At 69.5% G+C, this 338,490-nt stretch carries 313 protein-coding genes, 1 rRNA gene, 5 pseudogenes and 1 riboswitch (1 of these 320 only partly in view); of the genes and pseudogenes, 115 read left to right on the forward strand and 204 right to left on the reverse strand.

What is annotated here, in order from left to right; all coding sequences use genetic code 11:
* From EGT67_RS09180 to EGT67_RS09210, 7 genes are all read right to left on the reverse strand, one after another.
* Positions 1 to 159, reverse strand: partial view of a hypothetical protein gene (locus EGT67_RS09180; protein ID WP_127915767.1) — the 5' portion only. 168 nt of this gene lie to the left of the window's left edge; only the first 159 of its 327 coding nucleotides appear in the window; its start codon is at positions 157 to 159; its stop codon lies beyond the left edge, outside the window.
* 45 nt (positions 160 to 204) lie between these two features.
* Complete coding sequence (locus tag EGT67_RS09185) at positions 205 to 561, reverse strand: hypothetical protein (protein ID WP_127915768.1); 357 nt, start codon at positions 559 to 561, stop codon at positions 205 to 207.
* Complete coding sequence (locus tag EGT67_RS09190) at positions 558 to 974, reverse strand: Imm50 family immunity protein (RefSeq protein ID WP_127915769.1); 417 nt, start codon at positions 972 to 974, stop codon at positions 558 to 560. The genes EGT67_RS09185 and EGT67_RS09190 overlap by 4 nt, the downstream gene beginning before the upstream one ends.
* Positions 975 to 1,137: 163 nt before the next feature.
* Positions 1,138 to 1,581, reverse strand: a complete 444-nt coding sequence (locus EGT67_RS09195) for a hypothetical protein (protein ID WP_127915770.1) — start codon at positions 1,579 to 1,581, stop codon at positions 1,138 to 1,140.
* Complete coding sequence (locus tag EGT67_RS09200; protein WP_127915771.1) at positions 1,578 to 6,584, reverse strand: putative T7SS-secreted protein; 5,007 nt, start codon at positions 6,582 to 6,584, stop codon at positions 1,578 to 1,580. Before EGT67_RS09200 ends, EGT67_RS09195 begins: the two co-directional genes overlap by 4 nt.
* Before the next feature lie 38 nt (positions 6,585 to 6,622).
* Positions 6,623 to 7,240, reverse strand: a complete 618-nt coding sequence (locus EGT67_RS09205; protein ID WP_127915772.1) for a hypothetical protein — start codon at positions 7,238 to 7,240, stop codon at positions 6,623 to 6,625.
* Complete coding sequence (locus EGT67_RS09210; RefSeq protein ID WP_241565955.1) at positions 7,237 to 7,605, reverse strand: SseB family protein; 369 nt, start codon at positions 7,603 to 7,605, stop codon at positions 7,237 to 7,239. The genes EGT67_RS09205 and EGT67_RS09210 overlap by 4 nt, the downstream gene beginning before the upstream one ends.
* 125 nt (positions 7,606 to 7,730) lie before the next feature.
* Here EGT67_RS09210 and EGT67_RS09215 point away from each other — a divergent pair, with 125 nt between their 5' ends.
* On the forward strand, positions 7,731 to 9,167 hold the full coding sequence (locus EGT67_RS09215) for a sugar porter family MFS transporter (RefSeq protein ID WP_127915774.1): 1,437 nt from the start codon (positions 7,731 to 7,733) through the stop codon (positions 9,165 to 9,167).
* Position 9,168: 1 nt separating this feature from the next.
* On the opposite strand, the gene EGT67_RS09220 is transcribed toward EGT67_RS09215, so the two are convergent.
* Positions 9,169 to 9,990 carry a pentapeptide repeat-containing protein gene (locus EGT67_RS09220; protein WP_241565956.1) on the reverse strand — a complete coding sequence of 274 codons (822 nt, stop codon included), beginning with the start codon at positions 9,988 to 9,990 and terminating at the stop codon, positions 9,169 to 9,171.
* A 196-nt stretch (positions 9,991 to 10,186) separates the two neighbouring features.
* On the opposite strand from EGT67_RS09220, the gene EGT67_RS09225 reads away from it, so the two are divergent.
* Positions 10,187 to 11,782 carry an oleate hydratase gene (locus EGT67_RS09225; protein ID WP_127915776.1) on the forward strand — a complete coding sequence of 532 codons (1,596 nt, stop codon included), beginning with the start codon at positions 10,187 to 10,189 and terminating at the stop codon, positions 11,780 to 11,782.
* A 7-nt stretch (positions 11,783 to 11,789) separates the two neighbouring features.
* Here EGT67_RS09225 and dxs read toward each other — a convergent pair whose 3' ends face one another.
* Entirely contained in the window at positions 11,790 to 13,733 is a 1,944-nt protein-coding gene (gene dxs, locus EGT67_RS09230) for a 1-deoxy-D-xylulose-5-phosphate synthase (protein WP_127916055.1), read from the reverse strand.
* 157 nt (positions 13,734 to 13,890) lie between these two features.
* Here dxs and glsA point away from each other — a divergent pair, with 157 nt between their 5' ends.
* The 3 genes from glsA to EGT67_RS09245 all read left to right on the forward strand — a co-directional run bounded on the left by glsA (position 13,891) and on the right by EGT67_RS09245 (position 17,669).
* Positions 13,891 to 15,714 (forward strand): glutaminase A, encoded by a 1,824-nt coding sequence (gene glsA / locus EGT67_RS09235; RefSeq protein ID WP_127915777.1) that lies wholly within the window; start codon positions 13,891 to 13,893, stop codon positions 15,712 to 15,714.
* A gap of 138 nt (positions 15,715 to 15,852) precedes the next feature.
* Positions 15,853 to 16,842 carry an ATP-binding cassette domain-containing protein gene (locus tag EGT67_RS09240; protein WP_127915778.1) on the forward strand — a complete coding sequence of 330 codons (990 nt, stop codon included), beginning with the start codon at positions 15,853 to 15,855 and terminating at the stop codon, positions 16,840 to 16,842.
* Positions 16,839 to 17,669, forward strand: a complete 831-nt coding sequence (locus EGT67_RS09245; protein ID WP_127915779.1) for an ABC transporter permease — start codon at positions 16,839 to 16,841, stop codon at positions 17,667 to 17,669. Before EGT67_RS09240 ends, EGT67_RS09245 begins: the two co-directional genes overlap by 4 nt.
* 80 nt (positions 17,670 to 17,749) lie before the next feature.
* Here EGT67_RS09245 and EGT67_RS09250 read toward each other — a convergent pair whose 3' ends face one another.
* The 4 genes from EGT67_RS09250 to EGT67_RS09265 form a co-directional block, all read right to left on the reverse strand.
* A complete protein-coding gene (locus EGT67_RS09250; RefSeq protein ID WP_127916056.1) occupies positions 17,750 to 19,306 on the reverse strand; it encodes an MDR family MFS transporter in 1,557 nt (518 codons plus the stop codon).
* Between the two features lie 44 nt (positions 19,307 to 19,350).
* Entirely contained in the window at positions 19,351 to 19,833 is a 483-nt protein-coding gene (locus EGT67_RS09255; RefSeq protein ID WP_127915780.1) for a MarR family winged helix-turn-helix transcriptional regulator, read from the reverse strand.
* A gap of 178 nt (positions 19,834 to 20,011) precedes the next feature.
* Positions 20,012 to 21,280 (reverse strand): class I SAM-dependent RNA methyltransferase, encoded by a 1,269-nt coding sequence (locus EGT67_RS09260; RefSeq protein WP_127915781.1) that lies wholly within the window; start codon positions 21,278 to 21,280, stop codon positions 20,012 to 20,014.
* A gap of 7 nt (positions 21,281 to 21,287) precedes the next feature.
* Entirely contained in the window at positions 21,288 to 23,282 is a 1,995-nt protein-coding gene (locus tag EGT67_RS09265; protein WP_127915782.1) for an APC family permease, read from the reverse strand.
* A 189-nt stretch (positions 23,283 to 23,471) separates the two neighbouring features.
* On the opposite strand from EGT67_RS09265, the gene EGT67_RS09270 reads away from it, so the two are divergent.
* Both EGT67_RS09270 and EGT67_RS09275 read left to right on the forward strand, forming a co-directional pair.
* On the forward strand, positions 23,472 to 24,137 hold the full coding sequence (locus tag EGT67_RS09270) for a potassium channel family protein (protein WP_127915783.1): 666 nt from the start codon (positions 23,472 to 23,474) through the stop codon (positions 24,135 to 24,137).
* A 54-nt stretch (positions 24,138 to 24,191) separates the two neighbouring features.
* A complete protein-coding gene (locus EGT67_RS09275; RefSeq protein ID WP_127915784.1) occupies positions 24,192 to 24,848 on the forward strand; it encodes a potassium channel family protein in 657 nt (218 codons plus the stop codon).
* Here the strand turns inward: EGT67_RS09275 and EGT67_RS09280 are convergent.
* Positions 24,825 to 25,517: a DUF3159 domain-containing protein gene (locus EGT67_RS09280; RefSeq protein WP_127915785.1), complete on the reverse strand. Its 693-nt coding sequence runs from the start codon at positions 25,515 to 25,517 to the stop codon at positions 24,825 to 24,827. The two genes, EGT67_RS09275 and EGT67_RS09280, sit on opposite strands and share 24 nt — an antisense overlap.
* Before the next feature lie 103 nt (positions 25,518 to 25,620).
* Positions 25,621 to 25,998 (reverse strand): OB-fold nucleic acid binding domain-containing protein, encoded by a 378-nt coding sequence (locus EGT67_RS09285; RefSeq protein ID WP_127916057.1) that lies wholly within the window; start codon positions 25,996 to 25,998, stop codon positions 25,621 to 25,623.
* Positions 25,999 to 26,157: 159 nt separating this feature from the next.
* Here EGT67_RS09285 and EGT67_RS09290 point away from each other — a divergent pair, with 159 nt between their 5' ends.
* Complete coding sequence (locus EGT67_RS09290; protein WP_127915786.1) at positions 26,158 to 26,862, forward strand: alpha/beta fold hydrolase; 705 nt, start codon at positions 26,158 to 26,160, stop codon at positions 26,860 to 26,862.
* 9 nt (positions 26,863 to 26,871) lie between these two features.
* On the opposite strand, the gene EGT67_RS09295 is transcribed toward EGT67_RS09290, so the two are convergent.
* Both EGT67_RS09295 and dut read right to left on the reverse strand, forming a co-directional pair.
* Positions 26,872 to 27,795, reverse strand: a complete 924-nt coding sequence (locus EGT67_RS09295) for a DUF3710 domain-containing protein (RefSeq protein ID WP_127915787.1) — start codon at positions 27,793 to 27,795, stop codon at positions 26,872 to 26,874.
* Between the two features lie 4 nt (positions 27,796 to 27,799).
* On the reverse strand, positions 27,800 to 28,342 hold the full coding sequence (gene dut / locus EGT67_RS09300; protein ID WP_127915788.1) for a dUTP diphosphatase: 543 nt from the start codon (positions 28,340 to 28,342) through the stop codon (positions 27,800 to 27,802).
* Between the two features lie 19 nt (positions 28,343 to 28,361).
* On the opposite strand from dut, the gene EGT67_RS09305 reads away from it, so the two are divergent.
* Complete coding sequence (locus EGT67_RS09305) at positions 28,362 to 28,874, forward strand: DUF3093 domain-containing protein (RefSeq protein ID WP_127915789.1); 513 nt, start codon at positions 28,362 to 28,364, stop codon at positions 28,872 to 28,874.
* A 20-nt stretch (positions 28,875 to 28,894) separates the two neighbouring features.
* On the opposite strand, the gene EGT67_RS09310 is transcribed toward EGT67_RS09305, so the two are convergent.
* Positions 28,895 to 29,197, reverse strand: coding sequence for a DUF4193 domain-containing protein (locus EGT67_RS09310; RefSeq protein WP_031939713.1), 303 nt, complete (start codon positions 29,195 to 29,197; stop codon positions 28,895 to 28,897).
* 482 nt (positions 29,198 to 29,679) lie between these two features.
* Here EGT67_RS09310 and cei point away from each other — a divergent pair, with 482 nt between their 5' ends.
* Complete coding sequence (cei, locus tag EGT67_RS09315; RefSeq protein WP_127915790.1) at positions 29,680 to 30,363, forward strand: envelope integrity protein Cei; 684 nt, start codon at positions 29,680 to 29,682, stop codon at positions 30,361 to 30,363.
* A 12-nt stretch (positions 30,364 to 30,375) separates the two neighbouring features.
* On the opposite strand, the gene EGT67_RS09320 is transcribed toward cei, so the two are convergent.
* On the reverse strand, positions 30,376 to 31,272 hold the full coding sequence (locus EGT67_RS09320; protein ID WP_127915791.1) for an inositol monophosphatase family protein: 897 nt from the start codon (positions 31,270 to 31,272) through the stop codon (positions 30,376 to 30,378).
* Between the two features lie 113 nt (positions 31,273 to 31,385).
* On the opposite strand from EGT67_RS09320, the gene ppgK reads away from it, so the two are divergent.
* Together ppgK and EGT67_RS09330 are read left to right on the forward strand one after the other, a co-directional pair.
* Positions 31,386 to 32,150 carry a polyphosphate--glucose phosphotransferase gene (gene ppgK / locus EGT67_RS09325; RefSeq protein WP_164877514.1) on the forward strand — a complete coding sequence of 255 codons (765 nt, stop codon included), beginning with the start codon at positions 31,386 to 31,388 and terminating at the stop codon, positions 32,148 to 32,150.
* A 26-nt stretch (positions 32,151 to 32,176) separates the two neighbouring features.
* Positions 32,177 to 33,658, forward strand: coding sequence for an RNA polymerase sigma factor (locus EGT67_RS09330; RefSeq protein ID WP_206612330.1), 1,482 nt, complete (start codon positions 32,177 to 32,179; stop codon positions 33,656 to 33,658).
* A gap of 112 nt (positions 33,659 to 33,770) precedes the next feature.
* Here EGT67_RS09330 and EGT67_RS09335 read toward each other — a convergent pair whose 3' ends face one another.
* The 3 genes from EGT67_RS09335 to EGT67_RS09345 form a co-directional block, all read right to left on the reverse strand.
* Complete coding sequence (locus tag EGT67_RS09335) at positions 33,771 to 34,976, reverse strand: cation:proton antiporter (protein ID WP_127915793.1); 1,206 nt, start codon at positions 34,974 to 34,976, stop codon at positions 33,771 to 33,773.
* A gap of 19 nt (positions 34,977 to 34,995) precedes the next feature.
* Positions 34,996 to 35,478 carry a cation:proton antiporter regulatory subunit gene (locus EGT67_RS09340; RefSeq protein ID WP_127915794.1) on the reverse strand — a complete coding sequence of 161 codons (483 nt, stop codon included), beginning with the start codon at positions 35,476 to 35,478 and terminating at the stop codon, positions 34,996 to 34,998.
* Positions 35,479 to 35,541: 63 nt separating this feature from the next.
* A complete protein-coding gene (locus tag EGT67_RS09345) occupies positions 35,542 to 35,898 on the reverse strand; it encodes a DUF952 domain-containing protein (protein ID WP_127915795.1) in 357 nt (118 codons plus the stop codon).
* A 250-nt stretch (positions 35,899 to 36,148) separates the two neighbouring features.
* Here EGT67_RS09345 and EGT67_RS09350 point away from each other — a divergent pair, with 250 nt between their 5' ends.
* Entirely contained in the window at positions 36,149 to 36,352 is a 204-nt protein-coding gene (locus EGT67_RS09350; protein ID WP_127915796.1) for a DUF7455 domain-containing protein, read from the forward strand.
* Between the two features lie 122 nt (positions 36,353 to 36,474).
* Here EGT67_RS09350 and EGT67_RS09355 read toward each other — a convergent pair whose 3' ends face one another.
* Complete coding sequence (locus EGT67_RS09355; protein ID WP_127915797.1) at positions 36,475 to 38,211, reverse strand: DEAD/DEAH box helicase; 1,737 nt, start codon at positions 38,209 to 38,211, stop codon at positions 36,475 to 36,477.
* Between the two features lie 272 nt (positions 38,212 to 38,483).
* On the opposite strand from EGT67_RS09355, the gene EGT67_RS09360 reads away from it, so the two are divergent.
* Positions 38,484 to 39,611 (forward strand): YihY/virulence factor BrkB family protein, encoded by a 1,128-nt coding sequence (locus tag EGT67_RS09360; protein WP_127915798.1) that lies wholly within the window; start codon positions 38,484 to 38,486, stop codon positions 39,609 to 39,611.
* Here the strand turns inward: EGT67_RS09360 and EGT67_RS09365 are convergent.
* A complete protein-coding gene (locus EGT67_RS09365) occupies positions 39,584 to 39,820 on the reverse strand; it encodes a DUF3039 domain-containing protein (RefSeq protein WP_031939724.1) in 237 nt (78 codons plus the stop codon). The genes EGT67_RS09360 and EGT67_RS09365 overlap by 28 nt on opposite strands.
* 59 nt (positions 39,821 to 39,879) lie before the next feature.
* On the opposite strand from EGT67_RS09365, the gene EGT67_RS09370 reads away from it, so the two are divergent.
* The 3 genes from EGT67_RS09370 to EGT67_RS09380 all read left to right on the forward strand — a co-directional run bounded on the left by EGT67_RS09370 (position 39,880) and on the right by EGT67_RS09380 (position 42,883).
* On the forward strand, positions 39,880 to 40,236 hold the full coding sequence (locus EGT67_RS09370) for a DUF3099 domain-containing protein (RefSeq protein ID WP_127915799.1): 357 nt from the start codon (positions 39,880 to 39,882) through the stop codon (positions 40,234 to 40,236).
* A 47-nt stretch (positions 40,237 to 40,283) separates the two neighbouring features.
* Positions 40,284 to 41,762 (forward strand): DUF7782 domain-containing protein, encoded by a 1,479-nt coding sequence (locus tag EGT67_RS09375; RefSeq protein ID WP_127915800.1) that lies wholly within the window; start codon positions 40,284 to 40,286, stop codon positions 41,760 to 41,762.
* Between the two features lie 152 nt (positions 41,763 to 41,914).
* Positions 41,915 to 42,883, forward strand: coding sequence for a sigma-70 family RNA polymerase sigma factor (locus tag EGT67_RS09380; RefSeq protein ID WP_127915801.1), 969 nt, complete (start codon positions 41,915 to 41,917; stop codon positions 42,881 to 42,883).
* Positions 42,884 to 42,996: 113 nt separating this feature from the next.
* On the opposite strand, the gene EGT67_RS09385 is transcribed toward EGT67_RS09380, so the two are convergent.
* Both EGT67_RS09385 and EGT67_RS09390 read right to left on the reverse strand, forming a co-directional pair.
* Entirely contained in the window at positions 42,997 to 45,684 is a 2,688-nt protein-coding gene (locus EGT67_RS09385; protein WP_127915802.1) for a bifunctional acetate--CoA ligase family protein/GNAT family N-acetyltransferase, read from the reverse strand.
* Positions 45,677 to 46,951: an acetoin utilization protein AcuC gene (locus tag EGT67_RS09390; protein ID WP_127915803.1), complete on the reverse strand. Its 1,275-nt coding sequence runs from the start codon at positions 46,949 to 46,951 to the stop codon at positions 45,677 to 45,679. Before EGT67_RS09390 ends, EGT67_RS09385 begins: the two co-directional genes overlap by 8 nt.
* Positions 46,952 to 47,102: 151 nt before the next feature.
* On the opposite strand from EGT67_RS09390, the gene EGT67_RS09395 reads away from it, so the two are divergent.
* Complete coding sequence (locus EGT67_RS09395) at positions 47,103 to 47,789, forward strand: iron-dependent transcriptional repressor DtxR (protein WP_127916058.1); 687 nt, start codon at positions 47,103 to 47,105, stop codon at positions 47,787 to 47,789.
* Positions 47,790 to 47,829: 40 nt separating this feature from the next.
* Positions 47,830 to 48,825: a UDP-glucose 4-epimerase GalE gene (galE, locus tag EGT67_RS09400; protein ID WP_127915804.1), complete on the forward strand. Its 996-nt coding sequence runs from the start codon at positions 47,830 to 47,832 to the stop codon at positions 48,823 to 48,825.
* Here the strand turns inward: galE and EGT67_RS09405 are convergent.
* From EGT67_RS09405 to EGT67_RS09415, 3 genes are all read right to left on the reverse strand, one after another.
* Complete coding sequence (locus EGT67_RS09405) at positions 48,805 to 49,968, reverse strand: DUF4192 domain-containing protein (RefSeq protein ID WP_127915805.1); 1,164 nt, start codon at positions 49,966 to 49,968, stop codon at positions 48,805 to 48,807. The genes galE and EGT67_RS09405 overlap by 21 nt on opposite strands.
* Before the next feature lie 152 nt (positions 49,969 to 50,120).
* Positions 50,121 to 50,816 carry a sensor domain-containing protein gene (locus EGT67_RS09410; protein ID WP_127915806.1) on the reverse strand — a complete coding sequence of 232 codons (696 nt, stop codon included), beginning with the start codon at positions 50,814 to 50,816 and terminating at the stop codon, positions 50,121 to 50,123.
* 175 nt (positions 50,817 to 50,991) lie between these two features.
* Positions 50,992 to 51,810: a CPBP family intramembrane glutamic endopeptidase gene (locus tag EGT67_RS09415; RefSeq protein ID WP_127915807.1), complete on the reverse strand. Its 819-nt coding sequence runs from the start codon at positions 51,808 to 51,810 to the stop codon at positions 50,992 to 50,994.
* A gap of 212 nt (positions 51,811 to 52,022) precedes the next feature.
* On the opposite strand from EGT67_RS09415, the gene EGT67_RS09420 reads away from it, so the two are divergent.
* Together EGT67_RS09420 and EGT67_RS09425 are read left to right on the forward strand one after the other, a co-directional pair.
* The gene (locus EGT67_RS09420; protein WP_127915808.1) at positions 52,023 to 52,970 is read left to right on the forward strand and encodes a proteasome assembly chaperone family protein; all 948 of its coding nucleotides are present in this window, start codon (positions 52,023 to 52,025) and stop codon (positions 52,968 to 52,970) included.
* Between the two features lie 179 nt (positions 52,971 to 53,149).
* Positions 53,150 to 54,187, forward strand: coding sequence for an alpha/beta fold hydrolase (locus tag EGT67_RS09425; RefSeq protein ID WP_127915809.1), 1,038 nt, complete (start codon positions 53,150 to 53,152; stop codon positions 54,185 to 54,187).
* Between the two features lie 2 nt (positions 54,188 to 54,189).
* On the opposite strand, the gene EGT67_RS09430 is transcribed toward EGT67_RS09425, so the two are convergent.
* Entirely contained in the window at positions 54,190 to 54,423 is a 234-nt protein-coding gene (locus EGT67_RS09430; protein WP_206612331.1) for a hypothetical protein, read from the reverse strand.
* Here EGT67_RS09430 and EGT67_RS09435 point away from each other — a divergent pair, their 5' ends adjacent.
* The 3 genes from EGT67_RS09435 (at position 54,424) to EGT67_RS09445 (ending at position 58,142) form a co-directional block, all read left to right on the forward strand.
* On the forward strand, positions 54,424 to 54,792 hold the full coding sequence (locus EGT67_RS09435) for a DUF4267 domain-containing protein (RefSeq protein ID WP_127915810.1): 369 nt from the start codon (positions 54,424 to 54,426) through the stop codon (positions 54,790 to 54,792).
* 141 nt (positions 54,793 to 54,933) lie between these two features.
* Entirely contained in the window at positions 54,934 to 57,438 is a 2,505-nt protein-coding gene (locus EGT67_RS09440; RefSeq protein ID WP_127915811.1) for a DEAD/DEAH box helicase, read from the forward strand.
* A 47-nt stretch (positions 57,439 to 57,485) separates the two neighbouring features.
* A complete protein-coding gene (locus tag EGT67_RS09445) occupies positions 57,486 to 58,142 on the forward strand; it encodes a DUF4203 domain-containing protein (protein WP_127915812.1) in 657 nt (218 codons plus the stop codon).
* 84 nt (positions 58,143 to 58,226) lie between these two features.
* Here the strand turns inward: EGT67_RS09445 and EGT67_RS09450 are convergent, their stop codons facing one another.
* Positions 58,227 to 58,658, reverse strand: coding sequence for a DUF5997 family protein (locus tag EGT67_RS09450; RefSeq protein WP_127915813.1), 432 nt, complete (start codon positions 58,656 to 58,658; stop codon positions 58,227 to 58,229).
* Positions 58,659 to 58,731: 73 nt separating this feature from the next.
* On the opposite strand from EGT67_RS09450, the gene EGT67_RS09455 reads away from it, so the two are divergent.
* Complete coding sequence (locus EGT67_RS09455) at positions 58,732 to 59,469, forward strand: LysR substrate-binding domain-containing protein (protein WP_127915814.1); 738 nt, start codon at positions 58,732 to 58,734, stop codon at positions 59,467 to 59,469.
* A gap of 64 nt (positions 59,470 to 59,533) precedes the next feature.
* On the opposite strand, the gene EGT67_RS09460 is transcribed toward EGT67_RS09455, so the two are convergent.
* The 3 genes from EGT67_RS09460 to EGT67_RS09470 all read right to left on the reverse strand — a co-directional run bounded on the left by EGT67_RS09460 (position 59,534) and on the right by EGT67_RS09470 (position 62,644).
* Positions 59,534 to 60,730: an acetyl-CoA C-acyltransferase gene (locus tag EGT67_RS09460; protein WP_127915815.1), complete on the reverse strand. Its 1,197-nt coding sequence runs from the start codon at positions 60,728 to 60,730 to the stop codon at positions 59,534 to 59,536.
* Positions 60,731 to 60,865: 135 nt separating this feature from the next.
* Positions 60,866 to 61,645, reverse strand: coding sequence for a lipase family protein (locus EGT67_RS09465; RefSeq protein ID WP_164877515.1), 780 nt, complete (start codon positions 61,643 to 61,645; stop codon positions 60,866 to 60,868).
* Positions 61,646 to 61,711: 66 nt separating this feature from the next.
* On the reverse strand, positions 61,712 to 62,644 hold the full coding sequence (locus tag EGT67_RS09470; RefSeq protein ID WP_127915817.1) for a LysR substrate-binding domain-containing protein: 933 nt from the start codon (positions 62,642 to 62,644) through the stop codon (positions 61,712 to 61,714).
* Between the two features lie 81 nt (positions 62,645 to 62,725).
* On the opposite strand from EGT67_RS09470, the pseudogene EGT67_RS09475 reads away from it, so the two are divergent.
* Positions 62,726 to 63,265, forward strand: a pseudogene (locus EGT67_RS09475) (redoxin domain-containing protein); the annotation flags it as partial.
* A 79-nt stretch (positions 63,266 to 63,344) separates the two neighbouring features.
* A complete protein-coding gene (locus tag EGT67_RS09480) occupies positions 63,345 to 64,028 on the forward strand; it encodes a PhzF family phenazine biosynthesis protein (RefSeq protein WP_127915819.1) in 684 nt (227 codons plus the stop codon).
* Positions 64,029 to 64,038: 10 nt separating this feature from the next.
* Here the strand turns inward: EGT67_RS09480 and EGT67_RS09485 are convergent, their stop codons facing one another.
* Positions 64,039 to 64,611 carry a TetR/AcrR family transcriptional regulator gene (locus EGT67_RS09485; protein ID WP_127915820.1) on the reverse strand — a complete coding sequence of 191 codons (573 nt, stop codon included), beginning with the start codon at positions 64,609 to 64,611 and terminating at the stop codon, positions 64,039 to 64,041.
* A gap of 71 nt (positions 64,612 to 64,682) precedes the next feature.
* On the opposite strand from EGT67_RS09485, the gene EGT67_RS09490 reads away from it, so the two are divergent.
* Entirely contained in the window at positions 64,683 to 65,264 is a 582-nt protein-coding gene (locus EGT67_RS09490) for a dihydrofolate reductase family protein (protein ID WP_127915821.1), read from the forward strand.
* Positions 65,265 to 65,344: 80 nt separating this feature from the next.
* On the opposite strand, the gene EGT67_RS09495 is transcribed toward EGT67_RS09490, so the two are convergent.
* A complete protein-coding gene (locus tag EGT67_RS09495; RefSeq protein ID WP_127915822.1) occupies positions 65,345 to 65,944 on the reverse strand; it encodes a transglycosylase family protein in 600 nt (199 codons plus the stop codon).
* 355 nt (positions 65,945 to 66,299) lie between these two features.
* Positions 66,300 to 66,998, reverse strand: coding sequence for a hypothetical protein (locus EGT67_RS09500; RefSeq protein WP_127915823.1), 699 nt, complete (start codon positions 66,996 to 66,998; stop codon positions 66,300 to 66,302).
* Positions 66,999 to 67,015: 17 nt separating this feature from the next.
* On the opposite strand from EGT67_RS09500, the gene EGT67_RS09505 reads away from it, so the two are divergent.
* Complete coding sequence (locus EGT67_RS09505; RefSeq protein WP_127915824.1) at positions 67,016 to 67,267, forward strand: hypothetical protein; 252 nt, start codon at positions 67,016 to 67,018, stop codon at positions 67,265 to 67,267.
* Between the two features lie 19 nt (positions 67,268 to 67,286).
* Here EGT67_RS09505 and EGT67_RS09510 read toward each other — a convergent pair whose 3' ends face one another.
* Positions 67,287 to 68,513 (reverse strand): aminotransferase family protein, encoded by a 1,227-nt coding sequence (locus tag EGT67_RS09510; protein WP_127915825.1) that lies wholly within the window; start codon positions 68,511 to 68,513, stop codon positions 67,287 to 67,289.
* A 41-nt stretch (positions 68,514 to 68,554) separates the two neighbouring features.
* Entirely contained in the window at positions 68,555 to 69,229 is a 675-nt protein-coding gene (locus tag EGT67_RS09515; protein ID WP_127915826.1) for a Pr6Pr family membrane protein, read from the reverse strand.
* A gap of 73 nt (positions 69,230 to 69,302) precedes the next feature.
* Between EGT67_RS09515 and hrpA the strand changes: the two genes are divergently transcribed.
* Complete coding sequence (hrpA, locus tag EGT67_RS09520) at positions 69,303 to 73,244, forward strand: ATP-dependent RNA helicase HrpA (RefSeq protein ID WP_127915827.1); 3,942 nt, start codon at positions 69,303 to 69,305, stop codon at positions 73,242 to 73,244.
* A 29-nt stretch (positions 73,245 to 73,273) separates the two neighbouring features.
* On the opposite strand, the gene nrdR is transcribed toward hrpA, so the two are convergent.
* Positions 73,274 to 73,765 carry a transcriptional regulator NrdR gene (gene nrdR, locus EGT67_RS09525; RefSeq protein WP_127915828.1) on the reverse strand — a complete coding sequence of 164 codons (492 nt, stop codon included), beginning with the start codon at positions 73,763 to 73,765 and terminating at the stop codon, positions 73,274 to 73,276.
* A gap of 254 nt (positions 73,766 to 74,019) precedes the next feature.
* Complete coding sequence (locus EGT67_RS09530) at positions 74,020 to 74,523, reverse strand: LysM peptidoglycan-binding domain-containing protein (protein ID WP_127915829.1); 504 nt, start codon at positions 74,521 to 74,523, stop codon at positions 74,020 to 74,022.
* 269 nt (positions 74,524 to 74,792) lie between these two features.
* Between EGT67_RS09530 and lexA the strand changes: the two genes are divergently transcribed.
* Positions 74,793 to 75,512, forward strand: a complete 720-nt coding sequence (lexA, locus tag EGT67_RS09535; protein ID WP_127915830.1) for a transcriptional repressor LexA — start codon at positions 74,793 to 74,795, stop codon at positions 75,510 to 75,512.
* Positions 75,513 to 75,575: 63 nt separating this feature from the next.
* Here the strand turns inward: lexA and EGT67_RS09540 are convergent, their stop codons facing one another.
* The 7 genes from EGT67_RS09540 to EGT67_RS09570 all read right to left on the reverse strand — a co-directional run bounded on the left by EGT67_RS09540 (position 75,576) and on the right by EGT67_RS09570 (position 83,460).
* On the reverse strand, positions 75,576 to 76,721 hold the full coding sequence (locus tag EGT67_RS09540; protein ID WP_127915831.1) for an acyl-CoA dehydrogenase family protein: 1,146 nt from the start codon (positions 76,719 to 76,721) through the stop codon (positions 75,576 to 75,578).
* Between the two features lie 167 nt (positions 76,722 to 76,888).
* The gene (locus EGT67_RS09545; RefSeq protein ID WP_206612332.1) at positions 76,889 to 78,181 is read right to left on the reverse strand and encodes a uracil-xanthine permease family protein; all 1,293 of its coding nucleotides are present in this window, start codon (positions 78,179 to 78,181) and stop codon (positions 76,889 to 76,891) included.
* 51 nt (positions 78,182 to 78,232) lie between these two features.
* Entirely contained in the window at positions 78,233 to 79,348 is a 1,116-nt protein-coding gene (locus EGT67_RS09550) for a hypothetical protein (protein ID WP_241565958.1), read from the reverse strand.
* Complete coding sequence (gene hflX, locus EGT67_RS09555; RefSeq protein WP_127915832.1) at positions 79,341 to 80,822, reverse strand: GTPase HflX; 1,482 nt, start codon at positions 80,820 to 80,822, stop codon at positions 79,341 to 79,343. Before hflX ends, EGT67_RS09550 begins: the two co-directional genes overlap by 8 nt.
* Positions 80,823 to 80,899: 77 nt before the next feature.
* Entirely contained in the window at positions 80,900 to 81,769 is an 870-nt protein-coding gene (gene dapF / locus EGT67_RS09560) for a diaminopimelate epimerase (protein WP_127915833.1), read from the reverse strand.
* Positions 81,770 to 81,808: 39 nt separating this feature from the next.
* A complete protein-coding gene (miaA, locus tag EGT67_RS09565; RefSeq protein ID WP_206612333.1) occupies positions 81,809 to 82,720 on the reverse strand; it encodes a tRNA (adenosine(37)-N6)-dimethylallyltransferase MiaA in 912 nt (303 codons plus the stop codon).
* Positions 82,717 to 83,460 carry a class III extradiol ring-cleavage dioxygenase family protein gene (locus EGT67_RS09570; RefSeq protein WP_127915835.1) on the reverse strand — a complete coding sequence of 248 codons (744 nt, stop codon included), beginning with the start codon at positions 83,458 to 83,460 and terminating at the stop codon, positions 82,717 to 82,719. The genes miaA and EGT67_RS09570 overlap by 4 nt, the downstream gene beginning before the upstream one ends.
* 167 nt (positions 83,461 to 83,627) lie before the next feature.
* On the opposite strand from EGT67_RS09570, the gene EGT67_RS09575 reads away from it, so the two are divergent.
* A complete protein-coding gene (locus EGT67_RS09575) occupies positions 83,628 to 84,980 on the forward strand; it encodes a DUF349 domain-containing protein (RefSeq protein WP_127915836.1) in 1,353 nt (450 codons plus the stop codon).
* A 67-nt stretch (positions 84,981 to 85,047) separates the two neighbouring features.
* Here the strand turns inward: EGT67_RS09575 and EGT67_RS09580 are convergent, their stop codons facing one another.
* Positions 85,048 to 85,653 (reverse strand): Rv2732c family membrane protein, encoded by a 606-nt coding sequence (locus EGT67_RS09580; protein WP_206612334.1) that lies wholly within the window; start codon positions 85,651 to 85,653, stop codon positions 85,048 to 85,050.
* Entirely contained in the window at positions 85,650 to 87,167 is a 1,518-nt protein-coding gene (gene miaB, locus EGT67_RS09585; protein WP_127915838.1) for a tRNA (N6-isopentenyl adenosine(37)-C2)-methylthiotransferase MiaB, read from the reverse strand. The genes EGT67_RS09580 and miaB overlap by 4 nt, the downstream gene beginning before the upstream one ends.
* A 188-nt stretch (positions 87,168 to 87,355) precedes the next feature.
* Between miaB and EGT67_RS09590 the strand changes: the two genes are divergently transcribed.
* From EGT67_RS09590 to EGT67_RS09605, 4 genes are read left to right on the forward strand one after another with little or no spacing between them, the layout of a single operon-like run.
* Complete coding sequence (locus tag EGT67_RS09590) at positions 87,356 to 88,084, forward strand: amino acid ABC transporter ATP-binding protein (protein WP_164877528.1); 729 nt, start codon at positions 87,356 to 87,358, stop codon at positions 88,082 to 88,084.
* A gap of 20 nt (positions 88,085 to 88,104) precedes the next feature.
* On the forward strand, positions 88,105 to 88,950 hold the full coding sequence (locus tag EGT67_RS09595) for a glutamate ABC transporter substrate-binding protein (RefSeq protein WP_127915840.1): 846 nt from the start codon (positions 88,105 to 88,107) through the stop codon (positions 88,948 to 88,950).
* A gap of 15 nt (positions 88,951 to 88,965) precedes the next feature.
* On the forward strand, positions 88,966 to 89,649 hold the full coding sequence (locus EGT67_RS09600) for an amino acid ABC transporter permease (protein ID WP_127915841.1): 684 nt from the start codon (positions 88,966 to 88,968) through the stop codon (positions 89,647 to 89,649).
* Complete coding sequence (locus EGT67_RS09605) at positions 89,646 to 90,569, forward strand: amino acid ABC transporter permease (RefSeq protein WP_127915842.1); 924 nt, start codon at positions 89,646 to 89,648, stop codon at positions 90,567 to 90,569. The genes EGT67_RS09600 and EGT67_RS09605 overlap by 4 nt, the downstream gene beginning before the upstream one ends.
* A 34-nt stretch (positions 90,570 to 90,603) precedes the next feature.
* Here EGT67_RS09605 and recX read toward each other — a convergent pair whose 3' ends face one another.
* From recX to EGT67_RS25515, 4 genes and pseudogenes are all read right to left on the reverse strand, one after another.
* A complete protein-coding gene (gene recX / locus EGT67_RS09610; protein WP_127915843.1) occupies positions 90,604 to 91,266 on the reverse strand; it encodes a recombination regulator RecX in 663 nt (220 codons plus the stop codon).
* A gap of 62 nt (positions 91,267 to 91,328) precedes the next feature.
* Positions 91,329 to 92,366, reverse strand: a complete 1,038-nt coding sequence (gene recA, locus EGT67_RS09615) for a recombinase RecA (protein ID WP_127915844.1) — start codon at positions 92,364 to 92,366, stop codon at positions 91,329 to 91,331.
* Between the two features lie 1,272 nt (positions 92,367 to 93,638).
* A pseudogene (locus EGT67_RS09620) lies at positions 93,639 to 93,809 on the reverse strand (hypothetical protein); the annotation flags it as partial.
* Positions 93,810 to 94,024: 215 nt separating this feature from the next.
* Positions 94,025 to 94,180 (reverse strand): annotated as a pseudogene (locus EGT67_RS25515) (hypothetical protein); the annotation flags it as partial.
* Positions 94,181 to 94,270: 90 nt separating this feature from the next.
* Here EGT67_RS25515 and EGT67_RS09630 point away from each other — a divergent pair.
* Both EGT67_RS09630 and EGT67_RS09635 read left to right on the forward strand, forming a co-directional pair.
* A complete protein-coding gene (locus EGT67_RS09630) occupies positions 94,271 to 95,161 on the forward strand; it encodes a crotonase/enoyl-CoA hydratase family protein (protein WP_127915845.1) in 891 nt (296 codons plus the stop codon).
* Positions 95,145 to 95,774, forward strand: coding sequence for a TetR/AcrR family transcriptional regulator (locus tag EGT67_RS09635; protein WP_277750147.1), 630 nt, complete (start codon positions 95,145 to 95,147; stop codon positions 95,772 to 95,774). The genes EGT67_RS09630 and EGT67_RS09635 overlap by 17 nt, the downstream gene beginning before the upstream one ends.
* Positions 95,775 to 97,444: 1,670 nt before the next feature.
* Here EGT67_RS09635 and EGT67_RS09640 read toward each other — a convergent pair.
* The 4 genes from EGT67_RS09640 to EGT67_RS09655 form a co-directional block, all read right to left on the reverse strand.
* Complete coding sequence (locus EGT67_RS09640; RefSeq protein WP_127915847.1) at positions 97,445 to 99,076, reverse strand: AMP-dependent synthetase/ligase; 1,632 nt, start codon at positions 99,074 to 99,076, stop codon at positions 97,445 to 97,447.
* Between the two features lie 99 nt (positions 99,077 to 99,175).
* Positions 99,176 to 100,294 (reverse strand): serine hydrolase domain-containing protein, encoded by a 1,119-nt coding sequence (locus EGT67_RS09645; protein WP_127915848.1) that lies wholly within the window; start codon positions 100,292 to 100,294, stop codon positions 99,176 to 99,178.
* Positions 100,291 to 101,847 (reverse strand): acyl--CoA ligase family protein, encoded by a 1,557-nt coding sequence (locus EGT67_RS09650; RefSeq protein ID WP_127915849.1) that lies wholly within the window; start codon positions 101,845 to 101,847, stop codon positions 100,291 to 100,293. The genes EGT67_RS09645 and EGT67_RS09650 overlap by 4 nt, the downstream gene beginning before the upstream one ends.
* 522 nt (positions 101,848 to 102,369) lie before the next feature.
* Positions 102,370 to 103,140, reverse strand: coding sequence for an SDR family NAD(P)-dependent oxidoreductase (locus tag EGT67_RS09655; protein ID WP_127915850.1), 771 nt, complete (start codon positions 103,138 to 103,140; stop codon positions 102,370 to 102,372).
* Between the two features lie 975 nt (positions 103,141 to 104,115).
* Between EGT67_RS09655 and EGT67_RS09660 the strand changes: the two genes are divergently transcribed.
* Positions 104,116 to 104,718: a TetR/AcrR family transcriptional regulator gene (locus EGT67_RS09660; RefSeq protein WP_127915851.1), complete on the forward strand. Its 603-nt coding sequence runs from the start codon at positions 104,116 to 104,118 to the stop codon at positions 104,716 to 104,718.
* On the opposite strand, the gene EGT67_RS25600 is transcribed toward EGT67_RS09660, so the two are convergent.
* Positions 104,633 to 105,133, reverse strand: a complete 501-nt coding sequence (locus EGT67_RS25600; protein WP_164877517.1) for an AMP-binding enzyme — start codon at positions 105,131 to 105,133, stop codon at positions 104,633 to 104,635. The genes EGT67_RS09660 and EGT67_RS25600 overlap by 86 nt on opposite strands.
* 101 nt (positions 105,134 to 105,234) lie before the next feature.
* Here EGT67_RS25600 and EGT67_RS25275 point away from each other — a divergent pair.
* The 4 genes and pseudogenes from EGT67_RS25275 to EGT67_RS09680 all read left to right on the forward strand — a co-directional run.
* Positions 105,235 to 105,499 (forward strand): annotated as a pseudogene (locus EGT67_RS25275) (transposase); the annotation flags it as partial.
* Positions 105,500 to 105,934: 435 nt separating this feature from the next.
* A complete protein-coding gene (locus tag EGT67_RS09675; protein WP_127915852.1) occupies positions 105,935 to 107,455 on the forward strand; it encodes a flavin-containing monooxygenase in 1,521 nt (506 codons plus the stop codon).
* Between the two features lie 1,203 nt (positions 107,456 to 108,658).
* Positions 108,659 to 108,829, forward strand: a complete 171-nt coding sequence (locus tag EGT67_RS25045) for a hypothetical protein (RefSeq protein ID WP_164877518.1) — start codon at positions 108,659 to 108,661, stop codon at positions 108,827 to 108,829.
* A 236-nt stretch (positions 108,830 to 109,065) separates the two neighbouring features.
* Positions 109,066 to 109,404 (forward strand): hypothetical protein, encoded by a 339-nt coding sequence (locus EGT67_RS09680; RefSeq protein ID WP_127915853.1) that lies wholly within the window; start codon positions 109,066 to 109,068, stop codon positions 109,402 to 109,404.
* 91 nt (positions 109,405 to 109,495) lie between these two features.
* Here EGT67_RS09680 and EGT67_RS09685 read toward each other — a convergent pair whose 3' ends face one another.
* From EGT67_RS09685 to EGT67_RS09700, 4 genes are all read right to left on the reverse strand, one after another.
* Positions 109,496 to 109,681, reverse strand: a complete 186-nt coding sequence (locus tag EGT67_RS09685; protein WP_127915854.1) for a hypothetical protein — start codon at positions 109,679 to 109,681, stop codon at positions 109,496 to 109,498.
* A 79-nt stretch (positions 109,682 to 109,760) separates the two neighbouring features.
* Positions 109,761 to 109,955 carry a DUF3046 domain-containing protein gene (locus EGT67_RS09690; protein WP_127915855.1) on the reverse strand — a complete coding sequence of 65 codons (195 nt, stop codon included), beginning with the start codon at positions 109,953 to 109,955 and terminating at the stop codon, positions 109,761 to 109,763.
* Positions 109,956 to 109,995: 40 nt separating this feature from the next.
* Positions 109,996 to 111,144 carry a glycosyltransferase gene (locus tag EGT67_RS09695; protein WP_127915856.1) on the reverse strand — a complete coding sequence of 383 codons (1,149 nt, stop codon included), beginning with the start codon at positions 111,142 to 111,144 and terminating at the stop codon, positions 109,996 to 109,998.
* A 58-nt stretch (positions 111,145 to 111,202) separates the two neighbouring features.
* Positions 111,203 to 112,186, reverse strand: coding sequence for an LLM class F420-dependent oxidoreductase (locus EGT67_RS09700; RefSeq protein WP_127915857.1), 984 nt, complete (start codon positions 112,184 to 112,186; stop codon positions 111,203 to 111,205).
* A gap of 163 nt (positions 112,187 to 112,349) precedes the next feature.
* Here EGT67_RS09700 and EGT67_RS09705 point away from each other — a divergent pair, with 163 nt between their 5' ends.
* Positions 112,350 to 112,817 (forward strand): SRPBCC family protein, encoded by a 468-nt coding sequence (locus tag EGT67_RS09705; RefSeq protein ID WP_164877519.1) that lies wholly within the window; start codon positions 112,350 to 112,352, stop codon positions 112,815 to 112,817.
* A gap of 26 nt (positions 112,818 to 112,843) precedes the next feature.
* Here the strand turns inward: EGT67_RS09705 and EGT67_RS09710 are convergent, their stop codons facing one another.
* Both EGT67_RS09710 and EGT67_RS09715 read right to left on the reverse strand, forming a co-directional pair.
* Positions 112,844 to 114,352, reverse strand: a complete 1,509-nt coding sequence (locus tag EGT67_RS09710) for a glycerol-3-phosphate dehydrogenase/oxidase (RefSeq protein ID WP_127915859.1) — start codon at positions 114,350 to 114,352, stop codon at positions 112,844 to 112,846.
* A 25-nt stretch (positions 114,353 to 114,377) separates the two neighbouring features.
* The gene (locus EGT67_RS09715) at positions 114,378 to 114,965 is read right to left on the reverse strand and encodes a TetR/AcrR family transcriptional regulator (protein ID WP_127915860.1); all 588 of its coding nucleotides are present in this window, start codon (positions 114,963 to 114,965) and stop codon (positions 114,378 to 114,380) included.
* Between the two features lie 68 nt (positions 114,966 to 115,033).
* Here EGT67_RS09715 and EGT67_RS09720 point away from each other — a divergent pair, with 68 nt between their 5' ends.
* Together EGT67_RS09720 and EGT67_RS09725 are read left to right on the forward strand one after the other, a co-directional pair.
* Positions 115,034 to 116,614 (forward strand): FAD-binding oxidoreductase, encoded by a 1,581-nt coding sequence (locus EGT67_RS09720; protein ID WP_421958114.1) that lies wholly within the window; start codon positions 115,034 to 115,036, stop codon positions 116,612 to 116,614.
* Positions 116,611 to 117,501 (forward strand): diacylglycerol kinase, encoded by an 891-nt coding sequence (locus EGT67_RS09725; protein WP_127915862.1) that lies wholly within the window; start codon positions 116,611 to 116,613, stop codon positions 117,499 to 117,501. The genes EGT67_RS09720 and EGT67_RS09725 overlap by 4 nt, the downstream gene beginning before the upstream one ends.
* A gap of 14 nt (positions 117,502 to 117,515) precedes the next feature.
* On the opposite strand, the gene EGT67_RS09730 is transcribed toward EGT67_RS09725, so the two are convergent.
* Positions 117,516 to 118,229 (reverse strand): PIG-L deacetylase family protein, encoded by a 714-nt coding sequence (locus EGT67_RS09730; protein WP_127915863.1) that lies wholly within the window; start codon positions 118,227 to 118,229, stop codon positions 117,516 to 117,518.
* 4 nt (positions 118,230 to 118,233) lie between these two features.
* Positions 118,234 to 119,454, reverse strand: a complete 1,221-nt coding sequence (locus EGT67_RS09735) for an MFS transporter (protein ID WP_127915864.1) — start codon at positions 119,452 to 119,454, stop codon at positions 118,234 to 118,236.
* Positions 119,455 to 119,541: 87 nt separating this feature from the next.
* Here EGT67_RS09735 and EGT67_RS09740 point away from each other — a divergent pair, with 87 nt between their 5' ends.
* The gene (locus EGT67_RS09740; RefSeq protein WP_127915865.1) at positions 119,542 to 120,423 is read left to right on the forward strand and encodes a LysR family transcriptional regulator; all 882 of its coding nucleotides are present in this window, start codon (positions 119,542 to 119,544) and stop codon (positions 120,421 to 120,423) included.
* 6 nt (positions 120,424 to 120,429) lie between these two features.
* Here EGT67_RS09740 and EGT67_RS25050 read toward each other — a convergent pair whose 3' ends face one another.
* On the reverse strand, positions 120,430 to 120,606 hold the full coding sequence (locus tag EGT67_RS25050) for a hypothetical protein (protein WP_164877520.1): 177 nt from the start codon (positions 120,604 to 120,606) through the stop codon (positions 120,430 to 120,432).
* Between the two features lie 231 nt (positions 120,607 to 120,837).
* Between EGT67_RS25050 and EGT67_RS09745 the strand changes: the two genes are divergently transcribed.
* From EGT67_RS09745 to EGT67_RS09755, 3 genes are read left to right on the forward strand one after another with little or no spacing between them, the layout of a single operon-like run.
* The gene (locus tag EGT67_RS09745; protein WP_127915866.1) at positions 120,838 to 121,449 is read left to right on the forward strand and encodes a biotin transporter BioY; all 612 of its coding nucleotides are present in this window, start codon (positions 120,838 to 120,840) and stop codon (positions 121,447 to 121,449) included.
* A 15-nt stretch (positions 121,450 to 121,464) separates the two neighbouring features.
* A complete protein-coding gene (locus EGT67_RS09750) occupies positions 121,465 to 122,145 on the forward strand; it encodes an energy-coupling factor ABC transporter ATP-binding protein (protein WP_127915867.1) in 681 nt (226 codons plus the stop codon).
* Positions 122,142 to 122,747 carry an energy-coupling factor transporter transmembrane component T family protein gene (locus tag EGT67_RS09755; RefSeq protein WP_127915868.1) on the forward strand — a complete coding sequence of 202 codons (606 nt, stop codon included), beginning with the start codon at positions 122,142 to 122,144 and terminating at the stop codon, positions 122,745 to 122,747. The genes EGT67_RS09750 and EGT67_RS09755 overlap by 4 nt, the downstream gene beginning before the upstream one ends.
* Positions 122,748 to 122,750: 3 nt before the next feature.
* On the opposite strand, the gene pspM is transcribed toward EGT67_RS09755, so the two are convergent.
* The 5 genes from pspM to pgsA all read right to left on the reverse strand — a co-directional run bounded on the left by pspM (position 122,751) and on the right by pgsA (position 126,225).
* Positions 122,751 to 123,521, reverse strand: coding sequence for a phage shock envelope stress response protein PspM (gene pspM, locus EGT67_RS09760; protein WP_127916062.1), 771 nt, complete (start codon positions 123,519 to 123,521; stop codon positions 122,751 to 122,753).
* A 126-nt stretch (positions 123,522 to 123,647) separates the two neighbouring features.
* Positions 123,648 to 124,472, reverse strand: a complete 825-nt coding sequence (locus tag EGT67_RS09765) for a PspA/IM30 family protein (protein WP_127915869.1) — start codon at positions 124,470 to 124,472, stop codon at positions 123,648 to 123,650.
* 184 nt (positions 124,473 to 124,656) lie between these two features.
* Positions 124,657 to 125,031 (reverse strand): helix-turn-helix domain-containing protein, encoded by a 375-nt coding sequence (locus tag EGT67_RS09770; RefSeq protein ID WP_127915870.1) that lies wholly within the window; start codon positions 125,029 to 125,031, stop codon positions 124,657 to 124,659.
* Between the two features lie 73 nt (positions 125,032 to 125,104).
* Complete coding sequence (locus EGT67_RS09775; RefSeq protein ID WP_127915871.1) at positions 125,105 to 125,593, reverse strand: CinA family protein; 489 nt, start codon at positions 125,591 to 125,593, stop codon at positions 125,105 to 125,107.
* Positions 125,590 to 126,225 (reverse strand): CDP-diacylglycerol--glycerol-3-phosphate 3-phosphatidyltransferase, encoded by a 636-nt coding sequence (pgsA, locus tag EGT67_RS09780; RefSeq protein WP_127915872.1) that lies wholly within the window; start codon positions 126,223 to 126,225, stop codon positions 125,590 to 125,592. Before pgsA ends, EGT67_RS09775 begins: the two co-directional genes overlap by 4 nt.
* A 168-nt stretch (positions 126,226 to 126,393) precedes the next feature.
* Here pgsA and EGT67_RS09785 point away from each other — a divergent pair, with 168 nt between their 5' ends.
* On the forward strand, positions 126,394 to 126,882 hold the full coding sequence (locus EGT67_RS09785) for an amino-acid N-acetyltransferase (protein WP_127916063.1): 489 nt from the start codon (positions 126,394 to 126,396) through the stop codon (positions 126,880 to 126,882).
* A gap of 29 nt (positions 126,883 to 126,911) precedes the next feature.
* Entirely contained in the window at positions 126,912 to 127,196 is a 285-nt protein-coding gene (locus EGT67_RS09790) for a YciI family protein (protein ID WP_127915873.1), read from the forward strand.
* A gap of 63 nt (positions 127,197 to 127,259) precedes the next feature.
* On the opposite strand, the gene EGT67_RS09795 is transcribed toward EGT67_RS09790, so the two are convergent.
* The 3 genes from EGT67_RS09795 to EGT67_RS09810 form a co-directional block, all read right to left on the reverse strand.
* Positions 127,260 to 128,288: a TerC family protein gene (locus EGT67_RS09795; protein ID WP_127915874.1), complete on the reverse strand. Its 1,029-nt coding sequence runs from the start codon at positions 128,286 to 128,288 to the stop codon at positions 127,260 to 127,262.
* A 216-nt stretch (positions 128,289 to 128,504) separates the two neighbouring features.
* On the reverse strand, positions 128,505 to 131,261 hold the full coding sequence (locus tag EGT67_RS09800) for an FtsK/SpoIIIE family DNA translocase (RefSeq protein ID WP_206612335.1): 2,757 nt from the start codon (positions 131,259 to 131,261) through the stop codon (positions 128,505 to 128,507).
* Between the two features lie 96 nt (positions 131,262 to 131,357).
* Positions 131,358 to 131,981 carry a TIGR03085 family metal-binding protein gene (locus EGT67_RS09810; protein WP_127915876.1) on the reverse strand — a complete coding sequence of 208 codons (624 nt, stop codon included), beginning with the start codon at positions 131,979 to 131,981 and terminating at the stop codon, positions 131,358 to 131,360.
* Between the two features lie 97 nt (positions 131,982 to 132,078).
* On the opposite strand from EGT67_RS09810, the gene EGT67_RS09815 reads away from it, so the two are divergent.
* Positions 132,079 to 132,510, forward strand: a complete 432-nt coding sequence (locus EGT67_RS09815) for a pyridoxamine 5'-phosphate oxidase family protein (RefSeq protein ID WP_127915877.1) — start codon at positions 132,079 to 132,081, stop codon at positions 132,508 to 132,510.
* 3 nt (positions 132,511 to 132,513) lie between these two features.
* Here the strand turns inward: EGT67_RS09815 and EGT67_RS09820 are convergent, their stop codons facing one another.
* The 5 genes from EGT67_RS09820 to EGT67_RS09840 all read right to left on the reverse strand — a co-directional run bounded on the left by EGT67_RS09820 (position 132,514) and on the right by EGT67_RS09840 (position 137,341).
* The gene (locus tag EGT67_RS09820) at positions 132,514 to 133,083 is read right to left on the reverse strand and encodes a DnaJ family domain-containing protein (RefSeq protein ID WP_127915878.1); all 570 of its coding nucleotides are present in this window, start codon (positions 133,081 to 133,083) and stop codon (positions 132,514 to 132,516) included.
* A 47-nt stretch (positions 133,084 to 133,130) separates the two neighbouring features.
* Positions 133,131 to 135,041, reverse strand: coding sequence for a ribonuclease J (locus EGT67_RS09825; protein WP_127915879.1), 1,911 nt, complete (start codon positions 135,039 to 135,041; stop codon positions 133,131 to 133,133).
* Positions 135,038 to 135,946 (reverse strand): 4-hydroxy-tetrahydrodipicolinate synthase, encoded by a 909-nt coding sequence (gene dapA, locus EGT67_RS09830; RefSeq protein WP_127915880.1) that lies wholly within the window; start codon positions 135,944 to 135,946, stop codon positions 135,038 to 135,040. Before dapA ends, EGT67_RS09825 begins: the two co-directional genes overlap by 4 nt.
* Before the next feature lie 89 nt (positions 135,947 to 136,035).
* Positions 136,036 to 136,788 (reverse strand): FAD-dependent thymidylate synthase, encoded by a 753-nt coding sequence (gene thyX / locus EGT67_RS09835; RefSeq protein ID WP_127915881.1) that lies wholly within the window; start codon positions 136,786 to 136,788, stop codon positions 136,036 to 136,038.
* A gap of 85 nt (positions 136,789 to 136,873) precedes the next feature.
* Complete coding sequence (locus tag EGT67_RS09840) at positions 136,874 to 137,341, reverse strand: MarR family winged helix-turn-helix transcriptional regulator (RefSeq protein WP_127915882.1); 468 nt, start codon at positions 137,339 to 137,341, stop codon at positions 136,874 to 136,876.
* Between the two features lie 165 nt (positions 137,342 to 137,506).
* On the opposite strand from EGT67_RS09840, the gene EGT67_RS09845 reads away from it, so the two are divergent.
* The 5 genes from EGT67_RS09845 to EGT67_RS09865 all read left to right on the forward strand — a co-directional run bounded on the left by EGT67_RS09845 (position 137,507) and on the right by EGT67_RS09865 (position 141,355).
* A complete protein-coding gene (locus EGT67_RS09845; protein WP_127915883.1) occupies positions 137,507 to 138,715 on the forward strand; it encodes an MFS transporter in 1,209 nt (402 codons plus the stop codon).
* Positions 138,716 to 138,797: 82 nt separating this feature from the next.
* The gene (locus EGT67_RS09850) at positions 138,798 to 139,622 is read left to right on the forward strand and encodes an aldo/keto reductase (protein WP_127915884.1); all 825 of its coding nucleotides are present in this window, start codon (positions 138,798 to 138,800) and stop codon (positions 139,620 to 139,622) included.
* 48 nt (positions 139,623 to 139,670) lie between these two features.
* Positions 139,671 to 140,147 (forward strand): hypothetical protein, encoded by a 477-nt coding sequence (locus EGT67_RS09855; protein WP_127915885.1) that lies wholly within the window; start codon positions 139,671 to 139,673, stop codon positions 140,145 to 140,147.
* A gap of 106 nt (positions 140,148 to 140,253) precedes the next feature.
* Positions 140,254 to 140,688, forward strand: coding sequence for an SRPBCC family protein (locus EGT67_RS09860; protein WP_127915886.1), 435 nt, complete (start codon positions 140,254 to 140,256; stop codon positions 140,686 to 140,688).
* 7 nt (positions 140,689 to 140,695) lie between these two features.
* Positions 140,696 to 141,355: a DUF3105 domain-containing protein gene (locus EGT67_RS09865; RefSeq protein WP_127915887.1), complete on the forward strand. Its 660-nt coding sequence runs from the start codon at positions 140,696 to 140,698 to the stop codon at positions 141,353 to 141,355.
* On the opposite strand, the gene EGT67_RS09870 is transcribed toward EGT67_RS09865, so the two are convergent.
* The 4 genes from EGT67_RS09870 to EGT67_RS09885 form a co-directional block, all read right to left on the reverse strand.
* Positions 141,356 to 141,841, reverse strand: coding sequence for a flavodoxin family protein (locus tag EGT67_RS09870; RefSeq protein ID WP_127915888.1), 486 nt, complete (start codon positions 141,839 to 141,841; stop codon positions 141,356 to 141,358).
* Between the two features lie 3 nt (positions 141,842 to 141,844).
* Positions 141,845 to 142,312 carry a hypothetical protein gene (locus tag EGT67_RS09875; protein ID WP_127915889.1) on the reverse strand — a complete coding sequence of 156 codons (468 nt, stop codon included), beginning with the start codon at positions 142,310 to 142,312 and terminating at the stop codon, positions 141,845 to 141,847.
* The gene (gene dapB / locus EGT67_RS09880; protein WP_127915890.1) at positions 142,309 to 143,067 is read right to left on the reverse strand and encodes a 4-hydroxy-tetrahydrodipicolinate reductase; all 759 of its coding nucleotides are present in this window, start codon (positions 143,065 to 143,067) and stop codon (positions 142,309 to 142,311) included. Before dapB ends, EGT67_RS09875 begins: the two co-directional genes overlap by 4 nt.
* Positions 143,068 to 143,151: 84 nt before the next feature.
* Positions 143,152 to 144,024: a class I SAM-dependent methyltransferase gene (locus tag EGT67_RS09885; RefSeq protein ID WP_127915891.1), complete on the reverse strand. Its 873-nt coding sequence runs from the start codon at positions 144,022 to 144,024 to the stop codon at positions 143,152 to 143,154.
* A 264-nt stretch (positions 144,025 to 144,288) separates the two neighbouring features.
* On the opposite strand from EGT67_RS09885, the gene EGT67_RS09890 reads away from it, so the two are divergent.
* Entirely contained in the window at positions 144,289 to 146,676 is a 2,388-nt protein-coding gene (locus EGT67_RS09890; RefSeq protein ID WP_127916064.1) for an arylsulfatase, read from the forward strand.
* Positions 146,677 to 146,685: 9 nt separating this feature from the next.
* Here the strand turns inward: EGT67_RS09890 and EGT67_RS09895 are convergent, their stop codons facing one another.
* The 4 genes from EGT67_RS09895 to EGT67_RS09910 all read right to left on the reverse strand — a co-directional run bounded on the left by EGT67_RS09895 (position 146,686) and on the right by EGT67_RS09910 (position 152,093).
* Positions 146,686 to 148,026, reverse strand: a complete 1,341-nt coding sequence (locus tag EGT67_RS09895; RefSeq protein ID WP_127915892.1) for a M16 family metallopeptidase — start codon at positions 148,024 to 148,026, stop codon at positions 146,686 to 146,688.
* A 117-nt stretch (positions 148,027 to 148,143) separates the two neighbouring features.
* Positions 148,144 to 150,411 (reverse strand): polyribonucleotide nucleotidyltransferase, encoded by a 2,268-nt coding sequence (locus EGT67_RS09900; protein WP_127915893.1) that lies wholly within the window; start codon positions 150,409 to 150,411, stop codon positions 148,144 to 148,146.
* A 283-nt stretch (positions 150,412 to 150,694) separates the two neighbouring features.
* Complete coding sequence (gene rpsO / locus EGT67_RS09905; protein ID WP_127915894.1) at positions 150,695 to 150,964, reverse strand: 30S ribosomal protein S15; 270 nt, start codon at positions 150,962 to 150,964, stop codon at positions 150,695 to 150,697.
* Between the two features lie 148 nt (positions 150,965 to 151,112).
* Positions 151,113 to 152,093, reverse strand: coding sequence for a bifunctional riboflavin kinase/FAD synthetase (locus tag EGT67_RS09910; protein ID WP_127915895.1), 981 nt, complete (start codon positions 152,091 to 152,093; stop codon positions 151,113 to 151,115).
* Between the two features lie 133 nt (positions 152,094 to 152,226).
* Between EGT67_RS09910 and EGT67_RS09915 the strand changes: the two genes are divergently transcribed.
* Positions 152,227 to 152,904, forward strand: a complete 678-nt coding sequence (locus EGT67_RS09915) for a metal-dependent transcriptional regulator (protein WP_127916065.1) — start codon at positions 152,227 to 152,229, stop codon at positions 152,902 to 152,904.
* A gap of 56 nt (positions 152,905 to 152,960) precedes the next feature.
* Positions 152,961 to 153,371 (forward strand): hypothetical protein, encoded by a 411-nt coding sequence (locus EGT67_RS09920; RefSeq protein WP_127915896.1) that lies wholly within the window; start codon positions 152,961 to 152,963, stop codon positions 153,369 to 153,371.
* Positions 153,372 to 153,378: 7 nt separating this feature from the next.
* Here the strand turns inward: EGT67_RS09920 and truB are convergent, their stop codons facing one another.
* The 11 genes from truB to rimP form a co-directional block, all read right to left on the reverse strand.
* Positions 153,379 to 154,305, reverse strand: coding sequence for a tRNA pseudouridine(55) synthase TruB (gene truB / locus EGT67_RS09925; RefSeq protein ID WP_127915897.1), 927 nt, complete (start codon positions 154,303 to 154,305; stop codon positions 153,379 to 153,381).
* 25 nt (positions 154,306 to 154,330) lie between these two features.
* Positions 154,331 to 155,002, reverse strand: coding sequence for a 4'-phosphopantetheinyl transferase Npt (npt, locus tag EGT67_RS09930; RefSeq protein WP_127915898.1), 672 nt, complete (start codon positions 155,000 to 155,002; stop codon positions 154,331 to 154,333).
* A 13-nt stretch (positions 155,003 to 155,015) separates the two neighbouring features.
* The gene (locus EGT67_RS09935; RefSeq protein ID WP_127915899.1) at positions 155,016 to 155,939 is read right to left on the reverse strand and encodes a metallophosphoesterase family protein; all 924 of its coding nucleotides are present in this window, start codon (positions 155,937 to 155,939) and stop codon (positions 155,016 to 155,018) included.
* A 4-nt stretch (positions 155,940 to 155,943) separates the two neighbouring features.
* Positions 155,944 to 157,251 (reverse strand): MATE family efflux transporter, encoded by a 1,308-nt coding sequence (locus tag EGT67_RS09940; protein WP_277750148.1) that lies wholly within the window; start codon positions 157,249 to 157,251, stop codon positions 155,944 to 155,946.
* A gap of 64 nt (positions 157,252 to 157,315) precedes the next feature.
* On the reverse strand, positions 157,316 to 158,317 hold the full coding sequence (locus EGT67_RS09945; RefSeq protein WP_127915901.1) for a DHH family phosphoesterase: 1,002 nt from the start codon (positions 158,315 to 158,317) through the stop codon (positions 157,316 to 157,318).
* Between the two features lie 13 nt (positions 158,318 to 158,330).
* A complete protein-coding gene (gene rbfA, locus EGT67_RS09950; RefSeq protein WP_127915902.1) occupies positions 158,331 to 158,792 on the reverse strand; it encodes a 30S ribosome-binding factor RbfA in 462 nt (153 codons plus the stop codon).
* Between the two features lie 63 nt (positions 158,793 to 158,855).
* Positions 158,856 to 159,146 carry a DUF503 domain-containing protein gene (locus EGT67_RS09955; protein ID WP_127915903.1) on the reverse strand — a complete coding sequence of 97 codons (291 nt, stop codon included), beginning with the start codon at positions 159,144 to 159,146 and terminating at the stop codon, positions 158,856 to 158,858.
* Between the two features lie 94 nt (positions 159,147 to 159,240).
* Complete coding sequence (gene infB / locus EGT67_RS09960) at positions 159,241 to 162,132, reverse strand: translation initiation factor IF-2 (protein ID WP_127915904.1); 2,892 nt, start codon at positions 162,130 to 162,132, stop codon at positions 159,241 to 159,243.
* Positions 162,133 to 162,313: 181 nt separating this feature from the next.
* A complete protein-coding gene (locus EGT67_RS09965; RefSeq protein ID WP_127915905.1) occupies positions 162,314 to 162,682 on the reverse strand; it encodes a YlxR family protein in 369 nt (122 codons plus the stop codon).
* A gap of 44 nt (positions 162,683 to 162,726) precedes the next feature.
* Positions 162,727 to 163,758 carry a transcription termination factor NusA gene (gene nusA / locus EGT67_RS09970; protein ID WP_127915906.1) on the reverse strand — a complete coding sequence of 344 codons (1,032 nt, stop codon included), beginning with the start codon at positions 163,756 to 163,758 and terminating at the stop codon, positions 162,727 to 162,729.
* Positions 163,755 to 164,324, reverse strand: a complete 570-nt coding sequence (gene rimP / locus EGT67_RS09975) for a ribosome maturation factor RimP (protein WP_127915907.1) — start codon at positions 164,322 to 164,324, stop codon at positions 163,755 to 163,757. Before rimP ends, nusA begins: the two co-directional genes overlap by 4 nt.
* A gap of 233 nt (positions 164,325 to 164,557) precedes the next feature.
* Here rimP and EGT67_RS09980 point away from each other — a divergent pair, with 233 nt between their 5' ends.
* From EGT67_RS09980 to EGT67_RS09990, 3 genes are all read left to right on the forward strand, one after another.
* Positions 164,558 to 165,055, forward strand: a complete 498-nt coding sequence (locus tag EGT67_RS09980; RefSeq protein WP_127915908.1) for a hypothetical protein — start codon at positions 164,558 to 164,560, stop codon at positions 165,053 to 165,055.
* Complete coding sequence (locus tag EGT67_RS09985; protein ID WP_127915909.1) at positions 165,052 to 165,498, forward strand: ferritin-like domain-containing protein; 447 nt, start codon at positions 165,052 to 165,054, stop codon at positions 165,496 to 165,498. Before EGT67_RS09980 ends, EGT67_RS09985 begins: the two co-directional genes overlap by 4 nt.
* 113 nt (positions 165,499 to 165,611) lie before the next feature.
* Entirely contained in the window at positions 165,612 to 166,100 is a 489-nt protein-coding gene (locus tag EGT67_RS09990; RefSeq protein ID WP_127915910.1) for a nuclear transport factor 2 family protein, read from the forward strand.
* Between the two features lie 83 nt (positions 166,101 to 166,183).
* Here the strand turns inward: EGT67_RS09990 and EGT67_RS09995 are convergent, their stop codons facing one another.
* From EGT67_RS09995 to EGT67_RS10025, 7 genes are all read right to left on the reverse strand, one after another.
* Entirely contained in the window at positions 166,184 to 167,668 is a 1,485-nt protein-coding gene (locus EGT67_RS09995) for a carotenoid oxygenase family protein (protein ID WP_127915911.1), read from the reverse strand.
* Between the two features lie 48 nt (positions 167,669 to 167,716).
* The gene (locus EGT67_RS10000; protein ID WP_127915912.1) at positions 167,717 to 168,178 is read right to left on the reverse strand and encodes a PaaI family thioesterase; all 462 of its coding nucleotides are present in this window, start codon (positions 168,176 to 168,178) and stop codon (positions 167,717 to 167,719) included.
* A gap of 3 nt (positions 168,179 to 168,181) precedes the next feature.
* Complete coding sequence (locus EGT67_RS10005) at positions 168,182 to 169,921, reverse strand: class I adenylate-forming enzyme family protein (RefSeq protein WP_127915913.1); 1,740 nt, start codon at positions 169,919 to 169,921, stop codon at positions 168,182 to 168,184.
* Between the two features lie 37 nt (positions 169,922 to 169,958).
* On the reverse strand, positions 169,959 to 171,164 hold the full coding sequence (locus tag EGT67_RS10010) for a thiolase family protein (RefSeq protein WP_127915914.1): 1,206 nt from the start codon (positions 171,162 to 171,164) through the stop codon (positions 169,959 to 169,961).
* The gene (locus tag EGT67_RS10015) at positions 171,161 to 172,819 is read right to left on the reverse strand and encodes an aldehyde dehydrogenase family protein (protein WP_164877522.1); all 1,659 of its coding nucleotides are present in this window, start codon (positions 172,817 to 172,819) and stop codon (positions 171,161 to 171,163) included. The genes EGT67_RS10010 and EGT67_RS10015 overlap by 4 nt, the downstream gene beginning before the upstream one ends.
* 216 nt (positions 172,820 to 173,035) lie before the next feature.
* Complete coding sequence (locus EGT67_RS10020) at positions 173,036 to 173,953, reverse strand: winged helix-turn-helix transcriptional regulator (RefSeq protein ID WP_127915916.1); 918 nt, start codon at positions 173,951 to 173,953, stop codon at positions 173,036 to 173,038.
* 43 nt (positions 173,954 to 173,996) lie between these two features.
* The gene (locus tag EGT67_RS10025) at positions 173,997 to 175,193 is read right to left on the reverse strand and encodes a thiolase family protein (RefSeq protein WP_127915917.1); all 1,197 of its coding nucleotides are present in this window, start codon (positions 175,191 to 175,193) and stop codon (positions 173,997 to 173,999) included.
* 97 nt (positions 175,194 to 175,290) lie between these two features.
* Here EGT67_RS10025 and EGT67_RS10030 point away from each other — a divergent pair, with 97 nt between their 5' ends.
* Positions 175,291 to 176,865, forward strand: a complete 1,575-nt coding sequence (locus EGT67_RS10030; RefSeq protein ID WP_127915918.1) for a class I adenylate-forming enzyme family protein — start codon at positions 175,291 to 175,293, stop codon at positions 176,863 to 176,865.
* Positions 176,866 to 176,900: 35 nt separating this feature from the next.
* Positions 176,901 to 177,860 (forward strand): NAD(P)H-dependent flavin oxidoreductase, encoded by a 960-nt coding sequence (locus EGT67_RS10035; RefSeq protein WP_127915919.1) that lies wholly within the window; start codon positions 176,901 to 176,903, stop codon positions 177,858 to 177,860.
* A gap of 48 nt (positions 177,861 to 177,908) precedes the next feature.
* Here the strand turns inward: EGT67_RS10035 and EGT67_RS10040 are convergent, their stop codons facing one another.
* On the reverse strand, positions 177,909 to 179,384 hold the full coding sequence (locus tag EGT67_RS10040; RefSeq protein WP_127915920.1) for an MFS transporter: 1,476 nt from the start codon (positions 179,382 to 179,384) through the stop codon (positions 177,909 to 177,911).
* Positions 179,385 to 179,492: 108 nt separating this feature from the next.
* Here EGT67_RS10040 and EGT67_RS10045 point away from each other — a divergent pair, with 108 nt between their 5' ends.
* Positions 179,493 to 180,104 carry a TetR/AcrR family transcriptional regulator gene (locus EGT67_RS10045; RefSeq protein ID WP_127915921.1) on the forward strand — a complete coding sequence of 204 codons (612 nt, stop codon included), beginning with the start codon at positions 179,493 to 179,495 and terminating at the stop codon, positions 180,102 to 180,104.
* Between the two features lie 22 nt (positions 180,105 to 180,126).
* Here EGT67_RS10045 and EGT67_RS10050 read toward each other — a convergent pair whose 3' ends face one another.
* On the reverse strand, positions 180,127 to 180,453 hold the full coding sequence (locus EGT67_RS10050; protein WP_127915922.1) for a UBP-type zinc finger domain-containing protein: 327 nt from the start codon (positions 180,451 to 180,453) through the stop codon (positions 180,127 to 180,129).
* Positions 180,454 to 180,519: 66 nt separating this feature from the next.
* On the opposite strand from EGT67_RS10050, the gene EGT67_RS10055 reads away from it, so the two are divergent.
* Positions 180,520 to 182,118 carry a Na+/H+ antiporter gene (locus EGT67_RS10055; protein ID WP_127915923.1) on the forward strand — a complete coding sequence of 533 codons (1,599 nt, stop codon included), beginning with the start codon at positions 180,520 to 180,522 and terminating at the stop codon, positions 182,116 to 182,118.
* 45 nt (positions 182,119 to 182,163) lie between these two features.
* On the opposite strand, the gene nuoN is transcribed toward EGT67_RS10055, so the two are convergent.
* The 18 genes from nuoN to EGT67_RS10145 all read right to left on the reverse strand — a co-directional run bounded on the left by nuoN (position 182,164) and on the right by EGT67_RS10145 (position 203,587).
* Positions 182,164 to 183,762 carry an NADH-quinone oxidoreductase subunit NuoN gene (nuoN, locus tag EGT67_RS10060; RefSeq protein ID WP_127915924.1) on the reverse strand — a complete coding sequence of 533 codons (1,599 nt, stop codon included), beginning with the start codon at positions 183,760 to 183,762 and terminating at the stop codon, positions 182,164 to 182,166.
* The gene (locus tag EGT67_RS10065; protein WP_127915925.1) at positions 183,759 to 185,336 is read right to left on the reverse strand and encodes an NADH-quinone oxidoreductase subunit M; all 1,578 of its coding nucleotides are present in this window, start codon (positions 185,334 to 185,336) and stop codon (positions 183,759 to 183,761) included. The genes nuoN and EGT67_RS10065 overlap by 4 nt, the downstream gene beginning before the upstream one ends.
* Positions 185,336 to 187,249, reverse strand: coding sequence for an NADH-quinone oxidoreductase subunit L (gene nuoL, locus EGT67_RS10070; RefSeq protein ID WP_127915926.1), 1,914 nt, complete (start codon positions 187,247 to 187,249; stop codon positions 185,336 to 185,338). Before nuoL ends, EGT67_RS10065 begins: the two co-directional genes overlap by 1 nt.
* 1 nt (position 187,250) lies before the next feature.
* Positions 187,251 to 187,550 carry an NADH-quinone oxidoreductase subunit NuoK gene (gene nuoK, locus EGT67_RS10075; protein ID WP_127915927.1) on the reverse strand — a complete coding sequence of 100 codons (300 nt, stop codon included), beginning with the start codon at positions 187,548 to 187,550 and terminating at the stop codon, positions 187,251 to 187,253.
* Positions 187,547 to 188,380, reverse strand: a complete 834-nt coding sequence (locus EGT67_RS10080; protein ID WP_127915928.1) for an NADH-quinone oxidoreductase subunit J — start codon at positions 188,378 to 188,380, stop codon at positions 187,547 to 187,549. The genes nuoK and EGT67_RS10080 overlap by 4 nt, the downstream gene beginning before the upstream one ends.
* Positions 188,381 to 188,393: 13 nt before the next feature.
* Positions 188,394 to 188,942: an NADH-quinone oxidoreductase subunit NuoI gene (gene nuoI / locus EGT67_RS10085; protein ID WP_127915929.1), complete on the reverse strand. Its 549-nt coding sequence runs from the start codon at positions 188,940 to 188,942 to the stop codon at positions 188,394 to 188,396.
* Complete coding sequence (gene nuoH / locus EGT67_RS10090) at positions 188,935 to 190,227, reverse strand: NADH-quinone oxidoreductase subunit NuoH (protein ID WP_127915930.1); 1,293 nt, start codon at positions 190,225 to 190,227, stop codon at positions 188,935 to 188,937. The genes nuoI and nuoH overlap by 8 nt, the downstream gene beginning before the upstream one ends.
* On the reverse strand, positions 190,224 to 192,686 hold the full coding sequence (locus tag EGT67_RS10095; RefSeq protein WP_127915931.1) for an NADH-quinone oxidoreductase subunit G: 2,463 nt from the start codon (positions 192,684 to 192,686) through the stop codon (positions 190,224 to 190,226). Before EGT67_RS10095 ends, nuoH begins: the two co-directional genes overlap by 4 nt.
* A complete protein-coding gene (gene nuoF / locus EGT67_RS10100; RefSeq protein WP_127915932.1) occupies positions 192,683 to 194,770 on the reverse strand; it encodes an NADH-quinone oxidoreductase subunit NuoF in 2,088 nt (695 codons plus the stop codon). The genes EGT67_RS10095 and nuoF overlap by 4 nt, the downstream gene beginning before the upstream one ends.
* On the reverse strand, positions 194,767 to 196,101 hold the full coding sequence (gene nuoD, locus EGT67_RS10105) for an NADH dehydrogenase (quinone) subunit D (RefSeq protein ID WP_127915933.1): 1,335 nt from the start codon (positions 196,099 to 196,101) through the stop codon (positions 194,767 to 194,769). The genes nuoF and nuoD overlap by 4 nt, the downstream gene beginning before the upstream one ends.
* Complete coding sequence (locus EGT67_RS10110; RefSeq protein ID WP_127915934.1) at positions 196,098 to 196,859, reverse strand: NADH-quinone oxidoreductase subunit C; 762 nt, start codon at positions 196,857 to 196,859, stop codon at positions 196,098 to 196,100. Before EGT67_RS10110 ends, nuoD begins: the two co-directional genes overlap by 4 nt.
* Positions 196,856 to 197,431 carry a NuoB/complex I 20 kDa subunit family protein gene (locus EGT67_RS10115; RefSeq protein WP_127915935.1) on the reverse strand — a complete coding sequence of 192 codons (576 nt, stop codon included), beginning with the start codon at positions 197,429 to 197,431 and terminating at the stop codon, positions 196,856 to 196,858. The genes EGT67_RS10110 and EGT67_RS10115 overlap by 4 nt, the downstream gene beginning before the upstream one ends.
* A 31-nt stretch (positions 197,432 to 197,462) precedes the next feature.
* The gene (locus EGT67_RS10120) at positions 197,463 to 197,834 is read right to left on the reverse strand and encodes an NADH-quinone oxidoreductase subunit A (RefSeq protein ID WP_127915936.1); all 372 of its coding nucleotides are present in this window, start codon (positions 197,832 to 197,834) and stop codon (positions 197,463 to 197,465) included.
* A 206-nt stretch (positions 197,835 to 198,040) separates the two neighbouring features.
* Positions 198,041 to 198,454 (reverse strand): Rv3143 family two-component system response regulator, encoded by a 414-nt coding sequence (locus EGT67_RS10125; RefSeq protein WP_127915937.1) that lies wholly within the window; start codon positions 198,452 to 198,454, stop codon positions 198,041 to 198,043.
* A gap of 59 nt (positions 198,455 to 198,513) precedes the next feature.
* A complete protein-coding gene (locus EGT67_RS10130; RefSeq protein ID WP_127915938.1) occupies positions 198,514 to 199,131 on the reverse strand; it encodes a YdcF family protein in 618 nt (205 codons plus the stop codon).
* 107 nt (positions 199,132 to 199,238) lie between these two features.
* The gene (locus EGT67_RS10135) at positions 199,239 to 199,931 is read right to left on the reverse strand and encodes an O-methyltransferase (RefSeq protein ID WP_127915939.1); all 693 of its coding nucleotides are present in this window, start codon (positions 199,929 to 199,931) and stop codon (positions 199,239 to 199,241) included.
* 9 nt (positions 199,932 to 199,940) lie between these two features.
* Positions 199,941 to 201,680 carry an acyl-CoA dehydrogenase family protein gene (locus EGT67_RS10140; protein ID WP_127916066.1) on the reverse strand — a complete coding sequence of 580 codons (1,740 nt, stop codon included), beginning with the start codon at positions 201,678 to 201,680 and terminating at the stop codon, positions 199,941 to 199,943.
* A 161-nt stretch (positions 201,681 to 201,841) separates the two neighbouring features.
* A complete protein-coding gene (locus EGT67_RS10145) occupies positions 201,842 to 203,587 on the reverse strand; it encodes a proline--tRNA ligase (protein ID WP_127915940.1) in 1,746 nt (581 codons plus the stop codon).
* 69 nt (positions 203,588 to 203,656) lie between these two features.
* On the opposite strand from EGT67_RS10145, the gene EGT67_RS10150 reads away from it, so the two are divergent.
* From EGT67_RS10150 to EGT67_RS10175, 6 genes are all read left to right on the forward strand, one after another.
* Positions 203,657 to 204,922, forward strand: coding sequence for an alpha/beta hydrolase (locus tag EGT67_RS10150; RefSeq protein WP_241565960.1), 1,266 nt, complete (start codon positions 203,657 to 203,659; stop codon positions 204,920 to 204,922).
* A gap of 138 nt (positions 204,923 to 205,060) precedes the next feature.
* Positions 205,061 to 207,178, forward strand: coding sequence for a hypothetical protein (locus EGT67_RS10155; protein WP_127915942.1), 2,118 nt, complete (start codon positions 205,061 to 205,063; stop codon positions 207,176 to 207,178).
* A gap of 193 nt (positions 207,179 to 207,371) precedes the next feature.
* Positions 207,372 to 208,724 carry a hypothetical protein gene (locus EGT67_RS10160; protein ID WP_127915943.1) on the forward strand — a complete coding sequence of 451 codons (1,353 nt, stop codon included), beginning with the start codon at positions 207,372 to 207,374 and terminating at the stop codon, positions 208,722 to 208,724.
* Positions 208,725 to 208,812: 88 nt separating this feature from the next.
* Entirely contained in the window at positions 208,813 to 209,556 is a 744-nt protein-coding gene (yaaA, locus tag EGT67_RS10165; protein WP_127915944.1) for a peroxide stress protein YaaA, read from the forward strand.
* Between the two features lie 45 nt (positions 209,557 to 209,601).
* On the forward strand, positions 209,602 to 210,270 hold the full coding sequence (locus EGT67_RS10170; protein WP_127915945.1) for a DUF6199 family natural product biosynthesis protein: 669 nt from the start codon (positions 209,602 to 209,604) through the stop codon (positions 210,268 to 210,270).
* Between the two features lie 77 nt (positions 210,271 to 210,347).
* Positions 210,348 to 211,568 carry an FAD-dependent oxidoreductase gene (locus EGT67_RS10175; protein WP_127915946.1) on the forward strand — a complete coding sequence of 407 codons (1,221 nt, stop codon included), beginning with the start codon at positions 210,348 to 210,350 and terminating at the stop codon, positions 211,566 to 211,568.
* Between the two features lie 6 nt (positions 211,569 to 211,574).
* Here EGT67_RS10175 and EGT67_RS10180 read toward each other — a convergent pair whose 3' ends face one another.
* The 16 genes from EGT67_RS10180 to mqo all read right to left on the reverse strand — a co-directional run bounded on the left by EGT67_RS10180 (position 211,575) and on the right by mqo (position 234,099).
* A complete protein-coding gene (locus EGT67_RS10180; RefSeq protein WP_241565961.1) occupies positions 211,575 to 212,348 on the reverse strand; it encodes a thioesterase II family protein in 774 nt (257 codons plus the stop codon).
* Positions 212,345 to 216,706, reverse strand: a complete 4,362-nt coding sequence (locus EGT67_RS10185; RefSeq protein ID WP_127915947.1) for a type I polyketide synthase — start codon at positions 216,704 to 216,706, stop codon at positions 212,345 to 212,347. The genes EGT67_RS10180 and EGT67_RS10185 overlap by 4 nt, the downstream gene beginning before the upstream one ends.
* Positions 216,703 to 216,975, reverse strand: coding sequence for an acyl carrier protein (locus EGT67_RS10190; RefSeq protein ID WP_127915948.1), 273 nt, complete (start codon positions 216,973 to 216,975; stop codon positions 216,703 to 216,705). Before EGT67_RS10190 ends, EGT67_RS10185 begins: the two co-directional genes overlap by 4 nt.
* A 30-nt stretch (positions 216,976 to 217,005) precedes the next feature.
* A complete protein-coding gene (locus EGT67_RS10195; RefSeq protein WP_127915949.1) occupies positions 217,006 to 218,733 on the reverse strand; it encodes a fatty acyl-AMP ligase in 1,728 nt (575 codons plus the stop codon).
* 124 nt (positions 218,734 to 218,857) lie between these two features.
* Positions 218,858 to 221,401: a polynucleotide kinase-phosphatase gene (locus EGT67_RS10200; protein WP_127915950.1), complete on the reverse strand. Its 2,544-nt coding sequence runs from the start codon at positions 221,399 to 221,401 to the stop codon at positions 218,858 to 218,860.
* Positions 221,398 to 222,798, reverse strand: coding sequence for a 3' terminal RNA ribose 2'-O-methyltransferase Hen1 (locus EGT67_RS10205; RefSeq protein ID WP_127915951.1), 1,401 nt, complete (start codon positions 222,796 to 222,798; stop codon positions 221,398 to 221,400). The genes EGT67_RS10200 and EGT67_RS10205 overlap by 4 nt, the downstream gene beginning before the upstream one ends.
* A 54-nt stretch (positions 222,799 to 222,852) precedes the next feature.
* Positions 222,853 to 223,521 (reverse strand): TetR/AcrR family transcriptional regulator, encoded by a 669-nt coding sequence (locus EGT67_RS10210; RefSeq protein WP_127915952.1) that lies wholly within the window; start codon positions 223,519 to 223,521, stop codon positions 222,853 to 222,855.
* A 19-nt stretch (positions 223,522 to 223,540) separates the two neighbouring features.
* Positions 223,541 to 224,008 carry a hypothetical protein gene (locus tag EGT67_RS10215; RefSeq protein WP_241565962.1) on the reverse strand — a complete coding sequence of 156 codons (468 nt, stop codon included), beginning with the start codon at positions 224,006 to 224,008 and terminating at the stop codon, positions 223,541 to 223,543.
* Positions 224,005 to 224,961, reverse strand: coding sequence for a carbon-nitrogen hydrolase family protein (locus EGT67_RS10220; RefSeq protein WP_127915953.1), 957 nt, complete (start codon positions 224,959 to 224,961; stop codon positions 224,005 to 224,007). Before EGT67_RS10220 ends, EGT67_RS10215 begins: the two co-directional genes overlap by 4 nt.
* 178 nt (positions 224,962 to 225,139) lie before the next feature.
* Complete coding sequence (locus tag EGT67_RS10225; protein WP_127916069.1) at positions 225,140 to 226,543, reverse strand: MFS transporter; 1,404 nt, start codon at positions 226,541 to 226,543, stop codon at positions 225,140 to 225,142.
* 86 nt (positions 226,544 to 226,629) lie between these two features.
* Positions 226,630 to 227,856 (reverse strand): uroporphyrinogen-III C-methyltransferase, encoded by a 1,227-nt coding sequence (cobA, locus tag EGT67_RS10230; protein ID WP_127915954.1) that lies wholly within the window; start codon positions 227,854 to 227,856, stop codon positions 226,630 to 226,632.
* Between the two features lie 33 nt (positions 227,857 to 227,889).
* Positions 227,890 to 228,336, reverse strand: a complete 447-nt coding sequence (locus tag EGT67_RS10235; protein ID WP_127915955.1) for a cobalamin biosynthesis protein — start codon at positions 228,334 to 228,336, stop codon at positions 227,890 to 227,892.
* On the reverse strand, positions 228,329 to 229,717 hold the full coding sequence (locus tag EGT67_RS10240) for a cobyrinic acid a,c-diamide synthase CobB (protein ID WP_421958112.1): 1,389 nt from the start codon (positions 229,715 to 229,717) through the stop codon (positions 228,329 to 228,331). The genes EGT67_RS10235 and EGT67_RS10240 overlap by 8 nt, the downstream gene beginning before the upstream one ends.
* A gap of 5 nt (positions 229,718 to 229,722) precedes the next feature.
* A complete protein-coding gene (cobO, locus tag EGT67_RS10245) occupies positions 229,723 to 230,337 on the reverse strand; it encodes a cob(I)yrinic acid a,c-diamide adenosyltransferase (protein WP_127915957.1) in 615 nt (204 codons plus the stop codon).
* Positions 230,338 to 230,377: 40 nt separating this feature from the next.
* Positions 230,378 to 232,309: a VWA domain-containing protein gene (locus EGT67_RS10250; protein ID WP_127915958.1), complete on the reverse strand. Its 1,932-nt coding sequence runs from the start codon at positions 232,307 to 232,309 to the stop codon at positions 230,378 to 230,380.
* 51 nt (positions 232,310 to 232,360) lie between these two features.
* Positions 232,361 to 232,454: riboswitch (adenosylcobalamin-variant (AdoCbl-variant) riboswitch) on the reverse strand.
* A 109-nt stretch (positions 232,455 to 232,563) separates the two neighbouring features.
* Positions 232,564 to 234,099: a malate dehydrogenase (quinone) gene (mqo, locus tag EGT67_RS10255; protein WP_206612337.1), complete on the reverse strand. Its 1,536-nt coding sequence runs from the start codon at positions 234,097 to 234,099 to the stop codon at positions 232,564 to 232,566.
* A 221-nt stretch (positions 234,100 to 234,320) separates the two neighbouring features.
* On the opposite strand from mqo, the gene EGT67_RS10260 reads away from it, so the two are divergent.
* The 3 genes from EGT67_RS10260 (at position 234,321) to EGT67_RS10270 (ending at position 238,120) form a co-directional block, all read left to right on the forward strand.
* Positions 234,321 to 235,370, forward strand: a complete 1,050-nt coding sequence (locus EGT67_RS10260; protein WP_164877523.1) for an alpha/beta hydrolase — start codon at positions 234,321 to 234,323, stop codon at positions 235,368 to 235,370.
* A complete protein-coding gene (gene mtr, locus EGT67_RS10265; RefSeq protein ID WP_127915960.1) occupies positions 235,367 to 236,758 on the forward strand; it encodes a mycothione reductase in 1,392 nt (463 codons plus the stop codon). Before EGT67_RS10260 ends, mtr begins: the two co-directional genes overlap by 4 nt.
* Positions 236,759 to 236,842: 84 nt before the next feature.
* Positions 236,843 to 238,120 (forward strand): alpha/beta hydrolase, encoded by a 1,278-nt coding sequence (locus tag EGT67_RS10270; protein ID WP_127915961.1) that lies wholly within the window; start codon positions 236,843 to 236,845, stop codon positions 238,118 to 238,120.
* Here the strand turns inward: EGT67_RS10270 and EGT67_RS10275 are convergent.
* From EGT67_RS10275 to EGT67_RS10315, 9 genes are all read right to left on the reverse strand, one after another.
* On the reverse strand, positions 238,089 to 238,523 hold the full coding sequence (locus tag EGT67_RS10275; RefSeq protein WP_127915962.1) for a hypothetical protein: 435 nt from the start codon (positions 238,521 to 238,523) through the stop codon (positions 238,089 to 238,091). The genes EGT67_RS10270 and EGT67_RS10275 overlap by 32 nt on opposite strands.
* Positions 238,524 to 238,680: 157 nt before the next feature.
* Positions 238,681 to 239,349, reverse strand: a complete 669-nt coding sequence (locus EGT67_RS10280) for a methionine ABC transporter permease (protein WP_127915963.1) — start codon at positions 239,347 to 239,349, stop codon at positions 238,681 to 238,683.
* A complete protein-coding gene (locus EGT67_RS10285; RefSeq protein WP_127915964.1) occupies positions 239,346 to 240,365 on the reverse strand; it encodes a methionine ABC transporter ATP-binding protein in 1,020 nt (339 codons plus the stop codon). Before EGT67_RS10285 ends, EGT67_RS10280 begins: the two co-directional genes overlap by 4 nt.
* Positions 240,365 to 241,198 (reverse strand): MetQ/NlpA family ABC transporter substrate-binding protein, encoded by an 834-nt coding sequence (locus EGT67_RS10290; protein WP_127915965.1) that lies wholly within the window; start codon positions 241,196 to 241,198, stop codon positions 240,365 to 240,367. The genes EGT67_RS10285 and EGT67_RS10290 overlap by 1 nt, the downstream gene beginning before the upstream one ends.
* A gap of 31 nt (positions 241,199 to 241,229) precedes the next feature.
* Positions 241,230 to 242,228 carry an isopenicillin N synthase family dioxygenase gene (locus EGT67_RS10295; RefSeq protein WP_127915966.1) on the reverse strand — a complete coding sequence of 333 codons (999 nt, stop codon included), beginning with the start codon at positions 242,226 to 242,228 and terminating at the stop codon, positions 241,230 to 241,232.
* Positions 242,229 to 242,629: 401 nt separating this feature from the next.
* Entirely contained in the window at positions 242,630 to 245,368 is a 2,739-nt protein-coding gene (locus tag EGT67_RS10300; RefSeq protein ID WP_127915967.1) for an aminotransferase class I/II-fold pyridoxal phosphate-dependent enzyme, read from the reverse strand.
* Positions 245,369 to 245,488: 120 nt separating this feature from the next.
* Positions 245,489 to 246,985: a SulP family inorganic anion transporter gene (locus tag EGT67_RS10305; RefSeq protein ID WP_127915968.1), complete on the reverse strand. Its 1,497-nt coding sequence runs from the start codon at positions 246,983 to 246,985 to the stop codon at positions 245,489 to 245,491.
* Between the two features lie 55 nt (positions 246,986 to 247,040).
* Positions 247,041 to 247,607, reverse strand: coding sequence for an alpha/beta fold hydrolase (locus EGT67_RS10310; protein ID WP_127915969.1), 567 nt, complete (start codon positions 247,605 to 247,607; stop codon positions 247,041 to 247,043).
* A 41-nt stretch (positions 247,608 to 247,648) separates the two neighbouring features.
* Complete coding sequence (locus EGT67_RS10315) at positions 247,649 to 248,911, reverse strand: serine hydrolase domain-containing protein (protein ID WP_241565963.1); 1,263 nt, start codon at positions 248,909 to 248,911, stop codon at positions 247,649 to 247,651.
* Positions 248,912 to 249,107: 196 nt separating this feature from the next.
* Between EGT67_RS10315 and EGT67_RS10320 the strand changes: the two genes are divergently transcribed.
* The 4 genes and pseudogenes from EGT67_RS10320 (at position 249,108) to EGT67_RS10330 (ending at position 251,127) form a co-directional block, all read left to right on the forward strand.
* Positions 249,108 to 249,470: a GntR family transcriptional regulator gene (locus EGT67_RS10320; protein WP_127916072.1), complete on the forward strand. Its 363-nt coding sequence runs from the start codon at positions 249,108 to 249,110 to the stop codon at positions 249,468 to 249,470.
* A gap of 116 nt (positions 249,471 to 249,586) precedes the next feature.
* A pseudogene (locus EGT67_RS25645) lies at positions 249,587 to 249,895 on the forward strand (ATP-binding cassette domain-containing protein); the annotation flags it as partial.
* Positions 249,887 to 250,387, forward strand: a complete 501-nt coding sequence (locus EGT67_RS25650; protein WP_476742039.1) for an ATP-binding cassette domain-containing protein — start codon at positions 249,887 to 249,889, stop codon at positions 250,385 to 250,387. The pseudogene EGT67_RS25645 and the gene EGT67_RS25650, both read left to right, overlap by 9 nt.
* Positions 250,384 to 251,127, forward strand: a complete 744-nt coding sequence (locus EGT67_RS10330) for an ABC transporter permease (protein WP_127915971.1) — start codon at positions 250,384 to 250,386, stop codon at positions 251,125 to 251,127. The genes EGT67_RS25650 and EGT67_RS10330 overlap by 4 nt, the downstream gene beginning before the upstream one ends.
* Here EGT67_RS10330 and EGT67_RS10335 read toward each other — a convergent pair.
* On the reverse strand, positions 251,108 to 252,616 hold the full coding sequence (locus tag EGT67_RS10335) for a cobyric acid synthase (protein WP_127916073.1): 1,509 nt from the start codon (positions 252,614 to 252,616) through the stop codon (positions 251,108 to 251,110). The genes EGT67_RS10330 and EGT67_RS10335 overlap by 20 nt on opposite strands.
* A gap of 20 nt (positions 252,617 to 252,636) precedes the next feature.
* Positions 252,637 to 253,494, reverse strand: coding sequence for a type I methionyl aminopeptidase (map, locus tag EGT67_RS10340; protein ID WP_127915972.1), 858 nt, complete (start codon positions 253,492 to 253,494; stop codon positions 252,637 to 252,639).
* Between the two features lie 115 nt (positions 253,495 to 253,609).
* Between map and EGT67_RS10345 the strand changes: the two genes are divergently transcribed.
* The 3 genes from EGT67_RS10345 (at position 253,610) to EGT67_RS10355 (ending at position 256,662) form a co-directional block, all read left to right on the forward strand.
* The gene (locus EGT67_RS10345; RefSeq protein WP_127915973.1) at positions 253,610 to 254,626 is read left to right on the forward strand and encodes a zinc-dependent alcohol dehydrogenase family protein; all 1,017 of its coding nucleotides are present in this window, start codon (positions 253,610 to 253,612) and stop codon (positions 254,624 to 254,626) included.
* Between the two features lie 559 nt (positions 254,627 to 255,185).
* The gene (locus tag EGT67_RS10350) at positions 255,186 to 256,250 is read left to right on the forward strand and encodes a patatin-like phospholipase family protein (protein WP_127915974.1); all 1,065 of its coding nucleotides are present in this window, start codon (positions 255,186 to 255,188) and stop codon (positions 256,248 to 256,250) included.
* Between the two features lie 82 nt (positions 256,251 to 256,332).
* A complete protein-coding gene (locus EGT67_RS10355) occupies positions 256,333 to 256,662 on the forward strand; it encodes a hypothetical protein (RefSeq protein ID WP_241565964.1) in 330 nt (109 codons plus the stop codon).
* Between the two features lie 9 nt (positions 256,663 to 256,671).
* On the opposite strand, the gene EGT67_RS10360 is transcribed toward EGT67_RS10355, so the two are convergent.
* Both EGT67_RS10360 and EGT67_RS10365 read right to left on the reverse strand, forming a co-directional pair.
* Positions 256,672 to 257,373, reverse strand: coding sequence for a GntR family transcriptional regulator (locus tag EGT67_RS10360; RefSeq protein ID WP_127915975.1), 702 nt, complete (start codon positions 257,371 to 257,373; stop codon positions 256,672 to 256,674).
* On the reverse strand, positions 257,370 to 257,909 hold the full coding sequence (locus EGT67_RS10365; protein WP_127915976.1) for an HD domain-containing protein: 540 nt from the start codon (positions 257,907 to 257,909) through the stop codon (positions 257,370 to 257,372). The genes EGT67_RS10360 and EGT67_RS10365 overlap by 4 nt, the downstream gene beginning before the upstream one ends.
* Positions 257,910 to 258,008: 99 nt before the next feature.
* Between EGT67_RS10365 and EGT67_RS10370 the strand changes: the two genes are divergently transcribed.
* From EGT67_RS10370 to EGT67_RS10395, 6 genes are read left to right on the forward strand one after another with little or no spacing between them, the layout of a single operon-like run.
* Positions 258,009 to 259,136 carry a TIGR03364 family FAD-dependent oxidoreductase gene (locus EGT67_RS10370; RefSeq protein ID WP_164877524.1) on the forward strand — a complete coding sequence of 376 codons (1,128 nt, stop codon included), beginning with the start codon at positions 258,009 to 258,011 and terminating at the stop codon, positions 259,134 to 259,136.
* 22 nt (positions 259,137 to 259,158) lie between these two features.
* Complete coding sequence (locus EGT67_RS10375; protein WP_127915978.1) at positions 259,159 to 259,836, forward strand: phosphonatase-like hydrolase; 678 nt, start codon at positions 259,159 to 259,161, stop codon at positions 259,834 to 259,836.
* Between the two features lie 58 nt (positions 259,837 to 259,894).
* Positions 259,895 to 260,956: a 2-aminoethylphosphonate ABC transporter substrate-binding protein gene (locus EGT67_RS10380; RefSeq protein WP_127915979.1), complete on the forward strand. Its 1,062-nt coding sequence runs from the start codon at positions 259,895 to 259,897 to the stop codon at positions 260,954 to 260,956.
* 1 nt (position 260,957) lies between these two features.
* Entirely contained in the window at positions 260,958 to 262,151 is a 1,194-nt protein-coding gene (locus EGT67_RS10385) for an ABC transporter ATP-binding protein (RefSeq protein ID WP_127915980.1), read from the forward strand.
* Positions 262,148 to 263,053 carry a 2-aminoethylphosphonate ABC transporter permease subunit gene (locus tag EGT67_RS10390; protein ID WP_127915981.1) on the forward strand — a complete coding sequence of 302 codons (906 nt, stop codon included), beginning with the start codon at positions 262,148 to 262,150 and terminating at the stop codon, positions 263,051 to 263,053. Before EGT67_RS10385 ends, EGT67_RS10390 begins: the two co-directional genes overlap by 4 nt.
* Positions 263,028 to 263,825, forward strand: coding sequence for an ABC transporter permease (locus EGT67_RS10395; RefSeq protein WP_127915982.1), 798 nt, complete (start codon positions 263,028 to 263,030; stop codon positions 263,823 to 263,825). Before EGT67_RS10390 ends, EGT67_RS10395 begins: the two co-directional genes overlap by 26 nt.
* Before the next feature lie 73 nt (positions 263,826 to 263,898).
* On the opposite strand, the gene EGT67_RS10400 is transcribed toward EGT67_RS10395, so the two are convergent.
* On the reverse strand, positions 263,899 to 264,690 hold the full coding sequence (locus EGT67_RS10400; RefSeq protein WP_127915983.1) for an SGNH/GDSL hydrolase family protein: 792 nt from the start codon (positions 264,688 to 264,690) through the stop codon (positions 263,899 to 263,901).
* Between the two features lie 120 nt (positions 264,691 to 264,810).
* Between EGT67_RS10400 and EGT67_RS10405 the strand changes: the two genes are divergently transcribed.
* Complete coding sequence (locus EGT67_RS10405; RefSeq protein ID WP_127915984.1) at positions 264,811 to 266,982, forward strand: hypothetical protein; 2,172 nt, start codon at positions 264,811 to 264,813, stop codon at positions 266,980 to 266,982.
* 85 nt (positions 266,983 to 267,067) lie between these two features.
* Here EGT67_RS10405 and EGT67_RS10410 read toward each other — a convergent pair whose 3' ends face one another.
* A complete protein-coding gene (locus EGT67_RS10410; protein WP_127915985.1) occupies positions 267,068 to 268,693 on the reverse strand; it encodes an AMP-binding protein in 1,626 nt (541 codons plus the stop codon).
* A 103-nt stretch (positions 268,694 to 268,796) separates the two neighbouring features.
* On the opposite strand from EGT67_RS10410, the gene EGT67_RS10415 reads away from it, so the two are divergent.
* Together EGT67_RS10415 and EGT67_RS10420 are read left to right on the forward strand one after the other, a co-directional pair.
* Positions 268,797 to 269,663, forward strand: a complete 867-nt coding sequence (locus EGT67_RS10415; protein WP_164877525.1) for a LuxR C-terminal-related transcriptional regulator — start codon at positions 268,797 to 268,799, stop codon at positions 269,661 to 269,663.
* A gap of 49 nt (positions 269,664 to 269,712) precedes the next feature.
* Complete coding sequence (locus EGT67_RS10420) at positions 269,713 to 270,513, forward strand: nuclear transport factor 2-like protein (protein WP_127915987.1); 801 nt, start codon at positions 269,713 to 269,715, stop codon at positions 270,511 to 270,513.
* 37 nt (positions 270,514 to 270,550) lie between these two features.
* Here EGT67_RS10420 and EGT67_RS10425 read toward each other — a convergent pair whose 3' ends face one another.
* From EGT67_RS10425 to dxr, 4 genes are all read right to left on the reverse strand, one after another.
* On the reverse strand, positions 270,551 to 271,387 hold the full coding sequence (locus EGT67_RS10425; RefSeq protein WP_127915988.1) for a GNAT family N-acetyltransferase: 837 nt from the start codon (positions 271,385 to 271,387) through the stop codon (positions 270,551 to 270,553).
* A 126-nt stretch (positions 271,388 to 271,513) separates the two neighbouring features.
* Complete coding sequence (ispG, locus tag EGT67_RS10430; protein ID WP_127915989.1) at positions 271,514 to 272,668, reverse strand: flavodoxin-dependent (E)-4-hydroxy-3-methylbut-2-enyl-diphosphate synthase; 1,155 nt, start codon at positions 272,666 to 272,668, stop codon at positions 271,514 to 271,516.
* A 61-nt stretch (positions 272,669 to 272,729) separates the two neighbouring features.
* Positions 272,730 to 273,962, reverse strand: coding sequence for a M50 family metallopeptidase (locus EGT67_RS10435; RefSeq protein WP_127915990.1), 1,233 nt, complete (start codon positions 273,960 to 273,962; stop codon positions 272,730 to 272,732).
* Between the two features lie 6 nt (positions 273,963 to 273,968).
* A complete protein-coding gene (gene dxr / locus EGT67_RS10440; RefSeq protein ID WP_127915991.1) occupies positions 273,969 to 275,126 on the reverse strand; it encodes a 1-deoxy-D-xylulose-5-phosphate reductoisomerase in 1,158 nt (385 codons plus the stop codon).
* Between the two features lie 148 nt (positions 275,127 to 275,274).
* Here dxr and EGT67_RS10445 point away from each other — a divergent pair, with 148 nt between their 5' ends.
* Positions 275,275 to 275,544 carry a DUF2631 domain-containing protein gene (locus EGT67_RS10445; RefSeq protein WP_127915992.1) on the forward strand — a complete coding sequence of 90 codons (270 nt, stop codon included), beginning with the start codon at positions 275,275 to 275,277 and terminating at the stop codon, positions 275,542 to 275,544.
* A gap of 74 nt (positions 275,545 to 275,618) precedes the next feature.
* On the opposite strand, the gene EGT67_RS10450 is transcribed toward EGT67_RS10445, so the two are convergent.
* Together EGT67_RS10450 and rlmN are read right to left on the reverse strand one after the other, a co-directional pair.
* Positions 275,619 to 277,286 carry an alkaline phosphatase D family protein gene (locus EGT67_RS10450; protein ID WP_127915993.1) on the reverse strand — a complete coding sequence of 556 codons (1,668 nt, stop codon included), beginning with the start codon at positions 277,284 to 277,286 and terminating at the stop codon, positions 275,619 to 275,621.
* Between the two features lie 140 nt (positions 277,287 to 277,426).
* Positions 277,427 to 278,548 carry a dual-specificity RNA methyltransferase RlmN gene (gene rlmN, locus EGT67_RS10455; RefSeq protein ID WP_127915994.1) on the reverse strand — a complete coding sequence of 374 codons (1,122 nt, stop codon included), beginning with the start codon at positions 278,546 to 278,548 and terminating at the stop codon, positions 277,427 to 277,429.
* A 79-nt stretch (positions 278,549 to 278,627) separates the two neighbouring features.
* On the opposite strand from rlmN, the gene EGT67_RS10460 reads away from it, so the two are divergent.
* Both EGT67_RS10460 and EGT67_RS10465 read left to right on the forward strand, forming a co-directional pair.
* Positions 278,628 to 279,008, forward strand: coding sequence for a LapA family protein (locus EGT67_RS10460; protein WP_127915995.1), 381 nt, complete (start codon positions 278,628 to 278,630; stop codon positions 279,006 to 279,008).
* A gap of 70 nt (positions 279,009 to 279,078) precedes the next feature.
* Positions 279,079 to 279,912, forward strand: coding sequence for an HpcH/HpaI aldolase/citrate lyase family protein (locus tag EGT67_RS10465; protein ID WP_127915996.1), 834 nt, complete (start codon positions 279,079 to 279,081; stop codon positions 279,910 to 279,912).
* A 2-nt stretch (positions 279,913 to 279,914) separates the two neighbouring features.
* Here EGT67_RS10465 and EGT67_RS10470 read toward each other — a convergent pair whose 3' ends face one another.
* The 7 genes from EGT67_RS10470 to rpsB all read right to left on the reverse strand — a co-directional run bounded on the left by EGT67_RS10470 (position 279,915) and on the right by rpsB (position 286,256).
* Positions 279,915 to 281,201: a lipase family protein gene (locus EGT67_RS10470; protein ID WP_127915997.1), complete on the reverse strand. Its 1,287-nt coding sequence runs from the start codon at positions 281,199 to 281,201 to the stop codon at positions 279,915 to 279,917.
* Positions 281,202 to 281,260: 59 nt separating this feature from the next.
* The gene (locus EGT67_RS10475; protein WP_127915998.1) at positions 281,261 to 281,995 is read right to left on the reverse strand and encodes a class I SAM-dependent methyltransferase; all 735 of its coding nucleotides are present in this window, start codon (positions 281,993 to 281,995) and stop codon (positions 281,261 to 281,263) included.
* Positions 281,992 to 282,852: a phosphatidate cytidylyltransferase gene (locus EGT67_RS10480; RefSeq protein ID WP_127915999.1), complete on the reverse strand. Its 861-nt coding sequence runs from the start codon at positions 282,850 to 282,852 to the stop codon at positions 281,992 to 281,994. Before EGT67_RS10480 ends, EGT67_RS10475 begins: the two co-directional genes overlap by 4 nt.
* A 2-nt stretch (positions 282,853 to 282,854) precedes the next feature.
* Complete coding sequence (gene frr / locus EGT67_RS10485; protein ID WP_127916000.1) at positions 282,855 to 283,412, reverse strand: ribosome recycling factor; 558 nt, start codon at positions 283,410 to 283,412, stop codon at positions 282,855 to 282,857.
* Between the two features lie 79 nt (positions 283,413 to 283,491).
* Positions 283,492 to 284,220, reverse strand: coding sequence for a UMP kinase (gene pyrH / locus EGT67_RS10490; protein WP_127916001.1), 729 nt, complete (start codon positions 284,218 to 284,220; stop codon positions 283,492 to 283,494).
* A gap of 276 nt (positions 284,221 to 284,496) precedes the next feature.
* Positions 284,497 to 285,321: a translation elongation factor Ts gene (tsf, locus tag EGT67_RS10495; protein ID WP_127916002.1), complete on the reverse strand. Its 825-nt coding sequence runs from the start codon at positions 285,319 to 285,321 to the stop codon at positions 284,497 to 284,499.
* Positions 285,322 to 285,434: 113 nt separating this feature from the next.
* Positions 285,435 to 286,256: a 30S ribosomal protein S2 gene (gene rpsB / locus EGT67_RS10500; protein ID WP_127916003.1), complete on the reverse strand. Its 822-nt coding sequence runs from the start codon at positions 286,254 to 286,256 to the stop codon at positions 285,435 to 285,437.
* A gap of 330 nt (positions 286,257 to 286,586) precedes the next feature.
* Here rpsB and EGT67_RS10505 point away from each other — a divergent pair, with 330 nt between their 5' ends.
* Complete coding sequence (locus EGT67_RS10505) at positions 286,587 to 287,159, forward strand: M23 family metallopeptidase (protein ID WP_127916004.1); 573 nt, start codon at positions 286,587 to 286,589, stop codon at positions 287,157 to 287,159.
* Here EGT67_RS10505 and EGT67_RS10510 read toward each other — a convergent pair.
* A complete protein-coding gene (locus tag EGT67_RS10510) occupies positions 287,144 to 288,091 on the reverse strand; it encodes a tyrosine recombinase XerC (RefSeq protein WP_127916075.1) in 948 nt (315 codons plus the stop codon). The two genes, EGT67_RS10505 and EGT67_RS10510, sit on opposite strands and share 16 nt — an antisense overlap.
* An 85-nt stretch (positions 288,092 to 288,176) precedes the next feature.
* On the opposite strand from EGT67_RS10510, the gene EGT67_RS10515 reads away from it, so the two are divergent.
* On the forward strand, positions 288,177 to 289,334 hold the full coding sequence (locus tag EGT67_RS10515) for a multidrug effflux MFS transporter (RefSeq protein WP_127916076.1): 1,158 nt from the start codon (positions 288,177 to 288,179) through the stop codon (positions 289,332 to 289,334).
* A gap of 18 nt (positions 289,335 to 289,352) precedes the next feature.
* Here EGT67_RS10515 and EGT67_RS10520 read toward each other — a convergent pair whose 3' ends face one another.
* Together EGT67_RS10520 and EGT67_RS10525 are read right to left on the reverse strand one after the other, a co-directional pair.
* Positions 289,353 to 290,132: a siderophore-interacting protein gene (locus EGT67_RS10520; protein WP_127916005.1), complete on the reverse strand. Its 780-nt coding sequence runs from the start codon at positions 290,130 to 290,132 to the stop codon at positions 289,353 to 289,355.
* A gap of 68 nt (positions 290,133 to 290,200) precedes the next feature.
* On the reverse strand, positions 290,201 to 291,334 hold the full coding sequence (locus EGT67_RS10525; RefSeq protein ID WP_127916006.1) for a GIY-YIG nuclease family protein: 1,134 nt from the start codon (positions 291,332 to 291,334) through the stop codon (positions 290,201 to 290,203).
* Positions 291,335 to 291,486: 152 nt separating this feature from the next.
* Between EGT67_RS10525 and hadA the strand changes: the two genes are divergently transcribed.
* On the forward strand, positions 291,487 to 292,020 hold the full coding sequence (gene hadA / locus EGT67_RS10530; RefSeq protein WP_127916007.1) for a (3R)-hydroxyacyl-ACP dehydratase subunit HadA: 534 nt from the start codon (positions 291,487 to 291,489) through the stop codon (positions 292,018 to 292,020).
* Between the two features lies 1 nt (position 292,021).
* On the opposite strand, the gene dprA is transcribed toward hadA, so the two are convergent.
* From dprA to EGT67_RS10575, 9 genes are all read right to left on the reverse strand, one after another.
* On the reverse strand, positions 292,022 to 293,143 hold the full coding sequence (gene dprA / locus EGT67_RS10535; protein WP_127916008.1) for a DNA-processing protein DprA: 1,122 nt from the start codon (positions 293,141 to 293,143) through the stop codon (positions 292,022 to 292,024).
* Positions 293,140 to 294,648, reverse strand: coding sequence for a YifB family Mg chelatase-like AAA ATPase (locus tag EGT67_RS10540; RefSeq protein ID WP_127916009.1), 1,509 nt, complete (start codon positions 294,646 to 294,648; stop codon positions 293,140 to 293,142). The genes dprA and EGT67_RS10540 overlap by 4 nt, the downstream gene beginning before the upstream one ends.
* On the reverse strand, positions 294,648 to 295,004 hold the full coding sequence (locus tag EGT67_RS10545; RefSeq protein ID WP_127916010.1) for a YraN family protein: 357 nt from the start codon (positions 295,002 to 295,004) through the stop codon (positions 294,648 to 294,650). The genes EGT67_RS10540 and EGT67_RS10545 overlap by 1 nt, the downstream gene beginning before the upstream one ends.
* Positions 295,005 to 295,209: 205 nt before the next feature.
* Positions 295,210 to 295,527: a DUF2469 domain-containing protein gene (locus EGT67_RS10550; RefSeq protein WP_127916011.1), complete on the reverse strand. Its 318-nt coding sequence runs from the start codon at positions 295,525 to 295,527 to the stop codon at positions 295,210 to 295,212.
* Between the two features lie 37 nt (positions 295,528 to 295,564).
* The gene (locus EGT67_RS10555) at positions 295,565 to 296,269 is read right to left on the reverse strand and encodes a ribonuclease HII (RefSeq protein WP_127916012.1); all 705 of its coding nucleotides are present in this window, start codon (positions 296,267 to 296,269) and stop codon (positions 295,565 to 295,567) included.
* Positions 296,266 to 297,084, reverse strand: coding sequence for a signal peptidase I (gene lepB, locus EGT67_RS10560; protein ID WP_127916013.1), 819 nt, complete (start codon positions 297,082 to 297,084; stop codon positions 296,266 to 296,268). Before lepB ends, EGT67_RS10555 begins: the two co-directional genes overlap by 4 nt.
* A gap of 70 nt (positions 297,085 to 297,154) precedes the next feature.
* A complete protein-coding gene (gene rplS, locus EGT67_RS10565) occupies positions 297,155 to 297,496 on the reverse strand; it encodes a 50S ribosomal protein L19 (protein ID WP_127916014.1) in 342 nt (113 codons plus the stop codon).
* 73 nt (positions 297,497 to 297,569) lie between these two features.
* Entirely contained in the window at positions 297,570 to 298,454 is an 885-nt protein-coding gene (locus tag EGT67_RS10570) for a hypothetical protein (RefSeq protein ID WP_127916015.1), read from the reverse strand.
* Positions 298,454 to 299,428 carry a formylglycine-generating enzyme family protein gene (locus tag EGT67_RS10575; RefSeq protein ID WP_127916016.1) on the reverse strand — a complete coding sequence of 325 codons (975 nt, stop codon included), beginning with the start codon at positions 299,426 to 299,428 and terminating at the stop codon, positions 298,454 to 298,456. The genes EGT67_RS10570 and EGT67_RS10575 overlap by 1 nt, the downstream gene beginning before the upstream one ends.
* Positions 299,429 to 299,538: 110 nt before the next feature.
* Between EGT67_RS10575 and EGT67_RS10580 the strand changes: the two genes are divergently transcribed.
* A complete protein-coding gene (locus tag EGT67_RS10580; protein WP_127916017.1) occupies positions 299,539 to 300,210 on the forward strand; it encodes a GAP family protein in 672 nt (223 codons plus the stop codon).
* 45 nt (positions 300,211 to 300,255) lie between these two features.
* On the opposite strand, the gene EGT67_RS10585 is transcribed toward EGT67_RS10580, so the two are convergent.
* The gene (locus EGT67_RS10585; RefSeq protein ID WP_127916018.1) at positions 300,256 to 302,595 is read right to left on the reverse strand and encodes a Tex family protein; all 2,340 of its coding nucleotides are present in this window, start codon (positions 302,593 to 302,595) and stop codon (positions 300,256 to 300,258) included.
* A gap of 73 nt (positions 302,596 to 302,668) precedes the next feature.
* On the opposite strand from EGT67_RS10585, the gene EGT67_RS10590 reads away from it, so the two are divergent.
* The gene (locus EGT67_RS10590; protein WP_241565966.1) at positions 302,669 to 303,610 is read left to right on the forward strand and encodes a serine hydrolase; all 942 of its coding nucleotides are present in this window, start codon (positions 302,669 to 302,671) and stop codon (positions 303,608 to 303,610) included.
* Here the strand turns inward: EGT67_RS10590 and EGT67_RS10595 are convergent.
* The 5 genes from EGT67_RS10595 to rpsP all read right to left on the reverse strand — a co-directional run bounded on the left by EGT67_RS10595 (position 303,607) and on the right by rpsP (position 307,022).
* On the reverse strand, positions 303,607 to 304,980 hold the full coding sequence (locus EGT67_RS10595; protein WP_127916019.1) for a flavin monoamine oxidase family protein: 1,374 nt from the start codon (positions 304,978 to 304,980) through the stop codon (positions 303,607 to 303,609). The genes EGT67_RS10590 and EGT67_RS10595 overlap by 4 nt on opposite strands.
* A 67-nt stretch (positions 304,981 to 305,047) precedes the next feature.
* Positions 305,048 to 305,746 (reverse strand): tRNA (guanosine(37)-N1)-methyltransferase TrmD, encoded by a 699-nt coding sequence (gene trmD / locus EGT67_RS10600; protein ID WP_127916020.1) that lies wholly within the window; start codon positions 305,744 to 305,746, stop codon positions 305,048 to 305,050.
* A 10-nt stretch (positions 305,747 to 305,756) separates the two neighbouring features.
* Positions 305,757 to 306,323 (reverse strand): ribosome maturation factor RimM, encoded by a 567-nt coding sequence (gene rimM / locus EGT67_RS10605; RefSeq protein WP_127916021.1) that lies wholly within the window; start codon positions 306,321 to 306,323, stop codon positions 305,757 to 305,759.
* Positions 306,324 to 306,330: 7 nt separating this feature from the next.
* Complete coding sequence (locus EGT67_RS10610) at positions 306,331 to 306,573, reverse strand: RNA-binding protein (protein WP_005513947.1); 243 nt, start codon at positions 306,571 to 306,573, stop codon at positions 306,331 to 306,333.
* Positions 306,573 to 307,022 carry a 30S ribosomal protein S16 gene (gene rpsP / locus EGT67_RS10615; protein WP_127916022.1) on the reverse strand — a complete coding sequence of 150 codons (450 nt, stop codon included), beginning with the start codon at positions 307,020 to 307,022 and terminating at the stop codon, positions 306,573 to 306,575. The genes EGT67_RS10610 and rpsP overlap by 1 nt, the downstream gene beginning before the upstream one ends.
* A 267-nt stretch (positions 307,023 to 307,289) precedes the next feature.
* Here rpsP and EGT67_RS10620 point away from each other — a divergent pair, with 267 nt between their 5' ends.
* The gene (locus EGT67_RS10620; RefSeq protein ID WP_127916023.1) at positions 307,290 to 307,706 is read left to right on the forward strand and encodes a transcriptional regulator; all 417 of its coding nucleotides are present in this window, start codon (positions 307,290 to 307,292) and stop codon (positions 307,704 to 307,706) included.
* Positions 307,703 to 308,083 (forward strand): DUF3817 domain-containing protein, encoded by a 381-nt coding sequence (locus tag EGT67_RS10625; protein WP_127916024.1) that lies wholly within the window; start codon positions 307,703 to 307,705, stop codon positions 308,081 to 308,083. The genes EGT67_RS10620 and EGT67_RS10625 overlap by 4 nt, the downstream gene beginning before the upstream one ends.
* A gap of 74 nt (positions 308,084 to 308,157) precedes the next feature.
* On the opposite strand, the gene rdgB is transcribed toward EGT67_RS10625, so the two are convergent.
* The 7 genes from rdgB to clpS all read right to left on the reverse strand — a co-directional run bounded on the left by rdgB (position 308,158) and on the right by clpS (position 313,262).
* Positions 308,158 to 308,769 (reverse strand): RdgB/HAM1 family non-canonical purine NTP pyrophosphatase, encoded by a 612-nt coding sequence (rdgB, locus tag EGT67_RS10630; RefSeq protein WP_127916025.1) that lies wholly within the window; start codon positions 308,767 to 308,769, stop codon positions 308,158 to 308,160.
* On the reverse strand, positions 308,766 to 309,548 hold the full coding sequence (rph, locus tag EGT67_RS10635; protein ID WP_127916026.1) for a ribonuclease PH: 783 nt from the start codon (positions 309,546 to 309,548) through the stop codon (positions 308,766 to 308,768). The genes rdgB and rph overlap by 4 nt, the downstream gene beginning before the upstream one ends.
* A gap of 68 nt (positions 309,549 to 309,616) precedes the next feature.
* On the reverse strand, positions 309,617 to 310,375 hold the full coding sequence (locus EGT67_RS10640) for a cyclic nucleotide-degrading phosphodiesterase (protein ID WP_127916027.1): 759 nt from the start codon (positions 310,373 to 310,375) through the stop codon (positions 309,617 to 309,619).
* 122 nt (positions 310,376 to 310,497) lie between these two features.
* Positions 310,498 to 311,106, reverse strand: a complete 609-nt coding sequence (locus EGT67_RS10645) for a rhomboid family intramembrane serine protease (RefSeq protein WP_206612344.1) — start codon at positions 311,104 to 311,106, stop codon at positions 310,498 to 310,500.
* A 108-nt stretch (positions 311,107 to 311,214) separates the two neighbouring features.
* Positions 311,215 to 312,303 carry a P1 family peptidase gene (locus EGT67_RS10650; protein WP_127916029.1) on the reverse strand — a complete coding sequence of 363 codons (1,089 nt, stop codon included), beginning with the start codon at positions 312,301 to 312,303 and terminating at the stop codon, positions 311,215 to 311,217.
* The gene (gene aosR / locus EGT67_RS10655) at positions 312,300 to 312,875 is read right to left on the reverse strand and encodes an oxidative stress transcriptional regulator AosR (protein ID WP_127916030.1); all 576 of its coding nucleotides are present in this window, start codon (positions 312,873 to 312,875) and stop codon (positions 312,300 to 312,302) included. Before aosR ends, EGT67_RS10650 begins: the two co-directional genes overlap by 4 nt.
* 45 nt (positions 312,876 to 312,920) lie before the next feature.
* Positions 312,921 to 313,262: an ATP-dependent Clp protease adapter ClpS gene (gene clpS, locus EGT67_RS10660; RefSeq protein WP_127916031.1), complete on the reverse strand. Its 342-nt coding sequence runs from the start codon at positions 313,260 to 313,262 to the stop codon at positions 312,921 to 312,923.
* Here clpS and EGT67_RS10665 point away from each other — a divergent pair.
* From EGT67_RS10665 to gabT, 6 genes are all read left to right on the forward strand, one after another.
* Positions 313,261 to 314,721 carry a nicotinate phosphoribosyltransferase gene (locus tag EGT67_RS10665; protein ID WP_127916032.1) on the forward strand — a complete coding sequence of 487 codons (1,461 nt, stop codon included), beginning with the start codon at positions 313,261 to 313,263 and terminating at the stop codon, positions 314,719 to 314,721. The two genes, clpS and EGT67_RS10665, sit on opposite strands and share 2 nt — an antisense overlap.
* The gene (locus tag EGT67_RS10670; RefSeq protein WP_127916033.1) at positions 314,721 to 315,296 is read left to right on the forward strand and encodes an isochorismatase family protein; all 576 of its coding nucleotides are present in this window, start codon (positions 314,721 to 314,723) and stop codon (positions 315,294 to 315,296) included. Before EGT67_RS10665 ends, EGT67_RS10670 begins: the two co-directional genes overlap by 1 nt.
* 25 nt (positions 315,297 to 315,321) lie before the next feature.
* Positions 315,322 to 317,382: an ATP-dependent DNA helicase gene (locus EGT67_RS10675; protein WP_127916034.1), complete on the forward strand. Its 2,061-nt coding sequence runs from the start codon at positions 315,322 to 315,324 to the stop codon at positions 317,380 to 317,382.
* Positions 317,383 to 317,443: 61 nt separating this feature from the next.
* Positions 317,444 to 318,364, forward strand: coding sequence for an ABC transporter ATP-binding protein (locus EGT67_RS10680; RefSeq protein WP_127916035.1), 921 nt, complete (start codon positions 317,444 to 317,446; stop codon positions 318,362 to 318,364).
* Entirely contained in the window at positions 318,361 to 320,010 is a 1,650-nt protein-coding gene (locus EGT67_RS10685) for an ABC transporter permease (RefSeq protein ID WP_127916036.1), read from the forward strand. The genes EGT67_RS10680 and EGT67_RS10685 overlap by 4 nt, the downstream gene beginning before the upstream one ends.
* A 19-nt stretch (positions 320,011 to 320,029) precedes the next feature.
* The gene (gene gabT / locus EGT67_RS10690) at positions 320,030 to 321,397 is read left to right on the forward strand and encodes a 4-aminobutyrate--2-oxoglutarate transaminase (protein WP_127916037.1); all 1,368 of its coding nucleotides are present in this window, start codon (positions 320,030 to 320,032) and stop codon (positions 321,395 to 321,397) included.
* Between the two features lie 19 nt (positions 321,398 to 321,416).
* Here gabT and EGT67_RS10695 read toward each other — a convergent pair whose 3' ends face one another.
* Together EGT67_RS10695 and glgP are read right to left on the reverse strand one after the other, a co-directional pair.
* A complete protein-coding gene (locus EGT67_RS10695; protein ID WP_164877527.1) occupies positions 321,417 to 322,067 on the reverse strand; it encodes a double zinc ribbon domain-containing protein in 651 nt (216 codons plus the stop codon).
* Between the two features lie 172 nt (positions 322,068 to 322,239).
* Positions 322,240 to 324,840 carry an alpha-glucan family phosphorylase gene (gene glgP, locus EGT67_RS10700; RefSeq protein ID WP_127916039.1) on the reverse strand — a complete coding sequence of 867 codons (2,601 nt, stop codon included), beginning with the start codon at positions 324,838 to 324,840 and terminating at the stop codon, positions 322,240 to 322,242.
* A 444-nt stretch (positions 324,841 to 325,284) separates the two neighbouring features.
* Here glgP and EGT67_RS10705 point away from each other — a divergent pair, with 444 nt between their 5' ends.
* Genes EGT67_RS10705 through EGT67_RS10715 form a run of 3 tightly spaced genes read left to right on the forward strand, consistent with a single transcriptional unit; the run spans position 325,285 to position 330,969 of the window.
* Positions 325,285 to 327,294 carry a maltotransferase domain-containing protein gene (locus tag EGT67_RS10705; protein ID WP_127916040.1) on the forward strand — a complete coding sequence of 670 codons (2,010 nt, stop codon included), beginning with the start codon at positions 325,285 to 325,287 and terminating at the stop codon, positions 327,292 to 327,294.
* A complete protein-coding gene (gene glgB / locus EGT67_RS10710) occupies positions 327,291 to 329,486 on the forward strand; it encodes a 1,4-alpha-glucan branching protein GlgB (protein ID WP_127916041.1) in 2,196 nt (731 codons plus the stop codon). Before EGT67_RS10705 ends, glgB begins: the two co-directional genes overlap by 4 nt.
* A 40-nt stretch (positions 329,487 to 329,526) precedes the next feature.
* Positions 329,527 to 330,969: a neutral zinc metallopeptidase gene (locus EGT67_RS10715; protein ID WP_127916078.1), complete on the forward strand. Its 1,443-nt coding sequence runs from the start codon at positions 329,527 to 329,529 to the stop codon at positions 330,967 to 330,969.
* A 25-nt stretch (positions 330,970 to 330,994) separates the two neighbouring features.
* On the opposite strand, the gene EGT67_RS10720 is transcribed toward EGT67_RS10715, so the two are convergent.
* From EGT67_RS10720 to EGT67_RS10730, 3 genes are all read right to left on the reverse strand, one after another.
* Positions 330,995 to 331,900 carry a tetratricopeptide repeat protein gene (locus tag EGT67_RS10720; protein WP_127916042.1) on the reverse strand — a complete coding sequence of 302 codons (906 nt, stop codon included), beginning with the start codon at positions 331,898 to 331,900 and terminating at the stop codon, positions 330,995 to 330,997.
* A 107-nt stretch (positions 331,901 to 332,007) separates the two neighbouring features.
* Positions 332,008 to 332,379 carry a DUF3817 domain-containing protein gene (locus EGT67_RS10725; protein ID WP_127916043.1) on the reverse strand — a complete coding sequence of 124 codons (372 nt, stop codon included), beginning with the start codon at positions 332,377 to 332,379 and terminating at the stop codon, positions 332,008 to 332,010.
* Between the two features lie 109 nt (positions 332,380 to 332,488).
* Positions 332,489 to 333,679: an acetyl-CoA C-acetyltransferase gene (locus EGT67_RS10730; RefSeq protein WP_127916044.1), complete on the reverse strand. Its 1,191-nt coding sequence runs from the start codon at positions 333,677 to 333,679 to the stop codon at positions 332,489 to 332,491.
* Between the two features lie 91 nt (positions 333,680 to 333,770).
* Here EGT67_RS10730 and mce point away from each other — a divergent pair, with 91 nt between their 5' ends.
* Together mce and EGT67_RS10740 are read left to right on the forward strand one after the other, a co-directional pair.
* Positions 333,771 to 334,250 (forward strand): methylmalonyl-CoA epimerase, encoded by a 480-nt coding sequence (mce, locus tag EGT67_RS10735; RefSeq protein WP_127916045.1) that lies wholly within the window; start codon positions 333,771 to 333,773, stop codon positions 334,248 to 334,250.
* 99 nt (positions 334,251 to 334,349) lie between these two features.
* Positions 334,350 to 335,318 (forward strand): coiled-coil domain-containing protein, encoded by a 969-nt coding sequence (locus EGT67_RS10740; RefSeq protein ID WP_127916046.1) that lies wholly within the window; start codon positions 334,350 to 334,352, stop codon positions 335,316 to 335,318.
* Here the strand turns inward: EGT67_RS10740 and EGT67_RS10745 are convergent.
* Positions 335,315 to 335,635: an ATP/GTP-binding protein gene (locus EGT67_RS10745; RefSeq protein WP_127916047.1), complete on the reverse strand. Its 321-nt coding sequence runs from the start codon at positions 335,633 to 335,635 to the stop codon at positions 335,315 to 335,317. The two genes, EGT67_RS10740 and EGT67_RS10745, sit on opposite strands and share 4 nt — an antisense overlap.
* A gap of 55 nt (positions 335,636 to 335,690) precedes the next feature.
* The gene (gene nucS, locus EGT67_RS10750) at positions 335,691 to 336,380 is read right to left on the reverse strand and encodes an endonuclease NucS (RefSeq protein WP_127916048.1); all 690 of its coding nucleotides are present in this window, start codon (positions 336,378 to 336,380) and stop codon (positions 335,691 to 335,693) included.
* A gap of 43 nt (positions 336,381 to 336,423) precedes the next feature.
* On the opposite strand from nucS, the gene EGT67_RS10755 reads away from it, so the two are divergent.
* Entirely contained in the window at positions 336,424 to 338,025 is a 1,602-nt protein-coding gene (locus tag EGT67_RS10755) for an adenylate/guanylate cyclase domain-containing protein (RefSeq protein WP_127916049.1), read from the forward strand.
* 342 nt (positions 338,026 to 338,367) lie between these two features.
* Here EGT67_RS10755 and rrf read toward each other — a convergent pair.
* A 5S ribosomal RNA gene (rrf, locus tag EGT67_RS10760) occupies positions 338,368 to 338,484 on the reverse strand.
* Positions 338,485 to 338,490: the final 6 nt, after the last annotated feature.

The raw sequence follows: 338,490 nt of genomic DNA on the forward strand, positions 1-338,490 counted from the left end.
CTGATACCGACCGTTCCAGGCTTCCAGATCCCGAGTAAGAGCATCGGAGACGCCCAGCGAGACGGTACTGGTCGGACCTGACCCGACCACGGTGACGACGGGGTTCATGTAGTCCGCAGAGAGCCTCAGATACATCAACGCACCGGCCTCGACATCCAACTGGGCATCTTCACGGATTCAAAGAAATAGCGGAAGTCACTCTCCCTATGCGAACAGTGCCGACTCCATGATCTCCACGCGATCGCCCAAGACCACCCGAATATCTCCAACCTGGTTTCCCGATCTGAACTCGATCACCATTCCGACATTGCAACCTTCGTCACGGACTCGAAGCGAGATCGCGCCCTCCCGGTAGATCCGAATGCACTCGCCCTCCCGGTCGAGCTTGATCGAGACGGAACGCAGAAGCGGATCCGCCACAAGTTGGAAGGTTGCGCCAAGACCTACCCACGAAATCGAGACACCACCTGGAAGATCGCGGACTTCCTCGACCGCGATCAGCTCGGACGGAATATCCTCCACCCTAGGCAGGTCGAATATCCTGAACACAGCCTCATTCACCGGCCCTCGAGAGGTGTGGCGGACCGTCTGCTGTCGTGATAGGCACTGATCTTGGCCACCCGTATCCAGCGCGCGAGAATCGTGCAGTCCGGAACAGGATTCGACCGAAACCTCAAAAGGTCGTCACCAATACTATCGATCGACAGGTCGGCGATCATGGTGGTCTTCCATTCTCTGATCGACAAACTCTCGACCCCAACGATCGCGAGTTCCACCTGAATTGTATTCACCCAGGTTTTCCACTTCTCCGGCGGATCCTCCGGGAACTCACTCAGATCGAAGCGGACCTCCACGTCGGAACCGTCCCGGCGTAGTCGGAACTCGTGAATTTCCACCCCAGAGAGGGACGGAATCTTGTCACCGTATATTGACCGGATCACCACCGGATTCAGGAGAAGTTCCACCCAGTTCATCCAACGATCCTTCCATCACTGTTCCGGAACTGGTCGATCGCCGGCGGGATGCGGTTCTACCTCAGGAATCGAATTGCGAACAGAATTCGTCGAGATTTCACCGGAACCCCTAATCAATTTCGCCTTACCGCCCGGATTTGCACCAAATGGTCGGCCAAATAGTTCACTCTTCGAGAACTATTATCCACACCCCATACTCCTCAGAGGTAACTCCAATAATCGGGTACCCAGTCAATGCCGCAGCGACAAATTCCGGCTCTCCATCGTGCGGCGCCAATTCTTGCGCCAACTGGAGGTCCCCAGAAATCCGCACACGATACCACGGGTTTTCCAGTGCGCCCGGGCCGGATGTGCTGAGAAGGAAGGACTCGTCAGCATCGAAGAGTCCGCAGCGAGTTGCGACTTCTCTCCAATTCTGATTCACAGAGTCCAGATACCCTTCGGCCGCGTAATCTACAACGAGGTCCGGCTTCACATCACCATCTATCACCGCCTTCCACGCACTGACCGGAAGAATATCTCCGGCCGATGGTGCGCGTCCCAGTATCTCCAACCCGGCGCCATGTATTCTCGTCGCCGATTCGTCAGCCATTGCGTCTCCGATCATTCGACTGGATAGTAGAAGTGATGTCGTCCATCCACAGGACGATACCGCTCATGCGGCGAGGTCGTATCCCATCCGAAGTTGACGGCAGAAGTGCTTGGATCGCCTTTCGGAAGCCCAGCATGGAAGTGCGGCCCCTGCCGCGGGTCGGAAACGTGTTCAACAACTACCCGGGATCCATCGTCAGTTTCAAACTGCATATAGTGCCCCCATCCCCCCGGATCATTCGAGTATCGATAGCCAGGAAGGCCCCTGCGATGCATATCGCCGCCAACCTCCCAACTCGCATCGGGTGGAGTGCCTCTTGGGATTCCAGCTCGGTCAAAGGCGGCGTCCCGCGCAAGCTCCCGATCTGAGAATTCCCGATTGTCGCCGCATGGCTTCAATCCCAGCGGATCCGACCACACCGTCGGGTTGTGCGGGTAGCTGTTCGGGTTCGGCGACGGCGCGAGTCCCAGCGGGTCGATGGTCGCGTAGCGCGCGGTGACGGGGTCGTAGTAGCGGTGCAGGTTGTAGTGCAGGCCGGTCTCGTCGTCGAAGTACTGGCCGGGGAACCGGATCGGGGTGTCGGCCGCGCCGGTCCAGGACGTGCTCCCCCACAACGACATCGCCGACCACCCCGCGACGTCGGCGGTCCCCGGGTCGACCAGTTCGGTCGGCGTGCCGACCAGGTCGGTGACGATCGCGTAGAACTCGGCGTCCACGGAGGCCTGATCCGCCAGGTCCACCGTCGGCACCGAGGCCTGGGTCAGCGGCGCGTGCGTTCCCGGTTGATAGGTCCACCGGGTGACGCGGTCAGACGTGGACTGCTCCACCAACGTCGTTGCATCCCAGGTGAACACGGTCCGTTCCGCCACCGACCCGTCCACGGCGAGACGGGACTTGGCGGTGCGCCGGCCCAGGGCGTCGTAGCTATACCGCCACTGCGTCCCGTCCGGCGTCGACACCTCGACCATCTGGTCGAACGCGTCGTACCGGTACTGCCAGACGTCCGGCTTCCGCGACAGCCTGGTCGTGACCTTGCGGATCAGTCTGCCGGCGTCGTCGTAGTGGAACTGAGTGCGCCCGTCCCGGACCAGCAGCGTTCCACGGTACTCACGCCGACCTGCGTCGTCGGCAATCGCCGTCGCGGTCTGCGTCACGATGTTGCTCAACGCGTCGTACGAGTACCGCTCCACCGCGGTGCCGTCGTCGACCACCGACGTGATGCGGCCCGCCGCATCCAGTTCGAACTGCCGGCGCAGCATTCGGTCGGTGGTCGTCGTCTGCTCGACGAGATAGCCGTCCGGCCGGTAGTCGAACACGTCGGACCGCAGCACCCGCGAAGCGGCGGCCGGGCCGGAATCGAAACTCAAACTCAGCGACGACGCCGGATGCGCCACAGCCTCCTGCATGGTGAGCCGGCCGCGCGAGTCGTGGCGGCGGGTGATCCCCACCTCTCCCGCCCTCCACCCGGTGACCGCGCCGCGCGCGTCGTAGGTGAGACCGATCGAGTGCCCGTCGACCGCCACCGAGGCGACGCGGCCCGCCGCGTTCCAGCGCCACCCGGTGACACCGCCGGTGTGCGAACGGCGCTCGACGCGTCGCCCGAACGGATCGTGGTCGAAGCGCAGTTCGCCCGCTCCGTCGACGGTCTGCCGCGCGAGCTGCCCCGCCGCCGTGTACTCGAACTCGACCGTGTGGACCGGATCCCCGCCGACGCCGCTGACCGCCGACAGCGTCCGTCCGACCAGATCGTGGGTGTAGCGGCGGAACTCGCCGCTGTCGGCGGTGACGTCGAGCAGGCGGCCCAGGATGTCGTGCGAGTGGTGGCGCGTCACGCCGGTCGCGGATGTCACCGTCGCGATGCGACCCGCGGCGTCGTGCGTGTAGGTGGTTCGGGCACCGTTGAAATCGGATTCGGCCACCAGACGCCCGTCCGCGTCGTACTCGTACGACCAGGTCTGGCCCAGCGGGTTGGTGACCGCCGTCAGGCGCCGCTCGGTGTCCCACGCGTACGCGGTGAGCGAGCCGTCCGGGTCGATCCGCGAGGCCACCAGATCGAAGGATCCGTACGTGTACGACGTGACGGCGCCCACGGGATCGGTGTGCCGCAGGAGGTTTCCCTCGCCGTCGTAGTCCCACGACTCGACGGCGACGTCCGGGTGCGTTCGCTCGACGAGCTTCCCGTCGGGCGACCACCGCAGTCGCGTCACCGCGCCCGTCGCGTCGGTCACCGAGGCGGCCCGCCCGAACGCGTCGCGCGTGATCCGCGTCGTCGCTCCCATCGGGTCGGTGACGGCGACGGGCAGCCCGGCGTCGTCACACTCCACGAGGGTGCGGGCGCCGGTCGGCTCGGTGATCGAGGACACCGCCCCGGTCGGGTGGTAGCTGTACTCGGTCCGCGCGCCCCCGGCGTCGGTGACGGCCACCAGGTTGTCCGTGGCATCCCAGTCCTGGCGGACGACCGTGCCGTCGACCTGGTGGACGGCGACCGGCCTGCGCGGCCCGGCGTAGTCGACGGTGACCGAGTGCCCGTCCGGCCGGGTGATCTGCGCGACGTCGCCGTCGGCGGTGTAGCGGTACCGGGTGACGGCCCCGTCCGGACCGGTGACCCGCAGCGGTTCGCGGCGCTCGTTGTAGTCCGTGTGCGTTCGAGAGCCGTTCGGCGACATCAGGTCTCGTTGACGGAGGTCGCTGTCGAACCCGTGCGCGGTCTGCGCCCCGAGCGAGTCGGTGACCACAGTGACCGACCCCGAACCGTCGGCCGTCGGCGCGTAGTCGAAGCGGGCGGACATGATGCCGTCGGTGCCGTTCTGGACCACGACCCGTCCGTCGGCGTCGTACGTGTTGACCATCCGGTTGCCGTTGGCGTCCTGCCACGACAGCATCCGACCCTCGGCGTCGTACGTGTAGCGGGTCGTGCCGCCGAATCCGTTGGTGACCGCGGTGAGGTGCCCACCGTCGTAGCCGAAACGGCGGACCGCGACGGCGCCGCCCGAGTCCGGGTCGATCACCGACAGCGCACCGATCCGCCCGCCGCGGGCGTCGACGAGCACGCGGTAGCCGCCCGAGTGGGACACCTCGACCGGCGCACCGTCCGGGCCGTAGTGGAATCGGATACGGTTGCGGAACCGGTCCGTGATTGCGCTGATGGCGATGTTGCCCAGCGCCGAATCGACCCCGCCGAGTTCGGGTTTGGGGGCGAAGTGCCAGGTGAGCGACCGGTCCGGGTCGTACACCGCGTAGCCGCCGGTCTCGGTCCGCGCGAGCGTCCAGCGCTGCAGCGACTGTCTCGGACGGACGGGTACGCCCATCTCCGGGTGCGGATAGACCACCATCACGCCGTCCTCGGCGAGCAGGGTGACACCGGATTCCTCGACCACGATCCGCATGTCGATCGTCGCCGACCAACTCGGGCCGAACCACCGGCCGAACCCGTAGCTCGAGCGATGACGCCGCCCGAACACGAGCGGCAGCACACCGGGCAGCGTCAGATCGGTTTCCGGCAGCAGGAACTCGCCGGTGGCGGCATCGACCGGGTCCTGGCATTCGGTGACCTGGTTGCTCGTCTGGTCGCTCGCCGGTCCGTTGTCCTCCGCGGTCCGCGCCGCCCCGGCGTCGGATTCGGCGAGATGCTGCGGGTTCGGGTTCTCGCCCTCGGGCGGACGGGTGAAGTCGGGGTCGTGGCCGGCGCCGGTCGGACCCTGGTCGTGCGCGGGGGTGGACTGGTCCGGGCCGCCCGGGTCCGCACCGTGTAGCGACGACGGTGAATCGATGTCCGGCGCATCGATTCTCGGGGCGTCGGCTCCCGGTGCCTCCGCGCGGGGGACCTCGGGCGTCGGGACGTGGCCGGCCGTGTCCGCCACGCGATCGACGGTCCGCAGATCGCTCCCCAGATCAGCAGCGATCTCGACCGCGTGCATGGACGTCCGCGCACCGGCCACTCCGGCGCCGGCGCCACCCGTCGCCGCCGTCAGCAGCGCGTCTCCGGTGAGCGCTCCCGCGAACTCGAACGGGTTGGCCCGTGCGTCGGCGAGGAACGCGTCCACCACGGCCCCCGGATCCGCCGCCGCCACCACGAGGCCGGTCGTCAGGTCGCTCAGTCCTTCGACGTACTCCGCCGGGTGGCTGAGGTTGTACGGGTCGACGGGGTTGACCTGTCGCACGAACTGCACGAGTCCGGTGACGCTGGTGACGAGACCGGAGGTGAAGTTGACGCTGCCGTGCTCGAGCACATCGGTCAGGTCCCCGAAGTTCGCGGCCATCCGCTGCGTGAACGGCGGCTCCTCGGGCGCCGACTCGGTCAGGGCCGCCAACTGACCGGCGATCTGCGACGCGGCGTTGTCGCGCTCGGCCCGGGCGGCACGCAGGGTCTCCACCGCATCGGCGTACATCGCCGTCCACGAATCGACCACGGGGGTCCGCGCACGCTGCTCGCCGCTGAGCGCGTTGTAGGCGGCCTTCGTCGCCCGCTCCTGCTGTTCGGCCTGCTCCCACCGCGCGATCGCGTCGGCCGCGCGCGCCTGCGCCGACTCGATCGTGTTCGCCCACCAGGTCAGTGACTGCGCGGCGGACGCCATCGCATCGGCAGCGTCCTGCCACAGCGCCGGCTGTCTGTCGTAGACGGCCTGGAACGCGTCAGCCGCGTCGCCGGTCCAGCCGGCGGCGTCGACCGTGCGTAGGGAGGTCCCGGTGGACCCGATGTTCGTGCCCAGTTCCGTCAGCGTGGTGACGGCCTCGTTGACCGCACCGGCGTCGCCACGGATCAGTTCCCGCGGATCGGTGGTCTGGCCGAGTTCGAGCTCGTCGACCGCACCCCCGGTGCTGCTCGCAACCCGATCGCCGAGGTCCGTGAGGACGTCGGCAACCCCGTCCGCGCCCAAGCCGCGGGCGACACCCGCCAGGCCGTCGAGACCCGCATCGGCCATCTGGCCGGCCTTTTCCAGCACCCCTTCGGCCGCGTCCTCGACGAACTCACCGACCTTGTCCAGGCCGCCGATGACGTCGTCCCACCCATAGCCCATCAGTTCTCCCCCGCCCCTGCCTCAGCCCTGGCCGTCGGTCAGGTCTGGTCGTTCATGACCGACGCCGCCTGCTCGGCGGCGCCGGTGTGGTACCCGGGCGCAGCGTCCACACCGACGACGTCCGCGACCGCCAGCGACACGTTGGCCAGCGCCTGCGGGCCGACCGCCGCGATCACGTCGTTGTTGGTCCGGATCGTGTCCATCGCCGCGTCGAACGACTCGCCGCTGTAGTCGGGATGGAGCACGTTGTTGACCGGGTTGTCCGCGAAGGTCTCGCCCCACGAACGCTCGCTGATCTCCTCCTCGCTGAGGTGCGGGTTGCCCGCGACGTGCGTCCAGGCGGTCTTGACCATGTCCGAGGCTTGCTGGTCCATCAGGTGATAGCGCCCGGCCTGGAGATCGAGCAGTTCGGCGATCTCGTTCGCCGACCGGACGAGGTGGCGCACACCCCAGGACCACCGCTCCGCGTACTCCTCGAGACTCTTCTGGACGGCCTGCGATCCCGCCTCCATCGGCGACAGCGCCAGCATCGCGAACCCGCGACCGGCTGCGGCCGTCTCACCGATCCCGAGCCCGGACAGCGAATCGATGATCCCGGTGATGCCGGCCGACGCCTGCTGCAGGACGGCGGGATCGACCTCGAGTTCCGCGCTCATGATCTCTCCGGCTCGAGACCGGGCGGAAAGGCCATCGGTCGACTGCCGCCGGCGTCGACGACCACCCCGGTCGGCCGGTCGAAGCTCGGCAGGACATGCTCGACGATCCGCCAGCCGAACAGTGCGTGGTACCGCGCCGCGGTCTGCTCTCCCCGCGCGAGCGTGTGCCGGGCCAACTCGTGCTCGCTGGTGAACACGGGAAGCCAACCGAGCTCGCGGATCTCGCTGCTCCACACACGGTTCTCGGCCGTCAGCGGCACCAACAGCCGTGCCTGCCGGAACGCCTCGAGTAGCGCGTCCGGCTGCCCGAAGCCTTGATAGAAAGCGTCGATCTCCGCAACGAGATCCGCGCAGCCCCCACCCACCGAACTCCCCCTCGTTCCATCCCCCGGAAACGGCGCAATAGTACTACCCGGTCCCATCCCGCCCGAACCGGTGGATTCGGCGTAGCGTCCCGGATGCAGACGTCGTTCCGACAGGAGGGCGCACGATGACCGACACCGACTCCGGCGACCGGCCCGCGACGGCGCAGGCCTCGATCGTCCGGGCCGTGATGTTCTCGGCCGCAGCAGCACTGGGCGGCTTCCTGTTCGGCTACGACACCGCCGTCATCAACGGCGCCGTGAACGCGATCCGCGACCGCTACGACATCGGCGCCGGTGCGACCGGGCTGTCGGTGTCGCTGACGCTGCTCGGTGCCGCCCTCGGAGCGTGGGTCGCGGGCAGCATCGCCGACCGACTCGGCCGGATCCGGGTCATGCAGATCGCGGCGGTGCTCTTCGTCGTCGGCGCCCTGGGTTCGGCGTTCCCGTTCGGCATCGTCGACCTCACCCTGTGGCGCATATTGGGCGGTGTCGCAGTCGGTTTCGCGTCGGTGATCGCGCCCGCCTACATCGCGGAGATCGCGCCTGCGGCCGTCCGCGGCCGGCTCGGGTCGATGTACCAGTTGGCGATCGTGCTCGGCATCGCCGTCTCGCAGTTGATCAACTACGCGATCTCGGCGGCCGCCGGCGGCGGGCGGGGCGAACTGCTCGGCGTCGAGGCCTGGCAGTGGATGCTCGCGATCGAGGCGATTCCCGCGGTGGTCTATCTGGTCATGACGTTCACGATCCCGGAGTCCCCGCGGCACCTGGTGCGGTGCGGCCGCGAGGACGACGCCCGCGCGATCATCGGCGAACTCGAGGGCGGCGACCCGCAGGCCGTGTCGCACCGGATCGAGGAGATCCGCACCTCGCTCGGCGCCGAACGCGCCCGGGTGGGGGTGCGGGCGCTGTTCGCCAAGTCCACCGGAGTCGCCGCGCTGGTCTGGGTCGGCATCGCGCTGGCCGCGCTCCAGCAGTTCGTCGGCATCAACGTGATCTTCTACTACTCGAGCACGCTGTGGCAGGCCGTCGGCTTCGGCGAGGACCGCTCGCTGCTCATCAGCGTCGTCAGCGCCCTGGTCAACATCGTCGGCACGTTCGTCGCGATCGCGGTGATCGACCGCATCGGCCGCAAACCACTGCTGCTGGTCGGCTCGGTCGGCATGGCCGTCTCGCTGGCAACGGCCGCCGTCTGTTTCCATTCGGCAACGATCACCCGCAACGCGGAAGGCGAGTCCGTCGCGACCTTGACCGGCGCGGGCGGCACCGTCGCGCTGATCGCCGCCAACGCCTTCGTCTTCTTCTTCGCGCTGTCGTGGGGGCCGGTGGTCTGGGTGCTCATCAGCGAACTGTTCCCCAACCGGGTCCGGGCCGCCGCCGTCGGCATCGCGACCGCGGCCAACTGGGTGGCGAACTTCCTCGTCTCGGCCACCTTCCCGTCGCTCGCCGACTGGAACCTCTCGCTCACCTACGGCGGCTACGCCCTGATGGCGCTGCTGTCGATCGTCGTGGTCACGCGCTTCGTCACCGAGACCCGCGGCCGCACGCTCGAACAGGCCGGCTGAGCTACGCCCAGTGCGGCGGGCGGGACAACACCGCCGGGAGTCGGGTGCGGCCGTCGCCGCGCGCCGCGTTGACCTGGAACTGGGTGAGGAACAACGCGTCCGACAGATCCGCGCCGCGCACGTCGGCGCCGCGCAGATCGGCGCCGATGAGGTCCGCGGTCCGCAGGTCCGCCCTCCGCAGGTCCGCGCCGATCAACCACGCCCCGCGCAGGTTCGCCCCGCGCAGGTCCTTGCCGGCCAACTTCGCGCCCATCAGGTCCGCACCGCGATGATTGCGTCGACGCCCCGGCACCGCGGCCCGCGCGAGTTCGCTGGTCTCGAGCAGCAGCGCGTTCACCCGCTCCCGGTGCCCGGCGACGTCGAGTCCGGCGAGCACCACGGCGTCGGCGGCCGTGAGCGCGGCGGTCTCCTCGCGCAACCGGGTCAGGTCGTCGTGCAGGCGCGCCGCGGCGCGGATCCGCAGCGACTCGTCGAGGTACCAAAGCAATTCGTGCAGCTGGCGCATCACCGGGAAGACGTCGAACATCGCGCGGGCGGTGTCCGCGGCCCCGCGCCAGTCCCGGCCCGCGAACGTCACCTGTGACACCTTCTGGCCTGCGCCGAAGCAGTCGTACACCGTGCAGCCCGAAAAGCCCCGCTCCCGCAGCTGGGAGTGGATCCCGCAGCGGAAGTCGGCGAGCAGGTTCCGGCACGGCGTCCCGCCGGCCTTGTCGACCGCGAAGTCGCTCGACACCGCGAACGGCAGCGCGACGCAGCACAGGCCGAAACAGTTCGAGCAGTCCGAGACGAGCTCGGACGACACCCGCGTATTCGGCTCCGACACCGAGACCTCCTCATCGTTCGCGACCACCCATCCTGCACGACGGGCACCTGCTGCGGCCAACCATTTCGCCATGATCCGGACCACGCTCGCAAAGCTCTTGCCGGGCAGCGGCACTCGGGATGAACCCGCCAAACCGCCGGCCACCGGTTGACCGCCGCGAACGCCCGGACCGACACTGGTCCTGGGAGGGACCACCATGACCGTCGACCCCAAGCAGGCCCACCTCTGGATCGTCGGCGGCGGCATCGCCGGAATGGCCGTCGCCGCCTTCGCGATCCGCGATGCCGGGGTGCCCGGCGAGAACGTGCACATCCTCGAGGAACTCGACGTCGAAGGCGGCTCGCTCGACGGCGCCCGCTCCCCCGCCGTCACCGACGGCTGGGTCACCCGCGGCGGGCGCATGCTCGAGGAGGAGGCCTACCGGTGCACGTGGAACCTGTTCGAGTCGATCCCGTCGCTCGAGAACCCCGACATCAGCGTCCGCCAGGAGATCCTCGACTTCAATGCCAGGGTCCGGACGAACGACAAGGCGCGACTGATCGATGCACGCCACAACATCATCGACGCGTCCCAGTTGGGTCTCGACCACCGCGACCGGCTCGAGATGATGCGGTTGCTGGGCCTGCCCGAGCACGCCCTCGGGGCCCGGCGGATCGACGAGATGTTCGGTGACCACTTCTTCACCACCAACTTCTGGCAGATGTGGCGCACCACGTTCGCCTTCCAGAAATGGCATTCGGCGGCCGAATTGCGCCGCTACTTCCTGCGATTCGTCCAGGAGTTCCCGCGGATCCACACCCTGTCCGGGGTCCGGCGCACCGTGTACAACCAGTACGACTCGATGGTCGTCCCGCTGCAACGGTGGATGTGGGCCCGCGGTGTCGACGTCCGGTTCGCAACCCGCGTGGTCGACGTCGACTTCGCGCAGGCCGGGCAGCCCCGGCGGGCACGGCGACTGCACGTCGAGGACGCGGACGGACACTCCACGATCGAACTGGGCGAGGACGACTACGCCTTCATCACCCTCGGCTCCATCACCTCCGACTCGACGTACGGCGGCAACGACGACGTGCCCGCCCTGATCCGCGACCGCGTCGACCACGGCTGGTCGCTGTGGGAGGAGATCGCCAGGAAGGCCCCGGACTTCGGGCGGCCCAACACCTTCTACGGCAACATCGACGAGAACAAGTGGGAGTCGTTCACCCTCACGATGCGCGGCGACGGACTGCTGCGCCGCATCACCGAATACACGGGCAACGAACCCGGGACCGGCGCGCTGACCACCTGGTTCGAATCCGGATGGCACCTGTCCACGGTGATCCCCTTCCAACCCCACTTCCCCGCGCAGCCCAAGGGCGTCTACACGCTGTGGGGGTACGGCTTCGACATCGACAACGAAGGCGACTACGTCAAGAAGAAGATGTCCCAGGCCACGGGCAAGGAGATCCTCACCGAACTGATCCACCAGTACGGGTTCGAGGACATGCTCGACGAGGTGCTGGCCACCACCGACGTGACGACGGTGATGATGCCGTACGCGTCGGCCCTGTTCAGCCGCCGCGTCCCCGAGGACCGCCCGAAGGTGGTGCCGGACGGCGCCGAGAACTTCGCGTTCCTCGGACAGTTCACGCACCTGCCCGAGGACGTCGTGTTCACCGTCGAGTACTCGGTGCACGGCGCGATGCACGCGGTCTACACGCTCTTCGGCGTCGACAAGCCGATCCCGCCGATCTACCACGGGCTGCTCGACCCCAAGGTCGGGGTCAAAGCGCTCGAGGCGGCCTTCCGCTAGAAGACCGCTACTTGACGCTCGGATTCGACTTGTCGAGACCCTTGTCGAGGCCGCCGCCGGTGTCGGCGCGGTCCAGCCCCACGACCCAGCCGGTGACCTGGCGCGTGATGTCCTGCGCGGTCAGGCCGAGTTCACGATGAATCTGATCGCGCGACGCGTGATCCAGGAACTGTTGCGGCACACCGAGATCCCGGCAGGGGACGTCGACGCCGGCCGCGCGCAGCGCCGCCGACACCGTCGAACCGATACCCCCGTGCAGACCGTTGTCCTCGACCGTGACGACCATCCGGAAGCTGTCGGCGAGCTTGACCACCGACTCCGGCACCGGCAGCACCCACCGCGGGTCGATGACCGCCGCGGTGATGCCGTGCTGGGCGAGCCGTTCGGCCGCCTCCATCGCGACGCCGGCGAACGAGCCCACCGCCACGAACAGGACGTCACCGCGATCGCCCTCCGGCATCTGCAGCACGTCCACGACGCCGTCGAGACGCCGGGTCGCCGGGATGTCGTCGCCGACCGCACCCTTGGGGAAGCGGATCACCGTCGGACCGTCGTCGACCGCGAGGGCCTCCGCCAACTCCTCGCGCAGCGTCGCGGCGTCGCGCGGCGCGGCGACCCGGATGCCCGGGATGATCCCCAGCAGCGACAGGTCCCACATGCCGTTGTGGCTCGCGCCGTCCACGCCCGTGATGCCCGAGCGGTCCAGCACGATCGTGACCGGCTGCTTCAGCAGCGCCACGTCCATGAGCAACTGGTCGAACGCACGGTTGAGGAAGGTCGAGTAGATCGCGACCACCGGGTGCATGCCGCCGAGCGCGAGACCTGCGGCCGACGTGACCGCGTGCTGCTCGGCGATGCCGACGTCGAACATCCGCTCCGGGAAGCGTTCCCCGAACGCGGCCAGCCCGGTCGGACCGGGCATCGCGGCGGTGATCGCGACGACGTCGTCCCGCTTCTCGGCCTGCTCGATCAGCTCCGCCGAGAACACCGACGTCCAGTCCGGCGCGGACGTTCCCCGGGACATGCCGGTGAGCGGGTCGATCACGCCCGTCGCGTGCATCTGGTCGGCGACGTGGTTCTCGGCGGGCGCGTACCCCATGCCCTTGCGGGTCACGGCGTGCACGATCACCGGACCGCCGAAGGCCCTCGCGCGGCGCAGCGCCGACTCCATCGCGACCTCGTCGTGCCCGTCGACGGGGCCGAGGTACTTGATGCCGAGATCGGTGAACATCACCTGCGGGCTGACGGCGTCCTTGAGGCCCGCCTTCATCCCGTGCAGCAACTGGTAGGCGGCGCGGCCCACCCACGGCATCTTCTTGACCATCCGCCGCCCGCTGTCGAGCATCCGCTCGTAGCCGGGCTGCAGGCGCAGCGACGCGAGGTGGTCGGCCAGGCCGCCGATGGTGGGTGCGTAGGAGCGGCCGTTGTCGTTGACGACGATGACGACCGAACGATCCTTGCCTGCGGCGATGTTGTTGAGCGCCTCCCAGCACATACCGCCGGTCAGCGCGCCGTCGCCGACGACGGCCACGACGTGACGGCCCCGCTGCCCGGACAGCTCGAACGCCTTCGCCATGCCGTCGGCATACGAGAGGGCGGCCGACGCGTGCGACGACTCGACCCAGTCGTGCTCGCTCTCGGCGCGCGACGGGTAGCCGGACAGCCCGCCCTGCTTACGCAGCGAATCGAACTCGTCCTTGCGGCCGGTGAGGATCTTGTGGACGTAGGCCTGATGACCGGTGTCGAAGATGATCGGATCGGAGGGGGAATCGAACACCCGGTGCAGCGCGAGCGTCAGTTCGACGACACCGAGGTTGGGCCCGAGGTGGCCACCGGTGGCGGACACCTTCTGCACCAGGAACTCGCGGATCTCCGCGGCGAGTTCCTTCATTTCCTCAGGATCGAGCTGACGCAGATCGTCAGGCGTCTGGATACGGGCAAGGACACCCAACGAGATCGCTCCCTCCAGCAGATTCACGGGCTGTCACGTGACAGCCCGACAAGTCTACGGAGCGACCGGACACGATGCCCCTCGGCATCGGATCCGAGCACACCTGTGCGTGCCCGATTGCACATCGCAGACTGTCCGCTCATCCTACTGTTGCTCCATGGGCAACGTTGTCGACGAGTTCATCACCCGAGTGTTCGACGTGGTCCGCGGCGACCACGGCGGCGCGGTCGCCGACTACATTCCGGAACTCGCCGCCGTCGACCCCGACCGGTTCGGAATCGCCGTCGCCACCAGCGACGGGCACGTCTACGAGGTGGGCGACACCGCGGTGCCGTTCACCATCCAGTCGATCTCCAAGCCCTTCACGTACGCGTTGGCGCTGGCCGATCGCGGAGTGGACGCGGTCGCCGAGAAGATCGACGTCGAACCGTCGGGCGAGCCGTTCAACGAGATCAGCCTCGATCCCGACACCGAGCGACCGCGCAACCCGATGATCAACGCGGGCGCCATCACGTCCGCGTCGCTGGTCGCCGGATCGAACACGGGCGAACGATTCGGACGGATCCGGTCGCTGTACTCGCGCTGCGCCGGGCGGCAGTTGCCGCTCGACGACGCGGTGTACACCTCCGAGGCGAAGACCGGGCACCGCAACCGCGCGATCGGCTACATGCTGCGTTCGTTCGGTGTCATCACCGACGACCCGGACGAGGTCGTGGACCTCTACTTCCGGCAGTGCTCGATCGAGGTCACGTGCCGCGACCTCGCGCTGATGGCGGCGACGCTCGCGAACAACGGCATCAATCCCCTCACCCGGGACCGCGTGCTCGACCCGGCCCTCGTCGAACGCGTCCTCAGCGTCATGACCACGTGCGGGATGTACGACGCCGCCGGCGAATGGGTCACCGAGGTGGGCATGCCCGCCAAGAGCGGCGTCGGCGGCGGCGTGCTGGCCGTCCTGCCCGGACAGCTGGGGATCGCCGTCTACTCGCCGCGCCTGGACCGACACGGCAACAGCGTCCGCGGCGTGCGAGCCTGTCGGGAGCTCTCCCGCGATCTGGAGCTGCACTTCCTGCACGTCACCCGCGCCGCGCGGTCGTCGATCCGCGCCCGCTACAGCATCGGATCGGCGCCCTCCCGGACCCGCCGCACCGACGCCGAGCGGGCCGCCCTCGACCGGATCGGCGACCGCGGCCGCATCTACGAACTGCACGGCGACCTGCTGTTCACCGGCGCCGAGACCGCCGTCCGGGAGGTCGACGGCGCCCGCGACGACCTCGAGGCCGTCGTCGTCGACGTCCGCCGCGTGGACGAGGTCAGCGCCGTCGCACAGCGGATGATCGAGGCGCTGCGGGCCGACCTGGCCCGGCACGGCTGCCGGACGGCGCTCGTGGACCCGAAGGGGCTCTTCGGCCACACGACGTCCAGCCTGACGCCCGACGATCCGCACGGCCGGGTGTTCGCCGATCCGGACGCGGCGACTGCGTGGTGCGAAGAGGTCCTGCTGGCCCGGCACTGCGCGCTCGGGCGGCAACCAGAGTCCGTCGAACTGGATCAGCACCCGCTGTTGGCGGATCTCACGCCGGAGCAGTTCGAGCGCTTCACCGACGAACTCGAGAAGCGGACCGTCGCGCGTGGCGAGACGATCGCCCGGCGCGGCGCCCCCGCCGCCGGCATCTTCCTCATCCTGTCGGGTCGCGCGAGCACCGCCGTGACGTCCGCCGACGGCACGATCCACCGCATCACGACGCTGTCGGCCGGGATGACCTTCGGCGAGATGCCCACCCTGCTCGATTCGTCGTTCCTCAACGACGTGCGCGCCGACACGACGGTCACCCTGGCCGTGCTTCCCCCGGACGGTTTCGCCCGGCTCACCTCCGCCGCCCCCGAGATCAAGTCGGCCCTGCTCGAACGCCTGGCGATGGCGGCGTACGGACAACTCGAGATGCTGCTCCGCACGTTCGAACAGCACGGACGCCTCTGACGGCGGCGCGCGCAACCGCCCCTGGGTTGGGGAAGACGCTCCCCGGGAGGAACGAAAACCGATTGCGCGGCCTCCGCCGATCCTTCAGGCTGAGACGGTCTAGTTGCGACATCATTCACACCAGACGACAGGGACCAGATGAAACCTGACAGCGCACTGGCCATCGAAACCACCGGATTGATCAAGCGCTTCGGCTCGAACACCGCAGTCGCCGGCGTCGACCTGGCGGTGCCGTCCGGCGGCGTGTACGGCGTCCTCGGCCCCAACGGTGCCGGCAAGACGACCACGATCCGGATGCTCGCGACACTGCTCCCGATCGACGGCGGATCCGCGCGTGTCCTCGGCCACGACGTCACCGCCGAAGCCGAGACCGTCCGCAGCAAGGTGTCGCTGACCGGGCAGTTCGCGTCCCTCGACGAGGACCTGACCGGCACCGAGAACCTGATCCTGCTCGGGCGGCTGTACGGGTACTCGCGGGCCGCGGCCCGGTCCCGGTGCGAACAGTTGCTCGACGCCTTCGGACTCGAAGAGGCCGGAGGTCGCCAGGTCAAGACCTACTCGGGCGGCATGCGACGGCGCATCGACATCGCCGCGAGCATCATCGTGACACCCGAGTTGATCTTCCTCGACGAGCCGACCACGGGACTCGACCCGCGCAGCCGCAACCAGGTGTGGGAGATCGTCCGGGCCCTCGTCGCCGGCGGCACCACCGTCCTGCTCACCACCCAGTACCTCGACGAGGCCGACCAGTTGGCCGACCGGATCGCCGTGATCGACCACGGCAAGGTCATCGCGGAGGGCACGACCGGCGAACTCAAGGCGTCCGTGGGCTCGGGGGCGCTGCATGTCCGGGTGGCGGAACCGTCACGGCGCCAGGACGCAGCCGCGGTCCTCGAACCCGTGCTCGGTGTTCCGGTCACGCTCGAATCGGACCCGGCCGCGCTGACCGCGCGCATCGACGACCCGCAGCGGGTGGCGCGGGCGCTGGCCGCCCTCGACGACGAGAACCTCGCCGTCACGACGTTCGCCCTCGGCCAACCCAGCCTCGACGAGGTGTTCCTCGCCCTCACCGGGCACAGCGCCGAGACTTCCGCAGACTCCGACACCTTCGAGGAGACCGCGTCATGACCGACACCATCACCACCTCGGCGCAGGCGGTCGGCAACGTCCTGCAGATGCCCGGCCCGCGCCCCGCACGTCCGAACGCCCTGTCGACGTCGATGTCGTTCGGGTGGCGGGCCCTGCTCAAGATCAAGCACGTTCCGGAGCAGTTGTTCGACGTGACGATGTTCCCGATCATGTTCACGCTGATGTTCACGTTCCTGTTCGGCGGCGCCCTCGCCGGCTCGACCGGCGCCTACGTCCAGTTCCTCATCCCGGGCATCCTCGTGCAGACCGTGGTCATGATCACGATGTACACCGGTCTGACGCTGAACAAGGACATCGAGAAGGGCGTGTTCGACCGGTTCCGCTCGCTGCCGATCTGGCGGCCGTCCCCGCTCGTCGGCGCGCTGTTCGGCGACATCGTGCGGTACACGATCGCATCGGTGATCGTGCTCATCCTCGGCCTGATCCTCGGATTCCGGCCGGCGGGCGGCGTGGTCGGTGTGGTGCTGTCGGTCCTGCTGTTGCTGTTGTTCTCGTTCAGTCTGTCGTGGGTGTGGACGATGTTCGCGATGCTGATGCGGACCGAACAGGCCGTCATGGGCGTGTCGATGTTCATCCTGTTCCCGCTCACGTTCGCCAGCAACATCTTCGTCGACCCGTCGACGATGCCCGGCTGGCTGCAGGCGTTCGTCGAGGTCAACCCGATCAGCCACCTCGTCACGACTCTGCGAGCACTGTGCGAAGGCTCGTTCGAGTTCGGCCAGATGTCGGGCGTGCTGATCTGGTGCGCCGGATTCATCGTCATCTTCGGCCCGCTGACCATGCGGCTCTACAACCGCAAGACCTAGCCTCGACGAAGATCAGTGGCCCGCAACCGATGAACGGTTGCGGGCCACTGATCGTCTCGGACCGACCCTCGGGGTGTCCGTTACGCCTTGACGTCCTCCACTGCTGCCTCCGCCTGCTCGCCGTCCTCGGCGGGCTTCTGGATGTCGATAGTCTTCCGCAGCGGGGTGTTGGGCACCAGGATCACGCACACCAGCGTGATCAGTGCGACGCCCGCGGCAATCGCGAACAGCAGACCCGTCGCGTCGCCATACGCCGTCCGGATGACCTCCGCGATGGGGGCAGGCAGCGCGTTCAGATCCAGGCTGCCGCCGCCCGCGGACGAATGCGCGTCGATGCCGAGTTTCGCGAACCCGTCCGTCGACAGGGTCGCCACCCGGGTCGCCAGCACCGAGCCGAGGACCGACACGCCGATGGCACCACCGAAGGTCCGGAAGAACGCCACCGAACTGCTCGCCGCGCCGATATTGTTCACGCTCACCGTGTTCTGGACCGCGAGCACCAGGTTCTGCATCAGGCTGCCGACACCGACGCCGACGATCGCGATGTAGACGCCGATCAACCACAGGCTGGTCGCGTGATCGATCGTGCCCAGCAGCGCGAAGCCGACGACCAGCAGCACCGCGCCACCGACGATGAACGGCTTCCACTTGCCGAAGCGCGAGATCAGCTGGCCCGAGACCACCGACGAGATCAGCATGCCGACGACCATCGGGATGGTCAGGACACCGGCGATCGTCGGGCTGTACCCACGAGCGGTCTGGAAGTACTGGCCGAGGAACGTCGTGGCGCCGAACATGCCGACACCGACGGCGACCGACGCGATGATCGCGATGCCGGTGGTCTTCTCGGTGATGATGTTCAGCGGAATGATCGGCGCCTTGACCTTGGACTCGACGATCACGGTCGCGATCAGCAGGAGCACGCCGACACCGACGTAGATCGCCGATTCCTTGGAGATCCAGGGGTAGTAGTCGGCCTTGCCCGCGAACGACACCCAGATCAGCAGGACGCTGACGCCGGCTGTCAGCAGGATCGCACCCCACCAGTCGATGGAGACGTCGCCCTTGCGCTCGGTCGCGATGTGCAGCGTGCGCTGCAGCAGGAACAGCGCGATGACGGCCAACGGGACGCACACGAAGAAGCACCAGCGCCACCCGAGGGGGCTGTCGACGATCACACCGCCGAGGATCGGACCGCCCGACATCGACACCGCCATCGCGGCACCCATGTAGCCGGAGTATCGACCGCGGTCGCGCGGCGGAATGATGCTGCCGATGATCGCGACGACGAGGGCGGTCAGGCCACCCATGCCGATGCCCTGCACGACACGCGCCGCGAGCAGGACCGGGACGTTGTGGGCGAAACCGGCGATGACCGAACCCACGACGAAGATGACGATGGCCGACTGGACGAGCACCTTCTTGTTGAACAGGTCGGCGAGCTTGCCCCAGATCGGGGTCGACGCCGCGTTCGCGAGCAGGGCCGTCGTGATCACCCACGCGAACTGAGTCTGGGTGCCCTTCAGGTCACCGATGATCGTCGGCAGCGCCGTCGAGACGATCGTCGTGCTGAGCAGCGCCGTGAACAGTGCCGCGATGAGGCCCGCGAGGACCTCGAGAATCTGGCGATGGGTCATCGCCTCCTGGCTGGCGCCTGCCCGGCTCTCCCCCACTGATGTCGTCATCGAAGTGCTCTCCCACATTGATCGGCTGCTAGATGCGAGGATTCGGAGCGCGCGGTGAGCGAGTCGGTGAGACGTTCGATCGTGGTCAACGCGACCGCCGCCTCGTCCTGACTCCACCCGCTCAGCATGTCCCGTAGACGCGCTGACCTGATCTCCTTGGTGGCCCGCAGCGCCTTGTGCCCTTGCTCCGAGACCTGGACACGGAATGCCCGTTTGTCGTCCGGGTCCGGCTGTCTCTCGACCAGTCCGGCATCGACCAGTTCGGTCATCTGCCGACTGAGCGCCGATTGGCTCACGCACAGAACGGACGCGAGCTCGTTCTGTCGGCACGAGCCACGGGCCGACAGCGCCACGAGTACCGCGACGAGCGCCGGCGCGATCGGGTCGTCCGCCGCACTTGCGATCGCGTTCTTCAACGAGCGGCCGAAGAGAAAGATGGCGTCGACCAGGGCCTGCGCGGTATCGGCCTGAACAGCCATCGGATACCCCGAATCCTCGAATAGACCTTGAATTACTTGCAGAACGCAACGATACGCATAGTTGCGTGCGTCAAGCAATTACTTCACAAATCCGACATACCACACTTCGAGGGTCCTGAACAGCACAAACGCGAACATCGGAGTGGCCGGGTGTGTCGAGGCACACTCGGAACCGCGCTCAGCGCGTGAGCAACGCGAGGCTCTCCACGTGATGCGTGAGCGGGAACGCGTCGAACGCGCGCACCTCGGCGAGCCGGAAGCCGTGCTCGCGGTAGAGCGCGACGTCACGCGCGAACGAGGCGGGATCGCACCCGATGTGCACGATCCGCTGCGGGCCGGCCGCCGTCACGGCGGCCACGACGTCCCGGCCCGCCCCCGCGCGAGGCGGATCCAGGACCACGACCTCCGGGGCGGGCAGGTCGTGCAGCGCCCGCTCGACGCGGGCCGCATGCAGGTACACCTGCGGCAGGTCCTGCAGCGCCGCGCCGCCGTCGGCCACGGCCTGCCGCGAGAACTCCACCGAGTCGACCCGGCCGAGCGGGCCCACCTGGTCGGCCAGCGCGGCCGCGAACACACCGACGCCGCCGTAGAGGTCCCACACGTTCGCGCCGGCCGACGCCCGCGCCCACTCCCCCACGACCGACGAGTACGTCGCGGCGGCACCGCGGTGCGCCTGCCAGAAGCCCGTCGCCGACAGCGTCCACGCCCGGTCGCCGACCCGTTCGACGGGCCGACCCGAACCGATCACGACGTGCTCAGCGCGGCTGCCCGCCGACGCCGCCCGGCGCGCCGTCGCGCCGCGTCGGCCAGGGCTGCGCCGGCCCGTGCGCGACACCTTGGGCGGCGCGATCTCGACGACGTGCCGCTCACCCGCCGCGTCCAGCACGAGTTGGACCTCCGCACCCGGATGCCACGACCGCTCGGCCAGCCCGGCGTAGGCGGCCGGATCGATCTGCGGGCAGGCCAGGAAGGTCTCGATGTCGAGGCTGCGGAAGCGATGGAAGCCGGGGCGTCCCGTTGCCACGTCCACCGCCAGCCGCACCCGGCTGCGCCATCCCGTGCCGTCGCCGGTGCCGGGCAGCTCCTCGACGGCAACGTCCAGGTCGACACCCGCGATCCGGCGCAGCTGCTCGATGACGACGGCGGACTTCATCCGCCGCTGCGCGTCGAGGGTGGCGTGCGAGTAGTCACAGCACCCGGCACCCCCCGGTCCCGAGATCGGGCACAGCGGCGCAATCCGGTCGGGGGACCCCTCGAGGATCTCGACGGCATCGGCCCGGCAGAACGATCCACCGCGGTCCTCGGTGACGTGGGCGATCACCTTCTCGCCCGGAAGCCCGTGCCGGACGAACAGCACCCGGCCCTCGTGCCGGGCGACGCAGAACCCGCCGTGGCCGGGGTTGCCCAGCTCGACCTCGAGCCGACGTCCGGTCCAGTTCTCACTCACCTGCCGGTCACTTGCCTTCCACATCGAAACCGCGACGGATCGCGCCCGGCGCGTTGTCCACGCGCTCCCGCTTGACCTTCTCCGACGAACTGAGCTGCCACGGCACGCTCGTGACCATCACACCGGGCTGGAACAGCAGCCGGCTCTTGAGGCGCAGCGCGCTCTGGTTGTGCAGCAACTGCTCCCACCAGTGACCGACGACGTACTCGGGGATGAACACCGTCACGACGTCGCGCGGCGAATCCCGCCTGATCCGGCGCACGTAGTCGAGCACCGGCTTGGTGATCTCGCGGTACGGCGACTCGATCACCTTGAGCGGCACCGTGATGTCGCTGCTCTCCCACTCCCGGACCAGGGCCCGGGTATCCGGCTCGTCGACGTTGACCGTGACGGCCTCGAGGGTGTCCGGGCGGGTGGCCCGCGCGTAGGCGAGCGCGCGCATCGTCGGCATGTGCATCTTCGACACGAGCACGATCGAGTGTGTCCGGCTCGGCAGGACACCGTCCCATTCCTGCTCGTCGAGTTCGGCCGCGACGCTGTCGTAGTGGCGGCGGATCGACTTCATCACCACGAAGATGGCGATCATCGCGACGATCGCGATCCAGGCGCCCGCCGCGAACTTGGTGAGCAGGACGATGACCAGCACGGCACCGGTCATCGCCAGACCGATCGAGTTGATCACCCGGGAACGCTTCATCCGCGCGCGCTGCGCGGGATCGGTCTCCGCCTTCAGGTGCCGCGTCCAGTGCCGGATCATGCCGGTCTGGCTCAGCACGAACGAGACGAACACGCCCACGATGTACAGCTGGATCAGCTTGGTGACCTCGGCGCCGAACACGACGACGAACGCGATGGCCGCACCCGACAGGAACAGGATGCCGTTGCTGAACGCGAGGCGGTCGCCCCGGGTGTGCAGCTGGCGCGGCAGGTAGCGGTCCTGCGCGAGGACCGACCCGAGCACCGGGAACCCGTTGAACGCCGTGTTCGCGGCCAGCACCAGGATGAGCGCGGTGACGGTCGCGATGAAGTAGAAGCCGATCGGGAATCCGGAGAACACCGCCTCGGCAAGCTGCGCGATGAGCGTCTTCTGCTGGTAGCCCTCGGGCGCGCCGCCCAGCTGCGCCGCCGGATCGTGCGCGTACACGACGCCGATCTTCTGGGCCAGGATGATGATGCCCATCAGCAGCGTGATCGCGAAGGTACCGAGCAGCAGCAGCGTCGTGGCGGCGTTCCGCGACTTGGGCTTGCGGAAGGCGGGCACACCATTGCTGATCGCCTCGACACCGGTCAGTGCCGCACAACCGGAGGAGAACGCGCGCGCGATGAGGAACGCGAACGCGATGCCGTGCAGCTGTGCGTCCTCCGCGTTGAGGGTGAACCCGGCGGACTCGGCGTGGACGTCGTCACCGAAGACGTAGATGCGGACGAATCCCCACACGAGCATCACCATCATGCCGACGATGAACGCGTATGTCGGAATCGCGAACGCCGACCCGGACTCCCGGATGCCGCGCAGGTTGATCGCGGTCAGCAGCACGATCGCCGCGATCGCGAACAGCACCTTGTGCTCGGCCACGAACGGAACCGCGGACCCGATGTTCGACGCGGCCGAGGAGATCGAGACCGCCACCGTCAGGACGTAGTCGACCATCAGCGCACTGCCGACGGTCAGACCGGCGTTCGGCCCCAGGTTGACGGTCGCGACCTCATAGTCACCGCCACCGGACGGATACGCGTGCACGTTCTGCCGGTAGCTCGCGACGACCACCGCCATCACCAGCGCGACGGCCAGGCCGATCCACGGCGCGAAGGCGTACGCGGAAATGCCCGCGACCGACAGCACGAGATAGATTTCTTCGGGCGCATAGGCCACCGACGACATCGCGTCCGAGGCGAAGACGGGTAGCGCGATCCGCTTGGGGAGAAGCGTGTGTCCGAGTTTGTCGCTTCGGAACGGTCGCCCCAAAATCAGCCGCTTCGCAGCGGTGGAAAGCTTCGACACCGACAAAGCGTAAGCCGTCCTCGGCGATACACGACATCAGGGCGCCTCCGACAGCGTTTCCCGGCCCACCGCCGTCGGGACCGTCCGCCGGTTCGGCGGTGGCTGCTTGCTCTTCCCCTCAGGCGCTGTACGGTTCGACTCGATGCCGACGGCACACCGTCGGCCGCTGAGCAATGAACGGAGTGACGGGTGTACGTAGTCGTCATGGGATGCGGCCGGGTCGGCTCCTCCCTCGCTACCGCACTGAGCCGGATCGGCCACGAGGTCGCGGTCATCGACCGCGACGCGAGCGCATTCCTCCGCCTCGGACCGGATTTCACCGGCAAGACCGTCGTCGGCATGGGCTTCGACCGAGACGTACTGGTTCGAGCCGGAATCGAGCACGCACAGGCGTTCGCCGCCGTGTCCTCGGGCGACAACTCGAACATTATCTCCGCGCGTGTCGCGCGCGAGACGTTCGGCGTCGAACGGGTCGTCGCACGCATCTACGACGCCAAGCGCGCCGCGGTCTACGAGCGCCTCGGAATCCCGACCATCGCGACGGTGCCGTGGACCACCGACCGCTTCATGCTCGCGCTCGCACAGGACGATCAGATGGCGAAGTGGCGCGATCCGTCGGGCACGGTCGTGGTCACCGAACTGTCCCTGCACGAGGACTGGGTCGGCCGCAACGTCACCGAACTCGAGGCCGCGACGTCGTCGCGGGTCTCGTTCATCATCCGGTTCGGGACCGGAATCCTCCCGGACCGCAAGACCGTGATCCAGTCCCAGGACCAGGTGTACGTCGCCGCCGTGTCCGGGACCGTCGCCGAGGCCGTCGCGCTCGCGGGGAACCCGCCCCCGTCCGACGACTGACATCGCCCCGGTCATGACCCCCTTCTCGATCGACTACCCGATTGGATGCCTCCGATGAGAGTGGCCATCGCAGGAGCCGGCGCCGTAGGCCGCTCCATCGCCCGTGAACTCGTCCGCAGCGACCATCACGTCATGCTGCTCGAACGCAAGCTCGAACACGTCGAACCCGACGTGATCCCCCAGGCCGAGTGGGTGCACGCCGACGCGTGCGAGCTGAGCCTGCTCGAGGCCGCCCAGTTGGAGAGCTACGACGTCGTGATCGCCGCGACCGGCGACGACAAGGCGAACATCGTGGTGAGCCTGCTCGCGAAGACCGAGTTCGGTGTGGGTCGAGTCGTGGCCCGCGTCAACGATCCGCGCAACGAGTGGCTGTTCGACGAGTCCTGGGGCGTGGACGTCGCGGTGTCCACCCCCCGGATGCTGGCCTCGCTCGTCGAGGAGGCCGTCACCGTGGGCGATCTGGTGCGGCTGATGACGTTCCGCCAGGGTCAGGCGAATCTCGTCGAGATCACCTTGCCCGACGACACCGCGCTCGCGGGCAAGCCGGTCCGCAAGATCCGGTTGCCGCGAGATGCGGCGCTGGTCACCATCATCCGGGGTGGGCGCGTGATCGTCCCGCAGCCGGACGATCCGGTCGAAGGCGGCGACGAGCTGCTGTTCGTCGCCGCGGTCGAGGTCGAAGACGAGCTACGCGCCGCGATCGACATCTGATTCGGGCCGGTCCGCCGTGCGCTCCGCGGCCCCCTCGATCTGTTCGAGGTCCGCGGGGGCCGGTGCCGGCTCGACGATCCGATCCGCACGGCGGACCGCCCACACCGTCACCAGCAACACCAGTCCGGTGAGCGGCCACCCCATGCCGATGCGGGCAGCCGCCAGCCACCCCGTCTGGTCGGCGTCGTAGAGCTCGGACTGGACCAGATAGCGGGCCCCGAACACCAACGCCCACGCGACGGTCGCGATGTCGTAGGCGCGCACCGCGCCCTTGTGGGCCCGCCACGCGTTCTTGTGTCCGTTCAGGTACCCCCAGATGACGCCGACGAGGGGCCACCGCACGAGGATCGAGACGACGAAGACCGCCGCGTACAGCAGGCTCGTGTAGATGCCGAAGAGGAAGTAGCCCTTCGCATCACCGGTGCGATAGGCGATGAACGCGCAGACGCCGACACCGAGGAAACCCGAGATCGCGGGCTGGATGGCTCCGCGCCGGACGATGCGCCACACGAGGATGGCGGCGGCCACGCCCAGCGCGATCCACACGGCCGGTCCGAGCCCCCACAGGCTGTTCGCGGGAACGAAGGCGACGACCGGCAGCGACGAGTAGACCAGCCCACTCAGTCCACCGAGCTGTTCGAGGATCGTCTGCTGCTTCGTTTCGGTCACTCGACGAGATTGCCATACTCCGACGGCATGCCGTCAAGGCCGATCGGACGGTGGCCCCTCGCTGCTCGCCGGTGAGCCGTCGCCGCCGCGAGGGAAGCACCGATCACGAATCGCCGCGGAGTTCGTAGTACGGGTTGAAGATGACCTTCTGACCGGCGCGATCGCCGATGCGTCCACGCACCATCAGCGTCTTGCCCGGCTCGATACCGGGGATGCGTCGGCGACCGATCCAGACCAGCGTGACGGGATCGGTTCCGTCGAAGAACTCGGCCTGGACGGATGCGTTCGCGGACTTGGGACACGCCTCGACGCTGCGCAGGCGTCCGAGGATCGTGACCTCCTCACCGCGCGAGCAGTCACAGGCGCGCTTCGCACCCGATGCCTGCGCGGTCTCAACCATTTCCTCGGCGTCCAGCTGCTCGAGATCTTCCGTGAGTCTGCGAGTCAGCCGGCGAAAGTAACCTGCCGCGGCGGGGGCCATAGCGCGCTCCTGGACAAAGGCGGCGCAGGTCTTGCGCCGCACGATAAGGCTTCTACGAGGGCCCGTAGTCGGGCCCTCGTTGGCCACTGTAACCCCAAAGTGACCTGACAACCACAGCCGTGTGGCACGGGCCGGGACACGGCAGTGCAAGATCGACTCATGCAACAACGTACGTGGCCCGCAGTGGCCGTCGTCCTCCCCGGCACCGGCTCCGACGCGGACTTCGCCGATCGCGCCTTCCGTTCCGCATTGACGCAGGTGGGAGTGCGGACGATCGCCGTGGAGCCGGACCCGCGGAGGGTCGTCGACAGCTACCGGGAGGCGATGGACCGGGCCGCGGACGCGCACGGCCGGATCCTGGTCGGCGGCGTGTCGATCGGTGCCGCCGTCGCGCTGGAGTGGGCGTCCGTGAACCCCGGCCGGGTGGACGCGGTCCTCGCGGCGCTGCCCGCCTGGACGGGCTCGCCGACGCACGCACCGGCCGCCGCCAGCGCAACCTTCACCGCGTCGCAGTTGCGCGCCCACGGCTTGGATGCGGTGACGGCGGAGATGACCGCGTCCAGCCCGCCGTGGCTCGCCGACGAACTCACGCGCTCGTGGCGGGCCCAATGGCCGCATCTGCCGTCGGCACTCGAGGAGGCGGCCGGCTACCACGCGCCGGACGCGCAGACACTCGCGCACATCCAGGCCCCGGTGGGCATCGCCGCCGCGGTCGACGACGCCGTCCACCCCTTCACGGTCGCCAAGGAGTGGGCGGCGACGCTGCCGAACGCCGAGTTGACCGAGCTGACGCTCGAGGAGGTCGGGGACGACCCGGGCGCCCTCGGCCGAGCGTGCCTCGGCGCGCTCGACCGGATCGCCTGAGCCCGGTGGCTAGAGTCCGAGCTGCTGCATCGCGGATCCCGACTCGCCGCGGCGCGGCGGCTCGGACCCGTTACCCGGCTGCCCCTCCGGGCCCGGCTGCTGCGGAGCCTGCGGTTGTGCCGGCTGCTGCTGGGCCCGCGGTTGCGCCGGCTGCTGCTGGACCTGCGGTTGCGTCGCCTGCTGCTGGGCTTGCTGCTGCGCTGCAAGCTGCTCCTGGACCGCCTGCTGCTGGGCTGCGAGCTGCTGCTGCTGGACGGCCACGAGCTGCTCGACGAGGACCTGCGGCAGCACGACCGGCAGCGGGGTCCGCACCGGATGCGGATCACTGCCACGGTTGACGACCGTGTCGCGCAGGACGTCGCGGGCGATCTCGACCAGCGGCGAACCGGCCGCCACGTTGCCGGAGGGTCCGGCGACGACACAGCGGATCATCCAGCGCGGCCCGTCCACGCCGATGAATCGGAGATCCGCGTTCGGGGTGACCCCGATCACCTCACGGCCCCACGGCCCGCTCTCGATACTGACCTCGGCGTTGTCGCCCCGCAGCGACTCGGCGAGCTCCGACGCCACCTCGCGCCACTGGCCTGGCGACTTCGGCGCGGCATACGCGGACACGGTCACCCGACCGAACTGGGTCACCAGGTGGACGGCCTGCGGCGTGCCCTCCGGCGACATCTCGACCTGGAGCTGGGCGCCGTCGGGCATCGGGAGCAGGACCGAACCGAGGTCGAGCCGCGTTGCCGCCGGTTCCTCGCCCTCGGCGAGATCGGTCGAGTCGAACGGGCCGGCGTCGACCGCCCCGACGGAACCGTCGAACTCGTAGTCCTCGTAGAAGTCCTCTTCGTAGAAGTCTTCGTCGGTGCCGTATTCGATGTCGACGTGCGCCGCGTCGTCCGCGGCGGCTGCGTCCTTGTTCTTGCGACGTCCGAACATGAGATCAGGCCCCTTCCCTCGGCAGCCTCGTCAACTCGTGCGGGCGGCCTTCCGTACCGTCGAAATCCTGATCGGCATTGTGCGTCACCAGGCTCGCATGTCCCCCACTCGATCCGTAACCGCCTGTGCCACGGACGGTTTCGTCGAGGGAATCGACCTCCACGAAGTCGACGAGTTCGACCCGCTGCACCACGAGCTGCGCGATGCGGTCGCCGCGGCGCAATTCGATCGGGGTCTCGAGGTCGTGATTGATCAGGCAGACCTTGATCTCGCCGCGGTAGCCGGCGTCGATCGTGCCGGGCGTGTTCACGACGGACAGACCGGCCTTGGCGGCCAGTCCGGAACGTGGATGGATGAGGCCGACCGTGCCGATCGGCAGCGCGATCGCGATGCCGGTACCGACCAGGACCCGACGACCGGGCTCGATCGTCACGTCGGTGGTGGTGCACAGGTCGACGCCGGCGTCACCGTCGTGGGCCCGACGCGGCAGCGGGATACCGGGGTCCAGTCGCTTCAGCGCGATGGCAGGAAGATCGCTCACGTGCACCGAGACTACTCTGGAATACGTGTCCGAATCGTCTCAGCCCGCCGCGACCACGCCCGACAGCACCCGAGTGCCGATCTATTCGGAGCGCCTGTGGGTTCCGCTGTGGTGGTGGCCCGCCGGGTTGCTCATCGCCGGCCTGCTCGCCGCGGAGATCCACATGGGGTCCCCGGGTGTCCGCGCCTGGCTTCCGTACGTCCTACTGTTCCCGTTCCCGGTCTGGGCCCTGCTGTGGGTCTCCAGGCACCGGGTCGAGGTCTTCGACGGCCCCGGCGCCGAGCTCAGGGTCGGCCGAGCGCACCTGCCGCTGTCCGTCATCTCGCGCACGGCGGCCATCCCGCCGTCCGCGAAGAGCGCGGCGATGGGCCGTCAGCTGGATCCGGCGGCCTTCGTCCAGAATCGGTCGTGGATCAAGGACACCGCCCTGATCGTCCTCGACGATCCCGAAGACCCCACGCCCTACTGGTTGGTCAGCACGAGGCGGCCAGCCGAACTGCTGGCCGCCATCGGCCGTGGGACTGCCCCGAAGGGCTAGTCCGGTTCTGCCCTGACGGGTCAGGCGGCGCAGTCCATGCAGATCATGACGCCGTTCTCCTCGCTCGCGAGGCGGCTGCGGTGGTGAACCAGGAAGCAGCTCGAGCAGGTGAACTCGTCCGCCTGCTTGGGCACCACCCGCACCGACAGTTCCTCGCCGGAGAGGTCCGCGCCGGGGAGTTCGAACGACTCCGCGGTATCGGACTCGTCCACGTCGACGACCGCCGACTGCGCCTCGTTGCGTCGTGCCTTCAGTTCTTCGAGCGAATCCTCGGAAACCTCGTCAGTTTCCGATCGCCTGGGTGCGTCGTAGTCGGTTGCCATTTCCTCTTCCCCTCGTCCTCTTGCGTGTATCCCCGGTGCCCGGGCCACCGAAACCGATCGGTCGCGGCGATCCAAGGGGAACCGACAGTGATGTAGATCCATTCCTGCGGCTGTAACAACGCCTCAGGTCACCCGGAAGTGCCCGAAACACCCTCCGGAAAACATGACCTACACCTCACTCTCGATTCCGTCCGGACCCTCTCGAAATCGTGTGTTCTCACGACTGGGGCCGCCAGACAATAGCCGACGCGTCAGGAAAAGTGGCAACCGAACCGGACACTGCCGGAAACTGTCCGTCAATCGTCACCAACCGCACAGCAACCCGAGACATTCCTGGACGGGCCATGTGCGCGACGGTGATCAGCCGGGGATCTAGAGTTGGCTGCGGTACGGCGGCGGCAAGACAGGCGTGGCCGGAACCACACCAACTCTTTTCCTGCGGATCACCGCCGCACGTTCGGCAACGGAGAGGTCGACACACCGTGGTTTCACTGATCACCGATGGCAGATCGACCGACGACCAAGGCCGCCCGTTCCGTCGCCGCCGCGCAATCCCGGTGATCGCGCTCATCTCCGTCCTGGCACTCCTCGGGGTCGTGCTGTGGACACGCATCCTCACGGAACCCGAGGTCTACGCGACCACGGTCGACTGCAATCCCCCGGTGAAGCCGAAGTCTCCCGACGCACCGATGCCGCAGCCGCTCGGCGAGAAGGTGAGCCGCAACACCCTCCTCGAGGTCGAACCGGCGCCGCTGTCGGCGACCAAGGTCCGCGTCTACAACGCGAACGGCGAACGCGGCCAGGCCGCCGAGGTCGCCAACGAGCTACGCGACTATGGATTCGCGAGCGCCCCCGACGTCCAGGTCGGGAACGACCCGGTGTACGTGGACCAGAACCTGCAGTGCCACGGCCAGCTTCGATTCGGACCGAACGGGTTGTCCGCCGCCAGTGCGCTCTGGCTGTTGGCGCCGTGCGCCGAACTGATCCAGGACGGCCGCACCGACGACACCGTCGACCTCGCGCTGGGCACCTACTTCGCGAAGAACGTCACGCCCAACGCGGACGCCGAGGAAGTGCTCAACGCCCTCAAGGACCCGCTTCCCGGCGCCACTCCCGCACCGCTGGATCCGGGCCTGCTCAGCGCGGCCCGGACCGCGCGCTGCTGAGCGCGCCCGGACTCACGGAACCGGGTCGAACACGCCCGCCGACCGGAACACCGACTCCAGTTCGTCCGCGATCCCCGGCGCCATCGCGACCACGACCTCGCCTGCGGCGCTGCGCGTGTCGGGGGCGGGCAGGTGGACACGGGCACCGGCTTCGGTGGCAATGAGGGCACCCGCCGCCCAGTCCCACGGGTTCAGTCCGTGCTCGAAGTGCGCGTCCACCCGCCCCGACGCCACCATGCACAGATCGAGGGCCGCCGAACCGACCCGTCGGATGTCGCGCACGTGCGGGAGCACCTCGCCGATGATCCGGCCCTGCGCGCGGCGACGCGGCGCGCTGTAACCGAACCCGGTCGCGAGCAAGGTGAAGGACGCGTCGGTGACCGGATTGCACGAGAGCACCCCGGCACCGCCGTTCGCGTCGGTGAACGTCGCGCCGCCACCCACGACCGCGGAGTAGGTGACGCCGCCGGCGACGTCGACGACCGCCCCCGCGACGGAGACGCCGTCGATCTGGGCGGCGACCGAGACCGAGTAGGCGGGGATGCCGTACAGGAAGTTCACGGTTCCGTCGATCGGATCGACGACCCAGCGGGTGCCCTCGACACCGACCTCCCCGCCGCCCTCCTCGCCCAGGATGGCGTCGTGCGGGCGGAGTTCGGCAAGCCGGGCGCGGATGAGGTGCTCGGCCTCGGTGTCCACGACGGTCACCGGGTCGGTAGGAGTGCTCTTGGCCTGCACGGACCCGCCGTCGGTGGCGTGCAACTCGGCACCCATGACCCCGAACACCTCCGGGCGCCGCGCCCGGACGAGAGCGGCGGCCGCTTCCGCGACGGTGACCGCGATATCGCGGAGCACACGCGGGTCGGTGGAGGTGGAATGGTCGGAAGCGGGGATGTCAGTGGCACGCATGCCTGTATCGCACCACACCCGGACGACCCCACACCAGCAGTATCGAAAAGCTGAACGGCCCGAAACCAACTACTGTTTCGGCGCAGACTGTCATCTCGCGGAAGGAGCCGATTGTGGGAGCGCTCGGGTTCGGTGTGGACGTCGGCGGCAGCGGCATCAAGGGTGCGATCGTCGACCTCGCCACCGGTGAACTGGTCGAGGATCGGATCAAGATCGAGACGCCGCATCCCGCGACCCCCGACGCGGTCGCGGCGACGGTGGCGGAAATCGTCGCCCGGGCCCGATGGGAGGGACCGGTCGGCATCACGCTGCCGAGTGTGGTCACGTCGGGAATCGCGCGGACGGCAGCGAACATCGACAAGTCGTGGATCGGGACCGACGCCCGCGCGCTGTTCTCGCGCGCACTCGGCGGACGCGACGTCACGGTCCTCAACGACGCCGACGCCGCCGGACTCGCCGAGGACCGCTACGGGGCGGGCAAGGACGTCGACGGCGTCGTCGTGCTGCTGACCTTCGGGACGGGCATCGGGTCCGCGATCATCCACGACGGCGTCCTTCTCCCGAACACCGAGCTCGGACACATGGAGGTCGACGGGCGGGAGGCCGAGCACCGGGCGGCGTCGTCAGTCAAGGACACCGAGGGACTGTCGTACAAGGAGTGGGCGGCCGAGGTGACGCGGGTCCTGTGCCGGTTCGAGGACCTGCTGTGGCCCGACCTGTTCATCGCCGGCGGCGGGATCAGCCGGAAGCACGAGAAGTGGATTCCCCGGCTGGAGAACCGGACACCGGTCGTTCCGGCCGCGTTGCTCAACACTGCGGGCATCGTCGGCGCGGCGCTGTCCGCGGCGAACCGCCAGGAAACGGGCATCGCTCCGTAACAATTTCGAAGCTGTCGTTACAATGGATGGCGGCCGACTGTGAGTCGGCGAAAACCCGACAGACCTCTCCGCCGGAAAATCCACTCTGGCGTGACGCCGCACGACACCGTCACGAAAGGGCGTACGTGGCAGCCACCGATACGCGTCAGACCGCCGATTCCACCCCCGAGTCAGCGACTCCTGCATCCACTGCCGAGGCGACTACCGGTAGCGCGCCCGCCGCCAAGAAGGCCCCTGCGAAGAAGGCCGCCGCCAAGAAGGCGCCTGCGAAGAAGGCCGCTGCCAAGAAGGCACCTGCAAAGAAGGCCGCCGCCAAGAAGACGGCCGCGAAGAAGACCACCAAGAAGGCCACCAGCAAGGCCGCCAAGGCCGGCGACGACATCGTCGAGGACGACGACATCGACATGGCCGATCTCGACGTCGCCGACGGCGAACTGGTCGACGAGGAAGTTGTCGTCGAAGAGGTCGAGGAGGACGAGGAAGAGACCGCCGAGCCGTCCGAGAAGGACAAGGCGTCGGGCGACTTCGTCTGGGACGAGGAGGAGTCCGAGGCTCTCCGTCAGGCCCGCAAGGACGCCGAGCTCACCGCGTCCGCCGACTCGGTGCGCGCGTACCTCAAGCAGATCGGCAAGGTCGCACTGCTCAACGCCGAGGAGGAGGTCGAACTTGCCAAGCGCATCGAGGCGGGCCTGTTCGCCACCTTCAAGATGACGGAGATGGCCGAGAAGGGCGAGAAGCCCTCCCCCGCCGATCGCCGGAACCTGAACTGGATCACCCGCGACGGCAACCGCGCGAAGAATCACCTCCTCGAGGCGAACCTGCGTCTGGTCGTCTCGCTGGCCAAGCGCTACACCGGCCGCGGCATGGCGTTCCTGGACCTGATCCAGGAAGGCAACCTGGGCCTCATCCGCGCGGTCGAGAAGTTCGACTACACCAAGGGCTACAAGTTCTCGACGTACGCCACGTGGTGGATCCGGCAGGCGATCACGCGTGCGATGGCCGACCAGGCCCGCACGATCCGCATCCCGGTCCACATGGTCGAGGTCATCAACAAGCTGGGTCGTATCCAGCGCGAGCTGCTGCAGGACCTGGGCCGCGAGCCCACGCCGGAGGAGCTCGCGAAGGAAATGGACATCACGCCGGAGAAGGTGCTGGAGATCCAGCAGTACGCGCGTGAACCCATCTCCCTGGACCAGACGATCGGCGACGAGGGCGACAGCCAGCTCGGCGACTTCATCGAGGATTCCGAGGCCGTGGTGGCCGTCGACGCGGTCAGCTTCACCCTGCTGCAGGATCAGCTGCAGTCGGTGCTCGAGACGCTGTCCGAGCGCGAGGCCGGCGTGGTGCGTCTGCGCTTCGGCCTGACCGACGGCCAGCCGCGGACTTTAGACGAGATCGGCCAGGTCTACGGCGTGACGCGCGAGCGCATCCGCCAGATCGAATCGAAGACGATGTCGAAGCTGCGCCACCCGTCGCGTTCGCAGGTGCTGCGCGACTACCTGGACTAGCCCGAGACGTTAACTGCGCCCCGACCTGCGATGATGCCGGTCGGGGCGCAGTTCTCGTTTCTGCACAGTGCAGTCAGTGACGATTGATCGGGCATAGTCAGGGCTCGTACGGTCAGTTCGTGAGGAAGGGGTCCTTCGGGGCCCCTTCCTCTTTCGGTCGGGGCGGCTGGAACAGCCGGACGAGCGGTTCGGCGACGCGGGCGCCGACCGGCCCCAGGACCGCCATCAGGAGCACGTAGGCGGTGGCCAGCGCCGCCAACTCCCCCTCGACCGCGCCGGCGGACACGGCGAGTCCGGCGATGACGATCGAGAACTCGCCGCGGGCGATCAACGCGGCACCCGCGCGGGCGCGGCCCATCACACCGACGCCCTGCCGTCCCGCGGCCCACCATCCGGTGAGCACCTTGGTGGCGGTCGTGACGACCGCCAGGCCGATCGCGGGCAGCAGCACCGGTGGGATGGTCGTCGGATCGGTGTTGAGTCCGAAGACGACGAAGAACATCGCCGCGAACAGGTCCCGCAGCGGCTCCAGCAGTCGCGTCGCGTTCCGTGCGGTCGATCCGGAGATCGCGATACCGAGCAGGAACGCGCCGACCGCCGCGGACACCTGCAGCGACGAGGCGAAGCCGGCGACGAGCAGTGCCGCGCCGAGCAGTTTGAGCAGGAACACCTCGCGGTCGGTGCTGTCCACGATCGCGGAGACGACGCTGCCGTAGCGCAGGGCGACGACGAGCACGACGGTGATGACCACGAACGAGATGGCCACCGCCTGGAGCCCGCCCAGGAAGCTCACGCCCGCGAGCACCGCGGTGAGGATCGGCAGGTACACCGCCATCGCGAGATCCTCGAAGACGAGGATCGACAGGATCACCGGGGTTTCGCGGTTACCGAGCCGACCGAGATCGCCGAGCACCTTCGCGACGATGCCGGACGACGAGATGTAGGTGACGCCACCGAGTGTCAGCGCCCCGACCGGACCCCACCCGAGCATGAACGCCAGGATCGCGCCGGGCGCCGCGTTCAGCGCGAGGTCGACGACGCCGGCGAACCACGACCTCTTCAGGCCGGTCACGAGTTCGGACGCGGTGTACTCCAGGCCCAGCAGCAACAGCAGCAGGACGACGCCGATCTCGCTCGCGAGATGGCTGAACTCGCCGATGTCGCCGAGTTGGATGAAGCCGCCCTGGCCGAAGCACAGGCCGCCGATCAGGTACAGCGGGATCGGCGACATGCCGATGCGCCCGGCCAGCCGACCGAGTACCCCGAGTGTGAAGAAGACAGCGCCGAGTTCGACGAGTGCCAGTGCAGTGCCAGTCATCGCGTCGATCGTGCCGCGATCAGCCGTGCGCGAGGATCTTCGCGGCGTGGTCGAGGCCCTCCTGGGTCCCGACCGCGACCAGGAGGTCACCCTCGGTGAATGTGAAGTCGGGGTTCGGTGACGGCGCCACCTGACCGGCGCGCATGACGGCGACGACGGAGACGCCGGTGCGGGTGCGCATCGCGGTCTCGCCGAGAGTCCGGCCGTCCCACGGCGAGTTCTCGGTGATCGGCAGCTGGCGGGTGCTGATGCCGGGCAGGTCCCGGTGCTCCTCTCGCAACTGCGCGACGAGCTGCGGGGCGCCGAGCAGGTTCGCCAGCACCGACGCCTCGTCCGATTCGAGCGGGATCGACGCCATGCAGGCGTCGGGGTCGTCGATCTTGGAGACGATGAGATCGGTGCGGCCGTCGCGGTGGGTGACCACCCCGATGCGTCGACCCGTCGCCAGCGCGAAGTCCTTTCGGACTCCGATACCGGGCAGCGGTGTCACTTCCACGTTCATGGCTCAACGGTAGCGCCACGCTCCGACGTCGGACCACGAACACCCGCTCTCCCGGCCTACGTGTCACACGATCGGCGGAAACACCCCGGCGGCATCGGGCAGGTAGTTGGCCACCTCGACGACGGCCGCCACCGGCAGCGGACCGTACAGGTGCGGGAACCGCATCGACGCGGGGTCGGACGGGACCCCGGGCTCCCAGCGGACCTCGGCGTCGAGCCGGCCCGGATCCAGACGAAGGAGCACCAGGTCGCGGCGGCCCGCGAACAAGCGGTTGGCGGGCAGGTGGACCTGCGCGGGCGTCGACAGGTGCACGAATCCGTCGGCGGCGAATCCGTCCGGCACCCGCTGCCCGGCGCGCTGCGCGTCCGCCCATTCGTCGCGCGTGCACATGTGCACCAGCACCTGCCGGGAATCGGTCATCGGTGCTCCTTTTCGGCCGGTCGTCGCCCCGACACACTAGGTCGACGCTCAGCTGTCAGCGAACACCGGACCCTCCCGAATCGCATTGTCCGAGTTCAGGACGATTCCTGTTAGAGAGAACACACCGAGGGCCTATCGGGAACAACCCGATCAAGTCGAACGTCTGACAGAGTGGACCTACCGCGTCACCCCCGACGCGGCGGAAGACCCCAGGCAGCGGGTGCGAGCCCGCAGCCAGTTCGGAGGAGTCATGCCCGGAACCCTGACCAGCCCCCCGTTGACCGCTGCCGACCGGTGCGACCGGTGCAGCGCAGGAGCCCGCGTGCGCGCCGTGCTCGCGAGCGGAGGAGAGCTTCTCTTCTGCCAGCATCACGCCAACGAGCATGCCGATCGTCTTCGTGAGATGAACGCGACCATCGTGAGCGATTCGGATTCATCTGCGGCGCCGATCTGACGCGTCAGCCCTCCGGGCGGACTACCGTCCGTCCCCAGTTCCCGAAGCGGGCGACCACCACGGTGGTCGCCCGCTTCGGCGTTTCGAGAGCCCGTCCGAGCGCGTCCGGGCCCCCGACCGGACTACCACTGGCGCAGCATCGCGATGCGATCGGTGAGCTGCTCCACAGTGGCGATCGCGGTGGGCGGGCCGCCGCACTCCCGGCGCAGTTCGCCGTGGATGACCCCGTGCGGCTTGCCGGTCCGGTGGTGGTGCATCGCGACGAGGGAGTTGAGCTCACGTCGCAGGTTCGCCAACTGGCCGGCGGCGGCGACACGCTCGGTCACGATCTGCGGCGCGGGGGCCGGCACCGCCGCGGGCTCGGCGGCCGGCTTGTCGAGCTGCTTCTGCTGTCGCTGCCGCAGCAGCGCCCGCATCTGATCGGCGTCGAGCAGACCGGGAAGCCCGAGATAGTCGGCCTCCTCGTCGGATCCGGAGAACGTCGCGGTGCCGAAGGACGAGCCGTCGTAGATCACCTGGTCGAGTTCGGCGTCGGCGCCCAGCGAGACGAACGCCTTCTCCTCCTCGCCCGGTTCGTCCTTCTGCTTGTTCGCGTCCGCGAGCAGATCGTCGTCGAGACCGTCCTTCTCGCGGTGCGGCTTGCCGAGGATGTGGTCGCGCTGCGCCTCGAGCTGACTCGCGAGGTCCAGGAGGACCGGGACCGACGGCAGGAACACACTCGCCGTCTCGCCCTTCGTCCGCAGACGCACGAAACGCCCGATGGCCTGCGCGAAGAACAGCGGTGTCGAGGCGCTCGTGGCGTAGACGCCGACGGCGAGCCGCGGCACGTCGACGCCCTCGGACACCATGCGCACCGCGACCATCCAGGCCTGGGTGCTGTTGGAGAACTCCGCGATGCGCTTCGACGCGGTCGGGTCGTCGGACAGGATCAGGGCCGGCGCCTCGCCGGTGATCGCCTCGAGCTGCTTGGCGTAGGCGCGGGCCACGGTCTGGTCGGTGGCGATCACCAGCCCGCCCGCATCGGGCATGCCGCCGGAGCGCAACTGCCCGAGGCGGGTGTTCGCCGCCGTGAGCACCGACGGGATCCAGTCGCCCGCGGGGTCCAGGGCGGTGCGCCACGCCCGCGCGGTCTGCTCGGCGCTGAGCGGCTCACCGAGGCGCGCGGCGAACTCCTCGCCCGCGCTGTTGCGCCACCGCGCCTCGCCCGAGTACGCCAGGAACACGACCGGGCGGACGACGCTGTCGGCGAGGGCGTCGGAGTAGCCGTACGTGTGGTCCGCCTTCGAGCGCTGGTGGCCCTCGTTGTCGGGTTCGTACGTCACGAACGGGATCGGGCTGTCGTCGCTGCGGAACGGGGTTCCGGTCAGGGCGAGTCGACGGGTGGCGTCGCCATACGCCTCGCGGATCGCGTCACCCCAGCTCTTCGCGTCGCCGCCGTGGTGGATCTCGTCCAGGATGACGAGCGTGCGGCGGGCCTCGGTGCGGGCCCGGTGCTTGAACGGGTGCGACGCGACCTGGGCGTACGTGACGACGACACCGTGGTAGTCCGACGACGTCTGCCCCGTGGAGTTCGAGAAGTTCGAGTCCAGCGCGATGCCGATCCGCGCCGCCGACTCGGCCCACTGGTGCTTGAGGTGCTCGGTCGGTGCCACGACGGTGACCTGGTCCACCGTGCGGTCCCGCAGCAACTCGGACGCGACCCGGAGCGCGAATGTGGTCTTGCCGGCGCCGGGCGTCGCGACCGCGAGGAAATCCCTCGGCTTGGTCGCCAGGTACTTCGTCAGAGCACGGCGCTGCCACGCTCGGAGGGAGCCGGTGGGAGCAGGTGCACGTTCGACACTTCCGGGTTCAGCGCTCACATCGCACCTCGCCACAGGCTTCGCACAGTTGGTCCCACTCCTTGCTTCGCTGACGGGGCTACCGGCCGCTCGGGTCCGGCACGATGTCCGGCTACGACCCCCGAGGAGCCTAGCGCCCGGGACCGACCGCTTCCGCATCAGCCGCGGACACGCCGGGGCGTCCCGGGCCGTCGCCCGCCCGGGAACGAATCGGCACCGATGGCAGAATCGGTCGCGACACGGCGGCGTCCCACCGCGCGGGACGGCGTGTCGTCAGGAATCCTGGAAGAGCCATGAGTAAGACGTCGACCGTCACCAGAGTCCGCCCGGTACGCCGGTGCGGGCAGGTGATCGGGCGCACCGCGGTGAAGGCGTGGAACGACTCGATCTTCGGGAAGTCGGCCACCGCCGCGTTCTGGCAGACGCTCTCGCTGCCCCCGCTGCTGCTCGGACTGCTCGGCAGTCTCGGCTACGTCGGCGGATGGTTCGGCCCGAACACCGTCGAGATCATCCAGTCGAAGATCATCACGTTCAGCCACACCGCGTTCAGCGAGAACGTCGTCGACCAGATCATCCAGCCGACCGTCTCCGACGTCCTCGGCCGGGGACGCCCGGAGATCGTCTCGGCGGGCTTCCTGCTGTCGCTGTGGGCGGGATCGTCGGCGATCTCGACGTTCGTCGACTCGATCGTCGAGGCGCACGGCCAGAAGGACGCCCGGCACCCCGTGTGGCAGCGGGTGTTCGCACTGCTGCTCTACGTGACCTTCCTCGTCCTCGCCGTGTTCACGCTCCCCCTGGTCGCGCTGGGCCCGACGATGATCGGCCGCGCGCTGCCGGAGTCCTGGCATGCGGTCGGGACCGAGATGGTCGACGCGTTCTACTACCCGGCGGTGGGCCTGCTCCTCATCGTCGGCCTGACCACGCTGTACAAGGCGGCACTCCCGAAGTCGCTGCCGTGGCACCGCCTGCTGGGCGGGGCGCTGGTCGCCGGCGTGTTCTTCATGGCGGCCAGCACGGTTCTGCGGTGGTACCTCAGCTGGGTGACCGGAACCGGATACACCTACGGCGCGCTGGCGACGCCGATCGCCTTCCTGCTGTTCACGTTCTTCCTCGGATTCGCGATCGTGCTCGGCGCCGAGTTCAACGCGACCATCCAGGAGTTCTGGCCGGCCCGGGCGACCCGGATGGAGCAGGTCCGCGACTGGATCGCCGCGCAGGCGGCGGTCGACGCGTCCGAGGACGCCGGGCCGATGACGAATCTCACGCGTCGACTGGCGACCGGACCGATCCGATTCACGTCTGATCGGTCACAGTCCGCCGAGGGCGACGCCGACGAGACGGTGGACGCGTGCGAGTGCGACGCGCCCACCGACGGGGACGAGACCCGGCCGGTTCAGTCGCCCTTGCGCAACCCGTCGTAGACCTTCTTGCACTCCGGGCAGACCGGGGAACCGGGCTTCGCGGACTTCGTGACCGGGAAGACCTCGCCGCACAGGGCGACGACGTGGGTGCCCATCACGGCGCTCTCCGCGATCTTGTTCTTCTTCACATAGTGGAAGAACTTGGGTGTGTCGTCGTCGGTCGTCTCGTCGGTGGTGGTGTCGGGGCGTTCCTTCGTCAAAGTGCTCACAGGTCAATGATGCCGCACTCTCGTGTGCATTTGCCGCCCGAGAGTGCAACAGTGGACGTATGGCAAGAACATCGGGGTTCGGCGAGTCCGCCGAGAGCGGCACACCCCGCAACCCGGCGCTGATCACCGAGGCTGCGCAGTCGATCGAGGATCAGCACCGGGCGCGCGTGAAGAAGTACCTGACGATCATGTCGTTCCGAATCCCGGCACTGATTCTCGCCGCGATCGCATACGGGGCATTCGGTAATCCCTGGATCTCCGTGGGCATCATCGCCCTGTCCATTCCGCTGCCGTGGATCGCGGTGCTCATCGCGAACGATCGACCGCCGCGGTCGAAGGACGAACCGAGCAGGTACGACCACCGCGACGCGGCCCGCGCGCTCGAAGCCCGGCAGCACCGCACCATCGAGGGGTGACCCGCAGGCCCGGGTGACCCGGCGTCGAAGGCTGCAACAATGCTGGGGTGAACCGAGATCTCCTGCTGTCCGTCTGCGGCCCGCTGCGCGAGGCGCTCACCCGCGCCCGGTACGACATCGACTCGATCGTCGATCTTCTCGGCGCCGACGCGCACGCCGCGCTCGGACGGCACGAACCCGTTCCCGCTCGCCGCGCGACCGAGAACGGCGGAGACCTCGGTTGGCTGATCCGCCTGTTCCTGCTGGGCGACGAGTGCCCGGCGACCGACGTCGCGACCGCGCTGAAGCCCCTGCCCCTCGACGACGCCGTCGCCGCGGGCCTGCTGTCGCGCAGCGGCGACACGGTGCGCGCCGAACTCGATCTGCGCCCGCTCGACCTGGGCGCCGGCAACCGCTGGGTGGTGTCGGACCTCGACGGCTCGATGCGCCCGCGCCCCACGGCCGACGATCACGTCATCGGGGTCGGGCAGGCGTCGCTGTCGCTGCTGCGGGGCACCCCCACCCGCCCGGTCGGCACCGTCCTCGACGTCGGCACCGGCTGCGGCATCCAGGCGATCCGCGCCGCCGACTACGCGGGCACGGTCACCGTGACGGACATCAACCCGCGCGCGCTCACGCTGACCGCGGCCACCGCGGCGCTCAACGGACTCGACTTCGAGATCTGCGAGGGTTCGTGGTTCGAACCGGTCGAGGGCCGCCGGTTCGACCAGGTGGTGGCGAATCCGCCGTTCGTCGTCGGCGAGGCCCGTGTCACGCACACCTACCGCGATTCCGGCCTGGACCTGGACGGGGCGAGCGAGCTGATGATCTCGCGGTCCGCCGACTACCTGAATCCCGGCGGGACGGCGGCGCTGCTCGCGTCGTGGCTGCATGTCGACGGCGAGGACTGGCGTCACCGGGTCGCGTCGTGGCTGCCGGCGCACGGCATCGACGCGTGGATCGTCCAGCGCGACGTCGCCGATCCCGCCCTGTACGTCGGGACGTGGCTGCGCGACGGCGGGGCCGATCCGCGCGATCCGGCCGTCGAGGCGCGTGCGCACGCCTGGCTCGATCATCTCGAGGAGGCCGACGTCGAGGGCGTCGGGTTCGGGTTCGTCTACCTGCGCCGGACCGACGCGCCGTCGGACATCCTGTGCGAGGACCTGCGCCACGGCTTCGACGACCCGCTCGGCGACGAGGCCCTCGCGTACTTCGAGCGCCTGGCGTGGCTGCGTGAGCACGACGTGCTGTCGGCGCGGTTCGCGGTGCAGCCCGAGACGGCGCTCGAGCGGGTGTACCTGCCGGGCGAGGACGGCTGGCGTCAGGTCGTGGCGCGGGTGCACCGCGGCAACGGCCCGCAGTGGCAGCACGAGGTCGACGACCTCGCCGCGGCACTGCTCGCGGGAATGCGCGAGGAGGGACTGCCGTTGGAAGAACTCGTCACGCTCCTCGCGTTCGCGCACGACGAGGACGAAGAGGCGCTCGCGGCCACAGCGGTGCCGCTGGTCCATTCACTGGTGCGGCACGGTTTGATCGCACCGGTGTGAGACGCGTTCCCGTCTCGTAGCTTCTCAGGAACTTCTCAGGGGAGCCGACGGGAATCCGCAGGTCACGGACCATCGGGTCGAATTCTCTCGGGAACTTTCCCGGGCTGTCGGAGCGTTGAGGCATATGAGACACCCCGACGAGGAGGCCCGTCATGACAAGCCCCAGCACCACTCGCCCCCGCACCACCGACTCCGATCTGGACGGCCAGAGCCCGGCTGCGGATCTCGTTCGCGTCTACCTGAACGGGATCGGCCGCACAGCCCTGTTGACCGCCGCAGACGAGGTGGATCTGGCGCGGCGGATCGAGGCTGGGCTGTACGCGGCTCACGTGCTGGAGACCAAGAAGCGTCTCTCGGCCGTGAAGAAGCGCGATCTGGCGACGATCGTCCGGGACGGCGAGGCCGCCCGGCGCCATCTCCTCGAGGCCAACCTGCGCCTCGTGGTGTCGCTCGCCAAGCGCTACACGGGCCGCGGGATGCCGCTGCTGGATCTCATCCAGGAGGGCAACCTCGGACTGATCCGCGCGATGGAGAAGTTCGACTACGCGAAGGGCTTCAAGTTCTCGACCTACGCGACGTGGTGGATCCGCCAGGCCATCACCCGCGGCATGGCGGACCAGAGCCGCACGATCCGCCTGCCCGTCCATCTCGTCGAGCAGGTCAACAAGCTGGCCCGGATCAAGCGGGAGCTGCACCAGCAGCTCGGCCGCGAGGCCACCGACGAGGAGCTGTCGCAGGAGTCGGGCATCCCGGCGCACAAGATCGCCGATCTGCTGGACCACAGCCGCGACCCGGTGAGCCTGGACATGCCGGTGGGCAACGACGAGGAGGCCCCGCTCGGCGACTTCATCGAGGACTCCGAGGCGACGTCGGCGGAGAGCGCGGTCATCGCGGGTCTGCTGCACAGCGACGTCCGCAGCGTGCTCGCGACGCTCGACGAGCGCGAGCAGCAGGTGATCCGCCTGCGCTACGGGCTCGACGACGGCCAGCCGCGCACCCTCGACCAGATCGGCAAGCTGTTCGGTCTCTCCCGTGAGCGCGTGCGCCAGATCGAGCGCGAGGTCATGGGCAAGCTCCGTCAGGGCGAGCGCGCAGATCGCCTGCGCGCCTACGCCAGCTGACCGACACCCCCCCCAGCCGCCCGGCCGGGCGCGGGTCCCCTCCCCCTCGGGATCCGCCTCCGGCCGGGCTTTTCACGGTCCCGGGTCCGGGCGATCGAATCAGGGGGTGGTGCTCACCACTCGCGCAGCCGGCGTGGGCCCAGGTCGGCCATGCTCGGTTCGGGTCCGATCCGCACGCGGGCGTCGGTGATCTGCGCCCCCGCCGAGGAGGCGAGGACCGGCTCGCACGCGAGGGAGCGCACCTCCGGTAGGTCGTCTGCGAGTGCCGACACCCGCTGGACGAGGTCGACCAGGGCCTTCTTGTTGACCGGCACCGCGCTGCGGTACCCGGACAGCAGCGGGGCCGCCTTGGGTGCGTCGATCAGTTCGGCCGCCTCGTCCTCGGTCAGCGGCAGCACCCGGTAGGCGCGGTCCCCGAGCAGGTCCGAGATCACCCCGGCCAGGCCGAAGGAGATCAGCGAACCGAACGACGGGTCGTCCTGGACGCCGACGACACAGCCGATGCCCTTGGTCGCCATCTTCTGGACGTGCAGCAGCGGCTCCCCCGACGCCGTCGCCAGGTCCCGGTAGGCGACACGCACCGCGTCGGGCCCGAGGAGGTCGAGTCGCACTCCGCTCAGGTCGGGCCGGTGCCGCCACGACTCGCCCGTCGCCTTCACCGCCACCGGGTAGCCCAGCTCGGTCGCGGCTTCGACCGCCTCGTCCTCGGTGGTCGCGGCGCGGAACTCGACGATGTGGATCCCGTAGCACTCGAGCAGTTGCGCGGCCTCGAAGTCCGAGAGCCAGCGGCCGTTCGACTCACCGAGCCACCCCTCGACCAGTTGCCGCGCCCGGTCCGGATCGATGCCGTTGGGGCGCACCACCTTCGACACCGGGCGGCGACGCCATGCGGCGTACCGCCAGGCCCGCGCGAGGGCCAGCGCCGCGCGCTCGGGCCCGGGGAACGACGGCACCGACCCCCGCGTCGGATGTCCGTCGGGCCCGCGCACCGCCAGGACGTCGGGGATGCCCTCGGTCGCCAGGAAGGTGGTGAGGATCGGTTTGTCGGCGGCGACCACCGCCTCGCGCAGGGCCTGCGCGTACGGCTCGACGGGGACGGCGACGGGCGGCGCGAACACCGCGATCACGGCGTCCACGTCGAACGACGCCAGGGCCGTGGACACCGCGTCGGCGAACACCTCCGGGGTCGCCTGCGCCCCGAGATCCACGGGCTCGCCCACCTGCAGACCCTCGCGGCGGGCCGCGTCGACGGCGAGCACCCCGAGGGCGGTCGAGTTGCCGATCACCGCCACCCGGGGCCCGGCCGGCAGCGGCTGGTACCCGAACAGCATCGCGCAGTCGAACAGCTGCGAGATCGAGCCGACCTGCACGACGCCGGCCTGCTCGAACAGCGCGCGCACGATCGAGTTGTCCATCTCGACCCCGGTCGCGGCGAGCGCGGGTGGCACCGCATGCCGGCCGCTCTTGACGGCGACGATCGGCTTGTTGCGGGCCACGCGGCGGGCGATCCGGGAGAACTTGCGGGGATTGCCGAAGCTCTCCAGGTAGAGCAGCACCACCTCGGTCTCGGGATCGGTGTCCCAGTACTGGAGCAGGTCGTTGCCGGAGACGTCGGCGCGGTTGCCCGCCGAGACGAACGTCGACAGCCCCAGTTTCCGCTTGGCGGCCTGGTCGAGGATCGCGATGCCCAGCGCGCCCGACTGGCAGAAGAAGCCCACCTTGCCGGGTGTGGGCAGCACCGGCGCCAACGTGGCGTTGAGCGACACCGCGACGTCGTTGTTGGCGACGCCGAGCGCATTGGGGCCGATGAGTCGCATCCCGTGGGCTCGGGCCGCGTGGACGAGGCGGCGTTCGGAGTCGCGGCCGTGCGGGCCCGTCTCGCTGAATCCGGCGGACACCACGACCAGCGCCTTGACGCCCTTGGCGAGGCAGTCGTCGAGCACGGCGTCGATGGACTCGGCCGGGACCGCGACCACCGCGAGGTCGACGTCGTCGGGGATGTCGCGGACGGTCGGGTAGGCGCGGACGCCACGGACCGACCGGTGCTCGGCGTTGACCGGGTACACCGGCCCGGAGAAGTTGCCGCGCAGCAGGTTCACCAGCACCGCGTTGCCGACCTTGGAGCTGTCGGTGGAGGCGCCGATCACCGCGACCGAACGCGGGCTGAGCACGTTGCGCACGCTGCGCGCCTCGGCCGCCCGCTCCCGCGAATTCCGAACGGACAGAAGCGCTTCGGTGGGATCGATCGCGAACTCGAGGCGCAGCACGCCACCGTCGAAGCTGCGGCTGACCTGATATCCGGCCTCCCGGAACACCGAGACCATGTTGCGGTTCTCGGCGAGGACCTCGGCGACGAACATGTTCAGCCCGTTCTCGGCGGCCGCGCCGGCGAGGTGCTCGAGCAGGATCGGCCCGAGCCCCCGACCCTGGTGCGCGTCGGCGACGACGAACGCGACCTCCGCCGAGCGGCCGTCGCCGACGTCGAGCAGGCGCTCGTACCGCCCGACGGCGATGATCTCGTCGCCGAGGATCGCCACGAAGGCGACCCGGTTGCGGTGGTCGACGGTGGTGAAGTTGACGATGTCGCGCTTCGACATCGTCGGGTAGGGACCGAAGTAGCGCAGGTACCGGGTGCGCTCGGAGAGCTTGCCGTGGAACGCCACGAGCTTGTCCGCGTCCTCGGGAACGATCGGCCGCAGGTGCACCACCCCGCCGTCGGAGGCGAGCACGTCGGCGAGCCAGTGGCGCGGGAAGTTGCGCGCGCGCTCGAGGTCGGCTTCCTTGGGGCTGCCGTCAGTCACGGGGGTCCTCCGGATCGAGTCCGAGCAGTGGGAACGTGGCACGACGGGTCGCGATGATCGCCGCGTCGATCCGGGTCAGCGCCCGATCCATCGACGCCACCCCGGTCTCCGGCGTGCCACCCGGCCCGTCCCACCGCAGGTACGACGTGTCGCCGCCCTCCCCCATGGTCGTCGGGAGGTCGACGCTCGGGGCGATCGTGTGCGCCTTCTCACGCCAGGATTCGGGTGTCGAGGTGGCGGGGTCGATCTCGCGATCGAGCGCCGTCGCGATCAGGTGCGTCCACGAGCGCGGCACCACCCGCACCAGCCCGTACCCTCCGCCGCCGACGGCGAGCCAGCGGCCTTCCGCGTAGCGGTCCGCAAGGTCCCGCATCGCCAGGTACGCCGCCCGCTGCCCGTCGACGGTGAGCGCGAGGTCCGCCAGCGGGTCCTCGCGATGGTTGTCCGCACCGCACTGGCTGACGACGATCTGCGGCCGGAACGACGCGATCGCGGCGGGCACCACCGCGTGGAATCCCCTCAGCCACAATGCATCGGAGGTGCCCGGGAGCACCGGAAGGTTGATCGCGGTGCCCTCGGCCGCGCCCGAACCAACCTCGCTCGACCATCCGGTGTTCGGCCAGAGCGTCGCCGGATGCTGATGGATCGAAACCGTCAGTACCCGCGGGTCACCGATGAACGCGTGTTGCACGCCGTCGCCGTGGTGGGCGTCGATGTCGATATAGGCGATGCGGTCGAATCCGTTGTCGAGCAACCAGGAGATCGCGATCGCGGCGTCGTTGTAGACGCAGAATCCCGACGCCCAGTCCGCCATGGCGTGGTGCATCCCGCCGCCGATGCTGACGGCGCGTCGCGCCCGACCGGACGCGATCTCCTTGGCGGCGGCGAGCGTGCCGCCGGCGAGGATCGCGCTGGCCTCGTGCATGCGCGGGAACACCGGGTTGTCGTCGGTGCCCAGCCCGTGCCGGGTCTCGATCTCGGGAGGTAGGCCGCCGTCCGGTTCGGAGCCGGCCCGTTTCACCGCGTCGATGTAGGCCGGGGTGTGGATACGGAGCAACTCGGCGTCGGGCGCCGAGTCGGGCCGGATCAGCTCGGCCCCCTCGACGAGCCCGAGCCCACGCGCGAGGTCCATCGTCAGCTCGAGCCGCGTCGGGTTCATCGGGTGTTGCGGACTCCACCGGTAACTGAGGTAGTCCGGGCTCCACACCACCACGCGGTTTGTACCGGAAGCTCGGATGCCCGGGGCGGGACCTGTCGGCGCGGTCATGGACTCAAGTTACTTCCCGCGGCACCCACCGCGCGAGGCGCCGTCGTGGGGCGCCGATCACGCTCCCGATGACCGGAACGCGCGGAAGGCCCGACCGGAACCTGGAATGCGGTTTGCCCGGTAGAATCGCTCCAGACGAAGGGGTGTGAGAGTGAAGGATCTGGTCGACACCACGGAGATGTATCTCCGGACGATCTACGACTTGGAAGAAGAGGGCGTTGTCCCGCTCCGCGCACGAATCGCCGAACGGCTGGATCAGAGCGGGCCGACGGTGAGCCAGACGGTTGCTCGCATGGAACGTGACGGGCTGCTGCAGGTGGCCGGCGATCGCCATCTGGAGCTCACAGAGAAGGGCCGCAGCCTCGCGGTCTCGGTGATGCGCAAGCATCGCCTCGCCGAGCGGTTGCTCGTCGACATCATCGGGCTCGACTGGGACCAGGTGCACGCCGAGGCGTGCCGCTGGGAGCACGTGATGAGCGAGGACGTCGAGCGACGCCTCGTCGAGGTGCTCAACAATCCCACGACGTCCCCGTACGGAAACCCCATCCCGGGTCTCGCCGAGCTGGGCCTCGATCGGCCCTCCGCCAACGCGGAATCGCTGATCCGGCTCACCGACGTTCCCGCGGGCAAGCCGACGGCCGTCGTCGTTCGCCGACTCGCCGAGCACGTGCAGTCGGACCCCGAGCTGATCGGCCAGCTTCGCGAGGCAGGCGTGGTCCCCGACGCTCGGGTTACAGTCGAGACCCGGCCCGGATCGGTGACGATCACCGTATCCGGCCACGACGAATTCGAACTTCCCGAGGAAATGGCCCACGCCGTCCAGGTGAAGCAGGTCTGACGCCTCGCTCCGCCGGATCCGGCGGGTGAGGAGACAAGCGGTGAGACTTCTGGTTACCGGCGGCGCCGGCTACGTGGGCAGCGTGTGCAGCACTGTCCTGCTCGAGCGCGGCCACGAGGTCGTCGTCGTCGACGACCTGTCGACCGGTAACGCCGATGCGGTGCCCACGGGTGCCGAGTTCATCGAGGGTGACATCGCGGCCGTCGCCGGATCCGTACTCGGGTCCGGCGACGGCGCACCGCGTTTCGACGGTGTGCTGCACTTCGCGGCGCAATCGCTCGTCGGCGAGTCGGTGGAGAAGCCGGAGCAGTACTGGCAGGGCAACGTGGTCACCACGCTGGCACTGCTCGAGGCCATGCGGCTGTCCGGTACACCGCGCCTGGTGTTCTCGTCGACGGCCGCGACCTACGGTGAGCCCGAGCGGACTCCGATCACCGAGGACGATCCGACCCGGCCCACCAACCCGTACGGCGCCACCAAGCTGGCGATCGACCACGCGATCACGTCCTACGCCAACGCGCACTCGCTGGCGGCAACGAGCCTGCGCTACTTCAACGTCGCGGGCGCGTACAAGGGCGCCGGTGAGAACCGTGTCGTGGAAACCCATCTCATCCCCCTCGTGCTCCAGGTCGCGCTGGGCCAGCGCGAGAAGATCTCGGTGTTCGGTACCGACTGGCCGACCAAGGACGGCACCGCGGTCCGGGACTACATCCACGTGCTCGATCTCGCCGAGGCCCATCTGCTCGCGCTGGAGTCGTCCGAGCCGGGCCGCCACAAGATCTACAACCTGGGCAGTGGCGCCGGATTCACTGTCCGTGAGGTCATTTCGGCGTGCGAGCGGGTGACGGGGCTACCGATCGCCGCCGAGGACGCGCCCCGGCGCGCGGGCGATCCCGCCGTCCTCATCGCGTCCAGCGAGCGTGCGATCGCCGAGATGGGTTGGCGCCCCGCGCACACCGATCTCGACGAGATCGTCGCCGACGCCTGGACGTACCTGCAGGCGCTGGGCGACCGCTCACACGCCGCCAAGCGGTAGCGGCCCGAGCCGAGGTAGCTGCACCCCGAGGTCCTGCGCGATCCGATAGCCGACCGCCGCGAGGTCTCGGAGTGCGGCGGGCCGCACCCCCGCCTGAAGTGCATCGTCGAGCAGGCCCGCCAGCCGGTGACACGGATCGGCGACGAGCGCGGCGCACAGCGCGACGCCGGCCATGGGTCCGTCGCCGCGCAGGTACGCGCTGTACCCGAACAGTGCGAGCGGCTCGGCGCGTTCGGGGTCGGGCAGCGTCCGGGCCAGGTGCACCCACATCTGCTCCGCCGCGGCCGCCTGCGCCCCCGCCGACAGCGCGAGGAGCGAGTCCCGGACGGTGAGGGTCTCGAGTGCGAGGGCGAGTTCGGCACACTCCTCCGCGGCGATCTCGTCGCCCGAGTCGTGCTGCGCGATCCGGGTGAGCACGTATTCGAGACCCTCGCGGTCGGACCGGTGCGGGTCGGCGGCCGTGCCGGTGAGCGCGGAGCCGCACGTGCGGTCTTCGCGCGCGGTGTCGATCAGGTCGGCGATCCGCTCCTGCACCTCCTGCGAGACGGGATCGAGCACCGTCTCGAGTTCCTCCCGGGAGCCGCGGATCGCCCGCCCTTCGAGGACCTGGGCCGCCGCGACCGCGGATGCCGTGGGGTCCGGAAGGACCCCACGATTCGGGCCGGTGAGGTCCTGCCACGGCGCCCCGGCCTCGATCCGCGAGCACACGTGCACCGCGGACAGATCGATTCCACTGTGGTGCAACAATTCCCGAAACGCCTCGGCGACGGCCACGTGTCCGACGAGATCCGCGGCGCGGGCGCGGGACGGGATCCGGTCGTCGACGATGACGACCAGCATCCGATCGGCCCCCTCCCGCACAGCGACCGCGGCGAACTGCTCGAGGACCAGCTCCATCACCGCGCCGGCCCGGCCGGGCTCGTCGAGGACCAGGTCGTGCCGCATCACGGCCCCGACACTCGTCCCGCTCAGGCAGATCGCCACGAGGGAACGCCGGGGGTGGAACCCGAGCAACGCCGGCACTGCACTGATCAGTGAGCCCGGGTCGGATATGCGCACCGCGCAGCCGGTGCCGAATCCCGGGCCGGCCCGGTGCGGGTCCGAGGGAGTGTGCGAATCGTGCGAGAAGGCTGATGTCGTCATGCGTCGACCCTCCCGCGCGCGCCGGCCGCCGATCCCCGCCCGACCTGGGATTTCCGCGGACCTGTGGATGGCACCGACGACTGTGCACAACCCGGGCGGGCGCCCCCTTCCGGCAGGGGCCGGTGTCGGAGCCGCCTGCTAGGTTCGCCGCCTCATTCCGTCCGCACCTTCTCGACCGCCGACGCGAAGAGGGTGCCGAGGAGTTCGGGGTCCGTGATGTCCCCGAACGACATCGCCGTGGCCTGCACCCGCACCCCGTCGATCTGGGCGATGAGCGTCACCATCGACTGCGTGACGGCCTGCTCCGCCTGGCCCGACATCACCGTTCGCTGCAGTGCGAGCGTCTCGTCGACGTCGAGTCGTGGCGGCGGGGTGAGGGTGGTTCGCACGACGGCTTCGACACCGTTCCGGGTGGCCGTCACCTCGGGGCAGTCGACGATCTGCGCCCCGAACTCCGACAGCGGGGTGTCCACGCGGATCAGTTCGATCGTGATCGTCGATCGGTTCTCGTTGTCGGTCCCCACCACCATCGCGGTGCCGTCCGGTCCGTAGTCCTGGGTGGGCGGCTTGCATCCCGCGGGGTCGACCCTCGCGCCCGGCGCGATCCCGGTCAGATCGGGTGCGGCCTGCGACACCGCCTGCGGGGGAAGGACCACCGCCGGATACCGCGGGGGAAACACGGACGGCTCGAGAAGCATCTCCCCGAGAGTCCGTGGGCCGGAGGGCCGGCCGTCGACCGCGTGGGCGGCGCCGTCGATCTCCGAGGAACATCCGACGGCGAACGTACCAGCGCCGAGCAGCATCGAACCGAACACCAGGCTGGGTGCGACGCGCGCCCGCAGCGACATAGCCGGACCTCCTGCCGTTCGATCGTTCCGATCCACCGGACAGCGTGACACACCCGACCCGGGATACGTCCGGAACCGGCACAGGGAAGTGTGCCGGCACGGCATGTTTCCTTCGCCCACACGCGTTGTCGCGGCGCCGATCCCGAACCGCCGCGCACCGCGCCGGGACTACCGCCTACTCGTGGGACGCGACCGTGTCGTCGCCGGCGGTGCGGGACGGTTCGATACCGCGCCGCTTGACGAGCAGGACGACGGCGAGCACCGGGTAGGCCAGGATCGGCGCGAGGGCGCCCGCGTAGAACGTTTGGTCCAGCAGGATGGAGGTGCTGCTGAGCAGCGCGAAGTCGAACAGGCCGTGGAGGACGGAGTTGACGGCGTTGCTGCCGGCGACTCTGCGGGTGAGGTAGAAGAAGTAGCCGGCGAGGCTGACGATGATCGCCTGCGGGATGGCGGACGCTCCCCCGTGCCCGAACACGTTCGACAGATGGACCACCCCGAAGACCAGGCTGGACCACAGAGCGACCTGGCCTTCGCGGAGGCCGTGCTGACGCAGCAGCGTCACGCTGATGCCGCGGAACATGCCCTCCTCGCCCCAGCCGACGAACTGGGTGGCGACGAGCAGTGCGACGACGAACAGCCAACCCTTGTCCGCGAGCGCGCCGTAGTCGATGCCCACCAGGATCGCGACGAGGAGGACCGCGGGCACCACCCACACCCAGCGGTTGACCGGCCGGTCGTCCCTGATCACGGGACGCCACCAGCCCAGAGCCGCGACGACGCCATACGTGAAGACGAGGGCCAGCCCGAGCGGGATCACCATGGTGAAGACCACCCCCCGGGTGGTCAGGATGTCGCTCTCGTCGGCCCAGCCCGAGACGAGGCGGCCGCCGAACTGGATGATCGCCAGATACACGACGACCACCACGGCGAAGGCGAGATACGACAACCGGCGGCCGGTCGTGCAGGGCGAGTCCCCGGGTGTCTGCGTGTTCATTGCGCGAGCCTAGAACCGGGCGGGGCGATTTCGCGCGACGAACACATCGGGAGCTCTCGGGAATCGACGGGCGCCACCGGGTGTTGGAGTTCCCAGGACGTCGTTCAATGATCTTGGTCGGCGCCCTATGGACGTGTCCGCTCCTCCCATTTCGGTCCCCGGGAGGTGGTGAGGGACACTGGAAGCAGACGTTCGAAGGAAAAGGAGCCGTCATGGACGAGCAGTCGAAGATGTACGAGCTGGAGTTCCCGGCACCGCATCTGTCCTCCGCCGACGGCCTGGGCCCGGTTCTGGTTCACGGCCTCGAGGGATTCTCCGACGCCGGGCACGCCGTGAAGCTGGCCACCAAGCACCTGCGCGAGAGCCTCGAGACCGAGCTCGTCGCCTCGTTCGCCGTCGACGAACTGATCGACTACCGGTCGCGTCGACCCACGATGACCTTCAAGGCGGACCACTTCTCCGACTTCGAGGCCCCGGAGCTCAACCTGTACGCCGTTCGCGACACCGCCGGGACCCCGTTCCTGCTCCTCGCCGGCATGGAACCGGATCTGCGCTGGGAGCGGTTCACCACCGCGGTGCGGCTGCTCGCCGAGCAGTTGGGGGTGCGCCGGACCGTCGGGATCAACGCCATTCCGATGGCGATTCCCCACACCCGCCCGCTGAGCGTGACCGCGCACTCCACCAACAAGGAATTGATCAAGGACCACCACCGCTGGTCGGGTGAGCTCCAGGTTCCGGGGAGCGCGTCGTCGCTCCTGGAACTGCGGATGAGCCAGCACGGCCACGAGTCGGTGGGATTCTCCGTGCACGTCCCGCACTACCTGGCGCAGACCGACTATCCCGCTGCCGCGGAGACGCTGCTCGAGAACGTCATGGAGATCGCCGATCTCGAGCTGCCGCTGGCCGCGCTCGGCGAGGCGTCCGCGCGCGTGCGCGAGCAGATCGACGAGCACATCGCGGCGAACGAGGAGGTTCAGGCCGTGGTCAGCGCGCTCGAGAACCAGTACGACTCGTACGTCGCCGCGCAGGAACAGCAGGCGACGCTGCTCGCCACCGACGACGATCTGCCGAGCGGCGAGGAACTGGGCGCGGAGTTCGAGCGGTTCCTGGCCGAGCAGGCACAGCTCGACGAGGACCGCGGGGACGAAAAGGACGAATGAGTTCGTCGATCGACCGGTCATTTGGTCGCCTGTCCAGGTATGGTCGACGGCGAAACCCATCCGTTATCCGACGTCATGCACACGACAAGTAGGACACCTACTCTCGGTACACGGATATACTCGGACGATCGATATCTGAGCGCTGCTCACCTGGCTGAGCAGCGGCTTCAGGAGGCGATATGAGCGACTCTCGCACGCGCATGCTCCGCCCGGTGCCCGACACCGAGCCGCGGCTAGCATTCCGCACCATCCACGGATACCGGCGCGCGTTCCGCATCGCCGGCGAGGGGCCCGCGGTCCTCCTGCTGCACGGTATCGGCGACAACTCGTCGACCTGGAGCGAGATCATCCCGCACCTGGCGCAGAACTACACGGTCGTCGCGCCCGATCTCCTGGGCCACGGCCGCTCCGACAAGCCCCGGGCCGACTACTCGGTGGCCGCGTACGCGAACGGGATGCGCGATCTGCTGTCGGTGCTGGGCATCGACAAGGTCACAGTGGTCGGGCACTCGCTCGGCGGCGGCGTCGCGATGCAGTTCGCGTACCAGTTCCCGCACATGGTCGAGCGTCTGGTGCTGGTGTCGGCGGGCGGCGTGACGAGGGACGTGCACCCGCTGCTGCGACTGATCTCGATGCCCGTGGTGAACGAGGCCCTCAAGCTGCTCCGGATTCCCGGCGCGATGACGGCGGTCCGCGCGGTCGGCGAGGTGATCTCGAGTGTCCACGGCTCGCCGCTGCGGCCCGGCACGATGCTGCACGACACCCCCGACCTGGTCCGGGTCCTCGGCGAGCTGCCCGACCCCACCGCGTACGAGGCGTATCTGCGGACGCTGCGATCCGTCGTCGACTGGCGCGGGCAGGTGGTGACGATGCTCGACCGCTGCTATCTCACCGAGAACCTCCCGGTGCAGCTCATCTGGGGTGAACGCGACTCGGTGATCCCCGTCAGCCACGCCCGCCTCGCGCATTCGGCGATGCCGGGCTCGCACCTCGAGATCTTCGAGGACGCCGGCCACTTCCCGTTCCGGGACGACCCGCTCCGCTTCCTCAGTGTCGTCGAGAACTTCCTCACGACGACCACCCCACTCGAGTTCGACGAAGGCCGCTGGCGCAACCTGCTGATGAACGGCGTCGGAGAGGGCGCCATCACGGGCGGACCCGAGACCCGAATGGCGGTGCTCGACGCGATGGGTTCCGACGAGCGCAGCGCCACCTGAGCTCAGCCGAACAGCTCCGCCAGCACCGCGACGCGTCGGGGCGCGTTGTCGGGCGAGAGGCGCCGGCCGCGGGACAGCACGCACATCCCGTGCAGCGCACTCCAGAAGACCTCGGCCTGGGTCTCGACGTCCCGAGTGGGCGCCGCCCCGACCGCTGACACCAGCACCGCAAAGGCCTCGCGCAGCTCCGGCGGCGTCGAGTCGTCCGCGAACCACGTCTGCCGAAAGGAGGTCACATGCTCTCGTGGATCGGACTCGTCATCAGCTGGATCGGCGCGCTCGGGATCATCGGGATCGGCGTCGCCTACCTCGCCAAGAACGAAGGAAACGCCGCGGGGTTCGGCCTGCCCACCAGCCCCGCACCCGAGGCACGCGGCTGGTGGCAGGTCAAGGGAATCCGGGACGTCGCCGCGGGCATGCTGGTGATCGTCTTCAGCTTCGCCGCGCGTGACCAGCTCGCCCTGCTGATCCTGATACTGGCCGTCATCCCCGTCGGCGACATGCTCATCATCCTCGGCAACAAGGGAAACCGTAAGGCCGCGTACGGAATCCACGGAACCACCGCGCTCGCGATGATCCTCGCCGGCATCCTGCTCACCGTGTGACAACTTCGCCGACCAGAGCAGGAGATCGCAATGATCGACATGACGAATCCCGGACACGCAGTGTCCGTGCCATCGACCGCAACGCGACGCTTCCACACTGACCTGGTGCAGGGCCCGTCCGGCGACCGATAGCCTGTATCGATGCTCCTCACAGACCTCGTGCCCGCCAGCCCCGACGCCGACGCCCTGTTCGACGCCTTCACGTCGTGGACGAGCGAACGCGGCCTGCAGCTGTATCCGGCGCAGGAAGAGGCGCTCATGGAGCTGGTCTCCGGGGCGAACGTCATCCTGGCCACCCCCACCGGCTCCGGCAAGTCGATGGTGGCGCTCGGTGCGCATTTCTTCGCGCTCGCCGAGGGACGGCGCACGTTCTACACCGCGCCCATCAAGGCGCTGGTCAGCGAGAAGTTCTTCGCGCTGTGCGAGGTGTTCGGCGCCGACAACGTCGGGATGATGACCGGAGACGCGTCGGTGAACTCGTCGGCGCCGATCATCTGCGCGACCGCCGAGATCGTCGCGAATCTGGCTCTGCGCGAGGGCGCGGGCTCCGACATCGGCCAGGTCGTGATGGACGAGTTCCACTTCTACTCCGAGCCGGATCGAGGCTGGGCGTGGCAGGTGCCGCTGATCGAGTTGCCGCAGGCCCAGTTCCTGCTGATGTCGGCGACGCTCGGCGACGTCACGCACCTGCGTGACGACCTCACCCGCCGGACCGGACGCCCGACGACGGAGGTGTCAGGCTCCGAACGTCCTGTACCGCTGCACTTCTCGTACTCGCAGACCCCGATCGGCGAGGAGATCGAGGAGCTCGTCACCACGCACCAGGCGCCGGTGTACGTCGTGCACTTCACCCAGGCGGCCGCGCTCGAGCGCGCGCAGGCGCTGACGAGTGTCAACCTGTGCAGCCGCGCCGAGAAGGACGCGATCGCCGAGGCGATCGGGGCGTTCCGGTTCACCACGGGCTTCGGAAAGACGTTGTCGCGTCTGGTCCGTCACGGCATCGGCGTCCATCACGCCGGCATGCTGCCCAAGTACCGCCGGCTCATCGAACGCCTGGCGCAGGACGGCCTGCTCAAGGTCATCTGCGGCACCGACACGCTCGGCGTCGGCATCAACGTGCCGATCCGCACGGTGCTGCTGACGGGCCTGACGAAGTTCGACGGCACCCGCACCCGGCAGTTGCGGGCGCGGGAGTTCCACCAGATCGCCGGGCGCGCGGGCCGGGCCGGCTACGACACGATGGGCACGGTCGTGGTGCAGGCGCCCGAGCACGAGATCGAGAACGTGCGGGCGCTGGCGAAGGCGGGCGACGACCCGAAGAAGCGTCGGAAGGTGCAGCGCAAGAAGGCGCCCGAGGGGTTCGTGTCGTGGGGTGAGGGCACGTTCGACAAGCTGATCGTGGCGTCTCCCGAGCCGCTCGTCTCCCGGTTCTCGGTGAGCAACTCGATGCTGCTCAACGTGATCGCCCGCCCCGGCAACTGCTTCCAGGCCATGCGGCATCTGCTCGAGGACAACCACGAGCCGCGCCCGGCGCAGCGCCGGCACATCCTCAAGGCGATCCGGCTCTACCGGGGCCTGCTGCAGGCGGGCATCGTGCAGCAACTCGACGAGCCCGACGAGTACGGCCGCATGGCCCGGCTGACGGTGGACCTGCAGCGCGACTTCGCGCTCAATCAGCCGCTGTCGCCGTTCGCGCTCGCCTCGCTGGAACTGCTCGATCCCGAATCCCCCAGCTACGCACTCGACGTCGTGTCGATCATCGAGTCGACGCTCGACGATCCGCGGCAGATCCTCATGGCGCAGCAGCACGCGGCGCGCGGCGAGGCGGTGGCCGAGATGAAGGCGGACGGCATCGAGTACGAGGAGCGGATGGAGCTTCTCGAGGAGATCACGTGGCCGAAGCCGCTGGCGGACATCCTCTTCCCGGCGTTCGAGACGTACCGTGCCGGGCATCCGTGGATGAGCGAGTTCGCCCTCTCCCCCAAGTCCGTGGTCCGCGACATGGTGGAGCGGTCGATGACGTTCGCCGAACTCGTCAGCCACTACGGCCTCGCCCGCTCCGAGGGCCTGGTGCTGCGCTACCTCGCGGACGCGTATCGCGCACTGCGGCAGACGGTTCCGGCAGAGGCCCGGACCGAGGAACTCGAGGATCTCACCGAATGGCTGGGTGAGCTGATCCGCCAGGTGGATTCGAGCCTGCTCGACGAGTGGGAGCAGCTCACCAACCCGGGCGCCGAGTCCGACGACCAGCAGGTCGCGTTCGGCGCCGACACGCCGCGGCCGATCACCGCGAACACCCGCGCCTTCAAGGTGATGGTCCGCAACGCGATGTTCCGCCGCGTCGAGTTGGCGTCCCGGCAGCGGTGGGACGACCTCGCCGAACTCGGTGACGGCCTCGACGCCGACGACTGGGCCGACCTCCTGGAGCTGTACTTCGACGAGTACGACGAGATCGGGACCGGCCCGTCCGCCCGCGGCCCGCTGCTGTTCCAGGTCACCGTGGAGCCGACGCTGTGGCGCGTCCGACAGGTCCTCGAGGACCCGAACGGCGACCACGGCTGGGCGCTGCTCGGCGAGGTCAACCTCGCCGAATCCGACGCGGCCGGCGAGGTGGTGTTCGACGAGTTCGAGGTGGCCGAGGGCTGAGGCGCGTTCACAGCGCAGACACACCACCTGGTCGGTACTGTTCCCCTATGTCTGACATCGTGATCGGGATCCTGGCCGTTTTCGTCGGCGCGGTGTTCTGTTTCCGCGGCGTGCCGGCGATGCGGTTCGTCATCGCGCTGTGGGGCGCGTTCGCGGGCCTCAATCTGGGCGCCGGACTGGTGTCCGCGATCACCGGCGACGATTACCTCGCCACCTTCCTCGGCTGGTTGGTGGGCATCCTCGTCGCCGTCCTGTTCGCCGTGCTGTCCTACCTGTACTACGCGGTGGCGGTGACGCTGACGATGGCGTCGGTCGGATTCGCCCTCGGCTCCGCCGGGATGGCCGCGCTCGGAGTGACCTGGAACTGGGTGGTGATCACCGTCGGCGTCGTCGTCGGCGTGGCGCTGGCGGTCCTCGCGCTGGCGGTGGACCTGCCGGCGGTGCTGCTCGTCGTGGTCAGCGTCCTCGGCGGCGCGGTCACGATCGTCGGCGGCGTGATGCTGCTCGCCGGCACCCTCGACACCACGGACTTCGACGAGCCGACCCTCACCGCCGACGTCACGCACGACTGGTGGTGGTACGCACTGTATGTGGCACTCGTCGTCGCCGGTGCGGTCGCGCAGACCCGGGCGCTCGGGCGGGAGCGGTCGCTGCGCGACCAGTGGCGGACCGCCGACGCTCAGCCCGTCCCCTCCAACACGTAGTCGGCCCCGTAGACGCCGTCGGGCTGTTACTGCGACATCCGCCGAGAGGCGCCCGCAGCAACAGCCCGATGAAGCGTCCGAACGCTAGGCCGACGGCTTGAACGGTCCCGCGTTGCGCGGCTTGCGGTTCGACTCCTCACGCTTGGTGGCATGCAGTTCCTTGACGCGCTGCTCCTCCTTGCGGACCTCGACGAAGCTGGTCCGCTCGGCGACGAGCCAGTCGGGCTGGTCGGCGAGGAGCGCGTCGATCTGCGCGGTGGTGAGCGCCTCGGCGATCCCGCCGCGGGCGAGTCCGGCGATGGAGACGCCGAGCTTGGCGGCCACGACGTTCTTGGGGTGCGGTCCGTCCTTGCGGAGCGCGACGAGCCACTCCGGCGGGTTGGTCTGCCATTCGTTCAACTCGTCGCGCGAGACCACGCCGTCCTGGAACTCGGCGGGGGTGGCCTGGAGGTACACACCCAGCTTCTTCGCGGCGGTTGCCGGCTTCATCGTCTGGGGGGTCTTCTGCGACGTCATACGTCAAGGGTAACGAGCCTGCCCCGCGCGGCCGCACCGGTGGCTCCCCACGGGCGGCGGGTAGCCTGACCGGGTGACCGAGGCGACTGATTCCCGACCGTTCCGGCTCGCGTACGTCCCCGGTGTCACCCCCGCGAAGTGGGTCCGCATCTGGGGTGAGCGGGTCACCGACACACCGCTCGAACTGGTCGCGGTCGACGCCGCCGACGCGACGGCCGCGCTACGCGAGGACCGCGCCGACGCCGCGCTGCTCCGACTGCCCGTGGACCGCGACGGGCTGAGCGTGATCGCGCTGTACGAGGAGATTCCGGTGGTCTTGGTGCCGAAGGACCACGTGGTCACCGCCGCCGACGAGGTGTCCGCCGCCGACCTGGCGGACGAGATCGTGCTGCATCCGCACGACGACACGCTCGAGTGGCAGGCTCGACCGGGCACCCCGGCACTGCACCGTCCGGACACGACCGGCGACGCTGTCGAACTCGTCGCGGCCGGGGTGGGTGTGCTGGTGGTGCCCCAGTCCCTCGCCCGACTGCACCACCGCAAGGACCTGACGTACCGCACCGTCAACGACGGCCCGCTCTCCCCCGTTGCCCTGGCCTGGGCAACCACGGCCACGACCGACCTGGTGGAGGAGTTCGTCGGCATCGTGCGCGGGCGCAGCGCCAACAGCTCCCGCGGCCATGGCGCGCCCGAACCGGCGCCCAAGCGCACCGCGTCCCAGAAGGCGGCGGCCAGACGCGCCGCCCGGGCGGAGGCGGGCAAGGTGCCGCCACCACGAAAACCTCAGAAGGCGCGGCGCGGCAAGCGCTGACGCGCGCGTGCGCGGCCACCGAGTCCGTCGACTCGACGACCGCGCACGGGCGGCACAGCTGTCGTTACACCTCGAGGATCATGGCGATGCCCTGACCGCCGCCGCCGCACAGCGCGGCCGCACCCTTTCCGCCGCCCCGCGCCTTGAGCGAATGCGCCAGCGAAAGCGCGATGCGCGCACCGGACATGCCGACCGGGTGGCCGACCGCGATGGCGCCGCCGTTGATGTTGACCTTCTCCGCGTCGACGCCGAGCTGCCGCACGGACGCGATCGCGACGCCGGCGAACGCCTCGTTGATCTCCAGCAGGTCGAGATCGGCGACGGTGGTGTCGTCGTCACGCTTCAACGCGGCTTCGATGGCGTTCGCGGGCTGGTGCAGCAGCGAGGTGTCCGGTCCCGCCACGAGGGCGTGCGAGCGGATCTCGGCGAGCCACTCGATACCGCGCTCGATCGCGAGTTCCTTGCGCATCACGACGACGGCCGCCGCACCGTCGGACAGCTGTGAGGACGCGCCGGCGGTGATGGTGCCGTCCTTCGCGAACGCCGGACGCAGCTTTCCGAGCGACTCCACGGTGGTCTGCGCGCGGATGCCCTCGTCCTCCGACACCGTGACGGTGCCCTTGCGGGAGGAGATTTCGACGGGTGCGATCTCGGCGGCGAACGCGCCGGACTCGGTCGCGGCGGCCGCGAGGCGGTGCGAGCGGGCGGCGAACTCGTCCTGCTCGGCGCGGGTGATGTTCTCCCCCGCCTGGTAGCGCTCGGTGGAGGCACCCATCGAGATGCCGTCGAACGCGCACGTCAGTGCGTCGCGGTCCAGCGCGTCCTCGAAACCGGTCGAGCCGTACTTCAGACCCTGACGGGCGCCGCGCACCACGTAGGGCGCGGCGGTCATCGACTCCATTCCTCCCGCCACCACGACGTCCGCGGCACCGGTGGCGATCAGCCGGTCGGCCTGCATGATCGCCTCGAGGCCGGACAGGCACAGGTTGTTGACGGTGGTCGCCGGGACGGTCATCGGCAGACCCGCCCCGACCGCCGCCTGGCGGGCCGGGTTCGGGCCCACGCCGGCCTGCACGACGGTCCCCATCACGACGGCGTCGACGCCGTCGGTACCTACCCCGGCCCGTTCGACCGCCGCCGCGATGGCGTGCGCGCCGAGATCCACCGCGGTCAGGGAGGCGAACGCCCCCGACAGCTTGCCGATCGGGGTCCGTGCCCCCGCAACGATGACACTGGTGCTCAAGCCAGCCCACTCCTTCATCTCTGATCGATCTCGCGCGAGCACGCCCACCGAACGTGACGCGGCTCGCACCCGTGAATCTTCGCACCTGCAACCATCGATGTCTCCGCGAGCACCGGCATACGCCGCGCCCCCGCACGATCCGCGGACCGCGGGTCACATGCGGCAGGCCGAATCCAGCGTGACGGTCCCGGGCGACAGCCCGTGCAGGTACGTGTTCAGAGAATGCGCGCAGCCGAGGCTCCAGCGGGCATAGGTCAGCGAATCGATCGCATAGCCCGTGTTGACGTGCTGGTAGTCGTCGACCGGGTCGCGGGGAAAGTACGGGACCGGGTCGACGATGTTGTAGATCCGCCACGACACGGTGCTGAGTTCCCCGTATCGCGCCGCGAAGTTCGAATCACCCACTTTCGGCGCCGCGTACGTCCACGCCTGGGGCTTCAGCGCCGAGTTCGCCGCGAGGTCTGCCACCAGGAGCGTCGACAGGGCGCCACCGAGACTGTGACCGGTCACGACCAGCGGCACGGCGGGGTCGATCGCCGACACGAGATCCCCCGTTCCGAGGGAGACCACGGGCTGCCCCGGTCGCATGGTGGCAATGGTGTCGTAGAGATCGAGGAAACCCTCGGCCACCTTCCCGCCGCCACTCACCTGCGTGAACGGGACCGGCGCCCAGTGCAGGTCGTCCACCCACTCGGCGGCGGTCGCGGTGCCGCGCAGCGCGATCACCTGGACCTTCGGTGTCCCGCCGGCCGCGAGGAACCCGAAGAACACCGGAGCCGATCCGGACACGTCGGTCATCTGGATCGTGCGGACGAGCGAGAAGCCCGCCGGCAGCGCCATCGACGCCGGGTTGACCACTCGAGGGGCGGCATAGAACTGGTCGTAGGCCGCTTCGACGAACGGTCCCCATCCGGCAGCGACTGCGGTGTCCATCGCCATCTCGCCTCCTCGCGACCATCCGATCATCCCGCGCCGCGGTGTTGCGTGGGATCGGAACGGTCAGGTTCGATCCGCGAGGACTCCCGCCGGTGCGACGTCCCGCAGCAACCCGGCCAACTGCATGTACCCGTCGGCGCGGCCGCTCGACGCCCGGAACACGAGGCCGATCGTGCGCCCCGGTGCCGGGCTCGAGAACCGAGCCGTGGCCAGATCGCCGCGCCTCGTCTCGATGTCGACGGCCGACTCCGGGACCAGGGTCACACCCAATCCCCCTGCGACGCACTGCACCACGGTCGCCAACGACGTCGCCCGGGTGTCGCCGGACAGCGGGTGCGCGTCGACGGATCGGCACAGATCCAGCGTTTGGTCACGCAGGCAGTGACCCTCGTCGAGGAGCAGCAGGGGCAGCTCGTCGAGCACGGTGAGCGGCAGGTCGTCGCGGCCGGCGAAGGCATGGTCCTTGGGCAGGACGACCACGAAATCCTCCTTGTACAGGGGAATTTCGATGAGTCCGGGCGCCTCGGAGGGCAGCGCCAGCACTGCGACGTCGATCGCACCGGTCCGCAGCGACTCGATCAGCCGCGCGGTCTGGTCCTCGATGACCTGAGGAACCAGCGCGGGCATCTCGCGACGCAGTGCGGGCAGCAGGGCCGGCAGCACGTAGGGAGCGACGGTCGGGATCAACCCGACCCGCAGGGGTCCCACCAGCTTGTCACCGACCCCGGCCGCGGCGGCGACGAAACCGTCTGCCGCATCGAGGATCAGCTTCGCCTGCGTGAGCAGCTGCTCACCGGCCGACGTGACGAGGACCCTGCGGGTGCTGCGTTCGATCAACTGCACCCCCAGGCCGTTCTCGAGCGACGCGAGCGCCTGGGAGAGGGTGGGCTGACTCACACTCAGACGCGCTGCGGCGGTGCCGAAGTGGCGATATTCGGCCACCGCGACGAAGGCGCGCAGCTGCGACAGTGTTGGTTGGTAGGTCCCATCAGCCATACCTATCAGTATAGTGCCACCTATCACCTTTACCTTTCGAGAGGTCGTGAGCACGACGTGGCGCCCGCACGCCTACCCGCTATGCACGGCCACAGGAAGCACGGACGACACGCGACCCCGCTGACCATCGGCGACCAGTTCCCCACCTATAACCTCAGGGCGGTCGTCGGCGGCAACCTGTCCACCGTCGAGGCTCGTCGGCCCGACGACTACTTCACCCCGGTCACCAGCGACGATTACGCCGGCAAGTGGCGGATCGTGACGTTCTGGCCCGAGGACTTCGCCGCCGCGTGCCCGGACGAGGTCGCCGCATTCGGCGGGCTGTACGACGCGTTCGCCGATCGCGGCGCCCAGGTGCTCGGTGTCTCCGTCGACGACGAGTTCGCGCACCTCCGGTGGCGCGCACGACACGAGGCCCTGAAGTTCATTCCGTTCCCGATGCTCTCGGACCCCGAGCGCGAACTGACGGCGGCCACCGGCGGCCTGAACGCCGACGGTTTCGCCGAGCGCGCCACCTTCATCGTCGACCCGGACAACGAGATCCGGTTCGTGTCGGTCGGCACGGGTTTCGCGGGCCGCGACGTCGACGAGGCTCTGCGCACCCTCGACGCCCTGCAGTCCGCCGGCAACCCCGGAAATGCGCGTCGACACGCAACCGCGCCGGGCGGGCTTCCGCCGGTCCGGGGATAGCCTGAGCCGCATGGCAGTCGAGGTCCACGTCGTCCGCGTCTCCTCCGGCCCCGACGGCAAGCACGGCAATCCGCTCGGCATCGTCGACGCGGCGGCCGTCGTCGATGATGCCGAGCGTCAGGCCCTGGCGAAGCATCTCGGCTTCAGCGAGACGGTGTTCGTCGATCTCCCCGATCCGGGCACGCGCACCGCTCGTGCCCGGATCTTCACCCCGGCCGCCGAACTCCCGTTCGCCGGTCATCCGACCGTCGGTCTCGCGTGGTGGCTCGACGACAACGGCCTCGCGGTCGACGCGCTCGAGGTACCGGCCGGCCGGGTCGAGACACGCGCACGCCACGGCGCGACTTGGGTTCGCTCACAGCCGGATTGGGCTCCGGAGTTCACGATCCACCCGATGCCGCACGTCGAGGACGTCGTGCACGCCCGGGCCCACGACTTCACCAGCGGGCACCACTACGTCTGGGCATGGGAGGACGAGCTCGAGGGCCGAATCAGGTCCCGGATGTTCGCCCCCGACCTCGGCATCGCGGAGGACGAGGCGACCGGGTCGGCGGCCGTGCGGATCACCGCACACCTGCGGCGGGCGCTGCTCATCGTCCAGGGACGCGGCTCGCGGATCCACACGACGTGGGGCGACGACGGCACCGTCGAGATCGGCGGCCTGGTCCGGGCCGAGCGCCGGATCGTCGCCTGACGACCGCGGGTCAGCCCGGCAGGACCCGATCGACGGCGGCGTCGACGAGTGCGTCGATCTCCTCGTCCGTGAACAGACCCGGCAGGGTCAGCCGGTCGACGATCAACCAGTTCAATGCCATGTAGAGCAGCGTCACGGTCGTCGGGTCCCCCGGCATCTCCGACTCGACGTGGTTGGCGATGTTGAAATCCAGGTCCTGCCGCACCCGCTCGGTGAGGACCGCGCGGAGTTCGGGGCGCCGGGTCGCTTCGAGTCGAAGCTCGAGCAGCGCCAGGAACCCGGTGCGGAACGAGGCGACGCGGCCGACGGTCTCGCGCATCAGCGCGGCGAGATGCTGCCGGTCGTGCGCACCGCGCATGCTGAGATCGAGCGTCGCATCGTCGGGCTTCAACCGTTCGTAGACCCGCATCCCCGCCTGCGTCAGCAGGTCGTCCCGGTTGGCGAAGTAGTTCGACGCCGTGCCCGGCGGCACCGCGGCCTCCGTATCGACCGCCCGGAAGGTCAGTCCGCGCGCTCCCTCGCGCGCCAGCACCTCGATCGCGCCGTCGACCAGCGCCGCGCGCCGCTCAGCATTCCGCCGCACCTTGACACCACTCCATCCGTAGTACTAACTTCGCAACCACTTCATGCAGAGTACTACGGACGGAGTGTTATATGCGCAAGCTCGTGTACTACGTCGGGATCACCCTGGACGGCTACATCGCCGGACCCGACGGCGAGGTCGACTTCTACCCCCTGTCCGACGCGATGGCGGCATGGATCAACGAGCGGTACCCGGAGACCGTTCCGACACACATCCGCCCCGCAGCTGGACTCGTCGGCGAACCGAATCGCAGGTTCGACACGATCGTGATGGGCCGCGGCACCTACGAACCCGCGCTGGACATCGGCGTCACCAGCCCGTACGCACACCTTCGCCAGGTCGTGGTCTCGTCGACGCTCGGGGCGAGCCCTGACCCGGACGTCGAACTGATCGCCGCCGATCCGCTCGAGGCGGTCCGGAAACTGAAGCAGGAGGACGGCCTCGACATCTGGCTGGCCGGCGGCGGCACGCTGGCCGGCGCACTCCTCCCGGAGGTCGACGAGTTGATCGTCAAGACCTACCCCGTGGTCGCCGGTTCCGGGCGGCCCGTGTTCGGCGGCCCGTTCCAGCCGACCGCCTTCACCCGGACCGACGCCACCACGTTCGACAACGGGGCCACGGTCACGTGGTTCGCCCGGGCCGCGGAGGCCTGACCGGGCCGTACGGCGGACGAACGACAGCCCCGCCGGGAGTGGTCACCGGCGGGGCCGCGAGCTGTCGGTCGTGGACCGGATCAGAGGGACAGGGTCTGTCCGGGGAAGATCAGGTCGGGGTTCTGGACCTGGGCGGCGAGGTTCGTCAGCGAGACTCCGTGCGCCTCGGCGATCTCCGACAGGGTGTCGCCGAGCTGGACGACGTAGTTGCCGATGCCGGCGCTGACGGTCTGCGCCAACTCGGTCGCCTGCTGCTGGTAGACCGGGGCCTGCTCGACGGGGGCCTCGTAGGCCGGAGCCGACTCGACGACGGGCGCGGCCTCGGCGACACCCGCGGTGCTGCCGCTGGTCAGGTACTGGCCGCACACCGGCCATGCCCCGACACCCTGGCCCTCGAGGACGTTCTCGGCGACGCGGATCTGCTCGGCCTGGCTCGCGTTGTTGGCACTGCCGGTGCCGCCGTAGGCCTCCCAGGTGCTCTGCGTGAACTGCAGGCCGCCGTAGAAACCGTTGCCGGTGTTGGCCGCCCAGTTGCCGGACGACTCGCACTCGGCGACGCCGGACCAGTCGTGGCTACCGGCCGCGTTGGCGGTTCCGGTGCCGATCGCCAGCAGGATCGCGACGACGGCGCCGGTGGCAACGACGGCGCCCAGGGCGCGCTTGATGGTGAAGCTGGTCATTCGGGTAGATCCTCTCCGCTCCTGCCAGTGAGACGGCGTTCTCGCGCCGACCGCGTCGGGCGGAATGCCGACCCGTCTCACCCCCGCCCCCTCGAAGAATCGGGTGTCCGAATCACGGGGACAGGTGCTTGCAGCGGCGATTCGGCGTGGTCCGTTCGTCTCGAACCGGTAACGACCGTAAGCGACGGTCACGGAAAGGTCACGACCCGCATTTTCGGTACGGACGTCCGAGAATCGGCGTCACTCGATCATGTTTACGCAGTTGCGTTCGGCGTGTCTGCAAGTCGGCAGACCGGTCGTTATCCACCCGTTATGTGATAACCAACACGCCTTTTCGGTGGCGTAGGTCACGCGGTCACCGCCGCGGAGTCGCTCCCGAGGCCAGATCGTCCGGACCGAGGAGCACCGCGACCTCGTCCCCCAGCCCCACCCCGGGCGCGAGCGGGAGGCGGTCACCACTCCAGAACCGGCCCGGGTCGTACCAGTTGGTCTTGCGATCCGCGGTCAACAGGCCCATCGCCTCGTAGGTCGACGCCACCACCTCGGCGCAGTAGGCGCTCTCGACGCCGCCGCGCTCCCCGACCTCGTCCCCGCGCCGCCGACCCCGCCACGACGGCAGCCGTCCACCGAACCACCGGGACGCGAGCTTCGCGCTGGAGGGGAACGGCGTCCCGTCCAGGCGGGCGATCGTGCGGAGCAGCGCGTCCTCCTGCTCGCGGGTCACGGGCGCGGCGAGTTGCCGCAGCCAGGCCCGCTGGCCGTAGCGGGCGCCCCACACCTGGACCGCCGCCCGCAGGTCGTGCAACTGGACTCCGCGCTGGAACTTGCCGGTCCACATGTCCGGCAGCGAGCGCCCGAGTTCGGCATGCCACATCAACGGCGGCATGTCGTCGAGAACCACCGACATGCCGACGTGGTTCACGGGGCTGTTCGTCAGCGTCTGAATTGCGCGATCGGCCCCCGAGTGTCCCCGGAAGATCCAGATGTCGCCGGTGCGGGTGGCGTCGACCGCCTCGTCCAGGTCGATCTCCGATGGATGCGGCTGCCGAATCATCCACCTAGCCTAGAGCGATGCGGATCGACAGCAGACGTGTGTGGAAGGCCCTCGGCCTGGCCGGTGCGGTCGGGGTGGCGGCCGGCGGAGTCCTCGCGGCACGGGCCGAACGGCAGCGCCGCGCCTACACCCCCGACGAGGTCCGCGACCGTCTGCACACCCGCCACGCGCAGGCGTCCGCGGCGGCCGACCGCACCACCGTCGACCTCGTCGAGGTGAAACCGTCACTGCGCCAACGCCTGTCGCGGCGGCTCCGTCGGCACCACTGACCCGCAGCCGGTGCGGGGGTCACCCCAGCGCCTTGGCCACCCCCGCCGCCATCTCGGCGACCTGGTCGTCGGTCATGACGAACGACGGCGAGAACTGCATCGCGCCCTGACCGGCGGCACGACCCGAGATCCCGAACTCGCGCAACGCCTTCACGAACGGCAGCGCCTCGGCCGGATCGGCCAACTGCACCGCCGCGACCGCGCCGAGGCCGCTGCGCACCTCCGCGACCCGCGGGTGCGCCGCGAGCGGGGACAGGTGCTCGTGCAGCGACGCCTCCAGTCGCGCGGAGTCCGCGAGCAGGTTCTCCCGCTCGATGATGTCGAGGTTCGCCATCGCCGCGGCCGCCGCCCCGGCGTGGCCGCCGTAGGTGTAGCCGTGCCGCCACCACACGCCGCCGCCGAAGAACGGCTCGGCGACCCGGGGTGCGACGAAGACCGCACCCATCGGGACGTACCCGGACGTGAGCCCCTTCGCGGTGGTGACCATGTCCGGCTGCAGGTCGAAGCGGGTCGACGCGAACCACGAACCGCCGATCCGGCCGAATCCGGTGACCACCTCGTCGACGACGAACAGGATGTCGTGCTCGCGGCAGATGTCGCGGACCTCGGTCAGGTAGCCCTCGGGCGGCAGATAGATTCCGCCGGCACCGATGATCGGCTCGCAGAAGAACGCGGCGATCGCGTCCGCGCCCTCCTGCTCGATCAGCTCGAGCAGCCCCTTCGCGTCGTCCCACGCGACGGTGCGGGCGTCGGACATCAGCTCGCCGTACCCCTCGCGGTTGACCGGGATGCCGGCCAGCGCGGTGCCGGCCACGTGCATCCCGTGGTACGCCTTCTGCCTGGCCACGACGAGCTTCTTCGACGGCCGACCGACCTCCGTCCAGTAGCGGCGGGCCAGCTTCGCGGCGGAGTCGACCGAGTCGGATCCGCCCGACGTGAAGAACACCTTCGACCCCGGCACCGGGGCGATCTCGGCCAGCCGGTCCGCGAGCGCGACGGTGACGTCAGAGGTGAAGTCACCGAAGTTCGAGAAGTGCGCCACCTTCGACAGCTGCGCGGCGACGGCCTCGGCGATCTCGGTGCGCCCGTGCCCGACGTTGGTGAACCACAGGCCGGCCGTCGCATCGAGGTAGCGGGTGCCGCCGTCGTCCCAGATGTAGGCGCCCTCACCGCGAGCGACGACGAACGCACCCTCGCGCTGGACCGCTCCCATGTCCGCGAACCCGTGCCACAGTGCTCCACCCATCAGTGCTCTCCCCTGTCCGGATCACATCGTCTCTCCGGCGACTATGCCACGGGTTCGCGTTCGGCCTCGTGGCCGCGCCACCGGCGTCCGAGGCGACCGACCGCGTTGACGGCCAGGGCCATGAGTGCCATCGCGACGAGCAACACGACCAGTCCGATCGCGAGCTGGAGGTAACCCTGGTCGCGCGGATCGATGAACGGGTACGGGTACCAGTCGACGATCGGTCCCCGGATCAGCGAGTAGACGCCGTAGACGACGGGGAACGCCAGCCACGACAGCGACTGCCGGTCCGGGATCCGCATGCGGGGCGGCGCCACCACCCAGTCGCCCAGCAGCACCAACGGCAGGATGCGGTGCAACACGTCGTTGATCCACCGGTCCTGCAGCATGACGTCGACGTTCGCGAGCAGCACCGCGTAGACGATGCCGGTGATCACCATGTAGACCGTCGCGGCGCCGCGCACCAGCTGCCACCGCACGCCCTGCGGGTCGCGGATCGCGCCGACACCGAGCACGACCACGGCCAGCACGTTGCTCAGGATCGTGAAGTAACTGAAGTAGTTCGCCACCGAGAACGCCGGTTCGCCGATGTTGCGCAGCGGGATCCACGCGAGCGCGACGATGCCCAGCACCGCGAACGCCAGCCGGACCGCGCGATGGACGGGGTGCGTGCGTCGACCCGGACTGCCCACGGACTCCGGTGCTGCAGCGGTCATCGCCGTATGTTCCCACGCAGCGGCCGGTTCCAGCCGGATATGTCGTTGCGCGCTTCGATAGGCTGTCCGGAGCATGTCGACATCACCATCAGCAGCCGAGGTCACGTTCGATCGCCGCGAGGCGAGGAAGCGGCTCGGCGCACTCACCCTTCGTGACGAGCACCGTCTGCGCCGGCGCCTCGACCGCGCCAAGTCCCCGTCCGCGCTCGCCGCCCTGGACGAGGAGATCACCGCGGCCGAGCTGCGGATCGCCGGACGCCGGGCCCAGGTTCCGCCGATCACCTACCCGGAGACACTGCCGGTCACCCAGCGCCGCGACGACATCGCGGCCGCGATCGCATCGCACCAGGTCGTGATCGTCGCCGGCGAGACCGGTTCCGGCAAGACCACCCAGATCCCCAAGATCTGCCTCGAACTCGGTCGCGGCATCCGCGGGATGATCGGGCACACCCAGCCCCGGCGCCTCGCGGCCCGCACCGTCGCCGAACGCATCGCCGAGGAGGTGGGCCGCGACCTCGGCGACACTGTCGGCTACACCGTCCGGTTCACCGACCAGGTCTCCGACTCCACGCTCGTCAAGCTGATGACCGACGGCATCCTGCTCGCGGAGATCCAACGCGACCGGATGCTGCGCCGCTATGACACCCTCATCATCGACGAGGCCCACGAGCGCAGCCTCAACATCGACTTCATCCTCGGCTACCTCAAGCAGCTGCTGCCGCGACGACCCGATCTCAAGGTGATCATCACCTCGGCGACGATCGACCCCGAGCGGTTCGCCGAGCACTTCGAGGTGGACGGCGTCCCCGCGCCGATCGTCGAGGTCTCCGGGCGCACGTTCCCGGTGGAGATGCGGTACCGGCCGCTCACCGTCGAGGTCGGCGACCAGACCTTCGACCGCGATCCCGTCGACGCGGTGTGCGAGGCCGTCGACGAGCTGTCCGCGGAGGGCGACGGCGACATCCTCGTCTTCCTGTCCGGCGAGCGCGAGATCCGCGACACCGCCGACGCGCTGCGCGACCGCAAACTGCGCAACACCGAGATCGTGCCGCTGTACGCGCGCCTGTCGGCGGCCGAACAGCACAAGGTCTTCACCCCGCACACCGGTCGCTGGGTGGTGCTGTCCACGAACGTCGCCGAGACGTCGCTGACGGTGCCCGGCATCCGGTACGTCGTCGACCCCGGCACCGCCCGCATCTCGCGGTACTCGGTGCGGACGAAGGTCCAGCGCCTGCCGATCGAGCCGATCTCGCAGGCGTCGGCACGCCAGCGTGCCGGTCGCTGCGGCCGTGTCGCCGACGGCATCTGCATCCGGCTGTACTCGGAGGACGACTTCGAGGCGCGGCCGCAGTTCACCGAGCCGGAGATCCTGCGCACCAACCTGGCGTCGGTGGTCCTGCAGATGACCGCGCTCGGACTCGGCGACATCGAGGCGTTCCCGTTCGTGGAGGCGCCCGACCCGCGCGCCATCCGCGACGGCATCTCGCTGCTCGAGGAACTCGGCGCGATCGCCTCCGGCAAGCAGCCCTCGAAGGACGACGGACAGGCGCCGGCCGGCCCGCAGCTCACCGCGACGGGACGCGAACTGGCGCAACTCCCGGTCGATCCGCGCATGGCCCGGATGCTCGTGGAGGCGCACCGCAACGGCTGCCTGCGCGAGATGCTCGTGATCGTGGCCGCGCTGTCGATCCAGGACGTCCGCGAGCGTCCGGCCGAGTTCCAGCAGGCCGCCGACGAGAAGCACGCGCGGTTCAACGTGGAGAACTCCGACTTCCTCGCCTACCTGAAGCTGTGGGAGTACCTGCGTGAGCAGCGGAAGGAACTGAGTTCCAATCAGTTCCGCAAGATGTGCCGCAACGAGTTCCTGCACTGGCTGCGCATCCGCGAGTGGCAGGACCTGCACGGCCAGCTCCGCCAGATCACCCGCGGGCTCGGCTGGGAGGCTGCCGATTCCGGGGCGGCCCCGGCGTCCGAGACGTCGATCCACCAGTCGCTGCTCGCGGGCCTGCTCTCGCACATCGGCCTGCGCGAGGGCGAGAAGCGCGACTTCCTCGGCGCGCGCGGCAGCCGGTTCGCGATCTTCCCCGGGTCCGGGCTGTTCAAGAAGCCCCCGCGCTGGGTGATGGCGGCCGAACTGGTCGAGACGTCCCGGCTGTGGGCCCGGATGGCCGCCCGCATCGAACCCGAGTGGGCCGAGAAGCTGGCCCCGCACCTGGTGAAGCGCACGTACTCCGAACCGCACTGGTCCACCAAGCGCGCATGCGCGATGGCCTACGAGCGGGTCACACTGTACGGCGTTCCGCTCGTCGCGGAGCGCCCCGTCACCTACAGCTCGATCGACCCCGAGGTCTCGCGTGACCTGTTCATCCGGCACGCGCTCGTCCAGGGCGAGTGGCAGACCCAGCACAAGTTCTTCCACGCCAACCGCGCGCTGCTCGACGACGTCGAGGAACTCGAGCACCGGGCGCGGCGACGCGACATCCTCGTCGACGACGAGACCCTGTTCGAGTTCTACGACGAGCGCGTCGGCCCGGAGGCAGTGTCCGCGAGGCACTTCGACACGTGGTGGAAGAAGGCCCGCCGTGAGAACCCGGACCTGCTGAGCTTCACCACCTCCACGGTCGTCAACGCCGACTCCGCCGCCGTGCTCGAGGGCGACTACCCGGACGCCTGGCGTCAGGGCGACATCCAGTTCCCGCTCACCTACCAGTTCGAGCCGGGCAAGGAGGACGACGGCGTCACCGCTCGGATCCCGGTGGCCCTGCTCGCCGGTGTTCGCCCGGTCGGCTTCGACTGGTTGGTGCCGGGCATGCGCACCGAACTGGTGACCGCGCTGATCAAGACGCTGCCGAAGCAACTACGCCGCCAGGTGGTCCCGGCGCCGGACTTCGCCGCGGCCGCGCTCGCGGCCGTGAAACCGCGCTCGGAGTCGCTGGTGCACGCGATGGCTCGGGAACTGTCGCGGCTGGGCAACTGCCGGATCGAACCGACCGACTTCGACATCGCCTCGTTGCCGCCGCACCTGCGGATGACGTTCGCGGCGGTGGACGAGAAGGGCAAGGTCCTCGGGAAGGACAAGAGCCTCACCGCCCTGCGCCGCACGCTGGCGCCGCGGGTGGAAGTAGAGGTCGCCAAGGCGACGTCGAACACCGAGCGGAAGCCGGCGCTGGTGTGGACCGCGCAGACCCTCGGCACCCTGCCCGAGTCGGTGACTCGCACGATCGGCGGACAGAAGGTCACCGGGTATCCGGCGCTCGTGCCGGAGGAGTCCGGAGTGGCCGTGCGTGTCCTCACCACCCCCGCCGCCCAGCGGGCCGCGATGCGGGCCGGCACCCGCCAGCTGCTGCTGAACGCCATTCCGACCCAAGCCAAGTCGGTGACGAACGGCATGAGCAACGGCGACCGGCTCGCGCTGGGACAGAATCCGGACGGCAGCTTCGACGCCCTGCTCGACGACTGCCGGGCCTGCGCCGTCGACGAGTTGATCGCTGAGAACGGTGGGCCGGTGCAGGATCCGGCCGAGTTCGAGAAGCTGACCTTCACGGTGCGATCACAGCTGGCCACCCGGGTGGCGCGGCTGCTGCGCCTGCTGCTGCCGGCGCTCGCCGAGGCGCACCGGCTGGCCGTGCTCCTCGATCGGGCGAGCGGCGAGGCCGCCGACGACGTGCGCGAGCAGCGGGAGTCGTTGCTGTTCCCCGGATTCGTGACCGAACTCGGCTCGAGGCGGCTGAAGGACCTGCCGCGCTACCTGGCGGCGGCGTCGATGCGGCTCGAATCGTTGCCCGCCGGCGCCCAGCGCGACCGGGTCGGCATGGACGCGCTGGACCGCGTGTACGCCGCCTACGACCGCATGCTCTCGGCCCTGCCGGAGGAGCGGCGCGGCGACGACGACGTGAACGAGATCCTCTGGAAGATCGAGGAGCTGCGGGTGAGCCTGTTCGCGCAGACCCTGGGCACCGCGATCCCGGTGTCGGAGAAGCGGGTCCTCAAGGCGATCGACGCGATCCGGCGGTAGCCCGCAGGCGCCGCCGGGCGCGTTGCGCGCTACTCGGCCGCCGAGTCGGCGTCGGCGAGTTCGGCGGCGCGGCTCTCGCGGTGCGCCCGGAGGTCCTTGATCTCCCGCTCGAAGTCCTCCGCGGAACTGAACGACCGATACACCGACGCGAAGCGCAGGTACGCCACCTCGTCGAGATCCCGCAACGGCCCGAGGATGGCCAATCCCACCTCGTGGCTGGGGATCTCGGGAGACCCGGACGCGCGCACGGCGTCCTCGACCTGCTGGGCCAGCAGGTTCAGCGCATCGTTGTCCACCTGTCGCCCCTGGCAGGCGCGCCGCACACCACGCACGACCTTCTCGCGACTGAACGGCTCCGTGACACCGCTGCGCTTGACCACGGCGAGGACGGCGGTCTCGACGGTCGTGAACCGGCGACCGCACTCGGGGCACGAGCGTCGACGGCGGATCGCCGCGCCCTCGTCGGCCTCACGGGAATCGACCACGCGCGAATCAGGGTGCCGACAGAACGGGCAGTGCATGGTGAATCCTTCGTAGCCATCGTGGCCGCTGCGCCGCTTCTCGACCGATGCCGGTTCCAGCAGGACCGGCGCACGCAGAACAGGAACGAAATCGACGCGACCACGCGATGTGGTGTGACTGACAGGATTCGAGGATACCCGCCCCACCCACACCGGCAGTGACTCCCGGGTACCGAGACGGATCGGCGCGTGGTCCGGGCTTCGTGACAGCGTCATGATCGGACGCCCCCTCCGTTCCCGACCTACGCCGGGATTCAGCGGCCGAGCGAGACCGGAGCGAGCAGGGTCTGGCCTGTCCGTACCGCCGCGCTCGACATCTCGTTCAACTCCATGATCCGGTCGACCACCTGGCCGACCGGTGCCTCCGGGGCGACCCGTGCCGCGACATCGCTGAGCGTCTCCCCACCGTGCACCCGCACGGCGGCGGTCTCCGTCGGCATCGCACCCGAGCCCGCGGTCAGGTTCGCGAGGGCGCCCAACCCCATGACGGCGCCGATCGTCACCACCGCGGCCGCGGCCACGTTGCCGATCCCCGCCGCGAGCCGCGACCGCGGCGGACGCTGGTCGTGCGACGGTGTCGCCGCCCGCGACACCCGCGATCCGCGGGACCCGTGCCGCGGGACGAAGTCGTAGCGCACCGTGCCGGCGCGCGGACCCACCGAATCGCCACGAGTGATGCGTGTCGGCCGAATCCGGCGCGCCGCCCCGCGCTCACCGATCACGCCTGTCGAACCGTTCCCGGAAAGTGCCATACCCATTCGAACCCTCCCAGCGAGTCGTTTTCGCTCGTCGGACACAACACGAGTCGTCCGAACACCACCTGTTCGATCACGTGTTCGATAGAACACATATTCGATTCTTACCACGCGGCCCGGACAAAGTCAGCACCTTCTCCGAGAAATCTCGAACAGATGTTTGAAGTCGGGGAATGATCGGGATAGATTTGTGGCAGTACATACAGGCGGACGGCAGACCGGATGCACGAATCTGCCGCGGATGCGCGGCGGAGCCGTGAGAGGGGAACGGCATGAAGGACGACAACTCGGGTACCTCCAGCGAGACCGGACGCGAGCCGTCCGTCGACGTCGCCAAGCTCACCGATCGGCAGCGCAAGGTCCTCGAGGTCATCCGCGCATCCGTCGCCGAGCGCGGCTATCCGCCGAGCATCCGCGAGATCGGCGACGCGGTGGGCCTGACCTCGACGTCGTCCGTCGCGCACCAGCTGCGCACCCTCGAACGCAAGGGATTCCTGCGGCGCGACCCCAACCGCCCGCGCGCGGTCGACGTGCGCGGGCTGGACGTCCCGGCCGCCGGTTCCGCGGCGGGATCCGACGGCGGTTCGACGACCGTCACGTCCGCCGACGAGTTGCCCGCCCCCACGTTCGTTCCCGTGCTGGGCCGTATCGCCGCGGGCGGGCCGATCCTCGCCGAGGAGGCGGTCGAGGACGTGTTCCCGCTGCCGCGCGAACTTGTCGGGCAGGGTTCGCTGTTCCTGCTCAAGGTCGTGGGCGAGTCGATGATCGACGCCGCGATCTGCGACGGCGACTGGGTGGTGGTCCGTCAGCAGAACGTTGCCGAGAACGGCGACATCGTCGCGGCCATGATCGACGGCGAAGCCACGGTCAAGACGTTCAAGCGCAGCGGCAAGGATGTCTGGCTCATGCCGCACAACCCGCTGTTCGACCCGATCCCCGGCAACGACGCCGCGATCCTGGGCAAGGTCGTCACCGTCATGCGCAAGCTCTGACCGCGTCGAGAAGGGCGGGCCCGCGGCATCGTTCCGCGGGCCCGCCCTTTCGTTTCGGCGTGATCAGCTCAGATCGAGGCTCCGGCCGATGATCTCCTTCATGATCTCGGTCGTACCGCCGTAGATCGTCTGGACACGAGAATCCATGTACGCCTTGGCGATCGGGTATTCACGCATGTAGCCGTAGCCTCCGTGCAGCTGCAGGCAGCGGTCGATGAGCTTGACCTGGGCCTCGGTCGTCCACCACTTGGCCATCGCCGCTTCCTGCACCGTGAGCTTGCCGGCATTCAACTGCTCGACGAACCGGTCGGTCAGCACGCGCACCGCGGTGGTCTCGGTGGCCAGTTCCGCGAGCACGAACCGGGTGTTCTGGAAGCTGCCGATGGACTTGCCGAACGCCTTGCGGTCCCGGCAGTACTGGATCGTCATGTCCAGGCACGATTCCATGGCGGCCGCGGCGACGACGGCGATGGACATGCGCTCCTGCGGCAGGTTCTGCATCAGGTAGATGAAGCCCATGCCCTCCTCGCCGAGGAGGTTCTCGGCGGGCACCCGCACGTCCGTGAAGCTGAGTTCGGCGGTGTCCTGGGCCTTGAGGCCGATCTTGTCGAGGTTGCGGCCGCGTTCGAAGCCCTCCGTGCCGCGTTCGACGACGAACAGCGAGAAGCCCTGGGCACCCTTGTCCGGGTCGGTGCACGCGACGACGATGACCAGATCGGCGTTGATGCCGTTGGTGATGAAGGTCTTGGCGCCGTTGAGGATCCAGTGGTCACCGTCGCGCACGGCGCGGGTCTTGATGTTCTGGAGGTCGCTGCCCGTGCCGGGCTCGGTCATCGCGATCGCGGTGATGAGCTCACCGGAACAGAAGCCGGGCAGCCACCGCTGCTTCTGCTCCTCGTCGGCGAGCTTGATCAGGTACGGCGCCACGACGTCGTTGTGCAGCATGAAACCGATGCCGCTGTACCCACCGCGGGTCGTCTCCTCGGTGACGATCATGTTGTAGCGGAAGTCGTCCACTCCCCCGCCGCCGTACTCCTCCGGGACGGCCATACCGAGGAAGCCCTGTTTGCCGGCCTCGACCCACACCGACCTGTCGACGATGTTCCGCTCCTCCCACTGGTCGTGGAAGGGTGCGACGTGCTGGTCGAGGAACTTGCGGTAGGACTCCCGGAACAGGTCGTGCTCGGGTTCGAACAGGGTGCGCTCCACTACGTCTCCTCAGGTCGCGATCTACAGGCGTCTGCCGGCGTCCGCGGGCACGCAGCGGCCGACATGCTCCCTCGACACGACCGTAAAGCGAGGATCAGCGGGGATCCATGACCGAGACGAGCACGATTCGTGACCGAGTGGTCCAGATCACGAATCGTGCTCGGCGGCTAGTCGCGGCGCAGCGTACTGAGCCAGCGCATCACCGGGTAGGCGACGAGGATGCCGACCGAACCCCACGCGATACCGCCCAGCTCGACCGAACCGATCGACAGCGTGAGATTGCCGATGCCGGCGACCAGGGCCGTCGCGACGACAGTCAGGTTGACGGGATCGGTGAAGTCCACCTTGGCGTCCATCCAGATGCGGACGCCGAGGACGCCGATCAGGCCGTAGAGCACCATCGTCGCGCCGCCGATCACGCCGTCGGGCACGGTGAACACGAGCGCGCCGAACTTCGGCGAGAAAGACAGGACGACGGCGGTGGCAGCGGCGACCCAGTAGGCCGCGGTCGAGTACACGCGGGTCGCGGCCATGACACCGATGTTCTCGGCGTAGGTCGTGGTGCCCGAACCACCGCCGATACCGGCGATCGTCGTGGCGAGACCGTCGGCGAACAGCGCGTTGCCGGCGAGGTCGTCGAGCGAACGCCCGGTCATCGCCGAGACGGCCTTGACGTGTCCGACGTTCTCGGCGATCAGCACGATGACGACGGGCAGCGCCAGCAGGATCACCGACAGTTCGAACGTCGGCGCCCGCAGTTCAGGGACCCCGAACCACGCCGCGTCCCGCAGCGCGTCGACGCGCTCGTCGGCCAGGCCACCCGTCAGAGCGGCGAAGACCCAACCGACGACGACGCCGATCAGGATGCCGAGGCGGCCGATGATGCCCGGGCCGATCACGGTGGCCAGCAGGATGCCCAGCAACGTCACCGCCGCGATCAGCGGCTGCGCCTGGAAGGACCCCGCCGCCGTGGGCGCGAGGTTGAGGCCGATCAACGTGACCACCGCACCGGTGACGACCGGCGGCATCACCGCGTCGATGACGCGGGCGCCGATCGCCTTCACGAGCGCACCGACGAGCATGAGCACCACGCCGGCCGCGACGACGCCGCCGAGCTGCGCGGCGGGCCCTTCGCCCGCGGACGCGCTCAGCGGAGCGATGAACGCGAACGACGAACCGAGATAGCTGGGGATGCGTCCGCGCGTGATGATCAGGAACAGGGCGGTGCCGATGCCGGAGAACAGCAGCGTCGTGGTGACCGGGAAGCCGGTGATGGTCGGCACCAGCAAGGTGGCGCCGAACATGGCGATCACGTGCTGCATCCCGATGCCGACGGTCCGCGGCCACGACAGCCGCTCGTGGGGCGCGACAACCGCACCGTCGTTGATTCGTCGACCGTCGCCGTGCACGGTCCAGGAGAACGCGGTCGTCCTGTCCGTTACTGCTTCCTGCTCACTCACAGCACGAAATAGTAGGGCCCGGCGATAACCGCCCGGACACCCGAACCCCTGCTAGTGGCCCTTCGACTGTGACCTGCGCCGAACCGACCAGAACGTCGCGAGCCCGGCCGCCGTACCGCCGAGGGCGAGAACCGGCACGGTCCACCGCGAGGGGGTGGCGCCCGGCGACTCGCCGGGTGACTGCTGGACGGACGCGGACAGCGTGACCGATCCCGTGGACTGCCCCTCGCTGCGCGCGAGTTCGGTTGCACCACGGAGGATCTGGATCGGCGGCAGCTTCCCGCCGGCGGCCTCCGAACCGGCGAGCAGGTCGCCGTCCGGGGTGAACGCGATCGCCTCGCCCTGCGGCTGGTTCGGCAGCGCCACCCGCACGGGCGTGGTCGACGTCATCGCGCCGACCAGGTCGCCGTCCGGGGCCGAGTACAGGTAGACGTCGGTGTAAGTGCGCAGCGCGGCCACGGTTCCGTCCGCGCTGACGGCGCCACCGGTCACCAGCGTCGACCCGCCCACCGGGACCGGGCCGCCCGGCGTCGTGGTGGGTCCCAGGCGCACCTCACCGACCCGTTCGAGCGCGGTGGGACCGGGCGAGGCGAGACCGTCGACGGTCGCTCCGCCGGCCGGCCGGTAGATGCCGCCGGCGACGAGGACTTCCTTCGTGACGATCAGCGGGACGCCGTCGCGCTGGATCAGCAGGGCCTCGGCGTCGTGGGGGCCGTCCGGATACGTGAGGCGGTGCACCTGCCCGTCCCCGGACGCCGGGTCGACGTCGATCAGCGCGATCGTCGGCCGCACGCGGTTGTTGTCGCCGGTGTCGGCGAGCCACAGCCGACCGTCCGGCCCCACGCCCATGTCCTCGATGTCGTACGGGTCGACCGGGACCGGCAGCGCGCCGGTCACCGCGCAGTCGCCGTCCGTCACGGTGACCGACTCGTCGGTGCCGCTGTCACCGATGCCGTAGGTCTTGTCCCCGGCGATCGAGAGCCCGGACAGTTCCTCGAACGCCGGATCGGTGGGGGTGCACAACTGCTCGAACGCCGCGCCGGTCACGAGCACTCCCGATCCGCTCGAACCCGCACTCTGGGCGCCCGAGGGGGCGGCGAGCAGCACCGGTCCGATCGCCACGGCCCCGGCCAGCACCACGCGGGCCGCGACGCGGGAGCTACGCACGCCCCGCGAACTCGACCAGCGCCGAGGCGAGTGACTCGGGCACCCGCACCCGCATTCGGGTGCCGTCCTCCTCGTGCGAGGTGTCGAGGATCTGACCGTCGGAGTGGATGCGTGCGACGAGGTCGCCTCGCGAATAGGGCACCAGAACGTCGACCTCGACCTCCGGTCGTCGAACGATCTCGCCCAGTCGCGTGCGGAGCTCATCGATGCCCTCCCCTGTTCGGGCGGACACGAACACCGCGCCGGGCAGGAGCCCACGCAGCTGGGTCAGTACCACCGGGTCCGCAGCGTCGATCTTGTTTACCACGATCAACTCGGGCGGAGCGGGCGTATCGTTCTCGCGGATCACCTCGGTGATCACCTCGCGGACGGCCTTGATCTGGTCGGTCGGCAGCGGATCGGACCCGTCGACGACGTGCAGCAGCAGGTCGGCGTCGGTGACCTCCTCGAGCGTCGACCGGAACGCCTCGACCAGCTGGGTCGGCAGGTGCCGCACGAACCCGACGGTGTCGGTGAGCACGTATTCGCGGCCGTCCTCGAACGACGCCTGTCGCGTCGTCGGGTCCAGCGTCGCGAACAGCGCGTTCTGCACCAGCACGCCCGACCCGGTGAGGGCGTTGAGCAGACTCGACTTGCCGGCGTTGGTGTAGCCGACGATCGCGACCGACGGGATCTCGCTGCGCAGACGGTGGCTGCGCTTGGTGTCGCGCGCCGCCTTCATGCCCTTGATCTCGCGACGCAGCTTCGCCATCCGCTCGCGGATGCGCCGTCGGTCGGTCTCGATCTTCGTCTCACCGGGACCGCGCAGACCCACGCCACCGTTGCTGCCCGCACGACCACCGGCCTGCCGGGACATCGACTCACCCCAGCCGCGCAGCCGCGGCAGCATGTACTCCATCTGCGCGAGGGCGACCTGGGCCTTGCCCTCGCGGGAGGTGGCGTGCTGGGCGAAGATGTCGAGGATCAGCGCCGTCCGGTCGATCACCTTGACCTTGACGACCTTCTCCAGCGCCGTGAGCTGGGCGGGAGTGAGTTCGCCGTCGCAGATCACGGTGTCGGCGCCGGTCGCGAGGACCACCTGCCGCAGTTCGTCGGCCTTGCCGGAACCGATGTAGGTCGCGGCGTCGGGCTTGTCGCGCCGCTGGACCAGGCCCTCGAGCACCTCGGACCCGGCGGTCTCGGCGAGCGCCGCGAGTTCGGCCATGCTCGCGTCGGCCTGCGCGGCGGTGCCCGACGTCCAAACGCCGACCAGCACGACGCGCTCGAGCCGCAGCTGCCGGTACTCGACCTCGGTGACGTCGGTGAGTTCGGTGGAGAGACCCTGCACACGACGCAGCGCGCTGCGCTCGTCGAGCTGCATCTCGCCGACGGAGGGGGCCGGGGAATCGTCGAAGTACTCAGCCTCGTCGGAGGCCGTGTGTCCGGTGGCTCCGTCCGCCGTGGACGGGAGATGGGTGCGATGTGATTTCGTCATACACGTTCATGGTCCCACGAAGCGCGACGGGCGTGCACGCGGATTTCCCCAGGGCGAACAGCCGCCCGGGCCGGGCATCATCCCAGCTCGGTCCACCAGCGGTCGTCGATCCGGCCGGCCGCGACGAGCACCGACGGACCGCGCAGTGCCGCGCGGCCACCGTCGACGGCCACCTGGACCCGGCCGCCGGGCACCCGCACCTCGACCTTGCCGTCGGTGTCGCCGTGCGCGCGCAACGCGGCCACCGCCGCCGCGACGGTGCCGGTGCCGCACGAGCGGGTCTCGCCGACGCCGCGCTCGTGGACGCGCATGTCCACCGCTCCGGCGTCGAGCGGAGTGAGGATCTCGATGTTGACGCCCTCGGCGAAGAATCCCGGATCGAAGCCGGGCGAGGCGGTGAGGTCGAGCGCGGCCAGCGCGGCCGGGGTCAGCCCCGGGTCGACGCATGCGAGGTGCGGGTTGCCGACGTCGATGCCGATCCCCTCGAGAACGCGGCCGTCGACGGTCGCCGTCGACGTGCCGAGCTCGCGGACACGTCCCATGTCGACGGTGACGTCGCCGTACACGTGGTCTGCTTCGTGGACGGTGACCGGGCGGGCACCGGCGCGGCTGCCGACGACGAACTCGTCACGCAGTTCGAGCCCGGTGGCCCGCAGGTAGTGCGCGAACACGCGAACGCCGTTGCCGCACATCTCGGCAATGGACCCGTCGGCGTTGCGGTAGTCCATGAACCAGTCGTCTGCCGAGACCCCCTCGGGGAGGGCCGGCAGGACGCCGACCGCGGTCAGGGCACCCGCGCGCGCGACCCGCAGGACACCGTCGGCGCCGAGTCCCCGGCGGCGGTCGCACAGGGCGGCGATGCGGTGCTCGGGAAGAGCAAGGTCGGCATCGGGATCCGGGAGGATCACGAAGTCGTTCTCGGTGCCGTGGCCCTTGCTGAATTCCATGGCGCCCACTCTAGCGAGGCGACGATCCGTGCCCGCGCGTCAGATCCCGTCGACCAGCCGTAGCGCGTCGTCGACGAGATTGGGCGCGCCGCCGTCGAGCCAGTGCACCCGCGGATCCCGCCGGAACCACGACCGCTGCCGGCGGACGTATCGGCGGGTACCGATGAACGTGCGCTCGAGCGCCTCCGTGAGGTCGTACTCGCCGTCGAACATCGCGAGCACCTGGGCATACCCGATGGCTCGTTGCGCCGTCACGCCCTCCCGCAGCCCGACCTCGACCAGACCCCGGACCTCGTCGACCAGCCCCCTGTCGAACATCGACTCGGTGCGCAGCCGAATCCGGGCGTCGAGCGCCTCTGTCTCCCGGTCGACACCGATGATGACTGTGCCCCAACGCGGTTCGCCGATCTTCGGCGCCGACGCGGCGAAGGGTTGCCCGGTGAGCTGGACGACCTCGAGTGCCCGCACGATGCGGCGACCGTCGGTCGGCAGGATCGACGCCGCCGCGTCGGGATCGACCCGGGCCAGCTCGGCGTGCACCGCCGCGACACCGCGCTCGGCGAGCACGGCCTCCCAGTGCGCACGGATCTGCGGATCGGTCGCGGGGAACGACCACTCGTCGAGCAGCGACTGCACGTACATCATCGAGCCGCCCACGATGATCGGCACCGCACCCCGACCCCGGATGTCCTCGACGTCCCGGGACGCCGACTCCTGGTAGCGGGCCACGGTGGCGGTCTCGGTCACGTCCAGGACGTCGAGCTGGTGGTGGGCGATGCCGCGCCGCTCGGCCGGCGTGAGCTTGGCCGTGCCGACATCCATCCCGCGGTAGAGCTGCATCGCGTCGATGTTGACGATCTCGCCGCCCAGCCGCTCCGCCAGGTCGAGGCCCAGGTCCGACTTGCCGGTCGCGGTGGGGCCGACGACGGCGATCGGCGTCCGCGCGGTCACGGCCACCACATCCCCACGTCGTAGCCGACACCGTACGGCGCGCCCGCGTAGAGCGCCTCGGACTTGCTCGGGCCACCGTTCTCGCCACCGAAGACCGCCGAAAGCGTCTGCCACGCAGCACGCCCGGACAGCCCGATCGCACTGCACAGCGCGGGTTCGAGGAGTTCGAGCGCGCCGCAGTCGCCGTCGGCGAGCGCGGTGTCCAGCATCGACTGCACGTCGGCCGATCGGGCGTCGAACGCGCCGGGAGCCTTGTCGGTCAAGGTGTTCGCGCCGTCGGCGACCACGAGGAGGGCCTGGGGCGTCGGGCGCGCGTCGAGCTCACGGCGCAGTGCCGCCCCCAGCCGCGCGCACTCGTCGGCCGGGGTGTCGGGAGCCAGCATCCGCACCCGCAGCCGACTCTCGGGCGCCGCCTGATCACGCAACCAGCCCGCGATCAGGGCCGTCAGCGGCATCGCGCGGTCGACGGCGCCGCGGTCGGATGCGTCCGGCGACAAACACACTCGGACGTCCACGCCGAATCCCGCGAACGTGCCGCACGATTCGGGATCGACGTCGGCGACGAACGGCATCCCGGGCTCGGCGACGCCGACCACCGTCCACTCCGCGCACGAGACACCCAGGCGGGTCGACACATCGAGCGCCGCCCTGCGCAACCGGTCGGTTTCCGATGCTGCGGCACCGGCCAACTGGGGCACGAGCAGTGGCGGCGAGGGTACGAAAGCAGCGGCGGTCAACACACTGCGCAACGGTAGTCGACCCGAGGTGACGCCTTCTCGGGGTCATACCTGTTTCAATAGTCTTGAACAGTCGCTGCGCCGCTCCCGTTCCGAACGACCGGTCGGGAGTGAACAGGGAGGCGACAGTGCGATCAGGCAGCCGTGACGCGCGGCAGAGACGAGGAGCTATGACCGAGAGCAACGCACCCAAGCCGGGTACCCCGAAGCCGGGCGTCCCGAAGCCCGGCGCCAAGCCCGGTGCTGTGAAATCCGGCTCACCCAAGCCCGGTCCGGCTCCGAGCCACACCGTCCCGGCGGCCGCCCCGAGCGACCCGAGCCTCTTCGGCCGCGTCGACGACGACGGCACCGCGTGGGTCAAGACGGCCGACGGCGAGCGTCAGATCGGATCGTGGCAGGCCGGTGACGCGGCCGAGGGCCTCGCCCACTTCGGACGCCGCTACGACGACCTGGCGACCGAGGTGTCGCTGCTCGAGACCCGACTGGCCTCCGGCGCAGGTGATGCGAAGAAGACCCGGGCGGCGGCCCGCGCTATCGCCGACTCGCTCCCGACGGCCGCGGTGATCGGTGACATCGACGCCCTCAGCGCCCGGCTGACGGTGATCATCGAGGGGTCGGAGCAGGCCGAGGAGCAGGCCAAGCACGACAAGGAACAGACCCGCAAGGAGCAGACCGCCCGCAAGGAGGCGTTGGCGGCGGAGGCCGAGCAGATCGGTGCCGAGTCCACGCAGTGGAAGGTCGCCGGCGACCGGTTGCGCGAGATCCTCGACGAGTGGAAGACCATCCGCGGGCTCGACCGCAAGACCGACGACGCCCTGTGGCGACGATTCGCGAAGGCGCGCGAGACGTTCAACCGGCGCCGTGGCACGCACTTCGCCGAACTCGATCGCGAACGGGCCACCGCCAAGACCCGCAAGGAGGATCTGGTCACCCAGGCTCAGGCCCTGTCCTCCTCCACCGACTGGGGCCCGACCGCGGCGCAGTTCCGCGACCTGCTCGCCGAGTGGAAGGCCGCCGGTCGCGCACCCCGCGAGGCCGACGACGCCCTGTGGCGGCAGTTCAAGGACGCCCAGGACGTCTTCTTCGCGGCCCGCAACGCGGCCGCGTCCGAACGCGACGCCGAGTTCACCCAGAACGCGCTGGCGAAGGACGAGCTGTTGAAGAGCGCGGAGAGCATCGATCCCGACAAGGACCTCGAAGCGGCTCGCGCGGCCCTGCGCGACCTGCAGGAGAAGTGGGACGAGATCGGTAAGGTGCCCCGCGAGCGCATGCACGACCTCGAGGGAAAGCTGCGCACGATCGAGAAGCGGGTCCGCGACGCGGCCGACTCCGAGTGGCGCCGAAGCGATCCCGAGGCGCTGGCGCGTGCCGCCCAGTTCCGCGAGCGCGTCGCGCAGTTCGAGGAGCAGGCCGCCAAGGCGACCGCCGCCGGCCGCACCAAGGACGCGGAGAAGGCCCTCGCCCAGGCGCAGCAGTGGCGCGAGTGGGCGGAGGCCGCGGAGGGCGCCGTGAACGAGCGCTGATCCGCCCGGCACACGAGTGAGGGGTGCGACGCCATCAGGCGTCGCACCCCTCGGTCGTTCGGGAGACTCAGACGGTCCAGTCGCCGCGCTCGGGGTCCTCCTCGGCGGCCCTGCGCCGATCCTCCTCCGCCGCAAGCTGCATCGCGGTCCGACTCCACACCACCTTGATCCAGTGGAAGGTCAGGACGATCACCGTGATCCATCCGAGGATCAGACCGAGCCCCGGACCGGCGCCGCCGGCCTCGGCGAGCGGAAGGGTCTGCCGCGACCAGACCGCCAGCATGCCGAACACCGCGGACACCGCGGTGCCGGCGAGCGCGATCCACGCGAGCACCCACCGTCGCGTCACGAGCGCGAGGATCGAGAAGACTCCGCCGAACACGAGCGCGAGCCACACGAAGATCCGCGACGGCAGCTTGATGTGCTCGTCGACCGCGGGCTGGGCATAGACCAGAACGTCCCAGCCGTTCGCCGATCCGGCGTGCGGCAGGGTGAACGACAGCAGCAGCACCAGCACGCACACCGCGACGACGACCGCGCGCATTCCGGGGTCGATCTCGCCGGCGATCTTCTTCTCCGCGGCCTCGAAGTCCTTCTGGTACTCCGCCATCGGGTCCGATCCGTTCCCGGCGGGCCGGTTCTCGTCGCCGGCGGCGGCGCCGCGCTCGCTCATGCGTTGCATCCCATCTGTGCGGGCAGCGGAGCGGGGACGCCCACCTGGGGCAGTCCCAGCCCGACGCCGATCGGCGGGGTCTTGGGTGTGACCCCGCGTTCGAACGAGTCCCCGGCACGGGTGCGCCGGTGGGTGAGGATCGGGTCGTCGGCGACGAGGTGGTGCGGCGCGGCCGCGGTGACCACGACCGTGATCACGTCGCCGGGGCGCAGGTCGCCGTCGAGGTTGCCCTCGGGCCGGAAGTGGACGAGTCGGCCGTCACGGGCCCGACCGCTCATGCGCGCGGTCTCGGCGTTCTTGCGTCCGTCTCCCGCGGTGATGAGCAACTCGACCTCGGCGCCGACGAGCTTGCGGTTCTCGTCCAGGGTGATCTCCTCCTGGAGCGCGATGAGGCGGTCGTAGCGTTCCTGCACAACGGCTTTGGAAAGCTGACCCTCCATCTCCGCGGCGGGTGTGCCCGGGCGCTTGGAGTACTGGAACGTGAAGGCGCTGGTGAAGCGGGCCTGCCGGACGACGTCGAGCGTGGCCTGGAAGTCCTCCTCGGTCTCGCCGGGGAAGCCGACGATGATGTCGGTGGTGATGGCCGCGTGCGGCATCGCGGCGCGCACCTTCTCGATGATGCCGAGGAACTTGGTGCTGCGGTACGACCGGCGCATCGCCTTGAGCACGCGGTCCGAGCCGGACTGCAGCGGCATGTGCAGCTGCGGGCACACGTTCGGGGTGGTGGCCATCGCCTCGATGACGTCGTCGGTGAACTCGGCCGGGTGCGGCGAGGTGAAGCGCACGCGCTCGAGGCCGTCGATCCGCCCGCACGCCTGCAGCAGCTTCGCGAAGGCACCGCGATCGCGCGGAAGCTCCGGATCGGCGAAGGAGACGCCGTACGAGTTGACGTTCTGGCCCAGCAGCGTCACCTCGACCACGCCCTCGTTCACGAGCGCCTGGACCTCGGCGAGGATGTCGCCGGGGCGGCGGTCCACCTCCTTGCCGCGCAGGGACGGCACGATGCAGAACGTGCACGTGTTGTTGCAGCCGACGGAGATCGACACCCAGCCCGCGTAGGCGGACTCACGCTTGGCCGGCAGCGTCGACGGGAACGCCTCGAGCGATTCGAGGATCTCGACCTCGGCCTGCTGGTTGTGGCGGGCGCGCTCGAGCAACGCGGGCAGCGACCCGATGTTGTGGGTACCGAACACGACGTCGACCCACGGCGCCTTCTTCACGACGGTGTCGCGGTCCTTCTGGGCGAGGCAGCCGCCGACGGCGATCTGCATGCCGGGACGCTCCTCCTTGACCGGCGCCAGGTGGCTGAGATTGCCGTAGAGCTTGTTGTCCGCGTTCTCGCGTACCGCGCACGTGTTGAAGACGACCAGGTCCGCCTGCTCCCCCGGCGCGGCCTTCGAGTAGCCGGCGTCCTCGAGCAGGCCCGAGAGCCGCTCGGAGTCGTGCACGTTCATCTGGCAGCCGTACGTACGGACCTCGTAGCTGCGCCCGCTGTTCTGGTCGATCGTCTCCACGCGTCCAGGGTACGGCCCTGCGCAAAACCGCCTGCTGGGGCCACACATCGACCCGTCCGCGCCCACCCCCGCATCTGTATCGTTCAAGATCAGGGCGCGCTGGACCAGCAGGTACGTAATAAGTCCAGCTAGGGTTACGCGTTATGACGCAGCCTGAGACCACCGGAGCGGCTACCGGAACCCAGTCGATGATCTCCATGCAGGGGGTCAACAAGCACTACGGTGACCTGCACGTTCTCAAGGACATCGACCTGGAGATCCCGGCCGGCCAAGTGGTCGTGATGCTCGGACCGTCCGGGTCGGGCAAGTCCACCCTCTGCCGGACCATCAACCGCCTCGAGCCCATCGATCAGGGCTCCGTCACGATCGACGGTGTGCCGGTCCCGGCCGAGGGCCGCGCGCTCGCGCGCCTGCGCTCCGATGTCGGGATGGTGTTCCAGAGCTTCAACCTGTTCGCCCACAAGACGGTGCTCGAGAACGTCATGCTCGCGCCGGTCAAGGTCCGCAAGATCGACAAGGCGCAGGCGAAGGAGCGCGCGCTGGCGCTGCTCGAGCGCGTCGGCATCGGCACCCAGGCCGACAAGTATCCGGCCCAGCTGTCCGGTGGTCAGCAGCAGCGCGTCGCCATCGCCCGATCGCTCGCGATGGACCCCAAGGTCATGCTGTTCGACGAGCCGACGTCGGCCCTCGACCCCGAGATGGTCAACGAGGTCCTCGACGTCATGGTGAACCTGGCCAAGGAGGGCATGACGATGATCGTCGTCACCCACGAGATGGGGTTCGCACGCAAGGCCGCCGACCGGATCATCTTCATGGCGGACGGCTCGATCCTCGAGGACACCGATCCGGACACGTTCTTCACCGCACCGAAGTCGGACCGCGCCAAGGACTTCCTCGGCAAGATCCTCGGACACTGAGCGGGGACGGAAGAACCATCATGAGACGCATACGAATCAGATCACCCCGCATCCTCGGTGTCGTCGCGGCGTTGACGGCCGTCGTGCTCACGGCGTCCGCGTGCGGCAGCAGCGAGCCCCGCGACGTCCTCGCCGACGCCGCAGACGGGCACCTCACCATCGGCACCAAGTACGACCAGCCGGGGCTGGCGCTGCGCGAGCCGGACAAGACCATGACCGGGTTCGACGTCGAGGTCGCCAAGTACATCGCGAACTATCTCGGTGTCCCGGAGAGCGGCATCACGTGGCGGGAGGCGCCGTCGGCGCAGCGCGAGAACCTGATCAAGAACGGTGAGGTCGACTTCGTGGTCGGCACGTACTCGATCACCGACAACCGCAAGAAGGTCGTCGACTTCGCGGGCCCGTACTACGTCGCGGGCCAGTCGCTGCTGGTGCGCGCCGACGACGACTCGATCACCGGCGCCGATTCGCTCGAGGGCGGCAAGAAGCTGTGCTCGGTGTCGGGTTCGACTCCCGCGCAGAAGATCAAGAAGTCGTACCCGGGCGTCCAGCTGCAGCAGTTCGACAGCTACTCGTCGTGCGTCGAGGCGCTGCACCGCGGCAAGGTCGACGCCCTGACCACCGACGACATCATCCTGGCCGGGTACTCCGCGCAGTACCCCGGCGAGTTCAAGCTCGCCGGCCAGCCGTTCACCACCGAGCTGTACGGCGTCGGACTGCCGAAGGGCGACACAGAAGCTCGGATGAAGATCAACGACGCCATCGAGGACATGATCGCGACCGGCGCCTGGGAACGGGCCTTGCAAGAGACCATGGGCGAGTCGGGTTATGCGCTGCCGGCGCCCCCGACCGTCGACCGGTACTGATGCGGAGGAGGTGACATGGGACTTATCGATACCTACGGCGACCAGCTCGTCAGCGCGTTCTGGACTACCGTGCAGCTCACGTTCTGGTCGGCGCTCGGCTCGCTGATCTGGGGCACGATCCTCGCCGGCATGCGGGTCTCCCCCGTGCCGATCCTGCGGACCTTCGCGACCTGGTACGTCAACATCTTCCGCAACACGCCCCTGACGCTGATCATCGTGTTCTGCTCGGTGGGCCTCTACCAGAACCTGGGCGTGCACTTCGCCCCCGAGGACTCGCCGACGTTCATCGACCAGAACAACTTCCGTCTCGCGGTGCTCGGATTCATCGTCTACACCTCGGCTTTCGTGTGCGAATCGCTGCGATCCGGCATCAACACCGTTCCCATGGGGCAGGCCGAGGCGGCCCGCTCGCTCGGTCTGACGTTCGGTCAGAGCATCCGGATGATCGTGCTCCCGCAGGCGTTCCGAGCAGTCATCGCACCGCTCGGGAGTGTGCTGATCGCGCTGACGAAGAACACCACGATCGCGTCGGCGATCGGCGTGGCGGAGGCGTCACTGCTGATGAAGACGATGATCGAGAACGAGGCGGACAAGCTGTTCCTCGTCTTCGGAATCTTCGCGATCGGCTTCATGATCCTGACGTTGCCGGTCGGCTTCCTGTTCGGTTATCTCGGCAAGCGGTTGGCGGTGAAGCGATGACCCAGCAGGCGAGCGTTCTCTTCGATGCTCCCGGGCCCCGCGCCCGGGTCCGGAACCGGCTGATCGCGATCGTCTTCGGCATCGTCCTGGTCGCCGTCGCGGTGTACGTGATCAACGTCCTGGCCGACAACGGACAGCTCGAGGCCGACAAGTGGTCGCCGTTCCTGGACCACTTCACGTGGACCACGTACCTGCTGCCCGGCCTCAAGGGCACGCTGCTCGCGGCGTCCCTGTCGATCGTGTTCGCGCTGATCCTCGGCGCCGTCCTCGGCATCGGCCGCCTGTCGGACCACCGCTGGGTCCGGTGGATCAGCGGGGCGATCGTCGAGTTCTTCCGCGCGATCCCGGTGCTGATCCTGATGATCTTCGCCTACCAGGCGTTCGCGCAGTACGGCATCTTCCCGTCCAGCCAGTTGGCGCTCGCCGCGGTCGTGGTGGGCCTGACGCTGTACAACGGCTCGGTGATCGCCGAGATCCTCCGGGCCGGCATCCTGTCGCTGCCGAAGGGGCAGACGGAGGCGGCGTCCGCGCTGGGCATGCGCAAGAACCAGATGATGCGGCTGATCCTGCTGCCGCAGGCGATCACGACCATGTTGCCGGCTCTGGTGTCGCAGATGGTTGTCGCGCTGAAGGATTCGGCGCTCGGCTACCAGATCGGCTACGTCGAGCTGATCCGCAGCGGCCAGCAGGCGGCGTCGTACTACCGCAACTTCTTCGCCGCACTGGTCGTGGTCGGCGTGATCATGGTGGTCATCAACTTCGCGCTCACGTCGTTCGCGACGTGGCTGGAGAAGCGACTGCGCACCGGCGGCAAGAAGGGTGGCCGCCCGGCCGTCGTGCCGATCGACACCAACGAACTCGACGGCGCCCCCGGCATCGACGATTTCAGCGACACCGTGCAGTCGCGGCCGCCCCGCTGACCTGATCGGTGAGCCGACGGGCTCGCGGCGGACCTCAGTCCTCCGCGAGCCCGTCGGTTTCTGCACCCAGGTTCGCCAGTTCGGTCTTCACAACGTTGAACGACAGGGACGCCGGATAGCCCCGGCGCGCGAGCATGCCGACGAGTCGTCGCATCAGCCGATCCCGGTCGTCGCGGTCCGCGATGTCCGCGGCGGTCGTCCGTGCGAGCTTCTTGCGGACCAGTTCCGCCGCCCGCTCGTGCTCGTCGTCGGCACTGATCTGCGACAGCGCCTCGGTCGAGGTCTGCTGGTCGATTCCCTTGCGGCGCAGTTCGGTTGCGAGTGCGCGCCGACCACGCCCGGAGTAGGTGTGCCGAGAGTGCACCCACTGCTCGGCGAAGGCCGCGTCGTCGACGAGCCCCACCTCGGCGAGCCGGTCGAGGACCGTGTCGATCACCGCCCGCGGGTAGCCCTTCTGCACGAGCTTCTGGTCGAGTTCCGCACGGCTGCGGGCACGCTCGGTGAGCAGCCGCAGGCACACGTCCTTCGCCCGGACCGCGAGCGTCTCCGGACTGCCCTTCAGCTCGAACGGTTCGCCGTTCTCGCCGACGGGCCGTCCACGCCCCCGATTCGAGGTGCGTCGCCGGCCGGTGGCGACGTCGTCGCTGCCGTACCGGTCGTAGTGGCTGTTGTCGTCGTGACTGAAGTCGTCGCTCATGGCTGAGAATTCGCCTCCGGCCCGGCCACTGTCGACCGGGCCGGAGGCGATTCGTCGTGGGCCTAGAAGTCGGCCGACTCGGAATCCTCGGCGGTGAGGACCGCGCCGATGCCGAGCTTCTCCTTGATCTTCTTCTCGATCTCGTCGCGGATGTCGGTGTTCTCGAGCAGGAACTTGCGGGCGTTCTCCTTGCCCTGGCCCAGCTGGTCGCCCTCGTACGTGTACCAGGAACCGGACTTGCGGATGAACCCGTGCTCGACGCCCATGTCGATCAGCGAGCCCTCCTTGCTGATGCCCTGGCCGTAGAGGATGTCGAACTCGGCCTGCTTGAACGGCGGCGACACCTTGTTCTTGACGACCTTGACGCGGGTGCGGTTACCGACCGCGTCGGTGCCGTCCTTGAGGGTCTCGATGCGGCGCACGTCGAGGCGGACCGAGGAGTAGAACTTGAGCGCCTTACCACCGGTCGTGGTCTCGGGCGAGCCGAACATCACGCCGATCTTCTCGCGCAGCTGGTTGATGAAGATCGCGGTGGTGCCCGAGTTGTTGAGCGCACCGGTCATCTTCCGCAGCGCCTGGCTCATCAGTCGCGCCTGCAGGCCGACGTGGCTGTCGCCCATCTCGCCCTCGATCTCGGCGCGCGGCACGAGCGCGGCCACCGAGTCGACCACGATGATGTCGAGGGCACCGGAGCGGATCAGCATGTCCGCGATCTCGAGCGCCTGCTCACCGGTGTCAGGCTGCGAGACCAGCAGCGCGTCGGTGTCGACGCCGAGCTTGCGGGCGTACTCCGGATCGAGCGCGTGCTCGGCGTCGATGAAGGCCGCGATACCACCGTTGGCCTGTGCGTTCGCGACCGCGTGGAGGGCGACCGTCGTCTTACCCGAGGATTCCGGGCCGTAGATCTCGACGACGCGACCACGCGGCAGACCGCCGATGCCCAGCGCCACGTCGAGCGCGATCGATCCCGTCGGGATCACGGCGATGGGCTGACGCGCCTCCTCGCCCAGGCGCATCACGGAGCCCTTGCCGAAGCTCTTGTCGATCTGAGCGAGCGCCAGTTCGAGCGCCTTGTCGCGGTCGTGTGCCTGTGGTGCCATCGTGGTCCCCTTTTCGAAGTCTCGTCAGCGATCTGAGGTTCAGGTTAGAGCCCGGTACCGACAACTTCGCCGACCCGAACGACCCGACACTGCCGCACCCAGCGGTAACTCATGGACAGCAACGGATAACCCCAGCATAGGCGAACATGTGTTCGAGTCAATTGCCACCTCCTGCCAGTTGCCTGGTGCGCCGATACCAGCCCCTGCGGATCCGAAGCGGACAGCGGAGAATCGGGCCATGCCGCCGGGGAGCGTTCCGCCGCCGATGCCGGCCACGCTCGGCCAGCTGCCGGCCGGTGAGCGGTACGCCTGGGAGATGAAATGGGATGGAAACGAGCGGGTTCGGGGATTCCAGAACGTCAGACAAGACAAACCCGCACTTTGATCCCGTCAATTCGACCCACTTCACGGCCAGTTCAATGCGACCGGATCGATGAACGGGGCATGACAGTCGAGTTGAGGCTCACGCCGTCTCGTGGAGTTGGGGTAGCGCTACAACTGAGTGCCAGTGACAAATCTGCCGCGTCGACCGGTCAGCCGAGTGCCCCATCCGATCTTCGAGAGCACCACGCCTTCTCTGCGCTACGCAAGCGGCAGCTCTGATCGCGGCGCCTGGCCGGATAGCTTCTTCGGCTCGGCGCCTGATACTGCATCTGCCCACTGATTGGCCGTGGGAAATGGCGTGGACCGAACTGTTCACCGGAGTCTGCGGACCGCCGAACCAGATGCACGCCTGACCGCCCAGCCGAAGACTGCGTACGGCCGCCGCAGCAACTCTCGGAGCAGTGCTCGTTCTCGGCACACCAGTTGGTGTGGAAACGAGTCGATGGAGTTCTGCCAATCAGTGGACGGCGCCAAGGACTGCTGAGGCCACTGTGTCAAGCGCTCGACGAGTTGAGATCTACGCGCGACTTCACGAGAGAACTCAATTCCATACGGCTGCAACGTCGGTGCGTGATCTATGGGAGCAGATCACTGCGTCCACAGTCTTCCCCGCTGAATGTTTGGCGGTCGAGAGGCGACACACGAAGTGGCTACGATTCGTCGGCGACAAGCCGGTAGATCACGTAGCCGACGGACCATCCCGTCAACAGGATGCAGATGACTAGAAGGATTTCGGTCGCCTGCACCAGCATTCTGGGCCGCCTCCTCACATGATTGGTGAAACATGCTCGTAGAGTGGACCGACGTGCGTGTCTCCGACATTGGCACCATCGTCTATCGCAAACCGAACCCGTCGGGGTGGTCGGGGATCGCGCCCTGAACTGGGTGATCAGCACTTTCGCAATCCTCGCGGGCGTGGCCGCCGCGTGTCTCTGTGCGGTTGAGTGCGCCGACGACCGTGACCTCGGCGAGTTCGAGCAGGAAGCCCAGCTCGATGGCCTCGAGCATGTCGCTGTTATAGCGCTTGCTCTCGTCCTGAACCGTGATTCGCGTGAGCTTCGGAGTGGCCAGCCACCCATCCGGCCACGGGCACGGGCGGCGGGTCGGCCCCTCACGCGTGTGGGCCACGACCAGCTCGCGCTGCAGCTCGGCGGGCACCGATAGCGTCCCGAAAGACATCGCGCGGCCTTGGGCGGTGGCGGTGTCGATGCCCTGCTCGGGCACCGCAAAACGACACCGCGCTCTCGGAGCTGCGCCAGGGTGATCAAGTGCAGCACCGACCGGCCCAACCGGTTCAGCCGTGTGAACACAAGCTGATTCCCTTCGCGTAGCAGCGCCAGGGCCAGATCCAGCTGCAGGCGGGATCTTTCGCACCGGATGCGTGATCGACGTGGATGTTCTCGGCACTCACCCGGACAGATCCCCGCCACCGGACAGTTCTCGTGGCCGCCAATGGGCAGTTCCTACTGGCCCTTGACAGCGATGCTAAAGTGAATTCAGTTCATCTTTGAGGAGGAAGAATGTTCGAGACTTTGCTGTACTCCGTTTCGGATCAGGTGGCGACGATTACGTTGAATCGCCCCGAAGCGCTCAACACGATCGTTCCGCCGATGCCGGACGAGTTCCAAGCGGCGATCACCGAAGCAACACGAGATCCGCAGGTGAAGGTCATCGTGCTTCGTGGATCCGGTCGATCTTTCAGTGCCGGCTACGACTTCAGTGGCGGATTTCATCACTGGGACGATCAGATCAACACCAACGGGCAGTGGGATGCGGGCAAGGACTTCGTGTTCGCGACCGCGCCGACGGCGTCGCCCACGCAGAAGTTCATGAGCATGTGGCGTTGCCCCAAGCCGGTCATCGCCCAGGTTCACGGATGGTGCGTCGGCGGCGCCAGCGAGACGGCTCTGTGTGCGGATATCGTCATCGCCTCGGAGGACGCGCGGATCGGTACGCCGTACTCGCGCATGTGGGGCTGCCACCTGTCCGGGATGTGGATCTACCGCCTCGGACTGGCCAAGGCCAAGGAGTACTCATTGCTCGGGAAGCCGGTCTCCGGCAAGGAAGCGGCCGAGATCGGATTGATCAACAAGTCCGTCCCGTTCGAGGACCTTGAGGCTGAAGTCGCGCGCACGGCAGAGAAGCTCGCCGCGATTCCGGTGTCCCAGCTGTCGGCAATGAAGCTGATCGTTAACCAGGCCTACGAGAACATGGGCTTGGCGAGCACACAGACCCTGGGGCCGATCCTCGACGGTCTGATGCGCAACACGTCGGAGGCGCGAGAGTTCATCGACATCGCCGAGAACGAGAGCGTCGCCGCGGTCGTGGCGCGTCGTGATGGACCGTTTGGCGACTATAAGTCTGCTCCGCTGGATGAGCAGCCGAACCCGAACCATGTCATCGTCCCCTGATTCGCTGACAGCGCGCGGGCGAGCCACTCGGCAGCGCTTGATCGACACAGCTCGTGCGGAGTTGTTGCACGGGGGCGGGACGTTGGAGGTCGCCGCGGTTGCCGAAGCTGCCGAGGTCTCTCCGGGACTGCTGTACCGGTACTTTGGTGCCAAGGACGGGCTCGTCTCGGCGGTCGTTCACGACTTCTACGACTCGTACAACGATGCGGTGCTGTCGGCGCACATGGCGCCGGAGGCGGACTGGGCGACTCGTGAGCGGATGCGTCTCGCCCGGGAGATCGATTTCCTCTGCGAGGAGCCGATGGCTCGAATCATCGTGGGGCGGCAGCTGCGGGAACCCGCAGCTGCCGCTGCGGATGCGGAGCGCCTCGCCGAGCACATCGATCTGGCGGCACGCAATGTCGCGTATGGCCAGCGCATTGGTCAGGTCCCGGCGTCTATCGATGCCCGCCTGGCGGCAGCCGCCTTCATGGGTGCCTTCCGCGAGCTGATGGCCGAAGCGTTGAGCCGGGAAGTCGTCCCCAGTCGGAAGACTCTGTTGGACACGATCTGGGGCTTCGGAGGAAGTCTCGGGCTAGCGGAAGTACCTGAGTCGCGGTCGTCTCAGGCGTGATGGGCGAGGCAGGCAAGCACTCGTGGACAACACGTACGCGGACGACCGGCGCTCGACGGCCGAGTCGCTCGATCTTGCCGCAGGTGGGGGTGGTTGGGCCGGGAGTTCTTCTGCATGATCCCGAGCCGGCGCAGCACGGTTCGACACGGCCGGAGCCTCAGGCTAGCCCGTCCTCAGTCATGGATCTCCCGGGCCGCCTGTCGGGCACGTCTTGAGACACCTGTCCGGGGTGTCCACGACCAGCACACTGCCCCTGCTACCAAATCAGGCCCGGGATTCAGTGCGAATCCCGGGCCTGAAAGCATTTGAGAATTGGTCCCTCCACCACAAACCCTCCACTTTGAGCCGGTTCGCGGAGCTCAGGGCGGACTTCTGTCCGACGCCGTACTAGCAGCACCGAACGTCACCGAAGAGTCCGGTGAACGGCGGCACACCTTGTGGTTATGAGGACAGTCGTCAATCCGTTGAACGTGCTCAGCCCGCTTGTCGCCGATCACCGAGCTTGCCGAGTATGTCGGCGTGCCAATCGAGAAGAGATCTACGAGTGGCGCCACGCTGGCCGAGGTCCGGTGGGCGTCCGCATCGGTTATCCCGTCTGCGTGAGATCTCGGTTCGCATGGGTTGACCAGTTCATCAAGCGGCTCGCTTCGGCCGAGAGCTACAGCACGGCGAGCAGATACGAACAGTCTTGAGCCTCGCTCTCGGATCGGGTGTCAGGTTCTACGCGCTGCGCGAGATCCGGTTCGCGAGACGTCGCGACTGCACATGGCGCCTTCGCAGACGATGGCCCTGACCTTGGAGCAGCTGGAGGCGATCCGCCTGACGGTTCGGAGTTGGCGACCGTGGGCCCGGGGTGCCAGGTCCGCTGCCCGCCGGCCAGTTGGAGCAGATCATGAGGTCATGCTCGTACGTCCACTCGGATTGGTGAGGTTCTGGCGATCCGACGGTGCGTTGCCGACGTCACGGTCTCGCCTGCCAGGGCGCGCATCTGCGGGGCGGTCGTCTCGCGCAGGGAAGCCGGCCCATCGGCGGCCTCACCCGAAGACGCAGAAGTCGACGGGCGTGGTGTCGGTGCCTGGTTTCGTAGCCGAGGTCCTTCGACAGCGGCTCGTAGCCGTCGACTCTATGGAGCCGGAGCATCTGGTCTTCACTCGCAAAGGCGCGCCGCTCGCGACCACCAACATTCGAAGTCGGCTTCGGGCCGTGCTCCCGGCGGCTGGGCTCGAGAGTGGCACGCCGCATGCTTTCCGTCGGATGAATGGTCACCACGGTGCTGGACCGGACGAGCGGTCCAGCACCGTGGCCGGGTTGCGTGGCACGCCGCCCTTCCCAGTTGACTTCTATGCGGTGTCCTTCTTCGGTGGGCTCGGATTCGCGTTCTTCAACTCGACGGCACAAGTAGTTGCCTCTTATGCTCAGGCCACCGACGACCATGCCGATCGGTGATCCTCTGTCCCGTGCCGCTAGATTCGGTGGTCTGGCCACCGCGCTGCATGACGGCCCAGGCGGACCTCCGCGCGCTTCGGAATGCACACGGCGACCGGCACAGCGCGGATTGGCCGGCGCGTCTACCCACGACCTGTGAAACTCGTGCCGCAGCGACCTGATCAGCCGCCACTCACCTGACGAGATCGTGGAAATGAGGCGAGGGCGCTCAGCACGCCGACAGGCTAGAGGTCGCTATACAGCGACTTGATCACGTCCGCGAACTTGGACTGGACCGTGCGGCGCTTCAGCTTCAGGCTGGGAGTGAGTTCCCCGCTGTCGACGGTCCACTCCGACGGGAGTACATGGAACCGCTTGACCTGTTCGACACGCGCCAACTCCTTGTTTGCAGCGTCGACGGCTCCCTGGATTTCCTGGATCACGTGGGGATTCTGACTCAGCTCGGTGACGGAGCTGAACTCGATGCCCGCCGCCTCGGCCCACTTCTGCGCGTACTCGGGATCGAGCACTATGAGGGCGACGATGTAGCGTTCCCGGTCTCCGTAGGCCAAGGACTGACCGACCAACGGGTGCCGTGTCAACAACGCTTCGATCGCGACCGGAGCGACGTTCTTCCCGCCGGAGGTGATGATCAGCTCCTTCTTGCGGTCGATGATGTAGAGGAACCCCTCTTCGTCACACCGGCCGATGTCACCGGTGTGCATCCAGCCGTCCTCATCGGCCGCCGGTGAAACTGTGCCGTCCTCCTGCAGGTATCCGGCGCAGACGATCGGTCCCCGAATGAGGACCTCGCCGTCCTCGAGCATGCGCATCTCGTTGCCCGAGATCACTTTGCCGACCGAGCCGATGCGCAGTTCATCGGCCGGAGTCGTCGTGGCAATCCCGGTCGTCTCCGTCATTCCCCAGCCCTCGATGATGGATATGCCGGAATCCTTGAAGTACTGCTGGACATCGGCGACCAGCGGGGCTCCGGCACTGCAGGCCCATGTGACGCGGTCGAGTCCGACATCGGCGAGTGTGCTATTCGGGTTCGACCGCAAGCCGGCGGCGATCTTCTCCCAAACGCGTGGTACCCCAAAGAACAGCGTTGGATGCACCTGGCGAAGGTGCGGGATCAGGTCGTCCAGGTTCGGGCAGAAGGTGACGTGTCCCGCCTTGACGATCGGCGTGTAGATCGAGATGATCCGCTCGGCGATGTGTGCGAGGGGGAGGTAGCAGATGTTGCTGGAGTGCTGCGGAATCCCTGTTGCCTCATCGAGGCTCTCGACGTTGGAGATCACATTGCGATGGGTCAGGATGACGCCCTTGGGAACACCGGTGGTGCCTGAGGTGTAGATCAAGGTCGCCGGATCCTCGGAGGTTACAGCGCGCCACTTCGACTCGAAGGCCTCCAGATCGACGTCCTCGACGACGAGTGAATCCCAGGTCCGGAAGCGCGGTTCCTCTGCGGCCGCTGCGTCTTCGTCCAGGACCACGATGTGGCGAAGCCCCGGGAGTTGGTCGAGCAGCGGCAGCCAGCGACCGACCTGCTCCTGGCCCTCCAACACGGCCACCACGACCTTGGCGTGCTGGGCGACGAAGGCGATCTGGGACGTCGGCATCGTGCCGTAGATGGTGGTTGGAACGGCCCCGAGGTGTACAGCGGCCTGGTCGGCGAGCCATTGCTCCGGACGGTTGGACATCATCAGCGCCACGCAGTCGCCGGGGCCGACGCCCAGGTCGGTGAGGCCTTGTGAGATCTGCGCGATCCTCACCTGGGCTTGTCGCCAGGTCAGTGTCACCCCCTCGAACGACAGCGCCGGAAGGTCGCCGAACTTCTCAACGTTGCGGTTGACATAGGCGGGAATCGTCAACATCGTTAGAGCCTTTCACTTTGCAGGGGTTGAATCGGGTCGGGTGACCATTCAAGAAGCGGACGGATTAGCGCATCCGGCGAGTACCCCGAGAGTGGGAGCTCACAGGAGCGTGTAGATCTGGGATAGAAGGAGGCGTGCCCTCTCAGAGCCGACCAGGTCGGGCGCCATCTTGTTCATTACGTAGGCAACGACCAGGTGGTTGGCAGGGTCGATGACCAGCATCGAGCCGCCCCAGCCGCCCCAGACGCCGGCTCCTTCTGGGAGGTAGTCGAAGCTTGCTTTGGTGGCGAGCGCGAGTCCGAGTCCCCACTGCAGCGACAGCCCGAGCACGAGGTCGGGGCCGTCGGAGTGTGCCTCGAACACGCGTGTTCGTACGGCGGGCCGCACGAGGCGGTCATCGAGGAAGGCTTCTCCTACGAGGGCCACTGAGCGCGCGTTGCCGTGGCCGTTCGCGGCGCCGATGTCGGCGTCGCGCCAGGCATCGGTGAGTGTTGCTTCGGCACTCACGCGGGGAGCGGTGAACGTCCGTTTGAACAGCGGTGGTCGGTCGTGCGCCAATGGTGGTGGTGATGCGGTCGGTGGGATCAGGGTGGCCGCCCGCGAACGCAAGGCTCTCGGGAGCCCGATGTGGATGTCGGCACCGAGTGGCTGTGCGACGTACGTGGTGACGTAGTCGCGCAGTGGCATGCCCGCCGCACGACGCAGGAGTTCGGACAGGGGTGTTCCGAATGAGGTGGCGCCGTACCCGGACGCAGTACCCGGGGTCCACCACGTTTCCTGGCTCGCGAGGCGGGATGCGGCGTAAGGGTGGTCGTAGAGATTGTCGAGAGTGAAGGGAGGGTCCCAGGCACAGACACCGCTGGAGTGGGAGAGGAGCTGGGCGAGGGTGACCGAGGCTTTGCCGCCCGCTGCGAACTCGGGCCACAAGTTCGCCACCGGCGCGTCAAGGTCGAGCAGCCCGCGATCCGCTGCGTGGAGCACCGCCAGCGTGGAGACGACCTTCGTGATCGACCAAATGTTGACGAGTGTGTCACGCTCCCAGGCATCGGCGCCCGCGGGCGCTCCGACGCGGCCTGCCCACAGGTCGGCCAGAACCCGTCCGGCCTGCCGCACGTGGATGCTGACGCCGATCTCTTCTCCGGCGGCGAGTTGCTGGCTGAGGAGGTCTCGCAGTGGCTCGAAGGCCGGATCGGTGTGGCCGTGGACGATCTCGTTCATTGGATCCGGCGCTCGTGGCCGGCCCAGGCCTGGTCCCGCAGGACGTACTTCTGGATCTTGCCGGTCGAAGTCTTGGGAAGGTCGGTGAATACGACGAGCTTGGGTGCCTTGTAGCGCGCGAGCCGGTCCTTGACCCACTGGGCGATCTCGTCCTCGGTCGCGGACTGCCCGGGTTTGAGGGTTACGAACGCCGCGGGCACCTCTCCCCACATTTCGTCAGGAGTGGCGATTACCGCGACCTCCAGGACCGCGGGGTGGTCGGCGATGACTTGCTCGACCTCGACGGAGGCGATGTTCTCGCCGCCGGAGATGATGACGTCCTTGCTGCGATCGCGCAGCTCGACATAGCCGTCAGGGTGCATGACGCCCAGGTCCCCGGTGAGGAACCAGCCGTCGCGACATACCTCCTCGGTGGCCTGCTCGTCTTTGAGGTAGCCGAGCATGAGGTTGTTGCCACGCAGCGCGATCTCGCCGATGGTCACGCCGTCGAGTGGCACGTCCTGGCCGTTGGGAGTGATGACGCGGGCGGTACAGGCGATCATGTTGGCGACGCCCTGGCGTGCCTTAAGGCGGGCCTGTTCTTCGACGCTAAGAGCGTTCCATTCGGGGCGCCAGTCGCAGATCATGGCGGGGCCGTAGGTCTCGGTGAGCCCGTAGAGGTGGGTGACGTCGAAACCAAGTCGGCTCATCTCTCGCAAGATCGCGGGCGAGGGCGGGGCCCCTCCGGTGGCCAGCTTGACTGAGCGGTCCAGCGGGACAGCGCCGTCGGCGTACGCGATCATCGACAGCACCGTCGGGGCTCCGCACAGGTGGGTCACGCCCTCGTCGCGAAGCAGCCGCCAGATCTCGCTCGGATCGACCTTCGGGAGACACACGTGGGTGGCTGCGGCAGCGGTGACAGCCCAGGGAAAGGTCCATCCGTTGCAGTGGAACATCGGCAGGGTCCACAGGTAGGCCGACGACGTGTTCATTCCCATGTGACCGACCATTGAGACAGCCTGCAAGAACGCGCCTCGGTGGTGGTACATGACGCCCTTGGGGCGACCGGTGGTGCCCGAGGTGTAGTTGATCGAGATGACGCTGCGCTCGTCGTGTACAGGCGTGCGGAGCGGATCGGAGCCGGTGATGAGCGCCTCATACTGCTCGCCCACCTCCACGAGTCGCAGTCCCGGAACCGCCGCGGACACCGTGGCAGCGAGGTCGGTGAAGGTGGGGTCGTAGATCAACACTGACGCTTCGGAGTGCTCGATGACGGACTGCACCTCACGCGCCGAGAGCCGGGTGTTGATCGCCACGAGCGGGACCCCCGCCCACGGCACGCCGTAGTGGGCCTCCAGCAGCACGTGCGTGTTGGGAGCGATCACAGCGATCGGGCGGCCCTCTGCCAGCGGTGCAAGCCCGCCCGCTAACCGGCCAGCTCGCTCGTAGAGTTCGTCGTAGGTCCATCGCTGGTCGCCGTCGATGACGGCGATCCGGTTGCCGTGGCTGTCCTTGGCGCGCTGGAGGTAGGACAGCGGTGTCAGTGGCTCGTAGGACATGGCCGGGTCGATCATGGGTTCTCCTGAATCGTCTTGTGATCTGATCGGAGGCTTGGCAGCCGGCGGCATAGCCTGGTCACCGCGGCGAGCCACCTGTCGCGGTCGGCGACGCGGTCATGCTCGTGAGCGCCAGCAACATCGCGGGGCCCCAAGGGCTGCCCTGTAACGGCAAGGGTGTCTTCGGCGTTTTGGGCATCTGGGTACGGGCCGCCTGCGGACACATGCAGTGCACTGCGATGCTGTCGTCGGCGTGCGTGATAGCGAGCCATTCGGCAAGGGCCACGGTCGCCGCTCGTGAACTTCGAGCACGGCTCCTCGCGCGGTGATCGGCTCGGGCAGACGCGCACCATATACCGAGAAGACCGCCTCGCTGGATCGATCGGCGGCACGCCCCTGGCCACGCATCAACGCCGACGCGTCGACGTTTCCCGCGGTGGCGACCAGCCGACGCGTGCGCGATATCAACGCCGATGTAGTACATGGGAGAGTGCTCCTTGCTGGGAGTTGTGCTCGGTCGTACAGAGCTGCAGATGGCGCTCAGCGGAAGAGTCCGGTCAGAGCGAGCCCCGCTCCACCGTCGAGGCGAAGTGTGCGGCCGGTGATGTATCCCGCGGCGGGAGAGAGCAGGAAGAGGATCGGACCGACAACCTCGTCGAGAGTTCCGGTGCGGTGCATGGGAACGCCAGCGAGCATCCGCTCACGCGCGGTGGCCGGCATGGCGAGCACTTTCGGGGTGTCGAAGAGGCCGGGCGCGACGGCGTTGACACGGATGCCATCGCTGACCCACTCGGTCGCCAGTGTGGCCGTCAGGCCGACCAGGCCGGCCTTGGCCGCGGCGTACGACGCCTGCCCGGGCAAGCCATCGAGGCCTGCCTGGGAGGTAACGAAGGTAATGGCTGCGTTCTCGGCCTCCCGCAGGTAGGGGTAGGCCGCCTGAGCCACTCGGAACTGGCCGGTGAGGTTCACGTCGACGTCGGCCTGGAACGCTTCCCCGGGGAAAGCCGCCGCTCGGTGAATCGTGTCCACCACCCCGGCAGCGCCGACAAACGAGTCAATGCCGCCCAATCGTTCGGCGGCATCAGCGACCGCCTTGCCGACCTCGTCGCCTTTGGTCAGATCGGCCTCGATGATGACCTGACCCTCCGCTGTCGTCTCCGACACGCGGTCGATGCCGACGACGTGAGCTCCAACCTCGAGCAGCGCGGCGCTCAGAGCCTGGCCAAGTCCCCCAGCGGCGCCAGTGAGCAGAACCCGTGTGCCGGGACGAGGCAGAGGGGACCAGGTGCGCTCGGCAATGTTGTTCAGCAAGACGACTCAGACCTCCGCATTATCGGCCGGACCTAAGATCCAGCATGTCGATCATTTGATCGACATCACATGAAACCACTCCCTCAGCTCTGCGTCAAGGAGAAAATGTGACCGCCGCCACGGCGTGGGTTGAGGTCTGGGATTGCCGAGTGGGGCGCTCGACGAAGTGATGGGCGCCACATTCTGTCCGCGTCGCCCTTGATGTCGACCATCGATACGCACCCTGTTCGCTGACCCGTGAACGGAGTCCCGATACCCGCGATACCTCACAACGCATCAACCCACCTGCCGCGTAAGCTCGTGGCCGCCGGCCTTGGCGAGCCGTGCCTTGGAGGGGCATGGCCACTTCATCAGGGGCACCGCGCAGCGCTCGTCCTCGGATCCGCGTTCTTTCCCGACGCGTTGTAACAGCACCTGCTGTCCTTAGCCGCCGTCCGGCGGGCTTCATCGCCCACCCGCTCGGCGGAGTCATCCTTGCGTCCATGGGGCGGTCGCGTCGGGGCGACACAGTGGGGGTGGTCGTTGTTCCGGAAGAGTGGACATGCGCCGGGAAGAGCTCGGCGATGTAGGGCGGCGGGGCTGTAGCAGACGCCCGCTGAGCCGTAGCGCACAAAGCTGGCGATACCCACCAGCACGATGTCCCCCGTGTCGCTGCACCTAGCGGCGATGGCGGCGATCGCACTCGTCTCCCGCGCTGCTGCTCCCGGGGGCCTACCGGAGGTCGGACTTGGCGGTTGGGGCGGCAAGTGTCGGCGAGCCACGCGAGGGTACTCTCAGCGATCGTTGAGGACGGACAGGCCATGAATCCGGCTTGGTCTGCACATCCGGGGATGCAGGCACATTCGGGACTACGTCCGCGTGCCGCGCTACCAGAGTGGCCGGCGGCCGATCGGCGCTGACGGCCCCGCGGGATAATCTGCCGAACGTCGCCGTCCGCAATCGGCAGGCGGTCGTGACGTCAGGAAAGGGGTTCGGGTGGCTCGCAAGCGTTCCCTGGACGAAGGACCGGTGCTGCGCGGGCAGATCATGGCGGCATCCGCCAAGCTCTTCTACGAGCGTGGATATGCTGCCACCTCCATTCGCGACATCGCAGAGGCGGTCGATATCTCGTCCTCGACGATGTACCACCATTTCAAGAACAAGCAGGAGGTTCTGCACGCCATCGTCACGCAGTTCATGACGGACTTCGTGGCGGAGATGGACGAGATCCTGCGCGACAAGACGCTAGCGCCGACCGATCGGATCCGGCAGACCGTGCGTAAGCACATCGAGTTCAGTGATGACCGGCGCCCGGAGCTTCTCGTCGGCAACCCAATTCGAAATGCCCTGGATGCGGATCAGCAGAGGGAAGGTATCCGTCTCCAGTCCGCTTACCACGACGCTGTACGGGACACGATCAAGGATGGCGTCGACTCTGGGGAGTTCGACGTTCCTGACGTCGCCGTCGCCACCATGGCCGTGCTCGACATGCTGAACGGTGTTCGCGAATGGTTCACCCCGCGGGGCACGCTGACCAGGGATGCGCTCGTCGAACGCTACGTCTGTCTCGTCCTGCGGTTGTTGGGCGCGGACCGGTAGAGGGATTCGTCCCACACGCCAACGGCGCGTAGGACGGGGCCGGCAACAGGCATCGCGGTGGCGACCTTCTTCGAGATCGTGTCCATAGGCCCGCACTTACCTCAGCGCGCCCCGATGCGTGCCTGATCATGGTGCCACCATGGGCGTTGTCTGGCTCAGCTGCCGCTTCAAGATCTTGCCGCTGGCGTTCAACGGCTTCTCGTCGAGGAACTACCAATTCCACTGGCACCTTGTAGTCGGCCAGACGCTGCGCGGCTAAGGTGCTCAGCGATTCCTCAGTGGGCTGCACGCCCGGCTCAGGAACGAGCGCTACGCAGACGCGCTTGCCGAACAAGTCGTCAGGGCGACCGAATACCGCAACCCGCGCGACGTCGAGGTGCGCGGCGATGGCGCTCTCGAACTTCAGGCTGTACACGTTTCGGCCGCCGCGGATGGATCATGTCCTTGCTGCGCCCCAGTACATGCACACAGCTCTCAGCGTCCTATGGATCCGACGTCTCCGGTGCACAGCGCCTGGAGCGAGTTCGTGCCTTCCTCGACTGCGACCCGGAAATCAGGCGAGTCATATGTAGTCCAATGCGATCGAGAGTATCGATGCCCGCTATTGGCGTGCAATCCGGGCCCGAGAGCATTTCCCCAGCGATCAAGTGCCTGCATTTGGCGACACGGACCCTCAGCCCGACGGAAATGGGAAGAGCGCGATGGGCAGCGAGGCGGGAAGCCGACCCTGATCGTCTTCGCTGTCACGTTCGAAGACTGGACCACCCCGAGTGAAACCTAAACCGATGCGCCAGAACCGGATCCACCGGATAACTGACATTCCCTCGGCCGCGCCGGCGACGGTGTCGAGGTGCGCGTGCGGCACGAGTTCGGCGAGCGTTTCGTCGACGAGCCGGACACGGTCGGAGAACTGTGCGTGCGTGGCCCCATCGTGACGGTCTGCTACGCGGGAGCCAGGTTGCGACCGCCACCTACTGGGATGGCTGGGCTGCACAGCCGAACGATGGCGGGATATCGCAGGCCCCACTTGGTGGCGAACTCGTCGAACCGTTCGCTGGCCGCGGCCTCGGTGTAGACGGGCATCAGATCGCGTGACAACAGCGACGGCTGTCTGGCGTCGACGAGATCGTGTTGTCGTTGGAAAGGGCAGTTGCGGCAAGCCCGTCCAACGCCGTAGCGTGTCGATCGATTGATCGACACGCTATGAGGAGTCTTCATGAATACCTACTCCGCGCAGTCCAGCGCAGCGCCAGCTCCCGAGACCGCCGCCACAGGATCTGTCCTCATCATCGGGTCAGGCTTCAGCGGGCTCGCCATCGCCGCGAAGCTCGAGGAGGCCGGAATCTCCGACTGGCTGATCCTGGAGCACGCCGACCGCGTAGGCGGCACCTGGCGCGACAACACCTACCCCGGCTGCGCCTGCGACATCCCCTCGCCGCTGTACTCTTACTCCTTCGACCAGAACCCCAACTGGTCACACCTCTTCGCTCCCCAGCCAGAGATCCTCGAGTACCTGGAGACCTTTGCCCACCGTCGCGGTCTCACCGGAAGGATCCGATTCGGCCGACGGGTAGCCGCCGCCGAATGGGACGAACGGCAACAGACATGGACCGTGACGACTGCTGACGGCGAACGATACGAGTACACCCATCTCGTCTCCGCCGTCGGACTTCTGCACCGCCCCAAGGCTCCGGCCATCCCCGGTCTCGAGAACTTCGCCGGCACCGCCTTTCATTCGGCACAGTGGAACCACGACTACGACCTGACCGGCAAACGGATCGCGGTCATCGGCACCGGCGCGAGCGCCATCCAGTTCGTGCCAGCCATAGCCGACCAGGTCGCCTCCATGACCGTCTTCCAGCGCTCTGCCCCCTGGATCATGCCCAAAGCTGACCGCCCTTTCGATGAGGACGAGAAGCGCAAGCTCCGCCGCTTTCCAATTCTGAAGTGGTATCGGCGCGCAAGGTTGTACTGGCAGCACGAAGAACGGGCCGAAGGGTTCACCAATGTCGCGAGCGACAACGACAAGACCGTCGCTTACGCACGAAGGCATCTTGAGCGTCAGGTTCCCGACCCCGAGCTACGCGCGAAACTAACCCCCGACTACGCCCTGGGCTGCAAGCGCCTGCTGATCTCCAGCAACTACTACCCAGCCCTGATGAAGTCGCACGTCAACCTTGTCAACGAAGGCATCCGGGAGATCACCGCAACGTCGGTGATCACCGACACCGGTGAGGTCATCGATGCCGACTGCATCATCTTCGGCACCGGATTCGACGCCCAAAATGCTCTCGCCGAGGTCGACATCATCGGCCGCACTGGCATGCTGCTCGACAAGGCGTGGGCCACCGGCATGAACGCCTACCTCGGCACAACCGTGAACGGGTTTCCCAACTTCTTCATTCTCTGCGGACCCAACACCGGACTCGGGCACAACTCCCAAGTTTTCATGATCGAGCGACAGGTCCGGTACACGATCGCCGCCATCAAGGCAGCCCGGCGCCGCGGTTCGATCGAGGTCACTGCACAGGCCCAAGGGCGGTTCCGTGCATGGTTGCACGCCCAGATGTCGCACACCGTGTGGAACGCCGGCGGCTGCACGAGCTGGTACCTGGATCCCCGAACGGGCGAGAACACCCTGCTGTGGCCGTCATCCACCGTCGACTTCTGGAAGAAGACAGTCCGAATCAAGCCCTCCGACTACACTTTTACGAAGTCTCGCGGCATCTCTCGATAACGGGAGCCCGACAAGGCGTTGAGAGCAGTGGCCGCGTCACCTTGGACTTGGCCTTCGCCGAGCCGACGTCCTACCGCACTCCCTATCCTCAAGCTCGGTGACCACTCACCGTCACCACAGGCCGGCCAGTCAGGAGACTCTGCTTCCAGAGGGGCCGCCGACAGGGGCAGCGGGCCAACGTGGGCTGTTGATCGGACTGCTCCCGGCGAGCGTCTGCGCGGTCTTGGTACTGAGCCGTAGGTGATTCCCCGATCGCCTCGCCATGGGCCACATCGAAGCTGGCTGCCCCTCCCCGGTCGCATCGTGAGCTGTCAGCGTCGGTTGAAAACTGACCCCGGAGCGTCGGGGATTCTACGGAAGGGGTCAATGTTCGACCGACGCTGACAAGATCTTGCTCGCCGAATCGCCCCGTTGCACGGATTGGTGGTATCTGATCTGCGGTGCCGCGAGGCACTGTTGGCAGGATGTGCACTGGGCCGAAGCCGTATCCCAAGGAGTTCTGCGACGAACGTCGTCCGCGTGGCGAGCAACCGAGAACCACGTCAGCTCAAGTAGATCGCCACGGGTTTCGGGATCAGCGAGTCCTGCCTGACCAACTGGCTCTAGTACGCCGACGTCGAGGACGGCATCAAGCCAGGAAGCACCGTCGGCGAGAATACGGAGTTGAGCGAAAGCCCGGAAGCGTATCCGGCTGCTGAGCAGGAGAAGGAGGTCCTGCGGCGCCGCAGCCTATCTATCGTAGGCGAATCTGCCGGGAAAATGATCTACCCGCTCGTCCGTGACGCCGACGGGATCCCCGTCCACGCCGACGCGACGCACTGGCCCGCTACGCGCTCACCACCGACGCGTTCTGAGCTCGGACAATGGGGCAGCCAGCGTCAGTGCGCGTGAACGAACCCGCCCGAACTCCAGTGGGCACCGTGGGATAGCCCAGGTCACGGCAGGTCCGGTCGATTGTTCAGCCGGATCGGCGGCGACATCACCGGCTCGTACCGGAGCTGATTGACCCGATCTGCGACGCAGCCGTCGGAAGTCGGCCTGCCCGGCCGGGACTCGGAGTTCCAACTTTGTACTGCAGTATGTTTCACAGGTCAGTCGTGTCGGGGGACAGTCAGGCGTGCAGGCCTGTCCATTTCGACGAAGCACACGTCACACGGGGGTGGCATGTTCGGGGATCAAGGGCGCAGACGTCGACCGTGCAACGTGAAGGCGGCGCTGCTGACGTCCGCATGGCTGGCGTGTATCGCCGTGATCGTGTTCGTTCCCGGAGCGTTCGCGATGTTGGCCGGCCTCGAAGTCTCTGTGGCCGCGACGGTCACGGCTTTCACCGGATTGTGTGTGCTGATGGCCGGGGTCCTGGTCAATCTCCGGTGACACTTTCCACCGAACGGCTGCGTTCATTCGCACCGGTCCGCTGTCCGTTCACTGGAACACGACCTCCGGAAGCTCAGCGCCACTGGCACGTTCGGGCAGCCGGGCGAAATCTCCGTATCGTGGCGTACCTCACAAACCGACCCGTCTGATCGCTTTTCGTTTCGGCGGCGTGGTATTTCGAGGTACCGCCGCTGATTCGCGGCGGCGGGGACAGGGAGGATTCCCAGGTGGGAACCATGAAGACAGCAGTGAAGATCGCGGCCGCGGCTGCGGGGGCGTGCGCGGTTATGGCGATCGGCGCCGGGACGGCGTCGGCGTTCACGGTGCAGCCGTTCGAGGGCGGCACCACGATCGAGGTGAATCAGGCGGAGGCTGCGGCGCTCTCGCAGGCCCGGATCGCGGGTCCGCTTCTGAATCCGGTGTACCCGCACATCGCGTACACCAGCGGGCTCCGTACAGGCGACGCGGCCCAGATCTCCATCGACCGGGCGGCCGCACGGAACGGCGGTGCCGGTGCGGATATCTACGGCCCGCTGCACGCTCCCGAGTTCGTCCAGTTCTACCACTACGGGTAGCAGAAAACGGAGGCCCGCCCCGACGAGCTGTCGGGGCGGGCCTTTCCGTTTGGTCCACTTGGTCCACTGCCTCGGGAATGTCGAAAATTCCCTACATTCCGTCCCGTCCGGATTCTTGGTGCGGGATCAACTCGTGGCGGCGCATCGGGAACGGGTATGCGCCGGGCGCGTTCTCCCCGACCGGCTTGATGACGAACCGATCGGGGTCGGCCTCGTCGACGCCGTCGATCACGAAGATCGACGCTCTGTCGGGATAGATCCGGACGAGGTTTCCCACGAGAGCACACGAGCGAACCTCCCGGATGCCTGACGCAAGACAGCCGAGCGACGTCCGGCGATGCCGCGGCCGAGCCGCTCTAACGGCGCTGTGGTGGGACGTCGAACTCGTCGCACAGCGCCCGCCAGACGACGCGGGGGTCGATGCCGTCCTCGATCGCGTCGGCGGCGGTCTTGGCGCCCAGGCTGAGAATCACGTGGTCGACGAGCAGGGAGTCGCCGCGGACCTGTCCGAACTCTTCCCGGACGAGATCATGGAATTCGGTCAGTCGCACACCTGCCACGGTAGCGGAGCCCGGCGTCCGGCCCGAAGGCTCATCCCAGCACCGCGCGACACACCGCGACCGGATCCTCGACGTCGGCCACGCCGTCCGCCGCCTTCCGTGCGGCCGCCGCGAACGACGGATCGTCGAGGACGCGGCGCACCCCGTCGCGGACGGCGTCGACGGTCAGCGGCCGGATCAGGACAGCACTGCCCTGTCGGGCGACCCGGTTCGCCACCTCCCACTGGTCGCCGCCGCCGGGCACCGTCACGAGGGGCACCCCGGCGAGCAGCCCCTTCGCGAGGACACCGTGCCCGGCGCCGCACACCAGGGCGGACGCGTGCCGCAGCATCTCGTCCTGGCGCCCGTATCCGGCGCGCACCCAGTCGGGCAGGTCTTCGTCGGGCGCCTCGAACAGCGTCACGAGCAGCCGCACACCCAGGCCGTCGAGGGCCTGGATCGCGGTGTCGAGCATCCCGCCGGCGCCCGTGGAGGCGGTGGACGGCGCCAGGACGATCAGCGGGCCGTCGCCGGGCGGCGCTTCGAGCACGTTGTCGGCCGGCTCCCACACCAGCGGGCCGACGACGTGCGCGTTCGACGGCCAGTCCGGCCGCGGCACCTCGAGGGCCGGCAGCGTCGCGATCAGCCGGGCAGCGGGCCCGGGGTCCTCGGCCGGCAGTCCGACGCTCATCCGCGCCTCGCTGCGCTGCGCCCGGCCCTTCCGGATGGCCGGGGCGGTCATGGCGCGCAGCACCACGTCCCGGGCCCGCCCGCCCGCGCCCGTGCCGGGGGCGAGGCCGGAACCGATGGGCGGCAGGCCCTTCGACGGCAGATACAGCGGGTGCGGGGACAGTTCCACCCACGGCACCCCCAGTCGCTCGGCCGCCATGCCGCCACCGACGGTGATGACGTCGGACACCACGAGATCCGGTGCGATGGCACGCATGTCGGGCAGCAGCGCGGTCGAGACGTGCGCGGCACGGCCGTGGATCTTGGCCCCGGAGTCGGCGTCGTCGTCGGTGTCCCGCGGCGCGAGTCCACCGAGCTTGCGGGCCTCGACGCCGATGTCGCGCGCGACGTCGAGCCACCGTCCTGCGGAGACGAACACCGGATCGTCCCCTGCGGCAACGAGTTTCCGGCACAACGCGAGGGCGGGGACGGCATGACCGGCCTCGGGCCCGGCGACGACAGCTACACGCATCCGGACAGCGTGCCACACGACAGTGAGCCGTCACACATGCCGGCGCCGGGCGGCGGCCTCAGCTGCGCACGAGCGGTCCGAGCGTTCGTCCGACAAGTTCGACGACACCCGGCCGGTGCCCGTTGACGACGACATTGACGATGACGCCGTCGATACCGGGGTCGAGGACACGGGTCTTGATCTGTTCGGCCACCTCGTCGGGGTTGCCGACGAACTGACGGTCCGTCGCCGCCGCACGTTCGGCCACCGACAGCGCCGACAGGTCGACACCCCTGGACAGCAGGAACTCGCGTTGCATCTCCCGCGCCTTGTCGCCGTCCTCGTCGATGATGACCGAGGCCAGGAAGCTCGTCTCGAGGGTCGACCGGTCGCGGCCGATCTCCTCGCAGCGCTGCGCCAGCGCCTCGAGCTTGCGCGGCAGTTCGACGGCGTTGGCGATGACGTTGAGGTGGTCGGCGTAGCGGGCAGCCAGTCCGAACGTCTTCTTCTCGCCGCCGCCACCGAGCAGGATCGGCAGGTCGTCGCGGAAGCGTGGCTCGTTGATCGCGTTCTCGACGTGGTACCACTTGCCCGCGAACGTGGGTCGCTCCCCGTGGAGCATCGGGGCGATGATCTGCAAGGCCTCGTCGAGACGCTCGAAGCGCTCGGTGACGGTGCCGAACTCGAATCCCAGTTGCTGGTGCTCGAGTTCGAACCAACCCGCACCGATGCCCAGCACCACGCGGCCGCCGCTGACGACGTCGAGCGTGGAGACGGTCTTGGCGAGCAGCGCCGGGTTGCGGTACGTGTTGCCGGTGACGAGCGCCGACAGCTGGATCGAGTCGGTGGCCGTGGCGATCCCGGCCAGCGCCGTGTACGACTCGAGCATCGGCTCGTCGGGCTCCCCGATTCCCGGCAGCTGATAGAAGTGATCCATCACGAAGACGGCGTCGAATCCGGCCGCCTCCGCCTCACGAGCTTGGGTGATGACAGTGGGAAACAGGTCGCGCACGGGAGTCGAATAGCTGAAATTCGGAATCTGGTATCCCAGGCGAATACTCATGCCGTCGACGCTACGCCGCACCGGCCGTCGCCCGGCGCGAATCGTCGCCGCAACCGTGGCGGCACGCAGTCCGGGGCGGTCCCACCGAAAGCTAGGCTGCCCCCTGACAATCTTCGCCCGGCACGTGCGCGTCCGGGCCGCGCCACATCATCAGGGGGCAACCATGGGCTACGCATCGTTCACCAACTGGCGGCGGCTGGAAGGCGACCCGGATCTCGTCTGGCACGCCTTCACCCACCCGGAGGAGACGGTGCGGTACGAGGAGCACAAGACGGAGACCGTGCTCGGGCCCGACTTCGAGATGACCGCCGGGCACGGCTGGGACAGCAGGCACGGCGAGGAATGCGACTTCGACGTCGTGCGGTGGACCATCGTGCGGCACGTGCCGAACGAGGTGTTCGAGATCTCCGGCCGTCAGCGGGGCATCCGGCAGAACGTGGTGCTCACCATGGAACCCGCGGACGGCGGCCACATCGTGACCGAGACCATTCGCTTCCGTCCGGCGTTCGCGGGCAAACCCGGCGCACAGGTGCTGTCCTGGCTGCTCCTCGCAACCGGCCTGCTGGCCAAGTTCGGCGACGACCACGGCGAGAATCTGGATCTGCTCGAGGAGTACGTCGCAGCCAGGTAGCGGAACTCACGCCCGCACGCGCACGATCAGCGCGCGCTCAACGCCCGCTCCGCCGCCGGCAGCGCCCGCTCCCGATCACCGGGGACGAGACCGATCCGGGTACGCCGGTCCAGGAGGTCGCCGGCATCGAGCGCCCCTTCGTGGCTGACGGCGAACGCCAGTTCGGCGTGGGTGAGGTCGATACCGTCGGCGATCGGCGTCAGTTCACCGGCCGCGGCGACGAGTCCGGCCTCGCCGCCGTACCGCGCGACCAGTGCCGGCGGCAGGTTCCGCGGCGCCGTCCGCGTTCCTCCCACCGCGGGCAGGTCGGTCGTCACGCACGGACGGGCGGTGAGCCCGCCGGCCGCGACCGCGGCGTCGACCGCGTCCTGCGCCATCTTCCGGTACGTCGTGAGCTTGCCGCCCACGACGCTCACGACACCGTTCGACGAGCGCAGCACCGCGTGGTTGCGGGAGAGGTCCGCGGTCTTTCCCTCACCCGAGTCGAGCAGCGGGCGCAGCCCCGCGAACGTGCCGAGCACGTCGGCGCGGGTGAGCGGCGTCGCGAGCGCGGTGTTGACGGTGTCGAGCAGGAAGTCGATCTCGCCGTCCGACGCCACCGGCACGTCCGGCACCGAGTCGACGGCCTCGTCGGTCAGCCCCAGGTAGACCCGGCCGAGCTGGGCGGGAAGCGCGAACACGAAGCGGTTGGTCTCCCCCGGGATCGGCACGGTCAGCGCCGCGGTCGGGTTGCCGAGCAGTTCCGCGGGCAGCACCAGGTGGGTGCCGCGGCTGGGCTTGAGCCGGATGTCCGGGTCCACCTGGTCGGCCCAGACGCCGGCCGCGTTCACGACGGCACGGGCGCGGATCGTCATCTCCTCGCCGGTCAGCTCGTCGCGCAAGCGGGCCGAGTCACCGGTCACGTCGTAGGCGCCGACACGGGTCAGCACGGTCGCGCCGTGCGCGGCGGCCGTGCGTGCCAGTGCCACGACCAGGCGCGCGTCGTCGACGAGCTGCCCGTCGTACGCGAGCAGGCCGCCGCGCAGCCCCTCCCTGCGGACCGCGGGCGCGAGTTGCGCGGCCTTGTCCGCCCCGACCCGCCGCGACCGTGGCAGCACCGATGACGGCGTCCGCGCCGTCAGGCGCAGCGCGTCACCCGCCAGGAAACCAGTCCGGACCAGCGTCTTCTCGAACATTCCCACCGACGGGAGCAGCGGCACCAGCTGTGGCATGGCGCGAACGAGGTGCGGGGCCGTGCGGGTCATGAGGATGCCGCGTTCGACGGCGCTCTCCCGCGCGATCCCGACATTGCCCGACGCAAGGTAGCGCAGCCCACCGTGGGCCAACTTGGAGCTCCAGCGGCTGGTTCCGAACGCGAGGTCGTGCTTGTCGACGAGGACCGTCCGCAGGCCGCGGGACGCCGCGTCGAGGGCCGTTCCGACTCCAGTGATGCCGCCACCGATCACGAGTAGGTCGACGGTACCGCCGTCACCGAGGGCCGAGAGCTCACGGCCGCGACGGTCCGCGTTGAGCGCCGACTGCGGATTGTCCTGCACTGTTCCTCCTGGAATGGGTTGCTGGTCAGCGGGGCGCGAGGTAGGAGTCGACGGCGATCTCCAACTCGGCGGTGAGTTCGGCCGCGGGGAGCACCTCGGCGACCATGACAGACGACTGGACGGCCGACTGGGCGATCAGCAGCACCATCGCCGCGAGGTGCGTGGGGTCCCCGGCCCGGATCGATCCGTCACGCTGCCCGGCCGCGACCGCCAGCGCCACACGCTCCACGATCACCCGCTGGCTCGTGCCGAGCCGGTCGACGATGTAGGTCATGAGCAGGTCCGGGTCCGATCGCAGGATCTTCACGAACAGTGGGTGCTCGCGCATCCCGGTCGCGACGTCGACCGCCGCCCGCACCAGCTGGGCACGTGCCGGTTCGTCGCCGTCCATGTCGGGAATCGCGACACGGATCTCGCGCGTCAGCAGGTCGGCGACCACGGCCCGGGTGTCGGGCCAGCGCCGGTAGACGGTGGGCCGGCTCACCCCTGCACGGCGCGCGACCTCGGCGAGCGTCGTGCGCCGCAGCCCGAAGTCGAGCACGCACGAGCGTGTCGCGTCGAGGATCAGGTCGTCGACGGTGGGCGAATCGGAAACATCGTTACGGATAGACATCGTGTGTAACACTGTAACGCATGTCCGAAGCATTCGTGCCCGAGTTCCCCGCCGCCGAAGCTCCCACCATGGAGTGGGACGCCTGGGGCGTCGCGGAGTCCCGCCGCCATCTGTCGCCCCAGGTCAAGTCCCTCCTCCAGCAGGCACTCGGAGTGTCCGCCGAGCAGTCCCCGCCGCCCACCGAAGCCGACGCGATCGTCCGCGAGACCGCGCTCGGCACCCCGCTCGTCCACGCCCTCGAGGACCTCCTCGGGCCCGACAACGTGCGCACCGACACCGCGACGCGACTGCGACACGCCGGCGGCAAGAGCACCCCGGACCTGTTGCGCCGCAAGTCCACCGGCGAGCAGGATGCGCCCGACGCGGTGCTGCTGCCCGGCTCGCACGACGAGGTGCTGGCGCTGCTGCGCTTCTGCACGGCCGAGGGCATCGCCGTGGTGCCGTTCGGCGGCGGCACCACCGTCGTCGGCGGCGTCGATCCCGCGCGCGGCCGCTTCGGTTCCGTCGTCGCGCTCGACCTGCGCCGACTCGACGCCCTCGTCGACCTCGATCCGATCTCCGGTGTCGCGACGCTCCAGGCCGGTGTGACCGGCCCCCAGGCCGAGCAGCTTCTCGGCGCGCACGGCTTCTCGTTGGGACACTTCCCGCAGAGCTTCCAGTTCGCCACCATCGGCGGGTTCGCCGCCACCCGGTCGTCGGGCCAGGCGTCCGCCGGCTACGGCCGCTTCGACGACATGGTGGAGTGGCTGCGCGTCGCGACCCCGTCGGGCACTCTCGAACTCGGCCGCGGTCCCGCGTCCGCCGCCGGGCCGGACCTGCGCGAGCTGTTCGTCGGCTCCGAGGGCACGCTCGGCATCATCACCGAGGTGGGCCTGCGGGTGCACCCGGTCCCCGAGCACACCGCGTACCAGGCATGGTCGTTCCCCGACTTCGAGACCGGCGCCGCCGCCCTGCGCGCGGTGGCGCAGTCCGGGTCCGCCCCCACCGTCATGCGACTGTCCGACGAGGCCGAGACCGGCATCAACCTGGCCCTCGCCGGCGACATCGGCGGCGACAGCCCCACGTCCGGGTGCCTGGCGATCACGACGTTCGAGGGCACCGACGCCCACGTCCGGGCGCGCTACGCGGAGGCCACCGCACTGCTCGCCGCGGCGGGAGGCACCGCCCTGGGCGAGGGACCGGCGCAGTCGTGGGAACACGGCCGCTTCGACGCCCCCTATCTGCGCGACGCCCTGCTGAACACCGGCGCGATCGCCGAGACGCTCGAAACCGCCACGCGTTGGTCCAATCTGGCGAACCTGCGGACCGCCGTGACCACCGCTCTGACCGAATCACTTGGCGCCCAGGGCACTCCGGCGCTCGTGATGTGCCACATCTCGCACACGTATCAGACGGGTGCGTCGCTGTACTTCACGGTCGTGTGCGCGCAGGCCGCGGATCCGTTGTCGCAGTGGGCCGCCGCCAAGCGAGCCGCAGGTGACGCGATCGTTGCCGCCGGCGGCACCATCACCCACCACCACGCGGTCGGCCGCGACCACCGCCCGTGGATGGCGAACGAGGTGGGCGAGCTCGGGGCGCAGGTCCTGCGCGCGGTCAAGGACGCAATCGACCCCTCCGGAATCCTCAACCCTGGCAAGCTGATCCCATGACGAGGTCGGTTACCGTCCTGACGAATCCCACGGCCGGTGGCGGTCACGCCCCGTGGGCGGCTGCGGCGGCCGTCACCCGCCTGCGGGAGCTCGGTGTCACAGTCACCGAGATCGAGGGCCGGACCGCCGACGAGGCCCTCGAACTCGCACGCAAGGCCGTCGCCGCGGGCACCGATGCGCTCGTCGCGGCCGGTGGCGACGGTCTCGTCAGCATCGCGTGGCAGGCATTGGCGCAGACCGGAACTCCACTCGGCATCATTCCCGGGGGCACCGGCAACGACCATGCCCGGCTGTTCCACATCCCGGTCGACAACGCGGTCACGGCCGCCGACATCATCGCCGACGGGGAAGTCGCCACCATCGACCTGGCGAAGGTCGGGGACCGCTGGTTCGGCACCGTGCTGTCGAGCGGGTTCGATGCCCTCGTCACCGACCGCGCCAACCGGATGCGCTGGCCCCGGGGTCCGATGCGCTACAACCTCGCGATGCTGGTCGAGCTGGCGCAGCTGAAGCCGATCCCCTACCGGATCGTCCTCGACGACCGCACCGTCGAACTCGACGCGACGATGGTGTCGGTGGGCAACGGCACCTCCTACGGGGGCGGCATGCTCATCACCCCGAACGCGGTGCTCGACGACGGGCTGCTCGACGTCACGGTCGTGAAGTCCGGCGGTCGCCTCAGGCTGGTCCGCCTGTTCCCCACCGTCTACAAGGGCACCCACGTGGAGCTCGACGACGTCGAGACGTACCGCACCCGCAAGCTCCGGCTCGAGACCGGCACCCCGGTGACCTCGTATGCCGACGGCGAATTCGTCGCGCAGCTGCCGATCGACATCGAGGCGGTGCCGGGTGCGGGCCGCGTCATCGTCGGCGCACCGCTGCGGTAGCGACCCGGTCGCGGTCAGCCGCCGTAGACGAACAGCTCGAAGCCGACCGCGCGCTCGGCGTCGAATCCAGGCTTGGGCCCGGTGGACATCTCGATCTGCCGGGCCGCCTGGTCCAGGACGGGCTCGTCGCTGAGCGCCTCCAGATAGGCGCGGTGCTCGCACAGCGACGTCACCGCCCGTTCGACCGTCGCGGTGACGTCGACGGCGTGCGTGCTCCCGAGCATCACGTTGACCGCAGCCCAGCGCACCCCCGCCCACGGCGGTTCGGTGAGTTCCGGGAAGATCCACTCGTTCGCGGCGTCGGCTACGGCATCGAGGACCGCGAGCCCGACGGCTCTGTGATCGGCGCTGTTGAGGAAGCCGGGACCCCACGTCTCGCGGTGGTTCGCGGTGACGACCATCTCGGGGTTATGGGCACGGATCACCCGCGCGAGATCCATACGCAGCTGGGGTCCGTACTCGATCCGACCGTCGGGATAGCCGAGGAACTCGACCTCCGTCACCCCCACGACGGCGGCCGAGCGCCGTTCCTCCTCCTCACGCAGCGGACCGCATTGTCCGGGATGCAGTCCCGCGATCCCCGCCTCGCCGCTCGTCACCAGGACGTACCGGATGTCCTTGCCCTGATCGGTCCACCGCGCCACCGCGGCTGCGGCCCCGTACTCGATGTCGTCGGGGTGGGCGACGATCACCAGCCCGCGCTGCCAGTCCTCGGGAATCGGCTCCATGACGTCAGCATGCCCCTGCAGCCGCGGTCTCGCGCGCCGAAACTCGGATATCGAGCCACCACACGAGCAGCACCCCGAGCGACAAGGCCGCACCCGCCCAGCACACACCGGCCCAGCCGTGGGTGGCCCACACCAGCGAACCCAGCGCCGATCCGGCGGCGCCACCGACGAAGTATCCGGTCATGTACACCGCTGTGACCCTCGAGCGCGCCTGCGGCGCAAGCGCGTAGATGACACCCTGGTTGCTCACGTGCACGCACTTGAGCGCGACGTCGGAGACCAGGACCGCGAGGACGAACGCGATCAGGCTGCTCGCGCCGAGCCCGAACAGCGCCCAGGACGCCAGCAGTACGAGCGCCCCGACGCCTGCGGTGGCCCGCGCCAGGCCCCGGTCGGCGAGGCGTCCCGCGACGTTGGCCATGACGGCGCCGGCGACACCCGCGAGACCGACCAGACCGATCGCGACGTCGTCCAGGTTGAACGGCTCGGCCGCGAGCACGAACGCCATCGCGGCGAAGACGGTGCTGGCGGCGGCGAAGCTGAGTGCGCTCATCGCCGTCGCGGTGCGCAGTCGCGGGTGGTCGCGCAGCAGCGTCCCCATCGAGGCGAGGATCGCGCCGTAGCCGAGACCGTGCCGATCGCGTGAACTCGGCAGGGCACGCCACAGGACGACGGCGATCAGGATCATCGCGATCGCGTTGAGGCGGTACACGGTCTGCCACCCACCGAGCGGGGTGAGCAGGCCGGCGACGCTGCGGGCCAGCAGGATGCCGACCATGAGGCCGCTCATCACCGTGCCGACGGCCGTCGCTGCCCGGCCCGGTTCGGCCAGGGCGGCCGCGAACGGGACCAGCACCTGCGCGGCCACCGAGAACAGGCCGGCCATCGCGGTGCCGACCATGAGCCACCCGATCGACGGTGCGACACCGCACACGCCCTGCCCGACCGCGGCGAGCACCATCAGCCCGACGCTGAGCACCCGCCGGTCGACGAGGTCACCGAGCGGGACGAGGAACATCAGGCCGAGGCCGTAGAACACCTGCGACACGGTGACCGTCACCGCGGCCGTCGACTGGTCCACCCCGAGGGCGGTCGCGATCGAGTCCAGGAGCGGCTGGTTGAAGTAGTTGCCGCCCACGCACAGGCCCGTCGCGACGGCCATGACGAGCAGGAGACCCGGCGACAGGGCCGGGCGAGAGGGAATTCGGGTTTCGGTGACACTCACACCGAGAATTCTTTACCCCCACTAATCATCTGTCTAACATCTGAATCAGATCACACTGATCTCGATTGACGATGATCGGAGGCCCCGATGGAACTGCGACAACTGCGCTACGCGCTCGCCGTGGCCGAGGAACGGCACTTCACACGGGCCGCCGACCGCCTGCACGTCGCCCAGTCCGCGCTCAGCCACCAGGTCCGGCAACTCGAGCACGAACTCGGCACTCCCCTGTTCACTCGGACCAACCGCCGCGTCGAACTCACCGACGCCGGCGAGGCGTTCGTCCTCCATGCCCGTGAAGTCCTCGCCGCCACCGACCGACTGCGCGGGGAAGTGTCCGCGAGTGGGCGCACGGTCACCGGCACCCTCCGGATCGGCACGATCACGACGCTCACCCAGATCGACCTCGCCGCACTGGTCCGGGCGTTCCTCGACACCCACCCCGGCGTGGACGTGCACGTCACGTCGTCGATGAGCGAATCGATCGTCGAGCAGGTCGAGAACGGGGATCTCGACCTCGGGTTCATCGGCCTGTGGCACACCCGCCCCCGAGCCGACCTGACGGCCCGCGTCCTCGGCACCGAGCAACTCGTCGCCGTCGTCGGGCGCGACCACCCGTGGGCCGGACGCGGCACGGTCACGCTGCGCGACCTCGCGGACGTCCCCACCGTCGACTTCCCCGAGGGAACCGGCGCCCGGCGCCAGAGCGACGACGCCTTCGCCATGGCGGGTCTGCCGCGAACGGTCGTCGCCCGGGCCGGGTCGGCGACCCTCGTCGCCGCACTCGCGGCCGCCGGCGTCGGCGTCGGATTCCTGCCCGAATCCGACGCCGTAACCCGTCCCGAACTGCACCTGCTCCGGATCGCCGACGCGCCCATCCGGACAGTGCACATGATCAGCAAGCCGACCCTGCTGACACCGCCGGGGCGCGCGTTCGCCGACCTCGTCGACCGACACCTGAGCGACGCCTAGCGAGCGCTACAGCCGGGGCTTGTCGGCCGAGTCGGAACTGCCCGACATGGCCTTCAACAGCATGTAGACGCCGAAGACGATCGCGCTCACCGCCAGGATCCAGAACAGCCCCTTCACCACGGCCCCGATCAGCGCGAACGCGATCCAGATCAGCGCCACGATGCCGACAATCTTCCAGAACACGATGTGCCTCCTGCTTGATCCTCACCGTCGATCCTACGATCGCGGCCCCTCGATCGTGGCATGCGGGGACCCGGAAATCACCAGCTCAGCGGCAAGATCAGGGAAAGATGGGGGTTCACCCTGACAACCCCGGACCGGCCTGGGATGCGCTCCCGCAGGCCGGTTGACATAAGCTCGGCGGGTTGGACAGATCCGCCCCGTTCGCGAACACACGAGGAGAAGTCGAAAGTCGTGCCGCCGACATCACCCACGGGCACTCCCCGCAACACCGCTCGTGATCTTGCACAGATCGCCGTCTTCGCCGCCCTCATCATCGCGTTGGGGCTTCCCGGCACGATCAACATCGGCGGTTCCGCCGTCCCGATCACGCTGCAGACCCTCGGCGTCATGCTCGCCGGCGCCCTCCTCGGGCCCCGCAAGGGCACCCTCGCGGTCCTCACCGTGATCGTCCTCGGACTGGCACTGCCGGTCCTTGCCGGCGGCCGCACGTCGCTGGTGTCGCTGTCGAGCCCCACCGCCGGCTTCCTCATCGGCTGGGTGCCGGCCGTCGCGGTCATCGGCTGGCTCAGCTACCGCATGCTGCCCAAGTACAACCTGTTCGCCGGCATCGCGATCAACCTGCTCGGCGGCATCGTGGTGCTGTACGTGTTCGGTATCGCCGGCATGCTGCTCAAGACCGACATGACGGTGTCCGCGGCCTTCGCGGCCAACCTCACCTTCCTGCCCGGCGACGTCATCAAGGCGGTCGTCGCCGCCGGCGTCGCCGCCGAGGTGCACCGCGCCTACCCGGCGCTCGCAGCGTCCCGCGTTCCGACCGTGCCGGTCCGGGCCGACGCCGCGTAGTCACACCCCGGCACGATGAGCGAGATCCGGTTCGAGTCCGTCCACCACGCGTACGGTGAGCGCACGGTGCTCGCCGGCATCGATCTCACGCTCACCGAGGCACGCGTCGGGATCATCGGCGCCAACGGCAGCGGCAAATCCACGCTGGCGCGGATGATCAACGGACTCGTCACCCCGACCTCCGGGGCTGTGACCGTGGACGGCGTCGACACCGCCCGCAAGGGTCGGCAGGTGCGGCGCAAGGTCGGGTTCGTCTTCACTGACCCGGATCACCAGATCGTCATGCCGACGGTGTCGGAGGACATCGCCTTCTCGCTGCGCCGCAGCTCACTGAGCAAGAGCGAACGCGCCGACCGGGTCGCGCAGGTGCTCGCCGACTTCGGGCTGGCCGGACACGCCGACCACCCCACCCACCTGCTCTCCGGCGGCCAGAAGCAGCTGCTGGCGCTCGCCGCGGTCATGGTCACCGAACCGGACGTCATCGTCGCCGACGAGCCCACCACGCTCCTGGACCTGCGCAACGCGCGGTTGATGCGCTCGACACTGGCTGGTCTGCGACAGCAGCTCGTCGTCGTGACCCACCACCTCGATCTGCTCGACGACTTCGATCGCGTGATCGTGATCGACGGCGGCCGCGTCGCCGCCGACGGCGCCCCGGCGGACGCGATAGCGCACTATCGCGAGCTGATCGGATGACGACGCTCGGCCTCTACACCCCCGGCACCTCGCTGCTGCACCGGATGTCGCCGGGACCGAAACTGATCGCGATGGTGCTCGCCATCCTGGCGGTGACCATCCTGGTGCGCCAGCCGTGGCAGCTGATCCCCGCCGTCGTCGCGGTCGCCGCGTGCTACGCCGTCTCCCGTATTCCGGCACGAGTCGCGTTGGCGCAGCTGCGTCCGCTGCTGTGGGCGCTGCTGCTCGTCGCGGCGTTCCAGGTCGTCTTCACCGGTTGGGCGCGGGCGCTGGTGGTGTGCGGCACGATCCTGCTCGCCGTCGCACTCGCCGCGCTCGTCACGCTGACCACGCGGGTGACCGACATGCTCGACACGATCAGCCGGGCGCTGCGGCCGCTGCGGCACGTGGGGGTGAACCCCGACCGCGCGGGTCTCGTGCTGGCGATGACGCTGCGCTGCATTCCGCTGCTCACCGGCATCGTGCAGCAGGTGTCCGACGCCCGCAAGGCCCGAGGTCTCGGGTTCTCGCTGCGCGCGCTCGCGGTTCCGGTGGTGGTGTCGGCGCTGATGACCGCCGAGGCGATGGGCGACGCGCTCGCCGCCCGCGGCGTCGACGACTGAGTTTCAGGGGCGGAAGCGGCGGTCGATCTCGTCGACCTCGCCGAGCGCGTCGGCCCAGCCCTCGAGCCGGTCGGACGCCGACAGCAGCTCCTCCCGCTGCTGCCCGAGCAGCGTGTACGACGACGATTGCGCCGGCGCGGTCATCTTGGCCGCCGCCGTGACGAGACCCTCGTACTGCGCGACGCCGACGTCCAATTGGCCGACCGCCGAGCGAATCGAGCGTTCGAGGTGGGTCGCGGCAGCGGCGGTTCCCCGCCCGGCGCTCTCCATCGCGACGACGTCGGCGGCGACGACCCGCAAGGCCGCGGACGCGGCTCGGGCGGTTTCGCCGGTGTGATCGAGTTCCTCGACGTCGACGACGGTGGACCTGCTGAGCACACCGAGCAGCTGCTGCAGGCTGTTCTCGGCGCTCGCCAGGCGCTCCATCGGTGCGCGCGCCGCCGAGCCGCTCGGCGGCAGCGGCCGCCGCGACGCCGCCGGGGCCGGCAGCGGGGTCGCCGTCAGTTGACGGTAGGTACCGACCGCGACCACCGCGGGGATCGCGAACAGGGCCGCAGCACCCCCGGTCGCGACCATCGTCCAATCGGGGGCCGACGCGGCGGCCAGTGACGCGGCGCCCACGACGCTCGCCCCCGACGCGATCCCGAAGCGGGTGGCGCGCTTGCGGGCGCGGCGCCGCTTGCGGAGCATCCGTTCACGCGGGTCGGACCAGCGCCGCATCGTGTCGGCGACGGTCCCGCCGACCTCACGCAGCACGCTCTGCGCGCTGTCCATCGCCGCGGACGCGCTCGAGGCGAGACCGGAGTCACCGAAGACAGAGGCGGCCGACCGGGACTGCTTCCCGGACCGGCCGCCTCTCGTGCTGCTCATCGCACCGTTTTCGTGTCGACGTGCGGTTCGTTACTGCGCGGCGGTCTCGCCGTTGGACGACGTCGCCGGCGGCTCGACGGCCGCGGCGGGCTTGGCCGGGGCGGTGGCGCTGTTGCCGGACGGCAGGGCGTCGCCCTTCATCGAGGCGCGGATCTGCTCGAGGCGGCTGTGGCCCGCCATCTGCACGCTCGCCTGCTGGACCTCCATCATGCGGCCCTGAACCGAGTTCTGGGCGAGCTCGGCGGCACCGAGTGCATTCGCGTAGCGCTGCTCGATCTTCTCGCGGACCGCGTCGAGGCTGGGCGTGTTGCCCGGCGCCGAGAGCGTCTGGTCCATCGAGCGCAGCGAGTCCGAGACACGCTCCTGCATCTTCGCCTGCTCGAGCTGGCTCAGCAGCTTGGTGCGCTCGGCCACCTTCGCCTGCAGCGTCATCGCGTTCTGCTCGACGGCCTTCTTGGCCTGCGCCGCCGCCTGCAGGGCCTGGTCGTGCAGCACCTTCAGGTCCTCGACAGACTGCTCCGCCGTCACCAGCTGCGCGGCGAAGGCCTCCGCCGCGTTGGTGTACTGGGTGGCCTTCTCCACGTCACCAGCGGTGGCGGCCTGATCGGCGAGCGTGACAGCCTGGCGCGCGTTGGCGTTGAGCTTCTCGACCTCGTCCAGCTGGCGGCTGAGCTTCATCTCGAGCTGACGCTGGTTACCGATGACCGACGCAGCCTGCTGGGACAGGGCCTGGTGCTGACGCTGAGCGTCCTCGATCGCCTGCTGAATCTGAACCTTGGGGTCGGCCTTCTCATCAATCTTGGAATTGAAGAGCGCCATCAGGTACTTCCATCCCTTGACGAAAGGATTAGCCATGGGTTGATCCTGCCTCCATCTGCTGCGCCGCGCGATGCGCGACCCGATGCGCGACCGTCACGCACCGAAATCGGGTTTCTGCCCTACCTGCTCGCCCGATCACGAATTTCACCGATCGGCATGTTCGGTGCACCCGAGATCGTTTCTTTCGAATCTATCGGTTTCCGTGGACCGCCGACACCGCTTACGCAGCAGCCAGCGCCCGCGCGGTGGGCGCCGGGATCACGACCCGAGTGTCCTGCGCGATACGTCCACTCACCGGCTGGGCGCCGGCACCGACGTTCTCACGATCTGCAGTGCCTCGCGACCCGACAGCCGGCACGGCGCCGACGGCCAGCGTCTCGCTCACGTCGACCAGCACATCGGACAACGGGACCTCGAGCGCGTCGCAGATCGCAGCCAACAACTCGCTCGACGCTTCCTTGCGCCCGCGTTCGATCTCGGACAGGTAGCCGAGACTCACCCGTGCGCTGTTCGACACCTCTCGCAGGGTTCGGCTCTGCGAAACGCGGGTGCGCCGAAGACTGTCACCGATTGCCTCACGCAATAGCAGCGCCATCTCGCTCCTCCTTCATCCGAAACCCCACTCGTGATTACAAACGCACGAGTGCATGTTCTTGGTTCCCGAAACCCTATCGCGACAGACGTTCGAGCAAACTCGACACCGCCGCGTGAACGCTTCCGAGTCGAATTTCCCATCGATCGCCGCGCAGTTCCAGGGCCGTGACCTCGGTGCCGTCCGGGCCGGACACGCCCAGGTACACCGTCCCGGGAGGATGCCCGTCCTGCGAGTCCGGTCCGGCCACACCGGTCAGCCCGACACCCCAGTCCGCGACGCACCGGCGCGTCGCGCCCTCCGCGAGCTGCGCGGCGGTGCGACGCGCCACCGGCCCGTCCTCGGCCAGGACGTCGGCGTCGACGTCGGCGAGGGTGCCCTTGAGGTCGGTCGCGTAGACGATCAACCCACCGCGCAGCACGGCGCTGGCGCCTGGCACGCCGGCCAGCGTCGCCGCCAGCAGACCCGCGGTGAGCGATTCGGCTGTCGCGATCGTCTCACCACGACGAATCAGCGCCTCGATGACTTCACCGGCGGGTGCCGCATCCGTCAACGGGTCGGTCATGCGCCCGCGCGCTTCACACCGGCCCGGAGCCGGATCGCCTGGACGACGTAGTCCAGGCCGGTCGCGACCGTGAGAACGACCGCGAGACCCATCAGGGTGGCACTGAACGGCGCGAATCCGTCCGGGAGCGGGATCAGGTACAGCCCGATGGCCAGCGACTGGACCAGCGTCTTGAGCTTGCCGCCGCGTCCCGCGGGAATCACGCCGTGCCGGAGCACCGCGAACCGCATCAGTGTGATGCCCAGTTCGCGCGCCGCGATGATGCCGGTCACCCACCACGACAGATCCCCGAGCATCGACAACCCGACCAGGGCGGCGCCGATGAGCGCCTTGTCCGCGATCGGGTCGGCCATCTTCCCGAAATCGGTGACGAGGCCGTGTTTGCGGGCCAACTGCCCGTCGATGCGGTCGGTGACCGCCGCGACCGCGAATATCGACGCGGCGGCGATCCGCCAACCGGTGGAGTGTCCGCCGTCGGCGAACAGCGCGACGAGGAACACCGGCACCAACACGATACGCAGCACCGTGAGGATGTTGGCGATGTTGACCAGCGGAACAGGGGTGTGGGGCGCGACACCGTCGGCCGGACGGGCGTCAGGAGCGGCGCTGACGTCGCGGCGCGGCGTGCTCATGACCGGACCGATCCGACGGTTCGCCCAGGCACACCCGAGACGAACGGGACGTGGCGTGGGGCGATGGATCGGGGCGGCACACTGCTCACAATATCGGTTGAGCCTATGACTACTGTGCACCACATGACATCTGGGACTCCGACAGCCGGAAGGAACGAGGCCGAAGGGATGAAGGTGCGCCGCGCGCGTACCTCGGACGTACCGGAAATCAAGCGCCTGATCGACATCTACGCCGGAAAAATCCTGCTCGAGAAGAACCTCGTGACGCTGTACGAGGCGGTGCAGGAGTTCTGGGTCGTCGAGGAGGCCGGCGCCGTGATCGGCTGCGGGGCGATGCACGTCCTGTGGTCCGACCTGGGCGAGGTCCGCACGGTCGCGGTGGACCCGCAGGTGAAGGGCCGCGGCGCCGGCCATCTCGTCGTCGCGAAGCTCGTCGAGGTGGCCCGCGAACTCGAACTCGAGCGGCTGTTCGTCCTCACCTTCGAGGTGCCCTTCTTCGCCAAGCACGGTTTCGCCGAGATCGAGGGCACGCCCGTCACCGCGGAGGTGTACGCCGAGATGTGCCGTTCCTACGACACCGGCGTCGCCGAGTTCCTCGACCTGAGCTACGTCAAGCCGAATACGCTGGGTAATACCCGTATGCTGCTGACGCTCTGACGCCTTCCAGAACCCGGGATCGAGGAATCATGCCGCTCTTCGCCGTCCAGTACACCTACGCTCCCGAGAAGTCCGCTCTGCGCGACGACCACCGGACCGACCACCGGGCGTGGCTCGCCGATCTGGTCCGCCGCGGCGTGGTGCACTCGTCCGGCCCGTTCGCCGACGGCAGCGGCGCGTTGATGATGGTGGAGGCGGACACCGCCGCCGACGTGGAGGACCTGTTCGATCAGGATCCGTTCGCGAAGCGCGACCTCGTGGAGCACCGCACCGTCCGCGAATGGATCCCGGTCTTCGGGGTGTTCGTCAGGTAGACCAGGCACGCGGAACCCGCGGCACCGACGTGACGTCGGGGCCGTGGGTTCCGCTGCTTTCGCCTACTTCTTCTGCGCGACGGCCGCGTCGTCGGCGGCCTCGCCGGAGCCCTTCTCGACGGGCCCGTTGCGGGTCTTGATCAGGCTCGCGACCGCGGTCACCACGAGGACGCCGATGATCACACTCAGCGACATCACCGTCGAGATCTCGGGCACCGCGACGTGCTCGCCGCCGTTGATGAAGGGCAGCGTGTTCTCGTGCAGTGCGTGCAGCACGAGCTTCACGCCGATGAACGCCAGGATGATCGACAGCCCGTACGACAGGTAGACCAGGCGCTCGAGCAGCCCGCCGATGAGGAAGAACAGCTGACGCAGACCCATCAGCGCGAACGCGTTGGCGGTGAACACCAGGTACGGCTCCTGCGTGAGGCCGTAGATCGCGGGGATCGAGTCGAGCGCGAACAGCACGTCGGTGAAGCCGATGACGACCAGCGCCAGCAGCAGCGGCGTGACCATCCGCTTGCCGTCGACCTTGGTGATCAGCTTGTCGCCGTCGTACTCCTCGGTCGTGGGCAGGACGCGCTTGACCATCCGGACCAGCTTGTTCTCACGGTCCTGCTCGGCCTCCGGTCCGTGGCCGGCGTCCTTGATCAGCTTGGCCGCGGTGTAGATGAGGAACGCGCCGAACAGGTAGAACACCCAGCTGTAGGTGTTGATCGCCGCAGCACCGACCGCGATGAAGGCACCACGCATCACGAGCGCCAGCACGATGCCGATCAGCAGCACCTTCTGCTGGTATTCGCGGGGCACGGAGAACGTCGACATGACGATCACGAAGACGAACAGGTTGTCGACCGAGAGTGCCTTCTCGGTGACGAAGCCGGCGAAGTACTCGCCGCCGAACGTGGTTCCCCAGACCGCCATCACGAAGATGCCGAAGACGATCGCCAGACCGATGTAGACCGCAGACCAGAACGCCGATTCGCGGAAGGTCGGGGCGTGCGGGGTACGCACGTGCGCGAAGAAGTCGAAGATGAAGAGTCCGAGAATCACCAGGCAGGTGATGATCCAGACGAGCGGGGATACGTGCATCAGCGATAGACCTCCGGTAGGTACGACTCACCACCGGAGGTCTCTCCCACCGATCCGACGGCGCGTGCGCCGCGGCGGATCAGCCGACAGAACCGGAGCGGCAACGGTGCCGCTCGTGTTGACGAGTCTGTCGCAGGATCGGGGATACTCCCCTCCAAAAGTGCTTCCCATTCAACCACAGGTAGCCCTCGCCGCCCGAAAACGCTGGACGAACGGTCAGTCCGCGCTCTCGGCCGCGTTCGGGTCGCCGCCCCGGATCGACCACAGCAGCCCGTCGAGCTCGTCGGGCTTGACCAGCACCTCACGCGCCTTCGAACCCTCGCTGGGCCCGACGATCTCCCGCGTCTCCATCAGGTCCATCAGGCGCCCGGCCTTGGCGAACCCGACGCGCAGCTTACGCTGGAGCATCGACGTCGAGCCGAACTGGCTCGACACCACCAGTTCCACCGCCTGCAGGAACACGTCCATGTCGTCGCCGATGTCGGGGTCGACGTCCTTCTTCTCCCCCGCCTTCGCCGCCGTGACGCCCTCGGTGTACTCGGGTTCGGCCTGGTTCTTGGTGAAGTCGACGACGGCCGCGATCTCTTCGTCGGTGATGAAGGCGCCCTGCATGCGGATCGGCTTGCCCGCACCCATCGGCAGGAACAGCCCGTCACCCATGCCGATGAGCTTCTCGGCGCCCGGCTGGTCGAGGATGACCCGGGAGTCGGTCAGCGACGACGTCGCGAAGGCCAGACGCGACGGCACGTTGGTCTTGATCAGGCCGGTGACCACGTCGACGGACGGGCGCTGTGTCGCGAGCACGAGGTGGATGCCGGCGGCTCGCGCCTTCTGCGTGATCCGGACGATCGCCTCCTCGACGTCGCGGGGCGCGGTCATCATCAGATCGGCGAGCTCGTCGACGATCGCGAGGATGTACGGGTACGGCTTGTAGACCCGCTCGCTGCCCAGCGGTGCCGTGATGTCGCCGGACTTGACCTTCGCGTTGAAGTCGTCGATGTGGCGGACCCGGCTGGCCTGCATGTCCTGGTAGCGCTGCTCCATCTCCTCGACCAGCCAGGCGAGGGCCGCGGCAGCCTTCTTGGGCTGCGTGATGATCGGCGTGATCAGGTGCGGGATGCCCTCGTACGGCGTGAGCTCGACCATCTTGGGGTCGATGAGGATCATCCGGACCTCGTCCGGGGTCGCGCGGGTGAGGAGCGAGACCAGCATCGAGTTGACGAAGCTCGACTTACCGGAACCGGTGGAACCGGCGACCAGCAGGTGCGGCATCTTCGCCAGGTTGGCGCTGACGAAGTCGCCCTCGATGTCCTTGCCGAGACCGATCAGCAGCGGGTGGTGATCCTTGCGAGTCGACGGCGCCACGAGAACGTCCGACAGGCGCACCATCTCGCGGTCCGAGTTGGGCACCTCGATGCCGACCGCGGACTTGCCGGGGATGGGCGCCAGCAGGCGCACGTTGTCCGTCGCGACCGCGTACGCGATGTTGCGGGCCAGCGCGGTGATCTTCTCCACCTTGACGCCCGGGCCGAGTTCCACCTCGTAGCGGGTCACCGTCGGACCGCGGGTGTAGCCGGTCACCGCCGCATCGATCTTGAACTGCTGCAGGACCTCGGTGATCGCCTCGATCATCGCGTCGTTGGCCTTGCTGCCGAGCTTCGGCGGATCGCCCTCGACCAGCAGCGACAACGGCGGCAGCGCGTAGTCGCCCTCCACGACCCGGTCGGGGACGAAGGCGTCCTCGTCGGCGGGCGGGGCCGGCTCCGGCGCGGGCGTCGGCGCGACGCGCGCCCGCGGCTTCGGACGGACGGGCGCGGCAGGTTCCGGTTCCGGAGTGGGCTCGGGTTCGGGTTCCGGCGGTGCCGGGGCGTGGTCGGGATCGCCCGGATCCCACAGCCCGAGCACCTCGGTGGCCGTGTCGACGTGAACCTCGTCGGTCGGGTAGTTCTGCTCCGGTGTGCCGCGCCGACCGCGGGGCGTGCGCCGCGCAGGCCGGGCCGGGGCGGCGCCCTCGCTCGGGTAGCCGTCCGCGTCGAACAGGGTCGGGTCGTAGTCGTCGGATCCGTAGTCGTCGTGGTCGTCGTGGAAGTCGGGGTCGTCGGCGTGGTCGTACGCGTAGTCGTCGTCGTACGGGGTGCCGAACCAGGACCGCAGCCGGTCGGGCACCTCGCGCACCGTGGTCCCGGTCAGCAGCAGGATGCCGAAGAACATCGCCAGGAGCAGCAGCGGAACCGACAGCCATTCCGTCACGCCGTCGGTGAGCGGACCGGCGACGATGTACCCGACGACACCGGCGCCCGAGGGCCACCCGTTCGAGGTGGCCGGTGAACCGGACGCGATGTGCCACAGGCCGACGGCGGGCAGCCCGACGAGCAGGGAACCGAGGATCAGGCGAGGCCGGATCTCGGGTTTGGGTTCGGTCCGCATCAGCACGACCGCGATCGCGACGCCCAGGATCGGCAGCACCGCCGCCACGGCACCGACGACGGCGCGCACCGCCGACTCGATCCACTCCCCCACTGGGCCGCCGGCAGAGAACCACATGCCGCCGGCGATCACGACGCTGACGGCGATCAGCCCGAGGGCGATGCCGTCGCGTCGGTGGCCGTGCTCGATGTCGGCGGCCTTGCCCATCGTCCGTGTGGTGGCGCCCACACCCTTGGCGACCATCGACCAGCCGGCGCCGATGCCCCGGCCGACCGAGGCCAGCGTGCCGGCGCCGCGCGAGGACTTGGCCGCGGGGCGACGCCCGCCTGCTCCACCGCGGGCGGCCGGCTTCCGGGCCGCCGACCCGCGGGTCGATGCCGATTTGCGCTGGCCTGCCGGTTTCCGGGTGCTCGACGTGGACGCGCCGCGCCCCGAGGACCGGTTTCCCGACGTAGAGGAGCCCCGCGCGGCAGAGGTCGAGCGCGCACGGGTCTTCGACGTGGATGCTGTCGAACTCGATCCGCGGGCGCTCGTCTTCCCTGCCATACAGGCCAGGTTAGTCGCTACGGCCCCATCCGGACCATCCGCAACACACGTCCCACCCGTTCACCTGCCGGAATCGCTGCCCCGACGACGCCCCCGTCACATGCTGCGGTCGAGGGCGGTGACCGCCGCCACGTTCGCGGCGGACCCGTCGAACTCGACGCGGGCCTCGTCGCGACCGAACGCATGCAGCAGCAGTTCGCCCGGTTCGCCGCGCAACGTGACCGAGTCCGACCCCGCCTTGCGCACCGTCGCACGCTTGCCGTCAGGGCGTTCGAGCACGACGGTGACCGGGGACTTGCGGTAACCGCGCCGCCCGACACCGGTCGCGACGCTCCACAGCTTGTCCTGCATGCCGTCCGGCAGCGCGCGCACCGTCCAGTCGGGCCGGGCCCGTCGCACGTCCTCGTGGTGGACGAACATCTCCGCGAGGTTCGTCTGCTCGTCGACCAGTCGGAACGGCGACCACAGCGGCGGACCGGAGCGCACGTCCTCGAGCAGCGCGTTCCACTCCTTGCGGGCGATTCCACGCTGGACGCGTTCGGTGCGACCGGCCAGTGCCGGCACCAGGATTCCCGGCGACGCATCCAGTCGACGCTCGCGCAGCACCAGGTGCGCGGCGAGATCGCGTGCGGTCCAGTCGCCGCACAGGGTCGGCGCGTCCGGGCCGGTGGCGCGCATGGTGTCGACCAGAGCGTGGCGTTCGTCACGGGCGTAAGGCACACCACACCGTAACCGGATCTCGACTCGAACGCGCGAACTCGCCGTCCGCGACTTCTACCGTGGGAAGGCGGGACCGGACGCGCGAGAGGAGCGACGAATGTCGAAGACCACGATGTCCGACAACGAGCGGGAGGAATTCCTCGCGGACCTGCACGTCGGGGTGATCGCCGCCGAACGCGACGGCCGCGCCCCGCTGGCGGTGCCGATCTGGTACCACTACCTCCCCGGCGGCGAGATCCTGGTGTGGACCGAACGCGGCACCGTCAAGGAGCGACTGATCCGCGCCAGCGGACGCTTCAGCCTGTGCGCGCAGCAGGAGGCGCCGCCCTACCGGTACGTGAGCGTGGAGGGTCCGGCGACGTTCCAGGACGAGGTCACCCCCGCCGATATCCGACCGCTGGTGCGACGGTACCTGCCCGACGCCGAGGCGGAAGCGTTCATCGGCGAGTCGTTCAACGACAGGGCCGTCGTGATCCGGATGCGCCCGGAGCGGTGGTTCACGGTCGACTACGGGAAGCTGGAATCCTGACGGTCACGCGTCGGAACGCCGCCGCCGGAACGGCCACGCGAGCCGGCGACGGTGGCCGAAACGAGCTTTGCCCCTGCGGATCTCGGCGTAGCCCGCCTCGGCGAGCGCGGCACTGGCCTGTGCCCGCCGAGCCCTGCGCTGCTCCTCGTCGACGACGCCGACGTCGCCCGCCGGTGCAGCGGCACGACCGGCGCGCCACTGGTCGACCACCTCGTCGGCGTCGACCCGGCGGACCGGCACCTGCGGACCCGACGGGTTGCGCAGCCACACCGCGATCCGCCGGTTGATCCGCGCCACCTCGTCGCGAACCTCACGCTCGCTGCGCGCGGTGCGCACGACCTCGGGGAGCCGTTCGATGTCCTTGCGCAGCCGCAGCGGTTCGGGCAGCAGGTCGTCGGCGGACAACCCCTCGCGTCGGAGGTAGCCGCGCACCCACCAGTCGTCGCCCCCGCCGGCGGGAATCGGCTTACCGGCCCCGTCCAGGTTCTCGAACTCGCCGCGCTCGTATGCGCCGCGGATCTGGGTTTCGACCCACGACTCGAACGTAGCGCGCAGCGGCTTGCGCTCGGTCATGACGGGACATCCTCCTCACCCGTCGTGTGCGACCGCCCCGGTCGGGGTTACGGCACCCCGATGACGGTCGGCACGATCATCGGCCGACGGCGGTACTTCTCCGCCACCCAGCGTCCCACCACCCGGCGGACGGCCTGCGCGATCCGGTGGGTGTCGGTGATGCCCTCGCCCGCGAGCCGCACGAGTTCCGACTCGACCAGCGTGGCCGCCTCCTTCAGCGCGGCCGGGTCGTCGGAGAAGCCGCGGCCCGACACCTCGGGGGTGCTGACGGCGCGGCCGGTCGCGGAGTCCACGGCCAGCGAGATCGAGATGAACCCGCCCTCGCCGAGGATCAGTCGGTCCGACAGGGTCGAGTCGCCGACATCGCCGACACTGTTGCCGTCGACGTAGACGTGCCCGACGGGGACGCGACCGACGATCTCGGCGAGCCCGTCGACCATGTCGACCACGACGCCGTCCTCGGCGAGCACGATCCGGTCCTCCGGCACGCCCGTCGCCTTGGCCAGCGCCGCGTTGGCCCGCAGGTGCCGCCACTCGCCGTGGACCGGCATCGCGTTGGTGGGCCGCACCGCGTTGTACAGGTACAGCAACTCGCCGGCGGACGCGTGCCCGGAGACGTGCACCTTGGCGTTCTGCTGCGTGACCACGGTCGCACCGCGCTTGGCGAGGCCGTTGACGACCGCGAACACCGAGTTCTCGTTGCCGGGGATCAGCGACGAGGCGAGCACGACGAGGTCGTTCGCCCGGATGTTGATCTGGCGGTGCTCCCCGCGCGCCATCCGCGACAGCGCCGACAGCGGCTCGCCCTGCGAACCCGTGGACACGAGCACGAGCTTGTCGTCGGGCAGGTTCGCGGCGGTGTCGATGTCGACGACCAGGCCGTCCGGCACCGACAGGTAGCCCAGGTCCTGCGCGATCTGCATGTTGCGGACCATCGAGCGGCCCACGAACGCGACGCGGCGGTTGTAGCGCACCGCGACGTCGACCACCTGCTGGATGCGGTGCACGTGGCTCGCGAACGACGCGACGATCACCCGCTGGGTGGCCTTGCCGATGACGTTGTCGAGCACGCCGCCGATCTCGCGCTCCGGGGTGACGAAGCCCGGCACCTCGGCGTTGGTGGAGTCGACGAGGAACAGGTCGACGCCCTCGTCGCCGAGCCGGGAGAACCCGGCGAGGTCGGTGAGCCGGCCGTCGAGCGGCAGCTGGTCGAGCTTGATGTCGCCGGTGTGCAGCACCAGGCCGGCCGAGGTGCGGATCGCGACGGCGATCGCGTCGGGGATCGAGTGGTTGACCGCGAAGTACTCGCACTCGAACGGACCGTGGGTGGTCTTGTCGCCCTCGACCACCTCGACGAGGTTGGGGCGCTGGCGGTGTTCACGGCACTTGGCCGCGACGAGCGCGAGCGTGAACTTGGCGCCGACGACCGGGATGTCGGGGCGCAGACGCAGCAGGAACGGCACGGCACCGATGTGGTCCTCGTGGCCGTGCGTGAGGATGATCGCCTCGACGTCGTCCATCCGGTCCTCGATGTGCCGGAAGTCCGGGAGGATCAGGTCGACGCCGGGCTGCTGGTCCTCGGGGAAGAGCACGCCGCAGTCGACGATGAGCAGCTTGCCCTGGTGCTCGAAGACCGTCATGTTGCGACCGATCTCGCCGATGCCGCCGAGGGCGACCACCCGCAGGCCCTTCGCGGGCGCCTTGGGCGGCAGTCCCAGCCGATCGGTGGGGTCGGCCACGACGGGCGCGGGCGGCTTCGACCGTCCGGACCGGCGCGACTGCGACTTCCTGGTGCCGGTCCTGGGCGCCGACTCCCGCTGCGGCGCAGGGCGCTCGCCGCTCTCGGCCGCGGGTGCGGGTGCGGGTGCGGCCGATTCGACCCGTTGGGTCCGCTCGGCCTCGGTGATCGGGGGGCCGGCCTGACGGGAGGCGCTGCGGCGACGTGCGGGACGGGTCATGCCAGCACCCCCGCGGCGTGCAGGTCCGCCGCCAGGATGTCGATCTGCTCGGTGGTGGGGGCGACCTGAGGCAGTCGCGGCTCGCCCACGTCGAGGCCCATGAGCCGCAGTCCGGCCTTGGACGCGCTGACGCCGCCGAGACGCGCCACCGAACGGTTGACCGGCACGAGGCTCAGGTTGATCTCGCGGGCCTTCGCGAGGTCGCCCTCCATGAAGGCGGTGTGCAGTGCGCGCAGACGCTGCGGCACCAGGTGGCCGATGACGCTGACGAAACCGATCGCGCCGACCGACAGCCAGGGCAGGTTCAGTGGGTCGTCACCGGAGAAGAAGTCGAGGTCGGTGGTGCCGATCAACTCGGCACCCGCGTTGAGGTCGCCCTTGGCGTCCTTGACCGCGAGGATCCGCGGATGTTCCGCGAGACGACGGATGGTCTCCGTCTCGATCGGGACCACGGAGCGGGGCGGAATGTCATAGAGCATCACCGGCAGATCGGTGGCATCGGCGACGGCGGTGAAGTGCGCGTACAGACCGGCCTGCGGCGGACGCGAGTAGTAGGGCGTGACGACCAGCAGGCCGTGTGCGCCGGCGCGGGCCGCGTCACGCGCGAGTTCGACGCTGTGCGCGGTGTCGTTGCTGCCGGCGCCGGCGACGATCCGGGCGCGGTCGCCGACGGCCTCGACGACGGCACGCAGCAGTTCGAGCTTCTCGTTCTCGGTGGTGGTGGGCGATTCGCCGGTGGTTCCGGCCAGCACCAGTCCGTCACAACCGTTGTCGACGAGGTGGGTGGCCAGCCGCACGCCGGCATCTACGTCCAGCTTTCCGTCCTTGGAGAACGGGGTCACCATCGCAGTGAGGACGGTGCCGAACGGACGCTCGACGGATGCAGCTGAATCACCGTAGGTCATGGTCAGAAGGCTACCCGGTCAGCGCTGCAGACCTGAACACGACGGCACCCCCACGGGATCGGCCCGCTGCGAGCAGCCGTCGACCTCGCTCAACCGGCCGTGTCGAACTCGCTCGTCGCGACCTCCGAACCGTCCGGCAGCCTGACGATTTCGAAGTCTCCGAACACGTTCGGCGCGGCGTGTTGCAGCTGCCGCAGGCATTCGACGGCGACCTGACGGATCTCCACGTCGGCGTGCTCGGTCGCCCGCATCTCGACGAAGTGACGCCATGCACGGTAGTTGCCGGTGACCACGACGCGGGTCTCGGTGGCGTTGGGCAGCACCGAGCGAGCGGCCTGGCGCGCCTGCTTGTTGCGGACCGGGCCGCCCGGCACGTCGGCGAGCTTCTCCTCCAGTGCGGCCAGCAGTTCCGCGTAGGCGTCCCGGCTGGCCGCGGTCGCCTTCGCGAACAACGCCTCGAGGTCGGCGTCGCCGGCGATCGCGGGCGGGACCACGACGTTGGCGTCGTTCTCCCGGACGAAGCGCTGCGACAGCTGCGAATACGAGAAGTGCCGGTGCCGGATCAGCTCGTGCGTGCACGAGCGCGAGATGCCGGTGATGTAGAAGCTGACGCTGCCGTGCTCGAGGACCGACAGGTGACCCACCTCGAGCAGGTGGCGCAGGTATCCGGCGTTCGTCGCGGTGCGCGGGTTCGGCTTGGACCAGCTCTGGTAGCACGCGCGCCCGGCGAACTCCGCGAGCGCCTCACCGCCGTCGGCGTCGGTCTCCCACGGCACGTCGGCGGGCGGGACGAACTCCGTCTTCGCGACGAGCTGCACCTTCAGGGACACCGCGTTGCGCACCGTTCATCCTCCCGGGATGGTCGTCGTTTCTCCTCGACCGCACCCTATCGCCGCGCGGTTGCCGTCATCGGGCTGACGCATCGTGTCATTCCGGCGCGGCGCCGGCCTGCAGCTGCTCGACGGCGCGGACCAGCGGCGCGAGCACGGGCTCGGTGGACGCCTGGTCGAGCGCCTCGCGCAGGGCCGCGTTGTGGGTGGGACGAGCTTCCTCCAGCAGGCGCCGACCGTCGTCGGTGACGTCGGTGTAGATGCCGCGGCGGTCGGTCGGACACAGGTACCGCGCGAGCAGTCCGCGGTCCTCGAGCCGGGTGACCAGCCGTGTGGTGGCGCTCTGACTGAGGACGACGGCGTCGGCGACCTGCCGCATCTGGAGATGTCCGCCCTCACCGTCGTGCTGGCGGCTCAGCACGTCCAGCAGCGAATACTCGCGGGCACTCAACTGGTGCGCGGCCTGGAGGGCGCGTTCGACCCGCCCCTCGATGCGTCCGTGGAGCAACGAGAGCGCCGACCAACCGTGTGCCAGTGCGGTCATCGCAGGGTCGGTGGCGGTCATGGTCGGCTCCCTCGGTCGGGTCGTGCAGACAGGTTCACGCCGACGGGAGGCCGGCAATTGCGCACCTCACTATACCCGCGCTTGCCAATAGTCAGCGTCTGCAATTATTGTCATCGCCTGTAAAGCGCGTTCGCGCATCTTCACTGTGCACAAAGGATCGTCCTCATGCCGCTCGCACTCCTGGCACTGGCAACGGGAGCCTTCGGAATCGGCACCACGGAATTCGTGGTCATGGGCCTGCTCCCCCAGATGGGTGCCGACCTCGGTGTATCCGTTCCGACGGCCGGCTTCCTGGTCACCGGCTACGCCCTCGGCGTCATGATCGGCGCGCCACTCCTGACCGTTCTCGGCACCAAGATCTCTCGCAGGAACATGCTCATGCTGCTCATGGGCCTGTTCATCCTCGGCAACCTCGTCACCGCCGCCGCACCGGTCTTCGCCGTCGTGCTGATCGGCCGCGTCGTCGCCTCGTTGGCCCACGGCACCTTCTTCGGGATCGGCTCCGTCGTCGCCGCCGAACTGGTCGCTCCGGACAGGAAGGCCGGTGCCATCGCCATGATGTTCACCGGTCTGACCGTGGCCAACGTCGTGGGCGTCCCCCTGGGCACTTTCGTGGGGCAGGCCGTCGGCTGGCGGGTGACCTTCCTGATCGTCGCCGCGCTCGGCGTCGCCGGTCTCGCCGGCGTGGCCCGGTTCGTGCCCGACGTGCCCAAGCCCGCAGGAGTGCGGCTCCGGCACGAGGTCGCCGCCTTCAAGAATGCCCAGGTCGTGCTGGCCATGGCCATGACGGTTCTCGGCTTCGGCGGCGTCTTCGCGGCCATCACCTACATCGCGCCGATGGCGACCGAGGTCAGCGGCTTCGCAGAATCGTCCGTCACCTGGCTGATGGTGGTCTTCGGACTCGGCATGGTGGTGGGCAACCTGATCGGTGGCCGTTTCGCGGACCGCAGGCTCATGCCGTTGCTCTACACCGCGCTGGGCGGCCTGGCGCTGGTCCTCGGGCTCTTCGCATTGCTGGCCTCCTACAAGGTCGCATCCGTCGTCGCCGTCTTCCTCGTCGGCGCACTCGGCTTCGCCACCGTCCCGCCCCTGCAGAAGCGCGTCCTCGACCACGCCCACGGCGCGCCGACGCTCGCCTCGGCCGCCAACATCGGCGCCTTCAACCTGGGCAACGCCCTGTCCGCCTGGCTCGGCGGCCTGACGATCTCCGCCGGTCTCGGCTACACCGCACCCGACGTCGTCGGCGCGATCCTCGCCGCATCGGCTCTGCTCCTGGCGGTCCTCTCGCACCAGCTCGAGCGGCGCACCCGCGCAGGCGCCGCCCCCGTCCCGGCCGACCGCAGCCCCGTCGCGGCAACCGCCGTCGCCGCGTGAGTTCCGGCCGCCCGACTCCTGTCCCGACCGGGACGTCGTCGTCCTCGGTCCCCATCAAGGCAGTACCACGAAAGGATCCCCGATGATTTCCGTACCCGACGTGACGCTCGACAACGGTGTAACCATGCCGCAGTTGGGATTCGGCGTGTTCCAGGTCCCCGACGACGAGACGACCGCTGCGGTCTCCGGCGCACTGGAGGCCGGCTATCGCAGCATCGACACCGCCGCGATCTACGGCAACGAACGCGGTGTCGGCAGGGCCATCGCGAGCTCCGGCATACCCCGACGGGAGTTGTTCGTCACGACCAAGTTGTGGAACGAGGACCAGGGATACGACCGGACGCCGGCCGCGTTCGACGCCTCTCTCGACAAGCTGGGCCTCGACTACGTCGACCTCTACCTCGTCCACTGGCCGGCCCCGGCGCGCAACCTGTTCGTGGAAACGTACGGCGCACTCGAGAAGATTTTCGCCGACGGACGTGCGCGCGCCATCGGTGTGTCGAACTTCCAGATCCCCCACCTCGAGCGGCTCCTGGAGCACACCGGTATCACTCCGGCGGTCAACCAGGTGGAGCTGCACCCCGCCCTCCAGCAGGCCGAGCTGCGCGCCTTCCACGCCCGGCACGGCATCGCCACCGAGGCGTGGAGTCCCCTCGCCCAGGGCGCGGTTCTCGGCGACGCGGCGATCACGAAAATCGCCGCGGCACACGGTGTCAGCCCTGCCCAGGTGGTTCTGCGCTGGCATCTTCAGACCGGCAACATCGTGATCCCCAAGTCCGTCACCCCCGCCCGCATCCGGGAAAACCTCGACGTGTTCGGTTTCGAGCTCACCGATGCCGACATGGCCGCCCTCGCGAGCCTCGACCGTGGTCTGCGCACGGGCCCGGATCCCGACACCCTGTCGTGACGCCACGGGAGCCTTGCGCTGACGCCATTATGACGTCACACTGGCGTCATGGATCTCACCGAGTACACCGCCAGACTGCGCGACGACCTGGCCGCGGCTGCGGCCCTCGGCGACGCGGATACCCAACGAATCGCCGAGGCCTTGGCCGGGGCGGTCGAGCGGTCGGCACAGCTCATGCTCGTGTCGGCCCTGTCCGACCTGGCCCGCGAGGCGTCCGAGGAACTGGTCGATCGCACGCTCCACGTCCGGTTCGACGGCACCGAGGTGACCGTAGAGGCGACGCGGCGCCGGCGCGAGGCCGACGGCGCCGCGGGACCGCAGCACGACACCACCGACCCGTACCGCACTTTCGAGGACATGACCGGCGACATCAGCCGGGTGACGCTGCGTCTGGTCGACCAGATCAAGTCGCGCGCGGAGGAGGCGGCGGTGCAGGACGGGATGTCGCTCAATTCGTGGGTCTCGCAGGCGGTTCAGGGCGCCCTGCGCGACCAGATGCGCCGGAACCGACCCGACGACGCCTGAGCGGCCGCGCTCCGCTCCAGCCCCGCCGCCCTCCGCTTCCCGGTATCCCCGGCCCCGGGATGGTCTAATTGCGTCTCATCGGTCACGGGGAAGAGGAGTGGAGAGCATGGCGGTTTCCGGGGCGAAGGAGTTCGAGGTCAAGGCCGCACCGGCCGACGTCATGGCGGCGATCGCCGCCGTCGACCGCCTGCCCGAATGGTCGTCCGCTCACAAGAAGGTCATCGTCGAGAGCACCCATCCGGACGGCCGCGCGAACCGCGTGCGCATGACGGTGTCGATCATGGGCATCAACGACGAGCAGGTGGTCGACTACTCGTGGGACGGCGACAACCGGATGTCGTGGACGCTGGTCGAGAGCACGCAGCAGAACAGCCAGGACGGGTCGTACATCCTCACCCCGAAGGGCGACGGCACGCTGGTGCGCTTCGAACTGACCGTCGACCCGAAGATCCCGCTGCCGGGCTTCATGCTGAAGAAGGCGCGGAACATGGCGCTCGACACCGCGAGCAAGGGCCTGACCAAGTTCGTCGACGGCAAGTAGACCACGGGTGAGAGCCCTCGTTCGGGCCGCCGGGGCGGCGGCGGTGGTCGTGCTCGCGGCCGCCGGGTGCGCCGACACCGTCGACGGCACGGCGGTCGCCGATCCGTTCGCCCCGACCACCGCCGAACCCGATCCGTCGCTCGGGATCGAGGGCATCACCGTCGTGGAGTACCCGGTGGGTCTGCACGTGCGGCCGGATCAGCGCGTCGCCTACGATCGCACTCCCCCGTTCGGCGGGCCCCACGACGCGGCGTGGGCGACATGCACGGGAACGGTGTACGACAAGGCGATTCGCAGCGAGAACGCCGTGCATTCACTCGAGCACGGCGCCGTGTGGGTCACGTACGACCCGGAACTCGTCTCGGGCCCGGCGCTCGACGTGCTCGTCGAACGGGTCCAGGGCCGGCCCTACCTGCTGCTGTCGCCGTATCCCGGGCTGTCCGTGCCGGTCTCGTTGCAGTCGTGGGGGCACCAACTGGTGGTCGACGACGCGTCGGACGAGCGGATCGACCATTTCATCGACGCACTGCGCTTGAACCGCAACACCTTTCCCGAGCCCGGCGCGACGTGCGCGACGCTGCCCACCGCGTTCGACCCGGAGAACCCGCCACCGTTCCAGGCCGGCCCGCCGGATCCCCGGGCGCCCGGCACGGTGCCGATGAACTGATCAGATGTCGCCGGCGACGGTGACCGCGACGGTGGCGCCGAGTTCGTAACAGCGCTCGCGCACCGAAGCGTCGACCGGCCCGGTGACCTCGACGATCTGCGCCGACTGCACGAGTTCCAGGCCGGTGACGATCTTCTGGACGGACTTCACGGCGCCGGCGGTGTCGTTGTTGCCGTGCACCCACAGCCCGTACGGCCGGCCGGCGACGGTGTCCAGGCACGGGTAGTAGACGGTGTCGAAGAAGTGTTTGAGCGCGCCGGACATGTACCCGAAGTTCGCCGACGTCCCGAACAGGTACCCGTCGGCGCCGAGCACGTCGACGGGGGTCGCGTGCAGCGCCGGCACCGAACGCACTGTGACACCGGTGATCTCGGGGTCGTGCGCTCCGGCGAGCACCGCCTCGAGCAGCTCACGGGTCGCCGGGGAGGACGTGTGGTGCACCACCAGGAGTGTCTTCTCCGGCTTCTCCGGCGACCCGTCGGACATCGGTCAGCCCTCCCGCTCGAGCTTCTCGAGCGCGACGGCGCGCCGCATCGTGTCGCGGGCCCGGCCGCGGTCACCGGCGTAGTCGTACGCCCGCGCCAGCCGGTAGGAGTTGCGCCAGTTGTCGGGGTCGGCTTCCCATTCCTGCTTGACCTGCGCGAACAGCGCGTCGGCGGCGTCGCGTTCGATCCGCCCGGAGGGGCGGCGGGGCAAGTCGGACACGTCGAGTTCGAGGCCCTCGTCGTGGATGCGGCGGGCGAGGTGCTGGTGCGCCAGGCCGGACCGGATGGTCGCGACGACCATCCAGACGCCGAGGAACGGCAGCACCAGGACGGCGATGCCGAGCACGACCGGGACCGCCCGGCCGTCCTGGATCAGCGCGATGCCGCGCTGGCCCAGGAGGACGAAGTAGAACGAGAGGGCGACGACGATCGCTGCGATCGCCGCGACGACGCGGGTGGACTGGTTCTTCACAGGTCCAGCAGGGGGTCGATGCCGACGGTGAGCCCCGGACGCTGCCCGATCTCGCGCACGCCCAGGAGCACGCCCGGAGCGAAGGAGTTCCGGTCGATCGAGTCGTGCCGGATGGTGAGGGTCTCGCCCTGCGTGCCCAGGAGCACCTCCTGGTGCGCCACCAGACCGGCCAGGCGCACCGAGTGCACCCGCACCCCGTCGACGTCGGCGCCGCGCGCACCCTCGAGTTCGGTGGTGGTCGCGTCGGGGCTCGGTCCGCGACCGGCCTTCTCACGCGCCTCGGCGATGAGCGCCGCGGTGCGGTAGGCGGTGCCCGACGGCGCGTCGGCCTTGTTCGGGTGGTGCAGTTCGATGACCTCGACGGAGTCGAAGAAGCGGGCGGCGGCCGCCGCGAAGCGCATCGACAGCACCGCACCGATCGCGAAGTTCGGCGCGATCAGCACGCCCACGCCGGGGTTCTCGTCGAGCCAGGACTGCACCTGCGCGAGGCGGGCGTCGTCGAAGCCGGTGGTACCCACGACCGCGTGGATGCCGTTGGAGATGAGGAAGTGAAGGTTGTCCATCACGACATCGGGGTGGGTGAAGTCGATGACGACCTGCGTCCGCTGATCGACGAAGTGCTCGATCCGCTCACCCTGGTCGACACCGGCCACCAGTTCCAGGTCGTCGGCCTGCTCGACGGCCTCGCACATCGCGCGGCCCACCTTGCCCTTCGCGCCGAGAACACCGACCCTGATGGGTGCTGCTGAAGTCACGTTCACGCTCCGTCCAAATCCCTGAATGTGCTCGCCGCAAGCCTACGGTGCGCGCGTGCGCCGCACGCATCCGACGCTCGACGGTCACCGGCGGACGGCGGTGATGAACATGCTCGACCGCGCGGGATCCCCGTTCGGGCTCTCGAGGATGCGGCCGAACCGCTCGGCGACGTGCGCCGAGCGTTCGGCTTCGACGTCCCAGCCGTGGTCGGCGAGCCATGCGACGGGGTCGAACGGTCCGTCGTTCGGCCACAGCGACTCGATGTCGACGCCGAACAGGTCACGGGCGCGCTGCGTCGACTCCTCCTGCAGCATCCCGCGGACGTCGTCGATGTGTTCCACTTCGAAGCGACTGCCCGGCACGGACAGTTCGGTGACGAACCGGAACAGCCGCTCCTTCGCCGGGTTAGGGAGGAACGGGAGCAGCCCCTCTGCCAGCCAGGCCGTCGGCCGATCACGGTCGAAACCCTTCTCCTGCAACGGGACCGGCCACTCTTCGCGGAGATCCACGGCCACCACGCGACGGTCGGCACGCGGGTGAGCATCCTGGGCGGCCAGGACGCCGTCCTTGAACGACAGCACCCTGGGCGCGTCCAGTTCGTAGACCGTGGTGCCGTCCGGCCAGTCCAGGCGGTATGCGCGCACGTCCAGGCCCGCCGCGAGCAGAACCACCTGTCCGATCCCCGCCCGGCCGGCGGCGACGAGGTAGTCGTCGAAGTAGCGCGACCGCACGCCCATGTAGTCGGCCATCGTCCGCCACGGCATCTCGCGGTCGTCGGCGTCCTCGAGCCGGGTCGGCATCGGGGCCGGCGGCGCCGCCGCCTCCACGAACGCCTCCGCGTACGGGTCGGAGACCAGACGGTCCTCCCTGTGGGTTTCCATGGCCCGCCCGGCCGCCACCCCGAGGGCCGTGATCCCGACACCGGTGACGATGTCCCATTCCGCCAGTTCGTTCATTTCGCACCTCACCAGGACGCGATCACCCGAATGGAGAAGATTGCCGTGCAACGCCTTTCGAATGCGTCGCCACGTCGGCGGCCGGGCCCCGTGTCCGGACTCACGGGCCTGGGTCGACGCCAGTTCCAGGCTACTCCCGGGCCCGCGGGGGAAGCTGAGATTCGCCTGCGAAGGCGGCCGCCGGGAACGTACCGTCGGAACCAGGTGACGCCGCTGCCCGGCGCCGACGCCGGCGGCGCGCGCGTCACGAGGAGGTCGTCGGCGATGGGCTCGAACGACGGTTACCGCAGGGACACCGGTAGACAGATCCTTCCGCTTCCGCCCGAGACGTACGCGGGCACGATCCGGTACGACGCGAAGGACCCCGACGCGACGTTCCCTCCGATCCGCCCGCTGCGACCGCCCGCGGGCGCCCCGAACGTGCTGATCGTGCTGCTCGACGACGTCGGCTTCGGGGCGTCGAGTGCGTTCGGAGGCCCCGTGGACACCCCGACCGCCGAGCGCCTGGCCGGCGGCGGCCTGAAGTACACCCGGTTCCACACCACGGCGCTGTGCTCCCCCACCAGGGCCGCGCTGCTCACCGGCCGCAACCACCACCGGGTGGGGATGGGTGGCATCACGGAGATGGCGACGTCGGCGCCCGGTTACACGTCGGTGCGCCCGGACTCGTGTGCCCCACTGGCGGAGATCCTCACCCTCAACGGGTACTCGTCCGCACACATCGGCAAGTGCCACGAGGTCCCGATCTGGGAGACCAGCCCCGTCGGCCCGTTCGACCGGTGGCCCTCGCCCGGGAACGGCTTCGAGTACTTCTACGGCTTCGTCGGCGGCGAGACCGACCAGTGGTATCCGACGCTGCACCAGGGCACCACGCGGGTCGAGCCGTGGGGCACCCCGGAGGAGGGCTACCACCTCACCGAGGACCTCGCGGACAAGGCGATCTCCTGGGTACGCCAGCAGAAGGCGCTGGCGCCCGACAGACCGTTCTTCCTGTACTTCGCGCCGGGTGCCACGCACGCGCCGCACCACGTGCCGACGGAGTGGGCCGACCGGTACCGCGGCCGCTTCGACGACGGGTGGGACGCACTGCGGGAGCGGACGTTCGCGCGCCAGAAGCAGCTCGGGGTGGTGCCGGCCGACGCCGAACTCACCCGGCGGCACGAGGTGATCCCCGCTTGGGAGGACATGGACGAGGCGCTGCTGCCGGTGCTGCGCCGGCAGATGGAGAATTACGCCGGTTTCCTCGAGCACACCGACCACCAGGTGGGCCGGGTGGTCGACGCGATCGACGAGATCGGCGCGCTCGACGACACGCTGGTCGTCTACATCATCGGCGACAACGGCGCCTCCGCGGAGGGGACGTTGCAGGGCACGTTCAACGAGCTGATCAGTCTCAACGGCATGGCCGCGATCGAGACGCCCGAGTTCCTGATCGGCAAGCTCGACGAACTCGGCGGACCGGAGTCGTCACCGCACTACGCGGTCGGGTGGGCGCACGCGATGGACACCCCCTACCAGTGGACCAAGCAGGTCGCATCGCACTGGGGCGGCACCCGCAACGGGACGATCGTGCACTGGCCGCACGGGTTCACCGCGCGCGGCGAACTGCGGCACCAGTTCCACCACGTCGTCGACATCGTCCCCACCGTCCTCGAGGCCGCGCACCTCCCGGCGCCCACCACGGTGAAGGGCGTGCGGCAGGAGGCCTTCGACGGCGTCGACATGACGTACACGTTCCACGACGGCGCGGCGCCCGACCGCCACGTCACTCAGTACTTCGAGATGTTCGGCAACCGCGGGATCTACCACCGCGGCTGGACGGCGGTCACCAAGCACCGGACGCCGTGGCAGACCGTCGGCAGCGCCGGGATCGCGTTCGACGACGACGTGTGGGAGTTGTACGACTGCACGTCCGACTGGACCCAGGCCCGGGACCTGTCGGCGGAGCACCCGGATCGGCTGCACGAGCTGCGACGACTCTTCCTGATCGAGGCGACGCGCAACCAGGTCCTCCCCCTCGACGACCGGGTCTTCGAGCGGGTGCTGCCGCGCATCTCCGGCAAGCCGAGCCTCGCCCCCGGCAACCGGCAGGTGCTGTTGCCCGGCATGGGCGGGCTGCTCGAGATGCACATCGTCAACTGGCGCAACCGGTCGTGGTCGCTGACCGCGCAGGTCGAGCTCCCCGACGATCCCGGGCAGGTCGCGAACGGGGTGATCCTGACCCTCGGCGGGCACGCCGGCGGGTGGGCCTTCTACTTCAAGGACGGGCGACCCACGTTCTGCTACAACCTCTTCGGCCTCGACCGCACCCACGTGCGCGCCGAGCACCCGGCGTCGCCGGGCACGCGGCAGGTGCGCGTCGAGTTCGCGTACGACGGCGGCGGACTCGGCAAGGGCGGGACGATCACGCTGTTCACCGACGGCCGACCGGTGGGGTCGGGGCGACTCGAGCGCACCGAACCCATCGGGTTCGGCTACGAGTTCACCGACGTCGGACGCGATGGCCAGTCGACCGTGACACCCGACTATCCGCGCGGCGACAACGCCTTCACCGGGCGGATCGACTGGGTGCAGATCGACGTCGGCGACGACGACCACAGCCATCTGGTCGATCCGGCCGACGTCGTGCGGGTCGCGATGTACCGGCAGTGACTGCCGGATCTACCGGACGATTCCCCGGACCGAGGCCGGCAGATCCCGCTTGCGCCGGTACGGACCGACCACCGCGGCCGCGAACGGGCGCTGCAACAGCACCCGGGCGACCTCGCGGACCTCGTCGGTGGTGACCTCGTCGATGCGCGCGAGCGTCTCCGAGACCGACTGGTGGTTACCGTAGTTCAGCTCACTGCGCCCGATCCGCGTCATCCGTGAACCCGAGTCCTCGAGACCCAGCACGAGCGCTCCCCGCAGCGATCCCTTCGCCCGGGCGCACTCGGCGTCGGTGATGCCGTCGGACGCGACGTTGGCGAGCACCTCCCGGATCAGGGTGGTGACCTCGCCGAGGTTCTCGGGCTGGCATCCCGCGTAGACGGAGAACGCGCCGGTGTCGGCGAACGTGTCCACCCCGGAATAGACCGAGTACGCCAGTCCCCGCTCCTCCCGGATCTCCTGGAAGAGACGGGAACTCAGGCCGCCACCGACGGCGGCGTTGAGCACCGACAGCGGCCAGCGGTGCCCCTCGTGGCGGCCGAAGGCCCGCACGCCGAGCGCGAGGTGCGCCTGCTCGCTGTCCCGATTCGTCAGGCTCAGCGTGGGCGCGGTCCGCAACCGGATCGAACCCTCGCGCCGCGGTGCGGGCGCGGCCTCGCGGTCGAGGTGGCCGGCGAACGCCCGCCGGACCAGTTCCACCGTGTGCTCGTGCTCGACGTTGCCGGCCACCGCGACGACCATCCGGTCCGGGGTGTAGCGGCGCACGTGGAAGGAATGCAGCTGGGTGCGGGTCATCGACTCGATCGAATCGATGCTCCCGATCACCGGTCGGCCCACGGGGTGGTCACCGAACAGCGCGGTCAGGAACGCGTCGCCCAGCAGGTCCTCCGGGTCGTCGTCGCGCATCGAGATCTCCTCGAGCACCACCTGCCGTTCGACGTCGACGTCGACGGACCGGCAACGACCGCGCAGCACCACGTCGCTGACGAGGTCCACCGCGAGCGGCAGGTCGTCGTCGAGGACGTGCGCGTAGAAGCACGTGTGCTCCTTCGAGGTGAACGCGTTGAGTTCACCGCCGACTCCGTCCATCACCTGCGCGATGTCGAGCGCGGATCGCGTGGGAGTGGACTTGAACAGCAGGTGCTCGAGGAAGTGTGCGGCGCCCGCGACGGTGGGCTGCTCGTCACGCGAACCGACGCCCACCCAGATGCCGACCGAGGCCGAGCGGACGCCGGGGACGTGTTCGGTCACCACCCGGAGACCACCGGGAAGCGTCGTGCGCTGCACACCGGTGCGGGGATGTGTGTCGAGTGCGGAGCCGCGTTGGGGCTTCTCGCGGAGGGATTGAGCCATGTGGCGGTTCGTGTTTCCTTATGTTGAACGTCGACCCACGATACACCGGGGGACACGGCCCCGGCCCCGCACGGACGAACCGTGCGGGGCCGGGAGCGGGTGGTACCGAGCGGCGAACTACTCCGCAGCGGGCTCCGAGCCCGACTCGGCGGAGTCGGCGGATGCCTCGGCAGCCTCGTCCTCGACCGGGATCAGCGAGATCTTGCCGCGGTTGTCGATGTCCGCGATCTCGACGCGGATCTTGGTGCCGACGTTGACGACATCCTCGACCTTGGCGATGCGCTTGCCGTTGCCCAGCTTCGAGATGTGCACCAGTCCGTCGCGGCCCGGGAGCAGCGAGACGAACGCGCCGAAGGCCGTGGTCTTGACGACCGTGCCGAGGAAGCGCTCGCCCACCTTGGGCAGCTGCGGGTTGGCGATGGCGTTGATCTTGTCGATCGCGGCCTGCGCGGACGGGCCGTCCGCGGCACCGACGTACACCGTGCCGTCATCCTCGATGGAGATGTTGGCACCGGTCTCCTCGGTGATCGAGTTGATCATCTTGCCCTTGGGGCCGATGACCTCGCCGATCTTGTCCACGGGGACCTTGATGGTGGTGATGCGCGGCGCGTACGGGCTCATCTCGTCCGGGCTCTCGATCGCCTCGGCCATGACCTCGAGGATCGTGGTGCGGGCGTCGTGCGCCTGGCTCAGCGCGCCGGCCAGCACCTGCGACGGGATGCCGTCGAGCTTGGTGTCCAGCTGCAGGGCCGTGACGAAGTTCTTCGTGCCGGCGACCTTGAAGTCCATGTCACCGAAGGCATCCTCGGCGCCGAGGATGTCGGTCAGCGCGACGTAGCGGGTCTCGCCGTCGACCTCGTCGGAGACCAGGCCCATGGCGATGCCGGCGACCGGAGCCTTGAGGGGCACACCGGCATTCAGCAGCGACAGGGTGGAGGCGCAGACCGAACCCATCGAGGTGGAACCGTTGGAGCCCAACGCCTCCGAGACCTGACGGATCGCGTACGGGAACTCCTCCTGGCTCGGCAGCACCGGCACCAGTGCACGCTCCGCGAGGGCACCGTGACCGATCTCGCGGCGCTTCGGCGAACCGACGCGGCCCGTCTCACCGGTCGAGTACGGCGGGAAGTTGTAGTGGTGCATGTAGCGCTTGCTGGTCTCGGGGCCCAGCGAGTCGATCTGCTGCGCCATCTTGACCATGTCGAGGGTGGTGACACCCATGATCTGGGTCTCGCCGCGCTCGAACAGCGCCGAACCGTGTGCCCGCGGGATCACGGCGACCTCGGCGGACAGCGACCGGATGTCGGTGATGCCGCGGCCGTCGATACGGAACTGGTCACGCAGGATGCGCTGGCGCACAAGCTTCTTCGTCAGCGAGCGGAACGCCGCGCCGATCTCCTTCTCGCGACCCTCGAACTGCGGGCCGACCTGCTCGAGAACCTCGACCTTGACCTCGTCGGTCTTGTCGTCGCGCTCCTGCTTACCGGCGATCGACAGCGCAGCCGTGAGCTTCTCGGTGGCAGCAGCCTCGACCGCGGCGTACACGTCGTCCTGGTAGGCCGGGAACAGCGGGTACTCGCCGGTGGGCTTCGCAGCCTTCTCGGCGAGCGCCTGCTGCGCGGCGCACAGGCTCGCGATGAACGGCTTGGCGGCCTCGAGGCCCTCGGCCACGATCGCCTCGGTCGGCGCCTGCGCGCCGCCGTCGATCAGGCTGATGACGTTCTCGGTGGCCTCGGCCTCGACCATCATGATGGCGACGTCACCGGACTCGACGACCCGACCCGCGACGACCATGTCGAAGACGGCGCCCTCGAGCTGCTCGACGGTCGGGAAGGCGACCCACTGGCCCTTCTTGTTCTCCTCCGACGTGATGAGCGCGACGCGCACACCGCCGACGGGGCCGGAGAACGGCAGACCGGCGATCTGGGTGGACGCGGACGCGGCGTTGATCGCGACGACGTCGTACAGGTCCTTGGGATCGAGGCTCAGGACCGTGACGACGACCTGGATCTCGTTGCGCAGGCCGTCGACGAACGACGGACGCAGCGGCCGGTCGATCAGACGGCAGGTGAGGATCGCGTCGGTGGACGGGCGGCCCTCACGGCGGAAGAACGAGCCGGGGATGCGTCCCGCGGCGTACATGCGCTCCTCGACATCGACCGTCAGCGGGAAGAAGTCGAAGTGCTCCTTGGGCTGCTTGCTGGCCGTGGTGGCCGACAGCAGCATGGTCTCGTCGTCCAGGTAGGCGACGACGGAGCCGGCGGCCTGCTGCGCGAGGCGACCGGTCTCGAAACGAATGGTGCGGGTGCCGTAGCTCCCGTTGTCGATGACGGCGGAGGACTCGAACACGCCCTCTTCGACCTCGATGGCGGAAATCTCTGTCATTGCTTTTCTTCTCTTCCCTCTCGTCTTTTTGCCGTGTCCGCACGGGCGCCACGACCCTCCTGGTCGCGGCTGCACTCCCTCACAGAGCGGAGGCGGCCGTCGATCGAAGCCCGCCGGAGTACATCCGGATGGCCACTACCGAAGACCGACGCCACGACTGTGGGCGCGGGCGGCAGTCACACACGTGCTGGTGGTGCAAACACCGATAGCCAACGAGGCTCAGTCTAAGCATTGCCTCGCTGGCTATCGGTGAGGTCGGCGAGCAACTCGCCATGAGCGCGTCTTATCGGCGCAGGCCCAGACGCTCGATGAGCGAGCGGTAGCGGGCGATGTCGACCTTCTGGACGTACTTGAGCAGACGACGACGGCGTCCGACCAGCAGAAGCAGGCCACGACGCGAGTGGTGGTCGTGCTTGTGCTGCTTCAGGTGCTCGGTGAGATCGACGATGCGCTTGGTGAGCATGGCCACCTGCGCCTCCGGCGAACCGGTGTCGGTCTCGTGCAGTCCGTACTCGCCGAGGATCTGCTTCTTCTGCTCGGTGGTCAATGCCACTTGGTGCACTCCTGTAACTGACGTCCGCGTGAATGGAAATCGGAGGCGCCCGGTCAGGACCGGACACTCCGACGGGCGTGGCCGCCGCGAACCGCAGCACACGCCAGCAGGAAATCCTACCAGGCGCGGCACACCGCCCAGTCTCCGGTCAGCCCCGGGATGCTTCGGCGTCCTCGGCGAGGATCTTCCGCGCTTTCTCCGCGTCGCGACCCATCTCCTCGATGAGCGCGTCGACCGACTCGAACTTCTCCATGCCACGTACCCGCTCGACGAAGTCCACCGCGACATGCTGGCCGTACAGGTCGGCTTCCCGGTCGAGCACGTACGCCTCGACGGTGCGGGTCCGTCCGGAGAACGTCGGGTTGGTTCCGACGGACACCGCCGCCTTGTAGCGCTGCCCCGGCTCCACCGAACCCTCCACCGGGCCCGGGCCGAGCACCGTGAACCAGGCCGCGTACACGCCGTCCGCGGGAATCGCGGAGTAGATCGGCGGGGCGATGTTCGCGGTCGGGAAGCCCAGGCCCCGCCCCCGGCCGTCGCCGTGGACCACGACGCCCTCGACGCGGTGCGGTCGCCCGAGCGCCTCCGTGGCCGCGGCCACGTCGCCGGCGTCGACACACGAACGGATGTACGTCGAGGAGAAGGTCACCGCGTGCTCGGCGAGCAGGCTGACGCCGTCGACCGCGAAGCCGAACCGAGCGCCCGTCTCCCGCAGCAGATCCACGTTGCCCGCCGCTTTGCGTCCGAACGTGAAGTTCTCGCCGACCACGACCTCCGCGACGTGAAGTCGCTCGACCAGGATCTCGTGGACGTAACGCTCCGGAGTGAGCCTCATGAACTCGGTCGTGAACGGCATGACGCAGAAGACGTCGACACCCAACTCCTCGACCAGTTCGGCGCGTCGCGGCAACGTCGTCAGCTGAGCGGGGTGGCTGCCCGGGCGCACCACCTCGGCCGGGTGCGGATCGAATGTCATGAGAACACTTGGGATTCCACGCTCGCGAGCGGCGTCGACCGCCCTCGAGATCAGCTGCGCGTGCCCGCGATGCACGCCGTCGAAAACGCCGATCGTCAGGACGCAACGCCCCCAGTCCGCCGGCACATCGTCCAGACCTCGCCATCTCTGCACAGGTGGCAGCCTACGGCCACGGCAGACACCGGTCACGCTCGGGACGCCAGGAGTTGATGTGTGTCCTGGGTGACGGTTGCCTAAGCTCGTAAGCGTGGCCACTCAGAAGTCAGACGTGAACCCCCCGAGCGAGGTGCCCCGCCCGGAGACCCTGTCCTCGGTGGCGCAGGACTACCTCAAGGTCATCTGGACGGTCCAGGAGTGGTCCCGCGAACGCGTCTCCACCAAGCTGCTCTCCGAGCGGATCGGCGTCTCGGCGTCCACGGTCTCCGAGGCCATCCGCAAGCTGTCCGACCAGGGTCTCGTCGACCACGCCCGGTACGGGTCGATCGCCCTCACCGACGCCGGTCGGTCGGCCGCGGTGTCCATGGTGCGCCGCCACCGACTGATCGAGACGTTCCTGGTGAACGAACTCGGCTACGGGTGGGACGAGGTGCACGACGAGGCCGAGGTGCTCGAGCACGCCGTCTCGGACCGCATGATCGATCGCATGGACGCCAAGCTGGGGTTCCCCGAACGCGACCCGCACGGCGACCCGATCCCCGCGGCGGACGGTTCGGTGCCGACGCCGCCGGCCCGGCAGCTCAGCGACTTCCAGGACGGCGATGCCGGCCGTGTCGCCCGCATCTCGGACGCCGACCCGGCGATGCTGCGCTACTTCGACTCGGTCGGCATCGCGCTGGACACCGAGATCACCGTCGTCGAGCGCCGCGACTTCGCGGGCACCGTGTCGATCCGACTCGGCGCCGACCCGGACACCGGAACCGTCGACCTCGGCAACCCTGCAGCACAAGCCATCTGGCTGGTCTAGGCTCGGCTCACGCGTCCCGCGTCCGAGGCGGGTAGCCGATCGAGACGAGGTCCGCGATGAGCACAGCCGTCCGCCGAACCGCCCGCGCCGCCGCGTCGCTGTGCGCGGCAGCGACCGTCGCGCTGACCGGTGCGGGCATCGCGTCAGCGGACGAGTGGCCCACACCCCCGCCGTACCCCAGCCCGCTGGCGCCCTTCGACTACAACGGATTCCTCACCCCCACCGACCTGGACTACTGGAACCCATTCGTCAGCGAGAATCGGTTGACGTCACCGTTCGGGATCAGCACCCGCATCGTGTGCACCGGCTTCCACGGGGTCCTGCTCGAGTGCTGGCAGGCCGACCGCGAGGGCAACCCGCACAAGCTCACCAAGCTGGCGCAGGACTACCCCGGGTCGCTGGGCGCCGGACTGCCCGGTGGCGGCCCCGGCCACTTCGTCTATCCGGGCTTCGTCCCGGGTAGCTGACGCCCGCCTACCGCAGCGTGGCGGGGCGGACGACCATCACCGAACTCGCCCGCTTGCCCCGTTCCTGGATGAGCGCGATGGTGTGGCCGTCCGGGTCGATCGCGGCGTAGATCTCCTTGCGGCCGATCGGCTCGAGCCACCGCCCCTGGCTGATCGACTCGGCCTCCGCGGCGCTGATCTGCCGGTGCGGGAACGCGGTCTGCGCGGCCTGATCGATGTCGAGGCTGACGGCGGGATCGTCGGCCAGCTGGTCGAGGGTGCGCGCGTGCTCGAGCGTGAACGGCCCGACGGCGGTGCGGCGCAGCGCGGTCAGGTGACCGCCCACGCCGAGCACCGCACCCAGGTCACGGGCGAGCGCGCGGATGTAGGTGCCCGAGGAACAGTCCACTTCGACGTCGAGATCGACGAAACCGCCGGAGTCCGCGGGCACGTCCCGCCGGGCCAGGACGTCGAACCGGGAGACGGTGACCGGCCGGGCGGCCAGCTTCACTTCCTCACCGTCCCGGACCATCGCATGCGCCCGCTTTCCCTCGACCTTGATCGCGCTCACCGTGGCCGGGACCTGCTGGATGTCACCGGTGAGCCGGGCGATCTCGGTCGCGATCTGCTCGTCGGTGATCCCGGACGCGTCCGCCACCCCGAGCGTCTCCCCCTCGGCGTCGTCCGTCGTCGTGGCCTGCCCCAACCGGATCGTGGCGCTGTACGACTTCGTGGTCAGCGCCAGCAGACCGAGCAGCTTGGTCGCCCGCTCCACACCGAGGATCAACACACCGGTCGCCATCGGGTCGAGCGTGCCGGCATGCCCCACCTTGCGGGTGTTCAGCAACTTCCGGCACCGGGAGACGACGTCGTGGCTGGTCATCCCAGCATCCTTGTCGACGATCAGCAGACCGGCGCCGACGAGGCCGGAGGACGGTTTCTCAGACTTGGGCACGTGGTCCGATTCTGCCAGCCGCCGCTCAGCTCACCGAAATCGCTGTGACGATCAGGCCGTCCGACACGATCCAGCGGCCGTCGAAACTCGCCAGCGGCGCACCGCCGTCGGTGGTGTCCCCGGGCACCAGCAGCCGCGAGTGGAAGGCACCGGTCATACCGTCAGCGGTCTCGATGCCGTCGGCGAACGTGATGTGCGCGTCCTCGAACCCGAGCCAGCGACCGGTGAGCGGGAACCACGCCTTGTACGTCGTCTCCTTGGCGCAGAACAGCAGACGGTCCCAGTGCACCGGTGACGGACCGACGGTGGCGAGCCACTCCCGCTCCGCGGGCAGACTGACGGCGTCGAGGACCCCGTTGGGCAGCGGGCCGTTCGGTTCGGCGTCGATGCCGACCGAGCGCACCTGCATCGAGTAGCCGAGCACCGCGGCGCGGTAGCCGTCGCAGTGCGTGAGACTGCCCACGACCCCACGGGGCCAGATGGGAGATCCCTTGTCGCCCCGCAGGATCGGCCCCGGCTCCACCCCGAGGTCGGCCATCGCCATCCGGGCACAGTGCCGGGCACCGATGAACTCGCGGCGGCGCTTCTCGACCGCGCGGGCGATCAGCGACTCCTCCTGCGGATGCGGCTGCAGCCCCGGCGGGTCCTCGAACAACTCGGCCGAAGCCACGCCGGTGGGCAGAATGCTCTCGATCAATCCGACTCCCCTGTCAGCGCTGCGCGCGCATGCGTTCGTATTCGGCTTCCTGCTCGGCGGTGATCCGGAAGTGGCCGCCGAACTTGTTGAGCGTGCCGGGCGCGTACCGGGGCACCGGCAGGATCTGGCGGAGCAGGTTGTCGGGAAGCCCGCGGCGCTGCCACTCCCGCGGGTAGCCGATCGAGACCTCCTCGAACCGCACACCGTCGTAGTAGGTGGTGCGCGGGATGTGCAGATGCCCGTAGACGCAGCACACGGCGTTGTAGCGGGTGTGCCAGTCCGCGGTCTCCACGGTGCCGCACCACAGCGCGAACTCCGGGTAGTAGAGGACCTCGGTGGGCTGACGCACCAGCGGGAAGTGGTTGACCAGGACCGTCGGGATCGACGGGTCGAGCGCGTCGAGTCGCTTCCGGGTCTCCTCGAGGCGCGCACGGCACCAGGCGTCCCGAGTGGCGTACGGCTCGGACGAGAGCAGGAACTCGTCGGTGGCGACGACGTTCTTGTCGCGCGCGATCCGCAACCCGTCGGCCTTGTCGGTCGCCCCGGACGGCAGGAACGTGTAGTCGTACAGCAGGAACATCGGGACGATCGTCGCGGGACCGCCCTCGCCCTCCCACACCGGGTACGGGTCCTCGGGGGTGATCACACCGATCTCGCGGCACATGTCGACCAGGTAGTCGTAGCGCGCCTTGCCGTGCATCTGCACCGGGTCCTTCGCGGTGGTCCACAGCTCGTGGTTGCCCGGCACCCAGATCACCTTCGCGAAGCGACTCTTCAGCAGCGTCAGCGCCCAGCGGATGTCGTCGGCCTTCTCCGACACGTCGCCCGCGACGATCAGCCAGTCGTCGGGCGAGTCCGGGAAGATCTCCTCGGTGATCGGCCTATTCCCCCGGTGCCCGACGTGTGTGTCGCTCACCGCCATCAACTTGCCTGCCACACCCCTACCCTTTCGTCTCCCGCGTCTGGAGATCGGCGCCGGCGATCGCCCACCGGCCCGACGCCGTGCGCCACAGCACGGCAAACATCCGCAGAACCATGAACACGGTAAGCCCCGTCCAGATTCCGGCCAGTCCCCAGTCCCACACGAGTGACGACCAGATCAGTGGGAGGAAGCCGATCAGCGCGCACGCCAGTGTCGCGGTCCGCAGGAACGCCGCGTCGCCGGCCCCGAGCAGCACCCCGTCGAGTGCGAACACCACCCCGGCGACCGGGATGATCCCGACGAAGAACCACCACGCGACCGACGCCTGGTCGAGGACCCCGGCGTCGTCGGTGAACAGCGTCGGCACCACCGCGCTACCCGCCGCGAACGCGAGCGCCAGTACCGCCGCGAACACCGCCGACCACCGTGTCAGTCGCCACGCCAGCCGGTCGGCCCCGCGGATCTCGCCCCGACCCAGGGCGGCACCGACGAGCGTCTGTGCGGCGATCGCGAGCGAATCGAGGGTCAGCGCGACGAAGTTCCAGAGCTGAAGCACCACCTGGTGCGCGGCGACCGCCGCCGCACCGAAGCGCGAGGCCACCGCGGCGGCGGACAGGAAACAGGCCTGGAACGCGAGGCTGCGCAGGATCAGGTCCCGCCCGAGCACGAGTTGCGCGCGCATGACCGCGGGTCGCGGGCGCCGTGGGACTCCCGACCGCAGGAGGACCGCGACGAACAGCACCGCCGACAGCGCCTGGCCCGCGACGTTCGCGACGGCCGATCCCGCGAGTTCCCAGCGGGGCGCACCGCCGACACCGTGCACCAGCAGCACGCACAGCACCGCCGACAGCACCTGACCGGCGAGGACGAATTGCAGCGGGCGGAGGGTGTTCTGCACGCCCCGCATCCAGCCGTTGCCGGCCATCGCCACCAGGATCAGCGGCGCGCCGAACACCGCGATCCGCAGCCACCGCTCGGCCTCGACGGCGATGTCACCGGATCCTGCGATCAGGCGCGTGATCGGTCCCGCGAACAGCTGAACGATCGCGACCAGGGCGGTGCCGATGCCGAGCGCCAGCCACGTCGCCTGCACACCCTCCCCGACCGCGTCGCGTTCCCGACCCGCGCCGTACAACCGCGACGCACGCGCGGTGGTGCCGTAGGACAGGAACGTGAGCTGCGTGCTCACCTGGGCGAGGATCAGTCCGCCGACCGCGAGCCCGGCGAGCGCGAGCGCACCGAGATGGCCGACGACGGCGATGTCGAGCAGCAGGTAGAGGGGTTCGGCGGCGAGGACGCCCAGCGCCGGCAGCGCCAGCCCGAGGATCCGGCGCGGTCCCGCGTCGGTCTCGGCTGCGCGGGACTCGTGGTCGGCGGCGGTGCCCGTCAAGTCAGCCGAGGACCTCGCGCAGCGCGGCGACGACGGCGTCACTCGAGCCGTGTGCCGTGTAACCCGCAGCGAAGCGGTGACCGCCGCCGCCGAGGCGCTCGGCGACCTCGGAGACGTCCACCGAGTCCTTCGACCGCAACGACACCGACCACGAGTTCGGCGCCGACTCCTTGAACACCGCGGCCACCTCCGCCTCGGCGGTGGTGCGGACGATGTCGATGACGCTCTCGATCTCCTCGGAGCCGAGCCCGGCCGAGTCCGAGCACCGGATCACCGCGTGGACCAGACCGTGACCGTCCACCGCGTCCGGGACCAGGACGGCGGAACTGAGCACCGACCCCAGCATCGGCAGCCAGCCGAACGGATGGGTGTCGAGCAGACGCCGGGTGATCGCGCCCCCGTCGATCCCGGTGCCCAGCAGTCGCTCGGCGAGCGTGTGGGTGCCCGCCTGACCCCAGCGGAACGAACCGGTGTCGGTGACCAGTCCCGCGTACAGGCAGTGCGCCAGGTCCGCGTCGATCGTCACGCCCCACAGATCGAACAGCTTGGTGAGCACGGCCGTGGTCGACTCGGCCGAGTCGTCGATCAGGTTGAGCATTCCGTACCGGGTGTTCGACCGGTGGTGGTCGATCACCAGCGACCGCCGCGCCCCGTCGAGACGCGACGCGAGCGAGCCGAGTCGCCCGACGCTGCCGCAGTCGACGGTGACGAGCAGGTCCACCTCGTCGACGACGTCGTCGACCGGGGCCAGCAGGTCCCTACCCGGCAGTCCGTCCATCGACACCGGCAGCTCGCTCGGGGACGCGAACGCGACCTGCACCGGAACACCCTTGCGCTCCAAGGCAATTCCGAGCGCCAGACCGCTTCCGACAGTGTCGGCGTCGGGCTGGACGTGGCACAGGATCGTGACCGATGTCGCCGCCTCCAGCGCCTCGACCGCGTCCTGCAACTGCAGGTCGTGCGTCGCGAGCGCCGGAGGCGCGGTGTCCGGACAGTGAGTCATGGGGCGCCTCGGGTCAGTCTTCGTCGGACGAGGAATCGTCCGCCGGGCGCGGCTCCTTGTAGGGGTCCGCGTCGCCCGCCGGCGTCGCGTTCTCCCGAGCCCGGGCCACCGCGTCGTCCGCGGCACGGGCGCGGGCGAGCAACTCCTCCATGTGCCGCGCGGTGTCGGGCACCGTGTCGGCGACGAAGGTCAGCGTCGGGGTGAAGCGCACCCCGGTTCCCGCCCCCACCTTCGAACGCAGGACGCCCTTGGCCTTCTCCAGGCCTGCCGCGGCGCCGGCCAGGTCGGGTGCGGATTCGAGGTCCGAGCCCATCACCGTGTAGTACACGGTGGCGTCGTGCAGGTCGGCCGTGACCTTGGCGTCGGTGATGGTCACGTAGGCCAGACGCGGGTCCTTGATCTCGTGGTCGATCGCCGTCGCGACGATCGTGCTGATTCGCTTCGCGAGCCTGCGTGCGCGTGCAGGATCTGCCATGGCAACCAGTCTCCTCTCCCGGATTTCTCCAGCTGTCTCCGCCGTCAGCCCGACTAGACGGTGCTAGTCATTGGGGCCGAAAATTCTTCGTCGAACTGCAAGTAGCTGCAGTTCCGGTCGCCCAGCGACGTGTCGCTCGCACTGATCGAGCACCTCGTGGACATGATCGACCCCCGAACTCGCCACCGCGACCCCGAGCAGGGTCCGCCGGTAGCGGTCGTGTTCGCCGGTCTCGGCAGCGGACACACCGTAACGGCGCAGCTCGGTCACGATCGGCCGCACCAGCGACCGCTTCTCCTTCAGTGACCGCACGTCGCCGAACAGGATGTCCATCTCGAGCGCGCCGAGATACACCAGTCCTCCCTCCGGTGAAGCGTGTCGATTTCCGGCACAGCCGGAGCGTCCCTCCCCGGCGGCCGAAGCCGCCGGGAAGGGACGCTGGGTGCGACTAGTCGCGCGGCTTCTCGCGAAGCTCGTACGCCTCGATCACGTCACCGACCTTGATGTCGGAGTACGTGACGGTCAGACCGCACTCGTAGCCCTCGCGGACCTCCGTGACGTCGTCCTTCTCCCGCTTGAGCGAGGAGATGGTGACGGTCTCGGCAACCACCTTGTTGTCGCGCAGCAGGCGTGCCTTCGCGTTGCGACGCACGATGCCCGAGGTGACGAGGCAGCCGGCGATGTTTCCGACCTTCGAGGAGCGGAACATGGCACGGATCTCCGCCTTGCCGAGCTCCACCTCTTCGTAGACCGGCTTGAGCATGCCCTTGAGGGCCTTCTCCACCTCGTCCAGCGCCTGGTAGATCACCGAGTAGTACCGGATGTCGACGCCCTCGCGGTTCGCCAGCTCCGTCGCCTTGCCCTCGGCACGGACGTTGAAGCCGATGATGATCGCGTTGGACGCGGACGCCAGGTTGACGTTGGTCTCGGTGATGCCACCGACACCGCGGTCGATCACTCGCAGCTGCACCTCGTCGTCGATCTCGATCCCCATGAGGGCCTCTTCCAGCGCCTCGACGGTGCCGGAGTTGTCGCCCTTGAGGATGAGGTTGAGCTCGTTGTGCTCCTTGAGCGCGGCATCCAGATCTTCCAGGCTGATGCGCTTGCGGCTGCGTGCAGCGAGCGCGTTGCGCTTGCGTGCGTTGCGGCGATCGGCGATCTGCCGGGCGATCCGGTCCTCGTCGACCACGAGCAGGTTGTCGCCTGCACCGGGGACCGACGTGAAGCCGACGACCTGGACGGGCCGCGAAGGCAGAGCCTCCTCGACGTCGTCGCCGTGCTCGTCGACCATGCGACGGACGCGACCGTAGGCGTCGCCCGCGACGATCGAGTCGCCGACCCGCAGCGTGCCGCGCTGGATGAGCACGGTCGCCACCGGTCCACGACCACGGTCGAGGTGAGCCTCGATCGCGACACCCTGGGCCTCCATGTCGGGGTTGGCCCGCAGGTCCAGAGACGCGTCGGCGGTCAGCAGCACCGCTTCCAGAAGGGCATCGATGTTGGTGCCCTGCTTGGCGGAGATGTCGACGAACATGGTCTCGCCGCCGTACTCCTCGGCGACGAGGCCGTACTCGGTGAGCTGGCCACGAATCTTCGCCGGATCCGCGCCTTCCTTGTCGATCTTGTTGACCGCGACCACGATCGGCACGTCGGCCGCCTGTGCGTGGTTGATGGCCTCGACCGTCTGCGGCATGACGCCGTCGTCCGCCGCGACCACGAGGATCGCGATGTCGGTCGCCTTGGCACCGCGGGCACGCATGGCGGTGAACGCCTCGTGACCCGGGGTGTCGATGAAGGTGACCAGACGCTCGTTGCCGTCCAGCTCGGTCAGCACCTGGTAGGCACCGATGTGCTGCGTGATGCCGCCGGCCTCGCCCTCGCGGACGTTGGCCTTGCGGATCGTGTCGAGCAGGCGGGTCTTGCCGTGGTCGACGTGACCCATGACGGTGACCACCGGCGGACGCGACTCGAGGTCCTCCTCGTCGCCGGCGTCCTCGCCGTAGGTGAGGTCGAACGACTCGAGCAGCTCGCGGTCCTCGTCCTCGGGGCTGACGACCTGGACGTTGTAGTTCATCTCGCTGCCGAGCAGCTCCAGGGTCTCGTCGTTCACCGACTGAGTGGCCGTGACCATCTCGCCGAGGTTGAACAACGCCTGGACCAGCGCCGACGGGTTCGCATCGATCTTCTCCGCGAAGTCCGAGAGGGACGCGCCACGAGCGAGACGGATGGTCTCACCGTTGCCGCGGGGCAACCGCACGCCACCGACGGCGGGCGCCTGCATCGAATCGTATTCCTGACGCTTCTGCCGCTTCGACTTGCGACCACGACGCGGAGCGCCACCGGGGCGACCGAACGCACCCGCGGCACCGCCGCGACCACCCGGACGTCCGCCGCCGCCACCGGGGCGACCACGGAATCCACCGGGAGCGCCGGCACCTGCACCGGCACCGGGAGCACCGGCACCCGGAGCGCCGCCACCGCGGTAACCGCCGCCGCCACCACCGGGACGACCGCCGCCGCCACCGGGGCGACCCGGGCGACCCGCACCGGGAGCCGGACGGGCTGCACGCTGCGGCATCGCACCCGGGTTCGGGCGCGGAGGCATCGATCCGGGGCTGGGGCGGGGACCACCCTGGCCGGGAGCCGGACGCGGACCACCGGGGCCTGCAGCCGGACGCGGAGCGCCGGGAGCACCCGGACGGGGCGCGCCACCCTGCGGGCCCGGACGCGGAGCACCCGGACGGGGTGCACCCGGAGCCGGACGCGGCGCCGGACGGTCGGCCGGAGCCGACGAGTACGGGTTGTTACCGACACGCGGCGGCTTGGGGCCGGGGCGGGGACCACCGGGCTTGGGGCCCGGAGCAGCCGGGGCTGCTGCTGCCGCCGGGGCCGCGGGAGCGGCCGGAGCAGCAGGCGCCTGCGGAGCAGGCTTCGGACCCGGCGTGGGCGCCGGACCCGGACGGGGGCCGGGGGCCTGAGCAGCCGGTGCGCTGGGCGCAGCCGGTGCCGCGGGAGCCGGGGTGGCTGCCGCCGGGGCTGCGGGAGCAGCCGGAGCGGGCTTGGGGCCGGGACGCGGGGCGCCGGGCTTCGGGGCGGATGCACCGGGCACGCCGGGCTTCGCCGCCGGGCGCGGAGCGCTCTCCGCACCTTCCGGCTTACCGCCTTCGGACTTGGTCTTCGCCGACGGGAACGACTCCCGCAGGCGACGCGCGACGGGCGCCTCGACCGTCGAGGACGCCGACTTCACGAACTCGCCCTGCTCCTTGAGCCGTGCGAGTAGTTCCTTGCTTGTGACACCGAGTTCTTTCGCCAACTCGTGTACGCGGGCTTTGCCTGCCACTGCTCTCCTCTACTGAGAGGTCGAGCGAGCGACTGATGCCCGCACGACCCCGGTTATCTCCGATGGACGTTCATCGCTGGTGCTTCACGGTGTGCTCATGAGTGCTTGTGCCTGTTCTCTGAGGTACTGCTCGTCGTTCCCGAGTGTTGGTGCGACTCGAGAGGTCCCGAGTGGTACTGCGTCACGCGTGATCACTGTCCTGTTCGCACAGGGCCGAGTGACCCGCCCTTGATGTCTCGGACATCCCGACCACCGCTATCAGCCGATCGAGTTCCGAGGAATCCAGACTTCCGGACACCCGCAGTGCTCTGCCGAATGCTCGGCGCCGGCCCGCCTCGCTCAGACACTTCGGATCGGGGTGCAACCACGCACCCCGCCCAGGGAGCCTTCGCTTCGGATCGGGCGCGAGCACGAATCCGCCGGATTCGACCTCTTGCGCCACGACCCTGAGCAGGTCGGCGGCCAGCCCTTTCTGTCTGCATCCGACGCAGGTCCGGACCGGATCACCGGCTCGGGCACGCGTCGAGACAGACAGTTCACGCTGAACCATCGACCACTCTACCGCTGTATCGCCGTGAACTCCGCATTCCGTTCCTAAGCACCTGTCGTTTCGCGACCGACCTGTGACTCGGGGCCCGGCGCGGCGTCACTGCGGATGTCGATTCGCCATCCCGTCAACCGCGCAGCCAGACGCGCGTTTTGGCCCTCCTTGCCGATCGCCAGCGACAGCTGGAAGTCGGGGACGACGACGCGCGCTGCACGGGCGTCGGGGTCGACGACAGTGACCGACACCACTTTGGACGGCGACAGTGCGTTCCCGACGAACTTCGCGGGATCGTCGTCGTAGTCGATGATGTCGATCTTCTCGCCGGCCAGCTCGCTCATGACGTTGCGCACGCGCTGACCCATCGGGCCGATGCAGGCGCCCTTCGCGTTCAGCCCCGAGACCCGGGAGTGGACCGCGATCTTGGAGCGGTGTCCGGCTTCACGGGCCACCGCGACGATCTCGACGGAGCCGTCCGCGATCTCGGGGACCTCGAGTGCGAACAGCTTGCGCACCAGGTTCGGGTGGGTGCGCGACAGCGTGATCTGCGGGCCGCGCTGGCCGCGGGACACACCCACGACGTAGCACTTGATCCGGTCGCCGTGCTCGTAGGTCTCCCCCGGCACCTGCTCGGCCGGCGGGATCAGCCCTTCGGCGCCGTTCGCCTCGCTGCCGATGCGCACGACGACCATGCCGCGCGCGTTGGCGCGGGTGTCTCGCTGGATGACGCCGCCGACGATCTCGCCCTCGTGGGTGGCGAACTCGCCGAAGCTGCGCTCGTGCTCCGCATCGCGCAGACGCTGCAGGATGACCTGCCGGGCCGTCGTCGCCGCGATTCGGCCGAATCCCTCGGGGGTGTCGTCCCATTCCTCGCCGACGCGGTTGCCGTCGACGTCGACCTCGTGCGCCATGACCCGGACGACACCGGTCTTGGTGTCGACGTCGATCCGGGCGTGGGGCTGATGCCCCTCGGTGTGGCGGTAGGCCGTCAGGAGAGCGGTCTCGATCGCCGCAATGATCGTGCCCGCGGAGATACCCTTGTCCGCTTCGATCGCGCGCAGCGCTGCGATGTCGATATTCACTTGTCCGACCCCTCTACTTCTTCTTCGTTCGACGCGTCCGCGTCAGCAGGCGCCACACGGCCCTCCGGGATTCCTCCCGCGAGCTCGAGCTCCCGCGCGTCGGGGCGCGAGAACTCGACCTGCACAACAGCTTTCCTGACATCCTTCAGATCCACCCGGCGCACCGCCGGACCACCCTTGGTCTTGACGACCACGTCGATAGCGCCGTCGGCCAGGCGGCCGACCCGGCCGGTGACCGACTCGGCCTCGAGCTCGATGAGCACCTTGCGACCCTGCGCGCGACGCCAGTGGCGATCCTCGGTCAGCGGTCGGTCGATCCCCGGTGACGTCACCTCGAGGGTGTACGGGGATTCGCCGAAATCGGAGACCGCGTCGAAGACGTCGGAGATCACATGACTCAGCCGGGCCACTTCGTCGAGTTCGAGGCCGGCATCGCTGTCGACCATGACGCGGACGGAACTGTGGCGACCTGCGAGCGTGACAGTCACGTCCTCGAGGTCGTAGCCCTCGCGCTCGATGGGTTCGGCGAGAAGCTCGATCACCCTCTCCCTCGACGGCACCGGCATCTGGGACGCTCCTCGCTTCAGTTGTGGTCAAGACTGACGTGTGGTCGCCCGCGGCCCCGTTGTGTCGATTTGATCGACGCAGGACTCGACGCACCACGAGGTGGACTGTGGAGTCTTCAGGGTATCGCGGATTTCGACCGACCGTGACCAGGCGGTCGCATCCGGACGCGCCCACGGCCCGTCGCGAACGGCTCGGTGCCGAGGATTCGGCGCACTCCTGGCACCATGATCAGGTGCGAACGCCCTTCCTCACTCAACCGCTGTCCCGCCGCGCTGCGCTGCGGCTCGCGGGCAGCGCTGCGCTCGGCGTCTCGGCGCTTGCGCTGACGACCGGCTGCTCGGATCCCGGACAGGCCGACTCCACCGCCGAGATCGACGCACTGACCACGCAGGCCGAGCGCGCGCGTCGCGACGCGGCGAACGCGACCGCGGCGATCGCCGCGCTGCCGGACCGCGCCGGCGCACTCGGTGTGGTGGCGGCCGAGCGCACCGCGCACGCCGACGCGCTCGACGCGGAGATCGCGCGTGCCGCCACTGTCACGCCGTCGAGCACCACACCGCAGACGCCGCCGGCGACCGTGCCGCCGACCCTCGAACAACTGCACGCCGACCTCGCCGACTCCCAGAAGGACGCGGCCCGACTGGCGCGCACCCAATCCGGATACCGCGCAGGTCTGCTCGGTTCGATCAGCGCGGCGTGCGCCGCGCAGCAGGTGGTGTTGCTGGCATGAGCAATCAGAGTCCCGGTCCCGAACAGCAGGCGCTGATCGACGCACTCCGTGCCGAGTACGCCGCGATCTTCGCGTACGGCCTGGTGGCGGCGTTCTCCAACCCGACCCGCTCCGATCTGGTCGCCCTGAACACAGCGGCGCACCGCGCCCGACGCGACGCGACGATCGACGCACTCGCCGCCGCCGACGTCGAGGCCCCCCAACCCGAGGCCGGCTACTCGGTCCCCTTCCCGGTGACCGATCCGACGTCCGCGGCCCAGTTGGCGGCCCAGGTGGAATCGGACACGGCGGTCGCGTGGCGGTCGGTGATCGAGCGCAGCCAGTCCGAGCACACCCGCGAGGTGGGTGTCACGGCTCTCACGGAAGCTGCTGTGCGCGCAGCGAACTGGCGCGCGATCCTCGGCGTCACCCCACCCACGGTTGCGTTCCCGGGACAGCCCTGAGCACCCACCTCATCCATTGAATGGGAAAGCCTCTCGCGGAATGTGTTGGGGGACCTAAGTTCTTCGACAACATTCGAGAAATTCCGAGTACTCGGAGACCGAGAGGACACCCCATGACCGAACGCACCGTCGAACAGCGCATCGCCGACCTCGAGCGGATCGAGGCGATCAAGGCGCTCAAGCACCGCTACCTGCGCGCGTGCGACGCCAAGGACGCGGACACCTTCCGCGCTTGCTTCATCGATCGCGGCGCCGAGATCGACTACGGCCCGCTCGGAAAGTTCGACGACGCCGACCCCATCGCCGAGGTGTTCCGCAACATCGCCCTGCAGAAGGTCGACGGCAAGCACGTCATCCTCGACATGCACCACGCGTTCCACCCGTCGATCACGCTGCGCGGCGACGAGGTGGCGGACGGCCAGTGGACGCTCGCCTTCCGCCAGGTCAACCTCATCGACAACACCGAGACCGTGCGTTCCATCGAGTACGTCGACGAGTACGTCGTCGAGAACGGCGAGTGGAAGATGTCGAAGTGTCAGTCGATCACGCTGTGGTCGATGACCCGACCGCTCGCCGAGGGCACCGTCGTCACCGAAGGCTGATTCGGGAACACGACCGCAGGCCCGGGCACCGTGGGCGAATCACAGATTCCCCACGGCGCCCGGGCCGATCGCTTTTCCGTGCGTCAGTCGGCCTGCCCCTGCGCCAGCTGGTCGCTGCGGATCCAGCACGCGTGGAAGCCGGACGGCACCCGCTGCGGCAGCAGGACTCGCGCGAGCGGTCCCGCGGCGACGTCCGCGGCGTCGAAGATGTCGATCTCGCCGCGGTCCTCCGCCTCGTCGTTCACGAAGCAGACCAGGTAGCCGTCGGTCTCACCGGTCGATCCGTCGCGCGGCGCGAACGGCGCTTCGGCACCCCATCGTCCGGGTCCGAACTTGTGCTCCTCCTTCGTTCCGGTCAGAGAGTCGAAGCGCACCAAGCCGTCGAAGAGCAGCGTCGGTTCGTTCCCGAGGCTCATGTTGTACGAGTAGCGGTGCGACTGCCCCATGATCCGCGAGTCCACGCTCGGGAACTCGATGTTCGCGTCGTCGAGCGCGGTTTCGGTCGTCGCACCGGTCCGGAGATCGAACCGGTACCGGTAGAGCTGGGCATCGAGACGCATGTAGGCGAGCATGCTCGCCAGCGGATGATCGAAGGTCGTCTGGTGCTGGGGGTTCTTGACGCGGCAGACGTCCATGATGATCTCGTCGCCCTGTTCCCAGGAGTTGACGACGTGATAGATGTAGCACGGCTTCGCTTCGAACCACCGCACCTGTGCACCGGTGCCGTGCCGCGGGATGACGGCGAAGCGGGAGGGCAGTTCCTGGTCGTAGAAGATGCGGTACTTGCCGGCCCGGCGCGCATCCTGGTCCTGGACCAAGGGCAGGTCCATGAGGATCGAGTAGTTCTCCGTGATCGCGATGTCGTGCGGCAGCCTCGGCGCCGGCAGGTCGACCTGGGTCAGATGCGTCTGCTGCCCGTTCGGCCCGATGATGCCGTAGCGCAGGTAGTTCTGGTCGGGGCCGTAGTCGAACCAGATGAGCTCACCGGTCGACTCGTCGACCTTCGGGTGGGCCATCATGTCGCCGGCGAAGGTCCCGAGGAAGTCCTGGGCGCCAAGCGTTTCCAGCGACAGGGGGTCGATCCCGTACGGGGTTCCGCACAGGTACCAGGTGGCGAGGACCTGACCACGATGGAAGATGACGTCGGTGTTGGCGGCGTCCTTGATCCCAAGACCGTGCCCGTTGCCCCACGGGTTGTTCCGGGGGTTCTCCATCAGACCGGTCCACAGCGCGCGGCCGGCCTCGGATTCCTCCGCGAAGGCACGGGTGCGCACGTATCGGTTGCGGTAGCGGACCTTGCCGTTCTCGAAGTGGGCAGCGTGGATCATGCCGTCCCCGTCGAACATGTGGTACCGGCCGGGGGCCGCGAACTGGCGGTTCGGGCCGTTCCGCAGGTAGACGCCGTTGAGGTCCTTCGGGATCTCGCCGATCACGGGCAGGTCGTCGAGCGTCAACTCGTCCTGCACGGGCGCGAACACGCCGAGGAGATAGGGGTTCTCCTCGCCGCCGTCCGCTGGGCGGGCGACGGCAATCGGAGCCTCGCTCGCCGATGACTTCGTGTTCGTCATCGAGTGTTCCTTTCGTCGAAATGACGTGTGGCCCGGTTCACGGGCAGTTCAGGGGTGGAACACCAACTGGGTGCAACGGAACAGGGCGATCGTCCGCCCCTCGTCGTCGCACACAGTCGCGTCCCAGATCTGGGTGCGCCGTCCGCCGTGGGCGCGGACCGCCGTCGCGGTGACGACCCCCGAGCGCGCCGTGCCCAGGTAGTTCGTCTTCAGTTCCACCGTGGTGAAACCGGTTGCGCCGGCCGGCAGCGCGAGCCTGGTCCCGATCCCGCAGACGGTGTCCGCCAACGCGACGACGCTGGCCGCGTGCAGATATCCGTTGGGGGCGAGCACCTTCTCCAGAACGGGCAGTTCACCGACGACCCGCTCGGCGCAGGCCTCGAGGACCCGCATGCCGATCGTGCCCGGCAGACGCCCCTCGAGCATGTCGGTCAACTCTTCCGCGAGGGGCCGGTCCACGCCGGTCGGTGTCGCTCGCGGTGCGGCCACCGGGGATGCGTTCTCGCCCATGGCTCAGCCGTTCTGCGCGATCTCGACGCGCAACTCTCGTCGTTGCAGCTTGCCGACCGGGTTGCGGGGCAGTTCGTCGACCGTCACGAGCTTCTCCGGCAGTTTGAAGGATGCAAGGTCCTTCGCGCGCAGGAAGCCGACGAGTTCGTCGAGCGAGACCTCCGCGTCCGGCGCGGGAACGACTACAGCGCAACACTTCTCACCGAGAACCACATCGTCGTAGCCGACGATCGCGACGTCCGACACCGCAGGGTGGTCGAGGAGCAGTCCCTCGATCTCGGCCGGCGCGATGTTCATCCCGCCCCGGATGATGATCTCCTTACTGCGGTCGACGAACTTCAGGTACTCGCCGGCCTCGCCGCACAACTCGAACACGTCTCCGCTGCACAGGTATCCGTCGTCGTCGAAGGGGCTGCTCGACGCCGTGCCCTCCAGGTAGCCGGCGAAGACGGTCGGTCCTTTCAGCCGCAGCTCACCGCGGCCGCCGACCTCCGTGACAATCTCGCCGGTCGCCACGTCGACGAGGCGCACCGAAGTCCGCTCCGCGACCGCCGTGACCCATGTCCTGCTGGTCGCGCCGTAGTTGGGAAGGTACTCGGCGCGGACCATCGGATCCGGCGTGTCGGACGGGGCGCCGAGCAAGCAGACGCCCTCGTTGGAGCCGAAGAAGTTGAGGACCTCGATGCCGAGATCGTTCTGCCAGTCGCGGACCACACCCGGGGGAAGCGGCGCACCGCCCGAACCGACCGTGCGCAGCGACGACAGGTCGAACGTGCTGCGCAGGCTCGAATTCTGAAGCAGCATGCTGAGAATCGCCGGCGGCATGCTCGTGTGGGTGGCGCGGTGACGTTGGATCTGGTCGAGGTACACCGCGAGATCGAGCGGGTGGTGCTGGACGAGGTGCCCGCCACCGAGCAGCCACGGCAGCAGCGACGTCGCGAATCCGGCCATGTTGACCATCGGGAAGGGCCCGACGATGACCGAATCCGGCTCCGTCTGCAGACCGTCCTGCACTGCCTGACCGATGGCCAGCCAGTCGGCGTGGCACCGGGGAACCCCCTTCGGCGCCGCCTCCGTGCCGCTCGTCCAACAGATCGTGATGCAGTCGTTGACCGTTCGTGTGAGCTGCCCGCAGGAACGGCGCACGGCGGCCACCGCATCCGCGGCGGCCGGCGCACGGTCCAGCGGCACACCCGCGTCATCGGCGGACGACCCGAAGGTGAAGACGTGCCGCAGGGAGGGCAGCTCGCCGACCAGGGAGAGAGCCTCCTGATGGGGCGCCCGGTCGTGCAGACGCGTCACGGTGACGACGCCGACCGCATCGGACGCCGCCACGATGCGACTCAGCTCGTGTCGCCGGTACGACGCCGGCATCGGTGCCGCGATCGCCCCGAGTCGCCACAGCGCGAAGTAGGTGGCGGTGAGCGCAACCGAGTTCGGCAGCAGAACCGCGACCACATCTCCCGGGCGCACCTGGCTCGCATGGAGTTTCGCGGCGATGTCGTCGACCTTCGCGTCGAATTCCCCCCAGGTCAGGGACTCCGGCGCAATCCCGGCGAGCTCCGGAAGATTCCCGGCGTCGGTGATCGCGGGCGCGCCGGCCCGGGCCTGGACGTGGCCGTCGAGAAGGTCGAGGAGGGTTTCGGGGCGCCACCAACCACGAGCGAGGTGATCGTCGACACGAGCGTCCGGATGACATGCACGTAACCGGCGGGAGGACGGGTGATCCGCAATGACGTTCATTCGTTCCACTTCCTTGGATGATCGAGGGTGCGGGCGCTCATCCGAGTCGCCGGACGACGACGGCTGCGCCGAGTCCCAGCGCCGCCGGAATGGTGATCAGCGCGTATTCGCCGTCGATGCGCCGAAGCTGATCGAGTGCGTTGACCAACAGGACTCCGCCGCCTGCTCCGAGCGGATGACCGGTCGCGATCGATCCGCCGTTCGGATTGACCTTCTCGGGGTCGAGGTCCAGCTCTCGGAGCATCAGGAGCGCCGAGGCAGCGAAGGATTCGTTCGCCTCGACGACGTCGAGGCGGTCGGCGGCGATCCCGGCCCTGTCCAGGGCACGTCGCGACGCCACCGCCGAGGCGGTCAGCAGCGGTGAGCGCACCGCGGCCTGCGCGACTCCGACCACTTCCGCCACGGGTTCGTGACCGATCCGCGCCGCCGCGGCCCGGGTACCGAGCACGGCGACCGCCGCACCGTCCGAAAGCTGAGGCGCGGTCGCCGCGGTGTGCAGCCCGACCGCGGGACGCGGCGCGCCGGGCAGGCGCCGCGCCACCCGCTCCCAGAGCGGGTCCTGCCCGAACAACGGGGCCAGATCGGCTAGTCCGGCGACACTGATGCCGTCGCGGGGTCCTTCGTCCGCGGTGAGGATCGTCCCCGTTCCGGAGCGCACCGGCACGATCGAGTCGCTCGTGGGTGCTGCGAGGGCACGACGGTGCGAGGTGACGGCGTACCCGTCGAGCTCGGCTCGGGTGAATCCGTACTGCGCGGCAGTGAGATCCGCTGATACGCCGATCGTCACGTATCCGGTTCGTTCGCCGAGGGCGTCGTCGGCCGCGAAGGCGGGCCGGTCGGACATCATCGGCACGCGTGACATCGATTCGACGCCGCCGGTCACGACGACGTCGGCGACACCCGAGGCGATCTTGGCGGACGCCGTCTCGATGGCGTCGAGTCCCGAACAGCACAGCCTCGACACCACGCCGGCACCCACTTCGTCCGGCCAGCCGGCCCAGAGTGCCGCGGCGCGCGCGACATTGCCGCCCTGTTCTCCGACGGCGGTGCTCGTCCCGATCAGGATGTCGTCCACCACGTCCGGGGACAGGCCGCGTTCCTGCACGGCCGAGAACAACTGGGCCAGAAGGTCGTGGGCGGGAACGTCGGCGAGGGTGCCGCCGTTGCGCCGGACGCGGGCCTTGGGGGTGCGGACGGCGTCGTAGACGAAGACACCGGAGGAGAACTGCGACACGGTCGTCATCCCTCCACCTGGCGGCGATCCTGGACCATGCGGAACCGGCCCGCGACGAAGGATTCGTCGGTGAGCGTGGCGTTGCCGGCCGGGTTCAGTCCCGTGACGTGGTAGTCGCTGTAGGCGGCCGCGTACTGCATCGGCATCGACGAGACCAGGTTCGCCGACAGCGACGCGCCCGCATCCGCGTAGGCGTCGGCGATGGCGTCGACCGCGGCGTCGTCGGTGCAGTACAGGTACGAACTGATCGCGCCGTGGCGGCGGACGCTGTCGGTGGCGTGCTCGACGGCGGAGTCCCGGTCGGCGCAGTCGATGACGAACGCCACGGGGCCGAACTGCTCGCCGGCGGGGAGTTGGTCCCCGCGCCGCGGATCGACGCGGACGAGCAGCGGGGTAACCGCACGCGCCTGCGGGTACTCGGGGTGGGCGTAGGCCGCGGGACGACGCACGAGGGTGCCGTCCGCGTCGGCTCGGTCCGCGAGTGCCTCGAGCGCCTGCCGGGTCGCCTCCGACTGGAGGGCACCGCAGACGGCGGCGGCTCGCCGTGGCGCGCCGGCGAGGTCGTCGATCGCCGCGCAGAGGGCCGCCACGACGTCGTCGCGGGAGACGGGGCCGTCGTCCGTGAGGACGCCGGCGTCCGGAATGTAGATGTTCTGCGGCGTCGTGCACATCTGCCCGCTGAACAGCGAGAGTCCGCCGGCCAGGGTGCGCATCGTCGCGGACAGGTCCCGGACCGAGTCGAGGATGACGGTGTTGACACCGGCCGTCTCGGTGAACACCAGGGCGTTCTCGACGTTGCGCTCGAGCCATGTCCCGAACGCCTGGCTGCCGGTGAAGTCGACGATGCGTGTCGCGGGGTCCGTGGCCAGCCGGGCGGCGATGGGTTCGTCGACGGTGTCGACGACGAGCTGGACCGCGTCGGACGGCAGGCCGGCCTCGGCCAGGACGTCACGGATGATGCTCACGGCCACCGCCGTCGCGAGCACCGACCGCGGGTGCGGCTTGACCAGAACCGGATTGCCGGTGGCCAGGTTGGCGAGGATCGCCGGGTAAGCGTTCCACGCCGGGAACGACGCGCAGGCGACGACGAGTGCCGTGCCGAGGGGGCGGGGGCGGAAGCGCTTGCGCAGCGTGACGTCCGACTTGCCGAACGTCTGCCGCCACGTCACCTGGCCGGGCACACGGTTCATGGCCGCCCACGCCATCGCGACGGCTTCCAGCCCGCGGTCGAGCGCGTTGGTCCCGCTGCCGCTGCAGGCCATGTTGAGGCTCTGCCCCGTGGTGTGGGACGTGATCGCCGCGAATTCCTGGCCCCGGTGGTGAATTCGGTGCAGAGCTTCGAGGCACACACCCACCCGCTGCTCGACTCCGGCGTCGCGGAGGGCTGCCGCGGCCTGCGCGGCGCCTTCGAGCGCTTCCTCGGCGGACGGAGCGCTGTACGTGACGTTCAGCGCCTTGCCGGTGTAGGGCGAAACCTCGTCGGCCGTGACGCAGGACTGCGTCGGTGCCGAAAGATTCAGCGTTGCACCGTCATAGGCGCCGACGAACGCTTCGGCCTGCCGGGAGTCGGGCGGGGTGACGGAGGTGTAACCGGTCCACGCGGAGCGTGTCCGGTTGGCGTCCGCTGCTGCCTGGAGCAGCTGGAGATGTGCTTCGAAGAACATGAAGGCTCGTTCCTGTCGACGGGGTGCGACCGAGCAACGGCGGCGGGTCTGCTTCGGAGGTCGGATCATCCGGTCCACGCACGCGGTCACTACTATTAATGAAGTGAACCAAGCGCCGCAACGGTTGTCAACGGTCAACTGCCGGGAGAGTGCGGATGCCCCGCGATCACGAACCGCCGGCCGCCTCGGGCGAGGCGGCCGGACGGGGCGTTCGGGTCAGGATTCGAAGACGACGGACGTGCGCTGGAGGTCCACGTCGCAGCCGCGGCACCGGAGGGCCGGCCGCAGCCAGTTGCCGCAGCCGTCGTGGCGCAGCTTGGGCCCCAACTGCTCGGCCGATACGCCCGGGTGCGCGGTCAGCGTCCAGGCGAGCAGGAAGGCGAAGATCGGGAACAGCGCCCGCCCTCGGGGCGTCAGCACGTACTCACGGCCACCTTCACCGCGGGTGAGTATCTGCACGTCGGAGAGTCGGGCCAGCCGTTCGGTCAGGGTCGTGGGCGAGATCTTCAAGATCGACTGGAACTCGCCGAATCGCCGGACGCCCGACAACGCGAGTCCGGTGACCAGCGCGCTCCAACGGTCCCCGATCGCCTCCATCACCTCGGTGAACTGGAGATCTGCCCGACTCAGGGCCGGCGAGTTCCGGGTCGACCGCCGTCGACTCCCCCGCGCGACCAGGACCAGCGAGTCGGGGTCCATCTCGAGTCGCGCGTCCCGCGACTTGACCGTCTGCCCGCAATGGCGGCACACGAGTTCGGGCGGGCCGCGGTGGCCGCAGTCCACGTGCACCATTTCCGGCTGGAGCAGACCTTCCGCGGACCACTCCCGCTGCCAGGACCACACACTGACGAGGAACTCCCACGTCGCCAGGCCGAGGTCGGTGAGCATGTAGTCGTGTCGCTCGTGGCCGCCCGACTGCGGGCGCCGCTCCATCAGTCCCGCATCGACCAGCGCGTTCAGGCGCGACGACAGCACGGCGGGTGGCGCCCCGGTCCGGTCGATCCACTGGCTGAATCGCCGCACGTGGTCGACGAACGCGTCGCGCAGGACGGCAACGGTCAGGCGGTCGCCGAGCAGGTCGATGGTCTGCGCCACCGGACTCGGCGCCACCGCGGCCCCAGCACCGTCGACCACGGCCACCCACCTTCCCGAAATGCCGCCCGGCGCACCTACAGCGTCAGGCCTCCAACACAATAGCGATGCCCTGCCCCACCCCGATGCACGCCGAGGCGACGCCGATTCCCCCGCCCAGACGGCGCAAGTGCCGCAGGCAGTCGATGACCACGCGGGCGGCCGAGGCGCCGAGTGGATGCCCCATCGCGATCGCGCCGCCGAACGGGTTGACCCGCTCGGCCGGGATGCCGGGAAGCTCACGCAGGCAAGACAGGACCACCGCCGCGAACGCCTCGTTCAGTTCGAGCACGCGGACGTCCTCGACCTTCCGCCCCGCCCGGTCCAGCGCCTTCCCGATCGCGGCGACCGGAGCCAGCGCGAACAGTTCCGGCTCGATCCCCACGACCGCCGAGGACAGGACCCGCCCGAGCGGCTCGACACCGAGTTCGGCGGCGGCGGCACCGCTCGCGACCAGTGCAGCAACCGCGCCGTCGCTGACCGGCGAGGAGTTCCCCGCCGTGACGCTCCCCTCGGGCGAGAACGCCGGCCTCAGCGCGGCGAGCGCCGCACGATCGGCTGCCCGGATCGGTTCGTCGCGTTCCAGGCCGGACCGGGCGGTCACGAAGCCGTCGTGCACGCCGTCGGCCCACGCCCGGGCCGCGAGTTCGTGAGACCGCAGTGCCCACTCGTCCTGCTCGGCTCGACCGACGCCCTGGCGTTCGGCCACCAGTTCGGCCGAGCGGCCCAGGGATTCGACCCACGGCGCCGGGAAGCGCGGGTTGGTCATGCGCCACCCGACGGTGGTCGGCACCAGGTCGAGCGCACGCGGAAAGGCGGTGTCGACCGGGGGCAGGACGTAGGGCGCCCGGCTCATGCTCTCCGAACCCCCGGCCACCACGATGTCCGCATCGCCGACCGCGACCCGGCGGGTCGCGGACAGCACCGCTTCGGCACCGGATCCACACAGGCGGTTCACCGAGACACCGGGGATCGTGTGGGGCAACCCGGCGAGCAGCAGGGCCATCCGGGCGATGTTGCGATTGTCCTCACCCGCACCGTTGGCGTTTCCCCAGACGACGTCGTCGATGCGCGCGGGATCGAGCTCGGGGTGCCGACCGACCAGATCCGCGATCGGTAGCGCCGCGAGGTCGTCCGCCCGGATGTGCGACAGCGCACCCCGGGCGGAACCGAACGGGGTCCGCACTGCGTCGATCACCCACGGTGTCCGCGCATCCGCCGCCGAAGTCGCGAGTCGGGTCATGACGCTCTCCTCTCCTGCCGGCGCCGAGCTGTTGCGTAAACCGGGCCGGACGTTGTCTACTTCAATAAGTGTAGCGAAATGGAGGAGTACAGCTCACATGTCTATCGCCAGTGTGGTGCGCGTCGCAGCCGAGCGTTTCGGTCCCGACATCGCCGTGGAGGACGACACGCGCTCGCTCACGTTCACGGAACTGTCCGATCGAGTGCATCGCCTCGCCGCCGGGCTCGACCGGATCGGACTCACGCCGGGCAGCACCGTTCTCGTACTACTGCCCAACACGACGGCCGCCGTCGAGGTCGACCTCGCCCTGACCATCGGCGGGTACGTCCGGGTCGCCCTCAATCCTCGTGTGGGTATTCGGGACTGGGTGCGGATCATGGAGGATTGCGCACCCGCGGCAGTGATCGTCGACCCCGGGATCGCCGGGGCACCGGAGTTCGCCGCGCAGTCGACCGCCGACATCGTCATCGCGACGGACGCCTGCGACTACGCCCAGCAGACGCTCGACGACGTCGTTTCCGAAGCGCCGGAGAGCTTCTCACTTGCCGTCCCGGATCCCGCGTCCCTCTGCGCCCTCCACTACTCCTCCGGAACGACGGGGGTACCGAAGGGCGCACAGCGATCCCACGCCAACAGGCTCGCGTCGCTGCGCGCGATGCGCGAGCACGTTCTCGCGGGCACCCTGGACGGACCGGAGCCCCCGGTCTTCCTCCACGCCGGACCGGTCATCCACACCAGCGGGCTGTTCGTCCTCCCGTTCCTCGAGGCCGGCGGGCGCCAGATCCTCCTCGACCACGCCCGGCCCGCGGACGTGATCGCGGCCGTCGACCGTCACGCGGTGACGCACACCGCGCTCGTCCCCACCGTCGTCGCGCGGCTGCTGGACTTCGACGACGCGCAGCTGGAGCCGATGCGACGGATGCGCATGCTGGCGTATGCCGGAGCACCGATGCCCGTCGAGCACATCCGCCAGGCCTACCACCGGATCACCCCCAATCTCGTTCAGTACTACGGCATGGTCGAGGCGATTCCCCCGCTCACCGTGCTCGACGCCGCGGACCACCACCGCGGGGTGACGGACGATCCCGACCTGCTCGGTTCGGTCGGGCGCCCCTGCACGGGAATCGAGATCGAGTTCCGGGTCGGCGACTCCCCCGTCCCCGACGGGGAGGTCGGTGAGCTCGTGGTCAGCGGACCGGCCGTCAGTCCCGGATACCACAACGCAGGTGCCCGAACGGACCTCGGCAAGAGCCACGCCGATGGCCTCCTCTATTCGGGCGATCTCGGATATCGGGCGGCCACCGGCCACATCCACCTGACCGGCCGCAGCAAGGACATGATCATCACCGGCGGCTACAACGTGTACCCCCGCGAGGTCGAAGAGGCCATCGCCACCGTCCCCGGCGTGAACGACGTCGTGGTCGTGGGGCTACCGGACCCCGTGTGGGGCCAGCGCATCGTCGCCGCCTACACGGCCGATCCCCGAGCGGCCCTCGACGACCCGAGCGTCCTCGCCGAGAGCCGACACCGACTGCCGGACTTCAAACGCCCGAAATCGGTCCACCACGTCGATGCCCTTCCCCTGACACCGCTGGGGAAGGTGGACCGCGCGAGCGCCACACGCATGCTCGAGCGCATCACGCAGGAAGCCCCCGCCCGATCCGCCAACTGACCCCCCGTGTACCAACTACTCCTGAGCAGGACACCATGACCAATCCCCTCCTCGACTCCCTCCGCCTCCCTGTCGTCGCCGCACCGATGTTCCTGGTCTCCGGGCCGGACCTCGTGGTCGAAGCATGCCGATCAGGCATCGTCGGGTCGTTTCCGACCCAGAACTGCCGAACCGTCGACGATCTCGACACCTGGATGGGCACGATCACCGACGGCCTGCGCGGCAACGATGCCTCGCACGCCACCGGCCCGTGGGCGGCGAACCTCATAACCCACAGCAGCAACGCGCGATTGGCCGAGGACCTTCGCCTCATCGCCGAGTACAAGCCCCAGATTGTCATCACGGCTCTCGGCTCACCCCGGCCCGTCATGGAGGTCGTCAAGGGCTACGGCGGCACCGTCATCGCGGACGTCGTGAACATGAAACTCGCCAGGAAGGCAGCGGAGGCGGGCGCCGACGGCATGGCCTGCGTGTCGGCCGGGGCCGGCGGCCACACCGGTCACCTCTCTCCGTTCGCCTTCACCTCGGCCGTCCGCGAATTCTTCGACGGGATGGTCATCATCGGCGGCGGCATCAGCGACGGATACGGGGTCGCGGGTGCGATCACCGCGGGCGCCGACCTGGTGTACATGGGCACCAGATTCCTCGCCGCCGCGGAGAGCATGGCCGAGGACGCCTACAAGCAGATGGTCGTCGACCACGGTCCGGACGACCTCGTCGTGAGCCCCGCGATCACCGGAACCCCCGCGTCGTGGCTCAAGCCGAGCCTGCTCGCCTGCGGCCTGGACCCCGACAACCTCGAACCGCCCGCCGGCGAGAAGAACTACACCGCCGGAACCGCCTCACTCAAGCGGTGGAAGGACGTCTGGGCCGCCGGTCAGGGTCTGCAGACCATCCGCGCGGTCGAACCGGTGAGCGCCATCGTCGATCGCATCGAGAAGGAGTACGACACGGCGCTGCGCCGGGTGTCGGACCGAGTGACCGACGCCGGCTGAGATCGGGGCCGAGGTCTTCCGAAGACCTCGGCCCCGATGAGAACATCGTCAGGAACGGCGACCGGCAGCCGACGCGGCTCGCCGCTGCTCACCCTTCGCGGCTCGTCGCGGTGGCATCAGTGCCGCCGCGACGACCGCCACCGCCACGAACCCGGCACCGACGTACAGCGCCGGCGCCAGCGCGTCGGTGTATCCGGTCGGCGTGAGACTGCCGCCCGCGCCGAGGAACACCGCCGTCAGCAGGGCGATACCGAGCGCGACGCCGATCTCGCGCAGCGTCGAATTGATCGAACTGGCCGTCGCATGATCGGCCTCCTTCATGTCGGCGAGCACCGCCGTCGCATTGGGCGCGAACGTCAATCCCATTCCGACACCGGCCATCACGAACGCCGGGACCAGACTCGAGTACGCCACCCCCGGCTCGATCAACCCGGCCATCCACACCAGCGAGAGCCCCTGCAGGACAAGACCGGTCACCAGCAGGGCGCGCAACCCGACACGCGGCGCCAGCAGGCCCGCGATCGGCGCGACGATCATCGGCGCCGCCGTCCACGGCAGGGTCCTCAGGCCCGCCGCGAACGGGCTGTATCCGGACACGATCTGCAGGTACTGCGAGAGCAGGAACACCGCGCCCATCATGCCGAGCGTGAACGTGAGCGCGATGACGTTGGCGAGCGAGAACTGCCGGGACCGGAACAGCCGCAGCGGCATCACCGGGAACTCGGCCCGCGACTCGCGAACGAGGAAGGCCACCAGCAGCGCCGCGGCCGCCGCCAGCGCACCGAGCACGGAGACGCTGGTCCACCCGTCGTCGTTGCCGTGCACGATGCCCCACACTCCGAGGAAGACGGCGCCACCGGAGAAGAGCACCCCCATGGGGTCGAGCGGTTGACGCCGACCCTTCGATTCACGCAGCGCGTAGAGCACCAACGGCACCGCCAGTGCGGCGACCGGGACGTTGAGCCAGAAGACGGCCTGCCACGAGACCCCGTCGACCACCGCGCCACCGACGACCGGCCCGAGCGCGACACCGAGTCCGGACACACCACCCCAGACGCCGATCGCCAGGGCCCGCTTCGCGAGCGGGACGGCACCCGCGAGCAACGTCAGGGAGAGCGGCATGATCGCCGCGGCGCCCACACCCTGGACGGCCCGGGCGGCGATGAGCATGCCCGGGGTGGTCGACAGCGCGGATGCGATCGATGCGGCCGTGAACACGCCTATGCCCCAGAGGAACACGCGGCGCCGGCCGAGCCGGTCACCGAGCGTGGACAGCGACAGCATGAGCGTCGCGAACGCGAGCGTGTAGGCATTCATGAACCACTGCAACTGCCCCACCGACGCGTTCAGGTCGGCGCGGATGACGGGCAGCGCGCTGGTCATCACGAGGTTGTCGAGCGTGGCCATGAACATCGGGATCGAGGCGGCGACGATGGCCAGCCAGACGGGAACGCGCCGCCCGGGCGGCGCCCCGGAACTCTCCGCGGAAGATCGAGGATCGAGTTGATCGGTGAGGGTCGTCATGTCGGCTCCTGGGGCCTGCGGACGGGAATGTCGGGAACTCCCGACTTGTAAGCATCGAATGATTACTTATGCGATCCGACGGTAGTTATCGAGTGATAACCTGTCAACATGTCGACGGCAGAGAAATCGGAGAAGCAGACGCGGATGAGCGCGGAGGCTCGCCGTGAACTGGTCCTCGCCGCGGCCACCAAGGCGTTCGCACGGGGCGGATTCCACGGCACCAGCACCGACGCCGTCGCGAAGGAAGCCGGGGTCTCCCAGCCCTACGTGGTGCGCATGTTCGGATCGAAGGCGAATCTGTTCCGCGAGGTGTTCGCGCACGCGGTCGGCCGGATCATGGACGCGTTCGAACCCGCACTCGACCGGGTCGCCGAGGATCCGGAGAACGAGGAACTCTGGGCGCAGATGGGGGCGGCGTACACCGAACTGCTCGCCGACCGGGACCTGCTGTTGGTGATGATGCACGGCTTCGCCGCCGGTTCGATGCCCGAGATCGGCGCCCAGGCGCGCGACTGGATGTCGAAGATCTACACCCAGATCCGCACGCGCACGGGGTGCACCCCGGAGCACGCCCGCACCTTCATCGCCAACGGCATGCTGCTCAACACGCTCCTCGCCATGGAGGCACCGCAGAACGCCGACAACGATCCCGCGCTCGCCGAACTCTCGGTCTGCGCCTTCGGGAACAGTCTGTCCGCCGCCGCCGGCGACGCGGACTGACACCACCGGCCGAACTCCGGGGTCAGCCCATCTCGGCGTGCCGGTAGCACCACCGCCACGACTCGCCCGGCTCGTGCGAGCGCATGACGGGATGTCCCGTCCGGTCGAAGTGCGCGGTCGCGTGCCGATGGGGGCTCGAGTCGCAGCATCCGACGTGCCCGCAGGTGAGGCACATCCGCAGGTGCGCCCAGTTCTGCTCGCCGAGTGCCTCGCATTCCTCGCAGCGACCGGGCGTGCGCGGCTCGGGGTCCGGTCCGGCCGCGGCAAGCTCGGCGCAGGGTCCGGCGCCGGCCGGATCCGGGGATCCCACCCTGATGCGCTCGGCGGCGCGTCGGAGCACTCTCTTCATCACCTCCCATCCTGCATGCTGCAGGGAGCGATATCCACACATCCGACCGTTGGACGGAGAACCGTCGTGAACGTGGCCCTGCTCGCCGTCGCGGTGGCGGCGCTGCTCACCGCCGCCCTCGCACGCCGGTTGAACTGGTCGGCGCCGCTGCTGCTGGTCCCGGTCGGCCTGGTCGGGTCGCAGATCCCCGGGCTCCCCGACACCGTGCTCGATCCCGATCTCGTGTTGTTCGCGGTGCTGCCGCCGCTGCTCTACTCGGCCGCGCTGGACAGTTCCTCGCTGGCGCTGCGCCGCAATGCGCGCCCGATCGCGCTGCTCGCGGTCGGGCTGCCGCTGGCCACCACCGCCGTCGTCGGGGCGGTCGCCTATCTCACGATTCCCCAGTTCCCGCTCGCCGCCGCGCTGGTGCTCGGGGCGGTCGTGGCTCCGCCCGACGCGGTGTCCGCCAGCGCGATCGGGCGGCGTCTCGGCCTGCCCCGACGGATCATGACGCTGCTCGGCGGGGAGAGCCTGCTCAACGACGCGACCGCGCTCACCGCGTACCGGGTCGCGCTCGCCGCAGCGGTCGGGACCGGGGTGACCCTGATGGAGGGGGTGCGCACCTTCCTCGGTGCGGCGATCGGCGGCACGCTGATCGGCGTCGCGGTGGGGATCGCCGTCGCCGCGATCCGTTCGCGGCTGTCGGATCCGGTGATGGAGAGCGCGATCGGGCTCCTCGTCCCGTTCGTCGCCTACCTGGCGGCGGAGGAGGTGCACAGTTCCGGGGTGATCGCCGTCGTCGTCGCCGGCCTGTACCTCGGTCAGCGGTCGACTCGGGCCGGATACGCGACCCGCTTGCAGGACACCGCGGTGTGGAAGGCCGTCGACGTCATCCTCGAATCGTTCGTCTTCCTGCTCATCGGGCTGCAGTTGCCGAGCGTCGTGCAGGGTCTCCACGGCCGCAGTGTCGCCGAGGTCGTCGGCGCCTCCGTTGCCGTGCTCGCCGCGGTGATCGTGGTCCGACTGCTGTGGGTCTACCCGGCGGCCTTTCTCCCCCGCATGTTCTCGAAGCGGATCCGCGAGCGGGAGCCGGCGCCGAGCCTGCGGGCGGTCTTCGTGGTCGCGTGGTCCGGCATGCGCGGTGTGGTCTCGCTGGCCGCGGCCTTCGCGATCCCGCTCACCGTCAACTCGGGCGCCCCCTTCCCCGGGCGCGACATGATCCTGTTCGTCACCTTCGCGGTCGTGGTCGGAACCCTGCTCCTGCACGGGTTGACCCTGCCGTGGGTGATCACCCGGCTCGGGGTCGACAACGAAGGAGAGCGCCGCACGGACGCGGTTGCGCTGGCCGCCGCGCAGGACAAGGCGGCCCGGGCCGCCACGGAGGTGCTCGATGCGCTGGTCGCGAACGCCGACGGGGACTCCACCGCCGTTCGGGAGCGGGCCGCGGAGATCCTCCGCACGTGGAGCGAGCACCGCGCGCACGCGGCGTGGGAGCGGCTCGGTCGCAGCGACGCCGAGTTGGGTGAGAGCCCGTCCGCCGCGTTCCGCGCACTGCGCCTGCAGATGCTGGCGACCGAACGAGGCGTCTTCCTCGCGGAACGCGACAACGGACGGATAGACGACGACGTGCTGCGCCAGGTGCTGCGCGAACTGGATCTCGAGGAGGCGACCCTGAACCGGAAGTAGACCACAGCGTGGCCGCCGGGCCCTCCGGGGCGCGATGGACGCCGGTCAGGTGAGGAAACTCGCGGCCCGGTCCACGAGATCGAGCACCGGTTGCGGCACGACGCCCAGCACGACGGTGACCACCGCAGCGACGGCGACCGCCACCACCGTCGGGGCGCTGGTGACGACCGTGGCGGGGGCTCCCGCCGGCGGGTCGGAGAAGAACATCAGCACGATCACCCGCACGTAGAAGAACGCGGCGATCGCGCTGCTGATCACGCCGACGATCACGAGCGGCACCGCGCCCCCGGACGCGGCGGCCTGGAACACCGCGAACTTGCTGACGAATCCGCTGGTGAGCGGGATTCCGGCGAACGAGAGCAGGAACAACGCGAACGTCGTGCCGACGATCGGTGAGGTGCGCCCCAGTCCCGCCCACCGCGCCAGGTCGGTGACCTCTGCGCCCGACGGATCGCGCACCAGCGTGACGACCGCGAACGCGCCGAGGGTGCTGAAGCCGTAGGCCAGCAGGTAGAACAACGTCGACGAGATCCCGGCGTCGTTGCCGGCGATCACACCGGTGAGGATGAATCCGGCGTGCGCCACCGACGAGTACGCGAGCATGCGTTTGACGTCGGTCTGCGTGATCGCCAGGACCGCGCCCACCAGCATCGTGAGGATCGCGACCGCCCACAGGACCGGCCGCCAGTCGGTGCTGAGCCCGGGCACCGCGACGTAGAAGACGCGCAGCGCCGCACCGAACGCCGCGATCTTCGTGGCCGACGCCATGAACGCGGTGATCGGGGTCGGCGCGCCCTGGTAGACGTCGGGGATCCACGAGTGGAACGGCACCGCGCCGACCTTGAACAGCAACCCGACCGACAGCATCGCCAGGCCGATCTGCGCCAGGACGACGTCGCCGGAACCCTGCTCGATCGCCTGCCCGATCCCGGGCAGCTGGACCGTTCCGGCGTAGCCGTACAGCATCGCCACCCCGAACAGGAAGAACGCCGACGAGAACGCGCCCAGCAGGAAGTACTTGAGGGCCGCCTCCTGCGAGAGCAGGCGACGCCGGCGAGCGAGACCGCACACCAGGTACAGCGGCAGTGACAGGACCTCGAGCGCGACGAACATCGTCAGCAGATCGTTCGCCGCCGGGAACAGCAGCATCCCGCCGACGGCGAACATTGCGAGGGGAAAGACCTCGGTCTGCGTCACGCCGGCCTTCGCGGCCTCCTGCTCGGCGGCGCTGCCCGGCACCGCCGACGCCCGCGGGGTGAACGCGTCCATCACCCCGGATCCGGCCGCGACCGCCTCGGCCTCGACCCGCGCCCGGTCGAGGCCCCGGTCGGCGATCAGCAGCACCGCGAGGATCGACACCAGCAGGATCGTGCCCTGCAGGAACAGCGTCGGGCCGTCGACAGCGACGGCGTCGACGGCGACGAGCGCACGGGTCCCGGCGAGCGCGACGACCGCGACGAACGCCGCGACGAGTCCGCCGAGCGCCAGTCCGACGTGGGTCGCGTAGCGGGCCCGCCGGGGCGCGAACGCCTCCACCAGGACGCCGACGACCGCCACCGCGAACACGATCAGCATCGGGGCGAGTTGGCTGTACTCGATGCTCGGGGCCGGCAGGACCGCATCCGCGTTCACGTCGAGGTTCATCGGGCACCTCCGTCCTGCTCGGCAACCGTCGGTGCGGGATCGGGCCGGTCGATGGTCGTGAGCGTCCCGGTGACCGCCGGGGTGATGACGTCGAGGATCGGCTTGGGGTACAGGCCGAGGATCAACAGCAGCGCGATGAGCGGCGCCACGACCACCAGTTCACGACGTCGGAGGTCGCGGATGCGCTCGTTGCCGTCCGTGACCGGTCCGGTCATCATCCGCTGGTAGAGCCACAGCACGTACAGCGCGGCGAGCACCAACGCGACCGTCGCGAGCACCGCCGCGACCGGGTAGCGCGTGTACGTGCCGACCAGGACCAGGAATTCGCTCACGAACGGCGCCAGCCCCGGCAGCGACAACGTCGCCAGACCGGCGATCAGGAAGGTGCCGGCCAGCAGCGGGGCCACCTTCTGCACTCCCCCGTAGTCGGCGATCGCGCGGGTCCCGCGCCGCGACACCAGGAATCCGGCGACGAGCATCAGCGCCGCGGTCGAGATCCCGTGGTTGACCATGTACAGGACCCCGCCGCTCTGGCCCTGGCTGGTCATCGCGAACACGCCCAGCACGATGAACCCGAAGTGCGATATCGAGGTGTACGCGATCAACCGCATGACGTCGGTCTGGCCGATCGCCAGCAGCGCGCCGTACACGATGCTGATCACCGACAGCGTGATCACGAGTGGGGCGAAATACTGTGCGGCGTCCGGGAACAACTGCAGGCAGTACCGCAGCATCGCGAAGGTGCCCACCTTGTCGACCACCGCCATCATCAGCACCGCGCTCACCGGTGTCGCCTGCACCGCGGCGTCGGGCAGCCAACTGTGCAGCGGCCACAGCGGGGCCTTGACCGCGAACGCGAACATGAAGCCGAGGAACAGGGCGTTCGCGACGGGCGCGTCGATCGCCAGGTCACCGGACGAGACGGCCGCGACGATCCCGCGGAAGTCGAACGTCCCGGAGGTGAAGGGGCTGTCGGGGCCGGCGGTGACGACGTAGAGACCGATGACGGCCGCGAGCATGATCAAGCCGCCGAAGAGGTTGTACAGCAGGAACTTCACCGCGGCCCGTGACCGATCGGGGCCGGGCTGCCCGAACCCGCCGACGAGGAAGTACATCGGGATCAGCATCGCCTCGAAGAACACGTAGAACAGCAGGATGTCGAGCGCGAGGAACGACATCAGCACCATCGACTCGACCACCAGGATGAGCGCGACGTATGACTGGGTCGCGCGTGGCCGCGGGTCGTCGGCCGCGACGTCCTTCCAGCCGGCGACCAACAGCAGCGGCACCAGGACGGCCGTGAGCAGAACCAGCGCGAGCGCGATGCCGTCGAGGCCGAGTTCGTAGCGGGTGCCGAAAGCGGGTATCCACGAGTGCGATTCGACGAACTGGTACCGCTCGCCGGCCGGCTCGAATCGGATCGCCAGGACCACGGCCACCGCGAGCGCCGCCACCGCCGCCCCGAGGGCGAGGGACCGGGCCAGAACCCGTCGGTGTGCGGGGGTCGCCATCGCCGCGACCGCCCCGGCGAGCGGCAGCAGCCACAGCACCGTCAACCAGGGAAAGCCACTCATCACACCCTCCCCACCAGTACGGCCGCGACCACGAAGACCGCGCCGACGAACATGTACAGCGCGTACGAGCGGACGAACCCGGTCTGCAGTCGTCGCAGCGCCACCGACGCGAGGCCGAGGACCGTGGGGACGCCCCGCACGACACCGTCGATCCCCTTGTCCTCCAGTATCTTCAGCCCCGCGACCAACCGCTGCCCGGGACGCATGAACACCGCCTCGTCGACGGCGTCGCCGTACAGGTCGCGGCGGGCGGCGACCGTGAGGCCGGAGACGTCGGCGGGGGCGACGACCGGGACCGGTCGGGTGCCGTACTGCCGCCACGCGATCCCGACGCCCACGAGGACCACCGCGAGGGTCGCCGCGGTGATCAGCCACACCGGTACCACGGGCTCGACGTGTTCGGCCGCGGAACCGAATTCGGTCCAGACGGGCTCGAGCCAGTGTTCGAGGGTGCCGCCGATCGCGAGCAGTCCACCGGCGGCGACCGACCCCACCGCGAGCAGGATCATCGGCACGGTCATCACACCCGGCGACTCGTGCGGGTGGGTCTCGGGCTTCCATCGTCGCTCGCCGAAGAACGTCATCAGCATCACGCGCGTCATGTAGAACGCGGTGATGCCGGCGCCGAGCATCGCGACGGTGCCGAGCACGGCGCCCCCGACGCCGCCGGACCCGAACGCGGCCTCGATGATCTTGTCTTTGGAGAAGAAACCGGAGAACGGCGGGATACCGATGATCGCGAGGTACCCCAGCCCGAACGTCGCGAACGTGATCGGCATCAGCGTGCGCAGCCCGCCGTACCGCCGCATGTCGGTCTCGTCGCCCATGCCGTGCATCACCGACCCGGCGCCGAGGAACAGTCCGGCCTTGAAGAATCCGTGTGCGAGCAACAGCATGATCGCGAACGCGTAGCCGGCGGGGCCGAGTCCGGCCGCCATCACCATGTAGCCGATCTGGCTCATGGTCGACGCCGCGAGCGCCTTCTTGATGTCGTCCTTCGCGCAACCGATGATCGCGCCGAACAGCAGGGTCACCGCACCGACGATCACCACCGCGACCTGCGCACCGGGGGCCGCCTCGAAGATCGGGCCGGACCGCACGATCAGGTAGACGCCCGCCGTGACCATCGTCGCGGCGTGGATGAGCGCCGACACCGGCGTCGGGCCCTCCATCGCGTCGCCGAGCCAGGACTGCAGCGGCACCTGGGCCGACTTGCCGCACGCGGCCAGCAGCAGCGCCAGACCGATCGCGGTGAGCGTGCCCTCGCCCGCCGCGTCGGCCCCGCCGAGGACGTCGGCGAACGAGACCGACCCGAACGTCGCGAACATGATCATGAGCGCGACGACCAGGCCCATGTCGCCGACGCGGTTGACCACGAACGCCTTCTTCGCGGCGGTCGCCGCGGACGGCTTGAACTGCCAGAACCCGATCAACAGGTAGGACGCGAGGCCGACACCCTCCCAGCCCACGTACAGGCCCAGGTAGTTGTCGGCGAGCACCAGCAGCAGCATCGCCGCGAGGAACAGGTTGAGGTACGCGAAGAATCGTCGGCGGCCGGGGTCGTCGCGCATGTAGCCGACCGAGTAGATGTGGATGAGCGACCCGACGCCGGTGATGAGCAGCGCGAAGCACATCGACAGCGGGTCCAGCCGCAGCCCGACGTCCACCTGGAGTCCGGCGACGGGCAGCCACGTGAACAGGTCCTGGGTGACGGTCCGGTCGGCGGGAGCGCGTCCGACCATGTCGACGAACAGCGCCGCCGCGAGCACGAACGACGCGAGGGCCGCGGCGCAGCCGAGCAGGTGCCCCCACGGGTCGCTGCGCCGACCGGCGAGCAGGAGGATCGCCGCCCCGGCGAGCGGAAGCACCGGCAGGAGCCAGATGAGCGCGTGAATTCCCGTCCCCCCGTCCATGTCAGTACTTCAGCAGGTCGGCGTCGTCGACCGAGGCCGAGCGACGGGTGCGGAAGATGGTCATGATGATCGCGAGGCCGACGACGACCTCCGCCGCGGCGACGACCATCGTGAAGAACGCGAACACCTGCCCGTCGAGGTTGCCGTGCATGCGGGCGAACGTGACGAACGCGAGGTTGCAGGCATTGAGCATCAGCTCGATGCACATGAACACGACGATCGCGTTGCGCCGCAGCAGCACCCCGGCGGCGCCGATCGTGAACAGCAGCGCGGCCAGGTACAGGTAGTTCTCGGGATTCATCGCGTCTCCTCCCCGGTCGGCCCCACGGCGGACGGCGGTGCGCCGCGCGGGTCGAGCACGCGGGCAACGGATTCGCGTGCGTACGACCCGTCGGGCAGCCGGGCCGGCATGTCGACGGCGTTGCTGCGCGCGTAGACGCCGGGACTCGGCAGCGGCGTGACGCGGGCCGTCGCGTCCGGCTCGCCCGCACCCCAGTCCCGGAACCGCTGCTCGGACATCTCCCGCTGCGAGAGGCGACGCTCGAAGCGCTCGCGGTGCGCCAGCACCATCGCCCCGATCGTGGCGGTGATCAGCAGGGCACCGGTGAGTTCGAACACCCACACGTAGCGGATGAAGACGATCTCCGCGATGCCCTCGACGTTCCCTCCGGCATTGGCCCGGTCGAGTCCGACGAAGCCGACCTCGCCCGAACGGGTGACCCCGATGGTGGCGTTGCCGAGGGCGCCGACCAGCAGCAGACCGAACCCGAGCCCGGCCACCACTGCCGCGATGCGTTGCCCACGAAGGGTTTCCACGAGGGAGTCCGACGAGTCGACGCCGACGAGCATCAGCACGAACAGGAACAGCATCATCACCGCGCCGGTGTAGACGACGACCTGCACGACACCCAGGAACAGCGCGCCCTGCGCGAGGTAGAGCACCGCGAGGACGATCATCGTCATCGCGAGGAAGATCGCCGAGTACACCGCCTTCGGCGCGCACACCACCCCGAGGGCGCCCAGTACCGCGACGGTGCCGAGGATCCAGAACTGCACGCCCTCACCGGTCGACGTCCGGGTGAAGGTTTCCGCCGCGAGCGTCGCCGTCGCGTGCAGTGTCACAGCGTCCACCCCGATCGCCTCCTCAGCTCGCGGTCTCGTCGGTGCGGGCCGGCGTCGTCGTGGCCGTGCCGGTCACGTTCCCGCGGTAGTAGTCGTCGTCGGTGGTGCCGGGCGCCATCGGGTGCGGCGGCGGCTCCATCCCCGGTTGCAGCGGCGCGAGCAGGCGGTCCTTCTCGTAGATCAGGTCGGCGCGGTTGTCGTCGACCATCTCGTACTCGTTGGTCATCGTGAGCGCGCGGGTCGGGCACGCCTCGACGCACAGACCGCAGCCGATGCACCGCAGGTAGTTGATCTGGTAGACGCTGCCGTACCGCTCTCCCGGCGAGAACCGCTCCTCGTCGGTGTTGTCGGCGCCCTCGACGTAGATCGCGTCGGCCGGGCACGCCCACGCGCACAGTTCGCACCCGATGCACTTCTCGAGCCCGTCCGGGTGCCGGTTGAGCTGGTGCCGGCCGTGGTACCGCGCCGCGGTCGGCGTCTTCTGCTCGGGGTAGAACTCGGTGACGGGTTTCTTGAACATCGTCGAGAAGGTCACGCCGAAACCCGCGACGGAGTCGAGGAAGTCAGGCATCGAAGTCCTCCTTTCCGGGGTGCCGCGCCGGCACGAGCGCCGGCTCGGTGCGTGCCGGGAGCGGCGGGACGGGGAAGCCGCCCGCCATCGGATCGAACTGTGGGGCGGCGACCGGCCGGACGTCGGACGGTGCGGCGCGCGCGGCCACGAGGCGACGCCACAGCAGGGCGAGCAACGCGAGTGCCACGATCGCACCGCCGCCGACCAGCACGATCCAGCGCAGCTCGTATCCCTCGTTGCGGAGCACCCGGACCGTCGCGACCACCATGACCCACGCGATCGCGACCGGGATCAGCACCTTCCACCCGAGGTTCATGAACTGGTCGTACCGCAGGCGTGGCAGTGTGCCGCGCAGCCAGATGAACACGAACAGGAACGCCCACACCTTCGCGACGAACCACAGCAGCGGCCACCAACCGGAGTTCGCGCCGGACCACATGTTCAGCGGCCACGGCGCGTGCCAGCCGCCGAGGAACAGCGTCGCCGCCAGCGCCGAGACGGTCACCATGTTCACGTACTCGGCGAGCATGAACATCGCGAACCGCAGCGACGAGTACTCGGTGTGGAAGCCGCCGACGAGTTCGCCTTCGGCCTCGGGTAGGTCGAACGGCGCCCGGTTGGTCTCGCCGACCATCGAGGTGACGTAGATGAGGAACGACGGCAGCAGCAGGAAGACGTACCAGGTACCGTCCTGTGCGGCAACGATTCCCGACGTCGACATCGTGCCGGCATCGAGGAAGACGGCCGCGAACGTCAGGCCCATCGCAACCTCGTAGGAGATCACCTGCGCGGTCGACCGGATCCCGCCCAGCAGCGGATACGTCGAGCCCGACGCCCATCCCGCGAGCACGATCCCGTAGACGCCGACCGACGTGACCGCCAGGACGTACAGGACGGCGACCGGAAGATCGGTGAGCTGCAAGGGCGTCCACCGACCGAGGATCGACACCTCCGGGCCGAAGGGGATCACCGCGAACGCCATGAAGGCCGGGACCGTCGCGATGATCGGCGCGAGGATGTAGACGGGCTTGTCGACACCCGCGGGGACGATGCCCTCCTTGAGCGCGAGTTTGATGCCGTCGGCGAGGGTCTGGAGGATGCCGCGGGGGCCGACACGGTCCGGACCGACCCGCATCTGCATCCACGCCAGCACCTTCCGCTCGGCGTAGATCGCGATGAGGACGGTCAGCACGAGGAAGACGAAGATGGCCAACGCCTTCGCGATCACGAGCCACCACGGGTCGTGGCCGAACATCGACAGATCGGCGGCGGCGAGAGTGCTCATCGCACGGCCTCCCCTCGGGCCGCGGGTGCCACGGCGCCGTTGGTGCCGGGTTCGGCGCGGCGCACCCGCACGACGTCGCCGGCTCGGCCGAGTCGACGGTGCACCGCCGAACCGGGCGAGTTCATCGGCAGCCACACCACCCGGTAGGGCAGGTCGGTGATCGCGAGCGGCAGGGTGACCGCGCCCCGCTCGGACTCGACGGTCACCGGGTCGCCTTCCCGCGCACCGATCTCCGCGGCGCAGTCGGCCGACAGCCGGACGACGGGCGGGCGGGCGGTACCGGCGAGGTACGGTTCGCCGTCCTGCATCCGACCGGCGTCGAGGAGCATCCGCCACGTGGCCAGGACGGCATGGCCGGGCCCCGGCTCGGGTACGGGCCGGGGTTCGATCTCCCAGGAGTCCGGCCTCACTCCTCCCCATGTACCCAGCCGCGCGATCTCGATCCGCGCGGCGGCGACGTCGGGCAGCCCGAGCGCGACGCCCGACTCGGCGGCGAGGGCGTGCAACACGCGCTGGTCCGGCACCGCGCCGGTGTCGCGGAGCGCGGCCTCGAACGGCCGCACCCGCCCCTCCCAGTCGACGAACGCGCCGGATTTCTCCGCGACCGGCGCGACCGGGAACACGACGTCGGCGCGCTCGGTCACGGCGCTGCGGCGCACCTCCAGGCTGACGACGAACCCCGTCGCGTCCAGGGCCTCCGTCGCGGCCACGGGGTCGGGCAGGTCGTCGAGTTCGACGCCGCCCACCAGGAGCGCCCCCAGCGAGCCCGTCGCGGCCGCCGCGAGCATCGACGACGTGTCCCGGCCGGGTCCCGAGGGCAGGTCCCCGCACTCCCAGACGGTCTCGACCTCGCGCCGGGCCGCGGGATCGGTGACCGGCCGCCCACCCGGCAACACCGCCGGTGACGCACCGACCTCCAACGCGCCGCGTTCACCGGCCCGCCGCGGGATCCACGCTATCCGCGCGCCGGTCGCGTCGGCCAGGCGTCCCACCGCCGACAGCGTTCCGGGAATCCCAGCGGCCCGCTCGCCGACCAGGATCACCGAACCGGCACACCGCAGAAACTCCGACGCGGACAGTTCGTCGAGGATCGCCGGTTCGTCGCCCGGGACCGCTCGCAGCAACCGGCCGGACATCTTCTCGAGCCCGCGCGTCGCGTAGGGCCCGACGGACATGACCACCGTCCGGCGAACCCGGACGGCCTTGCGCAGTCGGAGGAACACCATCGGCGACTCCTCCTCCGGCTCGAACGCGACCAGCAGGACGGCGGGTGCGTGCTCGAGGTCGTCGTACGTGATCGCCGTGGGATCGGCACCGAGAACGCGGCCGGCTACCCGGGCGGCGAGGAACCCGGCTTCCTCGACGGAGTGCAGCCGGGAGCGGAAGTCGATGTCGTTGGTGCCGAGTACCGCCCGAGCGAACTTCGCGTACGCGTACGCATCCTCCACGGTGGACCGACCACCGACCAGGACGCCGGTGCCGCCGCGCGCCGCCGCGAGCCCGCGTGCGGCGGCCGCGAGCGCCTCCGGCCACGACGCCGGCACGAGGTCGCCGGCGTCGTTCCGGACCATCGGCGTCGCGAGCCGGTCCGGTTCGGTCGCGTACGTGAACGCCCAGCGCCCCTTGTCGCAGTTCCATTCCTCGTTGACCTGCGGGTCGTCGCCGGCGAGGCGGCGCAGCACGGTCCCGCGGCGATGGTCGGTGCGCTGCGCGCACCCGCCGGCACAGTGCTCGCAGATGCTCGGACTCGACACCAGGTCGAACGGCCGGGCCCGGAACCGGTACGCGGCGCCGGTGAGCGCACCGACCGGGCAGATCTGCACGGTGTTGCCGGAGAAGTAGGAGTCGAACGGCTCGTCCTCGCCGATCCCGACCTGCTGCAGGGCACCGCGCTCGAGAAGTTCGATCATCGGGTCGCCCGCGATCTGCTGGGAGAAGCGGGTGCAGCGCGCGCACAGCACGCACCGTTCGCGGTCCAACAGCACCTCGCTGGACAGCGGAATCGGTTTGGGGAAGGTGCGTTTGACGCCGCCGAACCGGGACTCGGAGCGGCCGCTCGACATCGCCTGGTTCTGCAGCGGGCACTCGCCGCCCTTGTCGCAGACGGGGCAGTCGAGCGGATGGTTGATGAGCAGCAGTTCCATCACGCCCTTCTGCGCGCGGTCCGCCGCCTCGGAGGTGACCTGCGTGTGGACCACCATGCCGTCGGTCGCAACGGTCGTGCACGACGCCAGCGGCTTGCGCTGCCCCTCGACCTCGACGAGGCACTGCCGGCACGCGCCGACCGGGTCTAGCAGTGGATGGTCGCAGAACCGAGGGATCTGGATGCCGATGCCCTCGGCCGCGCGGATCACGAGCGTCCCCTTGGGGACGGTCACCTCGACGCCGTCGATCGTGAGCGTCACCCGGTCCGACGGCACCGGCTGGCCGGAGGCGTCGGCACCTACGTTGACGGTCATGCGATCCCCCCTTCCGGTCGGGCCGTGACCTTCGAGACGAGCGCGGACTCGTCCGGGTCGAACGGGCAGCCTCCGTGCTCGAGGTGCGCGACGTACTCGTCGCGGAAGTACTTCAGCGAGGACGTGATCGGGCTCGTGGCGCCGTCACCGAGGGCGCAGAACGACTTGCCGAGGACGGTGTCGGAGATGTCGAGCAGCTTCGTGAGGTCCTCCTCGGTGCCCTCCCCACGCTCGAGCCGCTCGAGGATCTGCACCAGCCAGTACGTGCCCTCCCGGCACGGGGTGCACTTGCCGCACGACTCGTGGGCGTAGAACTCCGTCCACCGCAACACCACCCGCACGACGCAGGTGGTCTCGTCGAAGATCTGCAGCGCTTTGGTGCCGAGCATCGATCCTGCCCCCGCCACGTTTTCGTAGTCGAGCGGCACGTCGAGGTGCTCGTCGGTGAAGATCGGGGTCGACGAGCCGCCGGGGGTCCAGAACTTGAGCCGATGGCCCGCGCGGACACCACCGGCGTGATCGAGCAACTGCCGCAACGTGACCCCCAGCGGTGCCTCGTACTGGCCGGGCCGGGTGACATGACCCGAGAGCGAGTACAGGGTGAACCCGGGCGACGCCTCGCTGCCCATGCTGCGGAACCACTCCGGCCCGCGCAGGATGATCGGCGGGACGCTCGCGATCGACTCGACGTTGTTGACCACGGTGGGGCACGCGTACAGCCCGGCGACCGCGGGAAACGGCGGCCGCAACCGAGGCTGGCCGCGTCGGCCCTCGAGCGAATCGAGCAGCGCCGTCTCCTCACCGCAGATGTAGGCGCCGGCCCCCGCGTGAACCACGATGTCGAGGTCGAAGCCGGAGCCGAGGATGTCGCGCCCGAGATAGCCGGCGTCGTAGGCTTCCGCGACCGCGGCCTGCAGTCGGCGCAGGACCGGCACCACCTCGCCGCGCAGGTAGATGAACGCCCGCGACGCCCGGATGGCGAAGGCCGCGATGACGACTCCCTCGATCAGGGCGTGCGGGGTGGCGAGCATCAGCGGAATGTCCTTGCAGGTGCCCGGTTCCGACTCGTCGGCGTTGACGACGAGGTAGTGCGGCTTCGCGGTGCCGTCCGTCACGGGATCCTGCGGGATGTACGACCACTTCATGCCCGTCGGGAAGCCGGCGCCGCCCCGGCCACGCAGTCCGGCGTCCTTGACGGTCTGGATCACCTCGTCGGGATTCATCCGCAGGGACTTGCGCAGCGCGGTGTAGCCGTCGTGGCGCTCGTAGGTGTCGAGGGTCCACGACCGGGCGTCGTCCCAGTGTCGGCTCAGGACCGGCGTGAGGGTGGGTCCGTCGGCGGTGTCGGCTCCGTCCTCCCGGGACACCCGCAGCCCGGCGAGCGTCGCCGGTCCCGCGCCGCCGCCCGCCTCCAGCGCGCCGGGCCGCCCGTCCGGGAATCCCGCGAGGATGCGGGCGGTCTCCCGGAACGAGCACAGCGGTGCCCCGCGAGTGGGTGTCACGGACTGCCCGGCGCGCAGCGCGTCGACCACCTCGGTGGCCGACGCGGGCGTCTGGTTGTCGAAGAACTCCCAGTTCACCATCATCACCGGCGCGAAGTCGCAGGCCGCGTTGCACTCGATGTGCTCGAGCGTCACCGCCCCGTCCGCCGTCGTCTCGCCGGCGCCGATCCCGAGGTGCTCGCGCAGGGCCGCGTAGATCGCGTCGCCGCCCATCACGGCGCACAGGCTGTTGGTGCACACGCCCACGTGGTAGGTGCCGGTCGGATCTCGGCGGTACATCGTGTAGAACGTCGCCACCGCGGTGACCTCGGCCGCGGTCAGTCCGAGTTGCCGTGCGCAGAAATCGATTCCGGCCGGCGAGACGTATCCGTCCTCGGCCTGGACGAGGTGCAGCAGCGGCAGCAGCGCCGACCGCGCGGTGCCCGCGGGCTCCGATTCGTCTCCGCGCCTCCGGTAGCGGTCGATGATCTCCTCGGCGTCGGCGGCGAGCCTGGCCTCGACGTCCGGTGGATAGGAGGGCCGCCGCCGGGGGCTCGGACCGAGTTCGACGAACACCGGTCCCGCGGTTCGTGGTTCGCTCATCGGTCCACTCCCCCCATGACGGGGTCGATGCTGGCCACCGACGCGATCACGTCGGCCACCATCCCGCCCTCGCACATTGCCGACACGGCCTGGAGATTGGTGAACGACGGATCCCGGTAGTGCACGCGGAACGGCCTGGTCCCGCCGTCGCTCACCATGTGCACCCCCAGTTCGCCGCGCGGTGACTCCAGCGCCACGTAGACCTGGCCGGGCGGGACGCGGAACCCCTCGGTGACGAGCTTGAAGTGGTGGATCAGCTCCTCCATCGACGTGCCCATGATCCGGCGAATGTGTTCGAGGGAGTTACCGAGCCCGTCCGGACCGAGCGCGAGATCGGCCGGCCAGGCGATCTTCCGGTCCGCCACCATGACCGGGCCGGGACGCAGCCGGTCCAGGCACTGTTCGACTATCTTGAGCGACTCCGCCATCTCCCGCACGCGCACGAGATAGCGCCCGTAGCAGTCGGATCCGGTGTCGGTGACGACGTCGAAGTCGTAGGACTCGTAGCCGCAGTACGGATCCGACCGGCGCACGTCCAGCGGCAGCCCGGTGGCCCGCAGGATCGGACCGGTGATGCCGAGCGCCATGCAGCCGGTGAGATCGAGGTAGCCGATGCCCTGCGTGCGGGCCTTCCAGATCGGGTTCTCGTTGAGGAGGTTCTCGAGGTCGCGCAGGCGCCGCGGCATCAGGTCGAGCAGTTCGCGCACCTTGCGGACCGCACCGTCGGGCAGGTCCTGGGAGATCCCGCCCGGCCGGATGTAGGCGTGGTTCATCCGCAGGCCGGTGATCATCTCGAAGATGTCGAGGACCAGTTCGCGTTCGCGGAACCCGAAGAGCATCGGCGTGATCGCGCCCAGTTCCATCCCGCCGGTCGCCAGTGCCACGAGGTGCGAGGAGATCCGGTTGAGCTCCATCAGCAGCACGCGGACGACGGTGGCGCGCTCGGGAATCTGGTCGGTGATGTCGAGCAGTTTCTCCACACCCAGGCAGTACGCCACCTCGTTGAAGAACGGGGCCAGGTAGTCCATGCGCGTGACGAACGTGACGCCCTGCGTCCAGTTGCGGTACTCGAGGTTCTTCTCGATCCCGGTGTGCAGGTAGCCGATTCCGCAACGCGCCTCGGTCACCGTCTCGCCCTCGATCTCGAGGATCAACCGCAGCACCCCGTGGGTGGACGGGTGCTGCGGCCCCATGTTCACGACGATCCGCTCGGCACCGGACTCGTGCGCCGCGGTGGCCGCGTCGACCAGCGCGTCCCAGTCCTGGCCGGCGACGGTGAACTCCGCACCGCCACCGCCGTTCCGGGCGAAGGAGTCACGAGAATTGTTCACTGATACGCCCTCCTCTCGTCCGGTGGCGGGATCTTCGCCCCCTTGTACTCGACGGGGATGCCGCCGAGCGGGTAGTCCTTCCGCTGCGGATGACCCACCCAGTCGTCGGGCATCTCGATCCGGGTGAGCGCCGGGTGACCGTCGAACACGAGTCCGAAGAAGTCGTAGGCCTCGCGCTCGTGCCAGTCGGTGGTCGGGTACACGAAGTACAGCGACGGGATGTGCGGATCGGCGTCGGGCACCGCCACCTCCAGCCGAAGCCGGCGGCTGTGGGTGACCGACATCAGCGGGTACACCGCGTGCAGTTCCCGCCCCGGGTCCTGCGGGTAGTGCACCCCGCTCACCCCGAGGCACAGTTCGAACCGCAACTCCGGGACGTCGCGCAGCAACCGGGCCAGCAGTGGCAGGTACTCGCGACGCACGTGGAGGGTGAGTTCGCCGCGGAAGACGACGACCTTCTCGACCGCGTCGTCGAACAGGACACCCGCGTCGTCCGACGAGTCGAGGGCGGCGGCGAGAACGTCCACGACCTCGTCGAACCAGCCGCCGTAGGGTCGCGGCGTGCCGCCCGGCAACGTGACCGGCCGGACCAGGCGTCCGTAGCCGGAGGTGTCCCCGGTGCCGCCGACGCCGAACATGCCCTGGCGCAAGCCGATCATCTCGCCGCCCGCGACGCGTTCGGGCGGTACCGTGCCCTCCGGGCCGGCGGTGGCCTCAGGATCGGTGCCGCCCGGCACGTGGTCGTGGTCGTCCGTCATCGCGCCACCGTCCCGGCCCCGCGCCCCGGCATCCCGAGGTCGATCGTCGGTCGGGCCGCGAGCGCCGCCGCCTCGGCCGCCCGCACCGCCTCCTCGCGGTTGACCCCGAGCGGCATCTGCTGAATCTTCGCGTGCAGCTCCAGGATTGCGTTGAGCAGCATCTCCGGGCGAGGTGGGCAGCCGGGCAGGTAGATGTCGACCGGGACGACGTGGTCGACGCCCTGCACGATCGCGTAGTTGTTGAACATCCCACCCGACGACGCGCACACCCCCATCGCCAGCACCCACTTGGGCTCGACCATCTGGTCGTACACCTGCCGCAGCACCGGTGCCATCTTCTGACTCACCCGGCCCGCGACGATCATGAGGTCGGCCTGCCGGGGCGACGCGCGGAAGGCCTCCATGCCGAACCTGGCCAGGTCGTAGCGACCCGCCGTGGTCGCCATCATCTCGATCGCGCAGCACGCGAGGCCGAACGTCGCCGGCCAGAGCGAACCCTTGCGAGCGTAGCCGGCCACGGTTTCGACGGTGCTCAGCAGGAATCCGCTCGGCACCTTCTCCTCGAGACCCATGCCAGGTTCACCTCCTTCTCGCGGGTACCGCCTAGTCCCAGCTCAATCCCCCACGCCGCCACTCGTACACGTAGGCCACGGACACGTTGAAGACGAACACGGCCATCGCGGCCAGACCGAACAGTCCGAGGGCGTCGAAATGCACCACCCACGGGTAGAGGAACACGATCTCGATGTCGAAGATGATGAACAGCATCGCCGTCAGGTAGTACTTCACCGGGATCCGTTGCCCGCCCGCGCGACCGGTGGCCGGCTGCGGAGTGGGCTCGATGCCGCACTCGTAGGCCTCGAGTTTCGCGCGGTTGCGGCGCTTGGGGCCGACGACGGAGGCGACGACCACGGAGAACACCGCGAAGGCCACGGCGATGGCTCCGAGCACGAGAATCGGCACGTACGCGTTCACTGCGCCCCAGCTCCTCTCGTCGCGAGCCCACAAGGTGACCACGCGCGGCGGGTAGCCACGGGAGACGCACAATCACGCAATCAGGAAAACCCACCCGCCGAATGTGATCTACGACTCAGCGTACCGGGATTGTCCCCGAACTTGGCTTCGGTTTTACCCGCGAGTCTTTCGGGTGCCGTCCGCGTATCGACCCGGCCCCGATTCCGTCACGCCCGCCGTAGCAGCGGGACGACGGCCTCTGCCAGCCGGAACGGCTCGATCGGGTGCTGCACCACCGCCTCGGCCCGCGACCAGTCGGCGAGCCACCGGTCGTCGGCGCGCCCGGTGAGGACCACGATCGGCGGGCACACGTCCAGCTCGTCCTTGAGCTGCTTGGCAATTCCCATCCCGCCCGCCGGGGTCGCCTCGCCGTCCAGGATCGCAAGGTCGATGCCACCCGCGTCCATCGTGCGGATCACCACCGGCTCCGTCGCGACCTCGACGTACTCGAGTTCCGGCACGTCGGGATGCGGGCGGGTGCCGAGAGCGCGCATCACCTGTTCCCGTGTCGAGGCGTCGCTGCTGTAGACGAGTACGCGCAGCGGACCGGAGACGTCGGAGCGGACGGTCGGATTGGCCACGGAGCCGATGCTACGGCCGACCGGGCCCCCGCGCCGGGAGGCGAGTCCGTCCCGATTCGTCACCAACCCGGGACGGACACCGGCATGAACTGGAACTGCCCGGACGCGGACCGGAAGGTCGCGAGCGCCCGGTCGATGTGCGACGCGGACGTGACGAGGACGGCTCCGTTCGCTCCCGCGCCGGAGAGGATCTGGGTGGTGTTCCGGGCGTTGTCGACCGTCGAGTACGAGTCGTTCTCGAGGATGATGTTGGCCGGATTGACGCCCCGCAGCGTGAGCCCGACGAGCATCGCCTGTGCCTCGGTGTACGGCAGCGCCTGCGTCGGTCCGCCCGACACGATCACCTTGTTCTGGGGATGCAGGCGCGCGAGCGCGGCCGCGGCGTCGAGACGCGCGTTGAGGACCGCGGGCAGGAGCCCGTCGGCGTTGAGGCGGGCACCGAGCACCACGATGTACCGAGAGGCCGGATCACCGGTGAGGTACGCGTGCGCCGGCGCGTACTGCGCCAGCGAGACGACGGTGTCGGAGATGCCGGCCACGGCGGTGCGCTCGACGGTGTCGATGCCCTGGCCGATGAGTCCCGGGATGTTCAGCGAGGCGGCCTGTGCCGGCGCCGCGGCGAGAAGGGGAACTGCGGCGAACGCGGCCGCGACAACGGTGGTCCTCAACTTGTGCATGCCCTGGGTCTCTCCGATTTCTGGGGTCGCCGTCTGGTAACGCGCGTCACACCCTACGTGTTCGACGCCCGCACGGCAGCACAAGGGGTGACACAACAGGCCCCGGGCTACTCGATTCCGTCCACGACCAGGGCGAGCGCGAATCCGTCCCAGCCCTTCGACCCGACCGTCTGCAGCGCCGTCGCATCGACCCGGGGTTCGGCGGCCAGCAGGCCGAGGACCTCCCGACTGGCGTGCACCGCCTCGTCATCGAGGTCGGGGTTGGACACCGCTCCCCCGCGGACGACGTTGTCGACGACGATCACCGTGCCGGGGCGCGACATGCGCAGCGCCCAGCGGACGTAGTTGGAGTTGTTGACCTTGTCCGCGTCGATGAACACCAGATCGAACGGTCCCATGCCGTCGGCCTCGACGCCGGGCAGCGTGTCGAGCGCGGCACCGATCCGGATGTCGACCCGACGCCCGACGCCGGCCCGGTCGAGGTTCTCCCGCGCCACCGCCGCGTGCCTCGGTTCGTACTCCAGCGTCACGACGCGACCGGACTCGCCGACGGCGCGCGCGAGCCAGATGGTGCTGTACCCGCCGAGCGTGCCGATCTCGAGCACGCGGGTCGCACCGACCATGCGCGCCAACAGGTTCAGGAGCTTGCCCTGCGGCGGGGACACGTCGATCGGCGGCAGCCCGGCCGCCGAGTTCGCCTCCAGTGCCGCAGCGAGATCGTCGTCCGTCCCGACCACGGTGTCGACGAGATAGTCGTCGACCTCGGCCCAACGACCCCTCTCGTCGTGTTCGCCGGACACTGCCCGAACCTACGGATGCATCTCGTACGCGCCGTCGTATGCGGCGACCTGATCCCACACCCGCGCGAACCGTTCCGGGTCGACCACAGGCTTGCGGATCGCGGCCAGCGCCCACTGCTGCTGGGCGTCCGTGGACGACGGTTTACCGTGCAGTGCAACGGCATACCGCGAGAAGTCCCGGATCTGGACGTCGAAGATCTGCTCCACCAGGTCGCGCTCCAGGCCCACGATGTCGGCCTGCTCGAGGATCAACTGCCCGTACACGACGAGTTCGAACAGGTGCCCTACGGTGAGCAGGAAGTCGAGGTCCTCCCGCTGGGCGTCGTCGGGCCCGGCCGTCGCCAGCAGTTCGCGCAGCGCGAGCGCCTGCTCGAGGAATCGTTCGACGTTGGGGATGTCGGAGTGCTCGGTGTACACCCGCGTCCAGTCCTGGAACTGCACCTTCGCGGCACCGCGCGCGGGTCCCTGCTCCCAGAAGAACACGTCGTCCGCGGCGTCGTCGCGGGTGCCGATCGCCGGGTAGTCGACCGGATTGAACATGTAGTTCGGCATGAACTTGAGGATCAGCCCGACGTTGACGTGCACCGTGCCCTCGAGCTTGGGCAGGGTGCCGATCAATTCGACGGCCTCGCGGAAGTAGGTGTCCTTCTCGTATCCCTTGGCGGCGATCACGTCGTGCAGCAGCGCCACCACCGCCTCGCCCTCGGAGGTGACCTTCGCCTTGGTCATCGGGTTGAACAGCAGGTAGCGGCGATCCTCCGGCCCGGCACTGCGGAAGTAGTCGACGGCGCGGGCGCTGAACAGTTTCATCGCGACCAGACGGGTGTAGGCGTCGACGAAGTTCGAGCGCACGTGCGGAAACTCGGTGACGCGCTTTCCGTACAGGATCCTGTTGTGCGCGTGCGTGATCGCCTCGAAGAACGCGTGCTCGCACATGCCGATCGACGCGGTGCACAGGTTGAACTTGCCGACGTTGACCGTGTTGAGCGCGGCCGAGAACGCGTCCGCGCCGGTGTGCAGGATGTCCGCCTCGTGCACCGGGTAGTCGCGCAACGCGAACGTGCTCACGTACATCTGCCCGTGCACGACGTTGTCGATCAGGCGGTAGTGCAGATGACGGCTGTCGGCGACGAAGAACACGTACCCGTCGGCGCCCTCGACGTCGGTGCGGCGACCGAACACCGACACCATGCCGGCGACGTTGCCGTTGCCGATGTAGTACTTGGTGCCGTTCGCGCGGAACACCGCATCGGCGGCGCCGCCAGAGGTCCCCGGGGCCGGCGTCAGGAGCATGTCGGTCGAGTACACGTCGGCGCCGTGCTCGCGTTCGGACAGCCCGAACGCCATGACACCGCCCGCGTCGAGTTGCTCGGCGGCGCGCTCGCGGGCAGCGGCGTTGGCGCTCATCCAGATCGGCCCGAGCCCGAGCACCGTCACCTGCCACACGTACCAGTACGCGAGGCCGTAGAAGCCGAGGATCTCGCTGAGCGCCGCGTTGCGGGCCGCGTCCCACCGCTTGTTGGGGTCACCCCCCGACTCGGTCGCGGGCGTGAGGAACGTCGCGAACAGCTTCTCGCGGCCGACGAAGTCCAGGAAGTCCCGCGTCCACACCGCGTGCAGGTCGTCCTGCAGGAGTCGTCGTTTGCCCCGGGCCTCGAACCAGTCGATCGTCGCGCGCAGCAACCGGCGGGTGTTCGGATCGAATGCCGTCGGGTCGTAGTCGTGCGGGTTGAGCAGCAGTCGGTCCACCGTCGTCACCCTCCGCAGCGTGAGCCTGCGCCCCGGTCGGGGTCGCAGCCTCCACTGTCCTCCGGATCCGACCGCACCGCCCCGCGTTTTGCGCACTTAGCGTTGCCCCGGTCACCCGATCGGGACCGAAAAGTGCGCAAAACGCGGGGTCAGGAGATAGTTCAGCCCCGGACGGCGGTGACGATCTCGGCGAGCGCGCCGTCGGCGGCGATCTCGCGGGACTCGCCGCTGAACCGGTCGCGCACTTCCACCTTGCCGTCGGCGTAGCCGCGGCCGACGACCACGACGAGCGGGACACCGATCAGCTCGGAGTCCTTGAACTTCACGCCCGGGGACGCCTTGCGGTCGTCGAACAGCACCTCGACGCCGGCCTTGTCGAGCTCGGCGGCCAGGGCCTCGGCGCCCTCGCGGGCCGCGTCGTCCTTGTTCGCGATCACCAGGTGCACGTCGAACGGCGTGACCTCGGCGGGCCAGCGCAGACCCTTGTCGTCGTGGTGCTGCTCGGCGATGACCGCGACCAGACGCGAGACGCCGACACCGTACGAGCCCATGGTCGGGCGCACTGGCTTGCCGTTCTCGCCGAGCACGTCGACGGCGAACGCGTCGGTGTACTTGCGTCCCAGCTGGAAGACGTGGCCGATCTCGATGCCGCGGGCCGAGACCAGCGGGCCGGCACCGTCCGGCGACGGATCGCCGTCACGCACCTCGGCGGCCTCGATGGTGCCGTCCGGGGTGAAGTCGCGACCGGCGACCAGGTCGACGTAGTGCTTGCCGACGACGTCCGCGCCGGTGATCCACGACGTGCCCTCGACGACGCGCGGGTCGACGAGGTAGCGGACCTCGTTGTCCAGCAGCGCCTTCGGGCCGATGTATCCCTTCGCGAGGAACGGGTGCTTCGCGAAGTCCTCGTCGGTTAGCAGCGCGACCTCGGCGGGCTCGAGGGACGCCTCGAGGCGCTTGTCGTCGACCTCGCGGTCACCCGGGATACCGATACCGAGAAGCTCCCACTCGCCGCCCGGAACCCGGGTCTTGACGATGATGTTCTTGAGGGTGTCGGCGCCGGTGACCGTGCGACCCAGCCCGGCCGCGTTGGCCCACTCGACCAGCGAATCGATGGTCGGCGTGTCGGGGGTGTCGTGGACCTTCGCCTCCGGCAGGCCGTCGAACGGGATCGGCGCCGGCGCGAGGGTCTTGACGGCCTCGACGTTGGCGGCGTACCCGGACTCGACGCAGCGGACGTAGGTGTCCTCGCCGATCTCGCTCTCGGCCAGGAACTCCTCGGACGCGCTGCCGCCCATCGCGCCGGACGTCGCCGACACGATCACGTACTTCACGCCCAGGCGCTGGAAGATCTTCTCGTAGGCGTCGCGGTGCGCCTTGTACGACTCGGCGAGGCCCTCGTCGGTGAGGTCGAAGCTGTAGGAGTCCTTCATGACGAACTCGCGGCCGCGCAGGATGCCCGCGCGAGGACGCTCCTCGTCGCGGTACTTGGTCTGCACCTGGTACAGCGTGACCGGGAAGTCCTTGTACGAGTTGTACTCACCCTTCACGGTGAGCGCGAACAGCTCCTCGTGCGTCGGGCCGAGCATCATGTCGTTGCCCTTGCGGTCCTTCAGCCGGAACAGGCCGTCGCCGTATTCGGTCCACCGGTTCGACGTCTCGTAGGGGTCGCGCGGGAGCAGCGCGGGCAGCAGGATCTCCTGCGCGCCGATCGAGTTCATCTCCTCGCGGACCACGCGCTCCACCTCGCGGAGCACCTTCAGCCCGAGCGGCAGCCACGAGTAGACACCTGGCGCGATGCGCCGCACGTAGCCGGCACGAACCAGCAACTTGTGGCTGGCGACCTCGGCGTCGGCCGGGTCGTCGCGGAGGGTGCGGAGGAACAGGTGCGACATGCGGGTGATCACGGGGCACCAGCCTAGTCGCTTGTCCAGCGCAGACGCGTCCCAGGGGACCGAGGCGGGAGACTGGAGGACGTGGACCCCGAGATCTCCCTCCTCGGCGGCTGGCTGCCGCTGACGGTCGAGATCGTCACCGTCGCCGTTCTGGTCGCCGTCGTGTGGCGGACGGGCCGGCGCTGGTGGCTGCTGTGGATGCCGGTCGCCGCGGCGCTCGGCGTGGTGGTGGCCGCGACCGCTCGCTGGTTCGTGAACCACCAGGGGTTGGCATCGGATGTCACGCCGCTGCCGCTGTGGCTGTGGTCGGCCCTGTTCGTGGCCGCGATCGCGCTCGTGGTTCTCGGCTGGCGCGGAAGCCGCTGGTGGCGGCGCGGTCTGTCGATCCTGCTCGTGCCGCTGACGTTCGCGTGTGTCGCGCTGACGTTGAATCAGTGGGTCGGCTACTACCCGTCCGCGCAGGTCGCATGGGCGGCGGCGACGGGCCACGCGGTCCCCGGCCAGGTCGACGCCCCGGACCTGCCCGACCTGCGCGACACGGGGATGTCGACGGGCCGGGTGGTCCCCGTCGACATCCCCGCCACCGCGAGCGGGTTCGAGCACCGCACCGAGTACGTCTATCTGCCGCCGGCGTGGTTCGTCGGGGACACCCCGCCGAGGCTGCCGGTCCTGATGATGATCGGGGGCGAGTTCAACACCGCCGCGGACTGGATACGCACCGGCAACGCCAGCGAGACCGCCGACGCCTACGCCCGGGCGCACGGCGGGCAGGCCCCGATTCTGGTGTTCGCCGACGCCGGCGGCAGCTTCGACAACGACACCGAATGCGTCGACGGACTGCGCGGCAACGCGGCGTCCCACCTCGTCGACGACGTCCGGCCGTACGTGGTGTCCGAGTTCGGGGCATCGCCCGATCCCGCGAACTGGGGTGTCGTCGGCTGGTCGATGGGCGGCACCTGCGCGGTCGATCTCACCGTCATGCACCCCGACCTGTTCACGACGTTCGAGGACATCGCGGGCGATGTCGCGCCGACCGCCGGTACGGAAGAGCAGACCCTGGCCAGGCTGTACGGCGGCGACACCGCGCTGCGCGGCCGTTTCGATCCGACAATGGCGATGTCCCGGCACGGCCCGTACGCCGGGGTCGCCGGATGGTTCCAGGTCGCGCACGGTTCCGACGAGGCGACGGCCGCGGAGCGGTTGTGCACGACGGCGACCTCCGCCGGGATCGAATGCACGGTGCACGTCTCGAACGGCCGGCACACGTGGCAGTTCGCGGCGCGCGCGTTCGCCGACGCGCTGCCCTGGCTGGCAGCGCGGATCCACACGCCGACGGCGGCGTCGTAGGCCCCGAAAATCGTGGCTTCACAAAACGAACCGAACTTCCTGTAGCTTAGGCTCGCCTGAGCTAGGTTAGGCTCACCTCAATCTCCGGCCGGTTCGTCCCATGGCGCCGAACCACGGCCGTGACCAGGAAGAAGGAAGATGCGCGCGTTCAGCAGGGCTGCTCTCGCGACCATGGCGGTCGCTGTGGCATTGACGACGCCGGTCGGTATCGCCGTCGCCGACCCCGATACCCCGTCAGGAGACAGTGGCGCCGCCGCCATGGCCGTTGCCGCCACTCCGGTCACGACCGTCTCGAAGACCACCGGCCTGGACGTCGACGGCGAGACCATCACGGTTTCCGGCACCGGGTTCTCGAGCAGCGGCCCCGGCATCTACGTCGGCCTCGCCCAGGACGACCAGTTCTCCACCACCAATGCCGACGCCTGGATCTCGACCGTGTTCGTCCGGCCGAGCCAGATCACCGGCGGCGCCTGGTCGGCCTCGGTCGACGTGCTGGCTCGCAAGGGCGGCTCGGACTGCACCGCGAACGCCTGCTCGATCTACACCGTCGCCGCCCACGGCTCGTCCGACCGCAGCCAGGACACCGTCACCCCGGTGACGTTCGCGGCCACCCCGACCACCACCACGCCGCCCCCGACGACGACCACGACCGCACCACCGACGACGACCGTGCCGCCGACGACCACGACAACGACCACACCACCGACAACGACGACCACAACGACGCCCAAACCGACGACACAGCCGCCGACGACGACCACGATGAAGCCGACCACGAACCCACCGACGACAACTACGACTCCACCGGCGACGAGCAACGGACCGAAGATCAACGCCGGCAAGACCAGCGGGCTGAATGCGGCCGGTGACCGGATCACCGTGCGCGGCAGCGGTTTCTCGACCACCGGCCCGGGCATCTACATCGGCGTGGCGCAGATGAATCGCTACTCGCACACCGATGCCTCGGTCTTCCACAACGCGATGTTCGTCAAGCCGAGCGAGATGCCCGGCGGCTCCTTCTCGAAGACTCTCGAGGTGGTCGGCGCCTTCGCGGGCGGTGACTGCGTCGCGAACACGTGCGCGATCTACACCCTCGCGGCCCACGGCTCGTCCGACCGCAGCCAGGACACCGTCACCCCCATCAGCTTCGTCGGCACCGCTCCCCCGGTCACACAGCCCGGTGGCGGAACCGGCACCGGCGGCGGAACCGGCACCGGCGGCGGAACCGCGACCGGCGGGGGCGCGGCCGGCGCGGCGCCCGGCACCACGTACACCGCGAACAGCGGCCTGTCGGTGTCGCTCTCGAAGTCGAGCGAGATCAACCCGTCCGGCGAGCCGGTCACGATTTCGGGTTCCGGCTTCTCCGGCGCCGCCCCCGGCCTCTACGTCGGCCTCGTGCAGGACAACGTCTTCTCGTCCGCCGACGCATCGGTGTGGATGACCTCCGCCTTCGTCAAGCCGGAACAGATCTCCGGCGGCAACTGGTCCATCCCGATGGAACTCGTCGCCACCTCGGGCGCGTTCGACTGCGTCAAGAACGCCTGCTCGATCTACACGGTGATGGCGCACGGCTCCTCGGACCGCAGTCAGGACACCAAGACCCCGGTCAGCTTCGTCGGCGGTGTCGCACCGGGCACGGTCACGGCCCCGCCCGCACTGACCGGCGCCGGCGCCCCGGGCGCGGCGAAGACCGTGGCCGTGACCCTGTCGAAGGCGAAGGGCCTGAAGGTCGACGGCGAGGAGATCACGATCTCGGGCACCGGGTTCTCGGGCGAGCAGCCCGGCATCTACGTCGGGCTCATCCAGGAGGACAAGTTCTCCACCACCGACGCCGGCGCCTGGATGACCACGGCGTACATCACGCCGAGCAAGATCAAGGACGGCGCGTGGTCGACCACCATGAAGGTCCAAGCCGTCAAGGGTGATTCGGACTGCACCAGGAACGCGTGCTCGATCTACACCGTCGCGGCGCACGGCTCGAGTGACCGCAGCCAGGACACCCAGACCCCGGTCAGCTTCGGCGACGACCCCGACGCGCCCAACGCGGACAAGGCCGAGACGGTGGCACTGGCGGCGGCCGACGGCCCTGGCGACGACACCGCTTCGGGCGACTCGAACTCGGTCGCAACCGCGTTCCGCAACCTGTCCGACGCCATCGCCAACGGCACCGCGTGGATCATCCCGCTGTTGATCGGCGGGGTGCTCGGCGCCGGACTCGCTGTCGGCACCACCTTCGCGCTGCGGCGCCGCAGCTGACACGATCCCTCCTTCGGTGAGGGGCATCCACACTGGATGCCCCTCACCCAGGCATGCCATCAGCCACTGTCGCACAACGTGATTCGCCCACAGGCCGGCGAAAGCAACCCCTTTACGACATCCGGAACTAAGGCTAGGCTTACCTAACCACTCGCCCCTCTTTTGTCGGCGACCCTCACCAGAAAGTAGGAAGATGCGCACGTTCACCAAGTCCGCGGTCGTGGCGGTTGCCGCCACGATCGCCTGCACGCTCCCGATGGGCGTTGCGGCTGCGCAGACCAGCCCGTTCGGCTCTCTGGGCAGCCTCGGCTCCAGCGACCCCGGCACCGAGAACCCGGCACCGCAGGTGACGGTGTCGAAGTCGACGGACATCGCCGCCGACGGCGAGAGCATCACCGTCTCGGGCACCGGCTTCGACGGCGCCGCCGCCGGCGCCGGCCTGTACGTCGGGGTCATCCAGGACGACAAGTGGTCCGCCACCGACGCGAGCGCGTGGGGCGCGCAGACGTTCGTCCGCCCGGCCCAGATCGTCGGCGGCGCCTGGAGCACCGCCCTCGACATCAGAGCCATCGAGGGCGGCGCGGACTGCCTCGCCAACACGTGCTCGATCTACACCGTCATGGCCCACGGCTCCACCGACCGCAGCCAGGACACCCGGACGCCGATCACCTTCGCCCCGCCGGTCGTGGTTCCGGTCGGCCCGGCCGTGACGGTCTCGAAGACCGCCGGTCTCACCGACGGCGAGGACATCACCGTCACCGGCACCGGCTTCGGTCGCGAGGGCCAGGGCGTCTATGTCGGTCTCGCGCAGATCGACAAGTACGCCCCCACCAACAGCGGCGCCTTCCACTCCACCAAGTGGATCAAGACCGCCCAGATCGTCGACGGCGGCTTCACCACCACCCTGACGGCCACTGCGATCAAGGGCGACGCGAACTGCTTCGAGAACGCGTGCGCGATCTACACGCTCGCCGATCACTACTCGCTGGGCGACCGCAGTCAGGACACCCGGACGCCTGTCACCTTCGCCCCGCCGGTCGTCGCCCCCAGCGGGCCCGCCGTGACCGCATCGAAGACCGCGAACATCGCTGCCGCCGGTGAGGACGTCACCATCTCGGGCACCGGCTTCGACGGTGCCGCCGCCGGCACCGGCCTCTACGTCGGCATCATCCAGGACGACAAGTGGTCCCCCACCGACGCGAGCGCGTGGGGCGCACAGACGTTCGTCCGTCCCACCGCCATCGTCGGCGGCGCCTGGAGCACGACGCTGAATATCAAGGCGATCCAGGGCGGCGCCGACTGTGTCGCCAACACCTGCTCGATCTACACCGTGATGGCCCACGGCTCCACCGACCGCAGCCAGGACACCCGGACGCCGATCACCTTCGCCCCGGTTGCGGCGAACGCGGTCGTCGACGCACCGGAGATCGAGAACGTCGCCAGCGTCGAGTCCGACGCCGGTAACGGCCTGCCGATTGCTCCGCTCGCGGTGGGTGGCGCCATTGCAACTGGTCTCGCACTGATGGCACTGCGTCGTCGCGCCTGACCCGAGATACGTGCACGGTCTGGCCTTCACCCCTCGGGGTGGAGGCCAGACCCGTTTCCGGCGACGCCTCCCGGTACGGTTACCGATCGTGCTGGTGCTGCTTCCCCCTTCCGAGACGAAGTCCGACGGCGGCAAGGGGACGCCGCTCGAACTTGGCGAGCTTTCGATGCCGCAGCTGACCGAGACCCGCGAGATGCTCGTCCAGGCCCTGGTCGACCTGTCGGCCGACACCGAGGCGTCGAACCTGGCGCTGGGGCTCGGCCCCAAGCAGGCCGACGAGATCGAACGCAACGCCAAGCTGTGGGTCTCCCCCACCCGTCCCGCCGTCGAGCGCTACACCGGCGTGCTCTTCGACGCCCTCGACGCCAAGTCGTTCACGAAGGTGCAGCGGGAGAAGGCGTTTCGTCGGCTCGCGATGGGTTCGGCCCTGTTCGGGGCGGTGCGGGCCGGTGATCCGATCCCGGCGTACCGGCTGTCCGGCGGCTCCAAGCTGCCCGGTTTCGGGACGCTGCAGTCGCTGTGGAAGCCGGAACTGTCCAACGCGCTGCTCGCGGAGGCCGACGGCGGACTGGTCGTGGATCTGCGGTCGGGCACCTACCAGCAACTCGGACCGGTGCCGGGCGCGATGATCGCGACCGTCCTCACCGAGCAGCCGGACGGTTCGCGAAAAGTGGTCAGCCACTTCAACAAGCACCACAAGGGACTGCTCGCGCGGGCGCTGACCGTGACCCGCGCCGAACCCGCCGACATCAAGGGGGTCGCCCGCGTCGCGGCCAAGGCGGGGCTGCGGGTGGAGATCGCGTCGGACGCGGAGTTGACCATCCTCACCTGACGCGATATCCGGGGGGGATTGCGCAGAACGAATCAGGGGGGATCCATGACGGCTGTCGTCGTCTTCGTCGCAATCAGCGTGCTCGTCCTCGGGCTCGGCACGTGGGCGCTGCTGTCGCCCGAGGGCATGTGGAAGGCCACGAAGGGCTGGCAATACGCCGATCCCGACGCCAACCGGCCGAGCGACGCGGCGTTGGGGGTCAATGCATTCTCGTTGCTGGTGGTCGGTTTCGTGATGGGTGGCGGGGGGCTCTGGTACTACTACGCCGAGCGGGACGCTCGAGCACTCGAGAACGAACGATCGGCTGCCGCGGAGGTGGCCCGTGAGCGCTCGCTGCTTCCGATCCGCGGGTACACGGTGTCGCCGGAGGGCACCGTGGTCGTCGAGTATCAGGAAGGGTCCGGCTTCCGCTGGCCGAATTGCAGGCCCGAGGAGACCGTGCCCTACAGCAACGCGTCCGAAATAGCGGTCGAGGTCCGTCTGGACACCCCCGACCGGCGCGTCAACTGGGGCTGCGACCGGGAGACCTACCTGACTGCGAGAGACATCCCGGGTCGGAACGTTGCCCCGCAGCCACCGGGCCCGAAATTCGGCCAGTACGACACCCGCAGGCCTGCCGGCACCGCCACGGTCGTCACCACGTCTCCGATCGTGGACGGCGCCGGCGTGACCGTCACGCCCAGCGGGGAGCGGAACGTGGTCCCGCGCCTGTAGCCCCTCGACCGCGTGCCCGATCGCGTCTCGCACGTCCGGGTCGGCCGGCGCACACTGGGAGACGAGGAGTGCTGCCGATGGAACGGACCTCGTGTTGCATCGTGGGTGGCGGCCCGGCGGGAATGGTGCTCGGGCTGCTGCTGGCGCGGTGCGGCGTCCCGGTGACGGTGCTCGAGAAGCACGCGGACTTCCTCCGCGACTTCCGCGGCGACACCGTCCACCCGTCCACGCTCACCCTGCTGGACGAACTGGGCCTCGGTGAGCGGTTCGCGCGGCTCCCCCAACGACACGTCGTGTCGGTGCAACTTCCGGTCGGCCCGGGTGGCGCGGCGCTGACCGTCGGCCACATCGACGCGTTGCCGGTGAAGCACAACTACATCGCGATGGTCCCGCAGTGGGACCTGCTCGACCTACTGGCCGACGAGGCCCGCACCGAACCGACGTTCGAACTGCGGATGGACACCGAGGTGGTGTCGTTCCTCGCCGACGACGGACGGATCGGCGGTGTCCGGTATCGGACCGCCGACGGCCGCACCGGCACGCTGGGTGCGACGCTGACGGTGGCGTGCGACGGCCGCGGCTCGCTCGCCCGCGAACTGCCCGCGCTGCGGCTGCGCACGTTCCCGTGTCCGATGGACGCGTGGTGGTTCCGGCTGCCCCGCCGGCCCGAGGACCCGGCCGGGCTGGTCGGCAACGTCGGGGAACGATTCCTGTCCGCGATGATCGACCGCGGCGACTACTGGCAGTGCGGCGCGATCATCCCCAAGGGGTCGGACGCCGAGCGACGCGCGGCCGGGCTGGATCGTTTCGCGAGCGAGTTCCTCGCCACCGCGCCGTGGATCGGTGACCGCGTGCACGCCCTGCAGTCGTGGGACCAGGTGAAGCTGCTCGACGTCCGGCTCGACCGGCTGCGGCGGTGGCACCTGCCGGGCCTGCTGTGCATCGGCGACGCCGCGCACGCGATGTCGCCGATCTTCGGCATCGGCATCAACCTGGCGGTGCAGGACGCCGTCGCGTCCGCCCGTCATCTCGCGAACCACCTTCCGTCCGAGGAAGTTCCGGAAAGGGTGCTGCGCCGGATACAGTTCCGGCGGTGGCCGACCGCCGCGGCCACGCAGGCGCTGCAGCGCCTCGCACACGACCGCGTCGTGTCCCCTGTCCTGGCGGGCACCTCTCAGGCCGAGGTGTCGACGGTGATGCGGCGGATCACCTCGACACCGGGCGTCTCACAGCTGCCCGCGTGGTTCTTCGCATTCGGCGCGCTGCGGGAGCGTCCGCCCGCCGCAGCGCGGCGCTGACCGTTCTCATCCGACGCCCACCGGTCGATCCGCCGGACAGGCGCGCAGCGCGGACCGCAGCAGCCCCAGCAGTTCGCCCGGTGAGTCGTGGAGGTAGAAGTGGCCGCCGGGCAGGATCCGCACCTCACGCAGATCGGTGGTGTGCCGGTCCCAGGCACGCAGATCCAGTTCGCCGACGAGGGGATCCGACTCGGCCCCGTAGACGTGCACGGGGCACTCGAGCGGGGGTGCGCCGCCGTCGCGGTGGCCTGCGCACAGCCTCAGGTCGTCGCGGACGACCGGGAGCGCCTGCGCCAGGCATTCCGGCCGGCCGAGAACCGGTTCGGGCAGGCCGCCGATCTCGACGAGCAGGCGGGCCAGGCCGGCGTCGTCCAGGTGCGCGACCGGCGGCACCGGCGCCGCCAGGTGCGGGGCCGAGTAAGCCGACAGCAGCAACGCCCGCGGCAGCGGGTGCCCCGCCGCCCGCCGGCGACGCGCGAGCCCGTACGCGACGAGCGCGCCCATGCTGTGCCCGAAGAAGGCGTGCGGTACCGAAAGCGCCTCGGACAGCTCTGTTTCGAGGTCGTCCAGCAGCGCGTCCAGGTCGACGAACCGCGGATCGTCGGCGCGCCCGCCCCGCCCCGGCAGCTGCACCGGCCACACCGACACGTGCGGGGTCAACGCGCGCTGCCAGTCCCGGTAGACCGACGCCGCGCCGCCGGCGTGGGGAAAGCAGAAGAGGCGCAGCGGGGCGTCGGTGGCCGGTGGGTCGAGGTAGGGCGTGCATCCGATCGCGGTCACGCCACCACCGCCTCCGACCGGAGCAACGCAAGTTCCTCGGCGGTCACCCGCACCGCGTGGCGGATCTGCTCCTCGGTGTGGCACGAGGTCACGAAGAAGCGCAGCCGGGCCAGGTCCTCGGGCACGGCCGGGTACAGGATCGGATTGACGTTGATGCCGCGGCGCAGAAGGGCGTTCGAGAGCCTGAGCGTCCGGACCGAGTCGCCGACGATGCACGGGACGACCGGGGTGTCGTGGCTGTCGCCGGTGTCGATCCCGGCCTCGATTGCCGACCGCAGGAACAGCTCCGAATTGCGGCGCAGCCTGGTCAGGGTGGCGGGCTCGGCCCGCAACTGCCGGATCGCGGCCAGCGACGCCGCCGCGTTCGGCGGCGTGATCCCCACGCTGTAGACGAAACCCGGGGTCGTGTACTTGAGGAACCGGATCAGGTCGCGGCTGCCCGCGACATACCCACCGCATCCGGCCAGCGCCTTCGACATCGTGCCCGACCACAGGTCGACGTCCCGGCGGTCGACGCCGAAGTGCTCACCGATCCCGCCGCCCCGCTCGCCCAGGACCCCGATACTGTGCGCCTCGTCGATCATCAGCAGCGCACGGTGCTTCTGCTTGACCGCGATCACGGCCGGCAGGTCGGCGATGTCGCCGTCCTGGCTGTAGACGCCCTCGACGACGATGAGCACCCGCCGGTACAGGTGCCGGATGTCGGTGAGGATCGCGTCGAGGGCGACGGGGTCGTTGTGCGGAAACGGTCTACGGGTGGCACCGGAGAGCTTGCAGCCCTGCAGGATGCTGTCGTGAGCGAGGCTGTCGTGGACGACCAGATCGCCGGGTCCGAGCAGGTGCCCGATCACCGTCACGTTGGTGGCGTGCCCGCTCACCAGGGTGAGGGCGTCCTCGGTGCCGACCAGTTCGGCGAGCTCGATCTCGAGTTCGCGGTGCACGGGCTTCTCCCCGGACAGCAGCCGGCTCGCCGAGCACGAGCTGCCGTACCGGGCGGCCGCGTCCTGGACGGCGGACACGACCGCGAGGTGGCCGGACATGCCGAGGTAGTTGTAGCTGGAGAAGTTGACCACCTCCTGCCCGTCGATCACCGAGGTGTCCCGGGTGACGCCGTCGTTGGTGAGGAAGTACGGGTTGGTGACGCCCAGTGCCTCGCACCCGCGGAGCCGGTCGGCGAGCGCCTGGACCTCCGGGAACCGGTCGATGCGGTAGTTCTCCGCGGGGATCGGTTCGGCGGCAACAGGATCGGCGGGTGCCGACACCGGCGGCGGCGCGGGTGTCGTCGGCGCCGGCGCCGGGTCGTCGGCGCCGAGGTGCCCGCGGATCCGGTCGATCAGCGCGCCCACGGTGCCGGTCGGCCCGAACCAGGCCGGGTCGGGTGCCAGCCCCGGGAACGCGGCGGCGAGGCCCGCGCACAGATCGGTGGTCATGATCGAGTCGAAGCCGAGGTCGCCGCACAGGGTCTGGGTGCTCCGCACCGCCTCGGCCGGATAGCCGCTGACACGGGCGGTCTCGCGCCGGACGGCCGCGGCGACCGCCTCCCGATCCGCGACGGGCTCGGCGGACGGCCGGGCGGCCCGCGGCACCGACGTCGGGGTGGCCGGAGCCGACGTCTCGGGGGCGGCGGCGGGGCGGGTCCCGAGGTGGGCCGCGAGGACCGCGGCCTGCTCGCGGAAGAGGGCGATCAGGTTGTCCATGGTGGGTGTCCCGGTCGGGTCGGTGGTGGTCACGGCGGGCGCCGGGACGGCCGCCGGTTCGGCCTCGGAATCGGCGGGGGTCGTCCAGAAGCGCTGGGTGGTGTCGAACGCGTAGCCGCCGAGGCGGCGCCGCACCCGCTGCCCCGGCTCGTACAGCGCGTCCCAGTTCGGGTCGAGGCCGTCGCGGTACAGCGCGGCGACGACGTCGGCCAACTCCCGGCCGGTGGCGTCCGGCCCCGGGCACGGTGTCAGGACGGTCGTCCCGGCCCGGATGCGCGCGACCAGCGGCCCGAGGACCCGCGTCGGCCCGACCTCGACCAGGTGGGTCGGCTCCGTTGCCAGCCCCGCGTCCACCGCGTCGGCGAATCGCACTGTCGCACGGATGTGTTCGGTCCAGTAGTCGGCGTCCATCGGTTCGTCGACCGCCAGCAGGCGTCCGCGCACGGTCGAGTACACCGGGATGCGCGGCGCCTCGAACGAACAGGAGGCCGCGACCTCGGCGAACGCATCCAGGATCGGCTCCATCAGCGGCGAGTGGAACGCGTGCGACACCGCGAGCCGGCGGGCCCGGAGCCCACGCCCGGCCAGTGCCGCCTCGATCCGTTCCAGCACCGCGGTCTCGCCCGAGACCACCAGTTCACGCGGCCCGTTGACCGCGGCGATCGACACCCGGGGTTCCCCGTCCAGCAGGTCGGCGACCTCGTCGACGCTCGCGCGGACCGCGAGCATCGCACCGTCGGCCGGCAGCGACCGCATGAGCCGCCCGCGCGCCACGACCAGCCGGCACGCGTCCGCGACGCTCATGACCTCGGCGAGCGCCGCGGCCGCGTACTCGCCCACGCTGTGCCCGATCAGCCAGCCGGGTTCGACACCGGCCGCCAGCAGTGCCCGGGCGAGCGCGTACTCGACGGCGAAGATCGCCGGTTGCGCGTGCTCGGTCCGATCGATGTCACTACTCGACAGCAGATCCCGCACCGAGCGACCGAGGTGCGGAGCCATCCGGCGGTCCACCTCCCCGAGGGCCTCCCGGAAGTCGGTCGAGGCGCCCCGCAGCGCCGCACCCATCCCCGGGTATTGCGAGCCCTGGCCGGCGAACAGCCATCCGGTGCCGATCGGCGCCGCGACGCCGGTCGCGGCCGCGAACCGCTGCTCGTCCGAGGACATGTCGCGCAGCGCGGCGACGACGCTGTCGCGGTCGCCGGCCGGCACCGCCAGACGGTGGCGGCCCGACGCCTCGATCACGTTGCTGGACCAGCACAGCTGCGACAGTTGATCGGCGGGCCGCTCGGCGATCCACTCGGCGACCCGCAAGGCATTGCGCTGCAGCCCCTCTCGGCTCGACGAGGACACCGTCAGCACACCGCTCCCGGGGGCGCCGGGCGCATCCGGGCGCTCCGGCGCGGTCGCGAGCACCATGTGGGCATTGGTGCCGCCGATCCCGAAGCTGCTGACCGCACCGTGCGCCGTGCCGGCGGGGAGTTCCATCGGCTCGGCGAGCAGCGCGAGACCGTGGTCGGCCAGGCGCAGTCGGACGTTCTCCTGGTCGGCGTAGCGGCTCGGCGGCACGATCCGCTTCCTGAGGCTCAGCGCCACCTTGATCAGCCCGGCCATACCCGCCGCGCCCTCGGTGTGGCCGAGATTGCCCTTGATCGAACCGATCCCGCACGGCCGCCGCCGCGGGACGGCGTGGACCTGGCCGAGCGCCTTGGTCTCGATCATGTCGCCGAGCACGGTCCCGGTGCCGTGCGCCTCGAGGAAGTCGATCTGCGCCGGGTCGACGCCGGCCCGGCGGTACGCCTGCTCGACCACCCGCTGCTGGGCCCAGCGGTTGGGCGCGGTGATCCCGTTGCTGCGGCCGTCCGAGTTCACCGCGCTGCCGGTGATGACCGCATGGATCGGAAGCCCCTCCGCCACGGCGTCGTCGAGCCTGCGCAGGACCGCCACCGCGACGCCCTCGCCGCGTCCGATGCCGTCCGCGTTGCCGCTGAACGGCTTGCACCGTCCGTCCGGCGCCGACAGCCCGGCCTGCGTGTAGAAGATGTTGAGGGTCGGGGTGAGCGCGATGTTGACGCCCCCGGCCAGCGCCTGGTCACACTCGCCGTCCCGCAGCGCCGAGCACGCCTGGTGGACTGCGACGAGCGAGGACGAGCAGGCGGTGTCGATCGCGACGCTCGGGCCGTGCAGGTCCAGCTGGTACGAGATCCGGTTCGCGGTCATGAAGTAGCCGTTGCCGGCGGCGAGCTGCGGCGTGATCCGGCGCGGGTCCCGCACGCGCAGGTGCGCCCACTCGTTCGCCATCACCCCGATGAACACCCCGGTGTCCGAGCCCGCCTGGGCCCGCGGGTCCACGGCGGCGTCCTCGAACGCGCGCCACGCGGACTGCAGCAGCAGGCGCTGCTGCGGATCCATCGCCGCCGCCTCCCGCGGGGCGATGCCGAAGAACTCTGCGTCGAACGCGTCGGCGTCGGACACGAATCCGCCGGTCCGGTTGTTGACGGTGCCGGCGCCGCCGGTTGGGTCGTAGATCTCGTCGGCCCGCCACCGCTGTTCGGGCACCTCGGTGACGCCGTCGGCGCCGGCGGTCAGCAGCGTCCACAGCGCGTCCGGGTCGGGCGCCTGCGGGAACCGGCAGTCGATCCCGACGACCGCGATGGCGGTCATCGCCGCCCCTCGTCCTCGGCGACGATCCGGCCGGCGACGAACCCGGCGATCTCGGCGATGGTCGGGTAGTCGTAGACCAGGATGGGATCGGCCTCGATGCGCCAGCGCTGCTCGATGTCGCCGCAGAGACCGACGGCGGACACCGAGTCCAGACCGAGTTCGGCGAGCGGCATCGCCGGATCGATCTCGGTCGCAGGGACGTCGAGGTGGCTCGCGACCTGGCCGCTGAGCCAGCGGGCGATCTGCGTGCGTATAGCGGTGCTGTCCATGGGTGAGTCCTTCTCGTCTCGTGGCTGTCGCTACCGGGCCCGAAGCCGCTGCACCGACGGGTCGACGCACTCGTGTAAAGCGCGAATCCGGTTCTCCAGAAATGATTTCCGCATCGATCGACGCTGCACCTTGCCGCTGGTGGTGCGGTGGATTCCGCGTCGCTCGACGAGCACCACCTCGGGGGCGGGCAGATCGAAGGCGCGGGCCACCGCCGCCCGGACCCGGGCGGTCAACTCCTCCAGCGCGAGGCCGTCCAGCAGGGTGTCCCGCACGCCCTGGATCACCACCAGGCGTTCACGGTGGCCGCAGTCGACGGACACCGCCACCCCGGCCGTCCCGGCCAGCGCCGGATGCACCTGCCCCACCACGTCCTCGATGTCCTGCGGATACAGGTTGCGGCCGTTGACGATCACCAGGTCGTCGAGCCTCCCGGTCACGAACAGGTGCCCGCGGTTCGTCAGCCCCAGGTCGCCGGTGCGCAGGAACGGGCCGGACCCGTGGGCCCGGGCGTCGAACCGCGCCGCGGTTTCCCGCGCGTTCCCGAAGTACCCGACCGCGACACTGCGCCCGCGGACCCAGATCTCGCCGACTCGATTGTCGGGCAAGACTTCTCCGGTGTCCGGATCGACGACGAGGACCTCGGCGTTCCGCGGCGTCCCGCTGCTGACCAACCGCACCGCCCCGCGGTCGCCGGCCGGTACGGCGCGGTGCCGTTCGAGTTGGACCGGGTCGACGTCCAGGCAGCGCGGCGCAGAGCCGACCGGGTGGGCGGTCACCATCAGCGTCGCCTCCGCCATGCCGTAGGCCGTGACGAGGGTTTCCGCCCGGAACCCGACCGCGCCGAAACGGTCGACCATCGCGGTCAGGGTGCGGGGCCGGATCGGCTCCGCACCGTTGAGCGCCACCCGCAACGACGACAGGTCGAGCGCGGCCGCCTCGGATTCGGTCACGCGGCGGACGATCAGGTCGTACGCGAAGTTCGGTGCCACCGTGAACTCGGCACGGTGACGCGAGACGAGTTCGAGCCAGCGCACGGGTCGCTTGAGGAACGCCATCGGCGACATGAAGGCGAGGTTCGCGCCCGAGAACAGGGGCTGCAGCAACCCGACCAGTCCCATGTCGTGGAAGTGCGGCAGCCACTGCACGCTCGTCGCGCCGTCGTGGGCGCCGAGCACCTCGGCGATCGTCGCCTCGTTGTGCATCAGATTGGCGTGGGTGACGATCACGCCCTTCGGGCTGCCGGTGGAACCCGACGTGTACTGCAGATACGCCACCGTGCCGCCGTCGATCCGCGGCATCCGCCAGTCGTTCTCGTCACCGAGGTCGGCGTGGGTGGCCGCCACGGTCACCGTGGCCGGGCAATCGCTGTCGCGGATCCACTCCTCGACGGTGTGCGCGAGCGCCGGCGCGGTGAGCACCAGACGCGACCCCGAGTCGACGAGGATGCCCGCCACGCGCTGGGTGCCCTGCGCACCGTGTGGCACCGGGGCGGGCACCGCGACGACGCCCGCGTACAGGCATCCGAGGAGAGCCGGGAGGAAGTCGGCGCTGTCCGGGTACAGGAGCAGCACCGGCCGATTCGTCTCGGGCCGCGTGGACAGCCACGCGGCGATCGCGCGGGCCTGGCGGTCGAGCTCCCGACAGGTGACGGTCTCGGCGGCGAGGTCGAGGCCGACGTCCCGGTAGTAGGTGCAGGATCGCGCGTCCCCGTAGGCCGCGGCCCGGGCGCGGAAATGGGCGACGAAGGTGGCGTGCACGGCGACTCTTTCTCCGTGGGAGGGCGTGGGCGCTTCCGGCTCCACGCGATGAACGCCTTCCACCCTCCGCGACGGGCGAGTCGGTCACCACCGACCCTGGGTGTGGACAGTGCCCACCTCAGGCCTACAGCCGCGGATCGACCGGTTCCGATTCGAGCGCCAGCACCGCGAACACCGCCTGGTGGATCTTCCACAACGGCTCCGCCCTCACCAGACGGTCGAGGGCCTCGACGCCGAGCGCGTCCTCCCGCAGCGCCATCGAGCGCTTGTGGTCCAGGGAACGCGCACGCAGCCGTTCCAGGTTCGCGGGTTCGGTGTAGTGCGGGCCGTAGATGAGCCGAAGGTACTCGCGGCCCCGTACCTTGATCCCGGGTTGGACGCGGCGCCCGACCACACCGGCTCCGTACACCCGATTCCCGGACGGCTTCACCACCATCCCCTCGCCGCCGGACGCGGTGAGTTCCTCCCACCAGAGCGTGGCCGCCGCCGTCGACTCCTCGGAGTCCAGGTCCACGTGCACGCGGCGAGTGCCGGTCACCAGGTCGGGTGCTCCCTGTTCGAGCCGGTCCGCCACGGCCAGGTGCCATTCGTGAGGGCGCTCCCCGTAGGTTCTCCCCTCCGTGGCGAGAACCTGGAACGGCGCGACCCGCACCCCGTCCAGCCCGTCCGTCGGCCACACGTACCGGCGGTAGGCCGCGACGTAGCCGTCGATGTCCGCCCGCCGCGATCGGGTGCGCCGCTCCGCGTCGCCGACGTCGAGTCCGCGAGCGGACGCCTGGGCCAACACCTCCGCTCGTGCCCGCAGATCCGCGCCGGCGGCCGCGCCCACGGCGGCGTACTGCGCCCTGAGGAGCGGTTCCGCCTTCGCGGACCACGGCAACAGCTCGGTGTCCAACAGGATCCAGTCGGTGCCGAGTTCCTCCCACAGGCCGGCCCGCTCGACCGCGTCCGCGAGCCTGCGCACCAGTTTCTCGGTCAGCTCCTCGTCGAACACCCGGCGCCCGGTCCTCGTGTGGACGATCCCGGACAGACCGTCGCCGACGCCGAAACGCCTCTGCCCCACGTCCGCGTCCCGGCACACGAGCGCGACCGCACGCGAGCCCATGTGCTTCTCCTCGCAGATCACGGATGCGATTCCGGCGCGACGGTACTCGGCGAAGACCTCCGCGGGGTGCTCGAGCATTCCCGGTCGGGCGGACGTCGCGCACGGCGACATCGTCGGCGGCAGGTAGTACAGCCATTGTGGTGGGACCGCGAACCGGCTCATCACCTCGAGCGCGCCGGCCGCGTTCTCGGGACGGACCGAAACGCGGCCCCGCAGGGCGGTTTCCACGCCGCCGACCCCGACGACGTCGTCCAGGTCCAGGCCGTGCGGGTCCGGGGTCTGCCGATGCAGCGGCACGGTCGGCTCGTACCAGACCCGCTCGGCACAGACCGACACCGTCTCCTTCTCCGGGTAGCGGAGGGCCGACAAGTCACCGCCGAACACGCATCCGGTGTCCAGGCAGAGCGTGTTGTTGACCCACCGCAGCTCCGGCGTGGGCGTGTGCCCGTACAGGACCATCGCCGCGCCCCGATAGTCCTGCGCCCACGGGTACCGGACCGGCAGGCCGAATTCGTCCGTCTCCCCGGTGGTCTCGCCGTACAACGCGAACGACCGCACGCGCCCGGACGCCCGGTTGTGGTACTCCTCCTTCAGCCCGGCATGCGCGACGACCAGGCGTCCGTCGTCGAGCACGAGGTGCGCGACGAGACCGTCGCAGAAGGACGCGACCTGTTTCCGGAACTCGTCGCTCTCCCCGGACAGCTGCTCGAGCGTCTCGGCGAGACCGTGCGACGGCGTGACCTTGTGGCCGCGCAACGCCTTCACCAGCTTGTTCTCGTGGTTGCCCGGTACCGCCAGGGCGTGGCCGGCCGCGACCATGCCCATGACCAGTCGTAGCACGCCCGGCGCGTCGGGTCCCCGGTCGACGTAGTCGCCGAGGAAGACCACAGTCCGCCCGTCCGGGTGGCGGGCGTCGACCGCACGTCCCTGTTCGTCGCGTTCGATCACGTATCCCAGTCGACCGAGCAATGTTTCGAGCTCGGCGCGGCAGCCGTGGATGTCACCGATCACATCGAAAGGACCGGTCAGGTCCCGGCGATCGCTGCGCAGCGGCACACGCTCGACGACGGCGGCAGCGATCTCCTCGGTACCGCTCAGCACGTGCACCGACCGAAAACCCTCGCGTGCCAGACCTTTCAGGGACCGGGTCAGGGCACGGTGCTGGCGACGCACGACGTCGCGACCGAAGGAGCGGTCCGGCCTCGCCAGCGTGCGTTCGGCACACACCGCTTCCGGCAGGTCGAGCACGACCGCGACGGGCAGCAGGTCGTGTCGCCTGGCGAGATCGATCAACGACTTCCTCGCGGCCGGTTGCACATTCGTGGCGTCGACGACGGTGAGACGGCCGGTGCGCAGGCGCTTGCTCACCACCAGTTCGAGCACCTCGAAGGCGTCGGCGGTGGCCTCCTGCGAGTTCGGGTCGTTGCTGACCAGTCCGCGACAGAAGTCGCTGGAGACGGTCTCGAAGGGCCCGAAGTGGGCGGCCGCGAACGTGGACTTGCCCGATCCGCTGACCCCGATCAACACGACGAGACTGGGGTCCGGGATCTCCAGCACGCTCATTTCTTCGCTCCTTCGCGGGTGAAGACGGCCAGTTGGGTGGGCGCGCCGACGCTCTCGTCGAGTGGCCCGACCGGCGCGAACCCGACCGTGTAGCCGTACGTGGACGCGATCGTCTCGGCCCACTCCCGGAACTGGTCGCGGTCGAACTCGAATCGGTGGTCGGGGTGCCGGAAGGCTCCCGGGGCCAGTGTCGGATACAGCGGGTTGTACTCGGAGTTCGGTGTCGTCACCACCACGGTGCGGGGACGCATCTCGCCGAACACGGAGCGCTCGAGCGCGGGAAGCCGGGGCGGATCGACGTGCTCGATCACCTCCATCAGCACGGCCGCGTCGAACCCGGCGAGACGGCTGTCCCGGTAGACCACCGACGAGTGCAACAGTGAGAGTCGTTCGCGCTGGGCGTCGGAGAACTCGTCGGCGCGCAGACGCCGCCGTGCGCGCTGCAGTTCCCCATCACTGACGTCGACGCCGACGATCCGGGTGAACTGCGGTCGCGCGGCCAGTTCCCGCAGAAGCCGGCCGTCACCGCACCCGACATCGACCACGCGCGCCGCGCCGGCCTCTGCGAGCACGGCCAGCACCGCGTCGGCGCGGAGATCGGCCAGCCGCGGATCCCGGGACCGGGCATCGTCGCCGCGGGGGGCGTCGGTGTCGTCGGACAGCAGATCCGCCAACGACTGGACGAGTTCACGCTGATGCGCCAGATAGCGCGCACCGATCAACTCCGACTCGGGGTGGCCGGGCAACCACTCGCCCGCAGTCCGGACGAGCTTCTCGGTCTCCTCCCGGCCCACCCAGTAGTGCTTCACGTCGTCGAGCACCGGCAGCAGGACGTACAGGTGTCGGAGCGCCTCCGACACCGTCAGGGTGGCCGTCATCGTGAGGTCCACGTACTCGGAGGCACCCCATTCAGGCAGTTCCCCATCGAGGGGTATCGACTCCGCCGTCACGGCCCATCCCAGAGGCCCGAACAGGCGGGCGGGCAGGTCCGGTCCGCCCCGCGACGGCAACACGGGGACGCGGATCGTCAACCGCGCGGGACGATCGGTCAGTTCGGGATGCGATCGGCAGGTCCCGGCTAGCGCCGTGCCGAACACCCGCCCGAGCGCAACGGCGAGCATCGACGACGCGGCGTACGGGCGGTCGTTGACGTACTGCCCCAACGCGAATCCGTCGCGGCCTCTCCGCATCCGGCTGCGAGCCAGATCGATCGGATCGACGTCGAGCATCAACGCCACGGTGCATCGCTGCTCGCCGACCTCGGGGTACAGCACCGTCGCGCTTCCGACGGAGAGGTCGAACTCCTGGACCCGGTCCGGGTGCTTGTGCAGTAGGTATCCGAGGTCGGACGCGTCGGACCAGTTCCCCCCGGCCTCCGCTGTCAGCGTGAGCAGCATGCCCGGACGCTATCAGGGCGATCCGGGACAATCACGACATTTTCGGATCGGGGCTCAGCGCCGCCTCAGGGCGCTCTCGAGGATGCCCTGACCGACCTCGAGGGTGCGCTGCACCTCGTCCGGCGTCAGCCGCAGCCGATCCGGCCGGAAGCTCAACGCGGTCACCCCGTTCCACGCCCCCCAGAGAAACCGCATCACCTCACGCGGGGGCACCTCCCGGACACTGCCGTCCGCCATCGCCTCGATCAGATCCTGTTCGACGATCCCGACCAGAGCCTCGACGCGGGCAGCGACCCGATCCTCGATCTCGACCAGCGCCGGGTCGGCCTGCGGATCGAGGACCCGCAACGCCACCATCTGGAAGTGCTCGGGGTATTCGAGGGCGAATCGCATGTACGCGTGCCCCGCAGCGAGGACGCGGTCGAGCGGCGGGAGCGCCCTGTCCACCGCGGCCATCGCCTCGGTGTTGACCTCGAGCGCCTGGTCGACCAGCGCGAGGTAGAGGCCCTCCTTGGATTGGAAGTGGAAATACACCGCACCCACCGAGACGTCGGCGGCTTCGGCGATCTCCTCGATCGTCGCGCGCCGCACGCCCCGCGCGGCGAAGAGTGTGCGGGCAGCCGTCATGATCGCCCCTCGTGTCCGGGCGCGGCGGCGGTCCGGACGACGGGCACGCCGATCGAGGGCGGGGGTCCCCGACGGGTCTGCAGGTTCGGTGTCCATGCGCGAAGTGTCTGCGGCGCTAACGCGCGCGGTAGCGCCGCTGCGCCGTCCGGGCCATACCGCAGAAACCGATCGACGTCGTGACGAAGGATCCCGCCACCGAAGCCAGGTACGCCGGCCGATCCTCGAGGTCCGGCCGGAATGCCAGCGGGAGGAAGGCGAACGCATTCGTCCAGGCGCCCACCGCCAGGGCCGTCGTCGTGAGGCGCGGAGCCGCGGGGACGGCCATCCCGCAGATCGCCGTGAACCCGCCGAGCATGGCCAGGTCGAGGTGCCACTGCCGGATTCGTTGCGGCGCACGGATACCGAGTGCACGCATCGTCTCCGGCCGCTTCCTGACCGCGGCGAAGACCCAGCCCGACAGCGCGCCGGCGGCGAGTTCGGTCAGCCCGCTGACGACGAGGGCCGACGGCGCTGTAGTGACGAGCGCCGGCGGCGCCGTGGTGACGAGGGCCGGCGACACTGTGGTCATATCACTGCCGCTCATCGGAGGGCTCCTTCGGGCCGATGCGCCAGATGCCCGCGGGTCCGGGCGTACTGCGTCCGGCCGTAGGGATTCTGATAGGCCCACGCGAGGGTGGGAAGGACACCGCGTTTCTGCAGCCAGAACCGGTCGGGCAGCGGTCGTGGAGTCGACCGGCCGAGCACGACGTCGGCGACCGCGAGCCCCGGGCCCTCGTCGCGCCGGCGGAGTGCCAGGACCGTGCCGTCGGCGGCGGTCACGGAGGCGCCGCCCTCGTAGTGGCCGCCGTAGGCCACCCCGACGAGCGGCATCGGACAGTTGAGCGATCCGGAGTGGGCCGCGTGCACGACGGGTGCGCCGCAGTAGGTCGCAAACACGGACGGCGCCTCGACGGCCCGGGTGCTGTTGCGCTGCTGGAGCCATCGGGTCAACGGGCGGGGCGGCCACGCCGGGATCGACCACCAGCCGGATCCGGACAACACGAGGTCGACCTGACCGGCCAGCCGCTCGGCGGTCTGGGTGCGCAGCAGCTCCCAGCACATCGCCGCGCCGATCATGTTCTCCCCGGCTGGAATCCGACCCGGATCCCCACCGCCGACGTACAGCGAGTTCTCCCACATCGTCGGGACGTCCTTGTCGTGCCGCCCGAGGATCGCACCGTCCGGACCGGCCAGGAGGAAGGCGTTCCGGACGTGCCCGTCGGCATCGCGGACGAGGCTCGAGCCTCCGATGTGGACGCCGTGGGTGCGGGCCAGATCCTGCAGCAGCCGGGTGGGCGCGCCGTCCGCGGCCGGCGCGTTCTGCGCCAACTCGGGCCGGTTCGCGACGCCCGTCGAGAAGAACTCCGGCAGCACGATCCATTCCGCGCCCTCGTGGACCGCCCGCTCCGCCAGGCCCGAGCACATTGCCAGGTTCGCGTCGATGTTGCCCACTTCGGCTTCCACCTGGAGCGCAGCCACACGTATCGATTTCGTCATCTCGACACCCAATCGTCGGGGCAAGTTCTGAACACGACTGCAAATCTGAATCCGACTCTAAAATTGTCGCCGGTCGGACACAAGAGGCCTGGACAAACGGGGCATTTCAACCCGGTATCGAAGTGGAAACGGCCGTCGCGGTCGATCCGGATCGGGCAGCACCCGCCCCGCCGGCGGCTCAGGCCTCCTGCGCCGCCTTCTCCGCGGCCTGCGCCTGCGCCACCTGCTTGGGCGTGAACGTGATGAACAGCGCGGCCACGCCCGCCAGGAGGGCGAGGATCGCACAGCCCAGCAGTGCGAACGTGTAGCCCTCGCTGAGCGCGGACAGTTGGTCCGGCGTCATGTACACGGCGACGCCGGAGATCCCGCCGAGCGACAGTGTCTTCGATGTGGCCATCGCGCCGACGATCGCGAGACCCACCGGGCCGAACAGCGTCTGCGCCACCTGGGCGATCGCGGCCAGCGGACCGATCTCGTGCGGGCCGACACCGGCGATCGCGCACAGCGGCAGCGGCACCACCGCGAGGCCGACACCGAAGCCGACGGCGACGACGAGCGCGAACAGGTTCCCGACGTAGGTGGCGGCGGCGTCGAGCGTTGACCCGTACAGCAGGCCGACGAACGTGATGACCATGCCGGTCACGACGAGCCAGCGGGCCTGGACCTTCACCGCGAGCTTGGACGCGACGAACGCGGCGGCACCGAGGCCGAAGGCGAACGGCACGAAAGCGAGGCCCGCACGCAGCGGCGTGTAGCCGAGGATGTCCTGGACGAACAGAGCCACGAACGGGGCCAGCGAGAACATCACCATGCCGACGAGGGCGATGGAGATGAAGGTGGCGACGCGGCTGCGGTTACGGAACAGGGAGAACGGCAGCAGCGGGTTCTCCGCGCGGCGCTCGACCGCGAGGAAGCCGCCGAGCAGGACCAGTCCGCCGATCAGCCCGACGAGGACCGGCCAACTTCCCCAGCCCATCTCGGGTCCCTCGGTGAACCCGTATACGACGGCCGCACAGCCGAGGGTCGCGAGGATGGCGCCCGGCACGTCCAGCTTGAGCCGCTCCGCCCCGGTCTCGGTCAGCGCACGGAACGCGAACAGCAGGATCACCACGCCGATCGGCACGTTGATGAGGAAGATCCAGCGCCATGACAACTCGGTGAGCGCGCCACCGATGATCAGGCCGGCGACCGAGCCGACACCCGTCATCGCCGCGAAGATCGCGATGGCCTGGTTGCGCACCGGCCCGGGCGCGAACGTCGTGGCCACCAGCGCCAGCGCGGTCGGTGACGCGATCGCGGCACCGACACCCTGCAGGGCGCGGGCGGCGACCAGCGTGGCCTCGTTGACCGCGAGTCCGCACAGCAGCGAGGTGATCGTGAACAGTGCGACGCCGCCGATGAAGACCCGTTTACGCCCGAAGGAGTCGCCCAGTCGGCCGCCGAGCAGCATCAGGCCGCCGTACGTGAGCGCGTACGACGTGATGACCCAGTTGCGGCCGGAGTCGCTGAGCCCCAGGTCCTCCTGGATCTTGGCGAGCGCGAGCGAGGCGACGGTGCCGTCGAGCACCATCATCAGCTGCATGCCGCTGAGGACGATGATCGCGAGGCCGAACGCCCGCGTGGTCACGGGGTACTTCACGACGGTGGAGTCAGACACGAGAGTTCACGTTACCGAGCGTCCGCGGAGAATCCGGCCACAGTGCCGATCACCACGATCGCCGGCGGTCGAATGTTCTCCTCGCGCACCCGCGCGGCGACGGTCGCGAGGTCGGCCCGCAGCACCCGCTGGGTGCGCAGCGTCCCCTCCTGGATCACGGTGACCGGGGTGTCGGCGGGGCGTCCGCCGTCGGCCAGGACGGCCGCGAACTGCTCGATCCGCTCGACCGCCATCAGCAGCACGATGGTCCCGCGCAGCTTCGCGAGCGCGGACCAGTCGACCAGCGAGTCCGGGTGGTCGGGCGCCACATGCCCGCTGACGACGACGAACTCGTGCGTCACACCACGGTGGGTGACGGGGATCCCCGCCGCGGACGGCACCGAGATCGCGCTGGTGATGCCGGGAACCACGGTCACGGGGACGCCGGCCGCCGCGCACGCCTCGAGTTCCTCGAAGCCGCGGCCGAAGACGTACGGGTCCCCGCCCTTCAGCCGGACGACGAACTTGCCGGCCTTCGCGCCGTCGATCAACGCGGCGTTGATCGCCTCCTGCGCCATCGCCCGGCCGTACGGGATCTTCGCGGCGTCGATCACCTCGACGTGCGGGCCCAGCTCGGCCAGCAGTTCCGGAGGCGCGAGTCGGTCGGCGACGACGACGTCGGCGCGCGCGAGCAGGCGACGGCCGCGCACCGTGATGAGGTCCGGGTCGCCCGGGCCGCCGCCGACGAGCGCGACACCGGGTGCGGGCGCCTCGTCGGTGTCGGAGACCGCACCGGACTGCAGCGCCTCCACCAGTGCGGTGCGCACGGCTGCGGACCGGCGGTGTGCGCCTCCGGCGAGGACACCGATGCTGAGCCCCTCGTAGGTCCCGGTGGCCGGCGTGACCGCGGTGCCCTCGCGGGCGCTGTCGGCGCGGACGCAGAAGATGCGGCTGCGTTCGGCCTCGGCGACGATCGCCGCGTTGGTCGCGGGTTCGTCGGTGCAGGCCATTGCGTACCAGGCGCCGTCGAGGTCGCCGTCGCGGTAGTCGCGCAGTTCCAGCGTGATCTGTCCGGACGTCGCCATGCCCTCGACCGCGGGCGTGACCTCGCGGGCGATGAGGTGGACGCGGGCACCGGACGCGACCAGCAGGCCGAGGCGGCGCTGCGCGACGGTGCCGCCACCGACCACCACGACACGACGGTCCGTCAGGTTGAGCCCGACCAGGTAGCTGGTCTCGTCACCGGCGGAAGCAGACACTCGTCTCCCCGTTCTCACAATTCATGCGGATGTTCACTCGACAGATTTCGAAACATTACGGGCGACGGCGGCGGTGCCGCCAATGGAGTCGGCGGCGGTGCCGCCAATGGAGTCGGCGGCGGTGCCGCGAATGGAGGCGGCGACCGTCACGCCATTCGCGACGCGTTTGGTCACGGCCAGCGCTCCCCCGCCGCCGGCGAGGATCGCGGCCGCCTCGGCAACGCTGGGGGTTCCGACCGCGTCGGCGACCGCGCCGGCCGGGTTCGGCACCGACACCGCCGCGAGACGCTCCGGCGGGTACCCGACGAGGCGGGCGCCGAGAATCTCGGCCGCGTCCACGAACGGCGGCTGGGCCGCCTTCCGGTCCAGCGTCGCCAGGACTCCCACCGGGTGGTCGCCGTACACCGCTCGGACGGCGGCGACGATGTCCGCGGCGCGCACCCCGGTTCCGGCGCCCACGCCGACACACAGGTCACCCACGGGCGGCCTCGACGAAGCGGCGGACCGATTCCGGGTTCCCGGCCGGATGGGTGTGCAGGTACGACGCGTGGACCGAGCCCGCCGGCCCGCCGACGAAGCCCTCCCGCTTCGCCCCCGCGTCCCATGCCCGCCAACCCCAGGCCGGACCGTAGTGGTCGGCGGTCTCGGCGACGAGCGAGGTGCGGTGGAACTCGTGCCCGGCCACGCGGGTTCCCGCGTCGAACAGCACCGAGTCGGTCACCGCGACGGCCTCCCGGTAACCGAGAGTCAGGCGTGACCCGAACTGCGCGTCGACGTCGACGACCCCGGCCATCGGGTGCCCGTCGAGGCTGCGGGTGAGGTACAGCAGGCCGGCACACTCGGCGTGGATCGGGGCACCGTCCGAGGCGAGCAGCCGAATCTGCTGCAGCAGAGTCGTGTTCGACGACAGCGCCACGGCATGCTCCTCGGGGAAGCCTCCCGGCAGCACCAGACCTGCTGTCCCGGAGGGCAACTCGTCCTGCAACGGATCGAACGTGACGACGTCGGCGCCCGCGGCGTCGAGTAGTTCCCGGTGCTCGGCGTACCCGAACGTGAAGGCGACGCCACCGGCGAGCGCGACGACCGGCCGCGGCCCGGCCGGCGCGGGTCCGACCTCGGCGACGGGATCCCACGCGGCGGCCTCGACGGACGAGCGTGCGAGCGTGCGGATCGCGGGCAGATCCAGGTGCGCGGCAGCCAGTTCCGTCATCGCGTCGACGGCGTCGGTCGCGGCCCGGCCGTGCTCGACCGCGGGCACCAGACCGAGATGACGTGACGGCACCTCGAGTTCGGCCAGACGCGGGACCGACCCGAGCACCGGCAAGCCCACCCGCTCGCACGCCTGCCGCAGCACCTGCTCGTGCCGGGCGCTGCCGACGCGGTTGAGGATCACCCCGCCGATGCGCACGGCCGCGTCGTAGGTCGAGAAGCCGTGCAGGACCGCGGCCAGACTCTGGCTGTGGCCGCGCGCGTCGACGACGAGGACGACCGGCGCACCGAGCGCCGCGGCGATCTGCGCGGTCGATCCCTCGGCCGACGGTTCCGTCGATCCGGGATCGATCTTGCCGTCGAACAGTCCCATCACACCCTCGACGACCGCGATGTCGCAGCCGTCGCTGCCGTGCCGGAACAGCGGACCGATCCGGTCGGCGCCGACGAGCACGGTGTCGAGGTTGCGGCCGGGACGCCCGGCGGCCAGCGCGTGGTAGCCGGGGTCGATGTAGTCGGGTCCGACCTTGAAGGGTGCGACCCGGTCGCCGGCGGCGCGCAACGCCCCGACGAGGCCGGTCGCGACGGTCGTCTTGCCGCTGCCCGACGCGGGTGCGGCGATGACGACCGCGGGAGTGCTCGGGCGGATCACACTCGCTACCACTCGATACCGCGCTGGCCCTTGCGGCCTGCGTCCATCGGATGCTTGATCTTCGTCATCTCGGTCACCAGGTCGGCGGCGTCGATCAGTGCCTGCGGCGCGTCCCGGCCGGTGATCACGACGTGCTGATTGCCGGGGCGTGACCGCAACACCTCGACAACTTCCTCCGTGTCCACCCAACCCCACTTGAGCGGGTAGGTGAACTCGTCGAGGACATAGAACCGGTGCGTCTCGGCCTCGAGGCGGCGGGCGATCTCGCGCCAGCCCTCGAGTGCGGCCGCGGCGTGGTCCTCCTCGGTGCCGTGCTTGCGGGACCACGACCAGCCCTCGCCCATCTTGTGCCACTCCACGGCGCCGCCGACGCCACCGGTCGCGTGCAGGTCGCCGAGCGCGCGGAACGCGGCCTCCTCACCGACCTTCCACTTCGCGCTCTTGACGAACTGGAAGACGCCGATGTCGAAGCCCTGGTTCCAGGCGCGCAGCGCCATGCCGAACGCGGCCGTCGACTTCCCCTTGCCGGGTCCGGTGTGGACCGCCAGCACCGGCAGATTGCGACGCTGACGCGTGGTGAGCCCGTCGGCGGGCACGTTCTCGGGTACGCCCTGAGGCATGTGCAGTCCCTTTCTCGGGCTTGTCTTCTCGGTCGGTGATTCAGGCGGCGGCGCGGACGACGCCGGCGACCTGCTGCGCCGACAACTCCGCGAGGCGCACGCAGCCGCCGCGCAGGTCGCGCGCCAGTTCGGCGGCCAGGCCGAGCCGAACCATGCCGGTCTCGCAGTCCACGACGATCGAGGCCACACCGGTGTCGGCGAGCATGCCGGCGGCCCGCTTGGCGCGTGCGACGGCATCCTTGCCGCCGGTGGCGCGGCCGTCGGTGAGGGACACCACCAGCGTCCGGCGGCGCGGATCCCGCACCCGCTCGCGCAGCACGACGTCCCGCGCACGCAGGAACCCCTCGGCCAGAGGCGTGCGCCCACCGGTCCTCATCGCGCGCAGGCGCCGCACCGCGACGTCCACCGACGACGTGGGCGGCAGCACCAGTTCGGCGTCCTGGCCCCGGACGGTGATCACGGCGACCTTGTCCCGGCGCTGGTAGGCGTCACGCAGCAGCGACACCACGGCGCCGGTGACCGCCGAGAGCCGGTCGCGGGCGGCCATCGAACCGGACGCGTCCACCACGAACAGCACCAGGTTACCCTCGCGCCCCTCCCGGATCGCGCCGCGAATGTCGCTGGGCGCCAACCTCATCGGTCCACTCACGCGCCCGCGGGCGGTCTGGTGTTCGGCGGCGGCGAACAGCGTGCCCACCAGGTGCAGACCGGCGCCCGGCTGGTTGGTCGGGCGCACGGTGCGGCCACGGGTCGAGCGGGAACGCGAGCGCCGGCCGGGGGCGCCGTCGCCCACGCCGGGAACCTCGAGCAGACGCGCCCGGAACTGGGGGCCCGGGGCGCCCACCGGACGCTCGGCTCCCCCGCCGGAGGCCGGCGAATCCTGCTCGGTGGATTCGGTATTCGGCGCCTCCGACGTCGACTCGGCGGGGGTCTCGCCGCCGCCGGGGCCGTCCGGGTCCGGACCGTCCGGGTCGGGCTCGGGCTCGGGCTCCTCGCCCGCGCGGGCGTCGGCGTCGGCCTTGTCCATCGCGTCGTCGAGTTGCTGCGGATCGAGACCGGGCTCGTCGAACGGATCACGTCGACGACGGTGCGGCAGCGTCAGTTCCGCGGCCACCCGCACGTCCTCCTCGGCGACGCTGTCCGCGCCGCGCCACGCGGCGTGCGCGGTGGCCGTGCGGGCGAGCACCAGATCGGCGCGCATGCCCTCGACGTCGAACGACGCGCACACCGACGCGATCCGCCGCAGTTCGGTGTCGGACAGCTCGACGGCGTCGACCGTCGCGCGGGCGGCGGCGATCCGGCGGGCCAGGTCGGCGTCCTCGTCGGCGTAGCGGGCGGCGAAGGCGTCGGGGTCGCGCTCGTAGTCGAGGCGGCGGCGGACGACCGCCATCCGGATGTCGACGTCGCGGGACGCGGCGACGTCGACGGCCAGGCCGAACCGGTCGAGCAGCTGCGGGCGCAGCTCGCCCTCCTCCGGGTTCATCGTGCCCACGAGCACGAACCGCGCGGGGTGCGAGTGGGAGACGCCGTCGCGTTCGACGTGGACGCGACCCATCGCGGCGGCGTCGAGCAGCACATCGACCAGGTGGTCGTGCAGAAGGTTGACCTCGTCGACGTACAGCACCCCCTGGTGCGCGTCGGCGAGCAGCCCGGGCTGGAAGGCGCGTTCGCCGTCCCGGAGCACCTTCTCGAGGTCGATCGAGCCGACGACGCGGTCCTCGGTGGCACCCACCGGCAGTTCGACGAGCCGCGCACGACGGCGCTCGCCCGCGTGCTCGACGTCGGGCAGCAGCGCGGCCAGCGCACGCACGACGGTCGACTTCGCGGTGCCCTTCTCGCCGCGCACCAGCACCCCGCCGATGCCGGGATGGACGGCGCAGAGGATCAGCGCGAGTCGGAGCCGGTCCTGCCCGACGACTGCGCTGAACGGGAACCCCGACGGCCCCGAACTGGCCTCGTGACTGTGACGCAACGATCGAATCCCTTCACTCCTCGGTTTCCGCGCCGAGAGCTTGGCGGTACGAAACGTCGCGGCATTCTGGCTTCGGGTCGATCGGATCGAACCCTTACAGTGGCGGGACCGCGCCTGATTCTCACAGGCTTCCCCGCAGACGTTTCTTCAGTTGCAGCACCCTACCGTGCTGCACCGGCGGCACGCTCCGGTGCCCCGACAGCACACTGCCGCGGCCCGGAGAAATTCCCAGGCCGCGGCAGTGTCATCGAAACTCAGACCGAGGCGGACTCGACCACGCGGTCGACCTCGGGCACCGAGGTCTCGCCGGCGTCGCCGAGCTCGAGCGCACGGTTGCTCCAGTCCCAGACCTGCTGGAACAGCGCCTGGTTGTCCGACAGCTTCTGGCCCAGCGACGGAACCATCTGCTGCAGCTTCGGCTTCCATGCCTCGAACTCACGCGGGAAGCAGCGCTCCAGGACGTCGAGCATCGCGGGCACGGCGGTCGAGGCACCCGGGGACGCTCCGAGCAGGCCGGCGATGGTGCCGTCCTCGGCGTTGACGACGGCGGTGCCGAACTCGAGGACGCCGCCCTTGCCCTTCTTGCGGATCACCTGGACGCGCTGGCCGGCGGTGATGAGCTCCCAGTCGCCACCGGTGGCGCGCGGCACGAACTCGCGCAGCGTCTGGATGCGGTCGGCCGGCGACTGCATCAGCTCACCGATGAGGTACTTGGTGAGGCCCAACTCGGTGAGGCCGACGCCGAGCATCGAGGTGAGATTGTTGGGCTTGACCGAGCCCGGCAGGTCGGTGACCTTGCCGTTCTTGAGGAACTTGGGCGACCAGCCGGCGTAGGGGCCGAACAGCAGGCCCTGCTGGCCATTGATGACGCGGGTGTCGAGGTGCGGCACCGACATCGGGGGCGCACCGACCGCGGCCTTGCCGTACACCTTGGCGCGGTGCTGCGCGATGAGCTCCGGGTTGGTGCAGCGCAGGAACTGGCCGCTGACCGGGAAGCCGCCGAAGCCCTTGGCCTCCTTGATGCCGGACTTCTGCAGCAGGTGCAGGGCACCGCCGCCGGCTCCGACGAACACGAACTTGGCGTTGACGGTCTTCTTCGCACCGGTGCGCAGGTTCTCGACCTTGACGAGCCAGCTGCCGTCGGACTGCTTGGTGAGGTTGCGGACCTCGTGACCGAAGAACACCTGGCCGCCGGACGCGCCGACGTAGCCGAGCAGCTGCTTGGTGAGGGCGCCGAAGTCGACGTCGGTGCCGGACTCGGTCCAGTTGAGGGCGACGGGGTCGGAGTAGTCGCGGCCCTTGGCCATCAGCGGCAGGCGCTCGGAGAAGAAGTCCTCGGACTCCGAGTACTCCATGCCGGCGAACAGCGGGTGGCCGGCCAGCGCGTCGTAGCGGGCGCGCAGGTACTTCACGTTGTCGGCGCCGTGCACGAAGCTGACGTGCGGGATGGGGTTGATGAACTCCTTGGGATCGGTGAGGATCCCGTTGTCGACGGCGTAGGCCCAGAACTGCCGGGAGACCTGGAACTGCTCGTTGACGTTGACGGCCTTGCTGATGTCGACGCCGTCACCCTTGGCCGGCGTGTAGTTCAGCTCGCACAGGGCGGAGTGGCCGGTGCCTGCGTTGTTCCACGGGTCGCTGCTCTCGGCGGCAGCCGCGTCGAGGCGTTCGAAGGTGGTGATCGACCAGTCGGGCTGCAGCTGACGCAGGATCGCGCCGAGCGTTGCGCTCATGATGCCCGCACCCACGAGCACTACATCGGTCTTCGCCACTACGTTCTGGTCTGACACTGGAGAATCGACTTCCTTGTCTGTTACACGCGACCTGTTCTGCACGCATCGTCCGCCCGGATCGCGCGCGTTGACCGGCCGTCCTACACCGATCGCGCCCATTCGAGACATTACGTGCACAGACCGCATTTCGCGCGCCTGTGGCGCTTAGGTTACCTGTGCGTCACCTCCCCCAATTGTGCCCCTCGCAAACGACTCTGTTGTGCCAATAGAGTGTGATCGTGACTACTTGGGCTCCCGACGTCCTGGGTGACGGATACCAGCAGCTGACCATCCCTCTGGGTTCCGATCCCGACGGGGAGGGCGAGGTCGAGGCCACTCTGGTCCGCTATCAGCCCGGGGCGATGACGGGAACGCGCGCCGTGCTGTACGTCCACGGGTTCACCGACTACTTCTTCCAGCAGCACCTCGCCGAGCATTTCGCCGAACAGGGCTACGCCTTTTTCGCCCTCGACCTGCGTAAATGCGGACGCTCGCGGCGCCCGGGGCAGACGCCGCACTTCGTCACCGACCTGCGGTACTACGACCGGGAACTGGACGAGGCCCTGAACCTCGTCCGCGCGCAGATCGGCGGCGGGCAGATCCTGCTGGTCGCCCACTCGACCGGCGGCCTGATCGTGCCGCTGTGGCTCGACCGCGTCGAGCGTCGGCCGGGCGGCTCCGCGGGCGCGGGTGTGGCAGGTGTCATCCTCAACAGCCCGTGGTTCGACCTACAGGGGCCCGCGCTGCTGCGCAACGCCGGCACCACCGCCGCGATCGACGCCCTGGGCCGGGTGTCGAGCAAGACGCCGGTTCCCGGGCAGAAGCTGGACACGTACGGCTCGAGCCTGCACGTCGGCGCGAACGGCGAGTGGGAGTACAACCTCGACTGGAAACCGCTCACCGGGTTCCCGATCACGTTCGGCTGGCTGCGCGCCATCCGCCGCGGCCACGCGCACCTGCACCGCGGACTCGACATCGGGGTGCCGTCGCTGATCCTCCGGTCGAAGCGCACGGTGTTCGCGGCGCGCTACAACCCCAGCGTGGATGCCGCCGACGCAGTCCTCGACGTCGACCAGATCGCCAAATGGGCCGGTTGCCTCGGCAACCGCACCACGATCGTCCCCATCGAGGGCGCCCGCCACGACGTGTTCCTGTCCACCGCGCAGCCGCTCGCGGCGGCGTTCCACGAAGTGGATCTGTGGCTGGACTGGCTCGACGCGCACCACCTCACGGCGACGGACACGGAACACGAGACGACCACCGGCAGCGAGACAGGAGCCCCTGCGTGACCCACTTCGACATCGCGATCATCGGCACCGGATCGGGTAATTCGATCCTCGACCAGCGTTACGACGGCAAGAAGGTCGCGATCCTCGAGGAGGGAACCTTCGGCGGCACCTGCCTCAACGTCGGCTGCATCCCCACCAAGATGTTCGTCTACACCGCCGAGGTGGCCCGCGCGATCACCGAGTCGTCGAAGCTCGGCATCGACGCGACGCTCGACGACGTGCGCTGGCACGACATCGTCAAGCGGGTGTTCGGCCGGATCGACCCGATCTCGGCGGGCGGCGAGCGGTACCGCACCAACGACTGCGCCGACGTGACGGTGTTCCGCGGCCACGCCCGCTTCGTCGGCCCGCGGACCATCGACACCGGTACCGGTGAGGTGATCACCGCGGATCAGGTGGTGATCGCGGCCGGGTCGCGTCCGACGATCCCCGCCGAGATCCTCGACAGCGGAGTCCGGTTCCGCACCAACGACGACATCATGCGGCTGCCGGAACTGCCCGAGCGCCTCGTCATCCTCGGCTCGGGCTTCATCGCCGCCGAGTTCGCGCACGTCTTCTCGGCGCTGGGGGTGCGCGTGTCGATCATCGGCCGCAGCGACCGCCTGCTCCGTCATCTCGACCGGGACATCTCCGACTGGTTCACCGAACTCGCCGGACGCAAGTGGGACGTGCACCTGGGCCACCCGATGGTCGCGGCCCGCACCGCCGGCAACGGCGTCGAGATCGAACTGTCCGACGGCACCGTCGTCGCCGGTGACGAACTGCTCGTCGCGGTGGGCCGCACCCCCAACGGCGACCGCCTCGACGCCGCCCTCGGTGGCGTCGCGGTCGACGAGTCCGGACGCGTGATCGTCGACGAGTACCAGCGCACCACCGCCGAGGGGGTGTTCGCGCTCGGCGACGTCTCGTCCCCGTACCAGCTCAAGCACGTCGCCAACCACGAGATGCGCGTGGTCCAGCACAACCTGCTGCACGACGCCTGGAACGACGCTGCGGCCGACTCGGTTTCACGCCTGCGCCGCACCGACCACCGGTTCGTCCCGGCCGCGGTGTTCACCGACCCGCAGATCGCCGACGTCGGGATGACCGAGGAGCAGGCCCGCGAGGCCGGCCTGGACATCACCGTCAAGGTGCAGAACTACAGCGACGTCGCCTACGGCTGGGCGATGGAGGACGACGAGGGCTTCTGCAAGGTGATCGCCGAGCGCGGCACCGGACGCCTCCTCGGCGCACACGTCATCGGCGCCCAGGCGCCCACGGTGATCCAGCCGCTGATCCAGGCGATGAGCTTCGGGCTGTCGGCGCAGGACATGGCCACCGGCCAGTACTGGATCCACCCCGCGCTGCCCGAGGTCGTCGAGAACGCGCTGCTCGGTCTGGAGATCTGAGCCGACTCGTCCACACCCGTCTCCGGTCGGGGCGGTTCCACCGAACCGCCCCGACGATCGTTGGCGCTGAGCTAGATTCGGCGCATGATGGGTTCCCGGATGGGCCGCCGTATCGTCACCGCGATCGCTGTCGCACTGGTCGCGGGCACGCCGCAGATCCTCACTCCCACAGCGTCGGCCGTCCCCGTCGCCGCACCGGCCCGCAGCACACCCGGGACCATCCTGGAGTCCGCCCCGCTGCCCCAGTCGTTCTGGCTGCCGGGCACCGGTGCCGCGTACCGGATCACGTATCTGACCACGGGCCCGCGGGGCGTCACCCCCAGCACCGGCCTGGTGTTCGTCCCGGACGGCACGCCTCCGACGGGCGGCTGGCCGGTCATCGCCTGGGCCCACGGAACCATCGGAGACTCCGACGCGGATGCCCCGTCGCGCAACGGGATCGACCCGGATAGCAGCCGCTACGTGACGAACTGGCTGGCCCGCGGTTACGCCGTCGCGGCCACCGACTACGTCGGCCTGGGTACGCCCGGTGTGCCGCCCTACCTGCACGGGGAGTCCGCAGCGCACAGCGTGATCGATTCGGTGCGCGCCGCCCGCGCCGTCGACGACACCCTCTCGCCGCGGTGGGCGGTCATCGGACTTTCCGAGGGTGGGCAGGCCGCTGTGTTCACCGCGCACGCCGCCACCGCGTATGCGCCCGAACTGGATTACCGCGGCGCGGTCGCGGCCGGCGTGCCGTCGAACATCGAGACACTCGCCCCGTTGGCGGGCCCCAACTTCCCACCACAGGGCCTCGCCGGGCTGACCAACTTCATGACGTTCGTGATCGCCGGATTCCGCGACATCCATCCCGAACTCGACGTGAACAGCTACCTGACGCCGATCGGCCGCACGCTGGTCGACGCCGCGCCGGAGCTACCGTACCGGGAGTTCGCCCGACTTGCCGCGAATGTCTCGGTGGCCGATATGCTTTCGCGGTCGCTCGACGATCCGGCACTGATGGCCGCATTGCGGGACTATCTGCAGGTGCCGACCTCCGGCTACGACCGGCCACTGATGATCGCGCAGGGGGCTGAGGACCCGACGGTGCCGCTTCCGTTGACAGTCAAGCTCATCACGGAAATGAACCTCGCCGGCACCCGTCCGGACTTCAGGATCTATCCGGCCGATCACATCGGCAGCCTGTTCGCCAACGAGGTGGACGCGGTCACGTTCATCACCAAGGCGTTCGCCTGCGACAGCGAATCGGACGATCCCGAGTGCGGACCCGGCCCCTTGGGGTCGTTGGGCTCGCTCGGGCCCGGAGGGGTCGTCGGCTCGCTCGGGTCGCTCAGCCTCCTCGGACTTCTCGGGTCGAACTGAGCGCGACCCGCCTGTCGGGCAGCCAGGCGTGCCAACCCGCGAGGAGCACCGCCAGCAGGGCGGCCGGAACGAAGTAGAGGAACGCGAAGATCGGTGCCGGCTGAAACCACGCACCGAACGAACCGACGAACAGAACGGCCGCGACCAGCACCCCGACCCAGCGCCGAAAGAACACGGCGGGGAGCAGGCACAGCAGCGCCGGGACGGCGAGCGCGGCCACGATCGACGGCCCGTAGGTGCGGGCGATCGACCGCTCACACTCCTCTCCGGGCATGATCCCGTCGTCCGGATATCCCAGCTCGCACGACGTGATCTGCATCATCGAACTGGTCGCGGCGACGACCGCCAGCCCCGCACAAACCCACGCCAGCAGGATCCACCCCGCCCGAACCGCATTCAGCATGCCCACCCCTTGTCGCCCTCACTGTCGTCGAATCGTGAAGGATTCCTCTCGGCCTCCGGGAGGAATCCTTCACGAACGGCCCGCTGCGAGGCCAGACACGCAGGGACCCCCGCGCCCGGACGGGGCGCGAGGGTCTCGGGGTAGCGGCGCGGAGCGTCTACTTGCGGTGCCTCAACGCCCGGACGATGCCGTCGCCGATCGACTGCAGGATCTGCACGAGGACGATGAGCACGACGACCGCGACCAGCAGGACCGGCGTGTTGAACCGCTGGTAGCCGTAGACGATCGCGAAGTCGCCCAGTCCCCCGCCGCCGATGACGCCGGCCATCGCGGAGTAGCCGACCAACAGCACCACCGTCAGGGTCGCGCCGGCGATCAGTGCCGAAACCGATTCCGGCAGGAGCACTTTCCGCACGATCTGCCCGTTGCTCGCGCCCATCGCCTGCGCCGCCTCGACGCGGCCGACGGGGACCTCGCGCAGCGCCGACTCGACCACGCGGGCGTAGAACGGGATCGCACCGATCGTCAGCGGCACGATCGCGGCGGTCGGGCCGATCGCGGTACCGACGATCAACCGGGTGAGCCCGATGAGCGCGATCATGAGGATGAGGAACGGCAGCGAGCGGAAGACGTTGACGATCGCGCCGAGCACCGCGTTGACCGCGCGCTGCGGCCACAGCCCGCTCGGGGAGGTCACGTGCAGGATCACCCCGAGCAGCACGCCGCCGATGACGGTGAGCACGAAGGAGATCCCCACCATGTAGAGGGTCTCCTGCGTCGCCTCCCACACCTCGGGGAGCGAGTCCTGCCAGGACAGCTTGTTCATGCGATTCGTCCTTCGATCCGGGACTCGGGCCCCCAGGAGAGCGTGGTGCCGGGCTGCGCCTCGACGAACGCCGCGACGTCCGCGCGGGACACGTCGGGGCCGAACCGCAACCGCAGACGGCCCACGGTGACACCGGCGACCTGCTCCACCCGGCCGCCGACGACGGAGATGTCGACGTCGAGCTTGCGGACCAACTGTGCGAGCCACGGGCCGTGCGCCTCGTCGCCGATGGTGGTGACGAGTGCGGTGTCGGCGTCGTCGCCCACGGACGGGTCGTCCCCGACCGGGACGATCGCCGCTCCCAGCACCGAACCGGGTGTGCCGACGAGGTCGAGGATGCGTCCGGTCTCGGCGATCCGGCCGTCCTCGAGGCGCGCCGCGGACGTGCAGATACGGCGCAGGACACCCAGTTCGTGGGTGATGAGCACGACGGTCACGCCGATGGAGCGGTTGAGTTCGGCGAGCAGGTCGAGCACCTGGTCGGTCGTGTCGGGGTCGAGAGCGCTGGTCGCCTCGTCGCACAGCAGGACGTCCGGGTTGGACGCCAGGGCGCGGGCGATGCCGACACGCTGCTGCTGCCCGCCCGACAGCTGCGACGGGTACGCCTTCTCCTTGCCGCCGAGCCCGACGAGTTCGATCAGCTCGTCGGCCCGGGCGCGGCGCTGCTTGCGGTCCATGCCCGACAGCTCGAGCGGAAACTCGACGTTGGCCCGCACGGTCCGCGAGTGCAGCAGGTTGAACTGCTGGAACACCGTGCCGATGCGGCGACGCGCCTGACGCAGACCGGCACCGCTGAGCTGGGACAGGTCGTCACCGCGGAGCACGATGCGCCCGCTGGTCGGCTGCTCGAGCAGGTTCAGGCACCGCAGCAGCGTGGACTTGCCCGCGCCGGACGGCCCGACGATGCCGAAGATCTCCCCCTCGGCGATCTCGAGATCGATTCCGCGGAGGGCCGCGACCTCCCCCGTGCCGGCGGCCGCGGGGAAGGTCTTGACCAGGTTCTCGACGCTGATCATCAGCTGGCTGCGTGGACCGGGACGACGGAGCCGGAGTAGTTCTCCTGGATCCAGGTGGCGGTCTCCGGGGACTCGAGCGCCTCGGCGAGCGCCTTCACGCCCGGATCGTTCTCGTCGGCGGCGCGGACGACCAGCAGGTTCGCGAACGGGTTGTTCTCGACCTTCTCCGACAGCAGCGCGTCCTTTGCCGGCGTGAGGCCGGCCTCGATCGCGTAGTTGGAGTTGATGACCGCGGCGGTGATCTGCGGGTCGCCGAGGTTGCGGGCGATCTGCGAGCGCTCGATCTCGACGAACTTCAGGTTCTTCGGGTTGCCCTTGATGTTCGCCTGGGTGACGACGGACAGATCGGCCTCGGCGAACGGCTTGTCCATCTGGATCAGGCCGGCCGACTCGAGCAGGTACAGGCCGCGCGCGAAGTTGGTCGTGTCCTTGGGCAGCGCGATGGTCGAACCGTCCGCGAGCTGGTCGACGGCGGTGATCTTCTCCGAGTACAGACCCATCGGCTCGAGGTGCACGTCGGCGACGGAGACGAGGTCGCTCACACCCTTCTGCTTCTGCCAGTCCGCGAGGTACGGGGCGTGCTGGAAGTAGTTGGCCTGGACGTCGCCCGCGACGAGCAGCTCGTTGGGGTCGATCTCGCCGGTGACGGGCTTGATGTCGAGCTTGACGTCACCGAGCACGCCGGAGTCGGCGATGTGCTCGAGGATCTCGACGTGCGGGGTGCTGGATGCGGAGATCACCAGCGTCTCCCCGTCGCCGCCGGACGAGCAGGCGGCCAGGCCCACGGAGAGCAGTGCGGCGGCGGACAGAACAGCTGTGCGGCGCAAGAACATTGAGAGGTACCTTCCGAGATTGTGGAGACGGTCAGCCGCGCAGGGCGGGCAGGTCGAGCAGGTCGCGGTGGTACCGCTCGGTGACGTTGGGGTGGGCGCGCAGGCGCGACTTGAGGGCGTTGAGGCCGTAGCGGGCATGCAGGGTGCCGCCGTGCTGGTCCGGGCCCACGCCCGCGGCCTCGGCCGCGAGTTCGGGCGAGAGCGGCACGGTGGGCAGGGCCTGGTCGTAGCCGGGGTTGAGGAAGAACGGCAGCGAGACCCGGTCCTTGCCGGCGGCCGGCGGCAGCACCCGGTGCACGGTCGCCTTGAGGTAGCCGCCGGTGGCGACCTCGAGCAGTTCGCCGATGTTGACCAGCAGGTGGCCGGGGAGCGGCTCGACGTCCAGCCAGCCGCCGTCGGTCTCCACCTGGAAGCCCGTGCTGCCCGGTTCCGGGTAGAGCAGGGTCAGGGCCCCGACGTCCTTGTGGCTGCCGACGCCCTGATCGGTGACCGAGCCGTCGTGGCCCGGGTAGCGCGCGATCTTCAGCAGTGGGTCGGGGTCGGCGAAGGCGGTGTCGAAGAAGTCGGCCGGCGCGCCGAGCGACTGCGCCCAGCCGCTGATCAGGCGCAGGCCGGCGACCTGGGCCTGGCTCGACCATTCGAGCGCCAGTTCACGCAGCCGCGGGACGGCGGTCGGCCACAGGTTGGGCCCGTGCAGTACGTCCCACGGGCGGTCCAGGTCGATCGGGTCGACCGCGGCGCGCTCGGGTCCGATGTCGAGCTGCTCGCGCCAGTCGATGTAGCCCTGGGTGCGCTCGCCGCCGACGCGGGTGTAGCCCCGGAAGTGCGGCGAGTTGCTGTTCTCGATCTCGAGCTTGTCGGTCTCGGGCAGCGCGAAGAACTCGCGGGCCGCGGCGACCAGGTCGTCGGTGAGCTGCTGGTCGATGCCGTGACCGGTCAGGTAGAAGAAGCCGATCTCGTGCGTGACCTTGCGGAGCGCGTCGACGTCGAGGTTCTCCAGATCGATGATCGGGAGCGAGTGGGCGGACATGGAACGGATCCTTTCCCCACGGGCACCGGAGATTGCTGGCGCTGCGACGTATGGGTGCCCGGTGGGAGGAATTCGCACGGGGATGCGGGACGGCCTTCGAGTGCCGTCGCGCGAAGCTGTCTCGTCTCAGCGCTGACGCATGCAACAACAACCACCGCGCATTCGCGTGGTGGCGACGGTTGCTGCGGAGCCGCGCATCGGAGACCTTCCCGATCGAGATCGTGACCCGGCGTGCCGGATCGGACATGCCAGTGACAGGAGGCTAACGCGCTCACCGCGAATAGTTCAAATCGTACGTATACGCACGGCGACGAACGGCGACAATTGCGAGACGAACGGTCGGAACTGTTCACCTGACCTGCGAGGACCGGTCCCCGGCCGGCTCCGCCGTCGAGGGTGATTCACCGTCGGTCCGACGGATCGGCCATCTCGAGCGCCTTCGCGGTGAAGACGCGATAACCGCGGTGCGGACGGTAGCCGTGGATCTCCGGCGTATCGAGGCTGCGGATGAACGAGAGGATCTGCCGGCTGAACACCTGCCCGGGCACCAGCACGGGGAAGCCCGGCGGATACGGGGTGACGAAGGTCGCGGAGACCACCGGACGCCCCGATTCCGTCGCCTCCTCGACCTCGTCCGCGGTGAGGTACTCGCACCGGGTGTCGTCGTAGGCCAGGAAGAAGGCCCGACGCACATCCCCGTCGGGAGTGGCTGCAGCGCCGTTCTTTTCGAGGAAGATCGGATGGAATCCGCTGAAGTCCGGCAGCGGCGCCGTGGGGTTCGTCAACCGCATCACCGCCGCGTCGTGATACCCGCGTTCGATGGTGCCCATGTCGGCGAGGTGTTCGTCGAGCTCGTGGGCGAACTTGACCAGTACCTCGACGAGGTAGGCGACCGAGCTGCGGGTGGTGCCGATGTTGGTCATGAACAGCACCGTGTTGCGCGAGGTCTTGTTGATCTGGACGCCGTAGCGGTCCATCAGCTCGGCCCGCTTGAAGGTGTCGCCGTCGATACCGGTCGACCCGATGTAGAGCGTGATCCGCGACGGGTCGAGCACGAACTCGTCGGACCGCCAGGCGGAGACCATGGCGCGCAGGCCGCCGCGCAGCGGCTGATCGATGCGTGAGGGGCGGAACTCGTCGGGAATCAGCTCCGCCGTCGACAGGCAGTGCATGTACTTGCTCAGCAGCGGATGGTGGTCGACCGAGTCCCGCAGCCGCATCGCATTCTCGACCTGCTTCTGCACCAACTCGGCACCCTCGAGGTCGGCCTGCCGCCGGCCGAGGTCGAGCGAGGCGAGGATCTGGTAGTTGGGCGAGGTGGAGGTGTGGGCCATGTAGGCCTCGTGGAAGGTCTCCTCGACCTTCTGGTCGAACTCCTGGTCGAAGACGTGGATCATCGAGCCCTGACGCAGCGAGGTCAGCGTCTTGTGGGTGGACTGGGTCGCGTAGACCCGCACCTTGGCGCGGACCGGGTCGGGCATCAGACGCCGGTCGAGCAGCGTCGCGTCGTCGGCGCCGCGCACCTGCTCGGCGTACTCGGCGTACTCGGCCCGATACCCGGGATCGCGCAACCGCTCGCGCACCGCCTGCGCCGCATGCATCGCGGTGCGGGTGCGATAGACGGGATGGAACCGGGCGAACGCGAACCACGCCTCGTCCCACAGGAACACCAGGTCCGGTTTGATCGCCAGACATTCCTCGACGACACGCTCGACGTCGTAGATGACACCGTCGAAGGTGCAGTTGGTCAACATCACCAGCTTGACCCGGTCGAGCTTGCCGGCTTCTCGGAGTGCGAGCAGCTTGGACTTGATCTCCCTCAGCGGCACCGCGCCGTACATCGAATACTCGTTGAGCGGATACGCGTCGAGGTACGTGACCTGAGCGCCGGCGAGCATCAGGCCGTAGTGGTGGGACTGGTGACAGTTGCGGTCGACCAGGACGATGTCGCCCGGCGCGACGAGCGCCTGGACGACGATCTTGTTTGCCGTCGAGGTGCCGTTGGTCACGAAGTAGGTCTGCCGCGCCCCGAACGTCCGCGCCGCCAGGCGCTGCGACTCGCGGAGCGGACCGGTCGGCTCGAGCAGCGAGTCCAGTCCGCCGCAGGTGGCCGAGGTCTCGGCCAGGAACACCTCCAGGCCGTAGAAGTCGACCATGTCGGAGATCCAGTGCGAGTTGACGATCGACTTGCCCTGCGAGATCGGCAACGCGTGGAACACACCGGTCGGACGGTAACTGTATTCGCGCAGCGCGCTGAAGAACGGGGTTCGATACCGCGACGCAATTCCCTCGAGCAGGCTCAGGTGCAGATCGAGCGACCCCTCCCCGGCATGGAAGACCCGGCGGAAGTACTGACCGAGCTGACCGGCGAGATCCTCGACCGCAATCTCGGTCATGAGGTACAGGTCGAGTTCCGGGCGGGTGTCGGTGAGCTCGACGGCCAGAATCCGCGTCCGCTCCTCCGGTGTGTGCCCGGCGAGCTTCTCCGCGATGTCCGTGTAGATGAAGTTGGCGAGCGCCGACAGATCCCTCCGGGACTGATGGGAGAAGCGGCGGCGGATCACGCACGCCTGCAGATTCACGTTCAGGCGCGCCGCGATGACCGCGTCGTCGCCGCTGCCGACGACGACGAGTTCGTAGATGAACTGGTCGTCCGGCCTGCGCCAGGCGCGCAGTTCCTGGCGCAGCGCGCGCTCCTGCGCCTCGGTCATGGTCTCGACCACCAGTACCTCGAAATAGTGGGGTCGGGATCCGCCCGCACCCCCTTCGTCACGGCGGGGCGTGTCCGTCGCGACCGCCTCGAGGTCGCCGTCGACCGGGGAGACCGGAGTACCGCTCCGATAGGAGCCGGTGACCAGCGCCCGGTTGATCCTCGCGACGGTGCGCGAGAACTTGTCGTACACGCCGGTGGTGAACAACCGCTGGGTCTGCGAGAAGACCTGCGGCCCAGGGAAAGCCCAGTACCGCTCGAGCGGTCGCAGCTGGTCGAGCAGGTTCTCGACCCGTTCGAGCAGCGGACCGATCGGCGCCCCGCGGGCCGCCGCACCGGCCAGGTGCGCGCTCGCCCCCTCGAGCCGGCACCACGAGTCCGCACGGAACTGCCACATACTGTTGTAGGCCCGCGGATTCACCTCAGCCATCACAGCCTCCACCGCCACGGTCACGACGGGCGAGGTCGGTCGACGACGGTGACGTCGTGCCGAGCAATCCCAGACTGCTCCCCCGCGTCTGAACAGGCAAGAGGACGCCGGGTTGTCGCCTCAGCCGAGACGTCCGGAGAGCCTCTCGAGCCGGTGCAGGCTCGCCCCGTCCAGACCCACGACGCGCACACGCTTCCCGCGGGCCGCGTACTTGGCCTGCACGGCGTCGAGGGTCGCGACGGTGGACGCGTCCCACACGTCGGCGTCGGACAGGTCGATCACCACCGAGTCGGGGTCGCCGGCGTAGTCGAACCGGTGGACCAGGTCGTTGCTCGACGCCCAGAACAGCTCACCCGTGACGCGGTAGGTGCGCTCCGTGACACCGTCGCGCTCGCCGTCGGTGACGTCGATCCGGGTGAGGTGGGCCACGCGCCGCGCGAACGCGACCATCGCGGTCAGCACGCCGAGGATGACGCCGACGGCTAGGTTGTGGGTCGCCAGTGTGCCGACGACGGTGACCACCATGACGAGGGTTTCGCTGCGCGGCATCAGCCGCAGGGTTCGCGGCGCGATGCTGCGCCAGTCGAACGTCGTCACCGCGATCACCAGCATCACCGCAACGAGCGCCGCCATCGGGACGGCGCCGACGACGTCGCCGACCGTCACGCACAGCACGAGCAGGAAGGCGCCGGCGAGGAAGGTGGAGATGCGGGTGCGCGCCCGCCCCTCCTTCACGTTGATCATCGTCTGGCCGATCATGGCGCAGCCGCCCATGCCGCCGAAGACCGCGCCGGCCATGTTCGCGACGCCCTGACCCCACGCCTCGCGGGTCTTGTCGGAGGGTGTGTCGGTGATGTCGTCGACGAGTTTGGCGGTCAGTAGGGACTCGAGCAGGCCCACGAGCGCGAGCCCCAACGCGAACGGCGCGATGATCGTCAGCGTCTCCCACGTGAGCGGCACGTCCGGGATCATCCAGGTCGGCAGCCCGGACGGCAGCTCACCCTGGTCGGCGACGTCGGGGACGTCCAGGTGGAACAGCGCCACGACCCCCGTCAGCACGACGATCGCGACGAGCGGCGCCGGAACCGCACGCGTCAGCTTCGGCACGAACACCACCATCGCGAGCCCCGCGGCGACCAGCGGGTACACCAGCCACGGGACGTCGATCAGGTGCCGGATCTGGGCGCTGAAGATGAGGATCGCGAGGGCGTTGACGAACCCGATCATCACCGACCGCGGAATGAACCGCACCAGCCGCGCCAGGCCGGCGACGGCGAAGAGGATCTGGAGCGCACCCGCCAGCCACACCGCGGCGATCAGGTAGTCGATGTCGTGCGAGGCGACGAGCGGCGCCACCACCAGCGCGGTAGCCCCCGCGGCCGCGGACACCATCGCGGGCCGTCCGCCGACGAACGCGATCGTCATCGCCATGATGCACGAGGTGTACAGCGCCACCTTGGGATCGACCCCGGCGATCACCGCGAACGAGATCACCTCGGGGATCAGCGCCAGCGAGGTGACCAGACCCGCGAGGGCCTCGGTCGTCAGGCGGCGGGGCGAACGGAACGCGGCCCGGACGGATGACACGTCGGCCGGGGTGGAGAGGGTGTCGTGCACCGGGTGAGTTTAGGGACCGATCCTCCCCGGCCCCAATCACCAATCCCAGACGCGACTACCAGGAGCCGGTCCGCAGAACGATCTCGCTGGCCAGCTCCGCGGCCGCCTTGGCGGGAACGTCGTCGACGCCGTCGAGCTGAACGATCCGGAACTCCGAGTAGGCGTAGCGGCCACTCGCGTCGGCGCACGGGCGGCCCAGCGAGGTACCGACGACGACGGTGGTCGGCAGCTCGACGGCGGGGCATGCGGCGTCGAGGACGGCGCCGTCGGCACCGGGCACCGCCGGGTGTCCGCGGTCGGCGACGATGAGGCTCGCGAAGCGCCCGAACGTCTTGGCGGCCAGGCGCCACGCCAGTTCCGCGCCCGCACCGGCGCCGACCAGGTTCACCCACGGCAGCTTCAGCTCGTCGAGCATCGCGATCACCGACGGCTCGTCGAGCCCGTCGATGGTCTCGGGAACCACGGTCCGCAGATCCGAATCGTGCAGTCGCGAGCAGACGGCGTCGAAGACGTCGGCGGGCGCGCCCGCGTCGGGAAGCAGCAACACCGTGTGCCGGCTCTCCGGTCCCCCGATACGGACCGTCAAGGTCCCACTACCCACCGCAACGTTCGTCGACTCCATGGCTGAAAACGGTACGCGATCCACGTCACGAAATCGGACACCTATCCGGGATAGACCTTGCCGATGATCTCCTTGGCCATCGTGGTCGCCGGGTCCTGGCCGTTCGCGGCCGGAGCCAGGTTGGCCCACACCACCAGCGTCACCTTGTTCACCGGGTCGTGACCCATGAACGAGTTGAACCCGGGAAGCTCACCCGTGTGTCCGAACATCGGGCCCATCTTCGCTATGCCCCAACCGTATTCGGCCGAGCCGCTGTCCGGGCTCGTGGGCTGCACGCTGGCGAGCCGCTGGGCCTGCAGGTCGGGCTTCAGGAGCTGCCCGCCGACGAGCGCCTGCACCCACGTGACGAGGTCGTCGGCGGTGGAGATGCCGGCGCCGGCCGCCCACGCCCACGACGGGTTGACATCGGTGACGTCGTTCGGCTGGAGGGTCCCGTCCTTGGCGGCGTTCTGCATGGCCTCGGGCAGCGCCGGATCGGTCAACGTGTCCATGTTGGTCCCGTACACGTACCCCCGCGAGTAGCGCGCCGGAATCGTGTTGTCGGTGATGTCGGGGAACGACGTCCCGGTCAGCCCCAGTGGACCGAAGAGCCGCGACTGGAAGATCTGCGGCAGCGGTTTGCCGTCGAGGGCCTCGGCGATGAGGCCGAGCAGCACGATGTTGGTGTTCGAGTAGTGGTAGCCCTGCCCGGGAGGGAAGTACGGCGGATTCGCGAACCCGAGCGCCAGCAGTTCGTCGGGCTTCCACTGCTTCTGCGGGTCGTTGTCGAGTGTCTCGTTGAGCTCGGCGGTCTCGGTGTAGTTGAAGAGCCCGCTACGCATGTCGAGTAGCTGCTCGATCGTGATGTTGTCGCCGTTCGGGACGTCCGGGCGGTACTTGGACACCGGATCGGTCAGCGCGATCTTGCCCTCCTGGACGAGCTGCAGGATCACCGTGCCGGTCATCGTCTTGGTGTTGGAACCGATGCGGATGTGTTCGACGGTGTCGACCGGGGAGTCCTGGCCGCGGACCCCGGTTCCGTACTTGACCGTGAGGTCGCCGTCGGGAGTCTTGAGTATCGCCACGGCACCCGGGATCTGGAGGTCCTTCGCGACGCCGGCGACGACGTCGTTCAGCCCGGTGGCGTCGATCTTCTGCAACGCCACGGTCGATGATGCGGCGGCGCTCGTCGACGTGGTGGTCCCCGTGCCGGACTCGTGGGTCTCGTGCGACTCGTTCGACGAGCATCCCGCGATCACCAGGGCGACGACCACCGCGCCGCATGCGATACGAACGCCCGTCCCCGCATCGAATCTGTTGCGCACGTCGACACTTCCTCACCATCGGCGGTCGAGCTTCTGACGTCGTTCCGCAGCCTAGGCGTGCGTAACCCGCATTGCGGGGCGAACACGTGAAACCGAAACGCGAGCGCGCCTCCCGGTTGACCACGTCCGACGCAACTTCTATGGTTAGTTACATGAGTAACGAACCAATCAGCCTCGCGACGGTGGGACCGCGATGCTGAGCGATGAGGGCAAGCCCCTCTTCCAACAGATCGCGGAGCTCGTGGAGAACGCGATCATCGACGGTTCACTGCCGGAGGAGTCGCAGGCACCTTCGACCAACGAGTTGGCGGCCTTCCATCGAATCAACCCGGCGACCGCGGCGAAGGGACTCAACCAGCTCGTCGCCGACGGAATCCTCTACAAGAGAAGGGGAATCGGCATGTTCGTCACCACGGGAGCACGGGATGCGCTCCGGTTCCGCAGGCGCGAGCAGTTCGCGGCGCAGTACGTCGCACCGCTCGTGCGCGAGGCGGACAAGCTCGGAATGAGCATCGCCGAACTCAAATCCATGCTGGACCAATGGGAGGAACGTCCATGACCATCACGGACATCGGCCGGGACACGCTCGTCTCGGTCCGCGCTGCCGGGAAACGCTACGGCGACGTCACCGCACTCGAGGACGTCTCGTTCGACCTGCAGGCGGGGAAGATCTACGGACTGCTCGGGCGCAACGGCGCGGGCAAGACCACGCTGATGAAGATCCTCACCGGCCAGGAGCTGCCGAGCAGCGGGGAGGTCAGCGTGTTCGGTGGGGCACCGTTCGAGAACGCGGACGTCCTGCGGAACGTGTGCTTCGTCAAGGAGAGCCAGCGGTACCCGGACGACTTCAAGGTCAAGCACGTGCTCACCGCGGCGGAGCTGCTGCTACCGGGATGGGACGGCCAGTTCGCCGGCCGATTGATGGACGACTTCCAGCTCCCCGCCAATCGCCGCGTCAAGAAGCTCTCGCGCGGCATGACGTCGGCGCTCGGCATCGTCATCGGGCTGGCGTCCCGCGCACCGCTGACGCTGTTCGACGAGCCGTACCTGGGCCTCGACGCGGTCGCGCGCCAGCTGTTCTACGACCGACTGCTCGCCGACTACGCGGACCATCCGCGCACGGTCGTGCTGTCCACGCACCTGATCGACGAGGTCGCCGACCTGCTCGAACACGTCATCGTGATCGACGGCGGCCGCGTCGCCACCGACGCCGACTCCGACGACCTGCGCAGCCGGCACGTGCTGGTCAGCGGCCGGGCCACGGCGATCGACGCCTTCACCGTGGGCAGGACGGTCCTGCACCGCGAGGACATCGGCGGCTTCGCCCGCGCCACCGTGCGGGGCACCCTCTCCGCGTCGGACCGCGCCGAGGCGGCACGATCCGACCTCGAGCTGTCGCCGGTTTCCCTGCAGCAGATCACGATTCGCAACGCACTCGACGGCCGAACCGACACCGGCAAGGAGACCCGATCATGACCGTCGCCACCCTCACCGCCGCTCCGGCGCATCCCTCCCCCACCGGCGCCCGACGACTGCTGGCAGTCTGTCGCCTTCACGTGGTGTCGTGGCCACTGCTGCTGGCCGCGCCCGCCGCGATCCTCGCCGTCACGTTCGCCATCAACCTCACGATCTTTGCGCTGATCGACTCCGAGGGCGAGACCCACGGCACGGGCGCGGTGCTCTCGCTGTACGGCTTCGTCGTGGCGTTCTATGCGCAGGCGATGACGCAGACGTTCCCGTTCGCGCTCGGATTGGGCGTGACGCGGCGCCAGTTCTTCACCTCGACCGCCGTCGTCGCGGTCGTCCAGTCGATCGCCTTCGCCGCGGTGCTGCAACTGCTGTCGGTGGTCGAGGCCGCGACCGGCGGGTGGGGCGTCGGGATGCGGATGTTCGGCGTCCTCCGCTACGCGACGGATTCCGCTGTGCTGCAGACCGTCACCCTGTTCGCGAGCCTGTTGCTGACCACGTCGATCTCGATACTGCTGGGCGCGGTGTACCAGCGCTGGCGGACCCCGGGTCTCCTGATCGCGGGAATCGGCACGATCGGGGTCCTCGGACTGGCCGCTGTCGTCGTGACGTGGGCGCGCTGGTGGCCGGCGATCGGGTCGTGGTTCGTCGATGCCCCGAGGGCGACGGTCCTCGCAGTGGTGCCGTTGGCCGCCGCCGTCGCGGCGATCGCCGGGAGCTGGGCGGTCCTCAGGCGAGCGACGACCTGATCGTGGGCAGACCGCTCGGCGCGCCGCCACCCAGCAGCGCGTCGAGCGCGTCGATGTCGAGGTGCTGTTCCACCAGGTCGGCCAGCAGATCCAACTGCGCCTCCCGCACCCGCGCGACGTCGGTGTCGGGCGCGACGCGGAACCCGGTCCGGCCGGCCGCCTCCGCGACCTCGGTCAGCAGCCGCCGCCGGAACGCGTCGTTCTCGAGCAGACCGTGCCAGTGGGTGCCGCGGACGCTGCCGCGCACGCTGCCCTCCTTGACGCCGCCGGCGGCCGTCAACAGTGGGGCGTCGCCGGTGCGTCGGACCCGACCGTGATGGATCTCGTAGCCGCGCACCGGAATTCCGCCCACGTCGCCGTCCACCTGCGCGAGCACCTTGTCGGCGGCGAACTCGATCTCGAGGTCCAGCAGGCCCAGGCCCGGGACCACGCCCGCACCGGATTCGACACCGTCGTCGATCACGCCGCCCAGCATCTGGTAGCCGCCGCAGACGCCGAGGATCGCGCCGCCGGTCGCGGCGCGGCGCGCCAGGGCGTCCGCAATGCCGCTGCGCCGCAGCCACTCCAGGTCGGTGACGGTGGACTTGCTGCCCGGCAGCACGACCAGGTCGGCGTCGGCCAGCCGCGACGGGTCGCTCACCCAGTGCACCGCGACGCCCGGTTCGCAGGCGAGCGCCTCGACGTCGGTGGAGTTGGAGATCCGGGGCAACCGGATCGCCGCCACGCGCAGCCACTCGTCGCCGAGCGGCGGCCCGGGGCGTCCGACGGGCGCGTCGCCGACGACGCCGAGCGAGTCCTCGGCGTCGAGCCACAGCCCCTCGGCGAACGGGATCACGCCGAGCGTCGGGCGCCCGGTGAGCGCGGTCAGCTGGTCGAGGCCCGGCTCGAGCAGGCTGACGTCGCCACGGAACTTGTTGATCACGAACCCGGCGATCAGCGCCTGATCCTCGGGCGAGAGCACCGCGACGGTGCCGAACAGGTGTGCCAGCACTCCCCCGCGGTCGATGTCGCCGACCACGATCACCGGCAGCTGCGCGGCCTGCGCCAGCCCCATGTTCGCCAGGTCCGTCGCCCGCAGGTTGATCTCGGCGGGCGAGCCGGCACCCTCGCAGATCACCACGTCGAACTCGTCGCGCAGCGACGCCAGTTCGTCGGCGACGATCCCGCGCAGCCATTCCCGGTGGGTGATGTAGTCGCGGGCACCGACGGTGGTGACGGCCTTGCCGCGGACGACCAGCTGCGACGTCCGGTCGCCGCCGGGCTTGAGCAGCACCGGGTTGAACCGCACGCTCGGGTCGAGCCCGCACGCCCGCGCCTGCAGCGCCTGCGCCCGGCCGATCTCCCCGCCGTCGAGCGTGACGACGGAGTTGTTCGACATGTTCTGCGCCTTGAACGGCGCCACCCGCACCCCGCGCCGCGCCAGCATCCGGCACAGCCCGGCGACGAGGACGCTCTTGCCGGCGTCGGACGTGGTGCCGGCGACCAGCATCGCGCCGGTCAGCGCCGCGGTCACGGCAGCGTGAGGATCTCGTTGCCCTCGTCGGTGACGACGATGGTGTGCTCGAACTGCGCCGTCCACTTGCGGTCCTTGGTGACGACCGTCCAGCCGTCCTCCCAGATGTCGTAGTCGACGGTGCCGAGGTTGATCATCGGCTCGATCGTGAACACCATGCCGGGCTCGATGACGGTGTCGACGTTCGGCTGGTCGTAGTGCAGGATCACCAGCCCGTTGTGGAACGTCTCGCCGATGCCGTGGCCGGTGAAGTCGCGCACGACGCCGTACCCGAAGCGGTTGGCGTACGACTCGATGACCCGGCCGATGACGTTGAGTTCGCGGCCCGGCTTGACCGCCTTGATCGCGCGCATCGTGGCTTCGCGGGTGCGCTCGACGAGCAGGCGGTTCTCCTCGGAGACGTCACCGGCGAGGAACGTCGCGTTGGTGTCGCCGTGCACGCCGTCGATGTAGGCGGTGACGTCGATGTTGACGATGTCGCCGTCCTGGATGACGGTCGAGTCGGGGATGCCGTGGCAGATCACCTCGTTCAGCGACGTGCAGCACGACTTCGGGAAACCGCGGTAGCCCAGCGTGGACGGGTACGCGCCGTGGTCGCACATGTACTCGTGCGCGATGCGGTCCAGCTCGTCGGTGGTCACACCGGGGGCGACGGCCTTGCCGGCCTCCTGCAGCGCCTGCGCGGCGATCTTGCTCGCCACCCGCATCTTCTCGATGGTCTCCGGGGTCTGCACCCACGGCTCCTTGCCCTCACGGGCCGTCGCCTTCCACACGTACTCGGGACGCTCGATGTCCTTGGGGACGGCGAGGACGGGTGAGACGGTTCCGGGGACGAGAGCGGTGCGAACAGACATGGGTCCAGGGTAGACCGCCGAGCCGCCGCGAGGTCCGCGTGGCCGCTGCACCGGCCGCGAGGGCGCGTCGGGCATAGGGTGCAAGGACCGCCTTCCCGACCTGAGGAGTACGCCCATGCGAGGAACCGTCATCCACGCACCGCGGGACATCCGGTTCGAGGAACTGCCCGACCCGCGGATCGTCGAGGACACCGACGCGATCATCCGAGTCGTCGCCACGTGCGTGTGCGGCTCGGACCTGTGGCGCTACCGCGGCATCACCCCGGTCGACGAGCCTCGCCCGATCGGCCACGAATACGTCGGTGTCGTCGAGGAAGTCGGTGGCGCGGTCACCACGGTCGCGCCCGGACAGTTCGTCATCGGATCGTTCCTCGCGTCCGACAACACCTGCGCGCACTGCCGCTACGGATACCAATCATCCTGCCGACTAGGAGAATTCGTCAACGGATGCCAGGCCGAGTACGTCCGCGTGCCGCTGGCCGACGGCACCCTCGTCGCGGTTCCCGACCGGCCGGACGAGGCCCTGATCCCGAGCCTGCTCGCGCTCTCCGACGTCATGGGGACGGGCTGGTACGCGGCGGCGGCCGCCGAGGTACGCCCGGGCTCGACGGTCGTGGTCGTCGGCGACGGCGCGGTCGGGCTGTCCGGCGTGCTCGCCGCCAGGGAACTGGGCGCGGAACGGATCATCGCGATGAGCCGGCACACCAACCGTCAGAAGTTGGCTGTCGAGTTCGGCGCCACCGACATCGTCACCGAGCGCGGCGAGGAGGGCGTCGCCCGGGTCGCCGAGCTGACCGACGGAGTCGGCGCCGAATCGGTTCTCGAATGCGTCGGCACGAAGGAGTCGATGTCGCAGGCACTGCGTTGCGCCCGTCCCGGCGGCAACGTCGGCTTCGTGGGAGTGCCGCACGGCGTCGAGTTCCCCGCCCGGGAACTGTTCGACACCCACATCGGCGTGCGCGGCGGGTCGGCGCCCGTGCGCCGCTTCCTGCCCGACCTGATCGGCCGGGTGCTCGACGGCCGGATGGAGCCGGGCAAGGTCTTCGACCTCACACTGCCGCTCGATCAGGTGGCGGAGGCGTACCGGGCCATGGACGAACGGCGCGCGATCAAGGTGCTGCTGCGGCCCTGACCTGCCAACCCGGGGGGTCATCGGGAGCAGAGCTGTGTCCGGCCAGCGATCCGGAACGCCGCGGCCTCCGGACGTCACGCGCCCTCCCACAGCCCTCTGGATGATACGGGGAGCATCGATCCGGCCTCGTCGCGACGAGTTGATCAGCCAGGAACTCTCGCACTGTCTTTCGCGTAGCGACACGCCCGACCGGTCACACCGGTGCGTCGAGTCGTTACACGATCCTGCTGGACTCGACTCCGCGTGACGGTCCAGACTGGACCTGCGAGACGGTCGTTCGAACCGGGCATACAGACGACACCCTTCCGCGTCGGGCCTTCGTTCACTGCTGGACACCGGGTCCCGGTGAAACACCAATCCGACCCGGCATGCGGGACGAAAGTTCGCTGTTGGGGCCGAACCGACTTCCGGCGTTCGCCCATCGCCGAGCCCACGCGAACCGACACCATCGAAGCGGCCGCCATGCCTTCGGTGTGGTTCGCGGCCGTGGCCAGATCATCCAACCCGGCGCGAAACAACCTTCTCTCATGGCGTCCTTCGCCCGAGACAGGAGACCACCATGCACACGGAGACTCACTCGTCCCGCGAACGCGAGGCCGGCGGCACCACGCTGAGGCCCAAGGAGGCCGATCTCGTGCTCGCTGGTGGCGGCGTCAAGGGCCTCGGACTCGCGGGAGCTGTCGCCGCGCTGACCGAGGCCGGAGCCAAACCCCAGAGAATCTCCGGCACCTCCGCCGGCGCTGTTGTCGGCGCGCTGGTGGCGTCCGGGCTGACGGGCCGGGCGCTGAAGAACACCGCCCTCGGCATGCCCTACGCGGACTTCCTCGACCCGGCACCGTTGGAGCGTGTCCCCGTCCTCGGGCCGGCGCAGGCGGTGCTGCGCGGCAGCGGCATCTACAAGGGGGACTACGCCCACGAGTGGATTCGTAACGAACTGGCCGAACGGAACGTCCACACGTTCGGTGACCTCAAACTCGACGAAAAGGACTACCTGTGGCTGCCACGCGAGCGGCGGTACAAGCTCGTCGTCACCGTTTCGGACGTCACGCTGGGCCAACTTGTGCGGCTGCCCTGGGACTACGAATCACTCTACGGACTGAACCCCGACGAGCAATCGGTCGCCGACGCGGTCCGTGCGTCGATGTCCATCCCCTTCTTCTTCCGCCCGGTCCGATTGACCAACGACAAGACGAAGGTGACATCGACGCTGGTGGACGGGGGCCTCCTGTCGAACTTCCCGATCGACTCACTCGACCGAACCGACGGCGAGGAGCCGCGATGGCCCACCTTCGGGATCACCGTGCTACCCAACCTGCCCGCGGGCAACGACAAGGTCATCCCGCTGGGGCCGTTGGCCCCACTGGGGCGGCTTGCGCGGCTGGGAGCACCGCACCTGCTGGAGCTCATCGTCTCCACCATCCTGGTCGGCCGCGACCAGGCATACCTCAACCAGCCATGGGTGAACGACCGTGCCATCCGCGTGGATTCGACCGACGTGGGTGTTGTCGAATTCGATATCGGAAGGCCCAAAGCCGAGGCGCTCTACGCGAAGGGCTACGAGGCAGCGCAGGCCTTCCTGAAGGAGTGGGATTGGGAGGCGTACCTCAAACGCTACCGGGCGTAACGGGGGCCGCACCACAGCGCTGCCGGTGCACGGATGCGCTTTCCACGAAAGTGGGTATGGTGAGCGGTCAACCTGGTCAGAAGTGAGGGTGACAATGGGCCAGCAGTCGCGGGCCGCCGAACGTCGGTGGGCTCCGGTCAAGGTCAGCAAGGTCGTCTCGACCCGTTCGGACGACATCGTCCACGTCGAGGCCGAACTCCACGGCGACATCCATCCGGAGTGGGCCCGGGCATTCGAGCGCATCAGCCGGAGCAGGCAGTCCGATCTGCTGCTCCACGCCGACGCCGAGCCGCCACGGATCACGATGACGGCCAGGGGCGATCACGGCGACAGTGTCGAGATCGTGGTCCTGTACGCCGTCGAGGAAGTGAATCTCTACGTGCGACTCACGCTCGAACTCGTCGGACGGTAGCACCGGCGTTCAGCGCAGTTCCGTCACGAACGCCATCCGGTCACCCCGGTACAGCGACCGGACGCGCTCGATCGGCACACCGTCGGCGTCGCGGGAGACGCGGTGCAGTTTCAGCATCGGCATCGCGGTGCTCGACTCGACCAGGCCGGCCTCCCGCGGGGTGGGCAGGGCGGTCTCGATCCGCTCGGTGGCGGTGGTGAACTCGATCCCCTTCGCGCGGATCGCCGCGTACAGCGAGGTCTCCGGATCGAACGTGTCCGCGAGGTCCGGGAACCGGCCCAGCGGCAGGTAGGTGCTCTCGAGGCCGATGCGTTCGCCGTCGGCCAGCAGCACACGCTCGAGGTGGATCACCGGGTCGCCGATGGCGATCTCCAGGATCTCCGCGAGCTTCTCGTGCGCGTCGATCTCCTCCCACCGCACCAGGATTCGGCCCGGCTCACGGCCCTGACTGAGCGCGCCCTCGGTGTAGGACCCGAGCGACAGCGGCTGCACCAGCTTCGGCCGCGCGACGACCGTGCCCCTGCCTCGACGCTCGACGCGTCCGGCCACGAGCAGTTCGTGCAGCGCCTGCCGAACCGTCTCCCGGGAGACGCCACAGCGGGCCGCGAGTTCCCGCTCGGCGGGCACCGGGTCGCCCTCGGACAGTTCCGCGAGCAGGTCCTCCACATGCGTCCGCACGACGTAGTGCTTGGGCAGGCTCTCGGCGGTCATCGCGCCGCCCGCCCGACACGCACCCGACGCGCCACCGCGAGGATCTCGTCGATCGACGGCGCCTGCGCGCCGGGCACTTTCGCGCCGTCGTCGTACCGGCGCAATCGGACTGCGTCCGACCACCAGGGGTGCGACACCCATTCCTCCGCGACGGCAGGGCCGCCCTGGTGCCGCAATGTCGCCATCGACTCCGACGACAGCGTCCCGACGTACGCGGGATCGGTGGCCGCCAGGTACCGCTTGGCCGCGACGTGCGCCCCCGCCAGCCAGCCGACCCGCTCACCGAACCGCGGCGTGAGCCAGGCCCGGGCGACACGATCGTGCGGCGCGTCGGCGGGCGCGGCCGTCAGCGGACTGCGCGCCAGATCGTGCAGCGCACTGGCCAACACCAGGTCGTCGTCGGCTCCGTCCGCGATCGCCCGGCCGGCGGACTGGAGCGCGTGGTCGAGTTCGTCGACCGCCTCGCCGTCGAACACCCCACAGAGCGAATTCAACAGCGCAGCAGCCTCTTCGAGTACGGCGGAATCGTCGTTCACGCCTGTCAGCCTACACAAATTCCGGTCTATACCAATTGTTCATCTGGCGTTTCCCGAACGTCCCCCAGTTGGTCTAGACCAATGTTCAGGCTGTGTCCCATGCGAATTGCAATTGTGGGCGGAGGAATCCTCGGCACGGCGCATGCCGACGAGGCCATCCGACGCGGACACGACGTCGTCCATCTCGAACGCGAACTCGAAGCGCGCGGTGCCACCGTACGCAACTTCGGATTGGTCTGGGTCTCCGGCCGGGCCGAGCACGAACTCGACGCCTCGCTGCGTTCCCGGGAACTGTGGGCCGACCTCGCCCGACGCGTGCCCGAGATCGGCTTCCGCACCGCCGGGTCGATGACGCTGCTGCGCACCCCCGAGGAGGTCGCGGTCGCCGAGGACATGGCGGCGCGCGCCGACGCCGACGTCCGCGGCTTCAGCCTGCTCGAGCCCGACGCGGTCCGCACGGTCAACCCCGCGCTGCGCGGCAAGTTCCTGGCCGGTCTGCACTGCACCCGGGACGGCGCGGTCGAGTCCCGGATCGCGCTGCCCGCGATCCGCCGCCACCTCGCGACGTCGGGCCGGTACGAGTTCCACGCCGGCACCGAGGCCCGCGAGATCACCACCGGAGCAGCGGGCGTCCGCATCCGCGACGACCACGGCCGCACCTTCGAGGCCGACCTCGCCATCGTGTGCCCGGGCGCCACCCTCGGCGGGCTCGCCCGGGACCTGGCCGGCGACCTGCCGCTGCGCCGGGTCCGCCTGCAGATGATGCAGACCGCACCGCTCGGCGAGGCCCTGACCACCGCGATCGCCGACGGCGACAGCATGCGCTACTACCCGGCCTTCGCGGGATCCACGCTCGACGCCCTGCGCGACGCCCAACCCCAGGAGCCCACCGCGGCCGAGCACCGCATGCAGTTGCTGTGCGTGCAGCGCCTGCACGGCGGCCTCACCATCGGCGACACCCACGAGTACGACGAGCCGTTCGACTTCGACGTCGACGAGGCCCCGTACCGCCACCTGACGAGCGTCGTCGAGGAACTCCTCGGCCGGCACCTGCCGCCGATCGTCAAGCGCTGGGCCGGCGTCTACAGCCAGTGCCTCGACCCCGCCCAACTGGTGCATCGCGCCCAGCCCGCCGACGGCGTGTGCGTCGTGGCCGGACCGGGCGGACGCGGCATGACCCTCGGCCCGGCCCTCGCCGAACAGACCGCCGACCAACTGGGCCTGTAACCCCGACACCTCAGGAGAGACCGTGACCACCATCAAGCTCGCCGTCCTCGACATGGCCGGCACCACCGTCGCCGACGACGGCCTCGTGCTCCGTGCGTTCGACGCCGCCGGAGCCGCCGCCGGGCTGCCCGCGACGGGCCCCGAGGCCGACGCCGCCCGCCGGTACGTCCTCGACACGATGGGCCAGTCCAAGATCGTCGTGTTCCGTGTCCTGTTCGGGGACGAGGACCGCGCCCAGGCCGCCAACCGCGCGTTCGAGACCGAGTACGACCGCCTGGTCGACGAGGGCGGCGCGGCCGCGATTCCCGGTGCCGCCGAGTCGATCACCGCGCTGCGCGATGCCGGCGTCCAGGTGGCGCTGACCACCGGCTTCAGCCGCACCACCCAGGACAAGCTGCTGGCGGCGCTCGGCTGGCAGACGCTCGCCGACCTGACGCTCTCCCCCGCCGAGGCGGGACGCGGTCGCCCCTACCCCGACCTGATCCTCACCGCCCTCATGCGTCTCGGCGTCGACGACGTGAAGGACGTTGCCGTCCTGGGCGATACCGCCAGCGACATCACCAGCGGCCGACGGGCGGGCGCGAGCATCGTCGCCGGCGCGCTGACCGGCGCACACGACGAGCAGCAGTTGCGCGCCGCCGACCCGACCCACGTCGTGCCGTCGGTCCGCGAGTTCACCGATCTCGTTCTCTCGCACTGAGCTTCTTCCCGAGTTCTTCCGTCACCGTTCGAATCCCTCACCCAGACAGGAAATCCGAATGCGCAAGAACACCAAGCTTTTCCGCGTCGGCGTCGCAGCCGTCGCCATGACCACCGCGGCCCTCACTCTCACCGCGTGCGGCGGCACCGGCGCGGCGGCCGGCACCGGCGGCGAGACCGTCACCGTCTACAGCGCCGACGGCCTCGCCGGCTGGTACAAGACGCAGTTCGCCGCGTTCACCGAGGAGACCGGCATCGCGGTCAACCTCGTCGAGGCCGGCTCCGGCGAGGTCGTCTCCCGTGTCGACAAGGAGCAGTCGAACCCGCAGGCCGACGTCGTGGTGACGCTGCCGCCGTTCATCCAGAAGGCCGAGGCCCAGGGCCTGCTGCAGCCCAGCGGCATCGACACCTCCGCGGTGCCCGCCGGCGTCCATGACCCGGCCGGCCAGTACGTCCCCGTCGTCGACAACTACCTGTCGTTCATCGCGAACCCCGGCGCGAACCCGGCCCCCAAGACGTGGGACGACCTGCTCTCCGACCAGTTCAAGGGCAAGCTGCAGTACTCCACCCCGGGCCAAGCCGGCGACGGCACCGCCGTCCTGCTGCTGCTCCAGCACCTGATGGGCAAGGAGGGCGCGCTCGACTACCTGTCGAAGCTGCAGGCCAACAACGTCGGACCGTCGTCGTCGACGGGCAAGCTGCAGCCCAAGGTCAGCAACGGTGAACTCCTGGTCGCGAACGGCGACGTCCAGATGAACCTCGCGTCGATCGCGGACGACGGCTCGAAGTTCGAGATCTTCTTCCCCGCCTCCGCCGACGGCAAGCGCACCACCATCGCGCTGCCGTACGTGATGGGTCTGGCCAAGGGGGCCCCGCACTCCGACGAGGCCAAGAAGCTGATGGAGTTCCTGCTGTCCGAGAAGGCGCAGCAGTCCGTCGCCGGTGACGCGCGCGGCGTGTCCGTCCGCACCGACGTCCGCGCGGCCGCGGGCAACTCGACGGACCCGTCGACCCCGACCGGTCTGGTGAACGGCGTCGAGGTGTGGACCCCGAACTGGAACGACGTCCTCGCCTCGCTGGACGCCGACATCGCCGCCTACCAGAAGGCAACCGGTAACTGACATGCCACGATTCGAGCCCGGGCGGTCCCTCCGCACCACGATCGGCAAGGCACCCGACCCGGCGTCGGGCGAGGCCGACTCGTCCCTTCCGGCCATCACATTCGACCGGGTGAACGTCGCGTACGGACACGGACGCGGGGCCACCCGGGCCCTGATCGACTTCAACCTCCGCGTGGCGCGCGGCGAGACCGTCGCCCTGCTCGGCCCCAGCGGCTCGGGCAAGTCCACCGCGCTCAAGGCACTGGCCGGGTTCACCCGACCGGTGTCGGGCACGGTCCGCCTCGGCGGCCGGGACGTCACCGACCTGCCGCCCGCCAAGCGGGGTATCGGCGTCGTCGTCCAGTCGTACGCCCTATTCCCGCACATGCGGGTCGCCGAGAACGTCGCGTTCGGTCTTCGCGCGCACCGGGTTCCGCGCGCCGAGATCGCCGGCCGCGTGTCCGACGCCCTCGCGATGGTCGGGATGTCGGCGTACGGCAAGCGCTTTCCGCGCGAGCTGTCCGGTGGCCAGCAACAGCGCGTGGCGATCGCCCGCGCGCTGGCGATCCGGCCGAAGGTGCTGCTGCTCGACGAGCCCCTCGCGGCCCTGGACGCGCAACTGCGCCAGAGCATGCTCACCGAACTGCAGGAGTTGCGGGCCGCGCTGCCGGACACCGCGATGCTGTACGTCACCCACGACCAGTCCGAGGCCCTCGCGCTCGCGGACCGGATCGCGGTGATGCGCGACGCCCGCCTGGTGGACGTCGACACCACCGAGAACCTGTGGAAGCGCCCGCCGAGCAGCTTCACGGCGGCGTTCCTCGGGGGCGCGAACCTGCTGCCGTGCAACGTGACCCGCGTGATCGGGACGTCGGCGCTGGTCTCGGTGGGCGGCACGCCCGTCACCGCACACGCCCCGCAACCCGAGATCGGCCGCACCGAATGGGAGTCCGACGCCGACGCGCTGCTCTGCCTGCGCCCGCACGCGATCACCCTCACCTCCCCCGCCGAGCGTGGGGCGCTGCCGGGCCGGATCGTCGCCAGCGTGTGGCGCGGCGCGTCGACCAGAGTGACGATCGCGCTCCCGAGCCTGCCCGAAACACCGATCGACGTCGACGTCCCCGGCCACGACGAGCGTCCCGTCGGCACCGAGGTCGGCATGCGGTTCCCCGAGCGCGGTGCCGTGCTGGTGCCGGTTCCGAGGGTGGCGTCGTGACCGCCGTCCTCGAACCCCCCGTCGTCGACGAGGCACCGCTGCGTAAGGAACCGTCCCGCCGGCGGTCCGGGCTCTGGGTGCTGCCGCCGCTGCTGCTGGTCGTCGGGTTCGCGGTCTACCCGATGGCCCGGGTGCTGGCCGAGTCCACCGTCACCGACACCGGCCGCGGCTGGTCCACCTGGTCCGAGGTTCTCGGGTCGGCGTCGTTCCGGAACGCGTTGTGGCGCACCGTCGAGGTGGCCGTCGCATCTACGCTGGGCTGCCTCGTCCTGGGCACCTTCCTGGCGCTCGTGCTCGCCTTCGTGCCGTTCCCCGGGTCCAAGGTGGTGGGCCGGCTGATCGACACGATCCTGTCGCTGCCGTCGTTCCTCGTCACGCTCGCGTTCACGTTCCTCTACGGCACCGCCGGCGCCGTGAACGCGCTCATCACCCGGATCACCGGCGCCGAGCAGGGGCCGCTGAACTTCCTGAACACCCCGCTCGGCGTGATCGCCGCCGAGATCACGTTCTTCACGCCGTTCGTGGTGCGTCCGCTGCTGGCGGCGTTCTCCCAGATCCCTCGCGACCAACTCGACGTCGCCGCGAGCCTGGGCGCCTCGCCGCTGCGGGTGCTGCGTCAGGTGGTGCTGCCCGAAGCATGGCCTGCGATGATGGCCGGCGGATCGCTCGTACTGCTGTTGACGCTCAACGAGTTCGGCATCGTGCTGTTCACCGGCGCCAAGGACGTCATGACGCTGCCGGTGCTGATCTACACGCACGGCATCGTCACGTTCGACCTGCCCGGCGCGGCCGTGATCGCGACGGTCCAGGTGGCGCTGTCGCTCGCCCTGTACGGCGGCTACCGATTCCTGTTCGCCCGACTGATGGGAGGCAGCCGTGCTGCTGTGGACCCGACGCGCTAGGTATCTGACGCTCACGTTCTTCGCGGCGGTGGTCGCGATCGTGTTCGTCGCGCCGATCGCGACCGTGATCGCGGCCGCCCTCGCGGGGGCCTGGAACGGGCCGTTGCCGTCGGATCTCGGGACGAAGAACCTGTCGGCGGCGCTGTCCGACGAGAACCTGGCCAGCATGATCGTCAGCCTGCAGACCGCGATCATCGCCGGCGGACTCGCGCTCGTCGTCGGAACCTGGGCGGCACTCGCGGCGCGGGAGGCGCCGACGTGGCTGCGCAAGGTCACCGACGCGGTGTTCCACCTGCCCGTCGCGCTCCCGTCGGTGGCCATCGGTCTGGGTCTGCTCATCGCGTTCAACGAGCGACCACTGCTGCTGGGTGGCACCAAGTGGATCGTCATCCTCGCCCACGCGGTGCTGGTGCTGGCGTTCGCGTTCAGTTCGGTCTCCGCGGCGCTGGATCGCTTCGATCCCGCCTACCGGCAGGCAGCCGAATCCCTGGGTGCCGGGCCGGCCCGGGTGCTGCTCCGGATCACGCTGCCGCTGCTGGTGCCCGCCCTCGGCGCCGCCGCCGGCCTGTCCGTCGCGCTGTCGATGGGCGAGCTGGGCGCCACGATCATGGTGTACCCGGCGACGTGGAAGACGTTGCCGGTAGCCATCTTCGGACTCACCGACCGTGGACAGGTGTTCCAGGCCGCCGCGAACACCACCCTGCTGCTCCTGGTCACCCTCCTCGCCCTGCTGGTGCTCGGGCGGATCCGGGGCCGCGGCGCGGCGCGCTGACCCCGCTCGGTCTGATCGTCCATTCTTCGCTCCGCCGCGCGGAATCCCGCGTCCCCGGGCCAGGAATAGGCGATCAGGCCGAGAACGTATCCTGCTCGCCCGCCCGCCGGACCGGAGTAAGTTCCGGACGCTTCGCGACGCGACCGGCGCCCGACGACGTTCCGCGCACGCGGCGCCCGAGCCACGGCCCGAGGAACCGGACCGCCCAATCGGTGTCGGAACGGATTCGCCCGAGCACGGTGACCGGCGGCAGCGGACCCAGACTGTCCTGCCAGCTCAGGTCGGTGCCGGGCACTCCCAGCACCGTGGCCGCGGCCGCGGCCAGACGGTCGTGTCCATCCGCGTTGAGGTGCAGTCGATCCCAGCTCCACAGCCGCGGGTCCGTCGCGACCGGGTACACCTCGAGGTCGATCACCGCGACATCGTGGCGTGCCGCGGCCGCCCGGATCTCCGTGTTCAGCGCCGAGATCCGGGCCATGATCGCGCGGCCGCCCGGCATGCCCGCCCCGAGCGTGGGGAACGCCATCGTCAGCACCCGGGCACCCGACGCGGTCAGCGCCTCGAACGCGATCTCCAGTTCGGCTGCGATCGCGACAGGTTCGAACTTCGGTCGCAGCAGGTCGTTCACGCCGGCGACGACGGATGCCAGGTCGGGTTCCAGCGCCAACGCCGGGGCCAACTGCTCCTCCCGCACCTGGCGGGCCAGCCGGCCCCGGATCGCGAGGTTGGCGTAGAGCATCTCGGGGTTGATCTCCGCGAGCCGCTCGGCGAGCCGGTCCGCCCAGCCTCGGTAACCCAGCAGGTCGTCGCCGTCGTTGAGTCCTTCGCTCTGGCTGTCACCGATCGCCACGAACCGACTGAACACGGTCCCTCCTCATCTCAGCTTCCGCGGTGCGACGAGCCTAGACCTCGTGTCCTCCCCCGCCGAACACGCTCCCGGCGATGGCAGACTCCTCGGCGACCACCCACGCGAGCAAGGAGACCCATGAACAGCGTGCACTGGCGCACCCACCTCGCCGAGGTCGACTGGCCGACGCTGGAGCACGCATACGGCGATGCGAGCGATGTGCCCGGCTGGATCGAGGGGCTGGCCGACGCGGAGACGGTCGAGGAGTCGCTGCACGAGCTGTGGGCGGCGGTGTTGCACCAGGGCACCCTCTACGACTCGACCGCGCCGGCGATGGCGTCGATCGCGTCGCTGCTCGGCGCACGGCAAGCCGCGGATGCGGAGGGCACCGCGTGGCTGCTGCTGATGTTCGCCGACGCGGTGCACGACTACGAACAGGTCGAGGTGGACGACACCGAGACGTCCGCCCTGGTCCGGTCGGCCCGAGACTCGTTGGCCGGGATCGCGGCGCTCGTACGACCGCTGATCGCCGACGACGGCTCCGAGGCCGCGGCCGCCGCGCTGCTGCAGGCCGCGGCGCGCACGACCGCGCCCGCTGCCCTCGACACGCTCGCGGCGCGGGCGAGCACGCGCCCGTCGGCGCAGGTCGAGCAGGCATGTGTCGCCGCGCTCACCACTCTCGGTGTCGACGTCTCGGCGGCGCTCGCCGACGCGGATGCCGGCCTGGTGATGGCGGCGACCCTCGCGCGGATCGCGGCCGGCGGCACCGACAGCGCCGACCTCGACACGCTGGTAGCGGGATGGGAGCTCGCCGTCGAGGTCGCGCCGCACATCGCGTTCGGTGTCGGAAACCTCCCCGAGTGGTTGAGCGCGGTCAACCCCGAGGCATCGGCTCACGTTCTGGCCGCGCTGCCGACGCCGGACGAGACGACGATCGCAGGGCTCGTCGATGTCGTCCTCCGTTCCCGCAGCAGCGCTCCGGCGGCGGTCCGGCGTCTGCTGGCACTCGCGGCGCTCCCCGACGCCGGGCCGGAGACGATGATCGCAGCGCTCCGGCAGTGCCCACCCACGCCCGAGGTCTGCGACTCGCTCGTCGCCCTCGCCGAAGAGGTCACTGCCGGGGGAAGCTCCGCCGTCGGGTCGAGCACGTTCGACACGGATGCTCGGGCAGATGCCGCCCTCGCCCTGCTGCGAGCCGGCGACGGACGATGGGCTCGCCCGATGGCCCAGGCCCTGCTCACGAACCCCGCCGCCCGCGGCCTCATGGTTGCCACCTCCGCGTCGGGGCGTTCCGCGCTCGGCTACGCACTCGTCCGCGAGCAGGCACCGTCCGCCACCATGCTCGTCGCCGGTATCCGGCAGGCGCTGCGCCAACAGCCACCGGCCGATCCGGCCCGCGACGGCGCCGGACACTTGATCGACCTGCTCGGCTCGTGGCCGGCCGAGGCCGCCGCCGGCGCATTGCCCGAGGTTCGGGAGCTGCTGCCGGTCGCGCCGAAGCAGGCCGCCGCCGCGCTCGCGGCGTGGGGCGACGCCGCGAGCATCGACCGCATCCGCGAGGTCGGCGTCACCGGCGACGCGACCGTGCTCCTCGCCCTCGCACGGCTGACGAAGGATGCGGACGACTTCCACCGCGTCCTCGACGCCGACCTCGAGTACAGGGAGTCGGAGGTGCTCGCGCACTGGGCCGACCGCACCGACCCGCGCTTCCTCGGCTGGTGCCGCAGCCTCGTCGGCGAGGAGCCCGCGACGAGCGACTACCAGCGAAGCGACCAGACCACCGCGCTACGCATCCTCGCGGCCGTCGACTCGGGCGAGGCCGCCGCCGGGTGGCCTGTGCTGCGCGGCATCATCGACGCCGGTCGCGGTCCGATCGAGGAAGCCATCGGTCTCGCGCTCGATTGGCGGGCCCAGCAGGTGCTGGCGCCCGAGGCGCGGACCGACCTCGAGGCGTTGCTCGCCGATCTCGTGGTCACCGGCCGCAAGGACTACAACGGTCCGCTCGTCAAGACGAGCGCCGCCGCCGCGATCGCCGTCCTCGACCTCGGGCTGCCCCTGCCCGGATCCCCCGCGCGCATCGCGAAGGTGGTCGCGGGTGCCGTGTCCGACCGGTGGGCGCGCGACGCCGGCCTCAAGCTCGCCGAGCGGCTGGCGGCCGCGCCGGCACCGGTTCGCCGCGCGGCCGCGAAAGGGCTCCGGTCCCTCGTGGACCGCGACGAGCGATTCGACTCCAGCGGCGACGTCGCGGTCGAGGACACGCGAGCCGTTGCCCGCCTGCGCCCGATCCTGCACGAGCTGGAGACCGCGTGACCGAACCGAGCCTGAGCGCCCACTCCTGCGCCGAGACCGCGGAATTCCGCGGAAACGGGCGACGAATGGGCGCTCAGGCCGAACGTCACTGACCCTGGCGCAGGATGTACCGCTGAACCTTGCCGCTGGGGGTCTTGGGCAGGTGCGGCACGAAGTGCACGGTGCGCGGGTAGGCGTGCGCCGCGAACTTCTTCTTCACCAGCTGCTGCAGATCCTTCTCGAGCTCGTCGGTGCCCTCGACGCCGGAGCGCAGGACGACGAACGCCTCGAGCACCTCGCCGCGCAACTGGTCGGGCATGCCGACGACGGCGGCCTCGACGACGTCGTCGTGCATCACCAGCACGCTCTCGACGTCGAACGGGCCGATGCGGTAGCCGGCCATGATGATCACGTCGTCGTCGCGGGAGGAGAAGAAGAACCGGCCCTGCTCGTCAACCTGCCCGGCGTCGCCGGTGATGTACCAGCGGCCGTCCGGCGTGAAGCGCGCCGCGGTCTTCTCGGGGGCGTCGCTGTAGCCGGTGAACCACATCAGCGGGCTGCCCTGGGTGTCGATCGCGACGCGGCCGGGGGTGTTCGGCGGGGCGATCTCGTCGGCGTCGTCGGCGAGGACGGCGCAGCTCCAGCCGGGCAGGGGACGCCCCATCGAGCCGGGGACGACGTCCTCGCGCAGCCCGTCGGCCCACGCGTTGATGATGAACATGCCGTGCTCGGTCTGCCCGTACTGGTCGTGGACGGTCACACCCAGTTCGGACTCCGACCATGCGATGACGTCGGGGGTGAGGGGCTCACCGGCCGACGACGCGCGGCGCAGCGTCACCGACTCCGGGACGGGGGTCTCGTCGGCCCGAAGGCTGCGGTACACCGTGGGGGCGGCGGCGAAGTTGGTGACACCGAAGCGCTCCATCACCTGCCACGTCAGCGGCGCCGAGAAGCCGGCGTGCAGCAGGATGCTGCGGATGCCGGACGCCATCGGGCCGAGCAGCGCGTAGTACAGGCCGTACGCCCACCCCGGATCGGCGGCGTTCCAGAACACGTCGTCCTCGCGCACGTCGAGACCCAGCTCGATGTAGGAGCGGAACGCCGCGAGCGCACGGATCGGCACCGGAACCCCCTTGGGGCTGCCGGTGGTGCCACTGGTGAACAAACGCACGATCGGGGCATCGCCGCCCAGCGCCACCGCGGCACCGCGCGGGTCGTCGGCCGTGTAGCCCGCCACCAGGGCGTCGAACGCCAGAGCGCCCTCGGCCTCACCGCCCGCGACGACGACGCGCCACGACGGGTTCGCGGGCATGTCGTCGCCGGGCGCGAGCTTGTCGACCTGATTCGCGTCGGAGATCACGACCTTGGCGCCGCTCGCCTCGAGCCGGAACGCGATCGCCGGCGGCGCGAACGCGGTGAACAGCGGGACATGGACGGCCCCGCGACGCCAGATACCCAGCAGCGCGACGACCAGGTCGGCAGACTTGCCCATGAGCGTCGCGACGCAGTCACCGGGCTCGACGCCGAGGTCGGCGAGGGCCGCCGCGAAACGGGTGGACTGCTCACGCAGCCAGCCGTACGTAAGATCGGTCGACGACAGGTCGCTCTCGACGACCGTGAACGCCACCGCGTCGGCCGGATGCCGATCGCACAGCAGCTCCGCGGCGCACGCCTGCGGGGTGTCGTACTGCGCCAGAAGCTCGCGCACGCGGGTGGTGGTGTCGACGGTCATCGTCACTCCTCGTCGTCGGGGCCCAGCTCACCATCGGGCCTTCATCCCCCCTATGATCCGAGTCACAGCCTCGACCCACTACCCCCGGAAAGGGGTGAAGAGGATGCCGATCGACACCACGGCCCTTCTTCGTCCACGCGACCGTGATGCGCTACGCACCGAGCTCCGCAAAATCGCCTCTACCGGCGTCGTTCCCGTCGTCTTCGGCGGCGAGGTCCAGAACAGCACGCTGCACCTGGGCGAGTTCGTGGGCACCTTCACCGACGGCCTACGCGGTCTCGCGGTCCGCGAGAGTTCGGGACTCGGTGGACGGGTCGTCGAGCGGAAGAATCCGATCGCGGTCCACGACTACGGCCGCGCCCGGACCATCACCCACCACTACGACGGACCCGTCCTCGCGGAGGGGCTCTGCTCGGTGCTGGCGGTGCCCGTGGTCGTCCGCGGGAACTCCCGCGCCGTCATGTACGCCGCGATCCGCGAACGCGTCCAGTTGGGCGATCGGATCGCCGACGTGATGATGCAGGCCGGCCGCCGGCTCGCGAACGAGATCGCCATCCGCGACGAGGTGGACCGCCGGGTCCAGTTGCTCGACGCCGCGGCCGCCGAACACACCGCACACGCGGTGGACACCGAGGAGATCCGCGACGTGTACGCGGAACTGCGCAGCATCGCGCAGACGGTGCAGCAACCCGAACTCCAGGAGCGGCTGCGGGCCCTGTCCGGCCGGCTGGCGGCAGTCGGCTCCCCCGACGGGACGACGCGGCCGGAGACGTCCGTCACGCTGTCGCCCCGCGAGATCGACGTCCTCAGCCACGCCGCGCTCGGGTGCACCAACGCCGATATCGCCGAACGAATTTCGGTGAAGCCGGAGACGGTCAAGAGCTACCTACGCAGCGCCATGAGCAAGCTGGACGCCCGTTCGCGCCGCGAGGCGGTGGTCACCGCCCGCCGACTCGGACTGCTCCCGTAGTCGGACGATTTTCTGGAACACGTTCCACCGCTGTGCCATACTCGCGGCCATGTCAGCGACTCCGCTCGAAGCGGCCACCGTGACCCGGGGCGCGACCGCCCAGGAACTGCTCGATCTCGTGCTCGGATCCCCCGCCGCGGTCGCCGTCCACGACAAAGAGGCCTGGCTGGGCCTGTTCTCGCAGCGACACGTGGTCGAGGACCCGGTCGGCGGCCGGCCCGTCCTCGGCGGGCTGTACGACCGACGCAGCCGCGTGCGCGGCGGCGAACCGCTCGCCCGGTTCTGGGACACGTTCATCGCCCCCAACGACATTCGCTTCCACGTCGAGCACGACGACATCGTGTGCGGACTGGACGTCGTCCGGGACGTCACGATCGAGACCCGCCTCGGCGACGGCGTCGTCGCGAAGGCCCCGATGCACCTGCTGTACGAGACGACGCTCGACGACGGTGCCCCGCGGATCCGCCGGATCGCCGCGCACTGGGAGGTCGCGCCGATGTTCGCGCAGGTGGCCGGCATCGACCGCGCCAAGCTCGGTGTCGGGGCGGCGATGGGCGCACGGATGCTGCGACTGCAGGGCCTCGGCGGATCGCTCGCGTTCGGTCTCGCGATGCGCAGCGTCGGCGAACGCGGCAAGCGGTCGGTGCGGCGCCTGGTGTCCGACGCCCAGCGCGGCGATCTGCGGGCGTCGGCGCTGCTGGGCGGCCGAGCGGTCCGCGATGTCACCAAGGTCATCGCCGCGGGCGACACGGTCACCGCCACCTGCACCGTCGACGGCGAGCACGCGGTGCTGTTCTGCTATCTCAACCGCAAGACGTTCGAGATCACGAAGGCGGACGTCTACTCGTGATCGGCCGATCCGCGCCGCCGCGTGCCGGCGGTGCGGATCAGTCGAGTAGGACGGTCGCGAACGTCGCGACCTGGCTGAAGCCCACCCGCGCGTACGCCCGGCGGGCGCGCTCGTTGTAGCTGTTGACGTAGAGGCTCGCGATGCGCCCGCGCGCCATCACTGCCGCCGCGACCGCCGCCGTTCCGGCAGCCCCGAGCCCCTCGCCCCGGCGCGCCGGGTCGACCCACACGCCCTGGATCTGCCCGACGGCGGCCGACATCGACCCGACCTCCGCCTTGTAGACCACGTCGCCGTTCTCGAACCGGGCCCACGCCCGTCCGGAGGCGATGAGGTTCGCGACCCGCCGCCGGTAGCTGCGCCCACCGTCGTTGGCCCGCGGGTCGATCCCGACCTCTTCGATGAACATCGCGACCGCGGCCGGCAGGTACGACTCGATCTCGTCCATCCGGACCTGGCGCACGTGCGGGTCGGGACGCACCCCCGGCTCGGCGTCCAGCGCGAGCAACGGCTGCTCCGAACGGATCTCGCGCGCCGGGCCCCACTCCGACTCGAGCATCTCCCACAACGGCAGGGTCAACTCCGCGCGCCCCACGAGCGACGAACACATCCGTGGAAACCGACTGGCCCGGTCGGCGAACGAACGCAGATCGTCGACGTCGCCCAGCAACGGAATCAGGTTCGCCCCGGCGAAGCACAGCGACTCCGCCGGGCCCCCGCGGCTCCACATCTCGCCCTGGAGCGTGCGGGGATCGAGACCCGACTGCTGGACACGGGCGGCGACCATGCATGCCGCGACCGGATCGGACTGGAGCACGCGCAGCACCTGGGCGGTGTCCCGTCCGCTCAGTTGTCGCGCTCCGAGGAGCTTGAGCACCGACACACCCCCTTCGTCCCGTGCCTCGTCGTTGAGACCGTTCGGCGTGATGTCTGTCAGCGTCGGGCTGTCAGTGCCGGATTCGAGATCCACATTGCCATGAAGGTGCGCCTGGGTGGGCAGATTTCAGCTCACGGTGACCACCGGCGCGCCGCTCGCCTCCCCACCTTCCATCTCCTCGGCGATGCGCATCGCTTCCTCGATGAGGGTCTCGACGATCTGGGCCTCGGGAACGGTCTTGATGACCTTGCCCTTGACGAAGATCTGGCCCTTGCCGTTGCCGGAAGCGACGCCGAGATCGGCCTCGCGTGCCTCACCGGGTCCGTTGACGACGCAGCCCATCACCGCGACCCGCAGCGGCACCTCCATGCCCTCGAGTCCGGCGGTGACCTCGTTCGCGAGCGTGTACACGTCGACCTGCGCGCGACCGCACGACGGGCACGAGACGATCTCGAGCTTGCGGGGGCGCAGGTTCAGCGACTGCAGGATCTGCGTGCCGACCTTGATCTCTTCCGCCGGCGGCGCCGACAGCGAGACGCGGATCGTGTCGCCGATGCCCTCGGAGAGCAGCGCGCCGAACGCGACGGCGGACTTGATGGTGCCCTGGAACGCCGGGCCGGCCTCGGTGACGCCCAGGTGCAGCGGGTAGTCGCACTGCGCGGCCAGCTGCCGGTACGCCTCCACCATCACGACCGGGTCGTTGTGCTTGACGGAGATCTTGATGTCGCCGAAGCCGTGCTCCTCGAACAGGCCCGCCTCCCACAGCGCCGACTCGACGAGGGCCTCCGGGGTGGCCTTGCCGTACTTCTGCATCAGCCGCGGGTCCAGGGAACCGGCGTTGACGCCGATCCGGATCGGGATCCCGGCGTCACCGGCCGCCTTGGCGACCTCCTTGACGCGTCCGTCGAACTCCTTGATGTTGCCGGGGTTCACCCGCACGGCCGCGCAACCGGCGTCGATCGCCGCGAAGATGTACCGCGGCTGGAAGTGGATGTCCGCGATCACCGGGATCTGGCTCTTCTTCGCGATCGCGGCGAGCGCGTCGGCGTCCTCCTGCCGCGGGCACGCGACGCGGACGATGTCGCAACCCGACGCCGTGAGTTCGGCGATCTGCTGCAGGGTGGCGTTGACGTCGTGGGTCTTGGTGGTGCACATCGACTGCACCGACACCGGGTAGTCGCTGCCGACCCCCACGTTGCCGACCATCAGCTGACGGGTCTTGCGTCGCGGTGCGAGGACCGCGGGAATTTCGGGCATGCCCAAACCGACGGGGCTGGTCACGTTTCGCCTTCTTTCGTTGGTACGGGGCAAGTCTATCGTTCGGGCATTTGCCGGAACCGGGTCACGGGAACAGCTGGATCGGGTTCACGATGTCGGCCGTCAGGGTCAGGAGCATGTATGCGCCGCCGATGACGACGACCACATAGGTGATCGGCATCAGTTTCATGTAGTCGACGGGTCCGCCGGCGGCCAGGCCGCGTGCCCGCCGGATCGAGTTGCGGATCTTCTCGTAGATCGTGACGGCGATGTGCCCGCCGTCGAGCGGCAGCAGCGGCAGCAGGTTGAAGATGCCGAGGAAGAAGTTCAGCGACGCGAGCAGCCCGACGAACACCTCCCACAGGCCCTGTTCGGCGACCTGGCCACCGATCACCGAGGCTCCGACCACGCTGATCGGGGTGTCCAGTTCGCGCTCGCCGCCGGTGACCGCGGTCCACAGATCCACCACCTTGCCCGGCATCTCGGTGAGCGCGTGCACCGTCTGCACGAAGAGGTCGCCGGTGTACACGAACGACGCCGGCACGGCGGCGAGCGCCGAGTACTCGACGACGCGCGGGGGCGCCTGGATGCCGATCGCTCCGACGTTCTGCGACACCGGGGGCTTGGGAGCGCTCTCGGTGGAGTCGGGGTCGTTGACGTATCGCTGCGCCTGCTGCACCTGGACCGGGATCACCAGGGTCTGCCCGTCCCGCTCGACGGTGAAGTCCGCGGTTCCGGTCAGCGGTTGGGTCTTGCGGACCAGGTCGGTGAAGGTCGGGGTCGACTCGCCGTTGACCGCGGTGATCACGTCGCCGTCGCGGATTCCGGCCGCCTCGGCGGGGCCGACACCCGAGCACTCGGCCAGCGCGTAGCCGCCTTCCTTGCCGGCCTGCGTCGGCGACACGCACACGGTGCCCGCGACGACGGCGCGGGTCTCCGTGTTCGGCAGCCCCCACCCGACCGCCAGGATGAACACCAGCACGATCCCGAGCACGAAGTTCATCGCGATGCCGCCCGACATCACGACGATGCGTTTCCACGCCTTCTGCTTGTACATCGCGCGGTCGACCTCGTCCGGCGCGAGTTCGTCGACGGCGGTCATGCCGGCGATGTCGCAGAAGCCGCCCGCGGGGATCGCCTTGAGCCCGTACTCGGTCTCGCCCCGGCGGAACGAGAAGATCTTCGGCCCGAAGCCGATGTAGTACCGCCGCACCTTCATGCCGAGCGCCTTGGCGGTCCACATGTGACCGGCCTCGTGCAGGGCAATGGATGCGCCGATACCGAGAGCGAACAGCAGCACTCCGAACGCGAAGACCATGCCGCTCTAGCCCTCCTGCTTGACGAGTTCACGCGCCCGCGCGCGTGCCCAACCGTCGGCCGCCAGTACGTCGTCCACGGTAGCGGGCGGGGCCGACCATTCGCCGCCGGCCGCGAGAACGCGTTCGACGGTGCGGACGATCTCGGGGAATCTCAGCGCGCCGCCCAGGAACGCCTCGGCGGCGACCTCGTTGGCGGCGTTGTAGACGGCGGTCATGCAGCCGCCGGCCTTCCCGGCCCGGCGGGCCAGGTCCACCGCGGGGAACACGATCGCGTCCACGGGCTCGAACGTCCACGTCGAGGCCGTCGAGAAGTCACAGGCGGCCGCCGCGCCCGGGACGCGGTCCGGCCAGCCGAGGGCCAGCGCGATGGGCAGTTTCATGTCCGGCGGGCTGGCCTGCGCGAGCGTCGAGCCGTCGACGAACGTCACCATCGAGTGCACGATCGACTGCGGGTGCACGGTGACGTCGATGCGGTCGTAGTCGATTCCGAACAGCAGATGCGTCTCGATCAGCTCGAGCCCCTTGTTCACCAGGGACGCCGAGTTGAGCGTGTTCATCGGGCCCATCGACCACGTCGGGTGGGCGCCCGCCTGCTCCGGCGTGACGTCCTCGAGCGCCGCGGCGGTCCATCCGCGGAACGGACCACCGGACGCGGTGAGAACCAGCCGGTCCACTTCGTCAGCGCGGCCGCCCCGCAGGCACTGCGCGAGCGCCGAGTGCTCGGAGTCGACGGGCACGATCTGCCCGGGCGCCGCCGCGGCGGTCACGAGCGGCCCGCCCGCAACGAGGGATTCCTTGTTCGCCAGCGCGAGCCGGGCACCCGATGCGAGCGCGGCCAGCGTCGGCTCGAGCCCCAGCGAGCCGACCAGTGCGTTGAGCACGACGTCGGCTTCGGCCCCCCGGACCAGTTCGGTCACCGCGCCGGGACCGGACAGCACACCCGGCAGATCCAGCCGCGCAGCCGCGGCGGGGTCGGCGACCGCCACCCGGGTCACCCCGGTCTCGCGGATCTGGCGGGCCAGCAGGTCGATGTTGCCTCCGCCGGCGGCCAGCCCGACCACCTCGAACTTGTCGGGGTTGGCGGCGATGACCTCGAGGGCCTGGGTGCCGATGGAGCCGGTGCTGCCCAGCAGCAGGACGCGGGTCGGTTGGGTGTCAGCCACGCAACCATTGTTCCTGACCCAAGCTGAGAGAATCACACAGGATTACCCCGGGATCGCGGACAGCGCCGGGACCCCGCTTCGTACGACAGCCGGTCGTATGCCACGATATGCGGAGATAGCGCATTCGTAAGATCAGGAGGATCGAGCCGTGGCCGGTACCCAGTTGGACCCCACTTCGTACGACCCCGTCGTCGCCGCGCACGTCGACACCGCCGAGGTTCCCTCGGCCGCTTGGGGCTGGAGTGGCGAGGCTCCGCGACTGTTCCGTTTCGCCGGCTGGTTCTTCGCAGCCTTCCTGCTGCTGATGATGATCGGCAACCACAGCGGCAAGGTCGAGGATCTGTTCCTCATCGGCTTCGCCGGTGCGATCATCCTGGCCCTGGTTCGCGACATCATCCTGCGGCGCAAGCCCCGGTAGGCGCGACAAACACGATCGACGGCGAAGGCCCCGCACCTGACCAGGTGCGGGGCCTTCGCCGTTCCAGGTTGCCGTCAGGCGGACTCGATCACCGACTGCCCCGCGGGTACCCGGAACGACTTCGACGTCGTCACACCGGAATTCGGATCCAGTTTGTCGACCGCGCGGAAGCGGAAGTGCGCCTCCCCCGCGTCGACGTCGAGCAGACCGTAGCCGTGGCTGACCATATCGGCGTGCTTGACGTGCGGGTTGCGAGCGCGCCGGTTGACCTCCTCGGCCCGCGCGGCCTCGACCGGGTCGCCGCCGTCGCCGCTGCCGAGCGAGTACCCGCCGTCGCCGGTGTTCGTGGACGTGACGGACGGGACCACGAACTCGACACCCGCCCGCCGGGTGCCGGGCGCGTTCACCTGCTCACCGCTCGAGGTGCCCGGCGCGAATCCGGTGTCCCACAACTCGCCGGCCCAGCCGTCGTGGTCGTCGCCGGTGACCAGGAGCATGTTCTCGACAGACTGGGCCGCGGTGGACAGGATCTCGGTCCGCTCGGCGCCGTAGCCGTCCCACGTGTCGAGGTAGGCCCGGGTGCCGTTGTCCGCCACCACCATGCCCATCATCATGTTCGCGTTCGCGACCACCTTCCACGTCGCGTCCGACTGGGTCATGCCGTCGAGCAGCCACCGCTTCTGCGACTCACCGAGCATCGTGCGACCAGGTGCGTCGGCGTCCGCGCACAGGATGTGGTCGAGCGAGTCGCCACACGCCTGCAGGTCGCGGTACTGCCGGGTGTCCGGCGCGAACAACTCCACCGTCCGTCCGACCCGCAGCGAGCGATAGGTGCGCAACGGGTCGTCGCCGAACCGGGGCACCGGCATGTGCTCGAACCACGCCTGCCACGCCCACTGCTTCTTCTGCTGGAACCCGATCGCGCTGTCGACCGGCGCGACGACCGGGAATGTCCACCCGTCCTTGCTGTAGTTGTTGCGGAACTCGTGGTCGTCCCAGATCGGCAGGAACGCGTGCCGGCTGTGCATCAGTCGCAGGTCGGCGTCCGACCTGTACCTGCGGTACTTCTCCCGCATGCTGTCGAGCGCCTGCGGGAACGGATTGACCTCGATGCCCCGGACCCCGGGCATCGTGAACTCGTACACGTAGTCGCCGAGGCACACGACGAAGTCGAGGTCCTCGTCCGCGAGGTGGCGGTGGGCCGCGTAGTAGCCCTCCTCGAAACCCTGGCAGGTGAACCACCCGATGCGGACCGGTTCGTTGGAGTCGGCGGGGCGCAACGTGCGGAACCGACCGACCGGCGACTCTCCCCCGTCCCCGCGGAACTGGTAGTAGTAGGTCTCGCCGGGCGCCAGCCCCGTCGCATCGAAATGGACTGTGCCGTCGGCATCCTCGCGCACCTGGACACGCTCGGCCACGACCGGCGCGGACAGGTCCTCGCGGGTCGACACGATCAGCGCCAGTTCTCCGCCGGTGGCGGTGCCGCCGAGACTGCCGGCGAGGCTGCCGGTGCCGCCCGCCGCGCCGACCCGTGTCCACAACGTGGCGCCGTCGGTGCGGGGCACACCTGCCATCACACCGTTCCCGAACTCCGGGTTCCGGATCAGTCCCGGACCGGCGTCCGGGGCCTGGCGGAGGACCGGCGTCGCATGGGCTGCGGCGGGGAACACGGCCGCACCGCCGATCACCGACAGGCCGGTGAGGAAGGTACGACGGGAGACGTTGCGGTGCGGAAAGGGCATGGGCCACCTCGGGTGCGCGCGGACACGGGTGGCGCTGACCCTACGTCGCCCGTTTACGCACGTGTGGGTTTTGCGTAACTCGGGTGAACTGCGGGTGTCCGTTCAGTGAACCCGACCCGACACGGGCCGCCCTGGAAGGCTCAGGACTCCTCGGCCGCCAACTGCCCGCACGCCGCGGCGATCTCCTGGCCGCGGGTGTCGCGGACGGTGCACGAGACGCCCTGCTCCTGCACCCGGCGGACGAACTCCCGCTCGACCGGCTTGGGGCTGGCGTCCCACTTGCTGCCCGGCGTGGGGTTGAGCGGAATCAGGTTGACGTGCACCAGCGGACCGAGCGCCTTGTGCAACTTCTTGCCGAGCAGGTCCGCGCGCCACGGCTGGTCGTTCACGTCGCGGATCAAGGCGTACTCGATCGACACCCGGCGGCCCGACTTGTCGGCGTAGTAGCGCGCCGCGTCCAGGACCTCGGCCACCGGCCAGCGGTTGTTGACCGGCACCAGGGTGTCGCGGAGTTCGTCGTCGGGGGTGTGCAGCGACACCGCCAGGCGCACCGACATCTCCTCGTCGGCGAGCTTGCGGATCGCGGGCGCCAGACCGACGGTCGACACCGTCACCGCGCGCTGCGAAATGCCGAGCCCGTCCGGCGCCGGCGAGGTGATCCGGCGCACCGCCGCGACCACGCGCTTGTAGTTCGCGAGCGGCTCGCCCATGCCCATGAACACGATGTTCGACAGGCGCCCCGGCCCACCCTCGATCTCACCGTCCCGCAGGGCGGCCGCGGCCGCGCGCACCTGGTCGACGATCTCGGCGGTGGACAGGTTGCGGTCCAGTCCGCCCTGGCCGGTCGCACAGAACGGGCAGGCCATGCCGCAGCCGGCCTGGCTCGAGATGCACAGCGTCGCCCGGTCCGGGTAGCGCATCAGGACGCTCTCGAGCAGCGTGCCGTCGTTCGCCTTCCACAGCGTCTTGCGGGTCTGGCCGGCGTCGCACGCGACGTGCCTGACGACGGACAGCAGTTGCGGGAACAGCGCCGCCCCGACCTGCTCGCGCATCGCGGCAGGCAGGTCGGTCATCTTGTCCGGATCGGCCTCGAGGCGGCCGTAGTACTGACGGGCCAGCTGGTCTGCCCGGAAGCCCGGCAGCCCCAGCTCCTTGACCGCCTCCTTGCGCTCGGCGGCGTCGAGGTCGGCGAGGTGCCGCGGCGGCATGCCGCGGCGCGGCGCGGTGAAGACGAGAGGAAGCGAAGCAGGCGAGGCAGTCATGGTCCTGCCATTGTCCCATTACCCGCGCGGTCTCACCGATGCACGTGCGCAACGCCATACGGTGAGTGATGATCGACACATGCCCGAGACACCGCACGAGAACCCCGACGCGGTCGATCAGCCGGCCGCCCAGCCCCCACCCGGCCGGCACGAGGCCGAGGGCCCGCACCCCACGCACGAGAGGGGAATCGTGCGGACGCGGGCCGCGTCCGCGTGGACCGGTCTGGTCATCGGGATCGCGGTCGCGATCCTGCTGCTCATCTTCATCCTGCAGAACCTCGACGACGTGACTTTCCAGCTGTTCACCTGGCACTTCACGCTGCCCGCGGGCATCAGCCTCCTGGTCGCCGCGATCGCCGGGGCGCTCATCATGGCGCTCGTGGGCGGCATCCGGATCATCCAGATCCGCCGCGTCGCGAAGCGTGCCGGCGCCGCGGCCGACCGCACGCCGCCGGAGTAGCTGGCCCGCCGTTTCGGGGGCACGATGGGACTCACGACACGAGTACGCCTTCGAGACGAGGAGCTGCCCGGTGACGACCATCTCGACGATCCGCGCCGATCTGGCGCGGTCCTGGCTCCTGACTGCCGCCACGAAACCGCAGACGTTCGCGCGGCCGGCCGACGTGGACGCGGTGATCCTCGACGTGGAGGACGCCGTCGCCCCCGCCGACAAGCCCGGGGCACGTGACGCCGTCGTCGACTGGCTCGGCCGCGGAAACGGCGCGAACACCGCCTGGGTCCGGGTCAACGACGCGACGACGCCCTACTGGGCCGACGACGTGGCGGCGATCGCCGGACTGCCCGGGCTGTCGGGTGTGATGCTCGCGAAGACCGAGAGCGGCTACCAGGTCGACGCCACCGCCGAGCGACTCCCCCAGGGCACCCCGATCCTCGCGCTGATCGAATCCGCAGTAGGCCTCGAGGCTGCGCCCGAGATCGCCCGGGCCGACGGCACGTTCCGCCTGGCGTTCGGTAGCGGCGACTTCCGGCGCGACACCGGCATGAGCGACGACGTCATGGCCATGGCGTACCCGCGGTCGCGGCTCGTGATCGCCAGTCGTGCCGCGCGGCTGCCGGGTGGTCCCATCGACGGCCCGACGATCTCCGCGAACGACACCATCCTGCAGCGGGATTGCGAGGCGACGGTGTCGCTCGGGCTGACCGGCAAGCTGTGCCTGCACCCCGATCAGGCGGCGACCGTCAACCGCGCCCTCAGCCCGAGCGCCCACGACATCCAGTGGGCCCACGACGTCATCGCCGACCTCGGCGCGGACGGTGAGCGGGTGCGCGACGGCAGCGACCTCCCCCGGCTCGCGAAGGCGAAGAGGTTCACCCACCTGGCCGAGGTCTTCGGCCTGGGGTGAGCTCAGCGGGTGCAGGTCGACGGCGCGGGCGCGCCCGCCAGCCGGTCGGTCATCCAGTCGAGCGCCCGGAGCATCCCGGTGGCCATCGGCAGGCCGTGTCCGACGACGAATCCCGGTGCGATCGGCGGGATCTCCTCGGTGCTGAAGTCGACCGTCGCACCGAGCGCACACCAGTCCGCGGCGAGCCGCTCGGCCTGGGCGTGCGGAATCAGGTCGTCGTTGCGTCCCTGCACGATCAACACCGGACTGCGGGGCGCGGACCGCCCGATGCGCTGCTCGTCGACCACCGCGCGCACCGCGGGCAGGGCGTCGATGAGTTCCGCGACGGACCGACCGTCGCGTGTCCACTCCGACGTCCGGTGCAGGCCGTAGCGGGCGAGCGTCTCCGGCACACACTGATTCGCGATGTCGTCGAGCACCCGACGTCCGACCGGGCTGAGCGCGCCGTCGATCTCCGCCCGGGTCTCCGGGTAGCCGGCGTAGATGCTGTTGACCGCGTAGCCGAGCAGTCCGGTCGCCAGGCCCCCGTCGATCGCCGCGGCGACGGCCCGCAGGTCCGCCGGCGGCCCACCCGCGAAGGTTCCGCGGACGTTCAGGTCCGGTGCGTACGACGCCTGCATCTCGGCCGCGGCGGCCACCGCGCCGCCGCCCTGCGAGTAGCCCCACAGTCCGATCGGGTTGTCGTCACCGATCCGGATGCCCGGCAACGCCTTCACCGCGCGGGCCGCGTCCAGCACGGCGTGCGCCTGCGCCCGGCGGTCGGTGTAGCTGTGCACACCGTCGGTGCCCAGGCCCTCGTAGTCGGTGACGACGACGTCCATTCCGCGCTCGAGCAACGCATACGCCTGCGTGACCTCGTACTCGACCGCAAAGTCGAGCGGCGGACTGTAGTGGACGATGTCGGTGAACAACTTCGACGGCGCGCACTGGTCTCCCTGCCCCTGGGTGCCGGGCGCGAGGACCACGAGCGGACGGGGGCCGTCGCCCGTCCACGGCATGCTCGCGTCGAAGTAGGTGGCCGTCGTGGCGACCGGGGATCCGTGAGCGTCCGTGCTGTGGTACATGATCCGCTTCGCGCCCGACGGCCACGGGCCGGCCTGGTTCCGGACGGACAGCGTGGGGGCGAAGGGCTCGGCCTTCAGCACGTCGCCGGGCCCGCCGGCCGGCAGCGGCGCCGGGGCCTGGTAGAAGTCCGCCGGCGTTGCCGACGCGGTCCCCACCGTCGCGGCGGCCAGGCAGGCGCCCAACACCGCCGCCGCCCGACGAGTCCATCGCGAGATCGTCGCCATGTGACACACACCACACGATGGCAACGGTCGTTGTCAATACTCCGGGTACCACAAACCGATCAGAGGATGAGACCGGTGGGCGCGGACCGCGTGTGGATCCGGTAGCCCACTTCCAGTCCCAGGCCCGGGGTCTCGGCGAACGCGCGGGCAGCGGTCCGCTCGGTGAACTCGATGCCGAGCACCGCCCGCAGTGCCTCCCGGTCCGCGAACTCCCAGCGGGTGCGGACCCGGCGCATCGCGAACCCCTGCGCCGCGAAGAACGCCTCCACCTCGACCGGGTCGTACCTCGGCAGGTCGGCACGCATCCACTGCCCGTACGGCGCGACGGTCGCGTCGAGGTCGACGACGGCGAGCACTCCCCCGGGTCGGAGCACCCGCATCGCCTCGAGAATGCCCGGCCCGCACCCCGGCCCGAAGAAGTACGCGGTGCGCGCGTGCACGACGTCGACGGTGTCGTCCGGGAGAGGGATCGACTCGGCCGCGCCTTCCAGCACGGTGACGGACGCCTGTCCGGCGACGCGTTCGCGGGCGGTGGCGACGAGCGGCGGGTGCGGTTCGACCCCGACGACCGACCGCGCGGACTCGGCGAAGACCGGCAGATGGAATCCCGCCCCGCACCCGACGTCCAGCACGTCGCGACCGCGCCAGTCCGCTATTTCCGCGAGGGCGCCGAACACGACACCGTCGACGTCCTGCGCGCGGTTCTCCACCTCATAGATGTGCGGCCAGTGCCAGATGTTCGGGCTCGGGATGGGACCCCGAGCCCGACCACGGCCGGAACGAAAGAGGCTCACACCAGAACGGTGAGCACGAGCCAGGTGACGAATGCCGACGGCAGCAGCGAATCGAGTCGATCCATGATGCCGCCGTGGCCGGGCAGCAGCGTGCCCATGTCCTTGATGCCCAGTTCACGCTTGACCTGGGACTCGATCAGATCGCCGAGGGTCGCGGTGAACACCAGCGCCACACCGAGCAGTGCGCCGATGAACGGGTTCGCATCCAGGATGAACGTGACGGAAAGGACACCACCGATGACGCAGAACACAAGCGAACCGGCGAAGCCCTCCCAGGACTTCTTGGGGCTGATCGCCGGGACCATCGGGTGCTTGCCGAAGAAGACTCCGGCCACGTAGCCACCGACGTCCGAGCACACGACGACGATCAGCAGGCAGAACACCCGGCCGGCGCCGTCGTCCTGCAGCACCATCAACGTCGCGAACGACGCGAAGAGCGGGATCCAGGCCGCCACGAACACCGCGATCGCGGTGTCGCGGAGGAAGTTGCGTGGGGTGGCCTTGAGCCCGTGATCGAACAGGCGCCACACCATCGTCACCAGCGCGGTTCCCGCGAACACCCCCAACGCGCCCGGCGGGCCGTACGGCCAGCTGAGCCAGATGACGGCCTGTCCGCCCAGCAGCAGCGGGATCAGCGGGACGCTGATGTCCGCCTCGCGCAGGCGCTTGGTGACCTCCCACGTCGCGATCGCCATCGCGACGGCGATCACCCCGATCAACACCAGGGGGGCGAAGAGCAGGATCAAGATCAACCCCACGCCGAGGCCGCCACCGACGGCGATCGCGGCGGGCAGGTTGCGTCCAGCTTTGGAGGCCGGCGTGGCGGTCGCCGCGGAGGCGCCGTCAGCTTTCCCCACCCCTAAACCTCCATCAATTCGGCTTCCTTGTGCTTCACCAGGTCGTCGATCTGGCTGACGTAGCGCGCGGTGGTCTTGTCGAGTTCCTTCTCGGCGCGCGAGACCTCGTCCTCGCCGGCCTCCCCGTCCTTCTGGATCCGGGACAGCTCGTCCATCGTCTTGCGGCGCACGTTGCGGATCGCGACCTTGGCGTCCTCGCCCTTGCCCTTGGCCTGCTTGACGAACTCGCGGCGACGCTCCTCGGTGAGCTGCGGCACCGAGATCCGGATCAGCGAGCCGTCGTTGGTGGGGTTGACGCCCAGATCGGAGTTGCGGATCGCGTTCTCGATCGGACCGAGCTGCGACGCCTCGTACGGCTTGACGACGACGAGCCGCGCCTCGGGCACGTTGATGCTCGCCAGCTGGGTGATCGGCGTCATCGCACCGTAGTACTCGACGACGATCCGGTTGAACATGCCCGGGTTCGCGCGACCGGTGCGGATGGAGCTGAGGTCGTCCTTCGCAACCGTGATGGCCTTCTCCATCTTCTCCTCGGCCTCGAAGAGAGCTTCATCAATCACGGCTGTTCTCCTCCAACTCGTTGTCCATCTCGACTGTCACGGTCGTATCCGTACCGAATCATGATCGCGCTGATCGCCATCATGACTTGACCAATGTTCCGATCTTCTCACCGGACACCGCCCGAGCGATGTTGCCCTGCGTCAGCAGATTGAAGACCAGCATCGGCATCTGGTTGTCCATGCACAGGCTGAAGGCGGTCGCGTCGGCGACCTTGAGACCCTTCTCGATCACCTCGCGGTGCGTGATCTCGGTGAACATCGTGGCGTCCGGGTCGACCCGCGGATCCGCGGAGTAGACGCCGTCGACGGCCTTCGCCATCAGGACCACCTCGGCCCCGATCTCGAGCGCACGCTGCGCCGCGGTGGTGTCGGTCGAGAAGTACGGCATACCCATGCCGGCACCGAAGATGACCACGCGCCCCTTCTCCAGGTGACGACGTGCACGCAGCGGGAGGTACGGCTCGGCGACCTGCCCCATGGTGATGGCGGTCTGCACCCGGGTGTCGACGCCCTGCTTCTCCAGGAAGTCCTGCAGCGCAAGGGAATTCATGACAGTTCCGAGCATGCCCATGTAGTCGGAGCGGGCGCGTTCGAGACCACGCTGCTGCAGTTCGGCACCTCGGAAGAAGTTGCCGCCGCCGATCACCACGGCGACCTGCACACCGGAGCGGACCACCTCGGCGATCTGCTCCGCGACCGTCGTCACGACGTCCGGATCGAGCCCGACCTTTCCGCCACCGAACATTTCACCGCCGAGCTTGAGGAGCACACGTCGGAATCCTGGACGTTCGTCGGCCGGTGCGGTCATAACTCTCCCTCGGTTCTGCAGATAGTGCGGTTCTAGAAGTACTACGGTTCATCGGCGAGCGAGGCCACGGCCGAGCCGGACCGGGGAACCAGGCCCTCCGGCGAATCCACCGGAGCAGGCCCTAATCATCCTGCCTCATTCCCCGGCGGTTGACCCAGTTGACCCCACCCACCGCACAGATCGGCCCCGCACGGAACGGATGGGCGGATCGTCGGTTCGAAGAACGAACCGACGACTGCACCACCCGGCCGGCGGGGCCGATGTGTGAGAGTGCGACTAGCTGGCGCCGACCTCGAACCGCGCGAAGCGGGTGATCGTGGCGCCGGCCTCGTCCAGGAGAGCCTTGACGGTCTTCTTGGAGTCGGTGACCGAGGACTGCTCGGTCAGAACGACGTCCTTGTAGTAGCCGTTGACGCGACCCTCGACGATCTTCGGGAGCGCAGCCTCGGGCTTGCCCTCCTCCTTGGCCGTCTGCTCGGCAATGCGACGCTCGCCCTCGACGATGTCCGCGGGGACCTCGTCACGGGTGACGTACTTGGCCTTGAGCGCAGCAACCTGCATCGCAGCACCGCGAGCGGCCTCGGCAGCAGCCTCGCCCTCACCGGTGTACTCGACGAGCACGCCGACGCCCGGGGGCAGGTCCGACGCACGCTTGTGCAGGTAGGTCGCGACCGCGCCGTCGAACGCGACGTAGCGGCGCAGCTCGAGCTTCTCGCCGATCTTGGCCGAGAGCTCCTGGACCAGGGTCTCGACGGTCTTGCCGTCGACGTCGACAGCCTTCAGAGCCTCGAGGTCGGCCGGCTTGGAAGCGGCAGCAGCGGCAACGACCTTGTCGGCCAGCTCCTGGAACTCCGCGTTCTTCGCGACGAAGTCGGTCTCGGCGTTGATCTCGATCATGACGCCGTCCTTGGCGGCGACCAGGCCCTCGGCCGTGGTGCGCTCGGCGCGCTTGCCCACGTCCTTGGCGCCCTTGATGCGGAGCAGCTCGACGGCCTTGTCGAAGTCGCCGTCGGTCTCCGCAAGCGCGTTCTTGCAGTCCATCATTCCGGAGCCGGTGAGCTCACGGAGCCGCTTGACGTCGGCGGCGGTGTAGTTCGCCATGGGGGCGATCCTCCTCGGATGAGTTTCGGATGCCAGGCTCTGCGGTTCGCGCCGAAACCTGGCGAAGCAGGTGAGCGAAACGGCCCCGACCGAGGTGGTCGGGGCCGAATCGACTAGGACTGCTGAGCGTCCGCGGCGGGAGCCTCGGCCTCGGCGGCCGGGGCAGCCTGCGAGAGGAGCTCCTGCTCCCACTCGGCGAGCGGCTCGCCCGTGCCGGCCTCCGGCTTGGCGTCCTTGTCGCTGACACCGGCGCGAGCCTGCAGGCCCTCGGCGACTGCGGAGGCGACGACCTTGGTGAGCAGGGCAGCGCTACGGATCGCATCGTCGTTGCCCGGGATCGGGTAGTCGACGACGTCGGGGTCGCAGTTGGTATCCAGGATCGCGATGACCGGGATGTTCAGCTTGCGCGCCTCGCCGACGGCGATGTGCTCCTTGTTGGTGTCGACGACCCAGATGGCCGACGGAACCTTGGCCATGTCGCGGATGCCGCCGAGGGTGCGGTCGAGCTTGGTCATCTCACGCGTGAGCATGAGGATTTCCTTCTTGGTGCGACCCTCGAAGCCACCGGTCTGCTCCATCGACTCGAGCTCCTTCAGGCGCTGCAGGCGCTTGTGGACGGTCGAGAAGTTGGTGAGCATGCCGCCGAGCCAACGCTGGTTGACGTAGGGCATTCCGACGCGAGTGGCCTCACCCGCGATGGACTCCTGCGCCTGCTTCTTGGTACCGACGAACAGGATGGTGCCGCCGTGCGCGACGGTCTCCTTGACAAACTCGTACGCCTTGTCGATGTACGTCAGCGTCTGCTGCAGGTCGATGATGTAGATGCCGTTGCGGTCGGTGAAGATGAAACGCTTCATCTTCGGGTTCCAACGGCGGGTCTGGTGCCCGAAGTGTGCGCCGCTGTCGAGCAGCTGCCGCATGGTCACAACAGCCATGGCTGTGTACCTCGTCTTTCGTGTGCCGGTTGTCGCAGGGATCGGTGACCCCTGCCCTGGCGCCCGCTCGGTGTCGGACCTGCACGAATGCAGGACCAGCCGACCACCGATTTCATCCGCGGACGCGCGAAGTCGGTCTGTGCGTGCACAGACCGCCTGACAAGTGTACGGCCTCGGTGCGCGCACTCCTAACTCGCGGTCTGTTGCCCCGGAAGGCACAGGTGAGCGGGTCCCGCAACGGGAATCGGCAATCTGTGGACACCCCGTTCCATCGTCCACAGGTCGCGCGAACGCGCCCCGCCGACCGTCGCGGCGGGACAGGGTCGGGGCATGAGATTCGACGCCCGGGCGGCCCTGCGGGTCGGCGCAGCGATCGCGGTGGCGGCCGCGTGCGTCGGTGCGGCACCGGCCGCCGCCGCACCGCACGCCTCGCCTCCCGCCCCGGCCGCCGCGCCGGCCGCCGACGACGCCCGCCCGTCGTTCGGCTGGCCGCTGCATCCGCGGCCCCGTGTCGTGCGGGCGTTCGAGAAGCCCGCGCAGAACTGGCTGCCCGGACACCGCGGGGTCGACCTCGCGGCCGCCCCGGGCCAGAGCGTGCTCGCCGCGGGCGCCGGCACCGTGGTGTTCGCCGGGACCGTCGCCGGGAAACCCGTCGTCTCGGTCGACCATCCGGGCGGGCTGCGCACGACGTACGAACCCGTTCGCGCGGCGGTGACCGCGGGGCGACGGGTCGATCGCGGCACGGTCCTCGGCACAGTCGTTGCCGGTCATCCCGAGTGCGCGGCGGCCGCGTGCCTGCACTGGGGCCTGCGGCGGGACCGGGAGTACCTCGATCCCCTGCCGCTGATCCGCGCTGTTCCGATCCGGCTATTACCGACCGGTGCCGGTCACGCGCGCGGATGAGCCTGGTCGTGCACGGCGCGCAACCGCGCCACCGACACGTGCGTGTACAGCTGTGTCGTGGCGAGGCTCGAGTGTCCGAGCACCTCCTGCACCACGCGCAGGTCGGCGCCGCCCTCGAGTAGGTGTGTCGCGGCCGAATGCCGCAGACCGTGGGGCGCGAGGTCGGGTGCGCCCGGCACGGCCTGCACGACGTCGTGCACGACGCTGCGAGCCTGGCGCTGATCGAGTCGGCCGCCGCGGCGGCCGAGCAGCAACGCGTCGCCGGACCGGGTGTTCGCGAGTTCGGGGCGCCCGGCCCGCAGCCACGCGGCGATCGCGTCCTCGGCGGGCCGACCGAACGGGACGACGCGCTCCTTGTTTCCCTTGCCGAGCACCCGGACCACGCGCCGCTCGTTGTCGATGTCGGCGACGTCGAGGCCGCACAGTTCCCCGACCCGGATGCCCGTCGAGTACAGCAGTTCCACGATCAACCGGTCCCGCAGGGCGATGGGATCCTCCTGGGCAGCACCCGATTCGGCTGCGGCCATCGCCTCGGCCGCATGATCCTGACGCAGGACCGGGGGCAGCGTGCGGTGCGATTTGGGCGCCGCCAGACGCACACCGGGATCGAGTTCCATACGCCCGGTCCGCTGCGCCCACGCGGTGAACCCCTTGGCCGACGACGTCCGGCGGGCGAGCGTCGTGCGGGCCACACCGGCCGCGGCCTGGCCACCGAGCCAGCCGCGCAGCACGCGCAGGTCGAGCTGGGCGAGCTGGGCGAGGGTCACGTCGGGCCGGTCTCGGCAGAGGTATTCGAGCAGGCTCGTCACGTCCCCGAGATACGCCCGCACGGTGTGTTCCGACCGTCCCCGCTCGAGGCGCAGGTAGTCGGCGTAGTCGTCGAGATGTGTCCGCAGCACGGGCGGCAGCGCTCGGGTCGGGTCGACGTCCATGACGACCACCGTCGCCGCGACCGCCCGATTTCGCAAGCGCCCTCGCCGATAGGGTTCTCCGGTGAAACGAGCGATTCCCGTCCCCATGCTGTGCGTCCTTGCTCTCCTCTCGGCGATCGCTCCGCTGGCCACCGACATGTACCTGCCGGGCCTGCCGACGATGGAGCAGAGCCTCGACACCTCCACCACGAGCGTGCAGCTGACGCTGACGACGTTCATGGCCGGCCTCGGCATCGGCCAGCTCGTGATCGGACCGCTGTCCGACGGCCTGGGCCGCCGCCGATTGCTGATCGGCGGCACGGCCCTGTGCGCCCTGAGCGGCGTGCTGTGCGCGGTCGCCCCGAACATCGAAGTGCTCATCGCCGCGCGCCTGTTGCAGGGCTTCAGCGGCGGCGCCGGAATCGTGTTGGCGCGCGCGGTGATCGCGGACCGCGCGCGGGGCGACGCGGCGGCGCGACTGTTCAGCATCATGATGATCATCGGCGGCGTCGCCCCGGTGATCGCCCCGCTGATGGGCGGCGCGCTGCTCGGCCCGATCGGCTGGCGCGGCATCTTCTGGGTCCTCGCCGGTGCGGCAGTCGTGATGCTGATCGGCGTGCTGACCCTGGTCCCCGAGACCCTGCCGGCCGAGCGCCGGCACGGCGGCGGCCTGACCGCGCTGGTCGGCAATCTCCGCTACGTCGTGACCAATCGGGTGTTCCTCGGCTACGCGCTCACCTTCGCGTTCGGTTTCGGCGCGCTGTTCTCGTACATCTCCGCGTCGCCGTTCGTCGCCGAGCACGTGCTGGGACTCTCGCCCGGTCAGTTCTCGATCGTGTTCGCCGTCAACTCGCTGGGCATCATGGCGGGCAGCATCGTCAACACCAAGCTGATCGGCACGTTCCAGGCCCGCCAGCTGCTCACGTTCGGGGTGAGCCTGCTGGTGACGTCCGGGCTCCTGCTGACCCTGGCGACCACGATCGGCGGCAGCCACATCTGGCTGGTCCTTCCGCTCATGTTCGGGGTGGTCGCCAGCATCGGATTCATCATGGGCAATGCGACCGCACTCGCGCAGGGGCAGGTGACCGAGGCGGCGGGCACCGGTTCCGCGTTGATGGGCGCGTGCCAGTTCGGACTCGCGGCCGTCGTGTCGCCGCTGGTGGGGATCGCCGGACCCGCCACCGCGGTCCCGATGGCGATCGCGATCCTGGCCTCGGGACTGATCGCGATGACGTCCCTGAAGGTCCTGGCCCGCACCGCCTAGGGCGCGGGCCAGGGGCGTTCAGTTCGCGGTCGACTCGGCCACCGCCAGCTCCGACTTCCACGCCCGGAAGCCCTCCTCGGTGCGCCCTCGGCGCCAGTAGCCGGAGATCGACGCCGATGCGGCGGGCACTCCCCGCTCCTTGCGGATGTACGGGCGGAGATGATGCATGACCGTGTCCGCCTCGCCGTGGACGAAGACGTGCACGTCACCCGGCAGCCACGGCATCTCGCGGACCGCGGCGACCAGCGGGGCGTTGGCGCCTGCCACGTCGGAGCCGGCAAGGTCCGACGTGGTTCCGCGGTACAGCCACGTGATCTCGACGCCCGGCCCCGCCGACAGCGCGATCCGGTCGCGCTCGTCGGCGACCTCGACGAACACCTTCGCGACCGCGTCGGCGCCGAGGGCCTCGACCGCCGTCGAGATCGCGGGCAGCGCCGACTCGTCACCGGCGATCAGGTGCCAGTCGGCGTCCTTCTGCGGCGTGTATGCCCCGCCGGGGCCGCGCACCGTCACCGACTCGCCCGGCTGCACCGACGCGGCCCACGGGCCGGCGACCCCGTCGTCGCCGTGCACGACGAAGTCGATCGCGAGTTCCCGTGCATCGGGATCGACCGAGCGAACGGTGTAGGTCCGCAGGACCGGCGCGTCGGCCGGCCCGAACTCGATCTTGACGTACGAGTCGGCGAACTCGGACGGCTCGAAACTGTCGAAACCGGGATCTCCGAGTACCACCCGGACCATGTGCGGGGCGATCCGTTCGGTCCGCACCACGGTCAGGGTCGAGGTCCTCCGTGCCACAGCAAAACTCCTCTACGCACAAGAATTGATTAGGTAATGCTAACCATATCTTGCGAGCGGGGGTGCCGTCAGCGCCCGTGCGGCCGAGCCATGGTCAGACGCTGGACCCAGCCGTGGGCCGGCCACGCCTTGAGTCCGGCACGATCGGGCGTCACGCGGGTTCCCACGAATTCGGCCTCGAGGTCCGGGGCGACCGCGCCCGCGAAGCGGTACTCCTGATCACTCTTCGGCCCCACGCTCTCCCACGTACTCACGCGGTACACCGCACGAACGATGTTGTCCGCGAACACGATCACCGGCAGATCGGCGACATTCCGGGCTGCCGCGCCCGCGCGCCACGGCCCCCGCGCCAGCGCGTACAACTCGTCGGCGGTCAGCCCGGCACCCGCCGCGGCCGGAACCCGGACCAAGGCCGCCGGGACCGGCAGTTCGGGCGCCGGGAGCGCCGAGTACTGGACCGCCAACTCCTCGACGGACATCGCGCGCTTCTCGAGGTCGGCCGGTTCCCCGGCGAGGTTCGTCAGTACCGGGTGGTCGGGGCGGTGCTCGAGCAGGCGGAGCGCGTCGACCACCACGTGTGCGGCTTCCTTCGCGGCCGACGCGGCGTCGTGCGTGCCGTCGATCCGGTGGCGCAGCACGATGTGCTCGACCGAGTGCCCGGCGGCGTAGATGTCGCGGATCCGCTGCGTCCAGGCGCTGCGGGTCTCGTCACGATCGGCCTCGCCCACACCCTCGGCGTCGAGGGTTCCCGCCTCCCCGAGCGCGTCCCAGTCGTGCGAGTACACCTTGTTCCCGCGCCCCACACCGACGTAGAAGATCGACCGGTCACGCGGGTCCAGCAGCGCGTAGACGTACAGTCCGAGATTCTCGACCACGCGCGGCGACAGCGGGTTCGGCGCGGGCTTGCGTTCGCGGGGCTCGGCGGTGATCACCCGCATCACGGCTAGGCGCAGCGCGTCGGAGACGATGACGCCCCCGGTCACCGCGCCGTCGAACAGCACGCCCGCCGCGTCGCGCACCGACGTGAACGTCCGCCCCGCGTTCAGCTGGAGCGAGTTGACCACCGCGGTGAACTCGGCGAGCCGCACCTTGGGATCGCTCACCACGCCGCGACCCTCGTCATCGGTGAGGAAGTCACGGATGCCCGGCGCGGCCAGGAGCACTCGGGTGATGTCTTCGGGAACGGTCCAGACGGTAGCCATGACGCGACTGTAAGCGATCCGGGGACCGCATGCGGTGCGCCTTGCTGTCCACCGGACATCCAATCGTTTCCGTTCGGAAACGATTGGATGCGGTCGTGTCCATCTCTGCCCGATATCAGCCACCGGGGCGGTTCTTCGGTCACACTCGACTGGTGACCCGATCCGTGGAATCGACGGGCGACCGCGCCTCCCGCGCACAGCGGCTGGTCGGCTACAGCTACCGCATGCCCGACTACTACGAGGTGGGCAGGGAGAAGGTCCGCGAGTACGCGGCGGCCGTGCAGAACAGCCACCCCGCGCACTACGACGAGAACGCCGCGCGGGCCCTCGGGTACCCCACGCTGATCGCACCGCTGACGTTCGTCTCGGTGATCGGCATCATCGCGCAGAAGTATCTGCTCGAGCAGATTCTCACCGGATTCGATCTGAGCCAGATACTCCAGACTGATCAGAAGCTGGTGTTCCACCGACCGGTGCGCGCCGGCGACCGGCTGACCGTCGACGTGTCCCTCGAATCGTTTCGGCAGACCGCCGGCAGCGACATCATCGTCACCAAGAACCTCGTGCGCGACGAGACCGGCGAGCCGGTCGTCACGACGCTGACCACGCTGGTCGGGCGCACCGGAGACGAGGAGGACCCGGATCGGATCCGGCGCATCAAGGCCGTGATGATGCACGAGGCGTGAGTCACCGCTCGCGGAACCACCCCGCCTCGTCCGAGCCGACGAAGCCGTCCAGCTCGAGCACCGGCAGGACCGCCCGCACCCGGTCGATCGGCACCCCCGAATCCTCCGAGAGCTCACGCGTGCCCCGGGCACCGCGGGCCGGCAGCGCCTCGTAGACCGCGGCCGCCTCCCCCTCCAGCACGTCGAGCGCCCGGACCGGCCCGGCTCCGTCGCCGTCGAGCCCGATCGGTCCCGCCTCCTCCACGACATCGGCGGCGCTCGCCACCAGCCGCGCCTCGCCCTCCCGGATCATCCGGTGGCACCCGGTGGACGCCGCCGACGTCACCGGCCCCGGCACCGCGAGCACCGAACGTCCCAGCCGACGCCCCCACGTCGCCGTGTTCCGCGCCCCACTGCGCCATCCCGCCTCGACGACGACCACGCCGTCGGACAGCCCGGCCACCAGCCGATTCCGGGCCAGGAACCGGTAGCGGGCCGGGGTCGTCCCGGGCGGGTACTCGCTGATCACCGCCCCGTCGCGGGCGATCTGCTGCAGCAGGCGCCCGTGCCCGGCCGGGTAGGCGCGGTCGACACCGCAGGCCAGGACCGCGACGGTGAGGCCGCCCGCGCCGAGGGCGGCCCGATGCGCGGCGGCGTCGATCCCGAACGCCGCCCCGGACACGACGGTCCACCCGTCCGCCGCGAGATCACCCGCGATCTCGGCGGTCACGTGCTCGCCGTAGGAACTCGCCGCGCGGGTGCCGACCACCGCCACCGACCTCGCGACCAGTTCGTCCAGCGGCCGATCACCCAGCACCCACAGCGCGAGAGGGCCGCCGTCGTCGCGACCGTGCCCGAGACCGTCGAACGCGAGCAGCCGCCACCGCGGCCACTCGTCGTCGTCCGGCGTGACCAGACGCCCACCCAATGCCTGCAGCAGGTCGAGGTCGCGCACCGAGGTGTCCAGGTGCGCCCGCGCCGCCGTCCGCCGGTCCAGGAAGCTGGACAGGTCCCGCTCCCGCACGGCGCGCGCGGCCTCCTCCGGCCCGACCGCCGCCACCAACTGCGCGAGCGGCGGGCACGACCCCTGCACCACCTTCGACAGGTACGCCCACGCCGACCGCCTCGGGTCGTGTCCGGTCACGGCGCACCCCGATCCCGGAACCCGAGCGCGGTCCCCACCTGGTCCGCGCCCGGCGAACCCACCCCGGCGAGGTCCGCGAGGGTCCACGCCACCCGCAGCGCCCGGTCGGCGCCGCGCGCGGTGACCGAGCCGCGACGCAGCGCCTTCTCGAGTGGCCCGAGCGCGTCGCGGGAGAGCCGGAACCGTTGCCGCAGAGCCGGACCCGGCACCTCCGCGTTGGTGCGCCAGCCGTACGGATTCCACCGTTCGGCCGCGGCGGCCCGCGCCGACGCGACCCGCGCCCGCACCTGGTCGGTGCTCTCCCCCACTCCGTCCATCAGGACATCGGTGGAGGCGGCCTGCATCCGGATCCGCAGATCCACCCGATCGAGCAGCGGGCCCGACAGACGCCCGAGGTAGCGACGCCGGGCGGTGGGCGCGCACACGCAGTCGGCCTCCCGCGCCGGCGCGCACGGACACGGATTGGCGGCGAGCACCAACTGGAACCGCGCCGGATACCGGGCCACCCCGTCGCGTCGGGCGATCCGCACCTCGCCGTCCTCGAGCGGTGTGCGCAGCGCCTCGAGCGCCTTGGTGCCCATCTCGGCGCACTCGTCGAGGAAGAGGATTCCCCGGTGCGCCCGGCTGACCGCGCCGGGACGGGCCATACCGCTGCCACCGCCGACGAGGGCACTCACCGAGGTCGTGTGGTGCGGTGCGATGAACGGCGGTTCGGTGACGAGCGGGCGCTCGGAGGTCAGGAGTCCGGCCACCGAGTGGATGGCCGTGACCTCCAACGCCTCCGACTCCGACAGCGCAGGCAGGACCCCCGGCAACCGTTGCGCCAGCATGGTCTTCCCGATCCCCGGCGGGCCGGTCAGCATGAGGTGATGGGCACCGGCCGCGGCCACCTCGATCGCCCACCGTGCGTCCGTCTGTCCCACGACCTCGCTGAGATCGCCTCGCGCCGAAGTGGTCTCGGCGTCGAACGGATCCGGTGCCGCGAGCTGTCCCGCGCCCTGCAGCCACTCGGTGACGGCGGTCAACCGGTCCGCGCCGAGCACCTCGATCCCGTCGACCAGGCCGGCCTCCGCGAGCGCCGCCATCGGGACCACGACCGTCGACCACCCGGCGTTCTTCGCCGCGAGAACCGCCGGCAGCACACCCCGGACCGTGCGCAGTCGACCGTCGAGCGCCAATTCCCCCAGCAGCACGGTCTTCTCGAGCCGCGTTCGCGGCACCTGCCGGGCCGCGTCGAGCACCGCGCACGCGAGCGCGAGATCGTAGACGCTGCCGACCTTGGGGAGCGTCGCCGGCGACAGCGCGAGCGTTACCCGCGACTCGGGCCACTTGGCACCCGAATTCGTCACCGCCGCCCGCACCCGGTCCCGGGACTCCTGCAGCGCCGTGTCCGGCAGCCCCACCAGGTGCACGCCCGGCAGCCCCCGCCCGATGTCCGCCTCGATCTCGACGATCTGCCCTTCGACGCCGGTCACCGCGACCGAATGCGCCCGACCCAGCGCCATCAGAACACCGCCGTCAGGTGCGTGACCTCGGGTTCCCGGCGCCGATCGACGAGCACCGCCACCACGTCGAACCGGACGTGCGGCCAGTGCCGCTCCGACGCGGACAGCCAGCGTTGCGCCAGCATCCGGATGCGCCGCTGCTTGGCGTAGGTGACCGCCTCGGCGGGGCTGCCGAAGCCGAGTCCCGACCGGGTCTTCACCTCGACGAACACGACCGTGTCGCCGTCGACCGCCACCAGATCGAGTTCACCGTGACGGCACCGCCAGTTGCGGTCCAGGATCCGCATGCCGGACGCCGTCAGGCACTCGGCCGCGAGGTCCTCCCCCATCGCGCCCAGCGCGAGATTCCGTCCCATCCCAGGCCTCCCCTCAGCCGACGGGACTCCCCGTCGCTCGGGACCACTGTGCGGCCCCCGACGGACCACGGTGATCGCCCGACCTGCGCCGACGACTTCACCTGTGGATGAGCGAAGAGCTGTGGACAACGCGCAGAACGCGGGACACCCGGAAACGCGAAACCGCGCACCACGATTCGTGGTGCGCGGTTCCGGAAGACTCGTGTCAGCCCAGGCCGCTATCGGGAAGCCGCAGGTCCGACTTCTCGAGCTCCTCGATGTTGACGTCCTTGAAGGTGATGACCCGCACGTACTTCACGAACCGGGCCGGCCGGTACATGTCCCACACCCAGGCGTCGGACATCCGCACCTCGAAGTAGATCTCGCCGTCCGCGCTGTGCGGAATCAACTCCACGGAGTTCGCGAGATAGAACCGGCGCTCGGTCTCCACGACGTACGAGAACTGACCGACGATGTCCCGGTACTCGCGGTACAGCGACAGTTCCATCTCGGTTTCGTACTTCTCGAGATCCTCGGCACTCATCGGTCTCGACGTCCTCCTGCGTTGTTGTGAACATTCATCATCGCGCACCGACCGCCTCGGACTCGAACGCCCGACCCGCCGCAGTTCCCACTGCGCGGCTCGCCGCGGCGACGTTCGCGTACGACATCCGATGCTCGCGGCTCGGCCCCAGCTCGTTCAGCGCCGCCGTGTGCACCGCGGTGCTGTACCCCTTGTGCCCCGCGAAACCGTACCCGGGCAACTCGTCGTCCAGTGCGACCATGGTCCGGTCCCGTGTGACCTTGGCGAGGACGCTCGCCGCGGCGATGCAGGCGGCGGCCGCGTCACCGCCGATCACCGGCAGCGACGGCGCCGGCAGACCGGGGACCCGGAAGCCGTCGGTGAGAACGTACCCCGGCGCCACCGTCAGTCCGGCAACCGCGCGGCGCATGCCCTCGATGTTCGCCACGTGCACACCGATCCGGTCGATCTCCTCGGCGGGGATCTCGACCACGCTCCAGGCGACCGCCAGTCGCTTGATGACCGGGAACAGCTCGTCGCGCACCTTCTCGGTCAGCTTCTTCGAGTCGTCGAGCCCCGCCAACGCCGCGTGCGGTCTGGGACCGAGCACGCAGGCGGCGACGACCAGCGGTCCCGCACACGCGCCGCGACCGGCCTCGTCCACACCAGCGACCGGGCCGAGCCCGCACCGCATCAGAGCAGACTCCATGGTCCGCAAGCCGGACGCTCTGCGAATGACTGTTCTCGGTGGCCAGGTACTCACTGCTGCTGGATATCGGGGGACGAGATCTTGCCCCAACGCGACGGCGGCAACACGATGAACGTCGCCTTGCCGATCACGTTGTCGATCGGGATGGTTCCTTGGAGTTCGTCGGACACGTGGTAGCGCGAATCCGCCGAGTTGCTGCGGTTGTCGCCCATCACCCACAGGTTGCCCTCGGGGACGGTGACCGGACCGAAACAGCGACCCGACTTGACCGCCGTCGTGCACGTCTGGACCCCCGGGATGAACGGGAAGTCCATCTCCACGTACGGCTCGTCGAGCGGCTTGCCGTCGACCAGGATCCGGCCCTGGTCGTCACAGCACTCGACGGTCTGCCCGCCGGTGGCGATCACACGCTTCACGAGATCATTCTCGTCCGGCGGGACGAGTCCCACCAGCGAGCCCAACTCCTGGGCGCCGCGGACCACGACGTTCGACGACCGCTTCGAGTCCCAGTTCTCCGACCACGACTCCGGACCGCGGAACACCACGACGTCGCCGGGTTCGGGATCACCGAATCGGTAGCTGATCTTCTCGACCACGATCCGGTCGCCGGTGCAACCGGGGCAGCCGTGCAACGTCGGCTCCATCGACTCGGACGGGATCAGGTAGACGCGCGCGATGAAGGTCTGCAGCAGGAAGCTCAGAAGCAGCGCCACGACGATGAGAATCGGTATCTCGCGCCAGAAGGAGCGCTGCTTCTTCTCCTTCCCGTGGGCGCGACGCCGGCCGCCGTTCCCCCCGTTGCTCTTTCCCGTGCCGTCGCCGTTGTTCGCATCCGGCGTCACGGCCGGGTCCTGCGGTGCATCTGCCACGGAGACAGATTAGCCCGACACCGCGTGAAAACGGTGCCGGGCCAATCGATCAAGCTGGGAGCGTCGCAGCTCAGCGCTTTTCCTTGATCTTCGCAGCCTTGCCGCGCAGGTCGCGCAGGTAGTACAGCTTGGCGCGACGGACGTCACCGCGGGTGACGACCTCGATCTGGGCCAGGTTGGGGCTGTGGACCGGGAAGGTGCGCTCGACACCGACACCGAACGAGACCTTGCGGACCGTGAAGGTCTCGCGCACGCCGCCGCCCTGGCGACGGATCACGACGCCCTTGAAGACCTGCACGCGCTCCTTCGAGCCCTCGATGACCTTGACGTGCACGTTCAGGGTGTCACCGGCGCGGAACTCCGGAATGTCGTTGCGGAGGGACTTGGCGTCCAGGAAGTCCAAGGTGTTCATGGGTGTTCCATCCTTGCGTTTTCGCAGGAGCAGAGGAACCGAGCGGCGGTGGCTCGACTGGTTCGTGCTCAGATCAGGTTGAGTCGCCTTCGCCAGGCAACCCGACCATTGTGCCAGACGCCGCAGCACGCGTGGAAATCGGCGCCGGCGCGGCGTGGACGGTCCGCTCGAGTTCCTCCTCGGTGGCGGTGAGCGCGTGCTCGACGCTCGGTTTTCCCGCGACGAGGTCCTGCACGTAGATCTTGGCCCGGATCATCGGGCGCCGGTACCGCTTCTCCCGCTCGAGCGCGCGGCGCATCCTGCGGGGCTTCTTCACGTATCGCCAGCGCGCCCACGGCGCCCCGGGCCGACTCAGCCGGATCGCGCCGACCAGCAGGATCGGGAACACGAACAGTCCGACCAGTCCGGTCCAGATCTTGCCCTTGAGGATCACGATCGCCGCCAACCCCAGATTCGCGAGCGCGAGGCCCACGATCGCCGCCCGGACCGCGAAGTGCGGATCCTTGCGGAACTCGGTGATGTCGAACAGTTCGAGCGGTTGGAACCCAAGTAGCAGCAGACCGGTCACGGCGAGCGCGACGAAGACCGCATCGACCGATGCCCGTCCCTGGTCCTCCCAGTAGACGTCCTTGAGATAGAAGATCAACGCGAACTCGTCGAGCACGAGCGCCGCGCCGATCCCGAAGAAGGCGGCCAGTACCGCGCCGGTGGCCTGCGTCGCCGTCTCGTACACCGCGATCAGCGCGATCCCCGACGCGAACATCGCGACCACACCGAACACGACGTGGTGGATGTGCTGGCCGCCGGGCGTGATGTTGCCGGGCCACCAGCGCACCTCGGCGCGGATCATCCTGACGCTGACGCGGATGAACAGGAACGCGATCAGGAATCCGAGCAGGAAGAAGAGCAACGGGAGGCGCCCGTTCGCGATGATCTCCCGGTCGAGCCACTCGCGCATCAGGACCGATCCGGGTCGCGGACGATGCAGCGGAACCCGATGTGGCAGGTGGAGGTCTCCTCGGTCTCCCCTTGCCGCGCCGCCGGGCGGTACCGGAGGCAGTAGTTGGGCGCGCACAGGTGCGAGCCGCCCTTGATCGCGCGTCGCGCGTACGCCTCGCCGTCACGGGCCTCGCCCACCTCGATGCGCGGGTTGCGCGGAATGCAGCACGATGACGTCGGCGCCACGTTCTTGCCGGAGGCGCTGTGGTCGGCGGTGTGGAAGTCCGACGTCCACTCCCACACGTTGCCGGCCATGTCCACCAGGCCGTAGCCGTTGGGCCGGTAGCTGCCGACCGGCGAGGTGCCGACGAACCCGTCGTCGACGAGGTTCTGCCACGGGAACTGGCCCTGCCACGTGTTGGCCTGGTGCTTGCCGCCGGGGGTGAACTCGTCGCCCCAGACGTAGGTCTTGCGGTCCAGGCCGCCCCGGGCCGCGAACTCCCACTCGGCCTCGGTGGGCAGTTCCTTGCCCGCCCACGCCGCGTACGCGAGCGCGTCGGTGTACGAGATGTGGGTGACGGGGTGCCGCTCGCGGCCGCCGACGTTGCTGCCGGGGCCCTCCGGGTGCCGCCAGTCGGCGCCGGGCACCCACGACCACCACTGCTGGTAGTCGTCCAGGGAGACCGGGTGGTCGGGCGGGGTGAAGACCAGCGACCCGGGAACCAGCAGGGCCGGGTCCGCGTCGGGGTAGTCCGTGGGGTCGGGCGCGAGTTCGGCGGTGGTGACGTGCCCGGTGTCCTTCACGAACCGGCGGAACTCGGCGATCGTCACCTGGTGGGTGTCCATCCAGAAGCCGTCGACGGCCACCTGGTGCACCGGGCGTTCCTCGGGATAGAAGTCCTCGGAGCCCATCCAGAACGTGCCACCGGGGACCCACACCATGTTCTTCGGCGCGCGGGAGGAGTCACTGCGCACGGACGCGATCGGCTGCATGGATCCTGAGTGTTCCACCTGTCGCACCGACGCGAAAGCCGGAGCGGCACCCGGCGTTTCACCCGAAACGGGTGGGGACGGCGGCGGACCGTACCGACACCATTCGTTCCATGGGTACCGCAATCGGGGACGTGCTCCCCCTCGCCGTCGGCGTCGCTGTCAGCCCGATCCCGATCATCGCGACGATCCTCATGCTGCTCACGCCGCGAGCCGGGAGCACCGCGACGATGTTCCTCGCCGGCTGGATCCTCGGGATCGCCGTCGCGTACGCGATCTTCGTGGTCGTCGGGAGCGCCATCGACCTGTCCGCGAACTCCGACGGCAACGCCGTCACCGCGACCATCCGCCTCGCGCTCGGTGTGCTGATGCTCGGCCTGGCCGTCAAGCAGTGGCGCGGCCGACCCGCACCGGGCGAGGAGCCGACGATGCCGGCATGGCTGTCGGCGATGGACAAGGTCACGCCGGTGAAGGCGCTCGGGCTCGGGTTCGCGCTGTCCGCCGTGAACCCGAAGAACCTGCTGATGATCGTCGGTGCCGCGGTCGCGGTTGCGCAGCTCGGCGTCGACACCGGGTCGATCGTCGTCGCGGGAATCGTGTTCACCGTGCTCGCCGCGAGCACCGTCGCCGTGCCGGTCATCGGCTACTTCACGATGCGGGAGCGGGCGACGTCGTGGCTGAAGGGGCTCAAGGTCTGGCTCACCGCCAACAACGCCGCGGTGATGGCGGTGCTGCTGCTGGTGATCGGCGTGTCGCTGATCGGCAAGGGCATCGGCGGCTACTGACGCCGACAGGTGCCCCGATCACCTCGGGGCACCTGTCGTGCGGGGTTACTTGCCGAAACCGGCCTTGCGCAGGGCGTCGGCCATCGAACCGCTCGCCGGACGCTCGTCGCGACGGTCTCGGCCCTGACCGCCCTGCCGCTGACCACCCTGGCCACGCTGCCCCTGACCGCCACCGCGTTGCCCGCCCTGGCGCGGACCGCGCGAGCCCTGACCACCCTTCGGACCGGCGGCCGCGCCGACCTCGTCGTCGAGGCGCAACGTCAGCCCGATGCGCTGGCGTTCGACGTCGACGTCCACCACCTTGACCTTGACGACGTCGCCGGACTTGACGACCTCGCGCGGGTCGCTGACGAACGTGCGCGACATCGCCGACACGTGCACCAGGCCGTCCTGGTGCACGCCCACGTCGACGAACGCGCCGAACGCGGCGACGTTGGTGACGACACCCTCGAGCACCATGCCGGGCTTCAGGTGCGCGACCTTCTCGACGCCGGCCGCGAACGTCGCGGTCTTGAACTCCGGGCGCGGGTCGCGGCCCGGCTTGTCGAGTTCGGCGATGATGTCGGTGACGGTGGGCAGACCGAACTTCTCGTCGACGAAGTCGGCCGGGCGCAGCTTGGTCAGAACCGCGGTGTTGCCGATCAACTCCCCGACCGCTGCCCCGGAGGACTGCACGATCCGCCGCACCACCGGGTACGCCTCGGGGTGCACGCTCGACGCGTCGAGCGGGTCGTCGCCGTTCGGGATGCGCAAGAAGCCCGCGCACTGCTCGAACGCCTTCGGCCCGAGGCGCGGCACGTCCTTGAGCCCCTTTCGGCTGCGGAACGGGCCGTTCTGATCGCGGTGCGCGACGATGCTCTCCGCGAGCGAACCGGCGATGCCCGACACGCGCGACAGCAGCGGCACCGACGCGGTGTTGACGTCGACGCCGACCGCGTTCACGGCGTCTTCGACGACCGCGCCGAGCGAGCGCGCGAGCATCGTCTCGGACACGTCGTGCTGGTACTGGCCGACGCCGATCGACTTGGGGTCGATCTTGACCAGCTCGGCCAGCGGGTCCTGCAGGCGCCGCGCGATCGACACCGCGCCGCGGATCGACACGTCCAGGTCGGGCAGTTCCTGCGACCCGTAGGCCGAGGCCGAGTAGACCGACGCGCCGGCCTCGGACACCATGACCTTCGTCAGCCCCGCCTCGGGGAACTTCGAGATCAGCTCGGCGGCAAGCGCATCCGTCTCGCGCGACGCCGTGCCGTTGCCGATGGCGACGAGTTCGACGCCGTGCTTGGCGGCGAGCGCGGCGAGCGTCGCGAGCGACTGGTCCCACTTGTTGTGCGGCTGGTGCGGGTAGATCGTGTCGTGCGCGACGACCTTGCCGGTCGCGTCGACGACCGCGACCTTGGTGCCGGTGCGGAAGCCCGGATCCAGACCCATCGTGGCGCGGGTGCCGGCGGGCGCCGCGAGCAGCAGGTCCTTGAGGTTGGCCGCGAACACGTCGACGGCGTCCTTCTCCGCGGACTGGCGCAGCCGCATGCGGGTGTCGATGCCGAGCGTGATGAGCATCTTGGTCTTCCACGCCCACCGGACGGTGTCGAGCAGCCAGCGGTCGGCCGCGCGGCCCCGGTCCGCGATGGCGAAGCGGTTCGCGATCCGCCCCTCGTAGACGGTGGTCTCCCCCGGTTCCAGCGGCTCGCGGTCGGACGCGAGCGTCAGCGACAGGATCTCTTCCTTCTCGCCGCGGAACATCGCGAGGATCCGGTGCGACGGCAGTTTCTCGAACGGCTCGGAGAACTCGAAGTAGTCGGCGAACTTGGCGCCCTCGGACTCCTTGCCCTTGCGGACCGTCGACTCGACCTGGCCGCGGGTCCACATCATCTCGCGCAGTTCACCGACCAGGTCGGCGTCCTCGGCGAAGCGTTCGACGAGGATCGCGCGGGCGCCCTCGAGCTGTTCGGCGGTGTACTGCGCCGGGTCCTGGGTGGGGTCGGTGAGCAGCGCGTCGGCGACCGGCTCGTGCCCGGCCTCACGGGCGATCTGCGCCTTGGTCCGCCGCTTCGGCTTGTACGGCAGGTAGATGTCCTCGAGGCGGGCCTTGGTGTCGGCCAGCATGATCTGCTGCTCGAGCTGGGCGTCGAGCTTGTCCTGCGAGCGGATCGATTCCAGGATCGCGCCGCGGCGCTCGTCGAGTTCGCGCAGGTAGCGCAGGCGTTCCTCGAGCTGACGCAGCTGGGCGTCGTCGAGACCCCCGGTGACCTCCTTGCGGTACCTCGCGATGAACGGGACCGTGGCGCCGCCGTCCAGGAGGTCGACGGCCGCGGCGACCTGTCCCTCCCGTACGTCGAGCTCTTCGGCGATGCGCTGGTTCACGGATTTGAGAGCAGTCGTCACGGCGACCGACCCTACCGTTACCCTGTCCGGGGCGCCGGTGATGAGGCCTGCGAACGAATTGGTGGAGGATCCGGTGGCGGGACGAGCACGACGCCTCGCCGTCGTGTGCCTCGCGGCCGCCGCGATCGCGGCCTGCGCCTCGCCGTCCGACGACGGGACGACGCCCGACAGTCGGCGGGCGAACGACGTCGACACCACCGTGGTCGCGTCCGCGCCGCTAACGCTCGAGGGCCGGATCAGCCAGTCCGTCGCGGACGCCGCCGACCGCGGTGCGGACGTCACCATCGCCCTGCTCGACCGGCGGGACGGGCACTACGAATCGTTCGCCGACACGACCCCGTTCGCGACGGCGTCGGTCGCGAAGCTGTTCATCGCGGACGACATCTTCTACCGCGAGACGATCGCGGACCTGGAACTCACCGCCGACCAGCACGCCCTCGTCGCCCGGATGCTCGAGTACTCCGACGACGACGCCGCCAACCAGCTGTGGGACGAGTACGGCGCCTCGGACATCGTCCTCGACGTGGTGTCGCGGTACGGGCTCGCCGACACGTCGGTTCCCTACGACGACCACTGGTGGAACACCACCACGACCGGACGCGACCTCGTCGACTACTACGCGGCGGTGCTCGACGGCCGCGGCGGCCTCGACGCGGCGCACCGCGACGAGATGATGGCCTACCTGCGCACGTCGAGCCCCACCGCCGCGGACGGCTACGACCAGAGCTTCGGGATCCCTGCCGGCCTGCCCGACGAGACGGACGTCGCCGTCAAGCAGGGCTGGATGTGCTGCGTCGACGACCGCTGGATGCACCTGTCGACCGGCGTGATCGGGCCCGACGGCCGGTACGTGCTGGTGCTGGTGTCGCGGGAGGACCTCGACTACGGCGACTCCGACGCCGAGTACCCCGACACCTCGCTCACCGCGGCGGTCGACGACGTCAGCGCGGCACACGCCCGGGAGACGGTCACCGACGTCGCTCGAACCCTGTTCCCGCAGAGACGAATCGACTAACCCCGCCCGGCACCCACCAGGTCGTCCGCGGCGACGACCTCCCGCGCGGCCCGCTCCCCCGACCGCACCGCCCCGTCGACCCACCCGCACATGACGGCCGAACTCTCGGTGCCCGCCCAGTGGATGCGTCCGCAGGGCGCGCGCAGCGCCGGCCCGAATTCGGTGAGCACCCCGGTCGGCGCGTGGCTGAGCATCCCGCCGCCCGAGTACCGCTCGGCGCTCCAGTCCTGCTCGACGAAATCGAGCGGCGCCGCCGCCGCGCTGCCGAACCGTTCGGTGAGCGCGCCGACCACGGCGGTCCGCCGCTCCGCCGCCGTCAACCGGCCGAGTTCCCGGGCCCGCGGGCCCTCGACGATCACGCACAACACGCCCGGACGCGGCGCATCGGTGCCGGCGTCGATCGTGACCATCGCGGCCGATCCGGGTGCGGCGGACTGGCCGGACAGCCCGTCCGCCCGCCAGAACGGCTCGTCGTAGAGCACCGCGATCTTGAGGATCGCCCCGCTGGGCATCCGCTGGTGCAGGAACGTCCGGTCCACCGGCAGCAGCGGCTCGTACCGGATCTGTCCGGCGACCGCGAGCGGCACCGCGACGATCACCCGCCGCGCGCGGACCGTCAACTGGTCGGTCGCGACGGTGACGCCCCCGTCGTCCTGTGCGATCGTGCGCACCGGCTGCGACAGGTGGACGGATCGGCCGAGTTCGGCGGCCATGGGCCGGTAGATCGCCCCCATCCCGCCGACCGGACGGGAGTCCTGCGCCGCATCCTTCACACCCAGCACGAAGCCCGGCCCGCCACCGGACGCCATCTGGTACAGCACGAACAGGAACGACACCTCGGACGCGGCCGACGTGTAGCAGCCCGCGATCGCCATCTCGAGCAGTCGGTGTGCGGGCTTGGACAGCACGTTGTCGTCGAGCCACTTGGCGAGGCTGATGCGGTCCCACTCGGCGGCCCGCTTCGCCTCCCACGGCGCGTCGAGCGGGATGGACTTGCACAGCTCCCCGAGTTCGAGGAACACCGTGCCCAGGTTCGCGACGGCCCACGGGCTCATGGTCATCGGGATCGTGCCCTGGTAGCGGTACTTCTTGCCGTCGACCATCATCATGGCGTCGCCGGCGGTGTACTGCTTGTAGCTCGGCACCCCGAACTCGGTCATCAGCGCGTGGACGCGGTCCTGGCCGGGACCGATCCAGGCCCCGCCCCGGTCGATCCACACGCCGTCGTCGCGGGTTTCGGTGAACGTCCGGCCGCCGAGTCGGTCACGGGCCTCGAGGACGGTGACGGAACGGCCCGCCTGTTTCAGTCGCAGAGCAGCGGTCAGCCCCGCGAATCCGGCCCCCACGACGCAATAGTCGACGTCAGTCATCACAGGTCACCTCGAGTTCCTGCCTACTCGGGCGACCCGCGCCGGGTCAAAGGTCGGTGCGAACCGATCAGGAAAGGAGATCGGGCCGACGCTCGGCCGTGCGTTGAAGCGACTGCGCCCGCCGCCAGGCTGCGACCTTCGCGTGATCGCCGGACAGCAGCACCGGCGGCACGTCGAGTCCGCGCCAACTGACCGGGCGCGTGTAGCTGGGCCCCTCGAGGAGACCGTCGGAGAACGAATCCTCCTGATGCGACTGCTGATTGCCGAGCACACCCGGCAGCAGACGGACGACGGCCTCGACCATGACGAGCACCGCGGCCTCGCCGCCGATCAGCACGTAGTCGCCGATGGACACCTCTTCGACCCGCACCCGGCGGGCCGCGTCGTCGAACACACGCTGGTCGATGCCCTCGTACCGGCCGCACGCGAAGACCAGATGCTTCTCCTCGGCCCAGCGGTGCGCGGTGGCCTGCGTGAACGGGACGCCGGCCGGGGTGGGTACCACGAGGAGGGCGTCGGAATCGGGGTCACCGTCGTCGTCGGTGAGAACCTCGTCGAGGGCGTCGCCCCACACGGTGGGTTTCATGACCATGCCCGGCCCGCCGCCGTACGGGGAATCGTCGACGGCCTTGTGGACGTCGTGGGTCCAGCGTCGCAGGTCGTGGACTCCGACGGAGATGAGTCCCTTGTCGATCGCCTTGCCGAGCAGTGCGGCCCGGAGCGGCTCGAGGTACTCGGGGAAGATCGTGACTACGTCGAGACGCACGGTGGTTCGGTCACTCCTCGTTGGAGCTGTCCCCGAAATTCGGATCCAGCAGGCCTTCCGGTGGGTCGATCTCGATGACACGGTCGGCGACGGACACGGTCGGGACGATCGCCGTCACGAACGGCACCAGCACCTCGCCCGACGTCTGCCCCTCCGGGCGGATCGACAGCAGTTCGCCTGCGGCGGAATGCAATACCTCGATCACCGTGCCGACCGGAGTGCCGGCGTCGGGGCGTCCGGTGGCCATCCGCACAGCCAGGCCCTCGAGCTCGTGATCGTAGAACTCGTCCGGATCGTCGGACGGGGTGAGATCGGCGGTGTCGATCGTGAACAGCGTGCCGCGCAGGTCGTCGGCGGTGTTGCGATCGGTGACGCCACGCAAGCGCAGCAGAAGCCGCCCGGAATGCTCCCGGGCGGCTTCCACCACGTACGTGTGCAGCTTGTTCTCGCGCGGCTTGCGGCCACGCAGCTCGGCACCGACGGCGAAGCGCTCCTCGGGTTCGTCGGTGCGAACCTCGACGACGAGCTCTCCCCTGATGCCGTGCGACTTGGCGACGCGGCCTACGACGAGTTCCACTGCGGACTTACAGATCGGTGTCGACGACGTCGACGCGGATCCCACGGCCCCCGATACCGGAGACGAGGGTCCGCAGGGCGGTCGCGGTGCGACCACCGCGACCGATCACCTTCCCGAGATCGTCGGGGTGCACGTGCACCTCGACGGTGCGCCCCCGACGCCCCGTGATCAGCTCGACGCGAACGTCGTCGGGGTTGGCGACGATCCCACGGACGAGATGCTCGACGGCATCGGCGACAACGGCGCTCATTACTCGGCAGCCTCGGTGGACTCGGCGTCAGCAGCGGGAGCCTCGGCGGCCTCTTCCTTCGCAGCCTTCTTCTTCTTGGGCGTGATGGCCTCGGAAACCGGCTCGTTCTCGGCCTGCGCCAGCGCAGCCTGGAACAGCTCCAGCTTGGACGGCTTGGGCTCCTTGACCTTCAGGGTGCCCTCGGCGCCCGGCAGGCCCTTGAACTTCTGCCAGTCACCGGTGATCTTCAGCAGGTTCTCGACCGGCTCGGTCGGCTGCGCGCCGACACCCAGCCAGTACTGAGCGCGCTCCGAATCGATCTCGATCAGCGACGGCTCTTCCTTGGGGTGGTACTTGCCGATGGTCTCGATCGCACGGCCGTTGCGGCGGGTGCGAGAGTCCGCGACGATGATCCGGTACTGCGGGTTGCGGATCTTGCCGAGGCGGGTGAGCTTGATCTTGACAGCCATGCGCTGCGTATCTCCTTCAGTGCGCACACCAGTGCGCACGTGTCACGTGCAATTCAGCGACCCACCAGGGCGGTGAGTCCGGTTTTGCCGCTCTCCTGTGACCGTCGCGCGGTACGTAACCGGATGCGACGAACAGCGGTTCATTCTGCCAGACGACCCGCACGGAACGGAAACGCAGGCCGTCGCCCCCGTTCACGTGCAGGTTCGGTGACCAGAACCACCCGGCACGCCTACGGCGCCCCGCCCCACCTCGGGTACCGTCGATGTGTGGCCCGAACCAGTCGTAAGAGCCGACCAGCGCTGATCGTGCTGGTCGTCGTCGCCGCCGTCGGATGCCTGGCGCTCGGCTGGTGGCAGTGGACGCGATTCGAGTCCGTGGGCGGCACCGGCCAGAACCTCGGCTACGCGTTCCAGTGGCCGCTCTTCGCGGCGTTCGTCGTCTACGCCTACCGACGGTTCGTCCAGCTCGAGGACGGCCTCGACGAGGACACGGCCGACGGCTCGGCCGGAGGCGCCGCGGACGGCCAGCCGACCGACGTTCCCGAGGGCCTGCTTCCGGAGCGCCCGAAGGCGGAATCGGTGACCGCCGCGGATCTCGACGACCCCGAGGCGCGGCAGATGCTCGAGTACAACGATTACCTCGCCGAGCTCTCCGCTCGCGAGCCCGATAGGAGCGACAAGTGAGCGGCGGCCCCCACGAGACCACCCCACAGCAGACCGCGCCCCAGGCGGCGCCCGCACAGCAGGACAACCAGAAGATCGCGTCGGCGCTCCTGCGCTACCGCGTACTCGCGTATGCGACCGGCATCTGGCTGCTCGTGCTGACGGCCGAGATGGTGGCCAAGTACATCTTCGGCGTCGACAACCTGCCGACCTGGATCGCGATCGTCCACGGCTGGGTGTACTTCGTGTACCTGATCATGACGATCGATCTCGCGGTCAAGGTGCGCTGGCCCGCCGGTCGGACGATCGGCACCCTGCTGGCCGGCACCGTCCCGTTCCTGTCGTTCTTCGTCGAGCACTGGCGCACGGTGCAGGTCAAGAAGGACTTCGGGGTCTGAGCCACCCGGATTCCCCCCATCACGCCGAAGGGCCCGTCTCGTACGAGACGGGCCCTTCGTGCCTTCGCGGCGTGTTACGCCTCCGCCAGCTCGGCGAGCGCCGGCACCAGCTGCGCCAGTGCGCGTCCCCGGTGTGAGGCAGCGTCCTTCTCCTGCGGCGACAGCTCCGCCGACGTTCGCTGCTCGCCCTCGGGTTCGAAGACGGGGTCGTAGCCGAACCCGTTCGCGCCGCGCGGCTCGCGGACGATCCGTCCACGCCACTCCCCGCGCACCACGACGGTGTCCTGCCCCGGGATCGCGAGCGCGCACGCCGACACGAACGCGGCGCCGCGCCGTTCGTCGGGCACGTCCGACAGCTGTCCCAGCAGCAACGCCGTGTTGGCGCCGTCGTCGCCGTGACCGCCGCTCCAGCGCGCCGACAGCACGCCCGGCATGCCGTTGAGGGCGTCGACCTCGAGCCCGGAGTCGTCCGCGACGCACGGCAGCCCGGTGGCCGCGGCCCCGTCGACGGCCTTGACGATCGCGTTCTCCTCGAACGTCGCACCCGTCTCCGGCGTCTCCGGGAACTCGGGGACCTCGTCGAGGCCGATCACCTCGAGCCCATCGATGCCGGCGGCGGCGAGGACCCGACGCAGTTCACCGAGCTTCTTGGCGTTGCGGCTGGCGACCAGGATCTTGCCGCTCAACTGCCGAACGCCTTCTTCTTCGGCTCGGACGACTCCGGCAGCACGCCCGGGTACGGCTCGGCGAGCGCGGCCTGCTGGATCGCGAACAGCTGTTCGCAGCCGGCGAGCGCCGAGTCGAGCAACTTGTCGAGCGTCGAGCGCGGGAACGTTGCGCCCTCGCCGGTGCCCTGGATCTCGACGAGCGTGCCGGTGTCCGTCGCGACGACGTTCATGTCGACCTCGGCGCGCGAGTCCTCCTCGTACGGCAGGTCCAGCCGGACGCGACCGTCGACGACGCCGACGCTGACCGCGGCGATGGCGCACGAGATCGGCTGCGGGTCGGCGAGGCGGCCCGCGGCACGCAGGTAGGTCACAGCGTCGACCAGCGCGACGTACGCGCCGGTGATGGCGGCGGTGCGGGTGCCGCCGTCGGCCTGCAGGACGTCGCAGTCGATGGCGATGGTGTTCTCGCCGATCGCGGCGAGGTCGATGCACGCGCGCAGCGAGCGGCCGACCAGTCGGCTGATCTCCTGGGTCCGTCCGCCCACCTTGCCCTTGACCGATTCGCGGCCGCTGCGGGTGTGGGTGGCGGCGGGCAGCATCGCGTACTCGGCGGTGAGCCAGCCCAGCCCCGAGCCCTTGCGCCAGCGCGGCACGCCCTCCTCGACGCTCGCGGTGCACATGACCCGCGTGTTGCCGAATTCGACCAGCACCGAACCCGCGGGATGGTTCGTGAAACCGCGCGTGATCCGGACCTCGCGGAGTTCGTCGTCCGTCCTACCGTCTTCTCGTGTCGTCACGTTGGAAGAGCCTAGTCGGCGGCGCCGACGGTGAGCCCAGTCGCCGCCGGTGTGAGCGAGGGGTGTCGTCAGATGTCGTAGACGTCGCCGGCCGAGACCGCGTGCACGGGCCCGGAGAATTCCGCCTTCGCCTCGGCGATGACGTCCTCACGGGAGGTCCACGGCGGGATGTGGGTGAGCAGGAGTTCCCCGACCCCGGCGCGGGCGGCGACCTGCCCGGCCTCGGTGCCGGAGAGGTGGATGCCCTCGGGCCGGTCCGGGCTGTGCGTCCACGACGCCTCCGACAGCAGCACGTCGGCACCGCGGGCGAGGTCGACGACGGTGTCGCACATGCCGGTGTCGCCCGTGTACGCGAGGACGCGTCCCGCCTTGCTGGTGACGCGGAAGCCGTAGGACTCGGGCGGATGGTTCACGCGGAACGCCTGGACCGCGATCTCGCCGATCTCGGCGACGTGCCCGTCGGACCAGTTGCGCAGGTCGATGGTGTCGGAGATGTCGTCGAGTTCACCGCCGCACTCCGCGGACGCGACCCCGATGCGGCACGCGCTGTCGGTGGGGCCGTAGACCAGGGCACGACCGGCGGGCGGATTCGGGTGGTACCGGCGCCACACCAGCAGACCGGGCATGTCGAGGCAGTGGTCGGCGTGCAGGTGCGACAGCAGGATCGTCGCCTCGCCCGGATCGGCGTACTTCTGCAGGGCTCCGAGGACGCCGGGGCCGAAATCCATGACGACCGGCGGGGTGCCCGGCGCGGTCAACAAGTAGCCCGACGCAGCCGAGTCAGGTCCGGAAACGCTGCCCGAACATCCCAGGACCGTAATGCGCATGCCAGCTATGCTGCCACGATCACCCGGCTCTCAAAAAGCTTCGGTCACTTTCGGCGGCGTCAACTCACATCCGACGTCGGATGTGATGCGCCATTTCACGTCCTGGGCATGTGACGGTCGAGTCAGCCCGGCAGGCGCGGCACCGCGGAGACGCCGCCCGATCCCGGCGCCGGGACACCACCCTTTCTGCGGGTGTCCGACGACAGCGCCCACGCCGCCACGACGCCGCCGATCGCCCCGAACAGGTGCCCCTGCCAGGAGATCCCGTACTGCCCGGGCAGCACACCCCACAGCATGCCGCCGTAGACGAAGAGCACGACGACCCCGAGCAGGATCTGCCCGACACTGCGGGTGAAGATGCCGCGCACCAGCAGGAACGTGAGCCAGCCGAACACCAGCACGGATGCGCCGAGGTGCGCGGAGCCGACACCACCGGTCAGCCAGGTGCCGAGCCCGCCGATCACCCAGATGATTCCGGTCGCGGCGAGACCGCGACCGATCCCGGAGAGCAGCACCAGGAATCCGAGGATCAACAGCGGGACGGTGTTGGCCAGGAGGTGACCCCACCCGAAGTGCAGCATCGGCGCGAACAGGATGCCCCACAGCCCGTCGAGGGTCAGTGGCTCGACGCCCCACGCGTCGAGTCTGTTTCCCGCGACGGTGTCGATCGCCTCGAGCACGTAGAGCACGGCGACGAAACCACCGATGGTCATCGCCGCGCGCTGCCACATCGGGCGCGCGGCCCGCGGCGGGTTCGCCCGCAGTTCGGATCCGGTTGTCACGGTTTCGAGCGTACCGACCACCACCGACGAACGGTCGGCGCCGAACGACTCCTCGCGCTAGCCGGAAGTCCCGAACGCCGACGGGAACACGTCCCGGTAGCCGGGGATGCCCGCGACCGTGGTGGCCGACAGAATCGCGTCGACGATCGCCTGCTGCACGCACTGCGCGGCCGCCGCGCAGACCGCGTCGAGGATCGGCAGTTCGGCCGGGAACGCCGCGGGCACCCCGACCGGTGACGGGGTGTCGTGGGTCCCGGTCGCGAGCGCGAAGATGGTGTCGCCGTCGAGCGGCGAGTGCGCGGGCCGGATCGCGCGGGCCAGGCCGTCGTGGCCGGCGACCGCGACCCGGCGGCACGACGCCTTCGACAGCTTCGCGTCCGTCGCGACCACGCCGATCGTGGTGTTGAGGACGGTCGCCTTCTCCCCCAGCGCGTTTGCCGCCGCGAGTTCGTCGGGCGACGGGCGCCGGATCCCGCGGCGCTCCGCGTCCGCGAGCGACAGCCCCCACGGCAGACCCGTCTCCGGATCCCATACCGAGCCGACCGGGTTGGCGACCATGAGTGCGGCGACGGTCACGCCGTCGGCCGGTCCACCCTGGATGACGTTGCTTGCGGTGCCGACGCCGCCCTTGACGACCCCGGCCCTGGCCCCGGTGCCGGCTCCGACGCAGCCGGTTTCGACGTCGCGCCCCGCCCGGTCGGCCGCCCGGTAGCCGCACTCCGCGGTGGGCCGGGCATGCCAGTCGCCGACGGGCAGGTCGAAGATCACCGCGCCCGGCACGATGGGGACCACCTGGCCCGGCGCACCCATCGGGATGCCGTGATCGTGTTCCTCGAGCCAGCGCATGACGCCGTCCGCAGCGGCCAGGCCGTACGCGCTGCCGCCGGACAGCAGCACCGCGTTCACCTGCTGCACCGAATGGCTGGGGTCGAGCAGGTCGGTCTCCCGGGTGCCCGGGCCGCCGCCGCGCACATCCACACCGGCCGTCGCTCCGGACGGGACCAGCACGACGGTGCACCCGGTCGCCGCACCGGCGCCGAGGGTCGCATCGGGATCGAGCCGGTGGTCGTGGCCGACGAGGACACCGTCGACGTCGCACAGCGAGTTCGACGGCCCGGGGACCAGCGCCGGCCGGGGCGCGGTCACGACATCAGCGCCTGGACGAGCGAGTCCTGCATCCACGTCAACCAGTGGTAGACGTCGAGGTGCGGGGCCCGGGGGTCACCTTCCTCCAACTCGTCGGGGGTGTCGGCGTCGATGCCGAGATTGGTGCCGAGCGCCAGGCGGATGTCGTTGAGGCCGGCGAGCCACGCGTCCGCCTGCTCCGGGGTGAGCGCGACCTTGCCGCCCTCGGCGGGCACGGTCTGCAGCATGACGGAGCCGGCCGCGATCTTGTCGTCGATGATGTCCGGCTCGTGCAGGCTGCGCAGCGCACTGTTGACGTTGCCCCGTTCGGGGTCGTTGTCGGGCGCGTCGGGGTCCGCGCGCTGGAAGTCCGGCAGCAGTCGCGCGAGGACCGCGTCCGACGGGGTGTCGCTGTTGCCCGTCCGCATGCCGGTGAGCGCCGCCAGTTCGTCGGTCGGCGCCGACGAGGCCCGCTCCTCGAGCAGCCCGGTCACCGAGGACACCAGCGACCTCAGCACCGCCGCTTCGTGTGCGTCCATCTCCGAACGCAGTTTCATTCCGCCGAGCGAGTTCTTCCTCGTCCAAGTCCGCACGTCTGTACCCGGGATCCTTACGGTCGAGATGGATGTGTTGGGCGCCTAGCTGCTGTCACGTTGCATCGTGGCCCACAGGCCGGCGGCGTGCAGTTTGCGCACGTCGTTCTCGACCTTGTCGCGCGAGCCACTCGAGACGACCGCCTTGCCTTCCTTGTGGACCTGCATCATCAGGTCCGTGGCCTTGGCTTTGCTGTAGCCGAACAGCTTCTGGAAGATGTACGTCACGTAGTGCATGAGGTTGACGGGATCATCCCAGACCACGGTGACCCAAGGCCGGTCCAGCGCCTCGGTCGTCTGCTCGATCTCCGCCTCCTGGGGCGCCGCGGCGGGCATCTTGCCGACCGGAACCGCGGTCGGGGGAATCACTGTGGAGCACTGCGCCATGGGTCCAGGGTACGGCGTGGGCTCCGAACTCGACACCCGCGCCCAGCGGCTGAATCGTAAAGTTGGGCGCGTGGCAACCGTTTCTGCACAGAGCGCCGGAGACCGTCCGAGTACCGCGCTGTTCACCGACCAGTACGAGTTGACGATGGTCGAGGCGGCCCTCGCCGACGGCTCTGCCGACCGCGCGTGCAGCTTCGAGGTCTTCGCCCGGCGCCTGCCCGACGGCCGGCGCTACGGCGTCGTCGGGGGCATGGGCCGGATCCCGGATGCCTTGGCGCGCTTCCGGTTCGGCGAACCCGAACTCGAGATCGTCTCGCGGTTCCTCGACGCGAAGACCGTCGACTGGCTGCGCGACTTCCGCTTCTCCGGTGACATCGACGGCTACCGCGAGGGCGAGCTCTACTTCCCCGGGTCGCCGATCCTGTCGGTCCGCGGCACGTTCGCCGAATGTGTCCTACTCGAAACCCTGACGTTGTCGATCCTCAACCACGACAGCGCGATCGCATCGGCGGCGGCACGCATGGTCAGTGCCTCCGACGGCCGTCGGATGATCGAGATGGGGTCGCGGCGCGCGCACGAGGAGTCCGCGGTCGCGTGCGCCCGGGCGGCGTACCTCGCCGGGTTCGACGCGACGTCGAATCTCGAGGCGGTGCGCCGGCACGGCATCCCGGGGGCGGGTACCAGCGCGCACGCGTTCACGTTGCTGCACACCACCGACGGGGGCGCGAACGAGGAGGCCGCCTTCCGGGCGCAGGTCGCCGCGCTCGGGGCCGGTACGACACTGCTGGTGGACACCTACGACATCACGCAGGGCGTCAAGAACGCCGTCGCCGCGGCCGGTACCGGGTTGGGCGGCGTGCGCATCGACTCGGGCGACCTGGGCGTGCTCGCGCGGCAGGTCCGCGACCAGTTGGACGGCCTCGGCGCGACCGGCACCAAGATCGTCGTGTCGGGCGATCTGGACGAGTACTCGATCGCCGCGCTGCGCGCCGAACCGGTCGACTCGTACGGCGTCGGGACGTCGCTGGTGACGGGGTCGGGCGCGCCGACCGCGGGGATGGTCTACAAGCTCGTCGAGGTCGACGGGGTCCCGGTCGAGAAGCGCAGCGCCCACAAGCAGTCCCGCGGGGGCACCAAGCGCGCGGTGCGGCTGAGCCGGGCGTCGGGCACCGCCGTCGAGGAGGTCCTGTACCGCGCCGGCGCACCGGCGCCCGATCCCGGCGACTTCGAGTCGCGCGAGTTGCTGATCCCGCTGGTCCGGGGCGGCGAGATCGCCGACGACCTGCCGTCGCTCGAGGACGCCCGCGCGCTGCTGGCCCGCAATCTCGTGAGCCTGCCGTGGGAGGGGCTCAAGCTCTCCCATGGCGACCCGGCCGTGCCGACCCGTTTCGCCGCGACGGCCGAGCCGACCGGGGAGACCGTGGTCGAGCCGATGATCACCGGAGAGGGGTGGCGGTAGTGGCCGGATGCGCCTTGATCGTCGTCGACGTCCAGAACGACTTCTGCGAGGGCGGCTCGCTCGCCGTCGCGGGCGGCGCGACCGTCGCGGCCGACGTCAACGACCTCTTCTCCGGCCGGGGATACGCCGCGATCGTCGCGACGCGCGATCATCACGTCGATCCCGGCCCGCACTTCTCCGACCACCCGAACTTCGTCGACACGTGGCCGCCGCACTGCGTGGCCGGGACGCCGGGGGCCGAGTTCCATCCGGCGCTCGAGACCGCGCCCATCGAGGAGGTGTTCTCGAAGGGCGCGTACAGCGCCGCCTACTCGGGCTTCGAGGGCGTGTCGCCGCGGGGCGAATCGCTCGCCGACTGGCTGCGCCGCCACGACGTCGACGCCGTGGACGTGGTCGGCATCGCGACCGATCACTGCGTGCGCGCGACGGCACTGGACGCGGCGACCGAGGGATTCCGCACCCGGGTGCTGCTCTCCTACACCGCCGGCGTCTCCCCCGACAGCGTCGCCACCGCCCTGACCGCCCTCGGCGACGCGGGCGTCGAACTGGTCGGACAGGTCGCCGAGCCCACCTGACGGTGGCGGGCAGTACCCTGTTCCGGTGCCCGACCGTGAGCTCCCGAACGTCCCCGACCTCCTCAAGCTCGCGGTCCGCTCCCTCGGCGGCAAGGAACGCCACAACCAGCTGACGATGGCGTCCGCCGTCGCGCACTCGATCGATACCGGCGAGCACCTCGCGGTGCAGGCAGGCACCGGCACCGGCAAGTCCCTCGCGTACCTCGTGCCCAGCGTGCGGCACGCGGTCGAATCCGGGCGCACAGTCGTCGTCTCGACCGCCACGATCGCGCTGCAGCGCCAGCTCGTCGACCGGGACATGCCGCGCCTCGCCGACGCGCTCGCCCCCGCGCTGGGGCGCCGTCCGCAGTTCGCGATCCTCAAGGGCCGTGGCAACTACCTGTGCATGAACAAGATTCACACCGGGATGGCGCAGGACGATCCGCCGGAGGCGGAACTGTTCGACGCGTTCGCGATCTCCCGGCTCGGCCGGGAGGTGCAGCGGCTGACGAAGTGGTCGTCGGACACCGAGACCGGCGACCGCGACGATCTCGTGCCCGGCGTCACCGACCAGGCGTGGCGGCAGGTGAGCGTCAGCGCCCGCGAGTGCCTCGGCAAGTCCCGGTGCCCCGTCGGCGAGGACTGCTTCGCCGAACGCGCCCGCGCCGAGGCCGCGCAGGTGGACGTGGTGGTCACCAATCACGCGATGCTCGCGATCGACGCGATCTCCGGGATCGCGGTGCTGCCCGAGCACGACGTCGTCGTGATCGACGAGGCCCACGAACTCGTCGACCGGGTCACCGGTGTCGCGACCGCGGAACTGGCGGCGTCGGCGATCAGCGCCGCGGCCCGCCGGTGCGTCAAGCTCGTCGAGGAGCAGGACGTCGACCGTCTCGAGGCCGCCGCCGAGGGCTGGGCGGAACTGCTCGAGCAACTGCCCGGCGAGCGCTGGGACGCGCTGCCCGACGGTGTCCCGTTGGCGCTGGCCGCGATCCGCGACGCTGCGTGGAACGTGCGCACCGCGATCGGGCCGTCCAAGCCCGGCATGGCGGCCGCCGACCCGGAGGCCGCGGCGGCACGCAACGCCGCCCTGTCGGCGATCGACGAGGTGCACGACAGCGCCGTCCGGGTGCTCACCGCGTTCGACGAACCCGATCCCGCGAAGCGCAAGGACGTCGTCTGGCTGTCGGTCGAGGAGAACCGGGGCAACGTCCGCCGGGTCGTGCGGATGGCCCCGCTGTCGGTCGGTGGGTTGCTCCGCGCGAGCCTGTTCGCCGAGTCGACGGTGGTGTTGACGTCGGCGACGCTCACGGTCGGCGGCTCGTTCGACGGCCTCGCGGTGAACTGGGGCCTGCCGCCGGAGTCGCCGTCGCGCAGCGACACCGCGACCGCGATCGGCAAGGAGGCGCCCTCCGATGCCGGTGCGCTGCACTGGAACTCGCTCGACGTGGGTTCGCCGTTCGACCACGCCAAGTCCGGGATCATGTACATCGCCCGACACCTGCCGCCGCCGGGGCGCGACGGCCTGTCGCCGGTGTTCCTCGACGAGATCGAGGAACTGGTGACCGCGGCCGGTGGGCGCACGCTCGGGTTGTTCTCGTCGATGCGGGCCGCGAAGGCGGCGGCCGAGGCGATGCGTGACCGTCTCGACGTGCCCGTGCTGTGCCAGGGCGACGACGCGACCGGCACGCTGGTGAAGAGGTTCGCCGAGGACGAGCCGACGACACTGTTCGGCACGCTGTCGCTGTGGCAGGGCGTCGACGTGCCCGGCCCCTCGCTGAGCCTGGTGATCCTCGACCGCATCCCGTTCCCGCGCCCCGACGACCCGCTGCTGGTGGCGCGCCAGCAGGCGGTGGAGTCCCGCGGCGGCAACGGCTTCCTCTCGGTGGCCGCGAACCACGCGGCACTGTTGCTCGCGCAGGGCGTGGGTCGCCTGCTGCGCAGCACCGACGACAAGGGCGTGGTCGCGGTGCTCGACTCGCGGCTGGCCACGGCCCGGTACGGCGGCTACCTCCGCGCGTCGCTGCCCCCGTTCTGGGAGACGGCCGATCCGAAGGTGGTGCGGCAGGCACTCGCGCGGATCGCGTCCTCGCGCCCGCGTTCCTGAACACGCCGGGCGCGTCCGGGAAACCCCGGTCGGCGGCGCGGGTTCGTCCTATGCTCGGGCGATGGACCCGGTGATCTCGGTTCGCGGACTCGCCAAACGTTTCGGCGACGTCCATGCTCTCGACGGTCTCGACCTCGAGGTCGGTCCAGGCGAGGTCCACGGCTTCCTCGGTCCCAACGGTTCCGGCAAGTCCACCACCATCCGTGTGCTGCTGGGCCTGCTGCGCGCCGACGGCGGTGACGTGACGGTCCTGGGCGCCGACCCGTGGCGCGACGCGGTGAGCCTGCACCGGCACCTCGCGTACGTGCCGGGCGACGTGAACCTGTGGCCCAATCTCACCGGCGGCGAGGCCATCGACCTGTTCGGTCGGCTGCGCGGCGGCCTCGACGACAAGCGCCGCCAGGAGTTGATGGAACGGTTCGAACTCGACCCCACGCGCAAGGGCCGCACGTACTCGAAGGGCAACCGGCAGAAGGTGGCGCTCATCGCGGCGTTGGCGGCCGACGCGCAACTGCTGATCCTCGACGAGCCGACGTCGGGCCTGGACCCGCTGATGGAGGCCGTGTTCCAGCAGTGCATCGGCGAGGCGGCGCGGGACGGGCGCACGATCCTGCTGTCGAGCCACATCCTCGCCGAGGTGGAGTCGCTGTGCGGGGTGGTGACGATCATCCGCGCCGGGCGGACGGTGCAGAGCGGGACGCTGACCGAACTGCGGCACCTGACCCGTACCACCGTCACGGCCACCACCCGGGAGTCCCCGGACGGGCTCGGGTCCGCCCCCGGGGTGCACAACCTGCAGGCCCTCGACGACCAGGACAACAGCGTGACGTTCGACGTCGACTCCGAACGCGTCGACTCGGTGATGTCCACGCTCGCCGGCCTCGGCGTCGTGACGATCACGGCCCACCCGCCGACGCTCGAGGACCTGTTCCTGCGCGAGTACAGCGACGAGTTCGATTCGCTGGGCATCGAGCGGCGATGACGACGCAGGTCGCGGCAACCACGCAGGCCACGCGGCCCGCGGACGCGTCCACCACGGATCCGCTCGCCGGGACGTGGACGCTCACCCGGCTGGCGCTGCGGGTCGATCGGATCCGCCTGCCCGCATGGGTGATCGCGGTCGCCGGCTCGACGGTGCTGTTGGCGTCGAGCTACCGGACCCTCTACCCCACCCCCGAGTCCCGGCAGGCCCGCGCCGCGCTGATCGAATCACCCGCCGCGACGGCGCTCGCGGGCCCGGGGTACGGGCTGTCGGACTACACGCTCGGCGCGATGGTCGCCAACGAGATCGCGGGCATGACGATGATCGCCGTCGCGGTCATGTCGGTGCTGCTCGTGACGCTGCATCTGCGCACCGAGGAGGAGACCGGGCGCGCGGAGATGCTCCGCTCGGGCGTCGTCGGACGCTTCGCGCCGATCACGTCGGGGCTGGCGGTGGTGCTGCTGGCGAATCTGCTGATCGGGTTGCTCCTGGGCCTCGGGTTGACCGCGGTCGGCCTGCCCGCGCTGGGGTCGTGGAACCTCGCCGCGGGCGTGTTCATGGTGGGTCTCGCGTTCGGCGCGACGTCGGCGCTGTTCTCGCAGGTCACCGAGCATGCCCGCACCGCAAGCGGATTGGGGCTGGTCGCGGTCGCCGTCGCGTACCTGTTGCGCGCGATCGGTGACGTCCGGGCGAAGGAGGACGGCAGCGTGTGGTCCTGGCTGTCGCCCATCGGCTGGGCGCAGTCCACGCGCGCCTACGTCGACGAGCGGTGGTGGCCGCTGCTGCTCGGACTCGCGGCGGTGGTCGTCGGGGTCGTGCTGGCGTACCTGGTGGTGGGTCGGCGCGACGTCGGCGCCGGCCTGGTGGCACCGCGCGGCGGGCGGCCGCGTGCGAGCGGCGCGCTGACCGGGATCACGGCGCTGACGGTGCGCATGCAGCGCAACCAGATCGTCGCGTGGGGCATCGGCGTCGCCGCCCTCGCGTTCCCGATCGGCGCGCTGGGCCGGCAGGTGGCCGAGTTCGTCGATCAGGACCCGCGCCTGGCCGGGCTGCTGCCGGGCGGCGAAGGCAATGCCGCGCAGGGCGCGTTCGCGCTCTACCTGGTGTTCCTGGCGATCATGGCGTGCATGTACGCGATGACCGCGGTCCAGTCGGCCCGCAACGAGGAGACGTCCGGACGCGCCGAGGACGTGCTCGCGACACCGGTGTCACGGTGGCGGTGGCTCGGTGCGCAACTGGCGGTGATCAGTGTGGCGACGTCCCTGATCGTGCTGGCCGCCGGGGCCGCGATGGGAGTCACCGCGGCCGCGACGCTGCACGACGGGTCGATGTTCGGCCGGCTCGTCGGCTCGGCCGCGAACTTCCTGCCGGCGACGCTGACGGTGATCGCGCTGACCGCCGCGGTGTACGCCTGGTTCCCGCGACTGCTGGCGGTGGTGTGGGTGTACCTCGGCTACGCGCTGGTGATCGGGATGTTCCTCGAGGTGCTGCCGGACTGGACCGGGTGGGCGTCGCCGTTCCACTTCACGCCGAACCTGCCGGCCGACGAGTTCGACGTGGTGCCGTTGATCGTGCTGATTCTCATCGCGGCCGCGCTGTACGCGCTGGCCCTGGTCGGCTTCCGCCGCCGCGACATCCAGTCCTGACCACGCCCGGGAGGTTGCCGTGCCCGACATCGAATACCGACTCCCCCAGGAACTCCGACTGCGGACGTCGCTGCCCGGCCCACGGTCGTCGGAGCTGACGGTGCGTCGACGGGCGGCGGTCGGCGCGTGCGTGGCGTCCACGGTCCCGGTGTACGCGGCGGACGCGGACGGTGGCGTGATCGTCGACGTGGACGGCAACTCGCTGATCGACTTCGGCTCGGGCATCGCGGTGACCGGGACCGGGGCGTCGAACGCGGCGGTGGCCGCGGCGGTGCGGGAGCAGGCGGCCCGGTTCACGCACACGTGTTTCATGGTTACCCCGTACGAGGAGTACGTGGCGGTCGCCGAGCGTCTGGTCGCGCTCGCCCCGGGCACGCACGAGAAGCGGGCGGTGCTGTTCAACAGCGGCGCCGAGGCCGTCGAGAACGCGGTCAAGATCGCCCGCCACGCCACCGGCCGCGACGCCGTGGTCGCGTTCGATCACGCGTACCACGGGCGCACCAACCTCACGATGGCCTTGACGGCGAAGAACCTGCCGTACAAGGACGGTTTCGGCCCGTTCGTCCCCGAGGTCTACCGGATGCCGATGTCGTATCGGTTCCGCGAGGCCCCCAACCCGGACGGCACCGCGGTGACCGGCGAGCAGGCGGCGCGACGGGCGATCGACCTGATGGACAAGCAGATCGGCGCCCGACGCATCGCGGCGATCGTGCTCGAGCCGATCCAGGGCGAGGGCGGATTCATCGTGCCGGCACCGGGATTCGTGCCGACACTGGCGGCGTGGGCGCACACCCACGGGATCGTGTTCGTGGCCGACGAGGTGCAGACCGGATTCGCCCGCACCGGTTCGTGGTTCGCCTGCGAGCACGAGGGCGTCGTCCCGGACCTGATGACGCTCGCGAAGGGCATCGCGTCGGGGATGCCGCTGTCGGCGGTGGTCGGGCGCGCCGACCTGATCGACGAGGTGCACGCCGGCGGTCTCGGCGGCACCTACGGCGGCAACCCGGTCGCGTGCGCCGCCGCGCTCGCGACACTCGACCAGATGCGCGACCTCGACCTGTGCGGCCGGGCCCGGCACATCGAGGAGGTGGCCCGGCCCCGCCTCCAGGCCCTCGCCGACGACGTCGACATCGTCGGCGAGGTCCGTGGCCGCGGCGCCATGCTCGCGCTCGAGTTCGTCCGCCCCGGCACCCGCGAACCGAACCCGGAGGCCACCAAACGGATTGCGGCACAGGCCCTCGAGCGCGGTGTCGTGGTGCTCACGTGCGGCACCTACGGCAACGTCATCCGGCTGCTGCCGCCGCTGGTGATCCCGGATGCCCTGCTCAGGGAAGGGCTGGACGTACTCGCGGAGACGATCCACGACCAGGGGTCGAGGGGGACGTGAACCGCGGCGCGGACAGAACCTACTGCGGCCGACCGCAGTTCGAGCAGAAGGCCACCCCCGCCTCCACAGCGTGGCCGCAGGCGCTGCAGTCGGAGCGCAGATCGAACGACGCGCCGCACGTGGAGCAGAACCGGCCGCCGTTGGTGTTCGCGCCGCACGTGGGGCAGGCCACGCGGGCCGGTGCCGCAACGTCGTACTGCTTCGTCCAGTCCACATTGCGGGCCGCGTCTCGGATCTGTTCCCCGCGGGCATCGGCCTGCGCGTGGGCGATCTGGTGCGCCACCATCGGTGAGCAGTGCGTGCACTGCCCCACCTGCTCGTTCCAGCAGATGCGGGCACACACCCACGATCCGCAGCCACCGCACAACCGGAAGTCCTGCTCGACCTCCTCCACGGCGCCGGCGAAGGCCTTGTCCTTGGTCCGCGACGCCGAACCGCCCCAGGTGTGCGAGTAGTTTTCCGCGGCGGACGAGGCCTTGTCGAGCACGCCGATGCGGTCACCGAAAAGGTCACGCAGCACCCGCAGCGCGCCCCGCCCACGGGAGAACACGTTCTGCTGGTACGAGGAGCGGTACTCGGTACGGCAACGGTCGCAGGAGAACTTCCACTGGAATCCGTCGTCGTTCGACTCGTCGGAGTAGTAGCTCGTGAAGGCCACCGGTCCGGCCATGGCGCGATCAGTTCCTTTGCTGCTGAGGGCATTAGTGGTGCACAGAAGGCGGGACATACCGGCCAGTCCGTCCCGAGATTCCTATCGCAATTCGCGGGGGTACGCAACGAGCCGTCCGTTCGGGGCCAGTGGCGGCGCGCGGGGACCGCTCGATTTCCCGGGCGGAGATCTCCTAGACGTACGGCGCCGCGACGAGCCCCAGTTCCGCGTCGGTGGCGAGCAGCCGGTGGTGCGGCAGCACCCGCACCGTGTAGCCCACCGACCCGGACACCGGCAGCGGCGTGACCGCCTCGAACACCTCACCGAGGCCGTCGGTCCCGGTGTGCGCCATCGGCACCGTCGTCACGTCGGTGAGGTCCTCGTCCGGACCGACCCGGCCCAGCACGGCCTGCACGACGACGTCCTCCGGCGACAGTCCGCCGAGTCGCACGAACGCCCGCAGCGACAGGTCGGCGCCGATCTCGGGGTTGTCGGGCAGCCCGGCGCTGTCGACCTGCGCCACCTGCACGCCCGGCCACGCGGACTCCACGCGCCGCCGGTACTCGGCCACCTCTCGGGCGCCGGAGAAGTTGTCGGGCAGCGCGTTCCGGGACGCGAGCGCGGCCGGGGCGTAGTACTCGACGGCGTAGTCGCGCACCATGCGCGACGCCAGCACCTTCGGCCCGAGGCTCTGCAGGGTGTGCCGCACCATCTCGATCCAGCGGGCCGGCAGGTCGCGCTCGTCACGGTCGTAGAACCGGGGCAGCACCGACCGCTCGAGCAGTTCGTACATCGCGGTGGCCTCGAGGTCGTCGCGGCGGACCTCGTCGGCGACACCGTCCGCGGTGGGAATGGCCCAGCCGTTCTCGCCGTCGAACATCTCGTCCCACCACCCGTCGCGGATGGAGAGGTTGAGTCCGCCGTTGAGCGCCGACTTCATGCCCGACGTCCCGCACGCCTCGAGCGGCCGCAGCGGGTTGTTGAGCCACACGTCGCAGCCCCAGTACAGGTAGCGGGCCATCGAGATGTCGTAGTCGGGCAGGAACACGATGCGGTGCCGGACGTCGTGCTGGTCGGCGAACCGCACCACCTGCTGGATGAGTGCCTTGCCGCCCTCGTCGGCCGGATGGCTCTTGCCGGCGACCACCAACTGCACCGGGCGCTCGTCGTCGAGCAGCAGGGCCTTCAGCCGCTCCGGGTCGCGCAGCATCAGGGTCAGCCGCTTGTACGTCGGGACGCGGCGCGCGAATCCGACGGTCAGCACGCTCGGGTCGAACACCTCGGCGGTCCAACCGAGTTCGGCCTCCGTGGCGCCGCGTTCGAGCCACGACGCCCGAACCCGGCGGCGCACCTCGTCCACCAACTGCGCCCGTAGTGTGTTCCGCGTGGACCACAGCTCGGCCGGGTCGATCTCCCGCAGCCGCTCCCAGCCACGGGCCTCCTCGAGCATGTCGGGTCCGACCAGGCGCCGCGCGAGGTCCATCCACTCGCGAGCCGCCCACGTCGGGGCATGCACGCCGTTGGTGACCGACCCGATCGGCACCTCCGCGGCGTCGAAGCCCGGCCACAGCGACTCGAACATCTCCCGGCTCACCTCGCCGTGCAGCCGGGAGACGCCGTTGGCGCGCTGCCCCAGACGCAGGCCCATGTGCGCCATGTTGAACACGCCCGGGTCGTTCTCGGCACCGAGCCCGAGGATGCGGTCGACCGCCAGGCCGGGCAGCAGCGTCGAGTCGCGCTCACCCTCGCTGCCGCCGAAGTAGCGGCGCACCAGGTCGGCCGGGAACCGGTCGATGCCCGCCGGCACCGGGGTGTGGGTGGTGAACACGGTGCCGGCGCGCACCGCCGCGAGCGCGGCGTCGAAGTCCAGACCGGAGCCGGTGATCAACTCCCGGATGCGCTCGAGGCCGAGGAAGCCGGCGTGGCCCTCGTTCATGTGGAACACCTCGGGGTCCGCGAGCCCGTGCGCACGGGTGTAGGCGCGCACTGCCCGGACGCCGCCGACACCGGCGAGGATCTCCTGCTTGATGCGGTGGTCCTGGTCGCCGCCGTACAGCCGGTCGGTGACCGCCCGCAGTTCGGGATCGTTCTCCGCGATGTCGGAGTCGAGCAGCAGCAGCGGCACCCGTCCCACCTGCGCGATCCACACCCGCGCCCGCAGCACCCGGCCACCGGGCATCGCGACGTGCACCAGGACCGGGGCACCCGCACCGCCGTCGCCGGACGTCTCGGTGAGCAGTCGCAGCGGCAAGCCCTGCGGGTCGTGCGCCGGGTAGTGCTCGGCCTGCCAGCCGTCCGCGGTCAGCGACTGCCGGAAGTAGCCCGAGCGGTACAGCAGCCCGACGCCGATCAGCGGCAGGCCCAGGTCCGAGGCGGCCTTGAGGTGGTCGCCGGCGAGGATGCCGAGGCCGCCGGAGTAGTTCGGGAGCACCTCGGTGACGCCGAACTCCATCGAGAAGTACGCGATGCCTGTCGCGAGTTCGGCGCCCCGGTCGAGCTGGTCCTGATACCAGCGCGGACGGGTCAGGTAGTCGTCCAGATCCGCGGCGGCGCGGTCCAGATCGGACAGGAAGACCGGGTCGACCGCGAGGTCGTCGAGCCGGTACGGATCGACCTCGCCGAGCATGCGGACCGGGTCGTGGCGCACCGCCGTCCACAACTCGGGGTCGATCGACGCGAACAGGTCCTGCGTCGGCGGATGCCAGGACCAGCGCAGATTTGTCGACAACGGTCCCAGTGCCGCGAGGCGCTCGGGCAGATGGGCTCGGACGGTGAACCGACGCAGGGCTTTCACGCCGCGAAGACTACCCACATTCGACGCTGACGACGCGTCGAGCAGCCAGGTCGATGCGAACGCGACGGCGCCCTCCGGTTCGGTCGAAGGCGGAAACCGAACCGGAGGGCGCGTGACTGCTTTCCTTAACGGTGGACCGCCTGCTGTGGCATCCCCCTGGCAGCAGATACGGCGGTCCCCCGATGAGGTCGGGCAATCCGTCGACCCCTCCCTGCTGTGTCCTTTCGATCCGGCTTCGTGCGAAGCGTTCGAGCAGTACCCAGTGAACGGTAGGCGCCACGGATTGCGTCCCGGTTGCCGTGCGTGAACGCGCCGTGAAGAACGCCTCGCCGATTTCGACCCTCTCGATCCCGACACCACGAGACCCACTGAACTACGGTTGATCCAGCACCGTCCCCGGGACGGACAGCCCATCGGGACGCTCAGAGACCGAACGGAGTACGTGTGACAGGTCGCCTCGCCATCGACGACGTGCTGCCCTCGATCGACGGGGGCCGCTTCCCGGCCAAGGCCGCGGTCGGCGAGGTGTTCCCCGTTTCCGCGACAGTGTGGCGCGAGGGCCACGAGGCGGTGGCCGCGACGCTGGTGGTCGAGGGACCTGCGGGCCCCGCCGAGTCGCTGTGGATTCCCATGCATCCCGGGCCTCTACTCGACACGTTCCACGCGACCTTCACCCCGACCAGCGTCGGTGTGTGGACGTATCGGATCGAGGCCTGGGGCGATCCGATCCAGACGTGGCGGAGCGCGGTCGAGGCGAAACTGGCCGTCGGGCAGGGGCCGGCGGAACTCGCGAACGACCTCGAGATGGGTGCCCGCCTGTTCGAGCGCGCGGCCGACGGCGCGGAATCCTCGGACCGCACTCGTCTCCTCGCGGTCGCGGCGGCACTGCGGTCGGAGCGGCAACTGCCGGTTCGCGTGGCACCCTCCTTCTCGGCGGAGGTGGCGGAGGCGCTGCGGACCCGGCCACTGCGCGAACTCGTGACGTCGTCGCGCGCGCACGAGGTGGTCGTAGACCGCCGGCGCGCCCTGTTCGGCTCGTGGTACGAGTTCTTCCCGCGCTCGACCGGCGGCTGGGACGAGCACGGCGCCCCGCGGCACGGGACGTTCGCGACGTCCGCGGAGGATCTACCCCGGATCGCCGCGATGGGCTTCGACGTCGTGTACCTGCCCCCGGTCCATCCGATCGGCGAGGTGAACCGCAAGGGCCCCAACAACTCCCTGACGGCCGGCCCGGACGACGTCGGCTCGCCGTGGGCGATCGGGTCGGCCGACGGTGGCCACGACGCGATCCATCCCCGACTGGGCACCGCGGCCGATTTCGAGGCGTTCGTCGCGGACGCCGCCCGCCTGGGACTCGAAGTGGCGCTGGACCTCGCGCTGCAGTGCGCACCCGACCACCCCTGGGCGCGTGAGCACCCCGAGTGGTTCACTCAACTCCCGGACGGCACCATCGCGTTCGCGGAGAACCCGCCCAAGAAGTACCAGGACATCTACCCCGTCAACTTCGACCTCGACCCGTCCGGGGTGTACACCGAGGTGCTTCGCGTGGTGCGGCACTGGGTTCGGCTGGGCGTCAAGATCTTCCGGGTCGACAACCCGCACACCAAGCCGCCGGACCTGTGGGAGTGGCTGATCGCGGAGGTGAAGCGCACCGACCCGGACGTGCTGTTCCTGTCGGAGGCGTTCACCCGCCCGGCCCGCCTCTACGGGCTCGCCAAGCGCGGATTCACGCAGTCGTACACGTACTTCACGTGGCGGGTGAACAAGTGGGAGCTCACCGAGTTCGGCAACGAGATCGCGGCCAAGGCCGACGAGGCCCGACCGAACCTGTTCGTCAACACGCCGGACATCCTGCACGAGAGCCTCCAGCACGGCGGACCCGGCATGTTCGCGCTGCGGGCCGCGCTCGCGGCGACGCTCTCGCCCACGTGGGGCGTGTACTCGGGGTACGAACTGTTCGAGCACGTCGCCGTGCGCCCGGGCAGCGAGGAGTACCTGGACTCGGAGAAGTACCAGTTGCGTCCGCGCGACTACGCCGGGGCCCGCTCCCGAGGCGAATCGCTCGAACCGTGGCTCGCGACCCTCAACCGGATCCGCCGCGCCCACCCGGCCCTGCAGCAACTGAGGAACCTGCACTTCCACCACATCGACAACGACGCCCTCATCGCGTACTCGAAGATCGACCCGGTCACCGGCGACGCCGTGCTGACCGTCGTCAACCTCGACCCCTTCGGGGCGCAGCAGGGATTCGTCTCCCTCGACATGCCCGCGATCGGCCGGGACTGGCACGACCACCTGTCGGTCCACGACCGGGTCAGCGGCGAACAGTACGAGTGGGGCCAGCACAACTTCGTCCGACTCGAGCCGTGGCGCGCGTGCGCGCACATCCTCGCGCTCCCGCCCGTCCCGCTCGAGGCCCGACGACGCCTCGCCGACCGGCAGCACAACCCGTGACGTCCCCGGCCACGGTGTGCCCGCCCGACCCGCACGACCTGACGCTGCTGGCACAGGGCACCCACCACGACCCGCACGCGGTGCTCGGCGCGCACGCCCGGCCCGACGGCACGGTGGTGCGGGCGCTGCGTCCGGGCGCCGAGTCGGTGTCCGTCCGGATCGGCGGCCGGGACCATCCGCTGCACCGGGTCGCGCACGACGTCTTCAGTGCCCTGCTCCCGGTCCGGGACCTGGCCGACTACCGCCTCGTCGTGACGTATCCGGGCGACCACGTCGTCGTCACCGCGGACGGCTACCGCTTCCTGCCCACCCTCGGCGAACTCGACCTGCACCTGTTCGGCGAGGGCCGGCACGAGCGGCTGTGGGACATCCTCGGCGCGCACCCGCGCACGTACGAGACGCCGGACGGCGTCGTGCACGGGACGTCGTTCGCGGTGTGGGCGCCCGCCGCGCGCGGGGTGAGCGTGCTGGGCGAGTTCGACCTGTGGGGCGGGCGCACGTTCCCGCTGCGGGTGCTCGGGAGCACCGGCGTGTGGGAGGTGTTCGTCCCGGACGTCGGCGTCGGCGAGATGTACAAGTTCCGCGTCCACGGCCGGGACGGCTCCGTCCGCGACAAGGCCGACCCGATGGCGTTCGCCACCGAGGTCCCACCCGCCAACGCGTCGGTGGTCACGCAGTCGACGCACCGGTGGAGCGACGACGAATGGATGACGGCCCGAGCCGGTCTCGAACCCAGCCGTGAACCGATGAGCGTCTACGAGGTGCATCTCGGATCGTGGCGCCCCGGCCTGAGCTACACCGAACTCGCCGACGAACTGAGCCGGTACATCATCGAGTCGGGTTTCACGCACGTCGAACTGCTGCCGGTGGCCGAGCATCCGTACGGCGGGTCCTGGGGCTACCAGGTGACGTCGTACTACGCGCCCACCGCGCGGTTCGGCACCCCCGACGACTTCCGCGCCTTCGTCGACCGCCTACACCGGGCCGGCATCGGCGTGATCGTCGACTGGGTGCCCGCGCACTTCCCGAAGGACGAGTGGGCGCTGGCCCGATTCGACGGCACCCCGTTGTACGAGCACGCCGATCCGCAGCGCGGGGAGCAACTCGACTGGGGCACCTACGTGTTCGATTTCGGCCGGCGGGAAGTACGCAACTTCCTGGTCGCGAACGCCCTGTTCTGGTTCGACGAGTTCCACGTCGACGGCCTGCGTGTGGACGCCGTCGCGTCGATGCTCTACCTCGACTACTCGCGGCCGTCGGGCCAGTGGACACCGAACGTGCACGGCGGCCGGGAGAACCTCGAGGCGGTGGCCTTCCTGCAGGAGATGAACGCGACGGTGCACAAGCTCCACCGCGGCGTCGTCACGATCGCCGAGGAGTCGACGGCGTGGCCCGGGGTCACTCGCAACACCAACGTCGGCGGTCTCGGGTTCACGATGAAGTGGAACATGGGCTGGATGCACGACACGATCGGGTATCTGCGACGCGATCCGATCCACCGCAGCTTCCACCACAACGAGATCACCTTCTCCCTGATGTACGCGTGGAGCGAGACCTATCTGCTCCCGATCAGCCACGACGAGGTGGTCCACGGTAAGGGCACGCTGTGGTCCCGGATGCCCGGTGACGACCATGTGAAGGCCGCCGGTGTCCGCGCGCTCCTCGCCTACATGTGGGCCCACCCCGGCAAGCAGTTGCTCTTCATGGGTCAAGAGTTCGGCCAGGGCAGCGAGTGGTCGGAGGAACACGGCCTGGACTGGCGCGAACTGGAGGATCCGGCCACCGGCGACCTGCACCGCGGCATCCAGCAACTGGTGTGCGACCTCAACGCCGCCTACCGGTCCACCCCCGCCCTGTGGACGCTCGACACCTCGCCCGGCGGCTACTCGTGGATCGATGCCAACGACACCGAGAACAACGTGCTCAGCTTCCTGCGCTACGGCAGCGACGGCTCCATCGTGGCCTGCCTGTTCAACTTCTCCGGATCCGCGCATTCGAATTACCGGGTGGGCTTGCCAGAACCCGGCACATGGTCTGAGATTCTCAATACCGACGCGCGGGACTTCTGCGGGTCGGGGATCGGCAACTTCGGCGCGGTGACCGCGATCGAACATCCCTGGCACGGGCGTCCCGCCTCGGCGGAGGTGACACTGCCGGCGAGCGCGGCGATCTGGATGAGGTTGGAACGGTGAGGGGGCACTCGGTGACTGGGCTCGACCGGTGAGGCGACGGCTGCCACGCACCCGCGCGTTGTTCGCGACCCTCGCGCTGATCACGGTCGCCGCCACCGCCTGTTCGTCGACGACCGACGGTCGCGCTGTCTCGATCTACGACGATCCGTTCACGGTCGCCGGGCTGCCCGCGAAGGGCGGGCCGAGCGGACCGCGCGCCGGCGTCCCCGACAGCACGCGGGCCGTGGTCGGCACCGATCGCGGCGCGATCGACACCCTGGCCGCCAACGCGATCGCCGACATCGAGGAGTACTGGACTGCGCAGTACCCGGCGATCTTCCGGGGCACGTTCCACCCGGTCGGCGAACTCGTGTCGTGGGACCCCGACGACACCGGCGGGCCGCGCTTCTGCGGCATCGACACCGACGATCTCGTCAACGCCGCGTACTGCACCAAGCAGGACGTGATCGGCTGGGATCGCACCTACCTGCTGCCGGGCCTGGTCGACGCGTTCGGCCCCATGTCCGTGGTCATGGTGCTCGCCCACGAGTACGGGCACGCGATCCAGCAGAAGGCCGGCCTGGTCGGCGAGGACGATCCGGGAATCGTGTTCGAGCAGCAGGCGGACTGCTTCGCGGGGGCGTTCGTCCGCCACGTCGCCGAGAACGACGCCGCGCACTTCACGCTCAACACGTCGGACGGCCTCAATTCGGTCCTCGCCGCCACCGTGTCGGTGCGCGACACCGACCCCAACGATCCCGATGCGATCCACGGTTCGGCGTTCGAACGGGTCACGGCGGTTCAGATCGGGTTCACCGACGGACCGGCCGCGTGCACGCGAATCGACGCCGACGAGATCACGTCCCGCCGCGCCGATCTGCCGCAGCGCTTCGACAGCCGCAGCGACGACGGCGAACTCCCCGTCACGCGCGAGTCGGTGACCGCGATCTTCGACTCGTTCGGCACCGTCTTCGCGCTCGCCGACCCACCCACCCTCGACCTCGCCCGCGTCGACCGCGGATGTCCGGACGCCGACGCGACGGAACCGGTCGCGTTCTGCCCGGCCACCAACACGATCGGCGTCGACCTGCCCGCCCTCGCCGAGCGCGGACGACCGAGTGCCGGGGACGGCGCGGGGATCGTCAGCGTCGATGTCACCGGGGACTACAGCGCCTACGTCCTGCTGGCGTCGCGCTACACCCTGGCGGTGCAGCAGCAGGCCGGGATGTCGCTGTCCGGCCCGCAGGCCGCACTGCGGGCGGCATGCCTGTCGGGGGCGGTCACCGCTGCGCTGAGCCCGGACAACTCCCGGACGACCGACGGCACCCGCCGGGTGTGGCTCTCCGCCGGCGATCTCGACGAGGCCATCTCGGGGCTGCTGTCCGACGGTCTGGCGGCGAGCGACGTGGACGGCAACACCGTCCCCAGCGGGTTCTCGCGCGTCGACGCCTTCCGCACCGGTGTGCTCGGCGGGCAGAAGGCGTGCGACGGCCGCTACCGATGACCTGAGCGCAGGTCAGTAGCGCAGGTCAGTACAGGGCGGAGGCGAGCTTGCGCCGCGCGGCGACCACGATCGGATCGGCGGGATCGAACAGCTCGAACAGCTCGAGGACACGCGTGCGCACCCGGGTCCGGTCGTCTCCCGCGGTACGACGCACGAGCGCGACCAGGCGGTCGAACGCCGCGTCGGGGCGCTGGGTGTACAGTTCCGCGTCCGCGGCCGCGAACTGCGCGTCGATCGCGTCGGGCTGGGCGTCGGCGGTCTCGATCGCGTCGGCGGGCAGGCCCTGCACCCGGGCCAGGAACTTGACCTGCCGGAGCGCGGCCTGCGCCTGCGCGTTGCCGGGCTCGGAGTTGAGGATGAGGTTGTAGGCGGCCTCGGCGCCCTCGAAGTCGCCCTCCTCCAGGGCGTTCTCGGCCGCGACGAACCGCGGGTCCTCCTGCTCGGGCTCCGGCTCGGCACCCGTCGGCGGCCCGGACAGCTTGCCCGCGACGGCCTCCTGCAGCGCGGCGATCCACTCGCGCAGCTGCGGCTCCGGCTGGGCGCCGGCGAAGTCCGCGAGCGGGCGCCCGCCGGCGATGGCGACCACGGTCGGCACCGACTGGACGCCGAACGCCTGCGCGATGCCGGGGTTGGCGTCGACGTCGATCTTGGCGAGGACCCAGTTGCCGCCGCCCTGGTGGGCGAGCTTCTCGAGCACCGGCGAGAGCTGCTTGCACGGCCCGCACCACGTCGCCCACAGGTCGACGACGACGAGGACCTGCATGGACCGCTCGAGCACCTCGGACTGGAAGGTCGCCTCGGTGACGTCGACGACCGGCGCCAGACCGGTGGCGCCGACGGGGGCTGAGCCGTCCGACGGCGGGCCGGCGGGGGCACTCGGGGGCTGCGCGGCACGGTCCTTGAGGCCGGAGAGATCCACGGCTCCGGACATGGCCGCAGCGATTGCAGGGGACGGACGAGAACCGGGTCGAGTCACGGTTTCAGTGTGTCACGAGTGGCGGGCGGGCAGCCATTCCGGCCCGCCACCCGGGGACCCGACTAGCGGGCCGAGGCGGGTGTGGGCTCGCCGCTCTGATCCGACGCGCCCACCGACAGTTCACCGAGCTGCCCGTTGCGGGCGGCCCGACGCTCGAACCAGACGGTCATGAAGGGCGGAACGCTGGAGACGAGGGCCAGGACGAGCGTCTTGAAGTCCCACTTCAGCGAGCGCGCGGTGAGCAGGGTGACGAGGATGTAGAGCATGAATCCGGCGATGCCGTGGATCATGCCCGGGATCTTGACGGCCTCTTCGTATCCGAGAACCCACTTGAAGAACATCGCGACCAGCAGCGCTGCCCAGGTCACGGCCTCCCACAGGGCCACAAGGCGGAACCGCTTCGCGGCGGTGGACACGTCGAGAATGTTTGCCATGCGCGCCATTGTGCCTGAACGACTACGACACCCCGTAGTTGAGACTCGTCACAGTCCCGACCACGGGGTGTCGTAGGAGGGTCGTGTTCGACCCGAAAACTACCCGGAGCTACTTCTTCGGCACCCGCACGATCAGCGCGTCACCCTGCCCGCCGCCACCGCACAGCGCGGCGGCACCGACGCCGCCACCGCGGCGCTGCAGCTCGAGCACCAGGTGCAGCGCGATGCGAGCACCGGACATGCCGAGCGGGTGACCGATCGCGATGGCGCCACCGTTGACGTTCACCTTCGCCGGGTCGATGCCCAGCTCGCGGGTCGACACGATGCCGACCGCGGCGAACGCCTCGTTGATCTCGACCAGGTCCAGATCCTTGGGGTCGATACCCTCGCGCTCGCAGGCGCGGGCGATCGCACGGGACGGCTGGGACTGCAGCGTCGAATCCGGCCCGGCGACGACGCCGTGTGCACCGATCTCGGCGATCCACTCGAGGCCCAGCGCCTCGGCCTTGGCCTTGCTCATCACGACCACTGCGGCCGCGCCGTCGGAGATCTGCGACGCGGTGCCGGCCGTGATCGCACCGTCCTTGGCGAACGCCGGGCGCAGCTTGGCCAGCGACTCGACGGTGGTGTCGGCGCGGATGCCCTCGTCGGTGCTGACGACGACGGGCTCACCGCGGCGCTGAGGGATGGTGACCGGCACGACCTCGTCGGCGAACAGGCCGTCCTTCCATGCGCGCGCCGCGTTCTGGTGCGAGGCGGCCGCGAACGCATCCTGGTCCTCCCGGCTGACGAACCGCGCGTCCTTGTTCTCGGACTCGGTGAGGTTGCCCATCGGCTGATCGGTGAAGATGTCGTGCAGGCCGTCGTACGCCATGTGGTCACGCAGCGTGACGTCGCCGTACTTGAAGCCCTCGCGGCTCTTCTCGAGCATGTGCGGCGCGCGCGACATCGACTCCTGGCCACCGGCCACGACGACGTCGAACTCGCCGGCACGGATTAACTGGTCGGCCAGCGCGATCGCGTCGACACCCGACAGACACACCTTGTTGATCGTGAGCGCGGGAACGCTCATCGGGATGCCCGCGGCCACCGCGGCCTGACGGGCCGGCATCTGGCCGGCACCGGCGGTGAGGACCTGGCCCATGATCACGTACTCGACCTGCTCGGGTGCGACGCCGGCCTTCTCCAGCGCGCCCTTGATCGCTACACCGCCGAGATCGGAGCCCGAAAGGTCCTTCAGGGTTCCGAGCAGTCGTCCGACCGGGGTCCGGGCCCCGGCAACGATGACAGAAGTAGTCAAGATTCCTCCAGCGGTCGATCTTGGTCCGAACCAGCGGTCTGTGCCCTGGCCCGACGCGAACACCTCAAACCGTAGCGCTACCGTCTGATACATGACATCTTCGTCCCCCAGCCCCGCCACGAGCGGACTGTCCTCGCAGCTCGTGACCGCGATCGATCACGTCGGCATCGCCGTGCCGGATCTCGACGTGGCCATCGCGTGGTACGCCCAGCACCTCGGCATGGTCTCCACCCATGAGGAGGTCAACGAGGAGCAGGGTGTCCGCGAAGCGATGCTCTCGGTCGTCGGCTCGCCCGCCGGCGCCCCGGCAATCCAGCTGCTCGCCCCGCTGAACGAGAACTCCACGATCGCGAAGTTCATCGACCGCAGCGGCCCGGGCCTGCAGCAGCTCGCCTACCGCGTGACCGACATCGACGCGATCAGCGCGCAGCTCCGCGCCGACGGCGTCCGCCTGCTCTACGACGCACCGCGTCGTGGCACCGCGAACTCGCGCATCAACTTCATCCACCCGAAGGATGCGGGCGGCGTCCTCGTCGAGCTCGTCGAGCCGGCGGCCGACGGCGGCCACTGACCCGGGTTCCCCGGATGCCATCGCGGAGTGGGGTCGATGTGACGACATCGGCCCCACTCCGCAGGCGCAGCGGCTGTTGCCGCCGGTAGATTGGCAGGCATGGCCTACGATCAAGACCGCGGCATGCCGTTCACCATCGTCCGCAAGGGGTACGACAAGGACGAGGTTCGGCGCTATTTCGACCGGTTCGACGCCGAGTTCCGCCTCACCGCGACGGATCGGGACGCGGCCGCGGCACAGGCCCGCGAACTGGCCAATCAGCTCGAGGACGCACGCGACGAGATCGACGAGCTGCGCCGCGACGTCGATCGTCTCTCGGTCCCGCCCACCACCGCGGAGGGCATGAGCGAGCGCATCTCCCGCATGCTCCGCCTCGCCTCCGACGAGGCGTCCGAGGTCCGCGCGAAGGCCGAAGCCGATGCCGCCGAGATGGTTTCGGTGGCGGAGCAGGACAGCCAGCGCCTCCGCCGGCAGTACGAATCGAAGACCACCGAACTCGAGGCGCGCCGTGTCGCCCTCGAACGCGAGCACGAGCAGACCATGGCCACCGCGCGCGCCGAGGCGTCGCGCATCGTCGAGGCCGCCAAGTCCGAGCGCGACCGGCTGACCGCCGAGGCCGAGGCCAAGCGCGCCCAGGTGCAGCAGGACTTCGAGATCACCATGGCCGAGCGTCGCGCCAAGGTCGTCGCGGCCATCGAGGAACTCGAGGCCACCAGCAAGGCCGATGCCCATCGCCGGCTCACCGAGGCGAGCCAGGAGGCGCAGCGTCGACTCCGGGTGGCCACCGAACAGTCCGAGCGCAAGATCGCACACGCCAAGGAACTCGCCGAGGAACTGCGCGTGCTGCGCAGCCGAATCCTGGCTCAGCTCCTCGGCATTCGCGGTCAGCTCGATTCCGTGCCCGCCATGCTCGCGTCCGTCAACCGCGAAGCGGAGTTGCTCGACAACGCGGAGACCGCGGACCAGGCCGGCGCGGCGAACACGGCGGGCCAGGCCGGCAAGGACGACAAGTCCCCGTCACAGCCGAACGAGGCAGAGGTTCCCGCGAACGCCCCGGCGAAGAACTAGGACCAGCGGCGCGTCAGCCCGCGCGTGTGGCGCCCGCTCCAGCACCCGGTGTGCCAGTGACGCCGATCGTCGGCACCACCGGGGTCGGACGGCCACGCCACCACGTGTGCGACGCCGGGACGCACGTCCTGGTCGCACCCCGGGCAGCGGTACGTCTTGGTCGCGCGGGCACCCGGGACCTGACGGACCATGTACCGCTCGCCCTCGTAACCGGCGGGGCCGGATTCCTCACGGGCCAGGGCATTTCCGAACAGGCTGCCGCTGACTGCCGTCTCGGTACGACGGACGGGCTTGCGGGACTGGTTACGACGCGGCACTCCACCAGTCTAGGACCGCACCGCCGGCGACGACCTCGTCGCCGGCGCCGGGACGTCAGAACAGGCGGAACTCGGTGCTCTCGGTGCCGCGCAGCGCCTCGTAGTCGAGGATCAGGCACCGGATACCGCGATCGGTGGCGAGGGTCTTCGCCTGCGGCTTGATCTGCTGGGCCGCGAACACACCCGTCACGGGCGCGAGCAGCGGATCCCGGTTGAGCAGTTCGAGGTAGCGGGTGAGCTGCTCGACGCCGTCGATCTCGCCACGCCGCTTGATCTCGACCGCGACCGTCGCACCGTCGGCGTTGCGGCACAGCAGATCCACCGGACCGATCGCCGTCATGTACTCCCGACGGATCAGCGTGTATCCCTCGCCGAGCGTCTCCACGTGCTCCGCCAGCAGTTCCTGCAGGTGCGCTTCGACGCCGTCCTTGACCAGACCCGGATCGACCCCCAACTCGTGGCTCGAGTCGTGCTCGATCTCCTCGATGGTGATCCGCAGTTCCTCGCCAGCCTTGTTCGTGACGACCCACAACTGCTGCTCCGCGCCGTCGGGGCTCTCGCCGTCGGCGGTTTCGGACAGCCAGCACGGCGGGCTCATCCAGTTCAGCGGTTTGTAGGCGCGGTCGTCCGCGTGGATGCTGACCGATCCGTCCGCCTTGATCAGGAGGAGTCGACGTGCCATCGGCAGATGGGAGGTCAGTCGACCGACGTAGTCGACACGGCAACGAGCAATGACAAGACGCACTCGCCCACCCTAGTGGATGGATTCGGACTAATCTCGAACGACCATGGACCTGCGCCTATCCGCCGACCAGCCCCTCGGTTCCCGCCTGCTCGGAACCCCCACGGAGACACCACGTATCCGACGCATCCGCGTGCAGACCCTCCTCACCACGTCGCTGGTGGGCGCCAATCTGATCGGCGCGGCGGTGGTTGCGGTGCTCGTGACGTTCGTCGTGCCCGGGCCCGAGATGCTCGACCCCGAGTTCCGGTTCCTGAACTTCGTCGTGGTTCCCGTGTACCTGGCGATCGCCCTGCTGGTGGGGACGATCCGGGGGACTCGGCGGGCGCTGCACAGCCTGCACTGGATCGTGCAGGACCGCACCCCCACCGAACACGACCGGCTGACGGCACTGACGATGCCGTGGCGTCTGACCAAGATGCAGATCGGGCAGTGGACGATCGCGCTGGTGTTCATGACGACCGCCTACGGCTTGGTCGACCCGCAGACGCTCCCGAAGATCGGCTTCACCATCGCTTTCGGCGGAATCACCATCTGTGCCTTCAGCCACGTGTTCAGCGAGTTCGCCCTGCGGCCGGCGGCGGCCCGCGCCCTCGAGACCGGCATGCGCCCCGACGTCCGTCTCGGCGGCGTCGTCGGACGCACCCTGCTCGCGTGGATCCTCGGCACCGGTGTGCCGATCACCGGCCTGATGATCGTCGCGGCCTACGCCTACCTCAGCAAGGACAGCACCCCCAACCAGTTGGTCGTCGCGATCGTCGGACTCGGCACCATCACACTCTTCTTCGGGCTGCTGCTGATCCTCTTGAACGCCCGCGCCACGGTCGCGCCGATCCGATCGGTCAAGGCCGGGATGAGCCGGATCGAGGACGGGCACCTCGACACCGCGATCGTCGTGTACGACGGAACGGAACTCGGCGAACTCCAGTCCGGGTTCAACCGCATGGCCGACGGCCTCCGCGAGCGCGAACGCATCCGCGACTTGTTCGGGAGGCACGTCGGCCACGATGTCGCCGAGGCGGCACTCGTCTCCCCGCCCACCCTCGGCGGCGAGGAGCGGGAGGTCGCGGTGTTCTTCGTCGATCTGGTCGGATCGACCGAGCTGGCCGCCACACGCCCTCCCGGTGAGGTGGTCGATCTGCTCAACCGATTCTTCGACGTGGTCGTCGACGAGGTCGACCGCCACGGCGGCTTCGTGAACAAGTTCGAGGGCGACGCCGCGCTGGCTATCTTCGGGGCACCGCGCGATCTGGACGACGCACCGGGGAGCGCACTGGCCGCGGCCCGCGCGATCCGACGCCGGCTACCCGTCGAGGTGCCCGAATGCCGCGCCGCCATCGGTGTCGCCGCAGGCACCGCGGTAGCAGGCAATATCGGGGCGCGAGAACGGTTCGAGTACACGGTGATCGGCGATCCGGTGAACGAAGCAGCACGGCTGTCCGAGCTCGCCAAGTCCGATCCTGACGCGCTCCTCGCATCGTCGGTCACGGTCGAGTCGGCGCATCCCGCCGAGGCCCAGCGGTGGAAGGCCGGCGACCTGGTGGTCCTTCGTGGACGAACCACACCGACCCGGCTCGCACACGCCGTCGACGGACCGGTACGGCCCGGCCACGATCAGCACTCCCCCGCGATTCCCACCGCCGACTGATTCCGCGCCGGTCCGCAGCGTCCCAGGGCGCCCGGCCCGCGCCCGCACCCGGTCCTGCTTCGGGACCGGGTGGTGGCGGTGTTCGTCGTGCGAGGTTCCACGATCGACGCGATCTCGAGTACTCGGATGTCGGCTGGGTGCGGTTCTCCGCGGGCCTTCTGCCCCCCAGTCCGACGCCCGGCACGGTTCGGCCGGCCGGGCCCCGGACCGTGCTCCCCCGATCGGCCCGCCGATCGCGGCCACGGCACCACGCCCACCGCCTCGGCCGACGGGTCGCGTGACCGTATACGGAAAACGCCGAAGGCCCCCACCAAAAATTGGTGGGGGCCTTCGGGAAAGGATGTTCGGCGGTGTCCTACTCTCCCACACCCTGTCGAGTGCAGTACCATCGGCGCTGGAGGGCTTAGCTTCCGGGTTCGGAATGGGACCGGGCGTTTCCCCTCCGCTATGGCCGCCGTAACTCTA

It is taken from the genome of Prescottella agglutinans, assembly GCF_004011865.1.
Classification (GTDB): Bacteria; Actinomycetota; Actinomycetes; order Mycobacteriales; family Mycobacteriaceae; genus Prescottella; species Prescottella agglutinans.

Bases quoted from the DNA above. Each gene is read 5' to 3' on its own strand.
- EGT67_RS09205 (WP_127915772.1), bottom strand. From the start codon at position 7,240: ATGAGCGCGGAACTCGAGGTCGATCCCGCCGTCCTGCAGCAGGCGTCG.
- nuoF (WP_127915932.1), bottom strand. From the start codon at position 194,770: ATGAGCGAACCACGAACCGCGGGACCGGTGTTCGTCGAACTCGGTCCG.
- EGT67_RS09295 (WP_127915787.1), bottom strand. From the start codon at position 27,795: ATGTTCGGACGTCGCAAGAACAAGGACGCAGCCGCCGCGGACGACGCG.
- EGT67_RS10050 (WP_127915922.1), bottom strand. From the start codon at position 180,453: ATGAAGAGAGTGCTCCGACGCGCCGCCGAGCGCATCAGGGTGGGATCC.
- EGT67_RS09990 (WP_127915910.1), top strand. From the start codon at position 165,612: ATGACCGAACGCACCGTCGAACAGCGCATCGCCGACCTCGAGCGGATC.
- cobO (WP_127915957.1), bottom strand. From the start codon at position 230,337: ATGCCTCAGGGCGTACCCGAGAACGTGCCCGCCGACGGGCTCACCACG.
- EGT67_RS09275 (WP_127915784.1), top strand. From the start codon at position 24,192: ATGAGAGTGGCCATCGCAGGAGCCGGCGCCGTAGGCCGCTCCATCGCC.
- rplS (WP_127916014.1), bottom strand. From the start codon at position 297,496: ATGAACACCTTGGACTTCCTGGACGCCAAGTCCCTCCGCAACGACATT.
- EGT67_RS09820 (WP_127915878.1), bottom strand. From the start codon at position 133,083: ATGACCGAGCGCAAGCCGCTGCGCGCTACGTTCGAGTCGTGGGTCGAA.
- EGT67_RS09695 (WP_127915856.1), bottom strand. From the start codon at position 111,144: ATGCGTGTAGCTGTCGTCGCCGGGCCCGAGGCCGGTCATGCCGTCCCC.
- dapA (WP_127915880.1), bottom strand. From the start codon at position 135,946: ATGACCTACGGTGATTCAGCTGCATCCGTCGAGCGTCCGTTCGGCACC.
- EGT67_RS09680 (WP_127915853.1), top strand. From the start codon at position 109,066: ATGAAGACAGCAGTGAAGATCGCGGCCGCGGCTGCGGGGGCGTGCGCG.
- EGT67_RS10345 (WP_127915973.1), top strand. From the start codon at position 253,610: ATGCGAGGAACCGTCATCCACGCACCGCGGGACATCCGGTTCGAGGAA.
- EGT67_RS10035 (WP_127915919.1), top strand. From the start codon at position 176,901: ATGACCAATCCCCTCCTCGACTCCCTCCGCCTCCCTGTCGTCGCCGCA.
- EGT67_RS09770 (WP_127915870.1), bottom strand. From the start codon at position 125,031: ATGGCGCTGCTATTGCGTGAGGCAATCGGTGACAGTCTTCGGCGCACC.
- EGT67_RS09675 (WP_127915852.1), top strand. From the start codon at position 105,935: ATGAATACCTACTCCGCGCAGTCCAGCGCAGCGCCAGCTCCCGAGACC.
- EGT67_RS09800 (WP_206612335.1), bottom strand. From the start codon at position 131,261: ATGGCAGGGAAGACGAGCGCCCGCGGATCGAGTTCGACAGCATCCACG.
- EGT67_RS09640 (WP_127915847.1), bottom strand. From the start codon at position 99,076: ATGTTGACGATTCCCGCCTATGTCAACCGCAACGTTGAGAAGTTCGGC.
- EGT67_RS10200 (WP_127915950.1), bottom strand. From the start codon at position 221,401: ATGAGCGTGCTGGAGATCCCGGACCCCAGTCTCGTCGTGTTGATCGGG.
- EGT67_RS09965 (WP_127915905.1), bottom strand. From the start codon at position 162,682: ATGGTTCAGCGTGAACTGTCTGTCTCGACGCGTGCCCGAGCCGGTGAT.
- EGT67_RS09945 (WP_127915901.1), bottom strand. From the start codon at position 158,317: ATGACTCACTGTCCGGACACCGCGCCTCCGGCGCTCGCGACGCACGAC.
- EGT67_RS09480 (WP_127915819.1), top strand. From the start codon at position 63,345: ATGGCAGTCGAGGTCCACGTCGTCCGCGTCTCCTCCGGCCCCGACGGC.
- EGT67_RS10515 (WP_127916076.1), top strand. From the start codon at position 288,177: ATGCTGTGCGTCCTTGCTCTCCTCTCGGCGATCGCTCCGCTGGCCACC.
- EGT67_RS09715 (WP_127915860.1), bottom strand. From the start codon at position 114,965: ATGTCTATCCGTAACGATGTTTCCGATTCGCCCACCGTCGACGACCTG.
- EGT67_RS09750 (WP_127915867.1), top strand. From the start codon at position 121,465: ATGAGCGAGATCCGGTTCGAGTCCGTCCACCACGCGTACGGTGAGCGC.
- EGT67_RS09200 (WP_127915771.1), bottom strand. From the start codon at position 6,584: ATGGGCTATGGGTGGGACGACGTCATCGGCGGCCTGGACAAGGTCGGT.
- rpsB (WP_127916003.1), bottom strand. From the start codon at position 286,256: ATGGCTGTTGTGACCATGCGGCAGCTGCTCGACAGCGGCGCACACTTC.
- recA (WP_127915844.1), bottom strand. From the start codon at position 92,366: ATGGCACCACAGGCACACGACCGCGACAAGGCGCTCGAACTGGCGCTC.
- EGT67_RS10040 (WP_127915920.1), bottom strand. From the start codon at position 179,384: ATGACGACCCTCACCGATCAACTCGATCCTCGATCTTCCGCGGAGAGT.
- nuoI (WP_127915929.1), bottom strand. From the start codon at position 188,942: ATGCCTGACTTCCTCGACTCCGTCGCGGGTTTCGGCGTGACCTTCTCG.
- EGT67_RS10065 (WP_127915925.1), bottom strand. From the start codon at position 185,336: ATGAGTGGCTTTCCCTGGTTGACGGTGCTGTGGCTGCTGCCGCTCGCC.
- EGT67_RS10030 (WP_127915918.1), top strand. From the start codon at position 175,291: ATGTCTATCGCCAGTGTGGTGCGCGTCGCAGCCGAGCGTTTCGGTCCC.
- EGT67_RS09510 (WP_127915825.1), bottom strand. From the start codon at position 68,513: ATGGGTGGAGCACTGTGGCACGGGTTCGCGGACATGGGAGCGGTCCAG.
- EGT67_RS09435 (WP_127915810.1), top strand. From the start codon at position 54,424: ATGCTCTCGTGGATCGGACTCGTCATCAGCTGGATCGGCGCGCTCGGG.
- EGT67_RS09530 (WP_127915829.1), bottom strand. From the start codon at position 74,523: ATGGGTATGGCACTTTCCGGGAACGGTTCGACAGGCGTGATCGGTGAG.
- EGT67_RS10110 (WP_127915934.1), bottom strand. From the start codon at position 196,859: ATGACGGACGACCACGACCACGTGCCGGGCGGCACCGATCCTGAGGCC.
- nuoL (WP_127915926.1), bottom strand. From the start codon at position 187,249: ATGGACGGGGGGACGGGAATTCACGCGCTCATCTGGCTCCTGCCGGTG.
- EGT67_RS09995 (WP_127915911.1), bottom strand. From the start codon at position 167,668: ATGACGAACACGAAGTCATCGGCGAGCGAGGCTCCGATTGCCGTCGCC.
- EGT67_RS10545 (WP_127916010.1), bottom strand. From the start codon at position 295,004: ATGGGACGGAATCTCGCGCTGGGCGCGATGGGGGAGGACCTCGCGGCC.
- EGT67_RS09850 (WP_127915884.1), top strand. From the start codon at position 138,798: ATGATTTCCGTACCCGACGTGACGCTCGACAACGGTGTAACCATGCCG.
- EGT67_RS10025 (WP_127915917.1), bottom strand. From the start codon at position 175,193: ATGACCCGACTCGCGACTTCGGCGGCGGATGCGCGGACACCGTGGGTG.
- EGT67_RS09815 (WP_127915877.1), top strand. From the start codon at position 132,079: ATGTCGAAGACCACGATGTCCGACAACGAGCGGGAGGAATTCCTCGCG.
- EGT67_RS10550 (WP_127916011.1), bottom strand. From the start codon at position 295,527: ATGAGTGCCGAGGATCTCGAGAAGTACGAAACCGAGATGGAACTGTCG.
- EGT67_RS10270 (WP_127915961.1), top strand. From the start codon at position 236,843: ATGATGGGTTCCCGGATGGGCCGCCGTATCGTCACCGCGATCGCTGTC.
- hflX (WP_127915832.1), bottom strand. From the start codon at position 80,822: ATGACGAAATCACATCGCACCCATCTCCCGTCCACGGCGGACGGAGCC.
- EGT67_RS10360 (WP_127915975.1), bottom strand. From the start codon at position 257,373: ATGACCGCCGAGAGCCTGCCCAAGCACTACGTCGTGCGGACGCATGTG.
- recX (WP_127915843.1), bottom strand. From the start codon at position 91,266: ATGAGCGACGACTTCAGTCACGACGACAACAGCCACTACGACCGGTAC.
- EGT67_RS09795 (WP_127915874.1), bottom strand. From the start codon at position 128,288: ATGCACGTATCCCCGCTCGTCTGGATCATCACCTGCCTGGTGATTCTC.
- EGT67_RS10720 (WP_127916042.1), bottom strand. From the start codon at position 331,900: ATGTCCGGAGCCGTGGATCTCTCCGGCCTCAAGGACCGTGCCGCGCAG.
- nuoK (WP_127915927.1), bottom strand. From the start codon at position 187,550: ATGAATCCCGAGAACTACCTGTACCTGGCCGCGCTGCTGTTCACGATC.
- EGT67_RS10595 (WP_127916019.1), bottom strand. From the start codon at position 304,980: ATGACTGACGTCGACTATTGCGTCGTGGGGGCCGGATTCGCGGGGCTG.
- EGT67_RS10005 (WP_127915913.1), bottom strand. From the start codon at position 169,921: ATGAACGTCATTGCGGATCACCCGTCCTCCCGCCGGTTACGTGCATGT.
- EGT67_RS10310 (WP_127915969.1), bottom strand. From the start codon at position 247,607: ATGGAGTCGACGAACGTTGCGGTGGGTAGTGGGACCTTGACGGTCCGT.
- EGT67_RS10435 (WP_127915990.1), bottom strand. From the start codon at position 273,962: ATGGTCTTCGCGTTCGGAGTGCTGCTGTTCGCTCTCGGTATCGGCGCA.
- tsf (WP_127916002.1), bottom strand. From the start codon at position 285,321: ATGGCGAACTACACCGCCGCCGACGTCAAGCGGCTCCGTGAGCTCACC.
- EGT67_RS09380 (WP_127915801.1), top strand. From the start codon at position 41,915: ATGACAAGCCCCAGCACCACTCGCCCCCGCACCACCGACTCCGATCTG.
- EGT67_RS09775 (WP_127915871.1), bottom strand. From the start codon at position 125,593: ATGACCGACCCGTTGACGGATGCGGCACCCGCCGGTGAAGTCATCGAG.
- EGT67_RS10295 (WP_127915966.1), bottom strand. From the start codon at position 242,228: ATGTCCGCCCACTCGCTCCCGATCATCGATCTGGAGAACCTCGACGTC.
- EGT67_RS10725 (WP_127916043.1), bottom strand. From the start codon at position 332,379: ATGGCAAACATTCTCGACGTGTCCACCGCCGCGAAGCGGTTCCGCCTT.
- nuoH (WP_127915930.1), bottom strand. From the start codon at position 190,227: ATGAGCACTCTCGCCGCCGCCGATCTGTCGATGTTCGGCCACGACCCG.
- EGT67_RS10470 (WP_127915997.1), bottom strand. From the start codon at position 281,201: ATGGCGACGATCTCGCGATGGACTCGTCGGGCGGCGGCGGTGTTGGGC.
- EGT67_RS10190 (WP_127915948.1), bottom strand. From the start codon at position 216,975: ATGGACAGCACCGCTATACGCACGCAGATCGCCCGCTGGCTCAGCGGC.
- EGT67_RS09310 (WP_031939713.1), bottom strand. From the start codon at position 29,197: ATGGCAACCGACTACGACGCACCCAGGCGATCGGAAACTGACGAGGTT.
- rimP (WP_127915907.1), bottom strand. From the start codon at position 164,324: ATGCCGGTGCCGTCGAGGGAGAGGGTGATCGAGCTTCTCGCCGAACCC.
- EGT67_RS09225 (WP_127915776.1), top strand. From the start codon at position 10,187: ATGACCGTCGACCCCAAGCAGGCCCACCTCTGGATCGTCGGCGGCGGC.
- EGT67_RS09790 (WP_127915873.1), top strand. From the start codon at position 126,912: ATGCCGCTCTTCGCCGTCCAGTACACCTACGCTCCCGAGAAGTCCGCT.
- EGT67_RS10420 (WP_127915987.1), top strand. From the start codon at position 269,713: ATGTCAGCGACTCCGCTCGAAGCGGCCACCGTGACCCGGGGCGCGACC.
- EGT67_RS09450 (WP_127915813.1), bottom strand. From the start codon at position 58,658: ATGACGTCGCAGAAGACCCCCCAGACGATGAAGCCGGCAACCGCCGCG.
- EGT67_RS09240 (WP_127915778.1), top strand. From the start codon at position 15,853: ATGAAACCTGACAGCGCACTGGCCATCGAAACCACCGGATTGATCAAG.
- EGT67_RS09500 (WP_127915823.1), bottom strand. From the start codon at position 66,998: ATGATTCGGCAGCCGCATCCATCGGAGATCGACCTGGACGAGGCGGTC.
- EGT67_RS10610 (WP_005513947.1), bottom strand. From the start codon at position 306,573: ATGAGCGCCGTTGTCGCCGATGCCGTCGAGCATCTCGTCCGTGGGATC.
- EGT67_RS10665 (WP_127916032.1), top strand. From the start codon at position 313,261: ATGGGTCCAGGGTACGGCGTGGGCTCCGAACTCGACACCCGCGCCCAG.
- EGT67_RS09285 (WP_127916057.1), bottom strand. From the start codon at position 25,998: ATGGCCCCCGCCGCGGCAGGTTACTTTCGCCGGCTGACTCGCAGACTC.
- EGT67_RS09740 (WP_127915865.1), top strand. From the start codon at position 119,542: ATGGAACTGCGACAACTGCGCTACGCGCTCGCCGTGGCCGAGGAACGG.
- EGT67_RS10695 (WP_164877527.1), bottom strand. From the start codon at position 322,067: ATGGCCGGACCGGTGGCCTTCACGAGCTACTACTCCGACGAGTCGAAC.
- EGT67_RS10170 (WP_127915945.1), top strand. From the start codon at position 209,602: ATGACGGCTGTCGTCGTCTTCGTCGCAATCAGCGTGCTCGTCCTCGGG.
- EGT67_RS10335 (WP_127916073.1), bottom strand. From the start codon at position 252,616: ATGCTGGTCGCCGGCACCACGTCCGACGCCGGCAAGAGCGTCCTCGTC.
- EGT67_RS09250 (WP_127916056.1), bottom strand. From the start codon at position 19,306: ATGACCCATCGCCAGATTCTCGAGGTCCTCGCGGGCCTCATCGCGGCA.
- EGT67_RS10570 (WP_127916015.1), bottom strand. From the start codon at position 298,454: ATGCGCGAGTGGCTCGACCGGGAGATCATCGCGAACGGGCGCCTCCCG.
- EGT67_RS09890 (WP_127916064.1), top strand. From the start codon at position 144,289: ATGGGCTCGAACGACGGTTACCGCAGGGACACCGGTAGACAGATCCTT.
- nrdR (WP_127915828.1), bottom strand. From the start codon at position 73,765: ATGCACTGCCCGTTCTGTCGGCACCCTGATTCGCGCGTGGTCGATTCC.
- EGT67_RS09350 (WP_127915796.1), top strand. From the start codon at position 36,149: ATGCCCGGAACCCTGACCAGCCCCCCGTTGACCGCTGCCGACCGGTGC.
- EGT67_RS09410 (WP_127915806.1), bottom strand. From the start codon at position 50,816: ATGTCGCTGCGGGCGCGCGTCGCACCCAGCCTGGTGTTCGGTTCGATG.
- EGT67_RS09855 (WP_127915885.1), top strand. From the start codon at position 139,671: ATGGATCTCACCGAGTACACCGCCAGACTGCGCGACGACCTGGCCGCG.
- EGT67_RS10640 (WP_127916027.1), bottom strand. From the start codon at position 310,375: ATGCGCATTACGGTCCTGGGATGTTCGGGCAGCGTTTCCGGACCTGAC.
- EGT67_RS10410 (WP_127915985.1), bottom strand. From the start codon at position 268,693: ATGACCGTCGACACCACCACCCGCGTGCGCGAGCTTCTGGCGCAGTAC.
- EGT67_RS10385 (WP_127915980.1), top strand. From the start codon at position 260,958: ATGCCACGATTCGAGCCCGGGCGGTCCCTCCGCACCACGATCGGCAAG.
- EGT67_RS10350 (WP_127915974.1), top strand. From the start codon at position 255,186: ATGCACACGGAGACTCACTCGTCCCGCGAACGCGAGGCCGGCGGCACC.
- EGT67_RS09420 (WP_127915808.1), top strand. From the start codon at position 52,023: ATGGACGAGCAGTCGAAGATGTACGAGCTGGAGTTCCCGGCACCGCAT.
- EGT67_RS10645 (WP_206612344.1), bottom strand. From the start codon at position 311,106: ATGTGGCAGCGCGCGGCGATGACCATCGGTGGTTTCGTCGCCGTGCTC.
- EGT67_RS09700 (WP_127915857.1), bottom strand. From the start codon at position 112,186: ATGAGTATTCGCCTGGGATACCAGATTCCGAATTTCAGCTATTCGACT.
- pyrH (WP_127916001.1), bottom strand. From the start codon at position 284,220: ATGACCGCACCGGCCGACGAACGTCCAGGATTCCGACGTGTGCTCCTC.
- EGT67_RS09840 (WP_127915882.1), bottom strand. From the start codon at position 137,341: ATGACCGCCACCGACCCTGCGATGACCGCACTGGCACACGGTTGGTCG.
- EGT67_RS09425 (WP_127915809.1), top strand. From the start codon at position 53,150: ATGAGCGACTCTCGCACGCGCATGCTCCGCCCGGTGCCCGACACCGAG.
- EGT67_RS10010 (WP_127915914.1), bottom strand. From the start codon at position 171,164: ATGACGACCGTGTCGCAGTTCTCCTCCGGTGTCTTCGTCTACGACGCC.
- EGT67_RS09440 (WP_127915811.1), top strand. From the start codon at position 54,934: ATGCTCCTCACAGACCTCGTGCCCGCCAGCCCCGACGCCGACGCCCTG.
- EGT67_RS09785 (WP_127916063.1), top strand. From the start codon at position 126,394: ATGAAGGTGCGCCGCGCGCGTACCTCGGACGTACCGGAAATCAAGCGC.
- EGT67_RS09845 (WP_127915883.1), top strand. From the start codon at position 137,507: ATGCCGCTCGCACTCCTGGCACTGGCAACGGGAGCCTTCGGAATCGGC.
- hrpA (WP_127915827.1), top strand. From the start codon at position 69,303: ATGTCGACATCACCATCAGCAGCCGAGGTCACGTTCGATCGCCGCGAG.
- EGT67_RS09985 (WP_127915909.1), top strand. From the start codon at position 165,052: ATGAGCAATCAGAGTCCCGGTCCCGAACAGCAGGCGCTGATCGACGCA.
- EGT67_RS10000 (WP_127915912.1), bottom strand. From the start codon at position 168,178: ATGGGCGAGAACGCATCCCCGGTGGCCGCACCGCGAGCGACACCGACC.
- EGT67_RS09825 (WP_127915879.1), bottom strand. From the start codon at position 135,041: ATGACCCGTCCCGCACGTCGCCGCAGCGCCTCCCGTCAGGCCGGCCCC.
- EGT67_RS10575 (WP_127916016.1), bottom strand. From the start codon at position 299,428: ATGCAGCCGATCGCGTCCGTGCGCAGTGACTCCTCCCGCGCGCCGAAG.
- EGT67_RS09470 (WP_127915817.1), bottom strand. From the start codon at position 62,644: ATGGCTGATGGGACCTACCAACCAACACTGTCGCAGCTGCGCGCCTTC.
- EGT67_RS09595 (WP_127915840.1), top strand. From the start codon at position 88,105: ATGAGACGCATACGAATCAGATCACCCCGCATCCTCGGTGTCGTCGCG.
- EGT67_RS10280 (WP_127915963.1), bottom strand. From the start codon at position 239,349: ATGAACAAGCTGTCCTGGCAGGACTCGCTCCCCGAGGTGTGGGAGGCG.
- EGT67_RS09605 (WP_127915842.1), top strand. From the start codon at position 89,646: ATGACCCAGCAGGCGAGCGTTCTCTTCGATGCTCCCGGGCCCCGCGCC.
- EGT67_RS09330 (WP_206612330.1), top strand. From the start codon at position 32,177: ATGGCGGCCGACTGTGAGTCGGCGAAAACCCGACAGACCTCTCCGCCG.
- EGT67_RS09415 (WP_127915807.1), bottom strand. From the start codon at position 51,810: ATGAACACGCAGACACCCGGGGACTCGCCCTGCACGACCGGCCGCCGG.
- EGT67_RS25650 (WP_476742039.1), top strand. From the start codon at position 249,887: ATGACGTCGGCGCTCGGCATCGTCATCGGGCTGGCGTCCCGCGCACCG.
- EGT67_RS10220 (WP_127915953.1), bottom strand. From the start codon at position 224,961: ATGACGAAATCGATACGTGTGGCTGCGCTCCAGGTGGAAGCCGAAGTG.
- EGT67_RS10415 (WP_164877525.1), top strand. From the start codon at position 268,797: ATGCCGATCGACACCACGGCCCTTCTTCGTCCACGCGACCGTGATGCG.
- EGT67_RS09590 (WP_164877528.1), top strand. From the start codon at position 87,356: ATGATCTCCATGCAGGGGGTCAACAAGCACTACGGTGACCTGCACGTT.
- EGT67_RS10685 (WP_127916036.1), top strand. From the start codon at position 318,361: ATGACGACGCAGGTCGCGGCAACCACGCAGGCCACGCGGCCCGCGGAC.
- EGT67_RS09515 (WP_127915826.1), bottom strand. From the start codon at position 69,229: ATGACCGCTGCAGCACCGGAGTCCGTGGGCAGTCCGGGTCGACGCACG.
- EGT67_RS09580 (WP_206612334.1), bottom strand. From the start codon at position 85,653: ATGAGCGAGCGCGGCGCCGCCGCCGGCGACGAGAACCGGCCCGCCGGG.
- EGT67_RS10540 (WP_127916009.1), bottom strand. From the start codon at position 294,648: ATGGCGCTGGGTCGGGCGCATTCGGTCGCGGTGACCGGCGTCGAAGGG.
- EGT67_RS10015 (WP_164877522.1), bottom strand. From the start codon at position 172,819: ATGTTCTTCGAAGCACATCTCCAGCTGCTCCAGGCAGCAGCGGACGCC.
- EGT67_RS10510 (WP_127916075.1), bottom strand. From the start codon at position 288,091: ATGGACGTCGACCCGACCCGAGCGCTGCCGCCCGTGCTGCGGACACAT.
- EGT67_RS09445 (WP_127915812.1), top strand. From the start codon at position 57,486: ATGTCTGACATCGTGATCGGGATCCTGGCCGTTTTCGTCGGCGCGGTG.
- EGT67_RS09725 (WP_127915862.1), top strand. From the start codon at position 116,611: ATGACGAGGTCGGTTACCGTCCTGACGAATCCCACGGCCGGTGGCGGT.
- EGT67_RS10285 (WP_127915964.1), bottom strand. From the start codon at position 240,365: ATGATCAGCGTCGAGAACCTGGTCAAGACCTTCCCCGCGGCCGCCGGC.
- EGT67_RS10680 (WP_127916035.1), top strand. From the start codon at position 317,444: ATGGACCCGGTGATCTCGGTTCGCGGACTCGCCAAACGTTTCGGCGAC.
- EGT67_RS09360 (WP_127915798.1), top strand. From the start codon at position 38,484: ATGAGTAAGACGTCGACCGTCACCAGAGTCCGCCCGGTACGCCGGTGC.
- EGT67_RS09495 (WP_127915822.1), bottom strand. From the start codon at position 65,944: ATGACCAGCTTCACCATCAAGCGCGCCCTGGGCGCCGTCGTTGCCACC.
- EGT67_RS09650 (WP_127915849.1), bottom strand. From the start codon at position 101,847: ATGATCGACCCGGCCATGTCCTACGAGCCACTGACACCGCTGTCCTAC.
- rpsP (WP_127916022.1), bottom strand. From the start codon at position 307,022: ATGGCTGTCAAGATCAAGCTCACCCGCCTCGGCAAGATCCGCAACCCG.
- dapF (WP_127915833.1), bottom strand. From the start codon at position 81,769: ATGGAATTCAGCAAGGGCCACGGCACCGAGAACGACTTCGTGATCCTC.
- EGT67_RS10160 (WP_127915943.1), top strand. From the start codon at position 207,372: ATGCGCACGTTCACCAAGTCCGCGGTCGTGGCGGTTGCCGCCACGATC.
- EGT67_RS10215 (WP_241565962.1), bottom strand. From the start codon at position 224,008: ATGAGCGGCAGTGATATGACCACAGTGTCGCCGGCCCTCGTCACCACG.
- EGT67_RS09505 (WP_127915824.1), top strand. From the start codon at position 67,016: ATGCGGATCGACAGCAGACGTGTGTGGAAGGCCCTCGGCCTGGCCGGT.
- EGT67_RS10045 (WP_127915921.1), top strand. From the start codon at position 179,493: ATGTCGACGGCAGAGAAATCGGAGAAGCAGACGCGGATGAGCGCGGAG.
- EGT67_RS09600 (WP_127915841.1), top strand. From the start codon at position 88,966: ATGGGACTTATCGATACCTACGGCGACCAGCTCGTCAGCGCGTTCTGG.
- EGT67_RS10175 (WP_127915946.1), top strand. From the start codon at position 210,348: ATGGAACGGACCTCGTGTTGCATCGTGGGTGGCGGCCCGGCGGGAATG.
- mce (WP_127916045.1), top strand. From the start codon at position 333,771: ATGACATCTTCGTCCCCCAGCCCCGCCACGAGCGGACTGTCCTCGCAG.
- EGT67_RS10275 (WP_127915962.1), bottom strand. From the start codon at position 238,523: ATGCTGAATGCGGTTCGGGCGGGGTGGATCCTGCTGGCGTGGGTTTGT.
- EGT67_RS09390 (WP_127915803.1), bottom strand. From the start codon at position 46,951: ATGACCGCGCCGACAGGTCCCGCCCCGGGCATCCGAGCTTCCGGTACA.
- EGT67_RS10300 (WP_127915967.1), bottom strand. From the start codon at position 245,368: ATGGCTGAGGTGAATCCGCGGGCCTACAACAGTATGTGGCAGTTCCGT.
- EGT67_RS09290 (WP_127915786.1), top strand. From the start codon at position 26,158: ATGCAACAACGTACGTGGCCCGCAGTGGCCGTCGTCCTCCCCGGCACC.
- EGT67_RS09885 (WP_127915891.1), bottom strand. From the start codon at position 144,024: ATGAACGAACTGGCGGAATGGGACATCGTCACCGGTGTCGGGATCACG.
- EGT67_RS09215 (WP_127915774.1), top strand. From the start codon at position 7,731: ATGACCGACACCGACTCCGGCGACCGGCCCGCGACGGCGCAGGCCTCG.
- EGT67_RS09765 (WP_127915869.1), bottom strand. From the start codon at position 124,472: ATGGCTAATCCTTTCGTCAAGGGATGGAAGTACCTGATGGCGCTCTTC.
- EGT67_RS10755 (WP_127916049.1), top strand. From the start codon at position 336,424: ATGGACCTGCGCCTATCCGCCGACCAGCCCCTCGGTTCCCGCCTGCTC.
- EGT67_RS09895 (WP_127915892.1), bottom strand. From the start codon at position 148,026: ATGGCTCAATCCCTCCGCGAGAAGCCCCAACGCGGCTCCGCACTCGAC.
- EGT67_RS09190 (WP_127915769.1), bottom strand. From the start codon at position 974: ATGAACTGGGTGGAACTTCTCCTGAATCCGGTGGTGATCCGGTCAATA.
- EGT67_RS10205 (WP_127915951.1), bottom strand. From the start codon at position 222,798: ATGCTGCTCACGCTGACAGCGGAGGCCGGGGGGAACTGGTCCGACGCG.
- EGT67_RS09920 (WP_127915896.1), top strand. From the start codon at position 152,961: ATGAGCACAGCCGTCCGCCGAACCGCCCGCGCCGCCGCGTCGCTGTGC.
- EGT67_RS10115 (WP_127915935.1), bottom strand. From the start codon at position 197,431: ATGGGTCTCGAGGAGAAGGTGCCGAGCGGATTCCTGCTGAGCACCGTC.
- EGT67_RS10525 (WP_127916006.1), bottom strand. From the start codon at position 291,334: ATGGCTACCGTCTGGACCGTTCCCGAAGACATCACCCGAGTGCTCCTG.
- EGT67_RS10330 (WP_127915971.1), top strand. From the start codon at position 250,384: ATGACCGTCGCCACCCTCACCGCCGCTCCGGCGCATCCCTCCCCCACC.
- EGT67_RS09345 (WP_127915795.1), bottom strand. From the start codon at position 35,898: ATGACCGATTCCCGGCAGGTGCTGGTGCACATGTGCACGCGCGACGAA.
- lexA (WP_127915830.1), top strand. From the start codon at position 74,793: ATGAAGGACGACAACTCGGGTACCTCCAGCGAGACCGGACGCGAGCCG.
- rbfA (WP_127915902.1), bottom strand. From the start codon at position 158,792: ATGGCAGATCCTGCACGCGCACGCAGGCTCGCGAAGCGAATCAGCACG.
- EGT67_RS09320 (WP_127915791.1), bottom strand. From the start codon at position 31,272: ATGCGTGCCACTGACATCCCCGCTTCCGACCATTCCACCTCCACCGAC.
- EGT67_RS09460 (WP_127915815.1), bottom strand. From the start codon at position 60,730: ATGAAGGAGTGGGCTGGCTTGAGCACCAGTGTCATCGTTGCGGGGGCA.
- EGT67_RS09370 (WP_127915799.1), top strand. From the start codon at position 39,880: ATGGCAAGAACATCGGGGTTCGGCGAGTCCGCCGAGAGCGGCACACCC.
- EGT67_RS09575 (WP_127915836.1), top strand. From the start codon at position 83,628: ATGACCGAGAGCAACGCACCCAAGCCGGGTACCCCGAAGCCGGGCGTC.
- EGT67_RS09255 (WP_127915780.1), bottom strand. From the start codon at position 19,833: ATGGCTGTTCAGGCCGATACCGCGCAGGCCCTGGTCGACGCCATCTTT.
- EGT67_RS10380 (WP_127915979.1), top strand. From the start codon at position 259,895: ATGCGCAAGAACACCAAGCTTTTCCGCGTCGGCGTCGCAGCCGTCGCC.
- pgsA (WP_127915872.1), bottom strand. From the start codon at position 126,225: ATGAGCACGCCGCGCCGCGACGTCAGCGCCGCTCCTGACGCCCGTCCG.
- EGT67_RS10130 (WP_127915938.1), bottom strand. From the start codon at position 199,131: ATGCACAAGTTGAGGACCACCGTTGTCGCGGCCGCGTTCGCCGCAGTT.
- EGT67_RS09245 (WP_127915779.1), top strand. From the start codon at position 16,839: ATGACCGACACCATCACCACCTCGGCGCAGGCGGTCGGCAACGTCCTG.
- EGT67_RS09860 (WP_127915886.1), top strand. From the start codon at position 140,254: ATGGCGGTTTCCGGGGCGAAGGAGTTCGAGGTCAAGGCCGCACCGGCC.
- EGT67_RS09195 (WP_127915770.1), bottom strand. From the start codon at position 1,581: ATGATCGGAGACGCAATGGCTGACGAATCGGCGACGAGAATACATGGC.
- glsA (WP_127915777.1), top strand. From the start codon at position 13,891: ATGGGCAACGTTGTCGACGAGTTCATCACCCGAGTGTTCGACGTGGTC.
- map (WP_127915972.1), bottom strand. From the start codon at position 253,494: ATGTCTGTTCGCACCGCTCTCGTCCCCGGAACCGTCTCACCCGTCCTC.
- EGT67_RS09870 (WP_127915888.1), bottom strand. From the start codon at position 141,841: ATGTCCGACGGGTCGCCGGAGAAGCCGGAGAAGACACTCCTGGTGGTG.
- EGT67_RS09720 (WP_421958114.1), top strand. From the start codon at position 115,034: ATGGAGTGGGACGCCTGGGGCGTCGCGGAGTCCCGCCGCCATCTGTCG.
- EGT67_RS10740 (WP_127916046.1), top strand. From the start codon at position 334,350: ATGGCCTACGATCAAGACCGCGGCATGCCGTTCACCATCGTCCGCAAG.
- EGT67_RS09335 (WP_127915793.1), bottom strand. From the start codon at position 34,976: ATGACTGGCACTGCACTGGCACTCGTCGAACTCGGCGCTGTCTTCTTC.
- EGT67_RS10225 (WP_127916069.1), bottom strand. From the start codon at position 226,543: ATGCAGCTGATGATGGTGCTCGACGGCACCGTCGCCTCGCTCGCGCTC.
- EGT67_RS10450 (WP_127915993.1), bottom strand. From the start codon at position 277,286: ATGCCCTTTCCGCACCGCAACGTCTCCCGTCGTACCTTCCTCACCGGC.
- EGT67_RS10095 (WP_127915931.1), bottom strand. From the start codon at position 192,686: ATGACCGTCAACGTAGGTGCCGACGCCTCCGGCCAGCCGGTGCCGTCG.
- rlmN (WP_127915994.1), bottom strand. From the start codon at position 278,548: ATGACTGCCTCGCCTGCTTCGCTTCCTCTCGTCTTCACCGCGCCGCGC.
- EGT67_RS09340 (WP_127915794.1), bottom strand. From the start codon at position 35,478: ATGAACGTGGAAGTGACACCGCTGCCCGGTATCGGAGTCCGAAAGGAC.
- EGT67_RS10185 (WP_127915947.1), bottom strand. From the start codon at position 216,706: ATGACCGCCATCGCGGTCGTCGGGATCGACTGCCGGTTCCCGCAGGCG.
- EGT67_RS10370 (WP_164877524.1), top strand. From the start codon at position 258,009: ATGCGAATTGCAATTGTGGGCGGAGGAATCCTCGGCACGGCGCATGCC.
- EGT67_RS10505 (WP_127916004.1), top strand. From the start codon at position 286,587: ATGAGATTCGACGCCCGGGCGGCCCTGCGGGTCGGCGCAGCGATCGCG.
- nuoN (WP_127915924.1), bottom strand. From the start codon at position 183,762: ATGAACCTCGACGTGAACGCGGATGCGGTCCTGCCGGCCCCGAGCATC.
- EGT67_RS10155 (WP_127915942.1), top strand. From the start codon at position 205,061: ATGCGCGCGTTCAGCAGGGCTGCTCTCGCGACCATGGCGGTCGCTGTG.
- EGT67_RS10210 (WP_127915952.1), bottom strand. From the start codon at position 223,521: ATGGACACCGAACCTGCAGACCCGTCGGGGACCCCCGCCCTCGATCGG.
- EGT67_RS09630 (WP_127915845.1), top strand. From the start codon at position 94,271: ATGTTCGAGACTTTGCTGTACTCCGTTTCGGATCAGGTGGCGACGATT.
- EGT67_RS10580 (WP_127916017.1), top strand. From the start codon at position 299,539: ATGGGTACCGCAATCGGGGACGTGCTCCCCCTCGCCGTCGGCGTCGCT.
- EGT67_RS09730 (WP_127915863.1), bottom strand. From the start codon at position 118,229: ATGGAGCCGATTCCCGAGGACTGGCAGCGCGGGCTGGTGATCGTCGCC.
- EGT67_RS09705 (WP_164877519.1), top strand. From the start codon at position 112,350: ATGGGCTACGCATCGTTCACCAACTGGCGGCGGCTGGAAGGCGACCCG.
- EGT67_RS09900 (WP_127915893.1), bottom strand. From the start codon at position 150,411: ATGACAGAGATTTCCGCCATCGAGGTCGAAGAGGGCGTGTTCGAGTCC.
- EGT67_RS09465 (WP_164877515.1), bottom strand. From the start codon at position 61,645: ATGGACACCGCAGTCGCTGCCGGATGGGGACCGTTCGTCGAAGCGGCC.
- EGT67_RS09635 (WP_277750147.1), top strand. From the start codon at position 95,145: ATGTCATCGTCCCCTGATTCGCTGACAGCGCGCGGGCGAGCCACTCGG.
- EGT67_RS09490 (WP_127915821.1), top strand. From the start codon at position 64,683: ATGCGCAAGCTCGTGTACTACGTCGGGATCACCCTGGACGGCTACATC.
- EGT67_RS09405 (WP_127915805.1), bottom strand. From the start codon at position 49,968: ATGACGACATCAGCCTTCTCGCACGATTCGCACACTCCCTCGGACCCG.
- EGT67_RS09645 (WP_127915848.1), bottom strand. From the start codon at position 100,294: ATGAACGAGATCGTCCACGGCCACACCGATCCGGCCTTCGAGCCACTG.
- EGT67_RS09755 (WP_127915868.1), top strand. From the start codon at position 122,142: ATGACGACGCTCGGCCTCTACACCCCCGGCACCTCGCTGCTGCACCGG.
- EGT67_RS10460 (WP_127915995.1), top strand. From the start codon at position 278,628: ATGCCCGAGACACCGCACGAGAACCCCGACGCGGTCGATCAGCCGGCC.
- clpS (WP_127916031.1), bottom strand. From the start codon at position 313,262: ATGGCGCAGTGCTCCACAGTGATTCCCCCGACCGCGGTTCCGGTCGGC.
- EGT67_RS10290 (WP_127915965.1), bottom strand. From the start codon at position 241,198: ATGTTCTTGCGCCGCACAGCTGTTCTGTCCGCCGCCGCACTGCTCTCC.
- EGT67_RS10405 (WP_127915984.1), top strand. From the start codon at position 264,811: ATGAACAGCGTGCACTGGCGCACCCACCTCGCCGAGGTCGACTGGCCG.
- pspM (WP_127916062.1), bottom strand. From the start codon at position 123,521: ATGGACAGCGCGCAGAGCGTGCTGCGTGAGGTCGGCGGGACCGTCGCC.